We start from the raw sequence: 458,700 nt of genomic DNA on the forward strand, positions 1-458,700 counted from the left end.
CCGGACCCCCTCGGGCGGACGTGCCCTAGTGTTGGCCGCTGGGGGAGGTCCCGTGCGCGGGGGCCGGTTCGGACACCGGCGACCGCCGCCCTCGCCCCGCCGGTCGAGCGGCCGGTCCGACGCGGACAGGGAGGCAGAGGGAAGTGAGCGGCCGGTGCTGAGACTGCGCGGTCGGGAGTACGACGCGGACACGACGCTGGTCATGGCGATCGTCAACCGCACCCCCGACTCCTTCTACGACGGCGGTGCCACCTGGGACGACGGTCCCGCCTTCGAACGCGTGCGCAGGGTCGTAGCCGAGGGCGCCGACATCGTGGACATCGGCGGCGTCACCGCGGGCTACGGCCGACCGGTCGGCGCCGACGAGGAGAAGCGCCGCGTGGTCGACTTCGTGGCCGCCGTCCGCGCCGAGTTCCCCCAGTTGGTGATCAGCGTGGACACCTGGCGCGCGTCCGTGGGCCGGGCGGTGTGCGAGGCGGGCGCGGACCTGCTCAACGACGCCTGGGGCGGGTACGACCCGGAGTTGGCCGAGGTCGCCGCCGAGTTCGACGCCGCCCTGGTGTGCACCCACACCGGCGGCATGGCCCCGCGTACCCCGCCGCACCGCGCGCGCTACGAGGACGTGGTGCGCTCGGCCGTGGAGGACACGGTCGCCCTGGCCGAGCGCGCGGTCTCCCTCGGCGTGCACCCGGCGTCGGCGATCATCGACCCGGCGCACGACTTCGGCAAGAACACCTGGCACTCGCTGGAGCTGACCCGGCGCCTGGACGAGATGACCGCCACCGGCCGGCCGGTCCTGGTGTCGCTGTCGAACAAGAACTTCGTCGGAGAGACCCTGGACCTGCCCGTCGGCGAGCGCCTGACCGGCACGCTCGCCGCGACCGCCGTGTGCGCCTGGCACGGGGCGCAGGTCTACCGCGTGCACGAGGTGGCCCAGACGAGGCAGACGCTGGACATGGTCGCCAGCATCCGCGGGGTCCGTCCCCCCGCGCGGGCCGTCCGGGGACTGGTGTGAGGGAGGGGAAAGCGTGATCGTCGCGACCGCCGTCTGTCCGCACCCGCCGCTGCTCCTGCGCGAGCTCGGCGGCGGCCTGGACCCGCTGGCCGAACTGCGCAAGGAGTGCGCTTCGGCGGTGGAGGCCCTGGCTGCGGCCGAACCGGACGTCCTCGTCGTCGTCGGCGGGCACGACGTCTCGGCGGAGCACGCCGAGGCGCTCGTGCCGGTCCGCGAGTTCGGCGGAACGGGGGAGCGGGTGCCCCGGGAGCGGACGCTGCCGCCCAGCCTGGGCGTAGCCCGGCGCCTGCTCGACACCGTCGGCTACCGGGGGCGCGTGGAGATGCTCACCGTGGCCTGGGACGCCTCCGCCGCCGAGGTGGAGGAGCTGGGGCGGCGGATCGCCGCCCGCACCGGACGGATCGGCCTGCTCGTCGTGGGCGACGGCAGCGCCCGGCGCGGCGACAGGGCCCTGGTGCGGCCGGACGAGCGCGCCTTCGCCTTCGACGGGGAGGTCCGCCGCTGCCTGTCCGAGGGCGACTGGCGGGGACTCGCTCTGCTGGACCCGGCCCGGGCCGCCGAGTTGATGGCGCAGGGTCGGGCCGCGCTCCAGGTCATGGCGCACGCGCTCACCGCCGACGCTGCCGCCGACGACGGCCGTGGAGGCGTGCCGGCGCGTCCGCGGGTGCTCTACGCCGACGACCCGTTCGGGGTCATGTACTTCGTGGCGGTGTGGCCGTGCGACTGCTGATGAACGACGCCGCCCCCGGCGCCGCCTCCCCGGGCGACGCCCTGGACGCCTCCGCCCTGGAACGGCTCTACGCCTACCCCGACCGGCCCTGGCTGCGCGCCAACATGGTCGCCAGCCTGGACGGGGCGGCGGCCGGGAACGACGGCCGTACCGAAGCCCTCAACACCCCCGCCGACCTGGTGGTGTTCACGCTCCTGCGCGACCTGGCCGACGTGGTCCTGGTCGGCGCCGGAACCGCGCGCGAGGCGGGCTACCGCAGGACGGGCCCGCGCACCGGCGATCGGGCGGCCCGCGCCGTCGCCGAGGGCCGCGCGGACCGGGCCGAGGTCGCCGTGGTCAGCCGCAGCGGACGGGTTCCAGCGCTGCTGGCCGAGCCGTCCGGGGACGGCGGCGGGGTGCTGCTGGTGACCTGTGCGGCGGCCGGGGACGAAGCACTGGACCTGGCGCGCCGGGCCCTGGGCGAGGACCGGGTGCTGGTGTGCGGGCGCGAGCGCGTGGACCTGCGCGCGGCGGTCGGGGCCCTGGCACGGCGCGGCCTGCCCCGGATCCTGTGCGAGGGAGGGCCCCGGCTGCTGGCCGACGTGGCCGCGGCCGGTCTGCTGGACGAGATGTGCCTGACGGTCGTCCCGCTGATGGCCGGTGGAGTCCAGCAGCGCGTCGCGGTCGGCACGGCTGCCGACGCGCCGCTGGTGCCCGGTGTGCTCATCGAGTCCGAGGGCACCCTGCTCCAGCGCTGGCTGCGCCCGCGGGGCTGACGGCCGAGCCGGGACGCGGCCGCCCGGTCACCGGTGTTCCCCGCGGTCGGCGGTCCCCTCCCCGCCCCCGGAGGGCGCCCCGGCCCCGGCCGCGTCCACCAGCGGGGCCAGCACGAAGTCGGCCAGCGGGAACGCGTGCTCGTCCACGTGCTCGCGGGCGCGTTCGCGCCGGCCGGGACCCATGGTCAGCGCGTGCACCAGGACCGTTCCGTACAGCGCCTCGGTGAAGGGCGCGGTGTCGGTGCCCGGCGCCAGCTCACCGCGTTCGACGGCCCTGCGCACCATGTCCGCCATCCCGTCGCGGTGCACGCGCACCAGCCGTTCCTGGAGGCCCACGAAGGTCTCCATCCCCGTGGTGGCGTCCACGGCCACGCGCAGGGTGACCCAGCCCGACGGTGCCAGGAAGTGGCCGAGCAGGGCGGAGGCCAGCGCGCGGGTGTCGCCGCGCAGGCTTCCGGTGTCGGCCGCGGCGGGCGGCCGGGTGTGCTGCTCGATGGCGTCGGCGAGCAGGCGTTCCTTGGTCGGCCAGCGCCGGTACAGGGCGGCCTTGCCCACCCCCGCCCGGCGGGCCACCGCGTCCAGGGTGAACGCGGCCCAACCCGCCCTGCCGTACTCGGCCAGCGCCGCCGCCATCGCCCGCGGTGTGAGGCTGGGGTCGCGCGTGCGCCCCCGCCCGGTCCTCGGCGGTGTCGTCCTCGTGGCCCTCCGTGCTCGCTCACCCATGGGGCACGTTATGCCCAGGTAACGGCCGATGAAAATCCGCGTTGCCGTCCGCGCGGGCGTTCGCGGGCCGGGACCGGTGCCGTCCGCGCGTCCCACGGCCCGCCCGACATCCTGTCGGCCCGCTGTCGGATCCGCCCCGTCCGGTCGGCCCGTGCCCGCCGGTCACGGCGTCCGGCGCACCGCCCGGTCCTCGGCGATCGCCAGCATCTGTTCCTGGCGCCTCTCCACGGCGGGCCGCTCCGGTTCGGCCACGTGGCGCAGCTCCCCGGCGCGGCCGCGCCGGTTGGCCAGGGCCACCGCCGCCGACCGCCGCATGCCCAGCGCCCCGCCCTCGGAGGCCAGCGTCGCGCGGACCCGGCGCCGGTAGGCGTGCCGGACGGTGAAGTACACGGCCATCGTGGTCAGGAAGACCGTCGCGACCTTGAACACGACGCCGCCGAACCCGTCGAACAGCGGCGAGTCCAGCAGCCAGTGCAGTGCCATCGCCAGGACCACCAGCAGGACGGCGGCCACGGCCCTGCGCCTGCCGGGCCGCCACGCCACCGCTGCCAGCAGGCCCACGGCGGTGCCCGCGACCGCCGACATCGCCCAGTGCGAGCCCAGCCCGGTCAGGACCAGCCGCACCACGGTCGTCTGCACCACCGGTACCAGCCCGCCGGTGCCGCCCGACTGGACGATCGCGTTCATCGAGTAGACGAAGTTCTCCGTCACCTCGAAGCCCAGGCCCACCAGGGACCCGATCACGAACCCGTCCACCGGGCCGCGCACCGCGGAAGGGAAGGCCACCGCGACCAGGACGATCCCGGCGAGCTTGAGCACCTCCTCGTTGAGCGGGGCGGTCATGGCCGCCCCCCAGACCTCGGAGAAGGGCAGCCCCAGGCTCTTGGACCAGATCGAGCCCAGGCCCGCGTTGGCCACGACCCCGCCCGCCGTCGCGGCGGTCAGACCCCAGGCCACCGCGGCCACGGAGGCGTCCAGGGCGGGGTCGTGCACCGGACGGATGCGGCGCAGCACCCAGAACCCGAAGGCCATCGTCACCAGCCCCAGGAACACCGCCAGCGCCGCTTCGGAGAAGAAGACGCGCACCAGCCCGGTGAACCGCACCGCCAGGTATCCCAGGCCCACCGCGCACAGCACCCCGATCAGGACGAGGGCGGCCAGCGCGGGCAGCCGCTGTCCGCGGGCGTGCCCGCCCCCGGTCGGCCGTTTCCACGCGTGCCGGGGCTCGGAGTCCTCCTGGCGGGCGCGGCGCGGCGAGGGCACGGAGCCCCGGTCGGTCGTGGCCGGGCGGTTCTCGGGTTCGGGGTTCACGAGCCCTCCCGGGTGAAGGAGACCGAGCGCACGACGTCGGCGACCGCGCTGAGGTCGGCCGGGGTGGCTTCGCGCCCGGCCAGGGTCATCTCCACGGCCAGCTGTCCGTCGGGGGAGGGGTAGACCACCGCGGAGCCGTCCCCCTCCCGGCTCTCCAGGGCCCCGGCGAGCCCCTCGACGCCGCCCCGGGTGGAGATGGCCTCGGGGTCGCCCAGCCTCGCCGTCGCCTCACCCGCGCGCACGATCCGCCGCAGACCCGCCCACAGCTCCTCCAGGCTGGGCGGCGGCGAGGACACGGGGGTGACCGAACTGAGCGTCAGCTCCACGGGCCCCCGGGTGAAGCGGTAGATCTGCCCGGCCTGGCTGGAGCCGGTGTTGAGGTGCCAGCCCTCCTGGGGGAAGGTGAGGGAGGCCCGGTAGCCGCCCGCGGACCCCACAGGCACCGGTTCGCCGGAGGGGACGGACTCCGAGCCGGGCAGGAGCGCGTTGACCAGCGGCCAGGCCACCACCAGCAGCGCGATCGCCGCCGCGGCCACGCCCAGTGGCACCCAGTTGCTGCGGGGGCCGCGCCGCCGTGCGCGCGCGTCCTCCCCGGTCGCCTCCGCCATGGCGTTCCCCCTCGTCGCCCACGGTGATGCCCTGTCACGGCAAGCGAAACATCCGGGGGTGCGCGCGTTGGCGGAGCGACGTCGACTTGGCACACGTTTACGGTGATTTCACCAATTCGGGGGATCGGTGCGGGGGCGCGTTGACCGGCCGGGAGCGCTCAGAGGCCGGTGGGCATCAGGCCACCGTTCCACTCGACGGCGTCGGACAGCGCCGCCACCGGGTCCATGTCGGCACCGGCGACGGCGCCCGCGCTGTTGACCCGCCACGTGCCGTCCGGCCGCACCCAGGCGTACACGCCGTCCACGACCTCGGTCAGGCTGGGCTGTCTCCGGACTGGTCCGTCCGGCCCGGCCCAGGGGGGCCTCCCCCATGCTCGGATTGGCAAGAGAGGGGGGAGGAGCGTACGACAGCGCCTCCGCAAGGTCTGCCGGGTCCGTTGTGGCCGGTACCGGTCGACGAGGGAAACGGCCCCGTACGCGCTGTTATCGTGACGACCGCATATCCGGTTCGTGCGTCCGTGGGCGCACGCGCACGCCCTCGGACGGGCCAGGGAGCAGGGTCACACGTGAACAGCGAGGCGGGTATTCCCGCGGGCTCCTCCCGGGAGGGGAACGCCCACGGCGCCGGGGCCGGGTACCGGGACGCGAGCGGTTCCGAGGAGGGACCGGAGCACCGGGAGGGCCCGCAGCGCCGCGATGACGAGACGACCCCCCGGTCCGGAGACCGGCCGGGACCGCTCCGCGCGGCCGGGCCCCTCCTCTCCGCCCTCCTCGCCTGGACCGGAACGGGTCTTGTCGTCAGCGCCCTCCTGCTGTCGGTGGTTTCGCTGTTCCTGGGGGACCCGGCGCAGGATCTGGGGCTCGGCCCCTTCCTCCTCGTGGCGCTCCCCGCCGGACTGGTGACGCTGGTCCTGATGCTGCGCAACGCGGCGTCGCGGGAGACCGGTCCGGACCACGGCCGCGGGGGACCGCTCCGCCTCACGGCGCTGGCAGTGGGGGCCGCGCTGCTGTCGTACCTGGCCTACCGCTCCTTCCCGCGCGACGCCTTCGCCCGGCTCACGGAGAGCAGGGACACCTGGGCGCCGTCGGTCACGGGCAGCCTCCAGTGGGTGGCGCTGTGCGCGTTCGCCTTGGGCTTCCCGGCGCTGCTCCTCGCCGTCCGCCGCCCACGGTCCCAGCCGGGCGGGCGTGCCTGGACGGGCTTCGCCGCAGGTGTCCTGGCCGTGGTAACGGCCGGGTGGGCGGCCGTCTCCGAGACCACCCACCAGCCGCTGGAACACGTGGTCACCGCCCCCGGAGCCGCTGCGGGCACGCCGACCACGGTCACCCGGGTGGGCTGGACCTGGGAGAAACCCGAGGACGCCAGGATCGAGCGGGTCGTGGCCGGACCGCGCGGGCCGGTCGTGCTGCTCGGGGACGGGCTGGTCGGCCTGGACGGCGCGAGTGGTGAGGAGCTGTGGACCTACCGGCTCCCCTTCGGCTGGTACACGAGCACGGGCGCGTCCCTGGGGGGCGACCTGGCGTACGTGAGCTACCGACAGGACCCCGACGACATCGAGAGCGGGCGGATGACCGCGATCGACACGGCCACCGGCGAGATCACCAGGGAGGTGTCGGCGCCGCCTGCGGAGCGGTTCGGTGCCGGGGACGACCACTTCATCGGTGTCCTGCCCACGGGCAGCCTCTACACGGGCTCCGACGAGGAGCCGGGAACTCTGATCGCGTACGGCGACACCGGAGAGGGCGAGCTGTGGACCTTCACTCCCCGGGACCCGGAGACCGCCTGTGATGTGGAACGGCGGGTCCTTCTCCACGAGGACCTGGTCCTGGCAGCGTACCTGTGCCGGGGGGAGTCCGATGTCCGGCCTCTCGTCGTTCTCGGCCTGGACGCGCGTACCGGGGAGCAGAGGTGGCGCACGGAGGTCGGGGGCCCGTACCCGAGCGGCTCCATGCGGATCTTCCGGGAGGGGCACGTCGTGTCGGAGGGGGAGCACCCCGTGGTGGGGGTCGGTTCCGACTCCGGTCCCGTCACTCTGCTGGATCCGCGCACGGGCGCGGTGGCGGGCGAGTTCCCGGAGTTCCTGATGGAGGATGACGACGAGGCCGGCCGGGAATACCGGGTGATCCGTTCGGGATACCGGGGACGCGTCCACGCCGACACCGGAGGCGCTGTCTACGTCGAGCGGGACGGGAACGACGGGTACCTCGTCCACCGCGTCGACCACTCCGGCACGCTGGTCCGCACCACCATGGTCCCCGAACCGCCTTCGGGGGATGACGAGATCAGCGACGCCCTCGCCGTGGGGGACACCCTCCTGGTGCCGCACCAGGAACAGGAGGTGTGGGGCGGCGAGGTGCCGGCGTCCGTGCGCGTGGTTCCGCTCGGGAAGGAACAGGGCGCGTCAGCGGAGGGCGGCACGGCCATCGGGATCGGCTCCGCCGTGAACCTCCAACTGCTGCCCGTCCCCGGTGCTGTCACCGCCTACGGCCAGGAGGGTGCCGCCGCCGTGTACGGCCTGGTGCCCTGACCCGGCACCTCCGGCAGCGCCCTGACCCCGGCGTACTACCTCGTCGGCGTCGCCGCGCTCAGCCTCCTGATGGTGCTCACCCTGGTCCGTGAGACCCGGGACCTGCCCCTGCACCGCACCACGCTGGACTGGCCCGCCCCCGGGGACGCCCGCGAAGCCACGCGGGCGTCCCCGGGGAGCAGGTTCCCGGCCGCGGCGCGGACCGGCTGGTAGTTTCGCCGCATGCGCGAACGGCTGACGAACCTGGAACCACGCCTGCACGACGCGCTGGCGGCGTGGGGCATCCACGCGACCGCGATCGACCACGTCCCCCTGGGCTACGGCGACCACCACTGGAGCGTCACCGACACCGCGGGCCGCCGCTGGTTCACCACCGTGGCCGACCTCGCCCACAAGTCCTTCCTCGGCCCGGACCCGGCCGCCGTGCGGCGGCGCCTGACCCGGGCCATGGACACCGCGGCCCGGCTGCACGACGACGAGGGGCTCGGGTTCGTCGTCGCGCCCCTGCGCACCCCGGGCGGGGACACCGTCGTCCCGGTCGGCGACGGGTACGCGCTCAGCGTCTTCCCCCGCGTGGAGGGCGAGTCCGGCGACTTCGGCCGGGAGTTGGCCGCCGACCGGCGGGCCCGGCTGCTGGACACCCTCGCCCAGCTGCACCGCAGCGCACCGGGCGACGCGCCCGCCGTCGAGACCCGCCTCCCCGGCCAGGACCGGCTCGCCGCGCTGCTGGACCGCCCCGCCGCCGTCGGCGACGCGGGGCCCCACGCCGCTCCCACCGCCGACCTGCTCGCCGAGCACGCCCCGGTGCTGCGCGAGCGCCTGGCCGAGTCCGACCGGGGCGCGGCCGCCCTGGAGGGCGCGCCGGCGGTCCTCACCCACGGCGAACCCCATCCCGGCAACCTGCTGTGGCACGGCGACCGCCCGCTCCTGGTCGACTGGGACACCGTCGGTCTGGCCGCCCCCGAGCGCGACCTGTGGCTGGTCACCGACGACCCCGCCGAACTGGACCGCTACGCCCGGGCCAGCGGGCACGAACCCGACCGCGCCCTGATGGACCTGTACCGGCTGCGCTGGGACCTGCGGGACGTGGTCGAGTTCGTCGACTGGTTCCGCGCGCCCCACGAGGGCGGCCCCGACACCTCCCGGGCATGGCGGGACCTGGTCCGCATCGTCGAACGCCTCGGCGCGGGGGAGCGGTCCGGAACCCGCTGACGCCGCCCGGATCCGGCGGCCCGGCGGGTCGCGGCCCGCCCGCACGGTTTGCGGTCGGTAACATCTCCCTGACTCTTGGCGACCGGAAAGACCTGTTGTCGGCGCGGCCGGGCTGGAACCGGCCGACCGGGCACGCCACGGACCCGACCAGCTGTTGGAGCGACATGAACCTGCCCCTGAGCACCCGCGACCTGCCGCTGCGCGTCATCACGGGGGCGTTCGTCCTCAACTCCGGGCTGGAGAAGCGCGGCGCCGACGAGGAGGCCGCGCAGGGTCTGCACGGGATGGCGGCGGGGACCTACCCCTTCCTCAAGGACGTGGACCCGGTCACCTTCGCCCGGCTGCTGTCGGCCGGTGAGATCGCCCTGGGCACCGCCCTGCTGATCCCCGTCGTGCCGAGCCGCGTCGCGGGCGCGGGCCTGACCGCGTTCGCCGCCGGCCTGCTCGGCCTGTACCTGCGCACCCCGGGCATGCGGCGCCCCCAGAGCCTGCGCCCGACCGAACAGGGGCTGCCCCTGTCCAAGGACGCGTGGCTGCTGGGGGCGGGGCTCAGCCTCCTGCTGGGCAGTGACACCGGTCGGGAGCCCTCCCGCGGCTCCCGGCGGTGCCGCCGCTGACGGTCGGGCCGACGCCGCTTCCGGTTTTCACCGGTTGGTCTCGACGGCGGGCACGAACACCCGCAGGGCCGCGTGCCGCTTGGTGAAGACCACCGTACGCGAGCCCTCCACGACCTCGCCGTCCACGGCCAGCAGCCTGGGCTCGCCCGGGATGGTCAGCGTCAGCCCCGTGGTCAGCCGCTCGGAGTAGCCCTCGCCGTGCGCGAACTTGCCCAGCAGCACGTCCGCGACGGCGCGCAGCCTCGGGAAGGGCGCCCGCGCGGTGAGCACCCGCACGTCCAGCCGCCCGTCGTCCAGCTGCTCGCGCAGCGCCGGAACCCGGCCGTGCGTGCGGTACTGGCAGTTGCCCACGAACGCCCACCACACCTTGGCGGGCTGGCCGTCCACCACCGCCGAGGTCGGGCTAACCTCCCGCAGGTCCTGCCACAGGGCCAGTGCGAACGCGGGCCACTTGCCGATCCGGTCGGCCCACTTGTCGCGCCGGTCCACCATGCGCGGGTAGGAGCCGAAGGAGGACGTGTTGAGGAAGATCCGGCCGTCCACCTCGCCCACGTCCACCCGGGCCAGCCGTCCGTCGTCGAAGGCCCGCAGCGCGATGTCCACCGAGGACAGCCCGAGCGTGCGGGCGAAGTTGTTGAGGGTGCCGTCCGGCAGCACCAGCAGCGGGCGGTCGTGGTCCAGCGCCGCCTGCGCCCCGGCGTTGACGGTGCCGTCGCCGCCAGCCACCGCCAGCACGTCGCTGGTGCGCGCGGCCTGGTCCATGACCCCGACCACGTCGTCCTCGGCCGACAGCGGGATGATCCGCGCCTTGGGCAGCGCCCGCGCCACCCTGCTCGTGACGTCGGCCGCGCTCAGCCCGGGCATCGTGCCCGAGGCCGAGCGCGGGTTGACCACCACCGTCACCCCGGAGCCCTCGCGGTCCACGTCGGTCTCCCCGTCGGCGACGGTGCGCGCGCCGAAGACCAGTTCGGGCCGGGGCGGCACCACCGTCCGGGCGAGCAGGGCCGCGCCGCACCCGATGGCCACTCCGGCGAGCACGTCGCCGGGGTAGTGGACGCCGCTGTGCACGCGTGAGAACGCCACCCCGCCCGCCAGGAGGGCGACCAGCCCGGCCAGCGGCTTGGGCGCGTCGGTCATGACCCCGGCCGCGTAGGCCGCCGCGGCGGCGGTGTGCCCGGAGGGGAAGGAGGTGCTCGGGTAGGAGCGGTAGGGGCTGCGAGCGGCCGGGACGGCCGAGTTGTCCGGGCGGGTGCGCCCCGAGATCTGCTTGATCCCCGCCGAGACCAGGTTGGCGGTGCCCGCGGCCAGTATGGCGCGCAGGGCGGTGCGCCGCAGCCTTGGGCCGCCGGTGGCGGCGAGGGTGGCCGACATGAGGAACCACGGCGCCATGTTGTCCGTCGCCTGTACGAACTTGGGGGTGTAGGCGTCCAGGGACGCGGGTCCCAACCCCGTCACGTGGTCGTAGACCTTCTTGTCAGCCCGTTGGAGTCGACTCATAAGGCTCATTGCCCCAGATTGGGCAAAGTCCCGTCAGATGTCCATAAGGGCGCGCCCGCAGGAGAGCCTTCAGTGTGTTGATGACATCACACACGATGTTGGTTTTGTCCGGGCGCTACCGCCGGTTCGCCGGGGCGGCCGGGGCCGGTGCACACGGGCGGCGGTCGGTGCCGGGGCGCTCGGGCCCCGGTCCGCACCTCCTCTCTTTCGAGATCTTTTCGTGATTTTGCGGACCAATCCGCCCGGTCCCCGGTACCGAATCACTTCCGCCACACAACCACCGGAAGTGAAGAGGACGCATTGGGTACAGGGCAGCACACCCTCCGTCGGCGCAGGGTCGCGGTCATCGGCTCCGGCGTCTCCGGACTGACGGCGGCGCACGTCCTGCACCGGGACGACGACGTCACCCTGTTCGAGGCCGACGACCGCCTGGGCGGACACGCCCACACCCACCGGATCGACGGCGGACCGGGCGGCGAGCTGGGGGTCGACAGCGGCTTCATCGTGCACAACAGGCGCACCTACCCCCATCTGCTGCGCCTGTTCGACGAACTCGGCGTGCACACCCAGCCCACCGAGATGAGCATGTCGGTCAGCTGCCGGGGCTGCGGCCTGGAGTACGCGGGCGCGCGCGGCATGCGGGCCATGCTCCCCAACCGGTCCCGGCGCAGCCCCGCGTACCTGCGCATGCTCGCCGAGATCCCGCGCTTCCACCGGGCCGCCCGGCGCCTGCTCGCCGCGACCCCGCCCCCCGGCGCGGCCGAGCCCACCCTCGGCGCCTTCGTCCGCCACCACCGGTTCACGCCCTACACGGTCGCGCACTTCCTGCTCCCGCTGGTGTCGGCGGTGTGGTCCTGCCCGCCCGGCACCGCCACCGACTACCCCGCCCGCTACCTGTTCTCCTTCCTGGCCAACCACGGCATGCTCAGCGTGTGGGGCTCGCCCCGCTGGCGCACCGTCACCGGCGGCTCGCACGCCTACGTCGAGCGCGTCGCCAAGAACCTGCACGCGGTGCGCACCGGCACCCCGGTCACCTCGCTGGCCCGCACGGCACAGGGGGTGCGCCTGCGCGCCGGGGGAGAGGCCCTGGACTTCGACGCCGCGGTCGTGGCCACCCACGCCGACCATGCCCTCGCCCTGCTCGCCGACCCCACCGAAGCCGAGCGCGAGGTCCTCGGCGCCTTCGGCTACTCGCGCAACCGCACCCTGCTGCACACCGACGCCTCCGTCCTGCCCGCCGACCGCGACGTCTGGGCCAGCTGGAACCACCGCCTGGCCTCCTGCGAGCCCGACACCGAGCCCGTGCGCGTGAGCTACCACATGAACCGCCTCCAGCGCCTGGACGCCGACGAGCAGTACGTGGTCACCCTCAACGGAGCCGACGAGGTCGACCCCGACCGGGTCGTGGCCGCCATGGACTACGCCCACCCCGTCTACACCCCCGCCTCCCTGGCCGCGCAGCGGCGGCTGCCCGAACTCAGCGACCGGGTCGTCGCCTTCGCCGGGGCCCACCACGGGTGGGGCTTCCACGAGGACGGGTGCCGCTCGGGTGTCCGGGCCGCCGCGAGCCTGGGGGTGCACTGGTGACGCCCTCCCCGGCGCCCGCGCTGTACGAGGCCACCGTCCGCCACGTCCGCTCCGAACCCGTCCGCAACGCCTTCGCCTACGGCACCTACTACTGGCTGGTGGACCTGGACGACCCGCCGCGCCTGCGCTGGCCGCTGCGCGCCCTGGCCGGGTTCCGCGCCAAGGACCACGCCGTGGACGGCGCTCATGCCTCTGCTGACACCGGAGCCCCGGCCGACACCCGTGCCCCGGCCGTCGCCCGCACCGCGCGCCGCGACCGCGCCGACGGCTGGGCGCGCGAGCTGCGCGCCGACATCGACGCCCTCCTGGCCGAGCACGGCGTGGACCTCGACGGCGGCCGGGTGCTCATGCTCGCCCACGCCCGCGTCCTGGGCCACGTGTTCAACCCCCTGACCGTCTACTGGTGCCACCACCGCGACGGCCGCCTCAGCCGCGTCGTCGCCGAGGTCCACAACACCTACGGCCAGCGCCACCGCTACGTCCTGGACGTGGACGGCCGCGGCCGGGCCGAGGCGGACAAGGCCATGTACGTCTCCCCGTTCAACGCGGTGGACGGCCGCTACCGCCTCAGCCTCCCCGAGCCCGGTGAACGCCTCGCGCTCACCGTCGCCCTGCACCGCGACGGGCGCCCGCCCTTCACCGCCTCGGTGCACGGCCTCCGACGCCCCGCCACCGCCGCGTCCCTGCTGCGCAGGGCGCTGCGCCACCCCCTCGCACCGCTGGTCGACGCGCTGCGCATCCGGCGCCAGGGCATCGGCCTCTACCTGCGCGGACTCCCCGTCCAGCCGCGCGGGCACACGCACACACCAGCGACCGAACGGAAGACCAGGACACGGCCATGACCACGACCAGCCCCCACACCCATCCGCCCCTGGACGCACGGCGCTGGCCCGACGTGGCCCGGGTGCCAGGCGGACGCCTGCGCGCGGCCGTCGCCCGCGCCATCGTGCGCTACGCCACCGCGCGTGCGGGCGTGCGCGTGCGCACCGGCTCCGCCGCGCCCGCCGCCGACGACGGCGCGCCCGTCCTGGAGCTGCGCGACCCCGACGCCTTCCACCGCCGTCTGGCCGCGGGCGGCCTCATCGGCTTCGGCGAGTCCTACATGGCCGGTGAGTGGGACTCGCCCGACATCGTCGCCCTGCTCACCCGACTGGCCGCGGAGTACGAGAACCTCGTGCCGCGCCCCCTCCAGCCCCTGCGCCACGTCACCCTGCCCCGCAGGCCCGCCTCGGACCGCAACACCCGCGCCGGGTCCAGACGCCACATCAGCCACCACTACGACCTGTCCAACGACCTGTTCGGCCTCTTCCTCGACCGGACGATGACCTACTCCTCCGCGCTGTTCGAGGACGGCGAGGCCCGCGACCGCGACACCCTGCCCCGCGCCCAGGAGCGCAAGATCGACCGCCTCCTGGACGCCGCGGGCGTGGCCGAGGGCGTCGAACTGCTGGAGATCGGCACCGGCTGGGGCGAGCTGGCCGTGCGCGCCGCCCGCCGCGGCGCCCGCGTCACCACCGTCACCCTCTCCGCCGAGCAGCGCGACCTGGCGATCGAGCGCGTCGCCGCCGCCGGGCTCTCCGACCTGGTCGACGTCCGCCTGTGCGACTACCGCGACGTCACCGGAACCTACGACGCCGTGGTCAGCGTGGAGATGATCGAGGCCGTGGGCGAGCGCTACTGGCCCGCCTACTTCGCCGCCCTGGACCGGCTCGTGCGCCCCGGCGGACGCGTGGGCCTGCAGAGCATCACCATGGAGCACGCCCTGATGCGCGCCTCGCGCGGCTCCTACACCTGGATGCACAAGTACGTTTTCCCCGGCGGACTCATCCCCTCGGTCACCGCCGTCGAGGAGCAGTTGCGGGCGGGCACCTCCCTGCGCGTCACCGACCGGCTGTCCTTCGGCCGCGACTACGCCGACACCCTGCGCGTGTGGCGCGAGAACTTCACCGACGCCGCCGAACAGGTGGAGGCCCTCGGCTTCGACGCCACCTTCCGCCGCATGTGGTCCTTCTACCTCGCCTACTGCGAGGCCGGTTTCCTGTCCGGAATCATCGACGTCGAGCAGATCACCATGGAGAAGGCCCGATGAGCACCACCGCGACCCCCGCCCCGCCCCGCGGGGCCGCCCACTTCCTCGCGCCCCTGGCCGCCGGGCTGTTCAACGGCGTGCTCCCCGTCCGGCTGCGCGCCTGGGACGGCAGCGAGGCCGGTCCCGCCGACGCCCCGCTGGCCGTGCTGCGCGACCGCGACGCCCTGCGCCACATCCTGGCCCGCCCCGGCGAGCTGGGCCTGGCCCGCGCCTACGTCACCGGATCGCTGGACGTGGAGGGCGACCTCACCGACGCCCTGAGCCGGGTGTGGGCGAGCGTGCGCGAGAACGGCACCTCGCTGCCCGGCCCCGCCGAGTGGGCCCGCGCGGCCCGCACCCTCCTGGCCCTGGGCGTGGTGGGCACCCCGCCGCCCGTCCCGACGGCCGAGGCGCGCCTGCGCGGACGCCTGCACTCCAGCGAGCGCGACGCCGCGGCCGTCTCCCACCACTACGACGCCGGGAACGACCTGTACGAGCTGCTCCTGGACGAGTCCATGGCCTACTCGTGCGCCTACTGGACCAGCGACGACCCCGGCTACACCCTCGCCGACGCCCAGCGCGACAAGCTCGACCTGATCTGCCGCGAACTGCGCCTGGACAAGGGCGACCGCCTGCTCGACGTGGGGTGCGGCTGGGGGTCGCTCACCCTGCACGCCGCCCGCCACCACGGCGCGCGCGTCACCGCCGTCACCCTCTCCGCGCGCCAGTGCGACCACGTCGCGGCCCGCGTCCGCGAGGAGGGCCTGTCCGACCTGGTCGAGGTGCGCCTCCAGCACTACCGCGACGTCACCGACGACGGCTTCGACGCCGTGGCGGCCATCGAGATGGGCGAGCACGTGGGCCGCGACGAGTACACGCCCTTCGCCCATCGCCTGTACGACCGGCTGCGCCCCGGCGGGCGCCTGCTGGTCCAGCAGATGTCGCGGCGCGGCGCCCAGCCCGGCGGCGGCCCCTTCATCGAGCGCTACATCGCCCCCGACATGCACATGCGGCCCCTGGGCGAGACGGTCGGACTGCTGGAGGACGCCGGACTGGAGGTGCGCGGCGTGCGGGCCATGCGCGAGCACTACGTGCGCACCGCCCGCGCCTGGCTGGAGGTGCTGGAGCGCCGCTTCGACGAGCTGGTGGCCCTGGCCGGACCCGAGACCGCCCGCGTGTGGCGGCTCTACCTGGCCGGGGGCGCGCTCGCCTTCGAGGAGGGGCGCATGGGCGTGGACCAGATCACGGCCGTGCGCCCTGGCCGCGCCGGGAGCCGCTGATGGACGTCTCCGCGCTCATCCCCACCCTGGGGCTGTCCGCCCTGGCCGTGCTGGCGCTCATGCTCGCGACCTTCGCCCTGGCGCTGCGCCTGGGCAGGCACAGCGTGGTGGACGCGGCCTGGGGGCTCGGGTTCACCGTCGTGGCGGCGGTCGGCGCCCTGACCGCCTCGGGCGACCCCGCCCGCGCCTGGCTGCTTGCCGGGCTCACCGCCGTGTGGGGGATGCGCCTGGCCGTGCACATCGGGCTGCGCTCCCGGGGCAAGGGCGAGGACCCTCGCTACGAGCGCCTGCTGGCCGGGGCGCCCGGGAACCGCAACGCCTACGCCCTGCGCATGGTCTACCTGCTCCAGGGGTTCCTGGTGTGGCTGGTCGCCATGCCGGTCCAGGTGGCGGTGCACGCCGGTGCGCCCCTCCTCGGCTCCCCGCAGGTGTGGCTCGCCGTCGCCGGTGCGGCCGTGTGGCTGCTGGGGTTCGTGTTCGAGACGATGGGCGACGCCCAGCTCGCCCGGTTCAAGCGCGACCCCGCCAACAGCGGGCGGATCATGGACCGCGGCCTGTGGGCGTGGACCCGCCACCCCAACTACTTCGGCGACGCGTGCGTGTGGTGGGGGCTGTTCCTGGTCGCGCTGTCGGGGTCGTGGTGGGTGCTGCTCACCCTGCCCGCGCCCGTGGTGATGACCTACCTGCTGACCCGGGGGTCGGGCCAGCGGCTGCTGGACGAGCACATGTCCGGTCGGCCCGGCTGGGCGGAGTACGCCCGGCGCACCAGCGCGTTCGTGCCGATGCCGCCCGGCAGGGGCTGAGGACCCCGGGCACGGGTTCCCGTCCCGGGGCCCTCACGGAAGGGGGAGGGTCCCGGGACGGGCCGCGCACGGGTACGGCGCCCCGGCTGCCCGCCGCTTCCACCGCGCCTTCCCGCGCGTCGGTCCCGGCGCGCCGCCCGGAGGCCCTCCGGCCGCGCGAACGCCCTGAGCACTCCGCCCCGGTGCGCGTCGCGGTACCCGCCGCCCGCGCAAGAGCACCCGGGGCGGTCAGCTCCGGTGCGGCACGACCACGGCGCGGCCGAAGACCTCCCCGGCCTCCAGCCTCCGGTAGGCCTCCAGGGCGTCCCCCAGGTCGAACCTCTCGACCTCCGGGCGGATCTGCCCCGCCTTGTACATGTCCACCACCTCCCACAGCTCTCCCACCGTCCCCCAGTAGGTGTTGGTGATGTAGGACTCGTACGGGTTGGTGAAGAACGAGAACTCGTGCGTGCCGCCCGCGATCCCGACCACGGTCAGCCGCCCGCCCCGGGCCATCGAGGCCGCCGCGGTCGCGATCGTGGGGGTCACGCCGACGAAGTCGAAGGCCGCGTCCACGCCCCGGCCGCCGGTGATCTCGCGGATCTCCTCGACCTGGTGCGCGCCCGCCCCCACGGTGACCGCGCCGTTGCGCTCGGCCCAGGCCCGCGGCTCGGCCTTGACGTCGGTGGCGATCACCGTCGCGCCGGTCAGCGCCCTGAGGATCTGCACGCCGATCTGCCCCAGCCCGCCCAGGCCGATCACCAGGGCGTGCCGACCGCCGCCCTCCAGGTGCGGCAGCGCCTCCTTGATCGCGTGGTACGGGGTCAGGCCCGCGTCCGACAGCGGCGCGGCCTCCACCGGGTCGGCGTCGCCCAGCGGGACCAGGTGGTGGGCGGGCACGGTCACGTACTCGGCCATGCCGCCGTCGCGCCCCAGGCCCACCGCCAGGTAGGGCATGGTGGCCGCGTTCTCGCAGTAGGTGTCCTGGCCCCGGACGCACATGCGGCAGTGTCCGCAGCCGATCGGGCCGTAGGCCATGTAGGCGTCGCCGACCCGTACGCGCTCGCTCACGCCGTCGCCGAGCGCCTCCACCCATCCGGAGTTCTCGTGCCCCAGGACGAACGGCGGTTTCTGGGCCCCGGCCTGCCCCTCCTTGAAGTGGCGGTACACGCTGACGTCGGAATGGCAGGCGCCCGCTCCCGCCACCCGCAGCAGGACCTCGCCCGGCCCCGGCTCGGGCACGGGAACGTCGGTGAGTGACGGGAACCGCTCGTAGTTCTCGAAGACCACGGCTCGCATGGAGTACCCCCAGGCTCTCGCGGAGAGCGGGCACCGGCGCGCGACGACCGCATTCCCGGCGCCCGTATGGCCGCTCGACACTGTCCGTCCAGTTCACGGCTGTCCGGCCACCACCTACCCGAAAGTCTTTCGTCTTATTTGTCGCTTTAGTCGGAATTTGACCGTGCGTCGTACGGCCGGGAGTGGTGCCACCACTACCGAACCGGGTGGTCAACGCCAGACCCGGTTCGGGGGGACAGCGCCATGGAGGCCGACCCCGCCGCGGACCTAGCGTGAAAAGGGTCCGTTCCCCCCACCTGTCGGCACTCGAACTTCCCCAGGAGAGTCATGATCGCGGCGGGCCCACGTCACGCTTCGCCCCCCACCCCCCTGCGCTACGAGGAGCGCGAGTGGCACGGCCTGCGGCTCCTGGCCCACGACGAGACCGGAGACGGGCGCATCGTCGAGGCGCTGGGGGACGTGGCCGCGGCCGACCACATCGTGGTCCTGGTCCCGGGCAACGACAACTACCTGGGCAACTACTTCGACGCCAACCGCCCCACCCGGCCCCGGGTCAACGGGGGGACGGTCCTGCGCACCATGCGGGCCCTCGCCCCCGAGGAGCGCTCCGCCGTCGTGGTCTGGGTCGGCTACGACACCCCGCGCGGCTTCGCCGAGGCCGCCTTCCGGGGACCGGCCGAACGCGGCGCCGAGGACCTGGCCCGCCTGACGGCCTTCCTGCCCCGCACCGCCCGCATCACGCTGGTGGGGCACAGCTACGGCACCGTCGTGTGCGGGCTGGCCCTGCGGCACGGGCGCGTGGACGAGTGCGTGGCCCTGGGCAGCCCCGGCATGGGCGGGAACTCCGTCGCCGACCTGGGCTTCACCGGGAACCTGTGGGCGGCGCTGGGCCCCGCGGACTGGATCCGCTTCTTCCCCCGGGGACGCTGGCGGGACCTGGGCCACGGCCCCTCGCCGCTGCGCCCCGGGTTCGGCGCCACCGCCTTCGCCACCGGCCCCATCCCCGGCCACTGCTCCTACTACACCGAGGGCAGCGAGTCGGTGCGCAACATCGCCCGTATCGGCCTGGGCCGCCACGCCGAGGTCACCCGGCCCGACGTGCCCGCCCAGCGCACGCGCCCGGGCCGGCTCCCGGCCGCCGGGGCCCCGGTCGAGGAGGCCGCGCCGTGAGACCCGCTCCCGCCGTCGACGACCGTGCAGCCGAGCAGCGCACCGCCGACCCCGTGATCCTGGCCCGCGACGTGCGCAAGGCCTACCCCGGAGCCCGCGGCCGCGCCGCCCTGGACGGCTTCGACCTGGAGGTGCCCCCCGGCGCGGTGCACGCGCTGCTGGGGCCCAACGGCGCGGGCAAGACCACCGCCGTGCGGATCATGTCCACCCTGCTGCGCTTCGACTCCGGACAGGTGCGCGTCGCCGGGTTCGACGTGGCCCGCCAGAGCGCCCGGGTGCGCTCGCGCATCGGCTTCGCCGGACAGTACGCGGCCCTGGACGAGGTCCTCAACGGGCGTCGCAACCTGGAGATGTTCGCCCGCCTGCACCACCTGCGCGCCCGGGTGGCGCGGGCCCGGGCCGCCGAACTCCTGGAGCGGTTCGGCCTCACCGGCGCCGCCCACCGCCCCGTGCGCGAGTACTCGGGCGGCATGCGCCGCCGCCTGGACCTGGCCGCGAGCCTGATCCCCGACCCCGCCGTGCTGTTCCTGGACGAGCCCACCACGGGCCTGGACCCGCGCAGCCGCGCCGAGGTCTGGCGCGCCGTGCGCGACCTGGCCGAGGGCGGCACGACCGTGCTGCTGACCACCCAGTACCTGGAGGAGGCCGACCGCCTGGCCGACCGGATCTCGGTGGTCGACGCCGGGAGGATCATCGCCGAGGGGACCCCCGAGGAGCTCAAGTCCCGGGTCGGGGGCGGCCGGGTGGAGGCCGTCGTCGCCGACGCCGACGCGCTCCCGCCGGTCGCGGAGGTCCTGGGCCGCGTGGCCGGGGCCCTGCCCGAGGTGGACGCCGACGCCCTGCGGGTGTCGGTGCCCTTCGACGGCCGGGGCGCGGGACTGGCCAAGGCGGTGCGCGCCCTGGACGAGGCCGGGCTGGACGTGGAGGACATCGCCCTGCGCCGCCCGACCCTGGACGACGTCTTCCTGGGGCTGACCGGCCGCCAGGGCGCGCGCGGGGAGGGGACATGACGTCCGTGACCGAGGCGGGGCCGCCGGCCCCGGAGGAGGGAGGCGCCATGGCGTCCGCGACCGAGGCGCAGCGTCCGGTTCCGGAGGATCCCGGCCCCCTGGCGCGGGCGCGCTGGGCGTTGGCCGACACCTGGGTGGTGGCGCGCCGCTACCTGCTGCACCTGGTCTACAAGCCCGACGAACTCGTCGGCACGCTGATGGTCCCCGTCCTGGCCGTGCTGCTGTTCGGCTTCGTCTTCGGCGAGGCCATGGGCGCGGTCATGGACGCTCCCGGCGAGGAGTACCGCGAGTTCCTGATGCCGGGACTGTTCGCGCTGACCATGGCCTTCGGGATCGGCAACACCACGATCGCGGTGGTCACCGACGCCGGGCGCGGCGTGGTGGACCGGTTCCGCACGCTGCCGATGGCCCCCGCCTCGCTGCTGGCCGGGCGCAGCCTGGCCGACGTGCTCTCCGCGGTGGTGGACCTGGCGGTGCTGGCCGGAATGGGGCTGCTGGTCGGCTGGCGGTGGCACGAGGGCCCGCTCTCCGCGCTGGCGGCTCTGGGGCTGCTGTTGCTGCTGCGCCTGGCCTTCACCTGGATCGGTATCTACCTGGGGCTGGTGGTGCGCAGTCCGGAGGCGGCGATGAAGTTCTTCTCGCTGGTCTTCCCGCTGGCCATGGTCGCGGACACCTTCGTGCCCACCGACACCATGCCGGACTGGCTGGTGCCGGTGGCCGAGTGGAACCCGCTGTCGGCGACGGTGATCGCGGCCCGCGACCTGTTCGGCAACCCGGTGGCGGCCAACGACTCCTGGATCGCGCAGAACGCGCTGCTCATGGCGGTGGTCTGGCCGCTGGTGCTGATGACGGTCTTCGTGCCGCTGGCGCTGCGGCGCTTCCGGCGGCTGAGCCGCTGAGGCACCGGAAGGGGCCGGTTCCCGCGATGCGCGGGGCCCGGCCCCACCGCCGTGTTCCGAGCCGACCGTTCCGGCCGCTCCGGTGACCGGCGCGGAACCCGCGCAGACCGGGAACGAACCCTGCGTCACCCCGCGCCACGGCACCGCCCGGAACATCGTGGACGAGCTGCTTCATGGGCGGCACCACCATCGGACCGGTCGTGGGCAGGGTTCTCCTGGAGTGGTTCTGACGGGGTCGGTGTTCCTGCTCGGTGTCCCCGTCATGCTGCTGCCCCTGGTGTGCGCGCCCCTGCTGCTCCCCGAGCACCGCGCCGTCGGGGACACCGCCGGAGCCCGAACCAGCGGAGGCACCGGTGGACGCCGAGGGGAGGGCGCCGCGGACACGCCGCAGGCCGGGGTCGAGAGCGCTCCGGCGCCCGGACCGGCGGGCGGCTGACGGAAGGGGAACCGGTGGCGGCCGAACCCGCCCGGAAAACGGTGGCAGCAGAACCGCCGTCGGCCGATGAGTCCGCGCACCCCGGCGAGTCAGTACGGGTGAGCGGCACCGGACCCGGGACCGCCCGGGACCGGCGGTGCCGACCGGCACTGCGGCCCGCACCCGATGACGCGAAGCCGGACACCACACCACCCGGAGGACACCATGGAACGCCCCAACCTCGACGGCATGCTCCTCGCCACCACCGACCCCGACCGCCTGCACGACTGGTACGCCGACGTCCTCTCACCCCAGGACGACGTCGACATGGACGGCTACCGCGTCCTGCGCCTGGGCGCCTTCCACCTGCTCATCGACCGCCGGGACGACGTCGCGCCCAGGGCGGGCGACCCGACCCGCATGATCCTCAACGTCGACGTGGACGACGCCCGCGCCGTCGCCGCCCGCGTGGACGCGCGGGGCACCGGATGGCTGGCGCCCCTGGAGGACCGCGACGGCAGCCTGTTCGGCACCGCCGTCGACCCCGACGGCAACCACGTCCAGATCATCCAGCTCAGCGACGAACACCGCGCCGCCATGGCGCGCGAGAGTTAGGAGAGGACCGTGTTCGACACCACCAGGGCCTTCGGCTCCTTCGCCGTCCGCGACCCCGACCGGGCCAGGGAGTTCTACGGAACCACCCTCGGGCTCACGGTCGGACCCGTGGAGGGCATGGAGGAACACGGCCTGCTCAGCATCGACCTGGGGGAGGGCCGGGCGGTCCTCGTATACCCCAAGCCCGACCACGAGCCCGCGGGCTTCACCGTGCTCAACCTCCCCGTGGACGACATCGACGCCGTCGTGGACGAGCTCGCCCGCCGCGGTGTCGGGATGCTCCGCTACGAGGGCTTCGACCAGGACGGCAAGGGGGTCTCGCGGGGCGTCCCGACGGTGGCGTGGTTCGCCGACCCGTTCGGGAACGTGTGTTCTGTCATACAGGAGGCGTAACGTGACGGTCGTGGTGGAACACGCGTCCGACCAGGACTTCATGAGTCTCGCCGACCCCTACCGGCGCGAGCTGTTCGCGCACTGCTACCGCATGCTGGGGTCGGTGCACGACGCAGAGGACCTGGTGCAGGAGACCTACCTGCGCGCCTGGAAGGCCTACGACCGGTTCGAGGGCCGCTCCAGCCTGCGCACCTGGCTCCACCGGATCGCCACCACGGCCTGCCTGACCGCCCTGGACAGGCGTCGGCGGCGGCCCCTGCCCACCGGGCTCGGCGGACCCGCCGCCGAGCCCGAGGGCGAACTGGCCGACCGCCCGGAGCTGCCCTGGCTGGAGCCGGTGCCCGACGCCCTGGTCGGCGTGGACGACCCCGGTGCGGTCGTGGCCGCGCGCGAGAGCGTGCGCCTGGCCCTGGTCGCCGCGCTCCAGCACCTGCAACCCAGGCAGCGGGCGGTGCTGATCCTGCGCGACGTGCTGCGCTACAGCGCGGCCGAGGTCGCCGACACCCTCGGCGTCTCCGTCCCCGCGGTCAACAGCCTGCTCCAGCGGGCCCGCGCCCAGCTGGCCCGGGTCACCCCCATCGAGGAGGAGGTGGCCGAGCCCCTGCCGGAACAGCGCGAGGTCCTGAACCGCTACGTCGACGCGTTCGAGTCCTACGACATCTCGGCGATCACCGATCTGTTCACCGCCGACGCGGTGTTCGAGATGCCGCCCTTCGCCACGTGGGTGCGCGGCGCCGAGCACATCGGCCGCCTCATCGCCGCCCACTGCCCGGCCAGCGGGCCGGGCGACATGGCGCTGGTGCCGACCGGGGCCAACGGACAGCCCGCCTTCGCGCTGTACATGCGGGGCGGCGACGGCGTCCACCGGGCGTTCGGCATCCAGGTGCTGGAGCTGGCGCCCGGGGCGGACGCGGTCGCCCACACGGTGATGTTCTTCGACACCTCGCTCTTCCGGCACTTCGGGCTGCCCGCCGTGCTGTCCCCGCGCCGCTGAGGCTGCGGGGCGAGCGTGCGCCCGTCGCGGCGTTCGCCGGGGCCGGGGGCAGGGTCCGGGACCAACGTGTTTTCCGGCTGGATCCTTACCACGTTTTCCGGTGCCATGTGACACACGGTATTTCTGTGGCGCGGGGGAGAAGGTGTGCTAGGTTCAGTGGAGTTGCAGTCGTGATTCCCGTTGGATGTACATCTTTTTCGGGTTATTGCCGCAGTGACGGGAAAATCGTCAGACCGCGGTTTTCTTCATACTCCCGAACGAGAGGAACACCCATGGCGACCGGCAAGGTCAAGTGGTTCAACGGTGAAAAGGGCTTCGGCTTCATCGAGCAGGACGGCGGCGGCCCCGACGTCTTCGCCCACTACTCCGCCATCCAGGGCACCGGCTACCGCGAGCTCGCGGAGGGCCAGGCCGTGGACTTCGACATCACCCAGGGTGCCAAGGGCCTCCAGGCCGACAACATCACCCTGATCTGACCCAGCTCAGACTCCTTCCGGGGCAGGGGCCCGCCCTCGCGGCAGCGGCCCCTCCCCGGTTCTGTTTTTCCCGGACCGTTTCTCTGGCCGTCGTTCTCCGACAGGCGCTGGTCCGGCTACTCCGCCACGACCCCGGGTTCTCCGTGCCGGCCGTGGATCCTCGAAGACTCTTTCCGGCGCACACCCGGTGTCACACGCCGAAGCCCCCGAGGGCTTCCCGCCAGGCACGCGTCGGCGGCGAAAGGCCCCATATGAACCAACCCCGTACCGACGCGCGCCGCGGCCGCCCCTCCGGCGGCTACGGCCGTCAGCGGCCCCGCCCGTCCGGCGGACGTCCCCAGCGCGGCGGCTCCGGCGGGCGCCAGGCAGGACGCCCCTCCGGAGAGTTCGCGCTCCCGGTCTCGACCACCCCCGCGCTCGACCCGGTCCACGACTTCCAGGACCTGGAGATGCCCGCGCCGCTGAAGTCGACGCTGGCCCGCCAGGGCCTGACCACACCGTCGGCCATCCAGGCGGCGACGCTGCCCAACTCGCTGGCCGGGCGCGACGTCCTGGGCCGCAGCCAGACGGGTTCAGGCAAGACCCTGGCCTTCGGGCTGGCGCTGCTCGCCCGGCTGGAGGGCCGCGTGGCCGAGCCCCGCCACCCCCTGGCCGTGGTGCTCGCGCCGACCCGCGAACTCGCCCAGCAGGTGAACGACTCGCTCGCCCCCTACGCCCGTTCGCTGCGCGTGCGCACGACGACCGTGGTGGGCGGCATGCCCATCGGCCGCCAGGCCCGCGCCCTGGGGCAGGGTGTGGAGCTGGTCGTGGCCACCCCGGGCCGTCTGCGCGACCTGATGGAGCGCGGCGACTGCGTCCTGGACCGGGTGGACGTCACCGTCCTGGACGAGGCCGACCAGATGACCGACATGGGCTTCATGCCGCAGGTCACCGCGATCCTGATGCAGGTGCCGACCGGGGGCCAGCGCATGCTGTTCTCGGCCACCCTGGACCGCAACGTCGACACCCTGGTCCGCCGGTTCCTCGACGACCCGGTGGTCCACTCGGTGGACCCGTCCGAGGGCGCCGTCTCCACCATGGAGCACCACGTCCTGCACGTGTCGCACATGGACAAGCAGGACACCGCCACCCGCATCGCGGCCCGTGAGGGGCAGGTCATCCTGTTCCTGGACACCAAGCACGCCGTGGACCGGATGGCCAAGCACCTGCTCAACAGCGGCGTCCGGGCGGCGCCGCTGCACGGCGGCCGGTCCCAGCCCCAGCGCACGCGCACCCTCAAGCAGTTCAAGGACGGCACGGTCACCGCGCTGGTCGCCACCAACGTCGCCGCGCGCGGCATCCACGTGGACGGCCTGGACCTGGTGGTCAACATCGACCCGCCGACGGACCACAAGGACTACCTGCACCGGGGCGGGCGCACCGCGCGCGCGGGCGAGACGGGCAGCGTGGTCACGCTCGTGCTGCCCAGCGAGCGGCGGGACATGGCCAGGCTGATGCAGCGGGCCCGGATCGACGCGCACGTCGCACAGGTGAGCGCCGACGACCCCGAGTTGGCCCGGGTGACCGGTGCCCGGGAGCCGTCCGGTGTTCCGGTGACCCTGCCCAGCGCTCCCCGGGAGGAGCAGCGCCGCCAGGGCGGTCGCGGAGCGGGCTCGCGCGGCGGATCGCGTGGGTCGGCTGCGCGCGGCGGGTCGGCTGGGCGTGGTGCGGCGGCCTCGCGCGGTGGTTCGACCGAGCGCGGAGGGTCGTCTGCGCGTGGCGGGTCGGCCTCGCGCCGCCGCGGTCCGCGCCGTCCGGCCTGAGGACCGCTCGTGTGCGCCGGGCTCGGGAGCTGACTCCCGGTCGCTCGGGACCTGAGGCTCAGGTCGCCTGTCCCTGGGAACCCGTTCCGGGAGCCTGTCCCCGGTCGCTCGTCTCCGGGAGCCAGCCCCCGGGCGTCTGTCCACAGGGACGGATCGGGGCTTGGCCGGGTAGGGCGGGCCGGGGGACACTGGATTCGGGGGCGCGTGACGCGCTCATGGGTGGCGCGACAGCCCCCGAATTCGAGCCTACGTCCCCCGGTCGTCACCCCACCAGTCCGCACCATCCGCCTGTGAAAGGCAACGGGGCTGCCTGTGGAAAGACAACCCGGGGAAAGACAACCGGTCTTGTCCGCCCGCGGAGAGGCATCCACCCCGCTCATCCGCGCACAGCCGACCACCGTGCCGCCCGGCCGGGCAACTCCCGGTCGGGTGCGCGGTCCTCGGCCCGCAACGACCGGACACGCGGCACGGGCCGCGCACCCCGACTGCGGACCGCTTGGTCTGCACTAGCGTTCCTGGTGGAGCGAAGGCCGCCGGACCGTGAGCGCGGAGGGAACGTCATGGCGTGGAGCACCCGTCAACTGGCCGAGCTGGCCGGAACGACCCTGCGGACGGTGCGGCACTACCACGAGGTCGGTCTGCTGGCCGAACCCGAGCGCGGCGCCAACGGCTACAAGCACTACAAGGTCGAGCACCTGGTGCGGGTCCTTCGCGTCAAACGGCTGTCGGACCTGGGGTTCTCCCTGGTGCAGATCGCCGAGATGGGGGAGGCCGACGCCTACCCCGAACAGGAGCTGCGGGCCCTGGACGACGAACTCGTCCAGGCCATCGAACGCCTGCGGCGGATGCGCGAGGAGCTGGCCCTGGCCCTGCGCGGGTCCGGGCCGACCGAACTACCGCCCGACATGGCCCTGGCCACCGCCGGGATCGCCATGACCGAGGCCGACCGCTCGCTGACCGCGGTCATGGCGCGCCTGTTCACCCCGCAGACGCAGCGGGCCCTCACGGAGTTGGCGCGGGCCTACGGCTCCGGTTCCTCCGACGAGGAGTTCAACAACCTGCCCACCGACGCCGACGAGCAGACCCGGCACGAGCTAGCCGAACGGCTGTGGCACGCCTCCCGCGAGGTTCTGTCCGACCGTCCGGAGCTGCGCATCTCCGAGGCCACGACGGCCATCGACCGGCACAAGGCCGCGCAGGCGTTCACCGCGGCGCTGAACGACCTGTACAACCCCGCCCAGCTCGATGTCCTCAACCGCCTCTCCCGCGCGGCGATGGCGGACCAGCAAGCCGACCAGCAGGCCGAAGAGCGGACAGATCGGCAAGCCGACCGGCAGGCCGAAGAGCAGGCGGACCAACGGCCCTGACCGGTCGGGTGGCCCACGGGTCCCGCGGGCCCCGCGATCGTCGGCCCCGCCCGGCCGGGACACGGTGGGAGGGCTGGACCCCGGCCGCCCCCGTGCGGCCGGGGCCCAGCCGGGCTCAGTCCCGGCGTCCGCCGAGATGGCGGGCGAGGAAGCGCTCGGCCGTGCGGTGGAGGTCGAGCTGGTTCTCCGGGTTGACGAACCCGTGTCCCTCGTCCTCCTTGAGCAGGTACTCCACGTCCACGCCGCGCTCGCGCAGCGCGGCGACGATGTTGTCGGACTCGGCCTTGACCACGCGGGCGTCGTTGGCGCCCTGCGCCACCATCAGCGGTGTGGTGATCCGGTCCACCCGGCTGATCGGTGAGCGGGCCAGCATGTCGGCCTCCTGCTCGGGGACGTCCGGATCTCCGACGTAGCGGTACCAGTTGTTGGCCAGCGCGGGCCGGACGAACGCCGGTTGGTTGCGCATGAAGTTGGCCAGGTCGGAGATGCCGACGTAGTCGACGGCGGCGGCGAAGCGGCCGGGGGTGAAGGTGACCCCCACGAGCGCGGCGTAGCCGCCGTAGGAGCCGCCGAAGATCGCCACCCGGTCCGGGTCGGCGTAGCCCTGTGCGACGGCCCAGTCCACGGCGTCGATGAGGTCGTCGTGCATCTTCCCGGCGAACTCGCCGATCGCGGCCTTCATGTGGGCCTTGCCGAACCCGTTGGAGCCGCGGAAGTTGACCTGGAGCACGGCGTAGCCCCGGTTGGCCAGCAGCTGGACGGTCGGGTCGAAGCCCCAGGCGTCCCTCGCCCACGGGCCGCCGTGCACCATCAGCACCATCGGCAGGTTCTCGGGCTCCACGCCCACCGGCAGGGTCAGGTAGGAGGGCATCTCCAGGCCGTCCCGGGCGGTGACGGTGACCGGCCGCATGGGGGCCATCGCGTCGGGGTCCAGGTGCGGGTGGGGGCGGAACAGCAGCCGGGACTCCCCGGTGGAGTGATCGTAGAACCAGGTCGCGTCCGGGTCGCGGTCGTGGGTGAAGCTCACGATCCACCGCCGCCCGTCGGCGTCGGACGACAGTCCCGCCACATCCCCCTCGGACAGCTTCTCCAGTTCGGCCAGCACCTCGGCGAAGTGCGAGTCCAGGGCATGGATGACCTGGCGCTCGCCCAGGTAGCGCACCCCCAGCAGCTCGCCACGGTGGTCGAGGATCAGCGGCGGGGGAAGGGTGGAGACCTGCGCGCGCGTGTCGATGTCGAAGTCCGGGTGGCTGTCCACCTCGGTCTCCTCACCCGTGGCCATGTCGGCGCGTACCAGGCGGGTGCGGTCGGTGCCCCGGCTGGAGCCGACCCACATCCCGGTCCCGTCCGGTGTGACCTGTGCGGGAAAGACGCCCAGCGGATAGTCGGCGCCGTCGTACACCAGGACGCTGCTCGTGGTGCCCGTCGCGGAGTCGTGACGGGAGATCTCGAAGTCGTTGTTCTCGTTGAGAGTGGTGGAGAGCAGCTCGCCCTCCCTTCCCCGCGTCCAGATCCTCGCGGCGCCGGGGCTCTGGGCCAGCATGGTGAGTTCGCCGGTGGCCACGTCCAGCTCGTGCAGGTCGAACTCCGCGACATTGCGGGCGTTGAGCGAGACGGTCATCCTCCCCGGGCGTCCCCGGGACGGCTCGAAGCTGACGACACGGGCGCCGGGGAAGGGGGTCAGGTCCACTGTGGTGGGCTCGGCGGCGTCCAGGTCGACCCGGAACAGGTGCCAGTTCTCGTCGCCGCCGCTGTCCTGGAGGTAGAGCAGCCAGCGCGCATCGTCGGTCCACTGGTAGCTCTGCACGCTGCGGCTCTCGTCCGCGGTCACGCAGCGCGGTTCGCCGTCGAACTCTCCGGCTTGGTCGAGGTCCTGGACCCAGACGTTGAGCCGGTCCTTCCACGGCGCCAGGTAGGCGATGCGGGTTCCGTCCGGCGAGATCGTCGCATCAGCGCGCTCCGGCGGGCTGAAGAAGTCCTCGACCGGGACCAGGTCGGGCAGTGCCATGTCGTTCCTCTCGTTCGTGCCCGGTGAGACCGGGGAGTCGAAGATCAGGAGAAACCATGCCGACACGGCACACTCAAGAATCCGCGAGTGTGACGGGGGACACTCTTCGTGTGTTCGGGGGCGCCCGGAGTTCGCCGGGGGTGGCGTCGAGTCCTTGTCGGGGGGCCCGCCGCGGACCGACGCGCGTATCCGGCCGGAGTCGCCGTGGTCCGGTGCCCTTTCCCGGCCGGGCCCGACCGACCCTTCCCCGGTCGGGCCCGCTCCGGTCCGGTGCCGGTTCCAGCCCCGGCACCGGAGTGGTTCGCCGCGCGGTTCGGTTCACGGCCGGGGTCCGGTTCCGCGTCGGGCCCCGGCCTTCCCCCGCCGGGGCCCGTCCGCCAGCCCGCTTCCAGGGCCGGTCCGCGTGCTCGTCCACCGGCCCGCCTCCGGGTTCGGTCACCGCGCCCGTCCGCGAGCCCGGCCCCGGGCCCAGCTCCAACCCGGGGCCCGAACCGCCTACGCCGCCACCCGGCGCGGGCTCCACCGCGGCGCGAGGTCGAACTCGGCCCAGATCACACGACCCGCGTCCTCGCCCGGCGCACCGGCCCGACGGGTTCCCCAGCGGGCGGAGAAGTGGCCGATGAGCAGCAGCCCCTGCCCCAGCGCGAGTTCCCGCCAGTCCTGGTCCGCCTCCGGACCCGGCACGCTCGCCAGGGCTCCCGGAATCCACCGGTCCGCCACCGACAGCCGCAGGACGCGGCGGCCGCCGGGGTCATGGCGCAGCACGAGCGTGCGCACCACCTCCGCCCCGCTTCCGCTGGGCAGGACCCGCCCCATGGTGCTGGTCAGCATCTCGCTGGCGCACAGCACCACGGCCGCGACCAGTTCCTCGTCGGCGCCCGAGACCCGCGACAGGTCGGCACGCAGGTCGGCCCGGGCTCTTCGGATGGCTGCCAGGTTGGCGGGGTAGCTGCGGCGCTTCCAGCGCCTGTCCAGGTCGAGCGGTCGCCGTGGGCGTGGCAGGACGGTCATCTGTCTTCTCCTCGGTTCGTGCGACGGCCGCACGGGCGGTTCCCACGGGAACGGCCTTCGCGGTCCGTCTGGTCCTGGTGTTCTCTCGTGTCTGTGTGCCTTCATGCCTCGGCGTCCTCGGCGTCCTCGGCGTCCTCGGAGGCCCCGGAAACCCCGGGAGCACGCGGCTCCGGCGCTCCGCCGGCCTCCTCACCTCATGGCGGCGAAGATCGTGGCCTCGTCGTCCAGCCACACCAGCTGGTGTTCGGCCGACACCGTCAGTCCGAACCGGGTGTGGACGGGACGCCCCGCCTCCACCCACAGCAGGTGGGCCGCCTCCAACTCGTCGAACAGCCTGCGGGGGCCGTGCTGGCGCACCTCGTAGCCCTGGTCCCGGTGCCCGGGGTCGATGTGCCAGGAGGCCCACGACCAGGTCGAGGAGTCCAGCAGGTACACCGTGAACCGCGGGTCCTCGGGGCCGCCCCCGAGCCGGACGATCCGGTGCACGTCCGGCATCTGCAACCCCACCGCGAAGGCCCCGTCGGAGTCGCCGACCACCTCTCCCGGGTGCAGCCGGGAGCACGTCGTGGTGTGCTCGTCGTCGTCCGGACGGACGTAGGTCTCCAGCAGGTGGCGCGGGGTGCGGTCCGCTCGCGCCCACATGCGGTCGGTGTGCCCGGTGAACCTGCCGTGCGCCGTCCCGTGCGGGCCGACCACGAGATCGGCCGTCACCCCGTGGTGGAAGGCGGTTCCCCACGGAGTCAGGACGCGTCCGCCGGGCTGGCACTGCGCCACCCACGCGTAGGGGACGCGCTGCACGGTCACCGCACTGACCACCCGGTCGTAGGGTGCGCGCCCGGCCCAGCCGCGCATGCCGTCCCCGCTGACCACCAGCGGTGTGAGGCCCGCGCTCATCAGCCGCACCCGCGCCTGTTCGGCCAGCTCGAAGTCGATCTCCACCGAGGTGACGGCGTCGTCGCCCAGGAACCGGGCGAGCAGGGCGGCGGTGTACCCGCTGCCGGTGCCCACCTCCAGCACCCGCATGCCCGGTGCCAGTCGCAGCCGCTGCACCGTCTCGGCCACCGAGGACGGCGCAGGGGACGAGGACGTGGGCTCTCCGGGGCCGTAGCGGGCGCCGTCGTCGACCTGGGTGACGACGGGAACGTCGGCGTAGGCCGCCTCCAGCCACCGCAGTTCGCCGCGGTAGCGGTCGACGGGCACGCCCGTGTCCGGGGCGGCGATCTCGTCGGGCAGGAACAGGTGCCGCGGTACCGCCGCGAAGGCCCCGCGCCACTCCGCGGCCAGAGCGCCCTCCTCGACGAGGCGTTCGACCATCCTCTCGTGCGGGGGGATCATCTGCCGCACCTCCCGCACCGTCTGACGCACTGTGCGCTGACGCCCCGGGCACGCCGGGCGTGACAGGCGTGCCCGACATGTCCGCCGTACCTGATGCGCTCGCCGTACCTGACAGGTCCGGAGTGTCCGGCGGACGGAGCACGCTCGGCGTGCCCGGGGTGCTCGACGCATCCGATGTGCCCGGGACGCTCGACGTTCCCGACGCGTTCGGGATAACCAAAGGTTCTGGTGTGGCTGGTTCGCCCAATGAGTCCGATGTGTCCGGGGTGCTCGACGTCTTCGACGAGTCCGGGGCACTCGGCGAGTCCGATGTGTCCGGGACGCCCGCTCCGACTGCGCCTTCCGCGCCGCCGGACGGGCCTATCGCTCGTGTGAACAGCACCGACACCGGCTCCGGACCCGTGGCCCGTGCCGCCGCCGTGCCCTGCCTGTGGGGTGGAGGTCACCGCTCTTCTCCTCGGGGGGTGTCCCCGGCATGGACGAACCAGGGTCTTGCGTCCATTACGGGGACGGGAGTTTCCGGGTAAGGATTACTACGGAAGATGTAACGCCGTTCGTCCACGAGGACGGAATTCCGTGCCGATATACACCGGCGGTATGCATGACGAAATCCCAGGTCGGTCCACGTCTTTCCCCGTCACGGGCTTTCTGGGCCCGTGCCGACGTCCTGCGGTCGCTGGCCGAGCACGACGCCGGAGCCCTCTTCGGGCTCGTCCGACAGCACACCGGTGCCAGCCAGCAGACGATCGGCTCCGCCGTCGACATGGCCCAGCCACACGTGAGTGCGATCATGGCGGGAAGACGCCTGGTCACCGCGCTCAGCACGTGGCAGCGCATCGCCGACGGCCTGGCCATGCCGTCCGAGGCCCGCCGGACCCTTGGCCTCGCGGATTCGGGTGACGAGTATTCGAAGGGCGTTTCCTGGACAGAATCCTCTCTGCAAGAAGGCGATTTATGGTCCGCGTCCAGAACGGCGCAGGACATCGTCGACATCACGCTGAAGGACCTGATGAAACGCAGAGACGCATTCGCGGTCGGCGGCGCGCTCCTGATGGGCGCCGCACTGACGGAGACGCTGGAACACTGGCTGCTGCCCGGCCCGGCCGCCCCCGGCCTGGTCCGCGGCACGATCGGAGAGGCCGAGCTGGGGCGCATCGAGGCCGCCACCGTGGCGCTGCGGCACTGGAACGACCGGTGGCGCCTGGGGGTGCGCCGCAAGGCCGTCGTCGGACAGCTCTCGGAGGTGTCCGAACTCGTGGAGACCCCCCAGCCCGCCTCCGTGCAGAACCGGCTGTTCGCGGTGATGGCCGAACTGTCCAAGACCGTCGCCTCGATGTCCTTCGACGCCGGGGACCACCCCACCGCGCAGCGGTACTACACCCTCTCCCTGCGCGCGCTCCACCAGGCCGGACCCGAGCACCGCCCCTACGGCGTCGGAGTCCTGGCCGACATGGCCCGGCAGATGCTCGACCTGCACCGGCCCGAGGACGCCCTGGACATCTCCCGCCTCGCGCTCGACAGCGCGGACTCCACCGGCGCGCCCGCGCTCGTCCGGGCGATGCTGCGCACGCGCGAGGGCTGGTCCTACGCGCGGATGGGCAGGTCGGAGGCCTACCGCCGCACGGTCATCCAGGCCGAGGACCTCCTGGAGGGCGCCAACGGCGAGGAGGTGCCCGACTGGGTGGGCGGCTTCGACCACGCCGAACTGGCCGGGGTGGTCGGCGCCCGCTACCGCGACCTCGCGGTGCTCCAGGAGGAGCCGGGCGCGCGCCGCAGGCACGCCGAGTCCTCCGCCGCCTACATCACCAAGGCGCTCCAGCTGCGCGCGCCCTCCGGCAAGCGCGGCCGCGCCTTCGACCTCATCGGGCTGGGCCGCACCTACCTGCTGCTCGACGAGCCCGCCGAGGCCGCCCGGGTGGTGCGCCAAGCCGCGGCCCTCGAACCCTCCCTGGGCTCGGGCAGGGTCCGCAGACGCCTGCGCGACTGGTACACCGAGTCCGCCACGCACCACCGCGACCCGCACGTGGCCGCGGTCCGCGATGAGTTATCACATACGCTGCTGCACCATCAGCGAAATGTGAAAGGGATGACGTGACTCGTATCGGAATCACCGGTCATTCGAATCTTTCCGGCGACAGCGTCACTTTGGTGCGCAAAGCGCTGGTGGCGGCACTCGACCCCCATGCCGACGACAGGCTGGTCGGCGTCTCCTGCCTGGCGCGCGGCGCGGACCAGCTCTTCGCCGAGGCCGTGCTGGACGTCGGGGGCAGACTGGAGGTGGTGCTGCCCTCGGCCGACTACCGCGAGGCCAAGGTCAAACCCGCCAACCTCGACCGCTTCGACGACCTGCTCGTGCGCTCCTCACTGGTGCGCTACATGCCGCACCGTCGGGCTGGCCGCGCCGCCTACGAGGACGCCAACGAGGCCGTCCTGGACTGGGTGGAGCTGATGTTCGCGGTCTGGGACGGCCAGCCCGCCGACGGCAGAGGCGGGACCGCCGACGCGGTCGAGGCGGCGCGGTTGAGGGGCGTGCCCGTGGAGGTCATCTGGCCGGAGGGAGTCCAGCGGGACTGAACCCGGCACTGGCGCACCGCCCCGCCCCGCGCGTGGAGTGGCGTGACGGAGCGGGGCGGTGCGGGCCGGTTCCGGGGCGCGTGCCGGAGCGGACAGGCCGGACCGCCCGGTCGTGTGCGTCCGAAACCCCGGCCGGTGCCGGGGAAGGGCGTGGTCGGGACCGGGCGGTCCTGACCACATCCGGCCAACACTGCTCCGGCCGGTCGGTGCTGCCCCGGTCGGTCAGCGCCGCTCCGGTGCGCCGTCCAGCGCGCCGTGCAGGGCTTCGGCGAAGGCGCGGGGATGGGTTCCGAAGCCCGTGTGGTCACCGGGGAAGGCGACCGGCTCCGTGCCCAGGAGCCGCACCAGCGCCAGCCCGATGTCGTGGATGGGCTTCCCGGCGGAGGCGTCGCCCAGACCCACCGTCACCGGGACCCCGCCCGCCCGCAACGCCTCCACGTCGGGCCGGTACAGCGACAGCTGCATCAGCCCGTGGGCCAGGAAGTACCCGAAGTTGCCGCTGACCCGCTCGAAGGTCTCGGGGTCCTCGTGCATCGGCCCTTCCGCCGCGGCGCCCTCCGGCTCCGGCCCGTCCTCCTCCTGCGCCTCCCCGTCCTCCTCGTCCAGGCCGTTCAGCGCCATGAACTTGCCGATCGCCGCCTCCACGCCCTCGCGCCGGTAGGTGTCGTAAACCTCCTGGTCGCGGGCGAGCACCTCCGAGGGGTCGTCGAGCAGCATGAGGCAGGGCGGCTCGTGCGCGAGCAGCGCGCGCACCGCCCCGGGGTGGCGCACGGCCATGTCGAGCCCGATCTGGGCGCCCGCGCTGTTGCCGAACACGTAGGCCGGGCCCCCGCCCACCTCGGCGACCAGCCTGGCGGCGTCGTCGCTGTGCACCTCCACCCGCTGGTCCTCGGGCTCGCCGTCCAGCTCGCTGCGCGAGTTGCCGCGGGGATCGTAGGCCACGGTCGTGTAGCGGTCGGCCAGGTGCTCGGCCAGGGCGGTGTAGACGCCCGCGTCCTGCGGGCCGCCGGGGATCATCAGCAGCACGGGGCCCGAACCGCGGACCTCGTAGTGGATGCTGGCACCCGGCACCTTCAACGTGTGCGCTCCCGGTGAGTGGCGCGAGTGGTGCGACATGTCTGCGTCTCCCTGCCTCTTGCGTGCCCGTTGGTCAGCTGTCGCTGAGCACCATGCGGTTGCCCTCGCTGTCGCGGAACTCGGCGGCCGTGACCCCCGGCTGCCACATCGCCTCCCCCGGTTCGGTGACGATCTCCACGCCCGCGGCGCGCAGGGCCTCGACCGTGCCCTCGACGTCCTCCGTCACCAGGACCATGACCGGTTCGGCTGACGGGTTCTCGTCCGCGCGGCGCTGGAAGTGCAGGCGGGTCCGCGAGCCGGGGAAGCCGAGCTCGATCCACCGCCACCCGTCTTCGGACATGGGCGCGTCGGTCGCCACGGTGCAGCCGAGGCGGTCGGTGTAGAAGGCCTTGGCCCGCTCCTGGTCGAAGACGGGGAGTTCGGCGAACTTGACGTACATGGGGTTTTTCCGTTCCCTCTGACGCGCTACCGCGTTCGGTCCGCCTTCAAACTGGACCGTCCAGTACCGCATGTGGTGTGGAACTAGACCGTACGGTACCCATAGGACAAAAGGGTCGAAACGAAACCTGGAACGACGAAGACGAGGTGTTGGACAGCGTGAACCCGCCAGCGGAGGAGGAGCTGAGTCGCTCGGCCCGCAAGCGCCGGGCCATCCTGGGCGCCGCGGAGGAGGTCTTCCTCAGGGGTGGTTACCTCGGGACCAACATGGACGAGATCGCCGCGCTGTCGGGGGTGTCGAAGCAGACGGTCTACAAGCACTTCGGCAGCAAGGAGGGGCTGTTCGTCGAGATCGTCACCAGCATGACCTCGGGTGCGGGGGACGCGGTGCGCGACGAGACGCCCGAGCCCGACCGGGTCGAGGACGTGGAGGCGTACCTGTGTGACTACGCGCGTCGGCAGCTCACGGTGGTGCTCACGCCGCGGCTGATGCGGTTGAGGCGGATGGTGATCGGCGAGGTCGCTCGGTTCCCCGAGCTGGCGCGGGTGCTGTACGAGTGCGGGCCGCAGCGGGCGATCGAGGGGTTGGCGGAGAGCTTCGCCCGGCTGGGGGAGAGGGGGCTGTTGGCGGTGGGGGAGCCGTTGCGGGCGGCGTCCCACTTCAACTGGCTGGTGATGTCGGAGCCGGTGAACCGGGCGATGCTGCTGGGGGACGAAGCCATTCCGACAGAGGCGGAACTGTGCCAGCATGCGGAGGAGGGCGTGCGGGTGTTCCTCGCTGCTTATGGGGTCGGCGGTCGTTAGGGGAGTTGTGGGGTTGCTGGGTTTTATGTCTTCGGTGTCTGTTTTTCGAGAAGTTGGAAAAACGGCTGCTTGCCGCTGGTAAGTTTGCAGGTCGTTGACTGTGCTCCCCGCGCACGCGGGGATGGTCCCCCGGCGACCTCCACACCGCACCCGGCCGGGAGGTGCTCCCCGCGCACGCGGGGATGGTCCCGAACGCCTGTACGCGCGGGGGTGGCTCAGGAAGTGCTCCCCGCGCACGCGGGGATGGTCCCGTCATGGAGTACGGGCGGCGGGTGTTGGCCGCGTGCTCCCCGCGCACGCGGGGATGGTCCCAGGAACGGCGCTGGCAGCCGGGTGGTGGTGTGGTGCTCCCCGCGCACGCGGGGATGGTCCCGGGACGGGCTGGAACAGGTCCACGCTCCCAGTGTGCTCCCCGCGCACGCGGGGATGGTCCCACGAGGATCTGCTGGGGCTGCGACGGCGAAGTGTGCTCCCCGCGCACGCGGGGATGGTCCCACCCCCGGTCGATGGTCATCGTCGACGTGATCGTGCTCCCCGCGCACGCGGGGATGGTCCCCGCCGACGGCGACCCCGCTTTCTGATGTCGAGGTGCTCCCCGCGCACGCGGGGATGGTCCCTGCGGTGACCAGCTCACGGCGCTGGTGCTACGGTGCTCCCCGCGCACGCGGGGATGGTCCCACACCCGTGCGGCTGGACGTCGCCACGCTGGTGTGCTCCCCGCGCACGCGGGGATGGTCCCACTTCCCCCGACCGCGCCCCTCCCAGTATCAAGTGCTCCCCGCGCACGCGGGGATGGTCCCAACCAGCGCAACAGGCTCGCGATGGTCTTGCCGTGCTCCCCGCGCACGCGGGGATGGTCCCAACGTCGCGGATCACGATCAGGCGGTTGCCTCGTGCTCCCCGCGCACGCGGGGATGGTCCCCAGCGGCAGGTGCCGACTCCTTCCGGGAAGGTGTGCTCCCCGCGCACGCGGGGATGGTCCCTTCACCTTCAACCAGTGCGACGGGCTGTCGGGGTGCTCCCCGCGCACGCGGGGATGGTCCCAAAGGACGCCCCGCCCCTCCCAGATGGGAGAGGTGCTCCCCGCGCACGCGGGGATGGTCCCGGCTTCCAGCCATGGTGGTTCCTCCTGTGTGTGTGCTCCCCGCGCACGCGGGGATGGTCCCTGCGGGCGTGGCTGCGCAAGACCTACGGCATGGTGCTCCCCGCGCACGCGGGGATGGTCCCACCATCGCCAAGGCGATGAAGGACGGCGTGGCGTGCTCCCCGCGCACGCGGGGATGGTCCCGTCGACGCGGCCCGCGCGCCCGTCCAGGTCCCGTGCTCCCCGCGCACGCGGGGATGGTCCCCCGCACGTGCCGGACGGGGCGGTGCCGCTGGCGTGCTCCCCGCGCACGCGGGGATGGTCCCCACGGGACGGGGCGCGGCGGCCGGGCGTGGCGCGTGCCGGTCAGTGCTCCCCGCGCACGCGGGGATGGTCCCCAACTCGCCGCCCGGAGCGCCAACCCCCGGCGGTGCTCCCCGCGCACGCGGGGATGGTCCCACGCGCCCGTACCTGGTCCCGGCTGTGGACATGTGCTCCCCGCGCACGCGGGGATGGTCCCGATGAACTCGTGCATGTGGACCAGGCGGGCCTGTGCTCCCCGCGCACGCGGGGATGGTCCCCACGTCGCCGTCGTGCAGCGGTACCTGTGGATGTGCTCCCCGCGCACGCGGGGATGATCCCAAGCTGGACCCGTTCGACCGGGACTACCACGAGTGCTCCCCGCGCACGCGGGGATGGAGCTATCGAGCGTCCCTAGGTTTCTCTGAGCCAGGAAGCCCGAACTCCGCCCAGGTCACCGTCCCCAGCCCCGCACAGAAGGGGAACTCCAGCACGGGACGGAACCCCCAGGCCACCGACAGGTTCTCGACAAGCAGCAGACCCCGGCCGCGCTCGGCTTCCTGCCATTCCTCAGCCGTGCGCTGGCGAGGAATGCGGGGGCTGGCGTCCTTGGCGCCGTCGTCGATCATCGACAGCCGCAGCACAGTCCTGCCGTCCAGCGTGGTGTGAACGGCCAGCGTCCGGATGACCCGGCCCTCGGCCTCACCGGAACGCGAGTGTTCGACGGCGTTCGCGAACATCTCGCTGGCGCACAGCACCACCGTCTCGATCAGATCGTCACCGCTCTCGGTGAACCGGATCAGGTCGGCGCGCAGGTCCGAGCGCACGCGGCTGGCGGTGGCCAGGGCTCCGGGGTACAGGCGCGGCTCCCAGCGCCGTTCCGGGTCGGCGGTGATCGGCGAGGTCTGCGGCACAATGACCATGCCGGTATCTCCTTTTCTGTTGGGTTTTCGAGTGCTGGTCATGCCCTGGAGGCGCGCTAACGCCTGCCAGGGCTTCAACGTGTCCGACCGGGAACACGTGGGGACGAACCGCCTGGTCAGGCCCTGGCCACGGTGGTGGTTCCGTGGGTATCGCCGAATCCTTCAACGCCGCCCACGGTGAGGGCGCGACGCCGGGGCTTCTCGGGAAAGCGCTCGACCGCCTGGTCCAGCAGCCGCAGCGAGTCGGCTGGCGACAGCGCCACGCCCTGGAGGGTGGCGAACAGGTCGGCGTAGCCCTTGATGTGGGTGGCGTCGGTGACCAGGTGGCCCGGCCCGCGCGGGTGCGGGGTGTAGGCCAGGCAGTGCCTCGGGGAGAAGGCCAGCGTCCAGAACGCTCCGCGCAGGCCGGGATGGGGCGCGGTGCCCTCCGGAACCACGTGCACGGTGATGCTGTCGCTGTCGGCCAGGTCGCGCAGGCGGGACAACTGGCCGCGCATGACGTTGGGAGGGGCGACGGGCCGGGTGAGGGCGCCTTCGTCGACGATCAGGCAGTGGTACGGCGGTCCGGATGCCGTGCTGTAGAGCTTGCAGAACGCGGGTCGGTCCCTGGCGAGGAAGGCAGCTTCCATGGGGCGCTCGGCCCGGTTCAGCGCGCGGGCGTAGTCCTCGGTCAGGAAGCTGTCGGGCAGGACGAGGGGCGCGTACGCCCGGACCTGGAACGCCTGGGGGAGAAGGTCGGCGGCTGTGGCACCGGCGCGGAGGCTGGTGGTGATGAACGTCTGTGCCCAGGCGTCCCACAGCACGCCTTCCGCTTCCAGCGCGCCGTCGAGGTGGCGGGCGTCGTTGCGCTGAGGCTCGCTGGTGCCGGTCTCGATGCCGTTGATCCGGCTGGGGGAGACGAAGGCGTCCTGGGCCAGCTCCTCGACCGACAGGCCCAGGCGTTCCCGGGCTGCCCGTACCCGCTCTCCGAACCGCTCCCAACGGCTTTCGACGGACTCTTCCCGGCAGCTTTCCTGTTTGGCTGTCCGCGGGTGTGCGCGTTCCGACATGGCTGTCCCCTGTATCCCGAAAAGAACGATTTGGTGCTTGGCGTAGGCCTGTGAGCTGGCTCCACGCTGCTTGGTGAAGACGGTAGGAACTTATTGCATAAGAGTCAAGTCTTATGCGATAAGTTGGCGGCATGGGGTGGGAGACAGAGGCTCGCTGGTCTGGCGGGGGCTCGCGCTACGGTGAGGCACGAGTACACGTGATGCTGGAAGGAACACGCTGGATGAGCACCCTCGAACCGTCCAAGGCGCGGTACAAGCAGGTGGCCGCGATCTTGCGCGAGGCCATTCGAAGGGGTGACTACAGACCCGGAACCACATTGCCCAGCCAGCCGGACCTCGCCCGTCAGTACGGCCTCAACCAGAGTTCGATCAGCCGAGCCGTGGCCATGCTTCAGGCGGAGGGGTGGGTCCGCACCGAACACGGGAAAGGTTCCGTGGTGCTGGACATGCCCACCGTCAAGCGTGTGCGGCGCATGGGTACGGATTACCGCTTTTCAGAGGGACGAAGTTCCTACGCGGAGGAGCTGGCCGAGGTCGGCCTCGCACCGCGAACTGAACTTGTCCGCTGGGGTGTCGAGCCTGCTTCCGACGAGATCGCCGGGATTCTGGAGATGGACCCTGAGAGCCAGGGTCAGGTTCTGGTGAGGCGGCGTCACATGTTCGCTGACGAGAAGCCGGTCCAAATCGCGACCTCGTACGTGCCCCTCGACGTGGCTGGGAGCGCTGACCTTGCCATGCCGGACACCGGGCCGAGTGGTATCTACGCTCGTCTCGCGGAACGGGGCTTCGGGCCGGTGCGCTTCACGGAGGACATCGAGGTGCGAAGCGCTACGGCTGAGGAAGCGGATTTCCTGGAGGTTGCTGGTGGTCAGCCCGTGTTCTCCATCCTGCGGACCGCCTTCGACGCCGATGGGCGCCGCGTCGAGGTCTGTGTGAACATCCTGGCGGCGCTTCGCTGGAGACTGACTTACGCGTGGGAGCAGGGCGCATGAACGCGAGTCCTGTGCACAGCGTGAGCGTTACCGGTGTGGTGATCCGTCCCGAGGACGGCAAGGTCCTGGTGATCAAGCGGGCCGACGACGGGCGTTGGGTGCCGCCCGGCGGCGTTCTCGAACTCGCGGAGACACCTGAGGAGTGCGCCGTTCGGGAAGTGCGTGAGGAGACCGGCGTTGAGGTCAAGCCTGTTCGGCTGACCGGCGTGTACAAGAACATGAAGCTCGGCGTGGTCTCCCTGGCCTTTCTGTGTGAGCCGATTGGAGGCGAGGCGCAGGTCACCTCTGAGGCGCGTGTGGTCACGTGGATGACTATCCAGGAAGCCGTCTCCGCTGTTCCAGAGGCACGAAGTGTCCGTATCACGGACGCGGTGCGTGACGACGGCCCCTTCGTGCGGGCACATGACGGAACCTATGTAACGAATTAGGCGAGAAGCTTATTTTTTTCGTCCTTTTCGTTCTTTGGGGTTTCCTGTGAAGATATTCGCAAGGCCAGGCCTTCTAGGGCCAATGTGTCATGCTTTGTGACTGTGGATGCATCGGATGTGGCCATTGACCCATTTTTGAGTTTTGTTATTACAATGCTCATGAATATGGGGTGTGAAGCCATATCGTCAAAAATGTCCGATTTGGGCATGTGTTGCCTGTCTGATCAGGGGCTTTCTGGTAAGCCGCCTGGGAGCCTATCACGTGTTGAAGCTTCTCGTTAACGCTAGCCACATGCTCTACTAACAACTTCGTTAGTATGCTTCGGCGCTAGCCACATGCTCTACTGCCTACTTCGTTTGTGTTTGGTTTGATGAATATATCGCCTTGCCCCTAAGGTAGTTGTGTTGCTCTCGGATGGCTTCGAGATTGCCCCTGAAGTGGGTAGCAGAGTTGTGGCTAGCGTTAAATGCTCCTCGCGCACGCGGGGATGGTCCCACCCGGCACGTGCCCCGCTCCATGGGCATGGAGTGCTCCCCGTACGCACGGGGATACGCCCGGCACACGAGCCACTCGGTTTACGCGGACGGGTAAACCCCCCTGGCCAGAAGCGGACAGGGCAAGTTTCGGCGTTTGCCTGCGAAGGCGCCTCGAACTCCTGTTCACTGTGCCCCATGACGCACGAAGGGCGCCCTCAGCCCTGGAAAGACCCCCTCTCCGAGGCCGCCCGACGCACCTGGGCCAAACACGACTTCGACTCCGACGGCTGGCTGCCCCTCTACCGCCACATGGCCGACAGCGCCGCCGTCGCCACCAGGCTCTGGGACGAGTGGCTCCCCGCGCAGGTCCGCGACCACATCAGCCGTGCACTCCCCGACGGCGATCACGACGCCCGCGTCCTCGCCGTCTGGCTCGCCGCCACCCACGACATCGGCAAGGCCACCCCCGCCTTCGCCTGCCAGGTCGAACACCTCGCGGACGACATGCGCGCGCACGGCCTCGACATGCCCCTCCAGAAGCAGATGGCCGACCGCAACCTCGCCCCCCACGGCCTGGCCGGACAGCTCCTCCTCCGCGACTGGCTCGTCGAGCACCACGGCTGGAAAGCCCGCGACACCCACCAGCTCGCCGTCGTCGCCGGAGGCCACCACGGAGTCCCACCCGGCTACTCGGCCATCGCTGAACTCGACCGGCACCCCCAGCTCCTCCGCACCCCCGGCCACGAGCGCGCCTGGACCACCATCCAGACCGAACTCCTCGACACCGCCGCCCGCGTCACCGGCGCGGCCGAACGCCTCTCCGCCTGGAACTCCCTCAAGCTCCCGCAGACCGTGCAGGTCCTGCTCACCGCCCTCGTCATCGTCGCGGACTGGATCGCCAGCAACCCCGAACTCTTCCCCCTCTTCCCGGGCGCAGGAAAGCGCAGCACCGACCCCGAGCGCACCCGCGAGGCCTGGCGCCTCCTCGACCTCCCCCGGCAGTGGCAGGCCGAGGAACCAGGCGGCACCGCGGCGGAACTCTTCGCGGAACGCTTCGCCCTGCCCGAGGGCGCGACCGTCCGCCCCGTCCAGGAACAGGCGGTCGAGGCCGCGCGGCGGATGGCCGGCCCAGGCCTGATGATCGTCGAGGCCCCCATGGGCGAGGGCAAGACCGAGGCGGCCCTGGCCGTGGCCGAGATCTTCGCGGCCCGGTCCGGCGCGGGCGGCTGCTTCGTCGCCCTCCCGACCATGGCCACCAGCAACGCCATGTTCGGGCGCTACCTCACCTGGCTCGACCGCCTCCCCGGAATGCCGGAGGAGGCCGCCTCCGTGTTCCTCGCCCACTCCAAAGCGCACCTGAACGAGGAGTTCACGCAGCTCATGGGCGGTGGCCGCCGTCTGGCCGACGACACCGACCGCGACGCCGAGGACACCGGGACCGGCGCGGGCAGCACCCCCCGCACCCCCGCCGCCCTCACCGCCCACCGCTGGCTCCGGGGACGCAAGAAGGGCATGCTCTCCTCCTTCGCCGTCGGCACCGTCGACCAGCTCCTCTTCACCGGCCTCAAGAGCAAGCACCTGGCCCTGCGCCACCTGGCCATGGCGGGCAAGGTGGTCGTCATCGACGAGGCCCACGCCTACGACACCTACATGAACGCCTACCTCGACCGCGCCCTGTCCTGGCTGGGCAGGTACGGCGTCCCCGTGGTCGTCCTCTCCGCCACCCTGCCCGCCGGGCGCAGGCGCGAGCTGGCCGAGGCCTACACCGGCGCTTCGGGAGCGGGATACGACGAGGTCGGGAAGGCCCGCGCCTACCCCCTCATCACCACGGCCGAGACCGGTGCCGCGCCCCGCCTGTACGCCCCCGCCGCCTCAGGCCGCGCCACCGACGTGGTCGTGGAACCCCTGTCCGACGACCTCGACGCGCTCGCCGCGCACCTGGAGCACGCCCTGGCCGAGGGCGGCTGCGCCCTGGTCGTGCGCAACACCGTCGCGCGCGTCCACGAGGCCGCCGCGCACCTGCGTGCCCGCTTCGGCACCGACACGGTCACGGTCACGCACTCGCGCTTCCTCGCCCTGGACCGCGCCGCCAACGACGACGCCCTGGTGGCCGACTACGGGCCGCCCGCCAAGGTCGCCGAACTCGGCGGCGAGCGCCCCACCCGCCACATCGTGGTCGCCAGCCAGGTCGTGGAGCAGTCCCTGGACGTGGACTTCGACCTGCTGGTCACCGACCTGGCCCCCGTCGACCTCGTGCTCCAGCGCATGGGCCGCCTGCACCGCCACCCGCGCGGCCGGGACCAGTCCGACCGGCCCGAGCGCGTGCGCAGGGCCCGCTGCCTGGTCACCGGTGTGGACTGGGACGAGGCGCCGCCCAAACCGGTACAGGGTTCGCGGACGGTCTACGGGCAGTACCCCCTGCTCCGCTCCCTGGCCGTGCTCCGCACCCGCCTGGAGTCCGGTGCCGCTGACGGGGACGCCGCCCGCACGGTTCGTCTCCCCGAGGACATCAGCCCTCTGGTCCAGGACGCCTACGGCGACCGGGACCCCGCCCCCGACACCTGGAGTGAGGCGATGGCCGAGGCACTCGACGCTTACGAGACCGAACAGGCGCGCAAGGGCGAGAAGGCCGAGACCTTCCTGCTCAAACCGGCCGCCCGGGACGGCCGCGCGCTCATCGGCTGGGTCGAGGCCGGGGTCGGTGAGGCCGACGACACCCAGGCCGGCAAGGCCCAGGTCCGCGACACCCGCGACAGCCTGGAGGTCCTGGTCGCCCGCCGCGCCGCCGACGGCACCGTGACCACCGTTCCCTGGCTGGCAGACGGGCGCGGCGGACTGGACCTGCCCACCGGCACCGCGCCGCAGCCCGCCTCCGCACGGGCCCTGGCGGCCTCCGCGCTCCGGCTGCCCTATCAGTTCACCTTCCCCAAGGAACTGGACCGGGCCATCACCGAACTCGAAACCGACCTCGTCCTCGCCTGGCAGACCAAGGATGCCCACTGGATCGCCGAGGAACTCATCCTCTTCCTGGACGAGGACGACCGCGCCGAACTCGCCGGATTCCGACTGCACTACACCCCGACCGACGGACTGGAGGTCCACCGTGCCGACTGACGCCTCCGGGCCGACGCCACCCCCACCGCGACCCGCGCCCCCACCGACGCTCCCGCCCTCCTTCGACCTGACCAGCCGGCCCTGGGTCCCCGTCCAGCGGCTCGACGGGATGGAGGCCGAACTCTCCCTCACCGAGGTCTTCGAGCAGGCCGCACAGATCCGGCGTCTGGTCGGGGACGTGCCCACCCAGGACTTCGCCCTCCTGCGGCTGCTCCTGGCGGTCCTGCACGACGCGATCGACGGCCCGGAGGACATCGAGGACTGGGCGGACCTGTGGGACGGGGGTCGGGGAGAGCTCCCCGCGGACCGCGTCCGCGACTACCTCGGCGAGCACCGCGACCGTCTCGACCTGCTGCACCCGACCGCGCCCTTCCTCCAGGTGGCGGAGCTGCGCACGGCCAAGGGCGAGCACTCCTCCCTCGACCCGATCGTGGCCGACGTCCCCAACAACGCGCGCTTCTTCACCATGCGCGCGCACGGGGCCGAAAGTCTGGGCTTCGCCGAGGCCGCCCGCTGGCTCCTGCACGCCCACGCCTACGACACCTCCGGGATCAAGTCCGGAGTGGTCGGTGACCCCCGGGTCAAGGACGGCAAGGTCTACCCGCAGGGGGTGGGGTGGTCCGGCAACCTCGGCGGGGTGTACGTGGAGGGCGACGACCTGCGCGCGACCCTCCTGCTCAACCTGCTGCCCCGCGACACCGACAACCTGCGTTCGCGCCCCGACGACCGCCCGGCCTGGCGCCGGGCCCCGGCCACCGCCGAGGCCCTCGGGGGAGCGGAGGCCCAGACCCGCCCCCACGGCCTGCGCGACCTCTACACCTGGCAGAGCCGCCGCGTCCGCCTGCACCACGACGGCGAAGCGGTCCACGGCGTCCTGCTCGCCTACGGCGACCCGCTCACGCCGCGCAACAAGCACGACCGAGAGCCCATGACCGCCTGGCGGCGCAGCCCCGCCCAGGAGAAGAAGCTCGGTGAGGAGCAGGTCTACCTGCCCCGGGACCACGACCCCGCCCGCAGCGCCTGGCGCGGCCTCGCCGCCCTGGTCACCGGCCGCGTCCAGGGCGCCGAGCAGCGCCGCGAGGCCGCGAAGGTCGTGCGACCCCGGGTGCTGGACTGGATCGCGCGCCTGACCGTGGAGGAGTACCTGGACAAGGGCTTCCTTCTCCGCACACGCCTGGTCGGCGCCGTCTACGGCACCCAGCAGTCCGTCATCGACGAGATCGTGGACGACACCGTCGCCATGCCCGTGGTCCTGCTGCACGAGCAGGACAGCACTCTCGGCCAGACGGCGATCGACGCGGTCAACGACGCCGAGGAGGCGGTCATGGTCCTCGGTGACCTGGCCACCGCCCTCGCCGACGCGGCGGGCGCGGACGGGGAGGGACCCCGGGCCGCCGCGCGCGACCGCGGGTTCGCGGAGCTGGACGAGCCCTTCCGCAAGTGGCTGCGCGGCCTCAACACCACTGAACCCCCTCTGGAACAGCGCCGCACGTGGCAGCTCACGGCGCACGAGATCGTCTCCCGGCTCGGCGGCGAACTCATGGACACGGCCGGGGAGGCCGCCTGGACGGGCCGGGTCGTGGCCACCAAGAAGGGATCGGTCTGGCTCACCGCCTCCCGGGCCGACCTGCGCTTCCGCTCCGCCCTGCGCAGGGCGCTCCCGCTGACCAACACCGACCACTCCCCGCAGGAGGAGCAGTGACCACCACGAGCACCGCCGAGTTCGTGCCCGAACTCAAGGACGTCGGGGAGCTGGTCGACGAACGCGTCCGCCAGCTCCAGGGCGGCTACCTCAAGGACCTCCCCGAGGCCGTCGCCACCCTGGCCAAGCTGCGCCGGGGCGCGGGCAAGCCCGTCGAGGCCGTGCCCGAACTGGTGGGGCTGACCCTGGACCACCGCTTCTACGAGCGCTTCTCCGTCTCCGACCCCCGCACCGAGGACGCCGAGGCCGCCGCGCACGAGGCGCTGACCCTCTACGCCCTGCACCAGCAGTCCAAGCGCGAGAAGGGCATGCACCGGCGCGGGCGCGGCCTCGGCGACGCGGTCCGCCGCCTTATGCCGCCCGGGGACATCGACGAACCGCTGCGCAGGAGGTTCGTGCAGGCGGGGAGCGCCGCGCACCGCGCCACCCGCCTCGACCGGCTCCGGGGGATCGTCCAGCTCCTGCGCGCCGAGGACGTCCCGCTCGACTACGGGCTGCTGGCCGACCAGCTCCACGACGCCCGCACCCGGCCCGGGGCCGAACGCGTGCGCCGTGCCTGGGGCCGCGGTTTCCAGGCCTACCGGCACTCGGAGGGCGCCGGAACGGACGGCGCCGAGGCCGACGACGCCACCGGCCACCAGGACACGCGGACCGCGACCGGCACCTCCGACTGACAGCGCCCTTCGCGCACCGCCTCCCGACTCCGGCCGAGGCCCGGCACCACCAGCCCGCTTCGCCCCCCGCCCCGCCCGGGTGCGCCCGCGGACGGGCACCGACGAGACAAGGACACACCATGAGCCGCACCATTCTCGACGTGCACGTGTTGCAGACCGTGCCGCCCAGCAACATCAACCGCGACGACACCGGCGCCCCCAAGACGGCCGTCTACGGCGGCGTGCGCCGGTCCCGGGTCTCCAGCCAGGCCTGGAAGCGCGCCACCCGCCTGGCCTTCGACGCCCTGCTCGACCCCCAGGAACTGGGCACCCGCACCAAGCGCGTCGCCGAGCTGGTCGCCTCCCGCATCCGTGAACGGGACTCCTCCATCGAGGAGGCCGAGGCGCTGGCCCTGGCCGCCGAGACCGTCCAGGTCGCCACCGGCTCCAAGATCGAGGTGCCCAAGCGCAAGGCCGACGCCGCCAAGAAGAACGGCACCAAGGCACCCGCCCCCGAGTCCGCCTACCTGATGTTCCTCAGCGCGCGCCAGCGCGACGGGCTCGCCGAACTCGCCGTGGAGGGCCGCGAGGACATCAAGGCCTTCCTCAAGGACAAGGACAACAAGGCCCGCGCCAAGGCCGTGGCCGACACCCGCCACTCGGTGGACATCGCCCTGTTCGGCCGCATGGTCGCCGACGGCGCCGACGTCAACGTGGACGCCGCCGCCCAGGTCGCGCACGCCCTCAGCGTGCACGCGGTGGAGAACGAGTCCGACTACTACACGGCCGTGGACGACCGCAACCCCGAGGAGGAGACCGGCGCGGGCATGATCGGCACCGTCGAGTTCAACTCCGCCACCCTGTACCGCTACGCCGCCGTGGACGTGGACCTGCTGCGGAAGAACCTGGGGGAGGGGCTGCGCGAGGACGAACCGGTTACCGAACCGCTGCGCCGCGCCGTGGAGGCGTTCGTGCGCGGGTTCGTGGAGTCGATGCCCACCGGCAAGGTCAACACCTTCGGCAACCACACCCTGCCCGACGCGGTCGTCGTCAAGCTGCGCGGCGCGCGCCCGATCAGCTTCGTGGGGGCCTTCGAGGAGCCCGTGGAGGCGGGTGCGGGGCACGTCGCCCAGGCCAGCGCGCGCCTGGCCGAGTACGTGCCGCAGGTGGAGCGGGCGTTCGGGGCGGCCGACGACGTCGACACCTGGGTGGTGCGGGTGGGGGAGCGCACCGCCAAGCTCTCCGGCCTGGGCGAGGAGGTCACCCTCCCCGAACTGGTCGAGCGTGTCGGCGCGGCCGTGGCCCAGCGCCAGGCGCCGCGGGCATGAGTGCGGTGAGCGTCCTGCCCCTGGTTCTGGCGGGCCCGCTCCAGGCCTGGGGCTCCGCCTCCCGGTTCGCCCGCCGGGGCACGGAGAACGCCCCCACCAAGAGCGGCGTGCTCGGGCTGCTCGCCGCCGCCCTGGGACGGGACCGGACCGCCGACCTGTCCGACCTGGCGGCGCTGCGCTTCGGTGTGCGCTTGGACCAGCCCGGAATCCGCGTGCGCGACTACCAGACCGCCAAGCACCTGGACACGGACACGTCCATGCCGGTGTCGGAGCGCTTCTACCTGTCCGACGCCGTGTTCCTCGCGGCGGTGGAGGGCGAACGGGACCTGGTCGCCGAGCTGTACCGGGCGGTCCGCGAACCCGTCTACCTGCCCTACCTCGGCAGGCGCTCGTGCCCGCCCTCCCGCCCGCTCGACCTGGGCGAGCCCCAGGAGGGGCGCGTCGAGGACGTCCTGGCGGGGCGCCCCTGGCAGGCGGCCGACTGGTACCAGCGGCGCACCGGGCGCCGTCAGGGCGCGGTGATCGCGCTGACCACGCTGGTGGACGCGGCGCCCGGCGACGGCCGGGCGGACTCGCTGCGCGACCTGCCGCTGAGCTTCGATCCGGCGCACCGCCGCTACGCCCTGCGCGCGGTGCATGCCGACTCGGTCGGCGTGCCGAACCCGTTCGCGCGGCGCCGGCCGGTTCCCGACCACGATCCCACGGCTGCCCTGGGAGGAAGCTGATGTACCTCACCCGATTCCGGTTCAACACCCACCGCCCCGGAGCGAGGAAGCTGCTGTCCTCGCCGCAGGCCATGCACGCGGCCGTGATGGGCTCCTACGCGAACCTGCTGCCCAGCGACACGGACGGCCCCCGGGTGCTGTGGCGGGTGGACCGCAACGCCCGGGCGGAGGTGTTCCTGTACGTGGTGGGCCCGGACCGGCCCGACCTGACCCACGTGGTGGAACAGGCCGGGTGGCCGACCGACCCGGAGAACGCGTGGCGGACGCACGAGTACACCGGGTTCCTGAAGAGGCTGGAGGCCGGGCAGACGTGGGCGTTCCGGCTCACCGCCAACCCCGTGCACAGCATCCGCCGAAGAGACGGCGAGCCCACCAAGCCCACCGCGCACGTCACGCCGCGCCACCAGGCGGGGTGGCTGCTCCAGCGCCAGGAGCGGTGCGGTTTCGAAATCGTGCGCAAGCCCGCTGAGCAGCAGCTCCTCCCGGGCGAGGACGAGCACGAACTGGTCGTGCACGACCGCGACGCGCGCGGCTTCGACAAGGCGGACCCGCGCCCGGACCGGCGGGGAAAGCGGATGCGGGTTCCCGTGGTCACCGCGACCTTCGACGGAAGGCTGACCGTCACCGACCCCGACGCGCTGCGCCGTACGCTGTGCGCCGGGCTGGGCCGGGCCAAGGCCTACGGCTGCGGGCTGATGACCCTGGCGCCGGTGGGGTGAGGCATGGGGACCGTGGGGAAGCGCAGGACCTCGGGGCCGCGCGAGCTGACCAGGGTGGGCGACCGGTTGTCGTTCCTGTACCTGGAACGGTGCATCGTGCACCGCGACTCCAACGCCATCACCGCAGAGGACGGGGACGGGACGCGCTACCTGCCGTCCGCGACCATCGGCACGCTGCTGCTGGGGCCGGGCACGAACGTGACCCACTCGGCGATGAGCCTGCTCGGCGAGTGCGGGGCGACGGTGGTGTGGGTCGGGGAGCACGGGGTGCGCTACTACGCGGCCGGGCGCGCGCTCACCCGTTCCTCCCGGTTGGTGGAGGCGCAGGCGACGGCGTGGGCGAACCGGCGGAGCAGGCTCGACGTGGCGCGGGCGATGTACCGGATGCGTTTCCCGGACCTGGACGTGGAGGCGCTGAGCCGTCAGGCGCTGCTGGGCAAGGAGGGCGACCGGGTCAAGGCGTGCTACCGGGAGCAGGCGGCACGGACCGGTGTGACCTGGCGTGGGCGGCGGTACGTGCCGGGGGACCACGACGTCTCGGATCCGCCGAACAAGGCGATCACCGCGGCGGCGCAGTGCTTCTACGGGGTGGCGCACGCGGTGACGGCCGCGCTCGGGTGCAGTCCGGGGTTGGGGTTCGTGCACTCGGGTCACGAACGCGGGTTCGTGATGGACGTGGCCGATCTGTACAAGGTGGAGATCGGGATTCCGGTGGCCTTCGATGCCGCCGCGCAGGGTGAGGAGGACGTGGACGGTGTGACGCGCAGGCTCTTGCGGGACCGGATCAACCAGGAGGGGCTGCTGGACCGGTGCGTGCACGACATCAAGAAGCTGCTGCTCGGTGATGGGTTCGGTGAGGCCGGGGCCGAGGGTACGGGCGAGGGTCCGAACGACGACGTGGCGGACACGGTCGGGCTGGTGGGTGACCGGGGTGAGCTGCTGGAGTCGGGTTACAGCTACGCCGACGAGGTGGTCTGGTGACGGTCGTCGTGCTCACGAACTGTCCGGCCGGGCTGCGCGGGTTCCTGACCCGGTGGCTCATGGAGATCTCGGCGGGGGTGTTCATCGGCAACCCGTCGCGCCGGATCCGGGAGGTGCTGTGGGCGGAGGTGAAGGAGTACGCGGGGAACGGGAGGGCGTTGCTGGCGTACAGCGACGGCTCCGAGCAGGGGTTCACCTTCCAGACCTTCGAGCACCACTGGGAACCGGTGGACCACGAGGGGCTGACCCTGATGCACCGTCCGAAGAAGGCGGTGGAGGAGAACCGGAGGCCGCCGAAGAGCGGGTGGAGCAAGGCGTCGAAGAGGCGGCGCTTTGGTGGGAGGTGAGTTCTTTGGGGGTTTCGGGGCTTGTGGGGTGCGTGTCCGTCTTTGAAGAAGTTGGAAAATTGGCTGCTTGCCGTTGGTAAGTTCGCAGGTCGTTGACTGTGCTCCCCGCGCACGCGGGGATGGTCCCCCGCCGGTTGACCTCAGGGCAGCGGCGGGCCTGTGCTCCCCGCGCACGCGGGGATGGTCCCGCGGACCTGCTCTTCGGTGAAGCCCCCACCCTGTGCTCCCCGCGCACGCGGGGATGGTCCCCCCCTCGCCGAAACAGAACAGCCCGTCCTCAGGTGCTCCCCGCGCACGCGGGGATGGTCCCATCACGCGCTTGGAGCCGAAGGTCCCCCCGCGGTGCTCCCCGCGCACGCGGGGATGGTCCCCGGGAGGGCCGGGCGCGCACCCTGGAGCGGTTGTGCTCCCCGCGCACGCGGGGATGGTCCCCACATTGGAGGCCCCCTCGTGAACCGAGGATCGTGCTCCCCGCGCACGCGGGGATGGTCCCTCCGGCCAGAGCGGTACCGGTAGCCGCGGCCTGTGCTCCCCGCGCACGCGGGGATGGTCCCTTGGGCAGCTCGCTAGGGGCGTACACGCCCAGGTGCTCCCCGCGCACGCGGGGCTGATCCCTTCGGCTGACGAGCCCTGTCGCTCGCTGATTTCCTAGCCGCGTCCGGACCGAAGGGAAAAGCCCCCGCGCGACAAGAGCTGTCGCGCGGGGGCTCCCGCGTCTCGCCGGACCGTCGCGGATCCCCCGAACCGCCGGTCCGGCGCGGGTCGTGCGCGCTCACCCCCGAGAGGCGCCGACCCGGCACCCGCGCCGCGTCATCACGGGCCGTACGGCCGTGGAGGCCGTCCCCGCGGCCCGAGGAGCGCGCAGGTGCACACTCACCTCTCTACCCGCCCAATGGCGGGTAAACATGAGCAATCCCGGCCCTCGCCGGGCGAGCGGTATGGCCAAACCCCGATCAAAGGGGAACGGTGCCGCCGAAGAACAGCGCGTCGTCCCCCTCGGGTTCGACCGTGATCAGCACTTGCTCGTGGTCGGGGTCCACGTTGAACCCGTAGGTGAGTGTCGCCTCCTCACCGTCGGAAAGCGGTTCGTCGAAGTGGGCCGAACGCCCGGAGCCGTTCTCGTCGAACTCCAGGATGGTCGGAGGCGCCTCCTGGGTGTCGGGGCCGTGGAAGGCGAACACGGCGACGCGGGTCGCGTCGAAGGTCTGGCCGGTGGCGTTGGTGAGTGTGAGGTCGAAGGTCAGCGCCGGTTCCCCCTGGGCGTCCCGGACGCGCTCGAAGTTCTCGACGGCCACGGTGAGTCCTTCGGTGATCTGGGCCCGGCTGGTGCCTTCGGGGTCCAGGCCGGTGAACCGGGAGGAGGACTCGCTGGCACTGGCACTTGCGCTTGCGGAAGGTGTCGGCTCGCTGGCGGCGGGGCGCTGTTCCTCCTCCTGCGGTGTGGAGGGGGAACAGGCGCCGACCGCCAGGACCGCGGCGGCCGACACCAGGGTCCGGGCCACGCTGACAGGGCGGAGGGCAGGCGTGTCGTTCATGGGTTCCAGCATGGATCACGACTCGACCGGTGTCCCTGGAAAACGGACACGATCCTCTGCGGGAACGCGTCGAGCTTCCGCGTACGCCGAGGCGGACCGCCCCCATCTCCGACGGCCCGGTGAGGGGCCCGACGCCGGGTCATCGCCTCCGGCTTTCCGTCACCTTGTCCTCACGATCCGTGTTACTGGTCTTGACAGGTCTAGACCACCCTTGCTTTGGTGACGGCACCCCCAGCGGCGCGCGGTCGGACGACGCGCCGCACCCTAGGAGTGTGAACACGTGATCCGTCGTCTCCTGAGCAAGCTGGCCGCGCTCGGCGCGCTCGCGGCTGTGCTCGTCGTCCTCCCCGTGACCGTCGCGCAGGCCGCCGCCGTCTGCGCGCCGGCCTGGAACTCCTCCGCCGTCTACACCGGCGGCGGGCAGGTCTCCTACGACGGCCGCAACTACACGGCCAAGTGGTGGACGCAGAACGAGCGTCCCGGCACCTCCGACGTCTGGGCCGACCAGGGCGCCTGCGGCACCGACGGTGGCGGTGAGGAGCCCGCGCCCAGCGGGTTCGTCGTCACCGAGGCCCAGTTCAACCAGATGTTCCCGAACCGGAACCCCTTCTACACCTACAGCGGCCTCACCGCCGCCCTCAGCTCCTACCCGGCCTTCGCCAACACCGGCAGCACCGAGGTGAGGAAGCGCGAGGCGGCCGCCTTCCTGGCCAACGTCAGCCACGAGACCGGCGGGCTGGTGCACATCAGGGAGACCAACGAGGCCAACTACCCGCACTACTGCGACTGGAACCAGCCCTTCGGCTGCCCGGCCGGTCAGGCCGCCTACTACGGGCGCGGCCCGATCCAGCTCAGCTGGAACTACAACTACAAGGCCGCTGGTGACGCCCTCGGCATCGACCTGCTGAACAACCCCTACCTGGTCGAGCAGAACGCCTCGGTCGCCTGGCGGACCGGCCTCTGGTACTGGAACACCCAGTCCGGACCCGGCACGATCACGCCGCACAACGCCATCGTCAACGGCCACGGCTTCGGTGAGACGATCCGTGCGATCAACGGCTCGATCGAGTGCAACGGGGGCAACCCGGCGCAGGTCCAGAGCCGCATCAACAAGTTCACGCAGTTCACCCAGATCCTCGGCACCACCACCGGGTCGAACCTGAGCTGCTGACCCCGACCTCCGGGCGCGGCCAAGCGCCCGTGGGACACATCCGGGCGGGGGCGCGCCCGGCCATCGCGGCCGGGAGCGTCTCCGCTCCGGTGTTCCGGGGAGGGCGGGGCCGGGTCGCGACGACCTCAGCCAGCGGGAGGGCAGGGAACAGCCGCGCGAGGAACTCGCCGAACGACCGCGCTATCCGTCGGGGGACGCGGTCTTCGTCGATGTAGGCGATGGCGGGTTCTCCCGCGGGACCGCACACGGAATAGTCGAGAATGACCGTGTCATGGCCGCCGGAAGGCGTGTGGCAGACCACCACGCCGATTTCCGGGTACCCCCATTCGGTGATGAGGTACGGGCTTCCCCCGTCGGACGCGGAGTCGATTCCCCAGTCTCCGCCGATTCCCCGGATCGCGCTGATCTCGAAATGGTCGTCGGCCCAGGACGTCGGAAACGATGTGGGGTGGCAGCGGCGTCGCGGGGTTCCTCCGTTCCGTAGTAGCAGCACCTCCACGTAGTCGCGGGGAAGCCGCACGCCGAGGTCCGCCTCGGCGCGGCGGACCATTTCGCTGTCGAGGGGAGGGCCGGTGTAGTAGTCGCCGTCCTCGAACAGCTCTGTCATCAGCAACCTCCGGTGTGTCCGCTGCCAGCGCGGGCTCGTCTCTCAAGGAGCTGCACGGGCCCCGGGCCTCGATGATGCCGGTAGGGCAGCCGGAACCCCTGGCCGGGGTTGCGGCAGTGCCCGTCCTCCGCGCGGCCTCGCGTACTGCGATCCCTGTCGCGGCGGCTTCTCCCGTCCACGCGGACCGTAATCGAAGGCTGCCCGGCGGGCTCCGCGCACACTAGGCTCCAGCGATGGACCGAGTCACCGATGTGCCCCACACCCCCGTCCAGGCCGCGGATGCGGCCCGGACGAACGACAACGACTACGACGGCTTCGCCGAGGCGTACGCGGCGGACAACGAGAACAACGTCCAGAACGCCTACTACGAACGGCCCGCGATGCTGGCCCTGGCCGGGGACGTGACCGGCCGCCGCATCCTGGACGCGGGCTGCGGCGCGGGCCCCCTGTCCGCCGCACTGCGAGACCGGGGCGCCGACGTCACCGGTGTCGACGCCAGCGCCGGAATGCTGGCGCTGGCACGGCGGCGGCTCGGGGACGACGCGGACCTGCGCGTGGCCGACCTGAGTGATCCCCTCCCGTTCGAGGACGGTGCGTTCGACGACGTGGTCGCGTCGCTGGTGCTGCACTACCTGGAGGACTGGGGCCCGACGCTGGCCGAGATCCGGCGCGTGCTCAGGCCCGGCGGTCGGCTGATCGCGTCGGTGCAGCACCCGTTCACGGACTACGCGATCCAGGACCCCCGGCCCGACTACTTCGCGACCACCAGCTACAGTGCCGAGTTCGCGTTCAGCGGGCGGACCGTTCCGCTGAGGTTCTGGCGCAGGCCGCTGCACGCGATGACCGACGCCTTCACCGCCGCCGGTCTGCGCCTGTGCGCCGTCAGCGAGCCGCAGCCCGATCCGGCCGCCCGTGAGCTGTTCCCCGACGAGTTCCACGCCCTGTCGACCAGGATCGGCTTCCTCTTCTTCGTCCTGGAGGCACCGCCGTCGCCCGCCGGTGCGTGACAGCCGCGACCACAGCGCGGCCCCGGCGCGGGGTCAGTCGGCGCGTAGCGCCTCGATGACCGGACGTTCGACCGGAGTGGGCCGCCGCGCGTCGAGGTCGAGTTCCCCCACGGGCGGCAGCGGAGGCTGGGCCAGGAAGCGCGGGGCGGCGCCCCGGTGCGGCTGGGCGGCGTGCACGAGGAACGGGTGGCACAGGAAGACGTCTCCGGCCGCGCCGGTGGCCAGCGCCTCGGGGCGGCCCTCGCTGGCCGGGACGGCGGCGCCGCACAGGTCCATGAACTCGCGGCCCCCGTCACCGGCGTCGGCCAGCAGCGGCGGCACGTCGCGGTGCGAGCCCACCCGGATGCGGGTGGGCGCGTCGTCGGGGCCGACGTCGGAGAACAGGAAGAGCATCAGCAGGGCGCGCCCGCGCGAGCGGAGGTTGACGCGGGGCTCCCCCTTCGCTCCGGCGAAGGAGGCGTCGAGGTGCCACCCGGTGTCGCCGGGGTCCTCGTCGCCGGGGAAGCGCACGGGGAAGGTGCCGAGCCCTTCCAGGCGCTGCCAGCGGCCCTGGCCCACCAACTGGTCGAACGCCTCGTGCAGCGCGGGTGTGGTGGCGGCCTCCCGGAACGGCGGGTCGGGGTAACCGCCGAGGCGGACGACCGGCCGGGTCCAGGTGGCGGGGTCGTCGGGGTCGCAGCCGAGGTCGGCCCACAGCCGTTCCCGGCCCCGGTCGGCGAGTTCGCGCGGAAACGCCCCGCGCAGGGCGACGAACCCGTCCTGGACGAAGGCCCTGATGTCGTGATCGGTCAGCATGAACCGGTTCCCCTCTCGTTCACCGGCCACGTTAGGGAGCCCTCCGGGGGAGCAGCCCGACAGTTGCGGTCCGCCTCCGGTCGGGAACTCCGGCCTGCGGCCGCTCACGACGCACGGAGCCCGCCCCCTCCCGGCTGACTTCCGCCTCCGCTCCGGTGGAGCCCGGGTACGACCCGGCGTCAGCCGAGCTTCTGCGTTCCGATGACCGACAGCATCCGGAGCTTCTCGTGGCTCTCGCTGCCGGGAACGGCGGTGTAGACCCTCAGCGAGTGGGCCTGGCCCGGATCGACCAGCCGCTGGCAGGTCAGCTCCAGCGCGCCGACCTCGGGGTGCACGAAGTGCTTGACCTCGTGGGGGCGTATCCCGATCTCGTGGTCGCTCCACACCCGTCGGAACTCCTCGCTGCGGGCCAGCAGCAGTTCGGCCAGTTCGGCGGCGCGCGACCGCGGCCCGCGCAGGGTGACGAGCTCACGCAGCCCCGCGGCGTAGGTCCGGGCCAGGAACGGGTGCTCCTGCGGCGCGTAGATCCTCCGGGAGGCGGGATCGGTGAACCACCGGTACCCCGCACTGCGGGCGGGCCCCGTGAACCGCGTCGTGTCCCCGGTCAGCGCGACGCCCATCCGGGACTGGCGCAGGGTCTCGCCCAGCTCGGTGGTGATCTCGGCGGGTGTGTCGTCCAGGCGGTCGAGCACACGCAGGAGACCGGGGCCGATGTGCTCGTTGGACCCGCCCCTGGGCGGCGGATTGTGTCCGGCGAGGCGGAACAGGTGGTCGCGCTCGTCGAGCGACAGGTGCAGCCCCTGGGCGATCGAGGCGAGCATCCGGTGCGAGGGCTGGGGGCCGCGTTCGCGCTCCAGGCGGGAGTAGTAGTCGGTCGACATGTGGCACAACGACGCGACCTCCTCGCGCCGTAGCCCGCTGGTCCTGCGGCGCTGCCCGCGCGGCAGGCCGACGTCCTCCGGTTGCAGGGCCTGACGCCGGTTGCGCAGGAACTCCGCCAGCCCGGTGCGATCGATCACGACGTCCCTCTCCTCGGGTGCTGCCTGGTCCGTGGGGCCTGTCTACCGCCCGCGGACGGCGCCAGCCACGACCCGCCGATCCCCCCGTGAGCGGCGCAGAGGCGGCCCGGCGAGCCTGTGATCGGGAGGTCCTGGATAGGTCCGCGCCGTGCGCCCAGGATCGGTGCCAAGGCCCGAGCGGGACCCCGGAAGGCGAGCGGACGCGTGCTCGCCCACCGCCCCGACGCGCCGCCGCAGACCGCCTCGGAGCGGTCACCGGTGAACGCGACCGGCGCCCCGCCGGTGGCACGACCACCCGCACGACCGTCCGCTTCGGGAGCACCCGCTCCGGAACCGCCCGCTCCGGGAACACCCGCGCGGACCGGGGACGCCGGACCGGACCGGCGACGGGCATCCGGTGCCGGGCCTCCGGTGACGGGGACCCGGCGGCGACATCCAGACACGACATGAGGGAGAACGACCATGCCAAGTCGAATCATCGACATCACCGTGCCCGACCTGACCGGCAAGCGCGCCGTCGTCACCGGCGCCAGCGACGGGATGGGCCTGGCGATGGCCAGGCGGCTGGCCGCCGCGGGCGCCGAGGTGATCATGCCCGTCCGCAACGAGCGCAAGGGCGAGGACGCGATCGCCACGATCCGGCGGACGGTGCCCCGCGCGAACGTCTCGCTGCGCCGCCTCGACCTGTCCTCCCTCGCCTCGGTCGCCGCCCTCGGCGACACCCTGCGCGAGGAGGGCCTGCCGGTCCACATCCTCATCAACAACGCGGGCGTGATGAGACCCCCGAACCAGCAGACCACCACCGACGGCCACGAACTCCAGTTCGGCACCAACCACCTCGGCCACTTCGCCCTGGTGGGCCACATCCTCCCGCTGCTGCGCGCGGGCCGGGCGCGGGTGACCTCGCAGATCAGCGTCTCCGCGCGCCGCGGCTCCATCAACTGGGAGGACCTGAACTGGGAGCGCTCCTACAACGAGATGCGCGCCTACAGCCAGTCCAAGATCGCGTTCGGGCTCTTCGGCCTCGAACTGGACCGCCGCAGCACGGCGCACGGGTGGGGCATCACCAGCAACCTCTCCCACCCCGGGGTGGCCCCGACCAGCCTCCTGGCCGCCCGCCCCGAGATCGGCCGCGGCGAGGACACCCCCTACATCCGCCGGATCCGGGCCCTGTCTGCCCGCGGAATCCTGCTGGGCACCCTCGAAACGTCCAAGCTGCCCGCGCTCATGGCCGCGACCGACCCGGCTGCCAAGCGGGGCGCGCTCTACAGCCCCAGCGGCCTCGGGAGGCTGGGCGGCCCGCCGTCCGAGCAGCGGCTGTACCCGCCGCTGCGCAGCGCACAGGAGGCCGCGCGCGTCTGGCAGGTCTCCGAGGAACTGACCAGGGTCTCCTTCCCCGCCGCCGTCTGACCGCTGTCGTCTGACAGTCACCGCCTGCCCGCCAACGCCTGCACGACCGCCCCACGACCCCACGGAGACCGCATGAGTACAGTCGCCCCCCGCACGCCCAGACCCAGGAGCCCCTGGTGGGTGCTTATCGGCAGCGGCACCGCCAACGCCGTCGGCCCCCAGATGTACCTGGCCACCATCGGCCTGTTCGTACTGCCGATCGTCGAGGACACCGGCTTCAGCCGCACGACCGTCACCGGGGCCTTCTCGGTCGCGGCGGTCGGTATGGCGATCGGCCTGGTCATCGTCGCCCAGCTCGTGGACCGCTTCGCCGCGCGGTACATCCTCGTGCCGGGGTTCGTGCTGTTCGCGGCCTCGATGGCACTGATCGGGCTGGTGCCGCCGGTCGAGTGGGTCTACCTCATCCCGTGCTTCTTCGTGGGCTTCTTCGGGGCCGGGACGGCCGTGCCCGCCACCAGGGCGGTGGTGAGCTGGTTCGACAACAACCGCGCCCTCGCCGTCGGAGTGGTGACGGGCATCATCGGGCTGGGCTCGGCCCTGGCCCCGCTGCTGGCCGGAGCGCTCATCGAAGGCGTCGGATGGCGGACGGCCTACGGCCTCATGGCGCTGATCTCGGTCGTGGTGTCGGTCACGATGGTCACCCTGTTCGTGCGCGCCCGCGCCGAACGGCACGTGCGCGGACGACTCGTCCAGGAGACCCGGGTGGAGGGCCGCGAGGTCAGCCTCGAACTCCCCGGCCTGACGGTCGGCGAGGCGGTCCGCACCCGGCAGTTCTGGGCCATCGCGCTCGGACTGGGACTGGTCGGCGTCGTCGTCTACGGCCTCCAGGTCCATCTCGTGCCGATGATGACCGACCGCGGGCTGGGCGCCGACCAGGCCGCCACCCTGCTGGTCGTCTTCGGGCTCGCCTCGCTGGTGGGCCGGGTGGCGGGTGGCCTCATCCTCGACCGGGTGCACGCGTGCGTCATCGGTCCGATCGTGATGATCGCCCCCATCGCCGGGATGTTCTTCCTGGAACCGCCGTTCGGCGGCGCCGTCGTCGCGGTCGCCTTCATCGGCGTCGCCTTCGGCATCGAGGGAGACCTGCTCGCCCTGCTCATCACCCGCTACCTGGGCACGCGCTACTTCGGCCGCATCCTGGGCCTGGTCCAGGCCGCGTTCCTCCTGGGCAGTGCGCTGGGGCCGCTGCTCCTCGGGCTGGGGTACGACCTGCTGGGCTCCTACGACCCCGTCATCCCCGTCCTGATGGGCGTCCTCGTCGTCGGCGCGGTCCTCATCGCGACCCTGGGCCGCTACGTCTACCCCGCCGTCAACGGCTTCGACCGCCTCGCCGCCCGCGACGAACTCGCCGCCTCCGAGGTACTGAGCGACATCGCCGGGAGCGACGACGCCCACGGCTCCCCGGGCAGGCCGCGGGCCCAGGCCCACGGCTGAGCCGCCCCGGACCCGTACACCACCGGGCCGTCGCGGGCCCGGGCCACGGTCCCGTCTTGTCCGCCCGGTTCAGAACCCGTGGGCCCGCCGCCCGGCCCGGGCGGACGGCCGACACCGGAGCGCCGGGCGGCCGAGCGCCTCCAGCCCAGTCCGCGGCAGGACCATGTCAGCCATACCTGGCACCCCCGGGGTCCTCCCGACCCTGCGGGCGGTCAGGAACGAACCCCCGGAAGAAAGGGAGACCATGACCGAGCAGAACCCGTGGCCGACGCTGAGGGCGGGGCGGTCGACCGTCCTGGCCCAGTTCGGCCAGGCCCGAGCCGACCTGATGCAGTGGGCGCTGACCACCGGTGACGTGCTCGCCGACGCGGTCGTCACCGAGATGCACGAGATCGGGATGGGGCAGGCCAGGCCCGTGGTGAACCAGGGCATCCGGGAGGGCCTGGCCTCCCTCACCGACCCGCCCCCGGCACTGGCGGCGCTGCTGCGGCAGACCGAGAGCCCGCCCGACTACGTGGACGACGCCCTGCTCGACCGGGGCCCCATGCCGTTCTACACCTCGCCGCCGCCGGTGCACATCATCGCGCTCAACGCTGGCTCCCTGATCCGGGTATACGAGTCGCCGTCGATCTCCAAGGTGCTGACGACGACGGGACGGCTGGTCGAGTCCGCGCAGCGGCGCATCCAGGAGACCGGGGCGTGGCTCACCCAGACCATGCTGCCCGGCAGCCTCCGGGTCGGACAGCCGGGCTACGTGGCGACCCTGGAGGTGCGGATGCTGCACGCGCACATGCGAAGGCTCGCGCTGAACCGCGGCTACGACAGCTCGGCGGACGGCTGCCCGATCAACCAGGTCGACCTGGGGCGGACCTGGATGGACTTCACCCTGACCGCCTACACCGCCGAAGGGCTTCTCGGGTTCGGGTTGAGCAGCCGCGAGCAGGCCGACCTGTACCGCTACTGGTGGTACGTCGCCCACCTGCTGGGGATCGACGCGCGCCTGGTCGAGGGGATCACGGGCAACGAGGCCGCCGCACGCCTGGACGCCGTGTTCCAGACCGTGACCGGACCGGCAACGGAGGAGTCGGCCGTGCTGGCGGACGCGACGCTGGCCTCGGCGACCTCCGCGCTGCACGCGATGCTCAAGGTACCCGGCGAGTTGGCCCGACCGGCGTTGAACGCGATCGCCCGCCGGATCCACGGCGACGGAGCGTGCCAGGACCTGCGGATACCTCCGGCCCCGATCACCGACGCGTGGCTGGGCCCGGTATTGTCCGGGCTCGCGCTGGCGCGCGAACGCCGCCGCCGGGCCCCGGGGCGATGGCGGGCCGCGATCGACCAGAACCTGGCGGCCGCACGCGAACTGGCGGCCAGGCCAGGACAACCGACCGCCTACCAGCGCGGTGCGACCGGTTCCGAGGACTGAGGGAGCGGCCGCGAGTACGGGCGCTACGGGCCGGAGGGATTCCAGCAGGCCAAGGGACTGGTGTTCGGCGCTGACGCTGTCGGCTCCGGTGGATACCGCTGACGGAAGCGGCGCGGTCCGCGGACTACTGCTGGCGGGGGTCCTGGTTCCAGGAGCCGTGCTGCGGTGGCTGCTGCCCGTAGGGCTGCTGCGGGTACTGCTGGGGCGGGTAGTAGCCCTGGTTCACCTGATGGTGCGGGTGGTGGGTGTGTTGCTGTGTGTGCCCCTGACCGGCGGCCTGGTTGCGGAACGCGAAGAACCACTGGGACATGGGCCGGTGCAGCAGGACCACTCCGGCGATGGCCAGGGGGAGCAGGAGCAGCGCCCAGAGGACGCTGTTTCCGCCGAGCAGCATCATGGACTGCAGCACGACCTGGATGATGAGGACGACCTTGGACGTGGTCCGGGCCCAGGAACGGCCACGGGTGACCGGGAACGCCGTCACCGCCATGAGCACGCCGATGACGGTATGGGGCAGCGAGTAGCCGAACGCGTACCCCGGCTCGACGCCGAACACGGGCGCGGTGGTCATGTTGATGACGAGCACGGCCAACGAGATGGCAGCGGAGATCCAGAGCACCGCGGCCAGGCCCCGCACCGGCCCGGGGACGGGGATCCGCTCCGGGAACGTGGTCGGGCCGTGCTGTGGGGGCTGGGGTTGCATGGGGGCCTTTGCTGTCGGGGGAGGGGCGGGCGGAGAACGGCGGGGCAGGAGTCCGCCACGGTTGGCTCATACCGTGCCCCGTATGATGGGTTTCCACGGCGGCAGAGCCGTCGAAGCGGAATCAGAACGTAGTTTAGTGTCCGTTCTGACACGCATCGTGGCGGATCTCCTGGCCACATGTGGCCGTGTGCGCTTCCGCCGAGCCCGGGGCGGCCCCGCCTGGTGTACGACGGCCCTGCCCGGCGCCCGTGCTCCCGAGCGGGGACGCGGGCGTACGAGTGGACCGGGCCCCGCTCCGGAACCGGGAGCGCGACGCCGCCGGGGGCGGGGACTCGGTCGGGACCGCCGACGGTCGCCCGCCCGAGGCTCCCGGCGATCCCTCGGGCGGGGCCCGCTGCCAGTACCGGACCGCTTCGCGCGTCACCGCGTGCGGTGGTTCACCTCGCAGCCGGGGTCGGCGGGGACGGCGGCGTGTCCAGTCCCGCTTCCTCCCCTCGGTCCGGACCGAGGCCGGGCTCGGCTCCAGGACCGGCACCGGGGTCGGGGCCCGCAGCGCCGGAACGGTAGCGCTCGTCCTCGCGGAGCCAGCGCACCAGGGAGGCGGCGACCAGGCTCAGGATGAAGATCAGCGGGAAGGCGGTCACGACCGACAGGGTCTGCAACGCGTCGGTGCCTCCGGCCGACATCACCGAGACCGACACCGCCGCGAGGACGACGGCCCAGAGCACGCGGTTGGACCGGGAGGGCTCGACCTCGTTGGGCAGGTCACGGGAGGTGGCCGAGCCCATGATGTAGGACGCGGAGTCCAGCGTGGTGGCCAGGAAGACCAGCAACAGCAGCAGGAACAGCGGGGTGATGATCCAGCTGAGCGGGAACGCCTCCAGCGTGGCGAAGATGGCCGGGACCGCGCCCTCGGACTCCAGGGTGTCGACGATGGGCGCCTGCCCGCTCAGCTCGAAGGCCATGCTGGAGTTGCCGAGCAGCGCGAACGAGAGCCAGCAGCCCAGGCTGCCGAAGCCGCACATGCCGACGATGATCTGCCGGACGGTGCGCCCCTTGGAGATCTTGGCGCAGAACATGCCGACGAAGGGCCCGTAGGAGATCCACCAGCCCCAGTAGAAGACCGTCCAGATCTCCTCGAAGCCGGACCCGCCGACCGGGTCGGTATAGGTGCTCATCCGCACGATGTTCTGGGCGAGCATGCCGACGCTGTTGGTGAAGGTGTCGATGACGAAGACCGCCGGGCCCAGCACCAGGACCAGGACGCCCAGGGCGGCGGCCAGGTAGAGGTTGAGGTTGGCCAGGCGCTTGAGGCCGCGGTGCAGGCCCAGGGCGACGCTGCCCCCGAACAGCACGGTCCACAGGCCGATGACGATGGTGTTGAGGGTGGCGCCCGGCTCGAAGCCCAGCATGCGGGAGGCGCCCTCGGCGACGGTGGGCACGGCCAGGGCCAGCGAGGTTCCCGCCGCCCCGATCATCCCGAGGATGAAGAAGACGTCGATCAGGCGTCCCGGCCAGCGGTCGACGCGGTCGCCGAGCACCCCGCGGCAGGCCTCGCTCAGGCGCAGGCGGCGGATTCTGCGCACGTGGTAGGCGTAGGCCAGGGCCAGGGTCGGGACGCAGAAGACCGCCCAGGCGGTGGGGCCCCAGTGGAAGAGGGGGTAGGTGGCCGACCACTCGGCGGCCTCGGCGCTGTGCGGTTCGAGTTGGAACGGGGGGTCCACGTGGTAGTGCGCCCACTCGATGATCCCCCAGTACATGAGGCCGCCGCCGATCGCGGCGGTGAAGATCATCGCCAGCCAGGTGGGTGTGGAGAACTCGGGGCGGTCGTCGGGGCCGCCCATCCTGATGCGGCCGTGCCTGCTGAAGAGCAGCCAGCCGAGCAGTACCGCGAGTCCGACGACGAACCACATGTACACCCAGCCCAGGTCGGACTGTAGCCAGGACAGGACCTCGCCGAGCAGGCGTTCACCCGTCTGCGGCGCGATCACGAACGGCGCGCTGAAGCCGATCACCATGATCAGCGCGGGCCAGAAGACTTTGTTGTCGATGTTCCAGCGGATAGCTCGGGTCACCTCCGGGGTCGAGGGCGTGGACCATCCAGTTACTACTGTGTTGCGCTTGACTAATCAACCAGTCAGAATCGCCTCACCGCTGTTCCCGCCTGCTGCCGTGCGCTGCTGTTATGAGGGAAAGCGTTTGTTAGCAAGGGTTTCGTGGGTAGTGGGGCGCACGGGCCGATACCTGTGTAACGAAGTGACAACCACGTCCGCGTTGCGAAAATCGCCATCGTGCTGTTACGTTCCCACCGTGAGCGACAACGTGGCCGACGACGTGCGCGGCAGGGCCCGCGAGGCGATCCGCCGATCCGGCCTCTCCCAGCGCCAGTTCGCGACCAGACTCGGCATCGACCCCAGCAAACTCTCCAAGTCCCTGACCGGCACCCGGCGCTTCACCGCCCTGGAACTGGCCGGTATCGCCGACGAGACCGGGGTGACGGTCAACTGGCTGCTCAACGGCAAGGACGACGCCGAGACGGTCTCGGCGGTACCGCGCGACTCCTCGGCGGTGCGGCCGACCTCCGCGAGCCTGGCGGACCACCCCACGGCCGCCCGGGAGCACAGCCGCAGACTCCAGATCATCGAGGCCGCGTGGACCCTCATCGCCGAACGCGGCTTCCACTCGGTCCGCGTCGCCCAGGTCGCCCAGGCGTGCGGGACGTCCAGTGCCACCGTCCACTACTACTTCCCGACCCTCAACGACCTGCTGGTGGAGGCGCTGCGCCACTCGGTGAAGCAGGCCTTCGACCGCCAGGTCGCGGGGCTGCACACCATCGAGGACCCCTACGAGCGCCTCCTGCGGCTCATCGAACTCCAGCTCCCCGACTCCGAGCGCCTGCGGCTGGAGTGGTCGATCTGGCTCCAGGTCTGGACGGCGGCGGCGCTGGACCCGGGGATGCGCGGGCTGCACGCCGACTCCTACCTGCGCTGGCACGAGACCATCGCCCGCACCCTGCGCGAGGGCAGGGAGAGCGGGGTCTTCGCCGACTTCGACGTCGAGGAGATGACCAGACGCCTCACCGCCCTCATCGACGGCATGGGCATCCAGGTCATGACCGGGATGCCCGGGCGGTCGGTCGCCCACATGCGTGACACCCTGCGCTCGGTCATCGACAGCGACGTCCTGGGCCGCCGCCGGGCCCCGGGGGACAGCGATATCCCACGTGGCAACAACGTCCCAGGTTTCAGCGGTATCCCAGGCAACGGCGACCTCCCGGGCGGCAGCGACGCCTCGGGCCCCAGCGGCGCCCCGGGGGACTGAGCCGACCCGCACCCGACCCGGCCCTAACCCCTTCCAGACCCTTCCGGAGCCCCGACCTCGGTTCCGCGCGCCCGAAAACGCCCCATCCGGCCCCCGAGGGCCGCCCGTTCACAGAACCCGCAATGCCGCACACACGGAGACGGAGCACCGCCATGAGCGACACCATGAACCCCAAACCCATCCTGACCTGCGCCCTCACCGGCGCCGGGGACACCGTCGGCCGCAGCGAGCACGTGCCGGTGACACCCGAGCAGATCGCCGCCGCCGCGGTCGAGGCCGCCGGGGCCGGCGCCAGCGTGGTGCACATCCACGTCCGCGACCCCGAGACGGGCGCCCCCTCCCGGGACAACGCCCTCTACCGGGAGGTCGTCGACCGCATCCGCCAGACCGGCGTGGACATCGTCATCAACCTCACCGCGGGCATGGGCGGCGACCTGGTCATCGGCCAGGAGGACCCGCTCAAGTTCGAGGAGGGCACCGACCTCGTCAACGGCCTGGACCGCCTGCCGCACGTGGAGGAACTGCTGCCCGACATCTGCACCCTGGACTGCGGCAGCCTGAACTTCGGTGACGGGAGCCAGGTCTACATCTCCACCCCGGACATGCTGCGCGCGGGCGCCAAGCGCATCCAGGAACTCGGGGTCCGCCCGGAACTGGAGATCTTCGACACCGGCCAGCTGTGGTTCGCCAAGACCATGCACGCCGAGGGCCTCATCGACGACCCGTCGCTGTTCCAGCTGTGCACCGGCATCCCCTACGGGGCGCCGTCGGACCCGGGCGTCCTGCAGTCGATGGTGAACCTGCTCCCCGAGGGCGCGCAGTGGGCGAGCTTCTCCATTGGCCGCAAGCAGATGCCGTGGGTGGCGCAGTCGGTGCTGCTCGGCGGGCACGCCCGGGTGGGGCTGGAGGACAACCTCTACCTCAGCCGCGGGGTGAAGGCCACCAACGGCCAGCTCACCGAGAAGGCCGTCAACATCATCGAGCAGCTCGGCGCCCGCGTGGCCACACCGGCCGAGGCCCGCACCATGCTCGGGCTCCGCAGCGCCGCCTAGCCGCCGTCCCACACGAACCGCCGACCACACGAGGAGCACGATGACGGAGAACGCGAGAACCACCCCCGAGGCCGTGCGCACGGTCGCCTGCGTCGGAGCGGGGGTCATCGGGGGCGGCTGGGTGGCCCACTTCCTGGGCCGCGGCTACCGGGTGGTCGCCTGGGACCCCGCCCCGGACGCCGAGAGCAAGCTGCGCGGGCTGGTCTCCTCGGCCTGGCCCGCCCTGGAGGAGCTGGGCCTGGCAGAGGGGGCCGACACGGCGAACCTGCTGGTCGTGGACACGCTGGCCGAGGCCGTGGCCGACGCGGACTTCGTCCAGGAGAGCGCCCCGGAGCGCCTCGACCTGAAGATCGACCTGCTGGCCGAGATCGACGCCGCCGCCCCCGAGGGCGTGGTCGTCGCCTCGTCCACCTCCGGCTACAGCATGAGCGAGATGCAGGTGGGGGCCCGCACACCGGGGAGGCTCGTCGTCGGGCACCCGTTCAACCCGCCCTACCTGGTGCCCCTGGTCGAGGTGGTCGGCGGTGAGCGCAGCGAACGGTGGGCCGTCGAGTGGGCCTCGGACTTCTACCGCGCTGCGGGCAAGTCGGTGATCACCATGGACCGGGAGCTGCCGGGGTTCATCGGCAACCGGATCCAGGAGGCCGCCTGGCGCGAGGCCCTGCACATGGTCGCCGAGGGGGAGGCGACCGTCGAGCAGATCGACCTGGCGATGACCAGCGGACCCGGGCTGCGCTGGGCCTTCTTCGGCCCCTGCCTGACCTTCCACCTGGCCGGGGGAGAGGGCGGCATGGCGCACATGCTCGACCACTTCGGTCCGTCCCTGAAGTCCCCGTGGACCCGCCTGGAGGCGCCCGAACTCACCGCCGAGCTGCGCGACCGCATGGTCGCGGGCACGGACGAGGTCGTGGCCGGGCGCTCCACCGCCGAGCTGATCGCCCAGCGCGACCGCCGTCTGATCGCGGTGGCCCGCGCGCTGGAGGAGGTCGAACGCGCCGAGGCCGCCGAGGCCGCCGAGCGGGCGGGGGCGGACGCGTGAGCGCGACGCTCACCCAGAGGCTGCGGCCCGAGTGGATCGACTACAACGGCCACCTCAGCGAGGCCTACTACGTCCTGGTCTTCGGGTTCGCGACGGACGCGCTGATGGACCGGGTCGGCCTGGACGCCGCCTACCGCGAGCGGTCCGGCTGCTCGCTGTACACGGTGGAGGCGCACGTGCGCTACCTGCGCGAGGTCGCCGCGGACGACGAGGTCGAGGTCCGCACCCGGGTGGTCGGTCCGGGCCCGGACCGGCCCGGCGCCAAGAAGGCGCGGATCTGCCACGAGATGCGGGTCGGCGAGGTCCTGGTGGCGACCGAGGAGCTGATGGCGCTCCACGTCGACCAGGCCCTGGGCCGGGCGGTCCCCTTCCCCGAGGAGGCCGCCGCGCGCCTGGCCGCCCTCGCCGAACCCGCGCCCGACTACGCGGGCCGCGCCGTCGGGGGGTAGTCCGCCTTCGGCCCACGGGCGGCGAGGGCGACGACCATGCCGCGTCCGGCGTCCGGGAAGCCGTTGTTCGGTGCGGTCCCGGTGTCTCCTGGGACGGCCGGGGCGGGCGCCTGGGAAGCCGTCGCGCGGTGCGCCCCGGCGGGGAGCGTCTCGGCGGCGCCGCCGCGCGAGCACCCGGTCGTCGTGGGCGGCCGGGTGCTCCGCTGGTGGTCCCCCGTCCCGCTGACGTTTCGGGATCAGCCCGCGAGCATGCGGGGGACCAGGTAGACGAGCTCGAAGGCCTCGTAGGCCGCGCCGACGACGAGCAGCGCCAGCGCGGGCAGGCTCAACCAGCCGGCCTGCCGGAGGCCGTACAGGTAGCCGCGACGGCGGTCGGGGGCGCCGACCGCCGCGGGGCGCAGCCAGGCCCTCCCGAGGAGGTAGGCGCCGAGCATGAACAGGGCGTAGGCCTGGAACTCGATGACGACCGCCAGCGAGTGCGGGATCATCAGCGTGGCCGTGGCCTCGTCGAGGGGTGCGAGGATCACGCCGGTCTCGTACGCCTTGTAGGCGAACAGGGGGATCCCGGCGAAGGGCACGATCATCGAGGGCAGCATGATCCTCAGCACGGCGACGGTCAGCACGTTGACCCCGAAGATGATCAGGCCGAACAGCCAGGGGTTCGCGAACAGCTCACCCACCAGGTCGGCCGTCCCGTCCTCCTGCTGGGAGCCGACCTGGGCGGCGTTCAGCTCGGGGAAGGCCAGGGCCGCCCCCATGCCGACGAGGAACACGCCGTAGGCGATCGCGTTCATCACGAGGTAGGCGCCGAGGTTCGCGCGGATGATCCGGAAGGGCTTGTGAAGGCTTCGCATGTGTCTGGCTCCGTGTTCGACGGGGTCGGTTCGATGGGGTCGGGGGAGCCGCCGGGGCTCGCGGTACTCGGTGCCGCGCCGCGCGAACGCGCGTCCGCGGCGTCGGCGTTCAGTTGGCGCCGTCCAGCAGCGCGTTCCAGCGCAGCCGGGTCGCCCGTTCCACGCTGGAGGTCGAGGCGCACAACCCGAGCGCGACGTTGAGCCACAGCGGCAGGTCGACGGGTGAGGTGAAGGCGCCGAAGCGTTCTGCTATCGGCGGCACCTGCGAGACCGCCTCGACGATCTGCGGGACGACGAGAAGGACCGGCACGACCAGCAGGACCAGCGACACCGCCCTGACCAGGCGGCTCAGCGCCGGGCGCTCGCGGTCCAGGCGGGCGCGGCGGCCCTCCGCCGAGCGTTCGTCCGGAACGAGCTGGCGCTCGTCGCCCCCGGCGGTCACGTAGTGGCAGCGTTTGAGCCCGAAGGCCGTCGACTCCACCTCGACCACCCCTCCCGGCACCGGGAAGACCGCCGGGAGCGTGGACTCCAGGTGGTGCCTGCCGTCCAGGTAGAGGTGGGCCCTGCCCTTGCCGTCCTCGGTCATGACCCGCTGCCAGTAGGGCACGTCGACGGAGTAGACCGCGCGGTGCCCGTCGCCGTCGGTCAGGGGCAGGTGGAACAGGGCGCGGGAGAGCGGCTGCCACCAGCGGAAGCGTTTGAGCGGACGGCCGTTTCCGTCCTTGACCCGCTTGGCCGCCTCGCGCCGTCGGCGTTCCTTGATCACTTCGGGCTCCCTGTCCGCTCGTGAGTACCTGTGGCCGACCTGGCACGGAACCGGGGCCGCCGCATGCCCGTCGCCGCTGGGGGCGCACCCGGCATGCTCGGTCGCGAACCGGTCACGATCGGCGTTCGCCCCCATTCGAAAGGCTGCCCTCGGGGCAGGGTCAAGCCCGGGAGCCGTCCGGTGCCGGGGACGGCGGACGAACGGGGGCGAACGAGGGCACGCCGCTTGACCCGGCCCCCGGGGCAGGGTGTGGACTGGGTGTCCGCGTGGGGCGCGGCGCCGCCCGCGGTCGCGGCGGAGGAGGAGGCATCGCGTGGCCTGGAGTACTCAGCAGCTCGCCGAGCTGGCCAACACCACGGTGAAGGCCGTCCGGTACTACCACGAGGTCGGCCTGCTGGACGTGCCGGAGCGGACGGCGAACGGCTACAAGCAGTACCAGGTTCCGCACCTGGTCCGTCTGCTCCAGATCAAGCGCTTGAGCGATCTGGGCGTCCCGCTGTCGGAGGTGGCCTCGATGGGACGGGCGGACGAGGACCCGGACGAGGCGATCCGGGTGCTGGACAAGGAGTTGGAGGCGACGGTCGACCGGCTCAACCGCGTGCGGGCGGAGCTGGCCGTCATCCTGCGCCACCGCGCACCGGCCTACGTTCCCCCCGCGTTCGCGCCGGTCTCCCACGAGTTCTCCGACCGGCAGCGGTCGTTGCTGATGGTCTACTCGACCGTTCTCAGCGAGAAGTCCGTCGAGAAGTTCCGCGAACTGATCAGCGACCCCGACGAGACGGACGAGGAGTTCGAGGCCCTTCCCGAGGACGCGGACGACGCCGCGATCGACCGCCTCGCCGCGCGCATGCTGCCGGTCGTGCGCAGACGGAGTGAGGAGAACCCGTGGTCGGCCGACCCCGCCGGTGACGCGCCGGGCGGCGCGGAGCGCGCCGAACGCACGATGGCCGAAGCGATGGTGCAGTTGTACAACCCCGCGCAGCTGCGGGTGCTGAAACGTCTGAGCGACCTCCTCCGGGAGGAGGCTGCGGACGGGGGCGGCGACGCGACCTGACGCGGCGTCGGGGGCGGCCCGGAGCCCGGGGCGGTCAGCGCTCCAGGCCGTGCCCCTGGTGTGTCCGGGCCGGAGCGGGCCCGTTCGCGGCGGGCCGCCGGACCCTCACCAACTGCGCGAGCAGGGCCAGCACGGGCAGCTCCACCAGCGGTCCCACCACCAGCGCGACCGCGATCAGGGGCCGGTCGGGGAAGGCCGCGACCGCGATGGCCAGCGCGATGGGCGAGTTGCGGGCCGTGGTGGTCATGACCAGGGTGACCCCCTGGTCCGCCGGGAGGCGCAGCACCCGGGACAGGCCGGTGGCGATCAGGGGCAGCGCCACGAAGAAGACCGCCAGCGGCGGCAGCAGGGCGAGCAGGTCGGCGCCGTGCTCCAGGACGGTGCGGGCCTGCCAGGCGAACATCGCCAGCACGGCCGCGTACAGCAGCGGCAGGACCAGACGCGAGGCCGGTCCGGTGACGTACCGCTCGCGCCAGGCCGCCCCCTTGAACCGCTGCGAGGCCCACCGCAGCACCGCGGCCAGGGCCAGCGGGACGACGAGGACGAGCAGGACCGACTCGGCCAGGGTGGCGGCGTCGACCATGGCGGCCCGCCCGCCCAACAGCAGTACGTACACCGGCAGCAGCGCGAGCTGGAGGACGAGGTTGACCGGCAGCAGTGCGGCGGCGATGCCGGTGTGCCCGCGCGCCATGGCGGTGAAGACGAGATACCAGTCCGTGCACGGGGTCACCAGCAGCAACAGCAGACCGATGCGCAAGTCCGGTTCGCCTCCGAGCAGCCCCGCTCCCAGGGCCCAGGCCAGGGCCGGGGTGAACACGAAGTTGAGCACCAGGCTGACGGCGACCAGGGTCCTGGCGCGCCCGACCTCGCCCACGTGGGCGGCGTCCATCTGCACGAACACGGCGGTGAGCATCGCCAGCAGGGCGGGCAGCACCACGTGCTCGGCCGCCGGGCCGACGGGCAGCGCCAACCCGGCCCCGAGGCCGATCAGGGCGGCCAGGGCCACGAACAGGCTCTGGAGGCGTTCGGCCAGCGACATCGGTTCAGCGCTCCTCGGCGGTTTCGAAGACCCGTATCAACACCATGCGCCCACGGTAGGCCTTCGCGCCGCCCCGGGGGGCCGGGCCCGGTGCGCGTACGCCCGGCACCTCCGGGGCCGGGCCCCGGATCCGACGGTGGGGGTCAGTCGTCGTCGAGGTCGACGGTGGGCAGGGGCGTGACCGCCGGGCCGTTGAGCACGCTGCCGTCGGTGTCGTACCGGGAGCCGTGGCAGGGGCAGTCCCAGCTGGTCTCCGCCGCGTTCCAGGCCAGTCGGCAGCCCAGGTGGGTGCAGTTCAAGCTGACGGCGTGGAGCCCGCCCCGCTCGTCGCGGTACGCGCCGACGGAGTCGCCGTCGATCTCGATGACGCCGCCCTGGCCCCGGTCCAGGTGGCGGGCGTGGTGGGGGTACAGCCGGCCCAGGTGTCCGCCGACCATGTCCGCGCCGACCTTGAGGTTGTCCTTGATCAGCCGTCCCACGGCCTTGGCGTCACCGACGCGGGTCGCGTCGAACATCGCCAGCCAGCGGTTGTCGCGGCCCCGCAGGAGATCGCTCAGGATGACGGCGGCGGCGGTGCCGTTGCTCAGGCCCCACTTGTTGAACCCCGTCGCCACCAGGATCCGGTCGTTCATCGACGAACGACCGATGTAGGGCACCTGGTCGGCCGTGGTGTAGTCCTGACCGGACCAGCGGTACTCCACCGCGTCCACGTCGAAGGTGGACCTGGTCCACTGTTCCAGGTCGTCCCACAACGCCCGGGTGTCCTGCCCGGTGCCGGTCTCGTGACCGCCGCCCACCACGATCAGCCCGTTGGGGCCGCGGTCCAGCCAGGGGCGCGTGGACCTGCTGGGCGAGTCGATGGAGATCGCCATCTCCTGGGGTGCCGGACCGTGGAGCCGGGCCGCCAGCCCGAAGGACCGGAAGGGGCGGGTCCTGGCGAAGTACCCCCCGATCATGTTGATCGGCAACAGCGTCGCCACCACCACGGAGCCTGCGCGGACCGTCGCGTCGTCGGTGCGCACGCGCACGGTGCCGTCCCGCTCCTCGTCCACCTCCAGCACGCGGGTGTGCTCGAACACCTGGCCGCCGACCGCCGAGAGCGCCTCGGCCAGCCCGGCGACGTAGCGGCCCGAGTGGAAGTGCAGCTGGTGGTCGAACCGTACCGCCGCCTCGATCCCGAAGGGCAGGTCGGTCGTCTCCACCAGCGACGCCGGAAGGCGCAGGCGCTGGGCCGCGGCCGCCTCCTCCTCCAGGGTCCGGCGCTGCTCGGGGTCACGGGTGTAGGCCACGGCGGGCGCACGGGTGAGGTCGCAGTCGATGCCGTACTCACCGGCCAGTTCGGCGACCAGTTCCACCCCGGCCTGGTTGGCGTCGGCGTACACGCGGGCCAGGTCCTGGCCGTAGCGGTCGACCAGCCCCGCGTAGACCAGTCCGTGCTGGGAGGTGACCTTGCCGGTGGTGTGCCCCGTCGTGCCCCGTCCCAGGCGTCCCGCCTCCAGCACCGCGACGCTGCCCGCACCGGCCCGCCGCGCCAGCAGCGCGGTCGTCAGCCCGACGATGCCGCCTCCCACCACCGCGACGTCGACCTCCACGTCCTGGCTCAGACTGGGAAACTCCGGTCGGTTCTCCACGACCGTCCACACGCTCCTGTGCTGCATCCTCTGCCCCTCCCGATCAGGTCCAGGCGCCGTCGGCCCCCGTGCGACGGACAGCGCCTACACCAGCTACCCAGCGTTTTCGTTCGCTACCGCCGGGGTTCCGGGAAGGGCGTTGGCCCGTGCCACTTTCAGAACCGGGGGGAGGGAGCGCGGCGAGCCAACCGGAATCCATTGCGGAGAGTTCCGCGGTGTTTTCCGCTGTTCCGAGTTCCGTGCATGCGGGGGGTGAACTGCTGACAGGGGGCTGACGGGTTTCTGTGCCGGGGTGTTCGCCGGGGTGTTCGTCTAAGCGTGCGAACAGGGTGTGTGGTGCTGACAGGGCAGGTCAGGGGTGGTTTCGGGTGTTCGTTCGGGTGCCCCGACTTACAGCGTTCTGTTAGCCGTTTCTGGTGGGTGCGGGGGGCCTGCGGAGGGTGAAGGAACTTCGCCGGGGGGACGGGGCGCGATCACTGCTGGCTTCCGCGTTCGGCGGCCACGGAAAACCGCTCGACGGCTTCGCGGCGCCCTGACACAGTGACCCACCATGACGAGTTTCCAACTGGTGACCGCCGCGGACGTGCGGCTCATGCAGGGACTGGCGCAGCGCGTCACCGCGAGCCGCCCGGACCTGGTGAACAGCGACGCCTCGTTCGGCGAGCTGGCCTGGAACTGGGGCCGGGGGCACGTCAGCGACGGCGCGACCTGGCCGCGTCGGCTGTGGTTCTCCGGCGGGGAACTGGTGGCGTGGGGCTGGGTCCGCCTTCCGCGCCGGGTGAGGTTGAGCGACGGCTCGGTCAGGGACGTCACCGGCGCCTACCTGATGCACCAGGTCCACCCCGACCACGCCGGGCTGGTCGACGAGGTGATCGCATGGTACGACGCCACGGCGGCGGGCCTCGAACGCACGGTGCTGCCCAGCGCCGCCGACGGGTTCGCCCTGGAACGATGGGCGGCGCACGGCTACGGGACCGACCCCGAATCGCTCGGCGACAACGGGACCTGGACCCAGCTCAACGAACGCGACCTCACCGACGTGGAACAGCCGGTGCTGCCGACCGGGTTCCGGTTCCGCACCGCCGACGAGGCCGGGCCCGAAGCCGCGGTCCGGGCCCATCTGGACGCCTGGGCCCCCTCGGCGTACACCGCCGAGGCCTACCGGGGCGTCCGGCGAACGCCGGGCTACCGCGGCGACCTGCACGTCCTGGTGGAGGCACCGGACGGGACGATGGCGTCCTCGACGATCATGTGGCTCGACGATGCCAACGGGACCGTCGAGTTCGAGCCGGTCGGCACGCACCCGGACTACCGGCGCCGGGGGCTGGGCAGGGCGATGCTGCTGCACGGAATGCGCCTGGCGAGGGCGGCCGGGGCCACGCACGCGACGGTCGCCTGCCTGGGCGCGCCGGGGCACCCCGAGGCGCGCGGGCTGTACTACGGCGTCGGGTTCCGGATGCTCGTGCGGGACGCGCCGCTCATCAAGACCACGACCACAGCGTGACGCCCGTGTGACTCCTGATGCATGAGATGGGCGTGTGGTCCCTGGTGGCCTCGGGTAGGGGCGGGCCAGTCATCCGACAGGGAGGAGACCGGACATGAGCGTTCCGGAGGAGTCCAGGCCCAAGACCACGGACACCGACCAGGTCGTCGACGCCGACCACAGCGACGACGCCCGCGAGCCGGACACCCGAGGAGAACTGGAGGCCGAGCTCCAGGACAGGATGGAGGAGCAGGACCTCAGCCGCGAGGACTTCGGCACGGAGTGAACCGGCCACGGTCCCGGGACCGCACCGACCGACGGCGGCTCCGGGACCGGCCCGTCCGCGCGGCGAACGGATAGGCTCCCCGCATGGGCGACCCCTCCGCGCACGCCGCTCCCGAACCGCGGGACCCGTTCACCCTCCTGCGTCTGCGCGCCAACCGCAGTGACCGCGGCAGGAAGGTCCTCTTCGGCGTCCAGCAGGGCCTGGTTTTCGGGTTCGCGATGGGCCTGGCCGACGTCCTGTGGCTCGGATCCGGCCCGTGGGCCTCGCTCCTGTTCGGGGCTCTCGTCGGCACGTTCTTCGGCTCGTTCATGGCCCTGTTCGCCACTCCGCCGCGTCCGCAGGTGTCCCAGGACCCGGCGGTGCAGGCCGCCATCGTCCCCGAGACCCTGCGCGCCGCCACGGACCGGCTGATCCTCGGCCGACCCGGCGCCGACCCCGCAGCCAACCGTGTTGCCGCCCTCCAGGCCGAACAGATGCTCAACGCCCCCTCCGTGAAGACCCCGGTGGCGGTGGCGGCCCTCGTCGCGGCCGTCTGCGCCCTGGGCACCCTCGCGCTGCCCTCCGGTGGAACACTGGACTTTCCGCGCTCCCTGCTGGGGACGATCGCCCTGGTCTGTGTCCTGATCCCGTGCCTCATGCTCCCGGCGCGGCTCCTCCACCGGCGGCGCAGCAGGGAGTTCCTGGCTCTGTGCAACCCGTCCGACCGCGACCGCTCCGACTCCGGCCGCGACTGACCCGAGGCCCCGTCCGGGACCGCGCGTCGGCCCCGCCCGACCCCGCCCACAGGCGGATACGCTGTCCCGGTCCGCGCGAGGCGCGCGCGGACCCGCGAACAGCGAAAGCGAGAAGATGAGCCCTTCGATCGCCACCAACACCCGTGTCGACCTCGACGGCCTGCTGGAGTTCGTGCGTCCCCGCCACCACGCGCTCCTCATCACCCGCCGCGCCGACGGCGGGCCCCAGGCCTCCCCGGTGACCTGCGGCGTCGACACCCAGGGCCGGATCGTGGTCTCCACCTACCCCGAGCGCGCCAAGACCCGCAATGCCCGGCGCGACCCCCGGGTCAGCGTCCTGGTCCTGTCCGACGACTTCGACGGCGCCTGGGTCCAGGTCGACGGCGAGGCCGAGGTCATCGACGGGGAGGACGCGGTCGAACCCCTGGTCGAGTACTTCCGCGTGATCTCCGGCGAGCACCCCGACTGGGACGAGTACCGCGAGGCCATGCGCCGCCAGGGCAAGTCCCTCGTCCGCGTCACCCCGAAGCGGTGGGGCCCGGTCGCCACCGGCGGCTTCCCCGCCGGCCGGGTCTGAGCCCGTCCGCCGAGCGCGGGCCCGGTCCGGGACGGGGTTCCGCCGACCGGACCCGGACCCGGGCCCGGCCGTGTGGCCGCCGCGGCCTCCGGGTCACCGCCCCGCGGGCGGCGGCCGCCAGTCGTCGTCCGGAGGCACAGCCCCGCGGTCCGGCGGGTCCCCGCCCTCGGGCGGCGGCTTCCAGTCCTCACCGGACGAGGCTCCTGTGGTCCCCTCCCCGGGCCGGGCGGTCCCCAGACCCGGCATGCTGCCCCTGTCCCAGCCGGTCGGGTACCGCCTGCCCTCGGGCCGCTCCTTCCAGTAGTCCGGCGAGCGCACGGCCTCCTGCTTGCGGATCGTGTCCCTGCGGATGATCCACAGCACGAGGAATATCACCCCGATCGGGATCACGAGGGCCATCAGGATTCCGAACAGCGCGCCGGGTGTCGCCCACTCCATCGCCTTCCTCCTTCACCTGGGGGCGCGGCCCTCACAGGGCCGCGAGAAGCTCACGGCACGCGGACTCGCAGCGGCGGCACGCCTCGGCGCACACCCAGCAGTGCTCATGCCGGGCGGCGTGCCGGTCGCACTCCTCGCCGCACAGGCGGCAGGCCTCCGCGCACGCCTTGACCAGCGCCCGGACGAGGGTGTCGTCCTCCCCGGTCCGACGCGAGAGCACCCGCTGGGTGGACTCGCACACGTCGGCGCAGTCCAGGTCCAGGCGCACGCAGGCGACCAGGTCGGCCACCGCCCGTTCGGCCAGGCAGGAGTCCGCGCACAGCACGCACGCCTGAGCGCACGCCCCGCAGGCCTCGATGCAGGCCCGCACCTTCTCCTCGACCCCGTCGCCCCGGCGGCCGGAACGGGTGTCCAGCATCTGTTCGACGACGCTCATGACTCCTCCTCGAACGTTTCCGGTCCGGACCCGGGACGGGCCCGGACCGGGACCTTCAGAGCGTGAACCGCAGTGCGAAGTGGTTCAGTGAGGCGGGAAGCCCCGACGCGGGCAGCGGCCCGCCCGCGTCCACGCGGGTCAGGTTCCGGCCCCGGAGCAGGGCGCGCAGGAACAGCGACACCGTCAGCGGCACCAGGTCGCGCGCCGCGCACCCGGCGGGGCCGTAGCTGAAGGGCACGATCCCCGGCTCCGCCTCGGCGCGCCCGTCGAGCCAGACCTCCGGCTCGAACGCGTCCGCGTACGGAAGCCGGGAGGAGTCGCGGTGGAAGTAGGAACTCGCGATGAGGAAGGCCGTCCCCGCCTCGAACACCTCCTGCCGCCAGGCCGTCTCCCGCGTGCTCTCCCGGATCACCATGAGCGTGGTCGGCCACAGCCGCACCGACTCGCGCACCGTCGCCCGCAGCAGCGGCAGGTCGAGCCCTTCGCGACCGTCCGCCTCCTCGCGGGCCGCGTGGGCGCCGGGGCTGAGCGAGGTCAGCAGCGCCAGGGAGCGGAACGCGGCGACGGCGGCCGCGTCGAAGGCGAACAGCCAGTGCGCCACCTGGTCCTCCGGGTGTACGTCCGCGCCCTGGCCCTCCCCGCCGGGCCCGCTCCCGCCGGGAGCCGTCGCCCCGCGGTCCCGCCCGCTCTCTCCGCCCCCGCCGTGGGGACACCCGGCGGCCGACTTCGCGGCGGCCGCTCCCGCGACCAGGCGGGCGGCGAGGCTGCCCGGTTCGGCGCGTTCGATGCTGGCGCGCACCCGCCCGAGGAACTCCTCCCTCGACGCGTGGTCGGTCGGCGCCGCGTAGGCCCAGTTCGCGCGCGAGCGCAGGGCGTGCAGGAGTTCGGTCGTGCGGCGGTCCTCCGCGGCGAACGAGCCGAAGACCACCCGTCGGGCCATGGCGTGGAAGGAGTCGGCGAACCTGCGCCAGTCCAGGACCTCCCCGCCGCGCAGGGCCAGTCTGAGCGCCAGCGCCTCGTCGTCCGCCTGCCCGGCGACGACGTCCCCGTCGGGGTGGATCGTCTGGCCCGGCACCAGGGCGGCGACGTTGGCCGCGCGGCGCCCGGGGCGGGCGTCGTGGTCGGAGACCAGCACCCCGTGCGGTTGGAAGTGGGAGAGCGCGCCGTGCTTCTCCATGCCGCCGGGGGAGAAGGGTTCGGGCGTCTCCCGCAGGAGTCGGCCCACGTCATCCGGGGACAGGACCAGGGCGAGCCGCCGCCCCGCCAGGCGCAGCGGCAGCGGGTCGTCACCGTGGCGCTCGCGCAGGCCCCGCAGGAGCGAGACCGCCTTGCGGTCGGCGTCCAGACCGGCGACCAGGCCCGTCATCAGCGGGCGGCGTACGATCACGCCCCGCGCCAGGTTGGGCAGCAGAACCGAGGACAGCACGCGCGCCGCCTCCGCGGCGGTGGGGCGGCGCGCCCCCCGCCGGAGTTCCGCCTCCGGCCGGGAGCCCGCGTCCTGTGGCGGGTGCGCTCCCTGTCGCCGGTGCGCCTCCTGGTGTTCTGTGGGCATCGAGACCGTCCCCCTTGATCGGTTCGCTCGGGTGGATCGCTGTTCTCGGCTTCGGGCCCCCGCGGTTCCGGTCCCGGCCCCGCACCGGCCCCCGCGGCTCTCATGCCTCCCGCGGATCCCGCGGCCCTCGTGGGTGCCGGTGATCCGGTTCCCGTGTTCCCTGCCCGGGTGGGGTGCGGGCCTTCCGGACCCGGTTTTCTCCGCCTCGGCCGCTCACCTGCCGGTTCCAGGTTCTACTCCGTCCCCTGCCCCGGTCCGGGCGTGTCCGAACGGGGACGCATGGGACTTCTGTGTCTTGCGGGGTCGCCGTGCGCCGTTCGGTCCCCGACCCGGCCGCTTCGGGCCGGGACGCCCCCCGCGCACACGGGCGCCCCGGTCCGCACCGGACCGGGGCGCCTGCCGTTCCCCGACCGCGAACGGCCGCGGGTCACCGGCCGCGGATCACAGGTGGTCCCGGGGCAGCGTCTCGGTCCACTGCCGGGAGAAGACCCGCTCGTCGTTCTCGAACGCGTCCAGCGTCGCGTACACCCGGAACTCGGTCTCGGTGCACTCCAGCGACGTGTGGGTCTCGGTCCGGGTCCGCCACCCGTCCCGCGCGAAGCGCATCGTCCACGTCGACTCACCGCGCGCGGACGTGAAGTCGCCCGCCACCGACTCGTAGTACTCGTAGGCGCGCCGACCGACGTCCAGGTCGATGTCGTCGAAGTGCAGGATGCCGCCGTCCTTGACGATCTCCAGGGCCGACCGGGTGTCCACCAGGTCCCTGTAGACGGTCCAGCTGTGGTCGGGCTTCTCCCGGCGCGTGGTGGAGATCTCCGGCGAGCCCTCCGGCTCCCCGAAGGGCTCCGGGTGCGGATCGTCGGCCTCCGAGCGCGGACGGACCGGCAGCAGCAGCCTGCTCTCCTCCGGGTGCACGGTCAGCAGGGCGGGCTTGGGCGGCGGCCAGGCCAGCGGCCAGTAGGAGGTGGACAGCGACAGCCGGATGCGGTGCCCCACCGGGAACCCCTGCGCGACACCGTTCATCGTCACCTTCACCCGGTAGATCTCACCGGGTTCGAGCTTCTCGGGGCGCTCGTGGCTGTCGCGGTGGGTGAGGTTGAGCAGCCCGTAGGTCACCCGCGTGGCGCTGCCGTCCGGTGCGACGTCCACCAGTCGGGCGGCGACCATGGCCACCGGTTCGGTGACCGACACGTCCAGCTCCACCTCGGCGGCGCCCAGGATCTCCACGTCCTCCGACAGCACGTCGCTGTCGAAGACCAGGGAACCGCCGTCCTCCTCGCGCTGGTCGTAGGGCAGGTCCGGCGGGGCGTTGTAGGAGGCCCACTTGCCCGCGAACTGGCCCACGGTCAGCGGCGACCGCACGGTCAGCGACTCCGAGTGCACCTCCTCGCCGGGGCGGCCGATCCGGTACCTGGCCAGCGGGTACCCGCGGTACTCCACGTTCGGCGAGGGCCACTCGTCCTCGCGCACCCACCGGCCGGGGCGCTCGGTGTAGGCGGTGGAGGGGGGCACGCTGTCCTGCATCCACGCCCACAGGGACGGGCCCTCGTCGACGCCGTTCTCCCTGCCCTTGAGCCAGCGGTCCAGCCAGCGCACGACCTCCTGGAGGTAGCCGATCGCCGGGCCGGGGGCTCCCATGTGCGGGTAGCGGTGCGACCAGGGGCCGATCAGCCCCCGGCTGGGCGCCTCCAGGTTCTCCAGCAGCCGGAAGACGGCGTTGGAGTAGCCGTCCGCCCACCCGCTGGAGGCCAGCACCGGGCAGCGCACCTCGGAGTAGTCCTCGCTCACCGACGCGTGCCGCCAGTAGTCGTCGCGCCGCTGGTGGCGCAGCCACTCCAGGACCCACGGTTCGGTGGCCTCCAGCCTCTCGTGCCACATCCGCCGCCAGTCGTCGCCGACGGTCACCGGGTCCGGCGGACAGGTGCCCGCGGAGAACATCGTCCCCGCCTCGGCGAGGTTGTCCGACAGCAGACAACCGCCCATGTAGTGGAAGTCGTCGCCGTACCGGTCGTCGGTGAAGGAGCTGATGACGATCGCGCCCAGACTCGGGGGCTGGCGGGCCGCCACCTGGAGCGCGGCGAACCCTCCCCAGGACAGCCCCATCATGCTGGTCTTCCCGTTGCACCAGGGCTGCTCGGCCAGCCAGGCCAGCACCTCCTCGGCGTCCAGCTGCTCGCGCTCCAGGTACTCGTCGGTGAGCACGCCCTCGGAGTCACCGGTGCCCCGCAGGTCCACGCGGACGCAGGCGTAGCCGTGCCCCGCGATGTAGGGGTGGTGCATGGAGTCGCGCACCGACGTCAGGTCGCGTCTGCGGTAGGGGATGTACTCCAGGACCGCGGGGACGGGGGACACGTCGGAGGAGGTCGCCCGCCACACCCTGGCGGCCAGGTGCACACCGTCCGACATCGGTATCCACAGGTGCTCGTCCTCCTGGACGGCGTTGGGCAGGTTGTTGACCACGTGCATGGACCGGGGCCCCTCCTAGTGTTCGGCCAGCTTGTCCTTCGTTCCGTGCTCGTCCTCGAACTCGAATACGAGCTCGTCCACGCAGCGCTCGTACTTGGCGCGCATCTCGGTCTCGTCCTCGGCGCCGATGGTGATCTTGGCGAGCTCGTAGCTGTAGCTGTCCTGGGCGGTCATGTCCGAGAGCCGCTGCCCCTGCTCGGGCACGATCTCGATCCTCACGCCGGGCAGGGACTCCTCCAGCGCGGACACCTCCTCGGGGGTGGGCACGCGCGCGGCGACGCCGTCCTCGAAGCGGCGGTGGTACCACTCCGCGGCCACCCGGTACTCGCCCCGGGCGTCCTCGTCCAGGGCGGGGTCCTGCCCGAAGCCCAGCCGCAGCATGCGCTCGTGGTTGGCGACCCCGTCCACCAGCTCGAAGAGCTCGGCGTGGGACTGGGAGTGGCGCGTGTTCACCTCCAGCAGGCCCAGCTTCTCCTCCACGGGGTCGTAGAAGAACTCGACGCTGAACGTGGAGTTGTCCATCCCGACCTGTCCGATGACCTTGACGGCCACCTCGGCCATCCACCGGGACACGTGGTCGGGGAGGCCGGAGGGGTACTGGTGGCGCAGGAACACCGAGCTGCCCGGGTAGTCGACCGAGTCCAGGGCGCCGTAGACCACGATCTCGCCCTTGTACACGTAGCCCTCGACGGCCGCCTGCACGCCCTGCATCGCGGCCTCGGCGAGGGCCGTGCGCCCGCCCACGGAGGAGATCTCGGGAGGCAGGTCCACCATCTCCAGGATCTGCTCGAAGGGGCGGCCGATGCGGTCGACGCCGTCGCGGAGCAGGGACACCGCCTGCTGGAACGCCTCGTCGTCGCCGACCTTGTAGGCCAGCTCGGAGGAGGCGGACTTCACCGGCTTGAGCCACATCGGGTACGCCGGGCTCTCGGGGGGAGTCGGGTCGTCCTCGGACAGCTCGACCAGGCCGAAGGCCGGGTACTCGTCGATGACCTTCTGCTGCTCCAGCCTGCTCCAGTACTTGTGCTCACACTTGACGAAGGACTCCAGGGAGGACGAGGGGAGGCCGCGGCGGGAGCAGAGGATGGGCACGAACAGGGTCACCGGGAAGTCCCAGTAGCCCACGATCGCGTCGACGCTCCCGTCGAAGTCGTCCAGGATCCCCTCCGCCTTGGCCAGGAGTTCCTGGATGTCGATCTCGCCGACCTGGAGTTCGTCCAGGCCCAGCAGCTGGTGGAATTCACAGTGCCGACCTGTGGGGGTCCTGCGCAGGATCTCCAGGTTGTGCTCGTCCAGGCCGACCACGAACACGTTCTTCACGGCTACCCGCACCGCCTTCCTCTTCTGGTGCTCTTCCGAGCGGGGATGCATACGCATGCGCCTAACCCGTGCCGTGTGCTCCAAACGCGGGCGTGTCGCGCCTCACGCCGCGGAAGCGCTGGTCGTCGCGCCGCGACGGCGAGCGGCGCGCACATGTCGGCCCCGCCGCGGACGGTCGCAAGTCCGCGGCGGGGCCGGTGGTGCGGCGGGGGAGGTCAGCGCGTGCGGGGGGCGTACCGGTCGATCTCGGCCAGCTCCCCGGCGTCGAACTCCAGGTTGGCGACCGCCGCCACGTTGTCCTCCAGCTGCGCGACGCTGCTCGCGCCGATGACCGCGGAGGTCACCCGGCCGCCGCGCAGCACCCAGGCCAGCGCCATCTGCGCCAGCGACTGCCCGCGCCGCCGGGCGATCGCGTCGAGCCCGCGCACCCGCTCCAGCACCTCCTCGGTGATGCCCTCGGCGTTCAGGAACGGGCTGCTCCCGGCCGCCCGCGAACCCTCCGGCACTCCGTGGAGGTAGCGGTCGGTCAGCAGCCCCTGCGCGAGCGGGGAGTAGGCGATGGAGCCCGCGCCGACCTCGTCGAGCACGTCGAGCAGCCCGTCCTCCACCCACCGGTTGAACATCGAGTAGGAGGGCTGGTGGATGAGCATCGGCGTGCCCAGGTCGCGCAGGATCGCCGCTGCCTCGCGCGTCTGCTCGGGCGAGTAGTTGGACACGCCCGCGTACAGGGCCTTGCCCTGGCGCACGGCCGTGTCCAGCGCCCCCATGGACTCCTCCAGCGGGGTGTCGGGGTCGGGCCGGTGGTGATAGAACACGTCCACGTACTCCAGGCCCATGCGCTCCAGGCTCTGGTCCAGGCTGGACAGCAGGTACTTGCGCGAGCCCCACTCGCCGTAGGGGCCGGGCCACATCAGGTACCCGGCCTTGGTCGAGACCACGATCTCGTCGCGGTAGCGGCGCAGGTCCCGGGTCATGACCCGGCCGAAGTTCTCCTCCGCAGAGCCGGGCGGGGGACCGTAGTTGTTGGCCAGGTCGAAGTGGGTCACTCCCAGGTCGAACGCGCGCAGCAGGACGGCGCTCTGGTCACCGATGGCGCGCTCGTGGCCGAAGTTGTGCCACAGCCCCAGGGACAGGGCGGGCAGCCGCAGCCCGCTGCGGCCGCACCGCCGGTAGGGCATCGTCTCGTACCGCTCCGGGGCGGCGACGTAGGTCATGGCATCTCTCCCTCGTGTGGCTGTGCGCCTGGCCGTCGCGCGGGGGCGGGCCGACCGGCGTGCGGAGAGTACAGCGCGCGGGGCGGGCGCACCAACAGCGCCCCCGCGTCGGCGGTTCGGGGCGTCCGGAGCCGCGTCGGCCACGACCGTCCCCCCGGCCCCCGCGCGTGCCGAGGAGCCCCGCTACCGGGGGCCGGAACCCGTCCCCGCCACGGCCACCTGCGGTTTCGCGCGGGGGCTCACGGGTAGCCCGTACGCCTGTCACCCCGGTTCCGTACCGACAGAAGAGGGAGTGAACGTCGATGCACCATGAGACCCAGCCCCCGATCGAGGGCTACGAGGGCCTTCCGCTGGGGACCCTCCAGCACCGTGTCCGCTCGCTCGACGCCGACCAGATGCGCCAGCTCATCCACTACGAGTCCGAACACGCCAACCGGATCAACGTCCTGGAGATCCTGGAGCACCGCCTGATGGAGCTGGAGCAGGGAGCCGAACCCTCCGGGGGCTCGCAGGACTTCCAGCCCGAGCGCCCGGGTCCGCCCGCCGGCGGTTCACCGGTGAGCGAGGACACGGCCGCTCCCGCGTTCAGCCCGCCGCCGCAGGGCGTCCCCAACCAGCCCGCCAAACCCAAGGGCGACTACCGGCCCGGCGGCCAGTGAGGCGGTCCCCGGCCCCGCCGGGACACGGGGCGCGCAACACCGCTCCCGTGTTCGCGGCGGTGCCCGCCGTCCCCGCCGCCGCTGACGGGAACCCGGCCCGGGGAGGCGGACCGGAGCGCGGCCACCGGCCGTTTTCGCTCCGCCGCCTCGGGTAGCCGTACACCCACCATCCCCCTGGAACGCTCTTCTCCGACGCACAGGGAGTGACATGGCGCTGGCATCCACCGCGGGCCCGGCCCGCGGCCACGGCGGACGGGGCGGCCGGTGATCCGCGGCAGGGCGCCCCTGGTCCTGGCCGGTGCGGGCTGGGCGGCGTCCCGACTCCGGGGCAGGCGTGACCGGTGGGACGAACCCGAACCGCGGCGGCGCCGCCGACGCGGCGGGACGGTCCCCTGGATGGCGGCCGGTGTCGCCCTCGGCCTGGGGGCGGCGGCGCTGGCCGGTCCGCGGCGCCCCGCCCTGCTGGACGGCAGGGTCGCGCTCATCACCGGCGGCTCGCGCGGGCTCGGCCTCCAGTTGGCACGCGAGTTCGGCCATCGCGGCGCGTCCGTCGTGATCTGCGCCCGCGAACAGGACGAGATCGACCGGGCGGTGGCCGACCTGGAGCGGCGGGGCGTGCGGGCGCGCGGCGTCCGGTGCGACGTCCGCGACCCCGAGTGCGCCGAGGGCCTGGTCGAGGAGGCCACCGCGGCCTTCGGCCACCTGGACTTCGTCGTCAACAACGCGGGCATCATCCAGGTGGGGCCGCACGAGACGCTCTCGGAGGAGCACTTCCGCGACGCCATGGAGACCATGTTCTGGGCGCCGCTGCGCATCTCCCGGGCCGCGATCGGCCCGCTGGAGCGCACCCGCGGCTCCCTGGTCACCATCACCTCGATCGGCGGCCACCTGAGCGTGCCGCACCTGCTGCCCTACTCCTGCGCCAAGTTCGCCGAGGTCGGCCTCTCCGAGGGGCTGGGGGCGGAGGTCGCGCGCCGGGGCGTGCGGACCACCACGGTGGTCCCGGGTCTGATGCGCACCGGCTCCCACAAGGCCGCCGTCTTCTCCGGGGATCCCGAACACGAGTACACCTGGTTCTCCCTGGGCGCCGGGCTGCCCCTGGTCTCGGTGAGCGCGGAGCGCGCGGCGCGCCGGATCGTGGAGGCGGCCGCGCGGGGACGCAGCTACCTGGTGCTCACACCGCTGGCCCGGGCGGCCATCGCCGCGCGGGGGCTGTGCCCCTCCTTCGTCCAGGGCGCCATGCGCGTCATGGACCGGGTCCTGCCGGACCCCGGCGGACCGGTGGAGCACAAGCCCGGGCGCGAGGCGGACGACACCGCGGTCAACCGGGTGCTGAAGCTGCCCACGGCGCTCAACGAGCGCGCGAGCGGGCGCCTCAACCAGAGGGACGACGAGGGCGGCGGCGCGTCCGGGGACCAAGGGCCGGACGCCGACGGACCGGAGGAACCCGGGCCGGGGCCGGGCGGCCCCGGCCGCTGACCGGAGGCCGCCGCGGCGGACGGCGGCCCGCGACCGCGAATCGGGGGAACACGACGTGACGCGTTTCGGATACTTTCTCGCCAGCGAGGAGCACGGGCCCCGGGAACTGGTCCGCCAGGCGCGGGCCGCCGAGGAGGCCGGGTTCGACTCCCTGTGGATCTCCGACCACTACCACCCCTGGCTGGACGCGCAGGGGCAGAGCCCCTTCGTGTGGTCGGTGGTCGGCGCCATCGGGCAGGTGACGTCCCTGCCGGTCACCACGGCGGTGACCTGCCCGACCACGCGTGTGCACCCGGCGGTGGTCGCGCAGGCCGCGGCGACCGCCGCGTCGATGGTCCGGGGCGGGTTCACCCTGGGCGTGGGCACCGGCGAGGCGCTCAACGAGCACATCCTCGGCCAGCCCTGGCCGCCCGCTGCCCGGCGTCTGGAGATGCTGGAGGAGGCCATGGAGGTGATGCGCAAGCTGTGGACCGGCAAGCTCGTCACCCACCGGGGCCGCCACTACGAGGTGGACACCGCGCGCCTGTACACGCTGCCCGAGGAGCCGCCGAGGATCTACATGTCGGCGTTCGGCCCCAAGGCCACGGGGCTCGCGGCCAGGGAGGCCGACGGCCTGATCCAGGTGGCGCCCAGCGACGAGACGGTCGAGAACTTCCGCTCCTGGGGAGGTGACGGCAAGCCCGTCCAGGGCGGGCTCAAGGTCTGCTGGGCGCCGAGCGGGGCCGAGGCCCGGCGGGTGGCGCACGAGCGCTGGCCCAACGAGGCGCTGGCGGGGGAGGCGCCCCAGCTGCTGCCGCTGCCCCGTCACTTCGAACAGCTCACCCGGGGCCTGGTCACGGAGGACATGGTGGCGGAGGAGATCGCCTGCGGACCCGACCCGGAGGTGCACGTGGCGGCGATCCGCCCGTACCTGGAGGCCGGTGTGGACGAGGTCTACGTCTGCCAGGTGGGCGACGACCAGGACGGCTTCTTCGCGTTCTACGCGGAGGAGGTTCTGCCCCGGCTGCGGGCCGGGGCCTGACCAGCGGTGCGGCGCGCGGGCGGCGTAGTCCGCGGGCCGCGCCCGTGAGGAGGACAGATGCACACCCGTACCCGTGACGGCACCCTGCGCGAACCGGGGCCGATGCCTCCGGACCCGTTCCCTCCGACCCCGATGCCGCCTCCCTCCCCGCCCGAGCCCGTGCCCGAGCCGGAACCGCCCGGCCCGGGACCGCTCCCCGAACCGCCGGGACCGGAGCCCCAGCCCGAACCCGCCTGAGACACCCGCCGGGCCTCCGCGCGGATAGGACCGTGGGGCGCGCACCGCAGGTGACCCGCGCGCCCCACGGGTTCGCCGTGCGCGGAGAGGCGTCGCCCGGCCCGCGTGCGCCGCAGGGCGGGTCCGCCTGACGCGTCAGCGGACGGAGCCGCCCGCGGGGCGTTGACCGGGGGAACACGCACCGGACGCCCCGCGCGCACGCGTGCGCGCGGGGGAGTAAGTGCTTCCGTCCGTTCCACCGGGGTTGTTTTCCGCCGCGCACACGTGCGCGGAGACCGTCGGAATCCGTACTCGTTGCACGGCGCCGTGCTCTCCAGCGCATGCGTGTACGGATCCGGGCCGAACCGGCGGCGATGGTGGGAGATACCCGATGCAGGTGTGCACGAAAGCGAATCCGTGGCGTCAGGGGGATTGTCCCGTGCGTGACGGTCGGCCTAGGTTGCACGGGAAAGACTCCTTCCGGTCCGGACCGCCCGCCCGGGCGGCACCGGGCCGCCACCTGCTGGAGGAACCACAGTGGCGCAACCCCCCGCCCCCGCCCGACGGCGACCCGCCCCCGTCCGCACCGCCCTCGCGGGCGCGCTCCTGCTCGCACCCCTCGCGCTCGTCGCCGCGCAGGGCCCGGCCGCGGCCGCCCCCGCCGCCCCCGCCTCGCCGGCGGCCGAGGCGCCGGTCCGGGCCGCCGCCGGCCCCGTCGAGACCCACGGCCAGCTGCGGGTCTGCGGCCTCAAGCTCTGCGACGAGAACGGCGAGACCGTCCAGCTCACCGGGATGAGCTCCCACGGCCTCCAGTGGTACAGCGACTGCCTCACCGACGGCTCCCTGGACGCGCTCGCCCACGACTGGAACGCCGACGTCCTGCGCGTGTCCATGTACATCCAGGAGGGCGGCTACGAGACCGACCCGCGCGGCTTCACCGACCGGGTCCACGAGCTGATCGAGGAGGGCACCGCGCGCGGCATGTACGTCATCGTCGACTGGCACATGCTCACGCCCGGCGATCCGAACCACAACACCGACATGGCGCGCACCTTCTTCTCCGAGATCGCCTCCGTCCACGCCGACAAGGACAACGTCCTGTACGAGATCGCCAACGAGCCCCACGGGGTCTCCTGGGACGCGATCCGCGGCTACGCGGAGGAGATCATCCCGGTCGTGCGCGCCGGGGACCCCGAGGCCGTCGTGCTCGTCGGCACCCGCGGCTGGTCCTCCCTCGGCCTGTCCGAGGGCTCCGACCACACCGAGATCACCGCCGACCCGGTGGACGCCGACAACATCATGTACGTCTTCCACTTCTACGCCGCCACGCACGACGACTTCCACCGGGAGGGCCTGCGGGCCGCGGCGCGGGACCTGCCGCTGTTCGTCACCGAGTTCGGCACGCAGGAGGCCACCGGCGACGGACCCAACGACTTCGCCTCGGCCCAGGCCTACCTCGACCTCCTGGCCGAGGAGCAGATCAGCTGGGTGAACTGGAACTTCTCCGACGACTTCCGCTCCGGCGCGGTGTTCGAGACGGGCACCTGCGCCGCTGACGGCCCCTGGACCGGGACCGAGTCGCTCAAGCCCGCGGGGGAGTGGATCCGCGACCGCATCCGCGAGAGCGGGGTCGCCCCGACCGACCCCACCGACCCGACCGATCCCACCGACCCGGACGCGTGCGAGACCCCGGCCTGGTCCTCGGGAGAGGTGTACACCGGCGGCGACCAGGTCAGCCACGGCGGACGCCTGTACCGGGCCCAGTGGTGGACGCAGGGGGAGGAACCCGGCACCACGGGTGAGTGGGGCGTCTGGAGGGACCTCGGCTCCTGTTGACCGACGCGCGGGGCGGGCAGGGAGGCCCGCCCCCGCGCTCTCCAAACCTGTCGTGGGCTGCCGGAGGCGACCGTGACGGGCCCTGCCCCGACACGCGTCGGCCATCTGCGGTCGGCGCGTTTCCTCATGTCAGCGGGGTGAACACGCGTCAGGGGCCTTCTTCGCGGCCTCAGCGGTGCTTGACAGGACCCGATCCTTGGTATCTACTTTCCATATAGAAAGTAGATGCGAAAGAGGAGATGGACATGAGCACTCGTCCCGAGCTCGACCAGGTCGCTGACGCCCGCCGCAGGCTCGCCGACCACACCGACCCGCCCGCCGCCTTCTGGGTCTTCCTCGCCGCCGCGAGCGTGCTCATCGCCGGACTGCCGATCTGGTCGGCCCTCCTGCCCGGCAGCGGCCCCTACTTCCAGTGGGCCATCCTCGGCGTGGTCGTGATCGCCACCGCCTACTCGGTCATCCAGCGCCGCCGCAGCGGCGTGTACATGCCGCGCTACGTCTTCTCCTACCCCGGCGCCCGCCTGATGTGGATCGCCGCCCTGGCCATCACGGGCGTGGGCTACATCGGCATCACCCTCCTGGTCGACCAGGGCATGACCGGCTTCGCGCTCGCCGCGCTGGTGCCCGTGGCCGCCCTCGTGCTCGCCGGACAGATGATGGTCCGCTCGGCCATGCGCCGCAGCATCGAGAACGGACGGGCCACCCCGTGACCGCGCTGCACCACCCCGGCGGCGCCCCCCAGGGCGGCGCGGCCGGACGCCAACCGATCCTGGAGACCGGGCCGCGCCTGGCGATGTGCGCGCTGTTGCAGAGCGCGAACTGGGTCGACTTCGCCACCGTGCGCAGTCTGCTCGGCGTCAGCGACCCGATGGTCTCCAAGCACAGCCGCACCCTGGAGGACGCCGGACTGCTGGAGGTGCGCAAGGGAGCGGTCGGGCGCCGACCCAAGACCTGGTTCCGTCTGACCCCGGTCGGACGCACGGCCCTGATAGGCCACCTGGCCTGGCTGACCGACCTGGGATCAGCGGTCGACCCCGACACCGACCCCGAACCCGACACCTGAAACCGCGGTCGCGGCCGGAACCACGGCGACCCGCCCCGGCCCGGCCACGAGGAACACGGGGTGCCGCCCGCGCCGAGCGCGGGCGGCACCCCGTCGTTTCCGGCGGAAGCCGCCATCGGAGCCGGATCGCGGACCGGCTCCCCGGGGCCGTCGTCCGGCAGTGAAGAGCCCGCTCAGGCCCCGCCCGGCGCGGCGGTCCCCTCCGTCAGTACGACTGCACGGTGGAGATGCGCAGCTCACCCTGCTCGTCCACGTCCACCAGCACGTGGTCGCCCGCCACGAGCTGCTGGTCCAGCACCATGCGCGACAGCCTGTTGCCGACGTTGCGCTGGATGGTGCGCGCCAGCGGCCGGGCGCCGTAGGCGGGCTGGTAGCCGCGCTCGGACAGCCACCCCACCGCCTCGTCGGTGAACCGCACGGTGATGTCCTGCGCCTTGAGCCGCTCCTCGGTGCGCTCCAGCAGCAGCCGGGTGATCCGGCCCAGCTGCTCCTCGCCGAGCTGCTTGAAGACGATGACCTCGTCGATGCGGTTGATGAACTCGGGACGGAACTCCTCGCGCAGCCGCCGCATCACCCGCTGCTCGGTGTCGGGGTCCATCTGGCCGTCGGCGGTGAAGCCCATCGGCGCGCCCCCGGTGATCGCCTCCGACCCCAGGTTGCTGGTCATGATGACCACCGTGTTGCGAAAGTCCACGGTCCGCCCCTGCCCGTCGGTCAGGCGGCCGTCGTCCAGCAGCTGGAGCAGCAGGTTGAACACGTCCGGGTGGGCCTTCTCCACCTCGTCCAGCAGCAGCACCGAGTACGGGTGGCGGCGCACCGCCTCGGTGAGCTGGCCCGCCTCCTCGTAGCCCACGAACCCCGGGGGTGCCCCGGTCAGGCGGCTGGCGGTGTGCCGTTCCTGGAACTCGCTCATGTCGATGCGGACCATGGAGTCCTCGGAGCCGAAGAGGGCCTCGGCCAGCGCCCGCGCCAGCTCCGTCTTGCCCACGCCGGTCGGTCCCAGGAACAGGAAGCTGCCCACCGGCCGGTCGGGATCGCCCAGACCGGCCCGCGAGCGGCGGATCGCCTCCGAGACGGCCGTGACCGCCTCGTCCTGGCCGATCACCCGCTCGTGCAGCACCTCCTCCAGGTTGACCAGCCGGTCCCGCTCCTCCTGGGTCAGCTGGGAGACCGGGATGCCGGTGCTGCGGGAGACCACCTCGGCGATGTCGGCGCTGGTCACCTCGGGAACCGACGAACCGGTTCCGCGCGCCTGGTGGATCGAGCCCCGGGCGGCGGCGATCTCGTCGCGCAGCGCCGAGGCGCGCTCGTAGTCCTCCTGCTGGACCGCCTTCTCCTTCTCCTCCTCCAGGTTCTTGAGCCTGCCCTCCAGCTCACGCAGCCCGGAGCTGGAGGACTTCAGGCGCAGGCGCACCCGCGCGCCCGCCTGGTCGATGAGGTCGATGGCCTTGTCGGGCAGGAAGCGGTCGGTGACGTAGCGGTCCGACAGCTCGGCCGCCGCCACCAGGCTCTCGTCGGCGAACCGCACCTGGTGGTGGGCCTCGTAGCGGTCGCGCAGCCCGCGCAGGATCTCGACGGTGTCCTCCACCGAGGGCTCGGGCACCTGGATCGGCTGGAAGCGGCGCTCCAGGGCCGCGTCCTTCTCGATGTTCTTGCGGTACTCGTCCACGGTGGTCGCGCCGATGATGTGCAGTTCGCCGCGGGCCAGTGCGGGCTTGAGCATGTTCCCGGCGTTCATGGACCCCTCGGCGGCGCCCGCGCCGACGATGGTGTGGATCTCGTCGATGAAGACGAGCAGCTGGTCGGACTGGGCGCGGATCTCGTCCACGATGGCGTTCAGGCGCTCCTCGAAGTCGCCCCGGTAGCGCGTGCCCGCCACCACCCCGGCCAGGTCGAGCTGGACCAGGCGGCGCCCGAGCAGGGTCTCGGGGACGTCCTCGTCGAAGATGCGCTGGGCGATGCCCTCCACGATCGCGGTCTTGCCCACGCCCGGGTCGCCGATGAGCACCGGGTTGTTCTTGCGCCGCCGGGCGAGCACCTCGATGCACTGCTCGACCTCGTCGTCGCGGCCGACCACCGGGTCCAGGCGGCCCTCGCGGGCCAGCCCGGTCATGTCGGTGCCGTACTCGTCCAGGGTCGGGGTGGCGGAGGGCTCGCCCTCGCCCTGGTCGGCGGCGGGCGGCGCCCCGGCGGCCTTCTGGAGCGACTGCGGGGTGATCCCCGAACCGCGCAGGAGCTGGCCGACGGCGCTGTCGGTGTTGACCGCCAGCGCGAAGAGCAGGTGTTCGGGAGTGATGCTGGAGCTGCCCGTGGCGCGGGCGATCTGGAGGGCGTCGAGGAGGGCGCGCTTGGCGGCGGGGGTGAGCCGGGCGGACCCGCGCACCGACCTCGGGGTCTGCGACACCGCCTGGTCGATCACGTCGATGATCTGCTGGGTGTCGGAGCCGCTGTTCTGCACCATCTCCCGCGTGGGCGGGTAGCGCAGCAGGGCCCACAGCAGGTGGACCGCGTCGACGTCGGCGCTGCCGGCCTCCAGGGCGCGGCGCACCGCGGCGTCTGCCACCTGCTGGGCCTCGGGGCTCATCAGCTTGGACAGGTCCACGCGGCGGACCGGTCCCCGGGCCCCCAAGAAGCGCGCCAGGAACTCGTCGAAGGAACCCGGGTCGCTGCCGCGGTCGTCGGGAAGGTCGTGTGTCATGTCGTCTTCGTCCCCCGTGCGTGCGGTAGTGGCTTGCTCACTCTAAGTGAGCGCCCGGAGTTTGTTCGGTAGCTGTGGTCGGCGTGGGGACCGAACGCGCGCGGGGCTGCCGGTCCGCCCCGGCCGCGCCGGATGTCCCCGCCGAGGGCCGCTCCGGGCCAGGTCGTCCTCCGTCCCGGCCCGCTACCCGGCCCGGCGCCGGGATAACGCCGGGTGCTTTCGTGCCCCTCCGTGGTCGTTGCCGACCCGCTCCCGCGCGGCCGCGTCCGTCCCCGTCCGCGCACCCGTCCCCGGGCTCGCTCCGCATCGCCGCCCCTTCGCCGCCGTGCCCTCCTCCAGACGGCCGCAACGCCCTGTCCGCAGGGGATTGGTGTGCCCCGCGCCACCCTAAAAATAATTAATTACTATTTATTCTTGACGTTACCTGAGTCACTCTGGCATGCTCTCCTGCAGTTGAGGAAGGCGTCCGCGCAGGTGAGCGCGTACGCCCTACGCCAAGGAGGACCCCATGGGCAGACGACCGCCGCGCCCCCCGGGCCGCACGCTCGCCGCTCTCACCGCCGCCCTGTGCGTGCTGCTGCTCGCCGGATGCGGCGCCAGGCTCGGCGAGGACGGCCGCATCGGCGTCGTCTACATGGACGCGCAGGGCTTCTACGCCGGAGTCCGCGAGGGCATGCAGAACTACGCCGAGGACTCCGGCCGCGAACTCCAGCTCCTGGAGCTCAACGCCCGCGGCGACGCCTCCGAGGAGAGCACCTTCGTGGACGTCGTCTCCTCGGCCGACGTCGATGCCCTGGTGCTGTCCCCCGTCTCGGCCACCGCCTCGGTCCCCGCCGTGCGCCTGGCGCACGAGAGCGGGATCCCGGTGATCTGCTACAACACCTGCATCGAGGACGAGGCCGCCAAGGAGTACGTGACCTCCTACATCCTGGGCGACCCCCGCGAGTTCGGCCGCCTGCTCGGCGACGCCGCCGCCGACCACTTCGAGGACGAGGGAGTCGAGGACCCCCGGATCGGCGTCCTCAACTGCGAGTTCGTCGAGGTCTGCGTGCAGCGCCGCGAGGGCTTCGAGGAGGCGCTCTTCGCCCGCCTGCCCGACGCCCGGATCGTCGCCAACCAGGAGGGCGCCACCATCGACGAGGCCGTCAACGTGGGCGAGCGCCTGCTCACCGCCCACCCCGACCTCGACGCCTTCTACGGGGAGGCGGGCGGCGCCACCATGGGCGCGGTCCGCGCCGTCACCAACCGCGGCCTGGCCGGGGAGGTCGTGGTCTTCGGCAGCGACATGTCCACCGACGCGGCACGTGCGCTGTCCGACCACCGCATCCTCAAGGCCAACGTCGACATCTCCGGAATCGCGGTCGGCCTGCTGGCCGGGGAGACCGTCGAGCGCATCATCGCGGGCGAGGCGCCCGAGGAGTTCGTCACCGAGGCGCCCATCGACCTCTACACCACGCCCGAGGACGGCGAGGAGTGGCTGGAGGAGCACCCGGACGGCATCCCCTAGACCGGCCGTCCCAGCACGTCCGCCCCCTTCGTCCCACCTGTGGAGTACCCATGAGCGACACCTCCGCCGCGCCACCGGCCGACACCGACGTCGTGGCCCGCGTCCGCGGCGCGACCAAGAGCTACCCCGGCGTCCGGGCGCTGGACCGCGCCGACTTCGAGATCCGCGCCGGAGAGGTCCGCGCGCTGCTCGGACGCAACGGCGCCGGAAAGTCCACCCTGATCCGCCTGCTGTCCGGCGTGGAGGCGCCCGACGAGGGCGAGATCGAGATCGGCGGCCAGCCGCTCGGCCAGGGCGGCATCCGCCGGGCGGCCAAGCTCGGCGTGGGCACCGTCTACCAGGAGCTCAGCCTGGTCCCGGAGCTGTCGGCGGCCGAGAACCTCTACCTCGGCACCTGGCCCAAGGCCGCCGGGCGCATCGACTACGGCCGGATCAGGGCCGGGGCCGAGGAGGTCTTCGCCGAACTCGGCGTCGACATCGCCCCCGGCACCCGGGTGGGCGAACTGCCCCTGGCCCAGCAGCAGCTCGTGGAGATCGCGCGGGCCTTCCGCGCCCGCCCGCGCCTGCTCATCCTCGACGAGCCCACCAGCGCGCTCGCCGCCGGTGAGGCCGAGACCGTCCTCAAGGCCGTCGAACGCGTCGCCTCCCGAGGCGTCGGCGTCATCTACGTCAGCCACCGCCTGGACGAGATCCGCCGGGTCGCCGACACGGTCACCGTCATGCGCGACGGCGCCGTCGTGGAGACCACGCCGGTCCGCGGCGCCACCACCCGGCACATCGTCTCCCTCATGCTCGGAGGCGAGGCCAAGGAGGAGAACAGGCCGGTGCGCCGCGCCGCCGCCTCCGGAACACCGCTCCTGTCGGTCCGCGACCTGGCGGTCCCGCCCAAGGTCGACGGCGTCTCCTTCGACCTGCGCCCCGGCGAGGTCCTGGGCCTGGGCGGACTCATGGGCTCGGGCCGGACCGAGATCCTGCGCGCGCTGGCGGGCTTCACCCCCTCCCGGGGAACCGTGGAGGTGGACGGCTCGCCGGTGGCCCGCCCCACCCCCCGCGCGATGAAGCGCCTGGGCGTGGGCATCACCCCCGAGGACCGCAAGGGAGAGGGCGTCGTCCCCCTCCTGGGCGTCTCCGAGAACATGGTCATGACCTGGTTCGGCGGCGCCTCCAAGGCGGGGACCGTGCTCCCCTCCCGCGTCTCGGGCATCGGCCGGGACCTCATCGACCGGCTCTCGATCAAGGCCGCCGCGACCGACACCCCCATCGTCAACCTCAGCGGCGGCAACCAGCAGAAGGCCGTCATCGGCCGCTGGCTGCACGCCGGGAGCCGCATCCTGCTGCTGGACGAGCCCACCCGGGGCGTGGACGTCGAGGCCAAGGCCCAGATCTACGCCATCGTGCGCGAGCTGGCCGAGCAGGGGGCCGCGGTCCTCTTCGTCTCCAGCGAACTGGAGGAACTGCCGCTCGTGTGCGACCGCGTGCTCGCCCTGCGCGGAGGACGCCTGCAAGGCGAGTTCACCGGCGACGACATCACCCTGGACAACATCATGGCCGCCGCGATGGCGGCGTGAACGGCGAGGTAGAGCAATGACCACCACCACCAAGGTCACCGGCGAGGCGGTCCCCGCCCGCGGCGACCTCATCGGCCGCTACGGCCACCGCCTCAACGAGATCGGCCTCCTGGCCGCCATCCTGATCCTCTACGTCGTCCTCGGGCTCTCCGCCTCCGGGTTCCTGAGTCTGGACAACCAGCTCGGCCTGCTGCGCAACGCCGCCACGATCGGCATCGCGGCCTGGGGCGTCACCCTGGTGATCATCGCCGGGGAGATCGACATCAGCATCGGCCCGGCCGTCGCCTTCGCCTCGGTCATCGTCGCCAAGGGCGCCACCGAGTGGAACCTGGGCGTGATCGGCGCCATCATGCTCACCCTGGCCATGGGCGTGCTGTGGGGCGCCCTCGCCGGATGGCTCCGGGCCCGGTTCAACGTGCCCTCCTTCATCACCACGCTGGGGCTGTGGAGCGTCCTGGGCGGCCTGGCGCTCTACATGACCGACGCGCTCCCCGTGCCGCTGCCCGAGAGCGGCCTGCTCGACGTGCTCGGCGGCTCCGTCCTGGGCATCCCCACCGCCGCGCTGGTCATGCTCGTGCTCTTCGCGGTCTTCGCCTACGTCGCCAAGTACACCGCCTACGGCCGCTCCGTCTACGCCACCGGCGGCAACGCCGCCGCCGCGCAGCTGGCCGGGCTCAACGTGGCCCGGGTGCGCGTGCTGCTGTTCGCCACCACCGGCCTGCTCTCCGCCATCACCGGCGTGCTGCTCGCCGCACGCCTGGGCTCGGGCAACGGCGGCGCCGCCGCGGGGCTGGAGTTCGACGTGATCGCCGCCGTGGTCATCGGCGGTACCGCCCTGGCCGGCGGACGCGGCTCGCTCGGCGGTACCTTCCTCGGGGTCGTCTTCATCACCGTCATCGCCAACGGCCTGGTGCTGCTCGGCGTCAACTCCTTCTTCCAGGACGTGGTGCGCGGCCTCATCATCGTGGGCGCCGTCCTGATCAACGTCGTCATCAGCAGGCGCAGCGCGGCCAACCGCCTCGCCTAGCCGCTCCGAACGGGGGAAACACAGTCATGAACACCACGGCCGCCGCCACCGCACTCCCCGAGACCATGCGCGGGGTGCGCCTGCCCGGGGACTCGACCGCGGTCCTGGACACCCTGCCCGTGCCCGAGCCGGGTCCCGGACAGGTGCTGATCCGGGTCGGCGCGTCGGGCATCTGCGGCAGCGACATCGGCTTCATCTACCACGAGCACAAGACGCACCGGGGGGTCGAGGGCCCCGCCTACCAGGGCGTCGTCGCGGGCCACGAGCCCTCGGGCACGGTCGTGCAGGCCGGGCCGGGGTGCCGCAGGTTCGGTCCCGGCGACCGGGTCATCGTGTACCACATCGCCGGGTGCGGGCTGTGCGACAACTGCCGCCGCGGCTTCATGATCAGCTGCACGGACCCCTCCCGGGCGGCCTACGGCTGGCAGCGCGACGGGGGCCACGCCGAGTACCTGCTGGCGCAGGAGTCCACCTGCGTCCCCCTGCCCGACGAGCTGTCCTTCGTGGACGGCGCGCTCATCGCCTGCGGGTTCGGCACCGCCTACGAGGGGCTGCGGCGCATCGGGGTCAACGGCGACGGCGACCTGCTCGTCGTGGGCCTGGGCCCGGTGGGGCTCGCGGCCGGGATGATCGGCCGCGGCATGGGCGCGGCCCGTGTGATCGGGGTGGAGCCCAACCAGCGCCGCCGCGAGTGGGCCGCCGGCCTGGACGTCTTCGACGCCCTGGCCTCGCCCGAGGAGGCGGCTGACGAGATCGCCCGGGTCACCTCCGGCCGGGGCGCGGCCACGGCCATCGACTGCTCCGGGTCGCGCCCGGGCCGCTCCCTGGTCCTGGAGAACGCCGCCGAGTGGGGCCGCGTCTCCCTCGTCGGCGAGGGCGGCATCCTGGAGACCGAGGTGTCGGACACCCTCCTGCACAAGCAGCTCACCCTGCACGCCTCCTGGGTGACCTCGCTGCCCGCCATGGCGGAGCTGTCGGTGAACCTGGTGCGGTGGGGCCTGTCCCCGGAACAGGTGGTCTCCGACCGCTTCGACCTCGCCGACGCCGACGCCGCCTACCGCCTGGCCGCGGGCGAGAGCCGGGGCAAGGTGTGCCTGGTCAACGGAGCCGAGCGGTGAGCCGCCCCGTCGAGGTGCGGCGCGACGCCTCCGGGGCGCACGAACTCGTGGTCCTGGACAACGGCGTGCTGCGGCTGACCGCCGCCCCCGCGCTGGGCGGGCGGCTCCTGTCGGTGCGCCACCGCGGCCGCGAGCACCTGTACCGCAACCCCCGCCTGCTGGGCGACGACCTCCAGCCGGTGGAGGGCGTGGTCCTGGGGCCGGTGGACGGACCCATGAGCGCGTGGAACAACGTCGGCGGCGACAAGACCTGGCCCGCGCCCCAGGGGTGGGACGGACCCGACGAGTGGGCGGGGCCGCCCGACTCCGTCCTGGACTCGGGCCCCTACACCGCCGAGACCTCCACCGACCCCGACGGCTCCGCCGTGCTCACCCTCACCAGCGGGGACGACCCGCGCTCGGGGCTGCGGCTCACCCGCCGCCTGACCCTGGCGCCCGACAGCGCCGCCTACCGGCTGGACCTGGAGGCGGTCAACGTCTCCGGTACCGCGCGCCGGTGGGCGCTGTGGAACGTCACCCAGCTCGACGGCGGCCACGACGAGACTGGTGGGACCGGCGGGCCGAGCGGGTCCGGTGACTCTGGTGGGACCGACGGGCAGCAGGACGGGCCCGGCGGACCGGGCGGAGCACGCGGGGTCTACGTGGGCGTCAGCGGCCCGGGCCCGCACACGGTTCCGCTCGTCGCGGGTAACGGCCGCCCCCGGGTGGTGGAGCACACGCCCTCCGTGGTGCGGGTCCCCCTCCAGGACGTGGTCGGCAAGGTCGGCTTCCCCACGGCCTCCGGGTGGCTGGCCGACGTGGGCGCCGAGGGCACCCTCACCCAGCGCTTCGCCGTGCGGGAGGGGGCCGAGTACCCCGACGGCGGCTCCCGGGCCGAGGTGTGGCTCGAATGCCCCGTGGACCGGCCCCTGGAGCACCTGGGCGGGCTGTGCCCGGTGGACCGCGTCACCGAGGTCGAGGCGCTGGGTCCGCTCACCGGGCTCGGACCGGGGCAGTCCACCTCCCTCGCCGTCGAGTTCGGTTTCGGCACCGGCACGGGGCCGGTGGCCGAGGTGACCCCCGACGGCTTCTGGAGCGAGGAGCCCCGCTGGGGCGCGCCCGAGCCGGGAGGGCGGCGGCTGAGCGGGGTCTTCACGTCCTCGCGCGCGGGCGCGCTGGTCCACCGGGCGTCCGGCCGCACGGTCGCGCACACCCGGCCGGGCGAGCCGGCGCGCTTCGACGCCGTGGTCCCCGAACCCGACACCGACACCGCGCCCGCTGTCGTGTTCGCACCCGACCGGGCCTGAGCACGAAGGCGCCGCAGAGCAACGACGGTCCCCGGCCCGGCCGGGGACGCAGCAGAGGACGGAACGACATGACACACACCAGGCACCGCGGAGTCACCGCCGTGGTCACCGGCGCGGCCCGCGGCATCGGGGAGGCCACCGCCCGCCGCCTGGCCGCCGAGGGCGCCTCGGTGGTGCTCACCGACCTGTCCCCGAGCCTGGAGGAGGCCGCCGAACGCATCCGCGCCGAGGGCGGGCGCGCCCTGGCGGTGCGGGCCGACGTGAGCGACGAGGCCTCCTGGGACGGGGTCGTGGCGGCGGCCCGGGACGCCTTCGGGCCGGTGGGCGTCCTGGTCTCCAACGCCTACACCTTCGAGCAGGCGCCCGCCCACGAGACCACGCTCGGGTCCTGGGAGCGCCAGCTCGCCGTCAACCTCACCGGCGCGTTCCTGGGGGTGCGCGCCTGCCTGGACGACCTCTCCGCCAGCGGCGGCAGCGTCGTCATCACCTCCTCGGTCCACGCCTGGTTCGGGCTCCCCGGCCGACCGGCCTACGCCACCACCAAGGGCGGGCTCACCGCCCTGACCCGCCAGCTCGCCGTCGAGTACGGGCCGCGGGTGCGCGTCAACTGCGTGCTGCCCGGCCCCGTCCTCACCGCCGCCTGGGAGGGCGTGGGCGAGGAGGAGCGCCGCGACAGCGTCGCCCAGACCGCCGCGGGCCGCTTCGGCGACCCCGACGAGGTCGCCTCCGTCATCTCCTTCCTCGCCTCCGCGGAGGCCTCCTACGTCACCGGGACGAGCCTGCCGGTCGACGGAGGGTGGAGTATCTACAAGGCGTCGTCGTGACGGGACGCCCGGAACGGAGGAAGTGATGGCGGCCTACTCGGGGCGCGGTGTGCACGGCCAGACGGTGCGGTTACTGGGAGAACGCGTGCTCTCCGGACGGATCGGCGAGGGGGAGACGATCGACCTGGCCGCGCTCAGCGGCGAACTCGACCTGAGCCTGACCGCGATCCGCGAGGCGATCAAGGTCCTGGCGGCCAAGGGCCTGGTCGGCTCCCGGCAGAAGAAGGGGACGTTCGTGCGCCCCCGCGGCGACTGGAACCTGCTCGACCCGGACGTGGTCCGGTGGCGGATCGCCGCGGGCGCGGGGGACGTCTTCTTCGGCGAGCTGGCCGAACTGCGCGACGCCCTCGAACCCGCCGCGGCGCGCCTGGCCGCGCTGCGCCGCACCGACGCCGACGTCGCCGAACTGCGCGCGGCGCTCACCGACATCGCCGACTCCGGCCGCGGCCCGGCCGAGGAGGCCGCGCGGGCCGACCTGCGCTGGCACCGCGCACTGCTGGCGGCCACGCACAACGAGCTGTTCACCCGCACCGACGTCTTCTTCGCCGCGGGGCTCTCCGAACGCGACCGCCTGGTCCACGGGGGAGCCCACGACGACCCGGTGCCCACCCACGGCGCGGTCACCGAGGCCGTCGCCGCGGGCGACCCGCGCGCCGCCGAGTCCGCCATGCGCTCCCTGCTGGAGCAGGCCCGGGAAGACCTCCTCCGCGTCACCGAGGACGACGCGGCCGTAGACGATCTGGAGACACCTCAGTGAGAATCACCCGTATCGAGACCTTCCTGGTCCCGCCCCGGTGGCTGATGTGCCGGGTGGAGACCGACGACGGCGTCGTGGGCTGGGGCGAGCCCGTGGTGGAGGGGCGCGCGGAGACCGTGCGCGCCGCGGTCGAGGAGCTGTCCGAACTCCTCCTGGGCCAGGACCCCGCTCCCATCGAGTACCACTGGCAGCGCCTCACCAAGGCCGCGTTCTACCGGGGCGGGCCCATCCTGTCCAGCGCCGTCGCGGGGCTGGACCAGGCGCTGTGGGACATCGCGGGCAAGCGCCTGGGCGTCCCCGTCCACCGGCTCCTCGGCGGCCCCGTCCGCGACCGGGTGCGCGTGTACGGCTGGGTCGGCGGCGACGACCCCGCCGAGCTGTCGGAGGCGGTCGCGGCCCGCGTGGAGTCCGGGCTCACCGCCGTGAAGATGAACGCGTCCGGGGTGATGGGGCGCTCGGCCACCGTGCGCGAGATCGACGGCGTCGTGGAGCGCCTGGCCGGGGTACGCGACGTGCTCGGCCCGGACCGGGACGTGGCGGTGGACTTCCACGGCCGCTTCAACGCGGCCACCGCCCGCCGGGTCCTGCCCCTGCTGGAGCCCCTGCGCCCCATGTTCGTGGAGGAGCCGATCCTGCCCGAGTACGGGCACCTGCTCGGCGACGTCGTGCGCTCCAGCCCGGTGCCCATCGCCACCGGCGAGCGCCTGTTCAGCCGGAGCGAGTTCCTGCCCGCGCTCCAGGCGGGGGTCGCGGTCGTCCAGCCCGACCTCTCCCACGCGGGCGGGGTCTCCGAGGTGCGCCGGATCGCCTCCCTGGCCGAGACCTACGACGCCCTGCTGGCACCGCACTGCCCGCTCGGCCCCGTGGCCCTGGCCGCGAGCCTGCAGGTCGCCTTCGCCACGCCCAACTTCCTGATCCAGGAACAGAGCATGGGCATCCACTACAACCGGGACGCCGAACTGCTCGACTACGTCCTGGACACCGAGGTCTTCGCCTTCCCCGACGGGCACATCCACCGCTCCGAGGCCCCCGGCCTGGGCATGAGCGTGGACGAGGACGCCGTGCGCGCGGCGGACCGGATCGGCCACCGCTGGAGGCCGCCGGTGTGGAGCCACCAGGACGGGTCCTTCGCGGAGTGGTGAGGAAGGGAGTGACGCGCATGCTGTGCGAACCGTGGAGCACCGACCGCTTCGAACTGGGTGAGGGGCTGCGCCTGCGGGGCCGCGACCTGCTCATGGTGGACATCCTCACCGGCCGCCTCCTGCGGCTCGACCCCCGCACGCCGGGCCCGGCCGAGGTGGTCGCCGCCCTCGACGTCCCCCTGGGCGCGGTCGCCCCCGTCCGGGACGAACCGGGGAGGTTCGTCGCGGCCGCGGGCACGGGCGTGGCGCTGCTGTCCGAGGGCGGCGCACCGGAGTGGCTGGCCAGGCCCGAGGACGGCGCGGCCACGCCGATGCGGATGAACGACGGCTGCTGCGACCCCGACGGGAGGTTCTGGGCCGGGTCGATGGCCTACGACGGCACCCCCGGGGCCGGTTCGCTCTACCGCGCCGACCCCGACGGCCGGGTCACCCGGGTCCTGGAGGGCTACACCGTCCCCAACGGCCCCGCCTTCACCGCCGACGGCGCCCGCATGTACCTCGCCGACAGCGCCCAGGGCCGCATCGACGCCTACGAGATCTCCCCGGACGGCACCCCCGGTGCGCGGACCGTCTTCGCCCGGGTCGGGGACGGCAGCCCCGACGGGATGCAGGTCGACGCCGAGGGGCACCTGTGGGTCGCGGTCTGGGGTGCGGGCAGGGTGCACCGCTACGACCCCGACGGAACACTGGAGCGGGTGGTGGACCTGCCCGCCGCCCAGCCCACCAGCGTGTGCGTCGTCGACGCCCCCGACCCGCGGCTGTTCGTCACCTCCGCCGGGATCGGCCTCGACCGCCCCGGGCCCGGTGACGGCGCCCTCTTCTCGGTTCCCGTGGACGTGTCCGCCCCGGCGGCCCAGCCCTTCGGAGGAAACCCGTGACGCCCCAGGTCACCTGTGTCGGCGAGACCATGCTGCTGCTCACCGCGGCCGACCCGGCACCCCTGGACGGCGCCCCGCTCCTGTCCATGGGAACCGCCGGCGCGGAGTCCAACGTCGCGTGCGCCCTGGCCGCCCTCGGGCACCGGGCCGCCTGGCTCAGCGGCGTGGGCGACGACCCCTTCGGGCGGGTGGTCACCCGCAGCCTGCGCGAACGCGGCGTGGACGTGTCCGGCGTGCGGACCGACCCCGACCGGCCCACCGGCCTGCTGTTCAAGGACCCCTCGCCCTCGGGCAGCGCGGTCCACTACTACCGCGCGGGGTCGGCCGCCTCGGCCCTGGGTCCCGAACTGGCCGCGCACCCCCTCGTCCGGACGGCGCGGGCGGTGCACCTGTCGGGGGTCACCCCGGCGCTCTCGCCCGGCTGCGACGCCCTCGCCGAGCGCCTGCTGTCCGACCCCGGCCTGACGGTGAGCTTCGACGTCAACCACCGGCCCCGCCTGTGGAAGGAGGGGCAGGCGGCCCCCCGCCTGCTGGAGCTGGCCCGGCTCGCCGACGTCGTCCTCGTCGGCAGGGACGAGGCCGAGGAGCTGTGGGGCACCCCCACCGCCCGCGACGTGCGCGCGCTCCTGCCCGACGTGGACCGCCTGGTGGTCAAGGACGCCGAGCACGGCGCCACCGAGTTCCGCGGCGACGACGAGGCGTACGTGCCCGCTCCGGTGGTGGAGGTGGTCGATCCGGTGGGAGCCGGGGACGCCTTCGCCGCCGGGTACCTGGCGGGAGGGCTGCGCGGCCTCGACACGCGGGGCCGCCTGCGGCTGGGGCACCTGTGCGCCGGGCGCGTCCTGCGCGTGGTGGGCGATTTGGCCGACCCGCCCCCGGCGGAATCGGTGGACGAACTGCTCGCGGTCCCCGACGACCGGTGGACCGACCAGGCTTCGGCGGCCGTGGCCGCTGTGAGAGGAGACGGACATGAGTGACCAGGGACTGGACGGACTGTTCGGGGGGCACCGCGTACTGGCGATCCTGCGGGGCATGCCCGTGGACACCACGGTCGCGCTGGCCGAGCGCGCGTGGGACCTGGGCGTCACCGCGGTCGAGGTGCCCGCCCGCGACGCCCCGGGCCTGGAGGCGCTGCGCGCGACCGTCAGGGCCGGGGCCGAGCGCGGCCACCCCGTGGGCGCGGGCACGGTGATCACCCCTGAGCAGGTGCGCGACGTGGCCGGGGCCGGTGCCGCCTTCACCGTCGCGCCGGGCTTCGACGCCGAGGTCATGGCCGCCTCGGAGGCGGCGGGGATGCCCCACCTGCCCGGCGTGGCCACCCCCAGCGACATCCAGGGCGTGCTCAGGGCGGGCGGCCGCTGGGTGAAGGCCTTCCCCGCGACGTCGCTCGGCTCGGCCTGGTTCCGCGCCATGCACGGGCCCTTCCCCGACGTGCGGATCGTGGCCACCGGCGGCATGGACGCCCGCAACGCGCGCGAGTACCTCGACGCGGGGGCGCGGATGGTGGCGGTCGGCTCGGCGCTGGCCGACCCCGAGCAGATCCCCCTGCTGGCCGAACTCGTCTGACCGCGTCCGGAGCCCCGGGAGCGGGGTGCCTTCCGGGGCCCGGGGAACCCGAAGCCCCGGCCCGCTGACCAGCGGGCCGGGGCCTGTGGAGTCCCGGGTCTCAGGCGTCCCCGGGCGGCTCCGGGTCGGTGGCCCCGGTCAGCAGGGCCGCGGACTCCTCGTCCAACCGCAGGTGGTTGGCGGGCAGGAGGTCGGCCAACTGGCGGGTGTCGCGGGCGCTGGCCAGCACCGACGCCACGGACGGCCGGTCCGCCAGCCAGGCCAGGGCCACGGCCGCCGGGGAGGCCCCGCACCGCTCGGCGACCGTGTCCAGTGCCTCCAGCACCCGCCGGCCGCGCGGTTCGTCCAGGTAGGCGCGGGCCTTCCCGGCGCGCGGGCTGTCCACGTCGGTCGATCCCGGCCGGTACTTGCCGGTGAGGAAGCCCCGGGCCAGGCCGAAGTAGGGCAGCAGCGCCAGACCGCGCTCGCGCGCCAGCGGCACCAGGTCGGCCTCGATCCCGCGTTCCACCAGGTTGTACAGGGGCTGGACGCACACCGGGGCGTGCAGCCCCCGCTCCTCGCACACCTCCAGCCACGCCCGGATGCGGCCGGGCTTGTGGTTGGACAGCCCCACGTGGCGGACCACGCCCTCGTCCACCAGCTCGGAGAAGGCCTCGGCGCTCTCGGCCAGCGGTGTCTCGGCGTCGTCGAAGTGCGCGTAGTACAGGTCGATGGTCTCCACGCCCAGCCGTTCGAGCGAGGCCTTCGCGGCGGCCTTGACGTTGGACGCGGACAGGCCGCGAAAGTCCGGGTGCTCGCTGACCTTCGTGGCGATCACCATGTCGGCGGGGCGTCCGCGCGAGGCGAGCCAGCGTCCGATGACCGTCTCGGACTCGCCGCCCCGGTGCCCCTCGACCCACGCGGAGTAGGAGTCGGCGGTGTCGAGGAAGTTCCCGCCCGCCGCGGTGTAGGCGTCCAGGATCTGGAAGGAGGCGTGCTCGTCCGCGGTCCAGCCGAAGACGTTCCCGCCCAGGCACAGGGGGGACACGCGCAGGGATGACTCCCCCAGTTGGCGAAACCGTACGTGGTCCATGTTCGCCCCGCTTTCGTCGAGTGGTGGATGCGCCGACAGGCTAGACCCGGGGGTGCCGGAGAACCGGTGTTTCCTCCCTCCTCGGGGTGTCACGCCGGGCGGTCGTGGCCGGAACCGGCCACCTTCGGGCCGCGCGGCCGGGTCGTCCGGGGACCGCTGGGTAGGCTTCCCGTGCCCCAGCAGCGATGCGGCCGTGAGGTGACCCTTGAGCGACGACAGGCGTGACGACGAGTGGTCCGAGGGCACCCGCAGCACCGCGGGGGGCGTCTCCGGCCACGGGGCGCTGCTCCAGGGCAGGGACTTCTCGTTCACCGTCCTCCAGGGCGGGGACGGGGGAGGGGCCGCGGCCGCGGCCCCTCCGCGCTACGCGGTCCCCGCCCCGCCGCTGTTCGTCAACCGCGTCCGCCAGCTTGCCCGGGCCCGCGCCTTCATCGCCGACGGCGGCGCCCACGCCCGGGTCCTGGTCGTCCAGGCCTCGCACCGGGGCGGCGGGGCCAGCGCGTTCGGGCTCAAGGCCCTGCACGACTCCTACTCCGAGGACCCGCACCGGTTTCCCGGCGGCTACTTCTTCGCCGACGTCGAGCGCGACGGGGTCATGGAGTCCGTCAGCGGGATCCTGCGCCGGGCCGAGGTCCCCGAGGAGGAGATCCCGGCCGCCCAGGACCGGCGGCGCCAGCGGCTGCGCGGAGAGTTCGACCGGCGCGGCGCCGTCGCCGTCATGGTCGACGGCCCCGGTTCGGTGAACGACGTCCTGCCCTTCGCCGCCACCAGCCCGGGGAGCCTGACCCTGGTCGCCACCGCGCACGACCTCGACCTGGGCGAAGCCCTGCCCCACGTCCACGACGAGCTGGTCGAACTCGACGCGCTGGACGAGGAGCACTCCGCCGAACTGCTGTGCGCGAAGGCGCGCCTGACCCTCGGCCGCGACGACGAGCGGGCGGCGGTGGCCGCGCTGGTCCGGCTCGCCGGAGGAAGGCCCGAACTGCTGCTGCGCTACGGGCGCAGGCTCTTCCGGGCCCGCCGACGGATGGGCGTACCGGAGGCGCTGGAGGCCGTGTACCGGGAGGGAGGGCCTTCCGGGGCCTCACCCGGTCCGCGGCCCGGTGAGGGGATCGCGGACCGGCGGACCTCCGGTGGCGCGATCTCCGACGGGGGACCGGGAACCGTCCCCGGCCGGAGGACGCGCGACCCAGGGCAGGAGCGGGACCGGCCCCGGCCGGTCGGCCAGCAGCACGCGTTCGCCCCGGGACCGCTGACCGACTGGGGGAGCGCCGACCCGGGGTCCTCCGGTGGCGGAATCTTCGAAGGGGGACCGCGAACCGTGCACGGGGACGCCGAGGAGCCCGAGGGCTGTGAGGAGTTCGTGGCCGAGGTGGCCCCCGGGGCTCTGGCCGTCGCGCTGGCCTGCCACCCCGACACCGACTTCGGGGAGGCGCTCGCCCTGCGGCTTGCCCGCCTCGGCCCTCCGGCCGAGTGGGGCCGGGAGCCCGCGACGGCGGGCGGGAGCGGCACCGACGCCGACGCGGTGCGCGGGGCGCTGGCCGCGCTGGTCGAGGAGGAGGTCCTGACCGTGTCCGGGGAGGGTTCCGGGCGCCGCCACCGGTTCCTGTCCGCGCGCGTGCGGCGGGCCTGCGCCGCGCGGGCGCTCGACCGGGACCGGTTCCTCCGGGAGGTGCTCACCCACTACTTCGAGCGGGCCGCGGCGGCGCACCGGCTGCTGCTGCCCGGCCGCTGGCTCCAGGCCGACCTCGACGGGCGGTCGGCCTTCCCGGCGGGTGCCGCCACCGCGCACGCCTTCGCGGACAGGGAGGCCGCCCGCGCCTTCCTGGACGCCGACCGCGCGGCCCTGCGCGCCACCGTCATCGAGGCGGCCGTGCGCGGCGAGTACGAGCGCGCCGCCGAACTGTGCGAGCACCTTTGGGCCCTGTGGTTCACCTCCGGCGGCTTCGCCGACGTGGTCGACACCCACACCGAACTCCTCGACCAGACCCTGGGCACCCACCGCCTGTCCCCGGCCCGGCTCTCGCGGCTGTGCGTGCAGCGCTCCATCGCCTACCGTCGCGACGACAGCCTCGCACGGGCCCGCGAGGACGCCGAACGGGCCCTGGAGCTGGCCCGCGCCGTCGCGCCGCCGCAGCCGCTGGTGCTGCTCACCGCGCTGGAGGCGGTCGGCGACGCGGCGCTGCGCGGCGGCGGGACCGGGGAGGCGGCCGACCGCTTCGCGGAGGCGCTGGAGGTCGCCGGGACCGCCGGCGACCCGCGCGCGGTCCGCAACGCGCTGCGCAAGCTCGGCGGGGTGCGGCTGGAACAGGGCAGGGACGCGGAGGCCGAGGAGCTGCTGCTCCGGGCGCTGGAGCTGGCCGCCGGGGACCCGGTGGACGACCTCCAGAACCGGGCGCGGCTCGGCGCGGCCCTGGGCGACCTGCTGCTGCGGCGCGGCCGCCGGGACGAGGCCCTCGACCGGTGGGCGCGGGCCGCCGAACTGCACGGGCGCCTCGGTGACCACCGCAGGGTCGGCGACATGCACCTCAGGCGGGCCGACGCCCTGGAAGCGGTGGACGCCGCGGCGGCGCGCGCCGCGCTGGAGGAGGCACTGGCCGGGTACGAGGCGACCGAGGACCGGCGGCAGGCCGAGCGGGTGCGCGCCCGCCTGGAGGCGGGGCCGGGGCGCTGAGGGCCGCCGGTCCCCGCGGCGGAACGGGAACGCCGTGCCTCAGGGAAGCTCCCATACTGCCCGGACCCGGACGGCGCGGTCGCCCAGCAGCACGGTGAACACGAACCCTTCGGCGGGACCGGTTCCGGCGGCCCGGACACGGGGATCGCGCCGCAGCCGCCAGAACGCCGAGGCGAACACCGCCGGGTCTACGTCCCGCGCGTCATCCTCGGGGGAGAGCCGGCGGCGCAGGACCGCGCGGTCACCCACCAGGCAGTCGGCACCGTCCACGGCGGCGGCCATGCGGGCGCCGGGGTGGGCCTCCAGCGCCTCGCCGATCCGCCGCCACGGATCGCCGCGGTCCGGCCCGCACACCACGACGTCCGCGGCGTCGCGCCAGCGGGTCTGGGGTTCGTCGGTGTGCGTGACCGTGTGCGGTCGGCGCAGGGACAGCCGGCCCGTGACCGCCGGTTCGGCCGGGTGGCGGGCCACCCGGATGCCGCCGTCCTCCTCCTCGGCGGTGGCCAGGAGCGGGGCGCAGTCGGCCGTGTCCGGCCATCCGCGCCGGTGGGGGACCGGCGGGTCGGGCGGGGCCACCCGCACCCCGTGGACGGGTTCGGGCAGATTGAGAACGCGATAGAACGCGGTCCGAAGAACGGCGCCGGATTTCCCGGGAACGGAGGTGAGCATTCGCGTGGTGTGCGCGAACCTTTCCGCGGTGTGTTTCTCCGCGTCCGCCGCGATCTGGGAAAGGAGCGGTTCGTCCGGGCGCAGGAGAGCCGCGTTCCTTCCGAAGGCGGCGATGGGGGAGTCGCTGGCCAATTCGTGGTGGGGGAACGCGCCGAGAACCGTGTGGGTGCCCAGGGCGGCGCCGTAGAAGGTGACCGAGCCGTGGTCGCCGACGACGTGGTCGGCCGCGACGAGGGCCGCCTGCCAGCCCTGCCGGGGCGGCAGGACGCGCAACCCGGCGCGTTCGGCGTCGGCGAGCCAGGCGCGCACCTGCCAGGGGCCGTGGCCGTGCCAGACGTTGGGGTGCAGGGCCAGCGCCACCCGGTACTCGTCCACCGGGAGTTCCTCCAACAGGCGGAGGGGCAGGTCGGGCCAGCGGCCGAGCAGGGAGGTCGGGCCCCAGGTGGAGCTGATCAGGACGAGTCTGCGCCGTCCGGTCTCCAGGTGGTCGCGGTAGCGCTCACGCCAGGGGAGCCCGGCCAGGACGCGGTCGTAGGTGGGGTCCCCGGCGACGAGGGCCGCGCCCACGGCCTCGGGGCAGGCGGCGTTCAGCCGGTCGAGCTGCTCGGTGTGGGAGAGCACCAGGGTCTGCGGGACGAGCGCGCCGTCGCGGAGCAGGGTCTGGGGGGAGAGGCCGAAGACCGCCTCGTCCTCCGGTGGGAATTCGCCGGTGGGTGCGCCCGCGGTTTCCGGTTTCGCCAACTTGTTGTATCCGGCGCCGTGGGAGAACACCACCATGGGTGCTTTGATCCGGTGCAGATCGTCGCCGTAACTCGCGGAGAGGGCGAGGTCGAATTCCTCCTCCACGGCCTGTTCCCACGGTGCGACGACGGCGCCGATGTCACTGAGGAACTCGGTGACGCCCTCACGGAAGTTGGAGGTCCGGGCCCGGGTGAAGACGACCTGCACGCGGGGGTCGGACTCCAGCAGGGGGAGGATGTCGAGCAGCCGGGTCAGCGCGGTCACGGTGTGGACCACCACGAGGACCCGGCGGCTGTCGGGAGCGGTGGACCAGGCCGGTGCCGACCCGATGGGCACCCGCAGTCGCTCCTCGACCGACATGCGCCCTCCCGCCACCGCTCGCGTCCGTTCCGCCCTGCGACGGAACAGCGTACCGAACAGCCCCGCCCTCCGCCCCAGCGCTCTCCCCTCACCGGGTGGTTCCGCTACCGGCGCCACTGTGGGCCGTGGCAGCGGCGCCGGTAGCGGGACCGCGTGTGAAGGAAGGCCCCTGCGCCGCATGCGGCTCCGCCCCCCCGCCCGGGCGCCCGGACGGGGGTGTGCCGGATTCCTAGAGGCCGTGGGCGGAGCGGCGCGCCTCGGCGTAGCGCTCGCGCACGTGCGGTGCGTCCACGGGCTCGGCGGAGGCCTCCGGCTCGCCCAGGTCCCAGGTCGGCGCCTCGGCGCTCCCCGCCAGCGTCCACGCCGCCTGCCGGGCCGCGCCCACGGCCACGTACTCGGCGGGCCGGGGCACGACCACCCGCGCGCCCAGGACGGTCGGCGCCACCGCGCGCACGGCGGCCGACTGCGCCGCCCCGCCCACGAGCAGCACCCGGTTGACCGGGATGCCGGTGTCGGTCATCGCGGACAGTCCGTCGGCCAGCCCGCACAGCATGCCCTCCACCGCCGCGCGGGCGATGTTCTCCGGGCGCATGTTGGATCGGCGCAGCCCGTGCAGCGACCCCGCGGCGTCGGGCAGCACCGGCGTGCGCTCGCCGTCCAGGTAGGGCAGCAGCACGACGCCCTCGGCGCCCGGCTCGGCCGCCAGCGCCAGTTCGTCCAGCCCCGCCAGGTCCACGCCCAGCATCGAGGCGGTGGCGCCGAGCACCCGCGCCGCGTTGAGGGTGCACACCAGCGGCAGGTACCGACCGGTCGCGTCGGCGTACCCGCAGATGATGCCGCTGGGGTCCTGCGTGGGGCCCTCGCTCACGGCGAACACGGTGCCGCTGGTGCCCAGTGAGACCACCGCGTCCCCCGGGCGCAGCCCCAGGCCCAGGGCGCTGCCCATGTTGTCCCCGGTACCCGGGGCCACCAGCGCGCCCGAGGGCGTGCGTCCCACGGCCTCGGCCGGTTCGGCCACGCGCGGCACCCGGATCTCGCGTCCGAACGCCCGCGCCAGCAGGTCGGGGCGGTAGGCGTTGTCGGTCGCCGACCAGTAACCGGTGCCCGAGGCGTCGCCGCGGTCGGTGGTGGGCTCGGACCCTGCTCCGGTCAGCCGCCAGGTGAGCCAGTCGTGTGGGAGCATCACCGCGGTCGTGCGGTCGGCGTGCTCCGGCTCGTGCCGGGCCAGCCAGCGCAGCTTGCTCACGGTCAGGCTGGCGTTGGGCACGTTGTCCACGGCCTTGGCCCACTCGGCGGGGCCGCCCAGCTCCTCGATCAGGTCCAGGGCCGTTCCGGCCGAACGGGTGTCGTTCCACAGCAGCGCCGGGCGGACCACCGCGCCGACCTCGTCCACGGCGACCATGCCGTGCTGCTGTCCGGCGACGGAGACGGCGGCCACGTCGTCGAGCAGGCCGGAGGAGGCCTGTTCCAGGGCCGACCACCAGGAGTCGGGGTGGACCTCGGTTCCGTCGGGATGCGGGGCGCGGGCCTCGCGCACCACCGCGCCGCTGTCGGCGTCGCAGACCACGACCTTGCAGGACTGGGTCGAGCTGTCGATTCCGGCGACCAGGGGCATGGTTCTCGCTCCGTGAGGGTGGGGTGGCAACCCTGACAACCTAGAGGATCGGAGCGGGTACTGGAAAGCGCTGCCCCTATCCGTTGTCCCGTGATGACCGTTTTCCCAGGGTGGCGCCCGGGGCGCACCACCCCTTAAGGCAACTAAACCAGTAGGGAATGTGGTTAACTGCGTTCATGGCAGTCAGCGCACCACCACCGCACCCGCGGGCGACCGTCTTCGACGAGCGGTGTCAGCGGCCCGTGTGACCGACCAGGGACCGCTCACGACCGACCTTCCGAAGGACCACGCCATGACCGACACCGCAGCAGCGCCCGCCGCGGCGCCCACCCCGCTCACCCTGGACCGCCTGTCCGAGCTGACCGCCGAGGTCGCCCGGGAGGTCCGCGAGGGGCTCCACGAGGTCCGCTTCGACGCCGAGAACCGCTGGTCGGTCCGGCTGCGCGCCGACGACCACACCGACGTCTGGCTGATCTCCTGGACCCCCGACCAGTCCACGCGCCTGCACGACCACGCCGGGTCGCTCGGCGCGCTCACGGTCGTCGCCGGGGACCTGGTCGAGCGGTACTGGGACGCCGGGCTGCGCGAGCGCGACCTGCCCGACGGCGGGGGAGGCCGCTTCCCGCTCGGCCACGTGCACGATGTCGTCAACGCCTCCGAATCGCCCGCCGTGAGCGTGCACGCCTACTCGCCGCCGCTGACCGCCATGCACTACTACGAGGTCGGCGGCGACGGGGCGCTGCGCCGGACCCGGAGCGTCCTGACCACCGACCCCGAGCCGGACGTTCCCGTCCTGGAGGACGTGCCCGCCAGGGGAGGCCGCCGGTGAGCGCCGTCGAACGGCTCCTGGAGAACGGGCGCGCCCGCCTGGACCGGCTCTCGCCCGCCGAGGCGCTGACGGCCCAAGGCGCGGGCGCCCTGCTGGTCGACACCCGCCCCGCCGTCAACCGCGAGGCCGAGGGGGAGATCCCCGGCGCGCTGGTGATCGACCGCAACGTACTGGAGTGGCGGCTGGACCCCACCAGCCCGGACCGGGTCCCCGAGGCCGACTCCGCCGACCGGCTCGTCGTGCTGTTCTGCAACGAGGGCTACGCCTCCAGTCTGGCGGCCGTCCAGCTCCAGGAGCTGGGCCTGTCCCGGGCCACCGACATGGTCGGCGGCTACCGCGCCTGGCGGGCCCGGGGGCTGCCCGTCACCGAGCCCGCGCTCGGCGGCTGAGGCCCCGGCCCCGACCCGGAACCCGCCGCGCGGCGCCGCTCCCGGGGCCGCGCGGGCGTCTCAGCCTCCGGGGGCGGACACCGACGCCGGAGGCCCCTCGTAGACGTAGCCGACCCTGCGCACGGTGGTGATGAGACCCCCGGCGGGGCCGAGCTTGCGGCGCAGCCGGTGGACGTGCACGTCGATCGTGCGCGTGCTCTGCCCCTTGCGCGCGCTCCACACCCGCTCCAACAGCTCCTCGCGGGGGATGGCGCGTCCGGGCGAGGCGGTCAGGCAGTCCAGCAGCTCGTACTCCTGGTAGGTCAGCTCGACCTCCCGGCCGCCGGACCAGACCCGGCGGGCGCCGCGGTCCACGAGCAGCCCGGCGCGCACGCGGGGCAGCGGCCGGTCGGGTGTGCGCGGCTCGTCCACGACGACGCCGTAGACCAGCATGTACCTGTCGCCGTCGGGCAGCGGCAGCACGCCGAGGAGCGAGTGCTCGGAGCCGGGTTCACCGGCCGGGGGCGGCGGGTTCCAGGGCGGTGCGGGGGCGGGTGGTGCGCCGAGAGGGCTGTGTGCGCTGGGCATGTCACCATGATGCGCGCATAATCCTATAATTTCTACCTGTTAGGTAGGTAATATGGCGCGTGTGGCCGATGCCACGTACTCGGGGCCCGAGAAGTGATAATTCCTACCAATTCGGTGGATTAGGCTCTGATCAGCCCCGCGGTACCCCACAGGTTCCGCGGAGCCGCACCCTCGCCGGCACCCGTACCGGCCGCCGCGGGGCCCGTCCCCGCGATCCTCCATCCACGATCACGAAGGAGCGCACCATGCGCACGACTCCAGCCGCACTCGGAGCAGCCGCCCTCACCCTGGCGCTCGCCGCCTGCGGCGCGCCCAGCGAGCAGGCCGCCGAGTCCGGCGGCGAGGGGGACGTGCTGCGGGTGGGCGTCAGCCCGGTGCCGCACGGCGACATCCTCGCCTTCATCGAGGAGAACCTCGCCGAGGAGGCCGGGCTGAACCTGGAGATCGAGGAGATCTCCGACTACAACATCCCCAACACCGCTCTGGTCGAGGGCGAGCTGGACGCCAACTACTTCCAGCACCGCGCCTTCCTCAACGAGTGGACGGCCAACGGCCCCGACGCCGAGCTGACCTACCTGACCGACGTCCACATCGAGCGGCTCGGCCTGTACTCCGAGAGCGTCGAGAGCATCGACGACCTGCCCGACGGCGCCGAGATCGCGGTCCCCAACGACCCGGCCAACCTCGCCCGCGCCCTGGGCATCCTGGAGGCCGAGGGCCTGGTGACCGTCGACCCCGAGGCCGGGGAGTCCGCCACCGAGAACGACATCGTCGACAACCCGCGCGACATCACGGTGACCCCGCTGGAGGCCGCGCAGCTGCCCCGCTCGATCACCGACGTGGACGCCGCGGTGGTCAACGGCAACTACGCCATCGAGGTCGACCTGCCCGAGCAGTCCAACGTCCTGGCCTGGGAGCCCGAGGGCGACGACTACGTCGAGTCCTACGCCAACGGCCTGGTGACCCTGGCCGAGAACGCCGAGGACGAGCGCGTCCAGCTGCTCGCCGAGCTGCTGCACGACGAGCGGGTCCTGGAGTTCATCCAGGAGTCCTGGCAGGGCGTGGTCCTGGCCGTGGACGCCGAGGGCAACATCGTCGAGACCGCCGCCGACGACGCGGCCGAGAGCCCCGAGGCCAGCGCTGACGACAGCGCCGACGACGCCGCCGAGGAGAGCCCCGAGGCCGACCAGGAGTAACCGGGTCCGCGGGTGCCGGCGGCCCCCCGACGGGGACCGCCGCCCGCACACCCCGTCCGTTCGCGAGGGCGGCGGAGCCGACTGGCTCCGCCGCCCTTCGCCGTGTCCGGCCGCCGGGGCCGGGGTCAGTGTCCCCGCGCGGTGCCCTCCGGGCGCTCCCGCACCGGGTTCCACCCGTCGTCCCCGGCCAGGTAGGCCTCGGCGGTGTGCCGGGCCGCCTCGGCCGGGTCCATCTGCGGCCGGTCAGCGGTGACCAGCGCGCCGGGGCCGGAGTTGCGGTACTCCAGCATCCGGAACCGCCGCCAGTCGTGGCCGGAGGCCATCGCGGTCCAGCCCTGCCCGCGGAAGTGGCGGTCCATCCAGGAGTCGCGCACCAGCACCCGCGGCTCTGCGTCCGGATGCGAGCTGGGCACCCACGGGCGGCCCAGGTAGACGGTCCCGGCGGGGGCGTCACCGGTGAAGCGGCCGCGGGTGACCAGGAAGCCGAACTCCCGCCCGGGCCGGGTGCTCGGCGCGGTCACGTAGCCGTTGTCGGTGCCGCTGCCCCGGTCCAGGGAGTGGAACACGCACCCGTCGAACACGGCCGTGGCCCGGCCGAAGACGAAGTCCACGTCGCCCTCGGCGTGGCAGCCGCGGTAGTACTGCCGCGCGGGGGTGTCCGCGTCCGGCGAGTCCGCGTACAGCGTGTCCTGGTGGCCCAGGAAGCGCACGTTGTCGAAGACCAGCCGGTCCCCGGTGGCGCGCACCGCGACCGCCTGGGTTCCGGTGACGCCGGGGTGCTCCTCGCGCAGCCAGGAGTTCTCGAAGGTCAGGTCGCGGACGTGCGTGTCGTCCCCGCCGATGAGGGCGCTGGCGCTGCCGGACGTGCCGTGGGTCCCTCCGCCCGGCCTCGGGGTGCCCGCCGCGCGGTCGTGGGTGATGACCACGTCGCGGGGGTCGCCGGTCGCGCCGAGCAGGGTGATCCCGGGCCTGTCCGCGGGAAGCACCACCGGCCCGCGGTAGACGCCCGCCCCGACGCGGATGGTGACGCGTTCGGCGCCGCCCCGGGGAACGGAATCGACCGCGGCCTGGACCCCGGTGTGGTCGCCGGACCCGTCGGCGGCCACGGTGATCACCCTGCCCTCCGCTCCGGAGGACGGCCGAACGCCCGACCCGGAGTCGGCGGGGGAGCTGCGGCGGACCATGGGGAGGCCCCTCTCCTGTGGTAAGCGATTGCTTCAAGGGCATGACCGGTACTGCAACCGATTGCAGAACTGTCCCCGAACCGGCCGCGCCCCGTCAACCCCCGTGCGCGGGATGCTCCCCGCCCCTGAACGCCTGTCCGCGTGCCGCCTCGGCCACATGCGCCCTCGTCTCCGCGGACAGGACCCCTTGGCCCACTCCCCGAACGCGGCGGCCGGGCCGGAGCCGACCGCCGAGGCCGCGGTCTCCCGGAGCCTCCGGCGACAGCAGGCGTTTGCGGCCCCGGCCCTTCCACGCGGCTCCTAGGAGGCGGACGTGTCCGCCGTCGCTTCCCGCCCGCTCCGCTGCGGGCTCCGGGGCTCGGGCACGCACGCGGGGGCGTGCGGGCCGGTCAGCTGGTCGGGCGCGGGCACATCGGTGGCGTCCGGGCTCCGGCCGAACGAGCGGATCCGGCCGTCGGTGCCCCGGCCCGCGCGGTGCCCGTCCGCGGACAGCATGGACGGGTCGAACCCGCCCGTGCGCGCGGGAGACGGGGGGAGTTTGCCGCTGTTGTCCACGACGGCGTAGCGCATCCCCGCCTTGAAGGTCACCACGTTCTTCTCGTCGTCGGAGCAGAAGGTGTGCTCGGGGTCGTTGCGCACCACGTAGACCACGTGCTTCTCGGCGTACATGGCGGTGACGTAGCCCGCGGCGGCGTTCCCGTCCAACTCCACCGACTGCTGGTGCATCTCGGAGTTGGCGAAGGAGTGCGAGTAGCCCAGGGTCGTGGTCACAGACCCGCTGACCTTGACGCCGACGCCCTCCACCGCCACACCGGCCTCGAAGCCCACCGTGACGCCGACGCTCTTGCTGTAGGTCTGGGTCTGGGTGTCGGTGACTCCCCAGGAGACGGTCTGCCTCATCTGGCCGCCCTCGCTGCTGCCGCGCAGGTCCAGCGCGGCCACCAGCGTGTAGGAGCGGCGGCGGCGCAGGGTGTAGGTGGGCGAGTTCTCAATGACCCACGACCGGGACCTGGTGCGGTCGTCGACCGCCAGGCACGGCACGACGACCTCGCGGTCGATGACCGCGTTCTGCTCATCGGGAATGTTGTCGGGATCGGTGATCCTGGGGCGGACCAGGTCCCCGCCCCTGGTGACGGGAAGGGGCAGGTTGAGCACGTAGACCACGCCCGGGTCCTCCCCGAACATCTCGGCGTCCGCCACGCCGCCCATCCCGGTGAACTTGCCGTAAGCCCAGAAACCGGGGTCGGGGGCGATCTGGACGCTGTCCTGCTCCAGCGTCTGCCGGGGCCGCTTGGTGCGCAGCATCTCGTACGCCCCGCCGTCCGCCTTGGTGAAGTACTTGTCGCCGGGCACCGCGTACGCGACCCCGTCGATGTTCTCCCTGACGCAGGCGATCTGCTCCTTGTGCACGGGATGGGGCCAGTACCACTCGTGGCCGGGGGCGTCGGCGAAGGTGCGGTAGCCGGGGGGAGGAACCGCCCGGTGGCAGTAGTCGACCTTGCGCCATTCCTCGGCGGGCCGGACCGCTCCGCTGGAGGCGTCGGTGGACCTGATCCACGTGGTGGTGGCCTCGGGGTCGATGCTGCCGGTCAGGCAGTAGTAGTCCGCGCCGGGCCGGGAGGTCTCCCCGGTGGAGAAGACCGCGGTGATCTCGCCGAACACGCATTCCTTGGAGTAGGGCGTGGGCCTCTTCCCTTGGTGCCGTGGGCGCCCGCCCGGACGCCGGGCCGGGTGCGCCCGTTCTGTCAGGGCGTGGTGTGCCGACAGGGGGCAGGACCGGGTGAGCGGCGCCGACACCGCCATGATCTCCGCAAGCGGTGGCGCGGGGACCGTGCCGCGCGGTCGTGTCCGCGGACCGCCGCGTGCCGCACGCCCACACCCGGAGGAAAGAGGATGAGAGGTCACCGAATCGATGAGGCGGTTATGCCGGGTTGGGGATGTCCGGAACTCGTACGAGCGGGGTGTGGGCGGGTCCTGGGACCGACCGGCCCGAGCCGGGAGGGCAGCATGCCGCGGCGGCCGGGGGTGCGGGGCAGACGCCCGAATGGGCGGCGGCGCTCTCGCGGTGTCCCGCCCCGAACACGGCCGGGCAAGCCCCGCGCCGCTGCTCGGACAGCGCACGCGCGGGGCACACGGAACCGCTCCCCGGTGGAGGGCACTGGATCCGCCAGCCCACCTTCCGGGGAGCGGTTCGGTCGCTCCGGACCCCTCGACGCGTGTGTTCCGCCCTAGCTGCGCACCAGCGGGGTGTCCACCAGGTGCTCGGCCACGAACCAGGCCTGGAGCTCGTTGGTGCGGATCACGTCCGACACCAGCAGGTCGTTCGTGCCGTCGTCCCCCAGCTCCTGCGTGCGCGCGGCGGCGTCGTGGCAGTCCTCCAGGATCGTCTCGTGCGCCTCCAGCAGGCGGGAGAGCATCGCGGGCACCTCCTCGGCGCCGTTGGGCGGGCGCGGGATGTTGGTGATCTCCGCGACGTGCCTGGGGTCGCCGACCGCCACACCGCCCAGGGTCTGCACGCGCTCGGCCAGGTCGTCGATCAGCGCGGTCTGCTCACCGGCGTGCTTGTCCATCAGCAGGTGCAGCTGGTAGAAGGTGTGCCCGCGCATGAGCCAGTGGTGCTTCTTGTACAGGTCGTGCAGGATGCGCGTGTCGCACAGCACCTGGTTCAGCCGCTGGCACGAGTACATCCGGGTGTCGTAGGACAGCCCGACCGGGAACTGGCGGACCGTCCCGAACTCCTGGATCTCCTCGCCGCTCTGGTGCAGCCACGGCTGGCTGCTCCTGGGCTTGGGCGCTCCGGTCTTGCGCTCTGCGGTCGTCACTCTGGTCCCCCTCCAGTCGGTGTGACCCGTGTCGCGGGGAGCGCGCGGTGGTCGCGCTCCGCCTGCCAGTCTCGGCTACCCACCGCTCCCGGGGGCCTAACCCCGCGCCAACCGAGGGTAAGTTTCGTGTGCTTTCACCGGTCGGAGCACTCCGACGGACCCGGGGCGGCGCGCGCCGGGCCCCGGCGCACCGGGACCGTCGCAGGCGCCCGCTAGTGTTCCGGCCCGAGCACCCCCGTGAGAGAGGAGTCCCATGAGCTGGGACGTGCTGCTGACACCGGCGCCCGCGGACGCGGAGTCCGTCGACGACATCCCCGAGGGCTACGGGACCGGGTCCATCGCGCCGCTGGCCCGGCTCCTGGCGACGCTGCGCGAGGCCTTCCCCGAGGCGGACCTGTCCGATCCGGCCTGGGGCCACCTCCGGGGCGAGGAACAGGGCTGGGACATAGAGCTCAACATCGGCACCGGGGACCCGGTCACGGGCGTGATGCTCCACGTCCGCGGCGGCGACCCCGTGCCCGCCATCCTCCGGATGGCCGAGGTGCTCGGCTGCCGTGCCCTCGACTGCTCGACGGGCGACTTCCTGCGCGAGGACGGCGGCGACGGATGGGAGTCCTTCCAGGAGTACCGCGACCAGGTCCTGCACCGGGCGGCACCGGAGGGGTTCGGGTCCTCCGCGGCGCCCTGATCCGTCCCCGGCGTCCCCGGACCTGTCCGAGGCCCGTCCCCGGCCCCTACGTGCGCGAGCGGACCGCCAGGGCACGTCATGGCGCGGCCCCGCCGTGTGGGGCCCGTACGCGCGAGCGGGCCACCACCCTCCCGACGAGCACCACGACCCGGCCCGTCGGGGCACGAGCGGGTCGGGGCCTGCCCGCGCCACGGGACCGGGAGGCCCGGGCACCCGTCCGCGCGGGAACGGGTCAGGGCGCGATCGCGCAGGCGGTCTCCAGCACGAACCGCTGCCAGGGCCGGTGCGGGTCGTGCCCGGTCAGCTCCCGTACCCGGCGCAGCCGGTAGCGCAGCGTCTGGGCGTGCACGTGCAGCGCCTGCGCCGCCGTGGTCGCCGCGCCCTCGCGCAGGTAGGCCCGCAGCGTCTCCAGCAGGTGGGCGTTGCCCTCGGCCAGCAGCGGCCCCAGCACGGTGCTGCGGACCGCGGCCGGGGTGACCGGACCTCCGTTGAGCAGCGCCAGCACGCACGCGTCGGCGGTCCCGAGCAGCCCCCGGGAGTCGAAGGCGTGCGGGGGCGCGGTTTCCAGGGCGTCGTCGGCCAGCCGGTAGGCGGCCGACATGTCGGTCAGCGCCCGCGGCTCCAGCACGCACCCGCGCCAGGGGCGCGCGCCGAGCACGGCGGCCGCCCGGTCGGCGTCGTCGGGGCGGACCAGCAGCACCACCCGTCCCGAACGCGTGGTGACCAGCGGGTCGCCGCCCGCCGGTTCCACCAGGCCCAGAAGCTCCATCCCGGCGGCGAGCGCGGCCGCCCGCGGCGCCCCTTCGGAGGGCCCGCCGTCGGCCTCGGCCACCACCAGCACGGCCGGGTCGGGAGGGGCGATGCCCAGGGTCCGCGCCCGGTCTCGGATGGCCCCGCGCGAGGCCTGCCGACCGATCAGCAGGTCGTCCAGGAAGGCCCTGCGTGCCCGCTCCAGGTCCGCGTCCAGGCGGCGCGCGGCCTCTGCGTGGCCCGCGGACAGGCTCTCGGAGATCTGGTCGATCGAGGTCAGCCACAGTTCGCCCAGAGCGAACACGTCGGCGGCGTCGAGCCGGTCGGAGGCCAGTTCGGCGACCAGGCGCACCGCCGCCGCCGAGCCCACCCGGTGCGCGCGCACCACAGCGCCGATCGAACGCCCGTCGGCCGCCCGCGACCGGCCGATCCCGCGCAGCCGCTCCACGTCCTCCGGCGGCAGCCGCGTCGCCCCGGCCGCCCACAGCTCCAACGAGCGGCCCATCAGCCACCCGGTGATCGCCCGCACCTCGGTGAGCTGGGACCCGTGCAGCGCGCGGTAGGCCGGGACCTCGGCGTGCACCTCGGCGACGATGCGCTCGACCAGCCCGGCCCGCTCCCGCGCCAGCTCGGCGCCGACCCGGGCACGCTGTTCGTGTCCCATCGCCCCACCTCCAGAACGGCCAGGGCAGCCTATCGGCGGCGGCCCCTCGGGCACAGGGGAGCGAAGGGCGTGTGGGCATGACCGGTCCCACCGGGTAGGGGTGAGAGAAGAGAGAGCACAGTGACGCGTGGGAGGTGCCGCAAGGGTGGGGAGGACGCAACCGGAGGGAACCTCGCGCCGCTCCCGCCGGGGCTCCCTCCGTCCGCGCGGCGACCTCGGTGTCCGGGATGTCCACACACGTCGGCTGTCACCGGGCGTGAACGGTAAAAAGCCCGCACAGTCACGGCGCATCTGGGACCGCGACCCGCGCGGACGTGGCAGTATGCGACTGCGGTAGGGGGAAGACCGCAGGCTGGAAGAGCAAGGCAGACCGTTCGGCGCTGACGGGGGATGAGACAGATGCAGCAGATGACCGTTCCAGAACTCACTCTGGGTAATGGCCTGCGCATTCCGCAGCTGGGCTTCGGCGTGTGGCAGGTGCCGCAGGAGGAGGTCGTGGCGGCCGTCTCCACCGCGCTGGAGACGGGCTACCGCAGCATCGACACCGCGGCCGCCTACGGCAACGAGGAGGGGGTGGGCGAGGCGCTGCGCCGCTCCGGCCTGGAGCGCGGCGAGCTGTTCGTGACGACCAAGCTGGCCAACCCCGACCAGGGCTACGACGCCACCCTGCGCGCCTTCGAGGCCAGCCTGGGCCGCCTGAACCTGGACACCGTGGACCTGTACCTCGTGCACTGGCCCATGCCCCGCCGGAACCTGTACGTGCCGACCTGGAAGGCGCTGGAGCGCCTCTACGCCGAGGGCCGCGTCCGCGCCATCGGCGTGTCCAACTTCCAGCGCCCGCACCTGGAGCGGGTCATGGAGGAGGGCGGCATCACGCCCATGGTCAACCAGATCGAGCTGCACCCGCTGCTCACACAGGCGGACATGCGCTCCTTCGACGCCAAGCACGGCATCGTCACCGAGGCGTGGAGCCCCCTGGGTCAGGGCAAGCTGCTCGGTCACCCGACCGTCGTCGCGGTCGCCGAGGAGCACGGGCGCACGCCCGCCCAGGTGCTGCTGCGCTGGCACATCCAGCTCGGCAACGTGGTGATCCCCAAGTCGGTGACCCCCGAGCGCATCCGCTCCAATTTCCAGGTCTTCGACTTCGAGCTCTCCCGCGCGGAGATGGACCGGATCAGCGGGCTCAACACCGACAGCAGGTTCGGCCCCGACCCCGACGACTTCGACGGCGCCTGAACCTCCCCGCCGCCCGACGGGGCGCTCGGACGGGCCCTCCTAGCCGCGCAGCTCCCGGTGCCTGCGGGCCCCGGCCAGGACGGCCTCGGTGCCGTTGCGGCGCACGCGGCCGACGTAGACGGCGCCGCCGACGAAGATGGCGGCGAAGACGCCCAGCGCGACGACGAGGGCGAGGGCGGACAGCAGCACAGTGATCGACATGCGCTCATCGTAGCCGCACGCGCGGCGGGTTCCCAAAGGGGCCGTCCGGGACGGGCGGCGGGCGCGACACGGGCAGGAGGGGCCGCCGATGGGCCGCACACCGCACGAGATCGTCAACCCGCTCACCCTCGCCGAGCCGTCGGGCTCCTCCCACGCGCTCGTGGTCAGCCCCGGGCGGGTGGTCCACGTCGGCGGGCAGCGCGCGTACCGCCCCGACGGCAGGATCGTCGGAACCGGCCTGGCGGAGCAGTTCGACCGCGCGCTCGCCAACGCGGTGGAGGCGCTGCGCGCGGCGGGCGCCGAACCCGCCCACGTGGTGGATATGCGCGTCTTCACCACGTCCATGGCGGCCTACCGGGCCCAGAGCCAGAGCGTCGGCGCGGTCTACCGGCGCCACATGGGCCGCTTCCACCCGCCGATGACGGTCCTGGGGGTGGTCGACCTCCTGGACCCCGACGCCGTGGTGGAGGTGGTGTGCACCGCCGTGGTCCCCGACGCGGCCGGGAGCGGGCCGCTGCTCGCGGAGCAGGTGTGGAAGCCGGTCGAGGAGGAGGGGCGGCCCGAGGTCACCGTCTCCGCGGACGGGGTCGGCCCGCTTCCGGCCCAAGAGCGCCCGTAGCGCCCCCGGTCGCGCGTTCCGGCGTTCGGGCGGGAGCACCGGCGGCGGCCTCGGCCCGCCGCGCCGGTAGCCGGTCGGGGATGTCCGTGGTGGTTGCGGTCGCGTGCTCCGGTTCCCGGTCGGGGGTGCTCGTGGTGGAACCGGCCGTGTGTTTCGGTTCCCGGCCGGGAACGCCGGTGGTCTTCGCGTCCGTCCGGGCGGCGCGGCTTCCGGTTCCCCCGGCGCTCACCAGCACCACGGCCACCGCGCACACCGCCATCCCCGCCAGGGCGACCGGGCCCACCGGGTCGCCGAACATCAGCCACGACCACACCAGCGTGGTGGGCGGCGTCAGGTACAGCAGGGCCGACACCCGGGCCACACCCGAGCGGGCCAGGACGGCCCAGTACAGGCCGTAACCGCCCAGGGTGGACAGCACCACCACCCACGCCACCGCCGCCCAGAAGCCGGGGTCGGCGGGCGGGGCCAGCGTTCCGGTGGCCGCGGCCAGCCCCGTGAACAGCACCGCGCTCACCGCGCACTGCACCGCCAGGGCCTGGACCACCGAACCCCCGGGCCGCGCGCGGCGCTCCAGCAGGGTCGCGGCCACCAGGGACAGCATCGCCCCGAACGGCAGCAGGTACCCCCACCACGGCGCCGCGCCCGACCGGAACAGGTCCGCGCCCACCACCAGGCCGACCCCGGCCAGCCCCAGCGCGAGGCCCGCCAGCTGGCGCGGCCGCACCCGCTCGCCCAGCAGCGGGACGGCCAGGGCGGTCGCCACCAGGGGCTGGAGGGCGGCCACCAGCGCGCTCGTCCCGGCGGCCACACCCGCCTGCGCGGCGGCGAATACCCCGTACAGGTACCCGGACTGGGCCAGCAGGCCCAGCACGGCGTGCGCGGCCAAGTCCCGCCGCGGCATCCGCGGGCCGCGCCACAGCCACCACCCCGCCAGCAGGGCGGCCACGACCAGGAAGCGCCAGGCCAGCAGCGTGGTCGCGGGCGCGTGCCGGGTGCCCAGCTCCGCGCCGACGAAGCCGGAGCTCCACATCACCACCAGTCCGGCGGCGAGCAGGGGGAAGGGTACGGAACGGGAGGTGCGTGTCTCTGCGTGTTCCATGCGGGCAGGTAAACACACCGGTCGGTATACTCACAATGTAGTCCGAACGAGGCGCCCCCTACGGCGGGGCGCGACGGAGGGAGTGGGCACCGTGCCCGGTACCGCGACGACACCGCTGACCCCGGCCGCGCGCCGCGTCCTGGACGTGGCGACCGAGCTGTTCTACACCCGCGGGATCAACACCGTGGGTATGGAGCTGGTCGCCGAGCGGGCGGGGGTGACCAAGAAGACCATCTACGACCGCTTCGGCTCCAAGCAGCAGCTCGTCGTCCACTACCTGCGCGCCCGCGACGCCCGCTGGCGCGCCTACCTGGACGGTTACCTGGAGCGGGCCCGGACCCCGAGGGAGCTGGTGGCCGCCACGTTCGACGCCCTGGACGCGTGGATGGGCGAGGAGAACCCGCGCGGCTGCGCGATGGTCAACGCCTACGCCGAGCTCTCCGACCCCGAGCACCCCGGTCGCGCCGTCGCCGAGGAGCAGAAGCGGTGGTTGCGCGGCCTCTACGCCGACCTCGCCGAGCGGTCGGGTGCACGGGACGCGGTGGCGCTCGGCGACGCGCTGGCCATGCTCCACGAGGGCGCCGTGGTGGCCCGCAACGTCACCGGGGTCGCCGACGCCGCGCGCACCGCCCGCGCCGCCGCGGACGCCCTGATGAGCGTGCACGGCGCGGACTGAGGGCGCCGGGGCCGGGACGTGTCCGGCCGCTTCGTACGGGGACCGGGGGCCGGGGCCGAGGGGGTGGTGCCGGAGCCCGTCCGGGCCCGCGAACAGGGGACCGGGGCCGCCATGGGCGCGCACCGGTCCCGCCGGGGCTCAGGTGTAACCGAGCCGGGACAGCTCCGTGCCCGCCACCTCGCGCACGTCGCCGTACTGGTCGCGGGTCAGGCGCTCGCGCCACGACCCCACGCCCCAGGACTCCGAGGTCAGCAGCTCCGAGGCCGACACCCGCGCCCCGGTGAACTCCCGCAGCCGCTCGGCCGCCTCCACCTCGCCGCCGTGCACGTCCTCGTAGCGCAGGGTCAGCAGCTGTTCGGCGCCGATGGAGCGGCGCAGCAGCGCCGACATGCGGATCGCCCCGCGCCAGCGCATCGCGCACTTGGCGGCGGTGGAGCCCTCCCTGAACGAGGACAGGTCCGACTCCTCCTCCAAGCCGAAGAAGTGGTTGGGGAACTCGTGGTCGAGCTTCATGAAGCTCGGTTTGAGCCAGGCCAGCGAGCGCTCGTCCTCCATCATGTCCGCGATGACGTCGCGGCCGTCCCGGATGACCTGCACGAACAGGGCGTCGGGGAAGGCCGCGTGCAGGGCTGTGGCGCAGAACAGCAGGTCGGGGCTGGCGTCGCCGTAGCGGCGCACCTCCGCGCTGTGCTCGCACGGCTCGGCGGAGGCGTTGGCGGGCACGCGCGCCCACGGCCCCGGACAGCGCGGACAGGTCAGCGGCGTGAGCTGCCAGGCCTCGGCGTAGGCCTCGCGCAGCAGGCTCGCCGTCCCGGCGACCTTCTCCAGCGCGAGGGAGGGGCGTCTGGCCACGGCGTAGACGGCGTTGAGCACGCCCGACGAGCCCGCGCCCAGGTGCAGGCCGGGCACGCGCGACAGGGCACGGGCGACCTCGGCGACTCCCGAGTGGGGAGCGCCCAGGACGAACACGGGGCGCTCGACCTTGGTCCCGTTGACCACGAGGATGTAGGACGGCTGCTTCATGACGGTGTCGATTTTCGCACCCTTTGCCCACCTCGTGTGCATCGGCAGGGATGTGGCCTCCGTGCCCTTCCTGTACCCCCGAGGTTACGCCCCGGGCCGGACCGGCGCCGCGCGCCGTTCCGGCCCGGGGCGGGACTGGGGCGCGCCGCACGGAGCGGCGGGCGCGGTGGGGCGAACGGTGCCCCGACCGCGTAAGAATGGGGGGTATGGCCTCGACGACCACCGAATCAGCGCCCTTCTCCGACCCGGCGGAGTTCGAACGGGCCGCCGAACTCCTGGAGTCCGCCGAACGCGTCACGGTCCTCACCGGGGCGGGGGTGTCCACCGACTCCGGCATCCCCGACTTCCGCGGACCGCACGGGGTGTGGACCACCGACCCGGACGCGCAGGCCCTGTCCGACATCGACATCTACATGGGCGACGCGGACGTGCGCCGCCGGGTGTGGGCCCAGCGCCGTACCCACCCGGTGTGGCGCGCCCGGCCCAACGCCGCGCACCGCGCCCTGGCCGACCTGGAGGCCACCGGACGGCTGCGCGCCCTGATCACCCAGAACATCGACGGCCTGCACCAGCGGGGCGGGGTGTCCGAGGACGCGGTCATCGAGGTGCACGGCACCATGCTGCGGGTGGTGTGCATGGCCTGCGGTCTGCGCACGCCGAGCGGGACGGTGCTGGCGCGCCTGGACGAGGAGTCCGACCCCCGTTGCCCGGAGTGCGGGGGCATCCAGAAGTCGGACACCATCTCCTTCGGTCAGCGGCTCGACGCGGAGGTGGTCGACGCGGCCAGCCGGGCGGCCCGCGAGTGCGACGTGTTCCTGGCCGTGGGCACGTCGCTGACGGTCCACCCGGTGGCGGGGCTGTGCGACGTGGCCATGATGGCGCGGGCCGCCCTGGTCGTCGTCAACGCCGAGCCCACGCCCTACGACGACTTCGCGGGAGCCGTGGTCCGCGACCCCATCGGCACGGCGCTGCCCGCCCTGGTGGAGCGGGTGCGCGCGGCCGGGTAGGGGCGGCCAAGGCCGCCTCGGCCGTGCCGGGTTCCGGCACGGCCGGTCGCCGGGGCGGCGCTCAGCCGCCGCTGCTGTACTGCCCGGTCGGGGAAGGCGTTCGGTGGAACTCAGGGACGGTGTCGCTGGCTCCTGCATGAGGTTCCGGTAGGGCGTCCCCCCGCGCCAGGTCCCGGACGCGCGCGAGGATCTCCCGGTCGACCAGGCTCTCCAGGCGGCGAAGCGTCGGCGCGATCACCGGGAGGCTGAGCTGAGGGCCGGTCACCACCTCGGTCACCCCGGCGAGGTAGTACTGCAACAGGCTCCGCACACTCTCGGCGAGCACATCCCCAGGCGCGGACATACCGAGGTCTTCGACGGCCTGCCTGAGCACCAGGTGTTCCACGCGTCCCAGGGCTCGGCTCGAAAGGAGCAGCCGTTTGTAGGCCTCCAGCCGTTCCAGGGGGTTTTCGGCGGCGGGGATCAGACGCAGCCGCAGTACCTCGTGCAACTCGGACCAGGTCGTTTCCGTTTCTGTCTCGGACTCCGTATCCACCTCCAATTCAGTCGTGATCTGCGAGTACCAGGTCGCCAGGTCGTTGGAGACGTAACGCAGGTAGGGCAGCAGCCCGAGCAGGAAGCGCGCAGAGGTGCCGTTGACCCGCATCGCCGTCGACCGCAGCAGGCGGGACGTGGTCGTGTTGTGCGGCACGGTGATCTCATAGGGATCGAGTACGGACGGACGAGCGTCCGTGTTCATCCGCAGCTCGAAGCCCATGCTCTCGCCGACGTTGACCGGTGATGAGTCGTCCAGGTCCACGACGGTGGCCGGCCTCTCTTCGCTCCAGCCGTCCAGGTGGCGCACGCGCAGTGTCGCCACGATGCTGAACCATTCGGTTCCGGGCAGGGTCCGCCACAGCGCGGCCGTGTGCTGCCAGTCCTGGAGGGTCTCGGGGGAGTCCGGGAACAGTTCCCGGATGTCCACCGGCTCCTGGCGCACCAGGCACAACAGGATCATGAGGTTGCTGGTGTAGTTGGCCTCGCGTCGGGTCAGCGGCAGCCGTGTGGGCTCGTAGGCGGTGTAGGAGCGGTTGGAGGCGGGGAAAGGCGCTTCCTGGAACAGCTCCACGAGCAGCTGCGCGTAGTCCTCGCGGGCCTCGGGTTCCTCGGCGAACCGCCTCTCAAGGAGTTCAGCGAGGAAGTCCACAACCTTCTCCCGACCCGCATAGGTGGCGAAGGAGGACAGGGCGTACAGCTCACCGTCATCGGGACGCGTGCTGCGGCCGCGGCGCCGGGACGAACGCGAGCGGGACTCGCCCAACTCCTCCACCGCGGCGACCACGGCCCGCGCCACCAGGTACTCGCCGAAGGTGGCGTGCAGGAACTCGAACACGCTCGCGGCGCCGCCGCCCGTCTGCGCACGGGCCTCGTGGACGAAGAAGAACCGGCCCAGCACCTGGTGGGCGGGGTCGATCCGTCCGTGCAGGTCGGCGTCCTCCGCGCGCACCGCCGCGTCGGGCATGAGAACCGCGAGGTCGCGGTCCAGCTCGTCGGCGTCCACGCTCTGCTTGCGCCGCGTGAACATCGCCAACGCGGCGATCTCCAGACGGCGCAGTTCGTCCTCGATCGCGTCGTCCAGGTCCCGGTCGTTGAGGTGGGGCTGGTGCTTGTCCACCTCACGCCTGGCGAACATCGTCAACAGCCGTTCGTACAGCTCCCCGTGGGACAGGGCGTGCGAGGCGCGCCGCAGACCGTTGTCCCCGGCGTCGTAGATGAGCAGCATCAGCAGCAACAGGGGCTGCTCGGCCAGTTCGCGGTAGGGCAGGAGTGAGTCGACGTTCAGCGGTTCGAGGCCGCGGGAGGAGAACACCCGCCCGTTCGCCCCGTTCCACACCTGGAGCATCCGCTCGATCTGGGACTCGGTGAAGGGCTCCAGCCGCATCACCATGGAGCCGTCGGGGAAACGGGCCCGGTCGGCCACGACGGTGCGGCTGGTGACGATCACCGCCGTCGGCTGGCCCAGCGCCTCCTGCTGGTGCTGGAACTCCTGGACCCGCTCCAGGTAGTCGGAGCGGTCTACCCCGGTCGCCTGGAGGAGCTCGTCGAAGCCGTCCAGGATGATGACGGGCAGGGCGCCGTCCGCGGACTCGGTGAGTTCGCGCCAGGACACTCGGGTGTGGAGGGTCGCGGCGAGCCCCTCCTCGATCTGCACATGGATGGGTGAGTTCGGCTGGACCGAGCGCAACTCCACGCGGATGGGGAGGAAGTCGGAGTCGGGCAGACTGGCCGCGAGCATCTCGGTGAACTTGGATTTGCCCGCCCCGGGGTGGCCCAGGATGACCGTGGGGACCTCCGTGGCGATCGGGTGGACCAGGTGCGCGGCGATGACCCGCTGAAGGTCCGCGAGCACGGGAAGACGCTCCCACCACTCCTCGGAGGAGGGGCTGCCGCTGTGCACCGCGTAGGCGGCACGACCCCTTGGCGGGACGTAGGCATCCTCCAGCGTGGGCAGGGAGAGACCCGGCGGGACGTCGTCCGAACGCAGCACCGGTTGGCGCAGGACCGCCCGGTACCCGGCGGACAGCTCCTTGCGCCGGACGTCCACCGCACGGCGGGAGCTGATCTCCTCCAGACGCCGACGCAGCTCTCCGAGCCCCGTGCCGACGGTCTCGCGCGTGTGCTCGTGCTCGGCCAGGTGTACCCACATGCCGAACTCGGGGACGTCGGCGGAGAGCTGGCGGTAGTACTCCTGGTACCGGTGGGAGGCGTACCGGGGGACGAGGCGCCCCATCTGCTCCAGGAGGGTGTGGTCCTGCGAGGTGATGCCGTGCTGCTCGACCACCGCCAGCCCTGTCAGGACCGCGGCGAAGTCCCTGAACAGGAAGTCCGAGAAGAAGCGCGGGACCCAGCCCGACCCCAGGGACACGGCTGGGCTGGTCCCGGAGTGCGCCAGGACGCGGTCCATCAGCGCGATCTGTTCCCCACGGGTGAACTCCAGGTCGGCCAGGGAGAAGGGGGCGTCCAGTTCGTTCAGGGCCTCCTCGACCGCCTCGAAGAACGCGACGGTGACCAGGATCTGGTGGGCCGCCTCGATCTTCTCCGTCCGCGAGGTCCGGCTCTCACCGCTGATCTTGTCCCGGATACCCTCGATGGCCTGACGGCCTCCGCTGACCAGCGCTCCCCGCAGCCCGAAGAGGTCGGGCACCCCCACCAGCCCCAGTCCGCCGTCCGTGAGCCTCTCGGCGAGGTTCATCACCTCCGAGTCGTTCTGGCCGAGGATCTTGAGCGCGTCCGCGTAGGTGAGCCGTTTCGCCATCGGGGGTGCCTCTTCCCGCTTCGAGGGAGGTTGTGGAAACACGGTCGGACCCGGCGCCGGGGGCGGTGCCGAGTCCGCAGGTCAGCATGGGTGTCGGGGGTCGGGGCGGAGTGAGCGTGCTCCCGTGGTGGGATCCGTTAGGGCAGCTCCCAGTTCACCAGGTCGGAGTTCTGCTCCTTGAGCATCTCGTTGGCACGGCTGAACGGCTTCGAGCCGAAGAACCCGTTCCGTGCCGAGAGCGGGCTCGGGTGCGCGGACTCCACGCACGGCACGCCCGGCATCAGCGGGCGCAGGTTGCGGGCGTCGCGCCCCCACAGGATCGCCACCAGCGGCTTGTCTCGCTCGGCGAGCGCCCGGATGGCCTGCTCGGTGACGGCCTCCCAGCCCTTGCCCCGGTGCGAACCGGCCTTGCCCGGCTCCACCGACAGCACCCTGTTGAGCAGCAGCACGCCCTGCCGGGTCCACGGGGTCAGGTCGCCGTTGGAGGGCATGGGCACGCCCAGGTCGTCGACCATCTCCTTGTAGATGTTGCGCAGGCTCGCGGGCAGGCGCACGTCCGGGGCGACCGAGAAGCTCAGGCCCACCGCGTTGCCCGGGGTCGGGTAGGGGTCCTGGCCCACGATGAGCACGCGCACGTCCTCGAAGGGCTGCTTGAAGGCGCGCAGGACGTTCTCGCCGGCGGGGAGGTAGGTGCGGCCCTCCGAGACCTCCTGGCGCAGGAAGTCGCCCATCGCGGCGATCTGCGGCGCGACCGGCTCCAGGGCCTCGGCCCAACCGCTGTCCATGATTTCTTTCAGGTCCTTCGGCATGGCCAGAACACTAGCGGCAGCGGGCGACATCCACGTCCGCTTCGGGCCTGCCCAGCTCCCGGCAGCCCGGGTTTTTCACCCGAGGACGCGGAGCCGGGCACCCGTCTCGTCCACGTACTCGTGCACGGAGCGTTCGGGAACACGGTAGGAGCGGCCCACCCGGACCGCCGGGAGGACTCCGGCGTGAACCATGCGGTACACCGTCATCTTCGACACGCGCATGATCGTGGCGACCTCCGCGACAGTCAGGAAGCGCATCTCCTCACGGGGTGCCTTCTGTCCGCGCCGAAGCGACGGGACGGGCACCAGGTCATCGAACTCCAGGATCTGGGCGGCGAACGCGTTCACCCACGCCCGTGTGGCCGGATCCGCCGCTCCGGACTCCCGCAGAACCTCCAGGAGGGCTGTGGTGTCCAGAGGACGCCCCAGGGTGAGGACCTCTACTCCCACCGGTCGGCCCACCGGCTTCGAGGACCGTGGACCGGTGGCGGAGCCGTCCGGAGCGGCCGGTATCACGCGTCGGGGACGAGCACGACCTTCCCGACGACGGTGCGGGACTCGGCGAGGGTCATCGCGCGGGAGGCCTCCGAGAGCGGTACGCGGGCGGCCACCCTCGGCGCCAGGACCCCGTCGGCGAGCAGCCGCAGCACCTCGGTCAGGTCCTCGCGCAGGCGGGCGCGGAAGGCGTCGGCGCGGCGGCCGCGTCCTGCCCAGAAGTTGTAGAAGTGGGCGCCGCGGCCGTTGGGCAGGGCGTTCCACACCATCAGACGGCCGAAGAGCGCGAGCACGGGCAGCCGGGAGTCGCCCTCGACGTCCTTCGTCGACGCCGTGCCGTAGGAGACGAGCGTGCCGCCGCGCCGCAGCAGGCGCCACGAGCGGACCAGCCCGCCGCCGCCGACGTGGTCGAACACCGCGTCCACGCCCTCGGGCGCCAGGTCCCGGATCCTGTCGTACGCGTGCGGGTCGCGGTAGTCGACGGGGGTCGCGCCGAGCGCGCGCACGGCCTCGTGGTGGCGCGGCGCGGCCGTGCCGATCACGGTGATCCCGGCGTGCCGGGCGAGTTGGACCAGGACCGTGCCGACGCCGCCGTTGGCGCCCAGCACGACGACGGTGCCGCCCCGCCGCACGCGGGCCGTGCGGTGCAGCATCTGCCAGGCGGTGATGCCGTTGACGAGCAGCGCCTCGACCTCCGCCGGGTCCGTCCCCTCCGGCACCGCGACGAGGTCGCGGGCGTCCAGGAGCAGGTGGCTGGCCCAGGCGCCGGTCTTGGTGACGGCGGCGAAGCGGCGCCCGACGAAGGAGGCGTCCACGCCCGGACCGGCGGCCTCGACGGTGCCGACGACGTCGTAGCCCGGCACGAACGGGAACGGGGGCTGGTCGAAGTACTTGCCCCGGCGCATCTGCTGCTCGGCGAACGAGACCCCGGTCGCCTCCATCCGCAGCAGCACGTGTCCGGGTCCGGGAGCGGGCAGGGCCCGGGGCCGCAGCCGGAGGCCGGGGGGTTCGACCCGGCCGGGCAGCAGGACCTGGGTGGCGGTGGTGGCGGCGACGGCGTTCATGGGGCCTCCTGTCGGAGCAGTCTTGCTAACGCTCGTAAACTTACACGCGTAAACTCAAGGGTGCAAGACGGGCCGTCGACTTCCAGCCGTAAGGTGACACAATGAAGGACACGAAGGAGGCCTCCGCGCCGCGCACCCGTAACCGTCGAGGTCAGGGCGGCCGCCTGCGGGAGGAGATCGTCGACGCCGCGGTGGAGATGCTCGACGAGACGGGGGACGAGCGCACCATCAGCCTGCGGTCCGTCGCGCGCCGCGTCGGGATCGCGGCGCCGTCGATCTACCGGCATTTCCCGGACCAGCCCGCCATCATGCTGGCCGTGGTCCGCCGGGCCTTCGACGAGCTGGAGGCGGCGCTGAAAGCGGCGGTGGCGCGGGCGGGCGACGACCCCCGTGCGCGCCTGTACGCCACGTGCCACGCCTACCTCGGCTTCGCCCGCTCACGCCCCGAGCGCTACCGCACCATGTTCGGCGGCCTGTGGATGCCCACGCTCGGGGAATCCTCGGTGACCGAGCAGGACCTCGTCAGCCTCGGGGACGCGAGCCTGCGCGTGCTCGGCGAGGCGCTCGCCGCCTGCGTCGAGGCCGGGATCTCCACCAGCACCGACCCCCGCGCCGACGCGGTCGGGCTGTGGCTGGGCCTGCACGGGCTCGCCCACCAGCGCGCCGTGACCCGGGTCTTCCCCGGACCGGAGGACATCGGCGAGCGGATGATCCCGGCGCTGGCCCGCCTCCGCGAGGACTGAAGGCCCCCGCGCCGCCTCGGAACCCGGCCCCGACGGCGCCGCCCGCACGTCCGGTGCGCCGTGCGACCGCCCCCGTACGGGGGCGTCGGGCGGCCACGGCCGTGTCCTGGAGACGGCGGCGCCCCCGCGCTCCGGTCCGTGGGTCCAGGACCTCGGGACAGGAGCGCGGGGGCGTGCGTCCGCTCTGGTGCGCGTCCGCTCCGGTGGGGGACGGGGGCGGACGGGGGCGTCGGGGGAGGGGAATCCGTGCGGGGGCGGCCGGGCGGCGCGGTCTACTCGGCGCGCCATCCCCCCTGGCGGGTGGACAGGTTCAGCGCGGTGGTCACCAGCGGCACGTGGCTGAACGCCTGGGGGAAGTTGCCGACCTGGCGGTTCTCGCGCGGGTCCCACTCCTCGGCCAGCAGGCCCACGTCGTTGCGCAGGGACAGCAGCCGCTCGAACAGCTCGCGGGCCTCGTCCTGGCGGCCGATCGACAGCAGCGCGTTGGCCATCCAGAAGCTGCACGCCAGGAACGCGCCCTCGTTGCCGGGCAGCTGGTCGGCGGAGTCGTCCAGGTCGGTGCGGTAGCGCAGCACGAACCCGTCCACCATCAGGTCCTTGCGCACCGCCTCGATCGTGCCGACCACGCGCGGGTCGTCGTAGGGCAGGAAGCCCACCTCGGGGATCAGCAGCAGCGCCGCGTCCAGTTCCTTGCTGCCGTAGTACTGGGTGAACGTGTTGCGCTGGGGGTCGTAGCCGTATTCGCACACCTCGGCGTGGATCGTGTCGCGCAGGGCCTTCCAGCGTTCGATGGGCCCCTCCTTGCCGAACTCCTCGATGCTGCGCACCGCGCGGTCGGCCGCCACCCAGGCCATCACCTTGGAGTGCACGAAGTGCTGGCGCGGCCCGCGCACCTCCCACAGGCCCTCGTCCGGCTCGTCCCAGCACCACTCCAGGTAGTTGACCAGCGAGCGCTGGAGGCCCCACAGGTAGTCGCCGCCGCGGATGTTGTGGCGGCGGGCCAGGTGCAGCACGTCCATGACCTCGCCGTAGACGTCGAGCTGGTACTGGCCCACGGCGGCGTTGCCGATCCGGACCGGGCGGGAGGCCTCGTAGCCCGGCAGCCACTCGGCCTCCCACTCGGTGAGCCTGCGCTCGCCGCGGATGCCGTACATGATCTGCATGAGCTGGGGTTCGCCCGCGATCGCCCGCACCAGCCACTCGCGCCAGGCCAGCGCCTCGTCCTTGTAGCCGGAGCGGATCATCGCCTCCAGCGTGATGGTGGCGTCGCGCAGCCAGCAGTAGCGGTAGTCCCAGTTGCGCACCCCGCCGATCTCCTCGGGCAGGGAGGTGGTGGGGGCGGCGACGATCCCGCCGGTGGGGCGGTAGGTCAGGGCCTTGAGCACGATGAGGGAGCGGATCACCGCCTCGCGGTAGGGACCCTCGTAGGTGCACTGGTTGACCCACTTCTCCCAGAAGCGCTCGGTGCGCGAGAGCGCCTTCTCCGCGTCCAGGTGGTCGGACTCCTCCACCTGGGAGGGGTGCCAGGTCATCACGAAGGGCACCCGCTGGCCCGCGGTGACGGTGAAGGTGGCGTCGTGGGTGAAGTTGTGGCCCTGGAGGGGGATGGGGGTGCTGAGCCAGATGGCGTCGGGTCCGGCGATGGCCACCAGTTCGGCCCCGGTCCGGTGCACCCACGGCACGACGTGGCCGTAGTCGAAGCGGATGCGCATGGTCGTCTCCATGCGCACGGAGCCGCTCAGCCCCTCGACGATGCGCACGATGTGCGGGGCGCCGCCGCGCGGCGGCATGAAGTCGATGACCCGGACCGACCCGGAGGGGGTGTCCCACTCCGACTCCAGGATGAGCGTGTCGCCCCGGTAGCGGCGGCGGGTGGCGCGCGGCTCGCCCTCGGCGGGGCGCAGGGTCCAGCAGCCGTTCTGCTCGTCGCCCAGCAGCGCGGCGAAACAGGCCGAGGAGTCGAAGTCGGGAAGGCACGCCCAGTCGATGGAGCCGTCGCGCCCGACCAGCGCGGCGGTCTGCATGTCGCCGATCATTGCGTAGTCCTCGATCCAGCCGGGCACGCGGCTCACCCCCATCAGGTCGTCATGGTCTCTGCGGTCGGCGCCTCGTGGGGTGCGCGGTGTCCTGCGACGGCCGCCCGCGCGCGCACCCGTGTGCGCGTCCCGCCGGGGTCCCGTCTCCTGCCCGCCATGGGGGGCGGCACCGCCGCCAGGCGCCGTTCGGGCCACGTTCCGCCTCCGCACCAGCCGCCGCTCGCCTTCCACCCGGTAATGTGCCCAGGTGAAGGCAGCCGAAAAGGCCGGTGCCCAGGAACCGTCCCGAACACGGTCCTTTCCGTTCACCGCGGTCCCCATCTTTCCCCCTCCTCCGGAGGGGCGCCACCCGCAGTTGCACGTGCACCGGCAGGTGCAGCGAAGTATGTGGCGGAATGGGGGAGTTTATTGGACCAGAAGTTATGACGCGGTGATCAAGATCCGGTGACGGGAAGGCCAAGGTCAGCCGCAATGGGTGTACTCGGCGCGTCCACAACCCCTCCGGGCGTCCGGAGCCGCGCGCCCGGCGGTACGGGCCGTGCCCCGTGCGACCGTAGTCCGCCGCGAGTGGCCGCGGGCGCGGCGGTACCGCTCGTCCGGACGGGAAGTAAGCCGAAGCAACCGCCGGAGCCGCGCCTGGCGGTACCGCGCGGTACCGCCTTCCCTGCGCACGGGTCCGCTCCGGGACGGCTCACCCCTGGGGCGGCTCACTCCGGGTAGACCGGCCCCGGCGTACTCCCGCGTCCGGCTCCCGGGGACCGTCGGGGACCGGGCCGCCCGGCGACCGGATCGGGCACGCGCATCAGGGGCAGGAAGACCTGGGCCAGCGGCCCGATCGCCACCGCGAACACCAGCGTGCCCACCCCCACGGTTCCGCCCAGGAGGAAGCCGGTGACCACGACGGTCACCTCGATCACCGTCCTGGCCAGGCGCACCGACCACCCCCGGGCCGCCAGGCCGGTCATCAGCCCGTCCCGGGGGCCCGGGCCCAGCTGGGCGCCGATGTAGCAGCCGGTCGCGACCGCGCACACCACCACCCCGAGCCCCAGCAGCAGCACCCGCACCAGCAGCGAATCCGCCTCGGGCAGCAGCCACAGGAACAGGTCCACCGTCATGCCCACGACGACCACGTTGCTCAGCGTGCCCAGACCCGGCTTCTGGCGCAACGGAATCCACAGCAGCATCAGCATCGCGCCCACCAGCACGCTCCACGTGCCGATGGACAGACCCGTCTGGCGGGACAACCCCTGGTGCAGCACGTCCCAGGGCATCGCGCCCAGCCCCGCGTGCACCAGCAGCGCGCCGCTCAGCCCGTAGAGGACCAGGCCCGCGTACAGCTGCGCCAGGCGGCGCCGCCGGGGCCGGGGCAGGGCGGGGGCGACCAGCACCCGGCCCAGCAGGGCGGCGGCCGCGTCACGGGCGGGACGGGGCTGTGCGGTCACGGGGACACCTGTCTTTCCTGGGATCATCGGAGGAGAACCCGCGCGAAGGCACGGGCACACGGTCCCGGCGGGGCGAGGCCGGTGGCGGCGGCCCGGGGCCGGACCGTTCGCCGTCCCCCGTGGCTCCCGCGCCGGGCCCGGGTCCAGTAAGGGGTCCACCTGGGTATCGTGGCTGATGTGGCGCCTGGAATGAAGAGCCAATCCGGGTAACTGGCCCTTTCAATGCGGCGGCAGGGGACGGCATGGCGAGACAGAGCGCTCACCGCGCGGCGGAGCGTTCCGGGGGCGGTACCCGGCGGATCAACGGGCGTCTGCTGGCACGCCTCATCGGTGAGGCGCCCGTGGAGCGCCCCTTCTACCTGGCCATCGCCCGCGCCGTCAGCGGACTGGTCCTGGACGGCCGCGTGCCCACCAACACCCGCCTCCCGGCCGAACGCGACCTCGCCGCCGCCCTCGGGGTCAGCCGCAACACCGTCACCGCCGCCTACGCCTGGCTGCGCGACAACCGCTTCCTGGAGAGCAGGCAGGGCGCGGGCAGCTGGACCGTCCTACCCGACTCCGCGACCAGCGAGCCCTCGCCCTTCGTCCCCACCGCCGAGCACATCGACCTGGGGGTGGCCGCGCCCCCGGCGGTGGAGGGGCTGCGCGCCGCCGCGTTCCGGGCCGCCGAACAGCTCGCCGCGCACGTGGGAGGGCTCGGCTACTACCCCTACGGGCTGCCCGAGCTGCGGCACGCCATCGCCCGGCGCTACGTCGAGCGCGGGCTGCCCACCACCCCCGAGCAGATCTTCGTCACCAACGGCGCCCAGCAGGGCGTGGCGCTGGCCGTGGACATGCTCGTGCAGTCCGGCGACGAGGTCCTGGTGGAGTCGCCCACCTACCCGCACGCCCTGGACGCCATCCGGCGGGCCGGGGCCCGGGTGCGCACGGTCGGGGTGACCCCGCAGGGCTGGGACATGGAGTACCTGGTCGACGCGTTCCGCCAGTGGAAACCCCGGCTGGCCTACCTGATCCCCGACTTCCACAACCCCACCGGCGCCCTGATGGACGACGAGGAGCGCCGGGTCCTGGTGCGCGAGGCGCGCCGGGCGGGAACCCACCTGATCGTCGACGAGACCGTCGCCGAACTGGCCATCGACTCCGGCGACCTGCCCGCGCCGGTGGCCGCCCACGACACCGACGGCCGGGTGCTGACGGTGGGGTCGGTGGCCAAGCTGCTGTGGGGCGGCCTGCGGGTGGGGTGGGTGCGCACCACGCCGCCGATGGTGGCCCGGCTCATGGCCGCCCGACAGCGATTCGACCTGGCCGGGGCGGTGCTGGACCAGCTCACCGCCACCCACCTGCTCGCCGACGTGCTGCGCATCCGGGCCGAGCGCAGCCGCCAACTGCGCCGCAACCGCGACGCGCTGCTGCACGCGCTGCGCGAGCGCCTCCCCGACTGGCGGCCCAGCGTGCCCGGGGGCGGGATGGTGCTGTGGGCGACCCTGCCCCACCCCGTGGCCAGCGCGCTGGCCACGGCCGCGATCCGGCACGGGGTGCACCCGGCCGCGGGGCCGGTGTTCGGCGCCGACGGAACCCTGGAACGCTACCTGCGCCTGGCCTACACCCAGCCGCCGGACGTGCTCGTGGACGCCGTGGAGCGCCTGGCCGCCGCCTACACCGAGACCCTGGTCCACCCGGCGCAGCCCCGGGGGCAGCTGTACGTGTGAGGGCACGCCGAGGGGAGGGGAAGGCACGAGGTCCCCTTGTCAACAGCTCACCACGCCCGGCAGCCCCGGCACCACCCCGAACCCGCGCCTGTGGACGAGTCGGCGCCGGGCTGCCGTCCGCTCCGGCGCTCCCCTCAGGCGCCGCCCGCGGGCACGGCGAAGCGCTGGGCGAAGCGGACCACCTCGCCCAGCACCTCGTCCCGGTTGGTCTCGTTGAACACCTCGTGCCGGGCGCCGGGGAAGACCCGCGCGGTGAAGTCCTCGCCCATGATCGCCGTCACACCCACCCGCGTGCCCTCCAGCGGTACCAGCCGGTCGTCGGAGCCGTGCACCCACAGCAGCGGCAGCGGCCCCAAGCTCCCGGCGGCCAGACCCCGCTCGATCTCGGTGAGCATGGCGTTCACCGTGGTGCGCTTGAAGGGCCCGTGCCAGACCAGCTCGTCGGCCACGTACGCCTCGCCCACGGCCGGGTCCCGCGAGAGGACGGACGGGTCGATGGGGGCGTCGGGGATCTCCTCGGCGGCGGCGATCCGCTCCAGGGCCTCCCACCGGCCCAGCACCGGCCCGGACAGCACCAGCGCGCTCACCCGCTCGGGGTGGGTCTGGGCGTAGCGGGAGGCGATGAGCCCGCCCATGGAGTGGCCGATGAGCACGAGCGGCAGCGTCCGGTAGGCGGTGCGCGCCTGGGTGACGAGCCGGTGCACGTCCTCGACCACGCCCGCGTAGTCCTCGATCAGGACCCGCTCGCCGGAGGAGCCCCCGTGTCCGCGGTGGTCGGCGCCGTAGACCACCGCGCCCGCCCGGACCAGGTCCTCGGCCACCGCGTGGTACCTGCCCAGGTGTTCGCCGTAGCCGTGCACCAGCACCGCGAGCCAGGTCGGCTCGCCCTCGGTCGGCGCCCACGCCCGCGCCGCCAGCTTCCCCGAACCGTCCGGTCCGCCCGCCAGGGCCCACTCGCGTGTGGTGATCACCGTGTCCCGCCTCCTCGCCCGAGCCTTCGTCTGCGACGATCGAAGCCGTGTACGACCGTCGGATGGTCACCCTACGGCGGGCCGGGGCCGGTGCGCAGCAGGGCGGAGCGGGTCCGCGCGGCCCGCAGCCCCGGGGGGGAGTGTGGGATCGGCCGATACGCCGACCGGTTTCTCGTGTCAGCCCACGAAAAACGGCATATGTCACGATTGGGACTGCCCGCCGCTTAAAGGGATCTTCTACGCTTATCTATGGGTACCCCTCGGGCCGGGTACACCTCCGTACACGGACCGCCCGACAACCCGGACTGGAGAGGGTGACGCCCGTGCTGGCCGACTCCTACGGACGAGTGGCGACCGACCTGCGGGTCTCGCTCACCGACCGCTGCAACCTCAGGTGCACCTACTGCATGCCACCGGAGGGGTTGGAGTGGTTGCCCAAGCCGGAACTGCTCACCGACGACGAACTCCTGCGCCTCATCCGCATCGGTGTCACCCGCCTCGGCATCACCGAGGTGCGCTTCACCGGCGGAGAACCCCTGCTCCGCCGAGGCCTGCCCGGCCTCGTCGCCGGGACCACCGCGCTGGAGCCCCGCCCCCAGACCGCCCTGACCACCAACGGCATCGGGCTGGCCCGCATGGCCCCCGCCCTCGCCGAGGCCGGGCTCGACCGGGTCAACGTCTCCCTCGACACCCTGCGCCCCGACGTGTTCGAGACCCTCGCCCGCCGCCGCAGGCTCGACGACGTCCTCGACGGCCTGGCGGGCGCCGCGCGGGCCGGGCTCACCCCCGTCAAGGTCAACGCCGTGCTCATGCGCGGAGTCAACGACGACGACGCCCCCGACCTGCTGCGCTTCTGCGTCGAACACGGCTACGAGCTGCGGTTCATCGAGCAGATGCCGCTGGACGCCCAGCACGGCTGGCGGCGCGACACCATGATCACCGCCGAGGAGATCCTCGCCACCCTCGAAACCGAGTTCACCCTCGACCCGGCCGACGCCGACACGCGCGGCAGCGCCCCGGCCGAGCTCTTCCACGTGCGCGGAGCCCGCTTCCCCAACGGGGAGCAGGCCACCGTCGGCGTCATCGGATCGGTCACCCGGCCCTTCTGCGGCGCCTGCGACCGCGTCCGCCTCACCGCCGACGGACAGGTGCGCAACTGCCTGTTCGCCCGCGAGGAGTCCGACCTGCGCTCCCTGCTGCGGGGCGGCGCCACCGACGACGAGATCGCCCGGAGCTGGACCGCCGCGGTGTCCGCCAAACTGCCCGGACACGGCATCAACGACCCCAGCTTCCTCCAGCCCTCCCGGCCGATGTCGGCGATCGGCGGCTGAGCCCCGGTCGGGGCAGGCCACCGGTGCGCCCTGGCGCCGCGCCCGCTCCGCCCTAAAATCCGTTGCCTCCTCCGGTCGGCTCTGGCTTGATGTTCCGGGGGCGCGACCGCGTACGCGCCCCGTACGAACGACCCCACAGGCCGTGCCGGGAAAGGGAGGTGGCGTCAGCTTCCCGGCTCTAAAGGGCCGAGCTTGCGGTTGAACGCCTGACTGGCTGTCAGGAACATCCACCGCGTCTGACCCGCGAACTATGTGTTCGCGGGTGGGACGTGTGACTGCCGCCCCGCGTTCCATGCGTCCTGGCCCCGGCGGGCCAGGACGCGGGAAGCGTTCCGGTCGGCGTGCGCGACGACGCCGCATGACCGGCAAGTGAATAAAGCCTGGGAGACCCGGTTGGCCTTATCGGTGTATGAGCATTCGGCGCATTCGCGGGAGGAGTACGCCGCCTGCACGAACACCAGCGGGACACCGGCTCGCCTGGCCTTGTAGGCGATGAATCCCGCGAGTTGGGCGAAGGCCCAGGAGTGCAACGCGGCCCGTTGGGGCTTTGCCTGCCGTACCCTCTGCCGGATCCCTGTGAGGTCTTCCAGGGAGATCCCGCGCGAGGTGCGTTCAGCCTCGGCCACGATGCGTTTGGAGATGACGTGGTTGATGTCCTTGGAACGGCGCTGCTCCTTGCGGCGCTGTTTCTTCAGTAGCCGTTTGGCGCTCTTGGTGCCTTTGGCCTGTAGCTTCTGGCGTAGTCTTCGCTGGCGTCTACGGTATCGGGTGAGTTGGCGGCCGGCCATGACCTGGCCGTCGGAGGTGGTGGCGATGTTGGCGATGCCCATGTCCACTCCTACGAACCCATCAGGCTCGTACTTCGGAGGATCGGGCACGTTCACCGTCACCATCAGGTACCAGACGCCCTCACGACGCAGCAGGTCGGACTCGCCGCGCTTGTGTTCGGCCAGCACCTTGGCCGCGTCGGCGGAACAGATGAAGGCAACGTCCTTCAACCGGCCTTGGAGGGTCCACAGCGACACTGTCCGGGCGTCCAGGGCCACAGACAGGTTCCGTTGGTCGTAGGTCTGGGCGGCGTCAAGTCGGAAAGTGATCAGTGTGGACACGGCCCTGCGCCACCGCTCCGAGCCTTCTCTGCCGTAGTTCCCGGCCGCGAGGTTGGCGTGGAACGTGGTGTAGGCGTCGGCGACCTTCTTCACGACATGCTGGGCGGCTTGGGATCCGATCCCCGCCGCCCGCACATCCTTGTACGCCAGTCTGCGCAGGGCGTAGTTGCGGTACACGCCTTGTGCACGGGCGCTCTGTGACACCAGGTTGGCTTGGGTGTTGACAGCGTGCAGGGTCTGCTCGAGCACCGTCGCCTGTTGGGGCGAGGGCGCGAGTTTGAGCTGAACCACGATCGTCGACACGTCCACCATCGTGTACCGGACCGGTGACAGAACGAGACTGAAAGCGCTCTAATGTGGCTCCCGTCACCGTCAACTCAGTGTGGTCAGCACTGCAATTCTTCCCGGAGTCCAGGTCCCAGGGGTTCCATGCTGAGACAAAGGTGGACGGGGCCTGCATGTACTGATTACCGAGGATTTCAGGCGATCCGGCCTCGTTCAACTCCGCCTCGCACGGCGCCGGGCGGCGGATGAGTCGCAACAAGGCCCGCAGGACCTTCACCGAGGCCGACCTGGTCGAGCAGACCAGGGGAGTGGAGTGCCGCAAGGACCGGGGCGTCGTGGACGAGATCCCCGCCGCCTACAAGGACCTGGAGTCGGTGATCGAGGCCCAGACCGACCTGGTCGAGGTGGTCGCCCACCTGCGCCAGGTGGTGTGCGTCAAGGGCTGAGGCGGTGCGCGGGACCGGCCCCCGAGGCGCCCGCTCCCGGAGCGCTCCGTCCGTGCGGACGGAGCCCCGGGAGCGGCGTACCCTTCCCTGCATGGGACACCGACACCCGAGCAAACTCAAGAACTCCGAGGTGAGCCACGCCCGCGCCCGCTGGCTGCTGCGGGCGGAACTGGACGGCTGCGACGAGTGCCGCCGGGAGGGGGACCGCGAGGCCCTGGCCGACCTCGCCACCGGCGGCGTGTTCGACTCGCTCCTCACCGGGTTCGTGCTGTCCCGCACCCAGCACTGGTACTCCCCGAGCAGGCCGGTCACGTACCCGGCCACGGTGTACCGCATCGCCCCCGTCGACGAGCGCGACTTCTGGCGCCAGCCCACCCAGCACTGCATGCGGGTGTGCACGGTGCGCGGCCCGGCGGAGGGCACCAGCGTGGACACCGTCCCCGCGCTCAAGGAGCTGCGGCTGATGTCGATGGACCACCGCCGGACCGTCCTGGACGACGTGATGGACGGGCTCGCCGAGACGGAGGGGTGAGCGCGCCGCCGACGCCGTGGGCCATGCTGGAGGCATGAACGAGACCCTGGACGCCGTCGTCCTCGCCGGGGGCGCGGCCCGCCGCATGGGCGGCGCCGACAAGCCCGGCCTGTCCGTGGCCGGACGCACCCTGCTGGAGCGGGTCACCGATGCCGTCCGCGCCCACAACGCCGGGGCGGGGGACGGCGGACGGGTGATCGTGGTCGGGCCGCCCCGCGAGAGCCCGCGCGCGCTCTACGTCCGCGAGGACCCGCCCGGCTCCGGCCCCGTGCCCGCGCTGCGCGCCGGTCTGCCGCACGTGCGCACCCCCCGGTTCGCGCTGCTGGCCGCCGACCTGCCCCACCTGGACCCCGGACACCTGGCCGCCCTGTGCGCCGCCGCCGACCGGGACGCCGACGGCGCGGGCGCGGTGTTCGCGGACTCGACCGGACGCGAGCAGTGGCTCACCGGGGTGTGGCGCACCGGGGCCGTGCGCGCCGCCCTCGCCGACTACCGGGGGCGCTCCCTGTACGGGCTGCTCGGCCCCCTCGCCCCCCGCGCGGTGGCCCTGGCCGACGACCTGGCCGTGGCCGACTGCGACACCCCCGACGACCTCGACCGCGCCCGCCGGATCCTGGAGCCGCCGACCGGCTGAGGGCAGCACCGGGTCGCGCGGGCAGCCGGTGCAGCGCGGTCCTGCCGGGCGGGGCGGGCGCGGTCTCCGGTGGTCCCGCCCGGCAGGCGACCCGCCGCGGAGGCTTCCGCCGGGCCCGGCCCCGGAAGGCCCGGACGACGGGTACCGGCGGCCGGTCAGCCCTCGAACTCGTCCATGGGGACGGTCTCGCGCAGGAACCCCCGCATGTCCAGGAAGGAGGACAGGTACTCGCGGTGCTCGTCGCAGGCCGTCCACACCTTGCGCCGGTCGGGCGTGTGCAGCTTGGGGTTGTTCCACACCAGCGCCCACGTCGCCTCGGCGCGGCACCCGCGCCGCGAGCACTGCGCCTCCGCCGGTTTACCCAATGCTGACCCCCAAGCCGGGAAACTGCCTCCATGGTCAAGCCAGGGGCACGTTCGGGTCTTCGCCTCCGGCCGCCCGCACGGGCGGCCCGGGGCCGGACACAAGGCGACGCCGGGTGGTTACGGGGGCAAACCACCCGGCGTCGCAGGCGATGCTCCAACGGGGGCTCGGAACACCGCTCCCGCGCTCCGACGGGGGACCGAAGCGCTAGGACCCAATGTACACCGATGCCCCCCGGTGTACGTCAAGAGTCAGTTACGACGTTGTCTCGGGAGAGTCCCGCCGATAAGAGGCCTTAAGTCCCATATCGGTACTCACCTGGCTTTTCGCCTATAACTCCTGGCTCGCGGAGCGCGGCCACGGGTCAAGCCGGTCCCAACGGCGTCCCCCGAGAGCTTCCGCCGACGGCAAAGCGCCCGGCCCCCGCACGTCGGCGCGAGGCGGATGCGCCGGGAGGGCTCCGTGTGGCTCCAGGGGATTAAGGGGAGGCAGGAAGCGGGGGGTCGCGCTCCGCGCGGCCGAGAACCGACCACCCAGGGGGTCCCGCATGTCCCACAACACCTACCGCGTCACGGAGATCGTCGGCACTTCGCCGCAGGGAATCGACCAGGCCATCCGCAACGGCATCGACCGGGCCTCGGCCACGCTGCGCGGACTCGACTGGTTCGAGGTCACCGAGATACGCGGCCACATCGAGGAGGGCGACGTCGCCCACTTCCAGGTCGGCCTCAAGGTGGGCTTCCGCCTGGAGGAATGAGGACGGGCGGCCGCGGTCACGGCCCGTGTCCGCCGTGACCGCGGCCGCCTCACCCCCGTGCCCGCAGCGGTCCCCCCGGTCGTCTGTCCCCGCGGCCGCTCCCGTGCCCGTACCCGCACGCCCCGTCGTGGCCCCGGCTGCCTTCCCCAGCGCCCGCCGCGGCTCTCCGGCCGTCGTCACTCCGTACGCCCTCCCGCCCGCGCCGTCGCGTGCGACCCGTGGACGGAGGAGGCCGGACCCGGCCTCCTCACCCGCCCTCGGGGGCCTCCTGGCCGCGCTGCACGTCCACGTGCACGTGGTCCAGGTGGCGCAGGATCTCGTTGTCGGGGTCGGCCCCGTAGTCGCGCCACCCCAGCGACGGGAAGCTCGTGCTCCAGATCCGGTCGTCGAAGATGATCACGTCGATCTCGTAGTCGGGCGCGTGCGCGATCAGCCAGTGCGCCATCACCCACCCCGCGCGGCGGTTGTCCTCGTTGACCGGCCGGTAGAAGACGTCGATCGCGCGGCCGTCGTAGTGCGCCGAGTCGTCGCCGTGGCCGGTGTCGAAGCCGCCCGGCTCGTAACCGCCCAGGCTCAGGCCGGAGAAGTGCTCCTCCATGCCCTCCAGCAGGCGCTGGGCGCGCGGCTTCAGGCCCGAGGGCTCCAGCCCCTCCTCCACCGCGAGGTCCGGGTTCTTGGTGGAACGGCAGGTCAGCGACGGCCCGGCGTCCTCCTCCGGCCCCTGCTCCAGCAGCGTCATCACCGTCTCGGGGATGTCGCTCGTGTCGGGCGCCCCGATCGGGGCGCTGTCGCCCTGCACGGCGACGGCGGCCGCGGTGGTCGCCCGCCGGGCCTGGTCCCGGTCCAGGCGGACGTGCACCTCGCCCGTCCACACCGAGCACTCCGGCCCCCAGGGCGTCGAGGAGGGGAACAGGTCGGTGTTGCGCGCCACCCAGCGCGCGCTCACGACGGCGACGACGGCCAGCACCAACAGAACTGCCACGGCCATGAGCGCGCCGGTCCACCGGCGTTCGGGCCGCGAGCTGCTGTGTGTCATGCCCCGCTCCTCCGTGTTCGTGCCGGGCGGTGCCGTCACCGCCCGGCGCGTTTTCAGAGAGACAACTCCCGGGAGGACCTCCGGGTTTCCGGAACCGCGGACATTTTCCCCTTGCCGGGGCGGCTCTACCGCCCCCGGAGGCCGTCGCCGCGGGTCACCGGATCGACCACAGGACGAACAGTCCGCCCAGGACCAGGGTCAGCGCCCAGATCCGGTCCATGGTCACACCGCGCCAGCGCAGCGCGTGCACCCCCAGGAAGTCGTGCGCGAGCAGCGCCGCGACCCCCGCCGCGCCCAGCATCGCCAGCGTGTGCACGCCGGTCGCGGCCAGGCCGACCAGCGTCGCGTCCCAGAGGGTCCAGGCCCCCTCGGCCACCGCGCCCCCCGCCGCCTCCGCGCCGGCGCCTCCGGCCACCCCTGCCGCCGGGCCCTCCGCTCCGCCGTCCGGGGCCGCGTCCTCCGCCGCGGCCCCCTCCGCTGCGGCGCCGTGTCCGCCGTGTCCGCCGGAGTGCGTGTGCGCGAGCTGCCCCGCCAGTACCGGCAGCACCATCAGCCCCGCGCCGTGCGCCGACGACATCAGGAACGACCACGCCGACAGCTGCCACAGCGGCAGCCGCACCTCGCGCCACTGGAAGTGCCGGTGCGACAGCAGCATCATCAGCCCCACCAGAACGATCAGCGTGCCGCCCGCCACCGGGAAGAGCACCGAAGCGGTGACCGAGCCGGTCGCGGTGACGGCCACGGCCGCCACCGCCACGCTCGCGGCGTGCCCGGCGGCGATGGCGGGCAGCGACCGCAGCACTTCCGCGCGACCGCCCTCCTGGAGGCCGCGGCTCACGGCCAGCAGCCAGCCCATGCCCGGGTGCAGGCCGTGGAAGGCGCCCAACGCGACGAGGGTCCAGATCTGCGCGGGGGTCACCGCGTCAGGGTCACACGGCGGTGAGCGGCCCGCAACGGTCCGCGTTCTTCTGACCGACACCGGTCACGCGGGGTTGCGCGCGGCCCCCGCGGGGGAGCGGGGGCCGCGCACCGGGTTCAGCGCCCGGTCAGGGGCACAGGGCCTCCAGGTTGCTGGGCTCCTCGCCCACCTGGCGGCCCGGCTCCTCGGGCTCCTCCTCGTCGAGGCCCGTGTACTCCTGCCACTCGGTCAGCCCGTCGTCCTCCGTGGGCTCGGCCGGCTCCGAGGGCGCGGCGGACTCCTCCGCGGAGGGGGCGCCGGAGGGTTCGGCTGCCACGTCGTCGCCCTCGGTCCCGCTGTCGGCGATGGCCTCGGCGACCAGGGCCTTGACCTGCTCCCAGTCCGGGTTGGCCGTGTTGACCTGGGGCGGCGACAACTGGAACGTGCTCATGCTCCCGGTGTCGGTGACCCTGTCGGCCAGCTCGACGAACGCGGGCACCTTGGCCTGGGGGATGTCCGTGCTCAGGGTGCGCTCGGTGGCGCCCGCGAGCCTGCGGTAGCTCGTCAGGACGGTCATCGGGTCGACCTGCTCGGCCACGTACTTGATCAGGCAGCCCTGGCGGCCCATCCGGCCGTAGTCGTCGCTGTTGGTCCGCGAGCGGCCGTACCAGAGCGCGTCGTGGCCGTCGAGGCGGCGCAGGCCCGGCTCCAGCACCCCGCCGTGCACGCCGTAGGGGATGGGCTCCTCGATGAGCACCTCCACACCGCCGATCGCGTCGATCAGGTCGCGGAAGCCCATCATGTCGACCATCGCGTAGTAGCCGATCTCCAGGTCGAGGTTGTACCCGATGACCTTCTTGAGGGTGTCGGCGGAGGGGTCGGCCGCGTCCGGGTTGAGCGCCAGCTCCTCGGGCTCCTCGGCCACCGTCTGGTACACGTCGTTGAGCAGCAGGTCGAAGCCGTAGGGCTCGGGGTAGCGCTCGGCCAGGGCGCTGTCCTCGGGGAAGTGCACGTTCTCCAGGTTGCGCGGCAGTCCCACCAGCACGGTGTCGCCGGTCGCGGTGTCCATGGTGGCCACCATCATGCTGTCGGTGCGCACCCCGTAGCGGTTGTCCGCCGAGTCCGAGCCGATCAGCAGCACGTTGACCCGCTCCTGGCCGTTCCACGGGTCGGCCTCGTCGTGCGGGGGCAGGAGGGGGTCCTCCTCGGCGTGGAAGACGCTGTTCAGCGTCTGGTAGGCCGTGTAGCCGCCGTGCAGGGCCAGCGCCGAGGGCGCCGCGACGGTCAGGCACAGCAGCAGCACCACGGCCGCGCCGAGCACCCGCGAGTTCCGGGGCGCCCCCGCGGGCCGGGTGATCACCCACGAGTGCACGATCACCGTCAGCCACAGCACCGCCACGACGAACACCACGCCCATGGCTCCCAGCAGCCACTGGTCCTGGAGTGCCATGGTGGCCAGCCGCGCCATGGTGTTCGCCTCGTCGGCGCCCAGCCGCCACGCCCACACGAGCAGACCCACGATTCCGGCCAGGTAGACCCCCAGTATCACGGCGCCCGCGACCCTGCGGCGCATCCGCAGGTGGGCCAGCCCGGGAAGGGGAACCGACGCCGCGGTCCACAGCAGCGCCCGGCCCGTACCCGGGCGCGCGGGCGCCTCGTCCCGCTGATCGTCCTCCGCTGTCACCGGTGGTTCCTCTCCAGCCGCGGGGCGGACCGCCCCGTTGTCTTCGCCGTTCCCGCCGCGGTCGTCGTGCGGTGCCACGCCGCGGGCACGGACTCGTGTCCGAAACCTCTGATATGTACACGCCGGAGAAGGGTCATCCGATTCCCCTACGGGCCTACCCGTGCTTTTCGGACGTACCGTGCGGGCCGTCCTCCTCCGGGCGTGGAGAGCCCGCGGGGTGCGTGTGCGGGCCCGACAGTTCTCAGTGTGGCGCTTTGCGCGGGTTTGTGTGCACCGCTACTCAGTCATGAGGGATGTTCTATACAAGTCTGTTATGTGTCTCGCACGCGGCGGATGGGGCGTTGGTCGACCCCTCCCGCGCCGCCAAAGGTGGAGATCAACCGATTTCTTTGGCGATCAGTAGTGCGAGCACGCCGTAGCTGCGATGATCTGGCCGCAGGAGGGGGCGTCGTCCGGGGGAAGGGCGGCGTCATGGGAACGAAAGGCAAGCCATCGTGCTCGATGCGGTTGACACCGCGCTCATGCGCGCGCTGCAAGGGGACGGCCGAGCGACGTTCCAGGCACTGGCCGACGGGGTCGGTCTGTCGAGGACCGCGGTACGCGCCAGAGTGCGCCAGCTCGTGCAGTCCGGGGCGATCAGGATCGTCGGGGTGCTGCACGCCGGGGTCGTGGGAATGGAGGTCCTCAGCCACGTGTCGTTCCGCGTCAGCGGCTCCGTGGGGCCGATGCTGGACGCGCTGGGGGAGAGGGAGGCGGTGACCTTCGCCGCGCACTCGGCCGGGCGGTTCCCGGCCGTGGCGCAGGTGCGGGTCGCCGACGACGCGGCCCTGACCAAGGAGCTCTCGGAGCTGCGCGCGCTGCCCGGGGTGGACGGCGCGGAGGTCTTCCGCGCGAACTCGGTGTTCAAGGACGCCCACAGCAGCGTCCGGGAGCTGCGCGACATCGAACTGGACGCCCTGGACTGGCGCCTGGTGCGGCAGCTGCTCAGGGACGGCAGGTCCTCCTACGCGGACCTGGCCCGCCAGGTGGGGCTGTCGCAGGCCGCGGCCCGTTCGCGGGTGGTGCGGCTGCTCGACTCCGGCGTGGTGCACGTGACCGCGCTGGTGGAGCCCACGGCGGTGGGGGCCAACGAGCGGCTGGGCTTCGGCCTGCGCTGCCGGGGCGACGCCGAACTGCTGGGGGCCGCGCTGGCGAACATGCCCAGGATCTCCTTCCTGGCCAGCGGTTTCGGGCGCTACGACGTCATCGGCACCCTCACCGCGCCCGACCGTTGCCAGCTGGTGGAGGCCCTGGAGGGGGTGCGCGCCACTCCGGGGGTCGGCTACGTGGAGTCCTGGGACCACCTGTCGGTGCGCAAGGAGCGCAAGGGGGGCGACCGCCCGCTGGAGTGGGTGGCGCCCTAGTAGGGGTCGGTGATCCGCGGCGCGACGGACGGAGAGGAGCGCGCCGCGGACCGGCGGTCCCCGGCGGCGGGCACGCTGGGTAGGCGCGGGCGGCCTCTTCCGTCCGTATCTGTAACCAGCGGTAGCATTTTTACGTGTTTCCGGCGTGCATGGCTTGCGTCACGCTTAAGTTACCGGTGAGTATGGGAAGGGGTCGGTCCGTACCGGCCGCACCGGGCGCGGGTGTAGTGGGAGGCTGACGTGGCACTGGCGGATACGTTGACGGCTGTGGGCACGGTGGCGCTCGCGCGGTGCGGCGGCCGGCCGTTCGGGACGCACCTGTTCTCCGTCTGGCCGGGGGCCGCCTTCGCGGCGACCGCCTTCCCGGTCCGCTGCACGCCGGGGGACAACCTCGCCATCCACGTCGCCGTGGCCCAGGCCCCGCCCGGCTCCGCCCTGGTGGTGGACGTGGCGGGGGAGGCCGAGTACGGCTACGTCGACGAGATCCTCGCCGTGGCCGCCAGCACCCGCGGGGTCGCGGGCATCGTCCTGGACGGCTGCGTCCGCGACATCGCGGCCATCGCCCGGTGCGCGCTGCCGGTCTTCGGGGCCGGGGTCGCGGTCCGCGAGGCCGCGCACGAGGCGGGCGGCTCGGTGGGCCGCCAGATCAGCATGACGCCGGGCGGCCCCGCGCCCCTGCCGGTGCGCCGGGGCGACTGGATCGTCGCCGACGACGACGGCGTGGTGTGCCTGCCCCGGGGGCAGGTCGGTTCCATCATCGCCGCGACCGTGGACAGCGTCTCGCGCGAACGCGAGATCATCGACGCCGTCTACGCGGGGGAGAGCACCCTGGACCTGCTCGGCCTGGACCCCTCTCGGGTCGCGGGCTGGGAGGACCGCTCCGAGCACCGCTCGCGGCGCTCCGGGCGCCCGCGGACCCTGGGTGCCCTGCGCGACACCGCCGCGCGCGGCGCCGAGGGCCATTCTGCGGCCCGTTCGCGGGTCTGGCCGCGCTAGGCCGCGGGCGACCCGCGGGAGTGAGCCGTGGGCCCTCTCGGCGGCGGGTCGGACCCGGCGCGTGCGCACCGGCCCGGAAGCGTATGGGAACGCTCCCAGGCCTTCGGGGCGCCGCTCGGCCGGACCGGGTCCGACGCGGGCTGCTCAGTCCTCGGTGAACGAGAGCAGCTCGTCGATGTAGCAGGTGGCCTCCCGCGCGGCCCCGGCCGCGTCGGCGTCGCGGATCGCCTCGGTCAGCTTGGAGTGGTCCACGCCGTCGGTGGCCGAGGAGGGCCGGTCGGTCGCCTCGGCGCCCTGCTCGTAGGCCGTGTGCGCGATGCTCGCGTACACCACCTGCGCGATGTCGTCGTACAGGTCGATGAGCAGGGTGTTGTGGGTGGCGTTGACCACCGCGCGGTGGAACGTGAAGTCCGCCTCCACGAACGCTCCCATGTCGCGCTCGCGCCAGGCGGCCTCGCGCAGCGCCATGGCGCGGTCGATGTCGGCCATGTCCTCGTCGCTGTGGCGCAGCGCGGCCAGCCGGGCCGCCTCCACCTCCAGCGCGCGGCGCACCTCCAGGTTCTCCCGCAGCCGGGAGCGCTCCAGACGGCGCCGCAGGGCGCCGCCGAGTTCGCTGGAGGCCCGCACGAAGGTGCCCGCCCCCTGGCGGATCTCCAGCAGCCCGGCGTGGGCCAGGGCGCGCACCGCCTCGCGGACGGTGTTGCGGCCCACCTCAAGCTGGTCGGAGAGCTCCGACTCGGTGGGGATGCGGTCGCCCACACCCCACTCGCCCGAGTCGATCTGTGCTCGTAACTGACTGATGACCTGGTCGACGAGACCGGTCCGGCGTGTCGAGGCGAGGGGCACGCGTATACCTCCTAGGGGCGGGTCGCCGGATGACTGGGCCAGCGCACAGGTACGGAACGGTTAAGGCCGGAGCTTAGACCAGTTAACGTCGGGAATTGGCTTTGAACGGTAATGCGTTATCCTCATGAAGTACATCGGGTCATCCTATGAATTTCTGCGAGTCGCCTCCATGAGCGCCGGACCAGCCCCCCGCACACCCGTGACGAGCGGCCCCGCCGCAGGCCGGACCGCCCCGAGCCGTCCCCCGCGCGCGGCACTGCTGCTGCTCGCCGCCGGGATCGCCCTGGCGGCCCTGAACCTGCGCACCGCCATCACCAGCGTCGGCCCCGTGCTCGACGAGGTGACCGCCGGGCTGGGCATGACCGCCGTCGGCGCGGGGATCCTCACCACCCTGCCCGTGCTGTGCTTCGCGCTCTTCGGCGGCCTGACCCCCGTCCTGGGGCGCCGCCTGGGCGAGCACCACCTGCTGGTCTACGCGCTCGTCGCCCTCACCGTCGGCCTCGCCGCCCGCGCCGCGGCCCCCGAGCCGTGGATGTTCCTGGCCCTGAGCGTGGTGGCCCTGTCCGGCGGCGCGGTCGGCAACGTCATCCTGCCCGCCCTGGTCAAGGAGCACTTCCCCGACCGCGTGGGCCTCATGACCACCGTGTACACCACCGGCCTCGCGCTGGGCACCACCATCGCCGCCGCGGCCACCGTGCCCCTGGAGCAGTCCACCGGCGAGTGGCGCGCGGCGCTGGGCGCCTACGCGCTCTTCGGCGTCGTGGCCGCCGTCCCCTGGCTGCTGGTGCTGCGCCACGAGCCCGCGCGCGGCGACACCTCCCAGGCACTGGGCTTCAACCAGGTGCTGCGCACCGGCCTGGGCTGGCAGTCCGTCCTCTACTTCGGCACCCAGTCCTCGGTCGCCTACATCATGTTCGGCTGGTACGCGCAGATGCTGCGCGACCAGGGCATGGACGCCCAGACCGCGGGCCTGGCGCTGTCCTACCTCACCGTCCTGGGCATCCCCATGTCCCTGGTGCTGCCCACGCTGCTGACCCGGACCAGCGACCAGCGCCCCTTCGTGCTGGCCTTCTCCGCCGCCTACCTCGCGGGGGTGGCCGGGCTGTGGTTCGCCCCGCTGTCCGGCGTGTGGGCCTGGACCACGCTCGTGGGGATCGGCATGGGCAGCTTCGTCTTCGCCCTGACCGCCTTCGCGCTGCGCACCCGCACCGGGGCGGGGACGGCGGCGCTCTCGGCCGTCAGCCAGAGCCTGGGCTACCTCATGGGCGGTGCGGGACCCTTCCTGTTCGGACTGCTGCGCGAGGTCAGCGGCGGCTGGCACGCGCCCCTGCTCCTGCTGGCGGCGCTGGTCGTGGTCAACCTGGCCACGGGCCTGTTCCTGGGCCGCCCCCGCTACCTGGAGGACGCCATCGCCGCTCGCGGCCTCACGAGGGCAGCCAGTCCAGACGGCCGATGAGGTAGACCGAGCCGACGAAGGCCACGACGTCGATGACCGTGTGCGCCACCACCAGGGGCATCACACGTCCGTAGCGCAGGTAGAACCAGCCGAAGACCAGTCCCATCACCAGGTTGCCGAAGAACATCCCAACGCCCTGGTAGAGGTGGTAGAAGGCGCGCAGCACCGAGCTGGCCAACACCGCCTTCCACGGCGTCCACCCCAGCTGCCCCAGCCGGTGCAGCAGGTAGCCGACCACGATCACCTCCTCCAGGATCCCGTTCTTGGCCGCCTGGAGCACCAGGACGGGCACGTCCCACCAGTTCCCGGCCAGGGTGCTGGGCCTGATCGTGACCGTCAGCCCCAGCTGCCAGGAGACCACGTACAGCGCCAGGCCGCTGAAGCCGATCAGCGCGGCCAGCAGGGCTCCGGCGCCCAGGTCGAAGCCGGGACGGCGCACGTCGAAGCCGATCGTGGCCGAGGAGTCGCCCGAGCGGCGCAGGAGGTAGGCCACCAGCAGAACCGGGACCAGGGCGCTGGCCAGCGCGAACAGCTGCCACGACAGGTCCAGCCAGGGGCGCTCCTGGTCCGCGCGGGGGCGCACCAGGCTGGCGGTCTGCTCGGCCAGGGACTGGGGCTCGGTGAGCACGCCCAGGAAGGAGATGGTCGCCGAGACCGCCGCGGCGCCCAGGGACAGGGCGAGCACGCACAGGATCTCCCAGCGCAGCAGGCCGCGCTCGACGGGGACGGAGGGGGCGGGCGGCGCCCCGGAGGGCAGTCCGGCGTCCGGGGTGTGGGTCTTGTCGGTCACGCGTTGCAATGTACGCGCTGTCGGCGGGGGCCGGTGACCTGGGGGAGCGGGGCGGGCCGAGGGCGCACCGGGGCGCGGCCCGAGGGCCCGCCCCGGTCCGGGCGGCCGTGCCGGCGCCGGGGGCGGTCAGTCGGTGTCGTTGTTCTCCATGTCGCCCTCGCCGCCGTTGTCCTCGTTCCCGCCGTCGTCGTCCTCGCCCCCGTCCTGGTTGTTCTCCTGGCCGCCGTCGTCCTCGTCGCCCTGGTCGTCGCCCGGGGTGTCCACGGTCGGGGCGTCGGCCCCCTCGGGGTCCTCGCAGGCCGCGACGCCGAACACGGCCACGGCGGCGATCGCCGAGCCCGCCAGCGCCCGGCGCAGGGCGGTCATGGTCTGCCTGCTGATGTCCTCGAAGCTCATCGCTGACTCCCTCGGGTCGCGGCTGGTGCCGGGGGGCCGCCCGGTTCCGGGCGGCGGGCACGAGCCGGGTGTTATCCGTCCGTGACCCACACTAGACGTGCTCCGTGTCCGTGGCCAGGAAAGCGCGGAGAGTGACGGGCTGCGGTGTGTCGGGGCCGCGCCGTCCGGCGGACGGGGGAGGGGGGAGGGGGGCGGACGCGCGGGGGAGGAGGGGGAGGCCGACCCGCGCCGCCGCCCGGGACGTGCCCGGCGGCGGCATCGGGTCAGCGGGGCGCGGGCTCAGTCCTCGCCGTCGTCGCCGCCGTCATCGTCTCCGTCATCACCGCCGTCGTCGTCCCCGTCATCGCCGTCGTCGTCTCCACCGTCATCGTTGCCGCCGTCGTCCCCGTCGTCGCCCTGTTCGACGTCCACGTTCGGCATGAGGTCGTCGCAGGCCGCGGTGCCCAGGACCACGACGGTGGCCAGGGCGCCCACGGCGAGCACCCGGCGCAGTGCGGCCAGGGCGGTGAGGAGCGGTTCGAACATCTTCAAGCCCAACCTCCGGATCTGCGGGCGGGCCGCGGGGGCGCGGCCCCGTGCAGCGGCCAGCCTAGGGCCCGGCCGCGCGGGCGGGCAGGGCGCCCCCGTCCCTCCGGGGGCCGCACCCGCGCCCGGGGCGGCCGGGGGCGGATGCGGCGGACGCCGCGCACGGGACGAGCCGCCGGCCATGCGCGTGTGACACGGAGCGCGCATGGCCGACGGCTAGGGGGCGGAGGCCGCCCGCCCCGCCCCAGCCACGAAAGCGGGGAGGGACGGCCTCCTGGGAACGAAGACCAGTGTCAGTGAGCCGCTGAGAACTGGTCTTCCTCGGTGGAGCCGGTGAGAGCCGTGGTGCTGGCCTCGGGGGAGATGGTCGTGCTGATGGAGTCGAAGTAGCCGGTGCCGACCTCGCGCTGGTGGCGGGTGGCGGTGTAGCCCCGCGACTCGGCCGCGAACTCGGCCTCCTGGAGCTCGACGTACGAGGTCATCCCGTTCTGGGCGTAGCCCTTGGCGAGGTCGAACATCGAGTAGTTGAGCGAGTGGAAGCCCGCCAGGGTGATGAACTGGAACTTGTAGCCCATGTGGCCCAGTTCGCGCTGGAACTTGGCGATGGTCGCGTCGTCCAGGTGGCGCTTCCAGTTGAAGGACGGCGAGCAGTTGTAGGCCAGCATCTGGTCCGGGTACTCGGCCTTGATCCGCTCGGCGAAGTCGCGGGCCACCTCCAGGTCCGGGGTGGCGGTCTCCATCCACAGCAGGTCCGAGTGCGGGGCGTAGGCCAGGCCGCGCGCCACGCAGGCCTCGACGCCGTTGCGGAAGCGGTAGAAGCCCTCGGCGGTGCGCTCGCCCGTGATGAAGGGCTGGTCGCGCTCGTCGACGTCGCTGGTGATCAGGGTCGCGGCCTGGGCGTCGGTCCGCGCGATGACCAGGGACGGGACGCCGGCGACGTCCGCGGCCAAGCGGGCGGCGTTGAGCGTCTTGACGTGCTGCCCGGTGGGGATGAGGACCTTGCCGCCCAGGTGGCCGCACTTCTTCTCGGAGGCCAGCTGGTCCTCCCAGTGCACGCCCGCCGCGCCGGAGGCGATCATGCCCCGCATCAGCTCGTAGGCGTTGAGGACGCCGCCGAACCCGGCCTCGGCGTCGGCCACGATCGGCGCGAGCCACTCGGGCGCGCTGTCGTCGCCCTCGGCCCAGGTGATCTGGTCGGCGCGCATCAGCGCGTTGTTGATGCGGCGGACCACGGCCGGGACCGAGTCGGCCGGGTACAGGCTCTGGTCGGGGTAGGTGTTGCCCGAGAGGTTGGCGTCGGCCGCGACCTGCCAGCCGGAGAGGTAGATGGCCTTCAGCCCGGCGCGGACCTGCTGGACCGCCTGGTTGCCGGTGAGGGCGCCGAGGCTGTTGACGTAGTCCTCGGTGTGGAGCAGGTCCCACAGGCGCTCGGCGCCGCGGCGGGCCAGGGTGTGCTCCTCGGTGACCGAACCGCGGAGCTTGACCACGTCGTCGGCGGAGTAGGTGCGCTCGATACCGGCCCACCGGGGGTTGGTCTCCCAGTCGCGCTGGAGTTCGGCGCTGGCTTCCTGTCGTCGAGCGCTGGTGCCCATGTTCGATCCCGCCTTACGTGTAGTCCCCAAGTGTTCGCACCGGTCGAGAAGGCCGGGTCAGAGCCAGGGGGTGAGCCCTGAGCGGTAAGTTCCCCGCCGGTAACTAGATTCTTGGGCAACTTCCGAGGCTTTTCCATCGGAAATCTTGCGAAGATCGACGTTTCTTTCCGTACTATGAAGCCATGGCGTACTTTGGTGCTGAAGAAATACCGTCTTTGACGGGTGACCTGGATCTCGTCACCTTTGGTCAGCGGCTCCGCCACCTGCGGCGGGCGCGCGGCCTCACCCTCTCCGACCTGGGCGAACGCGTCGGCCGGGCCCCCTCCCAGCTCTCCCTGCTGGAGAACGGCAAGCGCGAGCCCAAGCTCTCCCTCCTCACCTCCCTGGCATCGGCGCTGGGCGTCTCGGTGGAGGAACTGCTGTCCAAGCAGCCCCCGAGCCGCCGCGCGCAGCTGGAGATCGCGGTCGAGGAGGCCCAGCGCGACACCCTCTACCAGGACCTGAACCTGCCGCACCTGAGGATCGGCAAGCGGGTCCCCAACGACGTGCTCGAACACATCGTGGGCCTGTACGGGGAGCTCCGGCGGCGCAGCGCCAAGCCGACGGCCACCCCCGAGGAGGCACGCCGGGCCAACGCCGACCTGCGCCGCCAGATGCGCGAGCGCGGCAACTACTTCGAGCACATCGAGAAGGCGGCGGCCCAGACCCTCGACGCCGTCAACTACACCGCGGGCGCCCTGTCCCAGGGGCAGATCCTGGCCATCGCCACCCACCACGGGTTCTCCCTCAAGTACGTGCAGGACCTGCCCCGCTCGGTGCGCTCCCTCACCGACCACGTCAACCGGCGCATCTACCTCAAGCGCGAGACCACGCTGGGCATGCACAGCCCGCGCACGATCCTGCTCCAGACCCTGGGCCACGTCGTGCTGGGCCACGGCAGGCCGCGCGACTTCGGCGACTTCCTGCGCCAGCGGGTGGAGGCCAACTACTTCGCCGCCGCCGTCCTCATCCCCGAGACCACCGCGGTGCGCTACCTCCAGGAGGCCAAGCAGGCCCGCGACCTGTCGGTGGAGGACCTGCGCGACGTGTACTCGGTCTCCTACGAGATGGCCGCGCACCGGTTCACCAACCTGGCCCACCGCCACCTGGACCTGGTCTGCCACTTCATCCGCAACGACGAGACCGGCATCATCTACAAGGCCTACGAGAACGACGGCCTCGTCTTCCCCACCGACGACACCGGGGCCATCGAGGGCCAGCGCATGTGCCGCCAGTGGTCGGGGCGCCAGGTCTTCGCCTCACCGGACCGCTACTCGATCTACTACCAGTACACGGACAAGCCCAACGGCACCCACTGGTGCGTGGCGCACGTGGACCCCAGCCGCGAGCGCAACTTCGCCATCACCCTGGGCGTGCCCTACAAGGAGTCGCGCTGGTTCCGCGGGCGCGAGACCACCAACCGCACCAAGTCCAACTGCCCCAGCGGCGAGTGCTGCGTGCACCCGCCCGCGGACCTGGCCGCGCGCTGGGAGGGCAACGTGTGGCCCTCGGCCCGCGCGCACTCCCACGTGCTCTCGGCGCTGCCCTCGGGGAGCTTCCCGGGCGTGGACGAGCACGACGTCTACACCTTCCTGGAGAAGCACAGCGTCGACTGAGCGGCGGGCCCGGCGGGGCAGGCGAAGGAGGGGGGTCGGCGCGCGCCGACCCCCCTCCTTCGCGCGTGCCGGAGCACGGCGGCACACCGGTGCGTCAGCGCACCGGCAGGCCGGTGACGGCGCGGCCGATGATGAGCTTCTGGATCTCGCTGGCGCCCTCGAAGATCGTGAAGATGGTGGCGTCGCGGTGCCAGCGCTCCACGGGGTACTCCCTGGTGTAGCCGTTGCCGCCCAGGATGCGCACCGCGTTCTGGGTGACGAACGTGGCGGTCTCGCTCGCGTAGAGCTTGCTCATCGAGCCCTGCGCGCTGTCGAAGTCCTTGTCGTTGCGCGCCATCCACGCCGCGCGCCACACCAGCAGGCGGGCCGCGTCGATGCGGGTGGCCATCTCGGCCAGGGTGAAGGCCACGCCCTGGTTCTCGCCGATCGGGCGGCCGAACTGCTCGCGCTGGGTGGAGTAGTCGCGGGCGTACTCGTAGGCGGCTCGGGCGCAGCCCACCGCCATCGCGCCGACCGTGGGGCGGGAGGCCTCGAAGGTCTTCATCGCGGCCTGGCCCTTGGACCCCCTGCCCTCGCGGGCGCGGGCCAGGCGCTCGTCGAGCTTCTCCTTGCCGCCCAGCAGGCACGAGCCGGGCACGCGCACGTCGTCCAGGACCACCTCGGCGGTGTGCGAGGCGCGGATGCCGTGCTTGGCGAACTTCTGCCCCTGGCTCAGCCCCGGCGTGTTCGGCGGCACGATGAACGTGGCCTGCCCGCGCGAGCCGAGCTCGGGCTCCACCGAGGCGACCACGACGTGGATGTCGGCGATACCGCCGTTGGTCGCCCAGGTCTTGGTGCCGTTGAGCACCCACTCGTCCTTGGCCCGGTCGTGGACGGCGCGGGTCCGGATGGCCGAGACGTCGCTGCCCGCGTCGGGCTCGGAGGAGCAGAACGCGGCGAGGCGGATGTCGTCGGGGGTGCCGAACATCTGCGGCGTCCACTCGAAGAGCTGCTCCTGGGTGCCGTTGGCGGCGACGGACACCGCGGCCAGGCCGGTGCCGGTGATGGCCAGGGCGATGCCCGGGTCGCCCCAGTACAGCTCCTCGAAGGCCACGGGGATGCCGACGCCGCTGGGCTCCAGCCACTGGTTGGCGAAGAAGTCGAGGGAGTACAGGCCGATCTTGGCGGCCTCCTGGATGATCGGCCAGGGGGTCTCCTCCCGCTCGTCCCACTCGGCGGCGGCGGGGCGGATGACGTCGGCGGCGAACCCGTGGGTCCAGTCCCGGACCTCGCGGACGTCCTCGCTCAGTTCCAGGCTGAAGCCGGGCGCGGTGGCCTCGCTCATGCGCTCACATCCTTTGTCGGGGCCCTCCGGGGGAGGGGCCAGTATGTGTTACCAACGGTAACAGGTGGCTTCGCCTGCCACAACGCCGTGCCCGGGCACGGGGCGCCCCGCGCACCCGCCGGGTCCTGACGGCGACCGGTGGCGCATCGGCCCCGCGGCCCCGCCCCCTCCGGGGGCGCACCGGAGCGTGACCGGGCGGTTCTGGCGGCCGAAACCCCTGCACCGGCGGGGGTTCGCGGCCTAGACTGGGGGCATGGGCCTACCCTCCCCCCGGGTTCGAGTTCCTTCCACGCCCCCTCGGACGGCCTCCGTCCGCCTCCTCCTCGCGCTCCCCCTGCTCCTGTGCCCGGGCGCCTCCTGCCTCCCCTCCGCCGACGACGAGCCCCCGGCTTCCGCGTCGCCCTCCGCCCCGGCCTCCCCGAGCGCCCCGCCCTCCGCGTCCGCCGGCCTTCCCACCCTGGCGGACCTGCCGGAGGAGGGCAGGGATCTCGCCTCCTGTGAGGACGGGCAGTGCCGGGTCACCGTCGAACCCGGTGACCGAATCCCGGTTCCGGAGGAGGCGGGCGCCACGGAGATCGTGATCGGGTCGATCGCCGGGGGAGAGGTGACCTTGCAGCAGAACCGCTCCGATGGCGGCTCGACCACGATCACGCTGAAGGAGGCCGGTCAGGGCAGCGGCATGCTCGCGGACGGGAACAGGTTCACCCTGGCCTTCCCCGAGATCGGCGACGGAGAGGCCGTCATGCAGGTCGACGTCTGACCTCCGCCTCGCCCGCTGGAACGCCTGCGCCCCCCACCCTGCCTGCGCCTGCCCGCGCCGACGCCTGGCCGGGGTCTCCTGCTGTCCTCACCGCTTCCGCCGCACCCTCGGCGGCAACGGCTGTGCGGGGGAGTACCCCGTGGAGCGCTGGCACCGCGACACGGCGATCTTCGGGGCGGCGGTCCATGGGAGGAGTTCCCGGGAGCGATCGCCCCTTCGTATTCCCCCGGGCCACCGGTCCGCGCTCTGTGAGGGCTTGGTGCCGTTGGACCCCGGTGGGGCCTTCACTTGCCTTCGGTGTTGGGAGAACCCTTAAGGTTCTTAAGTGGCAACACGGTATTCGGGTTTAACTTGTCTTAACCGTGTCTCTTGGGTCAAGGTTAAGTAAGGTGCTGTAGAAACCCGTCTGGAGGGCTACATGATCCGCATTCGACTGAGCGCGCGTAACTACCAGGTGAACGAACATCCCTTCCTCTCGCGTCAGCTGATCGGCTGGGACCCCACGATGTCCGAGCAGGAGATCTACGACGCGGGTCGCGGTTGGTGGCGGCTGTCCGAGCGGGCCGAGGCTGAAAGTTACGCTGTTCTCGTTGGCGGTGACGTTATTCGTCAGGTCATCGAGATCGACGAGTGGGCCCTCTCCGATTCCGCGGATCGACGCGCCTTCAACGGAACCGTTCTGAAACCCGGCCACCCCCTGCACGACAGGCTCGTCGGTCAGCCTGACCCCATGCCTTCCGGAAGTCGCAACCCTGTCGCCTACTTCGAGGACCAGGCCGACCTCACGCCCTGTCGGTGTGGGTGCGGCGAACTCACACGCCGGGACTGGGTCCAGGGCCACGACCAGATCGCGATCCACCGGATCATCAAGTCCGACTTTGATGGATCGGTCCGCAAGTTCGTCGAATGGTGGGAAGAGAACGGACCGAAGGCCTAGGGCTGACGGGTCTCGTTCCCAAGCGCGGAATCAACAGGGGACGGACGGAGTCGGCGGCTGCCAGTAGGGACCGAACGGAGCCCGAGGTGTACTGCCAGGGAGACGCCGATGGGGCGGGACGGGATCGTGGGGCCGACTGGTGCGGATCGGCCCGCACGGGCCCCAGCGCCATCTCCGGCCGCCCCGCCCTCCTGGGCCGCATCACCGTCCGCGTGGACGAGGTGCCCCGGATCGGTGAGGCCCACGTGGTGATGGGACACCTGGAGGCGGTCGACGGCCGCAAGATCACCACCGCCAGCGCCCTCCACGACGGCGCGGGCCGCCTCCTGGCCCTCGCGCGGGCCACCTGGATCGCGCTCCGGGCCTGATCCGGGGCTGCGCGAGCCGCTACCGTGAACCCTTGTGGCACTCGAACGCGCGCGGCCGACCGCGCTGACCGACAGCAGTGACGCCTCCGGCGCGCCCGCGCCGGAGGCCCCGGCCGCCCCGCGCGGGGGGCGGGGCGCGCGCGGGCGCGACCCCGAGCGGCGCCGCGCCATCCTGGACGCGGCCGACCGGGTGATCCAGCGCGACGGCCCGGACGCGTCGATGGTGGTCATCGCGGCCGAGGCCGGGATCAGCAAGCCGATCCTGTACCGGCACTTCGGGGACAAGGGCGGCCTGTACCGGGCGCTCGCCCGGCGCCACGTGGACCCGCTCATCGAGCGCATCCGCGAGGAGCTGCACCAGCACACCGGGTTCGAGGTCCGGGCCCGCGCCACGGTCGGCGCCTACCTGTCGATGATCTCCCAGAACCTCAACCTCTACCGGTTCCTGATGGACCGGGCCACCTCCGAGGACTCCCGGACCCGCGGCGACCTGGGCATGATGGTCCGCCGCCTGGGCGAGGAACTCGCCGACCAGCTCGTCGCCGAAGGGCGCGTCGGCGACCGCCCGCGCTCCCAGATCGTCGCGCACGCCGTCGTGGGCATGGTGCAGGCGGCGGGGGAGTGGTGGCTGGAGCACCCCGAGGTCGGGGAGGAGGAGATCATCGACGACCTCACCGCCGCGGTGGTCGGCGCGATCCGCGCCAGCGAGACCTAGACGGCTTTTTCCCCTTCTCCCTTGACCTGGAGTGCGCTCCAGGTCCCATGCTTGCTGTCCATGAGGGACTACTACACGCCGGGCCAGGTCGCGCAGCGCTTCGACCTCACCCTGGACACCCTGCGCTACTACGAGAAGGCGGGGCTGCTGCGCCGGGTCGAGCGCTCCCCCAGCGGGCACCGCCGCTACCGGGCCGACGACGTCGAACTGCTGGACATGATCCGGTGCCTGCGCGAGACCGACATGCCCATCGTCCGGCTGCGCGAGTTCGCCGAACTCATCCGCGAGGGCGAGCACACCGTTCCCGACCGCCTGGACCTGCTCCAGGGCCACCAGGAGCGGTTGGACGAGCGCATGGAGGAGATGCGCCGGTGCCAGGCGGTGATCCAGCACAAGATCGACTACTACCGCGGCGTCCTCGCGGCCCGCGCCCCCGAACCCCTCAAGGAGACCCCCTGATGCGTTACACCACCATCGGCGACCGCCGCGTCAGCGCCCTGTGCCTGGGGGCGATGAAGTTCGGCAGCGAGACCGACGACGCCACCTCCGCCGCGCTGCTCGACCGCTTCGTGGCGGCCGGGGGCACCTTCGTGGACACCGCCGACTGCTACCAGTTCTGGGTGGAGGGCTTCGAGGGACACGAGAGCGAGACCTTCCTGGGCCGGTGGCGGCGCGAGCGCGGCGTCACCGACGAGGTGGTCATCGCCACCAAGCTCGGCGCGCAGCCCACCGTGCCCGGCACCGGGATGGAGACCAAGGAGGGGCTGTCGGCGCGGGCCGTGGCGACGGCCGCCGAGCGCAGCCGCGAGCGCCTGGGGACGGACCGCCTGGACGTGCTCTACGCCCACAACGAGGACCCCGGGACCCCGCTCCCGGAGACCCTGGAGGCCTTCGCCGCGCTGGTCGACGAGGGCGCCGTCTCCCACCTGGGGCTGAGCAACCACCGCGCCTGGAAGCTGGAGAGGGCCCGCGCCGTCACCGAGGCCCGGGGCTGGCCGCGCCCCCGGGTGCTCCAGTACCGGTACAGCTACCTCCAGCCCCGCCTCGACGTGCCGCTGCGGTCCGCGGGCCACATGCACGCCACGCCCGAACTCCTGGACTTCGTCCGCGCCGAGACCGCCGAGGGCCGCGACTACACGCTGGTCGCCTACACCTCCCTGCTGTGGGGCGCCTACACCCGGCCGGAGAAGGCCGCCGATCTGGACCGGGCCTACGACCACCCGGGGACCCCCGCCCGCCTGGCCGTCCTGGACGAGGTCGCCCGCGAGACCGGCGCCACCCGCAACCAGGTCGTGCTCGCCTGGCTGATGGGCGGCGACCCGAAGGTGGTGCCGCTGGTGGGCGTGAGCTCCCTGGAACAGCTGGACGAGGCGATCGAGGCCACCGACCTGGTGCTCAGCGACGAGCAGTGGAGGCGCATGGCCGAGGCGGGGTAGCTCGGCGGCGGGAGTGGCCGGGGCCGGTCACCAGTACCGGACAAACCACGTGTAACACCTCATATGTATTCATGCGCGGTTTTCACCATCCTTTGACCGGATACCTTCCCTAGTGGCGGCGGAGCGGCCGCGCCGCATCGGTCCGCGAACCCGTGGGAGGGGCGACTTGCCCGACAGCACGTACCACCAGATCCACTTCGCCTGGGCCGAACCCACCCTCCTCGGCCGGTTCGGCCCCGGGCCGGCCGCCGCCTCCCTCCCCGAGGCCGAGCAGCCCGTCCTGCGCTCCTGGCGGGACCGCCTCCTCCCCGCGCTCACCGCCGACTACCGCTCCGCGCTGCCCGACACCGACCCGGGGGAGTACCCCGAAACCCTCTGGGCGCGCGCCTACCCCGACGGGCAGGCCGCACTGGTCTACCGCTGGCCCGGCGACGTCCGGTCCGCGCACGCCTGGGCGATCGTGGGGCCAGCGCACGGCCTGACCCTGCCGCGGCTGCTCTCCCTGCACGAGAACCCCCACACCCGCCCGGCCTCGCGCCGCCCCCCGGAACCGGGCTGGGCGACCATGGACACCCTGCCCGTGCCCGAGCCCTGGGAGCGCACCGCCGCGCCCGGGGCCGTGCGCACCCGCGACCGGCGCGCGGCCGAGACCACCGTCGGGGACGAACCCCTCCTGGCGGGCGCGGTGGCCGCCGCCCTGTACCGGCCGGACGCGCCGATCCACATCGCCTTGGCGCCCGAGCGGGCCGACCTGTGGCAGGCGGTGCAGTTGCGCTTCCTGTGGGGCCTGCACCGGGCGCTGCACGACGTGCTCACCCCGCCCCGCGCCATCCCCGCGGCCGGGTGGAGCTGGTCGTTCTCCACCTACGACCCGGTGCTGGGCACCCCGGACGGTCAGCACCTGGCCTTCGGCCCGCCGGTCGCCGACGCGCCCGAGCCCTTCCTGAGGCCCCCGGCCCCCGACCACCGCGCGGTCGCCGAGGGGCTCGTGTCCGTCCTGCGGGAGGAGGGCGGGGACGCGCTCGCCCGCCACCTGGCCGAACGCGGCATCGCCGGGGCCCCGACCTTCGCCGACCGCCGCGCGCTGCTGCGCGACTGGCTCGACCCGCGGCCCCGGCGGTTCGACGGCGTCCCCGTCCCTGAACGGCTGCCGGACGAGGACGCCGTGTACGGAGGGGAGCCCCTGCCCGACCTGCCCGAGGCCGAGGCCCCGGGGGAGGAGGAGACCGGCCCGTGGCCGCTCCCGGTGTCCCGCGTCCCGGTGGGCCGCCCGGACCTGGAGGCGGAGGCGGTCCCGGGCGTGCCCGGCGGCCAGCGCTCCCTGAAGGGGGTCACCGACGAGGGCGTGGAGTCCTCCGCCGCCGGAGCGGGCGGCGGACGGAGCGGGGACGGCCGCGCGGACCCCGCCGCGCCCGGGGCCGAGGGGGCGCACGGAGGAGACGGGGCACACCGGGAGCGCGGGACGCGCGGGAACGGTGAGCCGCACCGGGACGAGGAGGCCTACGGACGGAGCGGGACGCGCGGGGACGGCGAGACGGACGGGGACAACGAGGCGCTCTGGCCCGAACCCGCGTCCGAACCCCCGCCGCGGGAACCGGGAGGTGACGGCGCCGGTGACGCCCCGCCGCGCCCGCACCCGCGCATCGCACCTGCCCGGGGGCAGACGTCCGCGACCCCGGAGGGCCCCTCTGCGCGGTCCGGGATCTTCGGGGCGCCCGAACCCCACCGCAGGCCGCGTCTGGTTCCGGACACCGGGGGCGGAACGGCTGACCGTGCCTTCGAACCCGGTGACCCCGAGCCCCGCCGGTCCGCGTCCGCCGATGAGGAGGGGGAGCGGAGCGGGTTCCGGTCCGCCGGTGCGCCGATCCCGGACGGACCGGAGGAGGAACCGTCCCGCGAGGGCGGACCGCCCGCCTCCCGGAGCGGCCGGGAGACCTTCCGGTTCCTCGGCCGCGGCAGACGCGCCGTTCCGGAACCGGACGAGCCCCCGGCCCGGGGTGGGCAGCCACGGGACGGGGACGCGCCCGCCCAGGCGGCACCCGGAAGCGGGACCGGGTCCGCGCCCCCGAGCGGGTCGAGGGAGGACGCGGCCGCGACAGCGCCCCTGTCCGCGGACGGAGCGCGGCCGGAGGCGGCCGTGCCCGCGCCCGAGGACGGAGCTCCCCCGGGCGCGCCCCGTCCCCGGGCCGGAGCCCCGCGCCAGGAGAGCCCGCAGGCGCCACCGGCCCCGGCCCAGGACACCTTCGGAACGGGCGGCACCGTGAGCCTCGCCGGCGAGCCCGCCCCGCCCCCCGAATCCCTCCTCCAGTCCCCCGCCCCCGCGGACGAGTGGACCATCGCCGCCTCCCCCAGAACGCCGGGGACGCCGCCGGACCGAAGGACCGCGGACCCCGAACCGGCCCCGGGGCCCGGCCTCACGGACGGCCCCGAGGACCGCGCCCCCGCCGACGCGCCGCCCCTGCCCGTGGTCCCCGAGCCGGAGACCGGCCCTCCGCCGCCTGCGCCCCTCGACTACGCGACCGAGACCGAACCCGACCCGGAGCAGTTCCCCGACGGCGAGGTCCCCGAGGACAACTGGCCCACCCAGTACGTCGACCTCCCCCTGGCCCGGCTGGAGCGCTGGCACTCCCGGCACGGACCCGAGGGCGCCCGCGTCGACATCCTCGACGCCCGCGCCGCCGTCCGGGCCGAGCGCTCCGAACTCCAGCGGGTCCGCGAGGAGCGCGACCACTACCACGCGGAGGTCCAGGACCTGCGCCGCGAGGTGGCCCGCCTGGACCGGCCCTGGCTGGACCGGGCGGACGAGGAGGAGGACGCCCCCGAGGCGCCCCGTCCCCGCCGCTGGCCCTCCCGAGCCCTGGCCCTGATCCTCCTGGCGGCCTTCCTGGCCACCGGGCTGGAGGCGGGCGCCCGCTTCGGCCTGGGCACCCTGGACCTGTTCGGGCTGCTGGGCGCCGCGATCACCGGCGCCTCCTGGTGGCCCCTCTGACCGACTGACCGACTGACCGGCGACACCGGAGCCCGGCCCGCCGACCGGGCTCCCCGCGTGCCGCCACCGTGCGAGGGCCCGCCCCGGCGCGCCCGCCGCAGTGTGCGGACCGCCGCAGTGCGCGGACATCCCCGGCCTCACCCCCCGGCGGCCCCGGCCAGGCGTCCCAGCACCGGCGGCAGCTCCCCGGTGTGGGCCACCGCCAGCCGCCGGGTGGCCCGGGTGACCGCCACGTACAGGTCGTTGCCGCCGCGCGGCTGCGCCAGCACCGCCCCCGGTTCCACGACCACCACCGCGTCGAACTCCAGCCCCTTGGACTCGGTCGCGGTCAGCACCACCACCGCCTCCTCCAAGGGGTCGCCCACCCGCCCCGGGACCGCCGCCCCCGGCCGCGCGGCCCCCGGCAGCGCCGCCGCCACCGCGTCCGCGTGCCGGTCCGCGGTGACCACCGCGACCCGGCCGTCACCGACCGCGGCCGCCTCCTCGGCCACCAGCGCGGGCAGCTCCGCCAGCGACGCCAGCCGCACCGCGCGCGGCGGGTCGCCCTCCTCGCGCACCGACTCCGGCACCTCCTCACCCGGAGCGGCCACCCGCAGCACGTCGGCGGCCACCGCCATGATCGGCTCCGGCGTCCGGTAGTTCACCCGCAGCCGCTCCACGTGCACCTTGCCGGGAGCGTAGGGTTCCAGCGCCTCCGTCCACGAACGGGCCCCCGACGCGCTGCCGGTCTGCGCCACGTCCCCCACCACGGTCAACGACCGGGTCGGCACGCGCCGCATCACCGTGCGCCAGGCCATCGGCGACAGCTCCTGGGCCTCGTCCACGATCACGTGGCCGTACGTCCACTCCCGGTCCGCGCCCGCCCGGTCCGCGGTGGTGCGCGCGGCCCCGGCGTCCCGGTGGCGCGCCGCCAGCGCCGCCGCGTCCATCATCCGGTCCTCGAACAGGCCGGTGAACTCCAGCACCCCCTGCGCGTACCGCTCCTCCTCGGCCCGCTCGGCGTCCTCGCGGCGCTCGCGCGCCCGCGCGGCGCCGTCGTCCCCCCCGAGCAGGTCCGCGGCCTCGTCCAGCAGCGGCACGTCCTCCACGGTCCACGGCTCCCCGGCCGAGCGCGCCAGGAGCGCGCACGCGTCCCCGCCGAACCCGGCCCGCGCGCCCACCCGCTCCAGCGCGGCCGGGTCGGCGAACAGCTCCCGCAGCAGCCGCTGCGGGGTCAGGTGCGGCCACAGGGCCTCCAGCGCCTCCCTCACCGGGTCCTCCGACCACAGCCGCGCGCCCGCGAACCCCAGGTCCTCCTCGTCCGCGGGCCGCCCGAGCAGGCGCGACTCGGCCCGGGCCAGCTCCGTGAGCAGGGACCCGACCGCGTACTTGCGCGCGGTGTTGTGCGGCAGGCGCAGCCCACGGGCGGTCCGCAGCACCCGTTCGCACAGCGCCCCCGGCACGCGGAGCGCGCCCGCGTCGGTCTCCACGACCAGGTCCGCGCCGCCGAACGCCTCCAGCGGCGTGCGCTGGCGGTCGGCCACGGCCGCGTGCAGCAGGTCGGCCATCGCCAGGCAGCCCTTCACCGCCGCCGCGGCGTGCGCGTCGCGGCGGGTGGCCGCCACCCCCGGGAACAGCTCCCCGACCGTGCGCATCACCGCGTCGGTCTCCCCGAGGGAGGGCAGCACGTCGCCCACGTAGCGCAGGAACGCCGGGTTGGGCCCCACCACCAGCACCCCGCGCCGCTCCAGCACGGCGCGGTGGGTGTAGAGCAGGTAGGCGGCGCGGTGCAGGGCCGCCACGGTCTTGCCGGTGCCGGGCCCGCCCTGGACCACCAGCACCCCGGCCAGCCGGGCGCGGATGACGCGGTCCTGTTCGGCCTGGATGGTGGCCACGATGTCGCCCATCCGCCCGGTGCGGCCCCGGCGCAGCGACGCCAGGAGCGCGGCCTCACCGACCAGTTGGCGGCGGTCGGTCTCGCTCAGCCCGTCGGGGTCGAACACCTCGTCGTCGAGTCCGAGCACCCTGCGGCGGCGCACCCGCAGGTGGCGGCGGCGGGTGACCCCGTGCGGGTCTCCTGGCGTGGCGGCGTAGAAGGGGCGTGCGGCCGGCGCCCGCCAGTCCACCAGGATGGTCTCGTACTCGGCGTCGCGCAGCCCGATCCGGCCCACGTAGCGGGTATCGGGCCCGTCGCCGTCAGGGGAGAGGTCGACGCGGCCGAAGCACAGGCCCTCCTCGACCGCCCCCAGCTGGGCGCGGCGGCGCGCCTGCTCGTAGGAGCGGGTCTCGCGCTCCACGAGGGCCGCGTACCCCCCGCGTTCCTGGAGGTGGGCGGAGGCGAGCTGCTCGGAGGTGTGGGCGCGCAGGTCGTCCAGGCGCTCGTACATCGCGCTGATCCTGGCCTGTTCCGCGGTCAGGGCCGACGAGGCGCCCCCGTCGGCGCCGGTTTGACAGAACTCCATCGGCTTGCTATGCTCCGTATGTTGGATTTTTTGTGAGCGAATCCAAAAAGCGACAATGGGCTACGCACCCTAGCACAGCGCCGCGCGCCCGCGCGAGGGCGCTTTCACGTCCTCCCCCTCGACCCGCCGCACGGCCCCGCCGCCCCGTACTCCGTGCGGGCCCCGAGCCCCTGTGCCGCCCGCCCCGCGACCGGACCGGAAAACCTCCGCGTCGGCCTCCCCAGCACACACAGCACCCGCTACACTCGTGTCCATGCGACAGACGACCACCCAGGCTCAGTGGTGGCGCCGCCCCTAGGCGGTGCTCCGAGTTCGCATACCCATGCAGCGACCGCCCCGGACCGGCGGTCGTTTCGTGTTCCACGGCCCCGGACGGTGCGGCACATCCGACCGCGCAGTCAAAAGGACCGGCCGTGAACCCCAGCGACGCACAGACCAGCACGTACCTCACCGAGGGCGGCGTCACCGTACACCGCAGCGCCACCGCCTGCGACCCCGAGATCCTCACCGAGCTCGTCCGCTCGGTCGAGCTGCGCCGCGGCGGAGTGCTCTCCTCCGGCATGGAGTACCCGGGCCGGTACGACCGCTGGCACCTGGGCTACGTCGACCCGTGCCTGGAGATCACCACGCGCGGGCGCCGCGTCACCGCCACCGCCCTCAACGCCCGCGGCCGCGTCCTGCTGCCCGTCCTGGCCGGGGCCCTGTACTCCGTCGGCCTGCCCGACCCCGACAGCACCCTTGCCGACCTCCGGCACGGCGGCGTCGCCGTCATCGTCCCCGAACCCGACCCGGGGGAGTTCTTCACCGAGGAGGAGCGCAGCCGCCGCCCCAGCGTCTTCACCGCGCTGCGCGCCGTCATGGCCGCCCTGCGCAGCCCCGAGGACACCAACCTGGGCCTGTACGGCGCCTTCGGCTACGACCTGGCCTTCCAGTTCGAGCCCATCGAGCAGCACATCGACCGCGACCCCGGCGACCGCGACCTGGTCCTGCACCTGCCCGACGCCGTCATCGTCCGCGACCGCAAGCGCGAGACCTGCGTGCGCTACACCTACGACTTCACCGTCCCCGCCGACGGCGACCGCGCCGAGGCCACCACGCGCGGCCTGCCGCGCGAGACCGAACCCACCCCGCCCGTGGTCGCCGCCGAGGTGCCCGAGGGCCCCGAACCCGGCTCCTACGCCCGCGTCGTGGCCGAGGCCAAGGAGAAGTTCCGGCGCGGCGACCTGTTCGAGGTCGTCCCCGGGCACCGCACCTACGCCCGCTGCTCCTCGCCCGCCCGCTTCTACGAGCTGCTGCGCGAGCGCAACCCCGCCCCCTACGAGTTCTTCTTCAACCTCGGTGGGGGCGAGTACCTGGTCGGCGCCTCCCCGGAGATGTTCGTCCGCGTCACCGGCGAGCCCGGTACCGGCCAGCGCGTGGAGACCTGCCCCATCTCGGGCACCATCCGCCGCGGCGAGGACGCCCTGGGCGACGCCGAGAACATCCAGGAACTGCTCTCCTCGGTCAAGGAGAAGTCCGAGCTCACCATGTGCACGGACGTGGACCGCAACGACAAGTCGCGCGTGTGCGAGCCGGGCAGCGTCCGCGTGATCGGCCGCCGCCAGATCGAGATGTACTCGCGCCTGATCCACACCGTGGACCACATCGAGGGCACCCTGCGCCGCGACTTCGACGCCCTGGACGCCTTCCTCACCCACATGTGGGCGGTCACCGTCACCGGCGCGCCCAAGACCTGGGCGATGCGGTTCATCGAGCAGCACGAGACCAGCCCCCGCCGCTGGTACGGCGGCGCCGTCGGGGTGCTCAACTTCGACGGCTCCATGAACACCGGCCTGACCCTGCGCACCGCGCACATCCGCGACGGCGTGGCCGCCGTGCGCGTGGGCGCCACCCTGCTCTACGACTCCGACCCCGAGGCCGAGGAGCGCGAGACCTTCCTCAAGGCGCGCGCCCTGCTGGAGACCCTCGCCCTGGGTGAGCGGGAGGACTCCCCGGCGCGGGCGGACGGAGAGACCGAGGCCGGGCCCGCTGAGCTCCCGGGGGAGGGCATGCGGGTGCTCCTGGTCGACCACGAGGACTCCTTCGTCAACACCCTCGCCGACTACGTGCGCCGCCACGGGGCCGAGGTGACCACGGTCCGCTACGGGTTCGACCCGGCCCTGCTCGACCGGCTCGCCCCCGACCTGGTCGTGCTCTCGCCCGGACCCGGCCTGCCCGAGGACTTCGGGATGTCGGCCCTGCTGGACGCGCTCGCCGTCCGCGGCCTGCCGGTGTTCGGGGTGTGCCTGGGCCTCCAGGGGATGGTGGAGCACGCCGGGGGAGAGCTGCGCACCCTGGACGAGCCGGTGCACGGCAAGCCGGGCCGCGTGCGGGTCCACGGCGGGCGGCTCCTCACCGGCCTGGGCGAGGCGGACGCCTTCCCGGCCGCCCGCTACCACTCCACCTACACCCTCCCCGAGCTGGTCAAGCACTTCGAGGTCACCGCCGTCCTGGAGGGCGGGGCGGACGAGGAACCCGTCGTCATGGCGGTGGAGGACCCGGCCGCGCGGTGGTACGCGGTCCAGTTCCACCCCGAGTCGATCCTCACCGCGACGGTCGGCGAGGGCATCGTGGCGCGGGTCCTGCGCCTGGCCCGCGGCTGAGGGCCGCGGCGGTGCCCCGGGGGCCGTCCCCGGGGGCCGCGGACCCCCGCGCCGAGGGCGTGTGCGGAGGGTCACGCGGACATTTCGAGGAGTGCGGCGACAACCGGTGCACGGGCACATACCTGCACCAAGACGTCTTTCCCAAATCACATCCAACCGAAAAGTTTGATCAACCCGTTACGGGACAGTGGTTGTGTATGGGTATTCTGCTGACAATCCTCGGAATCATTCTCATCGTCGCCGGTGTTCTCGGGGTGCTGCGCGGGCAGCTCCTGTGGGGCATCATCGCCATCGTCGTCGGGCTCTTCGTGGCCCCCGGCTACTTCTACGGCTTCTAGCGGGTTGTCCCTCCCCTCCACGACAGGAACGCACGACCAGGAAGCACGCACAGCACAGATCGCGGGCCGGGCGCCCGACCGGGAAAACCCGGCGGGCGCCCGGCCCGCACCCTGCCCCCGGCCGACCCCCGCCGACCCCGTGTACCCTCGGGGAGGGCTGGTCAGCCCCCGCCCCCGTCACGCCCTCCGCACCCCGCGCCGCCCGTCGGCCGCGGTGCTCAGGCGTGCGCACGGGGAGCCGGGAACACGAACGGGAGGCATGCTGTGAAGAGGGTCGAGCCGCAGGTCCGTCTGGTGGCGCGTCCGCAGGTGGACTACGACGCCGTCGCCGACTACCTCAAGGAGGTCGGCGGGGAGGCGTGGCTGGAGCGGTTCGACCGCGGTGAGCTCGACGCCCACCTCAACGACCCCCAGAACCTGGCCGAGTTCGCCGGCCGGCTGTGCTACCGCTCCTGGGAGCCGGGCCTGAACCCCAACGTGACCCGGGTGCGCACCGACCAGGACGCCTACCTCGGCAACATCCTGGCCAGCATGCACGGCTCCGTCCTGGAGCACATCAGCTTCAGCTTCGTCCTGCACAACGTGTCCCGTGTATGTACACATGAGCTGATTCGTCACCGCCCGGGCGTGGCCGTCTCCCAGGAGTCCCTGCGCTTCGTGCGCCTGTCCGACCTGCCGTTCTGGTTCCCCGACTGGGCCGAGGAGGACCCCGAGCTGATGGAGCGCGCCACCGCGATGCTCCGCCAGATGGAGGAGTTCCAGCTCTGGATGGCCGACCACTTCGGCCTGGACGACGAGGGCGTCAAGTTCGCGGAGAAGAAGCACAAGACCTCCTTCATGCGCCGCTTCGCCCCCGAGGGCGTGGCCACCGGCCTGGTGTGGACCGCCAACGTGCGCACCCTGCGCCACACCCTGGAGGCGCGCACCGCCCCCGGCGCGGAGGAGGAGATCCGCCTGCTGTTCCACCTCATCGGCCGGACCCTCCAGGAGGAGGCCCCGGCGCTCTTCGGCGACTACGAGGTCCGGGACGGCGCCTGGGTGCCCAGGTACCGCAAGGTCTGAGCGCCACGCAACACGGCGGCCCGCCCCTCGGGGCGGGCTTTTTTGTGCGCGCAGGAAACCGGGACTTCTCCCCTTCCGGCGCGCGGTCCGCCGCGCCCGGCGCGGGGCGGGGAAGCGCCCCGGCAGCCGTTCCCGCGCCTGATCCGCCGTCACAGGGGGATCCCCAGCCGCTCGCGTTCCCTGCACACCCCGGAGAAACCTCCCGTTCCGGACCCCCTCCCTTCCGGAGAACGCACTTTTCCGGCGATAACGCCATCTAAGTTGCGAGCGGCGAATGCCTCAGCGAAGACATGGAAAGCATTCTTTTCGGTATTTTCCTCCCCTGGTGCTTTCCCTCCGGTTCGGCTCCGGGTAGCGGCTGCCCGAAATCCTCCGCTGGGCCGCACCGGCTCTGGCCTTTGCGGTGACGGCGGGCCAGGATGTCCGGGTCGGCTTCGCCGTATCGTTGATATGCGCGGGCCGATCCTTCCGAAAAAGTGCGGAACGAAAATGGAGGCAATCGGAATGAGGGCTCTCGTGTCCGCCGCGGCGGCACTCGCGTTCGCGGCGGGCGGGTCCGTGGCGGGCGCCGCTCCGGCCCACGCCGCGACCGGTGAGGTCGTCGTCTTCACGACCGAGTTCGAGGAGCTGCGCCGCTACCCCGAACCCCCGTCGGGCACCTGCCAGCGGCTCCCCGAGACCGCGCACGTGCTGGTCAACCTCACCGACGCGGACGTGCGCATGCACGCCGGCACGACCTGCTTCGGGCCGTCGGTCCTGGTCGCGCCGGACCACGGCTGGCACGCTCCGCCCAGCGGGCTGTTCAGCTTCTCGGTGGCCTGACCCCGACCGGTCCCGCGGCCCCCGCCCGGCGGTCGCGGGACCGTCCGGTGTTCCGGCGGCGGTGCGGCCGCTGGGAATAAAACACCACGAAAGTACGCATTTCCTTCTCGCAGTGCGGACGGCAACATGTCCTTTTCCGAGTTTTCGGACCCAGGGGCATGTCCTCTGCTTTGACGCTTTCGGCGCGATGTCCCAATGTGATCGGAAAGCGTGCGGCCGCTGCGCCCCCGGATTCGCCAGCGCACCGCCGTGAAAGCAGAAGGGAAAGGTGCCCGTACGTTATGCTGCACACCCTCATCGTCGGCCTGGGCAGATCGGGAGAAGGGCTGCACCTGCCGTCCCTGGCCAAGGCACGGGCCCAGGCCCCCGCCCTGTTCGCCCCGGGGCCGGTGATGGGGTTCGACCCGTTCCGGGGCCCCGTCGAGGGGGTCCTCACGGCCGGCTCCCTGGAAGAGGCGGCCCGCTGCGCGCCGCCCGCGCGCACCGTGGTCCACCTGTGCACGCCGCCGCACCTGCGCTCCGGCCCGCTGGAGCACCTGGCCCGCCTCGGCTACCGCATGGTCGTCGTCGAGAAGCCGCTGGCCCTGGACCTGGTGGAGTTGGCCGCCGTCGCCCGGCTGCGGCGGCGCTGGGACCTGGACCTGACCGTCACCACCCAGTGGCTGGACAGCGCGCTCACGCGGCGCCTGCGCGCCGCGGTGCGGGGCCGCGTCTTCGGCGACCTGCGCGCCGTCACGGTCCTGCAGAACAAGCCCCGCTTCACCCGCACCGCCCAGACGCCGGGCCACCCCACCGCCTTCGACGTGGAGGTCCCGCACGCGCTGGCCGTGGTGATCAGCCTGGCCGGGGGAGCGGACGTCACCGGGGCCTGTCTGGAGGACATGGTCACCGAGCAGACCCGGCTGCCCGGACTGGGCCGCGCCCGCCTCGACCTCGCACACCACGGCGGGGTGCGCAGCCGGATCGACTCGGACCTGACCTCCCCCGTCCGCGAGCGCCGCATCGCGCTGGAGTTCGACCGCGCCGTGCTCACCGGCCACTACCCGTGCAGTGCCGCCGACCACACCGCCCAGCTGTCGGTGGACGCCACCGGGCACCGGGCCTCCCACTCGGTCTTCGCCGACGACGCCCTCCCCGCCTTCCTCCGCGCCGCCTACGCCCGCTACGCCCGCTCCTTCCGCGGCCCCGGCACGCTCCCGGTCCAGGTCGAGGCGGTCCGGCTGCTCACCGAGGCCAAGCGGATGTGCGCGGCCCACGGCCGCAGGCAGGAGGTGGGCAGTGCCGTCGGCGCCTGAACACACCGCTCCGCCGCTCGCCGGGATCGGCGACGAGGCGGCGCCCGACCTCGACGGACAGCTCGCCGCCCTCGCCGAACTCGGCTGGAACCGCCTGGAACTGCGCACCGTCGACGGGACCGCGCTGGCCGCCCTGGACGAGCGGACCTTCGACCGCGCCGCCGGACGGATCCGCGAGGCCGGGACCGACGTGGTCGCCGTCGCCTCCCGCATCGCCGACTGGTCCAGGCCCGCCACCGGCGACTTCGCCCCCGACCTGGCCGAACTGGACGTCCTGGCCCGGCGCTGCGCTGCGCTGGGCACCCGCCTGGTCCGGGTCATGTCCTACCCCCGCGGCGGGCTCCCCGAGGCCGAGTGGGGGCGGCGCGTCCGCACCCGCCTGCGCGAACTGGCCCGCCGGGCCGAGGACGCGGGCCTGGTGCTGGTGCACGAGAACTGCGCGGGCTGGGCCGGGGACCGCGCCGACCGCGCCCTGGAACTGCTGGCCGAGGTGGACAGCCCGGCCCTGCGGCTGCTGTTCGACACCGGCAACGGCGTCGCCCACGGCTACCGGGCCCCGCAGATGCTGCGCCACCTCCTCGACCACGTGGCGCACGTGCACGTCAAGGACGCCGTCACCGCGCCCGACGGCGGGGTCGACTACGTCCTGCCCGGTCAGGGAGAGGCAGGAACCGCCGAGTGCCTGCGGCTGCTGGCCGCCGACGGCTACACCGGAACGCTGTCCATCGAGCCCCACCTGCACCTGCGCCCGCACCTGCGGGTCTCGGGCGCCGACCCCGGCCGCGGCGACCGGCCCGCCTTCGTCGCCTACGGGCGCGCACTGGAGGACCTCCTGGCCCGCACCTGGCACACCGGGAACGACCCCCGCCGCGGCGGTGACACGGACCCCCACGCCGCGACCGGGGCCGCCCGCACCGCTGACGGCCTCCGCCGCACCGAGGGGGTCCGGTGACCGCCGCGCTCACCCACGCCGACCGCGACCTGCTGCTGCGGCTGCTCGAACTGCCCACCGCGGGCCCGCTGGAGACCGGCCCCGACGGGCCCCCGCCGCTGCTGCGCGAGGCCCAGCTCCTCTACGCCCGCGCCGCCGCCGAAGCCGGGTTCGACGTCGTGCACCACGCCCCGGCCCGGCCCGCCGACATGGACCGGCCGGACGTCCCGGCCCCGGTCCGCGAGGCCCTGGCCCGCCCCGGCTTCCTCGGCTGCCAGCCCAGCCTCGTGCTCCGGCTGGGCCCCGACCTGCCCGCCGAGCGCACCGTGATGTTCAACGTGCACCTGGACACGGTCGCCGGGCGGCAGCCGGTCGGCTTCGACGGCGAACGCTTCCACGGGCGCGGCGCCATCGACGCCAAGGGCCCGGCGGTGGCGCTGCTGGCCGGGGTGCGGGCCGCCCGCGAACGCGACCCGGCCGTCGGCCGCGACGTCGCGGTGCTCGTCCAGGCCGTGGCCGGGGAGGAGGGCGGAGCCATGGGCACCCTCGGCACCCGGCCGCTGGTCGAACGCGGCCACACCGGCCGCCTCAACATCTTCTGCGAGCCCACCCGGATGCGGTTCCTCACGCGCAGCACCGCGGCGATGACCGCCCGGATCTCGGTCCGCGGGGACGACGCCATCGACGACCGCCCGCACACCGGGCACAACGCCTCCGTCCTGCTGGGCCACCTGGCCCGCCACCTGGGCCGCTCCCTGGACGCGCACGCCCGCTCCGGCGCGGTATGCCTGGCCGGGCTGCACACCGGCACCCTGCACAACAGGGTCTACGGCAGCGGGTCGCTGCTGCTCAACCTCGCCTACGCGGACGCCGCCGCCGGACGCGCCCTGGAACGCGCCCTGACCGACGCGCTCGACGCGGGACTGGACGCCTTCACCAAGGACTTCGCCGACACCGCGCTGTTCGCCCGCACCGCCGCCGACGCCCGCGCCCTCACCCGCCTGGAGTGGACCAAACGCGGCCTGCCCGCGCTGGACGACCGCGACCCCTGGGGTCCCGCCCTGCTGCGCCGCGCCGGAATCGCGCCGTGGCCCGCGGACGAACCCGCCTTCACCTGTGACGCGATCTGGATGTCCGGGGTCGCCGGAGCCAGCACCGCCGTGCTGGGCCCCGGCGACCTGGCCGCCAACAACGCGCACGCCGACGACGAGTTCGCGCGCGCCGACGAACTCGACGGGTTCGCCGACGCGGTGGCCCGCCTCCTGGCCGCCTTCACCGACCAGATCCCGCGTCGGGCCCCCGGGCCCGACGACCCGCACGAGGCCCAAGGGCCGCGCACCGACGAAGAACCCCACACCACCGACGAGGAAGGCGACGAGGACATGCGCGCACACCACAACCCCGCCCGGGAGGCCCGGTGACCACCGCGGCCCCCACCCAGGCCCCGCCGGAACACGAGGCCGTGCGGGTACGCCACGACGACCTGGTCGCGTTCGCCGCCGGGGTGTTCGCCGACCGCGGCCTGCCCCCCGACCGGGCGGCCGAGGCTGCGCGCGCACTGTGCCACGGAGACCTCGCCGGCCCGCGCTCGCACGGCCTGGCCAACCTGACCCGCCTCTACCTGCCGCTCCTCGACGGGGGCAGGGCCGACCCCGCCGCCGAACCGCGCGTCCTCGCCGACCTCGGCGCCGCCGTGCTCTGGGACTCCCGGAGGGCCCTGGGCCTGTGGGCGGCCAGCGAGGCCATGGACCTGGCCGCCGAACGCGCCGCGCGCCACGGCATCGGACTGGTGTCCGTGCGCGGCGCCACCCACCTGGGCTGCGCCGGGTACCACGCGCTGCGCGCGGCCGAACGCGGCATGGTGGGCCTGGTGGCCAGCAACTGCGGACGCCAGCGCATCGCCCGTCCGCCCGGCGGCGCGGTCGCGATGCTGGGCACCAACCCGCTCAGCGTCGCCGCCCCGGCGGGGGAGCACCCCCCGTTCCTGCTCGACATGAGCACCACGGCCGCGCCCACCGGCCGGGTCCGCCAGGCCGCCCGCGAGGGACTCACCCTGCCCGAGGGCCTGCTGTGCGACGACACCGGCGCGCCCGTCACCGACCCCGCCGCCTTCGACGCCGGGCGCGCGCACCTGATGTGGCTGGGCGGCGACGCGGGACGCTACAAGGGCTTCGGCCTCGGACTCATGGTCGAGGTGCTCTCCGCACTGGTCCCGGGTGCCGGGACGGGCCCGCACCCCGACGCCCTGGACGGGGACGGCGGCCCGAGCGGACGCGACGACGACATCGGCTTCTTCGTGGCCGCGATCGCGCCCGACGCCCTGCGGCAGGGGGCCGAGGACGACGCGCGCGAGCTGTTCGGCGCGCTGCTGGCCTGCCCGCCCACCGACCCGGACGCGCCGGTGCGCTACCCCGGCTGGCACGAACACCACCGGGCGCGGGAACTGCGCCTGACGGGCGTGCCGCTGGAGGCGGAGCTGTACGCCGAACTGGCGGAGCTGGCCGACCGGACCGGCCTGCCCCTTGAGGCGATGCGGGAGGAGACGCGATGAGCGCCCCGCTGCGCACCGGGCTGGTCGGCCTCGGCGTGATCTCCCGCTTCTACCTGGAGGCCCTGCGCACCGCGCCCGGCCTGGACCTGGTCGCGGTGTGCGACCGCGACCCCGGCGTGCTCACCGCCCACCCGGTCGGGGCGCGGGGCTACACCGACCACGTCCGGATGCTCGACGAGACCGGACTGGACGCGCTGGTGGTCACCGCGCCCAACGACGCCCACGCCCCGATCTGCGCCGACGCGCTGCGGCGCGGGGTGGCCGTGTGCGTGGAGAAGCCGCTCGCGCTGGACGCCGTCCAGGGGGAGACGCTGGCCGGGCTCGCCCGCGACCGGGACACGGTGCTGTTCACCGCCTTCCACCGCCGGTACAACTCCGCGCTCGCGCGGCTGCGCCGGGACCTGGCCGGACGGCGGGTGGAGGAGCTGACCGTGCGCTACCTGGAGCGGATCGAGGAGCACGCCGGGACCGACACCTGGTACCTGGACCCGGCCCGCTGCGGCGGCGGGTGCGTGGCCGACAACGGACCCAACGCCTTCGACTTGGTGGAGTGGCTGCTCGGCCCGGCCGAGGCCGAGTCGGCGCGCGTCACGCGCGACGCCGCGGGCACCGACCGCCGGGCCGAGGTCGTGCTGCGCGCCGCGGGGGCGCGCGCACGCGTCCTGCTCGACTGGTCCCACCCCGGCGAGCGCAAGGACGTCGAGGCGCGCACCGCCGACGGGGAGGTGCTCGCGGCGGACATGCTGGAGGGCCACCCCGGGTTCAAGGACTCCCTGTGGCACGAGTACGTGGGCGTGCTCGCCGAGTTCGAGCGGCGGGTGCGCGGCGGCGTGGTCGAGGACCCGGGCGGGCCGTCCGCGCTGCGGCTGGTCGGGGACGCCTACCGCCTGGCGGAGGCCGCGGAGCCGACGAGGGAGGGGGCGCGGTGAACCCCCGTGAGGACGGACCCAAACGGGACGTCACCGCGACGCTGGTCAAGGTCCTGGTGCACCGCAGGAGCGAGCGGGGCATGCGGCTCGAACCCCACGCCAGCCGGTGCGTGCGCGCGGGGGAGGTGCACGAGCTGGTCGCCACCGACCACACCGAGACCGCCGAGGGGGCCCGGATCGACCGGGTGGGCTTCCTCGGGTTCGCCGAGATCACCGGCGCCGGGGTGGTGGACCGGGGCGACGAGGTGTGGATCGGCCCGCGCCGGGTGGGGACGGTGCTCGGCTTCGACGCCTGCCACATGCCCAACCACTACAACGTGCTCGTCCACGCCGACCCGCTGCCGACCGGGCGGGACCTGGGTCTGGCCGCGGGCGAGGGGCTGGTGTTCCGACAGGGGGAGCCGGTCGGCGCCGACCCGGCCGCCGAAACGGTTTCCGAAGAATCTGGTATTTGCTGAAAAATGTCCGATATAAAAAATCAATTACCCCCATGGATTCTTCTGAACCCCTTTTGTGGGACACGCTCGCAGGCTAATCTTCTGGGTGTGGGGAGGGTCCGGCCAGGCTCGGTCGGAGGGTCCTTTCCTGTGCTCGGAGAGAGCATCGTACGTCTGTTTTTCCATGGGAACTGAGAGGGAAAATAAATGACGACCGCCACCAAGGCCAACAGCCGCCTCGAAGAGCGCTTCCGCCTCTGGGACGTCGACGGCAGCGGCAGCATCGAGCGCTCGGACTTCGAGACCGAGGCGAACGACATCGTCTCGCGCCTGGGGGCCGAGGGCACCGCCCAGGGCAACGAGCTCAAGGCCGCCTACCTGGCGATGTTCGACCACCTGGCCGCCGCCGCCGGCACCCAGGAGATGAGCCAGGAGCAGTTCGTCCAGGCTGCCGAGCAGGAGATCATCAGCAAGGGCGACGCCGGCTTCGCCTCGGTCGTCCAGCCGACCATCCAGGCCATCGTCAACGTGCTGGACACGAGCGGCGACGGTGAGATCAGCCCCTCCGAGATGCAGAAGTGGTTCGCCGCCATCGGTCTCCAGGGCGCCGAGGCCGACCGCGCCTTCGCCGAGCTGGACACCGACGGCAGCGGCAAGCTGTCCACCACCGAGCTGGTCGACGCGGTCCGCGACTACCACCTCGGCCGCAACGACATCCCCCTCCTCGGGAGCTGAGCCCCTCGTCCCGGCCGCGGCCGACCGCCGCGGCCGGGACCGTTTCCCGCCCCTCTCCCCTCCGCGGTACGGGAACGCGGGAAAGCGAAGTGCGCCGGCCCTCCCGTTCCGTCTTTCCCGAGACGCCCGGGAAGGGCTTTATTCGGCGTGGGAAACGGTCGGAGCCCGGTTTGGGGAACCCTTTTCGAATGCCGGTATGACGTCGTGCCTCTGTTGTTCCACGGAAGAAGTGAGGGAAAGCCCATGACGACCGCCACCAAGACGGCCAGCCGCCTGGAGGAGCGTTTCCGACTCTGGGACGTCGACGGCAACGGGGTGATCGAGCGCTCGGACCTCGCGGCCGAGGCCGACGGCATCGTCTCGCGCCTGGGGGCCGAGGGCACCGCCCGTGGCGACGCGCTCAGGGCCGCCTACCTGGGCATGTTCGACCGCCTGGCGGCGGCCGCGGGCACCGACCGGATGAACCGCGACCAGTTCATGGAGGTCGCCGGGCGCGAGATGGTCGGCAGCGAGGACGGCTTCGCCGAGATCGCCCGGCCGACGCTCCAGGCCACCATGGACGTGCTCGACACCGACGGCGACGGCGAGATCAGCCGGAGCGAGATGCGCCAGTGGCTCGACGCCGTCGGCGTCAGCGCGCGGGACGCCGACGGCGTCTTCGACGAACTCGACACCGACGGCAGCGGCACGCTCTCCGCCTCCGAACTGGTCGACGCGGTCCGCGACTACCACCTCGGCCGCAACGACATCCCCCTCCTCGGCGGCTGAGCCCCCGCCCCGGCCGAGGCCCGCCGCCCCGGCCGGCGACCGCCCCCTCCCGCAGCGTAGAAACGTGGAGAAGTTGAAGAGAACGCTCGAACCCCCCGAGGCGGCGCCCCCCGGCAGAACACGCCTCCCCGTCCCCTTCTTCGACCAGTCCCGGAGCTTCGCGGAACTGTGGCCGCGCATCCGGGACAACTGCCTCCGGGTCATGGACCGGGGCAAGTTCTCGCACGGGGCCATGGTCGCCGAGTTCGAGGACGCCCTGGCCCGCTGGACCGGCGCCCGGCACGTGGTCGGCGTCAACTCCGGAACCGACGCCCTCGTCATCCTGCTGCGCGCCGCCGGGCTGCGCCCCGGCGACGAGGTGATCGTCCCCGCCTACTCCTTCGTCGCCACCGCCAGCTCCGTCGTCCTCGCCGGGGGCGTCCCGGTCTTCGCCGACATCGAGGAGCACGGGTACGGCATCGACCCGGCCTCGGTGGACGCGGTGGCCACCTCCCGCACCCGGATGGTCATGCCGGTCCACCTGTTCGACCGCCTGGCCGACATGGAGGGCGTGCGCGAGGTCGCCCGGCGCCGCGGCCTGACCGTGCTGGAGGACAGCGCCGAGGCCATCGGCATGCGGCTGCGCGGCGTGCACGCCGGACTGCTCGGCACCGGCGGCGTGCTGTCCTTCTTCCCCTCCAAGACCCTCGGCGCCATCGGCGACGCGGGCGCGCTGCTCACCGACGACGACGCCGTCGCCGAGACCGCGCGGGCACTGCGCCACCACGGCCGCTCCGGGCGGACCCTGGACGAATTCCCCGGCATCGCCAACCCGACGGTCGTCGCCGGCTGCAACAGCAAGATGGATGACATCCAGGCCGCCGTGCTGCTGGCCAAGCTCTCCCGGCTCGACGCCGACATCGCCCGCCGGGCCGAGCTGTCCGCGCGCTACGACGCCCGCCTGCGCGACCTGCCCGGGATACGCGCGGTGCCCGGCGCCGTCGCGCCCCACCCCGGCGGCGACCGCGTCGTCTACGTCCACCTCGTCGAGGCCGACGACCGCGACGCCCTGGTCGCCCACCTGGCCGGGGCCGGGATCGGCACCGAGACCTACTACCCGATCCCGCTGCACCTGCAGCCCTGCTTCACCCACCTGGGATACGCGCCCGGCGACTTCCCGCGCGCCGAGGCGGCCTGCGAGGCGGCGGTGGCCCTGCCGCTCTACCCCGACCTGACCGACGCCCAGGCGGACCGGGTCTGCGAGGAGATCGAGGACTTCTGCGTTCGGAGGCACCGATGACCACGGCGACCGGGCAGCGCATCCCCTTCTTCGCCCCCGACCTGTTCGACGCCGACCGCGACGTCCTGCTGGAGGCCGTCCACGCCACCGGCACCGGCGGCGCGCAGAAGTTCATCCTCGGCGAGCGCACCGCCCTCCTCGAACGCCAACTGCGCGACCGCCTCGCCGCCGCCGACGTCGTCGCCTGCTCCAGCGGCACCTCCGCGCTCACCCTGGTCCTGGCGGCCATGGAGATCGGCCCCGGAGACGAGGTGGTGGTACCGGCCTTCGGCTGCGCGCCGCTGGCCAGCACCGTCGTCGAACGCGGCGCGCGCCCGGTCTTCGCCGACGTCGACCCGGTCTCCCTGACCCTGGACCCGGACGCCGCCGAGGCCGCCCTCACCGCGCGCACCCGCGCGGTCATGCCCGCGCACGTGTTCTCGATGATGGCCGCCATGCCCCGGTTCCGGGACCTGGCCGACCAGTACGGGCTGCGCCTGGTCGAGGACTCCGCGCTGGCCCAGGGCGGAACCCTCGGCGGCCGCCCCGCCGGGCTGTGGGGCGACGCCGGGGTCTACTCCTTCGTCCAGGTCAAGACCTTCGGCATGCCCGGCGAGGGCGGCGTGGTGGTCACCGCGGACGCCGAACTCGCCGTGCGCGTGCGGATGCTGCGCAACCACGGCCAGGACGGCACACACCGCTTCCTGCACCACCGGATCGGCCTCAACAGCCGCTTCGACGAGGTGATGGCCGAGTTCCAGCTGCACCGGCTGAGCGGGCTGGAGGACCGGCTCGCCCGCCGGGCCGAGATCTCCACCTACTACTCCAGCCGGTTCGCGCGACTGGCCGGAGCCGGGATCACGGCGCCGCCCACGGGCGGCGACGGGCGCTGCCACTACGTCTACACGCTCCTGGCCGAGGAGCGCGACGACCTGCGCGTCCACCTGTCCGCGCACGGGATCGACACCCACGTGTACTACCCGCGAGCCCTGCCCGCCCAGCCCGCGTTCGCTCCCTACGCCCGGGCCGGGGCCCGCTGGCCCGACGCGGAGTCGGCGGCCCGGCGCAACATCTCCCTGCCGCTGTACCCGCACCTGGACGACGCCCAGGTGGAGCACATCGCCGACACCGTGTGCGCGTTCGCCGACCGTTCCAGGAGAACAAGATGACCGACCACACCGCCGCACCCCCCGCCGCCCCGGCGCCCGCGGCCGCGCCGCCCCGGGGCACCCCGGCCGCCTACGCCCGGCTGGCCAAGCTCGACATCTACGACTACTACATCGGCCTGCCCCTGGTACTGGCCATGCTCGCGCCCGCGCTGCGCTGGGAGCCGGGCACACTGGGGCTGCTCCTGCTCATCCTGCTCGCCGAAGTGGCCGTGGTGGCCGCCATGGTCGCCTTCGACGACGTCACCGGCTACCGCGACGGCAGCGACGCGGCCAACTACGGCTCGGACGCGGCCCGTCGCCGGCTGGCCCGCAAACCCCTCGTCGCCGGGACGCTCACCGAACCGCAGGCGCTGCGCTTCGCCTGGGCGGCCACCGCGGTGAGCGCCCTGCTCTGGGGCCTGGTCGTCCTGGCCGCCCCGCACCAGCCCGCCTGGGCGGTCGCCCTGGCCGCCCTGTGCGTGGTCGCCTCGGTCCAGTACTCCTGGGGCCTCAAGATCAGCTACCGGGGCTTCCAGGAGGTCTTCCTCATCGGCCTGGGCGTGGGCTGGGTCCTGGTGCCCTACGGGCTGCTCGCCGGGGAGCTGAACGGCTTCGTCGTGGTCCAGGCCCTGCTGTTCGGCTTCGGACCGATGCTCTTCGGCCTGTACTCCAACACCAACGACGCCGCGGGCGACCGCGCCGCCGGGCGGATCACCGTGGCCGCGCTGGTGCCCAGGCGCCTCAACACCGCCTTCATCATCGCGGCGACCGCGGCGGAGAGCCTGCTCATCAGCGGCTCCACCCTGGCCGGGATCTCCCCGTGGTGGTTCCCGATCGTCCTGGCCCCCGTCTTCCTGATGCGGGTGGCCCAGCTCTTCATCGGGTTCGTCCAGAACGACATCCTGCGCGCCCGCCGCCTGGCCATCCACACCCACCGGGTCACCGTGGTCCTGCTCATCGCCGCCCACCTGCTGGCGCCCGCGCTCCTGGGAGACGCCGTATGAGCGGGGTGCTCGACGTCGCGGTGGTCGGAGCGGGCCCCGCCGGACTGGCCGCCGCCCACGCGCTGGCCCGCGCGGGCCGCTCGGTCCGCGTCCTGGAGGCCGCCGAGGCCGTGGGCGGACGCATGCGCACCCTGCGCGAGCACGGCTGCCTCATCGACACCGGCGCGGAGATGCTGCCCCCGGCGAAGGCCTACCCGGCCACCTGGAAGCTGATCCGCGAGGTCGGCCTGGACGCCGACCGCCGCGCGGTGCCCCGCATCCGCGGCGCCCTGGCCTCCTGGCGCGGGGGCCGGGCCCGACCGCACGTGGGCCGCCCCCTGGGCCTGCTCACCGGCGCCGGGCTGTCCCCGCGCGCGCGGGCCGACCTGCTGCGCCTCCAGATCCAGCTGGCCCGCCTCGGCCCGGACCCCGAACACCCCGAGCGCTCCCCGCTGGGCGCGCGCACCCTGGCCGAACTGCTCCGCCCCTACCACCCGGAGCTGCGCCACCGGCTGCTCGGTCCCCTGGCCGCCGGGTTCTTCGGCTGGGACCCCGAGCACACGGCCGCCGCCCCCTTCGCCGCGCACCTGGTCTCCGCGGGCAGCAGCGCCCGCTGGCGCACCTACCGCGACGGCATGGACACCCTCGCGCGGGCCCTGGCCGACCGGCTCGACGTGGTCACCGGCCACCCCGTGACCAGTGTGTCCGCGGGCCCCGACGGGGTCGGGCTGGAGTCCCCGGCGGGCACGGTCACCGCCCGCGCGGCCGTGCTGGCCGTGCCCGCCCCGCTCGCGGCCGTGCTCCACCCCGGCGCGTCCGGCGTCGAGCGCGCCTACCTGGAGGCCTGCGAGTACGCGCCCATGCTCCGCGTCTCCCTGGTCCTGGACCGCCCGATGGAACCGGCCGGGGCGCGCGGCGGCTTCGCCACCCTGGTGCCCGCCCCGGAGGACCCGCTGCTCAACGTGGTCACCGCCGACCACAACAAGCACCCGGGCCGGGTGTCGTCCGGCCGGGGCCTGGTCTCCCTGGTCGCCTCGCCGCGCGGTGCGGCCGAACTCCTGGACGCCTCCGACGCACTGGTGGCGGAGCGGCTCACCGCCCGCGCCGAACTCCTGCTGCCCGGCCTGTCCCGGCACGTGGAGGCCGTGCGCGTGCACCGCTTCCGCCACGGCCTGCCCGCCGCGGGGCCGCGCGCCCTGCGCGAGCGCGCCGCCTTTGCCGTCCGCCCGCCCGCGGCCGTGGACTACGCCGGGGACTGGATCTCGCTGCGCCCGTGCAGCGAGGGCGCGGTCTCCTCCGGGGCCGCGGCCGCCGCGCGGGTCCTGGCCTTCCTCGCCTCGACGGCCCAGACACCCGCTCCCGCCTCCAGTGAGGACCGACGACGATGACGCTGTTCACCAAGCCCCTGCACCTGGGCACCCTCTTCGACGACCTGGTCGAGCGCGGCTCCACGACCGCCGTGCACCTGAGCAGACCGCTGGACATCGCCCCCGGCCTGGGCACCGAGCTGGACGTGCCCCGGGTGGCCGAACTGGTCCGAGAGGCGGCCGGGTGGCTCGCGGCGGCCGGTGTGCGGCCCGGCGACCGCGTCGCGATCGCCAAGCGCAACCACTGGGACTACGTCCTGCTCAACTCCGCCGCGGCCCGGCTGGGCGCGGTGCCCGCGTCGCTGTCGGCGCACCTGGAGCCGGACGCGCTGGAGGTCCTGCTCAAGCGCCTGGACCCGGCGCTGCTGGTCACCGACGCCGCCCTGCTCGCCGCGTCCCGGGAGGCGGGGGCCGACCCCGCCGTGCACGCGGCCCGCACCCTGGTCATCGACGACCCGGCGCGGGGCGCGGGTCCGGCCGGGGACGGGGTCCCCGTCGGAGGAGGGGGCCCGGCCGGGAGCGTCCTGCGCCTGGACGACGTGCGCGGCACCGAGGCCCCGCCGCCGCGCAGGCCGCACCTGGACGCGCCCCTGGCGATCATGCACACCTCCGGCACCACGGGCGTGCCCAAGCTGGTCCCGCACTCCACCCGCACGATCATGCGCCGCCTGGCCGGGTTCGAGGCGCACCGCTGGCCCGTGCTGAGCAGCCGCCCCGACGACACGGTGACCGGCGCGTACTCCTTCGCGCACGGGCGCGCGCTCGCCTGGACCGCCAGCGTGCTGTGGCTGTCCCCGGGCGGGCTGTCCGTGGTCACCGGCGCCGACTGGGCCGAGGCCGGGCCGCTGCTGGAGCGGCACCGCCCCACCACCCTGGAGGCCGCGCCCGCGGTCTTCGCGCGCTGGCAGGACCGGGCGGAGCGGGAGGACGCCCCGTTCGACCGGGTGCGGCTCTACGTCAGCACCTTCGACGCCGTGCACCCGCCGACCGTGCGCGCCTTCCTGGGCGCCACCGGCCACCGGCGCCCGGTGTGGATGCAGGGCTGGGGCCAGAGCGAGACCGGGCCGCTGACCTTCCGGTTCCTCACCCGGCGGGCGATGGCCGCGGAGAACGGGCGCCACCCCACCACCCGCCACCTGGGCCGGCCCATCCCCACCCGCACCAGACTGCGCGCGGTCGACCCGCACACCACGCGCCCCGTCCCGGCCGGTACGCCCGGCCTGATCTTCTGCCGCACCGAGGCCCTGTGCCTGGGCTACGTCGGCGAGGAGGGCCGGTGGCGGTCCAAGCTGGTGGGCGAGTGGTGGAACACCGGCGACATCGGTGTCCTCAGCCGCACCGGCGCGCTGCGCTTGGTGGACCGCGAGGTGGACGCCCTGCGCGAGGGCGGCTGCCTGGAGGTGGAGGACGTCGTGGACGACCGCCTGCCCGAGGTGCTGGAGTGCGTCGTCCTGAGCGTTCCGGACGGGCCCCCGGTGCCGGTGGTGGCCACCGAGAGCGGGGGCCTGGACATCGTGGCCTGGCGCGGAGCCGTCGCCGACCTGCCCGAACTCGCCGACCCGGTGGTGCTGACCTGGGACGAGCTGCCGCGCACCGGCACCGGCAAGGTCCGCCGCTCCGTGCTGCGCGAGCACCTGGGCCTGCGCCCCGACACCTGCGGAACGGGGAAGTGGACGTGACCGCCGAGCCGGTGGACGCGGCCCCGCTCCCGCTCGCCGGGGCCGCCGCGCGGGCGGTGGGCGACTCGGTCGCGCTGCGCATCGCGGCGGCGCGCCTGGAGGCGCTCGGCTGCGAGGTCTCCCGGGCCGAGGGGCCCCTGCCCCCGCAGGCGCCGGCCGGGTGGATCGGCCTGGTGGCCGTCCCGGGCGAGTGGGGCCCGGGCGGGAACGGCTCCGGCGCGGCCCCGGGCGCTGACGGCTCCGGCGGAGGGGGAACCCGGGCGCTGCCGGTACCGGTCGGCTGCGCCATCGGCTGGTCCGGGCCGGTCGCGGCGCCCCTGGCGGGGGAGCGCGGCGTCCAGGCCGCCTGCGGGCTGGCGCACCTGCACGGCCGGGCCCGCGGGGCGCCCCGGTTCCTGGGGGTGGACTACGCGTCGGTGTGCGCGGGGGTGCTGGCCGCTCAGGCGGTGGCGGCCTGCGCGCTGGCCCTGGCGCGCGGCGGCCCGGCGCTGTCGGCGTCGGTCTCCGCGGCCCAGGCCGCCCTGCTCGCGGCGGGGCCCTACGTGGCCGCGGCCACCGCCCCGGGACAGGGAGTTCCCGCGGGCTCGCCCGCGCTCGACGCGGGAGGCGCTGGTACCGGTGGCGGCCGCGGTGCTGTCGTGCCCGGGACCGTTCCGCCCTTCCGCTCCGCCGACGGAGCGCGCTTCGAGATCGAGACCCTGGACGCCGAGGTCTGGCTGCGGTTCTGGACCGGCCTGGGCGCCGCCCCGGCCGCGATCGCCGCCGGGTGGCCGCCCTTCCAGCGGCGCTTCGCCACCGCGGTGTGCCCGCTGCCGCCCGAGCTGCCCGCCGCGATCGCGGCCGTGGACCTCGCCCGGGTCCGCCTGGCCGCCCGCGACGCGGGCATGAGCCTGGTCCTCGTCCGCGCCGTCCGGGACGCCGGGGAACCCGCCCCGGCCTCGGAGTGGCGGCTGCGCGCGCGGGACGCCGCCGTGACCCCGGCCGCCCCGCTGGCAGCGCTCGGCCCCGACGCCGCCGCGCCCCTGGCCGGACTGCGGGTGGTGGAGGCCACCAACCGCGTGCAGGGCCCGCTCGCCGGGCTGCTGCTCGCCATGCTCGGCGCCGAGGTCGTGCGGATCGAACCCCCGGGCGGCGACCCCATGCGCGGGGTGGCGCCGATGGCGGGGGACAGCTCCGCCCGGTTCCTGGCCCTGAACCGGGGCAAGGGCGCGGTCGAGACCGACCTCAAGTCCGCGGCCGGGCGCCGGGCCGCCCGTGACCTGGCCGCCACGGCCGACGTCCTGCTCTACAACTGGCCGCCCGGACGCGCCGAGGGGTTCGGCCTGGGCCCCGACGACCTCGCCGGCCCCGCCCCCGGCCTGGTCCACGTGCACGCCGACGGGTGGGGCGGCCGGGCCCCCGAACCCGGCACGCTGGCCACCGACTACCTGGTCCAGGCGCACGGCGGGGTGGCCGACCTCCTGGCCGGACCCGGGCAGGAGCCCGCGCCGTCCCTGCTCACCCTCACCGACGTGCTCGGCGGAATCCTCGCCGCCGAGGGGGCGGTGGCCGCGCTGCTGCTGCGCGCCCGCACCGGCGCAGGGGTCCGCGCCCGGACCGCCCTGTCGGACGCGGCCCGGCTGCTGCGCCGCGCCGGACGCGGCACCGCGACCGAAGAGGGGGAGCGGAGCGTCCCCGGACCCGGGGAACAGAGCAGCCCGGGATCTGGGGAGAAGAGTGCCCCCGCTCCCGGGGAGCAGAGCTTCCCCGGCCCCGAGGAGAAGAGCGCCCCCGTTCCCGGGCGACGGAGCGGCACCGGACCCGGCCAGCGCAACGGCGCCGTGCCCCAGCGGTGGGACCGCACCCGGACCGGACCGCGAGGCGGCCTCGTCGCCGTGGAGTGCGACGGCGCCGCGTCGCGGACGGGAGGCGTCACCGCGCCCGTGGAGAGCGGCGGCCCGGCTCCCGGTGGGCGGATCGGTCCCGTACCCGTGGAGGACCTGGCGGCGATGGCCGCCGCACCGGCGTTCGCGGCGGCCTTCGACACGGTCGGCGGCGCTTCCTGCGTCCGTGCCCCGTGGAGCTTCGCGCCCGCCGCCGACGCACCGAGCGCCGAGACGGGGCCGCGTGACGGAGCCGCGCGCCGGGGCGCGCCCGTACGGAACGAACCCGCTCCCGGCGTCACCGTCGGTCCCCGCGACCGCGCCAACGGCGGCACCAGCGCCAGGACCACCGGCCCGGACACCCCCCACGCCGCACCGTCGACGTCTCCGGACGGCGCCGTGGCCGACCACACGCCCGTGGAGAACCGATGACCTGGATCTCCTCCAACGGCCTGGAACTGCGCGACCTGGTCCCGGCCGACCTGCGCGCGCGCTGGACCGCGCGCGGCTGGTGCCCGGGCCGGGACCTGTACACCCTCTTCCACGAGCACGCGCTCGCCCACCCCGGACGCGACGCCGTCGTCGACGACCGCGGCACGCTCGACTACGCCGGGCTGGACGCCGCCGTGCGCCGCGCCGCCGCCGCCCTGGCCGCAGGGGGGACGGGGGAGCGCGACGTCGTCGGCGTCCTGCTGCCCAACGGGCGCGAGGCCGTCGTGGCCGAACTCGCCGTCGCCGCCGTCGGCGCGGTCGCGCTGCCCGTCCCCGACGGCCGGTCCCCGGCCGACGTGCGCAGCCTGCTGGCCCGCTCCCGGGCCGCCGACCTCGTCACCACCCCGGTGCGCGCCCGACAGATCCGCCGCGCGGACCCGCCGCCGACCCTGCGCCGGACGTGGGCGTTCGGCCCGGCCCGCCCCGGGACGCGCAGCCTGGACCGGCCCGACGCCGCGACGCTGCGGGACTGGCGTCCCGCCCGGCCCGACCCCGAGTCCCCGGCCCGCGTCCTGGTCTCCTCCGGCTCGGAGGGCGAACCCGGCATGGTCGCCTACAGCCACAACGCCATGGCGGGCGGCCGGGCCAACTACGTGGCGGCGCTGCACACCGGACCCGGCCCCATGCGCAACCTGGTCCTGGTGTCGCTGGCCTCCTCCTTCGGCTCCTGCGGGGTGCCGGTGACCCTGGCCGGGCTCGGCGCGACCCTGGTGGTCCTGCCCCGCTTCGACCCGGCCGCAGCGCTGCGCGCGATCGAGCTGCACCGCCCCACCCACCTGATCGGCGTGCCCACCATGCTGCGGCGGATCGCTGCGCTGCCCGAGCGGGCCGACACCTCGTCCCTGCGCGCGGTGGTGGCCAGCGGCGCCCCGCTGCACCGGGAGGTCCGCGACGCCTGCGCCGCCCGCTTCGGGCAGCCCGTGGTCAACGTCTACGGCTCCACCGACGGGGTCAACTGCCACACCGCCCGCCGCCCCGAGGCGTGGGAACCGGGCCTGGCCGGAGACCCCGCCCCCGACGTGGCCGAGGTGAGCATTCGCGACCCGCGGGGGCGCCCGGTTCCCCGGGGGGAGACCGGCGAGATCTGGGCCCTGGGCCCGATGACACCGCTGTGCCGCGTCGCCGCGCCCGAGCTGGACGCCGAGCGGCGGGCCCCGGGCGGATGGGTGCGCACCGGCGACCTGGGCCGCCTGGACCCCGACGGCGCGCTGCGGGTGGTGGACCGCCTGCGACGGACGGTGATCCGGGGCGGCGTCAACATCTTCCCGGCCGAGGTGGAGCGCGAACTCGGCGCCCACCCCGCCCTCGCGGAGGCCCACTGCGTCCCCGTCCCCGACCCCGACCTGGGCGAGCGCATGTGCGCCTGCGTGTCCTCTGCGGAGGGGGCCGACGCGCCCTCCCCGCAGGAGCTCATCGCCTTCCTGCGCGACGAACGCGGCCTGGACGTGCGCGCGCTGCCCGAGCACGTGGTCGTGCTGCCCGAACTGCCGCTCGGCCCGACCGGGAAGGTGTGCACGGCCACCCTGACCCGCGTCGCCGCCGAGGCCGTCGGCGCGCACCGACCGCCGGGCCGGGCCGCGGCCGGGGGCGGTCGCGCCCCGTCAGACCCCGTAGCCCGAACGGCCGGACCGACCCGACCGGCCCCGACGATCCGACCGACCCGACCGACCCCCGAGGAGACACCGGTGACCGACGCCGCCGAGGACCAGCGCTACGTCTTCGACAACCACAGCGATCACGCCTTCGACCAGCACCGCTTCCTGGCCGCCGCCTACGACCCCGTGACCACCGAACGCCTGGAGCAGACCGGTGTCGGGCCGGGGTGGGACTGCCTGGAGGTGGGCGCCGGGGGAGGCAGCGTCGCGCTCTGGCTGGCCGACCGGGTCTCCCCGGGCGGGAGCGTGCTGGCCACCGACATCAAGCCCGAGCGCATCCCCGCCGTCGAGGGCCTGGAGGTCCTCCGCCACGATGTGGTCCGCGACCCGTTGCCCGAGGCCGCCTTCGACCTCATCCACTCCCGGCTGGTCCTGCTGCACATCCCGGAGCGGATCGCGGTCCTGGAACGCCTGGTGCGCGCGCTCAAGCCCGGCGGCGTGCTCCAGCTCGACGAGTTCGACATCACCTACGGCCCGGCGCTGCTCATGCCCGACGCCGAGTCCCAGAAGCTCTACGAGGAGTTCCAGGAGGCCAAGACCAGGCTGATGGTCCGCGCCGGGGCCGACCCGGCCTGGGGGCGCAACGCCGCCGAGGCGATGCGCGGCGCGGGTCTGGTGGACATCGACCCCCGGCCCCGGCTGGAGCTGTGGGACGCCGACTCCCCGGGCGTGCACCTGATCGCGCACCACACCCGCCACCTGCGCGACGCCTTCGTACGCGAGGGGATGAGCGACGAGCGGCTCGCCCGGGTGCGCGCGCTCCTGGCCGACCCGTCCTTCCGGGCCAGCTCCTGCGCGATCTACTCGGTCCAGGGCCGCCGCCCCCTCTGAGCGCGTGGCCCGCGTCCGCTGACACGGGTGACATCGGCCGGAAACGTCGCTGGTGTGACGCGAGTGTCCTGACCTGCGGTGATCGTTTACTTATGGAGAGGTTCGGTGCCCCAGACCCGCTATGAGCACAAGACCACGCGGGTCAAACCGGCCTGACCGGGACGCACGCCTTCTGTCGTGGGCGTCGGCTAGGTTGCCCGCGTACACGCACAGCAGTGTCAGGGGAGGGCGACCATGACATCGAGAGCACCGCGCACCGACCGGGGGAGCAGGACCGTCCGCGCCTCCGCGGCGGCGGTCTACGCGGCGATGACCGAACCGGACGCCCTCGCGGCCTGGCTGCCGCCGGAGGGCATGGCGGGCAGGATCGACCGCTTCGAGCCGTGGCCCGGGGGCGGGTACCGCATGGTGCTGACCTACCTCGATCCGCAGGAGGGGCGGGGCAAGACCTCGGAGACGGAGGACGTCACCGAGGTCGCCTTCGCCGAGCTGGCGCCCGGGGAGCGGGTCGTGCAGCGGATCGGCTTCGAGTCGCCCGACCCCGACTTCGCCGGGACGATGACCATGACCTGGACCCTCGCGGCGGCGCCGGAGGGCACCCTGGTCACCGTCGAGGCCGCCGACGTGCCCCGGGGCATCGACCACGCCGTCCACGAGGAGGCCCTCGCCTCGTCCCTGGCCAACCTCGCGGCCCACGTCGAACGGTGACCCGGCGGCCCGGTCCCGGGCGGAGGCGTCCGCCCGGGACCGGGCCGCCCTGCCGGACATCGGAGTGGCTGCCCTGCACGCGGTCCTCAGCCGTCGGCGGCCAGGCGGCCCAGGCGTTCCTCCACCTCGTCCGCGCGCGGGTCGTCGTGGTCGCGCAGGTACTCCAGGGCCGCGTTCCACGCCTCCCGGGCCCCGACCGCGTCGCCCAGTTCGGCTCGTGCGTCGCCCAGACCCAGCAGCGCGGCCGCCCGGCTGTCCCGGTCGTCGCGCTCCTCGAAGACGCGCAGGGCCTGCCGGTAGGCGGTCATGGCTTCCTGGGCCCGGCCCGACCCGGTGAGGCTCCGGCCCAGGGTGCAGCGCGCCCACGCCACACTCCAGTCGGCGCCGATGGCCTCGAACGCCTCGATCGCCGCCCGGCTGTGGTCGAGGGCCTCGTCCCAACGGCCGAGGTCCACGCCGAAGTCGGCCAGGCTGAGCAGCCCCATCGCCGCGCCGCGCCGCTCGCCCGCCCCACGGAAGACCGCGATGGCCCGCTCGACGTGTTCGGCGGCGGTTCCGTCGCGCTCGCCGCGCTGCCAGGCCACCACACCCAGTTGGCGCAGCGCGAACCCCTCCACCCACGGGTCACCGGCTTCCCGGTTGGCCTCCAGGGCGGACTCGTAGTGCCGCACGGCCGCGTCGAGATCGTCCAGCAGCCACTGGGCGTCGCCCATGCCCAGGTGGTTGCGGGCGAGCCCGAAGGAGGAGCCCGCGCTCTCGGCCGCCCGGAGGCCGACCGCATGCAGGTCGCGCCACTCGTGCCAGTGCCGGTGCAGCTCGAACAGTCCGTACACGCTCGCGGGCAGCCGCCAGGCGGTGTCGTGGTGGCCGTGCTCCAGGGCGGCCCGCACCACGGCCACAAGGTTCGCGCGCTCGGTCTCGAACCAGGTCAGCGCGTCCTGGACGGAGTCGAACTCGGGCAACTCGTGATCCTGTTCCCGCCCGGGGACGACCGGGAAGTTCGGGTGTTCCACGCGCTGTGCCCGGGCGGCGGCGTGCGTGTACCACCGGGCCGCCCTCCCGACGGCCTCACCCGCCGCCTCCGGTCCTTCCTCGGCGCGGACCCGCTCGACCGCGTACAGGCGGACCAGGTCGTGCAGGCGGTAGCGGTCCTCGCGCGGGCGCTCCACGAGGTTCGCGCGGGCCAGGCGGGCCAGGAGCCTCCGGGCTTCCGCCTGTGCGGTGTCGGTGAGCGCGGCGGCGGCCCCGCAGGAGAACTCCGGCCCCGGATGCAGGCCCAGACGCCGGAAGAAGCGGGCGGTGTCGTCGTCCAGGGCCCGGTAGGAAGCCGTCATCACGGCGCGCAGATCACTCAACTCGTCCTCCTCGGCAAGGGCGTCCAGACGTGAATCCTCGGCGGCCAGTTCGCGTACCAGGTCGCTCAGCGCCGCGTCCGGCCGGTCGAGCAGCCGCTCGGCCGCTCCACGGGAAACCGGGGAGGTCTGTACCGCTCCTGCCAGGAGACGACGGCGCCGGGTTCCCCAGATGCTGCGGAACCCGGCGCCGGAGGAGGTCAGCCCTGTCTCTGGCGGTGGAGTTCGACGGCGGCGAGAACGACCTCCGGGGAGATGCGGACCGCGGTTTCCCCGGGCAGGGGGTTCTCCACCTTCGCCCAGTCCTCCGGTGCCAGAGCGGGGCCCTGGACGACGAACTCTCCGGTGTCGCTGAGGTAGACCGAGGGGCAGCCCTTACCTCCGGAGGCGGGGTCCTTGGCGAGCAGTTCCAGTTCCATGGATCTCCGTTCAGGCTTTGCGAGGGGCCTTCAGGGGACGCCGAAACTAGCACGCAGGCCTTGCGCCACAGGGGTTCTGGCCGTTTCCGGTCCGCTCGGTCCCGGTCCCTTCTCTGCTCCTTTTCCACTCTCTTCCCTGGGGTCCCGTGGGACACAAGCGCGTACAGCTTTGCGGGGTTCATAATCGGTTCTCCGCTCCTTCGCGGCGGTGTGGCGAACAGGGGCGCCGCGACCGGCGGACGGCCGGGTGCGGCGCCCCTGAGGGTCAGGGGTTCCGGTGGAACCCAGGGAAGGGTGAGGTGCCCGGTGCTCCTGTGACGGCGGTGACCGAGCGGATCAGCTCCTCGGGACTGTCGGCGCAGACCAGCCGCATGCGACCGGTGTGCGCGGCCCAGTACTGGCGGGTGTGCTGGCCGAACCAGACCGTCCAGCCGTGGTGGCGCAGCGCCGCGAGCCCGACTCGGGGGTCACCGCCCGGGCCGGGCCTGGGCGCTGGAGGGCTGGAACCGCGTCCGGGTTCCGGACGGGTGACGGGGCTGGACCACCTCGGGAAGACCTCCGGTCGCGGTGCCTCTGCCACGGCGGTCACCGGGTGCTCTTCCGTTGCGGAGACAGAGCCAGGGCCCGGCGCAGGGCGGTCGGGTCGCTGGCGGTGACCAGAACGGCCGGGCAGGGGCAGCACCGGCGGGCCAGCGTGGCGACGAGGACCGGGCGCCCCGACTCGTCGTGGAGTTCGCAGATGAGGTGGTCGGGGAAGTCGCCGCGCAGGCGACGGATCTCCGTGCTGGGATAGAGGCCGTAGCCGGGCACGGTTCACCACCCGCTCCGGTTCCGCATGGCCGTTCGGGGCGCCGGAACCGCAGGTGGCTGCTGTGGTGTATGGGGCTGCGCGGTCCGCTGCCGGGGCAGCCTGAGCGGCCGGACGGGGCCCTGCGGCTGGTCCGGCTGGTCCGGATTCCAGCCCAGGGTGAAGAAGACGGCCGGTCCGTGTGGGGTGCGTTCGACGCCCCAGGTGTCGGCCAGGGCGTTGACGAGGAAGAGGCCGCGTCCGTGCTCGGATCCGGGGTCGGCCGGAACCGCCTGGAGGGCGGGAACGCGGTCGTCGTCGCAGCCGCGCACGGAGACGCGGAGGCAGTGAGCCGAGGCGAACAGCGAGACGAGGAACGCCCCGCCGCGTGCTCCGGCGGGGGAGTGCAGCAGGGCGTTCGTGGCGAGTTCGCTCAGGATCAGGAGTGCGTCCTGGGCGGGGGAGACGGGGGTCCGCGCCAGTTCCAGACGGTGGGAGAGCCAGTCGCGCGCGTCCTTGACGGCGGACAGCGCCCCGGGGAAGCGCCCGAGGTAGCGCCGAAGCTCGGGCCGCCGAGGGGGTTCGGGCATGGGAGTACTACGGTTGTCCAAGGTCCTCACCTGCTCCTACAGGTTGTGGGCTCAGGCCCTGGCCAGGTGTGTCCGCACCTGACCAGGGCCGTTTTTCGTAGGCACGGCATTCGGCGACTTCACCAAGTCACCCCTGAGCTGTGCTCTTGGTCTCTATCATCAACACTACAGAGGGTTAACGCAAGAGATCTTTAATAGTTCATCGCATTTTTAGTCCTCGTGATAGGGCTGGAGGCTGGCAAGATGGGCCGACGTACACCGGACGACGCCATGAGTGGAGTGACTATGAGGACGCGGCTCAGCCTGTCGGTGCGGGGGAAGCGCCTGCTGCGCGAGCTACGGCGTCTTCGCGACGAGCGGCGGATGAGCCCTGAGGACGTCGCCGGGCAGCTCGGGTGGCACAAGACGAAGCTGTACCGGATCGAGCGCGGCGAGAGTCGGCTCATCCTCGATGACCTGGACGAGCTGCTGGAGCTGTACGGCGTGCGCTCGCCCGAGCGCGAGTCCCTCTTCCAGCTGGGTAAGGACGCGTGGAAGCGCGGGTGGTGGCTGGCCTACCGGGACCTCTACCAGGGCGAAAGCTTCTTCGTCATGGAGAACGACGCGGCCAAGATCAGCGTCTATGCGCCGAACCTGCTACCTGGTCTGCTTCAGACGGAGGGCTACGCTAGTGCTTCGATTCAGGCCATGCATGCCACTGGCGATGACGATGAGATGGCGCGGCAACTGTCCGTCCGGATAGAGCGCCAAGGCATCCTTGCTCGCGAGAGCCCGCCTGAGGTACTGGCTGTTCTCGATGAAGTCGTGCTTCGGCGGACTGTGCTGGACGAGGAAGTGCACAGGGGCCAGCTCAACAGACTGCTCGAACTTAACCAGAGGCCCAACATCACCATCCAGGTAGTGCCTTTCACGAAGGGTGTGTACACGGGGCAATCGGGGCAGTTCACCATCTTCGAGTTCCCTGATCCAGAAGACGCTCCAGTCGCCTACCAGGAAGGGCTTTTCGGTGATGTGTATGTGGAGGATGCCAAGGATGTAGCGCGGTATACCCTTGCAGCCGCGAGGTTCCACAAGGTGGCGCTGGATGCAAGCGCCACCACCGCGTTCATCCATGAACTGCTGAAGGAGACGGGATAGATGGCTGTCGACCCCACACAGGCACTTTGGCGTACCAGTAGCTATAGCGGTACGGGCAAGGAGTGCGTCGAGGTGGCGGACGTCGAGTCCGGTGCGTATGTCCGTGACTCCAAGCAGCCTGAACTTGGACATCTGGCGTTCCCCTCGACTGAGTGGAACACCTTTGTCTTCTCCTTGAGCGTTTGAGAGCCTGCCAGACTCGTGTGGACGGTGCTGTCAGGTCTTGGGGGTCTCATGTTCGGAGACTTGGTCTTTCGTAAGACGTCCTACAGCGGCGCAGGGAACAACTGTGTCGAGGTCGCAAGTTGGAAGAAGAGCAGCCACTCCAAAGCGAGCGGTGAGTGCGTCGAGGTGGCGGACGTCGAGTCCGGCACCTACGTCCGTGACTCCAAGCAGCCTGAGCTGGGCCACCTGGCCTTCGCCTCCGCCGAGTGGCACACCTTCGTCTCTTCGCTGAAGGCAGCGAACGCCACCTCCTGACACCCTCACCCCTCCCGCATCCCCACAACGTCGAGTCCCGGCAGCGCTTCCGCTTCCGGGGCTCAGTGGTACTCGGAGCCAACCCTCTCTGTCAGATTGGGATGAAACATCACTTCATGTCCGTTTAGGCAGGCAGAGACCAACAGGGGAGCATCACCCGTATGACCAGCCAGAACACCAACCCCGCAGCCAAACCCCAACGCCGGACCTTCTCCGCCCAGTACAAGCTGCGCATCATCGCCGAGCACGACGCGTGCGCCACCGGAGCCGAACGCGCCGCCCTGCTGCGCCGTGAACGCCTCTACCACTCCCACATCATCGAGTGGCGCAACGCCCGCGACGCCGGCGCCCTGGAAAACCTCACCGACAGGCGCACCTCACCCACACGGGCCAAGAAGCACCCCGCCCAAGCCGAGGCCGAACGGCTGCGCACCCGGGTCGCCAAACTGGAGAAGGACGTGGCCGAACGCGACCACGCCCTGGAGGTCATGGGAAAAGCCTCCGCGCTCTTGCAGGCACTCTCCAAGAGCGCGGACTGAACAAGCACCTCGAACCCGTCCTGCACCAGGCGGTCCAAGACCTGCGCCCCCACACCGGCATCGTCAGGGCCTGCCAGCTCCTGGGGCGCTCCCGCGCCACCCACCACCGCCGCCTCAACCCGCCCGAGCCCAAGAAACCAGCCCCGCGCACACCACCGCCCTCAACCCTGACCAGTGCCGAGCGCGCCGCGGTCCTGGAGCTGATGAACAGCCCCGCCTACGCCGAGTTACCACCCGCCCAGATTTGGGCCCGCGAACTCGACGAGGGCCGCTACCACTGCTCGGTCTCCACCATGTACCGGATCCTGCGCGAACACGGCCAGACGGGCGAGCGCCGCCGCACGGCCACCCACCCGCCCAAGACGGTCCCCGAGTTGCGGGCGGACGGGCCCGGGCAGGTCTTCACCTGGGACATCACCCGCCTCAAAGGACCTGGGCGGGGCGCGTACTTCCACGCCTACGTCATCATCGACATCTACTCGCGCTACGTGGCCGCGCACACCGTGGAGCGAGCCGAGTCCGGCAAGCGGGCCGCGGAGCTGATCGCGGATCTGGCCAAGGCCAGCAGCATCGCCCCGGCAGTGCTGCACGCTGACCGGGGTGCGGCGATGACCTCCAAGGAGGTCTCCCAACTGTTGTTGGACCTGGGCATCGAGCGCTCGCACTCTCGCCCCAAGCAGTCCAACGACAACCCATACTCAGAGGCGCAGTTCAAAACCCTCAAGTACACGTCGGACTACCCGGACCGGTTCGCTTCCCTGGCACACGCCCGCCAGTGGTTGGACGGGTTCATGGCCTACTACAACCACGAGCACCGCCATTCAGGGATCGGTTACCACACCCCGGCCTCGGTGCACTTCGGTACGGCCGCTCAGGTCCGCGACCAGCGGGCCGCCACCCTGGCCCAGGCCTATGCCGCCCGTCCGGAGCGGTTCTCGCGTCCACCGCGACCGCCCCAGGTTCCCGAGACCGTGTGGATCAACGATCCAGCCCACCGCCGGGACCACACGCCACAGAACGTTTGACCAGGTCACCGTCTCATTTGACTTGACAAGTTCCGCAATCCCGTCATTCGGCTCCAGGCAGCGGGTCCGCTGTCAACGCAAGGAAGAGCCGGTCTCAGATACCGAGCTTCACGCCGATGTAGGCCACCCGGGCTTGGCGCTCCTCCGGGATCAGACGAAAGTGCAGCCGCCCGGCCCCCGGGGTGAACCGGGCATGCAGTTCGAACAGGCGGGGCTGCCCGTCGAGGTCGGTGAAGTCCGCGAGCCCCTGCTGGCGGCGTGACTCACTCTCCCCGGAGACCTTCGAACGGTAGTCGGGAGTCCTCGCCAGAGTCGGATCCCACGCGGCCACAGCCTCCTGAAGCTCGACCAGCCGGTTGCGCACCGGGAGAACCCACGCGGGCTTGAGCTCGCACAGGTTCCTCTCCACAACCGGCAGGAACGACAGCTGAGGAAAATATCGCTCCCGTGCCTCCCAGATCGCTGATCCCGTGGTGAGCCTGTCCAGACCATCCCGCCTGAGCCATTCATCATGCTCGGAGACGTGTGCCGTCCGAGCACAGTGCCGCAGCACGACCTCACTCCGGAGCAGTTCGACATCCCCGCTCTCGCCTTCCTCTGTGCGGAAGCGGGTCACGCTGAGCTGCGGTTCATCCCAGTCGACGCACACCGGGAGGCTGACCGCCATGCCGTCGTGCAGGTCCGTGGCCTGGAACGCGACTCCCACACGGCCCTGATGGCTGTACTCGCTCTCGGAGTCCACGCCCTCGGGCGGCAGGTGGAAGGGGGCACGCTGCTGGAGCAGGAGCAGCACGCGAGCCCGCTCCCGGTTCTGCGTGCTCTCGTTCATCCACTGGACCGCGCTGTAGCCCTGGCCGATCTGCCAGTGGGGGAACGTCGACACGCACACCAGAGCCGCGTCCGGACACGCCTGGCGGACGGGGAGCAGAGCCATGGCGAGATCGTTCATCGCCTCGGACGCTGCACGCCTGTCGATCGACGTGCCGCAGGAGAGTTCGTTGAGAAAGAGGAGGCTCATGTGTTCGGCTGTCTCTGGAGAAGAGGGCGGGGGAAGGGCTAGCTGAGCAGCCGCATGACGGCGTTGTCCCACTCGTCGAAGAAGCCCTCCGGCCACTCCGAGAGCATTCCGTCCGGGCCGATCGACGGGCTGATCAGCTCCGTCGCGCCCGTGCCCTGGTTGCGGAAGTAGTGCAGTACGACGTCCCCATGGGAGACGACGTCCTGTTTCGCAGCCAACCGCAGGCCGTTGAGAATGTGGTCGCTGTGCGTCTCCACGATCAGTTGGGCACCCGCCCGCGCCGCTTTGGCCATGAGGAAGGCGATCTGGGTCTGTCCGCGGGGGTGCAGGTGCGCCTCCGGGTTCTCCAGCATCAGCAGGGTTCCCGGTTGGGCGGACAGACAGGCCACGATGATCGGCAGGGTGTAGGTGAGCCCGAAACCGACGTTGGTGGGACGCCTGGGGTCAGAGGAGGACAGTCCGGCGCGTCCGCCGAAACCATAGCTCAAACGCACCAGATCGGTTCCGTCGATACCCGCCGCATCCAGACTGACGCCGGGACTGATCTCGCCCAGCCATGCTTGGACCTGGCTGAGAAGGGTCGAAGATCGTGCGCTCTCGTGGCGCAGCAGTTCTGTGGTGACGGGTGTCCTCTGGTGATGGCGCAGGTAGTTGACGGTGTGTTCACCGTGAGGGCCGAGGAACTCTTCTTCCACAGTGCTCTCGTGGGAGCGTTCGTAGGTGGTCGCGGGGGACACCCGGTCCGCACGCAGGTACTGGAAGGTCCCGGGGCCGCGGAGGAACAGGCGGGTACCAGGATCAGGAAAAGCACGTTTCGTCGGTGGACCCGAGCGGGCGGACAGCAAGGGTAGGACATCGGCGTCGCCCACATAGCCGAAGACCCACTCCTGGTTTCTGCCAAGCCCGGACAGCTGAATGCGGACGTAGGGACCCTGGGCGGTTTCCGTGTCCTCCAGCCAGTCGGAATGCAGGACGTCCCGACCGGTTCCCAGTTCGGCAAGGGAACCGTTGAGCAGAAGGCCTCCATGCCCGGGCCTGGGATGGTAATGCAGGCTGGTGGACTGACGCAGTGCCGCGATGGCCTGGAGGACGGTGCTCTTTCCCGACGAGTTGAGTCCGGTGAGCAGGGTGAGACCGCCCAGGGGGATCCGGAGATCGCGGAAGGCCTTGAAGTTGGTCAGGGTGATCTCGTCAATCATCCTCGGGCCGCTCGAATTCGGAGAACAGGGAGTCGACGCGCGCGAAGCGCACTCGCACCCTAGCGCTGTTACCCGTGTTCGCGGAGATGGAACGCTCGAACTCGGGCTCCTCCAACAGGGTGGCGAGAGCCTCGTTCACCTGCTCCCTGCGGTCGACCAGCCTCTGGATCGACAGGTCGGTACGGCGCGCCAGATTCACCGCTATCGTGTCGAAAAGAGCCCTGTTGACCGGCTGCCGTTTTCTTTCGTCGCCGCGGTTCCGTCTACGGAAGGCATGGGCGCCGAAGATGCTTTCGGCCGCACACATCGAGCGTTCGAACCCTTTCCGCAACTCATCCTCCTCAAAGGAGGAGAGGGTGTTGAGTTCTTCCATCGCGTCCAGCAGGAACCCGTTCATGTCGGCCGCGCGGTGGTCGTCCGGCCCGTGTCTCAGGAAGGCCAGAAAGCGCAGGACCATTTCCCGATCGGACATGCGGGTGTCGGAAACGCTACCTTGGGTGGCGGCAAGGAAGGCGGGGTTCTGGGAAAGCTCCTTGAGGAGTCCCCGGGCCCGGCCTGGAACGAGCGCGTGTCGTAGCTCCTGCGGGGTGAGGGCGAGGCCACCGGCGTTGATCCGGGCGAACACGTTGGACTTCACTTCCACCGGAGTGCCGAAGCCGAGTACGTGCACGACGAGTTGCGTCTCCCGTAGCCGGGTTCTCAGCCCGCCGGGAAGGTCCTTGTACGCCGATCCCTCCAGACGCAGGTACTGGAGGTCGTGCAGCACCAGGGGCGGCTCACCGACCAACTCCGGTTCGATGAAGCGGGCCAGGGCCTTCGTCCGCTGGCTGCCGTCGATCAGCTCCCACGACTCGTCGCTGTCGGTCTCGGCGACGTAGAACGCGGGGACGGGGATTCTCAGGAGCAGGGACTCGATGAGCCTGCTCTGCATGGTCGGGGTCCATCCCCCGGCCCTGTTGTGGAGGTCGGGCGCGAACGCGAGCGTGTCCTGGCGCAATCGGCCCAGAAGCGAGTCAACGCTCAGGGTCTGGGTCGCAACGTCGATCTGGTCGGGATCGAAGGGCGCTCCGAGTCCGTTGTAGGGCTGTTCCCCCTCCTCGGCCGGATCCAGTTCGACGCTGAACCCGGACGTGTCCAGCCGTGGACGCCGACCGGAGCCCACAGCGCTCTCATCCTGGCCAGCGTCCATCGGTGCCCGCCTTCCCTGGTAAACCGTGTGTCCAGCCTCCATGATCCCAGCCGGGACGGGCGGACCACGGTATCTTCTGCCGCCCCTGTTCCGCCTGGCTGTACGTTCCCGGCTTCCGGCGGACCCCAGCTCAGTACAGGTCGTCCAGGTCACGCAGGAGAGCGCGCAGCTCGCGGGCCCGGTACGGGATCATCCGGTACGCCACCGCGTCCAACGGACTCCGCGTCTTTCGGAAGTCGTTGCAACAACTCGGAGCCTTGCAACCCTCCTGCTGCTCGTGGTCCCACAGCCGCCGGTACGGGTCGCGCACGAACCGCTCCCGCGAACCGAACGCCTCACGGACGTGTCCCGGATACAGCTCCGGATGCTGAAGCTCCAGTCGGACGATCTCGGTGTTCGCCGCCCCGGACAGCCCCGGCCGTGCGAACGGTTCACCCATCCGGTGCCTTCTCCTCGCGGGAACGCGGGCACGGATGCTTCCCGGCCGTCTACGCGGCACAGGCCCGTCTGCTGATCGTCATACCGGGATGCTGCCACAGCCAGTCCCGCCCCTCCACCTCCGGATCCAACCCCTCCACCCTCCGGAACTCCGTCTCTTCCCGACCGTAGTCGCACGGCTACCGTAAAAACGTTTTTCGTGTTAGCTTCCGGTGCAATGGGAGCGCTCCCCACCCCCCACTCCTTCCGGACACCGCCGTCCGGAGTTCGCACAGAGGAGCAGCAGTGCCCATCAACCCCCCGGTTCCCCCCGGCGCGCCCCGGACCGCGCCGCCGTCCTCCCCACCCTCCCCGCCCTCGCGCGGACCCCTCTCGCCCGCGTCGCGCCTGCGGCGGTTCCTGTACTCCGCCCTGGCCGTCGTCCTCTGCACGAGCGGCCTCTCCGCCGCCGCCGTCACCCCGGCCCGGGCCGCCGACATCGACACCGGCGCCTACTACGTCCTGCGCAACCAGCACAGCGGCCTGGTTGCCGACGTCGAGAGCGCCGGAACCCAGGAAGGCGCGCGGATCATCCAGTGGGAGCGCACCGACCGCCCCTGGCAGCAGTTCCGCTTCGTGTCGTCCGGCGACGGCTACTACCGCCTGGTCAACCGCCACAGCGGTAAGGCCGTCGACGTCTGGGAGCACTCCACCGCCAACGGCGCCGAGATCCGCCAGTTCACCGATCTCGGCAACGCCAACCAGCAGTGGCGCCCCGTGGACACCGGCGGCGGCGTCCAGCTGATCAACCGCCTCAGCGGCAAGGCCCTGGAGGTCTGGGAGTGGAGCACCACCCCGGGCGACCGCCTGTCCCAGTACGACTCCCTCGGCGGCGCCAACCAGGTCTGGGACCTGGTCCGCGTGGACGGCAACGGAGGCGGAGGCGGGGGAGACGGCGACTGCGGCAGCGGTTCCCACCACGCCGAGGCCGTCCAGAACGGCTCCACCTGGACCGCCCGCAACGGCGGTAGCACCGTCTACACCGGCGGCGACATGCTCGCCGCCATGCGCGCGGCCGTCGGCAGCCTCGACCCCGGCCGCACCTCCCAGCAGCGTGTGGTGGTGCGCGGCTCCGGCTCCATGCCCGCCAACACCTCGCTCGACCTGCCCAGCCACACCTCACTGGAGGTCTGCGGCACCGTCCACGTGTCCGGGTCGGTGGGCGCCGACCACGCCGCCGTCCGGATCCGGAACGCCCAGAACGTCTCCGTCCCCCACCTGTCCGTGACCGGCTCGCCGTACTTCGGCGTCTTCGTGCGCGGCTCGCAGAACGTGCACTTCGGCCGGATCGACCTGCGCCTGTCCAGCGGCCTGGGCATGCGCATCGACAGCCGGGGCAGCGACGCCAACCGCACCACGCGCGACATCAGCATCGACGACGTGTACGTGTCGGGCACCGACAACCACGGCGTGGAGACCTACAGCGTGGACGGGCTGGACATCGGCACGGTCACCGCCCGAGACACCGGCTACTCGGGCCTGCTGCTCAACAACACCGTCAACGCCACGGTCGACCGGGTCGACGCCGAGGGGGCCGGAACCGGAACCGGCTACGCGGCCTTCCGCATGGCCAACCGCAACGGGCGGATCGGCAGCGACCACCCGGTCAACATCCGGGTCGGCGAGGTCCGGGCCCGCGGCGGCGGCCGGGGGGTCTTCTGCGTCTCCGAGAGCGGCGGCGCGGTCATCGACCGCGTGGACATCGCCCAGACCGGCAACAACGCGGTGCTGGTCGAGAACTGCCACAACGTCACCTTCTCCGGGGGCACGATCGCCGGTCCGGGCAGCGTCCGGATCGCGGCCCGCTCGGAGTTCGCCAACACCTCGAACGTCACGTTCCAGAACCTGACGCTGGCCAACACCTCACTGGTCGAGAACCCGTGCTCGGTGAACCTGACCGTCCGCAACGTCACCTTCCAGAACAGCAGCGACCAGACCTGCTGACCACACCCTGGCCGCGGCCGGAATACACCCTGACCACACCTCGACCACACCCTCACCACGGCCGGAACGCACACTGACCACGCGTGACGCCGGGGCCCGACCCCCCGGGGCCCCGGCGTCGCCCGCCTGGAGCGGCCCGGCGGAGCCTGACACGTTTTCCTGTCGCTTCCGCTCCGCCCGCACCCACCGAGCACGGTCCCGGACCACCGGGTCAGACGCAGACCGACTCCAGCGCGCCGGACAGGGCGGCCGACGCCAGCCGGTCGAGTCCGCGCGCGGCCGCGGTCGTGTCCGTGCTGCGCGCGAGCCGCGCCGCGCAGCCGGGGGCGGTGCGCTCCTCCTCGGCGGCGGCCAGCGCCTCCACCAGCGCGGGGGTGATCCGGTCCAGCTCGGCGCGCACTCCGGCCAGGTCCGGCGCCTGCTCGGGCCGCCGGTCGGCCTGCGCGTACCACTGGGCGTGCAGGCCGCGCTGGACCACCTTGTTGGCCTCCATCTGGTCGCGCGTGACCGCCACGGTGGAGGCCGGGTCCGCGCCGAGTTCGGACGCCCGCCGCTCGACGGCGGCCAGGACCCGCGCCTCGCGCTCGGGGGCCTCGACGGGGTCGCCGGTGTGCCACTTGGCCGCGGCCACCCTCGGAGCGGTGTCGAGGCGGTCGGCGGACAGGAGCACGACCGCCTCCAGGCCGTTCGGCGGTGCGGACGACGCGGCGGCGGTGGAAGAGGCCAGGAGCAGGGCCGCGACGGCGGCGGCGAGGGTGGCTGCTGTGCGCATGGACGAGGACCCCGGGGCGACGGCGGGAACGGCGGGACCCCCGTATCCTAGCCCTGTGTGTCGAGTCGAATGCACAGAGTGCCGACCCGGTGTGCGTTCCCTTTCCCGACGCGCCGTGTCCGTCTATCCTTCGGGCAGCGGTAACCGCCCCGACAACAGGCAGCGGCGGCCCCAGCGGTCGCCGGACCGCCGTCGTCCCCGTGATTCCCGCGCCCCCGCGACCGCCGAGCCCCCGTGACCGCCCGCCCCGGCGGGCCGACCTTGAGGACCGAACCCGTGCAGATCCTCGAACCCGTCACCCCCGACACCGTCCTCCGGCGCTTCCGCGCCACCCACCCGTTGGAGGACGAGGTCTCCCGCGCCACCAACACGTACGCCGAGAGCGCCCTGACCCTGGCCACCCGCCAGCTCGGCGGGACGTGGCACCGGGTCGCCCTGGACCGCGCGGACGTCCTGTCCGTGCTCCTGCCCTGGCACACGGGCGAGTACGGGGAGCGCGAACTCGTCCCTCCGGCCGGGGCGACCGTCGCCGAGACCCTGGGCACGCTCACCGACTGGCGCCGGGAGTACCCCGCCAGCAACCCGGTGTGCTGGGGCAAGCTGGACTGGCACACCGGCGCGGCCCACGCGCCGCTGTTCCTGAGTTCGCGCGCCCTCGACCACCCCTTCTACGAGCGGTTCGAACGCACGGACGCGGTGACCCACCTGGACGGCCTGCACCGCATGCTCGCCTGGGCGCTGGCGGACCGGCTCCCCTCGCGCCCCGTTCTGGAGGCCTACCTGGCCGGTCCCCTGCCCGGCCCGGACGCCCCCTCCGCGGCCCGGCCCGCCGAGACGGCCCCAGCCGAGGCCACCGCCGACACCAAGGACGCTTGACCCCGAGGGGCCGAACCCCCCGGTTCCGCCAACGCGCGAACGCCCGGGGCAAGGGGCGCGCCAACACTTGTCCAGGAGTCGGTAGCGGCTTGGGAGAGCTGTTAGTCCGCGCAGGTCATGGCGGGTAGGGGGTGGGCGGACAGCGTTGGGGCACCCGCCCCTCGACCACGCGAACCACTAGGGGGACACCGTGGCACGCGATCGCACACCCGCAGACCTGATCGGGCACCACGTCCTCGATCGGGAGGGCCACAACGTCGGCAAGATCAACCAGGTCTACCTCGACGACAACACCGACCAGCCGAGCTGGGTGTCCGTGCACACCGGCCTGTTCGGCAGGCACGAGACCCTCGTCCCGCTCCAGGGCTCCCAGCCCGTGGAGGAGGACATCCGGGTCCCCTACGACAAGTCCGTCGTCAAGGACGCCCCGCACGTCGACGCCGACCGGCACATCTCTCCCGAGGAGGAGCAGACGGTCCGCCAGTACTACGCGCAGCACGGCGGCCCCCCGATGCGGGGCGAGGAGACCGAGATGGGCCGCGGCCCCGGGCCGCAGACCACCGGTCGGGAGGACATGGCCGGGGGAGCCGCCGGAGGCGCGGCGGGGGGCATGGCCGGCGGTATGGCCGGTGACGCCGCCATGCGCGACCGCGACGCCGGTATGCGCGACCGCGACCCGGCGATGGCGGACGAGCACGACGACATCTCGATGACGCGCTCGGAGGAGCGCGTGGACATCGGCGTGGAGCGGCGCGAGGCCGGTCACGCCCGCATGCACAAGTACGTCGAGACCGAGCAGTTCGACGAGACGGTCCCGCTGCACCACGACGAGCTCCAGGTCGAGCGCCGCCCGGTGGACGACCCCTCCGCGGTGCGCGAGCCCCGGGAGATGGGCGAGGACGAGCAGACCTTCACGCTCTACGAGGAGCGCCCGGTCGTCTCCAAGGAAGAGGTCCCCGTCGAGGAGATCCACGTCCGCAAGCGCGACGTGACCCGTGAGGAGCACGTCCAGGGCGAGCGCCGCCGCGAGCGGGTCGAGCTGGAGGACGACGAGGGGGAGCCGCCCGCCAACACCTGACCCGGCCGCACGGCCGGGCCCGGCCGTGGCCGGAGTCGTCCCCGGACACACGGTCCGGGGACGACGCGTGCGCACCGCTGCCGCGCGCCCACACGGAGGGGGAGGTACATGACTGAGCCGGGGGACGTCAGCGAGGAGACCACCCAGGACGGGGACGAGGAGAGGGAGCGGGCCGCGGTGTCCCCGCCGCGCGGGCGCGAGGCCGGGCCCGGGCGCGGTCACACCATCGTCGTGGGCGCGGGCGTCGCCGGGCTGGCCGCCGCCGACCGGCTCGCCGAGGAGGGCGAGCGCGTCACCGTCGTGGAGGCCCGCGACCGCCTGGGCGGGCGCGTCCACTCCCTGCGCGAGTGGGACGGCACGACGGCCACCCTGGACGTGGGCGCCTCCTGGATACGCGGCGAGGAGAACAACCCCTTCGCGCGTCTGGTCCGCGAGATCGGCGTCCGCACGACCGTGTTCAACCGCTCCACCGAGACCGCCTACGACCCCAAGGGCCGCAGACTGCTCTTCGACCGCCACCGCCGCAACATGGAGGACGTCAACCTCCTGCACGAGCACATGTACTGGGACAACGTCGGGGCCACGCCGCAGGAGTCGATGGAGGAGGGCATCAAGCAGGCCCTCTACGACGCCAACCTGGTGCGGGCCAGGGCCCGCGACGCCAACGAGATCGTGCACCGCCTCGTGGAGGGCGACCACGGCGCCGACGCCGACGAGGTCGCCTTCACCGCGGTGGGGGCCCTGCACGAGTTCAGCGGTGACGACGTGGTCTTCCCGGACGGTATGGCCCAGGTCACCGACCACCTGGCCCGGGGGCTGGACCTGCGCCTGGAGCACGTGGTGCTGTCGGTCTTCCACGACGGGGACGGCGCGGGCGTACGCGTTGACACACCCGACGGGGAGGAGACCCTGACCGCGGATCGGGTCCTGGTGACGTTGCCCCTGGGCGTGCTCAAGACCGGAGGGGTCGACTTCGACCCGGCGCTGCCCGAGGACAAGGCCGGCGCCGTCCGACGCCTGGGCAGCGGCCGCCTGGAGAAGCTGTTCCTGCGCTTCGAGGAGGTCTTCTGGGGCGACGCCGAGGTCCTGGTGCACCTGGGGACCGAGGAGGGGACGTGGTTCCACTGGTACGCGGGGCAGCGGGTCATGGGGGCGCCGATCCTGATCTGCCGCAACGGGGGCAGCGCGGCCCGGTTCCTGGAGGAGAAGGACGAGGCCGACGTGGTCGGGCACGCGCTGGACTCGCTGCGCGGGCTGTTCCGCAAGGTGCCCGAACCCGTCGGCCACCACCTCACCCACTGGATGGACGACCCGTTCGCGCGGGGCAGCTTCTCCTTCACCGCCGTGGGGTCGGGGGACGAGGACCGGGTGGCGCTGGGCGAGCCGGTCGGTGAACGGCTGTTCTTCGGGGGAGAGGCGACCGAGACCGAGCACACGGCCACCGTGCACGGCGCCCTGCTCTCGGGCCGCAGGGAGGCCGAGCGCATCCTGGAGCTGTGAGCCCGCCACGGGGAGCGTCCGCGTGCGGACCGGGGGCCTGCGCCGGGGCACCGGTCAGAGCCCCAGGCGGCTCTCCACGGCCCGGATCCCCGCGCGGCAGGCGCGTTCCACCTCGCGGTGGTTGCGCAGCCGCTCCAGCAGGCGGAAGGGCCGCGGGTCCGCTTCGGGGCCGCCGTCGGAGCCGATGACTTCCAGGATCTGCCCCGTCAGCCTGCCGGTGCGCGTCCAGCGCTCCCAGCGCTCGAAGTCGGGGCTGGCCTGGTGCCCCATCACCAGGACTCGGCCGCCCCGGCCGGACAGGTCGCCGCCGTCGCGCGACCACAGTTCCACGCTCCGCCCCGGACCGGCCGACCAGTCCCGTGCGGTGACCACGTCCACGCGCACGTCCGCGCCGCGGCCCGCGCCCATGGCGGCGTCAGCACCCGTGTCCGCGCGCGGCCCGCCATCCGTGGCGGGCGCACCCGGGGCCGCTCCGGTGCGCGCGCCCGAGCCGGTGTCCGCGTCGGCGTTCGTCCCAGCGCCCGCGCCCCACCCGCGCACCAGCAGGGCGTCCTCAGAGCGGTCGCGCCTGCGCACCGCCTCCACCCGGTCGGTCCCGACCAGGGTCACCAGGGCGCGCGCCATCCACCACCAGTTCTCCTTGCGCGCCATCAGGCTCCCCGCGCGCAACCGGGTCGGCGGGTGCTTGGCCGCCTCCTGCTCCACCAGGTCGCGGCCGAACAGGCGGCCCCCCGGGTCCAGCTGCACCTGCACCGGACCCACCCCCACCAGGCCGGTGTCCGTCCCCGGCACGGGCGCGGTCAGGCTGAACGCGGCGCGTTCGCCGAGCGCGTCCACCAGGTCCAGGTGGGCCAGCGGAAGGGCCGCGCACGGAGTCCCGCCGTCCGAAAGCGGCACCACCGGGACGCTCACCGGCAAACCCAGCGGAGTCACCCAGGAGAGCTCACCGACGGCCGAACGCCGCCAGACCGTGGCGAAATCTTCCACATACTTCCTTTTCTGTGATGTGTGACTCATGTTAATTTCTCGGGACTGTACCCGAACCGCCTGGACAGAGCACCCGCAGGTCCCGCCCACCCGGTCCGCACACCGGAAAGAAGGAACTCCCCGATGCCCGCTGTAGCAGTACTGCTCGGCACCCTGGCGATCTTCGCGCTGGCGTACCGCTTCTACTCGGCCTACCTGGCCAAACGGGTCTACGCCCTCGACCCCTCCTTCACCACGCCCGCGCACACGCTCCAGGACGGTGTGGACTACGTCCCCACCAACAAGCACATCGTCCTCGCGCACCACTTCATCTCCGTGGCGGGCGCCGCGCCCATCGTCGGCCCGGCGATCGGTGTGTTCTGGGGCTGGGGACCCGCCCTGCTCTGGGTCATCCTGGGCACCATCTTCGGGTCGGGCGCCCACGACTTCGGTTCGATCGTGGTCTCGCTGCGCAGCAAGGGCCGCAGCATCGGAACCCTGGCGGGCGACGTCATCGGGTCCCGGGCGCGCATCCTGTTCCTGCTGATCATCTTCTTCCTGGTGACCCTGGTGAACGCGGTGTTCGCCATCGTCATCGCCGGGCTGTTCGTGAGCACGCCCGAGGCGGTGCTGCCCACCCTGGTCACCATCCCGCTGGCCATCGCCGTGGGCCAGGTGGTCTACCGCCGCCGCACCGCCGCACTGCTCCCCTCGATCATCGCGCTGCTCCTGGTCTACGCCTGCATCCCGCTGGGGCAGATCCTGCCGATCAGCCTCGCGCCGGTCGCCGAGGCCACGGGGATCACGGAGAACCTGCTGTGGATCGTGATCGTGTTCGCCTACGCGTTCGTGGCCTCCCGCCTGCCGGTGTGGCTGCTGCTCCAGCCGCGCGACTACATCAACCAGCAGCAGATGGTCGTGGCGCTGCTGGTCATCATGGTCGGCGTGATCGTGGGCATGGACACGATCGCTGCGCCGCTCTTCCGCGACACCCCGGCGGGCTCCCCGCCGATCTTCCCGCTGCTGTTCATCACCATCGCCTGCGGCGCGGTCTCGGGCTTCCACAGCCTGGTCGCCTCCGGGACCACCTCCAAACAGATCGACAAGGAGACCGACGCGCGCTACGTCGGCTACCTCAGCTCCCTGGGGGAGGGCACGCTGGCGCTGTGCTCGATCCTGGCCTGCACCGCGGGCGTCATGGTCTACTCCGCCAACACCGGTGCCGAGTGGGGCACCCTCTACGTCGACTGGGAGGCCGCCTCCGCCGACCCGCAGGGCATGTTCATCCAGGGCGTGGCGGGCTTCGCCTCCAACATCGGCGTCCCCGAGAGCACCGCACTGGTCTTCGGCGCCCTGGTGATCGTCAGCTTCGCCGTCACCACCCTGGACACCGCGGTCCGGCTCAAGCGCTACATCATCCAGGAGATCGCCACGATCGCCGCCGACCGCTTCTCCACCGGCAGCGCGCCGCACCGGGCGATGTCCTTCCTGGCCCGCAACATCACCGTCGCCACGCTCGTCGCGGTGCTCATCCCCCTCGCCCTGACCCTGGTCCCGGGCGACTTCGCCGTGGGCACCCTGTGGCTGCTGTTCGGCACCACCAACCAGCTCACCGCGGGCCTGGCCCTGTCGGTCATCGCCGTCTGGGTCACCAAGCGCCACCGCAACCCGGTCATGATCCTCATCCCGCTGGTGTTCCTGGTCGCCATGACCGTCTGGGCGCTGGTCATCCAGCTCCGCGACTTCGCGGTCTCGGGCGACGCGATGCAGACCTTCCTGCTCGCGCCGCTGGACGGCGTCATCCTGCTGCTGGCCCTGTGGATGATGGTCGAGGCCGCCATCGCCCTGAACAAGGCGCGCAAGAGCCCGCCGGTCGCCGAGGTCGCGACCGAGGAGACCACCGCCGGGAGGGACGAGGGTGAGGTCAGGTAACCGCCGCGCCCGGGGCGCCACCCCGTGAGCGCACCGGGCACCGGCGCCGGGCCCCCGCCGGGGGCCTGGCGCCGCGCCGTCGCCGCCTGGCGCCGCTTCGAGGACTTCCACCAGCAGGTCTTCGAGGCGCGCTGGGGGCACGCGCGCCGACGCGAGGCCCGCACCCAGCAGGACACCCTGCGGGCCCTGCTCATGCTGGAGAGCCTGGGAGTGGACAACCCCGTCGCCTACGAGGCCCTCGACCTCATCCCGTACATGGTCGCCGACCTGCACGAGTGGCACCAGAGGATGGGCCGCAGGGAGTTCGGAGCCCCCGGAGGCTGCTGTTGACCGAGTCCGCGACCGGCCCCGCCGCGCCGATCACCTTCTTCGGCGGCAAGGGCGGGGTCGGCAAGACCACCCTGGCCGCCGCGCACGCGCTGGCCCTGGCCGACGCCGGGCAGCGGGTGCTGGTGCTCTCGACCGACCCCGCCCACTCGCTCGGCGACGCCCTGGAGGCACCGCTCGGGGACGAGCCCGTCCCGGTCGCGCCCGGCCTGTGGGCCGCCGAGCCCGACGCCGACGCCGCCGTGCGCCGCCGGATCGCCCAGGTGCTCCGGGACGCCGAGCGGGCCGTCCCGCCCGAGGTGATGCCCGCCGTGCGCCGCCACCTGGAACAGGCCGGGGCCAGTCCCGGCATGGCCGAGTCCGCCCTGGCCGACCTGCTCGTGGACCGCATGGAGGAGGTGGGTCGGCGCTGGGACGCCCTGGTCGTGGACAGCGCCCCCACCGGGCACCTGCTGCGCCTGCTCAACCTGCCGACGCTCCTGACCCCCTGGGTGGTGGGCCTGACCCGCCAGCGCGAGCGGGCCCGCCGCGCCGAGGCCTTCGCCGACGTCGTCAGCGGCCCGCAGGAGGAGGCCGACCCCCTCACCGAGCGCCTGCACGCGCGCCGCCACCGCCTGGAGCGCGCCGCCGAACGCCTGCGCCGGGACGCCCGGGTGCGCCTGGTGACCCTGCCCCGCCGCATGGTGCTGGCCGAGACCGCCCGCGCCGTCGAACAGCTCACCGGGGCCGGGTTCCGGCTCGAACCCGTGGTCGTCAACCAGATCCCGCGCGGGGACGCCGCGGGACCCGACACCGCCGAGGCCCTGGCCGCCACCCGCGAGCGCTTCGCCCGCCTGGGAACGGTGGAGGTCCCGCTCCAGGACACCGAGCCCACCGGTCCCGAACGCCTGCGCCGCCTGGCCGCCCTGCTCGCCGCCCGCTGAAGGGGAGCCCGCGGCAGGGGAGAGGCGGCCGGGCCCCGGCAGGGGAACCCCGCCGGGCCGCCCCGCGTTGGACGGTGGTGAGGGGTCGCGGCCGGGGAGGCCGCAAAGCGTACACGGTACGATCGGGGTGCGGCCGCCCTCCGACCAGGGCGGGTGGATCCACGATGGCGGGAAACGACCCTCCCGCCCGTTATCGTTGGCGCCATGGGGCGATCCGCGCAAGAAGGCAGACACACGGCGGGGGGCGATGTGGTCAGCCCGGCGGTCAGTGACCGCGTCTGGACGGTTCCCAACCTACTGAGCATGCTCCGGCTTCTGGGCGTGCCCCTGTTCCTGTGGCTCGTGCTGGTGCCCCAGGCCGACTGGTGGGCCCTGCTCGTGCTGGCCCTGGCGGGCCTGAGCGACTGGCTCGACGGCAAGATCGCCCGCGCCTGGAACCAGACCTCGCGCCTGGGGACCGTGCTCGACCCCCTCGCGGACCGGCTCTACATCTTCGCCGCCCTGCTCGGCCTGGTCATCCGCGGCATCGTGCCCTGGTGGCTCATGGGCATCCTCGTGCTGCGCGACGTCCTCATCCTGGGCGCCCTGCCGCTCCTGCGCCACTTCGGCTACGGGCCCCTGCCGGTCAACTTCGCGGGCAAGGCCGCCACGCTGTGCCTCCTGTACTCGTTCCCGCTGCTGTTCCTCGCTGGTTACGCCACGATCGCCGCGGATGTGGCGAGAATTATAGGTTGGGCCTTCGCGCTCTGGGGAACTGCTCTGTACTGGTGGGCCGGACTGCTCTACGCCGTACAGGGACTGCGCCTGATGGCCCAGACCCGCCGCGACGAAGGCGCTGATCGCACCGGCGGCCCCAGGGCCGTGGGCGACAGCGACCCCGTACGCGGTCACACCCAGGACCGACTCGGTCCAGCCGCACCGGCGACCGCTGACGGCGACCCCGGCGCGGCCGCCGAGGGCGCGGACCGACCGAGCCGCCCGGACCAGGGGCGGATCGGCCCCTGATCCGCACGCGGACCGGCTCACCACGAGTCCTGTCGGATCGAGAGGGAGTGTCGTCTCCGCATGAGAACATGTCCCGCCGCCCGCAAGGGCGTGCGCTCCGAACACCGTCCCCCCGCGGCGCGCACCGGCGGCCCAGCGGTACGGAGGTACCGGCGATGAGCCAGGCCGCAGACACCACCCCGGAGGCCGCCGCGCCTCCGATGAAGGCCGTCGTGATGGCGGGCGGCGAGGGAACCCGCCTGCGCCCCATGACCGCCAACCAGCCCAAACCGCTTCTGCCGGTGGTCAACAAGCCCATCATGGAGCACGTGCTGCGCCTGCTGCGCAAGCACGGCTTCACCGAGACCGTGGTCACCGTGCAGTTCCTGGCCACCCTCATCCGCAACTACTTCGGCGACGGCGAGGACCTGGGCATGAAGCTCAGCTACGTCGCCGAGGAGGTTCCGCTCGGCACGGCGGGCAGCGTCAAGAACGCCGAGGAGCACCTGCGCGGAGAGCCCTTCATCGTCATCTCCGGCGACGCCCTGACCGACATCGACCTGACCGACATGGTCCGCTTCCACCGCGAGAGCGGCGCCAAGGTCACCATCGGACTCAAGCGGGTGGAGAACCCGCTGGAGTTCGGCATCATCATCGTCGACGAGCAGGGGCGCGTCCAGCGCTTCCTGGAGAAGCCCACCTGGGGCCAGGTCTTCTCCGACACCGTCAACACCGGCATCTACATCATGGAGCCGGAGGTCCTCGAACGTGTCGCCGCGGGCGAGGTCGTCGACTGGTCCGGCGACGTCTTCCCCCAGCTGCTGGAGGAGGGCGAGCCCCTCTACGGCTACATCGCCGACGGCTACTGGGAGGACGTGGGCACCCACGAGAGCTACCTCAGCGCCCAGGCCGACGTGCTCTCGGGCAAGGTGGACGTGGACATCGACGGCTTCGAGGTCTCGCCGGGGGTGTGGGTCGGCGAGGGCGCCGAGGTCCACCCCGAGGCCGTCCTCAAGGGCCCGCTCTACATCGGCGACTACGCCAAGGTCGAGGCGGGCGCCGAACTGCGCGAGTTCACCGTGGTCGGCAGCAACACCGTCGTGCGCTCGGAGGCCTTCGCCCACCGCACCGTCCTGCACGACAACGTGTTCATCGGCCGCGGCGCCAACCTGCGCGGCGCCGTCATCGGCAAGAACACCGACGTCATGGCGGCCGCCCGGATCGAGGAGGGCGCGGTCGTGGGCGAGGACTGCGTCGTCGAGTCCGAGGCCTACCTGCACAACGACGTCAAGGTCTACCCGTTCAAGACCATCGAGGCCGGGGCGGTGGTCAGCACCAACGTCATCTGGGAGTCGCGCGGGCAGCGCTCGCTGTTCGGCCCCAGGGGCGTGTCCGGCCTGATCAACGTGGAGATCACCCCGGAACTGGCGGTGCGCCTGGCCAACGCCTACGCCACCACCCTGAAGAAGGGCGCGATCGTCACCACCTCGCGTGACGTCTCGCGCGCCGCCCGCACGCTCAAGCGCGCGATCATCAGCGCGCTCACGGCGGCCGCCATCGAGGTGCGCGACCTGGAGGTGGTGCCGCTGCCCGTGGCCCGCTTCCACACCTCCCAGAGCGGCGTCAGCGGCGGCATCACGGTGCGCACCACCCCTGGGGACCCCGAGTCGGTCGACATCCTGTTCCTGGACGGCGACGGCGCCGACCTGTCGCCCGGCGCCCAGCGCAAGCTCGACCGGGTCTTCTCCCGCGCCGAGTACCGCCGGGCCTTCCCCGGGGAGATCGGCGAGCTGACCTTCCCGTCGCGCAATGTGGAGAGCTACTCCCACGAGCTGCTGCGCAAGGTGGACACCTCCGGCGTCGCCGAGGCCGAGCTCAAGGTCGTGGTGGACTGCGCCGGGGGCAGCGGCTCGCTCATTCTGCCCTCCCTGCTGGGCCGGATCGGCGTGGACGTGCTCACCGTCAACAACCGGCTGGACGAGTCCTCGCCCACCGACACCGTCGCCAAGCAGAACCGCGACCTGGCCCGGCTGGGCGAGCTGGTCTCGGGCTCCGGCGCCGACTTCGGCGTGCGCTTCGACCCCGTGGCCGAACGGCTCTCCATCGTGGACGAGAGCGGCGACCTGGTCCACAGCGACCGGGCCCTGCTGGTCGTCCTGGAGCTGGTCTGCGCCGAGTACGGGACCGGGACGGTGGCACTGCCCGTCACCACCACCCGCGTCGCCGAGACCGTGGCCGCCTCGCACGGGGTCAAGGTCCACTGGACGGCCACGGCCACCGACGAGCTGACCAAGGCGGTCCAGGCCCAGGACGACGTCATCTTCGCGGGCGACGGCCGCGGCGGGTTCATCGTGCCGCGGTTCAGCCCCACCAGCGACGCCATCGCCGCCTTCGTGCGGCTGCTGTCTCTGGTGGCCAGGACCCGCCGCTCGCTGAGCCAGATCGACCGCACGATCCCCCAGGCGCACCTGCTGCGCCGTTCGGTGCCCACCCCGTGGGCGGTCAAGGGGAGCGTGATGCGCGCCGTCGTGGAGGCGGCTGGCGGCCGCGAACTCGACACCACCGACGGCGTCCGGGTGATCGAGCCGGACGGAAGCTGGGCCCTGGTCCTCCCCGACACCGCGGAGGCCGTCACCCATCTTTGGGCCGAAGGTCCCAACTCCGACACCGCGCACCGTCTGCTGGACGAGTGGGCGGCCGTCGTGGAACGGGCCGAGGGCTGAGGCGGGCCGCGCGGGCGCGGGCGGGTCCTCCGTCCGCGCCCGCGCGGTGCGTGGCCCCGGTGTCACGCACTGTGCGCGGGCGCGGCCCCTACCGTGCGTGACGCCGCGGGTTAAAATGGGCATACAGGCAGGTCGTGGCGGTTCGGTGAAGTCGGTGCGAATCCAGGGGGATCCGTGGAGAACCAAATCCTCCGACACGGCATCAGCACCAGGACAGGCGTGTTGCCCCGATCCGGCCCTCCGCCGTCGCCGGACACCCTCCGCGACGACGGGCACACCGCTCGGCGATCCGTTCCAGGCGGGCCGTCCACAGCGGACGGGGGAGGAGCAAAACCCTTCCTGGACAGGGATATGGTTTAAAGTCGAGTGTTCCCCGAAGCGCCGCGTCGCCCACCGGACCGGGTATCCCGGCAACGGCGGACACCCTCGCCGGTGGTGACAAGGAGTGCGACACGGGGGATGAGACCTAGCGACCGACCGCGTGAGGCGCACCGCTGCCGCGACAGCGGGCCGTCTCACCGCGTACCGGACGGCGTGCGGGCCCAGTGCCCGCCCGACGCCCGGTACGTGCCACCGATCAGCCCAATCAAGCACCGCCCCGTGCGGTAGGAGGCCGAGCCGACCTATGTCGAGCGTTTACTGCACGCAGTGCGGTCACGCCGTTGCGGATGATGCCCGTTTCTGCTCCCACTGCGGAACTCCGATCCGCAGAGCCGAACAGCAGGGCCCCCGACCCGGCACTGGCAGGGACTCCGGCGGAGACGTCACGTCCACCATCTCCCTCTCGGGCATACAGGCCCTGGAAGAGGAGGAGTCCGGCGACGAGCTGGGCGGCGACGACCCCGCCAACCCCGACGCTCTGCCGCCGGGCACGGCGCTGCTGGTGGTCAGGCGCGGCCCCAACGCCGGGAGCCGTTTCCTGCTGGACAGTGACGTGACCACCGCCGGCCGCCACCCCAACAGCGACATCTTCCTGGACGACGTCACCGTCTCCCGGCGCCACGTGGAGTTCTTCCGCCGCGGCGACGGGTTCGGAGTCCGCGACGTGGGCAGCCTCAACGGCACCTACGTCAACCGCGAGCCGGTCGACGAGGCCCAGCTCGGCGGAGGGGACGAGATCCAGATCGGCAAGTTCCGGATGGTCCTGCTGACCAAACCGCGCCGCTGACCGGCGCGGGGACGACCGCGGGAGCGGCGGGTGGGCCGATGAGGTTTGCGGCCCCCCGCCGCCGGAGAGCTTTGTAACGAAGGGTGCCGATTTCGCCCTCGGGTCCTGATCCGCAGCGGGAGCAGGGACGAGCGCCCATCCGGCATCACGACTCGTGGGACGGAGACGCTGTGAAGCACATGGAGGTCGTCGGCGTCCGTGTTGAGATGCCCTCGAACCAGCCGATTGTCCTGCTCAAGGAATCCGAAGGCGACCGCTACCTGCCGATCTGGATCGGCGGTGTGGAGGCCACCGCGATCGCGCTGGCCCAACAGGGCGTCGCACCGGCCAGACCGCTCACCCACGACCTGTTCCGGGATGTCCTCGACGCCCTGGACACCGGGCTCAAGACGGTGAACATCACCGGCCTCAGCGACGGCATCTTCTACGCCCAGCTGGTCTTCAGCAACGGCGTGGAGGTGAGCGCGCGCCCCTCCGACTCGATCGCCCTGGCGTTACGGACGGGCACGCCCATCTACGCGCACGAGGACGTGATCGACGAGGCCGGGATGCCCATCCCGGACGAGCAGGAGGACCAGGTCGAGGCGTTCCGGGAGTTCCTGGACAACATCTCGCCCGAGGACTTCGGCAGGCGCGCGGAGTAGGCCCGTGGCGCACGTGCACTCCCCCGGGGCCCGCGCACAGGCGCGGGTCCCGTGCCGCGGCGGTGGCGTGATCCGGGGAGGACACGCCCCGACCTGCGGCTTCGTCCGCGGAGCCGGTGATAGATTGGGTAACGGAAGTGGTCGTGATGATCAGGGCCGAAACCCCCGCTCGCGCGTCGGGCGCCACCGGGGAGGCCCCGGCACACCGGCGCCGCGCGCACTTGGCGACGCGCCGCGCGGTGTCGTTGACGCTGCCGGTCGGCCGTCCTACCTTCAGTGCAGTGGAACCCACGGCGCACCCGTTCCCTGAGTGGACATCCCCTGTCGAGACCGCCGTGGGACGAGAAGCCGGAGGTCGGCGTGGCGGTAGCGAGCGGCAAGCGGGATCCCCATGACAGGCGGTCCGCGCTGCGGCTAGCGGGGCAGCAGGGCCTACTGTGCGAAGAAGACTTGGTGGCGCTGCCTATGGACGTCGGGTATCGGGGCCCCGCGGCGTGTACGGCCGCCGGGATCAGCTACCGCCAGCTCGACTACTGGGCCAGGACCGGCCTGGTGGAGCCGAGCGTGCTCACCGGAGCCCACAACGCCCCCCTGTACAGCCTCCCCGACATCCTGTTGCTCAAGATCGCCAAACGGCTCCTGGACACCGGGATATCCCTCCAGCAGATCCGCACCGCGGTCGACCACCTGCGCGGTCGGCCCGCCCCCGACCTGGCCCGCATCACCCTCATGAGCGACGGCGTCAGCGTCTACGAGTGCACCTCCCCTGAGGAGGTCGTGGACCTCATGCAGCGCGGTCAGGGCATGTTCGGCCTGGCGCTGGGCAACGTCTGGCGCGAGGTGGAGGAGGCCTTGGGCGTGGTGCCCGCGGAGGAACGGGCCGACCTGCCCGCCGCAGCGCCCCAGCCCGTGGACGAGCTGGCCAGGCGCCGCCGGGAGCGCCGCACCGGCTGAGACCGGCAGGCACCGCGCGCAACCCCGGGGCGGCCGTGTGCTGGCCGGGGGAGCGGGCGTTTCGGGGCCGTGGCCGCTTGGAGGAACCTCCAGGCTCTCGGTGTGGTGTGCGCGAAACGCCTGCCCGGGAGCGCCACCCCAGGCGACGATCGAGTACGGTCGTAGTCACAACAGGGATGAAAAGCGACATTCACTCTGCTTGTACACACGTACAGATCGTCAGCTGGCTGTCGACACCGCGCGAGAGAGACCCCGCAACGGGGCGCCGACGGGGCAATACTCCCCAGTAACCTCTCAGGCACCATGGACCGCGTGGAGGAGGCCGCTCTGAAGCCTGGGCACCCTCGTGCCCGGTGACAGAGGGGGAGACCGTGAGGAACACCGCCGACCCGACTCGGCCCTGTCACCAGGAGGTCTCCGTGCCAGACCAGCCCGTGCACACCCCGGGCGCGCCCGCCCGGGTGTTCGCCGACCGCCACATCGGCCCCACGCCCGCCGAGGTCCAGGAGATGCTCAAGGCGGTCGGCTACGGCTCCACCGCCGAACTCATGGCCGACGCCGTGCCCGAGTCCATCCTCACCGGCCCCGGCCGCAGCGCGCCGCTGGACCTGCCCCCGGCGCTGAGCGAGGCCGAGGCCCTGGCCGAGCTGCGCGACCTGGCCTCCCGCAACCAGGTGCGCACCTCGCTGATCGGCCAGGGCTACTACGGCACCCTCACCCCGCCGGTCATCCTGCGCAACATCATGGAGAACCCCGCCTGGTACACGGCCTACACGCCCTACCAGCCCGAGATCTCCCAGGGCCGTCTGGAGGCCCTGCTCAACTTCCAGACGATGGTCTCGGACCTGACCGGCCTGCCCGTCTCGGGCTCCTCCCTGCTCGACGAGGCCACCGCTGCCGCCGAGGCCATGACCCTGGCCCGCCGCGCCTCCAAGAGCAAGGCCGACGTCTTCGTCGTCGACGCCGACGTCTTCCCCCAGACCCTGCACGTGCTGCGCACCCGCGCCGAACCCCTGGGCATCGAGGTCGTGGTCGCCGACCTGTCCCGGGGCCTGCCCGAGGGCGACGCCTTCGGCGTCCTGGTGCAGTACCCCGCCTCCAGCGGCGCCGTGCGCGACCCGGGCCCGGTCGTCGCCCAGGCCCACGAGCGCGGAGCCCTCGCGGTGGTGGCCGCCGACATCCTGGCCCTGACGCTGCTGCGCAGCCCCGGCGACCTGGGCGCCGACATCGCCGTCGGCTCCACCCAGCGCTTCGGCGTCCCGCTCGGCTTCGGCGGCCCGCACGCCGGTTACATGGCCGTGGGCGAGAAGCTGCGCCGCCAGCTGCCCGGCCGCCTGGTCGGCGTCTCGGTGGACAACGCGGGCAAGCCCGCCTACCGGCTGGCCCTCCAGACCCGCGAGCAGCACATCCGCCGCGAGAAGGCCACCAGCAACATCTGCACCGCGCAGGTCCTGCTCGCCGTCATGGCCGGGATGTACGCGGTCTACCACGGCCCCGACGGCCTGCGCGCGATCGCCCGCCAGGTGCACACCCGCACCGCCGCCCTGGCCGACGCCCTCGCCGAGCGCGGCTTCGAGGTCCTGCACCACGCCTACTTCGACACCCTGCGCGTGCGCGTGCCCAGCGCCGCCCGCGTCGTGGAGTCCGCTCTGGAGGCCGGGTACAACCTGCTGGCCGCGGACGAGTACACGGTCGGCGTGAGCGTGGACGAGACCACCACCGAGACCGACCTGGAGAAGGTCCTGGCGGCCTTCGGCGAGGCCGAGCGCGGCTCCTCGCGCGTGCGCCTGAGCGTGGACGGGGACACCGACCGCCTGCCCGTCGAGCTGGCCCGCCAGGTGGACTACCTCACCCACCCGGTGTTCGGCACCCACCGCAGCGAGACCTCGCTGCTGCGCTACATGCGCCGCCTCTCCGACCGCGACCTGGCCCTGGACCGCACGATGATCCCGCTGGGCTCGTGCACCATGAAGCTCAACGCCACGGCGGAGATGGAGCCCGTCACCTGGCCCGAGTTCGCCGGACTGCACCCGCTGGCGCCGCTGGACCAGGCCGCCGGGAGCGTGGCCCTGATCCGCCAGTTGGAGGCCTGGCTGGCCGAGGTCACCGGCTACGACGCGGTGTCCCTCCAGCCCAACGCCGGGTCCCAGGGCGAGTTCGCCGGGCTGCTGGCCATCCGCGGCTACCACCGCTCGCGCGGCGAGGCCCACCGCGACGTGTGCCTGATCCCCAGCTCCGCGCACGGCACCAACGCCGCCAGCGCCGTGATGGCCGGTATGCGCGTGGCCGTGGTGGCCTGCGACGACAACGGCAACGTCGACCTGGAGGACCTGCGGGCCAAGACCGACAAGCACGCCGGCGACCTGGCCGCCATCATGATCACCTACCCGTCCACGCACGGCGTGTACGAGGACACCGTCACCGAGGTGTGCCGCCTGGTCCACGATGCGGGCGGCCAGGTGTACGTGGACGGCGCCAACCTGAACGCTCTGCTGGGCTGGGCCAAGCCGGGCGAGTTCGGGGCCGACGTCAGCCACCTCAACCTGCACAAGACCTTCTGCATCCCGCACGGCGGCGGCGGTCCGGGCGTGGGCCCGGTCGCGGTCCGCTCGCACCTGGCCGGTTTCCTGCCCAACCACCCGGGCCAGCCCGAGGCGGGCCCGCACACGGGGGTCGGCCCGGTCTCGGCGGCCCCGTTCGGCTCGGCGGGCATCCTGCCCATCTCCTGGGCCTACGTGCGCATGATGGGCGAGGAGGGGCTGCGCTCGGCCACCGAGACCGCGGTGCTGTCGGCGAACTACCTGGCCAAGCGGCTGGAGCCCTACTTCCCGGTGCTCTACACCGGCGCGGGCGGCCTGGTGGCGCACGAGTGCGTCGTGGACATCCGCCCGCTCCAGAAGGCCAGCGGCATCAGCAACGAGGACCTCGCCAAGCGGCTCATGGACTACGGCTTCCACGCGCCGACGATGTCGTTCCCGGTCAACGGCACCCTGATGGTCGAGCCGACCGAGAGCGAGAACCTCGCCGAACTGGACCGCTTCGTGGAGGCGATGGTCGCGATCCGCGGCGAGATCGACAAGGTGGCCTCGGGGGAGTGGGACGCGCAGGACAACCCGCTGCGCAACGCCCCGCACACCGCGGAGGCCGTGACCGCCGACGAGTGGTCGCACGGCTACACGCGCGCCGAGGCGGCCTACCCGCTGGCGTCGCTGCGCACGGACAAGTACTGGCCGCCGGTCGGCCGGATCGACCAGGCCTACGGGGACCGCAACCTGGTCTGCTCCTGCCCGCCGCCGGAGGCCTTCGAGCTGTAGGGCGGCCCGGGCCGCGGGAAGGGGCGCCGGTCCTCGGACCGGCGCCCCTTCTTCTGACCCTTTGGAGATCTACGTCGTAAAAGTCCGTTTTGTTCTCCATGCCCGTCAGGGGAGGGGCGGGGAACGGGACGGTGCCCGCGGCCGCGGCGCGGGCCCCCGGTCCCCGGACGCCGCAGGCGTTAGAGTTGCGGCGACACGGACCGCGTTCCCACCACGCGGACCGCCACCCCGCCACCCCCATGGAAAGCGGAGACCATGACCACGACGTCCGGACCTTCCGCGCGCTCTGGCCCCGCCGACCCGCCCCCGGCCACCGATCCCCGGGACACGGACGAGGCGGAGGCGCCGACCGGGCAGGGCGCCGCCGAACTGTGCGACCAGGCCCGGGACCTCGCCGAGAGCGGCCACCTCAAACGCGCGGCCAGGCTCTACCACCAGGCGGTGGCCGCCAACCCCCACCCGCGGGTGCAGGCCCGCGCCCTGCTCGGCCTGGCCGTGGTCGAGGACCAGCGGGGCGACCTGGCCGCCGCCCGTGAGGCCGCCCGCCGCGCCCTGGCCACCGGCGACCCGCGCTACGCCCCGCGCGCCGCCTACCACCTGGCGCTCTCCCTCGAACAGGACGGCGACCACGCCGAGGCCGACCGCGTCTGGCGCCGCCTGCTCGACCTGGGCGGGTCCGACTACACGGCGGTGGCGCACTACGGGCTGGCCCGCTCCGCCGAGGGGCGCGGCGACACCGGCGGGGCCGAGGAGCACTGGGAGGCGGCGCTGGCCCTGCCGCCCGATCCCGGTTCGCTCGGCCGCCTGCACGCCGCCACCGTCGTGGACGCCTCCCGGGACCTGGCCGAACGCCTGCTGGGCCGGGGGCTGCCGGGCGCCGCCGCGGCCGCGGTCGAACGCGGCCTGTCGGTCGCGGACGATCCCGGTCTGCGCCTGCTGCGCGCCGCCGCCCACCTGGAGCACGCCATCGCCGACGTCGGCGCCGTCGTGGACCCGGACCCGGACGCGGTCTCCGAGGACGCCGAGGGGCCGGGGGCCGCGCCGGGCACCTTCGCCGCGGCCGTGGAACTCCTGGCGGGGCTGCTGGCCCTGCGCGGGGACCCCGGCGCGGCCGAGCGGGTCTGGCGGCTGGGCCTGGGGGACCGGGACCAGGACGCCGCGGGGCAGGTGCGTCAGAGACTGCGCAGGGGCTTCGCCGCGCCCGAGGAGGACGGGGACGGCGGGGCCGGGGAGGCGTGGTGGGACCCCTACCTGGAGGAGGCAGCGGCGACCGCGAGCGCGCCCGCGCTGGCGGGGGAGCTGTTCGCCGTGGTCACCCAGATGCACGCCCTGCTGGCGCTGCCTGTGGCCGAGGGGGAGGCGCGCCCGGCGGCGCTGCGGGCCGCCATGGAGCAGGCGCTGCGCACGCCGAGCGGACTGGTGTGGGGGCCCGGTGTGCACGCCGACTTCCGGCGTCGGCTGAGTGAGGCGATGGGCGGCCGGGACGTGCTGCCGGAGGGGTGGCCCGACCCGGTCCGGGAGTGAGGGCCTGGGACGGGCCCCGGCGCTCGCGCGGTCACCGGGGGCCGTCAGGGGGCACGTCGCCGCCCGGGGGTGCTTGCCGGGCGGGGTACGTCGGCCTCGCGGCCGGGTGTGTCGGTGCGGTCGGGCGTCAGGCGGCGACGCGGGGCCGGTGCGGGGCGACGACCGCCCCGTCGGGAAGCAGCTCACCGGTGTCGTCGAAGAGGACGACACCGTTGCAGAGCAGGCTCCAGCCCTGTTCGGGGTGGCTGGAGACGACCCGGGCCGCTTCGCGGTCGGTGTCCTCGAAGGACGGGCAGGCAGGTTCGTGGCTGCACATGGGACAGGCCTTTCGGTCCAGAGGTGCTCGTCGTTGAGCTGACGCCAAGAGTAGTGGTTCACATCACATGCTCGTCGCGGTTTAACACGGATGTGTTCTCCCCGCCGCTGTCGTCCGCTCTCGGGGAGTGAGACACCCCCAGGCCAGCAATGGTTCTGCCCTGTCCGGCCCCGGATACGAGGAACTCAGTACCCGCCGCGTGTCCGGCGCGCCGCCGGGCGGCTGCGCATCCCCGCGCCGGCCAGCCCGCCGTGCTGGAAGGCCCTGACCAGCTCGCCGCCGAGGTTGACCCCCGCGCCCAGCGCCAGGCCCACCGTGACCGCCTCCGCGAGGCTGAGCAGCCCGGCTGAGGGGTCGCCCTGCGTGATCTCGATCAGGCCCCGGTACAGGATGCTGCCGGGCAGCAGCGGGGCGATCGACGGGACCAGGTAGGGCAGCACCGGTCTGCGGGTGCGCCGCGCCAGCCAGTGGCCCACCACGCCCACCGCGACCGCGCCCGCGACCGTGCCCACCACCGCGGGCACGTGCAGCAGGTCGCGCATGCTCGCGTAGATCACCCAGATCATCACGCCGAGCGCGCCGATCATCGGCAGCATCCGGGGCGGTACGGCGAGCGAGATGGCGAAGGCCACCGCGATCCCCGCCGCGCCGATCAGCACGGGGACCTCCATCGAGGTTCCCGCGGAGGGGAGGTCCTCCAGGTTGATGCTCACGCCCAGGCGCTGGGCGGTGTAGGCGACCGCGCCCACGCCGGACACGATCGCGCCCAGGATGAAGAAGGTCTCCAGCAGGCGTGCCGCCGCCGAGACGTAGGTGCCGCTGATGCCGTCCTGGAGGCTGGAGACCAGCGGGCGTCCGGGCAGCAGGGCCATGATGTTGCCGGTGATGATCGCCCCGGCCTGGAGGCCGAGGTCCAGCGTGGTGCTGGCCCACAGCAGCGCCACGCCGATCGTGGCGGCCACCACCGCCGCGCCCGCCATCTGGTAGAACTCCGCGACGCCCCGCTTGGCCAGGAACACCGACGTGCGGTCGCCCATGACGGTGGCCAGGAAGGCCGCGGTCGCCACGATCAGGCCGCCGCCCACCATGAGGCTCGCGCTGGAGGCGATGAGGCCGAACCCGACCGCGATGAGCCAGTTGGGGTAGGGCATGCGGGCGCGCCTGATCTGGGTCAGGCGGGCGGTGGCGTCCTCCAGTTCCAGCAGGCCGAGCGCGCACTGCTGCACCAGGGTGTGCAGTTCGTTGACGCGGAAGTAGTCCAGGGTGCGGCGGCGCACCACCCGTTCGCCGGTGATCGGGGGGTGTTCGCCCCCGGGGTGGGTGGACAGGGTGATGGTGGTGAAGGTGACCGAGACCTCCGAGCGGGGCAGGTCGAAGGCGACCGAGAGGCTGAGCATCGCCTCGCTGACGGCCTCCGTGCCCTCTCCGCTGGCGAGCATCAGCTCGCCCACCCGCAGCACCAGGTCGATGGCGCGGGCGTCGGGGAGGTTGACGTCCTCGGTCTCGTCGAAGCCGTCCGGGGTCAGCTCCCGCTCGTGCGCCTCCCGCCAGTCCCGCATCCTGCTGAGCAGGCGGTCCTCGCTCGGGGGCACGGGCCGCTCCCGCTTGCTTGGCATTCCTGTCTCCGTCTCCTCCCCGCCTGTACCCGTGGTGACCGGCGTGCTGTGGACAACCCATGAGGGGACGCGGCCCCCGGGGGCGGGGTTCGCCCGGAACGGGGTTGGTGGCCGGTGAGTTCGATCACCGGATCATCCTGTCAAGGCCGGGGGCCCGTCCACAGCGACGCGCCGGGGTTCCCGGCGCCGCGCCCGGGGCCCGCGCGCGGGGGGCCGGGGCCGGGACCGGATCGGGCCGCAGCCCCGGCGGGGCGGGGCCTGGCGCGCCGGGGCGGTGTGTCGGCGCAGGCCGGTGAACCTGGTGGCCCGGTGCGCGTGCCGGGGGCAGGGGGCGCGGCACCTGGTGGCCAGGTCCTCCCGGAACGCGGGTCGGCGGTGTCAGCCGGGGCCGGGGCCGTCGTCGCGCTCGCCGGGGCGGACCAGGCCGTGCTCGTAGGCGTAGACCACGGCCTGGACCCGGTCGCGCAGTTCCAGCTTGGTGAGGATGCTGCCGACGTGGGACTTGACGGTGGTCTCGCCCAGGACCAGGTGGGCGGCGATCTCGGCGTTGGACCACCCGCGCGCGAGCAGGCGCAGGACCTCGTGTTCGCGGGCGGTCAGGGTGTCCTCGGCGGGTTCGGCGCCGGGGGAGGCGGAGGGCAGGAGCGGGGCGAAGCGGTCGAGCAGGCGGTTGAGCACGGTGGGGGAGACGGCCGCCGCCCCGTCCGCGACCACCTCGACGGCCGAGACGAGTTCGGCGGGCGGCGCGTCCTTGAGCAGGAACCCGGAGGCGCCCGCGCGCAGCACCTCGACGGCGTACTCGTCCAGGTCGAAGGTGGTCAGCGCCAGGACCCGCACCCGGTGGCCCAGGGGCCGCGCCCACGACACGATCTGACGGGTGGCCTCGATCCCGTCCATGCCGGGCATGCGCACGTCCATGAGGACGACGTCGGGCAGCAGGCTGCGGGTCTCGCGGACCGCCTCGCGGCCGTCGGAGGCCTCGCCCACGACGGACAGGTGCGGGGCGGACTCCAGGATCATGCGGAAACCGGCGCGGACGAGGGGCTGGTCGTCGACCAGTAGTACTGAGACGGGCACAGGGGGAATTGTGCCGTATCCCGGGCTGCGGGCGGGCCCGAGCCCGGGGGCGCAGCGGTGCGGGTGGGGCGGGCCGCTCCCGGTGCGGGGGCCGGGCCCCGCGTCCTCGGGCGCCCGGCCGGGTCACGCGCTCGGTCGGAGCGGGGGCGGGGTCATCCGCGCGGGCGGTCCGTCGGTGCGGGCAGGGGCGGCGGGGTGCCGCCGAACTCCGGGCACAGCGCCTGGTGCTCGCACCAGCCGCAGAGCTTGCTCCTGCGGGGCTCCCACACCCCGGCGCGTCCGGCGGCCTCGATCCGTGCCCAGATGTCGGCGATCTCGGTCTCCGCGGCCCGGAGTTCGTCCTCGGTGGGGTCGTACCAGCGCACCGCTCCGTCGCCGCCCAGGTAGACGAGTTGGAGGCGGGTGGGGACGACGCCGAGGTCGCGCCAGATCATGACCGCGTAGAAGAAGATCTGGAACCGGGCCTTGTCCTCGAAGCGGGGCGCGGGGGACTTGCCGGTCTTGTAGTCCACGATCCGGATCTGGCCGGAGGGGGTGACGTCGATGCGGTCCACGTAGCCGCGCAGCCGCAGGCCGGTGGGCAGGGACACGTCCAGGCGCATCTCGCGGTCGCGGGGCTCCAGGGCGGTGGGGTTCTCCAGGTCGAAGTAGCGGCGGACCAGGTCGCGGGCGGACTCCAGCCATGTGTCGCGCTCGGCGTCGTCGGCGAACAGCTCGTCCAGCTCGGGCTTCTTCTCGCGCAGCTTCTTCCACTGGGGCTCGACGAGGCCGACGGCGTTGCGCGGGCTGCGCGACTCGGCGGGCAGCTCGTACAGGCGCTCCAGGCAGGCGTGGACGAGGGTGCCGCGCAGGGCCGCCGCGCTGGGCGCCTCGGGGAGGCGGTCGATGGTGCGGAAGCGGAACAGCAGCGGGCACTGGAGGAAGTCGGAGGCCCGGGAGGGGGAGAGGGCGGACGGGAGGAGCGCGGTGGTCATGGATCGAGCCTATGAGAAGGCCGCGACAGGCCGCGAGGGGGGAGGGCGGCCTGTGGACGGGCGGGCGGTGCGGAGCGCGGTCGTGGGCGCCGCGGGGCCGGGGCGGGCGGGCCGTAGGCTGGGGGTGTGACGACCGGTAGTGACCCATCCGCGCCCAGACCCCGCGACCGTTCCGCCAGACCGGGGTTACTGATCGGCCGCCCCTTCGGCATCCCCGTGTACGTGACCTCCTCGTGGCTGATCGTCGCGGCGCTGATCACCCTGGTCTACGGCGGCGTGGTCCAGGGGCGCCTGGCGCTGGGGCCGGGCGCCTACCTGCTGGCCTTCGTCTTCGCCGTGCTGCTCTACGCGTCGGTGCTGGTGCACGAGCTGGCGCACGCGGTGGTCGCGCGCATGTACGGCCTGCCGGTCCGGCGCATCGTGCTGTACGTGCTGGGCGGGGTCTCCGAGATCGAGCGCGAGGCGCCCACGCCGGGGCGTGAGTTCTGGATCGCGTTCGCCGGTCCGCTGTTCTCCCTGCTGCTGGCGGCGGGCGGGTTCGGTCTGTACCTGTTCACCGAGCCGCGCACGGTGGTGGGTGAGCTGCTGTTCCAGCTGTGGATCGCCAACCTGCTGGTCGGCGCGTTCAACCTGCTGCCGGGGCTTCCGCTGGACGGCGGGCGGCTGCTGCGCGCCGGGGTGTGGAAGGCGACGGGTCGTCCCTTCGCGGGGAGCGTGGCCGCGGCCTGGGGCGGTCGGGTGCTGGCGCTGCTGGTGGTGGCGCTGCCGTTCCTGATCACGTGGTGGGCGGGCGGACGGCTCAGCCCGTGGAGCGTGGTGTGGGGCTTCGTCCTGGGCGGTTTCATGTGGATGGGTGCCTCCGACGCGCTGCGCTCCGCCCGGGTGCGTGAGCGCATCCCGCGTCTGCGGGCCCGGGACCTGGCCCGGTCCTCGGTGACGGTGCCGGCCGACACGCCGCTGGCCGAGGCCGAGCGCCGGGCGCGGGAGGCGGAGGCGGTGGAGGTCGTGGTGACCGACGCCCGGGGCGCTCCCACGGCGGTGGTGCACCCGGCGGCGGCCGGGGCGATCGAGCCGGAGCGCCGGGCGTGGGTGCCGGTGTCGAGCGTGTCCCGGGCGGTGACCGAGCATTCTCTGGTGCCGGTGGGGTTGGAGGGTGAGGAGTTGTTGCGGGAGCTGACGGGGCACCCGCTGCCGGAGTACGTGGTGGTGGACGAGGCCGGCGGGGTGCGCGGGGTGCTCAGGGCCGCGGACGTCAACGCGGTGGTCTCGGGCGGTCGCTGAACCGGGTCAGCGGCGGGCGCCCTCGGGCCACAGCACCGAGACCGGTCGAAAGAGCGAGCGTGCGTAGGCCACCACGTCGGCGGTGCCGCCGGGGCCGCGCGCGGGCCGGCCGTCCCAGACGGCCACGAGCTGGTCGCAGCGCCGCACGAGCAGCCTTCCGGCCTCCAGGTGCGCCTCGGGCGTGGACTCGGTGTGGGGCAGCGTGTGCACGAGGACGGCCCGTCGCAGGAGGCGGTCGTAGACGGGGTGGTGCTCCTCGGGCAGCGCCTCGCGGTAGCCGGAGGCGGGGATAACCGCCTCCAGCGGGGCTCCGGCGGCGACGACCGTCTCGGCGAAGACGGCGTCGGCGCCGTCGGCCAGGCAGGACAGGCCCACCATCTCGCAGCCGTAGGGCTCCAGGTGGGCGGTGAGCAGCGCGGTGACGGTGCGTCGCACGTCCGGGGCCAGGCCGCGGTGACCGGTGACCGCGATGTGGATCACGGGACCTCCCTGATGGTCGCTTCGCGGTCTTCCTACCCCTGTGCGACGGCGCCCCTCACCAGGGACAGGAGCCGGTCGTCCAGGGCGGCCGCGCAGCGCGCCCGCGTTCCCGAGTAGCGGCGGCGAAAGGCCCGGACCCGGCTGATGATCCGCTCGGACTCGTAGCGCACGCCCGTGTCCAGCGCCTCGTCGACCAGGCGGAAGGCCTCGTCCACGTCCCCCGCCTCGGCGTGCGCCGAGGCCAGTTCCACCTGGAGGACCGCGGACTGCTTGGGGTTGCCCCCGTGGGGCGCGAAGGCCTCGGAGAAGGCCCGCCGGGCGTCGTGCGGCTGGCGCAGCCGCACGCCCACCCGGGCGCGGTAGCCGGCGACCTTGGCCTCGTCGAAGGCGAACACCCACGGCCAGGGCGGGTCGGTGTTGGCGGAGCGGGCCACCTCCCGCTCCGCCCGGCCCAGGGCGCTGGCGGCCGCCGCGCCGTCCCCGGTCCCGGCGTGCGCGAGCGCTCCCACGCAGGCCAGCCAGGCGCGCGCGGTGGGGTGGGCGGCCGGGCCCAGGACGCGTTCGGCCTCCTGGACCAGCCCCAGGCCCAGGTGGTGGTCCTCGGCGGTGTCGGTCTCGAAGGCGGCCAGGGAGCCCAGCATGTACACGTCGAGCAGGCGCATGTCCGCCTGGCGGGCGCGCGTCACGGCGGTGCGGTAGTGCGCCCTGGCCGATCCCATGTCTCCCCGGTCGGCGTGCAGCCAGGCGGCGAAGCCGGAGGCCTCGCTGGCCGCGGCGCTCAACTCGCCGTGGAACGGCGTCCCGTGCGCCTGCCCACGCATGTGCTCGGCCAGATGCACGTGCGCCACAGCGCTGGGCAGCAGGTGGCGGGAGGGGGAGGTGGCGTCCATGCGGCGCTGTCCCCCGGTGATGGCGCGCAGGGAGTGCGCGGTCGTCTCGTTGACGGTGTCGGGCCACGGGCCCGACGCCACCGGGGCCGGAGCCGCACCGGTGGTGGCGGTGGTGGCGGTGAGCAGCGCTCCCGCGGCCACCGCGCGTCCGAAGTCGCGGCGCCTCGTGGTGTCCACCCCCTTCTCTGCGGGACGGGCCTGGGGCGCGGTGCCGCCGAAACGCAGCAGGTGCAGCGGGATGTCCAGGCGTCGGGCGAGGTCGTGTACCTGGCTGATGGTCAGCGACTGCTGGCCGTTGACCACGCGCGAGACCCAGCTCTGGGAGTAGTCGATCGCGCGGGCGAGGTCACCCTGGGACCAGCCGTGCGCCGCGCGCACTCCCTCGATGACCGTCGCCATGTCGCAGGTGGCCAGGGCACCCGCCATGCGGGGACGTGTCCACAGGTCCGCTGGAAGAACGCCGTCTGGTTGGGGCATGAGCTTAGGTTAGGGACTCCGGGCGCCGCTGGTGGCTATGTGTAAGAAAGAAGTACGTATGCGTGATCCGCATAGGACCGGCGGTTTTCCCTCCGGATACGGCAGAGTGCAAGGGTCGTTGGTCCCAGAGGCGTCTGGGAAGGGGAGGGGAGTCCCGTTGACCGTTGAGACCCCGCCGGCGGGGAGTCCGAGCCTGAGGTGTGACCCGGGTGCGGCCGGGCTGGTGAACCGCGTGGAGCTGACGGACCTCGCCCTGCGCGGGCTGGTCGCCGAGTTGCGCTCACGCGGGGTGGAGGCCCGTGAGGACGGGTTGTGCGGGGCGGTGGACGCCGGTCCCCGCGCCCGGCCCCACCGCGCCCTGCTGCGGCCCCACCGCGGGGACCTGTGGTGGTGGATGCGCTGGCCGCTCCAGGACGGGCTGCCCACGGCGTTGGCGGGCGTGCCCCTCTCACCGGTCGCGCACACCTCCGCCGCCGCGCGGCGGATCGTGGTCGCCCTGTCCCTGTCCGTCGGCGAGGGCTGAGCGGGGGCGGTCCGCCGCGCGGAAGGCCCCCGGCGTGATCCCGTAGGAACGGCCGAACCACCGCGTCAGGTGGCTCTGGTCGGTGAATCCCGAGCGCGCCGAGGCCTCCGACAGCGGCATCCCTGCCGCGATCAGTTCGCGGGCCCGCCGCAGCCGCAGCTGCCGCTGGTACTCGCTGGGCGCCATCCCCCGCACCGCGCGGAAGGCCCGGTAGACCGCGAACCGGCTCCGGCCCGCCGCCGCGGCCAGTTCGTCGGCGCCCACGTCCTCGGTGAACCGCTCGCGCAGCACCGCCTCCACCCGGGCCGCCACCCGTGACGCGTCCGGGTCCGACACCGGCGCCAGCGCCGGACGTCCGACCGCCCCGCGGCGGGTCATCGCCACCACCGCGCCGCGCAGGGCTTCGTCCACGGCCAGCCGCGGACTGCCGTGCCACAGCGCCGAGTGCAGGCCCCGCAGCGCCCGGGCCAGGCGGGGGTCCCCCACCAGCGGGTCGGCGAACAGCGGCAGTGCGGCCCGGCTCTCGGCGGCGTCGGCCAGCACCTCCCGCACCAGCTCCGGTCCGATGTGCACGATCCGGTAGGTGAACCCCGGTTCGGCTCCGGCGTGTCCGTCGTGCGGGTCGTCCGGGTTGAATGCCAGCACCGTCCCGGACACGCTCGCGTGCGCGCCGCCCCGGCAGTTGAACGCCTGCACGCCCGACTCGGTCACCCCGAACGAGTACGCGTCGTGGCTGTGCCGGTGGTAGGCGTGCCGCTCGAAGTGGGCGTGCATCGCCTCCAGCGGCCGGTCGGGCGAACGCCAGTACCTGGTCCAGTCCCCTGTCACGCCTCCATTGTCGGCCGCCCGCGGCCCCGGGAGGTAGCCGCGGGCGGGCACCCGTTCACGCGAGCCCGGGCGCCACCCGCGCGCACCAGCGTCCAAGACGGCGGTGCCGCGGGCGCGGCATCCTCGCACCCATGCGTTTCGACACCAAGATCGCCGTCGCCGTGCGCGAGGACCTGGCACCCTGGCAGAAGCTCAACGTCACGGCCTTCCTCAGCAGCGGCGTCGCGCACGCGCGCCCCGGCTCCATGGGCAGGCCCTACGAGGACGCCTCGGGCAACACCTACCTCGCGATGTTCCGCGAACCCGTCCTGGTCTACGGGGCCGACGCGCGCACGCTGGCCCGCACGCTGGAGCGCGCCCGCTCCCGGGGCCTTGCCGCCGCGCTGTACACCGAGCAGCTGTTCGCCACCGGCAACGACGACGACAACCGCGCCGCCGTGCGCGGGGTGGCCGCCGCGGACCTGGACCTGGTGGGCGTGGCCGTGCACGGGCCCAGGGCGGACGTGGACAAGGCGGTCAGGGGGTTGCGCCTGCACTCCTAGGTCCGGCCGCCCGGGCCGCCTCAGCCCGCCTCGGACTCGGCGGCGGCCAGGGCGGCGCCGACGATCCCGGCCGTGTTGAGCAGCGAGGCGGCCACGACGGGTGTGCGGATGTCCAGCAGCGGCAGAAACTTCTCCGCCTTGCGGCTGACCCCGCCGCCGACCACGATCAGGTCCGGCCACAGCAGGTCCTCCACGACCCGGTAGTAGCGCTGGAGCCGCTCGGTCGCCCACTCGCGGTAGGACAGCTCCTCGCGTTCCTTGGCGCCCGAGGAGGCCCGCGTCTCGGCGTCGTGGCCGTCGATCTCCAGGTGTCCGAACTCGGTGTTGGGCACCAGGCGCCCGTCCACCACCAGGGCGGTGCCGATCCCCGTGCCCAGGGTGGTCATCAGCACCACCCCCGGCACGTCCCTGGCCGCGCCGTAGCGGGTCTCGGCCACGGCGGCGGCGTCGGCGTCGTTGAGCACGCGCACCGGGCGGCCGGTGACCTCGGCGAACAGCGACCGCGCGTCGGTGTCGATCCAGCTCTTGTCCAGGTTGGCGGCGGTGCGCACCACGCCGCCCTGCACCACGCCGGGGAAGGTCACGCCCAGGGGCATGCCCGCCGCCTCGGGGAAGTGCTCGGCGATCCCGTGCACGATCTCGGCCACCGCCTCGGGGTCGGAGCGGTCGGGGGTGAGGACCTTCGTCCGCTCCTTGAGGAACTCGCCGGTGCTCAGGTCGACCGGCGCGCCCTTGATCCCGCTGCCGCCGATGTCGATTCCCAGCCCCGTGGTCAGCTGTGACATGGGTCGTCTTCTCCCGTGGTCCTCGTGTGGTGGTCGGGCGCGGTCAGGGGCCCGTCAGGCTGAATACTGCCCTGGGAGCGGGGATTTCGCACGCGCGGGCGCTCCGTGCACGTTCGCCGCGGTACCGGGGGGCCGATACCCTGGGCGATCGCCCTGCCAACCAATAGCGACGTGGGAAGACGAGAGCGACGTTGACCGGTATCCATGGCCGCCGCGGCCCCTTCACCGACGGCGACACCGTGCAGTTGACCGACCCCAAGGGTCGCATGCACACCATCACCCTGCGAGAGGGCGCCGCCTTCCACTCCCACAAGGGCAAGGTCGACCACGACGACCTCATCGGACAGCCCGAGGGCAGTGTGGTGCGCTCCAACACCGGCACGGCCTACGTGGCGCTGCGCCCCCTGCTGATCGACTACACCCTGTCGATGAAGCGGGGCGCGACCATCGTCTACCCCAAGGACGCCGCCCAGGTGCTCGTGGAGGCCGACATCTTCCCCGGCGCGCGCGTGGTGGAGGCCGGGGCGGGCTCGGGGGCCATGTCCAACTGGCTGCTGCGCGCGGTCGGTGAGAACGGCATGGTGCACTCCTACGAGCGCCGCGCCGACTTCGCCGAGATCGCCCGCAAGAACGTGGAGAGGTTCCACGGCGGTCCGCACCCGGCCTGGAAGCTCACCGTCGGCGACCTGGTGGAGGATCTGGACGAGACCGACGTCGACCGCGTCTTCCTGGACATGCTCGCGCCGTGGGAGTGCCTGGACGCGGTCGCCGACGCCCTCATCCCGGGCGGGCTGGTGTGCTGCTACGTCGCCACCACCACCCAGCTCTCGCGCGTGGTGGAGCAGCTGCGCGAGGACCCCCGCTTCTACGAGCCGCGTTCGTGGGAGACCATGCTGCGCACCTGGCACGTGGAGGGCCTGGCGGTGCGCCCGGACCACCGCATGATCGGGCACACCGGTTTCCTGGTGGTCGCGCGCCGCCTGGCCGACGGGGCCGAGGCCCCCGAGCGCCGCCGCCGTCCGGCCAAGGGCGCCTACGGCAAGGACTTCACCGCCGCGCGTGAGCAGGACCGGCGCGCGGACGGAGCGGGGGAGGCGGTCCCGGCCGAGGAGGTCCGGGCGCTGGCCACCGACGCGGCGGTTCCCGAGGCGCCCCGCGGCGACGGTGGGACCGCCGGGGCGGCCGACGCCCCCGGCCCGCAGCCCCCGGAGGGCGCCGCCGACCCGCAGGCCCCGCGGGACGGCGCCGACGGCTGAGCCCGCGGCCCCTCACCCGAGCCCACAGTCCGAGCCCGCCCGCGTAGGCCGCACGCCGCTTCTCACCGTGCGTCCTCGGCGCGGTCCCCACGGGGACCCGCCCGGGCGGGCTCCGGCGTGTGCGGGCGGGTCCGCTGACGTGCGCGGGGAGGGAACGCCCCAAGGGGGCGCACTCCTTGCCCGCGGCCGGACCCAGAGGTTACGTTCTCATTACGTCGGGTCATCCGGTAGCACTCTGACCTGTGCTGACGCAAGACCTGGAAATGAGGCCTACGACACTCTGTGGCCTTGGGAGGTTAGGAATAGGGCGAGGGTAGGTAGGCTCCGATGTAGTTCCTCATAGGGAGGTGGCGGACGTGGCTGAGCGCGACGACGAGCGTCAGAGCGACCGGGACCGTGAAGTCGAAGAACTCACGGCCCAGGTCTCCTACATGGAAAAGGAACTCGGCGTTGTTCGGCGCAAGCTCGCCGATTCGCCCCGGCATGTACGCCTGCTGGAGGAGCGGTTGAGGGAGGCACAGGCCAACCTCGCCGCCGCCAACGGCCAGAACGAACGGCTCGTCTCCACTTTGAAGGAGGCGCGCGAGCAGATCGTGGCGCTCAAGGAGGAGGTCGACCGGCTGGCCCAGCCGCCGTCGGGCTTCGGCGTCTACCTCGGTTCGCGCGAGGACGAGACCGTCGAGATCTTCACCAACGGCCGCAAGATGCGGGTCAACGTCAGTCCCTCGGTGGACCTGGACAACCTGCGCCCCGGCCAGGAGGTCATGCTCAACGAGGCCTTCAACGTCGTCGAGGTGGAGTCCTTCGAGACCGTCGGCGAGGTCGTCATGCTCAAGGAGATCCTTGAGGACGGCGAGCGCGCCCTGGTGATCTCCCACCACGACGAGGAGCGGATCGTCCGCCTGGCCGAGCCGCTGCGCGACCAGGCGATCCGCCCCGGCGACTCGCTGCTGCTGGAGCCGCGCTCGGGCTACGTCTACGAGCGCATCCCCAAGTCCGAGGTCGAGGAGCTCATCCTCGAAGAGGTCCCCGACATCGCCTACACCGACATCGGCGGCCTCTCCGGGCAGATCGAGATGATCCGCGACGCGGTCGAGCTGCCCTACCTGTACAAGGAGCTCTTCTACGAGCACCAGCTGCGCCCGCCCAAGGGCGTGCTGCTCTACGGCCCTCCCGGGTGCGGTAAGACGCTCATCGCCAAGGCGGTCGCCAACTCGCTGGCCAAGCAGGTCGCCGAGCGCACCGGCCGCGACGTCGGCAAGAGCTTCTTCCTCAACATCAAGGGCCCCGAGCTGCTCAACAAGTACGTGGGCGAGACCGAGCGGCACATCCGCCTGGTCTTCCAGCGCGCACGGGAGAAGGCCTCCGAGGGCACCCCGGTCATCGTCTTCTTCGACGAGATGGACTCGATCTTCCGCACCCGCGGCTCGGGCGTGTCCTCCGACGTGGAGAACACGATCGTGCCCCAGCTCCTGAGCGAGATCGACGGTGTGGAGGGCCTGGAGAACGTCATCGTCATCGGCGCCTCCAACCGCGAGGACATGATCGACCCGGCGATCCTGCGGCCCGGCCGCCTGGACGTCAAGATCAAGATCGAGCGGCCCGACGCCGAGGCGGCCCGCGACATCTTCGGCAAGTACATCACCACGGACCTGCCGCTGCACGACGAGGACCTCGTCGAGCACGGCGGTTCGGCCAGGGCCACGGTGGACGCCATGATCCAGCGGGTCGTGGAGCGCATGTACACCGAGGGCGAGGAGAACCGCTTCCTGGAGGTCACCTACGCCAACGGTGACAAGGAGGTCCTGTACTTCAAGGACTTCAACTCCGGCGCGATGATCGAGAACATCGTCTCCCGGGCCAAGAAGATGGCCATCAAGGACTTCATCGACCAGCAGTCCAAGGGCATCCGGGTCTCGCACCTGATGCAGGCCTGCGTCGACGAGTTCAGCGAGAACGAGGACCTGCCCAACACCACCAACCCCGACGACTGGGCGCGCATCTCCGGCAAGAAGGGCGAGCGCATCGTCTACATCCGGACCCTGGTCACGGGCAAGAAGGGCGCGGACTCCGGTCGGAGCATCGACACGGTGCCCAACACCGGCCAGTACCTGTAGAAACGCACTCTGAGAGCGCCTTGAGGGGCCGACCGGAACTTCCGGTCGGCCCCTCTTCTTACCGGTTGTTTCCGGGCCCCGTGATGGCAGGGTGTCAACACTTTCTAGGGGTCCGAGCGGGCCGAGGAACGTTCCTGTCGGCGCCCGCCCGGACCTGGCCGACGAGGCGGGGGAGGTCCCCGGGCGGGGTTGTGAGAGGCTCTGGTGCCACGGCCCGAACGGACCGTGCCAGAGCACTACAGCATCGGAGACGACAGCAGTTATGGAAAGCTACGGGGTTCAACTCGGCCTCGTCCTTGTCCTCGTTCTCGTCAACGCCCTGTTCGCGGGGAGCGAGATCGCCCTGATCACCCTCAGGGAAGGGCAGATCAAACAGTTGGCGGCCCGGGGGCCCGGCGGCCGTGCGGTGGCCCGCCTGGCACGGGACCCCAACCGTTTCCTGGCCACCATCCAGATCGGCATCACCCTCGCGGGCTTCCTGGCCTCGGCCACCGCGGCCGTGTCCCTGGCCCAGCCCCTCATCGAGCCCCTGGGCTTCCTGGGCTCGGCCGCCAGCCCGGTGGCGATCGTCCTGGTCACGGTGCTCCTGTCCTTCGTCACGCTGGTCTTCGGTGAACTGGCGCCCAAGCGCATCGCCATGCAGCGGGCCGAGACGTGGGCGGTGCTGGTCGCCCGGCCGCTGGACCTGCTCGCCATGCTCTCCCGCCCCGTGGTGTGGCTGTTGAGCGTCTCCACCAACCTCGTGGTGCGCCTGACGGGCGGTGACCCCTCCGCGGCCAAGGAGGAGGTCAGCGAGGAGGAGCTGCGCGACATGCTCGCCACCCAGCGGGGCATGACCCGGGAGCAGCGCACCATCATCTCCGGGGCCTTCGAGATCGACGACCGGCGCCTGCGCCAGGTCGTCGTCCCCCGCGGCGAGGTGTTCACCATCCCCGCCCGCACGCCCGCGGCCCAGGCGGCGCAGATGCTCGCCGAGCACGGGCACTCCCGGGCACCGGTGGTGAACGACGACGACCTGGACGACGTGCTCGGCGTCGTGCACTGGTCCGACCTGGTGCGCGGTGAGTCCGACGCCGGGGAACTGGCCCGCGAACCGCTGCTCCTGCCCGACTCCCTGGTGGTGTCGTTGGCCCTGCGCCGCATGATCGCCGAACACCAGCAGTTGGGCGTGGTCGTCAACGAGGTCGGCGGCGTCGACGGCATCGTGAGCCTGGAGGACCTGCTGGAGGAGATCGTCGGGGAGATCTACGACGAGACCGACTCCGACATCCGCACCGTGGCCCGCAACGCCGACGGGTCCTTCACCCTGCCCGGGACCTATCCCGTGCACGACCTGCCCGACATCGACGTCCATCTGGACGACCTGCCCGAGGGGGACTACGTCACCGTCGCCGGTCTGGTCATCGCCGTGCTGGGCCACATCCCCCGGGAGCCGGGGGAGGAGGTGGCGCTGAACCCCTGGAAGGCCAGGATCGACCAGGCCAACGGGCGCACCGTCACCCAGGTGACCGTGTACCCCGCCGCGACCTGACACCACGCGGCCCGCACGGACGCGCCGTACCGCTGCCCCACCCGCTTCCGGAGGGCGCGCCGTGCGGGCCGCCCTCCGGAAACCGGGCCCGTCACCCGCTCGCAGCCGCCCGCGCCATGCGCTGAGGCCGGAGGAGTCGCAGAAGGCCGTCGAGGACACGTCCACGGTCACGTGCCCGGGCCCGCACGTCACGGCTCTTTCAGGTGCGGGCACGGGAGCCCCCACCCCGCCGTGCCCTGCTACCCGCCCATGGAGGAAGGAAACCCGCGACCGCCGGAATCAGGCCCCCGTGTGCCGCGACCTGCGAGGGAACGGCGCGCCGCAGTACCGCGCAACGCCCCAGAACACGGCACTTGGGCCACAATTGGCGCGGAAGCGTTCAAGACCACGCCTCGGTGGATAACCTCTCACCATGAGTGTGCGGCGGATTATGGGTATCGAGACCGAGTACGGGATCTCCGTACCAGGCAACCCCGGGGCCAACGCGATGGTCACCTCCACCCAGGTGGTCAACGCCTATCTGGCCGCCTCGGCGGCCCGGGCGCGGCGTGCCCGCTGGGACTTCGAGGAGGAGAACCCGCTGCGCGACGCGCGCGGCTTCGACCTGGCACGTGAGGTCGCCGATCCCACGCAGCTCACCGACGAGGACCTGGGCCTGGCCAACGTCATCCTCACCAACGGCGCCCGCCTGTACGTGGACCACGCCCACCCCGAGTACTCGGCGCCCGAGGTCACCAACCCGCGCGACGCGGTGCTGTGGGACAAGGCGGGGGAGCGGGTGATGGCCGACGCCGCCGCGCGGGCGGGGGCCACCCCGGGCATCGAGCCGATCCAGCTCTACAAGAACAACACCGACAACAAGGGCGCCTCCTACGGCTGCCACGAGAACTACCTGATGCACCGGTCGACGCCGTTCGGCGACATCGTCCGGCACCTGATCCCGTTCTTCGTCTCCCGCCAGGTGGTGTGCGGGGCGGGCAAGGTCGGCATCGGCTCCGACGGGCAGGGCAGCGGGTTCCAGATCTCCCAGCGTGCCGACTTCTTCGAGGTCGAGGTGGGGCTGGAGACCACCCTCAAGCGCCCCATCATCAACACCAGGGACGAACCGCACGCCGACCCCGACCAGTACCGGCGGCTGCACGTCATCATCGGCGACGCCAACATGAGCGAGATCTCCACCTACCTCAAGCTGGGGACGACGGCGCTGGTGCTGTCGATGATCGAGGACGGGTTCCTGAGCGCGGACCTGTCCCTGGAGACCCCGGTGGCCGACCTCCGGGAGGTCTCGCACGACCCCGGCCTCACCCACCGGGTGCGGCTGCGCGACGGGCGGCGGATGACCGCGCTGGAACTCCAGCGCGAGTACCTGGACCAGGCACGCAAGTACGTGGAGGACCGCTTCGGCACCGACGTGGACCCCGACACCGCCGACGTCCTGGACCGCTGGGAGTCGGTGCTCGACCGGCTGGGCGCCGACCCGATGAGCCTGGCCGACGAGCTGGACTGGGTGGCCAAGCTCAAGGTGCTGGAGGGCTACCGCTCCCGGGACTCCCTGGAGTGGTCGCACCCGCGCCTGCAACTGGTGGACCTGCAGTACTCCGACGTGCGGGCGGACAAGGGCATCTACAACCGGCTGGTGGCGCGCGGGCGGATGAAGCGCCTGCTGGAGGAGGCGCAGGTGGACCGGGCGGTCACCGAGCCGCCGGAGGACACGCGCGCCTACTTCCGCGGGCGCTGCCTGGCCAAGTACGCCGACGAGGTGGCCGCCGCCTCCTGGGACTCGGTGATCTTCGACCTGCCGGGCTACGACTCGCTCCAGCGGGTGCCGACCCTGGAGCCGCGCCGGGGCACCAAGGAGCACGTGGGGCAGCTGCTGGACGCCTCCCCGACCGCGGCCGACCTGGTGGCGGTGCTCACCGGGGGCCGCTGACCCGGCGGTCGCCGAGGCCCCGGGGACCGCGTGCGCCCGCCCGGGGCCCGGGGCCCGCGTCCCGGTCGGCGCAGGGACTCCTCAGGTGTGCCAGGTGCCGTCGTGGCAGCGGACGGGCTCCAGGCTCAGGGCGGTCCACAGCTCCAGGCGGGTGCGGGGCTCGTCCAGGCGGCGGCCCATGACCCGCTCGGCGGCGCGCAGCCGCGAGCGCAGGGTGTTGCGGTGCACGCCCAGGTCCCGGGCGGTCGCCTCCACCTGGGCGCTGTTGTCCAGGTAGTGGCGCAGGGTGTGCGCCAGCTCCGTGCCGTTGCGGGCGTCGTGGGCGCGCAGCCTGCCCAGGACCGCCTGGTCGAAGGCGCGCGCCCCCTCGACCGGGACCGCCGAACGCAGCAGCGCCCAGGCGTCGGTCTCGTCCACGTGCCGGTACCCCTCCGTCGCGGACTGGCGCGCCCGCTCCACGGCCGAGGACAGGTCGTCGGGTCCCCGGGCGGTGCAGGCCCCGGCCGCGACCGGGCCCCCGTCCGGGGCGGACAGCGCCTCGAACAGGCGCCTGCCCGGGCGCGGCGCGCCCCCGCTGTCGGGCAGGACCGCCACCAGCACGTCCTCCAGGGGGCACAGGCCGCCGTTGCGCGCGGCACCGGTGTCGCCGAGCACGTCTGTCAGCGCGTCCGCCGCGCGGTCCAGCAGCCGGTCGGGCCAGGGGGTGCGCAGGCACACCACCTCCCAGGGCGGGGCGGGCAGGGGCGGCGGCACCCGGGGCCGTCCCGTCACCGCGGCGAGCAGGACCGGGGCGCGTTCGCGGTACAGCGCCCGCCGGGCGTCGCGCGAGTGCAGCAGGTCCACCGCCAGCAGTGAGGCCGCGTGGTTGGCGAGCATCCGCACGTGCGGCGTCACCGGGGACGGGCAGCGCAGCGCCAGCCAGCCCAGCGTCCGGCCCGCGGGGCCCAGGGTCTGGAGGAGGACGCTCGCCTCCCCGTCGGCCAGCACCGTCATCCCGCGCGGGCGTCCCGCCAGGGCCGAGCGCACCAGCGCGTGCCAGGGGGGTTCGGTGTCGGGCACGGCCGCGCTCATCATCCCGTTGCGGTCCAGCAGCAGCGACGCTCCCGAGGTGGCCGAGGACAGCTCGCCCATCACCCCGGCCGGGCCCGAGCGCAGCGACGCGCGCGCCATCGCGTCCTGTGCGGTGAGCACCCGGTGCTGTTCGCGCGTGCGTTCGGCCGCGTAGTGGTCGGCCACCGCCTCCACCACCGCGACGAAGGGGGTCTCGCCCTCCACGCGCAGGATCGGCAGGCCCAGGGCGTCGCCCTCCTCCAGCACCTCGGGCGGAACCTCGCGCCGCCGTACGTCCACGGCCATCCCCAGGCCGGCGCACCCGGCCCCGTGCAGGCGGCGCACGTAGGCGCGGCGCGCCCGCTCGTCGGCGCCCAGCCCCAGACCGACCGTGAGCACCAGCTCCCCGCCGCGCAGCCAGCGCACGGGGTCGTGCAGCTCGATCACGTGCGCCCAGCGGATCTCCCGGTCCAGGCCGGACCGGCCCGCCGCCACCCGCACCTCCAGGTCCGGGTCGGCCGTGATGTCGCGGACCGTGATCGCCAACGTCCCTCCTCCCGCCTCGCGGATTGTGCACTGTGCACATGTGTAACAGCTTGCACGGTGCACACCGTCCCGGCGCGGACGGCCGGGGAGTGTCTACGGTCACAACAACACCCGAACCACGGGCCGCGGGCCGCGGTGGCGCCCGTCCGCGACGTGTCGGCGGCGAAGGCCGCCGACCGCGGGCGGGCCCCGCCACGGCGGAGCCGCGCCGGTCCGCGGTGCCGGTCCGCGGCGCCCGCCGACCGGACGACCCGGTCCGGGGCCGCACCGAACGCGCAACGGAGCACACATGTCAGAGCGGACCGCCCCCACGTCCCCGCACCCCGCGCGTGCGGCCGTGGCGGCCTTCGTCGGCACCACCATCGAGTGGTTCGACTTCTACGTCTACGCCACGGCCGCCAGCCTGGTGTTCGGCACCCTGTTCTTCCCGCCCGGCACCGACCCGGTGATCGGTCTGATGGCCTCCTTCGCCACCTTCTCGGTGGGCTTCTTCGCCCGCCCGCTGGGCGGCCTGGTCTTCGGCCACTTCGGCGACCGCCTGGGCCGCAAGTCCGCGCTGGTCATCACCCTGCTGATGATGGGCACGGCCACGTTCTGCGTCGGCCTGCTGCCCACCTACGAGCAGGCGGGGTTCATCGCCCCGGCGCTGCTGGTCCTGCTGCGCTTCGTGCAGGGCATCGCCGTGGGCGGGGAGTGGGGCGGCGCCGTCCTGATGGCGGTCGAACACGCCCCCGAGAACCGCAAGACCTTCTACGGCGCCTTCGCCCAGCTCGGCAACCCGGCCGGTGCGCTGCTGGCCACGGGCTCGTTCGGGCTCATCGCCGCCTGGGACGCCGACCTGCTCCACACCTGGGGCTGGCGCCTGCCCTTCCTCGCCTCGGTCCTGCTGGTCCTGGTGGGCCTGTTCATCCGCCTGAAGGTGGAGGAGTCGCCGGTCTTCGAGGCCATGCGCGAGGACCCCGACCAGCCGCGGGAGCTGCCGCTGCGCGAGGCCGTGCGCGGCTCCTGGCGCCCCCTGCTGCTGGGCATCGGCGTCCTGCCGGTGGCCGTCGGCGGCTACTACGTCGTCACCACCTTCCTCCAGGCCTACGGCGTCACCGAGGTCGGGATCAGCGAACAGGTCATCCTCAGCGGCCTGAGCCTGGCCGCGTTCGTCGAACTCGTCGCGACCCTGGGCGTGTCCTGGCTGGGCGACCGCTTCGGCACCGTCCGCGTGGTCACCATCGGGCTGGTCGGCGTCATCGTGCTGGCGCTTCCCCAGTTCCTGGTGCTGGAGACCGGCAGCACCGTGCTGATCTTCGCGGTGCTGTGCGTGATGCGCCTGGCCATGGCCGCGGTCTACGGGCCCATCGCCCGCGTGCTCGCCCAGATGTTCCCGCCGCGCACCCGTTACACCAGCATCTCCATCGCCTACCAGGTCGCGGGGGCGGTCTTCGGTGGCCTCTCGCCGATCGTGTGCACCGCCCTGCTCGCCGCGACCGGCAGCATCCTCCCGGTGGCGGCCCTGCTCATGGCCATGTCGGTGGTGAGCATCCTGTGCCTGGCCAGGGCGCCGCGCCACCGCGACGACGAGCTCGCCGCCGCCTGAGGACCCCCGTCCCACGAGCGCCGCGGGGAACCGGGGAGCGCCCCCGGGCCCCGCGGCCCGTAACCGCCGCGGCCCGTACCGCCGCACCCGCGAGCGGTGGCCCGACCACCGCGCGTCCCCCCCGCACCGCCGTCGGGCCGACCGGCCCGGCGCCAGCCCACCGAGGAGGAACCCCACCCGTGTCCGGTCTGCTCATCCACAACGCCAACGTCCTGACCATGGACGACGCCAACCCCCGGGCCCGCGCCGTGGCCGTGCGCGAGGGCCGGGTCCGCCTGGCCGGGGACACCGAGGCCGCCCGCGCCGCCGCGGGCCCGGGCGCGGTGGAGGTGGACGCGGGCGGACGGACCGTCCTGCCCGGGTTCATCGACCCGCACAACCACCTGCTCTCCACCGCCGAGTCGCTGGCCGCCGTCGACGCCGGGTACCCCCGGGTGGGCAGCGCCGCCGACCTGGTCGCCGTGATCGGGGCCGAGGCCGAGCGCACCCCGCCCGGCCAGTGGATCCGCGCCTTCCACATGGACGACGCCAAGTTCCCGGGAGGGCGGCCCACCCGCCGCGACCTGGACGGGGCCACCGGGGAGCACCCGGTCATCGTCTACCACGTCTCGGGCCACCAGGCCGTGGTCAACTCCGCCGCCCTGGCCTGGAGCGGCATCGGCGAGGACGTCCCCGATCCGGCGGGCGGCTCCTTCGTGCGCGACGAGGGCGGGCGCCTGACGGGCATGGTCCTGGACTCGGCCATGGAGCTGCTGCTGCCCCTGGCCGTGGACATCGGCTGCCACGGCCCCAACTTCCACACCGACCTGCCCGCCGAACAGCTCCTGGGCTGGCTGGCCGCGGCGGCCGTCCCCTACCTGGCGGCCGGGGTCACCACCGTGTGCGACCCGCAGGTCTCGGCACGCGAGCTGCGCGTGTACCGGGCCGCCCGCGCGGCCGGGACCCTGCCGCTGCGCACGTTCGGCATGCCGCTGTCCCACCAGCTGGACGCGCTCACCTCCGCCGGGCTGGCCAGCCCCTTCGGCGACGACTGGCTGCGGCTGACCGGCATGAAGTTCTACTCCGACGGCACCCTGCTGGGCGGCACCGCCAAGTTCAGCGTCCCCTACGGCGAGCACGGCGAGTTCGCGGGCAGCCTCTACCACCACCCCGACCAGCTCGTGGACCTGGTCACGCGGGCCGCCGCGGAGGGCTGGCAGGTCGCCGTCCACACCCAGGGCGACGCGGCCATGGACAACACCCTGGCCGCCATCGCCTCGGCCGCGCGGGTGTCGGGACCCGACCCGCGCCCGCGCGTGGAGCACTGCGGCTACCCCACCCCGGAACAGGCCAAGCGCTTCACCGACTACGGCGTCATCCCCGTCAACCAGCCCAACTTCCTGTACGACAGCGGCGGCGACTTCCTGCGCCGCCTGGGGGCGCGGGCCCACCGGCTCCAGCCCATGCGCGAGGAACTCGACCTGGGACTGCGCCCGGTGCTCTCCAGCGACTCCTTCGTCTCCAGCCTGCGTCCGATGGACACCGTGGCCAACGCGGTGTGCCGTACCACCCGCGAGGGCGAGGAGATCGGCGTCGAGCAGGCCGTCACCCTGCACGAGGCCCTGCGCGCCCACACCCTGGACGCCGCGCACGCGCTGGGCGTGGAGGACCGCCTGGGCGCGCTGCGCCCCGGGCACCTGGCAGACCTGGTGGTGCTGGACCGCGACGTGGAGTCCCTGCCCGCCGAGCGGCTGCGCGAGGTCGACGCGTGGATGACGGTGCTCGACGGCCGCGTCGTCCACCGCGCCCCCTGAGCCCCGGCCGTGCCCGGCTCGCGCCCGCCGCCCGCGCGGGCCCCGCGGTCGCGCTGTCCGGGGCCCGGGGCCCGCACACGGGCGTCCCCCGTCCGCGCCTGCGCGCGGACGGGGGACGTGCTGGAGAGTGTGTCAGCTGGTGCGGATACGGACGCCCCAGGAGTTGATCATCGGCGTGACCTCCTGGTAGTAGGTCGTGCCGCCGACGGAGCAGTTGCCGGAGCCGCCGGAGGTGACGCCCTGGGCCTGCGAGCCGGAGATGAACGAGCCGCCGGAGTCACCGGGCTCGGCGCACACGTTGGTGCGGGTGAGCGAGTAGACGGTGCCCTGCGGGTAGCGCACGGTCTGGTTGCGGGCCTGGATGGTGCCGCAGTGCCAGCCGGTGGTGGAGCCGGAGCGGCACACGGCCGAGCCGGCCGGGGCCTGGCTGGCGCCGGACACCGACTGGTAGCCGCCGGAGTTGTAGCGCGAGACCAGGTTGGTCAGGGTGAAGTTGGAGGTGCCGCGGACGAAGGCGGCGTCGTTGCCGGGGAAGACCGAGTTCTGGAAGGTGCCGCGGCCGTTGCCGATGGTCACGCCGGTGCCGACGGTGCCGCAGTGGCCGGCGGTGACGAAACCGGGCTGACCGGCGCTGTTGGTCGCGGCGAAGCCGACGGAGCAGCGGCCGCCCATGTAGTAGGCCAGGCCGCCGATGATGTCGGCGTAGACCTGCGGGGCCTCCTCGGTCTCCTCCACCCGGACCGAGGAGGAGTCCACGCCGGCGTCGGCGAGCAGGGCGGCGACGTCGGCGTCGGAGCCCTCCAGCACCTCGACCACGACGGTGTCGCTCTCCACGTCCGGGTACCAGCCGAGGACGCTCGCGGGGGCCTCGGCGCCGTTGAGGTCCTCGACGACCTCGGCCAGGCCCTCGGTGCCGTGTGAGACCACGGTGGCCTCGGCGCCGGTGGCCTCGACGGCCTCGACGGCCGAGGAGTCGGTCACCAGCACGGTGAGCTGGAGGGTCTCGGTGTCGAACAGGGAGCCGCCGTAGGCCTGGCCCGCTGCCTCGGTGGCCTCGGCGTCGGTCTCGATCGCGGCTTCCTGCGCCGAGAGCAGCTCCTCGGCCTCGGCCGAGGTGAGGTCGAGGTCGCGCTTGAGCGCCTCCGTCATGCTGGCGGCGCTGTCGTCGGCGACGGGGGTCTGGGGGACGGGGGCCGGGGCCGCGAGGGCTCCGGGGGCCATGGCCAGTGCCATACCGAAGGCCAGGGCTCCTGTGCCCACGGCGGAGATGATGCTGGAGGGTCTCATGGGGGTCCCTACTCTCCAAGGGGGATAGACGGGGGATTCGGGGCTCTGCGTTCCTGTAGGAGCGGAAAGCCCCTTTCGGGCAACGAAGTTGATCCGATTCCCGAAATTCACCGAGACGTCCGGTAAACGATCACCAACATAAGTGCACACTTTGACGCTGCAAAGACCCGTGTGGTGTGTATTCATTCAGAAGGACGAGGGATTGTCCCATGACCCTTCGTTTCGCGATGGCTACGCGTAGTCGCTCTGCGTGCGACCTTGTGATCCTCGCGTTCGTCCGGTGACGGAGCGAAGCGGATCGGTTGCGTCAAGGGGTGCTTCGTGGCCGGATGCGGACGCCGGTACCGGGTGCCATCCGTAACACCGCGGCTACAGGTGTGTAACTCCAAAGGTCAGGGGCGGCCGTCGGGGGCCTCTCGGGCGGGTGCCGACCCGGGGCGGAGCGGACGCGCCCGTGGCCGGACCCGGACACGCGAGGGGTTCGCGGGACGCCTGAGGCTTACGCGTGCGCCCTCGGAGCGGCGCCCGCGCGGCGCCGCCGCGCCAGCGCGAGCGCCCTGGCGCGCGCTCCCGGAAGCGGGGGGCGGGGCGCTCCGGCGCACGGCCCGGGGATCGCGCGGATACGGGAAAAGGGCGGCCGTGGACGCGCGCGGAGAAACGGAGAGAAGGAGAACGGGCGCACCCGCGCGAGGCGCCCCACGAGAAAAGGCGCCCCCGCCCACTGCCGTGGACGGAGGCGCCGTGGGCGCTGCCGGAGCGCTAGCCGGTCACCAGGGACAGCCCCCAGCTGCTCAGCAGGGGAGTGATCTCCTGGTAGTAGGTCGTGCCGCCGACGGAGCAGTTGCCGGAGCCGCCGGAGGTGACGCCCTGGGCCTGCGAGCCGGAGATGAACGAGCCGCCGGAGTCACCGGGCTCGGCGCACACGTCCGTCCGGGTCAGGTCCTGGACCGTGCCCTGCGGGTAGCTCACCGTCTGGCCGCGGGCCTCGATGGTCCCGCAGTGCCAGCCGGTCGTGGAGCCGGAGCGGCACACCGCCGAGCCGGCCGGGGCCTGGCTGGAACCCGACACGGCCTGGGGGCTGCCGGAGTCGTACCGGCTGACCAGGTTGGTCACGTTCCAGTTGGAGGTGGCCGCGACGAAGGCGCCGTCGCTGCCCGGGAAGACGGACTCCTGGAACGTTCCCGAGCCACTGCCGTCGGAGCTCTCGGCGCCGGTGCCGACGGTGCCGCAGTGGCCCGCCGTCACGAAGCCGCCCGCGCCGGAGCCGTCGGTCACGGCGAACCCGACCGAGCAGCGTCCGCCGCCCATGTAGTACGCCTCGCCGCCGACGATGTCGGCGAACAGGCGCGGCGTCTCATCGGTCTCCTCCACCTGGACGGCGGAGGGGTCCACGCCCGCGGCCTCGACGAGGCCGTCGGCGCTGGCGCCCTCGGAGACCTGGACCACGACGGTGTCCTTCTCCACGTCCGGGTACCAGCCGACGACCCCTTCCCGGCCGCCGGTCTCGTTGAGGTCCTCGACGATCTCGGCCAGGCCCTCGGTGCCGTGTGAGACCACGGTGGCCTCGGCGCCGGTGGCCTCGACGGCCTCGACGGCCGAGGAGTCGGTCACCAGCACGGTGAGCTGGAGGGTCTCGGTGTCGAACAGGGAGCCGCCGTAGGCCTCACCTGCGGCCTCGGTGGCCTCGGCGTCGGTCTCGATCGCGGCTTCCTGCGCCGAGAGCAGCTCCTCGGCCCCGAGCGGGGTGAGGCCGAGGTCTCTCTGCAGCGCTTCCATCATCGTCTGGGCCTCGCTCGCTGGCTCGGCCGGTACGGTCGCCGCACTGGCGCCCGGCGTCACGGAGAACGCCAGACCGAACGCGAGTGCGCCGGTGCCGATAGCGGAGATAGCGGGGGAGGGTCGCATAGATCCCTACTCTCCTCGGGTAACTGACGGGGGTTCGGGGCCCGACGCCCGCCGGCGAGGGCGTCGGACTCCGGTGGGGCCGTGCAGGGGGCCCGACCCCACGGTGTGCCTACCGAGGGTCCTGTCGCCAAGACAATCGGTAAGCGAACACACACCATAAGTGCACAACCTGGATAGCGGAAGAGCGGATGCGGGGGCCCGCCTTTCCAGGGATGACCGGGCCATCGGATGATCGGATGAATAGCAATATGTGACGCATGGTGATGATGTGTCTGACCTTGCGCTTCTCCGCCGGTATCGCTTCCACAACACGGAAGCGCGGTGTTGGCAAGGGGTGTTCCGTGGCCGGATGCGGCCATCGAAACCGGGTGCCATCCGTGACCGTTCGGACACGTAGGAGTAACCCCGAAGGTCAGGGCGGTGACCCGTGGGTAACTCCCGTGCTCGGAGTGAACAGCGGTACCCGTGGCGGTCCACCCCGGAGGGCGCGGCGCGGGTTCCTGCGGGGTGCGCAGAGGGCGGGAGCGGGTCCCTCCGCGTCTCCGCGCGGGCCGCCCCGCCCCGCTCCGGAAAAGGAGGAGGCGCGGACCCGGCGGCCCCGCCCATCCCGCGCTGAGTCGGCCGTGACACGCCCGGGGTGCGGCGCACACGCGTACGAGCACGTGCGCGCGCAGGTGGGACGACCCGAGGTAACTAGCGAGTATCGGGCCCCTGGAAGGGGGTTGAGGCGCCCGGTGTTGGGCCAAGATAAGGGCAAGAGCCCCGAACGGGGAGCCCGAACGGGAGGTAACAGGCTATGGCGACGAAGGACACGGGCGGCCAGAAGCACGCCTCGCGCCGCGACGAGGAGGTCGAGGAGACCGAGGCCTCGGCGGACGTTCAGGAGCGCAAGGACCAACTGGACGAGGACGTCGACGACATCCTCGACGAGATCGACGACGTGCTGGAGAGCAACGCCGAGGACTTCGTCCGACAGTTCGTGCAGAAGGGCGGCCAGTAGCCGCCCCGCGGCGGTTCGCTGACAGCGCACTCCAGCGCCGCCAGCCCCGCCGCACACAGGACTAGGGTCAGTTCCAACGGTCGGCGCACAGCCACCGCAGACAACAAGGACAACAGGCGCCCCACCCGCCCCCATGCCGGGGTGGGGCGCGCGTGGAGGGAGTCGCGTGTTCGAAGGGTTCGAGGGCGGACGGTTGCCCGCCGCTTTCATGAGTGCGGGAACCTCGTCCTTCACCGAGTTTCTCAGTTCGGTCCGCCCCGAGATGCTGCCCGGACACAAGCTGCCCCCGGGCGGCGGGACCGAGCACCTCACCCCCGACGCCACGACCATCGTCGCACTGACCTTCCCCGGCGGCGTGCTCCTGGCGGGCGACCGCCGGGCCACGCAGGGCAACGTCATCGCCAACCGCGACATGGAGAAGGTCTTCCGCACCGACGAGTACTCCGCCGTGGCCATCGCGGGTTCGGCCGGGTTCGGCATCGAGCTGGCCCGCCTCTACCAGGTCGAGCTGGAGCACTACGAGAAGATGGAGGGCCGCTCGCTCTCCCTGGAGGGTAAGGCCAACAAGCTCGCGCAGATGGTGCGCGGCAACCTCGGCCTGGCCATGCAGGGCTTCGTCGTCGTCCCGCTGCTGGTCGGCTACGACGAGAACACCGGGCAGGGCCGCGTGTTCAGCTACGACGCCACCGGCGGCCGCTACGAGGAGCAGCGCTACCACTCCATCGGCTCCGGATCGGTCTTCGCCAGGGGCGCGATCAAGAAGCTCTACCGCGAGGACCTCGACCAGACCGGCGCCGCCAGGGTCGCCCTGGAGGCCCTCTACGACGCCGCCGACGACGACTCCGCCACCGGCGGCCCCGACCTGCACCGCAAGATCTTCCCCCTCGTCGACGTCGTCACCGAGGACGGCCACCGCCGTCTGCCCACCGAGGACGTGGCCCGCCTGGCGACCGAGGTGGTCCAGGGACGCGCGGCCGACCCCGACGGCCCCACGGCCACGCTGGGCTGAACCGGCCCCGTCCCACACCAGACATCTCCCGACTAGGTAAGGAAACGATCCGCGGTGTCGATGCCGTTCTACGTCGCCCCCGAACAGCAGATGAAGGACAAGGCGGACTACGCGCGCAAGGGCATCGCGCGCGGCCGCAGCGCCGTCGTCCTGCAGTACGAGGGCGGGATCCTCCTGGTGGCGGACAACATGTCCCGCACCCTGCACAAGATCAGCGAGCTCTACGACCGGATCGGCTTCGCCGCCGTCGGCCGCTACCCCGAGTTCGAGAACCTGCGCCTGATGGGCGTGCGCTTCGCCGACGTGCGCGGGTACCAGTACGACCGCCGCGACGTCAGCGGGCGCCAGCTCGCCAACATCTACGCCCAGACCCTGGGCACCGTGTTCAGCGAGAGCCTCAAGCCGTGGGAGGTGGAGATCGTCGTCGCCGAGGTCGGCGACACCTCCGCCGACGACGAGATCTACCGCATCACCTTCGACGGCTCCATCGTCGACGAGCAGGGCTTCGTGGCCGTGGGCGGCTCCTCCGAGCACGTGTCCGGCGTGCTCAAGGACCGCTTCGCCGCCGACGCCCCCCTCAGCGCCGCCCTCAACGCGGCCACCCACGCCCTGGCCAGGGAGAACGGCGAGGAGCGCGAACTGGAGGCCACCAACCTGGAGGTCGCGGTCCTGGAGCGGTCCAGGGAGCACCGCAAGTTCCGCCGCATCCACGGCCAGCGCCTGACCGACCTCATCGAGGAGGGCAGGGCGGCCGGAGGCGGCACCGCGAGCACCGGAACCACCGGGAGCACCACCACGGGCGGGACCGACGAGTGACCTGGAAACGATGATTCACGGTGCGGCGCTCCCGAGGCGCCGCACCGGCCGGGCGGGTGTGGACGGCGCGGCCCCGTCGTCCGCACCCCGGTGACGGGAAGTTGGTGAGGCCGCGTGGAACGACGGATCTTCGGGCTGGAGAACGAGTACGGGGTCACGTGCACCTTCCGTGGACAGCGACGGCTGTCCCCGGACGAGGTCGCCCGCTACCTCTTCCGCAGGGTGGTCTCCTGGGGGCGCAGCAGCAACGTGTTCCTGCGCAACGGCGCCCGTCTGTACCTGGACGTGGGCAGCCACCCCGAGTACGCCACCCCCGAGTGCGACAGCCTCGTGGACCTGGTGGCCCATGACAAGGCCGGTGAGCGCATCCTGGAGGGGCTGCAGGTCGACGCCGAGCAGCGCCTGCACGAGGAGGGCATCGCCGGGGACATCTACCTGTTCAAGAACAACACCGACTCGGCGGGCAACTCCTACGGCTGCCACGAGAACTACCTCGTGGGACGGCACGGCGAGTTCGGACGCCTGGCCGACGTGCTCATCCCCTTCCTGGTCACCCGCCAGATCGTCTGCGGCGCCGGAAAGGTGCTCCAGACCCCCCGGGGCGCCCTGTTCTGCGTCAGCCAGCGCGCCGAGCACATCTGGGAGGGCGTCTCCTCGGCCACCACCCGCTCGCGCCCCATCATCAACACCCGCGACGAGCCGCACGCGGACGCCGAGCGCTTCCGGCGCCTGCACGTCATTGTCGGCGACTCCAACATGAGCGAGACCACCACCCTGCTCAAGCTGGGCTCCACCGACCTGGTGCTGCGCATGATCGAGGCCGGGGTGGTCATGCGCGACTACACGCTGGAGAACCCGATCCGGGCCATCCGCGAGGTCAGCCACGACATGACCGGCCGCCGCAAGGTGCGCCTGGCCAACGGGCGCGAGGCCAGCGCGCTGGAGATCCAGCGCGAGTACCTGGACAAGGTGCAGAGCTACGTCGACCGGCACGGCACCGACGCCACCGGCAAGCGCGTCCTGGAACTGTGGCAGCGCACCCTGGAGGCGGTCGAGACCCAGAACCTGGAGACCGTCTCCCGCGAGATCGACTGGGTGGCCAAGTACCTGCTGCTGGAGCGCTACCGCGACAAGCACGACCTGTCCCTGTCCTCGCCGCGGGTGGCCCAGCTCGACCTGACCTACCACGACATCCACCGCGACCGGGGGCTGTTCTACCTGCTCCAGAGCCGCGGCCAGATGGAGCGGGTGGTCGGCGACCTCAAGATCTTCGAGGCCAAGTCGGTGCCGCCGCAGACCACGCGGGCCCGGCTGCGCGGCGAGTTCATCCGGCGCGCCCAGGAGCAGCGCCGCGACTTCACGGTGGACTGGGTCCACCTCAAGCTCAACGACCAGGCCCAGCGCACGGTGCTGTGCAAGGACCCCTTCAAGTCGGTGGACGAGCGGGTGGAGAAGCTCATCGCCGGCATGTAGGACTTCCGGTCCCCTGCTCCCGGAGCCCCGTCCGGCGGTCGAAGGCCGTCCGCGGCGGGGCTCCGGCGTTCGTGGTGTTCCAGGGGGTGGTTACGGCCCTTCTTTTCGGTAGTGTGACTCTGTCCCAAGCCGGAAATCAGAGGTTGTGACCCATGCACCGACGTGCTGCCGCCCTCGCGGTGCCGCTGACCGCGATCGCCCTGGCGGTCTCAAGCTGCGGAAACATCCCCGAAGAGTGGCGTACTCCCGCCTTCATGCGTATGGGGGAGGACCAGCTCGACCCGCGGCTTCCCGAAGTCACCGGCGAGGTCGGTGAGGAACCGGAGGTCGCCTTCCCCGACGAGGAGCCCCCGACCGAGCAGCTCTCGGGCGTCGTCGACGAGGGCCCGGGCGAGAACGAGCTGGTGCGCGCCGACGACCTCCTGATCGCCAACGTCGTCCAGTTCCAGTGGACCGGCCCCGGCGAGGGCGCGCCCGTCGAGGGGCAGTCCAGCTACGAGACCGGCGCCCCGGACCTGATCCGCATGGAGCAGATGCCCGCGGAGATCAGCGACGTCCTGGTCAGCCAGCCGGTCGGCAGCCGCGCCGTGTACGTCTTCCCGCCCCTCACCGAGCAGGAGCGCCAGCAGGCCGAGATGTCGGGGCAGCCCGTCCAGGAGGGCGCGAGCGTCCTGGTCATCGACCTCATGGACCGCTTCAACAAGGGTTCGGTCGTGGAGGGCGAGCAGGTCACCGACGGCGGCGACGGCCTGCCCACGGTGACCCAGGAGGGCCACAGCGAGCCCACCATCGAGGTCCCCGACACCGACCCCCCCGAGAACCTGGAGGTCGTGCCGCTCATCGAGGGCGACGGCGCCGAGGTCGAGGAGGGCCAGCAGGTCATCGTCCAGTACAGCGGTGTGCGCTGGGAGGCCGACGAGAACGGCGAGCACCCGGTGTTCGACTCCACCTGGAGCCGCGGCGGCGACCCCTTCGACACCACGATCGGCGCCGGCGCGGTCATCGAGGGCTGGGACGAGGGCATCGTCGGCCAGCCGGTCGGCAGCCGCCTGATGCTGGTCGTGCCCGGCGACATGGCCTACGGTCAGACCGAGGAGGAGTCCGGGGGAGCCCCCGCCGGGACGCTGGTCTTCGTCATCGACATCCTGGGCGCCTACGACAACCCGCCGCCCCCCGAACCCGCCGAGGGCGAGGGCGCCGGCGGCGAGGAGGCCGCACCGGAGGAGTCCCCCGCGCCCGAGGAGGGCGGGGAGTAGCCCACCCGGCGCGGTCCCGTGCACGCCCGGGGCCGGGGAGCGGTTCCCGGCCGAGCAGAGCGCGCACACCCGGACAGCCGGCACCGGACGCCCCCGCGGGGAGGTCACCCGCGGGGGCGTCCGCGTGTCCGGAGCGCTCCCGCCCGGGCGGACACGCCCGGGTACCGCGTTCCACTGCCCTTCACCGACCGGTGCGTAGAGTCGAATCCATCGGTGGACGGGCGAGGGGGAAGCTCATGTCAGACCGTCGGCGCTACTGCTACGTCTCCGGGCTGGGCCTCGGGGTTGCGGCGCTGGAGGAGCTGTGCGCCCGAGGCTTCCCGCCCGGCCTGGTGGTGTCCCACCCGGCCGAGCTGGCCCACTGCTCCGGCTACCACGACTACGGAGCCCTCGCCGGCCGGCTCGGTCTGCCGCACCTGCGCGCCGCCCTCGGCTCACCCGAGGCGCGCCAGGCCCTCACCGACCACGGCATCGACCTGATGGTCGTCGCGGGCTGGTCGGGGGACGTTCCGGAGGAGGTCCTGTCCTCCCTGGCGCTGGGCGGGGTCGGACTGCACCCGGCGCCGCTGCCCGTCGGCCGGGGCCGAGCGCCCATCCCGTGGACCATCCTGCGCGACATGCGCTCCAGCGCCGTGACCCTCTTCCACATCGAGGGGGAGGAGCACAGCGGCGACATCGTCGACCAGGCCTGGTTCGACGTGGCCCCGGACGCCACCGCCGCCGGTCTGTACCAACGCGTGGGGCTCCTCCAGGCGGAACTGCTCGTGCGCCACGTGGAGGGGCTGCTGGAGGGCACCGCGCCCCGGCGGCCGCAGAGCGGCCACGCGTCGGTGTGGCCGCGTCGGCGCCCCAGCGACGGCCACCTCGACCTCACCGCCTCCGGAAGCGACGTGGACCGGATGGTGCGCGCGCTGGCCGAGCCCTACCCGGGGGCGTTCGCGATGTTCGGCAGCGCCCGGATCACGCTGTGCTCGGGCCGCCTGGCGGGCGGGGTCACCGGCGGGGCTCCCGGGCAGGTGGTCGCGACCGGCCGGGGACGGGAGTGGGGGATCACCTGCGGGGATGGGGCCGTGTTCGTGCCCGAGGCGCTGCGGGTGGACGAGGGGGTGCGCGCCCGGCCGACCTCGTTGGCGATGTTCCGGCCGGGGACCTTCTTCGAGGCCCCCTCCCAGCACATGCTGGAGGGCACCCGGCGGACGCCCCTGCCCGGCCAGGCGCCGAGCGGGCCGAACAGGGTCGTGCCCGCGGCCCGGACCGCGCCGGAGGCGCGGGCTCCGGAGGCGCGTGCTCAGGGGGCGGGGGAGGGAGACGCGCGGTCGCGGGCTTCGGAGGAGCGGTCACGGGCACCCGAGGAGGGGGCTTCCGGGGCGGACGTGTCGGGTGCGCCGGACGGATCGGGTGCTTCGGACGCGTTGGGGGCGGACGGGGCGGAGGCCCGGGGACCGGAGCAGCGGGTTTCCGAGGCGCGGGTTTCCGAGGGGCGGGTTTCGGAGGCGCAGACGCCGCAGGCACGGGTTCCCGATGCCCGGGGACCGGAGCCCCGGACCCCGCAGGCGCGGGCGGGGGACGGTACGGACCTCGCGTCCGGGATCATGGCGGGTGACCCCGGTCCGGCCGACCAGCGCTGAGGAGTGGGGCAGGCCGGAGCCCGCGGCCCACGAAGGGGCGTCCGCGGCCGGAGCCCGGAACCCGTGGTGGTGGGTGGCACGCGCCGGAGTCCGTGGCCCGGGGTGGGAGGCGGAGCCCGCGCGGGAGGCGCGCAAGCCGGAGCCCCGGAACCCGGCGCCTCGGGGCGGACCTGCCGAAGAGCGGGCAGCACGGAGCGGGCGGGGCGCGAGCGCCCCCCTTTATTCAGGGTAGAAGCCCGGCCCCGGCCCGAACCAGACCGTTCTGGAGCCTGTGGACGACCCACCCGCGCCGCCCCGGCCCGCGCCTACAGCAGGGCGGCCGCGTGGAGGCCCGCCGCCGCGGCGCTCAGGAAGGCCGCGCGGTCCTCCTCCAGGCCCCGGCCCATCGTCGACACCTTCACCGGAAGCGTCCGCACCGCCTCCTCCAGCCCCTCCACACCGACCTCCACCAGGGTGTGCCGCTCGCCCAGAGCCCCGGCCTGCACGCGCACGCGCTCGCCGAACACCCCCGGCAGCAGCGGCACCACCACCTCCGCCCGCGCCAGCGCCACCCGCCCGTAGGCGGTCAGGCTGTGGTGCGACACCCCCCGGTGCCGCTCGCGCGCGTCGGCCTCGCTCACCCGCAGCGACGCCACCGGACGCCCGCCCAGCACCGCCGCCGCGTTCACCGCCTCACCGCACGAGACGCCCGAGAACCCCCACGGAGTCCCGGTGCCCAGGTTGCCCGGGCCCTGGCACACCACCGCCACGTCCGCGCCCAGCACGTGCCGGGCCGCCAGCAGCCCCGAGTGCACGGTCACCGCCTCCAGGTCGCCGCCGAAGGACTGCCCCGTGGTCACGCACCCCGCCAGCAGCCCCTCCTCGCGCAGCGCACCCACCAGCCGCGAGAACGCCGCGGGCAGCGCGCCCCCGTCCAGCATCACGTGGACGATCCGCGCCCGCGGACGGTGCGCCCGCACCCCCGCCACCACCGCGGGCAGCGCCGAGTGCAGGTCGGCCACCACCACCGGCATGCCCTCCACGCCCTCGGCCGAGCGCAGCACCTCGTGGTGGGGCGAGCCCTGCTCGTCGGCGCCCAGCACGGTGGCCTGCAGCGGGGTGTAGCGGGCCTTGACCAGGTGACCGGGGCCCCGGGGGTCGGGGGGCAGCCGGTCGGGCACGGCCACCACCAGCGCGTACCCGCCCGTCCCCAGCCCCAGGTCCAGGGCGCCGGTGTTGAGCAGCACGGTGTCGCCCGCCTCGGGCGAGCCCACCAGGTCGGTGTAGGCCAGCGCGCGGCACGTCACCTCCCCGCCCGCTCCCGCGGCCTCGCGGCCTCTGCGGTCCGCTCCGGCCACGGGTTCCAGCGCCACCGCGCACAGCACGACCCCCGGCCAGGAGGGGAGGATCTGACGGACTTCACCACGGCGCCACCGGATCATGCAAGGCACGGTACCGTCGTTGCTGAACCGGTGCCCGGGCGACGCGCCAGCGTCAGCCGCCGCCGGTCCATCCACCACGGGCGAGAAGGGTGCGGACGATGTCGCGCAGGAAGACGGAACGACAGCTGAACCTGGTCATCTGTCTGTTGTCCACGCGCCGCCACCTGACCGCTCAGGAGATCAGGAAGACGGTGCACGGCTACGCCGAGGCCGAGACCGAGTCCGCCTTCAAGCGCATGTTCGAGCGCGACAAGCGCGAACTGCGCGACAGCGGCATCCCCATCCAGGTGGGCACCGGCGACGCCATCAGCGGCGAGGAGGGCTACCGCATCTCCCGCTCCGACTACGAGCTGCCCGAGATCGAACTCCTGCCCGACGAGGCCCTCGTCCTGGGCCTGGCCGCACGCGCCTGGCGGCACGCCTCCCTCGGCGAGGCCGCCGCCAACGCCCTGTTCAAGCTGCGCTCCGCGGGGGTCCCCGTCGACAGCGAGGCCGCCCCCGGCCTCACGCCCGCCATGCGCACCGACGAGCCCTCCTTCGGCCCCGTCTGGCAGGCCGTGCGCGACCGGCGCCCCGTCTCCTTCGCCTACCGCAAGCCGGGCCAGACCGAGGCCGAGACCCGCGAGGTCGAACCCTGGGGCATCGTCAACCTGCGCGGACACTGGTACGTGGTCGGCCACGACCGCCTGCGCGACGCCCGCCGCGTCTTCCGCCTGGGCCGCATCCGCGGCGAGGTGACCGTCCTGCGCGGCGGCCCCGACGTCGTCGTCCCCGAGGGCGTGGACCTGCGCTCGGTGGTCGCGGGCCACAGCGCCGAGTCCGAGCGCACCGCCGTCCTGCGCGTGCGCACCGACTCCGCGCACGCCCTGCGCCGCAGCGCCCTGCGCGTGGTGCCCGGCGAGCGCGACAGCTCCGGCCTCGGCTGGGACACGCTCACCCTGCCCTACACCGACACCCCCGACCTGGTGCGGCGCGTGGCCTACTTCGGCTCCAACGCGGTCGTCGTCGAACCCGTAGGCGCCCGCGAGGCCATGGCCGCGCACCTGACGGCCACCGCCGAGACCGCCCCCGTCGCCGAGGCCGCCGACGGTCCCGGCTCCGCGGAGGAGGCCGAGGCTCCCGCCCGCGGTCCCCGCTCCGCCGACCAGCTGCGCCGCCTGCTGATGCTCGTCCCCTACGCCCTGGGCCGCGACGTGCGCGTGCCCGAGGTGGCCCGCCACTTCGGGCTCAGCGAGAAGCAGGTGGTCGCCGACCTCAGCCTGCTGTGGATGTGCGGCCTGCCCGGCTACACCCCCGGAGACCTCATCGACGTCGACCTCGACGCGGCCAGGGAGACCGGCGAGATCATCATCGCCAACGCCGACACCCTCGCCCAGCCGCTGCGCCTGACCGCCGACGAGGCGGCCAGCCTGGTCGTGGGCCTGTCCCTGCTGGAGGCGCTGCCCGAGACCGAGGGCCTGGAGACCGGTGCCCTCAAGCGCGTGGGCGAGAAGCTGCGCGCCGCCGCCGGGGCCGCCCTGGGCTCGCTGGCCGACTCGGTCCAGGTGCGCCTGGAGGGCGACGAGCAGGTCGCCCAGACCCAGCGCCGCTGCGCCGACGCCCTGGAGGCTGGCCAGCGCCTGCACCTGCGCTACCTGTCGGGCTACCTGGACCAGGTCACCGAGCGCGACGTGGACCCCATGGGCCTGGTGGTCCAGGACGGCTACCCCTTCCTGGAGGGCTACTGCCACCTGCGCCGGGACGTGCGCCTGTTCCGCCTGGACCGGGTCCTGGAACTGACGGTTCTGCCCTTCGGCGCCGAGGTGCCCGCGGGGGTGGGCCGCCGCGACCTGTCCGGGGGTGTCCTCCAGCGCTCGGAGCGCGACGCCCTGGTCGTCCTGGACCTGGAGCCCGCGGCCCGCTGGGTGACCGAGGACTACGTGTGCGAGTCGGTGACCGAGCTGCCCGGGGGAGGCGTCCGCGCCACCCTGCGCACCCCCGCCCCGGCCTGGGTGGTGCGACTAGCGCTGCGACTGGGACAGCAGGGGCGCGTGGTGTCCCCCGTGGCTCTGGCCGAGGAGGCCCGGGCCGAGGCCCGCCGTGCGCTGGAGCACTACCGGACGCCCCAAACCTCCGCGAAATTGGTCGAGACCACTTCGTCGCCCGAGTGAGGCCCAGACGTTCGCCCCGGGTCAGGGGACAGGTCGGTCCGGAAAGGATAAGGTTGCAGCGTGATCGCCCTCGCTGTCCTGTTCGGTGTGGTCACGGCCGGACTCGTCGCCATCGGCGCCCCGGCGCTGCGCGCACGCCGCGCGGCGGGGGTGCTGTCCCGAGCGGTGGCACGTGCGTCGGACGAGTACCGGGCGAGCAGCGCTGACCTGCGTGAGCGCGTCGGCCGCGGTGACGCGGGGCCGTGATGGCCCCGCGTTCGAATGCGCGTACCATCGAAGGCGCTTGGTCGCGCCCCACAGAGAGGTAGAACCATGGGACCGTTCAACGGACCTACCATCGCCATCCTCATCGTCCTGGCGATCCTGCTCTTCGGAGCCAAGAAGCTCCCGGACCTGGCCCGCTCCCTGGGGCGCAGCGCGCGCATCCTCAAGGCCGAGAGCAAGGGTCTGGTCGACGACGACAACAACGAGTCCGAGGACAACGCGGACACCCGCGCCCAGACCCACCAGCAGCAGGCTCCTCAGCAGAACACGCCGGGCCAGCCCCAGCAGGGTTACCAGCAGCAGCCGCAGCAGCCCCAGCAGCAGGGCTACCCGCAGCTGCCCCCCGGCCAGCGCATCGTCGACGAGTCCGGTGAGACCACGCACCGCACCTACGGCAACTAGGTTCCCGGAGGCCGCGCGGCGACGCGCGTGCGGGCTCCGCCCCGCCCCGGAGTCCAGGGCCCCGACGCCGAGCGGTACGGGGCCGGAGCAGACGACGAGAGAGTGACCGCACGATGAGGGCACGAAGCCGGGCCACCAACCCCGAGGCCCGGATGCCGCTCATGGACCACCTGCGCGAGCTGCGCAACCGCCTGGCGAAGGCGATGATCGCCCTCGCCCTGGGCACGGTGGTCGGCTTCCTGGTCTACGACTGGGTCTGGGCCTTCCTGGTGGAGCCCTACTGCTCCCTGCCCGTGTCCCAGGTGACCGGCCCCGACGACTGCTCCCTCATCGTCACCGGGCCCTTCGACGCCTTCTTCGTCGCCTTCAAGATCTGGATCTTCGTCGGCGCGCTCGCCTCCGCGCCGTTCTGGCTGTACCAGCTGTGGGCCTTCGTCGCCCCCGCCCTGCACGGGCGCGAGAAGCGCTACGCCTACATCTTCGCGCCCCTGGCCGCGGTCCTGTTCGCGGCGGGCGCGACCCTGGCGTACTTCATCACCTCGTACGCGCTGACGATGCTCTTCGGGTTCCTGCCCGAGGACGCCGATCCCTTCCTCACCATCAGCGAGTACCTCAACTACATGCTCATCATGATGGGCATGTTCGGCCTGGGCTTCGTGCTGCCGCTGCTGGTGGCGCTGCTCAACATCATCGGGATCCTGCCGCACGCGGCCATCGCCAAGTGGCGCCGCGTCATCATCTTCACGGTGTTCGTGATCGCGGCCGTCATCACCCCGGCCGAGCCCATCTCCATGCTCGCGCTGGCCGTTCCGCTCGTCGTCCTCTTCGAGGTGGCCGAGCTGTTCGCCTTCCTCAACGACCGGCGCAAGAAGCGCGACGACCCCTACGCCGGCCTGGACGACGACCAGATCTCCGAACTCGACGAGACGCCCTCCGAGTTGGACGAGACCCCCTCGCCGCTGGACGGCCCCGACGTGGGCGAGGAGAGCGGAAGGCGCTCCTGAGCCCCTCCGGTACACGCTAGGGTCGGGCGGTGGGACGGGCCGCGGAGCCGTCCCGTCGGCCCGGGGAGCCCGGCCGACGCCGGTTGCTGGGAAGAGGAAGTGCGATGAGCGAGCGGACCGAGACCGAGCGGGAGCTCCCGCCCGAGGCCATGGGCAACGAGAAGTGGCACGACACCACCGACGCGGTCTGGATGCGGTCCTCCCTGTCCAAGGAGGAGTCCGAGGCCGTGGTCGAGGTCGCCACCTTCGACGACGGCTTCCGCGCGGTGCGCGACGGCAAGTCCCCCGAGAAGGGCACCCTGTTCTTCACCCCCGCCGAGTGGGAGGCCTTCGTCCTGGGCGCCCGTGACGGCGAGTTCGACATCCCCGAGGAGTACCTCACCGAGGAGGAGCGCCGCATCCAGCGCGGCGAGGTCGACACCGAGGTGGCCTGGGTCCCCTCGCCGCTGAACACCCCCAAGGCGATGGAGGAGTACCACCGCCGCCAGCGCGAGGAGGCCGAGCAGGGCGGCGCGGGGGCCTCGGAGTAGGCCCGGCCGTCCAGCGCGCCGGGCCCCGTCGGCCCGGCGGAGCCCGGCGCGCGCGGAGCGGGGCGGCAACCCGGCCCGGAGCCGGAGCCGGACCCGGTCTCGAAGCGGTTCCCCGCCCGGCGGCGCGCGCCCCGCAGGCCCGCCCCTACTCCTCCTCTTCCACCTCCTCGGGCTCCTCCTCGCCCTCGAAGGCGTCGCCGATCTCGTCCACGACCTCGGCCGCCACATAGCCCGCCGCGAGGCCGCCCGCGACACCGAGCGCGACCCCGCCGACGGCGCCGAGCATGCCGCCGCCGTCCTGCTCCCCGTACTCCCCCTCGTGCCCGGAGAACCCGCGGCGCCGGTACAGCGCCTGCCCGATCCACTCGTCCACCGCCCGCGCCCAGTCGGTGTGGTCGGCGTCGGAGTGCTCGGCCCGGAACCAACTGGGGGAGCCGCCCTCCGAGAACCCCTCGGCGTGGCGGTCGAAGGCGAAGCCCACCCCGACGCCCGCCGGGTCGGCGGCGAAGAGGACCTCCACCTCGCCCACCTCGTGCGCGTGGTGCTCGGCGGGGTGGAACACCAGTGTCTGGAGGAACCCGGCCTCCTCGTGGGGTCCGGGCGCCGACCAGCCCTCCACTCGCACCCCGGCGAACGCGGCCCCCAGCCGCAGCATCGCCTCCAGCACGCGGTCCTGGACCGGCAGCGGGTGGACGTGGACGCGGTCGAGGTCGCCCTTGTCCGCGTCCCCGTCGACGATCACCTCGGTACGCAGCCCCGCCAGGACGCCGGGCAGCGGCGAGCCCCCGGCCTCGGTCACGGGCGCCTGCCAGGGGACGGGATGGCTGAAGGGGATCGACAGGTGCTCCCCGGCGTCCAGGCTCACGCCCGCCGCCACGGGGACGCGGGTGCACTCCGCGCCGCCGGTGGCCTCCCCCTCCTCGTCCTCGGTCCGGGCGACCAGCACGAGGACGATCTCGGCGATCTCGGTGCGGCTCCCGCCGCCCGTGAGCTCGACGCTGCCCTCCAACAGGTCCCCGGGACGGGTGTGGGGGTGCGGCAGGACGGTGTCGACGGTGGGACCGTCGTCACCGAAGGCGGCGAGCAGGCGTTTGAAGACCATGGTTTCCTTCCGGGAGGCGTCGTGTGCGCCCCGGCGCGCGGATGGCCGGTGCGCTGGTGTCGCCCGCCCAACGCGGACGCGGTGCGCGCCGGTTCCGCGGAGACCGGGTCCGAGTTCCGGGGGAGGGCTTTGGGGGCGTCCGCAAACTCGCCCGTGCTCAGTGTGGCCGGGAGTGTGCGAACGGTGTCCGGCGATGGCACCGGTGGGACCGGCGGGCTCCGCAGGTCCACGGTGGGTCGCGTCGTGGCCGGGTAGCGGCTGGGAAGTGGTCGGGCCGGGTGGTTGTGGTCCGGCCGATGTCGTTTGGGGCGGGCCGCAACACGGCCGTCCCGAGGTAGGGCCGTAGCGCCGTACCCCTTGGCCGAAAGCGGCCAGGGGGTCCACCGACCGGGGGCTTGCCTAATCTTGTCCCCGTCCTGTGGTCGACTCGACGCGCATGGTCACGGCCCTCAGTGAGCCGTGCCCGGGCGGCCCCCCGACTCCGAAGGTGCGTGATGGTGCGATCATCCCTTACCGCGGTCCTCCTGCTCGCGGCGGTGACGGCGTGCGCGGGCGCCGACGGAGGCGCTGACGACGGCGCCGCTCCTTTCCCTTCCCCGTCGCCCTCGGCTGTGGAGGCGGTGACGCCGTCCCCGTCTTCCTCGCCTTCCCCTTCGCCCTCGGAGTCCGCGGCGGCCGATTCCGGGGAGGACGCCACCGCCGACGTCTGCGGCAGAGCCGTCGAAGCGGCCCAGGCCCGGGAGGACGGCGCCGTCCAGCTCGCGGAGAGCGGGGAGCGGCTGGCTCTGATGGTGGTGGTGGCGGCGCCCGAGATCGACGACGAGGTGCTCCAGATCTACAACGACAACTACGACCAGCCGCAGGAGGCGGTATCGCTGATCGCGGACTGGTGAGAGGGGAACGGCTACTAGTAGTACTTCGTTAACTTGTGTCGGGTGGGTGCTGCTGTGCGAGTGGTCGGTGACAGGTGTGGCACACGCCGGTCCAGCACAGCAGCACCCGTTGGAGCTCCTCCAACACCTGGTACAGACTCAGACCGACGTCCGACTTTTTGGGTCCAGCCTCCGCAGGGTCAGGAACGCTTGGGCCGCGCTGACCAGCGTGACGTGGTGGTGCCAGCCCCGCCAGGTCCGTCCCTCGTAGTGATCCAACCCCAGACCGTGCTTGAGCTCGCGGTAGTCGTGCTCGATCCGCCACCGGATCTTGGCCAACCGCACCAGATGCCGTAGCGCGGTCTTCGTATCCAGGCTGGTCAACCAGTAATCGGTCGGCGCCTGCTCATACGGGGGCCACTGGGCGATCAGCGTCTGAGCGGGCAGCACCCCGTCCCAACCACCCCGGCCTCCTGCCCGGGCCAGAGCCGCCTCGCGGGCGGACTTACCCGCCAAACGCACGTCCATGACCAGGAACCGGCCCCGCATCGCCCCACGTGAGCCCTGCCGCCAGGTGCACCGGCGCAAGGCCCCACGCCCCCGCTCCAGCGCCAACTCCTTCAGCGTCCGGGCCGGGGTCCGATAGCGCGGCAGACGCGGACCCGGACCAGGCCGCTCGGGTGCCTGGGGCACCACCCCACCGGGGTGGGCGTTGAGATCACCGCGTACCGCGACCACGTAGTCCAAACCGCGCTCGGCCAGACCCTGCCGGAAGCCGTGGATCTGCCCGTACCCCGCATCGGCCACCACCACCTGGTCCTCAAGCCCCCAGGAGCGGGCCTGATCCACCATGTCCAGGGCCAGCCGCCACTTCTCCCGGTGGCCCACCTGCTCGGGCACACCCGTTTTGGCGCGGCGCTCATCGGCGGGGTTGGCCCACTCCTTGGGCAGGTAGAGCCGCCAGTTCAGCGGCACCGACGCGGTGTCGGTGACCGCGTGCAAGCTGACCGCGCTCTGGCACACCGCCTGCTTGCCCAGGGCGCCGCACCACTGGTGGGCCGCTCCCACCGACTCGGTGCCCGCTTTGGGGATACCGGAGTCATCGATCACCCACGCATCCGGATCGATGGCCCGGCTGGCCTTGGTGGCCACGCGGCGTTGGACGGGGACGTGGTCCCAGGGGGACTGGCCCACGAACTGCTGCAGCGCTTGCATGTTGCCGTCGGGCAGGCGCTCGGCCATGGGTTGGATGGACTTGCGTCGCCCGTCCAGCATTAATCCGCGCAGGTAGCAGCTGCCCCAGGCCCGGGAGTCCTTACGGGGGATGGAGGCGAGGACCTCGGCGCAGAACGCGTCGAGGTCCTCACGGAGTTCTTCTACAGCGGTCAGGTCCACGGGTCCATGATGGCGGAACCAGACCGCGAAATCATAGACTTAACGAAGTACTACTAGGTCGTTGAGGGGAGCGTCCCGGAGCGTCCCGGAACGGGCGCGGGCATGAGGCAGGTGGTCAACGGTCAGGGTTCGTGCGTGGTTGCTCGCTCCTGCGCCGCCTGCTGCCGCGAGGTGGTGTGGGAGGGCGGCCAACGCCCGAGGGTGGGAGATGGTTGGCCTCTGCTGTGTGGGCAGCGAAGGCGGCGGGTGTCTGGGGGCGCCGTTCAACGCCCCACCCGCTGATGGTGACCGGAGGTGGCGGCGCCAGCTGCCGCGAAGTGGCGCAGGCCGCGACCAACGCTGGCTGAAGCCGGGTGGCTCAGCTCTGCTGCGTCGGCACCAAAGGCAGCGGGTGTCTGGGGGCTCCGCTCAACGCCCTGGTCGCGGGTGGTGGCCGGAGGTGGCGGCGCCTGCTGCCGCGAAGTGGTGCGGGAGGGCAATCAACGGTTGGCGTTCGGGGGTGGTGGGGCTTTGCTGCGTCGGCACCAAAGGCGAGCGGGCCCTCCGGCTTGGGCAGCGCTACCGGCCCCTGTGGCGGGGGTGGGCGACGGTGGCAGCGACGACGGCTGGCGGCAGGGCCCGGGCCGCCTGGCGGGCGCGGGCATGCCGGGGCCCGGACCGGCCGGGGTCATTCCCGGGGCGGTGGAACCAGAATTCTGTCGGGCGGATGATCCTGTCCTCGCCGCTGGTGTGTGCGCAGTTCGCGTTGGTACTTGGCCCGGTTGTGCGGCCCGCACAGCGGTTGCAGGTTCGCCACCACCGTGCGCCCGCCCCGAGAGAAGGAGGTGACATGGTCGGCCTGGCAGAGGGCCACCGGAACTTCGCACCCGCCCGGGTGGGCGCAGGTGGTGTGCCCGTGGAAGGCGGCGGTGCGCTGGCGGGCTGAGGCCAGGCGGCGGCTGTGGCTCACGTCCAGGACCTGCCCGGTGGGCGGGGCGGTGAGCATCCGCACCACCTCAGAGTCGGCGGCCAACTCGTGCACCACCCCGACCGGTACCACCCGTCCGCGCTCGTCCAGCGCCGGAACTTCCTGGCCCTGAACGTCCAGGTAGGTCTGCACCGGCACCACGATGCGGATCTGCGCCAACGCAGCGGGGGCGTTGGCGCATCCGGTGTGGGTGGTGGCGAAACGCAGCGCCGCGATGAGCGCGTCATGCTCCCGCTGCGACCGCGACCGGGTGTCCTCGTCCGAGGGTGGGGTGGTGAAGGTGTCGATGGCCGCGCGCACGATCAACGCATCCCCACTGCCGCCCCACGCTTGGAGCTGGTAGCTGCCCTGGAACGTGTCATGCACGACCAGGCCACGCGAGGCGTGAGCGGCCTCGTGGTCGCGGTCCAGGCGGTGGGGGTCCAAACGGTGCGCGACCTGGCGGGCCACTGACTGAAGTTGGTTGACCGACAACGCAGGCCGCTCCTGCTTGGCCGCCACCAGAGCGGACTCGAAGCCCTGCCGGTACTGCGCCTGATCGGGGAAATGCTCGGCGTCGCGGGTCTGGACGGCTTTGTCGGTGACTTTGGCGATCACCACCGCCTCACCCAACCCCACCACGCCCGTCTCCACCGCTTCCACCGTGGCGGGCAGAGTCTCCTCGTGCACATGCTGGGCCAGCCGCGCCAAGTCCTTGGCCTGGGAGGTGGGCAGTTTGCCGTGGTGCACCAACCACTTGTCCAACGTGGAGTAGCCGCTGTAGCGGGCCACCGCACCCCGCGCGTACAGGCGCGCCATCCGCGCCAACGCCTGGTACCGGATCTGGTCCAGTTGGGCCCACAGCGCCGCGATCTCCTCAGCGGCGCTCTCGTCCGCTCCGGGCGGCACGTCGGTGTTCAACGCGTGGTCGATGATCTCGCGCGCACCGGCCAGCGCGGCCACGGCCGGGGAACATTCCCCGGGGGCCGTCTCGGGCGCTGCGGTCATCGTCTCCATACTTCTTATTATAGGCCGCCGATCGCCCTTTCTCCACTATTCACAGCATCAATTGCCGACTTTCTTTATGGAGGATGTTTTGTCTCATGGGTCGCAATGGGGTCGGGTTAAAAGGTGTCCGAAAAGGTGCGCTCAGAATGCCGCCTTGACCTCGGCGATGTCGCCCCCCGACCGCAGGGGTCAGGATCGTTGCCCGAGACCGGAGGGCCTGCTGGCTGTTGGTGCTGACGCAGCAGAGCCCGACCACCCCCACACCCCGGGCGTTGGTCGCCCTCCGGTAGCCGCTCCCGCCTTTGGTGCCGCTTTTCGTCGGTCGCCCACGCTCCCACCCGGCGCCCGCCGTTTCCCGCTGCCCGTACCCTTTCGCGGCAGCTGGCGCGCTTTCGTTGCCGCCAGAAACCCCCGACAGGAATAGCGTAGGGAGGGGCCCTGTGGACGGCCCCTCCCTACCCCTCAATCCATTACCGTTATTGAACGAAGAGCGTTTCAGGGCACACCAAAACGCCCCCTGGGTGGGATCCCCCCTATTTCCAGGAAACCATCACCACACCACCCACGACCAGCCCCAACTCCTGCCTGTGGAAAACCCAGCCACCTCCAGAAGAACCGGGCACGCCACCCACCCCACCCCGCCACACCCCAACCCGCCCCTTCCCCTCCTGCCCCGCCGCGGGGCCGTCTTTCCCCGACCGCCCGGCCCAGCCCCTCCCCATCTCCTCCCGGGACACCGAGGTGTAGGGACTCCGTTAGCGTTCGCGCCCCACCCGCATGGAAACCGTTAGGACGAACTCCGTCCGCTTTCGCGGGGTCTTGCATGGGTTCGGGGTCCTTTGGGGCCCGCGTCCTCCGCCCCGGAGGACGCACCCGTCCGCGCCTTTCCTGGAGTTCCGCCGTGCTCGACGCCGTCTATCTCCTCGCCGCCCTCGCCGTGTTCGCGCTCGTGGGCGTGATCGGCCGGGGGGTCGAGAAGCTGTGATCGTCCTCGACCTCCTGGCCGCCGCGCTCGCGGTGGCCGCGATCGCCTACCTCGTGTGCGCCCTCGTCAGACCGGAGTGGTTCTGATGACGGTGCTCCTCGCGGCCCTGCCCGTCGCCGCCCTCGCCCTGATCCTGGCCCTGCTGTACCGCCCCGTGGGTGACTACACGGCCCGGGTCTTCACCTCGACCAAGGACCTGCGGGCCGAGCGCGGGTTCTACCGCCTGGTCGGCGTGGACCCCCGCTCCGAGCAGTCCTGGCCCGCCTACCTGCGCGCCGTGCTCGCCTTCTCGGCCGTGGGCCTGGTCCTGCTCTACCTGCTCCAGCGCCTCCAGAACGTCCTGCCCCACGCGCTGGGCCTGCCTCCGGTCCCCGAGGGGCTGGCCTTCAACACGGCCGCCTCGTTCGTGACCAACACCAACTGGCAGTCCTACTCGCCGGAGCTGACCCTGGGCTACACCGTCCAGTTCGCCGGGCTCGCCGTGCAGAACTTCGTGTCGGCGAGCACGGGGATCGCCGTCGCGGTCGCCCTCGTCCGCGGCTTCGCCCGCCGCCGTTCGGGCACGATCGGCAACTTCTGGGTCGACCTGACCCGCGGCACGCTGCGCCTCCTGCTCCCTGTGTCCCTGCTGGCCGCCCTGGTGCTCGTCGCGGGCGGCGTGGTGCAGAACCTCAACGGCTTCACCGAGGCCGCCACCCTCAGCGGCGCCACCCAGACCGTCCCCGGCGGTCCGGTCGCCTCACAGGAGGCCATCAAGATCCTGGGCACCAACGGGGGCGGGTTCTTCAACGCCAACTCCGCGCACCCCTTCGAGAACCCGGCGCCCTGGACCAGCCTGTTCCAGACCGTGCTCATGCTGGTCATCCCGTTCTCCCTGCCGCGCGCCTTCGGGCGGATGGTGGGCAGCCACCGGCAGGGCTACGCGGTCCTCGCCGCCATGGCCGTCCTGTTCACCGCCTCCCTGACCGCGCTCACCCTCCTGGAGGCCCACGGCGCGGGCACCGCGCCCGAGGCGGCCGGGGCCGCCTGGGAGGGAAAGGAACAGCGGTTCGGCGTGTACGCCTCGACCCTGTTCGGATCGGCGAGCACGCTGACCTCGACCGGTGCGGTGAACTCGATGTTCGACTCCTACACCGCGCTGGGCGGCATGATGCCCATGGTCAACATGATGCTCGGCGAGGTCGCGCCGGGCGGTGTGGGCTCGGGCCTGTACGGGATGCTCGTGCTGGCCGTCCTGGCGGTGTTCGTCGGCGGCCTGCTGGTCGGGCGCACCCCCGAGTACCTGGGCAAGAAGCTCGGGCCGCGGGAGGTCAAGCTCGCCAGCCTGTACATCCTGGTCACCCCGACCCTGGTACTGGCCGGTACGGCGCTGAGCTTCGCCGTCCCCGCCGTGCGCGCCGACGTCGTGGCCACCTCCCTCCTCAACCCCGGCCCGCACGGGCTCTCGGAGGTGCTGTACGCGTTCACGTCGGCCTCCAACAACAACGGCTCCGCCTTCGCGGGGCTGACCGCCGACACGCCCTGGTTCAACACCGCCCTGGGCGTGGCCATGCTGCTGGGCCGGTTCGTGCCCGTCGTGTTCGTCCTGGCCCTGGCGGGCTCCCTCGCCGCCCAGGACAGGGTGCCCGCCACACCGGGGACCCTGCCCACCCACAGGCCGCAGTTCGTCGGCCTGCTCGTGGGCGTCACCGTCCTGGTGACCGCCCTGACCTACTTCCCCGTTCTCGCGCTGGGCCCCCTGGCGGAAGGACTGTGAGCACCGTGTCCCTGACATCGCACACCTCCGGCACCGACCGGACGACCGCCGAGGTCCCCGGTTCCGGCGACGGTTCCGGCACCGGCCCGGGCGGACCCCGGCGGACCTTCGGCCCCCGCCAGCTCGCCGCGGCCCTGCCCGGCGCGCTGCGCAAGCTCGACCCCAGGTCGATGCGGCACAACCCCGTCATGTTCGTCGTCGAGGCGGGCGCGGCGCTCACCACCGTCCTGGCGGTCGCCGAGCCCTTCCTCGGCGGCCCCGAGCCCTCCGGCGGCTCCCCGGTCCCGGCGGGGTTCACCGCTGCCATCGCCGTCTGGCTGTGGCTGACGGTCCTGTTCGCGAACGTGGCCGAGTCGGTGGCCGAGGGGCGCGGCAAGGCCCAGGCCGACAGCCTGCGCCGCACGCGCACCAGCACCACGGCCAACCGGGTCCGCGACTACGACCCCGCGGCCGACCCCTCCGCCGAACACGCCGTGACGCACCCGGTCGCCTCCTCCGAGCTGGCCCTCGGCGACGTCGTGGTGGTCTCGGCCGGTGAACTCGTCCCCGGCGACGGCGACGTCGTCTGGGGCATCGCCTCGGTGGACGAGTCGGCGATCACCGGAGAGTCGGCCCCCGTGGTCCGCGAGTCCGGCGGCGACCGCAGCGCCGTGACCGGCGGCACCCGGGTGCTGTCGGACCGGATCGTGGTGCGCGTCACCTCCCGGCCGGGGGAGACCTTCGTGGACCGGATGATCTCCCTGGTCGAGGGCGCCTCGCGCCAGCGCACGCCCAACGAGATCGCGCTCAACATCCTGCTGGCGAGCCTGTCGGTCGTCTTCGTGGTCGTCGCGCTCACCCTGAGCCCGATCGCCGCCCACGTCGGCGCGCCGGTGAGCGTGCCCGTCCTGGTCGCCCTCCTGGTGTGCCTCATCCCCACCACCATCGGAGCCCTGCTCTCGGCCGTGGGCATCGCCGGAATGGACCGGCTCGTGCGCCGCAACGTCCTGGCCGTGTCCGGCCGGGCCGTGGAGGCCGCCGGGGACGTGAGCACCCTGCTGCTCGACAAGACCGGCACCATCACCCACGGCAACCGCAGGGCGAGCGCGTTCCTGCCCCTGGAGGGCGTGCCCGAGGCGGACCTGGTCCGCGCCGCCGCCCTGTCCTCCCTGGCCGATCCCACGCCCGAGGGCACCTCCGTCGTGGAGCTGGCCGCCGCGCGGGGGACCGACACCGGACCGCGGGCCCGGGGCGAGGTCGTGCCCTTCACCGCACGGACGCGGATGAGCGGCCTGGACCTGCCCGACGGCACCCGCATCCGCAAGGGGGCCGCCTCGGCGGTCACCGCGTGGGTCGGGGAGGAGGGCCCGGTCGGCCCCGTGGTGCGCACCGACCTGGAGGCGCTGGTCGCCGACGTCTCCCAGGGCGGGGGCACCCCGCTGGCCGTCGCCGTGCGCGAACCCGGGGGAGGGGCCCGTGTCCTCGGCGTGGTCCACCTCAAGGACGTGGTGAAGGAGGGCATCGCCGAACGGTTCGCCGAACTCAGGGCGATGGGCATCCGCACGGTCATGGTCACCGGCGACAACCCGCTGACGGCCCGGGCGATCGCCGCCGAGGCCGGGGTGGACGACTTCCTCGCCGAGGCCACCCCCGAGGACAAGCTGGCCCTCATCCGCCGCGAACAGGAGGGCGGCGCCCTCGTCGCGATGACCGGCGACGGTACCAACGACGCCCCGGCCCTGGCCCAGGCGGACGTGGGCGTGGCGATGAACACCGGCACCTCCGCCGCCAAGGAGGCCGGGAACATGGTCGACCTGGACTCGGACCCGACCAAGCTCATCGACGTCGTGCGGATCGGCAAGCAGTTGCTCATGACCCGCGGCGCCCTGACCACCTTCTCCATCGCCAACGACGTCGCCAAGTACTTCGCGGTCATCCCCGCGCTGTTCGCGGGGGCCTTCCCCGGCCTGGCGGCGCTCAACGTCATGGGGCTCGGCTCCCCGGCCTCGGCCATCATGTCCGCGGTCGTGTTCAACGCGCTCGTCATCGTCGTCCTGATCCCGCTCGCCCTGCGTGGCGTGCGCCACCGGCCCCTGAGCGCGTCCCGCGTCCTGAGCCGCAACCTGCTCCTCTACGGCCTGGGCGGCATGGCCGCCCCCTTCGTTGGCATCGCACTGATCGACCGCGTCGTCAGCCTCCTGCCCGGATTCTGACGCGCTCCCACGGGAGGCAACACCCACCATGAGCTCCACACGCGCCATCCTGCGCCAGTTCGGCGCCGCCCTCCGCACGGTGCTGGTCCTGACCCTCGTGCTCGGCCTGGCCTACCCGCTGGCCGTCACGCTCCTGGCCCAGACCCTCATGCCCGACCGCGCCGACGGCTCGCTGCTGCGCGCGCCGGACGGGACGGTCGTGGGGTCCGCCCTGATCGGCCAGTCCTTCACCGGCGCCGACGGCCGTCCCCTGCCCGAGTGGTTCCAGTCCCGGCCCTCGGCCGCCGGGGACGGCCACGACGCCGGGGCCTCCGGCGGCAGCAACCTGGGCCCGGAGAACCCCGAGCTCGTCGCGGCGGTCGAGGAGCGCCGGGAGGAGGTCGCCGCCTTCGAGGGCGTGGACCCCGACCGCGTCCCGGCCGACGCGCTGTCCGCGTCCGCCTCGGGCCTGGACCCCCACATCAGCCCCGGGTACGCCCTGCTCCAGGTGCCGCGGGTGGCCCGGGAGCGCGGCCTGCCCGAGGGGGAGCTGCGGGCCCTGGTCGGGCGTAGTATCGAAGGCCGGGACCTGGGCTTCCTCGGCGAGGAGAGGGTCAACGTCCTGGAGTTGAACATCGCGCTCGACCGGTGGGGAAGCTGATGAGGCGGGGACGGCTGCGGGTCTTCCTCGGGGCGGCCCCGGGCGTGGGCAAGACCCACACCATGCTGGAGGAGGGCAGGCGCCTGCGCGACGAGGGCCGCGACGTCGTGGTCGCCGTCGTGGAGACCCACGGCCGCGAGGCGGTCGCCGCCCTGCTCGACGGGATGGAGGCCGTCCCCCGCACGGCGGTCTCGCACCGGGGCGTGGGCCTGACGGAGATGGACCTGGACGCGGTCCTGGCCAGGCGCCCGCAGGTCGCCCTGGTCGACGAGTTCGCCCACACCAACGCCCCCGGCGCGCGCCACGGCAAGCGCTGGGAGGACGTGGCGCGGCTGTGCGCCGCGGGCGTGGACGTCATCACCACGGTCAACATCCAGCACATCGAGTCCCTCAACGACGTGGTCCAGCGCATCACCGGGGCGCCCCAGCGCGAGACGGTCCCGGACCGGGTGCTGCGCGCGGCCGACCAGATCGAGCTGGTCGACCTCGCGCCCCAGGCCCTGCGCGACCGGCTCGCGGCGGGCCGCGTCTACCCGGCCGAGCGCATCGACGCCGCCCTGTCGAACTACTTTCGCCTGGGCAACCTCACCGCGCTGCGCGAACTGGCCCTGCTGTGGCTGGCCGACGAGGTCGACAGCGCGCTGATGGACTACCGGGCCGAGCACCGCATCGACAGCACCTGGGAGGCGCGCGAGCGCGTGGTGGTCGCCCTCACCGGCGGACCCGAGGGGGAGACGCTGCTGCGCCGGGGCGCGCGCATCGCCGCCCGCTCGGGCAGCGGCGAACTCCTGGCCCTGCACGTCAGCGGCCAGGAGGGCCTGCGCGACGCCCGCCCCGAGGCGCTCGCCGCCCAGCGGGTCCTGACCGAGCGGCTGGGGGGCGCCTTCCACCAGGTGGTCGGCGACGACATCCCCCGCTCACTGGTGGAGTTCGCCCGCGCGGTCAACGCCACGCAGCTGGTCATCGGCACCAGCCGCCGCGGCCGCCTCCTCACCGCGCTCACCGGCCCCGGGGTCGGCGCGACCGTCATCCGCGAGTCGGGCCCCATCGACGTGCACATCGTCAACCACGCCGCGGCCGCCGGGGGACCGGCCCTGCCGCGCCTGGGCGGGGCGCTCAGCCCGCGGCGCCGCCTGGCCGGGTTCGCGCTCGCGCTCGTGGCGGGCCCGCTCCTGACCTGGCTGCTGGTCTCCTACCGCAGCACGGAGTCGCTGGTCGCGGACGTGCTCACCTACCAGTTGCTGGTGGTGGTCGTGGCCCTGATCGGCGGCATCTGGCCCGCGCTCTACGCCGCCGTGATGTCCGCCGTCACGCTGGACCTGCTGTTCATCGAGCCGCTGCTCCAGATCAGGATCGACCACCCCCTCCACCTGGGCGCCCTGGTCCTGTACGCCCTCAACGCGGTCCTGGTCAGCTACGTCGTCGACCAGGCCGCGCGCCGCACCCGCGCCGCCCAGCGGGCCGGGGCCGAGTTCGAGCTGCTCGCCACCGTCGCGGGCAGCGTCCTGCGCGGCCAGGACGCCCTCAGGGCCCTGGTCGGCCGCACCCGCGAGGCCTTCGCCCTGGACGCGGTGCGGCTGCGCTCGGACGGGGCCGTCCTCAGCTCCGCGGGCGAGCCCCCACCCGGCGCCGAACCCACGGTCGTGGCCGTGGGCGAGCGCGCCAGCCTCGAACTCCACGGCGCCGACCTCGGCGCCTCCGAGCGGCGGCTCCTGGAGGTGATCGCCACCCAGATCGACGCGGCCCTCGAACACCAGGACCTGCGCGCCACCGCCAGCGAGGTGGGCCCGCTCGCCGAGAACGACCAGGTCAGGAGTGCCCTGCTCTCCGCGGTCAGCCACGACCTGCGCCGTCCGCTGGCCGCCGTGACCACCGCGGTCAGCAGCCTGCGCCTGTCCGGTGTGGACTGGTCGCCCGCCGACCGTGACGAACTGCTCGCCACCGCCGAGGAGAGCCTGGCCACGCTCACCGCCCTGGTCACCGACCTGCTCGACGTCAGCAGGCTCCAGGCGGGCGTGCTGGCGGTCTCCGCCCACGACACCGACGCGGACGAGGTGATCCTGCCCGCGCTGGACGAGCTGGGCCTGGGCCCGGCCGACGTGGACCTGGAACTTGACCCCGACCTGCCCGCCGTGCGCGCCGACGCCGGGCTGCTCCAGCGGGCCATCGTCAACCTCCTGGCCAACGCCGTGCGCTTCTCCCCGCCGGGCCGCGGGGCCCGCGTGGCCACCAGCGCCTTCGGCTCCGCCGCCCAGATCCGGGTGATCGACCACGGCCCGGGCGTCTCCCCGGACCGTCTCGACCAGCTCTTCGTCCCCTTCCAGCGGTTGGGCGACACCGACAACACCACGGGCCTGGGCCTGGGACTGGCGCTGTCCCGGGGGTTCGTGGAGGGGATGGGCGGGCGGCTCACCGCCGAGGACACCCCCGGCGGCGGGCTGACCATGGTCATCTCCCTGTCCCTGGCCCAGAGCCCCGACCCGGGGGAGGGCGCGTGAAGATCCTCGTCGCCGACGACGACCCGCAGATCCTGCGCGCCCTCAGGGTGACCCTGCGCGCCCGCGGCTACGACATCGTGGTCGCCACCAACGGCGCCGACGCCCTCAACACCGCCGTCGACCAGCGCCCGGACCTGTACGTGATCGACCTGGGCATGCCGCACCTGGACGGGGTGGAGGTCATCGAGGGCCTGCGCGGCTGGACCAGCGCCCCGATCCTCGTCGTCTCCGGGCGCACCGACTCCGTGGACAAGGTCCAGGCGCTCGACGCGGGCGCCGACGACTACGTCACCAAGCCCTTCGCCATCGACGAGTTCCTGGCGCGGGTGCGGGCCCTGACCCGCCGGGGTGCGGGCGGCGACGCCGAACCGCTCGTCAGGCTGGGGGAGCTGACCGTGGACCTGTCGGCCCGGACCGTGACCCGCGAGGGCGGGCCGGGGATGGAGGGAGTGCGGTTGACCCCCACCGAGTGGCGCATCCTGGAGATCCTCATGCGCCACGCCGGCAAGCTCGTCACACGCCAGCGACTGCTGGCGGACGTGTGGGGTTCCGAGCACGTCACCGACACCGGTTACCTGCGCCTGTACGTCTCCCAGCTGCGCAAGAAGCTCGAACCCGACCCCAAGGCGCCGCGGTTCCTCATCACCGAGCCCGGCATGGGATACCGTTTCCAGCCCCCCGGATGACAAGCGCCGCACGCGTGGTTCATCGTTGATTCGAGCGGCCGTGGACCCGGGGGACCGGGCACCCGAGCCGAGGAGGCCGTGCCACGGGGCACGCCGCGGAAGAAGGAAGTGAGAACGATGGGTTTCGGGGCACGTGAGATCCTGATCCTCCTGGTCATCGCGCTACTGTTGTTCGGAGCCAAGAAGCTCCCGGACCTGGCGCGCTCCCTGGGCCGCAGTGCCCGCATCCTCAAGGCCGAGACCAAGGGCATGCACGACGACGCCGACGGCGCGCGGCCCGCCGAGCCGCAGCGGCCAGCCGCGCAGCCCCAGCCCCAGCCCCAGTCTCAGCAGTCGGCCGCGCAGCCGACGCTGGAGGGCAGGATCATGACCCCCGAGGAGTACGGCACCGCGCATCCCCACACCGCCGGGAGCTGAGGCCGCCTCGCGGGCCGGGGCCCGGTCCCCGGCTCGGCGGTTGCACGGGCGCGCGATCCGGTACGACCGAAATCCGGGGTCCTCGGCCGGCACGGCGGGGCCCGCGCGGGGCCGCCAGAAACCTGGTGGCCGACTGGTGCGGCGGCGGGGCCGGTGTGGGTAGTGTGACCCAGCGGGTACCCCGGCCGGGCCCGCGGTCCGGGCCGGGAAGCCCGCAGCCACACCGCCGCGCGCCGTTCCCGCCCCGTGGCCGACGGGAGACGAGCGCACCGGGCACGGGGCGCCCCGGCGCGCCCCGCGCCCCCGTTCCCGCTAGGACTCCCATGCCCCCACACATCGCCCTCCTGGTCAATCCCGACTCCGGGCGGCGCCGCGCGGCCGTCGTCGCGGTCCGCCTCAAGGAGGCGCTGCGCGAGGCGGGGGCCCGCGTGCACGTGTACACCGGCCGCTCGGCCGCCGACAGCCGCCGCATGGCCCGCCTGGCCGCCTCCGACCGGCCCGACGCGCTCGTGGCCGTGGGCGGCGACGGCCTCGTCCACCAGGCCCTCCAGGCTGTGGTGGGCACCGGGGTCCCCCTGGCCGTGGTCCCCACCGGGACCGGCAACGACATCGCCCGCGCCTTCGGCCGCCCGAGAGGGTCGGCCGGGGACGTGGCCGAGGCGGTCCTGCGAGGGCGCACCCGCCCCGCCGACGCCGTACGCCTGACCCTGGCCGACGGCACGCAGCGCTACTTCCTCAGCGTCCTGGCCTGCGGCTTCGACGCCCGGGTCAACGAGCGCGTCAACGGGTTCCGCCACCGGATCGGCCGTATCGGGTACGTGGCCGGAATCCTGGCCGAGCTGCGCTCCTTTCAGCCCATCGACTACGACATCGAGGTGGACGGGCGCCGCATCGCCGAGCCGGGGATGCTCGTCGCGGTCGGCAACACCAGCGCCTACGGCGGCGGCATGCACGTGTGCCCCGACGCCGTCCCCGACGACGGCCTCCTCGACGTGGTCTTCGTCCGCCAGGCGCCGATCGGCCGCTTCCTGAGCGTGTTCCCCCGCGTCTTCAACGGCAGCCACACCGGCCTCGACGAGGTGGTGGTCGAACGCGGTCGCACCGTCACCATCCGCGGCGCGACCGGCGTCGCCTACGCCGACGGCGAGCGCATCGGGGAGGCGCCCCTGGTCTGCGAGGTGGCGCCCAAAGCGGTCGAGATGTTGGAGCTGACCTCATAGGCTGGAGGCCATATGAGTAGTCACGCTGAGCGGTACGCCGCCTTCCGTCGGCGCCAGGGGTCCTCCAGCGCCGCCATCGAGGCCTTCCAGGGCCTCTACGGGTTCGAGTTCGACCCCTTCCAGATCCGGGCCTGCAAGGCGCTGGAGAACGGCCACGGGGTGCTGGTGGCCGCGCCGACCGGTTCCGGCAAGACCGTGGTGGGCGAGTTCGCCGTGCACCTGGCTCTGGGCGAGGGCACCAAGTGCTTCTACACCACGCCCATCAAGGCGCTGTCCAACCAGAAGTACAACGACCTCGTCAAGCGCTGCGGCGCCGACCAGGTCGGCCTGCTGACCGGTGACAACAGCGTCAACGGCGAGGCGCCCGTGGTGGTCATGACCACCGAGGTGCTGCGCAACATGCTCTACGAGGGCTCGGCCACCCTCGGCGGACTGGCCTACGTGGTGATGGACGAGGTGCACTACCTCGCCGACCGCTTCCGCGGCGCGGTCTGGGAGGAGGTGATCATCCACCTGCCCGAGTCGGTGCGCATGGTCGCCCTCTCGGCCACCGTCAGCAACGCCGAGGAGTTCGGCGAGTGGCTCCAGCAGGTGCGCGGCGACACCACCGTCATCGTGGACGAGAAGCGGCCCGTGCCGCTGTGGCAGCACGTGATGGTCGGCAACCGGGTCCACGACCTGTTCGTGGACATGGAGGAGGACGCCGACCCCGGGTCCGAGGACGGGGAGGGGCGGGAGGGCTCCACCGGGCGCGCCAAGAAGCGCAGGCGCGAGCGCCGCCGCCAGGGCTGGCAGCCCCGCGAGATCGAGGTCGGCGGGCAGAAGCTGCGGATCAACCCCCGGTTGACCCGGTTCGCCGAGGAGGACTCGCGCGTCACCCAGCTGGCCAACCGGCGCCGCCACCCGCAGTCGCGGGCCCGCGGCAACGTGCGCCCGCGCTCGCGGTTCGCGCCGCCCTCGCGGCCCACCATCATCGAGGAGCTGGACGACGACGGCCTGCTGCCCGCGATCACCTTCATCTTCAGCCGGGCGGGGTGCGACGACGCCGTCCGCCAGTGCCTGGCGGCCGGGCTGGTGCTCACCACCCCGGAGGAGGCCGACGAGATCCGCGAGTACGCCGAGACGCGGTGCGCCGACATCCCGCCCGCCGACCTGGCCGTGCTCGGCTTCGAGCAGTGGCTGCGCGCCCTGGAGGCGGGCATCTCCTCCCACCACGCCGGGATGCTGCCCGCCTTCAAGGAGATCGTCGAGCACCTGTTCTCGCGCGGCCTCATCCGCGCGGTGTTCGCCACCGAGACCCTGGCCCTGGGCATCAACATGCCCGCGCGCACGGTGGTCATCGAAAAACTCGACAAGTGGAACGGCGAGACCCACGCCCAGCTCACCCCCGGCGAGTACACGCAGCTCACCGGACGCGCCGGGCGGCGCGGCATCGACGTGGAGGGCCACGCGGTGGTCGTGTGGCAGGCCGGTACCGACCCCGAGTCGGTGGCCAGCCTCGCGGGCACCCGCACCTACCCCCTCAACTCCAGCTTCCAGCCCTCCTACAACATGGCGGTGAACCTGGTCGGCCAGGTCGGCCGCCAGCGCAGCCGCAACATGCTGGAGGCGTCCTTCGCCCAGTTCCAGGCCGACCGCGCCGTCGTGGGCCTGGTCAAACAGCTGCGCAAGAGCGAGGAGGCCCTGGAGGGCTACGCCCAGGCGGCCGAGTGCCACCTGGGCGACTTCATGGAGTACGCCGCGCTGCGCAGAGCCCTGAGCGACCGCGAGTCCATGCTCTCCAAGAACCGCTCGGCCCGGCGCCGCGACGAGGCCCTGGAGAGCCTGGAGAAGCTGCGCACCGGCGACATCATCCGCATCCCCTCGGGCCGCTACTCCGGGCACGCGGTCGTGCTGGACCCGGGGTTGCGCCACGACCTGCCCGCGCCCCTGGTGCTCACCGTGGACAAGCAGGTCAAGCGGGTCAACGCCAGCGACTTCACCGTGCCGGTGCACCCCTCCGGGCGCATCCGCGTGCCCAAGTCGTTCTCGGCCAAGTCGCCGCGCTCGCGCCAGGACCTGGCCTCCACGCTGCGTAACAAGCTCAAGGAGCGCGGCACCGACCCCGTCTACGAACGCGGCTCGCGTGAGGCGGGGGAGGACTCCGAGGTGCTGCGCCTGCGCGGGGAGATGCGCCAGCACCCCTGCCACGGGTGCGCCGACCGCGAGGACCACGCCCGCTGGGCCGAACGCTACTTCCGCCTGCGCCGGGAGACCGACGGCCTGCGCCGCCGGGTGGAGGGGCGCTCGCACGTCATCTCCCGCACCTTCGACCGCGTGTGCGGGGTGCTGGACGACCTGGGGTACCTGGAGGGCGACAGCGTCTCCGACGACGGGTCGCGGCTGGCCAAGGTCTACTCCGAACTGGACCTGCTCGTGGCCGAGTGCCTGCGCCGCGGCCTGTGGAAGGGGCTGACCCCGGTCGAACTGGCCGCCTGCGCCGCCTCGCTGGTCTACGAGGCGCGCCGCGGCGACGACGCCTATCCGCGCCTGCCCGGCGGGCGGGTGGACGAGACGCTCGCGGAGATGGTGCGCCTGTGGGGCGATCTGTCGGAGGTCGAGTCCCGGCACCGGGTGTCGTTCCTGCGCCAGCCCGACCTGGGCTTCGTGTGGACGGCGCACCGGTGGGCGGGCGGCGACCGGCTGGACGCCATCCTGCGCCAGGCCGACATGACCGCCGGCGACTTCGTGCGCACCGCCAAGATGCTGGTGGACATGCTCGGCCAGATCGCCGGGGCCAGCGGCGACGCCGAGGTGCGCACCACCGCGCGCAAGGCCGGTGACCTGGTGCGGCGCGGAGTGGTGGCCTACTCCTCGCTCACCTAGCGCACCGGTCGGGACCGTCGCCGGTGGGTCAGGCGGCAGGTGGCGGGCGGCTGTACGGCCGCGACGTGAGGGGCGGGCCCGGGAGGGCCGTCAACGCGGGTCCGGCGGGGGGATCTCCCCGGACCCGCGCACGACGAGCGCGGTGGGCACCCTCTCCTCGCGGGGCGGGCCGTCGTCGCCCGCGATGCGCGCGAAGAGCCGCCGCACCGCCAGGGCGCCGATCCGCATCACGTCCTGGGCGATCACGGTCACCCGGGGCGTGAGCAGGTCGGCCATGGGGAAGTCGTCGAAGCCCACCACCGCGACGCGCTCGTGCAGGCCGCGTTCCTGGAGGGTCTGGATGGCGCCGATGGTCAGCAGGTTCTGGGCGGTGAACAGCGCCGTGGGCGGGTGCGCGGAGTCCAGCAGCGCACGGGCCGCCCGCGCCGCCGCGGCGGAGCCGTCCAGGTCGCACACCACGCGCCCGGGGCGCTCGGGCAGTCCCCGCTCGGCCAGGGCGGCCCGGTAGCCGGTCAGGCGCTCGCCCGCCGTGCTGACGCCGCGCTCGTGGCCCAGGAAGGCGATCTCGGTGTGCCCGTGATCGGCCAGGTGCAGCACCGCCTCGCGGGCCCCCTCGGCGTTGGCGGCCATGACCGCGTCGGCGTCCAGGCCGCGCGGCGGTCGGTCAGCGAACACCACCGGGGTGCCGGTGCGGATCTCGCGGTGCAGGTAGCCGTGGTCGGGCGCGGCCGGGACCAGCAGGATGCCGTCCACCCGGTGCAGGGTGGCCGCCCGCACCAGTTCCAGCTCGCGCCGGGGGTCCTCGTCCAGGCTCCCGGAGAGGACGAGGGTGCCGTGCTCGCGGGCCACGTTCTCCACCGCCCGGCTCAGCGTGGCGGAGAATGGGTTGGCCACGTTCTCCAGCAGCAGGGCGATCTGGCGGGTGGCGCCGTCGGTGCGGCGCAGGCTGGAGGCGGCCAGGTTCGGCCGGAAGTCCAGCTGCGCGACGGCCCGCATGACACGGTCGCGCAGCTCCTCGGAGACGGTGGAGACGTCGTTGACCACGCGCGAGACCGTCTTGAGGCTCACCCCGGACAGGGCCGCGACGTCGCGCATGGTGGCCCGGCGCACCGGGTCCGCCGTGGTCCGACCGCCGTCGTGGTCCACCGCCACCAACCCCCTCGTCCCGACACCGGCCGCGGCGTTCCCGGCACGGGGCGGGGCGCGGCGCGCGGCGAACGCCCGGGGGCTCAGGGAGGTCCGGGCACGCGCGGTCCCATTGTGCCCCAGTGACCCCGGCGGGTGAGCGCGAACGCCGCAGACGCCTCTGTCGGCGAAGGGCGCCGGGGGGCACTCGGACGTGGGAGAGCGCCCGGGTGGCGCACGCCACACGCGGAACACCCCGGCCGCGGGTGCTGTTGGACGCGATGGCGGACCCCGGTGGCCGGAGCGGCACCCGGAGGGGGTCATCATGGAGAGACACGGGACCCTTGGGCCTGTAGTTCGCAAGACACCTGAAACGAGGCTTGAGCAGTGCTGCGCACCCTCATCAACGGCAAGATCCACCGCGCCACGGTCACGCAGGCCGACCTGCACTACGTCGGGTCGGTCACGATCGACGCCGACCTGATGGACGCCGCCGACATCGTCGACGGCGAGCAGGTCCACATCGTCGACATCGACAACGGCGCCCGGCTGGTCACCTACGCGATCACCGGTGAACGCGGTACCGGCGTCATCGGCATCAACGGCGCCGCCGCCCGGCTGGTCAGCCCCGGCGACCTGGTCATCATCATCTCCTACGCTCAGCTCACCGAGGCCGAGCGGGCCGAGCACGTCCCGCACATCGTGCACGTGGACCGCGACAACACGATCATCTCCCTGGGCGACGACCCGGCCGAGCCGGTGCCGGGCAGCACACTGGTCTCCGGGCGCTGAACCCGGCCCCCCAGGAACCGGAGCGCCGGACCCGGCCCCGCCCGCCGGACTCCCCACGGTGCCCGCGCCGACGTCTCCGCGTCGGTGCGGGCACCGTCGCCGTACGGGGGTCGGCTTCCTCGCAGGCGGGACATCCCTCCGGGGTGAGGGTGCGGCGTCCGCGCGGCTTCCCGACCCGCTTCCGTGCGGCCGAAACCTGCGAACCGGGAGACCGAATCCCGTGTTCTGCAAGGGTCACAGGTCACTGGTGCCGTGGCCGGTTCCGGCCTGATCACCCTCGCCCGTGCCGGGTATGTCCACCATCGGCATGGACAGGACTCGGGAGCAGGAACAGCGCCGGATCGCCGAACACATCGAGTGGCAGAAGCAGGGTGCGTGGGTGGTCCTGTGGGGTCCCTACACCCGCTGTTTCTGGGCTTTCGCGTGCTGGCCCGTGATCCCCGCGGGCGGCGTCGTCATCAGCGCGCGCGACCCGCACACCCTGTACTCGGAGATGCGCTACGTCGAGCGCGAGCACGACTTCCTGCGGTGGCGCTACGGACGCCACTGAGCGGTGTCCGGAAGGGTGTGTATTGCGACATGGCAGACATAACACGCTTCTGACTAGGATTCCTCCGTTGGTAGGACCAAACAGAGGACGCACGCGTGTCGACACACACCGCTCAGCCAGGGAGCCCCCTCACCGAGCCGGAACGGGCCCGGCTCCAGCGGCGCACCGTCCTGGTCCTCATGCTCGCCCAGATCGTCGGGGGCGTGGGCATGGGCGCGATGATCGCGGTGGGCGCGCTCATCGCCCTCGAACTCACCGGCTCCGATACCTGGTCCGGCATGGCCACCACCATGATCACCCTGGGCGCCGCCGTGTTCGCCCTGCCCCTGGCCTCTCTGGCCGCCCGGCGCGGCCGCCGACCCGGCCTCGCGCTGGGCTGGATGCTCGGCGCGCTCGGCGGCACCGTCGTCATCGCCGCCACGGTGCTGGAGGCGTTCGCGCTGTTCCTCGCTGGCATGGTCCTGGTCGGCGCCGGGACCGCCACCAACCTCCAGGCGCGTCACGCCGCCGCCGACCTGGCCTCCGAGCGCAGCCGCGGCCGGGACCTGTCGATCGTGGTCTGGGCGACCACCGTCGGCTCGGTGGCGGGCCCCAACCTCACCGGCCCCGGCGCGCGCGTGGCCGACCTGTTCGGCCTGCCCGACCTGCTGGGCCCGGTGCTGTTCACCACCACCGGGTTCGTCCTGGGCGGGCTGCTGATCCTGGCCCTGCTGCGCCCGGACCCGCTGCGCGCGGCCATGGTCGGCCGCCCCTCCGGCGGCGCGGCCCCCTCCGGCGACCGGCTGTCGGTGGCCGGGGCGCTGCGGGTGGTCGCGGCCAGCCCCGGGGCGCTCCTCGCGGTCGTGGGCATCGTGGCCAGCCACACGGTGATGGTCGCGGTCATGACCATGACCCCGGTGCACATGTCCCACCACGGCGCGGCGCTGACCGTGATCGGCCTGACCATCTCCCTGCACATCGCCGGTATGTACGCCCTGTCCCCGGTGGTGGGGTGGCTCACCGACCGGTTCGGGCGGGTGCCCGTGCTGCTGGCGGGCCAGGGCATCCTGGTCGCCGCCGCTGTGGTGGCGGGCACGGCCGGGCACGACGAGGCCAGGGTGACGGTCGGGCTGGTGCTGCTGGGGCTGGGGTGGTCGTTCGGGCTGGTGTCCGGGACGGCGCTGCTGGCGGAGTCCCTGGCCGCGGACGTGCGCCCCCGCGTGCAGGGCGTGAGCGACCTGGTGATGAACCTGGGCGGCGCGGCGGCGGGCGCCCTGTCGGGTGTGGTGCTGGCCCAGGCGGGCTTCGGCGGCCTCAACCTGTTCGCTGCCGTGTTCACCGTGCCGGTGTTCGTGCTCGCCGTGCGCGCCCGGCTGGCCCGGACGGACCGGCGGGAGCGGGCCGGGGAAGCGGGCTGACCGCCGGTCCGCCCGCCGCCGCGGAATGGGCGGACCGCACCCCGCGGCCCCGTCGTGCGCCCTTTGCCCGGGCATTACCGAAAACGCCCCGTCACCTCCGCGCGCGGGCCCGCCCCCGCGGTTACCGTGCAGGCGTGAGGCGCCCGGCGGCGGCGAGCCGGTGGGCGGACCGCGCTGACATGAGGGGTGTTCTCAGTGTCCGATCGGGAGTCCGAGGGTGTGCCGCCGGAGCAGTCGGGGCAGCACCCGGACCCGGTGAACCACCGTCCGCCGGAGGAGTGGCGTCCCGGCGACGCCGGTGACCCGATCGAGGGCGGGCCGCAGCCGCCGGGGGAGCCGCCGCACCGCTTCCCCCACTGGGAGACGCCGCCCGGTGAGGGCCAACCGCCGCACGGCCGTCACGAGAGCCCTCCCTCCACGGGTGCCCACGCCTACGGGGAGCCCCCGGCCGGGGGAGGCGCCCCCGCGGACGTCCCCCCGGGCGGACACCCGACGGGGGCGCCGCCCGAACCGGTGACCGGTGAACTCTCCGAGGGGCCCAACGGTCCCGGCCAGGCCGGATACGAACACGCGGGCTACGCCCCCGGATACGGGGAGTCGGACGGGCCCGCGACCGGCGCGGGCGGGCAGCCCCCCGGCGGGCCCCCGGGCGACTTCAGCTCCGGCCAGGGGCCGGGCTACGCCGCGGCGGGCGGCTACCCCTCGGGCCAGGGGCCGGGGTACGCGCCGGGGCAGACCGGTGGTTACGGGCAGACCGGTGGCTACGGACAGGCCTACGGCTACGGACCGGGGTCCGGCGCGGGTCAGGGCTACCCGCCCCAGGGCGGCTACGGGCCGCCGGAGACCAGACCCACCCCGTGGGGCAGGATCCTCGGGATCGGCTGCGGCGTCCTGCTGCTGCTGATGTTCGTCATCGCCGGGTGCACGACCGTCGTCCTGTTCGCGGCGGCCCACCGGCAGCCCCCGGCGCAGGAGACCGAGTCCCGGCAGGAGGGCGGCGAGGCGGCCGGGCCCCGGGTCGAGCTCACCGCCTCACCCGCCGACTTCGACCCCGGGCCGCTCTACACCGAGGGGGACTACACCAGCGTGGACGTGTCGGTGACGAACACCGGCCAGGAGGACGTCGAGGTCAACCCGCTCTACTTCCGGGTCGTGGACGCCCGGGGCGACCGGCACAGCACCTCCGAGGCCGTCGGCATGGACGCCGACGAGATCGGCGCGCGCACGCTCGCCCCCGGGCAGAGCGTCTCGGGGGTCATCACGGTCGAGGGCGAGGTGGAGCCCGAGACGGTGGTCTTCTCGCCCTTCTTCGGCGAACCGGTGGAGGTGCCGGTCAGCTGACCGGCGGCGCCGCGGAAGAGCCCGCGGTAGGGCTCAGGGTGCCAGCGCCGGGTCGCGCAGCCACTCAGACAGGTCCTGCTGGCGCTCGCCGTCGCACTTGAGCGGGCACGTGGTGCAGTACCCGTGCTCCGGGTCGCCCTTGTAGTCGAAGCAGCAGGTGCCCCGCACCGCCCAGGTCCCGCGGGGGTGGTCGGGCGCGAAGGGGAACAGGCGCGGGCGCCTGCGGGTCACCGCGCCCGCCGCGACCACCGCGTCGCCCAGGCGGGTGGCCAGATCCCAGGCCTGTTCGGGGTCGCGGCCCAGGTAGCGGGCCGGGTTGAGCATGTAGAAGTGCAGGGTGTCGAGGACCCAGCCCCACAGGGTGCGCTTGCCCGAGCGCGTGTGCCCGTGCAGGGCGTCGATGATCGGCTCGAACGTGGCGAACAGGGCCTCGCCGGCCATCCGCAGCTGGGCGTCCTCGTCCTCGGCGACCACGGTGCCGGGGTGGCCGACGGCGGGGTCGTCCGGCAGGACCGCGGTGCGGGTGCCGACCGAGGCGGGCGTGCCGAAACGCGCCAGCCCCGAGTCCCAGGGCAGGTAGAGGGTGTCCGGGCTCAGCAGCGGGGCACGCCCGGTCAGGTACAGCGATGCCGAGACCAGGAAGATGGGCTCGCGCAGGGTCACCCGCAGGAAGTTCGTGGCGGCGGGGAGGCGGTGGCCGGGGCCGTGCTCGCTGCGGAGGCGGTCGTACAGGACCGGCAGCCAGCCGTCCGCGGCCATGGCGCCCGCCTGGTGCCACCGCACGCGGCCGCGGGGAACGGCGGAGAGCTCCTCGAAGGAGAGCAGGTCGGGCAGGGGCGCGAACTTCAGCGGCGCACAGGCGTCGCGGAACGCGTCGAGCGGGTCTGGTGTCACCGCTGAACCTGCCCTTCGTCGCACGATGTCGTCATGTCCGGGGGTCGTGTGAGTGCAGTGACCTTCGGGGGACGAGTACATCTGCGCCTCTTAAGTGAGGCTACCCTAACGAACATGTGTCCCGCAATGATCATCGGATTATCCCCTAACCGAAACGCGGGTAGAAGATGCAGGTCCGGGCGGTTTTCTCCTGGTGCGTACCGGGGGTGGCGTAGGTCACCAGTGCCGTTTCGGTTGCATGTGCGGTGTGACGTGGGTGAAGGAAGAGGTGACAGAGGCAGACTCACGCGTCCCTCCAGTCCCATGCGGGCGGTGCCGAACGCGGGCGCCCGGGACCGCGCACGCCGCTGGCACACGGAAGGGGCCCTTCCCGCGGACGTACCGCGGGAAGGGCCCTGTGCGGGGTTCAGGCCGCGGCGCGCGGACGCCGCCCGGGCGGGAGGCGGTACTTGAGCCACCACTCCACCAGCAGCAGCGGCACGATCCAGGACAGGAAGGCGTTGGCCGGGGCGATGGCCAGCCCCAGTGCCGCGGTGTCGCCGCCGTACTCGCTCTCCAGCCGGGGCGTGTTCGCCATGACGAGCACGACGGTGAGCACCCGGCTGAACGCGATGCCGTAGACGAGGGCGAAGCTGCGCAGCATCCACTCGCGGTGCGCGGTGAAGCGGTGCCGACGCGCCATCCGGTACCCGATGACGGTGAAGGACAGCCACAGGAGGGCCCAGATGACGTTGCTGATCCGGACGCTGGCACCGAAGCCGCTCAGCGGGGCGATGAGCAGGCCGGGGACGCCCACGAGCGGGATCCCGGCCAGGACGTAGACGCGGCCGCTCCAGCGGTGGACGGCCGGGTGGCGGACGCGCAGCCACGGCCACACCTGGAGGATCACCAGCAGCGTCAGCAGGGAGCCGCCGAAGATGTGGGTGACCAGCAGCGGGTAGTACCAGGCGACGTCCTCGGGGACGTCCACGCGCGCCTGGGCGGGGTCCAGGCCGAGGTAGGGCGGGAGGGCGTAGACCAGGAAGGTCGCGCTGAACAGGGCCAGGGGCAGGATCCAGGGGCGCTGCCACCAGCGGGGGCCGGGGCGCTGGGCGGGCCGCTCCGGAGGGGCGGCGGCGGTCGCGGTCATGTCGGTCGTTCCTCTGCAGGAGACGGGGATACGGGCGGGGGACCGCGGTGCGGGGCCGGGCTCGCGGGGGAGGGGGAGGCGGGTGGCCGGACTCCGGCCGCCCGGCGCCGCGGCGGGGCGGGGCCGTGTGGACCCCCGGACGGCTCCGCCTCCGTGGGAGCCGCCCGGGGGCCGGGGCGCCGGACCGCCGGGCTTCGTCGGTTTGCCGGGTTACCTGCTGAGCCGCCGGAAGCGGCGCACGGCCAGCGGGGTGACCAGGAGCATGACGGCCACCGGCAGGGCCAGGGCCACGAGCAGGGCGTTCTCCGCGGGCCAGGAGTCCGAGGGCAGGGACGGGTTGCCGAACAGGTCGCGGGTGGCGGTGACCACCGCCGACAGCGGGTTCCACTCGGCGACCGGGGCCAGCCACGAGGGCATGGCCTCGGACGGGATGAAGCTCGTCGAGAGCATGCTGAGCGGGAACGTCAGCGGGTAGACGATCATGCTCACGGAGTCGGCCGTGGGCAGCACCAGACCCAGCAGCACCCCGAGCCACACCAGGGCCAGCCGGAAGAGCAGCAGCACGCCGACGGCGGCCAGGGCTCCGGAGACCCCCTGCTCGGCGCGCCAGCCCATCGCGAACCCGACCAGGAACAGCAGGGCCACCTCCAGGCAGGCGCGCGCCATGTCCGCCAGGGCGCGGGCGCCGAGCAGGGCCGCGGGGGACATGGGCATGGACCGGAAGCGGCTCATCACGTCGCGGGCGGTGTCGCGGGCGATCCCGGAGGCGGTGCCGCCGATGCCGTAGAGCATGACCATCGCCAGCATCGCCGGGACCAGGAACTCGCGGTAGTTCTCCGTGCCCGGGGGCGCCATCACGTCGCCGAACACGTAGCCGAACAGGAGCACCATCACCACCGGCATGGTGATCGCGATGGCCGGTTCGAAGGGGTCGCGGACCATGTGCCGGAAGTTGCGGCGGGTCAGCACGAGGGTGTCGGCCCCGGCCTTGCGCAGGCGCTGGGCCCGGGTGAGCTGGCGGGGCGGCAGGCTTCCGTGGGTCAGCGGGCGCGGAGCGGCCGAGGGAGCGGTGGCGGCGGTCATCGGGACACCTCCTGAGGGGTGCGGCGGGCGCCTTCGCCGCCGCTGGCGGTCGTTCCGGTCAGGCCGAGGAAGACCTCGTCCAGGCTCGGGCGGCGGACGCCGACGTCCTCCACCCGCAGGCCGGAGCCGTCCAGGGCGCGTACGGCCCGGGTCAGCGCCTCCATGCGGTCCTCGGCCGGAACGCTGACGCGCTGCTCGTCGCGGTGCACGCTGGCCCGGGCGGACACCGCCGCGCCCAGGAGCCGCGCGGCGGCGTCCAGGTCGGCGGGGTCGCGCACGACCACGTCCAGGCGGTCGCCGCCCACCTGCGTCTTGAGGGAGTCGGGGGTGCCCTCGGCGATGACGCGGCCGTGGTCGATGACGGCGACGGCGTCGGCGAGCTGGTCGGCCTCCTCCAGGTACTGGGTGGTGAGCAGCACGGTCGTCCCGGAGGCGGTCAGGGCGCGCACCGACTCCCAGACCTGGAGGCGGCTGCGGGGGTCCAGCCCGGTGGTGGGCTCGTCCAGGAACAGGATGCCGGGCTCCTGGATGAGGCTGACGGCCAGGTCCAGGCGGCGGCGCATCCCGCCGGAGTAGCCGTCCGCGCGCCGGTCGGCGGCCTCGACGAGGTCGAAGCGCTCCAGCAGGGCACGGGCGCGTTCGTCGGCGCCCCGGGGGGTGAGGCCGTACAGGCGGCCGAACATGACGAGGTTCTCGCGTCCGGTGAGGAGTTCGTCGACCGAGGCGTACTGGCCGGTCAGGCCGATCTCGGCGCGCACGCGGTCGGCCTGGGTGAGCACGGCGTACCCGGCGACGCGGGCGTGACCGGAGTCGGGGCGCAGCAGGGTGGCCAGGACGCGCACGGCGGTGGTCTTGCCCGCGCCGTTGGGGCCGAGCAGGCCGAAGACGGTTCCGGCCTCGACGGTCAGGTCGAGGCCGTCCAGGGCGCGGGTGGCGCCGTAGCTCTTGTGCAACCCCTCGACGCTGATGGCCGGGGTCGTGTGGGACATGGCAGTGTGCTCCCTAAACTGTTTATGACGTACATTTATTGGTGTGAGTAATACACGGATCTAGGATGGTGTCAACGACGCAGCCGACGACGGGTGGGGTATGACGGCCGAGCACCAGGGGACGAGCCGGATGGAGCGGGATGTCGAGCTCTTGTGGGGGCTGCGCCAACCCGAACCGCGGAGGGGGCCCAAGCCCAGGCTCAGCCGGGAGGCTGTGGTGGCCGCGGCGGTCGCCCTCGCCGACGCCGAGGGCCTGGAGGCCGTGTCCATGCAGCGGGTGGCCAAGGAGCTGGGCTACACCACGATGTCGCTGTACCGGTACGTGGACAGCAAGGAGGACATGCTCGTCCTCATGAGCGACGCGGCCATGGACGGCGATCCGCCCCCGCCGCGCGAGGACGGGGACTGGCGGACCGGCGTGGAGGAGTGGGTCCGCGCGGCGATGGCCGTGTACCGCCGCCACCCGTGGACGGTCTACCTCACCCTGAACGGGCCGCCCAGCGGGCCCAACGGACTGCGCTGGATGGAGGCGGGGCTGCGCGAGATCTCCCGGTCCGGCCTGGACATCGGCTGGTCGCTCCAGATACTGACGATGCTCTCCGCCGTCCAGCGCGAGACGATCCGCATCGAGCTGGAGATCAGCCGCGCGGCCAGGGCGGCGGGCGGCACGATGGCCGACACCGGCCGCGACTACAGCAGGGGCCTGCGCCGTGTCGTCACCCCGGAAAGGTTCCCCACCATCGACCGGCTGCTCCGGGAGGGGGTCCTGGAGGAGACCCCCGACACCCCGCAGGAGGGCGCGGGCGGGCCCGCGGAGGACCTGGACTTCTCCGTCCGGCGGATCCTGGACGGCATCGAGGTCCACGTGGAGCGCCAGCGCGCCGAGGAGGAACGGGAGGGCCCCGCGGGCGCGGGGGAGTAGCGGGTACGGCTGCCGGAGCGGCTCTCGCGGCCGCTCCGGCACCGCCCGCGCGGCGACCGCGACGCGGTGCGGCCGCCGACAGGACGAACGGAGTCGGCCGCTAGTCCGCGGCCACGGCTTCGATCACCGAGTAGGGCCGCGAGATCGCCGTCCGCTTCGCTCTCCGCAGCCCCGCCCTGGTCAACAGGGCGTCGAACTCGGCCATGTCACGTTCCTTGCCCTCGGTGATGACGAGCATGTTCATGTCCATGAGAGCGGCGTCCAGGCCGGGGTCCTCGACGGGTCCCACGACCATCTCCACGATGCACACCCGCCCCCCGGGCGCCATGGCCCTGCGGCAGTTCTCCAGGATCCGCACGCAGTCGTCGTCCTGCCAGTCGTGCAGGACGAACTTGAGCAGGTACAGGTCACCCGGCGGAACGGTGTCGAAGAAGTCGCCGCCGACCACGGTGAGCCGGTCGAGCAGACCGGCGCCCTCGGCCTCGGCGCGCGCTCCCGCGGACGTGCCCGGCAGGTCGAGGACGACCCCCCGGGCCTCGGGGTCGCGTCTGAGGAACTCGTGGACGAAGGTCCCGTTGGCACCGCCGACGTCGACGATGGTCGGAGCTCCGGAGGTGTCGATCACCGCGGCGGCCTCGGGGGCGACGGGGCCGGTGAGGTCGGTCATCGCGTCCGAGAACAGCGCGCCCTCCCCGGGGTTGTCCGCCAGGTAGTCGAAGAGCGGGGACCCCAGGGCCTGGGCGGAGCGGGTGCTCCCGGAGCGGACCGCGTCGGTGGCCTTCGCCCAGCTCCTCCAGTGCCCGGGCATGGTCTGGACCATGGACCAGTTGGCCAGGGTGCCGGGGGCGCCGCGCCGCAGCGTGGCGAGCAGGTCCGTCCCGGAGAACCGTTCCGTGGCCGGGTCGAAGGACACCAGGCCCAGGGCCACGCACACGCGCAGAAGTCGGAACATCGCCTCCGGGTCGGTGGAGGCGGCGTCGGCGATCTCCCGTGCGCTCCTGGGCCCTTCCTCCAGGTGTTCGGGGATCGAGAGCGCCGCCACGGTGCGCACGATCTGGCTCGTCCACATGCCCTGGGTGTAGGACATCATGGTCTGGTACTCGGTGCTGAGCGCCGTCTGTGGGGAGTTCACTTCTCTACCTTCGACTCTCTGTCTCGGCTTCGCTTCGGAGTTGAGTTGTCGCGCAGGGTCACGGTGTCTCGCGTTCCGCTAGCGCGGAAACGGTCGGATCGGTCCCGCGCACGGGGATGGACCGAACGGTTCGCGGATCCGAGTTCGACGGACGCGGGCCGTCTCCGGGGCGAACGCCCCCGTCACCGGTCGGACACGGGAGGAGGCGTCCGTCTCAGGGGGTGCCCGGTCCGCGCGGCGACCCGCGGTGGGAGAGGGCCCGGGTCAGGGGTCGGTGAGCGTCCGGGGCGCAGATCCGTTCTGGTGCCATGCTCGTGCGTGCTCTCCCTCGGTTCTGTCGGCCTGGCGGCCCGCCACTGTCACGCGTCGCGAGCGTGAAGCCACCCGTACCCGTCGAAAAAGCCTCGAAACGGTACGGGAAGCGGCCGCGGGTGCTAGCTTGCTGTGCCGTGACAGAGCACCAGGAACGGACCGGGGCGGCCTACGACGGGGTCGTGGAGCTGTACGCGTCGATGTTCGCCGACCGGCTGGAGACGCAGCCGTTCTCGCGCAACATGATCGGCACCTTCGCCGAGCTGGTACGCGCGACGGGCAACCCGCGGGCGGCCGACGTCGGCTGCGGGCCCGGGCACCTGACGGCCATGCTGTGCGAGCTGGGGCTGGACGCCCGCGGGTTCGACCTCTCCCCGGGCATGGTCGAGCACGCTCGGCGGGCCCGTCCGGCGCTGCGGTTCGACCAGGGGCGGATGGAGGCCCTGCCGGTCGGGGACGGCGCGCTCGGCGGCGTGCTGGCCCACTACTCGATGATCCACACCCCGCCCGGGGAGCTGCCCGCGCTGCTCGCCGAGCAGGTGCGCGTCCTGGCGCCGGGGGGCCTGCTCCTGGCCTCGTTCTTCGCGACCGAGGGACCGGAGCCGGTCCCCTTCGACCACAGGGTGGCGCCCGCCTACAGCTGGCCGGTAGACCGGTTCGCGGAGCTGCTGACCGGGGCAGGACTGGTCGTGTTCGCCCGGCTGCTCCACGACCCGGCTTCCGAGCGGGGCTTCCTGGACGCCCACGTGCTGGCGCGCCGGCCCTGAGCGGTGCCGGTTGCCCTCGGGGCGCGGGCAGCGCGAAGCGGGCGGGCCGGGGACCCCCCTACTACTACGGTAGGCGCGCGCGGGCCCGGCCCACCAGGCCCTTCGCGCGTCTGTGGACGGCTACCGCACCACCACCAGGTGGTGCCGCGACAGCGCGGACACGACCTCCGCCGTCCGCTCGAACTCCGCGCCCGCGCGCTCGGCCAGTTCGGCCACGGTCAGCTCCCGGTGCTCGGCCAGCGCCTCCAGGACCGGTCCGACCACGGCCGGGAACCGGTACCGCCGCCCGCCCACCGTCACGGCCACCCTCTCGCCGTCGTGGGACAGCGGCGGCGGCAGGATCGGCACGAACTCCACCCGCGCGTGCGCGGGCGGCGCCCCCTCCTCCACCGGCCACGGCAGCGAGAACGAGGTCCGGCGCGGGAAGCGCGCGTCCCGCTCGGCCAGGAAGCCGTCCAGGTCCAGCTCCTCGGTCAGCTCCGCCATCCGGGCCGCCAGCGCCCTCTGGTGCTTGCGCCGCACGTCCGGGTCGGCGAAGCGCGGCAGGTCCCTGCGGAACACCTCCTCCTCGAACAGCCGCCGCAACAGCGCGTCCGCCCACTCCACCCCGGTCGCCCGGGTGAAGCCGAAGGTCAGGTGCATGCTCACCCCGCCGGTCCCGGTCACCGTGTGCCACCAGCCGCGCGGCACGTGGATGACCTGGCCCGGCCGCAGCACGCCCTCCCACACCAGGTGCAGCTCGCCGTCGGCGTCGCGCGGCGGCGTGTGGGCGTGGTCCACGTCGTTCTTCATCGGGTAGGGGCGCGACCCCGGGCCGTGCACCTGCCAGTGCTTGGTCCCCTCCACCTGGACGATCACCGTGTCGTGGTCGTCCCAGTGGGTGTCGAAGCCGCGCGAGCCGCCCCAGATCAGGTACAGGTTGGCCTGCGCGCGCTCGCGCACCAGCCGCATGAGGTCGTCGGCCGCCGCGCCCACCGGCGGGTGCATCCGGTCCACGCTGTCCAGGACCAGGCTCGCCCCCTCCCGCAGCTCCCGGTACAGCGCCTCGGGCCGCACCACCCGCCGCGCGCTGCGCGAGGAGGTCGCCGCCTCGGTGTAGCGGTCGGCCGGGACCGGGGACCCGTCCCGGTGCAGGCGCAGCCTGGGCGGCTCGGGGGAGCATGTGGCCAGCAGACCGTTGAGGTCGTCGAAGGTCAGCAGCGAACGCACCGCGTCCGCGCCCAGGTCGGCGAAGACGAACTCCTCGGACAGGCGCTCGGTGAGGGCCTCCCTTCCCACGACGTCGCTCAGGGTCCGGGTGAACAGGTGGCCGGGATCGGTCATGAGGGGGCGTCCTCTCCGTGCACGGGGGCTGGGCCCGCCCGACCCGGGGGGACCGGGCCGGGCGGGACGCGATCAGATGAAGTCGGAACTGGAGTCGGTGCCGTCGCTGTCGCCGCCCGCGGTGATGTCGCGGGAGGTCACCTCTGCCAGGTCCTCGGTCTCGACCTCGATCGGGTCCATACGCACCACACCTCGCTTTCTGTGTGCCGTTTCTCTTGCCAGGGCCGCCCCCGCGCTCAGCGCGGCGACAGCCCCGTCCGGTGGGCCGCGAACGCGTGCGCGTCGGCGGCCAGTCCCACCGCCCGGCTGACCGCGCGCGGGCCGTGGCCCACGTCGCGCTCGTACCGGAGCAGGACGGGCGGGCGCCCCTCCTCCCGCGCGGCCGCCGCCAGCAGCGCCGCGCACATCTTGCGCGGGTGGGCGGCGTCGGTGCGGGTGTCACCGTGGAAGCCGGTGAGCAGGACGCCGGGGAAGCGCCGCCTGGGCCCGTCCCCGGTGCTCTCCAGCACCCGGTGGTAGGGGGAGTAGGACATCAGGGCGGCGAAGTCGTCGGGGTCGGCGGCGGTGCCGAACTCGCGGGTCCACATCCGGCCCAGGCCCATCCGCTCGAACCGGGCCATGTCCGCCAGCGGCGCGGAGGCGATCACCGCCCCGCACAGGTCCGGGCGCGCGGCCGCGGCGGCCAGGACGAGCAGCCCGCCCGCCGAGCCGCCCGACAGGCACAGCTGCTCGCGGGTGCACATCCCCGCCCCGACCAGGGCCGCCGCCGCGGCCACCAGGTCCTCCACGGCGCGCGGCTTGCCGCGGCCCGAACCGGCCAGGTGCCAGTCGCGGCCCGCGTCCCCGCCGCCGCGCACGTGGGCGACGGCGTACCGGCCGCCCGAGAGCAGCCAGGCCAGCACGGTCGCGCTGAACCCGAACTGGCGCGGGCGTCCGAAGCCGCCGTAGGCGTGCAGGAGGGTCGGCTCGGGGATCAGCCCGCTGCCGGGCGCGGCGTGGTCGCGGCCCGCGGCGGTGAACACGGTCACCGGGACCCGGGTACCGTCCGCGGAGCGGCACCAGACCACCGAGCGCTCCACGGCAGGGGAGGGCGGTGCCTCAGCGGCGCCGGGCGGCCAGGGGCTCGGGGTGCGCTCCCCGGGGGCCAGGCGCAGGACCCGCTGCTGGGTGGCCACGTCCGCGTACCCCAGGTACACCGACCCGTCGGGTGCCGTCTCCGGCGTGGAGACCATCCCCTCCCCGGGCAGGTCCACCGTGTACAGGAGCCCGCCGGTGCGGGTGTCGTGGACTGCCGCGGCGCTGATGCCCAGTCGGGTGCGCGCGACGAACAGGGCGGTGCCGCCCTCGGGTCCGGCGGGGCAGGGCGCGAAGGCGTCCAGGGTCGCCCCGTCCTCCTCGGGCACCACCTCGCGCCAGTGCCCCACCCCCGGCTCCTCGGGGGAGACCGCGCAGATCCGCCGCCACGGCGCGCCCAGGGTGGTGCGCAGGTACAGGAGGCCGTCCGGGCCCAGCCGGGCCTCGGTCTCGGCCTCCTCGCCCACCTGGACGGGCCGCAGCGGGGGCCGCTCGGGGAGGTCGGCCGGGCCGGTCTCACAGGTCGGGGCGCTCGGGTCGGCCGAGGCGGCGGGTCGGGCGGGGCCGGTCAGGTCGGCCAGCCACAGGTCGGTGCGGTGCCCGGTGCCGTGGCTCTCGGACACCAGCAGCCACCGGCCACCCAGGACGCGCACCCCGGGCACGGTTCCGGACGCCGCGCAGGCGTGGACCAGCGTCTCGGTGCCGTCCAAAACCCGGCGCAGCCACACGCCGCGCACGCCCCTGGCGCCGTCGCGGCGCACGTAGTAGAAGGCGGGGACGCCCCGGGGCGCCCAGGCCACGTGGGAGTAGCGCACCTCGGGCACCTCGGGGCCCACGGGCTCCCCGCTGCCCGCGTCGATCACGCGCAGGACGCCGCGCTCCACGCCCCCCGACGAGGTCTGCACGGCGACCAGTCCCCCGTCGGGGGAGGGGTCCCAGGCGTCCAGGGTGGTGTGCCCGGCCGGGTCCTCGGCCACGGGGTCGTAGACGGTGCGCGGCGGGCCGTCGCCGTTCAGGACCACCAGGCGGGGGTGCTCGCCCCCGGCCGGGCGCACGGTGGCGAACACCGCGCCGGGCCGGTGCACCGGCGGGCTCCACAGGTCGGTGTCCACCAGGGAGCGGATGAGCCCGGCCAGGCGGTCGCGCAGGGGCCAGGTGAGCGCCTCCGCCGCGTACTCGCGGCCCCGCTCCTCCAGCCAGCGCTGCGTCTCGGGGGAGTCGGCGGACTCCAACCACCGGTAGGGGTCGGGCACGGGACGGCCGTGCAGGACGTCGACGGCGGGCTCGGGCTCGGGCGCGGACTCGGTGACGAGAGCGGCTCCGGGGGCTCGGTTGGACACCACACAATCGTTGGGGTGCGCTCATCCGGGGGTCAAGAAACAGATGCCTTGCCCCGAGGTGCGTGACTGTGTCCTCGGAGCAAGGTTTGCCCCGGTGCGGACTGGATAAGGTCCGCGCCCCGGCCGGGCCCGTTCCCGTGGGTGCGCGACGGTGGTCGAGACCACCTGCCCCACCTGTCCTGCCCGCCTCACCTGCGCCGCCGGTCGCGCGGGTGCGTTCCACCGCGCCCTCGGGGACCCCGCGCACGGGTGCGCCCCGCCGGGCCCCTCCCGCAGGAGGGGGGAGGGCCCGGCGGGGCGCTGTGGGACGGGCTCAGAGGTTGTCGGGGTGGCCGATGGCCAGACCGCTCTGCGGGTCGAAGAAGTGCAGCTGGCTCACGTCCACCGACAGGCTGACCGGCTGGCCCGGGCGCACGTTGCTGCGGGGGCTGACCCGGGCGGTGAACAGCGAGGTGTTGCCGCCCAGCGGCATGCCGTCGCCCTCGCCCTCCTCGCCCGCCGCGTCCTTGGCCAGGGCGGCGGCGTCCTCGTGGCGGACCGGCGGGGCGTCCACGGTGAAGATCACGTTGATCTCCGTGCCCAGCTCCTCGGTCACGCTCGCCTTGACCTGGATCTGCGGGTCGCCGTTGCCGTCCAGGTCGGCGTCGTTGAAGTCCGAGGGGCGGATGCCCAGGATGAGCTTCTTGCCCAGGTAGTCGCGCAGGCCCGGGCGCGCCTCCAGGACGCTCGCCGGGACCGGCAGCTTGTGCTCGGCGAAGGTGAGCACTGCGCCGTCGCCCTCGGCGACCAGCTCGGTGTCGACGAAGTTCATCGCCGGGGAGCCGATGAACCCGGCCACGAACAGGTTGACGGGGGCGTCGAACAGGCGCTTGGGGGTGTCCACCTGCTGGAGGCGGCCGTCGCGCATCACCGCGACCCGGTCGCCCAGGGTCATGGCCTCGATCTGGTCGTGGGTGACGTAGATGGTGGTGACGCCCAGGCGCTCGTGGAGCTGGTTGAGGGAGGCGCGCATCTGCACGCGCAGCTTGGCGTCCAGGTTGGACAGCGGCTCGTCCATGAGGAACGCGCGCGGCTCGCGAACGATCGCGCGGCCCATGGCCACGCGCTGGCGCTGACCGCCGGAGAGGGCGCCCGGCTTGCGCTTGAGGTAGGTCTCCAGACCCAGCATCTCGGCCGCCTCCTTGACGCGGCGCGCGATCTCGGGCTTGGCCACCTTGCGCAGCTTGAGGCCGAAGGCCAGGTTCTGCTCGACGGTCATGTGGGGGTAGAGCGCGTAGTTCTGGAAGACCATCGCGATGTCGCGGTCCTTGGGCGGGCGGTCGTTGACGATCTCGTCGCCGATGACCAGCGTGCCGCCCGTGATCTCCTCCAGGCCCGCGATCATGCGCAGCGCGGTGGACTTGCCGCAGCCGGAGGGGCCGACGAGCACCATGAACTCGCCGTCCTCGATCTTCAGGTTCAGGTTGTCGACGGCCTTGACGTCGCCGCCGTAGATCTTGTCAACGCCATCGAGGACGATCTCCGCCATGGTTGTCAGCTCCCGGGCCGGGGTCGAGGTGTGGGGTGACGCGGATCATCGGGATGCCCGCGCCGCCGACCTGGGACTTTCGCAATTGATCGAACCAGGCCGTTGTGCTGATCACATCAGACACGATCCTGATCGAAAAGTCCATACTTGGGTCGATGTCGATCCGATTGCGGTCAGACACAAACCCCGTCCGCTCAGCTGGCGTGGCGGCCCCAGGTGCGTTAGCCTGTCCGACGGTTCCTTCCTTTCTCCCCTCCACGCCCTCGGGGCGGCGGCCACGACACGGCAGCCGGGTTGAGGCATCGGGTCGGGGAGTCTGGGTAACCTAACGACCAGTCCAGCACTGGACGGACCGGTTGTGCGGCCCCCGCTCGTCCGATCGGACGCTGCATCACGCGCCAGGTGCAGTTGGGATCGGGTGAGGGGTGGAGTACCGCGACCGGGCGGGGGGTTGGACCCGGAAAAGGCCCGAACATCCAGTAGACAACGGTCTTCCGAGCTCGCCGCCGACGGGACGGAGCCGGTCCGAAGGGTGGCTCGGGCCTTTTCCGCGTCCCCCCATATGCTGACCGCGAGCACCTCTCACCAGCCAGCGGAAAGCGAGCACCCCACGTGGTTGCCGAGCACACCGAGCAGGGCAGCGCCCACGGCTCCGACAGACCCCCGCCGGAACCGGTGGGGCGGGAGCGGACGGCGAACCCGGCACGCTCCCTCGCCTCCGCCTTCGCGCCGGGACACCGCTGGGGACGCCACGACCTGCTGTGGCGGGTGCTCGCCGCGGTCGGCTCCGGTCTCGCCCAGCTCTTCGCGCTGCCGCCCCACGGCCTGTGGTGGCTGGGCCCGCTCAGCGCCGCGCTGCTCGCCCTCGCCGTCGCGGGGGCCCGGACGCGCCGCGCGGCCTGGCTCGGCGCCCTGTCCGGGGCCACGCTCATGGTGCCGTTGGTGCACTGGCAGGACATCTTCGGCGTCGACGTGTGGCTGCTCATCGCCGGAGCCGAGACCGTCTACTTCCTCCCCATGGCGATGGCCCTGGGCGTGGCCGTGCGCCTGCCCGGCTGGCCGCTGTGGACCGCGGCCCTGTGGGTGGCCCAGGAGGCCGTGCGCGCCCGCTGGCCGCTGGGCGGATTCCCCTGGGGCAAGCTCGCCTTCGCCCAGCCCGACACGCCCTTCGTCGGCTACGCCGCCCTCGGCTCCTCCGCCCTGGTGACCTTCGCGGTCGCCCTCACCGGCGGTCTGCTGCTGTGGAGCGCGCTGCGCCTGGCGGGCGCCCTCGGGGCCGGACCCGGTGATCGGGACGACCGAAACGATCGCGACGCCGCGCACGCGGCGGGCACGGGCCCGGGCCGCCCCGCGAACACGGGCGGTTCGCTGCGGACCGGCTGGGTCCCGGCCGCCATCGGACTGGCCGCCGCGGCGGCCGTCGTCGCCGGCGGCGCCCTGGCCCCCGCGATCGGCCGCCCCGACGTCTCGCACACCGTCACCGTCGGCATGGTCCAGGGCAACGTCCCCAACGTCGGACAGATGTCCATCGCGGGCGAGCGCATGCAGGTCCTCAACAACCACGCCGACGGGGTCCACGAGCTCGCCGACGCCGTCCGCGCGGGGGAGCACCCCCAGCCGGACATGGTGCTGCTGCCGGAGAACGCCAGCGACATCGACCCCTTCCGCGATCCCCGGGCGCGCGAGATCATCGACGCCGCCGCGGCCGACGCGGGCGTCCCCCTGCTGTGGGGCATGAGCCGCTTCAACGACGACGGCACCCGCTACGTCAGCAGCGTGGTCTGGGACCCCCGGACCGGGCCGGGCGAGATCTACGACAAGCGCTACCTCGTGCCGTTCGGCGAGTACGTGCCCTTCCGCGACTTCTTCACGCGGTTCGTGGCCCGCCTCCAGCAGGTCAGCTCCGACGCCGTCCCCGGCACCGAACCCGGCGCCCTGGACGTGGGCGGCACCACCCTGGCCGTGGGCATCTGCTTCGACGTGGCCTTCGACCTGCCGGTGCGCGAGTCCGTCGCCGCGGGCGGGCAGGTCATCGTGGTCCCCACCAACAACGCCAACTACAACTTCACCGGTCAGACCAACCAGCAGCTGGCCATCACCCAGCTGCGCGCCGTCGAGCACGGCCGCCCGGCGGTGGTCGTCTCCACCAGCGGCGTCAGCGCCGTGGTCAACCCCGACGGCAGCCTGGCCTACAGCTCGCCCGAGGCGGTGCCCGACATCCACGTGGCCGAGCTGGAGGCGATGGAGGGCACCACCGTCGCCACCCGCCTGGGCGCCGCGCCGGAGGCGCTCCTGAGCGCCCTGGGGCTGGGCGCGGTGGTCGTGGCGGTGCTCCTGGGGCGCCGTCGCCGCGCCTGAGGGGGCGGGCCCGCCCCGTGCCCGGGAGGCACGGGGCCGACGGCAGGGCCCTGTGCGGGCGCGTGCGGACGCGCGGAAGGGCGCGTCCGAGGGGCGTTCACGCGCACGCCCGGTCGGGAAGCACGCGTCCGGGGGAACCCTGGAGCCCGCGCGCGCGTTCTCTCCTGTAGGGGGAGCTCCCGCCGACGACCCGGAGGATGGTTACGCATGCCGCTGCTGACAGTGCTGGCGCTGATGGCGCTGCCCTTCCTGGAAGTGTGGCTGATGATCGTCGTCGGCGGCTGGATCGGCGTCCCGTGGACGCTGGCCGCGCTGGTCTCGCTGATGGTCCTGGGCGTGGCCGTGCTGCGCCGGGCCGGGACCAGGGCCTTCCGGGACGCTGACCAGGCCATGCGCTCGGGTGAGCAGCCGCGCGGGGGCCTGCTCGACCCGCTCATGCTCATGGCGGGCGGCATCCTGCTCGTGATCCCCGGGTTCATCACCGCCGTGCTCGGCCTGCTGATGGTCCTGCCCTTCACCCGGCCCGTCCTGCGCTGGGCCTTCGCCTCGTGGGCGCAGCGCCGCGTGCGCAGGATGCAGGAGCGGATGAACGAGGAGTCCGTCGTCCGCGGGTCCACCGCCCCCGGCGGCCCGGGGGCGGGTCCGGCCGCGGGTCCGTTCGGCCCCGGCCAGGACCCGTTCGGCCCCCGCGCCGACGAGGACGCCGCCCCGCGCGACCGCGGCCGCGTCATCCAGGGGCGGTTCGAACCCCGCGACGACGACAAGGACTGACGGCGTCCACCGCGCTGACCGCCCTCACGCGCTGACAGTGCTCACCGCGCCGACGGCCCCGCCCGCGCTCAGCGCGGGCGGGGCCGTCGACGGGCTGCGGGGAAGGCGCCGGTGTCAGCTCCGGCCGTGGAAGCGGGCCTGGAGCGCCCGCACCCGCGCGACCAGGGAGTCCACCGGCCCCTCCACCGTGATCGCGGGCACGATCTCGCCGATCGGCAGCGCCCGCACCGGCGCCGGGGGCGCGCCCCACTCCTTTAGCCACGAGGCGAGCTGCGCCGAGGAGGTCGCGTACACGATCCGGCCCAGCCCTGCCCAGCCGTGGGCGGCCGAGCACATGGGGCAGTGCTCCCCGGAGGTGTAGACGGTCGCCGCCGCCCGTTCTCCGGGGCTCATGCGGGTGGTCGACCACCGGGCGATGGCGAACTCCGGGTGCTGCGTCGGGTCGCCGCCGGCGACGCGGTTGCGGTCCTCGAAGAGCACCGTCCCGTCCACGGACGCCAGCACCGAGCCGAAGGGCTCGTCACCCGCCTCCAGGGACTCCTCGGCCAGAGCGACCGCGCGCCGCAGGCGGCGCATGTCGGTTTCGCTCAGCATGTCCTGCCCCTCTCCCTACCGCCCTCTGCCGGCCCCGGTCCCCGCGCCTCTCGGAGAACGGCTGTCACACCGGCTCCGGGGTGCGCTCCTCGGCCTCGCGCCCGTCTTCCCTCTCCGCCGCACGAGCCTCGGACCGGGCCATCATCCGGTCGTCCACCACCCGGATCACCGTGATCACCACGATCGCCACACCCGCCACGGCCAGACCGGTCAGCACCTTGGTCGGGTCGCTCACGTCCAGGTCGAAGAACCACTGGCCCAGCGGTGTCACCATCGCCAGCGTCAGCAGACCCACCATGGAGCCCACCATCAGCACCTTCCACCACACGTACGGCTTGGCCACCAGCAGCAGCACCCACAGCGTCGTCGCGCACAGCGTGATGACCACCGCCGTCCGGTCGGCCGGGTCGGGCACAGTCCGACCGCCCAGCACCAGCAGGTAGGTCGTCACCGCGGCGAAGCCCGCCACCATGCCCGAGGGGATCGCAAGCCGCAGCGTCCGCATCACGAACCCCGGCCGGGCGATGTCGGTGTTGGGCGCCAGCGCCAGGAAGAACGACGGGATGCCGAACGTCACCGCGTTGATGAGCGTGGCGTGGCGCGGGAAGAAGGGGTAGGCCACCGCCAGCAGGCCCACGATGATCGCCAGCGTCATCGTGTACACGGTCTTGGTCAGGAACAGGTTGGCCACCCGCTCGATGTTGCCGATGACCCGGCGGCCCTCGGCCACCACGCGCGGCAGCACCGCGAACCGGTTGTCCAGCAGCACCAGCTGGGCCACCGACCGCGACGCCGGGCTCCCCGAGCCCATCGCCACGCCGATGTCGGCCTCCTTCAGCGCCAGCACGTCGTTGACGCCGTCACCGGTCATCGCCACCGTGTGCCCGCGGTCGCGCAGGCCCCTGACCAGATCGCGCTTGCGCTCGGGCGTCACCCGGCCGAAGGCCGAGCGCTCCTCCACCTCGCGGGCCAGCTCGTCGCGGTCCTCCGACAGCGCCCGCGCGTCCACCGGCTGGTCCGCGCCCGGCAGCCCCAGCTCGCGGCCCACCGCGCCCACCGACGCAGCGTGGTCACCCGAGACGATCTTGACGTCCACGCCCTGGTCCCCGAAGTAGTCCAGGGTCGGACCGGCGTCCTCGCGCAGCCTCTGGTCCAGCACCACCAGGGCCACCGGCAGCACGGCCCCGGGCGCCTCGTCGGAGTCCACCCGCGCCGACGCGCGCGCCAGCAGCAGCACGCGGCGGCCCTGCGCGCCCAGCCGGGCCGCCTCGGCGGCCGCCGGGTCCTGCGCGGAGGCCAGCACGTCGGCCGCGCCCAGCACCCAGTGCTCCTCGCCGCCGGGGGTGAGGAAGCTGGCCCCGCTCCACTTGCGGGCGGACGAGAACGGCGCCAGCGCCGTGACCGTCCAGTCGGGCGCGGCCTGGCCCGCGGCCTCGCATCCGCGCGCGATCGCCGCCATGCTCGCGTTGTGGTCGGGGTCGCCGGCCGCCAGCGCCGCCAGCACGAGCGACGGGGACGCCTCCCCGCCGTGCCCGCCCAGGTCGCGGATTGCGGCCAGCTTCATGCCCGCCTCGGTCAGCGTGCCCGTCTTGTCGGTGCACACCACGTCCACGCGGGCCAGGCCCTCGATCGCGGGCAGCTCCTGCACCAGGCACTTGTGCCGCCCCAGCCGGATCACCCCGACCGCGAACGCGATGCTGGTGAGCAGGACCAGGCCCTCGGGGATCATCGACACCAGGGCCGCGACCATGCTGCGCAGGGCGTCCGCCAGCGGGCCGGAGATCTGGCCGCCCGAGGTCGACTCCTCCAGGCCCACGTGCCCGCCCAGTACCAGCTGGCTGTAGATCAGCAGGGCGCCGATCGGGAACAGCGCGTAGGTGATCCAGGTCAGGATGCGGTTGATGCCCGACCGCAGCTCCGAGTGCACCAGCGAGAAGCGGCTCGCCTCCTCGGCCAGCCGCGCCGCGTAGGCGTGCCGCCCCACCTTGGTGGCCCGGAACCGGCCGGTGCCCGCGACCACGAAGCTGCCCGACATCACGGTGTCCCCGGGCCGCTTGACCACCGGGTCGGCCTCGCCGGTCAGCAGCGATTCGTCGACCTCCAGCCCCCCGGCCCAGGTGACGGTGCCGTCGACCACGATCTGGTCGCCCACGCCCACTTCCAGGACCTCGTCCAGGACGATCTCCTGCGTGGCCACGTGCACGGTGGCGCCGTCGCGCACCACCCGCGGCCGGGCGGCGTTGACGATGGCGAGCTTGTCCAGGGTGCGCTTGGCCCGCAGCTCCTGGACGATGCCGATCAGCGTGTTGAAGAGGATGACCATCGCGAACAGGCCGTCCTGCACCGGGCCGATCACGGCGATGATCGAGAACAGCACCGCGACCATGGCGTTGATCCGGGTGAACACGTTGCCGCGGATGATCTGGCCGACCGTGCGGCTCGCGCGCACCGGCACGTCGTTGGTCCGCCCCGCCGAGACCCGCTCGGCGACCTGCCGTCCGGTCAGCCCCGTCTCGGGAGGAGGGCCCGCCGGGCCCCTGGGGCCTGCGGGAACGGGCTCGGCGGAGGCTCCGGCGGGAGCTTCGGGGGCGCCGCCGCCCGCCTGCGGTCCGGGGACGGCGGAAACCGCGTCCCGCGGCCTGTCCGCGGTGCTGTCCGCACCGTCGTCGGTCCGGTCGGGTTGCTCGGGCACGCACTACTCCTGTGTGGTCCGGGAAACTAGACGGGCGGGAAGGCGCCTCGGACGCGGCATCCGCCCCGCACACGCGAAGGGGGAGGGAGACTACAGACTAGAAGACTCCCGGACCGGGAACAGGCACACCGTCCCCCGGTCCCGGGTGGTGCCCGCACCACCCCGGGCCCGCGCGGACTACTGCCGAGGGCCCCTCCGGGTACGGTTGCGTCTACCTCCTGTCCACATCCCCGTTCCGCCCGCGCCGCCGCGGGGACCGCACCACACCGGGGACCCACAGCAAAGGTCACAAGGTCGTCATGTGCACTGTCGTCGTCGGCTTCGACCCCGGCGCGGACACGCCCCTGGTTATCGCCGCGCTCCGGGACGAGATGTCCTCCCGGCCCTGGGACGGGCCCGCCCGGCACTGGCCCGACCGGCCCGACCTCGTCGGCGGCCGGGACCGCCTCGCGGGCGGCACCTGGCTGGCGGTGGACCCGTCGGGCCCGCGCACGGCGGCCCTGCTCAACGGCTGGCCCTGGGACGGGCGCATGCCCTGGGAGGGCACCTACCCGGCCAGCCGGGGCGAACTGCCGCTGCGCGCCCTCGCCCACGCGGGCCGCAACCCGGGCCGCGACCCGCTGCACGGCGACGACCCCACCCTCTACGCGCCCTTCCACCTGCTGGACGCCGACGCCCGCCGGGCCGGGCTGCACAGCTGGGACGGCCGGTGCCTGGACACCCGTCCGCTGCCGGTCGGCGTGAGCATGGTGGTCAACACCGGGCTGAACCCGGACGACCCGCGCGCCGCCCGCCACACTCCCGAGTTCGCGCGTACCCGGCCCGACCCGGCCGACCTGTCCCGCGCCAAGGGGGTGGAGGAGATCTGGGGGGAGTGGCCGCGCCTGGTCAACGAGGCCGCCGATTCCGCGCCCCGTTCGGCGGGCCCCGACGAGTCCGGCGACCCGACCGGCCTGGTCGCCCGCGCCGACCTCGGCGGGGGCAGGACGTGGGAGACCGGGTCGGTGACCCTGCTGGCCATGGACCGCGAGACCGTGCGCTACGCCTTCACCGACGCCCCGGCCGATCCAGGGGCGTGGCGGATGATCGACACCTCGGCCCCCCGGTTCTGAGACGCGGGGGGCCGAAGGCGCCGCCGACCGCCCGAGGAGTGGCGGACGGCGGGGCGCCGTCCGCCGGAGGGGGTCGGCGGGCGGCACGGGTGAGGGGTCAGCCGTTCAGGCTCCAGCGCTGGACGGCGCTGCCGTCGCAGTCGGCGATCACCATCCGGGTGCCGTCGCTCTGCGCCCGGCCCTGGGGTTGCAGGCAGCGCCCCGACTGCGGGTTGCGCAGGGCCTGCGTCCCGCTGTCGTGGGTCCACCGCTGCGCGCCGGTCCCGTTGCAGGTCCACAGCTGTACCGGGGTGCCCGCGGCGGTGGCGCCGCCCGCCACGTCCAGGCACTTGTTGAACGCCCGGAACGTGCCGTCGGAGCCCTCGGTCCACTGCTGGGCCTGGTTGCCGTTGCAGTGCGCCAGCTGGATCGGGGTCCCGTCGCCCGTCTGGGCCCCGGCCACGTCGAGGCAGATGCCGTTGGAGGCGGTGACCGTGCCGGTGCCGCCGCCGGGGCTGCCGCCGTCCGAGTAGATCCGGACGTAGTCCACGAGCATCTGCTGGGGGAACTGGGTGGTGCCGTCGGGGTAGCCGGGCCAGTTACCGCCCACGGCGATGTTGAGGATCATGAAGAAGGGCTGGTCGTAGACCCAGGGGTTTCCGCGCGTGTCGGCGGGGGTGTAGGTCTGGTAGGCGTTGCCGTCCACCGACCAGGTGATGGAGCCGGGGCGCCAGTCGATGGCGAAGGTGTGGAAGGTGTCGGCGAAGGACCAGCCCTGCGGGTGCATGTAGGACCCGGTCAGGGGGTTGCCCCCGGAGTAGCCGGGCCCGTGGAGGGTGCCGTGGACCAGGTGGGGTTCGCGGCCGATGTTCTCCATGATGTCGATCTCGCCGGAGTTGGGCCACGGGGTCTGGGGGAAGTCGGCGCCGAGCATCCAGAAGGCGGGCCAGATGCCCTGGCCGCGGGGGATCTTGATGCGGGCCTCGATGCGGCCGTAGGCGTGTTCGACCTTGTTCTGTGTGGTCATGCGGGCGGAGGTGTAGCCGCCGCCCGCTTCCCTGCGCGCGGTGATGACGAGGTTGCCCTGGCCGTCGAGGGCGGAGTTGGCGCGGCTGTTGGTGTAGTTCTGGAGTTCGTTGTTGCCCCAGCCGTGGGCGCCGGTCTCGTGGTTCCAGTTGGCGGGGTTGGGGGCGCTTCCGGCGGCGCCGTTGAACTCGTCGGACCACACCAGGGCCGCCGCACGGGCGGCTTCGGCGGAGGCCGGGGCCGTCGTGTCCTCGGGGACGGGGGCGGCCGAGGCGGCCCCGACCGGGATCACGAGCGCGGCGGCGGTGAGGAAGGACAGTGCTGCGGAGGCGAGGGACCTGCGGGGCCGGTACGCGATGCGCATGGGCTACTCCGGGGGGAAGCCCCGCCGCGGCGGGGCGGTGACGGGCGGAGTCGGTCCCGGGCACGGAGGGCGTGCGCGGGACCAGGTGGGCGACTGCTCGCAGTCGCCGTGTTACGCAACGAATCTAATTGGTAAGTTACTGTACGTTTAGTTTTCCTTCAGCACAAGGGGTGTGAACAAGGGAAGGGCGACGGAACGGGGGACGCGGTCGGGCCCTGGTCCCGAAGACGGACACGTGTGGCTTTGATGTGCCAACTCTGTGCATTCCGGACGGAGCAACGGGTAGGGGACAGGAACGCTGTGGAACGCTCCCTTCCCGTTCCCCGTTGACCTGGGGTGGAGCGAAAGGATTCCGGAACCGCGCTGGAGGCGGTTCAGGGGATCGTGTTCACGGTGAACCCGGGGCGCGGAGGCAGCGTCACACCGTGACCCTGGGTACCCCACAACCGCCGACCCACCCCCGAAGGACCGCCCATGAGCGCCATGCCCGTCCGTGACCAGGCCGCCCCCTCCCACCACGCCCTCAGCCCGCGACGGGAGCGCCGCGACGTGTCCCGCGCCCGGTGGCGGCTCCGGGCGGTCCACGCCGACATCGCCGAGTTCGGCCCCGCCGGGGACCCCGAGCTGGCGCGCACGGCCGAGGCGCTGGACCTGCTCGAACTCGCGGACGCGGCCCGGCCCTGACCCCGGGCGGACGTCCGGGGCCGACCCCGCCTGCTCCGGCCCCGCCCGCTGCGACCCCACCTGCTCCGGTCCGGCCACTCGGCCCTGACCAGGGCGGGCGTGCGTCACCGGTGCGCATAACCACCGTCACACCCCCGGGTCGCGACGGCGTGTCAACCCCGAGAGTGACCACGGCGTCTCAGAGAGAGACGGCACACGCCGTCAGGCTCGCGTGAGGACACGCGTTCACGGCAGGGGGCACGATGGAGGGCCGTAACGGCAACCTGGTGGAGAGCGGAGCGTACTGGCTCCTCTACGTCGTCTCGGTCAGCGGCGCACTGCTGCACTGGCGCCTGGGCAACGAGGGGATGGCCGCGCTGTGCGCCGCCGTGGCGGTGTTCGGCGCCCTGCTCATCAGCCGCAGGTACCACGACCTCGCCGCGTGAGCCCCGGATCCGGACCGTGCGCACTCTCCGCCGCACCGGTCGCACCCGGCTTATTCCCACCTCTCCTGGGGTGATCATCACGCGCGGTGCCCACCCTCCCGCGCACGCGTGTCGCACGCGCGTCCGGATAGGCTGCGCGGTATGCGTTCATGGTCTGCGCCTGACATCGTCCCCCTGCCGGGTACCGGCGGTCCCCTTCGTGTCCACGACACCGCCACCGGCCGGATAAGGACGACGACGCCGGGCCCCCGGGCCGGGATGTACGCCTGCGGCATCACCCCCTACGACGCAGCCCACCTGGGCCACGCCTTCACCTACCTCACCTTCGACCTGGTCAACCGGGTCTGGCGCGACGCGGGCCACGACGTCAACTACGTGCAGAACACCACCGACATCGACGACCCGCTCCTGGAGCGCGCGGAGGCCACCGGCGTCGACTGGCGCGACCTCGCCCACCGCGAGATCGACGTCTTCCGCGAGGACATGGCCGCCCTGCGGATCATCCCCCCGACCTCCTACGTCGGCGTGGTGGAGTCCGTCGACCTCATCAGCGACCTCGCCGCCCGCATCCGCGACACCGGCGCCGCCTACGAGCTGGACGGGGACCTGTACTTCTCCGCCGCCGAGGCGCCCGAGTTCGGCGAGATCAGCCACCTGGACCGCGGGCAGATGCTGGAGCTGTTCGGCGAACGCGGCGGCGACCCCCGGCGCACCGGCAAGAAGGACCCGCTCGACTGGCTGCTCTGGCGCACCGAGCGCCCCGGCGAGCCCGCCTGGGACAGCCCCCTGGGCCGCGGGCGCCCCGGCTGGCACATCGAGTGCAGCGCCATCGCCCTGGACCGGCTCGGCCCCGCCTTCGACCTCAACGGCGGCGGCAGCGACCTGATCTTCCCCCACCACGAGATGGGCGCGGCCGAGACCCGATGTGCCACGGGCGGACCCAACGCCCACAACCACCTGCACGTGGGCATGGTCGGCCTCGACGGCGAGAAGATGTCCAAGTCCCTGGGCAACCTGGTCTTCGTCTCCAAGCTGCGCCAGCAGGGCGTGGACCCGGCCGTCATCCGCCTGGCCATGCTCGCCCACCACTACCGCGCCCCGTGGGAGTGGACCGACGCCGAACTCCCCGCCGCCACCGCCCGCGCCGAGCGCTGGCGCGCCGCCCTGGCCCTGGGTGCGGCGCCCGACGCCGCCCCGGTGCTCGCCGCCGTGCGCGCGGCCCTGGCCGAGGACCTGGACTCCCCGGCGGCCCTGGCCGCGGTGGACGCCTGGGCCGACACCGCCCTCACCGAGGGCGGCGCCGACACCGGCGCGCCGACCCTGGTGCGCGCGACCGCGGACACCCTGCTGGGCGTGCGCCTGTAACCGCGGGCCGCCTGGCGCCGCCGGACTCGACCGGCGACACCGAAGGCCTTCGATGTCGCCGGTCCGCTGCCCTAGGGAGCGGAGGGATCGGAGTGGCGCTCACCGGCGGCCCCCGCGGGGGACAACCGGACGACCGGGATGTCGTTCCCGATGTCCGCGCCCCTCCGCTCGAACCACTCCTCGCTGTCGTCCACCTCGTACCCCAGCGCGCGCAGCAGCGCCACGGCTGCGGCGGGGTGCTGCTCGGCGTAGTTCACCAGCGCCTCACCGGACTCCTGCGGCGACAGGACGGTGGCGGTGCCCCGGTGGCGCCGGTTGCCCAGCTGGAACAGCACCCGCGGCTCGCGCTCGACGTTGCGGAACCACTGCGACCGCCTTCCGTACCCGGAGGCCACCAGCACGGTCCCCGCGGCGTCGTCGCCGCCGATGACCTCCAGCACCGCCTGGCGGGCCTCTCCCGTGGCCCGCCCCCTGTGGGTGAGCAGTACGAACCGGCGGCCCATCAGGCCGCCCAACCCGGTGCGGTAGATCCAGATGGGGGCGCGGAACAGCGCCCGGCGCAGGGGTGTGGTGGGCGGCTCGGCGAACGACATGGTGTGGCCTTCCTCGGGGGGCGGCGGGGGCCCGAGTATAGCCAGACCGTTCCCAGGGCTCCCCGGCGGCACACCCGCGGACCGTCGGTGGGCGCTGCCACAATCCGGGACATGCAGACAGGACCGGACGTACTCCACAGCACCGACTGGACCCGTACCTTCCACGCCCACGGCTCCGGCGCCGACGCCCCCGGGCACCTCGCGGACCTGCTCACCGGCGACGCGCGTGAGCGCGGGCGCGCGCTGGACCACCTCCGCAGTGCGCTCCTGCACCAGGGCACGGTCTACCCGGCCACCGTCCCCGCCGCCCTGTTCGTCGCCGGGATCCTGGACCGCACCGAACTCGACGGCCCGGCCCGGGACCCGCTCCCCGAGGCGTCGGGCGAGTACCGGGGCTCCCCGCGCCGCGTCCTGCTGGGCTTCCTGGCCGCCGCGGCCGAGGGCGCGCTGTACCAGACGCCCTCCGGCCCCGTGGCCGAACCGCCAGCCGGGGCCGCGCTGGACCGGGTGTACGCCGCGCTGGCCTCCGACGACGAGGAGGAGGCGGTCGGGGTGTGGGAGACCCCCGCCGTGGACGCGCTCATGCGGAGGGTGGGTCCGGACATGCGCGCCGCCGCGCCCGTGCTGTACGCGGCGGTCGAACCCCACCTGACCGCCCCCGACGCGCACACGCGCATGTGCGCGGTGGAGGCCGCCGCGGCCCTGGCCCGGCTCGGCGGGCTGGAGCCGGACCTGTCCGGGGCCGCCGACATGGCCGAGACCCGCGACGAGGGCGCGGTCATCGTCCTGGCCCTGGGCGCCTGCGGCGCCGACACCACCGAGTTCCTCACCCACGCCGACCCGGCCATCCGCGCCTGCGCCGCGCTGGCGCCCGGCCAGCGCGCCAACCCCGCGGCCGCCGCCGAGCTGGCCGCCGCGCTCGCGGACCCGGAGGCCGCCGACGCCTGGTTCACCAGGCGTCCCGCCCACTTCTCCGGCCACGTGCGTTTCGCCCTGGTCCGCGAACTCGCCGAGCGCTCCACCGCCGAGGACGCCGCGCGCCTGCTCCCGGTGCTGCGCGCGCTGGCCCCGCTGGCCTCGCCCCTCACCGCGGCGTCCGACGCCGGACCGCTGCTGGACCTGGCCTTCCGGGCGGCCGACCCGGGCCGCGGCGCGACCACCGACGCGCACGGGGACGGCGGCACGACCGCTCACGAGGGAGCCCAAGCGGGTCGCGCCGCGCCGCGCGTCCCCGCCGGACTGACCGCCGTCCAGCGCGACTACCTGCGGGTCCTGGCCGACCACGACGGCTTCTGGGACGGCCGGTTCGCCAACTTCCCGGTCGTGCTCGCCCGGCTGGGGCTGCCCCGCGAGCGCCACGGGCTCCGCGCGCTGCTCGCGGCCTGAACCGGTCGGGCGCGGAGCCCCGCGGTGAGCGGACCGGGAAGTGCCGTTTCCGTTTCGTCCGCACATGTCGTTTTATGCACGTTCGCGGTGACCACCTGTGGCCACGGGCTCGCGGAAACGCCGGTATCCGGGGCCCGGCCGTGGTGGGATAGCCCCCATGACGACCCCCACGCGGCACAGCGCGGCCGCCGAACTCATCGCGGACTTCGTCTCCACCGGTGCCGGGCTCGCCGACCGGGCCGACCTCGCGCGGTTCCTGCGCGAGCACCGCCTGGCCACCGAGGGAGCCATCCCCATCACCCTCGCCGACCTCGACGAGGCCATCGCCCTGCGCGACGGCATCCGGGCGGTCCTGGAACGGCGGGCCGAACCCGACCACGAGGCCATCGCCCGGGGCCAGAAGGTCCTGGACGGCCTCCGCGTCACCGTGCGCCTCCAGGCCTCACGCGAGGCCCCCGTGCCGCTGGCCCCCGCGGTCGTGGACGAGGTCCGCCGCGGGCTGGCCCGCATCGCCGGGGCCTGGGCCGTGGTGCTGTCCACGGGGGAGTGGCGCCACATGCGGGTCTGAGGGGACCGCTTCACACGCCAGAACCCGGCCCCGGGCCGCGTGGGTCGGCCCGCGGCACGGGAGACCCCCGTTCCGCCTCGCACCGGCCGGGGCCTCGGACGCGGCGTCCGGCGCGGGCCCGGGGCGCGCCCGGGGCCGCCGCGGGGCCTCAGCCCTCGTCGTGGCGGCGCAGGTAGCGCTCGAACTCCCGGGCGATCGCGTCGCCGGAGGCCTCCGGCAGGTCGGCGGTGTCCTTGGCCTCCTCCAGGCCGCGCACGTAGGCCGCGATGTCCTCGTCCTCGGCGGTGAGCTCGTTGACGTTGGACTCCCACGCCACCGCGTCCTCGGGCAGGTCGCCCAGCGGCACCCGCGCGCCCAGGAAGTCCTCCACCCACGCCAGCAGCGCCAGGGAGGCCTTCGGGCACGGCGGCTGGGCGACGTAGTGGGGGATGGCCGCCCACAGCGACGCGGTCTCGATCCCCACCGCGCTGAACGCCTCGTGCACCACGCCCACGATCCCGGTCGGGCCCGAGTAGGTGGTCGCCTCCAGCCCCAGCCCCGCGCCCAGCTCCACGGGCGAGGCCATCCCGGTCACCGGGATCGGCCGCGTGTGCGGGGCGTCCGCCAGCAGCGAACCCAGCATCACCATCCGGGTGACGCCCAGCTCCCGCGCCACGGCCAGCAGGTCGGCGGCGTAGGAGCGCCACCGCATGTTCGGCTCGGGACCCGTCACCAGCACCACGTCGCGCTCCGACCCCGGCGGCGTCGCCACGCGGACCCGGGTCGTGGGCCACTCGACCTCACCGACCACACCGTCCACGATCGACATGCGCGGCCGGGTCACCTGGAAGTCGTAGTAGTCGTCCGGTGCCAGCGCGCACAGCTCGTAGGCGTCCCACTCCCTCGACAGGTGCTCCACGGCCAGGCTGGCCGCCTCACCGGCGTCGTTCCATCCCTCGAACGCCGCCACCATCACGGGATCAACAAGCTCCCGGACGAGCTTGGTCATGTGGCTCCTCCCTGCACGCGGACGAAGTCCACCCTACGGCGTGCCGACCCGCCCGGGGAACCGTTCGGGGCGCTCGGCCGAGGGGCTCGGGCCGCCGCACCGCGGGATGTCCGTCTCATCTAGTGGAACAGGCGATGGGATAACCTCACAGACAGCGACTGACAAGGACACCGCCGTCCCCGGACGACCGACCCGCCCCGCACCGCGGGTCCGCCCAGTGCCACGCGTCACGGGGACACCGACTGGGCCGCCGCGGTGCTCCGACGTAGAGTTGCCAGATATGAGAGCCAGCCCCACCTTCCGCGAAACCCTGTCCCGCCGTGTGGTCGTGGCGGACGGAGCGATGGGCACCATGCTCCAGGCGCACGATCTCGACCTCGACCAGTTCGAGGGGCACGAGGGATGCAACGACATCCTCAACCTCACCCGTCCCGACATCGTCCGCGACACCCATGCCGCCTTTCTTGCCGTGGGTTCGGACGCCATCGAGACGAACACGTTCTCGGCCAACCTCGGCGGGCTCGCCGAGTACGGCATCGAGGACCGCACCTACGAGATCGCCCAAGCCGGAGCGCAGGTGGCCCGCGAGGCCGCCGACGCCTACTCCACCCCCGACCAGCCCCGCTACGTCCTCGGGTCCGTGGGCCCGGGAAACCGGCTGCCCACCCTGGGCCACGCGCCCTACGCCCAACTGCGCGACTACTACGAGCAGTGCGCGCGCGGCCTGATCGACGGCGGATCCGACGCCATCCTCATCGAGACCTGCCAGGACCTGCTCCAGGTCAAGGCCGCCGTGGTGGCCGCCCAGCGCGCCCGCCGCGCCGCGGGCAGGGACGTGCCGATCATCGCCCAGGTCAGCATCGAGACCAACGGCACCATGCTGCTCGGCTCCGAGATCGGCGCCGCGCTGACCTCCCTGGAGCCGCTGGGCGTCGACGTCATCGGCCTCAACTGCTCCACCGGCCCCGCCGAGATGAGCGAGCACCTGCGCTACCTGTCGCACCACTCGCCCATCCCCGTCTCCTGCATGCCCAACGCGGGCCTGCCCCAACTCGGCCCCAACGGCGCGGTATACAACCTCTCGCCCGCCGAGCTGGCCGACGCCCACGACTCCTTCACCTCCGAGTTCGGCCTGAGTCTGGCCGGCGGCTGCTGCGGCACCACCCCCGAGCACCTGCGCCACGTGGTGGAGCGCGTCCAGGGGCGCGGCATCAAGAACCGCAAGCCCCTGGTGGAGGCCTCCTCCTCCTCGCTGTACCAGAGCGTGCCCTTCCGCCAGGACGCCAGCTACCTGGCCGTGGGCGAGCGCACCAACGCCAACGGCTCCAAGAAGTTCCGCGAGGCCATGCTGGAGGGCCGCTGGGACGACTGCGTGGAGATCGCGCGCGACCAGATCCGCGACGGCGCCCACCTGCTCGACCTCAACATCGACTACGTGGGCCGCGACGGGGTCAGCGACATGCGCGAGCTGGCCTCGCGCCTGGCCACCTCCTCCACGCTGCCGATCATGCTCGACTCCACCGAGCCGCCGGTCCTGGAGGCGGGCCTGGAGGCCCTCGGCGGCAGGAGCGTGGTCAACTCCGTCAACTACGAGGACGGCGACGGCCCCGACTCCCGCTTCACCCGCATCATGGGGCTGGTCAAGGAGCACGGCGCCGCCGTCGTGGGCCTGTGCATCGACGAGGAGGGCCAGGCCCGCACCGCCGAGTGGAAGGTGCGCGTCGCCACCCGCCTCATCGAGCAGATCACCGGCGAGTGGGGGCTGAACACCGGCGACATCGTCATCGACTGCCTCACCTTCCCCATCACCACCGGGCAGGAGGAGACCCGCCGGGACGGCCTGGAGACGATCAACGCCATCCGCGAGCTCAAGCGGCTCTACCCGGACGTGCAGACCACCCTGGGCCTGTCCAACCTGTCCTTCGGCCTCAACCCGGCCGCCCGCATCGTGCTGAACTCGGTGTTCCTGCACGAGGCGGTCCAGGCGGGGCTGGACTCGGCGATCGTGCACGCCTCCAAGATCGTGCCGATCAACCAGATCCCCGAGGACCAGCGCGAGGTCGCCCTCGACATGGTCTACGACCGGCGCGAGGGAGACTACGACCCCCTCTCGCGGTTCATGGAGATGTTCGAGGGCGTGGACGCCAAGTCCATGAAGGCCTCCCGCGCCGAGGAGCTGGCCGCCCTGCCGCTGTGGGAGCGCCTGGAGCGGCGCATCATCGACGGCGAGATGGCCGGGATCGAGGCCGACCTCGACGAGGCGCTGGAGTCCAAGCCCGCCCTGGCCATCGTCAACGACACCCTGCTCTCGGGCATGAAGACCGTCGGCGAGCTGTTCGGCTCCGGCCAGATGCAGCTTCCCTTCGTCCTCAAGTCCGCCGAGGTCATGAAGGGCGCCGTCGCCTACCTCGAACCCCACATGGAGAAGAGCGACGACGACGGCAAGGGCCGCATCGTCCTGGCCACCGTCAAGGGCGACGTCCACGACATCGGCAAGAACCTCGTGGACATCATCCTGTCCAACAACGGCTACGACGTGGTCAACATCGGCATCAAGCAGCCGGTGTCGGCGATCCTGGAGGCCGCAGAGGAGCAGCGCGCCGACGTGATCGGCATGTCCGGCCTGCTGGTCAAGTCCACGGTCATCATGAAGGAGAACCTGGAGGAGATGAACTCCAGGGGCCTGTCCGAGCGCTTCCCGGTCCTGCTGGGCGGCGCCGCGCTCACCCGCTCCTACGTGGAGCAGGACCTGGCCGAGGTCTTCGACGGCCACGTGCGCTACGCCAAGGACGCCTTCGAGGGCCTGCGCCTGATGGACGCGTTCATGGCGGTCAAGCGCGGTGAGGAGGGCGCCGAGCTGCCCGCCCTGCGCCAGCGCCGGGTCAGGACGGGGGCCAAGCTCAAGGTGACCGAGCCCGAGGAGGTGCCCGCCCGCAGCGACGTCTCGACCACCAACCCGGTGCCCAAGCCGCCCTTCCTGGGCGACCGGATCAGCAAGGGCATCCCGCTGGCCGACTACGCGGCCTTCCTCGACGAGCGGGCCACCTTCATGGGCCAGTGGGGGCTCAAGGCCGCCCGCGGCGGCGAGGGCCCCAGCTACGAGGAGCTGGTGGAGACCGAGGGGCGGCCCCGGATGCGGATGTGGCTGGACCGCATCCAGACCGACGGCCTGCTGGAGGCGGCCGTGGTGCACGGTCACTTCCCCTGCTACAGCGAGGGCGACGACCTGGTGGTGCTGGACGAGGAGGGCGCCGAGCGCACCCGCTTCACCTTCCCGCGCCAGCGCCGGGACCGCCACCTGTGCCTGGCCGACTTCTTCCGGCCCAAGGAGTCGGGGGAACTGGACGTGGTGTCCTTCCAGGTGGTGACCGTGGGCCCGGCGATCAGCCGCGCCACCGCCGAGCTGTTCGCCAAGAACGCCTACCGCGACTACCTGGAGCTGCACGGGTTGTCGGTGCAGCTGACCGAGGCCCTGGCCGAGTACTGGCACACCCGGGTGCGCGCGGAGCTGGGCTTCGCCGGTGAGGACCCGGCCGAGCTGGACGCGTTCTTCAAGCTCGGCTACCGGGGGGCCCGCTTCTCCCTGGGCTACGGGGCCTGCCCCAACTTGGAGGACCGCGCCAAGATCATGCGCCTGCTGGAGCCCGAGCGGGTGGGCGTGACCCTGTCGGAGGAGTTCCAGCTGGTGCCCGAGCAGGCGACCGACGCGATCGTGGTCCACCACCCGGAGGCGACCTACTTCAACGTCTGACCGGCTCGTCCGGTGCGGACCGCCCGGGGCGCGGCCCCGTCCCCCGACCGGGGGACGGGGCCGCGCGCGTGTGCGGGAGGCGCGCGGTGCCCCGCCCCCGGGCCGCGCGTGCGCGGGCCGGAGTGTGGGGCAGCTCTCCACCCGCCGGCGTCCGAGTGTTCGTAGTGTGGAAAGGACGCCGACAGGTCCTCTTCACGGCGCGGGCGCCCAGCGTCCCGCACGATGATGACGCACAACCCGGGTGTCCCGTGGGCCAGCGGGCAACCCATGACACACGAGGGGAGAGCGTGGTGCCGCCCGGTCCGGAAGGCGCCACCGAACGTATGAGCGAGCAGAGCACGCTGAGTCCCGAAGCCTCCGACACCCAGACCCCCCAGGCCCGACGCCTCCAGGCCGTACTCCTGGACATGGACGGCACCCTCATCGAGAGCGAGCACCTGTGGGGTGAGGCCGAGGCCGACCTGGTCGCCGAACTGGGCGGTGTGTGGACCGAGGAGGACCACCAGCGCAACGTCGGCAACGCCGCCGAGCCCGTGGGCCGCTACATCATCGACCTGACCGGCGCGCACCACCTCACCCCGCGCGAGGTCGCCGACCGCCTGTACGCGAGGTTCCGCGCCAGGCTCGCCGGAGGCGCCGACCTGCGCCCGGGCGCCAAGGAGCTGGTCACCCTGCTCTCGGAGTCCGGGGTCCCGGTGGTCCTGGTGACCTCCACCGAGAGGACGCTGGTGCAGGCGGCGATCGGCGGGATCGGCCTGGACAACTTCGACGACTCGGTGGCCGGGGACGAGGTCGAGGCGAACAAGCCCCACCCCGACCCGTACCTGAGGGCCGCCCGGCGGCTCGGCGTGGACCCCGCGCGCTGCGTGGCCTTCGAGGACTCGGTGGTCGGCGTGACCTCGGCGGCCGACGCCGGATGCGTCACGGTCGCGGTGCCCAACCACGTGCACATCCCGCCGCGCGAGGGCGTGGTGTTCCGCGACAGCCTGGTGGGCGTGGACCTGGACTGGCTGGAGTCCCTGGTCGCCGACCGCTGAACCCGGGTCCGCCGGTTTCCCCGCTCCCATCTGCCCCGACGCTCCCTTCCGTGCCCCGGCCGCCCGTCCGGGGTACGGGGGTAGCGTTGGCGGACAGGAACCCCGACTCCGGGGCCTGACCCAGGGCGTGTTCGGCGCACACACACCCTGCTGCGCGACGGGCGGCATCCACCGGACACGCCCTAGGGGATCGACCGGATGTGCGCTCCGGCGCCGGATGGGAGACTGGACCCATGCCTGAGAACTTGACGTGGATGACCGGTCTGGTCCTGGGAGGCGGACTCACCCTCGCGGGACTGGTGATCTCCTTCTTCGTGTGGCGCGCCAAGGGCGCCGCCTCGGGTCTGCGGGGCGTGGCGTGGTCGCTGCTGCCGCTGGCCGCCGGTCTGATCGGGCTGATGAACGCCGTCTGGCAGTTCGCCATGAACATCTTCGGCATCCTGGTCGGCCTGCTGTTCAACCCGGCGGTGTGGGCCGGTGTGGCCCTGGCGGGCCTGGCGGTAATGCTCTACGTCGTCTCGGGCGTCATGCGCGCCCGTGACGTGGGCACCCGCCCCGGCAGGGCCAAGGAGCCGAAGGCCACTGGCGGGGCGGGCGGCGGGGCCAAGCCCGGCGCCGCCGCGCCCGGTGCGGCCACCGCGGCCCCGGGCGCCAAGGGGAAGGTGGGCCCGGCCCCCAAGGCCGGGGGCGCCGACGACCTCTCCGACCTGGGCGACATCGAGGAACTGCTGCGCAAGCGCGGCATCGAGTGACCGACGCGGGCACGGCCCGCACATCCCCGTGACGACGGTTCCGCAGGCGCGGGGCCGTCGTTCTCGCGTACGCCGTGACCGTCACCGTACGTGTTCGTGACGGGGTCCCGGTACGCCCGTGACCGTCGCTCTTCGCTTCCACGCGGACACGCTGAGACGTATAGCACTTGCCATAGCGTGCCACTTCGGGGGTCGAACCGGTGCATATTCGGACGTATCGTGGGCGCGGCGGTGGAGGACGTCGCCGCAGCTCGCGACCGGTCATCGGATGAATGCGAACTCTGTAGCCTTTTGTTGTTATATAGGCCTTTTAACGTTGTTTGTCACGATTTAGATACATGATCGGATATTGGACGTTGTGCGTTCAGATCGCGAGTAAGTTGGTCGCTGTGTAACAGCCCGGGCGCAACGGTCCCGGTGTGTCCAAATCCTCAGGTGATGTGGCGCACCCTGCGGGCCGGGTCTGCGGAGGCGGGTCATCCGCCCTCCCCGCCGACACGCAAGCCCACGCCAGCCAGCGTCGAGAACCGGCCGGCCCCACCGTGCGCGAACCGCAGGTCACCCCTCCTTGCGGTCGCGCGCGTGGGTTCTGTCCCGTTCCCCTCGGCCAGAAGCGTATGAGTGGAGAGTGGTGGCCTGATGAGCGCGCCCTCGCATGCCCCCGATTCGGCGGAGCAGGCGGAGCAGAACGACGCCGTGAACGTCGCTGCGCAGGCCCACGAGGTCCGCGGAGACTCCGACAACCGGTCCCTGCGCCAGATCGCCTGGCAGCGGCTGCGCAAGGACAAGGTCGCGATGGTCTCCGGCGTGGTCGTGGTCCTGCTCATCCTCGCCGCGATCTTCGCGCCCCTCCTGGCCAAGTGGTTCGGGCACCCGCCCACCCAGTTCCACCAGGACCTGATCGAGCCCAACACCGGGTTCCCGCTGAGGGATCCGTCCCTTCCGCCCCCCACCGACGGCAGCATCCCCAGCGCCAACCTCGACCCGTGGGGCGGGATCAGCTCCGACCACCTGCTGGGCGTGGAGCCCAAGACCGGCCGCGACCTGTTCAGCCGCATCGTCTACGGCGCCCAGATCTCCCTGCTGGTGGCCTTCCTGTCCACGCTCCTGTGCGTGTTCATCGGCACCGTCCTCGGCATCATCGCCGGGTACAAGGGCGGCTGGGTCGACACCCTCATCAGCCGGGCCATGGACGTCTTCCTGGCCTTCCCGCTGATGCTCTTCGCCATCGCGCTCGTGGGCGTCATCCCCGACGGCGTCCTGGGCCTGAGCGGCAACGGCCTGCGCATCGGCGTCATCGTCTTCATCATCGGCTTCTTCAACTGGCCCTACATCGCCCGCATCGTCCGGGGGCAGACGCTCTCGCTGCGCGAGCGGGAGTTCGTGGAGGCCGCCAGGAGCCTGGGCGCCAGCAACCGGCACATCCTCTTCAAGGAGATCCTGCCCAACCTGGTCACGCCGATCATCGTCTACTCGACCCTGCTCATCCCCACGAACATCCTGTTCGAGGCGGCCCTGAGCTTCCTGGGCGTCGGCATCAACCCGCCCACGCCGAGCTGGGGCAAGATGCTCTCCGACGCGGTGCCGCTGTACGAGAACGCGCCCTACTTCGTCATCTTCCCGGGTCTGGCCATCTTCATCACCGTCCTGGCGTTCAACCTGTTCGGCGACGGGCTGCGCGACGCCTTCGACCCCAAGACCTCCGACTGACCCACGGTCGGTGGAGGCTGACCCGCCCGGCCTCCGCAAGGCAGGGATCCGACGACAGGTTGATCCCATCATCACCATCAGGTTCGCATGAGAGGCAGTTCCTTGAGGAAACGCACCCTCGGCTTCGTCGCGCTCGGCGCGGCGGCGTCCATCCTCCTTTCGGCTTGCGGCGGCGGTGGCTCCGCCGGCGGTGGCTCCGCGTCCGACGCCGAGTTCAACCAGGGGGCGACCGAGGTCGTCAACCCGTCCGACCAGACCGGCGGCACCCTGCGCTACGCCATCGCCACGGACTTCGACTCCACCGACCCGGGCGACACCTACTACGGGTTCAGCTGGAACTTCACCCGCTACTACGCCCGTACGCTGCTGGCCTTCACCCCGGCGCCGGCCGAGGAGTCCACCGAGCTGACCACGGACATGGCCGCGGGCATGCCCGAGCCCAACGAGGACTTCACCGAGTGGACCGTCAAGATCCAGGAGGGCCTCAAGTACGAGGACGGCTCCGAGATCACGGCGCAGGACATCAAGTACGCCATCGCGCGCTCGAACTACAACGGCGGTGAGCTGCCCAACGGTCCGCGCTACTTCGAGGCGCACCTGGACCAGGAGCCCTTCAACGTCTACGAGGTCGACAACCCGCTGGAGACCTTCACCGCGGTCGAGACCCCGGACGACCACACCCTGGTCTTCCACCTCAAGGACTCCTTCTCGGAGTTCCCCTACGTGCTGACCCAGCCGCAGACCGCCCCGGTGCCCATGGAGGCCGACCGCGGCGCGCTGTACAAGGAGAAGGTCCTCTCCTCGGGCCCGTACAAGTTCGAGGGCAACTACGAGCCCGGCGTCCAGCTCAACCTGGTCCGCAACGAGAACTGGGACGCCGAGACCGACCCGATCCGCCCGGCCCTGCCGGACGAGGTCACCGTCCAGATCGGTGTCGACCAGGACGAGATCGACCAGCGCCTGGTCAACGGCGACCTCGACGTCGACCTGGCCGGCGTCGGCGTCGGCCCGGCGATGAAGGGCACGCTGCTCACCGACGAGGACGTCCAGGCCAACCTGGACAACCCGTACTCCGGCGCGCTGCGCTACGTCAACATCCACACCCCGGTCATCGAGGACGTGGCCTGCCGCCAGGCGATCATGTACGCGGCCGACCGGGACAGCCTGCACCGCGCCTGGGGCGGCGCGACCGGCGGCGACATCGCCACCAACGTGCTCCCGCCGACCATCCCGGGCTCGAACCCGGAGTCGGACCTGTACCCCTCCGAGGACAACAAGGGCGACCTTGAGTCGGCCGAGGCCAAGCTGGAGGAGTGCGGCGAGGCCGAGGGCTTCAGCACCACCATCGCGGTCCGCGACGGCCGTCCCAACGACATCGCCACCGCGGAGTCCCTCCAGGAGTCCCTCAAGCGCGTGGGCATCCAGGTCGACATCCAGACCTTCCCGGCCGAGGACTTCTTCGCCCAGTACGCGGGCTCGCAGGACTACGTCCGTGAGAACAACATCGGTATGAGCGTCTCCGGCTGGAGCCCCGACTGGGCCACCGGCTACGGCTTCGCCTCCAAGATCACCGACGGCGACGCCATCCAGGCCACGGGCAACTACAACACCTCCGAGCTCGACGACCCGGAGATCAACGGCCTGTGGGACGAGGCGCTGGCCACCGAGGACCCGGAGGAGCGCGCTGCCATCTACGAGCAGATCGACACCCTGGTCATGGAGCAGGCGGCCATCCTGCCGGTCGTCTTCGACCGCGCGCTGTACTACCGCTCGGACGAGCTGACCAACGTCTACCACACGTCCGCGTACGCGATGTACGACTTCATGGCCCTGGGCGTGGACCGGGGTTAGCGCTCCGACCGGCCTGAACTAGTACGAGAAGGCAGGTGATGGCGGCGGGGGTGCCACGGCCCCGTGGGTACCCCCGCCGCCGACCGCGATGCTGAACTATATTCTCCGCCGCCTCGGTGCGGGACTGCTGCTGCTCGCCGTCGTCACGGCGGTGACCTTCTGGATCTTCTACGTCCTGCCCCGCTGGGCGGGCGTGACCCCGCGCGGTATGGCCGCGTTGTACGTGGGCAAGGCCCCCACGCCCGAGGCGCTCGACGCCACGGTGGCGCGCCTGGGCCTGGACCAGCCCATCGCCGTGCAGTTCCTGGACTTCGTCAAGGGCCTGGTCCTCGGCTCCGAGTACACCTTCGGCCGGGAGACGATCGAGTGCGCGGCGCCCTGCCTGGGCTACTCCTTCACCACCAACAGCCCCGTGCTGCCCCAGCTGCTCGACCGCCTGCCGGTCACCGCCTCGCTGGCCCTGGGCGCGGCCGTCATCTGGATCATCGGCGGCGTGGCCGTCGGCGTCCTGTCCGCGGTCAAGAAGGGCAGCATCTTCGACCGCATCGCCATGAGCACCGCCCTGGTGGGCGTGTCCATGCCGATCTACTTCACCGGTCTGCTCGCCCTGGCGTTCCTCGTGCACCAGTGGGAGCTGTTCCCGGTCTCGCGCTACGTCCCCCTCACCGAGGACCCGGTCGGCTGGTTCCAGGTGATGTTCCTGCCCTGGGTCACCCTGGCCTTCCTGCACGCGGCGCAGTACGCGCGCCAGACGCGCGCGGGCATGCTGGAGGTCCTGGGCGAGGACTACATCCGCACCGCCCGCGCCAAGGGGCTGAGCGAGCGCCGCGTGATCTTCAAGCACGCGCTGCGCCCGACGCTGACCCCCATCGTGACCATCTTCGGCCTGGACGTCGGTCTGGTCCTGGGCGGCGCCATCCTCACGGAGAAGGTCTTCTCCCTGAACGGCATCGGCGCCTACGCCATCGACGCGATCATCGGCAAGGACCTGCCCGTGGTGCTCGGCGTGACCCTGATGGGCGCTGTCTTCATCGTCGTCTGCAACCTGATCGTCGACCTGCTCTACCCGGTCGTCGACCCGCGCGTGCGCATCGCCGCCTGACGGCCGACAGCGTTGAACAGAGCAGCTCTAACGAAGGAAAGTGACATGGCCTCGACCGACCCCGTCGTCCGCGTGGACGACCTGCGGGTGACGTTCCCGACCATGGACGGCGACGTTCACGCGGTGAAAGGGCTGTCCTTCGAGGTGCCCGCGGGCGGTGCCCTGGGCATTGTGGGCGAGTCGGGCTCGGGCAAGAGCGTGACCTCGCTGGCCCTCATGGGCCTGCACCGGGGCAGCAAGGCGAAGATCACCGGCTCCATCGAGGTCGCGGGCCAGGACGTGGTCAGCGCCTCGGACAAGAAGCTGCGGCGGATGCGCGGCAACGACATCGCCATGGTCTTCCAGGACCCGATGCAGTCGCTGCACCCGCAGTACACGATCGGCAACCAGCTGATCGAGGCCTACCGCATCCACCGGCCCAAGGCCACCAAGGCCGAGGCGCACGCCCGCGCGGTGGAGTCGCTGGACCGGGTGGGCATCCCCCAGCCCGACAAGCGGATCAACTCCTACCCGCACGAGTTCTCCGGCGGCATGCGCCAGCGCGTGGTCATCGCCATGGGGCTGATGTGCGAGCCCAAGGTGCTGCTGGCCGACGAGCCCACCACCGCCCTGGACGTGACGGTGCAGGCCCAGGTCCTGGACCTGCTGGACGAGCTGCGCCGCGACCTGGGCATGGGCCTGATCCTGGTCTCGCACGACCTGGCGGTGGTGGCGGGTTCGGTGGACGAGGTCGTGGTCATGCGCCGCGGCGTCGCGGTCGAGCGCGGCGACGTGCGCAAGGTCCTCTCCGAGCCCGAGCACCCCTACACCCAGGGGCTCCTGGCCGCCGTGCCGCGCGTGGAGGTCTCCCGCGCCCAGCGGCGCGCCCAGGACCGGGCCGACCGCGTCGAGCGCGACAAGCGCGAGGGCAGGGTCACCGAGCCGGGCCAGTTCGCGGCCTTCACCCCCTCCGCCGGCGGCGAGGGCTCCTCCGAGGAGACCCCGCTCCTGCGGGTGGAGGACGTGGCGCAGCGGTTCAAGGTGCGCGGCGGCACCTGGGGCAAGGCCACGGACTTCTGGGCGGTCAAGGGGGTCTCCTTCGACCTGCACCGCGGTGAGACCCTGGGCATCGTGGGCGAGTCGGGGTCGGGCAAGTCGACGCTGTCGCGGATGGTGATGCGTCTGCTGGAGCCCACGCGGGGCCGGGTGGAGTTCGAGGGCCGCGACATCACCCACATGCCCGAGCGGGCTTTGCGTCCGCTGCGCCGGGACGTGCAGATGGTGTTCCAGAACCCCTATTCCTCGCTCAACCCGCGGGTGACCGTGGGGGACGCGATCGGGACCGCGTTGCGGGTGCAGGGGGAGAGGGACGGCAAGAAGGTGCGCCGTCAGGTGCAGGAGCTGTTGGAGCGGGTGGGGTTGGAGCCCAACCACTACAACCGGTTCCCGCACGCGTTCTCGGGTGGTCAGCGTCAGCGGATCGCGATCGCGCGGGCGCTGATCCTCAAGCCGAAGCTGATCATCTGTGATGAGCCGGTGTCGGCGTTGGACGTGTCCACGCAGGACCAGGTGTTGCGGTTGTTGTCGGAGTTGCAGGACGACTTCGGGTTGACCTACATCTTCGTGGCCCACGATCTGGCGGTGGTGCGTCAGGTGAGCGACCGGGTCGCGGTGATGCGTGCGGGTGAGGTGGTGGAGATGGGGGACAGCGACGCGGTGTACGAGAACCCCGCCAGCGACTACACCCGCCAGCTGCTGACGGCCGCTCCGGTCCTGGACCCCGACGAGGCCCGCCGCCTGCGCGCCGGGCGCGTGGAGAAGCGCGCCGAGGGCAAGGCCGTCGCCTGACGGCCCCGAGGGACCCTGTGGGTCTGACGGATCGGTAGCCGACCGGCAGAACCACCCAGCGCCGGTGCCGCCGCGGAACCCCGCGGCGGCACCGGCGTTTCGCGTGCGAAGGGGCCGACACCTCTACCGTGATCTCGTGACACACCGGCAACGGTTCCGGCCGGTCCGCTAGGCCGAGGGCACGCGTTCGGTCGCCGCCGCGGCGAACATGAGGGCCAGCTCCCGGGCGTACTCCTCGTGCTCCTCGACCGGTATGCGCCGCAGTCGGCCCGGGACCGCGTTCAGGGCCGCGAAGAGGGTGTCGGTGAACACCTCCGGGTCGAAGGCGCGGAACTCCCCGTGGCTCTGCCCCTCGGTGAGGAAGCCGACCAGTTCGGCGCGTCCGGAGTCCTGGCTCCGGGCGATCCACTCGCGGACGGAGGCGGGCACGTCCGCGCCGCCGATCTCCTGGCGCACCGCCATCTCCCGGGGGTGGCGGGAGCAGTGCATGACGTGGCCGGTGACGATGCGCGTCAGGGCGTCCTCGAACCCCGCGAGCGGCTCGGGACCGCCCTCCATCGCCCGGTCCAGACGGGCGTTGACGTACTCCAGCACCTGCCGGAGCAGCCGCTCCTTCGTCCTGAAGTGGTAAGTGATCAGGCCGGGGCTGACCGAGGCACGCGCGGCGATGCGCACGAAGGACGCCCGGGCGTACCCCTCCTCGGCGATGGTCTCGACCGCCGCCCGCACGATCTGTCCGCGGCGTGCCTCCTCGATGAATGAGCGCCGGGCCTCCCCGTCCCCACTGTCGACTGTTTGCATGTACAGAATCCTATATGCTCAACTAGGAAGGAGTTGACCACCACGGAGGACGCGTCGGAGAGCGGGTCGGGGGCGATGCCGCCACCGCTTCGGCCCCGGCCGCCGAGAGGGAGAGGACTTCCCCCATGACCGACACCCGCCGACCGCCGTCCGTGGTCCGTGAGCACGGGGCCACCCACGTGCTGCTGTGGACCCTCTTCCCCCTGCTCGGCGCCGGGCTCGGCTGGGTGCTGTCCCGGGTTCCGGGCTGGCTCGCCCTCCTGCCGGAGTGGGTCCACCAGCTCCCGCTGGTCCCGGGCCAGGAGCAGGTCGCCCTTCTGGCCCGCCTGGACGGGCCGGTCCTCACGACCGTCCTGGTGGTCCTCGGTGTCCTCGCCGGCGGCTTCGTCGCGCTCGCCTCCTACGACGACATGGTCACCGTCGAGGCGGACGGGGGCGGGGTGCGCGTCATCCGGTCCGGCCGGAACGCGGAGTTCGCCCGCGAGCGGGTGGGGGCGGTCTTCGTCGACGGCCGGGACCTGGTCCTGCTGGACGCGGACACCGCCGAACTCGCCCGCGAGCGCACCGGCCACGGCGCCGACCGGCTCCGCGCCGCGTTCGAGGAGCAGGGCTACCCCTGGCGCGACGGCGACCCGTACGCGGACCGGTTCCGGCGCTGGGTCGACGGGATGCCGGGCCTGGAGCAGCACGCCCAGGCGGTCCTGCGGGCCCGCCGTGAGGCGCTGAGGTCGAAGGACGCCGACGACAGCGCCGAGTTGCGCGCCGAACTCGCCGCTCTCGGCGTGGTCGTGCGGGACGAGGGCGACCGCCAGTACTGGCGTCCGGTCCGCGGCGGTTCCGGCGGCTGAGCGCCCTCGGGCGGGGGTCGTCCACAGGGGAGAGATGACCTGGCCGGATCGGGAATGAAAACGGTTATCATTGACTTGTAACGCGTGGGAACCCTGAGGAGGCATCCATGGCACGCAACGAGATCCGGCCGATCATCAAGCTCAAGTCCACCGCGGGGACGGGCTTCACCTACGTCACCCGCAAGAACAGGCGCAACACGCCCGACCGGCTCACCCTGAAGAAGTACGACCCGCGGGTGCGCCGCCACGTCGAGTTCCGCGAGGAGCGCTGAGCCGGGCTGCGCCCCGGCCGCCCGTTCCCGCGAGGCCGATGCCCCGGCGAACCGGCGCCCCGACCGGCGGCGGTGCCGCCGATCCCGACGGGCGCAGTCCCGTCGCGCGCCGCCGAGCAGGCTGACCGCCGCACCCAACGACCACCCCAAGGGGGCACACATGAAGCAGGGAATCCACCCCGACTACCACCCGGTCGTCTTCCGCGACCGCGCGGCCGACTTCTCCTTCCTCACCAGGTCCACCGCCACCAGCGACAAGACCATCGAGTGGAGCGACGGCCGCACCTACCCGCTGATCGACGTCGAGATCTCCAGCGCCAGCCACCCCTTCTACACGGGCAACGCCCGCGTGGTGGACACGGCGGGCCGCGTGGAGCGCTTCCAGCGCCGCTACCAGCGCAGGGGCTGACCGACACGAACGCGAGGCGGGGCCCGGTGCCCCGCCCCCGACCACCCGAGAAGAAGGCAGAGGCCCATGGCCGTACCCAAGCGCAGGATGTCGCGGTCCAACACCCGCACACGCCGTTCCCAGTGGAAGGCCGCCACCCCCGACCTGGTGCGCGTCCACATCCGCGGCCGCGAGCACCTCGTGCCGCGCAACCTCGTCCGCGCCTACGAGCGCGGGCTGCTCGCGCCGCCCGAGTAGAGGCCCGGCACGGCCCGCCGGGCCCCGTGCGCCCGGTCCGGCCGCGACACCGGGTCCAGGCGCCGCTGACGCTGCCGCGTGTCCGCCCGCGCCGCCGCGCGCCGGGGCCCTCTCCCACCCGGCGCGCGGCGGCGTGGGCACCGCCACCGAGCTTCTCTGCCGGGCAGCCGGGCGGGTCGGCCGAGCGCCGTAGGGTGGTGGGCATGCCAGCCCGAACGCCTCCCACCGCGCCCGGCGGCGACGCCCCGGGGCTGCGCGCCGACGCCCTGCACAACCGCCACCGCATCGTCGAGGCCGCCCGCGCGGCCTTCGCCGAACGCGGGATCGACGTGCCGATGTCGGCCGTCGCCCGCCGCGCCGGAGTGGGGGTCGCCACCCTCTACCGCCGCTTCCCCACCCGCGAGTCCCTGGTCGCCGAGGTGTTCGCCGACCAGTTGACGGCCTGCACCTCCCTGGTGGACGACGGCCTCGCCGACCCCGACCCCTGGCGGGGCTTCTGCTCGGTGGTCGAGCGGGTGTGCGCGATGCAGGCCGCCGACCGCGGCTTCACCGGCGCGTTCCTCGCCGCCTTCCCCAGGGCGATCCCCTTCGAGGAGAAGCGCGACCGCGCCGAACGCGGCATCACCGAACTCATCCGCAGGGCCAAGGCGGCCGGGCGGCTGCGCCCCGACTTCGCGGTCGCGGACCTCACGCTGCTGTTCCTGGCCAACTGCGGGGCCGCCTCCGGGCCGCCCGAGGCGGCCGCCGCCTCCTCGCGGCGCCTGGTGGCCTACCTCCTCCAGTCCTTCGAGAACACGGAACGGCGCCGACCCCTGCCCACCGCCCCCGAGATCGGACTGGGCCAGATCCCCGACCTGTTCACGGGCTGAGCGCGGACGGTCCCGCGAAACGCACCGCCCCTGGTCCCCGGCCCCCGCGGAGTCGGGCAGTCTTGGGAGTGTGACAACGCGAACCGACGAGATCCCCCCGCCGGACCCACGGACGCCGCGAGCCCCGCGCAGGCCCGTCGACCTCCTCACGGGAGCACTCGGCCTGATCGCGGTGGCGGCGATCATGATCGCCGTCCGCATGGCCACCGACGGTGTGGAGGGGGCCGACCCCGACCGGCTCCGCGCGCTGCTGCCCTCCGGCCTGCTCCTGCTCGTCGCCGCGGGCGCCAACCTCCTGCTGATCGTCCTCGTCAGCTACGTCGTCCTGCGCACGCTGTTCACCGGACGGCGGCGCTCCCTGGTCCGGCCGGTCGCCGCCGGGATCGCCGCCTACACGCTCGCCTCGCTGATCAACGCCACCCTCTTCGCGCTGATCGGTCCGGAGCGGTTCCCCGACGCCCTCGCCCCCGACGACGTGTTCACCAGCGCCACCCTCGGCTACGTGGCCGCCGTCCTGGCCTTCATCCGCACCATGCCCACCGGTCTGCCGCGGGTCCGCTCGGTCCTGTGGGCGGGCAACACCGCCGTCGCGGTCTGCGCCCTGCTGGCCGGGGTGACCAGCTTCCTCGCCCTCCTCCTGACCGTCCTGGTCGGCCTCACCTGCGCCGCCCTGGTCCGGTACGCGCTGGGGGAGAGGCCGCCGCCGCAGACCGACAACGGCCTGGACGCCGAGCTGCGCCGGTTCGGGCTGGCCGCCACCGGCGTCTCCCGCGCGGAGGACGACGAGGAGGGCAACCCGCGCCACCTGGCCGAACTCGACGACGGCCGCCGGGTGGAGCTGGTCGTGCTCAGCTCCGAGAACACCGCCGGGTTCTGGCGGCGCCTGCGCGACCTGCTGTTCCTGCGCGGCCCCGTGGCCCCCCGGATGCTCTACGGCGTCCGCCGCCGCGCCGAGCACGCCGCGCTGATGAGCTTCTCCGCCCGGCAGGCGGGGGCCGCCGTCCCCCGCGTCCTGGCCGTCGGCGAACTCGGTCCCGGCACCGTCCTGCTGGTCCGCGAGCTGCCCGCCTTCCGCGCGCTGGACGCACTCGGCGACGAGGAGCTCACCGACGGGCTGACCGACCTGTGCTGGCGCGAACTGGGGCTGCTGCACCGGCACCGGCTCGTCCACGGCAACGTCAACGGCGCCACGGTCGGTGTCCTGGACCATCCTCCGGGCGCGGCTGACCTCTCCGCCGCAGAGGGCACACCCACCTCAACAGACGGCTCCGTTCCCGAGGACTCCTCGGAACCGGCAGACGCCGCCGCTCCGGCAGACGCCTCCGAAACCGCGGCCCCGCCGGTCCCGGCGGACTCCCGTGAGTCGGCGGTCCTGCTCACCGGCCTGGACCGCGGCGGCGTGGCCGCCCCCCAGCTCCAGGTCTGCCTGGACCAGGCCGCCATGCTCACCCTGCTGGCCATGCGGGTGGGGACCGGGCGCGCCGTGGACTCGGCGGTGCGCGCGCTGGGTGTGACCGCCACGGCCGCGGTCCTGCCCTTCCTCCAACCCGCCGGGCTGCCCTACGCGCTGCGCAGGGGGCTGCGCGGGGACCGCGGGCTGCTGGCGCGGCTGCGCGAGCGCGTGGCGCGCATCGCCCCTGAGGCGCCCTCCGAACCCGCCCGCCTGGAGCGCATGCGTCCGCGCACCGTGGTCAGCGTCATCGTCGCCACCGTCGTCGGCCTGGTGCTGCTGTACCAGCTCACCGGCGTGGACTTCACCGCCATCGGCCGGGCCGACCCGGTGTGGACGCTGGCCGCGCTCGCCGCGTCGGTGGTGTGCACGCTCTCCGCCGCGATGATCCTCATCGGCTTCGTGCCCGTGCCGCTGCCGTGGTGGCGCACCGTCATGGTCCAGTACGCGGGGTCGTTCGTGCGCATCGCCGCCCCCGCCGGGTTGGGGTCGCTCGCGATCAACACCCGGTTCGTCACCAGGGAGGGCGTCTCCACCTCCCTGGCCCTGTCCGCGGTGGGACTGACCCAGCTGGTCGGGTTCCTGGTGCACGTGCCGCTGCTGCTGGTGTGCGCCTACCTCACCGGCACCTCGTACTGGACCGGGTTCACGCCCTCGCCGACCGTCGTCGTGATCAGCGTCGCCGGGACGGCCGTGGTGGGGGTGGTCCTGCTGCTGCCCCGGCTGCGACACGCCCTCGGCGCCCGGATCCGGCCCTACCTGCGCGGGGTGCTGCCGCGGCTGCTGGACATGCTCCAGAGCCCGTCCAGCCTGCTGCTGGGCTTCGGCGGAACGCTGCTGATCACCGCGGCGTTCGTGCTGTGCCTGCAGTTCTCGGTCCTGGCCTTCGCCGACCCGGGCGCCCGGGTGAGCCTGGTGGCGGTCGCGGTGGTGTTCCTGGCGGGCAACGCGATCGGCTCGGCCGCGCCCACGCCCGGAGGCCTGGGCGCGGTGGAGGCGGCCCTGATCGGCGGTCTGACCACGGTGGCGGGCGTCCCCGCCGCCGTCGCGCTGCCCGCCGTGCTGCTGTTCCGCGTGCTGACCTTCTGGCTGCCGGTCCTGCCGGGCTGGGGGGCCTTCTCCTACCTCCAGCGCCGCGAGGCCATCTGAGCGGGCCCGCGCCTCAGGAGACGCCGGAGCGGGCGGGCACGAGCTTTCCGCTCCCCCAGGCGGCCAGACCGGTGACGGCGCCGACGGCCGCGCCGGTGAACAGGCTGCTCACCACCGCGAAGCCGCGGACGACGACCGCGTGCGCGAGGGGCGGCAGGCCGCTGAGGTTGCCGCCGAGCGTCGGGGGGTCCCCCTCCCAGGCGGTGTTCCACAGCAGCTGGTGCCCCAGGGCGAGGAGGACGCCGTAGAGCAGTCCGACCACCAGCAGCGTCGGGAGCGGGTTCGGGACCCGGGCCAGGACGGCCACCGCCACCCATACGAGCGGGGGGACGAACACGAACAGGGCGTTGACGAGGGTTCCCTCCTGGATGACGCCGAGGTCGTGCAGGACCACGCGGGGCGCCGCGAGCAGGGCCAGCAGGGCCATGGCGGTCCAGGACAGGCCGAGGGCGGGAGGTCTGTGTTCGGTCATGGCCACGACCCTAGGGAGAGCACCGCGCCGCCGCGTCCGCGTTCGGTATCGACCGTGTACGCCCGTGGTCGCTCTCCGGGACCGCGCTCCGTCGTTAACCGGTTGAGCCCGCCCCGCCGGGTACGCACAATGGCCGGGTGACCACGAGGAGGCGGGAAACCGTGCGCGACTTCGACGACCTGGTGGAGGAGGCCGAGCGGCGGCCGACCTCCGGGTGGGACTTCCGGTTCCTGGACGGCAGGCTGGTCGAGGGCCCGCTGCCCTGGTCCTACGAGGAGCGTGCCCGGCGGCTCGTGCGCGCCGCGCGGGAGCCCGTGCTGGACCTGGGCACCGGGGGCGGCGAGTTCCTCTCCTCGCTGGCGCCGCTGCCGCCCGGCTCCCGGGCCACCGAGGGGTGGCCGCCGAACGTGCCCGTCGCCCGACGCAGGCTCGCGGCCCTGGCGGTGGACGTGGTGGAGCCGGGCCCCGACGGGAGCCTGCCCCTGCCCTCCGGGGGGTTCGGCGCGGTCCTCGACCGCCACGAGGCCTACGACCCCGCCGAGGTCCGCCGGGTCCTGGCCCCCGGCGGTGTCTTTCTCACCCAGCAGGTCGGCGGAGACGACGGGTACGAACTCAGCGCCCTCCTGGAGGGGCCGCCCCCGGACCGGAACGCGGACTGGGACCTCGACGCCGCGGTCGCCGGCCTGGAGGGGGCGGGCCTGGCCGTCACCCGCGCCCGCCGGGCCCGGCCCCTGCGCCGCTTCCACGACGTGGGCGCGCTCGTGTCCTACCTGCGCATGGTGCCGTGGCAGGTGCCGGGCTTCGACGCGCGCGCCCACCGCGGGCCACTGCTGCGGCTGCACCGGGACATGGCGCGGGGGACCCCGCTCACGTGCACGGTGCACCGCTTCCTCGTCGAGGCGTGCGGGCGCTGACCGCGCCGCGTACCGGCGCTCACTCGCCCATGGTGATCGCCTCGGCCTCGGCCCGCGCGGACTCGGGACCGTCGTCCACCCTGCGCAGCGCTCCGCGGCCCAGGAGCACGATCCCCGCGGCCAGCGCCACCGACCCCGCCGCCGCGTACATCGGCGCGCCGGGGGACAGGGCCGCGGCGAGCGCGGAGGCGGCCGGGGGAGCGGCGGCGCCCCCGAGGAAGCGCACCGCCGAGTAGGACGAGGACGCCACCGAACGCGGCAGGTCGCTGGCCTCCATCACGCACTCGGTCAGCACCGTGTTGAGCACGCCCAGCAGCAGGCCGCCCAGCACGATGGCGGTGATGAGTCCCGCCGTGGAGGAGATGAGCGCGCCCGCGGCCACCAGGTCCGCGGCCAGCAGGAGCAGGGTCGTCCACAGCACCCGCGTGCGCGGCCACCGGCGGGTGAGCACCGGCGCCACGAGGACCGAGGTCACGGCGACCGCCAGGCCCCAGCCGAAGAAGGTGAACCCCAGGCCCATCTCGTCCAGCCCCAGCGGGAAGGGCGTGTAGGCCAGCAGGGCGAAGAAGCCGATGTTGTAGAACAGCGCGGCCAGGGCCAGCACCAGGATGCCCGGGACGCGCAGCGCCGCGAACGGGGCCGACAGCGGCACCGGCGCGGTCCGCTCCGTGGCCTCGCTCCTGAGCAGGACGGCGATCGCGACGAACCCGACCGCCATCAGCGCGGCGGTACCGAAGAAGGGGCCGCGCCAGCTGACGCTGCCGAGCAGTCCGCCCAGGAGCGGGCCCGTGGCGATGCCCAGGCCCAGCGCCGCCTCGTAGAGCACGATCGCGGAGGAGGCCCCACCGCTGGCCGCGCCGACGATGGTGGCCAGGGCGGTGGAGATGAAGAACGCGTTGCCCAGCCCCCACCCGGCCCGGAATCCGATGACGGACTCGACGCTGCCGCTGGTCCCGGCCGCGGCGGCGAAGACCACGATCAGCGCCAGGCCGACCAGGAGCGTGCGCTTGGCGCCCAGGCGGCTCGACACCCAGCTGGTGACGAGCATGGCCAGGCCGGTGACCAGCAGGTAGCTGGTGAACAGCAGCGAGGTCTGCGTCTGCGTGGCCTCCAGGCTGCGGGAGATCGCGGGCAGGATCGGGTCGACCAGGCCGATGCCCATGAAGGCGATCACGCAGGCGAACGCCACGGCCCACACGGCGCGCGGCTGCCGGAGGATGGACCCCTCCGGCGCGTGTCCCTGGTCCGCGCCTCCGGGCGGTGCTGTACGCGGGGTTTCGGTCTTCGCCACCATGTTCTCGCTGCTCCCTGTCGTCGCCGATGGTGGGGAGGACGGCGGCCGGTACGGTCGGGGCCCTCATTCGCATAGGAAACCTATGTTAATCCCCGTGCACTCCCACCGGGCACGCGACGGCCGAGAGGGCGGGGAGACGCCGGTCACCGCGGCCGCGGCGGGCGCGCGGGCGGCGCGCGGCGGAGCTGAGGGTGCGACCGGGTTCTGGGGTCGGAACCGGCCGCTCAGGCCCCGCCGCGGCGCAGCCGCTCGTCCAACAGCCGCACCGAGTCCGACAGCAGCTCCCGCTCGTGCTCGGACAGGTCGCAGAACAGCGGCGTCAGCGCGTCGCCGATCCGGTGCCGCCAGTCCTCCAGCGCCGCCGCGCCCGCCATGGTCAGCTCGTGCAGCTGGGCCCGCCGGTCGTCGGGGTCTGGGTGGCGCGCCACGTACCCCGAGGAGAGCAGCGACTCCACGATCACCGTCATGGTGGGCTGCCTGACCCGGCAGTGCTCGGCCAGGACGCCCAGCCGCAGGGGCCCCTTCTCCTGGAGCACGCTCAGCGCGCGCCACGTCGCCGGGGACGTGCGCTCGCCGGTCTCGTGCGCGGCGTAGCGCCCGATCCGCTGGCTGATGTTGAGGAGGCGGACCAGGAGGTGGGCGACCTCGGGGCCCCGGCCGTCCCCGGCGTCCGCGTTCGCGGCGGGCTCGTCGTCGTGGTGCACGCCGCCAGGCTAGGGCATCTCCGGCTGGCGTGCCCCGCCGTGCGCCGGGAGACGTTCCCCCGCGGCGCGGTACGCCGCGGGGGAACCACCGGTCACGGGCGCCCGCGGGCCCGCGCCGCGGGATCGTGCGGGGTGCCCCCGCGGCCGCCGTGGCCGGCCGTCCCGGTCCCGGGGGCCTGGGGTGACCGGGCCCTGTCGACACCCCCGGACGCGCCGTGCCCTCTCCCGCGGCTCACAGGCCGTGGCGGCCTTCGCCCGTCACCAGCTCGCTCACCCGCGCCTCGGACCCGGCCGAGAAGGCGTCCCGGTGGGCGGCGACCGCCCGGCGGGTGTCCTCGTCGACCAGGTCGGCGTTGATCTGGGCGCCGGCGGCGGCGCCCGAGGCCGCCGAGGCGCCGACCTGCGCGCTCAGGTCGGTGACGTTGCCCGCGGCCCACACCCCGGGCACGTCGGTGCGGCCGCGTTCGTCGGTGGGGACGTACTCGCCGACCCCCATCGGGTGCTCCCGGGTGCTCAGGCCGAGCGCCTCCAGGAAGGAGGCGCGCGCCACCATCCGCGTTCCGACGGCCACCACCTCCCGGTCGACCACCGTGCCGTCCTCCAGCCTCAGCCCCGTGATCCGGCCGTCGGCGGTCTCCAGGGAGGCCACCGGCCCCTCCACCACGCGGATGCCGCGGGCGGCCAGCTTCTCGGCGTCCTCCTCGCCCGGCGAGGGCATGGTGTGGGTGAACAGCGTGACGTCCTCGCTCCACTGGCGGAACAACAGCGTCTGGTGCACCGCCATCGGCCCGCTGGCCAGCACACCGATGGCCCGGTCGCGCACCTCCCAGCCGTGGCAGTACGGGCAGTGCACCACGCCCGCGCCCCACTGCTCACGCACGCCCGCCACGTCCGGCAGTTCGTCCACCAGTCCGGTGGTCACCAGGACCCGGCGCGCCCGCACGCCGCGGCCGTCGGCCAGTTCCACCCGGAACCCGTCGCCGTCGCGGGTCACGGCCGTGACCTCCCCTGTGCTCACGTGGCCGCCGTAGCCGCGCACCTCCGCCCGGCCCCGCTCCAACAGCTCTGCCGGGGACACGCCCTCCCGGGCCAGCAGTCCGTGCACGCCCGAGGCGGGCGCGTTGCGCGGGGTCCCCGAGTCGACCACCGCCACCGAGCGCCGCGCCCGGGCCAGCATGAGGGCGCCGTTCAGTCCGGCGGCGCCACCGCCGACCACCACCGCGTCGTAGCCGTTCTCCAACTGATCGTTCACCGCGATCACCTCCATGCCCCCACCATGCGACTCCCCCACCGGTTCGCGCAATATTCGTTGCCGTTATGGCAAAATGGCGGAATGGAACACGACCTCGACCAGGCGCTCGACGCGGTCGGACCCCGGCTGCGCGCGCTGCGCAAGCAGAAGGAGACCACGCTCTCCGACCTGTCGGCGGCGACCGGCATCTCGGTGAGCACCCTGTCCCGGCTGGAGTCCGGTTCCCGCCGCCCCACCCTCGAACTGCTGTTCCCGCTGGCCAGGGCGTACGGAGTCACCCTCGACGAACTCGTGGACGCGCCGCCCACCGGAGACCCGCGCATCCACCTGCGGCCGGTCACCCGCCACGGCATGACCATGCTGCCGCTGACCCGCCGTCCCGGCGGCATCCAGGCGTACAAGCTGGTGATCCCGGGCAGCGACCGTCCCGTCGAACCCGACCCGCAGACCCACGAGGGCTACGAGTGGCTCTACGTCCTCAACGGGCGGCTGCGGGTCGTGCTGGGCGAGCACGACCTGGTGCTCGCCCCGGGGGAGGCGGCCGAGTTCGACACCCGTGTGCCGCACTGGTTCGGCTCGGCCGACTCCGGTGCGGTCGAGTTCCTCAGCCTGTTCGGCCGACAGGGTGAGCGGGCGCACCTGCGCGCCCGCCCCAGGGTTGAGGGTTCGTCCGACAACGCCGACTCGTGACCGGAAGGGCGCGTCGGCCCGCGTCCGCCGAGGGAACCCCGTGCGCCACACCGTCAACGCTTTCGGCCGGAGCGTCGGCACCCGGGAGCCGCGAAGGAGTCCGCGCCCCTCCCCGGACGGAACCCGGCCCCGCCCGGCTCCGGGGCGCGGGGGTTCAGGAGCCGTGGACGGCCTCCTCGGCGGGGCGGCCGGAGGCGCACACGCTCCGGCACGCCGTGACGACCTCCTCCACGCCGATCGCGTCCAGACCCGGGTCCAGTTCGGCCGAGTGCGGGTCGCCCGTGCGGCCCGTCCACAGGCACACGTGGACGCCCCGGTCCACGCGCGGGCCCCACAGCTGCGGGGAGACCGGCCCGAACAGACGCACCGACGGCGTGCCGTAGGCCGTGGCCAGGTGGCCGACCCCGGTGTCCCCGCACACCACTAGCCGCGCCTCGCCGACCAGCCGCGCCAGCAGGTCCAGGGAGGTGCGCCCGGCCAGCACCGCCCGGCCGCCGAGCCCGGCGGCCTCGGCGACCCGCTCGGCCAGCGCGGTCTCGTTCTGCGAGCCGGTCACCAGCACCCGCAGTCCCGAGGCCGCCAGGTCCTCCGCTACCCGCGCGAAACGCTCCGGGGGCCAGCGCCGCGACCCGGAGGCGGCCCCCGGGTGGACGATCGCGGTGTCCCCCTCGACCACCGCGCCCCGCCCCCGCGACGGGTTCGGCCACCGCAGGTCGTCCGGGTCGGCCGCCACACCGTGCGCGAGCAGCAGGCGGCACCAGATCTCGGTGTCGTGGACCCCCTCGGGCCACTCCGGACCCGGCCACTGCGGGGCGGACGGGTGGCCGTGCGTCCACAGCCGCCCCGGTGTCAGCGCCGCCAGGGCCGCGGTGCTCTGCGGTCCCCGGCCGTGCAGGTTGACCGCCAGGTCCGGGGAGCGCGTGTCGGGCGCGCTCAGTGGCCCGGTGGGCAGGACCTCCCAGTCCAGCCCGGCCAGCGCGACCAGGTGCCGGTACCAGGAGGGGCCCGCCAGGGTGCGGCGCCAGGACGGCAGCGCCCGCTCCAGCGCGCGCAGCGCGGGAACGGCCGTGGCGAAGTCGCCCAGCCCCAGCGCCCGCAGCGCCAGCAGGGACGGCCGTCCGTCCGTGCCGGGGAACCGGCCCCCGTCCGGGCCGCCGCGGCCGGGGTCCGAGTTCCCTCCCACCGGTTCCACCGGTGCCTCAGCGGTTGGGGTCGGCGGCGCTGACGTCGGCCAGCGCCGAGTCCTCGTCCACGGCCCGCGCCAGGTCGCCCATGGACACCACGCCCACGACGCGGTCGCCGTCCACGACGGGGAGGCGGCGCACCGCGCTGGTGCGCATGACGTGCACCGCGTCGGCGATCCCGCTCTGCGGCGGCACGGTGGCCACCTCCGCGCTGCACACGTCGCCGACGCTGCGCTCGCCCGGGTCGCCGCCCTCGGCCACGCAGCGCACCACGATGTCGCGGTCGGTCAGGATGCCCGTGATCTGCTTGTCCCGGGTCACGACGACGTCGCCCACGTCGGAGTCGCGCATGATCTGGGCGGCCTCGCGCAGGGACGTGTCCGGCGAGACCGTGCGGACCGGGCTGCTCATCACCTGGTCGATGGTTCGCACCACCATGGTCCTGCTCCTTTCGTGCCGGTCGTACCTCTCGGTTCTCACCGGTCCCATAGCCCGCATCGGTGGGGGCAAACATGACGGCTTCCCCGGCGCCGCGGGGCGGACCGCGGGCGCGCGGGCGGCGGCCCCGGGGCAGTCCCCGAGCGCGTCGCTGCTGGTGAGCGGGTTCCGGTCCTCCCGCGGCCGATGTTTACGCGCCGCTGCTGCTGGTAGTCGAGTGGGTGCGCTCGGCGTCTGAGTTGCAGACCCGGCCTGAGGAGGGAGCGGTTACATGCGTGTCCTCGGTGTCAACGCCGTCTTCCACGACCCTGCGGCGGCGATCGTCGTCGACGGCCGCACGGTCGCGGCGGCGGAGGAGGAGCGGTTCTCGCGGCGCAAGCACGGCAAGGCCGCCGTCCCCTTCTCCACGTGGGAGCTGCCGGAGCAGGCGATGCGCTGGTGCCTGGAACGCGCGGGTCTGCGCCCCGCCGACCTGGACGCGGTCACCTACTCCTACGACCCCGCCCTGGCCGACCCCGACGGGCCCGGACAGGACCGCGGGTGGGAGCGCCTGCGCCTGTTCTACGTCGAGCGCGCCCCGCACTTCCTGGCCACCGCCCTGCCGGGCCTGGACCCGGCCAAGGTCACCTACGTCCCCCACCACGTCGCGCACGCGGCCTCCACCGGGCTCGCCGCCCCGCCGGAGGCCGGAGGCGGCGAGTGCGCGGTGTTCGTGGCCGACGGCCGCGGCGAGAGCACCTCGCACCTGGCGGGCGTCTACACCGGCGGGAAGCTGGACGTGCTGGCCCGCCAGCCGCTGCCCGAGTCCCTGGGACTGGTCTACGAGGAGCTCACCGAGCACGTGGGCTTCCACCGCTCCAGCGACGAGTACAAGGTGATGGCACTGGCCTCCTACGGCGAGCCCACCATGCTCGACGCGGTGCGCAAGTGCGTGCGCTACGAGGGCGACGGCCTGGTCCGCGCCTCGGGCCTGGAGTGGAACTCCCTCACCGACCCGTGCGAGCCGGGGCGGGAGCCCTCCAAGGAGCACGCGAACCTGGCCGCCAGCGTGCAGGCCGCCATGGAGGAGACCCTCCTGGCCGTCGTCGGCTGGCTGCACGAGCGGACCGGCCGACCGCACCTGACGATGGCGGGCGGGGTCGCGCTCAACTGCGTCGCCAACAGCCGCATCGCCCGCGAGGGGCCCTTCGAGAGCGTGTGGGTGCAGCCCGCCTCCGGCGACGCGGGCACCGCGCTGGGCGGCGCCCTGCACGTGGCCTCCCTCGTGGAGGACGTGGCGCCCATGCCCGGGGCCGACCTGGGCCGCTCCTGGGACGAGGACGAACTGCACGCGATCCTGCGCGAGGCCGACGTCGCCTTCGAGCGCCCCGACGACCTGGCCGACACCGTGGCCGAGGCCCTGGAGCGGGACGCGCTGGTGGCCTGGTTCCAGGGCGCGGCGGAGTACGGTCCCCGCGCGCTGGGGCACCGCTCCCTGCTCGCCAACCCGTCCAACCCCGACAACCTCGAACGGCTCAACCGGGTCAAGGGGCGCGAGCAGTTCCGCCCCGTCGCGCCGATGGTGGCCGAGCCCAGGGCGGCGGAGATCTTCTCCGGCGGGCCCCTGCCCAGCCCCTACATGCTCTTCGTCCACGAGGTGCACCCCGACTGGCGCGACCGCCTGCCCGCCGTGGTGCACGTGGACGGCACCGCCCGCGTCCAGACCGTGGCCGAGCGGGACGACCCGCTCACCGCGCGCCTGCTGGACCGCTTCGAACGGCGCAGCGGCCTGCCCGTCCTGGTCAACACCAGCCTCAACACCGCCGGACGGCCCATGGTCGACTCCCCGCGCGACGCCCTGGAGTGCTTCGGGTCCGCGCCGGTGGACCTGCTGGCCATCGGCCCGTTCGTCGTGCGCCGCCGCGCGGGCGAGGGGGCGCACCGGTGAGCGCTCCCCGCTACTCCGTGGTCGTTCCCACCGTGGGGCGCGACACCCTGCCCCGCGTTCTGGAACCGCTTCTGGCCGCGCCGCCGCGGGAGGCGCCCGAGGAGGTCGTCGTCGTGGACGACCGGCCCTCCGACGACGCCGCGCCGCTGCCCGGGACCGACCACGCCCGGGTGCGCGTCCTGCGCACCGGCGGAGGCGGCCCCGCCGCCGCCCGCCAGGCCGGGTGGCACGCCTGCGCCGCCGAGTGGATCGCCTTCCTGGACGACGACGTGGCCCCGCCCGCGGACTGGCCGACGCGCCTGCGCGCCGACCTGGCCGACCTGCCCGCCGAGGTGGGCGCCAGCCAGGGCCGCATCACCGTGCCCCGCCCGCGCGGGCACCGGCCCACGGACGCCGAACGGGCCACCCTGGCACTGGAGGGCGCCCGCTGGATCACCGCGGACATGGCCTACCGCAGGAACGCGCTGGAGGCGGTCGGCGGCTTCGACGCCCGCTTCCCGCGCGCCTACCGCGAGGACACCGACCTGGCCCTGCGGGTCGTGGACGCCGGGTTCGTCCTCGTGCCCGGAGAGCGCGAGTGCGTGCACCCGCTGCGCGGCGGCGGGCGCTGGGCGAGCCTGGCCGCCCAGCGCGGCAACGCCGACAACGCGCTGATGGACCGCCTGCACGGGCGCGGTTGGCGCAACCGGGTCGGCGAGGGCCCCGGCGGGCTGCGCGGGCACGTTCTCACCACGGCCGCCCTGCTGGGCGCCGCCGGAGCGGCCCTGACCGGCCGCCGCGCCGCGGCCGCCGCGTGCGCCGCGCTGTGGACCGCGCGCACCGCCGCGTTCGCCCGGCGCCGGATCTCCGGCGGACCCGCCACCCGCGACGAAGTCACCGACATGCTGGTGACCAGCGCGCTCATCCCGCCCCTGGCCTGCTGGCAGCGGCTGCGCGGCGAGATCCGATACGCCGGTGCGCGGCCCGCCCCGGGAGTGGCGGCCGTGCTGTTCGACAGGGACGGCACCCTGGTCGAGGACGTCCCCTACAACGGTGACCCCGACAAGGTGCGGCCCACGCCCTCGGCCGAGCGGGCGCTCGCCTTGGCCCGCCGCGCCGGACTCGCCGTCGGGGTGGTCAGCAACCAGTCGGGCATCGCCCGCGGACTGATCACCCGCGACCAGGTGGACGCGGTCAACCGGCGCGTGGAGGAACTGCTGGGCCCCTTCGACGTGTGGCGCGTGTGCCCGCACGGCGAGGAGGACGGCTGCGGGTGCCGCAAGCCCGCGCCCGGCATGGTCCGCTCCGCCGCGGCCGAGCTGGGTCTGCCGCCCTCCCGCTGCGCGCTGGTCGGCGACATCGGCGCCGACGTGGACGCCGCGCGGGCCGCGGGCGCGCGCGGGGTGCTCGTGCCCACCGCCGCCACCCTGGACGCCGAGTGCCGGTCCGCACCCGAGACCGCGCCCGACCTGGAGGCCGCCGTCCTGCGCCTGCTCGGAGAGGACGCTTCGTGAGCGGCGGGACCGTGATCGTGGCGCGCCTGGACAGCATGGGGGACGTCCTGCTGTCCGGACCGGCCGTGCGCGCCCTCGCCCACGGAGCCGACCGGGTCGTCTACCTCGCCGGACCCCGGGGCGCCGAGACCGCCGCGGCGCTGCCGGGCGTGGACGAGGTCCTGACCTGGTGCGCGCCCTGGATCGCCGCCGACCCGCCGCCGGTGGACGCCGCCGACGTCACCCGGCTCGTGCGGCGCCTGTCCGACCCCGGCGCGGACGCCGCCGTGATCCTGACCTCCTTCCACCAGTCGCCGCTGCCGATGGCCCTGCTCCTGCGCATGGCCGGGGTTCCCCGCGTCTCTGCCGTCAGCGAGGACTACCCGGGCAGCCTGCTCGACGTGCGCCACCATGTGGCTTACGGCGTCCCCGAGGCCGAACGCATGCTGTCGCTGGCCCGCGCCGCCGGGTACCCGCCGCCGCCCGGCGACGACGGACGCCTGGCCGTGCGCCGCCCGCTGCCCGACACCCGCGGGCTGACCGGGCCCGACGGATACGCGGTGGTCCACGTCGGCGCGGACGCCCCCTCCCGGGAGCTGCCGCCCGCGCTGGCCGCCAAGACCGTCGCCGCGCTGGCCGAACGCGGTCACCGGGTCCTGGTCACCGGCACCGCCGGGGAGGCCGGGGCCGCCCGCGAGGTCGCCGCGCACGGCGCCGCGGACCTGGCCGGGCGCACCACCGTCACCGAACTGGCCGACGTTCTCGACCGCGCCGCCGTCCTGGTCTCGGGCAACACCGGCCCCGCCCACCTGGCCGCCGCCGTCGGCACTCCCGTGGTCTCGCTCTTCTCCCCGGTCGTGCCGGCCTCCGCGTGGGCGCCCCACGGCACCGCGGTCCGCGTCCTGGGCGACCAGTCCGCGCCCTGCGCCGACACCCGGGCCCGGGTCTGCCCCGTACCCGGCCACCCCTGCCTGAACTCCGTCTCCTCCGACGACGTCCTGACCGCCGTCGACGAACTCCTGGGGGCACGATGACCGTCCACCATCCGACACCCGCCGCCCCGGCGCGCGCCCCCCTGGGCATGGCGCAGGGCCGCGCCAGGACGCCCGCGCGCGCGCTGCGGATCCTGCTCTGGCACGTCCACGGCTCGTGGACGACCGCGTTCGTCCACGGCGGGCACACCTGCCTGCTGCCGGTGACCCCGGACCGGGGGCCCGACGGGCGGGGCCGCGCCCGCACCTGGGACTGGCCCGCCAACGCCGAGGAACTGCCCCCCGGGGCGGTGCGCGACAGCGAGCCCGACCTGGTGGTCCTCCAGCGTCCGCACGAGATCGCCTTGGCCGAGGAGCTCCTGGGCCGCGTACCGGGCCGGGACGTGCCCGCCGTCTACGTCGAGCACAACACCCCGCGCCGGGACGTGCCGGTCACCCGGCACCCCGTCGCCGACCGCGACGACATCCCCGTCGTCCACGTCACCCACTTCAACGACCTGTTCTGGGACTGCGGGCGCGCGCCCACCCGCGTGGTCGAACACGGCGTGCCCGACCCCGGGTACCGCTACACCGGTGAGGTCCCGCGCACGGGCGTGGTGCTCAACGAGCCCCTGCGCCGCTGGCGCTTCACCGGTACCGACCTGCTGCCCGCGCTCGCCGAGCGCGTGCCCCTGGACCTGTTCGGCATGGGCGTGGCCGGGGTACCCGACCACCTCGGGCTGACGCCCCCGCGGCTGCGCGCCCACGAGGACCTGCCCCAGGGCGCCATGCACGACGAACTGGCCCGCCGCCGCGCCTACGCCCACCCGCTGCGGTGGACCTCGCTCGGCCTGTCCCTCATCGAGGCGATGATGCTGGGCCTTCCCGTGGCCGCCCTCGGCACGACCGAGGCATACGAGGCCGTACCGCCCGAGGCGGGCACCGTCTCGACCGACCCCCGAGTGCTCGCGGAGGCGCTGCGCGCGTTCCATGAGGATCGCGACCTCGCCGTCCGCGCCGGCAAGGCCGCCCGTGCGGCGGCTCTGCGCCGCTACGGGCTCACCAGGTTCCTCGACGACTGGGACCGGGTGCTACAGGAGGTGACGTCATGAGGATCGCCATGGTCTCCGAACACGCCAGCCCGCTGGCGGCGATCACCGGAGAGGACGCGGGCGGCCAGAACGTCCACGTGGCCGAGCTGGCCGCGGCGCTCGCCGCGCGCGGGCATGAGGTCGTCGTCCACACGCGCCGCACCGACGCGGAGCGGCCCGACAGCGTCTCCCTGGGCCCGGGCGTGCGCGTGGAGCACGTGCGCGCCGGACCGGCGGCACCGATCAGCAAGGACGAGCTGCCCCAGTACATGCCCGAGTTCGCGCAGCGGCTGCGGGCGGCCTGGCGCGTCCAGCGGCCCGACGTCGTCCACGCCCACTTCTGGATGAGCGGTTTCGCCTCCCTGCGGGCTGCCGGCGCCCTGGGCCTGCCCGTGCTGCAGACCTTCCACGCCCTGGGCACAGTCAAGCGCCGCCACCAGGGCACGGACGACACCAGCCCCGCCGAGCGCGTCCCGACCGAACGCGCCGTGGCCGGTCAGTGCGACATGGTCGTGGCCACCTCCACCGAGGAGCGGCGCGAACTCGCCGAGTGGGGGATCCCGCCCGCGCGCGTGGCGGTGGTGCCCTGCGGCGTGGACACCTCCCGCTTCACCGCGAAGGGACCCGCAGCCGAGCGCGGCGACCGCCCGCGCCTGCTCAGCCTGGGCCGCCTGGTCAGGCGCAAGGGCGTGGACACGGTGATCCGCGCGCTGGCCCAGGTGCCCGAGGCCGAACTGGTCATCGCCGGGGGGACCGACCGCGAACGCCTGTGGACCCAGCCCGAGGCGGTGCGGCTGCGGATGGCCGCCGAGCGCGCGGGCGTGGAGGAGCGGGTCCGCTTCCTGGGCTGCGTGGACCGCGCCGAGGTGCCCGCCCTGCTCAGGTCGGCCGACGTGGCCGTCAACGTGCCCTGGTACGAGCCGTTCGGGATCTCCACCGTCGAGGCGATGGCCTGCGGTGTCCCCGTGGTCGCCTCCCGCGTGGGCGGCCACGTCGACACCGTCGTGCACGGGGAGACCGGGCTCCTCGTCCCGGCCAGGTCGCCCGAGCGGCTGGGCCGCGCCGTGCGCTGGCTGCTCTCGGACGAGGCGACCAGGACCTCCTTCGCCGAGGCCGCGGCCGAGCGGGCGCGCGACCACTACTCGTGGGCGGAGGTGGCCCGGCGCACCGAGGAGTGCTACCTGCATGTGACCACGACCGCGACCGGCACGGCCGTCCCGGCGCCGCGCGCCGGGCTCAGCACGCCGGTCGCCACCACCACCGGGGGAGGCGAGGAGTGATGCACACCCACCTGAGACAGCTCAGCTCCGCGCTGGACGGCACGGACGCCGCCCTCGTCGAGGAGTGGGGGCGCCGCGCCGCGCGCTCCCTGAGCGGGGGGCAGCGCCTGTTCGCCTGCGGCAACGGCGGCAGCGCGGCCGAGGCCCAGCACCTGACCGCCGAACTGACCGGACGCTTCGAGGACGAGCGCGAGCCCCTGTCGGCCATCGCGCTGCACGCGGAGACCTCCAGCGTCACCGCCATCGCCAACGACTACGGCTACCAGCAGGTCTTCGCGCGCCAGCTGCGCGCGCACGCCCGCCCGGGCGACCTGCTGGTGTGCATGTCCACCAGCGGCAACAGCGAGAACGTCGTCGCCGCGGCCAAGGCAGCCCGGGAACTCGGCGTCACCTGCTGGTCCCTGACCGGCCCCGGGCCCAGCGCCCTGGAGTCGCTCAGCGCGGAGACAGTCGCGGTCCCCGCGCCCAGCACCTCCACCGTGCAGGAGGTCCACCTGGCGCTGGTCCACGTGTTCTGCGCCGCGGTGGACGCCGAGGTCGCCGCCCGCGCGCACGGGGTCTTCGTCCCCGAGGGGAGGGCTGCCACATGAGCGGGGGAACCGTGGTGGTGGTCGGCGACGCCCTGCTCGACGTGGACCTGCGCGGCGTGTCCCGGCGCGACTGCCCCGACGCGCCCGCGCCCGTACTGGAGGAGCCCGAGTCCTGGTACCGGCCCGGAGGCGCGGCCCTGGCCGCCCGCCGCGCCCGGCAGGACGGTCACGACGTGGTCCTGGTGACCGCCGTGGGCCGCGACGCGGCCGCCGACGACCTGGCCGCGCTCGTGGGCGGGGGCGTCCGGCTGGTGGGGCTGCCCCTGATGGAGCACACGCCCACCAAGACCCGGGTCCAGGCCAACGGCCGCACCGTGGCACGCCTGGACCGGGGGTGCGAGGGCGTGGAACTCGACGCCCGCGCCGAGGACGTCGCCGAGGCCCTGGCCGGGGCGGCGGCCGTGCTCGTGGCCGACTACGGGCACGGGCTCACCCGCCAGCGCGCCGTGCGCCGGGCCCTGACCGCCTGCGCGCGGCGCGGCGTCCCGCTCGTGTGGGATCCGCATCCGCGCGGCGCCGACCCCGTGCCCGGAACCCGCCTTGCCACGCCCAACGCCGCCGAGGCCGGGGTCGCCGGGGGCGCCGACGGGCATGCCCTGCGCCGGGCCGGTGAGCTGGCCGGGGCGTGGGACGTGCACTCGGTGGCCGTCACCCTCGGCGCGCGCGGCGCCGCCTGGTCGGACACCGGGGACGAGTGCGCCCTGCTGCCGGGCACGCCGGTCGACTCGCCGACCGACACCTGCGGCGCCGGGGACGCCTTCGCCGCCGCGTGCGCCACGGCGCTCGCCGACGGCGATGACGTACGCGACGCCGTCCGGCGCGGGGTCGCCTCCGCCTCGGCCTTCGTCGCCGGGGGCGGGGCCTCGGCCTACGCCGCCCCGCGCCCCGCCGCCGGGCGGGCGCGCGACGCCGCGGTGCCCGGCCCCCGCGCGGGGGAGGACCGCCGGGCGGAGCGGGTCGTGGCGACCGGGGGCTGCTTCGACGTCCTGCACGCGGGCCACGTCGACCTGCTGCGCCGCGCCCGCGCCCTGGGAGACCGCCTCGTGGTCCTGCTCAACAGCGACGCCTCCGTGCGCGCGCTCAAGGGCAGCGGCCGTCCGGTGGTCGCCGAACAGGACCGCGCCCGCGTGCTGGGCGCGCTCGACTGCGTGGACGAGGTGGTCGTCTTCGACGAGGACACGCCCGTGCGCGCCCTGGAGGAGCTGCGGCCCGACGTGTGGGTCAAGGGCGGCGACTACGAGGTGGAGGACCTGCCCGAGACGCCCGTCGTGCGCCGGGCCGGGGGAGAGGTGGTCACCGTGCCCCTCGTGCCCGGCCACTCCACGACCGGGCTGATCACCCGCATCCGCGGACGGGGCCGCGACGGCGTACCCGCCCGCTGACGCCCCGAGACCGGACGCCCCCGCCCCGGCGCCCGGGAACCGGACACGAACGACCGACGACCACGACACGGAGAACGAGGGAGACAGATGCGTCCACTCGGAAACACGCTGATCACCGGAGGGTCCTCGGGCCTGGGAGCGGCCACCGCGCGGGCCGTCGCCGACGGGGGCGGCCACCCGATCGTCCTGGACCGGCAGCACCCCGGCAACGACCTGTCCTTCCACCAGGTGGACCTGGCCGACCGCGAGGCCGTCGAGCGCGTCGTGCAGCAGGTCAGCGTCCAGCACGGCCGCATCGACGCCCTGGTCAACGCGGGCGGGACCGACGCCTGCGGCACGCTCACCGACGTGGCCGCCGAGGACTGGGAGCGGGTCGTCCAGGTCAACCTCCTCGGCACCGCCGCCGTGACCCGTGCCGCCCTGCCGCACCTGCGCGCCTCCCGGGGCACGGTGGTCAACTGCGCTTCCACGCTCGGCCTGCGCGCGCTCAGCGACGCCACGGCCTACTGCGCCTCCAAGTTCGGGGTCGTGGGATTCACCCGGGCGCTGGCCGCCGAACTCGCCGGACAGGTCGGGGTGACGCTCCTGGTCCCCGGGGGCATGAGCACCTCCTTCTTCGACGACCGCCCCGACCAGTACAAGCCGGGCCCCGACGCCAAGCTCAACGCGCCCGAGGACGTGGCCCGCGCGGTGGTGTTCGCGCTGAGCCAGCCCCCCGGCTGCGAGGTGCGCGAGATGGTGATCTGCCCCTCGCAGGAGACGTCCTGGCCCTGATCGGTGTCTTTCGGGGCCTCCGCTTCGCTTCGGCCCGCCCGTCGCCCGCCACCGCCCGCGGGGGCGCTTCGCGCCGAGGCGGGCTACCGCCCTCAACGGACGCTACGCGCAGCACTCTCCGCGTTCGGGCGCCCGAAGTACGGGAATCGGGTTGAAGGAGCGCAGTGGTGTCTCCGGTGAGACGGCTCGTTCCTCGCAGTCTCACCTCCGGCACCTCCAGAACCCCGTGGGCGCCCGAACCACCCCCCTCACGCCAAGACTCCGTTCACAAGACAGGCCCCAAGGGCCACAGAACAGCACCCAGGTAAGCGGTGAGACCATCCGAGGAGGTGGGCGACGATGCGCGAGCACGCGTCGAGAGGAAGGGCCCTGGTCACCGGTGGCGCCGGGTTTCTCGGCTCCCATCTGTGCGAACGGCTGCTGGAGAGGGGCACACGCGTGGTGTGCCTGGACAACTTCGCCACCGGCCGGGCGCAGAACGTGGCGCACCTGGCCGGGCACCCCTGGTTCGAGCTGATGGAGGCCGACCTCACCGAACCGTTCACGCTGGAGGAACCCGTGGACACGGTGTTCCACCTGGCCTCGGCCGCCTCGCCGCCGGACTACCTGCGCCTGCCGGTGGAGACGCTGGAGGTGGGCAGCCTGGGCACCCGCAACGCGCTGGAGTGCGCCGAGCGCCACGGCGCCCGCCTGGTCCTGGCCTCCACCAGCGAGGTGTACGGCGACCCGCTGGAGTACCCGCAGCGCGAGACCTACTGGGGCAACGTCAACCCTGTCGGCCCGCGCAGCGTCTACGACGAGGCCAAGCGCTACGCCGAGTCGCTGACCATGGCCCACCACCGCGCCCGCGGGGCCGACGTGGGCATCGCCCGCATCTTCAACTGCTACGGGCCGCGCATGCGCGCCGACGACGGCCGCATGGTGCCCACCTTCGTCAACCAGGCGCTGGAGGGCAGGCCCCTGACGGTGGCGGGCGACGGCCACCAGACGCGGTCGCTGTGCTACGTGGACGACACCGTGCGGGGCCTGATCGCCCTGGCCGACAGCGAGACGACGGGGCCGGTCAACATCGGCAGCGACGAGGAGCTGTCCGTGCTGAACCTGGCCCGCGTCGTCATCGGCGTCACCGGGACGGGCTCGGAGATCACCTTCGTCGAACGCCCCGAGGACGATCCGCACTTCCGGCGCCCCGACATCCGCCTGGCCGAGCAGGCCCTGGGCTGGCGGCCGCGGGTCCGCCTGGACGAGGGGCTGCGCCGCACCGTCGCCTACTTCGTGGACCAGCGCGACCGCTACGAGGGCCTGCCCGAGGGGACCGCGCCCGCCAACTGAGGGCCGGACCGGAAACGGTGCCGGTGCGACGCGGGAGGTCCGGACCCGCGGCGGCCCCGTACCCGTGGCGGGTCCGGGGCGCCGTACCCCGCCGTGAGCACGAGGCCGCGGTGAGGGGGCGGGTCGGGGCACGAGAGGGGAGAGAGGACCAGCGTGGGGAATCCGGAGCGCTCACGGGTCACCGTGGTGGTGGCCACCCGCGACCGGCGCGAAGAGCTGCTGCGCACGCTGGGGCACCTGGAACGGCTGGAGCCCCGACCGCCCGTGGTGGTCGTGGACAACGCCTCCACCGACGGCACCGCCGAGGCCGTGCGCGAGGGGTTCCCCGGCGTCGAACTCGTGCGCCAGGACCGCAACACCGGCTGCGTGGCCCGCAACACCGGGGTGGCGCGCGCCCGGACGCCCTACGTCGCCTTCTGCGACGACGACTCCTGGTGGGCGCCGGGGTCGCTGGAGGCGGCGGCCGACGCCCTGGACGCCCACCCGCGCCTGGGGCTGGTCGCCGCGTCGGTGTTCGTCGGCGAGGAGGGGCGGCCGGACCCGCTCAACGGGGCGCTGGCCCACAGCCCGCTGCCGGACGGCGACGGCCTGCCCGGTCCGCGGATCCTCGGCTTCCTGGCCTGCGCCGCCGTGGTGCGGCGCGCGGCCTTCACGGAGGCGGGCGGCTTCAGCCACCTGCTGTTCTTCGCCGGGGAGGAGGCCCTCCTGGCCCAGGACCTGGCGGCCTCGGGCTGGGAGCTGTGCCACCTGGAGCACGTGCGCGTGCACCACCACCCGTCCTCGGTGCGCCCGCCGGGCCTGTGGCGGCGCACGCTGGAGGAGCGCAACGCCCTGCTGACGGTCTGGCTGCGCCGCCGCCCCGGCCTGGCCCTGGCGCGCACGGCCCGGCTGGCCGGGCGCTCGCTGCGCGACCCCGTCTCGCGCGGCGCCCTGACCGGGGCGCTGCGGGTCCTCCCCGCGGCGCTGGCCCGGCGCCGACCGGTGCCCGCGCACGTGGAACGCGACCTGGCCCTGCTGGAGGAGGCATGAACCCGAGCGCGCGCGTGGGCGTCGTGGTCATCACCCGCGACCGCCGGGAGGAGCTGCTGCGCACCCTGGACCGGCTGGCGGACCTGCCGGGACCGCCGCCGACCGTCGTCGTGGACAACGCCTCGGGCGACGGCACGGCCGCGGCCGTCGTCGAACGCCACGGGTGGGTGCGGCTCGTCCGGGCCGGGGCCAACCTGGGCTCGGTGGGCCGCAACGTCGGGGTCGAGGCCCTGGACACGCCCTACGTCGCCTTCTGCGACGACGACACCTGGTGGGAGCCGGGCTCCCTGGAGCGGGCCGCCGACCTGCTGGACGCCCACCCCGGGCTGGGTTCGGTGACGGCCCGGCTGATCGTGGAGCCCGCGGGCGGGGAGGACCCCATCACCCCGGAGCTGCGCCACTCGCCGGTGCCCGGGCCGGACTGGCTGCCCGGCCCCGCCCTGCTCGGTGTGCTCGCCGGGGTCACCGTGTTCCGGGTCCGCGCCTTCCGGCAGACGGGGGGCTTCTCCCGGCGCCTGTGGATGGGCGGGGAGGAGGAGCTGCTGGCGCTGGACCTGGCCGCCGCCGGGTGGTGGATGTGCTGGGACGAGGACACGGTCGCCCACCACGCCGCCTCGCCGGTGCGCGATCCCACCCGGCGGCGGTGCCTGGGCATCCGCAACACCCTGTGGACCGCGTGGCTGCGGCGCCCGGTGGACGGGGCGTGGCGGCACACGTGGTCGGTGCTGCGGTCGGTGCCGCGCGACCTGCCGAGCGCGATGGCCGTCGCCGAGGCGCTCGGGGGGCTGCCCTGGGTGCTGAGGGAGCGCGCGCCGGTCCCGCCGCGGGTGGAGCGCGGGCTGCGCGCCCTGGAGGCGCCCCGCAGGGAGTCCCGGGCGCGGCGCTACGTGGGCTGAGGCGCCCGGGCCGCGAGAAGACCGGGTCGTGAGGCGCCCGGGCAGCCCGCTCCGTGAGCCGTCCGGGTCGCTGGTGCGGGGGCGCCCTGTGGATGCCCGAAACGGCTCCGGGCCACGGGCGAACGCCTGCCCCCGGTCCCCGGTGCGGTGTCCTTCCGGGAGTGGTGCCGACTCCCGTGAGCGGTGTGGAGATGGCCGGTATCCGGGGACAAAAGCTGGAATTCCAGGTAAGCGACAGATGGCCATTGGGTGAATACTCGGTGTAGTAACGCGGGTATGTACACGAACGCGTCACCTGTCCGTTCGATCCCTGGGTCTGCCCCTCCCAGGGCGAGGAGTCCCCCCGTGCAAGCGCAACGGAACCCTGCCCCCGTTCCCCCGCTTCCCCCGAACACCCGACCGGCGCCGCGCGGGCGGCGCGTATGACCCACCGACCCCTCCGCGCGTCGGGCCGGGCACCCTCCGGCACGGACGCGCGCAGGGCGTTGGCCGCCCTGTGCGTCACCGTCACCGCCAGCCAGGGAGTGCTGTTCTACGCCTTCCCCGTGCTGGCGCCCGCCATCGCCGCGGACACCGGCTGGTCCCTGCCCGCCGTCATCGCCCTGTTCTCCGGCTCCCAGGTCGTGGCCGGACTGTGCGGGCCCCTGGTGGCCCGCTGGCTGCGGGTGCGCGGCCCCCGCCCGGTGATGACCGCGGCGGCCCTGCTGGGCGCGGTCGCCGTCGCCGGACTCGCGCTGGCCCCGAACCTGTGGTTCTTCGGCGCGGCCTGGCAGGCGGCCGGAGTCGCCGTGGCCGGGCTCTCCTACCCGCCCGCCTTCGCCGCCCTGACCCGCTGGTACGGGCCGGGCAGGGTCCGGGCGCTCACCGCGCTCACCCTGGTCGGCGGACTGGCCAGCACCGTCTTCGCCCCGCTGACCGCCGCCCTGGAGGCGCAGGTCGGCTGGCGCGGCGCCTACCTCGTCCTCGCCCTGGTCCTGGCCCTGGTGGTGCTGCCGCTGCACGCCCTGGCCCTGACCCCGCCCTGGGCTCCCGGCGGCACCGCCGACCGGGCCGGGGACCGCAGGGCGGTGCGCGGAGTGGTCCGCAGCGGCGCGTTCTGGGCGCTGACCACGGCGCTCGCCCTGGGCACCCTCACCGTGTACGCGGTCGTGGTCGGCATCATCCCGCTCATGGAGGGGCGCGGGTTCGGCACCGCCGAGGCCGCCTGGACGCTCAGCGTCGTGGGCGTGGGCCAGGTGCTGGGCCGCCTCGTCTACGCACCGCTGGCGCGGTGCAGCGGGGCGGTGCACCGGATCGCCGCGGTGCTCCTGGCCTGCGCCGGGGCGACCGGACTGATCGCCCTGGTCAGCGGACCGCTGGCCCTGGTCATGGCCGCGGCGGCGCTGGTCGGCACCGCGCGGGGTGTGCTCACCCTGCTCCAGGCCACGGCCGTGGCCGACCGCTGGGGTGAGGAGCACTACACCACGCTCAACGGCATCATGCACACCCCGCTCATGCTCACCATGGCCCTGGCGCCGGGGGCGTGCGCGCTGCTGGCCGGTCCCCTGGGCGGCTACCCGGCGGTGTTCCTACTGCTGGCGGCCCTGTCGGTGCTCGGTGCGCTGGTCGCGCTGGCCAGCGGACCGACCCGTCGTTAGGCAGTGTTTTTCGGACCTCCGCTCCGCTTCGTCCCAACCGTCGCCCGCCACCACCCCCAACGGACGCCTGCGGCGCAGTTCCCCCACGGGAACCCGCCTCCGCCACCTCCAGAACCCCGTGGGCGCCCGAACCGACCCCCCCACAAGCTGAGACCGGTTCAGAGAACAGACCCCAGCGCTCGGGCTGGCGGGGTCCCCCGGGGCCCGCCCGCCGGTCAGGCCCCGGGCGCCGACGCGGCCCGCAGCAGCCGCAGCTGCCCCAGTTCGGCCACGTTCTTCATCAGCTCGCCGTTGACCCAGGCGGCCGTGTGCTCGACCGTCAGCCCCGAGTCCGGCGGCCAGGGGAACGCGGCGGGGGCGTCCAGGTCCGGGCCGGTGAACCCCTCCAGCACCTCCAGCCACTGCGCCCGCAACCCGCGCAGCCAGTCGGCCGCCTCCTCCGGGCCCGGCCAGCGGACCTCCTCGCGCTCGCGGGGAACGCGCCCCCGCAGGTGGTCGAGGGCGGTGGACCACCACCAGTCGATGTGCCAGGTGACCCATGCCGCGGTGGGGACGGGCACGGGATCGGGTTCGGTGTCAGCCCAGTCGGGCACCCACCTGCCCTCGCCGTCCCGGCGCACCGTCCAGCACAGGGGGCCGGGCTCCCAGAGCAGGTCGCCGGGCTCCAGGCGCTCCAGGTGGTACTCGAACAGGGACCAGGTGAAGTCGAACTGCCAGCGCAGCAGCGCGCGACGAGGGTCGGACATGGGGTCAGCCTGGCACAGGACCCCGCCCGCGCCGAAGCGGTTTTCCCGCGCCCGCCTCCGCACGGGCGCGGGGAAACCCGGGTGAAAACGCGTTGCGGTTGACGTGGCGTCAACGCCTAACGTCGTTCCCCGGGCCGGAGGGACCGGCCCGACGAGGGGGAGACCGCGATGTCCTGGTCGATGGGCGAGGTGTGCCGTATGAGCGGCGTCACCTCCCGCGCCCTGCGGCACTACCACCGGATCGGCCTGTTGGAGCCCGAGCGGATCGGCCCCGGCGGGATCCGCCACTACGGGCACGGCGAGCTGCTGCGCCTCCAGCACATCCTGGTGATGCGCGAGCTGGGCATGGGGCTGTCCGACACCGCCCGTGTGCTGGACGAGGGAGACCGGGTCGGGGCGCTGCGCGACCACCTGCGCGCCCTGCTGGCCGAGCGGGACCGCGTCGACACCCTCGTCGCCACCGTGCGCCGCACCGTCGACGCACTGGAGGAGGCAGACGCCGTGAAGGCCGCACACCACCCCGAGGACCTGTTCGCCGGATTCGACGAGTCCGTCTACAGCGAGCGCGCCCGCGTCGAGTGGCCGCACACGTGGGAGCGGGCGCGGCGGACCGCGGAGGGGATGACCGAGGACGACCGGGAGCGGTACCGCGACGAGGCCGCGGACCAGCTGCGGCGCATGGCCGCCCACCTGGTCGCGGGCGTCCTGCCCGACGACCCGGCGGTCCAGGCCGAGGTGCACGTCCACTACCTGGCGGTGAGCCGGATGTGGGCGTGGACGCCCGACGCGGGCGCGTTCGAGAACCTGGGTCGCGGCTACGCCGAGGAGGGACCCTGGCGCGAGGTCTACGAGGGCTGCGCCCCGGGGCTGGCCGACTACCAGTACGAGGCCATGGCGTTCTACGCACGCCAGCGGCTCGACCGGAGGGAGGACGCGTGATCCCCGGGGGCTGAACGGCGCCGCCGCTCCTTCGCCGGGGCGTCCTGCGCCCGGGAACCGGGGGGCGGGGCACACGCGCCCCGCCCCCGGCACCGCCTCTCAGAGGACGTCGGGCGAGACGTCCAGCACCGTGCGGTCGCGCGAGGCCACCAGGTCGAACTGCGGCCCGGTGCGCGGCAGCTCGTGGCGGAAGAAGTACGCCGCCGCGGCGCGCTTGCCCTCGTAGAAGCCGCCCTCGCGCCCGTGCGCGGCCACCAGCTGCTCCAGCCACATCCAGGCGACCACCACGTGCCCCACCGCCTCCAGGTAGGGGGTGGCGTTGGCCAGCGCCACCGCCGGGTCGCCCCCGGCCCAGGCCGCGGCGGCCGTCTCCGCGGTCCGGTCCAGGGCCTTCGACAGCAGGCCCGCGTACTCGGCCTCGCGCCCGCCCAGCTCCCGGGCCCGGTCCGCCGTGACTCGCGCGGTCTCCACCAGCAGCGACAGCCGGGAGCCGCCGTCGAGCACGGCCTTGCGGCCCAGCAGGTCCAGGGCCTGGATGCCGTGGGTCCCCTCGTGGATCGGGTTGAGCCGGTTGTCCCGGTAGTGCTGCTCCACGTCGTACTCGCGCGTGTACCCGTACCCGCCGTGCACCTGGATGGCCAGGCTGTTGGCCTCCACGCACCACTGGGAGGGCCAGCTCTTGGCGATCGGCGTGAGCACGTCCAGCAGCAGGCGGGCCCGTTCGCGCTCCTTCTCGCCCCCGGCGCTGGCGGTCTCGTCCACCAGCCGGGCGCAGTACAGCACCAGGGCGAGCGCGCCCTCGACGTAGCTCTTCTGGGCGAGCAGCATCCGGCGCACGTCGGTGTGCTCGACGATGGGGACCTGCGGCCGTTCGGGGTCCTTGCCGCCCAGCGGGCGGCCCTGGAGGCGCTCGCGGGCGTAGGCCAGCGACTTGAGGTAGCCGGTGTAGCCGACGGCGGCGGCGCCCGCGCCCACCCCGATCCGGGCCCCGTTCATCATGTGGAACATGTACTTCAGCCCCTGGTGGGGCTCGCCGACCAGGTAGCCCACCGCGCCCGGCCGCCCGCCGGGGGTGTGGCGCCCCTCGCCGAAGTTGAGCAGCGCGTTGACGGTGCCCCGGTAGCCCATCTTGTGGTTGAGCCCGGCGGGCACGACGTCGTTGCGCTCGCCGACCGACCCGTCGGCCTCCAACAGGTACTTGGGCACGACGAACAGGGAGATGCCCCGGACTCCGGGCGGGCCGCCGGGGATCCTGGCCAGCACCAGGTGCACGATGTTCTCGGTCAGCTCGTGGTCGCCCGCGGAGATCCACATCTTGTTGCCGAACAGCCGGTAGCCGCCCTGCCCGTCCTCTTCGGCGCGGGTGGTGATGTCGGCCAGCGAGCTGCCCGCCTGCGGCTCGGACAGGCACATGGTGCCCGTGAAGCGCCCCTCCACCATGGGGCGCACCCAGGTGTCGACCTGCTCGGGGCTGCCGTGCGCCAGGAGCAGGCGCGCGTTGCCCGAGGTGAGGAAGAGGTAGGCCGAGGTGCCCAGGTTGGCGGCCTGGAAGTAGGCGCCGCACGCGCTGGAGACCACGTGCGGGATCTGGGCGCCGCCCACGGAGGCGGGCATCCCGGCGGCGCCCAGCCCGGTCTCGGCGTAGACCTCCAGGGCCTTCCTCACCTCGGGGATGACGTGGACGCGCTCGCCGTCGAAGCGGGGCTCGTTGGCGTCGTTGGCCTTGTTGTGCGGCGCGAAGTGGTCGGTGGCCACGCGTTCGGCCAGCTCCAGCGCGGCGTCGAGGGTCTCGCGGGAGTGGTCGGCGTAGTGTGGTCGGCTGGTGAGCGCCTCGGTGTCGAGCCACTCGTAGAGCAGGAAGTGCAGGTCGCGCGTGGACAGCAGGGCGGACGCCACGGTCGCCTCCTCGAATCGTTGACCGACTGGTCGGTATGCTACCCCGTCCGCGGGACTCCGGGGCGACCGGGGCCGTACCGCCTTCCGGGCCCTAAGCTTGCTGCCACCGACCCGAGAAGGAGCGCTGACCCGCATGTCCGCTGTGTCCGACCCCTCCCGCACCGTCCTGCTGCTCAACGGCCCCAACCTCAACCTGCTGGGCACCCGCGACCCCGGGCAGTACGGCACCACCACCCTGGCGGAGGTCGAACGCCGCGTGGTCTCCCTCGGCGAGGAGCTGGGTGTGCGGGTGGTGTGCGCACAGAGCAACAGCGAGGGCGTGATGGTGGACCGGATCCACGCCGCGCGCGACTGGGCAGGGGTGGTGCTCAACCCCGGCGCCTACGCGCACTACGGCATCGCGCTGCGCGACGCGATCGACGCGGTCGAGGCGCCGGTGGTGGAGGTGCACATCTCCAACATCTACGCGCGCGAGGAGTTCCGGCACACCTCGGTGACCGCGCCGGTGGCCGCGGGCTACGTCGCCGGATGCGGGGTCTTCGGCTACGAACTGGCCCTGCGCGCGGTGCTGCGGCGCGACGCCGAGCGCCGGGAGGCGGGCGGCACGGGCGCTCAGCGGTAGGTCATCAGCGCGGGGCCGCCCTGCTCCAGGTGGGCGTGGTCGTTGAAGGACAGCAGCCGGGTGCCGCCCCGGCCGTGCAGCAGCTTGCTCACCGAACCGTTGACCACCACGCGGTTCAGGGCCAGGAACCCTGCGGGCGCCGTGCCCAGCAGGGTCGAGCACACCGACGCGATCACCCCGGCGGAGGTGAAGACCAGCGCGGTCTCCCCCCTGTCCAGCCCGGCGACCAGGTCGTCCAGCGCCTGCCGGATCCCGCTCCGGAAACCCTCCCAGGTGCCCGGACCGCTGCCCCCGGCCTCGATCCATGAGCTCAGGGAGGCGTCGAGCCGATCCTGGAGCGAGCCGGTCGCGACCGCGTGGGCGCCCAGCAGGCCGAGGTGGTCGTACTCGTTCCACCGCTCGTCGCCGACCGGCTCCAGGTCCAGGCCCGCCTCAGTCAGGGCCGCGGCCGCCGTCTGGCGCTGGCGGCGCAGCTCACCGGTCACCACGCGGCCGACCCGGGGGCCGCGCCGCCGGAGTTCGGCGCCCAGCAGGCGCGCCTGCTCGTAGCCGGTCGGGCTCAACTCGTCGTAGTCCTCCGCCTCGGGGGAGGCCTTCCCGTGACGGATCAGGTAGATCGCTGGCATCGCACCAGGGTACGAGCGGCCCCGCGGGCGCCCCCGCGCCGGGGACGCGTTCGGGTGCGGAACCCCGCCCGCAGGGCCTGACGGCCCCGACGGCCCCCGGGGGCGCGGCCCGGGGCCCGGACGGCGGGACGGTCCCCGGCGGGCCGACCGGAAGGGTCTGCCGGTGCGGCGCGCGGGGCCCGGCGAAGGGGCCGGGCCGGGGCGCCGCACCGGTCACGGGGTCAAACGGCCCCGGAGTCCGGCTCGAAGCGCACCACCACCGACTTCGACGTCGGCGTGTTGCTCACCTCGGCCGTGGAGTCCAGCGGCACCAGCACGTTCGTCTCCGGGAAGTAGGAGGCAGCGCACCCGCGCGCGGTCGGGTAGTGCACCACCTTGAAGTGCGCCGCGCGCCGCTCCCTGCCGTCGTGCCACTCGCTCACGAGGTCGGTGTAGGCACCGTCGGCCAGCCCCAGCTCCCGGGCGTCCTCGGGGTTGACCAGCACCACCCGGCGGCCGTCCTTGATGCCCCGGTACCGGTCGTCCAGCCCGTAGACCGTCGTGTTGTACTGGTCGTGCGAGCGCAGCGTCTGCAACAGCAGCCGACCCTCGGGCACCTGCGGCGCGTACGTGCCGTTCACCGTGAAGTTGGCCAGCCCGGTCGCGGTCGGGAAGCGCCGGTCGTCGCGCGGCGCGTGCGGCAGGGTGAACCCGCCGGGCCTGCGCGCGCGGGCGTTGAAGTCCTCGAACCCCGGCACCACCGCGGCCACGTGCTCGCGCACCCGGTCGTAGTCGGTCAGCTCCGACCAGGCCACCGGGAAGTCGCCGAGCACCCGTCCGGCCAGGTCGCAGACGATGTCCACCTCCGAGCGCATGCCCGGAGCCAGCGGGGCCAGCACGCCGTGGGAGGCGTGCACCTTGCCCATGGAGTCCTCCACCGTCACCCAGCGCGGCTCGCCGTCGCGCAGGTCGCGGTCGGTGCGCCCCAGGGCGGGCAGGATCAGCGCCCGCGTCCCCGTCACCACGTGCGAGCGGTTCAGCTTGGTGGACACGTGCACCGTCAGCCCCACCCGGCGCATGGCGTCCTCGGTCACCAACGTGTCCGGGGTGGCCGCGACGAAGTTGCCGCCCATCGCGAAGAACACCCGCACGTCACCGCGCGCCATGGCGCGGATGGCGTTGACGGTGTCGTACCCGTGCTCGCGCGGCGGCGTGAAGCCGAACTCGGCGCCCAGGGCGTCCAGGAACTCCTCGGCCGGGCGCTCGAAGATCCCCATCGTGCGGTCGCCCTGCACGTTGGAGTGGCCGCGGACCGGGCACACACCCGCGCCGGGGCGGCCCACGTTGCCGCGCAGCAGCAGGAAGTTGACCACCTCGCGGATGGTGGGCACCGAGTGCCGGTGCTGGGTCAGCCCCATCGCCCAGCACACCACGATCCGCTCCGAGGAGGTGACCATCGCGGCGATCCGCTCGATCAGCTCCCGGGCCAGGCCGGTGTCGCGCTCGGTGCGCGCCCAGAACTCCTCGTCCGGCTCGGCCAGCAGCGCCTTGGCGAACTGCTCGAAGCCGTGGGTGTGGGCGGACACGAACTCCCGGTCCAGGACCGGCTCGCCGCGCTCGTCCGCCTCCAGCAGCAGGCGGTTGAGGGCGGAGAACAGGGCGAGGTCGCCGCCCAGCCGCACCTGCGCGAACAGGTCGGTCAGCTCGGTGCCGCGCCCCAGCAGGCCGGCCGGGTGCTGGGGGTTGCGGAACTCGCGCATCCCCGCCTCGGGCAGCGGGTTGACGGTGACGATCCGCGTCCCGGACTTCTTGGCCCGCTCCAGGGCGCTGAGCATGCGGGGGTGGTTGGTGCCGGGGTTCTGCCCGGCCACGATGATGAGGTCGGCCTCGCGCAGGTCCTCCAGGGACACGCTGCCCTTGCCCACGCCCAGGGTCTCGGTCAGGGCCGAACCGGACGACTCGTGGCACATGTTGGAGCAGTCGGGCATGTTGTTCGTCCCGAGGGCGCGGGCGAACAGCTGGTAGCAGAACGCCGCCTCGTTGCTGGTGCGCCCGGAGGTGTAGAACACCGCCTGGTCCGGGGAGTCCAGCGCGCGCAGGTCCTCGGCGACCAGGTCCAGCGCCCGCTCCCAGCTGACCGGCTCGTAGTGGGTGGCGCCCTCGGCCAGGTACAGCGGCTCGGCCAGGCGGCCCTGCTGGCCCAGCCAGTAACCGGACCGCCCGGCCAGCTCGGAGACCGGGTGCTCGGTGAAGAACTTTCCGGTCAGCGCCGTGGCCGTGGCCTCCTCCGCGACGGCCTTGGCGCCGTTCTCGCAGAACTCGGCCCGGTGCCTCTTGTCCCCCTCGGGCCAGGCGCAGCCCGGGCAGTCGAAGCCGCGCTTCTGGTTGATCGCGAGCATGGCTGGCAGCCCGCGCCGCACACCGGTGTGCTCGTTGAGGTGGCGGAGGCTGTTGAGCACGGCGGGGAGTCCGGCCGCGCTGCTCTTGGGCGGGCTGATCCGGGGGGAGTCCTGGGCGGGGTCTGCGTTGTCCGAGTGCTGGTGTCTCACACTGCGCATTCTGGCACCGACCGTCCGATGGTGGGACGTCCGGGTGAGCGTCAACGGCCCGGACGGGGTGCCGGGCGCGCGGAGACCGCCCCTCGCAGGGCTTCGCGCACCGCCCTTCGTAACCGCTGCCGGTCCGGGGGATGACCCTCGGGACCGGCATGCGTCACGACTCGTCGGGATATCCGATGAGCCGCCGTACGGCGGTCGGAGGCCCGTGCGCGCCGGATGCGGGATCGAAGACCAGGTCGTCACGGAAACAGAAGTACAGCCGCTGCCAGATCCCCCACGCGCGGGCCCTGAGGGGCGCGTCCCGCTTCCTGCGCGCTTCGGTGCTGTGGAAGTCCCGCAGGGCCAGTGCTGCTCCCGCTCCGATCACCAGGGTCCACACGACCATGCCGAACAGGAAGGAGGCGAACTGCTCCACTCCTCCGGCCAGGCTCAGTGCGCCGTTGGCCACCAGACCCACGAGGAGGAGGACCACGGCGGACGCGATGAGCGCGCTTCTCCACTCCCAACCCAGCAGCCAGCGCAGCACCAGGCCGGTGGCCACCGCCGGTACAGCGCCGAAGACACCGAACTGGATCACCAGCGGGGCGGCGAGCACGAGCAGGCCGATTCCGATCCACCGGGTGAGCCCGGGCGCCGCCCCGGGCGGCGCGGGGAAGTCCAGTTGCGTCGCCAGGGTGCTCTGGGAGTAGGAGGTGGAGGAGTGCCGGGCCCACGCGATCGTCGTGTCGCCGCGCAGCCACGACCACTCGTCATCCCCGCGGATCGTCGACGATCCGGCGCTCTGCGTGGTCGTCGTGCCCTCACGGACCACGGCGGACACCTTGACCGTCCGATCCTGGCGTGAGCACACCGGGCAGTTCGCCACCGGCTGCCTTCCTCCCGCGTCCTCGTACCATCAGACCTCCAGCCGAGGGTAGCCGTTGGCGGGGCACCGCGGAAAGGCTTTTCCTAACGGTTCCGGGGCCTGGATCCGCCGACCGCAGGCGTACGGAGACAGCGGTCCCGGCGGCCGACCGGTGACGGCCCGGCGGGAGTCCGGTCGGTCCGGGCCGCTCCTCCGGGGCGCGGCGCGGCGTTCGCCGGGGGAGAGGCCCCGTCCGGCGGCGTGTGACATGCCGCCGACTCCGCAATGCGCTCCCCGGGCCGCCTCGCGGGGCAGACTGGCGACGCCGGTCGTCATGAGAAACGTGGGTACGCGAACCGCATGGGTGTCTTCGAGCGCAACCTTCGGACGGCCCCGGTGAGGCCGGGGCGGAACTCCGCGCGGCGTCGCGGCCTCGCGCGGCGGCACGGCGACCGGAGGGCGGCGCGATGAGCGACGACGGCTGGCCGCTGGAGACCGGCCTGCTGCGCGCGGTGTTCGACAGCGTGGGCGCGGGGATGTTCGTCATCGACACCACCGGCCGCATCACCGCCGCCAACCCCTACGCGCAGCGCATCCTGGACCGGCCCGGGGAGGAGATGCTGGGCCTGGACCTGCACGGCCTGCTGCACCGCGACCCGGAGGGGGAGCCGACGCCGCGGGAGGAGTGCCGCGTCCTGGCCGTGCTCGACAGCGGCCACCCGGCCGAGGGGAGCAGCGAGTCCTTCCTGCGGGGGGACGGCACGCTCGTGCCCATCATCTGGGCGACCACCCCGCTCCAGAACGAGGGGCGCCCGGAGGGCGCGGTCATCGTCTTCCACGACTTCAGGGCGCACCGCGACGCCGCCGAGCAGACCGCGGCGCACCTGGGGGCCCTGGAGGAACTCACCGCCCGGTTGAGCCTGGTCGCGGAGATCTCCGTGGTCCTGGTCTCCACCCTGGACGTGCCCGAGATGCTGGACAGGCTGGTCCGGCTGCTGGTGCCGGAACTGGGGGACTGGGCGGTGGTCGACATGGTCACCGACGGGCGCACCAAGGAGGTGGAGCGCGTCGCCGTGCACGCCTTGGGCGGCCAGGACACGGCCGAGGCGCTCAAGGGCCCGCTGCCGCCGCTGTCGCCCGCCTCCCACGCGGCGCTGATGCGCGCCCTGTACAGTACCCAGCCCGTCCTCTTCGACGCCGGTGACCTGGACCGTGAACCGGACGAGCCGCTCGCCCGGGCGCACCGGCGGCTGTTCGACCGCCTGGGCGGGCACTCCGCGGTGGTGGTGCCGCTGCACACCCACCGGCAGGTCTTCGGGGCGCTGACCGTTGCCCGCACCGGGGAGCGGCCCGCCTACACCGACGCCGAGGTCCTCGTGCTGGGGGACGTCGCCCGGCGCGCCGGTCTGGTGATGGAGAGCGCCCAGCTCTTCGCGCAGCAGCGTCACGTCGCCGAGACCATGCAGCGCCAGCTCCTGACCCCGCTGCCGCAGGTCGACCACCTGCGGTTCGCCGCCCGCTACCAGCCCGCGCAGCAGGCCGCCGAGATCGGCGGGGACTGGTACGACGCGTTCCTGCTCGCCGACGGCGTCATGACCATGGTCATCGGCGACGTGGTCGGCCACGACCTCCAGGCCGCCGCGCACATGGCTGAGGTCCGCAACATGCTGCGCGCCCTGGCCTGGGACCGCCAGGAACCGCCCAGCCTGATCATGCGGCGGCTGGACGAGGCCATGACCAACACCAGCGACGCCCCCATGGCCACCGCCGTCTTCGCCCGTATCGAGGGCCCCGAGGGCGGGCCCTGGTGTCTGCACTGGGTCAACGCCGGGCACCCCCCGCCGCTGCTCGTCACCGCCGACGGACACACCCGCTACCTGGAGGAGGGCCACGGGCCCCTGCTGGGCATGAGCGCCGCCCTGCACCTGGGCCTGGACTGGCCCGACGCCCAGGAGGAGATCCCTGCGGAGTCCACCCTGCTGCTGTACACCGACGGCCTCGTCGAGAGCCGCGGCCACCCCATCGACACGGGACTGGCCAACCTGCGCCGCCACGCCGCCGCCCTGGCCGGCCGCGACGTCGAGGACTTCTGCGACGAACTCCTGGCCCGCATCGACCCCGGCGGCGACGACGTCGCCCTGCTCGCCCTGCGCGTTCCGGCGGCGGGCGAGGGCGCGGGCGACGACACCGCGCCGCCCCAGCACGCGCACAGCCCCGCCGCTCCCGACCGCGGGGCACCCGGCGCGGCCGTCGAGGACAGCCCGGTCAGGGACACCTCCGAACCGGGGTGAGCGTGGGCGGCCCCGGACGCGGGCCGGGGCCGCCGGGTCGGGAACGGGCCGGTTCCGCGGCGCCCGCGCGCCCGTTTCCGCCCACACGGGCCGGGTAGTGGCCGAGGGCAGCCCAGGGGGCCGCGCGCTTCCCAGGCGACGACCGCGACCGCCGCGAGACCAGGGGGAACCGATGAGGGCAGTGGTGTGGAACGGCACCAGGAACGTCGACACCGTGACCGTTCCCGATCCGCGGATCGAGGAGCCCGGCGACGCCGTCGTCCGGATCACCAGCTCGGGCCTGTGCGGCTCCGACCTGCACCTGTACGAGGTGCTCGGACCGTTCATGACCCCGGGGGACATCCTCGGACACGAACCCATGGGCGTGGTCGAGGAGGTCGGTTCCGGCGTCACCTCCCTCACCCCCGGACAGCGGGTGGTCATCCCCTTCCAGATCTCCTGCGGGCACTGCCTCATGTGCGACACCGGTCTCCAGAGCCAGTGCGAGAACACCCAGGTCGAGGAGCAGGGCATGGGCGCCGCGCTCTTCGGCTACAGCAAGCTCTACGGCGCGGTGCCCGGCGGGCAGGCCGAGTACCTGCGCGTGCCGCGCGCCGAGACCACCGCGGTCCCGGTGTCCGACCAGGGACCCGACGACCGCTACCTGTTCCTGTCCGACGTGCTGCCGACCGCCTGGCAGGCCGTCCGCTACGCCGACGTCCCCGAGGGGGGATCGGTGGCCGTCCTGGGGCTGGGGCCGATCGGCGACATGTGCTGCCGGGTCGCCCGCCACCTGGGCGCGGGCCGGGTGTTCGGCGTGGACCCGGTGCCGGAACGGCGCGCCCGCGCCGCCGCCCGGGACGTGGAGGTGTTCGACTCCTCCAAGGGCACCGACGACGTGGTCCGGGAGATCCGCGACCGCACGGACGGGCGCGGCCCGGACGCGGTCATCGACGCGGTCGGTATGGAGGCGGCCGGGCACGGCTCGGCCAAGTTCGCCCAGCGCGTGGCCAACCTCATGCCGCGCGGCGTGGCGGCCAAGATGATGGAGACGGCCGGGGTGGACCGGCTGACCGCCCTGCACACCGCCATCGAACTGGTGCGGCGCGGCGGGACCGTCTCCCTGATCGGCGTGTACGGCGGCATGGCCGACCCGATGCCGATGCTCACGCTCTTCGACAAGCAGATCCAGCTGCGGATGGGGCAGGCCAACGTGCGCCGGTGGGTGCCGGAGATCCTGCCGCTGCTGGAGGGTGCCGACCCGCTGGGCGTGGACGACTTCGCCACCCACCACGTGGGCCTGGACGCGGCCTCGATGGCCTACGAGAAGTTCCAGAAGAAGCAGGACGGCGTGTTCAAGGTCGTCTTCCGGCCCTGACGGGTCGCGGGCGGGCGCCCCCGGGCCGGGGCACCCGCCCCAGGGGCTCCCGATCCCCGAAGGGGGCGCTGACCGCCGCGTCGAGCGGGCGCGGGGCCGCCCCGGTCCCGCGCCGGACGCACGCGGACCGCTCCGTGCGCCGGGCCCGGTGCCGACGCGGCCTACCGGCCGGTCGGCCCGTGGGCCGCGTCGGCCGACGGCGCCTGACCCCCGCCCCCGGGCGCCGCCAACGAGGCGATGAAGCGCTCGGCCGCGGCGTCGACCTCGGCGGTCGGGGTCAGCAGCCTCTCCAGCAGGAGCCCCCGCAGGCACGCGGTCGCGATGATGCTCCGCTGCCTGGCGTCGGCCGCCGTGGCGCCGTCGCGAAGGGCCGCCGCTTCCAGAAGGTTCGCCAGGCCGTCGATGTCGAGGACGAGCTCCTGGAACGCGTCGCGTTCGTAGACCGCGAGCCCGACCAGGTGGAAGAAGGCGTGGGTGCGGTCCTCGTGCGCGGGGTCCGAGTAGAAGTCCCAGACCGCTCCGCACAGGGCCGCGAACCCGAGTTCGCCGCCGGTCGAGGCGATGACGAGGTTGTCGCGGCGGCGCGCCTCCAACAGCACCGCGCGCAGCAGTCCCGGCCGCGACCCGAAGTGGTACGTCAGCAGCGTGTGGTGCACGCCGAGCCGCTCCGCCACCTGGCGCATCGACAGGTTCGGGCTGGGGCCGTTCTGGCCGAACTCGTCGAACAGCGACTCCAGGAGACGCTTCTTGCCTTCCCCCGCCGGCGATCTCACGTTGCCTCCGTTGACAGTTTCACCACTGTTGAGTACGTTACCGCATGTTCAATTCACCACTGTTGAGGACAGTGGGCCGCGGTCCGCGGAAGGGGTTCGGTGGCCGGCGCACGGCTGGTCGGCGGTGTCGTCGCGGACGGACCGGGCGCTGGCCCGATCGCGGTCGACGTGTGCGTCGAGGACGGCCTGACCAAGGGAGAGACCCGTTGAGCGAGATACTGCACGGCTGTCTGCCGGACACGGAGTACCTGGAGGTGACCGCCCGGTCGGGGCACCGCTACGGCGTCTGGGTGACCACGCCCCCCGGTTACGCGGACTCCACGGACCCCCTGCCGCTGATCTACGTGCTGGACGGCAACTGGGCGGTCGGCCTCACCGCGCCCCTCATCGTCACCCAGGCGGACCCGTACCTGGCGATCGCCCCCTACGTCCAGGTCAGCGTCGGGTACGCCGGTGAGGAGGCCGCGGACTGGGCGCACATCCGCAACCGCGACCTCGTGCCGCCGGGCGAACCCGTCGGTGACGACATGCTGGCCACCCTCGCGGCGGCGCGCGAGTCGGGTGCGATGACCCCGGAGCAGGTCGACGCCTACCTCGCGGAGCTGGCGGAACCCCGGGCCGACCTCTTCCTCGACTTCCTGACCGGCGAACTCCACCCGCACCTGCGGTCGAGGCTGCGTGTCAGCGAGTCCGGACACGGCCTCTTCGGCTACTCCTACGGAGGTCTCTTCGCCCTCTACGCGTGGCTGTGCGACACGGGGCTCTTCGCGAGCGTCGGCGCGGGCAGCCCCGGCGTGGCCAGTACGGACAGCCGGGTCTTCGACCTCGTCCAGGCCCTGCCGGAACCCGCCGGGGACGCGGCCGCCCCACGGCTGCACATCACGCTGAACGAGGCCGAAATACTGGGGGAGGTCCCCTTCTACCGCGCGATGGCCCGCAACGTCCTCACCGCGGTGGAGCAGCTGCGCACCCGGGGGCGGTCGGAGCGGGTTTCGAACGCGTTGTTGCGGGAGACGCACGTCACCGGGTTGCAGGCATCGTTCCTCAGCTACCTGAAGACGTGCCACGGGCGCTGACAGCCCTTCCCGGAGTCGCGCGCGCGACTCCGGGAAGGGGCGCTCAGTTCTCGTAGATCCGGACGTAGTCGACGACCATCTGCTGCGGGAACTGGGTGGTGCCGTCGGGGTAGCCGGGCCAGTTCCCGCCCACCGCGACGTTGAGGATCATGAAGAAGGACTGGTCGTAGACCCACGGGTTGCCGCCCACGTCGGCGCTGGTGAGGGTGTGGTAGGCGTTGCCGTCCACCGACCAGGTGATCGACCCCGGGCTCCAGTCCACGGCGAAGGTGTGGAAGTCGTCGGCGAAGGACCAGCCCTGCGGGTGCGTGTAGGAGGAGCCGATGCCGTCCGCGCCCGAGTAGCCGGGCCCGTGCACGGTGCCGTGCACCATGTGGGGCTCGTACCCGACGTTCTCCATGATGTCGATCTCGCCGGAGTCGGGCCAGGGGGTGTCGGGGAAACCGGAGCCGAGCATCCAGAAGGCGGGCCAGATGCCCTGGCCGCGGGGGATCTTGATGCGGGCCTCGATGCGGCCGTAGGCGTGTTCGACCTTGTCCTGCGTGGTCATGCGGGCGGAGGTGTAGGAGCCGTCCGCCTCCTGGCGCGCGGTGATGACGAGGTTGCCCTGGCCGTCGAGGGCGGAGTTGGCGCGGCTGTTGGTGTAGTTCTGGAGTTCGTTGTTGCCCCAGCCGTGGTCGCCGGTCTCGTGGTTCCAGTTGGCGGGGTCGGGGGCGGTTCCGGCGGCGCCGTCGAACTCGTCGGACCAGACGATGTCCCCGGGCGCGGCGCTGAGTTCGGCGTTGGCCCCGTCCACGGCGCCTCCCGTCCACTGCGGTGCGGTGAGGACCGCCGCGGCAAGCGCGGCGGAGGCGGTCACCGCCGTGGCGACGGTGGCGGTGCGGCGGGTACTGGGGCGGGCGCTCTTGGTCATGGCGTACTCCGGTGAGCGGGGGGACGGGCGCGCCCGGTGCCGTGACGCGTGCGAAATAGCGGGTTCCGCACGTGCCGCTGGGGCGTGCCCGCGTGGGCGGGCGCCCACTGAACAAGCGTTAAGTGACTGTACGTACGCGACCGCTCGCGGACAAGGGGGGTCGGGCGAAAAGTTGGGATCGCTCCCATGTGGCTGGGGTGAAACGTGTGGTCTGTGTGCTTTTGGGGTGGTGTCGACTTCGCGGGGGAGTGGCCCCGACGACGACGGGCCCCGCGGAGCGTGCGCTCCACGGGGCCTGGCAGGCGGGGGCGTCAGCCGTTCAGGGTCTCCTGGATCAGCGGGACCAGCTCGTCCAGCGCGTGGGAGATGCCCGGGTACGAGCCGCTGGAGAAGGCGTTGGCCAGCTCCGGGTCGTCCAGGATGACCAGTCGGCCGTCCTCGGCGGAGGGGATGCCCTGGAGCACCGGGTCCTCGCGCAGGTGGTCCGCGGTGCCGCCGATGGGGAACATGACCGTCAGGTCCGCGTCCAGGACCTCCAGCCGCTCCGGGCTCAGGTCCACGTAGAAGGCGCCGTCCGCCATCTCCTCGACCTCGGGCTTGTACTGGAAGCCCAACTCCTGGAGCAGGTCCACCCGGGAGTCGCCGGGCACGTAGGCGCCGTACTGGCCGTCGAAGTAGGCGCCCACGGTCAGGGTCATGTCGGCGAACTCGGGGTTCTCCTCCCGGATCCGGGCGAAGCGGCCCTCCAGCTCCTCGATGAGCTCCTCGGCGCGCTCCTGCTCGCCGACCACCTGGGCGACCTGGCGGGTCTGCTGCTGCCAGGTGGTGCCGTAGGTGACCTCCACGCCGGGCGGCGGGCCGACCACGGGGGCCACCGGCGAGAGCAGGTCGTAGCGGTCCTGGCTGTTGTCGGAGCGGGTGTCGAGGATGACGTCGGGCTCCAGGGAGGCGATCGCCTCCAGGTTCGGCTCCATGGTGCCGAGCTGGACCGGCTCCTCCTCGAACATGTCGGCCGCCCACGGACCCACGCCCGTGCCGCCGTAGGCCTGCCAGTCGGCCACGCCGACCGGCTGCACGCCCAGCGCCAGCGCGGTCTCCGCGTCGGACCAGCCCATGGCGACGACGTTGGTCGGCTCGTCCGCGATCTCCACGTCGCCGAAGATGGTCTCGACGGTGACCGGGTACCCCTCGGCGACCTCGCCGTCCGAGCCGCCCTCCGCGGAGCCGGAGGTCTGGCCGCCGCAGGCGGCGAGCAGCAGGAGGGACAGCGCGCCGGCGGCGATCGCGCCGCCGCGGGTCAGCGGACCGGGGTTCATGGGGCCTCATTCGGTCGAGTCGGTGAGCTTAGCCTTGCCTAAGCAAGGATTATGGTGCTGGAGTCGGTGGTTTTGCGCAAGCCCGTGGCGGAGGGCGCGGAAGACCGCGGATGCCGGTGAAGTCCGTTGTGCACGGTCGTCTGCGGGACCGTGCGGCACTCCTCGCGGGCCGCGGTCGTGGCGAGGGTCACACCGTCACGAGTAGGCCGCCACGCCGTGGCGCCAGTAGCCGATGAAGGCGATGTCGTCTTTGGGGATGTGGTGTTGGCGGACGAGGGTGCGGCGTAGTTCGGTGGGGAGGGCGTTCTCTCCGGCGACGAAGCAGTAGGGGCGTCCCTCGGGCAGTTCGGCGGCGCGTACGGTTTCCAGGGCGAGTCGTCCGGGGACGGTGTGGGGGTCGGTGCGGGGGAGCCAGCGCACGTCCACTCCGGGCGGGGCCTGGACAGGGCGCACGTCTTCGGGGCAGGGGACTTCGAGGTAGGCCTGTCCGCGCAGGTCGTCGGGGGCTTGTTCGAGGATGGAGAGCAGGGCGGGTACGGCGCTCTCGTCGCCGACGAGCAGGTGCCAGTCGGCCTCCTCCGGAGGCAGGTAGTAGATCCCCTCGGCGTACAGGCCCAGTTCGTCGCCGGGCCGCGCGGCCAGCGCCCACGCCGACGCCGGGCCCTCGTCCCCGTGCGCGACGAACTCGATGTCCAGCTCCAGCGCCTCGGCGTCGAAGCGGCGGACGGTGTAGTTGCGCACGTGCGGGCGCACGTCGTCGGGCATGGCGCGGAACGCGGCCACCCACCCGTTGCCGTCGCCGCCGCTGTCGGCGACGGGCAGGTGCAGCCTCTCCTGGCCCGGCCGGGCGAAGAGGATCCGCGTGCACTGGTCCAGGCCCAGGAACTCGAACCCGGTCAGCTCCTCGCCCGTGAGCGTCACGGTGAGGAAGTGCTCGCTGGTCCGCTCGGTGCGCGCCACCCGGGTGCGGATCATGGTGCGGTGGTTCGGATGCCTGATGCGCAAGGCGCGGCCCCTTCGTTCGGGTCGGAGAGCGGCGGGTGTCGGTTTCGTCCGGTCTCGGGGTGCTGTGACCGTATGCCGACTCGGGAAAGGTTAGCCTAACCAAGCTTGGTGTGGCACGGTGGTCCGGGGCGCTCCTTCCCGGTTCCGCGGGCGCTCCGCCAGCCCACTAGCCTTGCCCAGGGCACGACATAGCGGGGGGAACAGGACATCGGATGAGTAGACGTCTGTACGGGGCCGCGCGCCCCGCGCCGAGCGGACCCGCCCTGTGAGCGCCGCCCCCGCGACCGCCCCCGCCGCCGAGCGCGAACCGCGCTCCCCCGGCGCCCCCGGGCGTGAGGTCCCCGACAGCGTGCGCGCCCTGCGCCGCCGCACCCTGCGGCGCAACCGCGGCCGCGTCCTGGTCGGCGTGGTCCTGCTCTCCCTGCACCAGGTCGCCGAGGCCCTCGTGCCGGTGGCCATCGGCCTGACCATCGACTGGGCCGTCTTCTCCGGCGACGTCGGCGCCCTGGCGGTCTGCGTCGCGGGCATGGTCGTGCTCTTCACCGTCCTGGCCCAGGCCTACCGCAACGGCGCCCGCTTCACCCTGCGCGCCGTCGAGAACGAGGCGCACCTGCTGCGGGTGGAGGCCGCTCGCCGGGCCCTGGACCCGCGCGGCGAGCGCAGCGGCCTGCGCGCGGGCGAGGTCCTGTCGGTGGCCACCTCCGACGCCGAGCAGGCCGCCCTGTACGTGCGCGCCTGGTCGGCGTCGATCGCCGTGGCGGTCGCCATCATCGTCACCACCGTCGCGCTCCTGGCCGTGGACGTCCCCCTGGGGATCGGCGTCCTGGTCGGCGTCCCCCTGCTCATGCTGCTCCTGCGCCTGCCCGCCGCCCGCATCACCCGGCGCAGCGAGGCCAAGCAGGCCACCGCCGCCGGGGCCACCGCCCTGGCCACCGACCTGGTCAGCGGCCTGCGCGTCCTCATGGGCATCGGGGCGCGGCACAACGCGGCCGCCCGCTACCGCCGGGCCAGCACCCTGGCCCTGGACGCCTCGGTCGGCGCCGCCGCCAGCAACGGCGTCTACCGCGGCCTGGTCACCGCCGCCAGCGCCGTGTTCCTGGCCTGCGTGGCGGGCGTGGCCGGGTGGATGGCCCTCCAGGGCCGCCTCAGCGTCGGTGAACTCGTCACCGTCATCGGCCTCGCCCAGTTCCTGGCCGAACCCGTCCAGAGCCTGGGCATGGTCGGCCAACTGTTCGCCACCGCCCGCGCCTCCGCCCGGCGGCTGGTGCGCCTGCTCAACGCCCCCGACGCGGTCACCCCGGGCGAGCGCGCCTGCGATCGGGAGCCCGTGGTCGCGCTGTCAGGGGTCGGCTACCGCACGCTGCGCGGGGTGGACCTCCAACTCGCCCCCGGCGAACTCGTCGGCGTGCTCACCACCGACCCCCGCGACGCCGAGGCGCTGCTGGAACTGCTCTCGGGCCGGGCCGAGCCCGCGGCCCTGGAGGGCACGTTCACGGTGGGCGGCGTCCCCGTCCCCGAACTCGCCCTGGACGCCCTGCGCGAAGCGGTCCTGGTGGAGGAGCACGGGGCCACCCTGTTCGAGGGCACCCTGCGCTCCAACCTGGACACCGGCGCGGGCGGCGACGAGGAGCGGCTCCTGGACGCCCTGCGGGCCGCCTCGGCCGCGGACCTGGTCGAGGGTCACCCCGAGGGCCTGGACCGGCCGGTCGCCGACCGCGCGGCCAACCTCTCCGGCGGCCAGCGCCAGCGCGTGGCCCTGGCCCGAGCCCTGGTCGCGGACCCGCCCGTCCTGGTGCTGCACGATCCCACCACCGCCGTGGACGCGGTCACCGAGGAGGCCATCGCCCGGGGCACGGCCGCGGCCCGCTCGGGTGCGGCCAGGTCCACCCTGGTCGTGGCGAACAGCCCGGCGCTGCTGGCCCGCGCCGACCGCGTCGTGGTGCTGGCCGAGGGACGGGTGCGGTGCACGGGCACCCACGCGCGGCTGTTGGAGGAGGACGCGCACTACCGCGAGGCGGTGCTGCGGTGACCGCCCCGCCGAGCACGGCACCGGCGCGGTGCGCACCGTCGCGGTCCGCCGTGTTCGGGGCCGCTCCGCCGTGGTCCGCGGCGCACCGGAGCGCCCCGCCGCCGACCGCCGCCCCCGGCCGACGCGCCCCCCTTCCCCGCCACCACGACCCCGAGGACGACCGATGAGCACGCCGGTGGAGGACTCCGCGAGCGAACACGGGGAACTGCTCCCCACCGCCTCGGCCCGCCGCACGTGGGCCGTGCTGGGCGAGGGGGTGCGCGGCACCGGCTGGGGCGCCCCCCTGGCCCTGGCCACCGTGCTCGCGGGCAGCGCCGCCGGACTGGTCGCCCCCTGGGTGCTGGGCCGGATGGTCGACGACATCTCGGCGCAGCGGGGGCTGGACACCGTCCTGTCCTCGGTCCTGCTGATCGCCGGGGCGGGACTGCTCGGCGGCCTGCTCACGGGTGTGGGAAGCTGGCTGGTCAGCCGGGTCGGCGAGACCGTCCTGGCCCGCCTGCGCGAACGCGTCATGGACCGGGTGCTGCGCATGCCCGCCGCCCGTCTGGAACGGGTGCGCATCGGCGACCTGCTCTCCCGGGTCGGGGACGACGTCGCCGTGGTCACCGCCAGCATCGCCCGCAGCGGCCCCGACGCGGTCGTGGCCCTGGCCACCGTCCTGCTGACCGCGGTGGGCATCACCGCCCTGGACTGGCGTCTGGGCCTGGCCGCAATGCTCTGCGTGCCGGTCTACGTGACGGCCGTGCGCTGGTACCTGCCCCGCTCGGGTCCCTACTACGCCCGCGAGCGCGTGGCCATGGGCGAGCGCTCGCACGCGATGATGGGCGCCCTGCGCGGGCGCTCCGCCGTGCGCGCCTACCGACTGGAGGACGAGCACGAGTCCCGGGTGCGCGACCGCTCGGCCGCCGCCATGGACATCACGGTGTCGGTGTTCCGGCTGTTCACCCGCTTCGGGTCGCGGCTCAACGCCGCCGAGTGCGTCGGACTGACCTCGGTGCTGGTGGCCGGGTTCTGGCTGGTGCGCGCCGACCTGGCCAGCGTCGGCATGGTCACCGCCGCCGCCCTGTACTTCCACCGCCTGTTCGGCCCGCTGATCTTCCTGGTCATGAACTTCAACGAGGTGCAGTCGGCCGGGGCGAGCCTGGCCCGCCTGGCCGGTGTGGTCGACATCCCGGTGGAGGCCGACCCGGGCGCGGAGGAGGGCCCGTCCGGTTCCTCGGTCCGCGTCGCGGGGGTCACCCACTCCTACGGCACCGGCGGCCCGGCCGCGCTGGAGGAGGTGTCGCTGGAGGTCGCCCCGGGCGAGCGCGTGGCCCTGGTCGGGGCCAGCGGCGCGGGCAAGACCACGCTGGCCGCCCTGGTCAGCGGCCTGCGCACGCCCACGGCCGGAACCGTGTACCTGGGCGGGATCCCCCTGGAGGAACTGGGGGAGCGACGGGTGCGCGAACACGTCTTCCTGGTCAGCCAGGAGACCCACGTGTTCGCCGGAACCCTGCTGGAGGACCTGCGCCTGGCCCGCGCCGGGGCCGACGCGGCCCAGGCGGAGGCCGCCCTGGTGGCCGTCGGCGCCCTGGAGTGGGTGCGCGCCCTGCCCGAGGGGCTGGACACGGTGGTCGGCGAGGGCGGGCACGCCCTGACCGCCGAGCAGGCCCAGCACCTGGCGCTGGCCCGGCTGGTGCTGGCCGACCCGGACGTGGCCGTCCTGGACGAGGCCACCGCCGAGGCGGGCAGCTCCGGCGCCCGGCGGCTGGAGCGCGCCGCCGCCGCGGCCACCGCCGGGCGCACCACGCTGGTGGTGGCGCACCGGCTGACCCAGGCGCAGACCGCCGACCGCGTGGTGGTCATGGACCGGGGCCGCGTCGTGGAGCAGGGGACGCACGCCGAGCTGGTCGCCGCCGGGGGGCGCTACGCCGACCTGTGGCGCAGCTGGCAGGGCGCGCCGGACGACGGGGAGCTGCTCTCCCGCTGACCGCGCCTTCGGTCGGCGTGCCGTTCGCAGCGGGGCGCCGTGGCGGGGGAGCCCGCGCAGGGCCGCCGTCCGTGCCCGCGCCGCTCCGGGCGTCGGGCCGGCGGGGGTCAGAGCTGGAGTTCGCTCTCCACGCGCCGGAGGGTGTGGCGGGCCATGGCCAGGTTGGCGCGCTGGCGGTCCAGCGCCAGGTAGAGGAAGACGCTGCCGTGCGCCTTCTCCAGCAGGCGGATGAGGTGGTACTGGCTGCTCAGCGTGATGAGGATGTCCTCGATGCGGTCGTCGAGGCCGATCGCGCCCAGGGCGCGCGTCTTGGCGCGCACGACCTCGGTGTTGGCCGCCGCGGCCATCTCCAGGTCGAAGTGGCCGCCCCCGCCCATGGTGCCCAGGGACATGCCGCTCTCGTAGTCCACGACCGCGACGCCGATGGCGCCCTCGATCCCCATGGCTTCCTTCATCGCCGCGTCGGCGTTCATGGCGTCTCCTCACGCTCGGTGTCCACCGCAGGAGCGGCGATACATGACGAAAATTAGCGAAACGCCTGGAGGGTGCGTAAGTGGACAGTTTGTGGCTGGAGTCCATCGTTACCACAGTGTGTCCTCTTTGCTCATCTTTGACTGTTAAATGTCTTTTGGAGGCAACCAGACACCGGGGGGCACGTGTCGAGCACAGCTGTATCCACGGAGCGTTACCTGAGCTGTGACGGCGTCGTGGCCGCGATGCTCGTGGACCGCGCGACGGGCCGGGCGCACGCGCGGTCGGGGGCGGTGTCGGCGCTGCCCGACCCCGAGCACGTCGCGGACTCTCACCACCTGGCCCTGGACCTGGCCCTGGCCTCCCGCGAACCGGCGGTCCGGGAGAGCGTGGTCACCACCGGCGGGCACCACGTGCTGACCCGCCCCGTGCCCTCCCCGAGCGCGGACGAGGCCCTGCTCGTCCTGGTCTTCGACCGCGCGCGGACCAACCTCGCGCTGGCCCGCCTCCAGGCCGACGAGCACACCGCGGAGCTGCTGTCATGAGCGACGCCGCACCCCCGCGGGCACTGACCGAGGCCCTGCTGCGGGCCCGCGAGGAGGAGTTCACCGGAGCCCTGCGCCTGACCGGCTCGCCCGAGGCCCTGGTCCACCTGGCCGCCGGACGCGTCACCGCCGTCACCACACCGGCCGCGCCCACACCCGAGACCCTCCTGGTCAGGTCCGGCGCGGTCCCCGCCGGGGTCTGGGCCGCCGCCTACGAGGCAGCCGCCCACACCGACGGCCTGGCCCGGGAACTGCTGGACCGCGGCGCGGTCCCGGTCGCGGTGCTGGAACTGGCGTGCGCCACGGCCCTGGCGGACGGCGTCCTGGCGCTGTGCCTGTCCCCCGAACCCCGCGTGGAGGCCGTGCTCTCCGACGCCGCGCCGCCGTTGCTGGGCCTGGAGCACGGCCTGGACCCGCAGGAGGTGCTGGCCGAGGCCGGGCGCCGCCTGGCCTTCCTCGCCGACCGGTGGGGCCCGCCCGCGGACCTGGCCCGCCGCCGCCCCGTGCCCGCCGGGCCGGTACACGACTCCCTGCCCTCCGCCTACCGGCTCCTGCTCACCCAGGCCAACGGCCGCCGCACCCCCAGGGACCTGGCCTTCGCCCTGGGCCGGGGGCTGACCGGGGTCATGGCCGACGTCGCGCGCCTCACCGAACGCGGGCTGCTGGAGGCCGCGGCCCCCGGCGGCGCGGACGGCCTCACCCGACGCACCCCCGAGGCCGCCGCCCCGGACGAGGGACCGTCCGCGCTGGCCAAGCGTCGTCCGGGCGCCAACACCGTGCGCCCCGCGCCTCCGGCCCCGTCGGTTCCGGTCCCCGGGAGCGTGCGCGAACGCCTGCGCTCACTGGGCGCCGACCGCGGGACGGCCGCGGAGGCCGGGGAAGAGGCGGCCCGATGAGCACGACCGGACGGCCCCGTCCGGCCCGCAGCGGCGAACCGCCCGCCGGGGGACACGAGGGGGGCGGCCTGACCGCCCTGCCCAAGCGCACCCCCTCCCCGGTTCCCCGGGGGCCGCGCCCCCGGCCGGGGCTGTTCGGCCCCAAGGAGCCCGAGCCCGGGCCGATCGCCGCCCTGCGCCGTGCGCAGCGCGCCGCGGTGCCCCTGGAGAGGGTGCGCAGCGCGCTACAGGACCTGGACGCCCACACCGGCCGCACGACGCGGCCGACCGACGAGCACGGGAGCGAGTAGATGGTTCAGGGTCAGATCGCCGAGGAGTTGGCGCTGCTGCGCGAGCGCGTCGTCGGCGTGACCGACAGCGCAGTGGCCGCCTCCGACGGCATGCTGGTGGCCTCCGACATCCAGGGCGGCCGACCCCACGCGCTGGCCGCGCTCGCCGCCGCCTCCCTGGGCCTGGGCAAGCGCACCGGCGACGAGACGGGGCTGGGACCGCTGCGCGAGGTCGTCACCCGCTGCCAGGGCGGCTACGCGGTCGTCTACGCGGTCGGGATGGAGGCCCTGCTCGTCGTGCTGGGAGACGAGGGCATGGACACAGCCGCCCTGCGCCGCGAGTCCCGGCTGACGGTGGAGCGCGTGGGCTCGCTGCTGGAGGTCACCGCCGCCGGCTGAGACCCCCGTGCGACGTTTCCGTCGCGCGGGGCCTCCCGCGGCCCTTTTCCACGACCTCGGTTCTACCGCTGTGGCCCGCCCCCGACCCCTGGCTCGTCCTCGTCGGGAGCCCACGTGCCCGCGCTCAGGCGTCCCGTTCGAGCACGCCCGCGTCATGGAGGAGTTCGCCGCCGACCATCGTCGCCCCCACCTGCAGTTCGCGCAGCCGTTGGGCGGGCACGCACAGGGGATCGTCGGACAGGACCACCAGGTCGGCCAGGTACCCGGCGGCCAGCGTGCCCTTGCGGTGCTCCTGCCGGTCGGCGTAGGCCGAGCCGACCGTGTAGGCGCGCAGGGCCTGCTCCACCGTCAACCGTTCGCCGGGATTGATCACCACCCCCGCAGCCGTCGTGCGGTTCACCATGTCGTGGATGCTGTGCAGTGGCTCCCCGGGCACCACGGGGGCGTCCGAACTACCCGGCAGGACGACGCCCGCGTCGACGAACGAACGCATCCGGTAGGCGAGTTCGGCGCGCTCGGGGCCCAGCGCGCTGATGAACCCGTCCCCCAGACGGGAGATGAACCGACCCTGCGGCACGGGAACGACGCCGCCTCGGATGATCCTGTCCACCTGCTCGTCGGAGGCCACGGCGACGTGCTCGATCCGGTGCCGTGCGTCGGGCCGCGGTGTGCGCCGCTGCGCCGCCTCGTAGGCGTCCAGAGTCACGTCGAGCGCGTAGTCGCCGATGGCGTGCGTGGCCACCTGCCAGCCGTTGCGGTGGCTCAGGTCGATCAGCTCGAACAGCTCCTTCTCACTCCACTGCAGCAGCCCGCTGTTGCCGGGACTGTCGTGGTAGTCGCAGCACATCGCCGCGGTGCGCCCGATGAGCGAGCCGTCCGAGGCGATCTTGACCGCTCCCACCCGGACGAAGTCGTCGCCCAGACCGCTGCGCATCCCCAGGTCGAGACCGAACCCCTCCTCCGAGGAGCTGATGGCCCCCAGAGGGTGCAGGGCGTCCACGAAGGGGAAGAGCGTCGCGCGCACGCGCAGGAGCCCCAGGTCCCGGGCGGTCTGGAAGGCCCGCAGGTCCGAGGGCCCGTGACCGATACCCGACTGACCGGCGATACCCGGTTCGGTCACGCTGGTCAGACCGTGGCGCAACGCCCACTCCGAGGCGGCGGCCAGCCCCTCGACCAGCGGCTCCTGGGCGACCGGACGCAACGCGTGGTTGACCAGGGCCAGGGCCTTCTCCTGCAGCAGGCCGGTCGCCTCGCCGCCCTCGCGCACCACGACACCGCCCGCGACGTCGTGGACCGCGTCCGGGTCCGGATGGCCCGCGGCCGCGAAGGCGGCGGTGTTGGCCACCGCCATGTGCTTGGAGTTGTGCACCAGGTAGACGGGTCGGCCACCGGCGATCCGGTCCAGGACGCGGCGGTGCGGATGGCCCCCGAGCTTGTTCTGGTCGTAGCCGTGGCCCACGACCCAGCGCCCGGGTTCGAGTGTGGCGGCGAAGCGTTCCACCTCCGCGTACAGGGCGTCCAGGCCGCCGACCCTCTCCGGGGCCAGATCCAGCTGGGTGAAGTCCTGGCCCAGCACGCTGAAGTGCATGTGCGCGTCGTGGAAGCCGGGCAGCACCACCTGCCCGCCCAGGTCCAGCACCCTGTCGGGCCGGGCGTCGCGGGCGTCCTCGTCGACGGCCACGACGAACCCGTTCGTGATCGCCAGGGTGTGGGCTACGGGGTGTGCCGGATCCATGGTGCGGATCCGTGCGTTGGTCAGGAGAGTGTCGATGCGCATGGTCAGTGGTGGTCCTTCGGTGCGTGGGTCAGGACTTGGCGGACAGGCGTGCGGTCAGGGAGCCCAGTGCGAGGACACCCGCGATGGTCGCGGCGATGAGCGCGACGTAGAACACCGCGACGCCGCCCCAGGAGCCGCCGCCCGCGTTGAGCAGGAACTGCGCCACCAGCGGGGTGGTGCCGCCGATGAGGGTGGAGCAGAGCTGGTAGGAGGTGGAGACGCCGGTGTAGCGGATGTGCACGGGGAAGGCGTTGGCCAGGAATCCGGCGAGCACCGCGTAGTAACCGGCGCCCGCTACGGTGCTCAGGGCCAGGGCCAGCCAGATGAGCACCGGGTTGCCCGTCTCGACCATGAGGAACATGGGCAGGGCCAGCAGCGCCGCGGCGCCCAGGGTGGCGACCATGAAGCGGCTCACGCCGACCCGTTCGGCGATACGGGAGGCGAAGGGCTGCCAGACGAACTGGATGACGGCGTTCAACAACAGGATGTTGAGCATGACCTGGCGATCGATACCCAGTTCGCCAGTGGTGTAGGACAGCATGAAGGTGCTGATGAAGTAGGCCATCGCGATGCCCAGCCCGCTGGCCAGGACGGCGGCGGCCACCCGCTGCCAGTGGTGGCGCATGAGCTCCACGATCGGCACCCGCACGACCTGGTTGTCCGACTTGGCCTGGGTGAACTCCTCCGACTCCTCGATCTTGAGCCTGATCACCAGGCCGACCACGACGAGCAGCGCCGAGAGCAGGAAGGGGACGCGCCATCCCCAGGCGAGGAACTGCTCGTCGGGCAGCGTCGCGACGAGGGTGAACATCAGGGTGGCCAGGATGTTGCCGGCGGGGGAGCCCTGCTGCACGAACATGCCGCCGCGCACCTTGGCCTGGGAGGTGTCGGACTCCGAGGCCAGGAGTACGGCGCCTCCCCACTCCCCTCCCACCGCGAAGCCCTGCAGAGCGCGGAACACGGTGAGCAGGATCGGGGCGGCCACACCGATCTGCGCGTGGCCGGGCAGGAGGCCGATCGCGAAGGTGGCCACACCCATGATCAGCAGTGTGGTGACCAGGGTGTTCTTGCGGCCGAACTTGTCGCCGAGGTGCCCGAAGACCACACCGCCGACAGGGCGGGCCAGGAAACCGGCCCAGAACGTGGCGAACGAGGCGATCAGCGCGATGCCCGGTTCGGCGTTGGGGAAGAAGACCGGCCCGAAGGCGATGGCCGCCGCCAGGCCGTAGATGTAGAAGTCGTACCACTCGACCGTGGTGCCCAGGAAGGCGGCCATGCGCTCGCGCCTGCCGTTCCTGGGGGGACCGCTTGTCGTCGGGGGCGTGACAGCGCTGGGCATGTGGGGTCTCCCGGGGGTGGCTAACGCGAGGATGAGATGGGGGACAAGCTTGCGCTTCCTTTGTTTATGCTGTCAAATGCAGAAAAATAGCATTACCGATGCCTAGGAGGCATGGTGGACGTTCGGGTCCTGCGCTACTTCGTCGCCATCACCCAGGAGGGGAGCCTCACCAGAGGAGCCCAGGCCGTCGGCGTCTCCCAGCCCTCGGTGACCCGGCAGATCCGCGCTCTGGAGACCGACCTGGGCGTGCGCCTGTTCGAGCGCGGCCACGGGCCGCTCCACCTCACCCAGGCCGGCCGGCGGTTCCTCATCATGGCCAAGGACCTGGTACGCAGGGAGGACGCGGCGCGCAGGGTACTGCGGGCCGCCGACACCCCGGAGGAGTACCGCCTCCTGGTCGTGGCCCCGCAGGCCACGATCAGCTCGGGCCTGGCGCCCCTGATGGCGTCCAGCGCCTCGGGGATCCCCATCATCGACGCCATCGAGGCCGAGCCCGCCCACGTCTTCGAACGCCTCACCGGGCTGGGCGCGGACGTGGGCATCTCCACCGTCGCCCCGCCCGCGGGGTGGGAGTGCGAGAGGGTCGCCACCTTGACGGTCAGGGCGCACATGTCAACCGACCACCCCCTGGCCCGGCTCGACCAGGTCGACCTGACCGAGCTGGTCCGCCACCAGCTGATCGTGATGGACCGCAGCAACTCCGCCCGACTGGCCTTCGACCGCGGCCTGTCCGAGGCCGGACTGGCCCTGGCGGGCCCCGTCGAGATGCGCTCCTCCACCATGGCCCAGGGGCTGGCCGCCGGACGCGGGGGCATCGCGGTCCTGTCCAGCCTGCCCGAGTTCGGCCTCACAGCCGTCCCCATCGTGTCGCGGGGACAGACCATCGAGATGACGAGCTTCGCGGGATGGGAGGTCGGCCACTACGCCGAGCCCCTCATCCGCGGCTTCCTCGACCGGTTGCGGGCCCGGCTCAACGACGACGACTTCGCCTGGATCGGAGCCCGGGCGTGACCCTGCGTGGGGGCTGTCGCACACCGGTCACAGTGTGAGGGCGCCCGCACGGGGCGAGCACCACGCGTAGCGTCCGGCCGGGACGGCAGCCCGCCCCCGGTGCGAAGCGCCCAGCTGGTCACGGGCGGGGAGGACGAAACGGGGTACGGGCCCCGAAGGACACGCTCCTGGGGTGGAACGCCCCACTAGTCCATGGCGGCCCGGCCGTGGCGCCAGTAGCCGACGAAGGTGATGTCGTCCTTGGGGATGCCGTGCTCGCGTACCAGGGTGCGGCGCGGGCCACTCAGGCGCCGACGTAGGCCGCGAGGTGCTCGCCGGTGAGGGTGGAGCGGGCGGCGACGAGGTCGGCGGGCGTGCCCTCGAACACGACCCGGCCGCCGTCGTGGCCCGCCCCGGGGCCGAGGTCGATGATCCAGTCGGCGTGCGCCATGACCGCCTGGTGGTGCTCGACGACCACCACCGACTTCCCGGAGTCGACGAGCCGGTCGAGCAGGCCGAGCAGCTGCTCGACGTCGGCCAGGTGCAGGCCGCTGGTCGGCTCGTCCAGGACGTAGACGCCGCCCTCCCCGGCCATGTGGACGGCCAGCTTGAGCCGCTGCCGCTCGCCGCCGGACAGGGTGGTCAGCGGCTGGCCGACCCTGAGGTAGCCCAGGCCGACGTCCTCCAGCCGCCGCAGGATCCGCTCGGCCGCGGGCACCTTCGCCCCCTCGCCGCCGAAGAACGCGCGCGCCTCGGCCACCGACATCGCGAGCACCTCGCTGATGTCGCGGCCGTCGTCCGGGCCGCCCAGACGGTACTCCAGCACCTGCGGCTGGAACCTCCTGCCCTCGCACTCCTCGCACGGCGAGGCGACCGTGTCCATCATGGCCAGGTCGGTGTAGAGCACCCCGGCGCCGTTGCAGGCCGGGCAGGCGCCCTCGGAGTTGGGGCTGAACAGCGCTGGCTTGACACCGTTGGCCTTGGCGAAGGCCTTGCGGACCGGGTCGAGCAGCCCGGTGTAGGTGGCCGGGTTGCTGCGCCGCGAGCCGCGGATCGCACCCTGGTCCACCGACACCACGCCCGCGCCCGCGGGCATCGACCCGTGGACCAGCGAACTCTTTCCGCTGCCCGCCACGCCGGTCACCACGCACAGCACGCCCAGCGGCACGTCCACGTCCACGCCGCGCAGGTTGTTGGCGTCGGCCCCGCGGATCTCCAGGGCGCCCCGGGGCGTGCGCACCTTCGGCTTGAGCCGGGCCCGGTCGTCGAGGTGGCGGCCGGTGGGGGTGCCGCTGGCGCGCAGCCCCTCGACGCCGCCCTCGAAGACGATCCGCCCGCCGTCGTCACCGGCGCCGGGGCCCAGGTCGACCACGTGGTCGGCGATCGCGATGGTCTCCGGCTTGTGCTCCACGACCAGTACGGTGTTGCCCTTGTCGCGCAGCCGCAGCAGCAGGCGGTTCATCCGCTCGATGTCGTGCGGGTGCAGTCCCACGGTGGGCTCGTCGAAGACGTAGGTGACGTCGGTGAGCGAGGAGCCCAGATGGCGGATCATCTTGGTGCGCTGCGCCTCGCCGCCCGAGAGTGTGCCCGAGGAGCGGTCGAGCGAGAGGTAGCCCAGTCCGATCTCCACGAACGAGTCGAGCGTGTGCCCCAGTTTGTCCAGCAGGGGCCCCACGGACGGCTCGTCGAGGCCGCGGACCCACCCGGCCAGGTCGCTGATCTGCATCGCGCACGCGTCGGCGATGCTGATCCCGCTGATCTTGGAGGACCGGGCCGCCTCGCTCAGGCGGGTGCCGTCGCACGCGGGGCAGGCGGTGAAGGTGACCGCCCGGTCCACGAACTCCCGGATGTGCGGCTGCATCGCCTCGCGGTCCTTGGACAGGAACGACTTCCTGATCTTGGGGATCAGCCCCTCGTAGGTGAGGTTGACGCCCTCGATCTTCACCTTGACCGGCTCCTTGTGGAGGAAGTCGGCGAGTTCCCCCTCGGTGTAGTCGCGGATCGGCTTGTGGGGGTCCACGAAGCCCGACTCGGCGTAGACCCGCACCGTCCAGAAGTTGTCCGACTTCCAGCCGGGGATGGTGAACGCGCCCTCGGCGATCGACTTGGAGTCGTCGTAGAGCTGGGTGAGGTCGATGTCGGAGACCGTGCCCCGCCCCTCGCAGTGCGTGCACATGCCGCCGGTGCGGCTGAAGGTCTGCTTCACGGCCTTGCCGGTGCCCACCTTGATGGCGCCGCTGGCCTGGACGGAGGCGACGTTGAACGCGAACGCGTTGGGTGAGCCGATGCGCGGTTCCCCGAGGCGGCTGAAGAGGACGCGCAGTAGCGAGTTGGCGTCGGTGGCGGTGCCCACCGTGGAGCGGACGTTGGCGCCCATCCGCTCCTGGTCGATGATGATCGCCGTGGTCAGCCCGTCGAGGACGTCGACGTCGGGCCTGGCCATCGTCGGCATGAGGCCCTGCACGAAGGCGCTGTAGGTCTCGTTGATCATCCGCTGCGACTCCGCGGCGATGGTGTTGAACACCAGGGAGCTCTTGCCCGACCCGGAGACGCCGGTGAACACGGTCAGGCGGCGTTTGGGTATCTCGACGCTGACGTCCCCGAGGTTGTTCTCGCGCGCACCGTACACGCGGATCAGGTCGTGGCTGTCGGCGGCGTGCGGTTCGGGCGCCCCCGCGTCCGTCCTGGTGACCGTGCTCATGGATACTCCCTCGGTCGGGCGAGGCCTCTGCGCCTATGTCGTCCGGATCGGTCCCACCGGCGCCGGGCGGCGGCCGTCGCGCGCCGGTCAGTGTGGCCGGTGGGGTCCGTGGTGACAACGCTAGTGCTGTGGCCGGGAAGGTTCGCCCGGGTCAGTGATCGATGCCAGGGTTGACCGCAACACCAGCAGTCAACCCTGGGAGCCGCGGTGTCCGCACCCCTCAAAGCCCGCAGACTCACCAACCCCGAGGGCCAAAAACTCCAACGCATCGTCCGCCGGGGCAGCACCAACACCGTCCGCTACCGGCGAGCGATGATCATCCTGGCCTCGGCCAGCGGCAACACCGCCCCCGTCATCGCCCGCCTGGTCGCCGCTGATGAGAAGACCGTGCGCGAGGTCATCCACGCCTTCAACACCCAAGGGCTGAGCTGCCTGGACCCTAAATGGGCGGGAGGCCGTCCCCGCCTACTCACCCCCGACGAGGAAGACCTCGTCCTGAAGACGGCCACCACCCGCCCGACCAAGCTCGGCCAGCCCTTCACCCGCTGGTCGCTGCGCAAACTCGCCGCCCACCTGGCCCACCGGCCCGGACCGGGCCTGCGCATGGGCCGCGAGACCCTGCGAACGCTCCTGCACCGGCATGGCATCACCTTCCAACGCACCACGACCTGGAAGGACTCGCCCGACCCCGAGGCCGATGCCAAACTCGACCGCATCGAGCACGTCATGGAGCACTTCGCCGACCGGGTCTTCGCCTTCGACGAGTTCGGACCGCTGGGCATCCGGCCCACCGCCGGGACGGGCTGGGCCCGCAAGAGCCGCCCGCACCGCCTTCCGGCCACCTACCGGCGCACCCATGGCGTCACCTACTTCCACGGCTACTACTCGGTGGGAGACGACACCCTGTGGGGCATCAACCACCGGCGCAAGGGCGCAGCCAACACACTCACCGCGCTCAAGACGATCCGGGCCGCCCGCCCGGACGGCGCCCCCATCTACGTGATCATGGACAACCTGTCCGCACACAAGGGCCCCACGATCCGCTCCTGGGCCCAGCGCAACAAGGTCGAGTTGTGCTTCACCCCCACCTACGCCTCCTGGGCCAACCCGATCGAGGCGCACTTCGGGCCGCTGCGCCAGTTCACCATCGCCAACTCCCACCACCCCAACCACACGGTGCAAACGCGGGCGCTGCACGCCTATCTACGGTGGCGCAACGCCAACGCCCGCGACCCGGACGTGCTCGCGGCCCAGCGCCGTGAACGCGCCCGGGTACGCAGCGAGAAGGGTGTTCGTTGGGGAGGCCGACCGCTACCCGTAGCGGCGTGAGGGCACCCGGGCGAACCTTCCCGGCCACGGCACTAGACGGGGGAGCGGGGGCGGCGCTTCTCGATTCCTGACCGGACCGCCGCAGGTGTCGCCTGTGTGACGCGAGGGGGCGGCTCGGGTCAGTCCATGGCGGAGCGGCCGTGGCGCCAGTAGCCGATGAAGGCGATGTCGTCCTTGGGGATGCCGTGTTGGCGGACGAGGGTGCGGCGTAGTTCGGTGGGCAGGGCGTTCTCTCCTGCGACGAAGCAGTAGGGGCGGCCTTGGGGGAGTTCGGCGGTGCGTACGGTCTCCAGGGCGAGTCGTCCGGGGACGGTGTGGGGGTCGGTGCGGGGGAGCCAGTGCACGTCGACTCCGGGCGGGGCCTGGACGGGTCGGACGTCGTCGGGACAGGGGACTTCGAGGTAGGCCTGTCCGCGCAGGTGGTCGGGGGCCTGTTCGAGGATGGAGAGCAGGGCGGGTACGGCGCTCTCGTCGCCGACGAGCAGGTGCCAGTCGGCCTCCTCCGGAGGCAGGTAGTACACGCCGTCCGCGAGCATGCCCGCCTCGTCGCCGGGAACGGCGGCGGAGGCCCAGGCCGAGGCGGGACCGGCGTCGCCGTGGTCCACGAACTCGATGTCCATCTCCAGGGCCTCGGCGTCGAAGCGGCGCACCGAGTAGCTGCGCACGTGCGGCTGGCGGTTCGGCGGCATGGCGCGGAGCTGCTCGAACCACCGCTTGTCGGCGTCGGCGGGCATGTGCAGCCGGTCCTGGTTCGCGCGGGGCAGGAACAGGCGCACGAACTGGTCCCGGCCGAGGAAAGCGAAGTCGGCCAGCTCGGGGCCGCCCAGGGTCACCGTGACGAAGTGCTTGCTCAGGCGCTCGGTCCGCACCACGCGGGTGCGGATCATGGCGCGGTGGCCGGGCTGTTCGACGCGCACGGGGCTGCTTCCTCCTTGTACGGGGGCACGGGGGCGGACCGCCTCCAGGTGAGGTTAGCCGAACCTTGCTTCGCCCGCGCCGCCCCAACCCCGGGACCCTCTAGTGCCGTGGGCGCCCGCAGAGCCCGAACACCCGGCCGGTCAGTCCCGGGACTCGGGGCGGGCCCGGCGCCATGCCTCCTCGAAGTCGTCGCCGCTGGTCTCCAAAGACGCGTACCACGGGTCGTACAGGTCGCAGGGTGGGTTGAACGGCCAGTCCTCCGGGCCCGTCTTGACGGCGGTGCCGTCCGGAGCGATCTCGACCTGCCGCAACCGACGACCGTCCGGACCGATCTCCATCAGGAAGACCTCCGGGACGTCCTCCCCCTGCCAGCGCAGGTACACAAGGTCCCGACCCGCCAGGGCACCGAAACCGGGCTGGTCGCGCTGGGCGTCACGCTGGGCGCGCAGACTGGACAGCGGGTTCGGGTCCGGCGCGTCGAGGTTGACCTCCTCCAAGGCACGTGTCCGCATACGTTCGAGGACGTAGGGGTCGGTGACCACCTCGACCTCGGCGCAGGCGCGCACGATCTCCTCCGCGGAGCCGGCCCACACCCACCACCACAGGCCGCCCATCCCGTAGTCGTGGAGGACCAGGTGGCGCGTCTTTCGTTCGCCGCTTCGTCGGTGCACGACACGTGAGCCTACGCCGTCCTCGGGCGGTCCGCCGTGTGGGCCGGTGCGTAACTTTCACGGCTCTTGTCCGAGATGTAAATCTACGTAGTAAAGATGCTGCTTGTCCGTTTTGTCTTCATTGGAGAGCTTCTCCGTCCGAAGGCCGTGTCCACAAGCGGACACGACTGTCGGCACCGTGCCGGAGAATCGGCGTATGACACAGCCAGCACACCGACACCACGCCATCGACTACCTGGAGCTCACGGTCACCGACCTGGACCGGGCGCGGCGCTTCTACTCCGAGGCGTTCGGGTGGCGCTTCAACGACTACGGCCCCGGCTACGCGGGAATCCAGAACCCCGAGGGCCCGGACGCCCCCGAGGTGGGCGGCCTCGCGCTGGGCGAGGAGACGCGCCCGGGCGGCCCCTTCGTCCTGCTGTACTCGGCCGACCTGGAGCGCTCAGTCGAGGCCGTGGAAGGCGCGGGCGGCAGCGTGGTCCGGGGTCCCTACGCCTTCCCCGGCGGGCGCCGCTTCCACTTCACCGACCCCAGCGGCAACGAACTGGGCGTCTGGGCCGAGGCCTGATGGGCGGGCAGGCCCCCGAGGGGGGAGACCCCGCCGTCGAGCACCTGGCCGCGACCCTGCGCCGCCGCCGGGAGGAGCTGGCGGGCGCGGGCGGGGTGCGGATCGGCAGCGCCCTGGTCGTGCACGCGCTCGCCACGCACATGTGGGCGGGGGTGCCGGTCCCGGCCGTGGCCTGCCACGCCTCCGTCGATCCGCTGCGGCTGCGCGCCTCCGCCGGGCCGGTGACCTGCCGCCGGTGCCTGGCCCAGAGCGGTCAGGAGCGGCAGCGGCAGGTGCCCGGGCAGACCGAGCTGGAGGTGTGACCGGCCGCCGCCCGGGGCCCGTCGGCACGCGGGTCGCCGTGATCCTCCGTCCCCGCGCGCTCCCCGTCGCCCGGCTCAGGCGGGGCGGCCGGTGTGGCGGGCGACGGCCTCGTTGAGGACCGCGCAGGCGCGGCGCAGGTCGGCGGGGTGCGCCGACCCGTAGCCCAGGACCAGTCCGTGCACGGTCGGGGCTCCCTGGCTGGCCCGCGAGGTGTCGTCCACCAGCACGCCCCGTTCGGCGGCCTCGGCGACCACGGGCGCGACGGCGCGGGCGGGCAGCGGGAGCAGGACGTGCAGGCCCGCGGTGTCCCCGACGGGGCGCGTGGTGAGGAGGTCGATCAGCAGCCCGCGGCGGCGGGCGTACTCCAGGCGCATGCGGCGCAGGTGCCGGTCGAGGTCACCGCGTTCCAGCAGCAGGGCTGTGGCGGCCTGGACGGGGACGCTGGTGCGGTCCGACAGGTCGTGGCGGACGGCGGCCAGGCGTTCCAGCAGCGCGGGTTCGGCGACGATCCAGCCGATGCCCAGGTCGGGGGAGAGGGTCTTGGACAGGGTGCCGAGCAGGATGACGCGGTCGGGGCCCAGGCCGTAGAGGGCGGGCAGGGGCGCCACGTCGTAGCGGAACTCGGCGTCGTAGTCGTCCTCCACGATCATCGCCGCGTTCCGGCGGGCCCAGGCCAGGAGGCGTTCGCGGCGCGGGACGGGCAGCCGTCCGCCGAGCGGGTACTGGTGGGCGGGCGTGGTGTGGAGGAGGGACAGGTCGTCGGGCAGGTGTTCGGTGAGGATGCCGTCGCGGTCGACCGGGCAGGGGAGCACGCGGGCTCCGCGGGCGGCCAGGATGGTGCGGGCCTTCTGGTAGCCGGGCTCCTCCACGCCCGCGCGGGTGCCCGCGCCGAGCAGGGCGGCCCCGACCAGGTCCAGGCCGTTGCCGGTGCCGCGGGTGACCATGACGTTCTCGGGGCCGATGCGTACTGCGCGGGTGCGGCGCAGGTGGTCGGCCAGGAACGCGCGCAGCCGGGGCAGGCCGCGGGGGTCGGGGTCCTCGTCCAGGGGTTGTTCGGCCGCGTGCCGCCAGGCCCTGCGCCAGGCGGCGCGGTCGTGGTCGCGGACCCAGGGGGCGCCGGGGCGCAGGTCGATCATGCCCTGGCGGCGGGCCTGTTCCCGGGAGGGGCGCGGGGCGGTTGTGTGCACGGCGGGGGTCGCGGTGGCGGAGGGGGCGCCGTGTCCGCCGACGTCGTCGTTTCCTCCGGCGTCGTGCCGGGCGGGGGAGGGCGGTGCGCTGTCCTGGGCGACGAAGGTGCCCGAGCCGTGGCGTCCCTCCAGCCAGCCCTCGGCGTAGAGCTGCTGGTAGGCCTCGGTGACCACGGTCCTGCTCACGCCCAGCTGCACGGCCAGGGCGCGGCTGGAGGGCAGGCGTTCCCCGGGTGTGAGCGTCCCGCCGGACATGGCCTTGCGCAGTGCGTCGGACAGCTGTGTCGTGAGGGGGCGGGCGGCGGAACGGTCGAGGTGGAAGGCCGGTTCGGCCAGACGGCGGGGCACAGTGGTCCTTCGTTTTCGGGCAGAAGTGGCCATGGTCGAAAGGTCCACTTGCTTTCTAGGCTGACGCCATGCTCTCCACGACAGAACGCACCCGGCTGCGCCGCGGCAAGCACAAGGCCCGTACCGACCGGGCCGACCTGTACGACCTCCTGGACGAGGGGGTGGTGTGCCACTTGGGGGTGGTGGTCGACGGTGCGCCCATGGTGGTGCCCACCGCCTACGGGCGGATCGGGGACACCCTGTACCTGCACGGTTCGACCGGGGCGCGGTCGCTGCGCGCGGGCGGTGAGGTGTGTGTGACCGTGACCCTGTTGGACGGCCTGGTGCTGGCCAGGTCGCTGTTCCACCACTCGGTCAACCACCGCTCCGCGATGGTCTACGGCGTGCCGCGGGTGGTCGAGGACGAGGGGGAGCGGCTGGAGGGGCTGCGCGCGCTGGTCGGGCAGTTGGCTCCGGGGCGGTGGGAGGAGGCCCGGGAGCCGACCGCGAGGGAGTTGGCGGCCACGCGTGTGCTGGCGCTGTCGTTGGAGGAGGCGTCGGTGAAGGTGCGGACGGGGCCGCCGACGGACGACGAGGAGGATCTGGCCCTGCCGGTGTGGGCGGGTGTGGTGCCGGTGCGGCAGGTGTTCGGGGAGCCTGAGCCGGATCCGGGTCTGGCGCCCGGTTTGGGGGTTCCGGTCGGGGCGGCGGGGCGGTCGCCGGTCCCGTCGCCGCCGTCCTGAGGTCGGCCGTTCCGGGAAAACGGTGCGCGGGAAAACCGCGGCGGTCGCCCTCGGGCATTCTTTGGCCTATTGGATAGGCCAATAGTCCTTTATTGCGGCGTGTTCGCCGGGTGGACGCCGTCCTGGTCACCGCCGCCGGGGAAGACGGCCGTCCGATGTGGCCAAACTCGCGTGAAACGGGGGTCGGGCGGTGCCGCCGGGCGTTTTTTGTGGGGTTCCCACAACGCATCGCCTTCGCTATGCGTGGTTCGGCCCATTGGTGTACCCGGCGGTAATCGACCAGGGTAGAAAGGGTAGGTGCAGGCGACGCTCCGAGACCCGGACGTCGCCTTCTGCGCGTGGTACTTGGGAGGCTCAACCGGTGTTCAGTCGTGTCGCCATCGTCAACCGTGGAGAGGCCGCTGTGCGGCTCATCCACGCTGTCCGGGACCTCTCAGCGGAAACCGGCGCGCGGATCGAGACGGTGGCCCTCCACACCGACGCCGACCGCGACGCCACCTTCGTCCGCGAGGCCGACGTCGCCTACCCGCTCGGTCCCGCCTCGGCCCGTCCCTACCTCGACCACGCCGTACTGGAGCGCGCCCTGATCCGGACCGGCGCCGACGCGGCGTGGGTGGGCTGGGGCTTCGTCGCCGAGGACCCGGCCTTCGCCGAGCTGTGCGAGAGGATCGGCGTCACCTTCGTCGGTCCCAGCGCCGAGGCCATGCGCAAGCTCGGCGACAAGATCGGCGCCAAGCTGATCGCCGAGGAGGTCGGCGTCCCGGTCGCGCCGTGGAGCCGCGGCGAGGTCGCCACCCTGGAGGAGGCGCTGCGCGCCGGTGAGGAGATCGGCTACCCGCTGATGCTCAAGGCGACCGCGGGCGGCGGCGGTCGCGGTATCCGCATGGTCGCCTCGGGCGAGGACCTGGCCGAGGCCTACGAGCGCACCAGCCAGGAGGCGCTGCGCGCCTTCGGCTCCGGTGTGGTCTTCCTGGAGCGCCTGGTCACCGGCGCCCGCCACGTCGAGGTCCAGATCATCGCCGACGGGCAGGGCACGGCGTGGGCGCTGGGCGTGCGCGACTGCTCGGTGCAGCGGCGCAACCAGAAGATCATCGAGGAGTCGGCCTCCCCGGTCCTGGACGCGGAGCAGACCGCGCACCTGAAGGCGTCGGCCGAGCGGCTGGCGCTGGCCGTGGACTACCGCGGCGCGGGCACCGTCGAGTTCCTGTACCACCCGGGCGAGAAGCTGTTCGCGTTCCTGGAGGTCAACACCCGCCTCCAGGTCGAGCACCCGATCACCGAGATCACCACCGGCACCGACCTGGTCCGGCTCCAGCTGCACGTGGCCGCCGGCGGGAGGCTGGAGGGCCCCCAGCCGGTCGAGTCCGGCCACGCCGTCGAGGCCCGGCTCAACGCCGAGGACCCCGACCGCGACTTCGCGCCCGCCCCGGGCCGCATCGCGCGCCTGTCCCTGCCCACCGGTCCGGGCGTGCGCGTGGACACCGGTGTGCGCGAGGGCAACACCATCCCGGCCGACTTCGACTCGATGATCGCCAAGGTCATCGCCTACGGCCGCGACCGCGAGCAGGCGCTGGGCAGGCTGCGCCGCGCGATGGCCGAGACCACGGTGATCATCGAGGGCGGCGCGACCAACAAGAGCTTCGTGCTCGACCTGCTCGACCAGCCCGAGGTGATCGACGCCAGCGCCGACACCGGCTGGATCGACCGCGTGCGCGCCCAGGGGCGCCTGGTCAGCCACCGCCACTCCGCGGTGGCGCTGGCCGCGGCCGCGATCGAGGCCTACCAGGACGAGGAGGAGGTCAGCCGTCAGCGGCTGCTGTCCACCGCGCACGGCGGCCGCCCGCAGGTGCAGCACGAGAGCGGCCGTCCGCTGGATCTGAAGCTGCGCGGCGTGGGCTACCGGGTGAGCGTGGCCCGCGTCGGGCACCGGCGGTTCCGCGTCGGCGTCTCCGGGGGCGGCGACGTGCACCCGGCGGACGTGGAGGTCGAGCGCTTCGACGCGCACAGCGGCCAGATCGTGGTCAACGGCCACCGGTTCCGGTTGGTGTCGGCCACGCACGGGCCGGTGCACCTGGTCGAGGTGGACGGTGTCACGCACCGGATCAGCCGCGACGAGGGCGGTGTGCTGCGCTCCCCGGCGCCCGCCCTGGTGGTGGCGACGCCGTTGTCGGTGGGCGACGAGGTCGAGTCCGGCGCGCCCGTCCTGGTGCTGGAGAGCATGAAGATGGAGACGGTGCTGCGCGCGCCGTTCCGCGCCCGGGTGCGCGAGTGCCCGGTGTCGGTGGGCAGCCAGGTCGAGACCGGTGCGCCGCTGATGCGGTTGGAGCCGCTGTCCGACGGGGACGCCGAGGAGACGGAGTCGGGCACGGAGGCCGTGGCGATCGAGCTGCCCGAGGAGGCCGGTGAGGCGTCCGCGGCCGAGCGCGTGGAGCGCGGTCTTCAGGACCTGCGCGGTCTGCTGCTGGGCTTCGACGCCGACCCGCACGACCGCGGGCGGGTGCTGGCCGACTACCTGGCCGCCCGCGCCGAGCTGGGCGGGCGTCCGGTCGAGGGCGAGCTGGACCTGTTCACCGTGTTCGCCGACCTGTGCGAGCTGAGCCGCAACAAGCCGGGCGGGGAGCCCGACACCGAGCCGCACAGTTCGGTGCACAGCCCGCGCGAGTTCTTCCACAGCTACCTGCAGAGCCTGGACGTGGAGCGCGCCGGGGTGAGCGAGGGCTTCCAGGCCAAGCTCACCCGGGTCCTGGCCCACTACGGGGTCGCCGACCTGGACCGCACGCCGGAGCTGGAGGCCGCGGTCTTCCGGATCTTCCTGGCCCAGCAGAACACGGGCGCCGCGCTGGCGATCGTGTCGGAGCTGCTGCGCCGCTGGCTGGCGGGCGGGCCGCCCGCGGAGGCGCTCAGCGAGCGCGCCGGGCTGGCCCTGGAGCACCTGGTGGAGGCCACGCAGGTGCGCTTCCCCACGGTGTCGGACCTGGCCCGCGGTGTGGTCTTCCGCTGGTTCGCCCAGCCGCTGCTGCGCCGCAACCGGGCCCGGGTCTACGCCGCGGTGCGCGACGACCTGCGCCACCTGGACCGCAACCCGGACGCGCCGGACCGGGCGGAGCGGATCCAGTCCATGGTGGCCAGCGCCGAGCCGCTGGTGCGGCTGGTCGGCCAGCGCATGGGGCGGGCCGGACGCGACCACGCCCCGCTGCTGGAGGTGCTGACCCGCCGCTACTACGGCAACCGCGGGCTGTCCGGGGTCGCCGCGCGCGAGGTCGGGGGCTGCCGGTTCGTCACCGCCGACCACAACGGCGCGGGCGGCCTGACGCGCGTGGTCACGACCGCCGTGGACATCGCCGCGCTGCCCGGCGCCGTCGGCGCGGTCGGTGAGCTGGCCGCCGACGTGGCCGAGCACGGCCTGGTGGCCGACCTCTACCTCACCTGGGAGGACCAGCCCGACGCCGACGCGATGGCGGTGCGGCTCGGCGGGCTCCTGGCCGAGCACCCGCTGCCCGCGGGCGTGCGCCGGGTCACCGCCACCGTCGCCGGTACCAGCGGCGCGGTGATGCACCACCACTTCACCTTCCGGCCCGAGGGCGACGGCTTCGCCGAGGACCGGCTGATCCGGGGCCTGCACCCGCAGATCGCGCGGCGCCTGCAGTTGCAGCGCCTGCGCGAGTTCGACCTGACCCGGCTGCCGTCGGCCGACGAGGAGATCTACCTGTTCCGGGCGGTGGCCAAGAGCAACCCGGCCGACGAGCGCCTCTTCGCGATGGGCCAGGTCCGCGACCTGACGCCGCTGCGCGAGGCGGACGGGCGCCTGGTCGCGCTGCCCGCGTTGGAGGACACGGTCACCGGGTGCCTGGACGCGATCCGCAACATCCAGGCGCAGCGCCCGCAGAACCGGCGCTTCGACACCAACCGCATCATGATGTACGTGTGGCCGGCGACCGAGCTGACCCCCGAGGAGCTGGAGACGCTGGTCCAGCGGCTGCTGCCGACCACGGCCGGGGCGGGGCTGGAGGAGGTCCAGTTCCTGGCCCGCCAGCGCACCTCCTCCGGTGAGCTGACCGAGGTCGCGGTGCGCATCAGCCTGGACCAGGGCCAGGACGCGCAGGTCCACGTCGAGGAGCCCTCGACGGAGCCGGTGCTGCCGCTGGACGACTACCGCCAGAAGGTGCTGCGCGCGGCCCGGCGCGGGACCGTCTACCCCTACGAGCTGACCGGTCTGCTGTCGGGCCCGGGCGGCGGTTTCACCGAGTACGACCTGGACGACAACGGCGTGCTGGTCCCGGTGGACCGGCCGCGCGGGCACAACTCCGCGGCGATCGTGGCCGGTGTGGTCACCACGCCGACCGTGCGCCACCCCGAGGGGGTCACGCGCGTGGTGCTGCTGGGCGACCCGACCAAGGCGCTGGGCGCGCTCTCGGAGCCCGAGTGCTCGCGGGTGATCGCCGCGCTGGACCTGGCCGAGTCGATGCGGGTGCCGCTGGAGTGGTTCGCGCTGTCGGCGGGCGCGCGGATCTCGATGTCCTCGGGCACCGAGAACATGGACTGGGTCGCGGCCGCGCTCAAGCGGATCGTGGAGTTCACCCAGGACGGCGGCGAGATCAACGTCGTGGTCGCGGGCATCAACGTCGGCGCCCAGCCGTACTGGAACGCCGAGGCGACGATGCTCATGCACACCAAGGGCGTCCTGGTGATGACGCCGGACTCGGCGATGGTGCTCACCGGCAAGCAGTCGCTGGACTTCTCCGGCGGTGTGTCGGCCGAGGACAACTTCGGCATCGGCGGCTACGACCGGGTGATGGGCCCCAACGGGCAGGCGCAGTACTGGGCGCCGAACCTGGCCTCGGCCCGCGAGATCCTCATGGCGCACTACGACCACACCTACGTCGTGCCGGGGGAGGAGGCGCCGCGCCGGGCCAGGACCCTGGACCCGGTCGACCGCGACGTCTCGCCGTTCCCGCACGCGGTGGCGGGCAGCGACTTCGCCACCGTCGGCGAGATCTTCTCCGCCGAGCACAACCCGGACCGCAAGAAGCCCTTCGACATCCGCACGGTGATGCGTGCGCTCTCGGACCAGGACCACGCGGTGCTGGAGCGCTGGGCGGGCATGGCCGACGCCGACACGGCGGCGGTGCAGGACGCGCACATCGGCGGCTGGCCGGTGTGCCTGGTGGGGATCGAGTCGCGGTCGGTGCCGCGGCACGGCTTCCCGCCCACCGACGGCCCCGACACCTACACCGCGGGCACGCTGTTCCCGCGTTCGTCCAAGAAGGTGGCGCGGGCGATCAACGCGGCGTCGGGCAACCGGCCGCTGGTGGTGCTGGCGAACCTGTCGGGGTTCGACGGCTCGCCGGAGTCGCTGCGCAAGCTCCAGCTGGAGTACGGGGCCGAGATCGGGCGGGCGATCGTCAACTTCGACGGCCCGATCGTGTTCTGCGTGATCTCGCGGTACCACGGCGGCGCGTTCGTGGTGTTCTCCAAGGCGCTCAACCCGAACATGACGGTGCTCGCGCTGGAGGGGTCGTTCGCCTCGGTGCTGGGCGGGGCCCCGGCGGCGGCCGTGGTGTTCGCCGGTGAGGTCAACACGCGTACCGCGAGCGACCCGCGGGTGACCGGGCTCCAAGAGCAGGTGTCGGCGGCCAGCGGCGCCGAGCGGGCCGCGCTCAACGCCCGGTTGGCCGAGACGCAGTCCTCGGTGCGGGCGGAGAAGCTCGGCGAGGTCGCCGCGGAGTTCGACCGGGTGCACAGCATCCAGCGCGCGGTCGAGGTGGGTTCGGTGGACGCGATCATCAGCGCCGCCGAGATGCGGCCGCGCATCATCGAGGCGATCGAGCACGGCATGAAGCGCTAAGCGCTGAGGCCAGCGGGGCGGGGGTACGGCGGCAGGCCGCGGCCCCGCCCCGTTCGCGTGCGCCGGGGGGTGGGCGGCGGGTCCGCCTCCGGCGTGTGGGAGGACGGGGCCGACCACCACGGGCACCGGTCGGCGGAGCCGCCGGTGTGCGGGCGGCCCGGGCTGACGGGCGCAAGCGCCGGTCGGCCCGGGCCGCCCCGTCCGTGCGGTCAGCGGATCTTCTCGCCGTACACGTGGTCCACGGGCATGGTCATGAGCACCCTGCGGTCGGAGACCATGACCGACCGGTACTCCTCCCAGTCGGGGTGCTCGCCGGCGGCGAGGCGGTAGTAGTCCACCAGCGCCTCGACATCGGGGCCGTGCGGGTCGGTGCCCGGCCCGGTGAGGGTGGCCACGCCCTCGGCGGTGGCCCATGCCCAGCCGTCGGCACTGGTGACCTGGAGCGTGGCGCGCGGGTCGCGGCGCAGGTTGGCGGTCTTGGCCCGGCCCTCGGTCATGGAGACGTGGAGGAGGTCGGTCTCGGCGTCGTAGAAGGGCTGTACGGGGGAGAGCTGGGGGCGGCCGTCCGCCTTGATGGTGGCCAGGACGCCGAGCCTGCTCCGGGCGAGCAGTGCGCGCGGGTCGAACGTCGTCTCGGTCATCTCCGGAAAACCCCTCTCAGCCGGGTGCTGGTGGTGCGGGGCCGTGTGCGGCCGGTCACGAGCCTATCCCCGGGAGCGCGCGACGGCGCGGTCCTCACCGCGTGGCCCCTGTGCGCCTTCCGGCGGCGAAGGGCCGAGGGGGCCTTGATAGTCTGCCGGGGCCAGTCGTACCACGTACGTGGTCAGGGAATCCGGTGCGAATCCGGAACTGACGCGCAGCGGTGAGGGGGACGGGCGGGGTACTCACGCCACTGGGGCGGAGGCCGCGGAGACCACGGCGTCGAGGCGGCACCGACCTGGGAAGGCATCCCGTCCGGACGAACCCGAGTCCGAAGACCTGCTGGCCCCTCCGCGTCGAGTGCGCGGAGGCGTCCCGTGCCAGGCTCCGCGTTCGAGCCCCGACATCCAAGGCATGCCCATGCTGCGTCGCGCCCCGCGCCCCCTTCCCCTCCTGCTCGCCTCCGCCCTGCTGCTCACCGCCTGCGCCCCCTCCCCGGAAGGGGGGAGCGGTGAGGGGGAGGCCGCCGCCGGCGCCCGTACGGTCGACAACTGCGGGCACCGGGTGGGCGTCGACGCCCCGCCCGAGCGCGTCGTCTCCCTCAACCAGGGCAGTACCGAGATCCTGCTCTCCCTGGGGCTGGCGGACCGCCTCGTCGGCACCGCCACCTGGACCGATCCGATCATGGAGGGGCTGGAGGAGGCCAACGGGGGCATCCCCCGCCTGGCTGACAACGCCCCCTCCTTCGAGGTGGTCCTGGACGCCGAACCGGACTTCGTGACCGCCTCCTTCGTCTCCACGCTCGGCACGGGCGGTGTCGCCACCCGCGAGCAGTTCGAGGATCTGGGCGTGCCCACCTACGTCTCCCCGACCGACTGCGCCACCGGCAAGGACAACGACAGCGGGGGGGACGGCTCGCGCAGCGAACCCCTCACCCTCGACGCCGTGTACGGCGAGATCCGCGACCTGGCCCTGCTGTTCGGGGTCGAGGAACGCGGGGAGGAGCTGGTCGCCGAACTGGAGGGGCGGGTGGCGGCGGCCACCTCGGACCTGGACGCCTCCGGCGTCTCCCTCATGTACTGGTTCGCCAACTCCCAGTCGCCCTACCTCGCGGGCTGCTGCGGCGCCCCCGGCGCCATCACCCGCGCGGTCGGCGCGCGCAACGCCTTCGACGACACCCACGACGAGTGGCCCCAGATCAACTGGGAGACCGTCGCCGACCGCGACCCCGACGTCATCGTCCTCGGCGACCTGACCCGCGACTCCCAGACCGCGGAGTCCGCCGACGCCAAGATCGCGTTCCTGGAGTCCAACCCCGCCACGAGCAACCTCACCGCCGTGCGCGAGGAACGCTACGTCCTGCTCAGCGGCCAGGCCATGAACCCCTCGATCCGCACGGTCGAGGGGATCGAGCAGGTCGCCGGGGGTCTGCGCGGCCTCGGGCTCGGCCGGTGAGCGGTGCGCGTCTGGCGCTGCTCTCCTGCGGTGGACTGGTGCTCCTGGCCGTGTCGGTCTCGGTGGCGGTGACCATCGGCCCCGCCGACATCACCACGGCCGAGGTCTGGAGGTCGGTCGCCGCGCGGCTGGGGTTCGGGGAGAGCGGCCTGTCGCCGCTGCGCGAGGGCATCGTGTGGGACCTGCGCATGCCCCGCACCCTGCTCGCCGCGGTGTGCGGGGCGGGGCTGGCGCTGTGCGGGGCGGTCATGCAGTCCCTGCTGCGCAACCCGCTGGCGGACCCCTTCGTGCTCGGGGTGTCCTCGGGGGCCTCCACCGGTGCGGTCGCCGTGCTGGTGCTGGGCTGGGGCGGCGCGGTGGTGTCGCTGTCGGCGGGCGCCTTCGTCGGCGCCCTGCTCTCCTTCGGGCTGGTGGTGCTGCTCGCGCACACCCTGGGCGCGAGCATGGACCGCGTGGTGCTGTCGGGGGTGGCGGCCATGCAGCTGTTCTCGGCGCTGACCTCGTTCATCGTGCTGACCTCGGCCGACGCCGAGACCACGCGCGGGGTGCTGTTCTGGCTGCTGGGCTCCCTCAGCGGCGCCGGGTGGGACGACGTGGTGCTGTGCGCGGCGGTGCTGGCCGGTGTGCTCGCCGTGTGCCTGGCGCACACCACCACCCTGGACGCGTTCGCCTTCGGTGAGGAGGCCGCGGCGAACCTGGGCGTGCGGGTGGCCCGCGCCCGCATGGTGCTGCTGTGCGCCACCGCGCTGCTCACCGCCGCCCTGGTCAGCGCGGCCGGGGCGATCGGCTTCGTGGGGCTGGTCCTGCCGCACGCGGCCCGCGCGCTCACCGGTGCGGCCCACGCCAGGCTCCTGCCGGTCACCGCGCTGGCGGGCGCCGTCTTCCTGGTGTGGGTGGACACGGTCGCCCGCACCGCGCTGGACCCCCAGGAGATCCCGGTGGGGGTGGTGACCTCCCTCATCGGGGTGCCCGCCTTCGTCGCCGTGCTCTACCGTGCGAGGAGGCACACGTGACCCATTCCGACCAGGCGGTGGCGCGCGGCCGCGACGGCGCCTCCTCCGCGACGGCACCGGGGAGGGACGCCGCGACCGAGGTGCTCGGCGCGGGTGCTCCGCCCGCCCGCCCGGCGCTCACGACCGACGGCCCGCGGCCCGAGGGAGGGGGGCGGACGCGGCGCGGCGGGCCCGGCGCCACCGGGCTGCGCGCCGAACGGGTGAGCCGCCTGATCGGCGGAGGGCTCGTCCTGGACGGCGTCACCCTGGCTCCGCGCCCCGGTGAGACCGTCGGCCTGCTCGGCCCCAACGGTTCGGGCAAGTCCACGCTGCTGCGGCTGCTCTCCGGTGTCCTGGCGCCCTCCGCGGGCGTGGTCGCCCTCGACGGCGAGCCGATCGGCCGGACCGCGCGCCGGGCGGTGGCGCGGCGCGTGGCCGCCGTCGAACAGAACGCGCACACCCAGACCGAGCTGTCCGTCCGCGACGTGGTGGCCCTGGGGCGCGTCCCCCACCGCCGCGCCTGGACGCCCATGTCCGCGGCCGACGCGGACGCCGTCGCGGCGGCACTGGAGCGCACCGGCCTGACCGCCACCGCTGACAGGTCCTGGCACACGCTCTCCGGCGGTGAGCGCCAGCGCGCCCAGATCGCCCGCGCCCTGGCCCAGGAGCCGAGCGAACTGCTGCTCGACGAGCCGACCAACCACCTCGACATCCAGTACCAGCTCGACCTCATGGAACTGGTCGCGGGCCTGCCGGTCACCACCGTCATCGCCATGCACGACCTCAACCTGGCCGCGATGTACTGCGACCGGCTGCTGGTGCTGCGCGGCGGGCGCGTCGTCGCCGAGGGCGCGCCCCCGCGGGTCCTGACCCCCGCCCTCATCGAGGAGGTCTACGGGGTCCGGGCCGAGGTCGAGACCGGACCCGGGCACCCGGTGATCCGCTTCCTGAGACGCGGCGCCGCGCCGCCGCGCCACCGTGACGCCCCCGCCGCCGAGGCGCGGGCAACCCCCGGACCCGAGCGGTCCGACCGACGACGGAACACCAACCCCGAGGGAGGCATCCGGCCATGACGGTACGGATCGCACTGCTGTCCACCTCCGACACCGACCTGCTCTCCGCGCGGGCCAGCGACCGCGCGTACGCGTGGGCCAACCCCTCCCGTGCCTCCGACACCGAACTGGCCGGCGTCGTCGAGGGCGCCGACCTGGTGGTGGTGCGGCTGCTCGGCTCCCCGCACGACCTGTGGCCGGGCCTGGCCGCCGTCCGGGAGCGGGGCACGCCGCTGGTCGTCCTGGGCGGCGAGCAGCAGCCCAGCGCCGAACTGATGGAGCACTCCACCGTTCCGATCGGCCTGGCGGCCGACGCCCACCGCTACCTGGCCGAGGGGGGTCCGGCCAACCTCGCGCGCCTGCACGCCTTCCTGTCCGACACTGTGCTGCTGACCGGCGAGGGGTTCGAGGCGCCCGCGCCCGTCCCGCTGTGGGGCTTCGCAGAACGCGACCGGCCTCAGGACCCCGGCCTTCCGAAGGTGGGCATCCTCTACTACCGGGCGCACGAGGCGGGCGGCAACACCGCCTTCGCGCACGCCCTGGCCGACGCCGTCGACGCCACCGGGCAGGCCGTGGGCGTGCCCGTGTTCGCCGGGTCGCTGCGTTCGGCGCCCGACGAGCTCTACGAGGCGCTCGGCGGCTTCGACGCCCTGGTGGTCACCGTCCTGGCGGCGGGCGGCAGCGTTCCCGCGTCCGCGAGCGCGGGCGGGGACGACGAGGCGTGGGACGTGGAGCGGATGGCGGCCCTGGACGTCCCCGTCCTCCAGGGGCTGTGCCTGACGAGCCCGCGCGCCGACTGGGAGGCCTCCGACGACGGCGTCACCCCGCTGGACTCGGCGAGCCAGATCGCCATCCCCGAGTTCGACGGCCGCATCATCACCGTCCCCTTCTCCTTCAAGGAGATCGACCGCGACGGCCTGCCCCGCTACGTCGCCGACCCCGAGCGCTGCGCCCGCCTGGCCGGGATCGCGGTCGCCCACGCCCGGCTGCGGCACGTGCCCACCGCCGACAAGCGTGTCGCCGTCGTCCTGTCCGCCTACCCCACCAAGCACTCGCGCATCGGCAACGCCGTCGGGCTCGACACGCCCCGCTCGCTGGTGCGCCTGCTGCGCCGGATGCGCGCCGAGGGCTACGACCTGGGCGGGCCCGACGCCCTGCCCGGCCTGGACCTGCCCGACGAGACCGAGGCCGGGGACGCGCTGATCCACGCCCTGATCGCGGCGGGCGGCCAGGACGAGGACTGGCTGACCTCCGTGCAGCTGACCGACGCCCAGGTGCGCATCACCCCCGAGGAGTACGCCGCCTGGACCGGGGGCCTGCCCGCCCCGCTGAGGGAGGCGATGACCGAGGCGTGGGGCGCCGCGCCCGGCAACCTCTACGTCAACGACGCGGGCGAGCTGGTCCTGGCCGCGATGCGCGCGGGCAACGTCGTCCTCCTGGTCCAGCCACCGCGCGGCTTCGGCGAGAACCCGATCGCCATCTACCACGACCCCGACCTGCCCCCCAGCCACCACTACCTGGCCGCCTACCGGTGGCTGGAGCACGGCTTCGGCGCCCACGCCGTCGTCCACCTGGGCAAGCACGGCTCGCTGGAGTGGCTGCCCGGCAAGAACGCCGCGCTCTCGGCCGCCTGCGCCACCGACGCGGTGCTCGGCGACCTGCCGCTCGTCTACCCGTTCCTGGTCAACGACCCGGGCGAGGGCGCCCAGGCCAAGCGCCGCGCCCACGCCACGGTCGTGGACCACCTCATCCCGCCGATGGCCCGCGCCGAGTCCTACGGCGACATCGCCCGCCTGGAGCAGCTGCTCGACGAGCACGCCAACATCGCGGCCATGGACCCGGCCAAGCTGCCCGCGGTGCGCGGCGAGATCTGGTCGCTGATGCGCGCGGCCGAGATGCACCGCGACCTCGGCCTGGAGGAGCGGCCCGACGACGAGGAGTTCGACGACTTCCTGCTCCACGTGGACGGCTGGCTGTGCGAGATCAAGGACGCGCAGATCCGCGACGGCCTGCACGTGCTCGGCGAGGCGCCCGGGGGTGAGGCCCGGGTGAACCTGGTCCTGGCCGTCCTGCGCGCCGCCCAGGTGTGGGGAGGGGTGGGGGCCGCGGTGCCCGGCCTGCGTTCGGCGCTGGGCCTGAAGGAGGACGCGCCCGCCGCCGAGGTCGACCAGGTGGAGGCCCTCGCCCGCGGACTCGTCGAGCGGATGGAGGCCGCCGACTGGGACCCGGCCGCCGCGTCCGGCCTGCACGACGACCCCGGGGTGCGCTCCGTCCTGGAGTTCGCCGCCGCGCAGGTGGCGCCCCGCCTGGCCCGCACCACCGACGAACTCGACCACGTCGTCCACGCCCTGGCGGGCGGCTTCGTCCCGGCGGGCCCCTCCGGCTCCCCGCTGCGCGGCCTGGTCAACGTGCTGCCGACCGGCCGCAACTTCTACACCGTCGACCCCCGCGCCGTCCCCTCCCGGCTGGCCTGGCAGACCGGGCAGGCGATGGCCGAGTCCCTGCTGCGCCGCCACCTGGAGGAGACCGGGACCTACCCCGAGTCGGTGGGCCTGTCGGTGTGGGGCACGTCGGCGATGCGCACCTCCGGCGACGACGTGGCCGAGGTGCTGGCGCTGCTGGGCGTGCGCCCGGAGTGGGACGAGGCCTCGCGCCGGGTCTCGCGGCTGGACGTGGTGCCGCTGGAGGAGCTGGGCCGCCCGCGCGTGGACGTCACGGTGCGCATCTCCGGCTTCTTCCGCGACGCCTTCCCGCACGTGGTCGCCATGCTCGACGACGCCGTGAACCTGGTGGCCGACCTGGACGAGCCCGAGGAGAGCAACTTCGTGCGCGCCCACACCCGCGCCGACCTGGCCGAGCACGGCGACCGGCGCCGCGCCACCACCCGGATCTTCGGTTCCGCGCCCGGCTCCTACGGCGCGGGCATCCTCCAGGTGGTGGAGTCGGGCACCTGGCGCGACGACCGCGACCTGGCCGAGGTCTACACGGCCTGGGGCGGCTTCGCCTACGGGCGGGGCCTGGACGGCGTGGCGGCGGCCGACGACATGCGCGCCAACTACCGGCGGATCAAGGTCGCGGCCAAGAACGTGGACAGCGCCGAGCACGACATCGCCGACTCCGACGACTACTTCCAGTACCACGGCGGCATGATCGCCACCGTCCGCGCCCTCACCGGCGCCGACCCCAAGGCCTACGTCGGCGACTCCACCTCGCCCGACGCGGTGCGCACCCGCACCCTGGCCGAGGAGACCGCCCGCGTGTTCCGTGCCCGGGTGGTCAACCCGCGCTGGATCTCGGCCATGCGCCGCCACGGCTACAAGGGCGCCTTCGAGCTGGCCGCCACGGTCGACTACCTCTTCGGCTTCGACGCCACGGCCGGTGTCGTCCACGACTGGATGTACGACAAGCTCGCCGCCGAGTACGTGCTGGACGCCGAAACCCAGGAGTTCCTGCGCCGCTCCAACCCGTGGGCGCTGCACGGTATCGTCGAGCGGCTGCACGAGGCCGCCCGGCGCGGTCTGTGGGCCGAGCCGGACCCGGCGACGATGGAGGCCCTCCAGGAGGTCTACCTGGAGGTCGAGGGAGACCTGGAGGACCGCTCCGAATGAGGGTGCGCATCCTGGGCATCGGCATGGGGCCGCGGCACGTGACCCCCGAGGTCGCCGACGCGCTGCGCGGCTGCGACTACGCGGTGGCCGCCCGAAAACGCGGGGACGACGGGCTGCTGGCCCTGCGCCGGGCCGTGTGCGAGGCGCACGGCGTGCCGCTGGTCGCGGTGCCCGACCCCGAGCGCGACCGCGACGACCCGGCGGACTACGCGGCCGCGGTGGCCGCCTGGCACGAGGCGCGGGTCGCCGCCTACGAGCGGGTGCTGGGCGAACGCGGCGGTACCGCGGCGTTCCTGGTCTGGGGCGACCCGGGTCTGTACGACTCCACGCTGCGGATCGTGGAACGGATCGCCGAGCGGGGGGCCGTCGCGGTGGAGTACGACGTGCTCCCCGGCGTCAGCGCCCCCCAGCTCCTCGCGGCGCGGCACCGGATCGTGCTGCACGAGGTGGGCCGTCCGGTGCATGTGACCCCCGCGCGCCTGCTGGGAGAGGCGGTGGCGGCGGGGCAGGACAACATCGTGGTCATGCTCGGCGGCCAGACCGTGCTCGGGGGCGAGCTCGCGTTCGGGGAGCTGAGGGACTGGACGGTCTGGTGGGGCGCCAACCTGGGCACCGACACCGAGGAGCTGGTCGCCGGGCGGGTCGGCGCGGCCCAGCTCGAGATCGCCGCGCGCCGCAGGAGGGCCAGGGCGCGGGCGGGCTGGGTGATGGACGTGGCGCTGCTGAGGAGGCCGAAGTGAACGGAACCGGGCCGGGGGCTCCGTTCGGGGGCGGTGGCCCGTCTCCGCGCGGAGCGGCCCCGTCGGACGAGGGCACGCGACGAGGAGGGGAGGGCCGCGTGCGGAGCGCGTCCGTTGGAGGCGCCGCCGGGCCGCAGACCCCGGTGGGCCGCGGAGGAGGGCTGCTGGTCGCCGGGACCACCTCCGACGCGGGCAAGAGCGTGGTCACCACCGCCCTGTGCCGGGTCTTCGCGCGCCGCGGCGCGCGGGTCGCCCCCTACAAGGCGCAGAACATGTCCAACAACTCCATGGTCTGCCACGGCCCCGACGGCCGTCCGGCGGAGATCGGCCGCGCCCAGTGGGTGCAGGCCCTGGCCGCCCGTGCCGTGCCCGAGCCCGCCATGAACCCGGTGCTCCTCAAACCGGGCACCGACCGGCGCAGCCACGCCGTCCTGCTCGGCCATCCCGCCGGGGACGTCTCCTCGGCCGACTGGGAGGCGGGCCGCCGCCACCTGGCCCGGGCCGCGCACGCCGCCTACGACGACCTCGCCTCCCGCCACGACGTCGTCGTCGCCGAGGGCGCGGGCAGCCCCGCCGAGATCAACCTGCGGGCGGGCGACTACGTCAACATGGGCCTGGCCCGGCACGCGGGTCTACCCGTGGTGGTGGTCGGCGACATCGACCGGGGCGGCGTCTTCGCCGCGATGTACGGCACGGTGGGCCTGCTGGAGCCCGCCGACCAGGAGCTGGTCGCGGGCTTCGTGGTCAACAAGTTCCGCGGGGACCCCGGGCTGCTGCGGCCCGGCCTGGAGGACCTCGAACGGCTCACCGGCCGCCGGGTCTACGGCACCCTGCCGTGGGACCCGGGGCTGTGGCTGGACTCCGAGGACGCCCTGGACCTGGAGGGCCGCCGCACGCGCGGGGGAGAGGGACTGAGGGTGGCCGTGGTGCGCCTGCCCCGGATCAGCAACTTCACCGACGTGGACGCCCTCGGGCTGGAACCGGGCCTGGACGTCGTCTTCGCCTCCGGCCCGCGCGACGTGGCCGACGCCGACCTGGTCGTCCTGCCCGGTACCCGCTCCACCCTGGCCGACCTGGCCTGGCTGCGCTCGCGCGGGCTCGACCGGGCGATCGTCGAGCACGCCCGGCGCGGTCGGCCGCTGCTGGGGATCTGCGGCGGGTTCCAGATGCTCGGCCGCACCGTCACCGACGCCGACGGGGTCGAGGCCGGACCCGGGGCGCGCGCGGACGGCCTCGGGCTGCTGGACGCCCGGACCGACTTCACCGCGGACAAGACCCTGCGCCTGCCCTCGGGGGAGGCGCTCGGGGCGCCCGCGCACGGCTACGAGATCCACCACGGCCGGGTCACGGTCGGCGGCGGCGCGGAGGGGTTCCTGGGCGGTGCCCGCGCGGGCAACGTCTTCGGCACCATGTGGCACGGCAGCCTGGAGGGCGACGCCTTCCGCGCCGCCTTCCTGGCCGAGGCGCTGGGCTGCGCGCCCTCGGGGGTGCGCTTCGCCGCCGCCCGGGAGCGGCGCCTGGATCTGCTCGCCGACCTGGCGGAGGAGCACCTGGACGTGGACGCCCTGCTCGCCCTGGCCCGCGAGGGCGCCCCGGCGGGTCTGCCCGCGCTGGCCCCGGGGGCCCCGTCCGCCGCCCGTTCGCGGCGCGGGTCCGGGGCGGAGGTGTCCTGGTGAGGCTGCTGCTCTTGGGGGGAACGTCCGAGGCCCGTGAGCTGGCCGCCCTCCTGGTCGGGGCGGGCGTGGACGTGACCACGTCGCTGGCCGGTCGGGTGGCCCGGCCCCGCCTGCCGGTGGGCCGGGTCCGGATCGGCGGCTTCGGGGGAGTGCCGGGGCTGCGCGCGGCGCTGGCCTCCTACGACGCGGTGGTGGACGCCACCCACCCCTTCGCCCTGGGCATGACCGCCAACGCCGCGGCGGCCTGCACGGACCTTCCCCTGCTGCGGCTGGAGCGGCCGGGCTGGGACCCCGATCCGGCCTGGTGGTACGCCGCCACGCACGAGGAGGCGGCGGAGCGGGCCGCGGCGCTCGGGGAGCGCCCCTTCCTCACGGTGGGCCGCCAGGAACTCGCCCGCTTCGTGCCGAGGCTGGGGCGGCGGGCGGTCCTGGCCCGGGTGGTGGACGTCCCCGAGGCCGCGCTGCCCCGGACGTGGTCGCTGCTGACCAGCCGGGGGCCGTACACCCTCGACGGCGAACTGGACCTGATGGGCGGGCACCGCGCGGACGTGCTGGTCACCAAGGACTCCGGCGGCGCCTACACCTGGCCCAAGATGGAGGCCGCGCGGATGCTGGGCGTTCCGGTCGTGGTGGTGCGGCGCCCGCCGGGCCCGGCCGGTGTGCCCACCGTCCACGACGTGGCCGCGGCGTTCGCCTGGGCGACCGCCCTGGGGTGACGGTGGAGGTCCACCGGCCCGCCCTCTCCCCGCTGATCTCGTGCTCGTGGCGCGCCTCGGTGCTCCGGCCTCGCTACGAGTACGAGATCACCGCAGATCAGAACCCTCATGCCGCACCAGCACCGTTTTCGGCCAGTCCAACAGGACAGGCGGTTCGTCACGTGGCCCACAGCCGGGGACGCCCGCCGGGGACGTCCACGCCCTGACCCCGGAGATCGGTACCCGGAGCGCGCTGCGCCGAGCCTCGGACGAACGCGGCGCCCGCCGCGCGCGTCCGCTCCAGCGGGCTGGACGATGGCGAAGGTATCGCAGCTTCTCGCCCATGGATTCGTCCGGGCGGGTGCCGTTGAATCGCTTCCATGAGCAACGACACCACCCTCGTCCTCGGCGCCACCGGCAAGACCGGCCGACGGGTCGCCGCCCGACTGCGGCTGCGCGGCACGCGGGTGCGCACCGCCTCCCGGACCAGCCGGACCCGCTTCGACTGGTCGGACCCCGACGGCTGGGACGCGGCCCTGCGCGGCGCCACCGCCGTCTACGTCGTGCCCCCGACCGTGCCCGGACCCGTGCACGAGTTCGTAGCCAAGGCGGAGGAGGCCGGCGTGCGGCGGCTGGTCCTGCTCTCCGGGCGCGGCTCCGACACCTGGGGAGACTCCGCGTTCGGCCTGGACATGCGGTCGGCCGAGGAGGCCGTGCGGGGCTCGTCCCTGGAGTGGACCGTTCTGCGGCCGTCGAACTTCGACCAGAACTTCGACGAGGACCTCTTCCACGCCCCGCTGGTCGCGGGGGAGTTGGCGCTCCCGGCCGGCGCGGTTCCCGAGCCGTTCATCGACCTGGAGGACGTCGCCGACGTCGCGGCCGTGGTGCTGACCGAAACCGGTCGGCACGGGGGCCGGATCTACGAATTGACCGGACCGCGTGCGCTCACCTTCGGCGAGGCCGCCGAACTGGTCTCCCGGGCCTCCGGTCTGCCCATCGCCTACAAGCAGGTCTCCTCCGACGAGTACGTCGCGTCGCTGGTCGAGGAGGGCTGGGGCGAGGGCGACGCCCGCCACGTCGCCGAGATGTTCGTGTTGATGGAGCGCGGGGTCCTCGCCGGGACGACGGACGGTGTGGCCACCGTGCTGGGGCGCGCTCCACGCACCTTCGAGGACTACGTGGTCCGGGCCGCGGCGGCGGGAGCCTGGCGGCGGTGACCGTCCGGCGGCTCCGGGCCGGGACCGCCCGCGGAGGCGCCCGCCCCGGGTCCCCGGCCGGTTCGGGGGCGGTCGGCCCGGCCGGTCAGGACGTGTGCTCCGGTTGCGCTGGAGGGGGCTCGGCCCGGGGCCCGCGCAGCGCGGGCATCAGGACGCCGTCGACCAGCGACACGAGGAAGTCCCGGTCGAAGGGCCTGCGCTGGACGAGCGCGCGGTAGGCGGCCATCGACGCGACGACCTGGGAGAGGGTGTCGACGTCGGCCGTGGCCGCGGCCTCCCCGCGTTCGACGGCGCGCCGCATGAGGAAGCGGTGGGCCTCGGCCCAGGGCTGGACGATCGCGGCGCCGACGGCGTCGGCGGACGCCTCATCCTGGACGAGCAGCGAGGCCAGCCCCGCCATGATCCGGAGCCTGCGCTCGCCCTCCCGCGCCGACTGGGGCCGGAACAGGCCGAGCAGGTCCTCCCGGAGGTCGCCGGTGTCGGGCAGGCTCCCGGTGTCGACCTGCTCGCGCTTCATGCGCGCCACCGCGTCGATCACCAGTTCCGTCTTGGAGGGCCAGCGGCGGTAGAGCGTGGCCTTCCCGGCTCCGGCGCGGGCCGCGACGGCGTCCATCGTCAGTCCGGCGAACCCGGAGTCGGCCAGGACCTCCAGCGTCGCGTCGAGGATGGCGCCGTCACGGGAGCGGTCCCGCCTGCGTCCGGGGCGCGCGGGGCCGTCGCCGGTCGCGGCGGGGGCGCGGGTGTCGCTGTCTCGTGTCATGGCGGTCCCCTCCTCGTCTCACCGCTGGTCGGAACGATACACACCAGTTCCGGAACAGAGTAGTTCAGGAACGGAACAGTTCCGGAACTGGTTTGTATCGAAATGTCCGGACGGTGTGGCACGATGAGCCGATGCACCACGTGAGTGACGACGAACGGCGCGCCCGCATCGGGGTTCGGCACGCCCTGGCCGCGGGTTTCCACGCGGACTCCCCGGAGGCGGCCACGCGGGCGGTGACCGCGCTGCACGCCACCGAACCGGCCACCGTCTACCTGTCGTGCCGGGCGCGCGTGCCCTCGCTGACCGTGGCCGACCTCGACAGGGCGCTCTACCGGGAGCGGCGGCTGGTGAAGCAGCTGGCGATGCGGCGCACGCTCTTCGTCTTCCCGCGCGAACTGCTGCCTGCCGTGTGGCCGAGCGCCTCCGCGCGCGTCGCCGCCGCGGAGCGCGCCCGCATGCGCAAGGACCTGGCCAGGGAGGGGATCGCCGACGACGGCGACGCCTGGCTCGACCGGGCCCGGGCCGAGGTCCTGGCCCTGCTCGCCGACGAACCCGGGGGTCTGGTGGCCGCCGACGTGCGCCGGGCGGTGCCGAGGATCAACGTGAGGGTGGCGGGGTCGGCGGGAGAGGTCTGGTCGGCGCCGCGGGTGCTCACCCTCCTCGGCGCAGCCGCCGACATCGTGCGCGGTGCCAACACCGGCCGCTTCGCGGTCTCGCAGCCGCGGTGGACCCTGACCGGGCACTGGCTCGACACCGTTCCCGCCCCGTGGAGCGCCGCCGAGGGTTACCGGGAGCTCGTCCGCCTCTGGCTGCACAGTTTCGGTCCGGGTACCGAGGACGACATCGTCTGGTGGCTGGGGTCCACCAAGACGGCGGTGCGCACGGCTCTGGCCGAACTCGGCGCGGTCATGGTCTCCCTCGACGGCGGTGCCACCGGCTGGCTCCTGCCCGACGACCTGGGCGAGGCGGCCGACCCGGGCCCGTGGGTCGCCCTGCTGCCGGTGCTCGACCCGACCGTCATGGGCTGGCGCGGCCGGGACTTCTACCTGGGCCCGCACCGCGCGCAGCTCTTCGACAACCGCGGCAACGCGGGCACGACGGCCTGGGCGGACGGCCGCGTGGTCGGGACGTGGGTGCAGGACGGCTCCGGCGCGGTCCGGGTGCACCTGCTCGAACCGGTGTCGACGGCCACGCGCCGGGCCCTGGGGGAGGAGGCGGCGCGCCTGACCGAGTGGCTGGGCGGTGTGCGGATCGGCACCGGTTACGTGTCGCCCGCGATGAGGGCCGCCCGGGCCGCGTGGGAGTGAGGGCGGCCTGACCCAGCGGTGACGGGGCGGCCCTCCGGCTGCCGGGGGAGCGGTCGTCGCGTCCGTACCCCCGGCGCCGATTCCCGACCACGCACGCCGGAACCGGGCGGCGGGCACCCGGTCCGCGGTCGCACCCGGCCTGACCGGAAAAGGCGGCGGTTTCGGCCGGTCCGGCGCGGGCCGTCAGGAGGAACGGTCCGTCGGGGACCGGAACGGGTGCTACGCGCGCACGGCTTCCGCGAAGCGGGCGGCGAGCCGGGGGTGACCGGCCCAGTGGACGTGCAGGTAGGAGGCGTGCAGCGTCGGCGAGGCGAAGCCCTCCGGCGCGCCCCCGATCTCCCACGCCGGACGGTCGCCGCAGGCGCCGGGGGTCGTCGCGGTGCGGTGGAACTCGTGCCCGGTGACCCGCTCCCCGGCCCGGGTCAGCAGGGTGTCCCCCGGTGAGACCGCCTCGGGGTAGCGCAGGGTGAGCCGCCCCGTCATCCGGGCGCGCGCGGGGACGGCCCCGGCCATGGGCTCGCCGTCCAGAGACTCGGCCAGGTAGAGCAGGCCCGCGCACTCGGCGACGGTCGGCACCCCCTCCCGCACCGCCTCGCGCAACTGGGTCAGCAGGCCGCGGTTGGCGGCGAGCTCACCGGCGTAGACCTCCGGGAAGCCGCCGCCGAGGTAGACGCCCCGGGTGCCCGGGGGCAGCGCGGTGTCGCCCAGCGGATCGAAGGCGACGACCTCGCACCCGGCGGCGGCGAGCAGTTCCTCGGTCTCGGCGTAGCGGAAGGTGAAGGCCCGGCCGCCCGCCACCGCGACCACCGGCCGCCGAGGCACGGGGGGCTCGTGGGGGCCGTGGTCCGTGTGGGCTGTGTGACGATCACAGGGGCCGCCGGGGACACGAGCCGTGTGGGGCTCATGGTCTGTGTGTGCGGCGTGGGAAGCGCGGGACGCCTCCCGCGCCCATGCCGGACCTCCCAGGGGAGTACCGGGACCCGAGTTCTCCCGTGCCCGCGCCGGGTCTTCGAGCGGAGTACCGGGAACTGACGTCTCCCGCGCCGGGTCCCCGGACGGGATTCCCGTAGCGGGTGCCCCCAGCGCCCGTGCAGGATCCCACGGGCGGGCCTCCAACGCGGGCGCGGAGCGGGCCACGGCGAGCAGCGCGTCCAGGTCCACCTGGCGCGCGACGTGCTCCCCGAGCCGTTCGACCACGCGCGCCGACTCCGCCCGCTCCGACGCCGGGACCAGCCCCAGGTGCCGGGACGGGCTGGCGAGCCGCTCGTCGCGGTGGACCACGCCCAGGACCGGCAGGTGCGTGGCCCGGATGATCTCGGCGACGTTGCGCGCCGAACCCGCCTGGTTGAGGATCACCCCGACCACCTCGACCGCCGGGTCGTAGGCGGCCATCCCCGCCACCAGCGCGCCCACCGAACGCGACATCCGCGACACGTCCACCACCAGCACCACCGGTGTCCGCGTCAGGGCTGCGACGTGCGCGGACGAGGCGAACCCGTCGGTGCCCAGCCGCCCGTCGTGCAGGCCCATGACCCCCTCGACGACGGCGACGTCCGCGCCGCGCGCCCCGTGCAGCAGCAGCGGCACCACGCGTTCCTCGCCGACCAGGTGCGGGTCCAGGTTGCGGCCCGGACGCCCGGTGGCCAGGGCGTGGTATCCGGGGTCGATGTAGTCGGGCCCCACCTTGTGCCCGCTCACCGCGTGCCCGGCGTCGCGCAGCGCCGCCATCAGCCCGGTCGCGACCGTGGTCTTGCCCTGCCCCGTCATGGGAGCGGCGATCATCAGCCGGGGCAGCGCCGTCGGCCCGGCCGACCCCGGTCTCCCGGTGTCCCGGTCTCCCGCCGAACCCCCGCAAGCTCCGGGGGAGGTCACCACTCGATCCCCCGTTGCCCCTTGCGCCCGGCGTCCATGGGGTGCTTGACCTTGGTCATCTCGGTGACCAGGTCGGCGGCCTCCAGCAGCCGCGGGTCGGCGCGGCGGCCGGTGATCACCACGTGCTGGCGGCCGGGGCGGTCCCGCAGGGCGGCCAGGACGTCCTCGACATCGACCCAGCCCCAGTTGAGCGGGTAGGTGAACTCGTCGAGGATGAGCAGGTCGTGCGTCTGGTCGGCGAGCCTTCGCCGAATCTCCGCCCAGCCCTCGGCGGCGTCCGCCGCGTGGTCCTCGGCGTCGCCCTTGCGGCGGCTCCACGACCAGCCCGAACCCATCTTGTGCCACTCGACCGGGCCGCCCTCGCCGGTCTGCTCGTGCAGTTCGCCCAGGCGTTCCAGCACGGTCTGCTCGCCGATGCGCCACTTCGCCGACTTGACGAACTGGAACACCCCGATCCGCCAGCCCTGGTTCCAGCCGCGCAGCGCGAGGCCGAACGCGGCGGTCGACTTGCCCTTGCCGTCACCGGTGTGCACGGCGAACAGGGGCTGGTTGCGGCGCTGGCGCGTGGTGAGCCCGTCGTCGGGGACGACGAGCGGCTGTCCCTTGGGCATCAGGCGGCCCTCTCTCGTACGGCGGTGCCCAGCGCGTCGGCGCTGACCTCGCTGACGGGCATGTGGTCGGCGCCCAGACGGGCGGCCAGGGCGGCGGCCAGGCCCAGGCGCAGCGGCCCGGACTCGCCGTCCACCACGACGGTGGTCACGCCCAGTCCGGCGACGTGGTCGGCGGCGGCCATCGCGCGGCCCACCGCACCCTTGCCGCCGGTGGCCCGGCCGTCGGTGACCACGACCAGGAGCGGGCGCAGCCTCGGGTCCCGCAGCCGCTCGCGGCGCAGGACGCGGGCCGCCTCCTCCAGGCCCTCGGCCAGCGGGGTGCGCCCCCCGGCGGGCAGGTCGTCGAGGCGGGCGGCGGCCACGTCCACCGACCGGGTCGGCGGCAGGGCGAGTTCGGCCTCGCGCCCCCGGAAGGTGACCAGGCCGACCTTGTCGCGGCGCCGGTAGGCGTCCAGGAGCAGGGACAGGATCGCGGTCTTGACCTCGGTCATGCGCCTGCGCGCCGCCATGGAGCCGGAGGCGTCCACGCAGAACAGCACCAGGTTGGTCTCCTGCCCCTCGCGGACCGCGACGCGCAGGTCGCGGGGGCGCAGCCGCAGGCGGCCGCCGTGCTGGGGCCGCAGCGCGGCGGCCCGCACGGTCTCCACCAGGTGGACCGCGCTGCCCGAACCCCGTCCGGGCGCGGCGGCGCCGATCCGGCGGCCCCGCGTGCCCACGGCCCGGCTGCGCCTGCCGTCGGCGCCCTCGCCGGAGCCCCGCACGGTGAGCAGCCGGGTCCGGTAGGGGGCGGCGGCCCTGGCGGTGGCCGGTGGGGCGCCGGAGGGGCGGTGCTCGGGGGAGTCGTCCTCGGCGTCGTCGGGGGCGTGCTCGGCGGAGGCGGGGGAGTGCTCCCGGTCGGCCTCTTCGGCGCCGGGTGTCTCGGCGTCCCCGGCGCCCCCGGAGCGATCCGGGGGACCGGCGTCGTCGGAGGGGTCCTGTGGGTCCTGTGCGTCCGACGGGGCTTCGGAGCCGTCGCCGTCGTCGCTTCCCCGCGGGCCCGGCGGCTCCGGGGGGTCGGGCGGCGGTTCCTCGTCGCCCAGGATCCGGTCCAGGAGCTCCTCGTCCAGTCCCGGCGCGTCGAAGGGGTTGCGTCGGCGCCGGTGCGGCAGGGCGAGCGTGGCGGCGCGGCGGATGTCGGCCCGGGTGACCCGGGTACGGCCCGCCCAGGCCGCGTGCGCCATCGCCGTGCGCGCGGTCACGATGTCGGCGCGCAGGCCGTCCACGTCGTAGGCCGCGCACACCTCGGCGATCTTCAGCAGCGCCGCCTCGGACAGGCGCACCCGGCCCAGCGCCTCCCGGGCCGCCGCGATGCGTTCGGCCAGGGCCTTCTCCGCCTCGTGGTAGCGACCGGCGAAGGCGGCGGGGTCGGCGTCGTGGGACATGCGCCTGCGCACCACCTCGGCGCGGGTCGCGGGCTCGGACGGCGCGGCGACCTCGACGGTGAGCCCGAACCGGTCCAGGAGTTGCGGGCGCAGCTCGCCCTCCTCGGGGTTCATGGTGCCGATGAGCAGGAACCGGGCCGCGTGCTCCACGGAGAACCCGTCGCGCTCCACGGTGACCCGGCCGGTGGCGGCGGCGTCCAGGAGCAGGTCCACCAGGTGGTCGTGCAGGAGGTTGACCTCGTCGACGTAGAGGATGCCGCGGTGGGCCCGGGCCAGCAGACCGGGTTCGTAGGCGACCCTGCCGTGGGTGAGGGCCTGCTCCAGGTGCAGGGAGCCCAGGACGCGGTCCTCGGTGGCGCCGACGGGCAGTTCGACCAGGCGCACCGGGCGGCTCTCCACGGCCGTGCCGGACCCGAAGGGCCCGTCGGGGGAGTGCTGCGCCGGGTCGGCGGGGTCCACGGAGAACCGGTCGCCCTGGTAGACGTCGACGGGCGGCAGGAGGGAGGCCAGGGCGCGGACCGCGGTGGACTTGGCGGTGCCCTTCTCGCCGCGCACCAGGACGCCGCCGATCTCAGGCGAGACGCTGGTGAGGACGAGGGACAGGCCCAGGTCGTCGAGTTCCTCGGCGTCGCAGCCGACGATCGCGGAAAAGGGGTAGTGCGGTGACCGCAATGGCATGTAGAGGCTCCCGCTCATGTCGCCATCGGTAAGGGACGGGCGCGAGGCCGGTCTTCGGACTTGCCGGGTCCTTCCTGGACGGAAGGCTCGGTTCACCGCAGCGGGCCTGTGCCGGAGTCTCACCGGGCTTCCCAGATTCTCCCCGTCGGCCGTCCCCACCGTTTCCGATGGCTGGGCCGTTGGGGCACCTCACGCCTGCCGCCACGATAGCGTCCGAGGAATGAAGGATGACGCGCCCCCTCCCCCCGAACCCAGGATCACCGTCGTCGGCATCGGTGCGGACGGCTGGTCCGGTCTGCCCGAGCGGCTGCGCGCACTCGTCCTGGCCGCCGACACCGTGCTGGGCGGGCGCAGGCATCTGTCGATGCTCCCCGACCGGCCCCGGCAGCGCCGCCGGGCCTGGCCCTCACCCCTGCGCGAGGGCCTGCCGCCACTGCTGGCCTCACTCGACGCCGTCTCAGCCGGCAGTGCGTCCACCGGCGGCGCGTCCGCCGGCCCCGCTTCCGCCGACACCGCTTCCACCCGCAGCGCCTCCCCTGACACCCCCTCCACAGTGGCGCTGGCCTCCGGCGACCCCCTGGTGTCCGGTATCGCCACCACCCTGATCGACCTGCTGGGCGCGGACGCCGTGCGGGTGGAGCCCGCCGTCTCCTCGGTCGCCCTGGCCCGCGCCCGCATGGGCTGGCCCGCCGAACGCTGCGCCGTGGTGGGCCTGGTCGGCCGCGACCCCCGCCTGCTGCTGCGCCAGCTCGCCCCCGGCCACCGCGTCCTGGTGCTCTCCTCCGACGGCGCCACCCCCGCCGCGGTCGCCGCCCTGCTGGTCGGCGCGGGCTACGGCGCCAGCCGGATGACCGTACTGGGCGACCTGGGCGCGGACTCCGAATCGCGCCTGGAGACCACCGCCGACCACTGGCTCGCCTCATCTCCCGGCACGGTGCCCCCGCTGCACGTGCTGGCCCTGGAACTCCTCGGCCCGCCCGGATACGGCCTGGTCGCGGGGCTGCCCGACGACGCCTTCGAACACGACGGGCAGCTCACCAAGCGCGACCTGCGCGCCTCGGCGCTGGCCCGCCTGGCGCCCTCACCCGGCCAGCACCTGTGGGACGTGGGCGCGGGCGCGGGATCGGTCGGCGTCGAGTGGATGCGCGCCCACCCCTCCTGCACCGCCACGGCGGTGGAGGCCCACCCCGGACGGGCCGCGCGGATCGGCCGCAACGCGGGCCGCCTCGGCGTTCCTGGACTGGAGGTGGTCACCGGCCGCGCGCCGGACGCGCTGGCCGGGCTGCCCGCGCCCGACGCGGTGTTCGTCGGCGGCGGCGCGACCCGGCCGGGCGTGCTCGACGCCTGCCTGGGGGCGCTGCGGCCGGGAGGTCGGATCGTGGTGCACGGGGTGACGCTGGAGACCGAGCACCTGCTCGCCGACGCCCACCGGCGCCACGGGGGCGAGCTGACCCGGATCGCCGTCGAGACCACCGCGCCCATCGGCGCGTTCACCGGCTGGACGCCCGCCCGTACGGTCACCCAGTGGTGCCTGGTCACGCCCTCCCGGCAACGACCGGAGTGACCGCGCCCCCGGGCTGGTCGGCCGCTCCCGGCCGGGGCGGATGTGGCACACCGTGGCGGCCGTGCGGTCCGCTTTCCGGCGCCCGGTAGGGCTTGGGCTTCTCGGATTTCCGCTTCGGACGTACCTTGGGCCCTTCCCCGGCGTTACTCTGGCCAGAAGCCGTGTCCGCGTCGTCGCTCACCACCACGGACATCACCCAGGGGGCTTCATGACCGTCGTAGAGCACCACCCGCCGCCCGGAACACCAGCGCTTCCGATGAGCCCGGAGCTGTTCGAGCACCTCGCCGGACAGGCGTTCGAGGCCGACCGTGTTCGTATGGAGATGTTCAACGGGAAGGTCTGGGTCCACAAGGTGACCGACGGAGCGCACGCGGGGATCCTCGCGTGGCTGATGCGTGAGTTCATCGCTCACCGTCCTGAGCTGGACCTCATCACCAGCGGACTGGGGATCAAGGTCGACACCTACCGCAACGGGCGTGCCCGCCCCGACGGCATCCTCGCCCCGGTCGGCCACTTCGACCGGGCGGGCGAATGGGCCGACCCGGAGGGTGTCCTGGCCGTGGTCGAGGTCACCTCCTGGGACGCCGACACCCATGCCCGCGACCGTGTCGAGAAGCCCGCCGCCTATGCGGCTACCGGTATCGGCGTCTACCTGCTGGTGGACCGGGACGCCGATGCCGTCGTGGTCCACAGCCGACCCGTCCGCGGCCAGTACCTGGACCGGAGCACCCATCCCTACGGTGAGGCCGTCCAGATCCCCGGAGCCGACGTCACGTTGGACACCGAAGCACTCAAGCGGTTCGTCCGCTGACACCGACGATCCGGGCAGGGGGCGGGCCGGTCCGACCGCCCCTCACCGGCGCCACGGGGACGAGCTGACCCGGATCGCCGTCGAGACCACCGCGCCCATCGGCGTGTTCACCGGCTGGACTCCCGCCCGCACGGTCACCCAGTAGTGCCTGGCGGTGCTGCCCTGACCCTCCGCTGCGCCGCTTCGCGCCCAGGCGCCGGAGGCACGGGAGCCCTCGGCCCCCGCGCACGCCCCCCTACGCGACCCCGCCCGCGGGACCTCCGGAACCCCTTCGGAGCCCTCCCTATCCGCTGACCCGCGGCCGGGCCGGGTCGTAGAGGTAGGACTCACCACCCCTCTCCGGATCGAGCGCCCGCCCCACCAGGATCACCGCCGCCTGACGGAACCCGGCCTCCTCCACCGCGTCTGCCACGGTGGAGACCGTGCCGCGCAGCACCGCCTCGCCCGGCTGGCTGGCCCGGTACACCACGACCACCGGGCAGTCGCCGCCGTACTCGGGTTCGATCTCGGCCATCAGCTCGCGCACCCGCCGGATCGCCAGGTGCAGCACCAGTGTGGCCCGGGTCGCGGCGAACGCGGCCAGTGACTCGGTCCCGGGCATGGCGGTCGAGCGGGCCCGCGTCCGGGTCAGCACCACCGACTGGGCCACCAGCGGCACGGTCAGCTCCCGCCCCGCCAGCGCCGAGGCGGCCGCGTACGCGGGCACCCCGGGCGTGACGTCCCACGCAACGCCGTGCGCGTCGAGCCTGCGGGTCTGCTCGGCCAGCGCCGAGTACAGCGACGGGTCGCCGGAGGTGAGCCGTACGACGTCGCGGCCCGCGGCGTGCGCGCGGACCAGGTGGTCGGTGATGCGGTCCAGGTCCAGGCCCTGGGTGTCCACCAGTTCCGCGCCGGGCGCGCAGTGCGTCAGGACCTGCGGGTCCAGGTAGGTGCCGGGGTAGAGGACCACGTCGGCCCCGGCGAGCATGCGCGTGGCGCGCACGGTCAGCAGGTCGGCGGCGCCGGGCCCCGCGCCCACGAAGTGCACGGTCACGGCTTCACCCACCTGGGGGTCCACACGCGGCCCGACCCGGTGACCCGGGTTCCGGACGCGCCGACGATGAGCAGGCAGCGCATGTCCACGGCGGCCGGGTCGAGTTCGCCCAGAGTGGTCACCGTCAGGGACTCGCCTTCGCGGCCCACGTCGCGGCCGACCACGACCACGGTGTCGGGTTTGCGGTGCTCCAGCAGGATGCGGCGCGCGGTGACGATCTGCTCGGTCCGGGACCGGGAGGCGGGGTTGTAGACGGCCAGAGCCAGGTCGGCCTCGGCGACGGCGCGCAGCCGCCGCTCGACCACCTCCCACGGTTTGAGGCGGTCCGACAGGCTCATCACCGCGAAGTCGCCGCCCACGGGGGCGCCCGCGCGGGCCGCGACCGCCTGGACGGCGCTCACCCCCGGCACCACCCGGACGGGCACGCCCCGGTAGGCGGGGTCCTCGGCCGCCTCGAACACGGCGGTGGCCATGCCGAAGACCCCGGCGTCCCCGCCGGAGACCACGGCCACGCGTTCGCCGCGCCCGGCCAGGTCGAGGGCGAACCGGGCGCGCTGGAGTTCGACGGTGTTGCCGGAGGCGTGCCGGGTCAGCCCGGGGCGCTGCGGGACCCGGTTGACGTAGGGGCCGTAGCCCACCACGTGGTCCACCCCGGCCAGCGCCGCGCTCGCCTCGGGGGTGAGCCAGCCCCCGGGGCCGGGGCCCAGGCCCACGACCAGCAGTTCGGCCGCCGGTCCGGCGGCCTCGGACGCCGTGCCCGCCGCCGGTCCTGCGGAACCGGGCGTCGCCCCGGCCGCCGGTTCCGTCAGCGCCCGCGCGTCCGCGCCGACCCGCCGGGAGCGCGGGCCGTTGCGGCTGTCCCCGGTCACCAGCACCAGGGAGAAGTAGGGCACCGTCGCCGGGTCGACCTCGGCCACCGGCAGCCGCCGCTCCCCGCCCATCGAGGCCCGCTCCACGTACACCGCGTGCTCCAGCCGACCCGCCGCTGCCAGGGCGCGGCGCACGGCCGGGAAGGTCCGGCCCAGCTTCATGACCACGGCCGCGTCGGTGTCGGCCAGGCGGCGGGCCAGTTCCGGTTCGGGCAGGGTGCCGGGCAGCACGGTGAGCACGTCGGTCTGCCGGGCCAGCGGGGCGGCCGCGGCGGCCGTGGCGGCGGCGAACGCCGGGACGCCCGGCACGATCTCGGTGGGGTAGCGCTCGGACAGCCGGTCGTGCATGTACATGTACGACCCGTAGAACAGCGGGTCGCCCTCCGAGAGCAGGACGACGTCGCGCCCGGCGTCCAGGTGGGCGGCCAGCCGCGCGGCGGACTCCTCGTAGAAGTCGGCCAGCGCCCCCGCGTAGCCGCCCGGATGGTCGGTCGCCCCGGTGGTCACCGGATACGTCAACCGCTCCTCGACCACCCCCTCCGGGATCAGCGCGTCGGCGATGCGGCGGGCGTTGGACTCCTTGCCCACACCCGCGTGGTAGGCGACGACGTCGGCCGCGGCGATGAGCCTGGCCGCCTTGAGGGTGATCAGCTCGGGGTCGCCCGGGCCGACGCCGACGCCGTGGAAACGGCCGGTCATTCCTCCTCCTTGGCGAGTGCGTTGAGGGCCGAGGAGGTCATCGCCGAACCCCCGCGGCGGCCGCGTGCGGTCACGTAGGGGACGTCGACGCCGTGGCGGTCGCACAGCTCGGTCAGCGCCTGCTTGGACTCGGCGGCGCCGATGAAGCCGACCGGGCAGCCCACGATCGCCGCGGGGCGCGGAGCGCCGTCGATCAGCATCTCCAGCAGGTGGAACAGGGCGGTGGGCGCGTTGCCGACGGCGACCACGGCGCCGTCGAGCAGCGGCTCCCACAGCGACACCGCGGCGGCCGTGCGGGTGGTGCCCCACTCACGGGCCAGGCCGGGCACCCGTTCGTCGCCCAGGAGGCAGAGCACCTCGTTGTCGCTGGGCAGGCGGCTCGCGGTCACGCCGGAGGCCACCATGCGCGCGTCGCACAGGATCGGCGCACCGGCCCGGAGGGCGGCGCGCGCCGCGGGAACCAGGTCGGGGTGGACGACGAGGTCGTCGGCGAGGTCGACCTGACCGGTGCCGTGGATCATCCGCACGGCGAGCCGCTCGGCGTTGGCGGGCAGGTGGTCGAGCCGGGCCTCGCGCCGGATGGTGGCGAAGGAGTCGGCGTAGATGGCGGGACCGTCGTCGACGTACCCGTAGTGCCGGTTCGGTCTTCTGGGGGAGGTCACCGCGCCTCCCCGGGGACGTGGTCGGGCTGTCCGGGAACGAGACCGTGCCCTCCGGGAACGAGCACGGCTCGCCACGGCGTGACGACGAGTTCGCCGGAACCGGCCCCGACGGCTTCGGCGGCGAGCGCTTCGGCGGCGGCCCGGTCCAGGCCGTCCTCGGACACGGGGACGTGCCGTCCGATCCCGGGCAGTAGGCCGTACGGCAGCGGCGGCGCGCGGTCGGGCAGCCGCGGGTCCGGCGGTGCCGGGTCGGTCAGGGGCGAGGGGAGTTCGGCGACGTGCCAGGGGGCGTCGGGGCCGTCGACGCGCCGCTCCAGGAACCGGTCGGCGAGGTGCACGAGCGCGGCCGCGGCCTCGTCCAGCGGCGTCAGCGGGCCCCAGTGCTCGCCGACCCTGAGCTGGGCGGTGTGCGCGTCGAGGGCGACGAGCCCCAGGTCGCAGGGGCGCTCCAGCAGGTCGCCGCTTCCGTCGTCCAGGGCGAAGAGGAAGCGGCCGGGCAGGGCGGCGCGGTGCGGTTCGGCGCACAGCAGAGTGTCCAGCTCGGCGGCCACGGGGCGCAGGTCTGCCTTCCCGCCCGCCAGTCCCGTGCACGGGGAGACCATGACGTTGCGGACCAGTTCGTGGGAGGGCGAGGGCAGCAGGCCTGTCCCCTCCAGGGCCCGGAGCACCTCGGGGGACAGCCGCCCCCCGTCTCCGGGCAGGGCGCGCAGCTGCACGTTGGCCCGGCCGGTGACGTGGATCCGGCCGTCGCCGTACTCCTGGGCCACGGCGGCCAGGGCGCGCAGCGAACGGACGGGAAGCCTGCCGCCGACGAGCCGGAGCCGCACCAGCAGCCCGTCGTCTGCGGGCCAGGGCCGCAGGGCGCCCGGGCAGCGGTCGCGCCGGGCGCGGACGGTGGGGGATGGGGATGGGGAACCCATCGGGGGCATGCGCGTCCTTCTGGTCAGGGACCCGTTCGCGGGGTCCGCGGTCGACCTGGCGGCCCGTCACCGCCAGCGCCAGCAGGTCTTCGGACTCGGGATCGACCGGTGCGGAGCGCCTTCCCGGAGCGTTGCGCTCCAGTGGCTGTCCCGGGGAACCGCGTCCCCGGGGCGTGCCCGCCCGTCACCCTCACCGCTGCGCGTCAGTCCCGGATTCGCACCGGGTTCCCTGCCCCACGAGGTGGAGTTCGACTGGCTCGACGAGGGTACCGTTCCCCTCCCGGGCCAGGTCCGGGGGCCTTCCCTCCAAGGGCCGCGGACCGGCGCCGCCCCGGGCGCCGTGGCGGAGTCCGGAGGCCCGCGAACGCGGCCCGCTCCCGGAGGCGGCGCCCTGGCACACGGCGCCGAAAGGCGCCCCGCGGGGCTGTCCGCGACCGAAAGCGGCGGTGCCCCGGCCCGCGGCGGCGCGTGTTTTCGGGCCTGATTCCGGTACGTGTTCGAGCGCGACAGCGGTGGTGACGGCGGGTGTGGAGCCTTACGGGGGCTTTGCGGGGATTTTAGGGTTTCCTGTTTCGGGCAGTGGGACGGGTCAAGGGCGGTTCACACCAGTACGCCGCTCTCACGGGGACCACCGAAGGAGGAAGAGCATGAGCGCCAGTGAGAAGGGTCGCAGCCAGGCCGAGATGGTCAAGGGCAAGGCCAAGGAGACCACCGGCAAGGCCACCGGCAACGACCGCATGAAGAACGAGGGACGCGCCGAGATGGCCAAGGGGCGCTTGCGCCAGGGCAAGGAGGACATGAAGAAGGGCCGGTAGGTGCCGCCTTCGCGGACGGTCGCGAACGGCCCCCTGCCAGCGGGCGCCTCCCGCCCGGCCGGCCGGACGGGGAGGGCCGCGAGCCCCCGCCCCGCCGGGGCCGCCGACCCGGCCGCCTCACGCCCGAGGGGAGCGGAGCACGTGCCTCGCACGTGCTCCGCTCCCCTTTCGCGTGGCCGCCCCGGGCGGGGCTCACGTCGTGGAGCGCTCCTGCTCCGGTTCGATGCGGCGGATGCCGAAGCCCCGCGTCAGCGGTGCCAGGAAGGCGATCAGGGCGGAGAACAGGAAACCGCCCCAGTTGAACACCGCCCACGGCAGGAACTCGAAGTTGGCCACGCCCAGGGTCGTGGCGAAGAAGACGCCCGACACCGTCCACGGCATCAGCACCTCGGTGATCGTGACCGAGTCCTCCATGCTGCGCGACAGGTTGACCGGGTGCAGGTTCCTGGCCCGGTAGGCGTCGCCGTAGACGTCCTTGACCAGGAAGAAGGTCACCAGGGCGTTGGAGGTGCCGTTGATGATGGTGAAGCCGGAGAGCAGGGTGGTGAGGATGAGGCTGCCAGTGGACCGCAGCTTGGCGATGAGCCCCTCCAGCAGGACCCGCAGCACGCCCGACTTCTCCAGCGCCGAGGCGAAGAAGAAGGCGCAGAAGACGAAGAACGCCGAGTTGTACATCGAGTACAGACCGCCCCGGTTCACCAGCTCGGCCAGGACGTCGGAGACCCCGTCCCCCTGCGGCAGCATGTCGGTGGTGAAGCCGGAGACGACCGCGGCGAACAGGTCGCCCGCGCTCGCACCCTGGACCAGCAGCGCGATCAGCAGCGCCGTCATGGACGACGCGAACAGCACGACCAGCGGCGGTTTCCTCATGATGGACCCGGCGAGCACGACAACCGCCGGGATCAGCAGCAGCGGGTTGAGGGTGAACAACCCGTTCAGCTCGGTGACGACCTCGTCGACGCCGCCCAGGCCGGCGGGCGAGGCGGTGATGGTGGTGCCCGCGAGCAGGAAGACGACGGCGGCCAGCACCGACGAGGGCACGGCCGTGTAGAGCATGTGCCGGATGTGCTCGTACAGGTTGGCGCCCGCCGCGAGCGAGCTCATGTTGGTGGTGTCCGACAGCGGCGAGAGCTTGTCCCCGAAGTAGGCGCCGGACACGACCGCGCCCGCCGTGATCGCCAGCGACGCGTCCATCGTCTGGGCCACCCCGATCAGGGCGACCCCGATCGTGCCGCCCGAACCCCAGGAGGTGCCGGTGAAGGTGGAGACCAGCGCGGTGGCCAGGAAGGCCAGCACGTACAGGTAGGACGGGTTGATGAGCTCAAGGCCGTAGTAGACCATGAGGGGGATCGTTCCGGCGATCATCCACGAGCCGATGAGCATGCCGATGCTGAGCAGGATCAGGACCGCGGGCAGGGCGCTCTTGAGCTTGTCGCCCATGTTCGTCAGCACGTCGTCCCAGCGCACGCCGTGCCAGAGCGCGAAGACGGCGAACACCACCCCCGCGAAGATGAGCATGAGCTCGGCGGGGTACTTCAGGACGCCGATGCCGCCGACCAGAATCGCGACGGTGATGACCACGGGGACGCACGCCGCCGCCACGCCGGGTCGGCGGACGTTCTCGTCCGGGGGGTTAGCCATCTACTTTCCTCTCGGTGATGACCGCTTTCGGTCTTCTACAGTGCGGTGAAGGCCCTTTCGAGATCCTCGATCTGGCTGTCGGCCCCTTCCAGGCCCACGGAGAGGCGGACCATTCCGGGTGAGAATCCCTTCTCCCGCATCGCCTCCTCGTTTCCGGGCCGAACGGGTGCGGTGACCAGGCTTTCGTAGCCGCCCCAGCTCGCGCCGATCCGGAACAGCGACAAACGGTTGACGAAGGCCGCGACCTTCTCGAAGGAGGGGTCCTTCAGGTCGAAACTGAGCAGCCCGGAGAAACCGCTGAACTGGTTCCTGATCAGGGGGTCGTCGGGCCGGTGGTCGTGGTGGGGGTGGTGGATCGCCGCCACCTCGGGCCGGGTCGCCAGGTAGTCGATGACCCGCACGGCGCTGCGCTCGTGCTCGGCCATCCTGATCGGCAGCGTCCGCAGCCCGCGCAGCACCATCGACGCCTCGACGGCCGACATGACCGAGCCCAGGAGCTGGAACCCGGTGTAAAAGAGGTCGCGCACGAAGGAGGCGGGGCCGATCACCGCCCCGCCGAGGACGTCGCTGTGACCGCCGATGTACTTGGTGCACGAGTGGATGACGATGTCCACCCCGGCCAGGATCGGCTTCTGGAAGAGCGGCGTGGACCAGGTGTTGTCCATCACGGTCCAGATCCCCCGGGCCCGGGCGGTGCGGGTGATCGCGGCCACGTCCAGGACCTTCATCAGCATGGTCCCGGGGCTCTCGACGTAGACCAGCGCCGTGTTCTCCCGCAGGTGCTCCTCGATGTCGGAGGTGCCGTCGGGGAGCACGGTGTGGTCGATGCCGAAACCGCGCAGGTGCTCGGCCATCTCCAGGGCCGGGCCGTAGGTGCTGTTGACGAAGAGGATGTGGTCCCCACCGCGCAGCAGGCTCATCAGAACGGCGCTGATGGCGCCCATTCCGGAACCGAAGCACTTACAGGCCTCGCCGCGCTCCAGAAGGGCCAGCCTCTCCTCCAGAAAGGCGACCGTGGGATTGGCGCCGCGGCTGTAGACGTACCTCTCGTGTTCCTGTTCCTGCTCTTCGATGAACGCCTCGAACGAGGGTTTGGTGAAAATGCTGGTCTGGAACACCGGAGGGGCGACCGCGCCGTGGACGTTCTCCGCCCCCTCCCACGCGCTCATGCAGATTTCCCTGTCGGACCTGTCCACCGTTGCCCTCCGGTCGGCTCGTGGGCGCGGTCGTGCGGGCGCGGCGGGGGGAGGGTTTCCGACCCGCCGCCGCGCCCGCCGTCGCCGCCCGTGCGCGGGCGGTGCCCGCGCTCGTGTCGGTGCGGTCGGCGGCCGTCCGGGGTCGGACACACCGCTCGCACGCGTGCTCTCGGCAGGGCCGCGCGGTCGAGACGACGCGGGCCCGTGCCGGTGCGGTCATCTTGTAGTACAAGCTGCTAGGTAGTCAATGGGGTGGCGCCGGTCCGCCCGCGGGCCCCGGCGTCTGTACGCTGAGGATTCGGCACATCCCTCCAGTGAAGGACGAGGCGTACACGATGGGATCAGCGTCGCCGGGAACCCAGGGCGAAGGGCTCGCAGGCCGGTCCCAGCCGCGGCACGCCCGACCGAACTCGCTGACCTCTCAGGTCGTCGCCTTCGTGGAGGAGCTGTGCGTGGGCCCCGACGCGCAGCCGGGCAGCCAGCTGCCCTCGGAGAAGGAACTGGCCGAACGCTTCGGGGTGAGCCGGGTCGTGCTGCGCGAGGCGCTGAGGACCCTGGAGGCCAAGGGTCTGATCCACCGCCGCCAGGGCAAGCCCGCGGTCATCGCCTCGCCCAACGCCCTGCCGGTGGAGAACTTCGTGGCCCTGTCGGTGCTGCGCGACCGCCGGGCGCTGATGGAGTTCACCGAGATCCGCAAGGCGCTGGAGGTGCACGGCGCCCGGCTGGCCGCGCAGCGCATCGCCGGGCCGGAGGAGGAGCAGACCCGCGAGGACATCGCCCGGGCACGCCAGGCCATCGCCGACATGCGCGCCGCGCCCCTGGACGTGCCCAACCGCGTGCGCACCGACTTCGCCTTCCACCAGGCCCTGATCGCGGCCTCGGGCAACCGGAGCCTCACCCAGATCCTGGACGCGCTCGAACGGTCCCTGGCCGACAGCCGCGAGCAGAGCCACCGCCGGTTCCTGGCCACGGCGCAGGACCCGGCGGTGTCGGCGACCGAACACGAGGAGGTGCTGGAGGCGGTGCTGAGCGGCGACCCCGCCCGCGCGGTGGCGGCGATGGAGGAGCACCTCCAGGTCACCCTGCGCGAGATCGAGACCCGCCCCAAGGCGGAGGGGGCGCGCGAGGACCGGGACTGACGGGACTCTGGTCGCCGCTCCGGTGGAGCGCCCTAACCCGCCGCCCCCGCCACGGGCAGGGTCAGGCGCAGCGTCAGCCCGCCGCCCGGGGTGGTCTCGGGCAGCAGCGAGCCCCCCATGGCCTCCATGAGCCCGCGCGAGAGCGCCAGGCCCAGCCCGAGCCCCGTGGATCCGTCGGTGTCCCCGAGCCGCTGGAAGGGCACGAACATGCGCTCGCGCTCGTGCTCGGGCACCCCCGGCCCGTGGTCGGTCACCAGCAGTTCCACCTGGTCGCCCGTCCAGGAGGCGGTGACCGAGGGCGGCCGGTCGGGCGGGCTGAAGCGCAGGGCGTTGCCCACCACGTTGGCCAGCACCCGCTCCAGCAGGCCGGGGTCTGCCGCGACCTCCGGCAGTTCCTCGGGCACCCGCACCCGCACGGCGCACCCCTGTCCGCCCAGGTCGTCCAGGACCGCGAACACCGACTCGCGCAGCGACAGGCCCGTGACCGTCACGCCCAGCACGCCCGCCTGGAGGCGGCTCATGTCCAGCAGGTCGGTCACCAGCCGGGTCAGGCGGTCCAGGGACTCGTCCGCCGTGGCCAGCAGTTCGGCCTGGACCTCCTCGCTGAAGCGCACCTCCCGGCTGCGCAGACTGGTCACCGACGCCTTGGCCGAGGCCAGGGGGGCACGCAGGTCGTGGCTGACCGCGGCCAGCAGCGCGGTGCGCATCCGGTCCGCCTCCGCCAGCGTCCCGGCCGCGGCCGCCTCCTGGGCCAGCCGCTCCTGGCGCAGCGCGACGGCGGCCTGCGCGGCGAAGGCCTCGATGATGCGCCGCTCGCCCGCGCGCGGCCGGTGCCCGTGCAGCACCAGGGTCAGCCCCTCGTCCACCGGCACGTCCGCGTCGGCCCCGCCCGGGGCCCCGCGGGGGCGCTCCCCGACGGAGGCGACCGCCTCCCACGCGGCCGGGTCGTTGCGGTGGTCGGGCCGGGAGGAGGCCTGCGGCCTGCGCTCCAGCAGGGCGACCGACTCCAGGGAGAAGGTCTCGCGCAGCCTCTCCAGCAGCGCCTCCAGGGGCCGCGAACCCCGCAGCACGCTTCCGGCCACCGTGGCCAGGGTCTGGGCCTCGGCGCTGGCCCGCGCCGCCTCGCGGGTGCGCCGCGCGGCCTGGTCGACCACCACGCTCACCGCCACGGCCACGAACACGAACACGACGAGGGTGAGCAGGTTGCCCGGCTGGTTGACCACGAGGGTCTCGTACGGCTCGGTGAAGAAGAGGTTGAGCACCACGAACCCGCTGAACGCCGCGGCCAGCGCGGGCCACAGCCCGCCGACCAGCGCCGTCGCCGTCACCGTGGCGAACACCAGCAGGATTCCGCCGCTGAGGTACTCCTCGCTGTGGGGGACTCCGGTGCTGAACACCAGCAGCGCCAGCGCGGTGAGCGCCAGCGCGTACCCCGCCAGCCTGCGGCGGCGCGAGACCGCGCCCGAGCGCGTCCGCCCGGAACCGCGCTCGGCCTCCTCCAGGGTGACCAGGTGGACGTCGATGGACTCCGACAGCGCCGCGGTGGCCGCGCCCACCCCCGGCCGCAGCAGACGGGCGAGCCTGCCCCGGCCGCTCGCGCCCAGCACCAGCTGGGTGGCGTCCGCCCCCTGGGCGAACGCGGTCAGCGCGGCGGGCACGTCCTCGCCCAGGACCTGGTGGTAGGTGCCGCCCAGGTCCTCCACCAGCACCCGCTGCCGGGCGAGCATGGCGGGGTCGGCGCCCACCGGGCCGTCGCCGAGCGCCACGTGCACGGCCAGCAGTTCGACCCCCTCGCCGCGCCCCGCGATCCGGGCGGCCCGGCGGATCAGCGCCTCCCCGCCGGGGCCTCCGCTCAGGCCCACGACCACGCGTTCGCGGGTCTGCCACGCCGGGGCCGCGCGGTGCCCGCCCCGGTGGCGCCTCAGCTCGTCGTCCACGCGTCCGGCCAGCCACAGCAGCGCCAGCTCGCGCAGGGCGGTCAGGGTGTCGACCCGGAACCGGTGGCCCAGCGCGGCGTCGATCCGGTCGGGGCCGTAGACGTTGCCGTGCGCGAGCCGCCGCCGCAGGGCCTCGGGCGTCATGTCCACGAGTTCGATCTGGTCGGCCCCGCGCACCCACGCGTCGGGTACGGTCTCGCTCTGGCGGGTGCCGGTGACGCGCTCGACGACGTCGTTGAGCGACTCCAGATGCTGCACGTCGAGCGTGGACAGCACCGTGATCCCCGCCTCCAGCAGGGCCTCGATGTCCTGCCAGCGCCGGGCGTTGCGCGCCCCGGGGGCGTTGGCGTGCGCGAGGTCGTCCACGAGGACGACCTGCGGGCGGCGGGCCAGCACGGCGTCCAGGTCCATCTCCTCCAGGCGGGCGCCCCGGTGGGTCAGGACCGCGCGCGGGACCGTCTCCAAGTCGTCCACCATTGCCTCGGTCATCGCCCGGCCGTGGCTCTCCACGAACCCGATGACCACGTCGGCGCCGCGGTCGCGGCGCCGGTGCGCCTCGTCCAGCATCCGGTAGGTCTTGCCGACACCGGGCGCCGCGCCCAGGTAGACGCGCAAGTGGCCGCGTGTCATCGTGTGCCCCCTTCCGGCCTCCCCATCCTGACTGGTCACGGAGGTGCTTTCGGACATTTCACTGCTAACGGGGCGCTAAATCCGGCGCCGGGGCCGGGAGGGAGCGTTAGCGTGCCTCTCGTACCGGCCGCGCCGCGCGGAGTCGTCGCGGCGCCGGTGCCGTCGCGACCTGCGGACACGGCGCCCGCACCGCCGCCGTCCGCCGACGCGGCGCGCCTAGCATCGTGAACGCGGGGCCCCGCCCGGGGCGTCCGAACGGGGGAGACACGGACCAGCATGGACACGGACACCGGCACCGGCGCGGACGGAGCGCCCTCGGTCCTGGTCGTCGACGACGACCCCCTCATCCGCAGGACGCTGGAGGTGAACCTGCGGGCCCGCGGCTACACGGCCTACCTGGCCGACACCGGTGAGCACGCGCTGCGGCTGGTGGCCCGCCACCGCCCCGACCTGCTCCTGCTCGACCTGGGCCTGTCCGGGATGGACGGCCTGGAGGTCCTGCGGGGGCTGCGCGGGTGGACGGACGTGCCGGTGGTCGTGCTCTCGGGGCGCGACACCGAGCCGATGAAGGTCCGGGCGCTGGACCTGGGCGCCGACGACTACGTCATCAAGCCCTTCGGGATGGACGAGCTGTTCGCCCGGGTGCGCGCGGCCATGCGCCGTTCCGCGGTGCCCGAGTACGCGGCGCCGGTGGTCACCGCCGACTTCACGGTGGACCTGGCCGCCAAGCAGGTCCTGCGCGGCGGTGAGCCGGTGCGGCTGACGCCGCGCCAGTGGCACATCGTGGAGGTGCTGGCGCGCAACCCCGACCGCCTGGTCACCCACAAGCACCTGCTCAACGAGGTGTGGGGGCCCGCGTACGGGCGCGAGACCAACTACCTGCGGGTGTTCATGACCAAGATCCGCCAGCGCCTGGAGCCGGACCCGCCCCGGCCGCGCTACTTCCTCACCGAACCCGGACTGGGCTACCGGTTCCGGCCCGGCGGTGGCGGCGCCTGGGGAGGGGCCGCCGGGGGAGCGTCCGGGTCGGAATGCTGTGAGAGCGGGCCGGAGGACCGGGAGGCCGGGGCGGGCGGCCTGGAATCCGGGGCGGGTAGCCGGGAGAACGGCCGGTGAGAACGGGAACCGGTCAGCACCCGACGGGCCCGCGGCGCCGGCGGGCCCCGCGGAACCCGGTCCGCGCCGGTGCCCGCGCGGACCGGAGACTGCGCGACCTGTCCGCATGGATCAAGCCGCCGCAGCTCACGGCGGCGGCCTTCGCCGCCCTGATCCTGGTCGGCGCGGGCCTGCTGTCGCTGCCCGCCGCCACCGGCACCGGGGAGCGCGCGCCCTTCGACACGGCCCTGTTCACCGCCACCTCGGCGGCCAGCGTGACCGGCCTGGCGGTGGTGGACACCGCCTCCTACTGGTCGGGGCTGGGCGAGGCGGTGATCCTGGCCCTGATCCAGGTCGGCGGGTTCGGCATCATGGCGCTGGCCACCGTCCTGACCCTGGTGGTCGGGCGGCAGCTCGGGCTGCGGATGGCGGTGCGCACCGGCTCGGAGGCCAAGGTGGTCACGCTGGGCGAGGTGCGCCAGCTGGTCACCGGGGTCCTGGTGGTGACGGTGGTGTTCGAGACGGCCCTGGCGGTGGCGCTGACGCTGCGCTGGTGGCTGGGGTACGGGCTGCCCCTGCCCGAGGCCGTCTACACGGGCGTCTTCCACGCCGTCTCGGCCTTCAACAACGCCGGGTTCGCGCTCTACGCCGACAGCCTCACGGGGTTCGCCGAGGACCCGTGGATCACGGTCCCGGTGGCCCTGGGGGTCCTGGCCGGAGGGCTCGGGTTCCCGGTGTGGGTGGAACTGTGGCGCTTCACCCGGCGCCGGGCCGAGCACCGCCACTGGACACTGCACGTGAAGATCACCCTGGTGATGACGGGGCTGCTGCTCGTGGTGGGGTTCGCGGCCTTCCTGGCCCTGGAGTGGACCAACCCGGCGACCATGGGCGGGCTCGACCTGCGCGGGAAGCTGCTCACCGCCTTCTTCCAGTCGGTGATGCCGCGCACGGCGGGCTTCAACAGCCTCGACTTCGGACAGATGAACACCCAGACGCTGCTGGTCACCGACATCCTGATGTTCGTCGGCGGCGGCAGCGCGGGCACGGCCGGGGGCATCAAGGTGACGACCTTCGCCGTGCTGGCCTTCGTGATCTACGCCAACGTGCGCGGTGAGCCCACGGTCCACGTGTCGGGCCGCCGCCTGGCCGAGGGCACCACCTCGCAGGCGACCACGGTGGTGCTGCTGGCGCTGGGCCTGGTGCTGGCGGGGACGCTGACGCTGATGACGATCACCCCGTTCACCCTGGACCAGATCCTGTTCGAGACGACGTCGGCCTTCGCCACGGTCGGGCTGTCCACCGGCATCACGGCCGATCTGCCGTTGCTGGGGCATGCGGTGCTGATGTTCTTGATGTTCGTGGGCAGGATCGGGCCGATCACGCTGGCCTCGGCCCTGGCGCTGCGCCGCCGCCCGCGCCTGTACGAGCTTCCCGAGGAGCGGCCGATCGTCGGTTGAGCGGTCAGCGGTGATCGTTCAGCCGTAGGCGCTGGCCAGCGCGCGGTCAGAGGTGAACGGTCAGCGGTGCACGGGACGCTGGAGCCGCGTCCCCGCTCCTGTCCGCTGTCGCGCCGGTGGCGGGCGCCGCTGCCGAGGGGCGTTTCACCCCTGCCGGGCGGGGGCGGCGGTGATCTCGGCGACGGTGGCCTTGGCCGTGCGCCCGGCGCCGATGAGGGTGGCCGACGCGGCACCGGTCCAGTCCCCGTAGCCCAGCAGGAACAGCCGGGGTTCGGCCACGGAGCGGGTTCCCTCCAGCGCGATCCGGCCCCGGTCGTCCACCAGCCCCAGCGGGGCCAGGTGGTCCAGCACCGGCCGGAACCCCGTGCACCACAGGACGGCGTCGCAGTCCAGGGCCGTGCCGTCGTTCCAGGCCACACCGGTGCGGGTGAGGCGGTCGAACATCGGCTCGGCCTTGAGCGCGCCGCGCTCGCGCGCCTCGCGGACCCTCGGCACCGCCACGATGTCCCCGAGGCCGCCGACGCCCTCCGGGGCCCGCTCGCCCCGCCGCGCCGCCCGCTGCGCGCGGGTGGCGATGTCGAACAGGGCGCGCCCGTCCAGGTCGTCGGGCATGAACCGGGGCGGGCGCGCGGTGGCCCAGGTGGTCTCGGCCACCTCGGACAGTTCGGCGAGGATCTGGGCCGCGGAGTTGCCGCCGCCCACGACCACGACCCGCTGCCCGGCGAACTCCTCCGGCCCCCGGTAGTCGACCGTGTGCAGCTGCCGGCCCGCGAACAGCTCCCGGCCCGGAGCGCCGGGGACGTGCGGCGCCCGCCAGGTGCCGGTGGCGCTGATGACGTGGCGGGCGCGCCAGACCAGCAGCGGGGGAGTCCCGGCGGGGGAGTCGGGGGAACCAGTGGAACCGCGGGAACCGGGAGCGGCCGGTGGGGGTCCGCCGCGCGTTCCCCCCTCCTGCCGCCCGCCGCCGTCCACGGGCCGCTCCGCCGCGGAGCGGGGCGTCCCCGACGGGAGCCCGCGCCCGGTCCCCTCCCGGGCGAGCACGCGCAGGGCCCCGTCCTCCCGTTCGACCGCCTCCACGCGGACCGGGCGGCGCACGGGAAGCTCGTAGCGGCGCTCGTACTCGGCCAGGTAGCGGGCCACGTGCCCCGCGCCGGGGTACTCCCGGCCCTCCTCGGCCGGCATCCACCAGCCCGGCAGCATGCTGTGCTCGGCGGGGGAGAACAGCCGCAGTGAGTCCCAGTACTCGGTCCAGGACCCGCCCGGCGCCTCACCCGCGTCCAGGACGGCGAAGTCGAGCCCGGCCCGCCGCAGGAAGTACCCCGCGGCGAGCCCGGCCTGCCCGCCGCCGACCACCACCACGTCGTGCACGTGTTCCGCGTCGTCCATCGTCCGTCCCCCCGTCAGCGGTGCCGCGGCGACCGCCGCGCCCGGGTTCAGCAGACGCTGTCGCCCGGCTTGGGCACTCCCAGACCGAACAGGCTGCGGGCCCGCAGCCCCGCCCAGGTCCCGGCCAGGGCGAAGACCGCCCACAGCCACCCGTGCAGGCTGCCCGAACCGATTCCGGCCAGGTAGGCGCCGATGTTGCAGCCGCCCGCCAGACGCGCGCCGATGCCCATGAGGATGCCGCCCAGGAGTCCGGCGGCGACCAGCTTCCAGCTCAGGCCGGTGTGCAGCTTCCACGCCCCGGCGGCGGCCGCGGCCACGGCGGCGCCGAGGATGATGCCGATGTTGGTCAGGCTGGTCTTGTCCTGGAGCACCGGACCGGCGAGCTGCGCGGCCTGCTGGGGCTGGTTCCAGAACGCCCAGGTCTCGGGGTGCGCGCCCACCAGCTGGAGCGCCTTGGCGCCCCACAGGTTGAAGGCGGAGGTGACGCCCCAGGCGCCGCCGGAGACCAGCAGCACCGCCGCGCCGAGCACCGACAGCACCAGGGCGCCGACGATCATGGGCCAGCTGCCCCGGACCACGCGCAGCAGGCCCCGCGCCGAGGGCGGCGTGCCCACGGGCGGCGGGACGCGGCGGTTCTGCACGAGGCGGGTGCCCACGACCACGGCCGCCAGCACGGCGATGGTGATCGCCCAGGAGCCGCCCCACCCGACGTGGTCGGAGAGCAGGAACGGCGGCAGCGCGGGCAGGTCGTTGACCAGCGGCCACGCGGCGCTGTAGATCACCGATCCCGCGATGAAGCCGACGAGGGTGATGACGATGGCCGACTGGCCGGAGCCGACCGCGAAGAGCGTGCCCGAGGCGCAGGCGCCGCCCAGCTGCATGCCGATGCCGAACAGGAACGCGCCCAGGAACAGGGCGATGCCGATCGGTCCGGCCGAGGCCTGCGGGTCGTTGCCGAACAACCCGGTTCCGGTGCCGATGACCAGGGCGAACAGGGTCGCGGTGGTGCCCAGCAGCACGGCGTGCGCGCGCAGGCCGGTGCCGTTGCCCACGGCGAGGAACTGCCGCCAGGCGGAGGTGAAGCCGAACCGGGAGTGGAACAGGGTGAAGCCCAGACCCGTGCCCAGGAGCAGCAGGACGGCGGGCAGCGCGCCGTGGGTGTTCCACACGTAGGCGGCCAGGCCCACGGCCACGGCCAGGGCGATGCCGAGCGGCCACCAGCGGACCGGTTCGGCCTCGGCCGCGCGGGGCTGGGGCACGGACAGGGCCGGGCGCCAGCCCAGGGACAGGGCGGACGGGACGGGCGCGGCGGCGGCGTCCGGTGCGGCGTCCGCGGGTGCGGGTTCGGAGGCGCCGGGAGGCGCGGAGGGGTGAGTGGTCACGGAGAAGCTGTCCAAACGGTGACGGAGCGGGTGTCGGCCGTGGCCGAACGGGGACGGGGACACCGGTACCGCGGGGACGCCGGGCGCGGAGGAGACCGCGCGCAGGGGGAGGGTGACGGGGCCCGGTCAGCGCACGCCGTCGCGGCACCGGCGGCGACAGAGTCCGTCGTCGGTGCTCGTCAGCGACATGGAGATGAGCACCATGCGCAGGAAGCGGGCTTTATCGGACACGGGGCTCAGTGTAGGACAAAGTCCGGCGGGGGTGAGGAGACCGTGACGAAGCGCACGGACGCGCGCCGGTCCGGGACGCGGTGTGTGTCGTCCCGGAACCGGTGACGCGTACCGGCTCGCGGAGGGGATTCGCGCGGAATTCGCGCGGAATCCGTGCCGGATGTGCGGAATCCGCCGGGCGGCGTCGTTCCTGGTGGGCGGGTGTCGGGGGCCTCTGGTGCCCGGTGTTCGCGGCGGGCGGCCGGGCGGGTCCGTGTTTACCCGGAGCAGGTCGGGTAGACAGGGGGTTGTGCACCTGCGCACCCCGCGGACCACGGGGGCGGCCTTCGCGGCCGTGAGGTCCCGGGGGCACGGCGCGGGTGCGGGGGCGGGCGCCCACGGGGGTGAGCGCGCGGCCCGCGCCGGACCTCCGCTATCGGGGGATTCGAGAGGGTCCGGCGAGACGCGGGAGCCCCCGCGCGATCCGGTCGCGTGGGGGCTTTTCCCTTTCCGGAAGGCGGCTTGGCCACCACGTGTATTTACTGAGAGTTGCTGTATAACCACTCTTGGTGAACACTGGATGTGTTCCGCCGCCGCGGCCCGCCCGCGCGCCTCCGTCCGAGAAGGAAGAACCCTCCCCGTGCCCGTGAACCTGACGCGTGCCGCCCTCGCCGCGACCGCCGCCCTGACCCTGGCCGGACTGGCCGGTGCCCCCGCCCTGGCCGACGAGGCCACCGCCGAGCCCACCACGGAGCCCTCCTGCGGCAGCCCCCTGGTACTGCTCTCGCCCGGTGCGCAGGTCGAGGGCAGCAGCTGCTCGGTGGTGAGCACGGTCGATCAGGAGCTCCAGAGCCTCGGCCCGGGCGGCCTGCTGCCCAGCGTGCCCGACATGTACAGCATGCCCGGCACCGGCTGGGGCTGATCGCGGGCTCAGTCCTCCTCCGCGTGCCGGGGCACCACGACCACGGGCACCGGCGAACTGTGCATCACGCCCTGGCTGACCGACCCCAGCAGCACGCCGCGCACACCGCCCCGGCCGCGCGAGCCCACGACCACCAGGTCGGCCTCGGCGGCCGCCTCCACCAGTGCGTCCACCGGGTTGCGCTGGGTGCGCACGGCGGAGATGTCCACGTCGGCGGTGGAGTCGTCCATCACCTCGGCCAGCACACCCGAGACGAGTTCCTCGGACTGGCGTTCCAGCAGGTCGTCGGGCGGGGTCCACCCCGACTCGGTGAGGGAGGCGGTGGCGAAGGGCAGCGGGACCTCCCAGCTGTGCACCACCACGACCGAGGAGCCCTCCTGGAGCGCGGCCCGGTGCAGGGCGAAGTCCAGCGCGCGCCGGGAGTCCACCGAGCCGTCCACGCCGACCGCGATCCGCAGCGGTTTCGGCGGTCGCGGCGCGCGTCCCTCGGTGTCGGGGACGACGACCACCGGGCAGAGCGCCTTGGCGGCCAGCCGCATTCCGGCCGCACCCGCGAGCACCGAGCGCACCGGACCCATACCACGCGAGCCCACGACCACCAGGTCCCCGTGGCCGGTGCGGTGCAGCAGCGCCAGCGGCGGTTCCTCCAGCCCCAGCGCGGTCTCCACCCGCAGCCCCGGCCGCAGCGAGCGCACGTGCTCGACGGCCTCCTCCAGGAGGCGGCGGCCCTGGGCGGTCATCTCCTCGGTGGGAGGGAAGCGGGTGGGACCGGCGTAGACCGACATCACCAGCGGCATGGACAGGGCGTGCACGACGTACAGGGGGAGCTGCCTGAGCTCGGCCTCCGCCGCGGCCCACTCCAGGGCTCCGCGCGCCGACGCCGATCCGTCGACGCCCACCGCGACCTTGGGAGAGGGGATCGGGTCATCGGGCATGGTTTCCTGCCTTCTCGTCGCGGGACGTGTTCTGCGGGAGGTGGACTCCTCCCACCGCAGAGCGTGCCCTACGGCGGGGGTCCGCACCCGCCGCGGCGGCGGTGTGGCGCGAAAAACGTCCGCCTTCCCACGTGGTTCCCCTACCCGGGCCGCCCGCCCGGACGCACCGGTGTGAGCGGTGGGGGATGAGCGCTGCCGTGTGCTGCGTGAGGATGTACGCCGAGGCCAAGGGCGTTTTCCCCAGTTCCGCAGTTCCGCGCACGCGGAGGTGGACTGGTCTTCTGGGGGAGCGTGACAGGGGCGCCCGACCCTCGCGGGCGCCCATGTCCGCATTCGGCCACGGCCCCCGCGCCACTGCCGGGTACATCCCCGTGTGGAGGTGGTCATGTCAGGCAACTGCCCAGCGGGCCAGCACGACTGGCAATCCGGTCCGAACGGTACGGCCAAGTGCAGCAGATGCGGAGCGATCAGCTCGAAGAACTACTGACCACCGACCTCGCAGGCCGGGGGGTGGCAGTCCACACAGTCCTCCCGGCACTCGCCGTAGTTCGTCATCGACATCGACTTGCACCGTGTGCACAGCAACCGCTTCCCGCCCGGCGGGTCGTGCCGCCACTGGTGGTGGCCCCGGCGGCAGATCCCGGACGGTTGGATACGGGTGCGGTCTGTGGAGGTCTCCATGGATGCTCACCGTAGCCGTGACGAGACAGGCGGGGAAGGCCAATCGGCCACAACCCCCTCTCGCCCCCTCACTCAGGCTCCGCGCACGCGGAGATGGACCAGAGCCTCAGCAGTATCCCCCGACACTGACAGGAGCCACCCGTGGCCCAGTGCTCCATGTGTAAAGGTGAAGGCACCGTAGTAATCGAGTCCGACGGAGACGGCAGCGGCGGCGGTTGGACACACCGCCAGGTGGTCACGTGCAGCGGTTGCAAGGGAACGGGGGAGACGTGACGGATGACCTCGACGGGCTTCACGCCGCCCTGGTGGAGCGCCTGGACACCACCGCCACGATCCGCGACGCGTTCGCGGCCCACCCCCGGCACCTGTTCATCCCCGACCTGGTCTGGCCCGACGCGACCGGCCTGCCCCTGCACCGGACATCTGCGCCTGACCGGTGGACGCGTCTGGTGTACGGCTCCGACGCGGTCACCACCCAGGCCAACGACGGCGGTCCGGGGCCGCGCAACGAACCCAGTTCCTCGTCGTCAGCGCCCCAGGTGATGGCGGACATGATCGCCGCGGCCGGAATCAGCGAGGGCATGCGGGTGCTGGAGGTCGGCACCGGCACCGGGTGGAACGCCGCGATCCTGGCCTCCCTCGTGGGGGAGAAGGGGTCTGTCACCAGCATCGAGATCGACCCCGGTGTGGCCGCCCTGGCGCGGGAACGGCTGACCGGAACCGGGGTCACCGTTCGCACCGCCGCCGAGCCGCCTCCCGGGGAGGTGTACGACGCGGTCATCGCCACCTGCGCGGCGACCCGGATACCGGGCGCGTGGCTCGCCGCTGCTGAGGGCGCGGTGCTCGTGCTTCCCTGGAGTCCGCACCCGGCGGCCCACAGTACGCCGATCGTCGCCCTTGCCGTGCGCGAGGGGCGCGGGTCGGGGCCGTTCGTGCGCGAGGCCGCGTTCATGCGCGACCGCACACAGCGCGCGGGTGACCTTCCCTTCCCCGGTCTCGGGCGGAAACCGACTCCGGTCGCCGACTTTCCCGTCGGATCGGTGGAACTCATCGGTTCGGGGATGATGACCCAGCTGATGTTGATGATGCCCGGGGTTCGTCTGGGAACAGGGCTGCGGCCCTTCCGGGGTGAGCCCGGCCGGATCGTGTGGATGGGCGTCGGGCAGGCGTGGGCGTACGTGTGGCCGGACGGCACCGTCACCGGCGGCGGTGATCGTGCCTTGGGTGAGGAATTGGGCCACGCGTACCGGCTGCTGCGGGGTGCCGGGTCCCCAGGGCTGGAGAGCTTTGACCTGGAAGCCGTTACCGGTCAGGACTCCTGCCGGGTGGTGTGTGCGGCCCTGGGGCAGCACTGGGATCACCCCGTGTCGTCCTGAGCTTCTCGCCGTGCTCGTCCTGCTCTTCAGGGCTGTTTCTCCGGCTCGGTGAGCCTGTGATCGAAGGTCAGGTTTGGAACGCCTGTGTGCCCGGCGCAGGAGTTCGAGGACGCCGGAAGGGCTACGGGAGGCAGTGAAGATGAGCGCCGCCGTGCGCTGTGTGAGGATGTACGTCGATGCTGAGAGCGCCCAGCATGTCCCAGGCCAAGGTTGCGGCGAGATAACGGCCCGCGTTTTCGCAGGTCGTTAAGCGTGAGCCCCGCGCACGCGGGGATGGACCGGCGGCCACGGTCCGGGACTTCCTCCGCGAGCGGTGAGCCCCGCGCACGCGGGGATGGACCGCTGACCCGCTACCAGCTGTTCTTTCGGATCGTGTGAGCCCCGCGCACGCGGGGATGGGCCGGTGACCGTGAGTGGCCACTGTGCGTTCGTGGCAAAGCGCGGTGCCATCGGGGCGGCGGACGCAGAGAGCCCCACCTCCCGAGAAAGAGGTGGGGTTTTTCGCTGTGCCCGAGGTCAGGCGGCTGGGTTCTCCGTCATGCCGAGCTGCCTGAGGTCGAGGCGCTCGGCGCGGCGCGCGAGCAGGTACAGGTGCCCCGATGTCCGATCCATCTCGCGGATGAGCGTGAACCCCTGCCCCTGGTAGTACTTCGCCAGTTCGGGGAAGAAGCATCCTTGCCGTACCCACTGGCGTTCCTCTCTCGCTGCCCGGTCCACCGCCCACAGGTCGATCAGGGTGCCCGGCTTGTGCTCCCGGTAGTCGGGGTGGGTGCAGGTGGAGAACAGGTAAAGGCTCGGCTCGTCGGCCTCGTCGGGGGTCCAGTCCTTCGGCGGCGCGTGCTCGGTCACCGTCGTGCACCCGATGATGCGACCTTCGCCTTCGAGCACCCACATGAACCCGGCCGCGGCCTGCCCGGCAAGATCGGCGACGGCCTCGCGCCACGACTCCAGTCCGCGCTCCTCCATCCAGTCGCAGCGCGCGGTGATGACCGATGCGACTGCGGGGGTGTCGGCCTCGGTGGCGGGACGCATGGTGAACATGGTCGGGGTCCTCTCTCAGCGCAGGAACGCGGTCGCGGACAGGTGCAGGCTCAGGACTTCCAGGAGCTTCGACTCCCGCTCCTCCTGGTAGTGCTCGGCGGTCAGCCGTTCGGCCGCGGCCCGCAGCTCATCGGGGTCGACCAGCCCGTCATCGAACAGGGGTGACCCGTCGGCCAGCATACGGGCGAACAGGGGCGGCGCATGGGAGATCAGGGCGTGCTGGATGACCTCCGCGAAGGACTCCCGCTCCACCTGGTGCACGACGTCGTCGCTCATCCCGAGCGCCCGCAGGCGGCGCCGTTGAAGCTGCTTCAGCTCTCGCCAGGCGAAGGGAAGCTGCTCGCCGAGTTCGACCATGTCGGGGTCGGCGAACGGGTGCACCGGCCACAGCCCTTCTCGCAGCAGGGCGGGCGCGGCGCTCTCCAGCGACAGCAGCGTCATGGAGTTGACCCGCGCCGGGGGCGCGATGCCGTCGTCGGCGAACTCCAACACGGCGCGGGCGCGCGGCCCGACCCAGGGCAGGACCAGGGCGTCGGTGATCTCGCCGAGCCCTTGGTGGGGCTCTTCCTCCTGGGTGAGGGCGACCATCTCATCCCCGCCCAGGCCGGTCACCACGGTGCGGGCGCAGGTCTGGGCGATGGCGTGCGCCATCAGGGTGAACGGGTGGTGTAGCGGGTCCTCGTAAGGGTTGACCACGTCGCCGCTCACCCACCGGCAGCCGGGCGCCAGCGGTGGGTGCTCCATGGCGTCGAGGGTGATGTCGGGGTTGGCGAAGTGCACGCGGGAGCGCATCTCGGCGCGGCGCCGGATCTGCTGTGCGCGCCCCGGGCCGCCGATCAGCAGGGTGGCGGTGGGGAACCGGTCGGGGTGGCGCTCGGCCGCGCGGGTGGCCACGGTACCCGAGTCGAACCCGCCGGTCAGGTGGAACAGGGTGGTGTCATGCGCCCAGGGGCGGCGGTCCATCGCAGTGTCCATAGTCGCGACGAACGCGCCCAGGACATCGGCGTCCGGGGCCAGCTCACGGGGGGTCCGGTGCAGGGCGGGCTCGGGGTAGGTGATCCACAGGGACCCGCCGAAGTGCGCGGTCGCGCGTTCGGTGAGCCGGTGCACGCCCCGGTACAGGGTCTCGGCGGAGTACCGGGGCCGGTAGATCAGCAGCCGGGCGGCTTCCTTGGGGTTGATGCCGGTGGCGTGGCCGCGAAGGTCGGCCATGGCCCAGGACCCGACCAGGGTCGTGTCGGTGGAGGCCAGGTACAGGGGCGTGGTCCGGGCCGCCCCTGCGGTGACGCGCACCGGCAGGCCGGGCTCGGTCTCGATGAGGACGACGTCGGTCGGCCAGCCCGCGACGGCGTCGCGCGCCTGGTCGTACTCGGCGGGCGTAAGGGTCCGGACACCGGGGTCGCAGGCCGGGCGGTCGGCGACGCGCTCGCGGACCACGAGCAGGGTCCGGCGGCCGTCAGTCGCGGCCAGGTGCTCGACCATCGGGTGGTCGAAGGGGGTGACCGTGCTGCGCTGGTCGAGGGTGCTGTAGCACGCCCCGGACCAGGCCCAGGTCGGATTCTCCGTGTAGGGGGTCAACTGCAATCGCAACATGGGGTGCTCCAGGGCGTGCGTTCAGCGGAACAGGTGAAGGTTGCTACCGGCGGTTGGTGTCGTAGGTGTGCGCGGCGTCGCTGCTGCCCGAGCACTTCTTGTACTCGTGGCTCTGCGCGGGGGTCTGCACGACGGCGCGCGGGGACGCGAGGAACAGGCCGTCCGCCTGCTCACTCTTGCTCGGGGGTGGGGGAGTGAAGTCGTTCACGCTTCTCCTTGTGGTGCGTGGGGAGTGGTGATCCCCGTGCGGGGGCCACCACTTGTTATTGCCCGAAGGACAGGGGCTGTGCGTGGTGCGCTATTCGCACTTTTCGCACTGCTTTCCGTTGCCGGGTCCGCCGCATCCGCTGCATACCGCCATCGGGAGTACCTCCTTTCTTGGTCGGAGAGGTGGCCTGCACGGCCGGGCAGCATGTGCGCTCGGCCGTGCGGTGCTCAGAGGGGCCGCCCACTCCAGCTGCGTAGCGGCCCCGTGGCCACCCTGTGGGGGTGGTTTTGTGTGGGCCCTGGCGCCCAGAGGCCGGGTCACGGGGGATGGTTTGGAGCCCGCGCGGTCGGATGGACCGCGCACATCACCCGCCTGGTCCGGCTCGTACCGGTGAGCCCCGCGCACGAGGGGGTTCCACACCGGACCCTCCCGGTGAGCCCCGCGCACGCGGGGATGGGCCTGTCTTGGGAAACTCCCGCCTGGTGGGGTGCGGTCTCGGTACGCTCGCCGGGACGGTGGTGCCGAGACGCGAGGGGGCCTGTGGTGCGGGAGATCGAGACGAAGTACCGGGTGGCCGACCTCGAAGCGCTGCTGGCCGCGCTCAAGGAAGCCGGGGTGCGCATGAGCGACCCCGCCTACCAGGACGACCAGGCCTACGCCCCCGCTGGCTGGCGGCCGGAGCTGGGCCAGGTCGGCCACACCTTCGCCCGTCTGCGCACCCAGGACAGCGTGCACCTGCTCACCACGAAGACTCCGCTGGCCAACGCCATGGAGTGCGTGGAGTACGAGACCATCGTCGCCGACCGCGAGCAGATGCACGGGGCCCTGCTGGCGCTGGGCTACGAACCCACGGTGCGCATCGTCAAGCACCGTCGCACCGGCACCACAGGGCCCATCGGGGTGTGCGTGGACTTGGTCGAGGGCCTGGGCGCCTTCATCGAACTGGAACTGGTGGTCGACGACGACCGCGACGGCCTGACCGCCCAGGCCGAACTCGACGCGTGGGCGCGAGGGCTCGACGCGGCCCTGGAACGCATCACCGACACCTACGACACCCTCGTGCGCGCCGCGACGGACTGAGGGCTTCAGGTGGTGGGGGCGGGTTCGTCTGGTTGGTTGAGGAGGGTGGCGATGTGTTCTTTGGGGTAGCGGCGTGCTCCGCCGGGGGTGCGGAAGGGTTTGAGGACGTTGTCCCATTGGCCTCGGTGGAGGCTGCGGGGGCGGATGTTGAACAGGGCGGCGACTTCGCTGGGGGTGAGGACGTCGGGGCGGCCGTCGAGGAGGTAGCTGTAGTCGGGCATGAGGGGCTTTCCGTGTCCGGTGTTGTGTGAGTGGTCGATCGGGTGGCCCCGCCTCCCCGGGGAAGGGGGAGGCGGGGCTTCGGGCTGGTGCGCAGGGCACCGGCCCCGGTCCGCGCCGTCACGGGGGAGGGCGCGGAGGCCGAAGGGTGGCCAGGGGCGCGTGGGCTACCAGGGGAAGACGGCGCGGACGGTGATCGCGCCGCAGGAGTGCTGTTTCCAGTCCCAGTAGGAGCACAGGGCCTCGACCAGGCGCAGGCCGTTGCCGCCGACCCGGAGGGGGTCGGGGTCGGGCACGGCCGGGAAGCTGGGTTGTTCTCCGGGGCGGGGGCCGTTGTCGGTGACGCGGAGTTCGATGTGGCGTGGGGTGCGTTCGATTTCCACGCGGATGCTGCCTCCGGGAAGCCCGGAGGCCGAGTGACGCAGGGTGTTCGTGACCAGCTCGGAGACGGTGATGCCGACGGGTTCGGCCAGGCTGGGGCGGGAGCGGGTGGCCTGGACGGCCCAGCGGCGGGCGATCTTGACGTGGCCGAGTTCGGGGCCGAGCAGAATGCCTGAGTTGGTGGCGGTTCCGCACAGTCGGCGTGGAAGTGCCGGCGCCTGGACGATAGGCTTGTTCATGTCTCACCTCGGGGCTTTCCGGGTGGGGCACTCTGCCTCGGAGACCGCTCTCACCTTCGGCCTCCGGGGCTTTTTCATGCCCTTGTGGATATTTCGCCCGATATGGGCTGCGAAGCTTTCTGTATTTGCTTCGTCATGAACCTTGCCAACTGGTCTGCCTTCGGCGCTATGCTTACCACTGAAGACGGTAAAACTTCTATGGCTAGTGGTAGGTCCGGTTAGCCTGGTGGTGAAATGGCGCAAGAAGAAGATGGAGACGAGGCTGCTCGGCTTCGTTTCGGGAAGCTCATCAGGAAACTCCGAAGTCAGGCCGGGCTTTCTCAGCAGGAACTCGCTGACCTGGCCGTGATCTCACAGAGCGCCGTCAGTGATTTGGAACTGGGGAAAAAGGGGACACGGAGAGACCCAGTAGTACGTCTCGACAATGCTCTTACCGCTCGGGGTGTGCTCGTGGACGCATGGGACGCGGTGTTCTCCGGAACCGGGATGACCGCGTATTTCCGCGAGGCGGCCGAGGCCGAGCAGGCGGCAACGACGATCCGCGACTACTCCCTGGGGCTGGTGCCTGGCTTGTTCCAGGTTGAGGAGTACGTCCGGGCGATCAGTGAACTCGCTGAGCCAGACGCTACTCCCGAAGTCATCGACCAGATCGTGAACGCACGACAACACCGTCAGCAGATCCTGGAGCGCTCGCATCCTCCGAAGATCACGATGCTCCTGGATGAGGTGGTGCTGTTGCGTCGCTTCCGGAACCCAGAGGTGATGGATGCTCAGATCAGCCATCTGATCAACCAGTCCTACCGTCCGCGCGTGAACATTCAGCTCGTGCCAATCGCAGCCGAGGGGCATGCGGGTCTGGGCGGGTCCTTTACGCTGATGGCTGTACCTGGAAACGGGGCGTTCGTGTACGTCGAGAGCCAGCAGACCGGGGTGTCGCTGAAGCAGCCTGAGGTTGTGGCACGCTATGACCGAACGTTTGCGGAGTTGAGGAGCGCCGCGTTGCCGGTATCGGTGTCACGGTCCCGCATGGAAGAGATTCGAGGCAGCATCACATGATGACCGAGGACTGGAGCAAGTCCAGCTACAGCAACGGCAGCGGCGGCCACTGTGTGGAGGCCCGTCGTGACCAGGCGGCCGTCCTGGTCCGCGACACCCAGAACCGGCCGCTCGGCCACCTGACCGCCCCGACTGCCGAGTGGACCGCCCTGTTGAGTGCGGTACGCGGTCGGTAACGCCAGCCCCTGAACGGATCCCTCATGGCAGAGATTCGAGGCATGATCGCATGATGACCGAGGACTGGAGCAAGTCCAGCTACAGCAACGGCACCGGTGGCAACTGCCTGGAAGCCCGTCGTGACCAGGCCGCCGTCCTGGTCCGCGACACCCAGAACCGGCCGCTCGGCCACCTCGCGACCCCCACCGTCGAGTGGACGGCCCTGGTCAGCGCCGTTCGCGCCCAGTAGTCCACAGACACGACCGGCCCCGCCCAGACGAACCGGGCGGGGCCGCTCACTGTCCCGCCGCGTAGTCCCGGGGCGATGACCCCAGCACGCGCAGGAACATCGTGGAGAACGCCGACGGGCTCTCGTACCCCAACCCCATCGCCACCCTGGTCACCGGTTCACCCCGGGCCAGCAGCGGCAGCGCGTGCAGCACGCAGGCCCGCTGCCGCCACCGCGCGAAGCTCATCCCCGTCTCCGCCCGGAAGAGCCGGTGCACCGTCCGCTCGCTGACGTGTAACCGCCCCGCCCACCGCGCGGGCGGATCGTGCACGTCCGGCGCCCCGAGGAACTCCTCGCACATCGCCCTCAACCCCTCGTGCCCGGGCAGCGGCAAGTCCAAAGGCAGCGGCACGAGCCGACGCAGTTCGTGCAGCACCAGCGCGAACACCGCCGCGTCCCTGCCGTGCGGGGAGTAGCGCGGATCCAGGTCCACCGCCGTCAACAGCAGTTCCCGGAGCAGCGGCGATACCTCCACCACCTGGCAGCGCCCCGGGAACCACGCGACCGCGCTCGGTTCCAGGTACAGGCTGCGCGTGCTCACCCCCGTCATGACCACCCGATGGTCGGTCCCGGCCGGAATCAGCACGGCCCGGTGCGGCGGCACGGTCCACTCCCCGTCCGCCGTCTGGACCCGCATCACCCCCGTCGCCCCGTAGAGGAACTGCGCCCGCCGGTGCCGGTGGGCGGGCAGCACGTGCTCGGGCGGGTAGTCGGTGCCGATCGCCAGGACGGGCCGGTCGATGGAGTCCACCTCGGCGACGGGGATGTTGCGCATGGGGTGGACGCTACCGGTGTTGTCCGCTGCACGAAGGATGGTGGCCTTCTTTCGAAAGCGCGCCAGCCACCGCCTGCCTAACGTGGTCGGGGTGCTCACCTTCGTCCTTCCCCTGCTCGCCCTGGGCCTGCTGACCGGCGTCACCACCGTCCTGTTCGGCTTCGGCGGCGGCTTCGTGGTCGTCCCCGTCGTCTACTACGTCACCCGCGCCCAGGCCGACCCCGGCGTGGACCCGATGGCCGTGGCCGTGGCCACCTCCACCGCCGTGATGGTCGTCAACGCGCTCAGCGCCACCCTCTCCCAGCACCGGGCCGGGCGGCTGCGCCGCGACTACGTGTGGCCGCTGGCCGCCTACATCGGCGTCGGCGCGGTGCTGGGCTCTCTGGCAGCCACGGTCGTCGGGGGAGGGGCCCAGCGCGTGCTGTTCATCGCCTACATCGCCGTCACCCTGCTCGACACCCTCCTGCGCAAGGGCTTCCTGACCCGCGACCCCGACGCCGGACCCCGCCTGCTGGGGCGGCGCACCACCACGGCGGGCGGTGTCGGTATCGGCGCGGTGACCAGTTTTCTCGGCGTGGGCGGCAGCGTCATGACCGTCCCCCTGCTGCGCCGTAGGGGCCTGCCGATGGGGGAGGCGACCGCGATGGCCAACCCGCTCAGCCTTCCCGTCGCGGTGGCGGGTACGGCGGTGTACGTGCTGTTCGGCGACGGAGGAGGCGCCGGGCCCGGCCATCTGGGCTCGGTGGACCTCGTGGCCGGGGCCCTCCTGCTCGCCGGGTCGCTGCCCGCCATCGCCGTCACCCGCCGCCTGGTGGGCCGGATGCCCGACCGGGTGCACGCGGTCTCCTACGTCGTGCTGCTGGCGGTCGTCCTGGCGGCCTTCCTGTTCGTGTGAACGTTCGGCCGCGGGGCGGTCCCGCCGCTGGCCCTACCGCCGCGTACCGCTGGCCACCGGGGCGGTCCGGCGGAGGGGCCGCACCGGCGCCCGGGGGTGCGTGTCGGTGCCCGGTCCCCATACCACCTGCGGAAATACTGGCCGTATGGATCTTGAGGGAGCCCGAGTCCTGGTGGCCGGGGCCACGGGCGTACTCGGCGGACACATCAGCAGGGCACTGAACCGGGAGGGCACGCGGGTCGTGCTCGCCGGACGAGACGAGGAGGCGCTCGACGCGCTCTCGCGGGAACTCGACGGGTCCTCCACGGCCACGTTCGAGGCGGCCGACACCGAGGGCTGCGCGGCGCTCGTGCGCCGCACCGCCGAGGAGCAGGGCGGTCTGGACGGACTGGTCATCGCCTTCGGCGTCGTGGCCTTCGACACCGGCACCGGCTCCGAGGGCGGCATCGAGGACGCCGCGGTCGAGAAGATGTTCCAGGTCAACACGCTCGCGCCGATGGCGATGCTGCGCGCGGCAATCGACGCGGTCAAGCCCGGCGGGGCGGTGGCGGCGGTCACCGCCGTGACCGCCGAGTACCCGACCCACGGCATGGCGGCCTATTCGGCCAGCAAGGCCGCCCTGTCGGCCTGGCTGACCGCCGCCCGCGCGGACTACCGCGCCAGGCACGTCGCGGCCCTGGACGTGCGCGCGCCGCACATGGACACCGGTCTCGCCGACCGCCCCCTGGCTGGGACCGCGCCCGGGAACCTGCCCGAGCCCCACCCCGTGGACGAGGTGGTGGACGCGATCGTGCGGGCACTGCGATCCGACGCCAGGTCGGTGGCCTTCGACCCCCGGGAACGGGAGCTCGACGTCCGGTAGCCGGTGGCTCCTTGCCCGTCGGCTGCCGGGCTGCTGAGTTGCGGGGCTGCGGGGCTGCGGGGCGGGCTCCGCGCGGTGCCCGCCAGCGGCCGGGAGAAGGCCCGAGCCCTGTACCGTGCCTGGGTGCCCGGCTGGTCAGGTGGCCGGGTTGCGGGGCGGGCCCGCAACTATGCGCTGTCCGGCGGCCGAGGGCGTGTTCCCGGGCCGCCGCCCTGTGCCAGGGTTCGGCTATGAGCCCCCGACCCTTTGCCCATCCCCCTGCTTCCCCCCGGTCCGACGAACCGGCCCTCACCGCGCTGGGCGCCCTGGTGGACCGCTCCGTCATCGAGATCGCCGAGGCCGCAAGCGATGCGCGGACGTTCGACCGCGAGACCGTCCGGGCCGTCTCCGACCTGTGGGACAACGCCGTTGTGCCCCTGTTCCGGGCCGCGACGGGCCTCCCCGGGCCGGAGCGGGAACGGCGCGCCCGCGCCGCCCTGGAGTGGACGGTACGCCTGCGGCCGACGCGCTGGGATTGGATGGTGGAGCAGGCCGCACTGTGCGGGCACCGCCTCGACGCGCTCGTCCAGCCCCCGCCCGTGTACTTCGCCAGGCCCTACCGCGACTACCGGGGCAAGATCCGTCCGGCGTACTCCCGGTGGGCGCCGCAGACGCTGGCCGACCTGGCGGACGACTACGCACTGGGCGCCGCCACCCTGCGCCACGTGCGGATCGAACGGGAGGGCGCCCGCCTGTGCGGGTTCCTGATCCTCGAACTGGCCCGCTCCTACGACCCCGGTGACAGCGCTCCCGGCGGCCCGCCCACGCTCGACGTGCACCTGGAGGACCTGACCGGGGTGGACGTGGACACCGACTCGGCACACGGAGTGCGTCTGGAATCCGACGCGCGCGGGGTCGTGATCGGCCTGGGAAACGGGGGAGTGCTGCGGGCCCGGTCGGCCTCGCTGCGGCTCGCCGACGGCTCCTGGCACCTGTCGGGGGCCGGCCGCCGCGCCGATGCGCGGACCCCGCCCCACGAGGACGGGTCCCGGCCCGCCCAGCCGCCGCAGGAGGGAAGGGTGGAGGGCTCCGCCTGGGGCGCGGCGACCTTCCTGGGCTGGGCCATGTTGACGATCCGCAGGGTCCGCTATCCCGGTGAGGTCGCGCGCGTGCCGGTGGACGCGTACTGCCGTGCCCTGGAGGGGGCCGGGCGGGACGTCCTGGCGGCGGGGACCCTGCGGCCGCGGCGGCGCGAGGCCGCGTTCCGTGCCCTGACCGCCGAGTGGCTGCGGCGTGGCGGAACCGATCTGGCAGCGGACTGGAGAATGCTTCTTCGAGGTGTCCCGGACGCCGGGGAGCTGGCTCGGAGCATGCGCGACGAACTGCTCGCGCGGGGAGAGGCCCCGTACGCCCCCGTCATGCCCCGGGAGGTCACCGGACTCCCGGAACGGGCCGCGTTGCGCATGGTCTCCTGCACGGCCGAGCACACGGACGGGCGCGTCCGCCGCGAGGCCGGTGCCATGGCACACCTGGCCGTGCCCGGCCAGGACAGGGACGGGCCGTGGCGGATGCGCGTGCTGACCGCGACCGACCCCGTCCGGCTGCGGGTGCGGACCCCGGCCTTCGACGGGACCGGCCGCGTCCGCGTGGACCGGGACGGGGGCGTGCGGGAGACCCTCGCGGTGGACGCGGACGCCCTGTGCCTGGACGCCCGCGCCTGGGTCCAGGAAACCCCGCCGCGCTGACCCGAGGGGCGCGGTCCGGCGGGAGGGGGCGTGCCTCGGCGGAGTGTTCGCCGCCGTGCGGCGGTGCGCCGCTCCCGCCTCCGCTCGGTGTTCTCCGGGGACTGCGACAGCGCGTCTTCGGGCTACGGGCGGGCCCGCCGTCGCCGGACCGGGAGGCGCGTCAGCCTTGGGGGTCCAGCATCGCCGCCGCGGCGGCCAGATCGGCCTCGGCGCCGGTGGTCAGCGCGTACAGGGCGTACCCGACGGGGGAGGCGTCCCACAGGTGCTTCGCCTGCGCCGCCAGGCCGGGGTGGACCTGTCCGCCCGCCCGCTCGTAGGCAGTCAGGGTGGCCTTCAGCATCGCCTCGCCCGCGGCGCCGTACTGGGCGGACAGGTCGCGGGCGGGGTCGTCCACGCGGGCGGTCGTCCAGTCCAGGACCCCGGTGACCGCGCCCTCCCCGTCGAGCAGCACGTGCGCGGGGTAGATCTCGCCGTGGGTCATGACGGTCCGCTCGGGCCAGCAGGTGTCGTCGTCGAGCCAGGCCCGCCAGGCCCCGGCCAGGGCGGGGGAGACGGTGAAGGCCTCGCTCACGCGGGCGATGTCGTCCCGCCACGCCTGACGTACCCGGGCCGGGGTGCGGATCTCGACGCCCGCGGCCTCGGCCCGTTCCGGGGTGATCGAGTGCAGACGGGCCAGCAGGCGCCCCAGGCGCTCGGCGTAGTCGGGGCTGGCGGGGTCCATGTGCCAGACGGGTTCTCCGGCGTCGGTCAGGGTCAGGCCCGGGGCGCCGGGCAGGGCCGGGTAGGCGATCAGCTCGGGGGAGCGGACCCGCCAGTCGGGGACCGCGACGCCGTCCTCGGCCAGGACCGGGGCGACCAGGTCGAGGATGCGCTTCTCGGCGGTCATGCCCTCGGTGACGTCGGCGCGGCGCGGGACGCGCAGCACCCACTTGCGGCCGGTCTCGTCGTGGGCCATGACGACGCGGTAGTCCAGGCCCGCCTCGTTCACCGTGGCGTCCCGCGCGGACAGGTGCAGGCCGTGGGCGGCCGCCAGGGTGATGGTGTGATCGATGGTGCTCATGGGATCAAGCTCCCACCCGCGTCCGCGTAAAGCGAGGCGACAGGTCGTGCGGGCGACGCCGGACGCGGACGGGAGCGGTCGCGCTTCGGACCGCCCCCGGCCCGCTCCGGGGGCGATCACGGCGATCGACTGAGCCCGACCCGGGTCAACCGGCCCGGAGGGGGCCGGACTCCGGCGCCGGGGCGGCGAAGTACTCGTGCGCCGTGCGGGCGAGCAGCGTGGCACCGTCGGAGATGACCCCGTTGGCGGCCTCCCCCACGCAGACGGCGGCGAACTCGGGCTGGTGGTTGCTGACCGGGAAGCAGCCCAGGCCGATGTAGGGGTGGATGGCCGGAACGTGCTGGGAGACGTTGCCCATGTCGGTCGAGGCGCGGTTCATCGTCTGGTGTTCGGGGGGCGCGTCGAAGCGCCGCCCGAGCGCCAGGGCGTGCCGGGTGTAGATCTCCAGGGCGCGCTCGTCCGTGCGGAACTCCGAGTAGGGCTGGGACTCCGGGGTGAACTCCAGCGCGGTGTCCGTGGCCAGCGCTCCGGCCCGGAAGCACTGCTCCACCCGGCGGCGCAGCGGCTCCAGTTCGGCCAGGCTCTCTGCCCGGGTGTACCAGCGGCCCTCGGTCACCGCGGGGATGGCGTTGGGCGCCTGCCCGCCCACCGTCTGGATGCCGTGGACGCGGGTGCCCGGCGGGAGCTGCTGGCGCAGCAGGCCCAGAGCCACCTGGGCGACCACGAAGGCGTCGTTGGCGTTGCGGCCCTCGTGCGGGTAGGCGGCGGCGTGGGCCGACCGGCCGGTGAAGCGGACATGGTCGTGGGCGACGGCGTAGGGCTCGGCCCGCGGGGCGTCCACCGGCCCGGGGTGGGCCATCAGCGCCAGGTCCAGGTCCCGGAAGGCCCCCGCGTCCAGCAGTTCGATCTTGCCGCCGCCGCCCTCCTCGGCCGGAGTGGCGATCACGTCGATACGCAGGTCGAGCCGGTCCGCCCAGGGGCGCAGCGCGATCGCCGCGCCCACCGAAATCGCGGCGATCAGGTTGTGCCCGCAGGCGTGGCCCAGGCCGGGCAGCGCGTCGTACTCCACGACGAAGCCGACCCTGCGCCGACCGGACCCGTAGGTGGCGTGCAGCGCGGTGGGAAAGCCCAGGTAGGCGGTCTCGACGGCGAAACCGAACCGCTCCAGCAGCTCGGCCGTCCACCGCGCCGCGCGGTGCTCCTCCCAGGCGGTCTCGGGGTGGGCGTGCAGCGTCTCGGAGTAGGAGACCAGGTCCGGCAGGTGCTCCGCGGCGCTCGGCAGCGCGCCGTGTCCAATCGCGCCGTGTCCAAGCGCTCCGGGTTCAGCGGTCATCGCCCGGCACCCCGTATCCCGGTGAGGCGGCCGGTTCCAGGCCGCGCCGGACGTAGTCGTCGCGCTGGGGGAGCCAGACCTTGAGCAGTTCCCCCAGCTCCCCGATCGGATCCTCCCGCCAGTCCACGCGCAGGTCCGTGTCGCGCCAGCCGTGCGCGGACACGGTGGACAGCCCCGCCGAGTAGACCGGTCCGGCCTCGCCTCCGGCGGCCAGGCCCGCGGCCAGGGCGGTGAGCAGGCGTTTCTCCAGCTCCCCCCGGGCCGAGGCGAAGGCCTCGCACATGGCCGCGGGGACGCCGGGGTCCGCGAGCATGTTCCCGGCGGCGGCGCAGTGGGGGCCGGTGGCCTCACCGTGGACGCCGAGGGTGAGGCCGCCGCTGAACGTGGCCGCGTCGCCCGAGGCGTCCACCACGGTGAGCTGCCGGTAGGCGGTGTCCGGTGCGGTGGCGATCACGGCGTCGAGCGCGGCCCGGGGGCCCGCGCCCGCGGCGAGCCGGTCCAGCAGCGCCGTTCCCAGCCGCGGGTCGGTGATGTTCTGCGAGGCGACCGCGCCGACGCGGTCGCGCAGGTGGACGACCCGCGCGGCGACGGCGGGGGAGGACGAGGAGGCGGCGATGCCGAACCTGCCGTCCTGGTGGGCCGCGATGGAGAAGGTCACTTGCCGCCTCCCGAGATCACGGCCGTCGCGTCGATCTCCACGAGCCATTCGGGCCGGGCCAGGGCCTGGACGACGATGCCCGTGGAGACCGGGTGGACCCCCTTCAGCCAGCGACCCATCTCGCGGTAGACCTCCTCGCGGTAGCGCGGGTCGGTGAGGTAGACGGTCACCTTCACGATGTCCTCCAGACCGCTGCCCGCCTCCCTGAGCAGGAGGTCGATGTTGGCCATGGCCTTCTCGGTCTGGGCGCGGACGTCGCCGACGCCCACGGACTCGCGGGTGTCCAGGTCCTGGCCGATCTGGCCGCGCAGGTAGACGACCCCTCCGGCCACCACCGCCTGGCACAGGTCGTTGTCGAGGTTCTGCTCGGGGTAGGTGTCCCTGGTGTTGAACTTGCGGATGCGCGTGTGCGTGGTCAAGGTGTGATCACCCCTGGGTGCGGAACGGGCGCGGGTGCGCTTCGTGGTGTTCGGTGTAACCGCGCTGGATGCAGATCTGGTCGGCCACGTACTTGGCGTCGTGCCAGGCCCCCCAGATGAAGCTCGAACCGCGGCGGGACTGCCACGGCAGCCCCATGAAGTAGACGCCGGGCTCGGAGGAGACCCCGCGCTGGTGCCGGGGCCTGCCGTTCTCGTCGAACGCGTCCACTCGCAGCCAGCCGTAGTCGGCGGTGAAGCCGGTCGCCCACAGGACGGTCCGGACCCCGGCGGCGGCGAGGTCGAGTTCGCGGAGGGGATCGGTCACCGACTCCGGGTAGGCGCCCAGGGCGCGGGCCCCGGGCTCCTCGGGCAGGTCGAGGCCGTTGCGCTCGACGTAGGCGTCGGCCTCGTCCAGCAGCGACAGGTAGTTGGCGTCGCCGCGGGCGATGTTGTCGCGCAGGTCGGGCGCGAAGCGGACGGTTCCGGCGTCGAAGGACTCCGTGCGGCCGACCAGCGTGACGCCGCGCCCGGCCAGGTCCCGGAAATCCACGGTGTGGCCGCCGTGCGCGCCGCTGACCGCGATCGTGACGTGCTCGGCGCCCTGCGCGGGGGCTGAGGCCTCCCACTTGCCGAGGACGCCCAGCCACCAGACGAAGTCGTGTCCCCGGTACCTGCGCGGCGGGCGGTCGTGCGGGCCGACGGACAGGTACACCCGTCGGCCGCTGGCGCGCAGTTCGTCGGCGATCTGGACCCCCGAGGAGCCCGACCCGACCACGAGCACGCCGCCCTCGGGCAGCTGCGCGGGGTTGCGGTAGGCGCTGGAGTGGAGCTGGACCGGGTCCGCGTCCCCGGGGATGACCGGGGGGACGACCGGCCGCTGGAAGGGGCCGGTGGCGGCCACGACGTAGCGGGCGTCGAAGTCCCCGTCCGAGGTCCGGACCCGGAATCCCGGGCGTCCGGTGTTGCGCCGTACCGAGGTCACCTCGACCCCGCACCGGATCGGCGCGCCGATCTTCTCGGCGTAGGTCGCCAGGTAGTCCGCGACGCCGTCCTTGGAGGCGAACTCCTCGGGGCCCAGGCCGGTGAACTCCAGGCCGGGGAACCGGTCGTGCCAGACGGGCCCGTTCGTGACCAGCGAGTCCCACCGCTCCGAGCGCCAGCGCTCGGCCACCCGGCTCCTCTCCAGGACGACGTGCGGCACCCGGCGGTCGCTGAGGTGCTCGCTCATCGCGATCCCGGCCTGCCCCCCTCCGACGACGACGACCTCGATCTCTTCCAGTGACATGCACAGCCTCCAGGTTCTGGTCAACGCGTGTGTTCGGGACGGATGCGCCCCGCGTGCCTCCCCGGCCGCGCGGGTGCCGTCCCCCGGGTCCGGCCGCGGCCGGACCCGGACGGGCGGGGGGAGGGTTCAGCGAGAGGCCCGGTCGCTCTCGTGCAGCAGGTCGGAGCCGCTGGTCTCGGGCATGGTGCGCAGCGTGACCGCGCCGATGACGCCGATCACGACCATGGTGAAGGCGGGGACCATGCTGCTGCCGGTGAGGGAGATCAGCCAGGTCATCAGGTACGGCAGGGTTCCGGCGAAGAACGCCCCGGCGACGCTGTAGGCCATCGACAGCCCGCTCTGCCGGGTCCGGGTCGGGAAGAGCTCCGCCACCGCGGACGCGTGGGTGCCCAGGATGACCGCCAGGATCGCGGCCAGGCCGAAGGTCGCGGCGAACGCCGCCCACGAGGTCTGCACCTGCATCAGCAGGAACAGCGGCACGGAGGCCGCGATCAGCAGCGCGGCGGCGGTGTAGAGCACCGGCTTGCGGCCCACGCGGTCCGAGATCCTGCCCGAGAGGGGGATGATCCCCATGGCGACGACCGAGGCCACCGCGGAGAGCAGGGCCGCCCGGTCGGCGGGCACTCCCACGATCTCCTCCTGGTAGGTGATCAGGTACACCAGGACGATGTAGAAGGTGGAGTTCATGAAGGTCTCGATGCCGACCGTCTGGAGGAACTGCCTACCGTTGGAGCGGAACACCTCCACGACCGGCTGGCTGGGGACGTTGTTCATGTCCTCCAGCGCGCGGTACTCGGGCGTGTCCTCGATGCGCAGGCGGATGTAGAGGCCCACCGCGGCCATGGGCACCGTCAGCAGGAAGGGGATGCGCCACGCCCAGTCGAGGACGACCTCGGCCGGGAAGGACGCGTGCAGGGCCCACACGGCGAACGACGCGCACAGGAACCCGGCGACCGAGCCGAACTCGATCCAGGAGCAGCCGAACCCGCGGCGCTTGGGCGGCGAGAACTCCGCGAGGAAGGCCGCGGCCGAGCCGAACTCCCCGCCCGCGGCCAGGCCCTGGATGATGCGGGCGACCACCAGCAGGATCGGCGCGAGGACGCCGACGGACTCGTAACTGGGCAGCAGCCCGAGCATGAGCGTGCCCGCCGCCATCGAGATGATGACGATCGACAGCGTGGTCTTGCGCCCGAAGCGGTCGCCGAGGTGGCCGAAGAGCACCGAGCCGAGCGGGCGCACGAAGAACGCCACCGCGAAGACCGCGAAGACCGACAGCAGGGCGGCGGTGCCGTCCTGTTCGGGGAAGAACACCTGCGCCATGGTGGTGGCCAGGTAGGCGTAGACGGCCCAGTCGAACCAGTGGACGAACACGCCCACCGCCCCGGCGAACACACCCCGCCGCAGGTCCTTCTCGTCGACCTGCTCCGCGACCTCGCTCGTCATCTCTTCTCCTGGGGTCTCGTCCTGGCGCGCCCCGGGGTCGGTGAGGCCGCGGCGGCCTCCCCGGTCGGGGCGTCCCTGTGCATGGTCAGGAGGCCGCTCGTTCGCGGGAGTGTGGTCTCGAACGCCTGGCGGGAGCGGGGTGGGGCCCACGGCGCCGTCGGTATCGGACCTGCCTGTGCCATGGGTCACCACTATCCAGGCGGATCCTAGGATCTGTAAAACACATAGTTCCGAAGATCTCCTTCGGAAAAACCGATAGCTCGGGTAGGAGGGCCCAACCGATGGGCGACGTGAGCCTGCGGCAGCTGGAGTACCTGAGGGCCATAGCCAGGCTCGGGTCGGTGACGGCGGCGGCACGGGAGCTGTTCGTCTCGCAGTCGACGGTCTCGACGGCGTTGACCGACCTGGAGACGGCGCTGGGGGTCACCCTCTTCGTCCGCTCCCCGAAGGGGATGCGCCCCACCGCGTCGGGGCAGCGCGCCCTGGCCGTGGCCGACGACGTGCGGGCCAGCCTCGAACAGCTCCGGGAGACCGCCAGCCGGGAGAGGGAGGAGGTCGAGGGGGAGCTCACCATCGGCTGCTACGCCACGATCGCGCCGATCCTGCTGCCCAGGGTCATCGCGGAGTTCTCGCGTCGGCACCCGCAGGTGCGGCTCTCGTTCGTCGAGGCCTCCCACGGGGCCCTCGTGGACGACCTGCTCAACTCCCGCATCGACCTGGCGATCACCTACCACTACGAGCTGGCGGGCGTGCGCCCGGCGGTCGGCGTGACCTCGCAGTGGCTGCGGTCCGACCCCCCTTACGCGCTCACCCCGGTGGACGGGCCCCTGAGCGCGAAGGGGGAGCTGACCCTGGCTGACCTGGCGGTCGAGCCGCTGATCCTCTTCGACCTGCCGCCCGGCGGCGACTACTTCCTCGGCCTGTTCGCCAGGGCGGGGCTGACGCCCAACGTGCGCTTTCGCACCACGAGCTTCGAGATGGTGCGGGCCCTGGTGGCCCGCGGCCTGGGCAACGCCCTGCTCACCCAGCGCACCGTGCTGGAGCGCAGCTACGAGGACCTGCCCTACGCGACCAGGGAGCTGGACATCCGGTCCGAGGGGCTCGGGATCGAGGTCATGCGGCTCGCCGGGCGCAAGCCGGTGCGGCGGATGGAGGCCTTCGTCGAGGTCTGCAAGGAGGTCGTGGTCTGACCCGCCCGGGCGCCGGGGTCAGGGCGGCCCGGGGCGCAGCGCTCACCCCCGCGCGGTGTTCTCCGGGCTCGGCGCGGGGGCCAGGTGCGGGAACTCCGCGGCGGTCGTGAACCGGCCCTCATCGTGGTGGACCGTCAGTTCGCCGCCGCTGTCGGCCACCCGTTCGCGCAGGGTGGCCAGCCCCCGCAGGCGCGCGGGCGGCTCCTCGGCGGCGCCGTCGTTGACGATGGTGATGCCGGTCTCGGTCAGGGTGATGCGCACCTGAGCGGCCTGGGCGTGGCGCAGGATGTTGGTGGTGGTCTCGCGCAGCACCTGGCCCAGCAGCTCGCCCGCGCCCGGGGCCACCTCGGCCTCGCGGTCCACGCGCACGTCGATCTCGGCGGCCTCGAAGAGGTTCTTGGCGTTCTCCAGCTCCGCGGACAGGTTCAGGCGCCGCTGGGCGTGGGCCAGCTCCCGGGTCTGGGTGATGGTGTCGCCCACCAGGGACTGGATCTCGCCCAGTTCCTCCTCGGCGCGGTCGGGGTCGGCGCGCACCAGTCTGCGGGCCAGCGCGGTCTTGAGCTTGACCACGTGCAAGGTGTGGCCCTGGATGTCGTGCAGGTCGCTGGCGAAGCGCATGCGCTCCTGGGCCACGGCCAGTTCCGCCTCGCGCTCACGCGCCGCCGCCAACTCCGCGATGAGGGCGTGCATCGCGTGGACGAGGATCGTGAGGACGACCCCGCCCAGGGCGACGCCCGCCGAGGCGACCACGTGCTGGAGCAGGAAGTCGACCACGCCCCCGCGCGACACCACCAGTTTCGCCGTGAGCCCGGCGACGGCGAAGACGGCGATCCCCGCTGCCGCCGCCCGCTGGTGGCGCGGCAGGTCGAGGATGATGATGGTGGCCACGATGGCGAACCCGTAGGCGGGCATGGACACGTCCACCAGGAGCATGCCGAGCAGCCACAGGAGCGCGGTGGCGACCAGGCCGGCGAGCGTGGTCCGGGAGAGGCGGCCAACGTGCCACCGGCTGACGACCAGCAGGGTCACGGCCAGGCTCAGGGCCATGAGGAGCGCGTCCTGCCACGAGCTGGCGTTCACCGCCACCAGCAGCGCTCCGACGGCGGAGACCGCGCCGGTGATGAGGTCCACGTGGAGCTTGCGCAGCCGTCCCTGCGTCTCCTCGGTCTTCTCGGACGCCATGCGTGTCCCTTCCAGGTTCGTGTCCACCGCGCACGGTCCTTCGCCCCGGCACCTCCGCCGCCGGAGCGGCGGCGCCAGGGCCGCGGGGTCCGGGCGGAGCGCGGGTGCGCCGCCCTCCTCGGAGGCGGCCGAGGACCGCGTCCGCGTGAGGGCGCTCCGCGCGAGCGGGCGGGCGCCGGTTGCGCCCCCAGTATTCTCCCGGCTCCGCCGAGTGCACCAGTGACGCCGCGTCATGACCCGGACCCGACAAACGTCACGGCCGGGTGATGACGTGGTCCCACTGCCGCCGGAGCGCGGCGACGGCTGCAATGGAGAGAGTCCCCTCATGCAGACCGATCGCCGCGAAGACCCTCTGGAGCCCGTCACCATGACGACCGACCGCGCCGAAGGCCCGCCCTCCGTCCCCGGAGGCGAAGACCCGCCCGCCGCCGCCGACACCCGGGCCCAGGCGGGTTCGACGCCGGTGGCCGAACGAGCCCTGGCCCCCGACCTGGCCCGCGGCATGATGCTGCTGCTGATCGCGCTGGCCCACGTGCCGTGGTTCCTGTACCAGGCGCCCACCGGCCTGGCCATGCTGCACCCCGTCGACGGCGACCTGGCGGACAAGGTCGCGCAGTTCATGACGATCGTCGTCGTGGACGCCCGCACGCACACCATGTTCGGCTTCCTCTTCGCCTACGGCATCGGGCAGATGTACCGTCGACAGAGGGCGCGCGGCACCAGCGAGAAGGAGGCCCGCGGGCTCCTGCGCAGGCGCCACCTGTGGATGCTCGTCTTCGGCGCGGTGCACGCCGCCCTGCTGTGGCAGGGCGACATCCTGGGCACCTACGGCCTGATCGGGCTCATCATGGTGCCGCTGTTCCTCAACCGCAGCGACCGCACCCTCAAGATCTGGCTGTCCGTCCTGCTGGCTCTGGGCGCCCTGGTCACCCTCGTCTCGGCGGCCTCGGCCCTGCTGGTACCGGACGCGGTGTCCACGGCCGCGGCGACCGACATGCAAAGGGCCAGCATCGCCGAGACGAGTTACCTGCTCTCCGGCGTGTTCCGCCTCCCGGCCTGGTTCTTCGCGCTCTTCTCCGGCCTGTTCACCCTGGCTCTGCCGACGGTGTTCCTGATCGGCCTGCTCGCGGCGCGGCACCGGTTCCTGGAGGACCCGGCGCGACACCTGACGCTGCTGCGCCGGGTCGCGTTCCTGGGCATCTCCGCGGGGTGGGCCGCCGGAGCGGTGCTGGGCCTCCAGCACGTGGGCGTCCTGGACGCCACCTACATCTCGGCGGTCTCCTCGGTGCACTTCTACACCGGGATCTTCACCGGGGTGGGCTACGCGGCGCTCTTCGGCCTCCTGGCGCACCGGCTCTCCGCCCGGGGGACGCAGCGGTCCCTGCCGGTCCGGGCGCTGGTGTCCCTGGGGCGGCGCTCCCTGAGCGGCTACCTCGCCCAGTCGGTGGCCTTCGCCCCGTTCCTGGCCGCCTGGGGACTGGGCCTGGGCGTGTACCTGTCCAGCTGGTCGGCGGTGCTGGTGGCCGTGGGCACCTGGCTGCTGACCGTCGCGGCGGCGTTCTGGCTCGACCGCGCGGGCAGGCGAGGACCGGCGGAGGTCCTGCTGCGGAGGCTGACCTA

General features: G+C 73.3%; 394 protein-coding genes, 6 pseudogenes, 2 CRISPR repeat arrays and 4 riboswitches (1 of these 406 running past the window's edge). Of the genes and pseudogenes, 246 read left to right on the forward strand and 154 right to left on the reverse strand.

The window, feature by feature from the left end; all coding sequences use genetic code 11:
• Positions 1-154: 154 nt before the first annotated feature.
• Genes folP through AC0VX6_RS10110 form a run of 3 tightly spaced genes read left to right on the forward strand, consistent with a single transcriptional unit; the run spans position 155 to position 2,500 of the window.
• Complete coding sequence (gene folP / locus AC0VX6_RS10100; protein WP_274977275.1) at positions 155-1,015, forward strand: dihydropteroate synthase; 861 nt, start codon at positions 155-157, stop codon at positions 1,013-1,015.
• A 13-nt stretch (positions 1,016-1,028) separates the two neighbouring features.
• Complete coding sequence (locus tag AC0VX6_RS10105; protein ID WP_475468305.1) at positions 1,029-1,745, forward strand: class III extradiol ring-cleavage dioxygenase family protein; 717 nt, start codon at positions 1,029-1,031, stop codon at positions 1,743-1,745.
• Positions 1,727-2,500 carry a pyrimidine reductase family protein gene (locus AC0VX6_RS10110; protein WP_475468307.1) on the forward strand — a complete coding sequence of 258 codons (774 nt, stop codon included), beginning with the start codon at positions 1,727-1,729 and terminating at the stop codon, positions 2,498-2,500. Before AC0VX6_RS10105 ends, AC0VX6_RS10110 begins: the two co-directional genes overlap by 19 nt.
• A gap of 27 nt (positions 2,501-2,527) precedes the next feature.
• On the opposite strand, the gene AC0VX6_RS10115 is transcribed toward AC0VX6_RS10110, so the two are convergent.
• From AC0VX6_RS10115 to AC0VX6_RS10130, 4 genes are all read right to left on the reverse strand, one after another.
• Positions 2,528-3,223 (reverse strand): TetR/AcrR family transcriptional regulator, encoded by a 696-nt coding sequence (locus tag AC0VX6_RS10115; RefSeq protein ID WP_475468308.1) that lies wholly within the window; start codon positions 3,221-3,223, stop codon positions 2,528-2,530.
• Positions 3,224-3,385: 162 nt separating this feature from the next.
• Positions 3,386-4,534: a PrsW family intramembrane metalloprotease gene (locus tag AC0VX6_RS10120; protein ID WP_475468309.1), complete on the reverse strand. Its 1,149-nt coding sequence runs from the start codon at positions 4,532-4,534 to the stop codon at positions 3,386-3,388.
• Complete coding sequence (locus tag AC0VX6_RS10125) at positions 4,531-5,142, reverse strand: hypothetical protein (RefSeq protein ID WP_475468311.1); 612 nt, start codon at positions 5,140-5,142, stop codon at positions 4,531-4,533. Before AC0VX6_RS10125 ends, AC0VX6_RS10120 begins: the two co-directional genes overlap by 4 nt.
• Before the next feature lie 158 nt (positions 5,143-5,300).
• Entirely contained in the window at positions 5,301-5,447 is a 147-nt protein-coding gene (locus AC0VX6_RS10130) for a hypothetical protein (protein WP_475468312.1), read from the reverse strand.
• Positions 5,448-5,708: 261 nt separating this feature from the next.
• Here AC0VX6_RS10130 and AC0VX6_RS10135 point away from each other — a divergent pair, with 261 nt between their 5' ends.
• The 4 genes from AC0VX6_RS10135 to AC0VX6_RS10150 all read left to right on the forward strand — a co-directional run bounded on the left by AC0VX6_RS10135 (position 5,709) and on the right by AC0VX6_RS10150 (position 9,499).
• Positions 5,709-7,670 carry an outer membrane protein assembly factor BamB family protein gene (locus AC0VX6_RS10135; RefSeq protein WP_475468314.1) on the forward strand — a complete coding sequence of 654 codons (1,962 nt, stop codon included), beginning with the start codon at positions 5,709-5,711 and terminating at the stop codon, positions 7,668-7,670.
• 72 nt (positions 7,671-7,742) lie between these two features.
• The gene (locus AC0VX6_RS10140; protein ID WP_475468315.1) at positions 7,743-7,883 is read left to right on the forward strand and encodes a hypothetical protein; all 141 of its coding nucleotides are present in this window, start codon (positions 7,743-7,745) and stop codon (positions 7,881-7,883) included.
• Positions 7,884-7,892: 9 nt separating this feature from the next.
• A complete protein-coding gene (locus AC0VX6_RS10145; RefSeq protein WP_274977283.1) occupies positions 7,893-8,882 on the forward strand; it encodes a phosphotransferase in 990 nt (329 codons plus the stop codon).
• Positions 8,883-9,046: 164 nt separating this feature from the next.
• Positions 9,047-9,499 carry a hypothetical protein gene (locus AC0VX6_RS10150; RefSeq protein ID WP_274977284.1) on the forward strand — a complete coding sequence of 151 codons (453 nt, stop codon included), beginning with the start codon at positions 9,047-9,049 and terminating at the stop codon, positions 9,497-9,499.
• Between the two features lie 27 nt (positions 9,500-9,526).
• On the opposite strand, the gene AC0VX6_RS10155 is transcribed toward AC0VX6_RS10150, so the two are convergent.
• Positions 9,527-10,996, reverse strand: coding sequence for a phosphatase PAP2 family protein (locus tag AC0VX6_RS10155; RefSeq protein WP_475468317.1), 1,470 nt, complete (start codon positions 10,994-10,996; stop codon positions 9,527-9,529).
• Between the two features lie 300 nt (positions 10,997-11,296).
• Between AC0VX6_RS10155 and AC0VX6_RS10160 the strand changes: the two genes are divergently transcribed.
• The 5 genes from AC0VX6_RS10160 to AC0VX6_RS10180 are packed head-to-tail and all read left to right on the forward strand — an operon-like array spanning position 11,297 to position 16,734.
• The gene (locus AC0VX6_RS10160) at positions 11,297-12,583 is read left to right on the forward strand and encodes an NAD(P)/FAD-dependent oxidoreductase (RefSeq protein WP_475468318.1); all 1,287 of its coding nucleotides are present in this window, start codon (positions 11,297-11,299) and stop codon (positions 12,581-12,583) included.
• Positions 12,580-13,425: a DUF1365 domain-containing protein gene (locus AC0VX6_RS10165; protein WP_475468319.1), complete on the forward strand. Its 846-nt coding sequence runs from the start codon at positions 12,580-12,582 to the stop codon at positions 13,423-13,425. The genes AC0VX6_RS10160 and AC0VX6_RS10165 overlap by 4 nt, the downstream gene beginning before the upstream one ends.
• Positions 13,422-14,672 carry an SAM-dependent methyltransferase gene (locus AC0VX6_RS10170; protein WP_274977288.1) on the forward strand — a complete coding sequence of 417 codons (1,251 nt, stop codon included), beginning with the start codon at positions 13,422-13,424 and terminating at the stop codon, positions 14,670-14,672. Before AC0VX6_RS10165 ends, AC0VX6_RS10170 begins: the two co-directional genes overlap by 4 nt.
• Entirely contained in the window at positions 14,669-15,931 is a 1,263-nt protein-coding gene (locus AC0VX6_RS10175; protein WP_475468320.1) for a class I SAM-dependent methyltransferase, read from the forward strand. The genes AC0VX6_RS10170 and AC0VX6_RS10175 overlap by 4 nt, the downstream gene beginning before the upstream one ends.
• Positions 15,931-16,734, forward strand: coding sequence for a DUF1295 domain-containing protein (locus tag AC0VX6_RS10180; protein ID WP_274977290.1), 804 nt, complete (start codon positions 15,931-15,933; stop codon positions 16,732-16,734). Before AC0VX6_RS10175 ends, AC0VX6_RS10180 begins: the two co-directional genes overlap by 1 nt.
• A 228-nt stretch (positions 16,735-16,962) precedes the next feature.
• Here AC0VX6_RS10180 and AC0VX6_RS10185 read toward each other — a convergent pair whose 3' ends face one another.
• Positions 16,963-18,012 (reverse strand): NAD(P)-dependent alcohol dehydrogenase, encoded by a 1,050-nt coding sequence (locus AC0VX6_RS10185; RefSeq protein WP_274977291.1) that lies wholly within the window; start codon positions 18,010-18,012, stop codon positions 16,963-16,965.
• A gap of 327 nt (positions 18,013-18,339) precedes the next feature.
• Between AC0VX6_RS10185 and AC0VX6_RS10190 the strand changes: the two genes are divergently transcribed.
• From AC0VX6_RS10190 to AC0VX6_RS10235, 10 genes and pseudogenes are all read left to right on the forward strand, one after another.
• Complete coding sequence (locus AC0VX6_RS10190; protein WP_274977292.1) at positions 18,340-19,182, forward strand: alpha/beta hydrolase; 843 nt, start codon at positions 18,340-18,342, stop codon at positions 19,180-19,182.
• Positions 19,179-20,192 carry an ATP-binding cassette domain-containing protein gene (locus AC0VX6_RS10195; protein ID WP_475468321.1) on the forward strand — a complete coding sequence of 338 codons (1,014 nt, stop codon included), beginning with the start codon at positions 19,179-19,181 and terminating at the stop codon, positions 20,190-20,192. Before AC0VX6_RS10190 ends, AC0VX6_RS10195 begins: the two co-directional genes overlap by 4 nt.
• A gap of 47 nt (positions 20,193-20,239) precedes the next feature.
• On the forward strand, positions 20,240-21,091 hold the full coding sequence (locus tag AC0VX6_RS10200; RefSeq protein ID WP_274978110.1) for an ABC transporter permease: 852 nt from the start codon (positions 20,240-20,242) through the stop codon (positions 21,089-21,091).
• A 158-nt stretch (positions 21,092-21,249) separates the two neighbouring features.
• Positions 21,250-21,404, forward strand: a pseudogene (locus tag AC0VX6_RS10205) (MFS transporter); the annotation flags it as partial.
• Positions 21,405-21,731: 327 nt separating this feature from the next.
• Positions 21,732-22,121, forward strand: a complete 390-nt coding sequence (locus AC0VX6_RS10210) for a VOC family protein (RefSeq protein WP_274977294.1) — start codon at positions 21,732-21,734, stop codon at positions 22,119-22,121.
• 9 nt (positions 22,122-22,130) lie between these two features.
• A complete protein-coding gene (locus AC0VX6_RS10215) occupies positions 22,131-22,514 on the forward strand; it encodes a VOC family protein (protein ID WP_274977295.1) in 384 nt (127 codons plus the stop codon).
• A gap of 1 nt (position 22,515) precedes the next feature.
• Positions 22,516-23,508 carry a sigma-70 family RNA polymerase sigma factor gene (locus tag AC0VX6_RS10220; RefSeq protein ID WP_475468323.1) on the forward strand — a complete coding sequence of 331 codons (993 nt, stop codon included), beginning with the start codon at positions 22,516-22,518 and terminating at the stop codon, positions 23,506-23,508.
• Between the two features lie 272 nt (positions 23,509-23,780).
• On the forward strand, positions 23,781-23,984 hold the full coding sequence (locus tag AC0VX6_RS10225) for a cold-shock protein (protein ID WP_274977297.1): 204 nt from the start codon (positions 23,781-23,783) through the stop codon (positions 23,982-23,984).
• Between the two features lie 251 nt (positions 23,985-24,235).
• Positions 24,236-25,786: a DEAD/DEAH box helicase gene (locus tag AC0VX6_RS10230; RefSeq protein ID WP_475468324.1), complete on the forward strand. Its 1,551-nt coding sequence runs from the start codon at positions 24,236-24,238 to the stop codon at positions 25,784-25,786.
• Positions 25,787-26,346: 560 nt separating this feature from the next.
• The gene (locus tag AC0VX6_RS10235; RefSeq protein WP_475468325.1) at positions 26,347-27,153 is read left to right on the forward strand and encodes a MerR family transcriptional regulator; all 807 of its coding nucleotides are present in this window, start codon (positions 26,347-26,349) and stop codon (positions 27,151-27,153) included.
• A 115-nt stretch (positions 27,154-27,268) separates the two neighbouring features.
• Here the strand turns inward: AC0VX6_RS10235 and AC0VX6_RS10240 are convergent, their stop codons facing one another.
• The 3 genes from AC0VX6_RS10240 to AC0VX6_RS10250 all read right to left on the reverse strand — a co-directional run bounded on the left by AC0VX6_RS10240 (position 27,269) and on the right by AC0VX6_RS10250 (position 31,507).
• Positions 27,269-29,161 (reverse strand): S9 family peptidase, encoded by a 1,893-nt coding sequence (locus tag AC0VX6_RS10240; protein WP_475468327.1) that lies wholly within the window; start codon positions 29,159-29,161, stop codon positions 27,269-27,271.
• Positions 29,162-29,656: 495 nt separating this feature from the next.
• Positions 29,657-30,172 (reverse strand): ATP-binding protein, encoded by a 516-nt coding sequence (locus AC0VX6_RS10245; RefSeq protein WP_274977301.1) that lies wholly within the window; start codon positions 30,170-30,172, stop codon positions 29,657-29,659.
• A gap of 189 nt (positions 30,173-30,361) precedes the next feature.
• Complete coding sequence (locus AC0VX6_RS10250) at positions 30,362-31,507, reverse strand: methyltransferase domain-containing protein (RefSeq protein ID WP_475468329.1); 1,146 nt, start codon at positions 31,505-31,507, stop codon at positions 30,362-30,364.
• 601 nt (positions 31,508-32,108) lie between these two features.
• On the opposite strand from AC0VX6_RS10250, the gene AC0VX6_RS10255 reads away from it, so the two are divergent.
• On the forward strand, positions 32,109-33,602 hold the full coding sequence (locus tag AC0VX6_RS10255; protein WP_274977303.1) for an NsdA family TPR-like regulatory protein: 1,494 nt from the start codon (positions 32,109-32,111) through the stop codon (positions 33,600-33,602).
• Complete coding sequence (locus tag AC0VX6_RS10260) at positions 33,599-34,081, forward strand: hypothetical protein (RefSeq protein ID WP_274977304.1); 483 nt, start codon at positions 33,599-33,601, stop codon at positions 34,079-34,081. Before AC0VX6_RS10255 ends, AC0VX6_RS10260 begins: the two co-directional genes overlap by 4 nt.
• Positions 34,082-34,303: 222 nt before the next feature.
• On the opposite strand, the gene AC0VX6_RS10265 is transcribed toward AC0VX6_RS10260, so the two are convergent.
• Together AC0VX6_RS10265 and AC0VX6_RS10270 are read right to left on the reverse strand one after the other, a co-directional pair.
• Entirely contained in the window at positions 34,304-35,197 is an 894-nt protein-coding gene (locus tag AC0VX6_RS10265) for an alpha/beta fold hydrolase (protein ID WP_475468331.1), read from the reverse strand.
• A gap of 34 nt (positions 35,198-35,231) precedes the next feature.
• Positions 35,232-35,597 (reverse strand): VOC family protein, encoded by a 366-nt coding sequence (locus AC0VX6_RS10270; protein ID WP_274977306.1) that lies wholly within the window; start codon positions 35,595-35,597, stop codon positions 35,232-35,234.
• A 158-nt stretch (positions 35,598-35,755) separates the two neighbouring features.
• On the opposite strand from AC0VX6_RS10270, the gene AC0VX6_RS10275 reads away from it, so the two are divergent.
• Complete coding sequence (locus AC0VX6_RS10275; RefSeq protein WP_475468333.1) at positions 35,756-36,400, forward strand: TetR/AcrR family transcriptional regulator; 645 nt, start codon at positions 35,756-35,758, stop codon at positions 36,398-36,400.
• A gap of 100 nt (positions 36,401-36,500) precedes the next feature.
• A CRISPR array of direct repeats spans positions 36,501-38,187; the repeat unit is 29 nt; unit sequence GTGCTCCCCGCGCACGCGGGGATGGTCCC.
• Positions 38,188-38,311: 124 nt separating this feature from the next.
• Here AC0VX6_RS10275 and AC0VX6_RS10280 read toward each other — a convergent pair.
• Both AC0VX6_RS10280 and AC0VX6_RS10285 read right to left on the reverse strand, forming a co-directional pair.
• Positions 38,312-38,749: pseudogene (locus tag AC0VX6_RS10280) on the reverse strand (ATP-binding protein); the annotation flags it as partial.
• Between the two features lie 74 nt (positions 38,750-38,823).
• Positions 38,824-39,756 (reverse strand): helix-turn-helix domain-containing protein, encoded by a 933-nt coding sequence (locus AC0VX6_RS10285; protein WP_274977308.1) that lies wholly within the window; start codon positions 39,754-39,756, stop codon positions 38,824-38,826.
• A 221-nt stretch (positions 39,757-39,977) separates the two neighbouring features.
• Here AC0VX6_RS10285 and AC0VX6_RS10290 point away from each other — a divergent pair, with 221 nt between their 5' ends.
• From AC0VX6_RS10290 to cas2e, 10 genes are all read left to right on the forward strand, one after another.
• Positions 39,978-40,748: a GntR family transcriptional regulator gene (locus AC0VX6_RS10290; protein WP_274977309.1), complete on the forward strand. Its 771-nt coding sequence runs from the start codon at positions 39,978-39,980 to the stop codon at positions 40,746-40,748.
• A complete protein-coding gene (locus tag AC0VX6_RS10295; RefSeq protein WP_274977310.1) occupies positions 40,745-41,176 on the forward strand; it encodes an NUDIX hydrolase in 432 nt (143 codons plus the stop codon). The genes AC0VX6_RS10290 and AC0VX6_RS10295 overlap by 4 nt, the downstream gene beginning before the upstream one ends.
• Positions 41,177-41,848: 672 nt before the next feature.
• Positions 41,849-44,767: a CRISPR-associated helicase Cas3' gene (gene cas3, locus AC0VX6_RS10300; protein ID WP_475468335.1), complete on the forward strand. Its 2,919-nt coding sequence runs from the start codon at positions 41,849-41,851 to the stop codon at positions 44,765-44,767.
• Positions 44,757-46,469: a type I-E CRISPR-associated protein Cse1/CasA gene (casA, locus tag AC0VX6_RS10305; RefSeq protein WP_475468336.1), complete on the forward strand. Its 1,713-nt coding sequence runs from the start codon at positions 44,757-44,759 to the stop codon at positions 46,467-46,469. Before cas3 ends, casA begins: the two co-directional genes overlap by 11 nt.
• Positions 46,466-47,143: a type I-E CRISPR-associated protein Cse2/CasB gene (gene casB, locus AC0VX6_RS10310; protein WP_475468337.1), complete on the forward strand. Its 678-nt coding sequence runs from the start codon at positions 46,466-46,468 to the stop codon at positions 47,141-47,143. The genes casA and casB overlap by 4 nt, the downstream gene beginning before the upstream one ends.
• Positions 47,144-47,262: 119 nt before the next feature.
• Entirely contained in the window at positions 47,263-48,450 is a 1,188-nt protein-coding gene (gene cas7e, locus AC0VX6_RS10315; protein ID WP_475468338.1) for a type I-E CRISPR-associated protein Cas7/Cse4/CasC, read from the forward strand.
• Positions 48,447-49,175 (forward strand): type I-E CRISPR-associated protein Cas5/CasD, encoded by a 729-nt coding sequence (cas5e, locus tag AC0VX6_RS10320; protein WP_274977315.1) that lies wholly within the window; start codon positions 48,447-48,449, stop codon positions 49,173-49,175. Before cas7e ends, cas5e begins: the two co-directional genes overlap by 4 nt.
• The gene (gene cas6e / locus AC0VX6_RS10325; protein WP_274977316.1) at positions 49,175-49,894 is read left to right on the forward strand and encodes a type I-E CRISPR-associated protein Cas6/Cse3/CasE; all 720 of its coding nucleotides are present in this window, start codon (positions 49,175-49,177) and stop codon (positions 49,892-49,894) included. Before cas5e ends, cas6e begins: the two co-directional genes overlap by 1 nt.
• A gap of 3 nt (positions 49,895-49,897) precedes the next feature.
• Positions 49,898-50,875 (forward strand): type I-E CRISPR-associated endonuclease Cas1e, encoded by a 978-nt coding sequence (gene cas1e, locus AC0VX6_RS10330; RefSeq protein ID WP_475468340.1) that lies wholly within the window; start codon positions 49,898-49,900, stop codon positions 50,873-50,875.
• Entirely contained in the window at positions 50,872-51,222 is a 351-nt protein-coding gene (cas2e, locus tag AC0VX6_RS10335) for a type I-E CRISPR-associated endoribonuclease Cas2e (protein WP_475468341.1), read from the forward strand. The genes cas1e and cas2e overlap by 4 nt, the downstream gene beginning before the upstream one ends.
• Positions 51,223-51,320: 98 nt before the next feature.
• Positions 51,321-51,837: a CRISPR direct-repeat array (repeat unit 29 nt; unit sequence GTGCTCCCCGCGCACGCGGGGATGGTCCC).
• A 338-nt stretch (positions 51,838-52,175) separates the two neighbouring features.
• On the opposite strand, the gene AC0VX6_RS10340 is transcribed toward cas2e, so the two are convergent.
• On the reverse strand, positions 52,176-52,724 hold the full coding sequence (locus tag AC0VX6_RS10340) for a hypothetical protein (protein WP_475469302.1): 549 nt from the start codon (positions 52,722-52,724) through the stop codon (positions 52,176-52,178).
• A gap of 313 nt (positions 52,725-53,037) precedes the next feature.
• Here AC0VX6_RS10340 and AC0VX6_RS10345 point away from each other — a divergent pair, with 313 nt between their 5' ends.
• Positions 53,038-53,928 (forward strand): glycoside hydrolase family 19 protein, encoded by an 891-nt coding sequence (locus AC0VX6_RS10345; RefSeq protein WP_274977320.1) that lies wholly within the window; start codon positions 53,038-53,040, stop codon positions 53,926-53,928.
• On the opposite strand, the gene AC0VX6_RS10350 is transcribed toward AC0VX6_RS10345, so the two are convergent.
• Positions 53,882-54,535 carry an SMI1/KNR4 family protein gene (locus AC0VX6_RS10350; RefSeq protein ID WP_475468344.1) on the reverse strand — a complete coding sequence of 218 codons (654 nt, stop codon included), beginning with the start codon at positions 54,533-54,535 and terminating at the stop codon, positions 53,882-53,884. The two genes, AC0VX6_RS10345 and AC0VX6_RS10350, sit on opposite strands and share 47 nt — an antisense overlap.
• 233 nt (positions 54,536-54,768) lie before the next feature.
• On the opposite strand from AC0VX6_RS10350, the gene AC0VX6_RS10355 reads away from it, so the two are divergent.
• The gene (locus AC0VX6_RS10355) at positions 54,769-55,542 is read left to right on the forward strand and encodes a class I SAM-dependent methyltransferase (protein WP_274977322.1); all 774 of its coding nucleotides are present in this window, start codon (positions 54,769-54,771) and stop codon (positions 55,540-55,542) included.
• 33 nt (positions 55,543-55,575) lie between these two features.
• Here the strand turns inward: AC0VX6_RS10355 and AC0VX6_RS10360 are convergent, their stop codons facing one another.
• Entirely contained in the window at positions 55,576-56,337 is a 762-nt protein-coding gene (locus AC0VX6_RS10360; protein ID WP_475468346.1) for a phytanoyl-CoA dioxygenase family protein, read from the reverse strand.
• 179 nt (positions 56,338-56,516) lie between these two features.
• Positions 56,517-57,356 (reverse strand): helix-turn-helix transcriptional regulator, encoded by an 840-nt coding sequence (locus AC0VX6_RS10365; RefSeq protein WP_274977324.1) that lies wholly within the window; start codon positions 57,354-57,356, stop codon positions 56,517-56,519.
• A gap of 462 nt (positions 57,357-57,818) precedes the next feature.
• On the opposite strand from AC0VX6_RS10365, the gene AC0VX6_RS10370 reads away from it, so the two are divergent.
• The 3 genes from AC0VX6_RS10370 to AC0VX6_RS10380 all read left to right on the forward strand — a co-directional run bounded on the left by AC0VX6_RS10370 (position 57,819) and on the right by AC0VX6_RS10380 (position 61,626).
• A complete protein-coding gene (locus tag AC0VX6_RS10370) occupies positions 57,819-58,766 on the forward strand; it encodes an SDR family oxidoreductase (protein WP_475468349.1) in 948 nt (315 codons plus the stop codon).
• A 72-nt stretch (positions 58,767-58,838) separates the two neighbouring features.
• A complete protein-coding gene (locus tag AC0VX6_RS10375; RefSeq protein WP_274977326.1) occupies positions 58,839-60,200 on the forward strand; it encodes an MFS transporter in 1,362 nt (453 codons plus the stop codon).
• Between the two features lie 244 nt (positions 60,201-60,444).
• Positions 60,445-61,626, forward strand: a complete 1,182-nt coding sequence (locus AC0VX6_RS10380; RefSeq protein ID WP_475468351.1) for an oxygenase MpaB family protein — start codon at positions 60,445-60,447, stop codon at positions 61,624-61,626.
• Positions 61,627-61,750: 124 nt separating this feature from the next.
• On the opposite strand, the gene AC0VX6_RS10385 is transcribed toward AC0VX6_RS10380, so the two are convergent.
• The gene (locus AC0VX6_RS10385; protein ID WP_475468352.1) at positions 61,751-62,329 is read right to left on the reverse strand and encodes a hypothetical protein; all 579 of its coding nucleotides are present in this window, start codon (positions 62,327-62,329) and stop codon (positions 61,751-61,753) included.
• Positions 62,330-62,766: 437 nt separating this feature from the next.
• Complete coding sequence (locus tag AC0VX6_RS10390; protein ID WP_274977328.1) at positions 62,767-64,404, reverse strand: BCCT family transporter; 1,638 nt, start codon at positions 64,402-64,404, stop codon at positions 62,767-62,769.
• Between the two features lie 235 nt (positions 64,405-64,639).
• Here AC0VX6_RS10390 and AC0VX6_RS10395 point away from each other — a divergent pair, with 235 nt between their 5' ends.
• The 4 genes from AC0VX6_RS10395 to AC0VX6_RS10410 all read left to right on the forward strand — a co-directional run bounded on the left by AC0VX6_RS10395 (position 64,640) and on the right by AC0VX6_RS10410 (position 68,190).
• Entirely contained in the window at positions 64,640-65,650 is a 1,011-nt protein-coding gene (locus AC0VX6_RS10395) for a TetR/AcrR family transcriptional regulator (protein ID WP_475468354.1), read from the forward strand.
• Positions 65,651-65,802: 152 nt separating this feature from the next.
• Positions 65,803-66,702, forward strand: coding sequence for a beta-keto acid cleavage family enzyme (locus AC0VX6_RS10400; protein ID WP_274977330.1), 900 nt, complete (start codon positions 65,803-65,805; stop codon positions 66,700-66,702).
• A 40-nt stretch (positions 66,703-66,742) separates the two neighbouring features.
• On the forward strand, positions 66,743-67,741 hold the full coding sequence (locus tag AC0VX6_RS10405) for a 3-hydroxyacyl-CoA dehydrogenase NAD-binding domain-containing protein (RefSeq protein ID WP_274977331.1): 999 nt from the start codon (positions 66,743-66,745) through the stop codon (positions 67,739-67,741).
• Positions 67,738-68,190 (forward strand): thioesterase family protein, encoded by a 453-nt coding sequence (locus tag AC0VX6_RS10410; RefSeq protein WP_248769774.1) that lies wholly within the window; start codon positions 67,738-67,740, stop codon positions 68,188-68,190. The genes AC0VX6_RS10405 and AC0VX6_RS10410 overlap by 4 nt, the downstream gene beginning before the upstream one ends.
• Positions 68,191-68,426: 236 nt before the next feature.
• On the opposite strand, the gene AC0VX6_RS10415 is transcribed toward AC0VX6_RS10410, so the two are convergent.
• Together AC0VX6_RS10415 and AC0VX6_RS10420 are read right to left on the reverse strand one after the other, a co-directional pair.
• Positions 68,427-69,044, reverse strand: coding sequence for a stage II sporulation protein M (locus tag AC0VX6_RS10415; protein WP_274977332.1), 618 nt, complete (start codon positions 69,042-69,044; stop codon positions 68,427-68,429).
• Positions 69,045-69,153: 109 nt separating this feature from the next.
• Positions 69,154-69,810 (reverse strand): hypothetical protein, encoded by a 657-nt coding sequence (locus tag AC0VX6_RS10420; protein WP_475468357.1) that lies wholly within the window; start codon positions 69,808-69,810, stop codon positions 69,154-69,156.
• 313 nt (positions 69,811-70,123) lie between these two features.
• On the opposite strand from AC0VX6_RS10420, the gene AC0VX6_RS10425 reads away from it, so the two are divergent.
• On the forward strand, positions 70,124-70,864 hold the full coding sequence (locus tag AC0VX6_RS10425) for a MerR family transcriptional regulator (protein ID WP_274977334.1): 741 nt from the start codon (positions 70,124-70,126) through the stop codon (positions 70,862-70,864).
• A 34-nt stretch (positions 70,865-70,898) separates the two neighbouring features.
• Here AC0VX6_RS10425 and AC0VX6_RS10430 read toward each other — a convergent pair whose 3' ends face one another.
• Both AC0VX6_RS10430 and AC0VX6_RS10435 read right to left on the reverse strand, forming a co-directional pair.
• Positions 70,899-71,903: an arsenic resistance protein gene (locus tag AC0VX6_RS10430; protein ID WP_475468358.1), complete on the reverse strand. Its 1,005-nt coding sequence runs from the start codon at positions 71,901-71,903 to the stop codon at positions 70,899-70,901.
• A gap of 143 nt (positions 71,904-72,046) precedes the next feature.
• A complete protein-coding gene (locus AC0VX6_RS10435; protein ID WP_475468360.1) occupies positions 72,047-73,561 on the reverse strand; it encodes an FAD-dependent oxidoreductase in 1,515 nt (504 codons plus the stop codon).
• Between the two features lie 523 nt (positions 73,562-74,084).
• On the opposite strand from AC0VX6_RS10435, the gene AC0VX6_RS10440 reads away from it, so the two are divergent.
• The 4 genes from AC0VX6_RS10440 to AC0VX6_RS10455 all read left to right on the forward strand — a co-directional run bounded on the left by AC0VX6_RS10440 (position 74,085) and on the right by AC0VX6_RS10455 (position 76,614).
• Positions 74,085-75,038 carry a GNAT family N-acetyltransferase gene (locus AC0VX6_RS10440; protein ID WP_475468362.1) on the forward strand — a complete coding sequence of 318 codons (954 nt, stop codon included), beginning with the start codon at positions 74,085-74,087 and terminating at the stop codon, positions 75,036-75,038.
• Positions 75,039-75,132: 94 nt separating this feature from the next.
• A complete protein-coding gene (locus tag AC0VX6_RS10445; protein WP_013152394.1) occupies positions 75,133-75,303 on the forward strand; it encodes a hypothetical protein in 171 nt (56 codons plus the stop codon).
• A gap of 83 nt (positions 75,304-75,386) precedes the next feature.
• Positions 75,387-76,037, forward strand: coding sequence for a hypothetical protein (locus AC0VX6_RS10450; RefSeq protein WP_475468363.1), 651 nt, complete (start codon positions 75,387-75,389; stop codon positions 76,035-76,037).
• Between the two features lie 115 nt (positions 76,038-76,152).
• Positions 76,153-76,614, forward strand: coding sequence for a PPOX class F420-dependent oxidoreductase (locus tag AC0VX6_RS10455; RefSeq protein ID WP_475468365.1), 462 nt, complete (start codon positions 76,153-76,155; stop codon positions 76,612-76,614).
• Between the two features lie 93 nt (positions 76,615-76,707).
• Here the strand turns inward: AC0VX6_RS10455 and AC0VX6_RS10460 are convergent, their stop codons facing one another.
• From AC0VX6_RS10460 to mgrA, 6 genes are all read right to left on the reverse strand, one after another.
• Complete coding sequence (locus AC0VX6_RS10460; RefSeq protein ID WP_274977340.1) at positions 76,708-77,052, reverse strand: hypothetical protein; 345 nt, start codon at positions 77,050-77,052, stop codon at positions 76,708-76,710.
• A 31-nt stretch (positions 77,053-77,083) separates the two neighbouring features.
• Positions 77,084-77,488, reverse strand: coding sequence for a four-helix bundle copper-binding protein (locus AC0VX6_RS10465; RefSeq protein ID WP_274977341.1), 405 nt, complete (start codon positions 77,486-77,488; stop codon positions 77,084-77,086).
• A gap of 55 nt (positions 77,489-77,543) precedes the next feature.
• Positions 77,544-79,040, reverse strand: coding sequence for a cytochrome P450 (locus AC0VX6_RS10470; RefSeq protein ID WP_475468367.1), 1,497 nt, complete (start codon positions 79,038-79,040; stop codon positions 77,544-77,546).
• A 441-nt stretch (positions 79,041-79,481) separates the two neighbouring features.
• Complete coding sequence (locus AC0VX6_RS10475) at positions 79,482-81,506, reverse strand: CocE/NonD family hydrolase (RefSeq protein ID WP_274977343.1); 2,025 nt, start codon at positions 81,504-81,506, stop codon at positions 79,482-79,484.
• Positions 81,507-81,521: 15 nt separating this feature from the next.
• Complete coding sequence (locus tag AC0VX6_RS10480) at positions 81,522-82,838, reverse strand: ATP-binding protein (RefSeq protein WP_274977344.1); 1,317 nt, start codon at positions 82,836-82,838, stop codon at positions 81,522-81,524.
• 203 nt (positions 82,839-83,041) lie between these two features.
• A complete protein-coding gene (gene mgrA / locus AC0VX6_RS10485; protein ID WP_475468368.1) occupies positions 83,042-84,040 on the reverse strand; it encodes an L-glyceraldehyde 3-phosphate reductase in 999 nt (332 codons plus the stop codon).
• Positions 84,041-84,342: 302 nt separating this feature from the next.
• Here mgrA and AC0VX6_RS10490 point away from each other — a divergent pair, with 302 nt between their 5' ends.
• From AC0VX6_RS10490 to AC0VX6_RS10515, 6 genes are all read left to right on the forward strand, one after another.
• The gene (locus AC0VX6_RS10490) at positions 84,343-84,699 is read left to right on the forward strand and encodes a DUF8129 domain-containing protein (protein WP_475468369.1); all 357 of its coding nucleotides are present in this window, start codon (positions 84,343-84,345) and stop codon (positions 84,697-84,699) included.
• A gap of 264 nt (positions 84,700-84,963) precedes the next feature.
• The gene (locus AC0VX6_RS10495) at positions 84,964-86,178 is read left to right on the forward strand and encodes an SDR family NAD(P)-dependent oxidoreductase (protein WP_475468371.1); all 1,215 of its coding nucleotides are present in this window, start codon (positions 84,964-84,966) and stop codon (positions 86,176-86,178) included.
• 55 nt (positions 86,179-86,233) lie between these two features.
• Entirely contained in the window at positions 86,234-87,199 is a 966-nt protein-coding gene (locus AC0VX6_RS10500; protein ID WP_475468373.1) for a TIGR03557 family F420-dependent LLM class oxidoreductase, read from the forward strand.
• Positions 87,200-87,952: 753 nt separating this feature from the next.
• Positions 87,953-89,251, forward strand: a complete 1,299-nt coding sequence (locus tag AC0VX6_RS10505; protein WP_475468375.1) for a cellulase family glycosylhydrolase — start codon at positions 87,953-87,955, stop codon at positions 89,249-89,251.
• A gap of 245 nt (positions 89,252-89,496) precedes the next feature.
• Positions 89,497-89,961, forward strand: coding sequence for a hypothetical protein (locus tag AC0VX6_RS10510; RefSeq protein ID WP_475468376.1), 465 nt, complete (start codon positions 89,497-89,499; stop codon positions 89,959-89,961).
• Positions 89,958-90,314 carry a transcriptional regulator gene (locus AC0VX6_RS10515; protein WP_274977351.1) on the forward strand — a complete coding sequence of 119 codons (357 nt, stop codon included), beginning with the start codon at positions 89,958-89,960 and terminating at the stop codon, positions 90,312-90,314. Before AC0VX6_RS10510 ends, AC0VX6_RS10515 begins: the two co-directional genes overlap by 4 nt.
• 205 nt (positions 90,315-90,519) lie before the next feature.
• Here the strand turns inward: AC0VX6_RS10515 and AC0VX6_RS10520 are convergent, their stop codons facing one another.
• Positions 90,520-93,012 carry an ATP-dependent Clp protease ATP-binding subunit gene (locus tag AC0VX6_RS10520; RefSeq protein ID WP_274977352.1) on the reverse strand — a complete coding sequence of 831 codons (2,493 nt, stop codon included), beginning with the start codon at positions 93,010-93,012 and terminating at the stop codon, positions 90,520-90,522.
• Between the two features lie 508 nt (positions 93,013-93,520).
• On the opposite strand from AC0VX6_RS10520, the gene AC0VX6_RS10525 reads away from it, so the two are divergent.
• The 11 genes from AC0VX6_RS10525 (at position 93,521) to AC0VX6_RS10575 (ending at position 104,685) form a co-directional block, all read left to right on the forward strand.
• Positions 93,521-94,519 carry a substrate-binding domain-containing protein gene (locus AC0VX6_RS10525; protein ID WP_475468379.1) on the forward strand — a complete coding sequence of 333 codons (999 nt, stop codon included), beginning with the start codon at positions 93,521-93,523 and terminating at the stop codon, positions 94,517-94,519.
• A 50-nt stretch (positions 94,520-94,569) separates the two neighbouring features.
• A complete protein-coding gene (locus AC0VX6_RS10530) occupies positions 94,570-96,087 on the forward strand; it encodes a sugar ABC transporter ATP-binding protein (RefSeq protein WP_274977354.1) in 1,518 nt (505 codons plus the stop codon).
• Positions 96,088-96,103: 16 nt separating this feature from the next.
• Positions 96,104-97,114: an ABC transporter permease gene (locus tag AC0VX6_RS10535; protein WP_274977355.1), complete on the forward strand. Its 1,011-nt coding sequence runs from the start codon at positions 96,104-96,106 to the stop codon at positions 97,112-97,114.
• Positions 97,115-97,140: 26 nt separating this feature from the next.
• Complete coding sequence (locus AC0VX6_RS10540; protein WP_475468380.1) at positions 97,141-98,232, forward strand: zinc-dependent alcohol dehydrogenase family protein; 1,092 nt, start codon at positions 97,141-97,143, stop codon at positions 98,230-98,232.
• Complete coding sequence (locus AC0VX6_RS10545; RefSeq protein WP_475468381.1) at positions 98,229-99,518, forward strand: hypothetical protein; 1,290 nt, start codon at positions 98,229-98,231, stop codon at positions 99,516-99,518. The genes AC0VX6_RS10540 and AC0VX6_RS10545 overlap by 4 nt, the downstream gene beginning before the upstream one ends.
• A 68-nt stretch (positions 99,519-99,586) precedes the next feature.
• On the forward strand, positions 99,587-100,342 hold the full coding sequence (locus AC0VX6_RS10550) for an SDR family NAD(P)-dependent oxidoreductase (RefSeq protein ID WP_274977358.1): 756 nt from the start codon (positions 99,587-99,589) through the stop codon (positions 100,340-100,342).
• 25 nt (positions 100,343-100,367) lie between these two features.
• Complete coding sequence (locus AC0VX6_RS10555) at positions 100,368-101,099, forward strand: FadR/GntR family transcriptional regulator (RefSeq protein WP_274977359.1); 732 nt, start codon at positions 100,368-100,370, stop codon at positions 101,097-101,099.
• Complete coding sequence (dgoD, locus tag AC0VX6_RS10560) at positions 101,096-102,241, forward strand: galactonate dehydratase (RefSeq protein WP_475468383.1); 1,146 nt, start codon at positions 101,096-101,098, stop codon at positions 102,239-102,241. Before AC0VX6_RS10555 ends, dgoD begins: the two co-directional genes overlap by 4 nt.
• Positions 102,242-102,258: 17 nt before the next feature.
• Complete coding sequence (locus AC0VX6_RS10565; protein ID WP_475468384.1) at positions 102,259-103,119, forward strand: SMP-30/gluconolactonase/LRE family protein; 861 nt, start codon at positions 102,259-102,261, stop codon at positions 103,117-103,119.
• Positions 103,116-104,096, forward strand: coding sequence for a sugar kinase (locus AC0VX6_RS10570; protein ID WP_475468385.1), 981 nt, complete (start codon positions 103,116-103,118; stop codon positions 104,094-104,096). Before AC0VX6_RS10565 ends, AC0VX6_RS10570 begins: the two co-directional genes overlap by 4 nt.
• Positions 104,089-104,685: a bifunctional 4-hydroxy-2-oxoglutarate aldolase/2-dehydro-3-deoxy-phosphogluconate aldolase gene (locus tag AC0VX6_RS10575; protein ID WP_274977362.1), complete on the forward strand. Its 597-nt coding sequence runs from the start codon at positions 104,089-104,091 to the stop codon at positions 104,683-104,685. Before AC0VX6_RS10570 ends, AC0VX6_RS10575 begins: the two co-directional genes overlap by 8 nt.
• A gap of 100 nt (positions 104,686-104,785) precedes the next feature.
• Here AC0VX6_RS10575 and AC0VX6_RS10580 read toward each other — a convergent pair whose 3' ends face one another.
• Positions 104,786-105,757 carry an aldo/keto reductase gene (locus AC0VX6_RS10580; protein ID WP_475468386.1) on the reverse strand — a complete coding sequence of 324 codons (972 nt, stop codon included), beginning with the start codon at positions 105,755-105,757 and terminating at the stop codon, positions 104,786-104,788.
• A gap of 205 nt (positions 105,758-105,962) precedes the next feature.
• Here AC0VX6_RS10580 and AC0VX6_RS10585 point away from each other — a divergent pair, with 205 nt between their 5' ends.
• Positions 105,963-108,431 carry a hypothetical protein gene (locus tag AC0VX6_RS10585; protein ID WP_475468388.1) on the forward strand — a complete coding sequence of 823 codons (2,469 nt, stop codon included), beginning with the start codon at positions 105,963-105,965 and terminating at the stop codon, positions 108,429-108,431.
• A gap of 39 nt (positions 108,432-108,470) precedes the next feature.
• Here the strand turns inward: AC0VX6_RS10585 and AC0VX6_RS10590 are convergent, their stop codons facing one another.
• A complete protein-coding gene (locus AC0VX6_RS10590) occupies positions 108,471-110,201 on the reverse strand; it encodes a hypothetical protein (protein ID WP_475468390.1) in 1,731 nt (576 codons plus the stop codon).
• A gap of 229 nt (positions 110,202-110,430) precedes the next feature.
• Entirely contained in the window at positions 110,431-111,816 is a 1,386-nt protein-coding gene (xylB, locus tag AC0VX6_RS10595) for a xylulokinase (RefSeq protein WP_475468391.1), read from the reverse strand.
• A gap of 292 nt (positions 111,817-112,108) precedes the next feature.
• Between xylB and AC0VX6_RS10600 the strand changes: the two genes are divergently transcribed.
• Positions 112,109-112,645, forward strand: coding sequence for a cysteine dioxygenase (locus tag AC0VX6_RS10600; protein WP_274977367.1), 537 nt, complete (start codon positions 112,109-112,111; stop codon positions 112,643-112,645).
• Positions 112,642-113,034, forward strand: coding sequence for a rhodanese-like domain-containing protein (locus tag AC0VX6_RS10605; RefSeq protein WP_274977368.1), 393 nt, complete (start codon positions 112,642-112,644; stop codon positions 113,032-113,034). The genes AC0VX6_RS10600 and AC0VX6_RS10605 overlap by 4 nt, the downstream gene beginning before the upstream one ends.
• 60 nt (positions 113,035-113,094) lie before the next feature.
• Here AC0VX6_RS10605 and AC0VX6_RS10610 read toward each other — a convergent pair whose 3' ends face one another.
• Complete coding sequence (locus AC0VX6_RS10610; protein ID WP_475468392.1) at positions 113,095-113,601, reverse strand: winged helix-turn-helix domain-containing protein; 507 nt, start codon at positions 113,599-113,601, stop codon at positions 113,095-113,097.
• 245 nt (positions 113,602-113,846) lie between these two features.
• Between AC0VX6_RS10610 and AC0VX6_RS10615 the strand changes: the two genes are divergently transcribed.
• Complete coding sequence (locus AC0VX6_RS10615; RefSeq protein ID WP_475468393.1) at positions 113,847-114,797, forward strand: MetQ/NlpA family ABC transporter substrate-binding protein; 951 nt, start codon at positions 113,847-113,849, stop codon at positions 114,795-114,797.
• A 125-nt stretch (positions 114,798-114,922) separates the two neighbouring features.
• Here the strand turns inward: AC0VX6_RS10615 and AC0VX6_RS10620 are convergent, their stop codons facing one another.
• From AC0VX6_RS10620 to AC0VX6_RS10630, 3 genes are all read right to left on the reverse strand, one after another.
• Positions 114,923-115,981 (reverse strand): pectinesterase family protein, encoded by a 1,059-nt coding sequence (locus tag AC0VX6_RS10620; protein ID WP_475468395.1) that lies wholly within the window; start codon positions 115,979-115,981, stop codon positions 114,923-114,925.
• A 300-nt stretch (positions 115,982-116,281) separates the two neighbouring features.
• The gene (locus AC0VX6_RS10625) at positions 116,282-117,643 is read right to left on the reverse strand and encodes a hypothetical protein (RefSeq protein WP_475468396.1); all 1,362 of its coding nucleotides are present in this window, start codon (positions 117,641-117,643) and stop codon (positions 116,282-116,284) included.
• A 566-nt stretch (positions 117,644-118,209) separates the two neighbouring features.
• The gene (locus AC0VX6_RS10630) at positions 118,210-118,803 is read right to left on the reverse strand and encodes a Dps family protein (RefSeq protein ID WP_274977373.1); all 594 of its coding nucleotides are present in this window, start codon (positions 118,801-118,803) and stop codon (positions 118,210-118,212) included.
• A gap of 253 nt (positions 118,804-119,056) precedes the next feature.
• Here AC0VX6_RS10630 and AC0VX6_RS10635 point away from each other — a divergent pair, with 253 nt between their 5' ends.
• Positions 119,057-119,491, forward strand: a complete 435-nt coding sequence (locus AC0VX6_RS10635; RefSeq protein ID WP_475468398.1) for a hypothetical protein — start codon at positions 119,057-119,059, stop codon at positions 119,489-119,491.
• A gap of 232 nt (positions 119,492-119,723) precedes the next feature.
• Here the strand turns inward: AC0VX6_RS10635 and AC0VX6_RS10640 are convergent, their stop codons facing one another.
• Complete coding sequence (locus AC0VX6_RS10640; protein WP_475468400.1) at positions 119,724-120,905, reverse strand: PucR family transcriptional regulator; 1,182 nt, start codon at positions 120,903-120,905, stop codon at positions 119,724-119,726.
• Between the two features lie 408 nt (positions 120,906-121,313).
• Between AC0VX6_RS10640 and AC0VX6_RS10645 the strand changes: the two genes are divergently transcribed.
• The gene (locus AC0VX6_RS10645) at positions 121,314-122,141 is read left to right on the forward strand and encodes an aldo/keto reductase (RefSeq protein ID WP_274978112.1); all 828 of its coding nucleotides are present in this window, start codon (positions 121,314-121,316) and stop codon (positions 122,139-122,141) included.
• Between the two features lie 39 nt (positions 122,142-122,180).
• On the opposite strand, the gene AC0VX6_RS10650 is transcribed toward AC0VX6_RS10645, so the two are convergent.
• A complete protein-coding gene (locus AC0VX6_RS10650) occupies positions 122,181-122,342 on the reverse strand; it encodes a hypothetical protein (protein ID WP_475468401.1) in 162 nt (53 codons plus the stop codon).
• Between the two features lie 88 nt (positions 122,343-122,430).
• On the opposite strand from AC0VX6_RS10650, the gene AC0VX6_RS10655 reads away from it, so the two are divergent.
• Positions 122,431-122,961: a RidA family protein gene (locus AC0VX6_RS10655; protein ID WP_475468402.1), complete on the forward strand. Its 531-nt coding sequence runs from the start codon at positions 122,431-122,433 to the stop codon at positions 122,959-122,961.
• Here AC0VX6_RS10655 and AC0VX6_RS10660 read toward each other — a convergent pair.
• Positions 122,909-124,060, reverse strand: coding sequence for a DMT family transporter (locus AC0VX6_RS10660; protein ID WP_475468404.1), 1,152 nt, complete (start codon positions 124,058-124,060; stop codon positions 122,909-122,911). The genes AC0VX6_RS10655 and AC0VX6_RS10660 overlap by 53 nt on opposite strands.
• Positions 124,061-124,142: 82 nt before the next feature.
• On the opposite strand from AC0VX6_RS10660, the gene AC0VX6_RS10665 reads away from it, so the two are divergent.
• A complete protein-coding gene (locus tag AC0VX6_RS10665; protein WP_274977379.1) occupies positions 124,143-124,736 on the forward strand; it encodes a TetR/AcrR family transcriptional regulator in 594 nt (197 codons plus the stop codon).
• Positions 124,737-124,874: 138 nt separating this feature from the next.
• Here AC0VX6_RS10665 and AC0VX6_RS10670 read toward each other — a convergent pair whose 3' ends face one another.
• Positions 124,875-125,759 carry a sulfotransferase family protein gene (locus AC0VX6_RS10670; RefSeq protein ID WP_274977380.1) on the reverse strand — a complete coding sequence of 295 codons (885 nt, stop codon included), beginning with the start codon at positions 125,757-125,759 and terminating at the stop codon, positions 124,875-124,877.
• 206 nt (positions 125,760-125,965) lie between these two features.
• Between AC0VX6_RS10670 and AC0VX6_RS10675 the strand changes: the two genes are divergently transcribed.
• Positions 125,966-126,766, forward strand: coding sequence for an SIR2 family NAD-dependent protein deacylase (locus AC0VX6_RS10675; RefSeq protein ID WP_274977381.1), 801 nt, complete (start codon positions 125,966-125,968; stop codon positions 126,764-126,766).
• Positions 126,767-126,827: 61 nt separating this feature from the next.
• On the opposite strand, the gene AC0VX6_RS10680 is transcribed toward AC0VX6_RS10675, so the two are convergent.
• From AC0VX6_RS10680 to AC0VX6_RS10695, 4 genes are all read right to left on the reverse strand, one after another.
• Positions 126,828-130,061, reverse strand: a complete 3,234-nt coding sequence (locus AC0VX6_RS10680; protein ID WP_475468406.1) for an NACHT domain-containing protein — start codon at positions 130,059-130,061, stop codon at positions 126,828-126,830.
• Positions 130,062-130,198: 137 nt separating this feature from the next.
• Positions 130,199-130,870 (reverse strand): uracil-DNA glycosylase, encoded by a 672-nt coding sequence (locus AC0VX6_RS10685; RefSeq protein WP_302475394.1) that lies wholly within the window; start codon positions 130,868-130,870, stop codon positions 130,199-130,201.
• Between the two features lie 75 nt (positions 130,871-130,945).
• Complete coding sequence (locus AC0VX6_RS10690; protein ID WP_475469305.1) at positions 130,946-131,128, reverse strand: helix-turn-helix domain-containing protein; 183 nt, start codon at positions 131,126-131,128, stop codon at positions 130,946-130,948.
• Between the two features lie 254 nt (positions 131,129-131,382).
• Positions 131,383-132,429, reverse strand: coding sequence for a medium chain dehydrogenase/reductase family protein (locus AC0VX6_RS10695; protein WP_274977383.1), 1,047 nt, complete (start codon positions 132,427-132,429; stop codon positions 131,383-131,385).
• A gap of 101 nt (positions 132,430-132,530) precedes the next feature.
• Here AC0VX6_RS10695 and AC0VX6_RS10700 point away from each other — a divergent pair, with 101 nt between their 5' ends.
• A complete protein-coding gene (locus tag AC0VX6_RS10700; protein ID WP_475468408.1) occupies positions 132,531-133,172 on the forward strand; it encodes a TetR/AcrR family transcriptional regulator in 642 nt (213 codons plus the stop codon).
• Between the two features lie 272 nt (positions 133,173-133,444).
• Here AC0VX6_RS10700 and AC0VX6_RS10705 read toward each other — a convergent pair whose 3' ends face one another.
• Together AC0VX6_RS10705 and yczE are read right to left on the reverse strand one after the other, a co-directional pair.
• Positions 133,445-135,250 (reverse strand): glycoside hydrolase family 15 protein, encoded by a 1,806-nt coding sequence (locus tag AC0VX6_RS10705; RefSeq protein ID WP_274977385.1) that lies wholly within the window; start codon positions 135,248-135,250, stop codon positions 133,445-133,447.
• Positions 135,251-135,915: 665 nt separating this feature from the next.
• A complete protein-coding gene (gene yczE / locus AC0VX6_RS10710; RefSeq protein ID WP_475468410.1) occupies positions 135,916-136,650 on the reverse strand; it encodes a membrane protein YczE in 735 nt (244 codons plus the stop codon).
• 242 nt (positions 136,651-136,892) lie between these two features.
• Between yczE and yczR the strand changes: the two genes are divergently transcribed.
• On the forward strand, positions 136,893-138,359 hold the full coding sequence (yczR, locus tag AC0VX6_RS10715) for a MocR-like transcription factor YczR (protein ID WP_274977387.1): 1,467 nt from the start codon (positions 136,893-136,895) through the stop codon (positions 138,357-138,359).
• Between the two features lie 134 nt (positions 138,360-138,493).
• Here the strand turns inward: yczR and AC0VX6_RS10720 are convergent, their stop codons facing one another.
• Entirely contained in the window at positions 138,494-139,330 is an 837-nt protein-coding gene (locus AC0VX6_RS10720) for an alpha/beta hydrolase (protein WP_274977388.1), read from the reverse strand.
• A gap of 323 nt (positions 139,331-139,653) precedes the next feature.
• Between AC0VX6_RS10720 and moaA the strand changes: the two genes are divergently transcribed.
• On the forward strand, positions 139,654-140,661 hold the full coding sequence (gene moaA / locus AC0VX6_RS10725) for a GTP 3',8-cyclase MoaA (protein WP_248774547.1): 1,008 nt from the start codon (positions 139,654-139,656) through the stop codon (positions 140,659-140,661).
• A gap of 248 nt (positions 140,662-140,909) precedes the next feature.
• Here moaA and AC0VX6_RS10730 read toward each other — a convergent pair whose 3' ends face one another.
• Positions 140,910-142,082 (reverse strand): RNA-guided endonuclease InsQ/TnpB family protein, encoded by a 1,173-nt coding sequence (locus tag AC0VX6_RS10730; protein ID WP_475468412.1) that lies wholly within the window; start codon positions 142,080-142,082, stop codon positions 140,910-140,912.
• Between the two features lie 170 nt (positions 142,083-142,252).
• Between AC0VX6_RS10730 and AC0VX6_RS10735 the strand changes: the two are divergent.
• The 3 genes and pseudogenes from AC0VX6_RS10735 to mobA all read left to right on the forward strand — a co-directional run.
• Positions 142,253-142,501: pseudogene (locus AC0VX6_RS10735) on the forward strand (RtcB family protein); the annotation flags it as partial.
• Positions 142,502-142,592: 91 nt separating this feature from the next.
• Complete coding sequence (locus tag AC0VX6_RS10740; protein ID WP_274977390.1) at positions 142,593-143,033, forward strand: hypothetical protein; 441 nt, start codon at positions 142,593-142,595, stop codon at positions 143,031-143,033.
• A gap of 34 nt (positions 143,034-143,067) precedes the next feature.
• The gene (gene mobA, locus AC0VX6_RS10745) at positions 143,068-143,667 is read left to right on the forward strand and encodes a molybdenum cofactor guanylyltransferase (RefSeq protein WP_475468414.1); all 600 of its coding nucleotides are present in this window, start codon (positions 143,068-143,070) and stop codon (positions 143,665-143,667) included.
• A gap of 155 nt (positions 143,668-143,822) precedes the next feature.
• Here the strand turns inward: mobA and AC0VX6_RS10750 are convergent, their stop codons facing one another.
• Complete coding sequence (locus AC0VX6_RS10750) at positions 143,823-144,032, reverse strand: hypothetical protein (RefSeq protein WP_274977392.1); 210 nt, start codon at positions 144,030-144,032, stop codon at positions 143,823-143,825.
• 545 nt (positions 144,033-144,577) lie between these two features.
• Here AC0VX6_RS10750 and AC0VX6_RS10755 point away from each other — a divergent pair.
• Positions 144,578-144,787 (forward strand): dodecin, encoded by a 210-nt coding sequence (locus AC0VX6_RS10755; RefSeq protein WP_013152455.1) that lies wholly within the window; start codon positions 144,578-144,580, stop codon positions 144,785-144,787.
• A gap of 247 nt (positions 144,788-145,034) precedes the next feature.
• Here AC0VX6_RS10755 and AC0VX6_RS10760 read toward each other — a convergent pair whose 3' ends face one another.
• The 3 genes from AC0VX6_RS10760 to AC0VX6_RS10770 all read right to left on the reverse strand — a co-directional run bounded on the left by AC0VX6_RS10760 (position 145,035) and on the right by AC0VX6_RS10770 (position 148,405).
• Positions 145,035-145,823 (reverse strand): VldE C-terminal domain-containing protein, encoded by a 789-nt coding sequence (locus AC0VX6_RS10760; protein WP_475468415.1) that lies wholly within the window; start codon positions 145,821-145,823, stop codon positions 145,035-145,037.
• Between the two features lie 154 nt (positions 145,824-145,977).
• Positions 145,978-146,742, reverse strand: coding sequence for a cell wall anchor protein (locus AC0VX6_RS10765; RefSeq protein ID WP_274977394.1), 765 nt, complete (start codon positions 146,740-146,742; stop codon positions 145,978-145,980).
• Positions 146,743-146,869: 127 nt separating this feature from the next.
• Positions 146,870-148,405 (reverse strand): LCP family protein, encoded by a 1,536-nt coding sequence (locus AC0VX6_RS10770; protein ID WP_274977395.1) that lies wholly within the window; start codon positions 148,403-148,405, stop codon positions 146,870-146,872.
• 494 nt (positions 148,406-148,899) lie between these two features.
• Between AC0VX6_RS10770 and AC0VX6_RS10775 the strand changes: the two genes are divergently transcribed.
• Together AC0VX6_RS10775 and AC0VX6_RS10780 are read left to right on the forward strand one after the other, a co-directional pair.
• Complete coding sequence (locus tag AC0VX6_RS10775; RefSeq protein WP_274977396.1) at positions 148,900-149,808, forward strand: Lrp/AsnC family transcriptional regulator; 909 nt, start codon at positions 148,900-148,902, stop codon at positions 149,806-149,808.
• Between the two features lie 267 nt (positions 149,809-150,075).
• Complete coding sequence (locus tag AC0VX6_RS10780; RefSeq protein WP_274978115.1) at positions 150,076-150,804, forward strand: RraA family protein; 729 nt, start codon at positions 150,076-150,078, stop codon at positions 150,802-150,804.
• A gap of 144 nt (positions 150,805-150,948) precedes the next feature.
• Here AC0VX6_RS10780 and AC0VX6_RS10785 read toward each other — a convergent pair whose 3' ends face one another.
• Complete coding sequence (locus AC0VX6_RS10785) at positions 150,949-151,650, reverse strand: FadR/GntR family transcriptional regulator (RefSeq protein ID WP_047870336.1); 702 nt, start codon at positions 151,648-151,650, stop codon at positions 150,949-150,951.
• Positions 151,651-151,819: 169 nt separating this feature from the next.
• Between AC0VX6_RS10785 and AC0VX6_RS10790 the strand changes: the two genes are divergently transcribed.
• The gene (locus AC0VX6_RS10790) at positions 151,820-153,106 is read left to right on the forward strand and encodes a CynX/NimT family MFS transporter (RefSeq protein ID WP_475468416.1); all 1,287 of its coding nucleotides are present in this window, start codon (positions 151,820-151,822) and stop codon (positions 153,104-153,106) included.
• On the opposite strand, the gene AC0VX6_RS10795 is transcribed toward AC0VX6_RS10790, so the two are convergent.
• The 4 genes from AC0VX6_RS10795 to aceA all read right to left on the reverse strand — a co-directional run bounded on the left by AC0VX6_RS10795 (position 153,075) and on the right by aceA (position 156,409).
• Entirely contained in the window at positions 153,075-153,896 is an 822-nt protein-coding gene (locus tag AC0VX6_RS10795) for a CPBP family intramembrane glutamic endopeptidase (RefSeq protein ID WP_274977398.1), read from the reverse strand. The two genes, AC0VX6_RS10790 and AC0VX6_RS10795, sit on opposite strands and share 32 nt — an antisense overlap.
• A 126-nt stretch (positions 153,897-154,022) precedes the next feature.
• Entirely contained in the window at positions 154,023-154,292 is a 270-nt protein-coding gene (locus AC0VX6_RS10800) for a hypothetical protein (RefSeq protein ID WP_212640409.1), read from the reverse strand.
• Between the two features lie 279 nt (positions 154,293-154,571).
• Complete coding sequence (locus tag AC0VX6_RS10805) at positions 154,572-154,817, reverse strand: DNA primase (protein WP_475468419.1); 246 nt, start codon at positions 154,815-154,817, stop codon at positions 154,572-154,574.
• A gap of 293 nt (positions 154,818-155,110) precedes the next feature.
• A complete protein-coding gene (aceA, locus tag AC0VX6_RS10810; RefSeq protein WP_274977400.1) occupies positions 155,111-156,409 on the reverse strand; it encodes an isocitrate lyase in 1,299 nt (432 codons plus the stop codon).
• 215 nt (positions 156,410-156,624) lie between these two features.
• Between aceA and AC0VX6_RS10815 the strand changes: the two genes are divergently transcribed.
• Positions 156,625-158,064, forward strand: a complete 1,440-nt coding sequence (locus AC0VX6_RS10815) for a helix-turn-helix domain-containing protein (protein ID WP_274977401.1) — start codon at positions 156,625-156,627, stop codon at positions 158,062-158,064.
• A 94-nt stretch (positions 158,065-158,158) separates the two neighbouring features.
• Here AC0VX6_RS10815 and AC0VX6_RS10820 read toward each other — a convergent pair whose 3' ends face one another.
• A complete protein-coding gene (locus tag AC0VX6_RS10820; RefSeq protein WP_475468421.1) occupies positions 158,159-159,388 on the reverse strand; it encodes an acyl-CoA dehydrogenase family protein in 1,230 nt (409 codons plus the stop codon).
• Between the two features lie 253 nt (positions 159,389-159,641).
• Here AC0VX6_RS10820 and AC0VX6_RS10825 point away from each other — a divergent pair, with 253 nt between their 5' ends.
• The 7 genes from AC0VX6_RS10825 (at position 159,642) to AC0VX6_RS10855 (ending at position 166,593) form a co-directional block, all read left to right on the forward strand.
• Positions 159,642-160,148, forward strand: a complete 507-nt coding sequence (locus tag AC0VX6_RS10825) for a hypothetical protein (protein WP_274977403.1) — start codon at positions 159,642-159,644, stop codon at positions 160,146-160,148.
• A gap of 418 nt (positions 160,149-160,566) precedes the next feature.
• Positions 160,567-161,085, forward strand: coding sequence for a hypothetical protein (locus AC0VX6_RS10830; RefSeq protein ID WP_274977404.1), 519 nt, complete (start codon positions 160,567-160,569; stop codon positions 161,083-161,085).
• 86 nt (positions 161,086-161,171) lie between these two features.
• Entirely contained in the window at positions 161,172-161,453 is a 282-nt protein-coding gene (locus AC0VX6_RS10835; protein ID WP_475468423.1) for a hypothetical protein, read from the forward strand.
• 34 nt (positions 161,454-161,487) lie between these two features.
• Positions 161,488-162,168, forward strand: coding sequence for a TetR/AcrR family transcriptional regulator (locus AC0VX6_RS10840; protein WP_274977405.1), 681 nt, complete (start codon positions 161,488-161,490; stop codon positions 162,166-162,168).
• 60 nt (positions 162,169-162,228) lie between these two features.
• A complete protein-coding gene (locus AC0VX6_RS10845; RefSeq protein ID WP_475468425.1) occupies positions 162,229-162,627 on the forward strand; it encodes a MerR family transcriptional regulator in 399 nt (132 codons plus the stop codon).
• Positions 162,627-163,604 (forward strand): aldo/keto reductase, encoded by a 978-nt coding sequence (locus tag AC0VX6_RS10850; RefSeq protein ID WP_274977407.1) that lies wholly within the window; start codon positions 162,627-162,629, stop codon positions 163,602-163,604. Before AC0VX6_RS10845 ends, AC0VX6_RS10850 begins: the two co-directional genes overlap by 1 nt.
• 166 nt (positions 163,605-163,770) lie before the next feature.
• Entirely contained in the window at positions 163,771-166,593 is a 2,823-nt protein-coding gene (locus AC0VX6_RS10855) for a hypothetical protein (protein ID WP_475468426.1), read from the forward strand.
• A 137-nt stretch (positions 166,594-166,730) separates the two neighbouring features.
• Here the strand turns inward: AC0VX6_RS10855 and AC0VX6_RS10860 are convergent, their stop codons facing one another.
• A complete protein-coding gene (locus AC0VX6_RS10860) occupies positions 166,731-169,034 on the reverse strand; it encodes a HelD family protein (protein ID WP_475468427.1) in 2,304 nt (767 codons plus the stop codon).
• Between the two features lie 413 nt (positions 169,035-169,447).
• Between AC0VX6_RS10860 and AC0VX6_RS10865 the strand changes: the two genes are divergently transcribed.
• From AC0VX6_RS10865 to AC0VX6_RS10960, 20 genes are all read left to right on the forward strand, one after another.
• Positions 169,448-171,676 carry an anthranilate synthase component I gene (locus AC0VX6_RS10865; RefSeq protein WP_274977410.1) on the forward strand — a complete coding sequence of 743 codons (2,229 nt, stop codon included), beginning with the start codon at positions 169,448-169,450 and terminating at the stop codon, positions 171,674-171,676.
• Positions 171,677-171,873: 197 nt separating this feature from the next.
• A complete protein-coding gene (locus AC0VX6_RS10870; RefSeq protein ID WP_013152479.1) occupies positions 171,874-172,014 on the forward strand; it encodes a GPGG-motif small membrane protein in 141 nt (46 codons plus the stop codon).
• Between the two features lie 264 nt (positions 172,015-172,278).
• On the forward strand, positions 172,279-173,076 hold the full coding sequence (gene thyX, locus AC0VX6_RS10875; RefSeq protein ID WP_274977411.1) for an FAD-dependent thymidylate synthase: 798 nt from the start codon (positions 172,279-172,281) through the stop codon (positions 173,074-173,076).
• 504 nt (positions 173,077-173,580) lie between these two features.
• Positions 173,581-173,898 carry a hypothetical protein gene (locus tag AC0VX6_RS10880; RefSeq protein WP_212640394.1) on the forward strand — a complete coding sequence of 106 codons (318 nt, stop codon included), beginning with the start codon at positions 173,581-173,583 and terminating at the stop codon, positions 173,896-173,898.
• A gap of 281 nt (positions 173,899-174,179) precedes the next feature.
• Positions 174,180-175,193 (forward strand): Gfo/Idh/MocA family oxidoreductase, encoded by a 1,014-nt coding sequence (locus tag AC0VX6_RS10885; protein ID WP_475468430.1) that lies wholly within the window; start codon positions 174,180-174,182, stop codon positions 175,191-175,193.
• Positions 175,177-176,145: a sugar phosphate isomerase/epimerase family protein gene (locus AC0VX6_RS10890; RefSeq protein ID WP_475468431.1), complete on the forward strand. Its 969-nt coding sequence runs from the start codon at positions 175,177-175,179 to the stop codon at positions 176,143-176,145. Before AC0VX6_RS10885 ends, AC0VX6_RS10890 begins: the two co-directional genes overlap by 17 nt.
• A complete protein-coding gene (locus tag AC0VX6_RS10895) occupies positions 176,142-177,545 on the forward strand; it encodes a M20/M25/M40 family metallo-hydrolase (protein ID WP_475468433.1) in 1,404 nt (467 codons plus the stop codon). The genes AC0VX6_RS10890 and AC0VX6_RS10895 overlap by 4 nt, the downstream gene beginning before the upstream one ends.
• On the forward strand, positions 177,542-178,675 hold the full coding sequence (locus AC0VX6_RS10900) for an Ldh family oxidoreductase (RefSeq protein ID WP_274977415.1): 1,134 nt from the start codon (positions 177,542-177,544) through the stop codon (positions 178,673-178,675). The genes AC0VX6_RS10895 and AC0VX6_RS10900 overlap by 4 nt, the downstream gene beginning before the upstream one ends.
• A complete protein-coding gene (locus tag AC0VX6_RS10905; protein ID WP_475468435.1) occupies positions 178,672-179,604 on the forward strand; it encodes a Gfo/Idh/MocA family protein in 933 nt (310 codons plus the stop codon). Before AC0VX6_RS10900 ends, AC0VX6_RS10905 begins: the two co-directional genes overlap by 4 nt.
• On the forward strand, positions 179,601-180,062 hold the full coding sequence (locus AC0VX6_RS10910; RefSeq protein WP_475468436.1) for a DUF6917 domain-containing protein: 462 nt from the start codon (positions 179,601-179,603) through the stop codon (positions 180,060-180,062). Before AC0VX6_RS10905 ends, AC0VX6_RS10910 begins: the two co-directional genes overlap by 4 nt.
• A 186-nt stretch (positions 180,063-180,248) precedes the next feature.
• Entirely contained in the window at positions 180,249-180,776 is a 528-nt protein-coding gene (locus AC0VX6_RS10915; protein WP_274977418.1) for an EF-hand domain-containing protein, read from the forward strand.
• Positions 180,777-181,019: 243 nt separating this feature from the next.
• Entirely contained in the window at positions 181,020-181,544 is a 525-nt protein-coding gene (locus AC0VX6_RS10920; protein ID WP_274977419.1) for an EF-hand domain-containing protein, read from the forward strand.
• Positions 181,545-181,617: 73 nt separating this feature from the next.
• Entirely contained in the window at positions 181,618-182,823 is a 1,206-nt protein-coding gene (locus AC0VX6_RS10925; RefSeq protein ID WP_475469308.1) for a DegT/DnrJ/EryC1/StrS family aminotransferase, read from the forward strand.
• Entirely contained in the window at positions 182,820-183,971 is a 1,152-nt protein-coding gene (locus AC0VX6_RS10930) for a DegT/DnrJ/EryC1/StrS family aminotransferase (RefSeq protein WP_274977421.1), read from the forward strand. The genes AC0VX6_RS10925 and AC0VX6_RS10930 overlap by 4 nt, the downstream gene beginning before the upstream one ends.
• Positions 183,968-184,954 (forward strand): UbiA family prenyltransferase, encoded by a 987-nt coding sequence (locus AC0VX6_RS10935; protein WP_475468439.1) that lies wholly within the window; start codon positions 183,968-183,970, stop codon positions 184,952-184,954. Before AC0VX6_RS10930 ends, AC0VX6_RS10935 begins: the two co-directional genes overlap by 4 nt.
• A complete protein-coding gene (locus AC0VX6_RS10940) occupies positions 184,951-186,321 on the forward strand; it encodes a protoporphyrinogen/coproporphyrinogen oxidase (protein WP_274977423.1) in 1,371 nt (456 codons plus the stop codon). Before AC0VX6_RS10935 ends, AC0VX6_RS10940 begins: the two co-directional genes overlap by 4 nt.
• On the forward strand, positions 186,318-187,979 hold the full coding sequence (locus tag AC0VX6_RS10945) for an AMP-binding protein (protein ID WP_274977424.1): 1,662 nt from the start codon (positions 186,318-186,320) through the stop codon (positions 187,977-187,979). The genes AC0VX6_RS10940 and AC0VX6_RS10945 overlap by 4 nt, the downstream gene beginning before the upstream one ends.
• Positions 187,976-190,273 carry a CoA transferase gene (locus AC0VX6_RS10950; protein WP_475468441.1) on the forward strand — a complete coding sequence of 766 codons (2,298 nt, stop codon included), beginning with the start codon at positions 187,976-187,978 and terminating at the stop codon, positions 190,271-190,273. The genes AC0VX6_RS10945 and AC0VX6_RS10950 overlap by 4 nt, the downstream gene beginning before the upstream one ends.
• On the forward strand, positions 190,270-192,819 hold the full coding sequence (locus AC0VX6_RS10955) for an AMP-binding protein (protein ID WP_475468443.1): 2,550 nt from the start codon (positions 190,270-190,272) through the stop codon (positions 192,817-192,819). Before AC0VX6_RS10950 ends, AC0VX6_RS10955 begins: the two co-directional genes overlap by 4 nt.
• 234 nt (positions 192,820-193,053) lie before the next feature.
• Entirely contained in the window at positions 193,054-193,527 is a 474-nt protein-coding gene (locus tag AC0VX6_RS10960) for an SRPBCC domain-containing protein (RefSeq protein ID WP_274977427.1), read from the forward strand.
• A gap of 86 nt (positions 193,528-193,613) precedes the next feature.
• Here AC0VX6_RS10960 and AC0VX6_RS10965 read toward each other — a convergent pair whose 3' ends face one another.
• The 5 genes from AC0VX6_RS10965 to AC0VX6_RS10985 all read right to left on the reverse strand — a co-directional run bounded on the left by AC0VX6_RS10965 (position 193,614) and on the right by AC0VX6_RS10985 (position 196,675).
• Positions 193,614-194,882, reverse strand: a complete 1,269-nt coding sequence (locus AC0VX6_RS10965; protein ID WP_475468445.1) for a tetratricopeptide repeat protein — start codon at positions 194,880-194,882, stop codon at positions 193,614-193,616.
• Between the two features lie 197 nt (positions 194,883-195,079).
• Positions 195,080-195,298 carry a hypothetical protein gene (locus AC0VX6_RS10970; RefSeq protein WP_212640378.1) on the reverse strand — a complete coding sequence of 73 codons (219 nt, stop codon included), beginning with the start codon at positions 195,296-195,298 and terminating at the stop codon, positions 195,080-195,082.
• Positions 195,299-195,563: 265 nt separating this feature from the next.
• Entirely contained in the window at positions 195,564-195,887 is a 324-nt protein-coding gene (locus AC0VX6_RS10975; protein ID WP_475468446.1) for a hypothetical protein, read from the reverse strand.
• Positions 195,884-196,108, reverse strand: coding sequence for a hypothetical protein (locus tag AC0VX6_RS10980; protein WP_475468447.1), 225 nt, complete (start codon positions 196,106-196,108; stop codon positions 195,884-195,886). The genes AC0VX6_RS10975 and AC0VX6_RS10980 overlap by 4 nt, the downstream gene beginning before the upstream one ends.
• 3 nt (positions 196,109-196,111) lie before the next feature.
• Positions 196,112-196,675, reverse strand: a complete 564-nt coding sequence (locus tag AC0VX6_RS10985) for an ATP-binding protein (RefSeq protein ID WP_475468448.1) — start codon at positions 196,673-196,675, stop codon at positions 196,112-196,114.
• Between the two features lie 285 nt (positions 196,676-196,960).
• Here AC0VX6_RS10985 and AC0VX6_RS10990 point away from each other — a divergent pair, with 285 nt between their 5' ends.
• The 5 genes from AC0VX6_RS10990 to AC0VX6_RS11010 all read left to right on the forward strand — a co-directional run bounded on the left by AC0VX6_RS10990 (position 196,961) and on the right by AC0VX6_RS11010 (position 199,856).
• A complete protein-coding gene (locus tag AC0VX6_RS10990) occupies positions 196,961-197,812 on the forward strand; it encodes a DUF5753 domain-containing protein (RefSeq protein ID WP_475468450.1) in 852 nt (283 codons plus the stop codon).
• The gene (locus AC0VX6_RS10995) at positions 197,813-197,998 is read left to right on the forward strand and encodes a DUF397 domain-containing protein (RefSeq protein WP_475468452.1); all 186 of its coding nucleotides are present in this window, start codon (positions 197,813-197,815) and stop codon (positions 197,996-197,998) included.
• A gap of 60 nt (positions 197,999-198,058) precedes the next feature.
• Positions 198,059-198,292 (forward strand): DUF397 domain-containing protein, encoded by a 234-nt coding sequence (locus tag AC0VX6_RS11000; protein ID WP_475483716.1) that lies wholly within the window; start codon positions 198,059-198,061, stop codon positions 198,290-198,292.
• A 161-nt stretch (positions 198,293-198,453) separates the two neighbouring features.
• Entirely contained in the window at positions 198,454-198,831 is a 378-nt protein-coding gene (locus tag AC0VX6_RS11005; protein WP_274973830.1) for a hypothetical protein, read from the forward strand.
• A 20-nt stretch (positions 198,832-198,851) separates the two neighbouring features.
• Complete coding sequence (locus AC0VX6_RS11010) at positions 198,852-199,856, forward strand: IS3 family transposase (RefSeq protein WP_475469310.1); 1,005 nt, start codon at positions 198,852-198,854, stop codon at positions 199,854-199,856.
• 94 nt (positions 199,857-199,950) lie between these two features.
• Here the strand turns inward: AC0VX6_RS11010 and AC0VX6_RS11015 are convergent, their stop codons facing one another.
• The 4 genes from AC0VX6_RS11015 to AC0VX6_RS11030 form a co-directional block, all read right to left on the reverse strand.
• A complete protein-coding gene (locus tag AC0VX6_RS11015; RefSeq protein ID WP_475468456.1) occupies positions 199,951-200,874 on the reverse strand; it encodes a hypothetical protein in 924 nt (307 codons plus the stop codon).
• Between the two features lie 38 nt (positions 200,875-200,912).
• Positions 200,913-202,073: an AAA family ATPase gene (locus tag AC0VX6_RS11020; protein ID WP_475468457.1), complete on the reverse strand. Its 1,161-nt coding sequence runs from the start codon at positions 202,071-202,073 to the stop codon at positions 200,913-200,915.
• Complete coding sequence (locus tag AC0VX6_RS11025) at positions 202,066-203,262, reverse strand: DUF262 domain-containing protein (RefSeq protein ID WP_475468458.1); 1,197 nt, start codon at positions 203,260-203,262, stop codon at positions 202,066-202,068. Before AC0VX6_RS11025 ends, AC0VX6_RS11020 begins: the two co-directional genes overlap by 8 nt.
• 130 nt (positions 203,263-203,392) lie before the next feature.
• Positions 203,393-203,701, reverse strand: a complete 309-nt coding sequence (locus tag AC0VX6_RS11030) for a hypothetical protein (protein WP_475468460.1) — start codon at positions 203,699-203,701, stop codon at positions 203,393-203,395.
• A gap of 284 nt (positions 203,702-203,985) precedes the next feature.
• Here AC0VX6_RS11030 and AC0VX6_RS11035 point away from each other — a divergent pair, with 284 nt between their 5' ends.
• On the forward strand, positions 203,986-205,683 hold the full coding sequence (locus tag AC0VX6_RS11035; protein ID WP_475468462.1) for an RICIN domain-containing protein: 1,698 nt from the start codon (positions 203,986-203,988) through the stop codon (positions 205,681-205,683).
• 211 nt (positions 205,684-205,894) lie between these two features.
• Here AC0VX6_RS11035 and aroQ (AC0VX6_RS11040) read toward each other — a convergent pair whose 3' ends face one another.
• A complete protein-coding gene (gene aroQ / locus AC0VX6_RS11040; protein ID WP_475468463.1) occupies positions 205,895-206,455 on the reverse strand; it encodes a gamma subclass chorismate mutase AroQ in 561 nt (186 codons plus the stop codon).
• A 276-nt stretch (positions 206,456-206,731) separates the two neighbouring features.
• On the opposite strand from aroQ (AC0VX6_RS11040), the gene AC0VX6_RS11045 reads away from it, so the two are divergent.
• The 3 genes from AC0VX6_RS11045 to AC0VX6_RS11055 all read left to right on the forward strand — a co-directional run bounded on the left by AC0VX6_RS11045 (position 206,732) and on the right by AC0VX6_RS11055 (position 209,909).
• Positions 206,732-207,331 carry a DUF6309 family protein gene (locus AC0VX6_RS11045; RefSeq protein WP_475468465.1) on the forward strand — a complete coding sequence of 200 codons (600 nt, stop codon included), beginning with the start codon at positions 206,732-206,734 and terminating at the stop codon, positions 207,329-207,331.
• Between the two features lie 190 nt (positions 207,332-207,521).
• Entirely contained in the window at positions 207,522-208,409 is an 888-nt protein-coding gene (locus AC0VX6_RS11050; protein WP_475468466.1) for a PRC and DUF2382 domain-containing protein, read from the forward strand.
• Positions 208,410-208,517: 108 nt separating this feature from the next.
• Complete coding sequence (locus AC0VX6_RS11055) at positions 208,518-209,909, forward strand: flavin monoamine oxidase family protein (protein ID WP_475468467.1); 1,392 nt, start codon at positions 208,518-208,520, stop codon at positions 209,907-209,909.
• 54 nt (positions 209,910-209,963) lie between these two features.
• On the opposite strand, the gene AC0VX6_RS11060 is transcribed toward AC0VX6_RS11055, so the two are convergent.
• Positions 209,964-210,896: a hypothetical protein gene (locus AC0VX6_RS11060; RefSeq protein WP_475468469.1), complete on the reverse strand. Its 933-nt coding sequence runs from the start codon at positions 210,894-210,896 to the stop codon at positions 209,964-209,966.
• Between the two features lie 123 nt (positions 210,897-211,019).
• Between AC0VX6_RS11060 and AC0VX6_RS11065 the strand changes: the two genes are divergently transcribed.
• The 10 genes from AC0VX6_RS11065 (at position 211,020) to AC0VX6_RS11110 (ending at position 225,368) form a co-directional block, all read left to right on the forward strand.
• Entirely contained in the window at positions 211,020-212,807 is a 1,788-nt protein-coding gene (locus AC0VX6_RS11065; RefSeq protein WP_475468470.1) for a carbon starvation CstA family protein, read from the forward strand.
• A gap of 24 nt (positions 212,808-212,831) precedes the next feature.
• Positions 212,832-213,137, forward strand: a complete 306-nt coding sequence (locus tag AC0VX6_RS11070; protein WP_475468472.1) for a cory-CC-star protein — start codon at positions 212,832-212,834, stop codon at positions 213,135-213,137.
• Positions 213,134-214,057: an ArsA family ATPase gene (locus AC0VX6_RS11075; protein ID WP_475468474.1), complete on the forward strand. Its 924-nt coding sequence runs from the start codon at positions 213,134-213,136 to the stop codon at positions 214,055-214,057. Before AC0VX6_RS11070 ends, AC0VX6_RS11075 begins: the two co-directional genes overlap by 4 nt.
• A 249-nt stretch (positions 214,058-214,306) precedes the next feature.
• Positions 214,307-215,062 carry a cardiolipin synthase ClsA gene (gene clsA, locus AC0VX6_RS11080; protein ID WP_274978116.1) on the forward strand — a complete coding sequence of 252 codons (756 nt, stop codon included), beginning with the start codon at positions 214,307-214,309 and terminating at the stop codon, positions 215,060-215,062.
• A gap of 200 nt (positions 215,063-215,262) precedes the next feature.
• A complete protein-coding gene (locus AC0VX6_RS11085) occupies positions 215,263-217,764 on the forward strand; it encodes a mannose-1-phosphate guanyltransferase (protein WP_274978117.1) in 2,502 nt (833 codons plus the stop codon).
• Positions 217,765-218,389: 625 nt separating this feature from the next.
• Entirely contained in the window at positions 218,390-218,932 is a 543-nt protein-coding gene (locus tag AC0VX6_RS11090; RefSeq protein WP_013152508.1) for an FHA domain-containing protein, read from the forward strand.
• 170 nt (positions 218,933-219,102) lie between these two features.
• Entirely contained in the window at positions 219,103-219,576 is a 474-nt protein-coding gene (locus AC0VX6_RS11095; protein ID WP_047870924.1) for a bifunctional nuclease family protein, read from the forward strand.
• 465 nt (positions 219,577-220,041) lie between these two features.
• Entirely contained in the window at positions 220,042-220,530 is a 489-nt protein-coding gene (locus AC0VX6_RS11100; RefSeq protein ID WP_274978118.1) for a MerR family transcriptional regulator, read from the forward strand.
• Between the two features lie 231 nt (positions 220,531-220,761).
• Positions 220,762-220,851: riboswitch (glycine riboswitch) on the forward strand.
• 98 nt (positions 220,852-220,949) lie between these two features.
• Positions 220,950-223,844, forward strand: a complete 2,895-nt coding sequence (gcvP, locus tag AC0VX6_RS11105; RefSeq protein ID WP_274977446.1) for an aminomethyl-transferring glycine dehydrogenase — start codon at positions 220,950-220,952, stop codon at positions 223,842-223,844.
• A 255-nt stretch (positions 223,845-224,099) separates the two neighbouring features.
• Positions 224,100-225,368, forward strand: coding sequence for a tetratricopeptide repeat protein (locus AC0VX6_RS11110; RefSeq protein WP_274977447.1), 1,269 nt, complete (start codon positions 224,100-224,102; stop codon positions 225,366-225,368).
• A 127-nt stretch (positions 225,369-225,495) separates the two neighbouring features.
• Here AC0VX6_RS11110 and AC0VX6_RS11115 read toward each other — a convergent pair whose 3' ends face one another.
• From AC0VX6_RS11115 to AC0VX6_RS11130, 4 genes are all read right to left on the reverse strand, one after another.
• Positions 225,496-225,684: a DUF5999 family protein gene (locus tag AC0VX6_RS11115; protein WP_013152513.1), complete on the reverse strand. Its 189-nt coding sequence runs from the start codon at positions 225,682-225,684 to the stop codon at positions 225,496-225,498.
• Positions 225,685-225,869: 185 nt separating this feature from the next.
• Entirely contained in the window at positions 225,870-227,300 is a 1,431-nt protein-coding gene (locus AC0VX6_RS11120; protein ID WP_274977448.1) for a threonine/serine exporter family protein, read from the reverse strand.
• A gap of 378 nt (positions 227,301-227,678) precedes the next feature.
• Positions 227,679-228,377, reverse strand: coding sequence for a response regulator (locus AC0VX6_RS11125; protein WP_274977449.1), 699 nt, complete (start codon positions 228,375-228,377; stop codon positions 227,679-227,681).
• 152 nt (positions 228,378-228,529) lie between these two features.
• Positions 228,530-229,351, reverse strand: coding sequence for a RecB family exonuclease (locus AC0VX6_RS11130; protein ID WP_274977450.1), 822 nt, complete (start codon positions 229,349-229,351; stop codon positions 228,530-228,532).
• Between the two features lie 216 nt (positions 229,352-229,567).
• On the opposite strand from AC0VX6_RS11130, the gene AC0VX6_RS11135 reads away from it, so the two are divergent.
• Positions 229,568-230,632 carry a site-2 protease family protein gene (locus tag AC0VX6_RS11135; RefSeq protein ID WP_475469311.1) on the forward strand — a complete coding sequence of 355 codons (1,065 nt, stop codon included), beginning with the start codon at positions 229,568-229,570 and terminating at the stop codon, positions 230,630-230,632.
• Between the two features lie 6 nt (positions 230,633-230,638).
• On the opposite strand, the gene AC0VX6_RS11140 is transcribed toward AC0VX6_RS11135, so the two are convergent.
• Both AC0VX6_RS11140 and AC0VX6_RS11145 read right to left on the reverse strand, forming a co-directional pair.
• Positions 230,639-231,112, reverse strand: coding sequence for a hypothetical protein (locus AC0VX6_RS11140; protein ID WP_274977451.1), 474 nt, complete (start codon positions 231,110-231,112; stop codon positions 230,639-230,641).
• Between the two features lie 32 nt (positions 231,113-231,144).
• Positions 231,145-232,428: a helix-turn-helix domain-containing protein gene (locus tag AC0VX6_RS11145; protein ID WP_475469313.1), complete on the reverse strand. Its 1,284-nt coding sequence runs from the start codon at positions 232,426-232,428 to the stop codon at positions 231,145-231,147.
• Between the two features lie 208 nt (positions 232,429-232,636).
• Here AC0VX6_RS11145 and AC0VX6_RS11150 point away from each other — a divergent pair, with 208 nt between their 5' ends.
• A complete protein-coding gene (locus tag AC0VX6_RS11150; RefSeq protein ID WP_368045824.1) occupies positions 232,637-233,002 on the forward strand; it encodes a hypothetical protein in 366 nt (121 codons plus the stop codon).
• On the opposite strand, the gene AC0VX6_RS11155 is transcribed toward AC0VX6_RS11150, so the two are convergent.
• Complete coding sequence (locus tag AC0VX6_RS11155; RefSeq protein WP_475468476.1) at positions 232,928-233,830, reverse strand: AraC family transcriptional regulator; 903 nt, start codon at positions 233,828-233,830, stop codon at positions 232,928-232,930. The two genes, AC0VX6_RS11150 and AC0VX6_RS11155, sit on opposite strands and share 75 nt — an antisense overlap.
• A gap of 131 nt (positions 233,831-233,961) precedes the next feature.
• Here AC0VX6_RS11155 and AC0VX6_RS11160 point away from each other — a divergent pair, with 131 nt between their 5' ends.
• Positions 233,962-234,372, forward strand: coding sequence for a DUF2000 family protein (locus AC0VX6_RS11160; RefSeq protein ID WP_475468478.1), 411 nt, complete (start codon positions 233,962-233,964; stop codon positions 234,370-234,372).
• A 20-nt stretch (positions 234,373-234,392) separates the two neighbouring features.
• Here AC0VX6_RS11160 and ppgK read toward each other — a convergent pair whose 3' ends face one another.
• Positions 234,393-235,157: a polyphosphate--glucose phosphotransferase gene (ppgK, locus tag AC0VX6_RS11165; protein WP_475468479.1), complete on the reverse strand. Its 765-nt coding sequence runs from the start codon at positions 235,155-235,157 to the stop codon at positions 234,393-234,395.
• A 191-nt stretch (positions 235,158-235,348) separates the two neighbouring features.
• On the opposite strand from ppgK, the gene AC0VX6_RS11170 reads away from it, so the two are divergent.
• The 4 genes from AC0VX6_RS11170 to dop all read left to right on the forward strand — a co-directional run bounded on the left by AC0VX6_RS11170 (position 235,349) and on the right by dop (position 241,991).
• On the forward strand, positions 235,349-236,413 hold the full coding sequence (locus tag AC0VX6_RS11170) for a tRNA (adenine-N1)-methyltransferase (protein ID WP_475468481.1): 1,065 nt from the start codon (positions 235,349-235,351) through the stop codon (positions 236,411-236,413).
• A 347-nt stretch (positions 236,414-236,760) separates the two neighbouring features.
• Positions 236,761-238,530 (forward strand): proteasome ATPase, encoded by a 1,770-nt coding sequence (gene arc, locus AC0VX6_RS11175; RefSeq protein ID WP_274977457.1) that lies wholly within the window; start codon positions 236,761-236,763, stop codon positions 238,528-238,530.
• A 262-nt stretch (positions 238,531-238,792) separates the two neighbouring features.
• Positions 238,793-240,061, forward strand: a complete 1,269-nt coding sequence (locus AC0VX6_RS11180) for a hemolysin family protein (RefSeq protein ID WP_274977458.1) — start codon at positions 238,793-238,795, stop codon at positions 240,059-240,061.
• Positions 240,062-240,473: 412 nt separating this feature from the next.
• Positions 240,474-241,991: a depupylase/deamidase Dop gene (gene dop, locus AC0VX6_RS11185; protein ID WP_368045825.1), complete on the forward strand. Its 1,518-nt coding sequence runs from the start codon at positions 240,474-240,476 to the stop codon at positions 241,989-241,991.
• Between the two features lie 81 nt (positions 241,992-242,072).
• Here dop and AC0VX6_RS11190 read toward each other — a convergent pair whose 3' ends face one another.
• Positions 242,073-243,587 (reverse strand): PucR family transcriptional regulator, encoded by a 1,515-nt coding sequence (locus AC0VX6_RS11190; protein ID WP_475468483.1) that lies wholly within the window; start codon positions 243,585-243,587, stop codon positions 242,073-242,075.
• A gap of 289 nt (positions 243,588-243,876) precedes the next feature.
• On the opposite strand from AC0VX6_RS11190, the gene AC0VX6_RS11195 reads away from it, so the two are divergent.
• Together AC0VX6_RS11195 and AC0VX6_RS11200 are read left to right on the forward strand one after the other, a co-directional pair.
• Entirely contained in the window at positions 243,877-245,175 is a 1,299-nt protein-coding gene (locus tag AC0VX6_RS11195; protein ID WP_475468484.1) for an MFS transporter, read from the forward strand.
• A 179-nt stretch (positions 245,176-245,354) separates the two neighbouring features.
• Positions 245,355-246,968: an amidohydrolase gene (locus AC0VX6_RS11200; RefSeq protein WP_274977462.1), complete on the forward strand. Its 1,614-nt coding sequence runs from the start codon at positions 245,355-245,357 to the stop codon at positions 246,966-246,968.
• 132 nt (positions 246,969-247,100) lie between these two features.
• Here AC0VX6_RS11200 and AC0VX6_RS11205 read toward each other — a convergent pair whose 3' ends face one another.
• Positions 247,101-248,255 (reverse strand): S1 family peptidase, encoded by a 1,155-nt coding sequence (locus AC0VX6_RS11205; protein ID WP_475468486.1) that lies wholly within the window; start codon positions 248,253-248,255, stop codon positions 247,101-247,103.
• 759 nt (positions 248,256-249,014) lie between these two features.
• Positions 249,015-250,160 carry a S1 family peptidase gene (locus AC0VX6_RS11210; protein WP_475468488.1) on the reverse strand — a complete coding sequence of 382 codons (1,146 nt, stop codon included), beginning with the start codon at positions 250,158-250,160 and terminating at the stop codon, positions 249,015-249,017.
• 796 nt (positions 250,161-250,956) lie between these two features.
• Between AC0VX6_RS11210 and AC0VX6_RS11215 the strand changes: the two genes are divergently transcribed.
• The 6 genes and pseudogenes from AC0VX6_RS11215 to AC0VX6_RS11240 form a co-directional block, all read left to right on the forward strand.
• Positions 250,957-251,160, forward strand: a complete 204-nt coding sequence (locus AC0VX6_RS11215) for a ubiquitin-like protein Pup (RefSeq protein WP_013152531.1) — start codon at positions 250,957-250,959, stop codon at positions 251,158-251,160.
• Positions 251,161-251,326: 166 nt separating this feature from the next.
• Positions 251,327-252,169 (forward strand): proteasome subunit beta, encoded by an 843-nt coding sequence (gene prcB, locus AC0VX6_RS11220; RefSeq protein WP_274977465.1) that lies wholly within the window; start codon positions 251,327-251,329, stop codon positions 252,167-252,169.
• 54 nt (positions 252,170-252,223) lie between these two features.
• Positions 252,224-252,985, forward strand: coding sequence for a proteasome subunit alpha (prcA, locus tag AC0VX6_RS11225; protein ID WP_212640344.1), 762 nt, complete (start codon positions 252,224-252,226; stop codon positions 252,983-252,985).
• Between the two features lie 114 nt (positions 252,986-253,099).
• Positions 253,100-254,458: a Pup--protein ligase gene (gene pafA / locus AC0VX6_RS11230; protein WP_047871713.1), complete on the forward strand. Its 1,359-nt coding sequence runs from the start codon at positions 253,100-253,102 to the stop codon at positions 254,456-254,458.
• 152 nt (positions 254,459-254,610) lie between these two features.
• Positions 254,611-255,714 (forward strand): FKBP-type peptidyl-prolyl cis-trans isomerase, encoded by a 1,104-nt coding sequence (locus AC0VX6_RS11235; protein WP_274977466.1) that lies wholly within the window; start codon positions 254,611-254,613, stop codon positions 255,712-255,714.
• A gap of 236 nt (positions 255,715-255,950) precedes the next feature.
• A pseudogene (locus AC0VX6_RS11240) lies at positions 255,951-256,940 on the forward strand (methionyl-tRNA formyltransferase); the annotation flags it as partial.
• 707 nt (positions 256,941-257,647) lie between these two features.
• Here the strand turns inward: AC0VX6_RS11240 and AC0VX6_RS11245 are convergent.
• On the reverse strand, positions 257,648-258,763 hold the full coding sequence (locus AC0VX6_RS11245) for a DUF3866 family protein (RefSeq protein ID WP_274977468.1): 1,116 nt from the start codon (positions 258,761-258,763) through the stop codon (positions 257,648-257,650).
• A gap of 98 nt (positions 258,764-258,861) precedes the next feature.
• On the opposite strand from AC0VX6_RS11245, the gene AC0VX6_RS11250 reads away from it, so the two are divergent.
• The 5 genes from AC0VX6_RS11250 (at position 258,862) to AC0VX6_RS11270 (ending at position 263,113) form a co-directional block, all read left to right on the forward strand.
• A complete protein-coding gene (locus AC0VX6_RS11250; RefSeq protein ID WP_274977469.1) occupies positions 258,862-260,913 on the forward strand; it encodes a helix-turn-helix transcriptional regulator in 2,052 nt (683 codons plus the stop codon).
• Positions 260,914-260,973: 60 nt separating this feature from the next.
• The gene (locus AC0VX6_RS11255; protein ID WP_274977470.1) at positions 260,974-261,159 is read left to right on the forward strand and encodes a hypothetical protein; all 186 of its coding nucleotides are present in this window, start codon (positions 260,974-260,976) and stop codon (positions 261,157-261,159) included.
• Between the two features lie 66 nt (positions 261,160-261,225).
• Positions 261,226-261,579: a Sec-independent protein translocase subunit TatA gene (tatA, locus tag AC0VX6_RS11260; protein ID WP_475468490.1), complete on the forward strand. Its 354-nt coding sequence runs from the start codon at positions 261,226-261,228 to the stop codon at positions 261,577-261,579.
• Positions 261,580-261,731: 152 nt separating this feature from the next.
• The gene (tatC, locus tag AC0VX6_RS11265; RefSeq protein ID WP_274978121.1) at positions 261,732-262,583 is read left to right on the forward strand and encodes a twin-arginine translocase subunit TatC; all 852 of its coding nucleotides are present in this window, start codon (positions 261,732-261,734) and stop codon (positions 262,581-262,583) included.
• Positions 262,584-262,687: 104 nt separating this feature from the next.
• On the forward strand, positions 262,688-263,113 hold the full coding sequence (locus tag AC0VX6_RS11270; RefSeq protein WP_274977472.1) for a DUF397 domain-containing protein: 426 nt from the start codon (positions 262,688-262,690) through the stop codon (positions 263,111-263,113).
• Positions 263,114-263,258: 145 nt separating this feature from the next.
• On the opposite strand, the gene AC0VX6_RS11275 is transcribed toward AC0VX6_RS11270, so the two are convergent.
• Positions 263,259-264,215, reverse strand: a complete 957-nt coding sequence (locus AC0VX6_RS11275; protein ID WP_475468492.1) for a sporulation protein — start codon at positions 264,213-264,215, stop codon at positions 263,259-263,261.
• A 494-nt stretch (positions 264,216-264,709) separates the two neighbouring features.
• On the opposite strand from AC0VX6_RS11275, the gene AC0VX6_RS11280 reads away from it, so the two are divergent.
• Positions 264,710-265,108 carry a hypothetical protein gene (locus AC0VX6_RS11280; RefSeq protein WP_475468494.1) on the forward strand — a complete coding sequence of 133 codons (399 nt, stop codon included), beginning with the start codon at positions 264,710-264,712 and terminating at the stop codon, positions 265,106-265,108.
• Positions 265,109-265,246: 138 nt separating this feature from the next.
• Here AC0VX6_RS11280 and AC0VX6_RS11285 read toward each other — a convergent pair whose 3' ends face one another.
• Together AC0VX6_RS11285 and AC0VX6_RS11290 are read right to left on the reverse strand one after the other, a co-directional pair.
• On the reverse strand, positions 265,247-266,482 hold the full coding sequence (locus tag AC0VX6_RS11285) for an IS701 family transposase (RefSeq protein WP_475464928.1): 1,236 nt from the start codon (positions 266,480-266,482) through the stop codon (positions 265,247-265,249).
• A gap of 667 nt (positions 266,483-267,149) precedes the next feature.
• The gene (locus AC0VX6_RS11290) at positions 267,150-268,436 is read right to left on the reverse strand and encodes an HNH endonuclease signature motif containing protein (RefSeq protein WP_475469314.1); all 1,287 of its coding nucleotides are present in this window, start codon (positions 268,434-268,436) and stop codon (positions 267,150-267,152) included.
• Between the two features lie 981 nt (positions 268,437-269,417).
• Between AC0VX6_RS11290 and AC0VX6_RS11295 the strand changes: the two genes are divergently transcribed.
• The 9 genes from AC0VX6_RS11295 (at position 269,418) to AC0VX6_RS11335 (ending at position 281,695) form a co-directional block, all read left to right on the forward strand.
• The gene (locus AC0VX6_RS11295) at positions 269,418-269,507 is read left to right on the forward strand and encodes a potassium-transporting ATPase subunit F (protein WP_017564843.1); all 90 of its coding nucleotides are present in this window, start codon (positions 269,418-269,420) and stop codon (positions 269,505-269,507) included.
• Positions 269,507-271,177, forward strand: coding sequence for a potassium-transporting ATPase subunit KdpA (kdpA, locus tag AC0VX6_RS11300; RefSeq protein ID WP_475468495.1), 1,671 nt, complete (start codon positions 269,507-269,509; stop codon positions 271,175-271,177). The genes AC0VX6_RS11295 and kdpA overlap by 1 nt, the downstream gene beginning before the upstream one ends.
• Positions 271,174-273,369 (forward strand): potassium-transporting ATPase subunit KdpB, encoded by a 2,196-nt coding sequence (gene kdpB / locus AC0VX6_RS11305; protein ID WP_475468496.1) that lies wholly within the window; start codon positions 271,174-271,176, stop codon positions 273,367-273,369. The genes kdpA and kdpB overlap by 4 nt, the downstream gene beginning before the upstream one ends.
• A 28-nt stretch (positions 273,370-273,397) precedes the next feature.
• Positions 273,398-274,009: a potassium-transporting ATPase subunit KdpC gene (kdpC, locus tag AC0VX6_RS11310; protein WP_475468498.1), complete on the forward strand. Its 612-nt coding sequence runs from the start codon at positions 273,398-273,400 to the stop codon at positions 274,007-274,009.
• Positions 274,009-276,507, forward strand: a complete 2,499-nt coding sequence (locus AC0VX6_RS11315; RefSeq protein WP_475468500.1) for an ATP-binding protein — start codon at positions 274,009-274,011, stop codon at positions 276,505-276,507. Before kdpC ends, AC0VX6_RS11315 begins: the two co-directional genes overlap by 1 nt.
• A complete protein-coding gene (locus AC0VX6_RS11320; RefSeq protein WP_248769982.1) occupies positions 276,504-277,193 on the forward strand; it encodes a response regulator in 690 nt (229 codons plus the stop codon). Before AC0VX6_RS11315 ends, AC0VX6_RS11320 begins: the two co-directional genes overlap by 4 nt.
• Before the next feature lie 117 nt (positions 277,194-277,310).
• Positions 277,311-277,610: a Sec-independent protein translocase subunit TatA gene (gene tatA, locus AC0VX6_RS11325; RefSeq protein ID WP_475468502.1), complete on the forward strand. Its 300-nt coding sequence runs from the start codon at positions 277,311-277,313 to the stop codon at positions 277,608-277,610.
• Between the two features lie 323 nt (positions 277,611-277,933).
• Positions 277,934-278,830 (forward strand): diacylglycerol/lipid kinase family protein, encoded by an 897-nt coding sequence (locus AC0VX6_RS11330; protein WP_475468504.1) that lies wholly within the window; start codon positions 277,934-277,936, stop codon positions 278,828-278,830.
• Between the two features lie 12 nt (positions 278,831-278,842).
• Complete coding sequence (locus AC0VX6_RS11335) at positions 278,843-281,695, forward strand: DEAD/DEAH box helicase (protein WP_475468507.1); 2,853 nt, start codon at positions 278,843-278,845, stop codon at positions 281,693-281,695.
• Positions 281,696-281,785: 90 nt separating this feature from the next.
• On the opposite strand, the gene AC0VX6_RS11340 is transcribed toward AC0VX6_RS11335, so the two are convergent.
• Positions 281,786-282,847 carry a LacI family DNA-binding transcriptional regulator gene (locus AC0VX6_RS11340; protein ID WP_475468509.1) on the reverse strand — a complete coding sequence of 354 codons (1,062 nt, stop codon included), beginning with the start codon at positions 282,845-282,847 and terminating at the stop codon, positions 281,786-281,788.
• A gap of 360 nt (positions 282,848-283,207) precedes the next feature.
• Between AC0VX6_RS11340 and panD the strand changes: the two genes are divergently transcribed.
• The 4 genes from panD to AC0VX6_RS11360 all read left to right on the forward strand — a co-directional run bounded on the left by panD (position 283,208) and on the right by AC0VX6_RS11360 (position 286,900).
• A complete protein-coding gene (gene panD, locus AC0VX6_RS11345; protein WP_274977482.1) occupies positions 283,208-283,612 on the forward strand; it encodes an aspartate 1-decarboxylase in 405 nt (134 codons plus the stop codon).
• Positions 283,613-283,904: 292 nt separating this feature from the next.
• Complete coding sequence (locus AC0VX6_RS11350; protein ID WP_274977483.1) at positions 283,905-284,162, forward strand: hypothetical protein; 258 nt, start codon at positions 283,905-283,907, stop codon at positions 284,160-284,162.
• A 95-nt stretch (positions 284,163-284,257) separates the two neighbouring features.
• Complete coding sequence (locus AC0VX6_RS11355) at positions 284,258-285,559, forward strand: MFS transporter (RefSeq protein ID WP_475468511.1); 1,302 nt, start codon at positions 284,258-284,260, stop codon at positions 285,557-285,559.
• Positions 285,560-285,754: 195 nt separating this feature from the next.
• Positions 285,755-286,900: a DUF4352 domain-containing protein gene (locus tag AC0VX6_RS11360; protein ID WP_475468513.1), complete on the forward strand. Its 1,146-nt coding sequence runs from the start codon at positions 285,755-285,757 to the stop codon at positions 286,898-286,900.
• A 33-nt stretch (positions 286,901-286,933) separates the two neighbouring features.
• Here AC0VX6_RS11360 and AC0VX6_RS11365 read toward each other — a convergent pair whose 3' ends face one another.
• From AC0VX6_RS11365 to AC0VX6_RS11380, 4 genes are all read right to left on the reverse strand, one after another.
• Complete coding sequence (locus tag AC0VX6_RS11365; RefSeq protein WP_274977486.1) at positions 286,934-287,794, reverse strand: (2Fe-2S)-binding protein; 861 nt, start codon at positions 287,792-287,794, stop codon at positions 286,934-286,936.
• 406 nt (positions 287,795-288,200) lie between these two features.
• Positions 288,201-288,923: a DUF2306 domain-containing protein gene (locus AC0VX6_RS11370; RefSeq protein WP_475468514.1), complete on the reverse strand. Its 723-nt coding sequence runs from the start codon at positions 288,921-288,923 to the stop codon at positions 288,201-288,203.
• 210 nt (positions 288,924-289,133) lie between these two features.
• Positions 289,134-290,006, reverse strand: a complete 873-nt coding sequence (locus tag AC0VX6_RS11375; protein ID WP_475468515.1) for an ABC transporter permease — start codon at positions 290,004-290,006, stop codon at positions 289,134-289,136.
• Positions 290,003-290,995, reverse strand: coding sequence for an ATP-binding cassette domain-containing protein (locus AC0VX6_RS11380; RefSeq protein ID WP_475468517.1), 993 nt, complete (start codon positions 290,993-290,995; stop codon positions 290,003-290,005). Before AC0VX6_RS11380 ends, AC0VX6_RS11375 begins: the two co-directional genes overlap by 4 nt.
• 100 nt (positions 290,996-291,095) lie before the next feature.
• Here AC0VX6_RS11380 and AC0VX6_RS11385 point away from each other — a divergent pair, with 100 nt between their 5' ends.
• On the forward strand, positions 291,096-291,917 hold the full coding sequence (locus tag AC0VX6_RS11385; protein WP_274977490.1) for a TetR/AcrR family transcriptional regulator: 822 nt from the start codon (positions 291,096-291,098) through the stop codon (positions 291,915-291,917).
• Between the two features lie 100 nt (positions 291,918-292,017).
• On the opposite strand, the gene AC0VX6_RS11390 is transcribed toward AC0VX6_RS11385, so the two are convergent.
• Positions 292,018-293,049 (reverse strand): methyltransferase, encoded by a 1,032-nt coding sequence (locus tag AC0VX6_RS11390; RefSeq protein ID WP_274977491.1) that lies wholly within the window; start codon positions 293,047-293,049, stop codon positions 292,018-292,020.
• Positions 293,050-293,498: 449 nt separating this feature from the next.
• On the opposite strand from AC0VX6_RS11390, the gene AC0VX6_RS11395 reads away from it, so the two are divergent.
• A complete protein-coding gene (locus tag AC0VX6_RS11395; protein ID WP_274977492.1) occupies positions 293,499-294,128 on the forward strand; it encodes a class I SAM-dependent methyltransferase in 630 nt (209 codons plus the stop codon).
• Between the two features lie 120 nt (positions 294,129-294,248).
• On the opposite strand, the gene AC0VX6_RS11400 is transcribed toward AC0VX6_RS11395, so the two are convergent.
• The 3 genes from AC0VX6_RS11400 to AC0VX6_RS11410 all read right to left on the reverse strand — a co-directional run bounded on the left by AC0VX6_RS11400 (position 294,249) and on the right by AC0VX6_RS11410 (position 299,393).
• Positions 294,249-295,451 (reverse strand): JmjC domain-containing protein, encoded by a 1,203-nt coding sequence (locus AC0VX6_RS11400; RefSeq protein WP_475468520.1) that lies wholly within the window; start codon positions 295,449-295,451, stop codon positions 294,249-294,251.
• Positions 295,452-295,687: 236 nt separating this feature from the next.
• Positions 295,688-297,868, reverse strand: coding sequence for a prolyl oligopeptidase family serine peptidase (locus AC0VX6_RS11405; protein WP_475468522.1), 2,181 nt, complete (start codon positions 297,866-297,868; stop codon positions 295,688-295,690).
• Positions 297,869-298,178: 310 nt separating this feature from the next.
• Positions 298,179-299,393, reverse strand: coding sequence for an ABC transporter ATP-binding protein (locus AC0VX6_RS11410; RefSeq protein ID WP_475468524.1), 1,215 nt, complete (start codon positions 299,391-299,393; stop codon positions 298,179-298,181).
• 612 nt (positions 299,394-300,005) lie between these two features.
• Here AC0VX6_RS11410 and lnt point away from each other — a divergent pair.
• Both lnt and AC0VX6_RS11420 read left to right on the forward strand, forming a co-directional pair.
• Positions 300,006-301,751, forward strand: coding sequence for an apolipoprotein N-acyltransferase (gene lnt, locus AC0VX6_RS11415; protein WP_475468525.1), 1,746 nt, complete (start codon positions 300,006-300,008; stop codon positions 301,749-301,751).
• A gap of 207 nt (positions 301,752-301,958) precedes the next feature.
• Positions 301,959-302,522 carry an FxsA family protein gene (locus tag AC0VX6_RS11420; protein ID WP_475468527.1) on the forward strand — a complete coding sequence of 188 codons (564 nt, stop codon included), beginning with the start codon at positions 301,959-301,961 and terminating at the stop codon, positions 302,520-302,522.
• 114 nt (positions 302,523-302,636) lie between these two features.
• Here AC0VX6_RS11420 and AC0VX6_RS11425 read toward each other — a convergent pair whose 3' ends face one another.
• Both AC0VX6_RS11425 and AC0VX6_RS11430 read right to left on the reverse strand, forming a co-directional pair.
• Entirely contained in the window at positions 302,637-303,116 is a 480-nt protein-coding gene (locus tag AC0VX6_RS11425; protein WP_475468528.1) for a nucleoside deaminase, read from the reverse strand.
• 64 nt (positions 303,117-303,180) lie between these two features.
• On the reverse strand, positions 303,181-305,808 hold the full coding sequence (locus AC0VX6_RS11430) for an HAD-IC family P-type ATPase (protein ID WP_475468529.1): 2,628 nt from the start codon (positions 305,806-305,808) through the stop codon (positions 303,181-303,183).
• 299 nt (positions 305,809-306,107) lie between these two features.
• Between AC0VX6_RS11430 and AC0VX6_RS11435 the strand changes: the two genes are divergently transcribed.
• The gene (locus AC0VX6_RS11435; RefSeq protein WP_274977500.1) at positions 306,108-306,920 is read left to right on the forward strand and encodes an NRDE family protein; all 813 of its coding nucleotides are present in this window, start codon (positions 306,108-306,110) and stop codon (positions 306,918-306,920) included.
• A gap of 97 nt (positions 306,921-307,017) precedes the next feature.
• On the opposite strand, the gene AC0VX6_RS11440 is transcribed toward AC0VX6_RS11435, so the two are convergent.
• Both AC0VX6_RS11440 and AC0VX6_RS11445 read right to left on the reverse strand, forming a co-directional pair.
• Positions 307,018-307,449, reverse strand: coding sequence for a ricin-type beta-trefoil lectin domain protein (locus tag AC0VX6_RS11440; RefSeq protein ID WP_368045835.1), 432 nt, complete (start codon positions 307,447-307,449; stop codon positions 307,018-307,020).
• Positions 307,423-308,289, reverse strand: a pseudogene (locus AC0VX6_RS11445) (glycoside hydrolase family 16 protein); the annotation flags it as partial. The gene AC0VX6_RS11440 and the pseudogene AC0VX6_RS11445, both read right to left, overlap by 27 nt.
• A gap of 474 nt (positions 308,290-308,763) precedes the next feature.
• Between AC0VX6_RS11445 and AC0VX6_RS11450 the strand changes: the two are divergent.
• From AC0VX6_RS11450 to mshC, 3 genes are all read left to right on the forward strand, one after another.
• On the forward strand, positions 308,764-308,973 hold the full coding sequence (locus AC0VX6_RS11450; protein ID WP_475468531.1) for a hypothetical protein: 210 nt from the start codon (positions 308,764-308,766) through the stop codon (positions 308,971-308,973).
• A gap of 242 nt (positions 308,974-309,215) precedes the next feature.
• Complete coding sequence (locus AC0VX6_RS11455) at positions 309,216-309,398, forward strand: hypothetical protein (protein WP_274977502.1); 183 nt, start codon at positions 309,216-309,218, stop codon at positions 309,396-309,398.
• Between the two features lie 141 nt (positions 309,399-309,539).
• Complete coding sequence (mshC, locus tag AC0VX6_RS11460; protein WP_274977503.1) at positions 309,540-310,763, forward strand: cysteine--1-D-myo-inosityl 2-amino-2-deoxy-alpha-D-glucopyranoside ligase; 1,224 nt, start codon at positions 309,540-309,542, stop codon at positions 310,761-310,763.
• Positions 310,764-310,834: 71 nt separating this feature from the next.
• Here the strand turns inward: mshC and AC0VX6_RS11465 are convergent, their stop codons facing one another.
• Positions 310,835-311,356: a nitroreductase family deazaflavin-dependent oxidoreductase gene (locus AC0VX6_RS11465; RefSeq protein WP_475468533.1), complete on the reverse strand. Its 522-nt coding sequence runs from the start codon at positions 311,354-311,356 to the stop codon at positions 310,835-310,837.
• Positions 311,357-311,467: 111 nt separating this feature from the next.
• On the opposite strand from AC0VX6_RS11465, the gene AC0VX6_RS11470 reads away from it, so the two are divergent.
• Positions 311,468-312,742 (forward strand): hypothetical protein, encoded by a 1,275-nt coding sequence (locus AC0VX6_RS11470; RefSeq protein ID WP_475468535.1) that lies wholly within the window; start codon positions 311,468-311,470, stop codon positions 312,740-312,742.
• A 157-nt stretch (positions 312,743-312,899) separates the two neighbouring features.
• Positions 312,900-313,310, forward strand: a complete 411-nt coding sequence (locus AC0VX6_RS11475; RefSeq protein WP_212640309.1) for an ABATE domain-containing protein — start codon at positions 312,900-312,902, stop codon at positions 313,308-313,310.
• Between the two features lie 148 nt (positions 313,311-313,458).
• On the opposite strand, the gene AC0VX6_RS11480 is transcribed toward AC0VX6_RS11475, so the two are convergent.
• A complete protein-coding gene (locus tag AC0VX6_RS11480) occupies positions 313,459-314,298 on the reverse strand; it encodes a PAC2 family protein (RefSeq protein WP_248770001.1) in 840 nt (279 codons plus the stop codon).
• 280 nt (positions 314,299-314,578) lie between these two features.
• Between AC0VX6_RS11480 and metH the strand changes: the two genes are divergently transcribed.
• From metH to AC0VX6_RS11515, 7 genes are all read left to right on the forward strand, one after another.
• Complete coding sequence (gene metH / locus AC0VX6_RS11485; protein WP_475468537.1) at positions 314,579-318,049, forward strand: methionine synthase; 3,471 nt, start codon at positions 314,579-314,581, stop codon at positions 318,047-318,049.
• 323 nt (positions 318,050-318,372) lie between these two features.
• The gene (locus AC0VX6_RS11490; RefSeq protein WP_274977507.1) at positions 318,373-319,086 is read left to right on the forward strand and encodes an HAD family hydrolase; all 714 of its coding nucleotides are present in this window, start codon (positions 318,373-318,375) and stop codon (positions 319,084-319,086) included.
• A 233-nt stretch (positions 319,087-319,319) separates the two neighbouring features.
• Positions 319,320-319,838: a cellulose synthase gene (locus AC0VX6_RS11495; RefSeq protein ID WP_475468539.1), complete on the forward strand. Its 519-nt coding sequence runs from the start codon at positions 319,320-319,322 to the stop codon at positions 319,836-319,838.
• Positions 319,839-320,477: 639 nt separating this feature from the next.
• Positions 320,478-321,548, forward strand: a complete 1,071-nt coding sequence (locus tag AC0VX6_RS11500) for an ABC transporter permease (protein ID WP_274977509.1) — start codon at positions 320,478-320,480, stop codon at positions 321,546-321,548.
• 102 nt (positions 321,549-321,650) lie between these two features.
• Complete coding sequence (locus tag AC0VX6_RS11505) at positions 321,651-323,399, forward strand: ABC transporter substrate-binding protein (protein WP_274977510.1); 1,749 nt, start codon at positions 321,651-321,653, stop codon at positions 323,397-323,399.
• Positions 323,400-323,487: 88 nt separating this feature from the next.
• Complete coding sequence (locus AC0VX6_RS11510; RefSeq protein WP_274977511.1) at positions 323,488-324,501, forward strand: ABC transporter permease; 1,014 nt, start codon at positions 323,488-323,490, stop codon at positions 324,499-324,501.
• Between the two features lie 45 nt (positions 324,502-324,546).
• Complete coding sequence (locus AC0VX6_RS11515; RefSeq protein WP_475468542.1) at positions 324,547-326,328, forward strand: ABC transporter ATP-binding protein; 1,782 nt, start codon at positions 324,547-324,549, stop codon at positions 326,326-326,328.
• 168 nt (positions 326,329-326,496) lie between these two features.
• On the opposite strand, the gene AC0VX6_RS11520 is transcribed toward AC0VX6_RS11515, so the two are convergent.
• Positions 326,497-327,129, reverse strand: coding sequence for a TetR/AcrR family transcriptional regulator (locus AC0VX6_RS11520; protein ID WP_475468543.1), 633 nt, complete (start codon positions 327,127-327,129; stop codon positions 326,497-326,499).
• Positions 327,130-327,254: 125 nt separating this feature from the next.
• Here AC0VX6_RS11520 and AC0VX6_RS11525 point away from each other — a divergent pair, with 125 nt between their 5' ends.
• From AC0VX6_RS11525 to AC0VX6_RS11550, 6 genes are all read left to right on the forward strand, one after another.
• Positions 327,255-327,977, forward strand: a complete 723-nt coding sequence (locus AC0VX6_RS11525; RefSeq protein ID WP_475468545.1) for a YqeB family protein — start codon at positions 327,255-327,257, stop codon at positions 327,975-327,977.
• A 107-nt stretch (positions 327,978-328,084) separates the two neighbouring features.
• A complete protein-coding gene (rpmG, locus tag AC0VX6_RS11530; protein ID WP_013152592.1) occupies positions 328,085-328,249 on the forward strand; it encodes a 50S ribosomal protein L33 in 165 nt (54 codons plus the stop codon).
• A gap of 160 nt (positions 328,250-328,409) precedes the next feature.
• Positions 328,410-328,658: a type B 50S ribosomal protein L31 gene (locus tag AC0VX6_RS11535; protein WP_047870211.1), complete on the forward strand. Its 249-nt coding sequence runs from the start codon at positions 328,410-328,412 to the stop codon at positions 328,656-328,658.
• 66 nt (positions 328,659-328,724) lie between these two features.
• Positions 328,725-328,895, forward strand: a complete 171-nt coding sequence (rpmF, locus tag AC0VX6_RS11540; protein ID WP_274977515.1) for a 50S ribosomal protein L32 — start codon at positions 328,725-328,727, stop codon at positions 328,893-328,895.
• Positions 328,896-329,098: 203 nt separating this feature from the next.
• Positions 329,099-329,764 (forward strand): TetR/AcrR family transcriptional regulator, encoded by a 666-nt coding sequence (locus tag AC0VX6_RS11545; protein WP_475468547.1) that lies wholly within the window; start codon positions 329,099-329,101, stop codon positions 329,762-329,764.
• 184 nt (positions 329,765-329,948) lie between these two features.
• On the forward strand, positions 329,949-332,363 hold the full coding sequence (locus AC0VX6_RS11550) for a flippase-like domain-containing protein (protein WP_475469315.1): 2,415 nt from the start codon (positions 329,949-329,951) through the stop codon (positions 332,361-332,363).
• 13 nt (positions 332,364-332,376) lie between these two features.
• Here AC0VX6_RS11550 and AC0VX6_RS11555 read toward each other — a convergent pair whose 3' ends face one another.
• Positions 332,377-332,835 (reverse strand): hypothetical protein, encoded by a 459-nt coding sequence (locus tag AC0VX6_RS11555; protein WP_475468548.1) that lies wholly within the window; start codon positions 332,833-332,835, stop codon positions 332,377-332,379.
• Between the two features lie 137 nt (positions 332,836-332,972).
• Between AC0VX6_RS11555 and AC0VX6_RS11560 the strand changes: the two genes are divergently transcribed.
• A complete protein-coding gene (locus AC0VX6_RS11560) occupies positions 332,973-333,749 on the forward strand; it encodes a class I SAM-dependent methyltransferase (RefSeq protein WP_274977518.1) in 777 nt (258 codons plus the stop codon).
• A gap of 19 nt (positions 333,750-333,768) precedes the next feature.
• Here the strand turns inward: AC0VX6_RS11560 and AC0VX6_RS11565 are convergent, their stop codons facing one another.
• From AC0VX6_RS11565 to AC0VX6_RS11575, 3 genes are all read right to left on the reverse strand, one after another.
• Complete coding sequence (locus tag AC0VX6_RS11565) at positions 333,769-335,043, reverse strand: MFS transporter (RefSeq protein ID WP_274977519.1); 1,275 nt, start codon at positions 335,041-335,043, stop codon at positions 333,769-333,771.
• A 224-nt stretch (positions 335,044-335,267) separates the two neighbouring features.
• Positions 335,268-335,747 carry a MarR family winged helix-turn-helix transcriptional regulator gene (locus tag AC0VX6_RS11570; protein ID WP_274977520.1) on the reverse strand — a complete coding sequence of 160 codons (480 nt, stop codon included), beginning with the start codon at positions 335,745-335,747 and terminating at the stop codon, positions 335,268-335,270.
• Between the two features lie 232 nt (positions 335,748-335,979).
• Entirely contained in the window at positions 335,980-337,014 is a 1,035-nt protein-coding gene (locus tag AC0VX6_RS11575) for an NAD(P)/FAD-dependent oxidoreductase (protein WP_475468550.1), read from the reverse strand.
• A gap of 66 nt (positions 337,015-337,080) precedes the next feature.
• Between AC0VX6_RS11575 and AC0VX6_RS11580 the strand changes: the two genes are divergently transcribed.
• Positions 337,081-337,689 (forward strand): helix-turn-helix domain-containing protein, encoded by a 609-nt coding sequence (locus AC0VX6_RS11580; RefSeq protein WP_274977522.1) that lies wholly within the window; start codon positions 337,081-337,083, stop codon positions 337,687-337,689.
• Positions 337,690-337,843: 154 nt separating this feature from the next.
• Here AC0VX6_RS11580 and AC0VX6_RS11585 read toward each other — a convergent pair whose 3' ends face one another.
• Both AC0VX6_RS11585 and AC0VX6_RS11590 read right to left on the reverse strand, forming a co-directional pair.
• Positions 337,844-338,881 (reverse strand): glycosyltransferase family 9 protein, encoded by a 1,038-nt coding sequence (locus tag AC0VX6_RS11585; protein WP_475468552.1) that lies wholly within the window; start codon positions 338,879-338,881, stop codon positions 337,844-337,846.
• A gap of 7 nt (positions 338,882-338,888) precedes the next feature.
• The gene (locus AC0VX6_RS11590; protein ID WP_274977524.1) at positions 338,889-339,311 is read right to left on the reverse strand and encodes a CBS domain-containing protein; all 423 of its coding nucleotides are present in this window, start codon (positions 339,309-339,311) and stop codon (positions 338,889-338,891) included.
• A gap of 271 nt (positions 339,312-339,582) precedes the next feature.
• On the opposite strand from AC0VX6_RS11590, the gene AC0VX6_RS11595 reads away from it, so the two are divergent.
• The 12 genes from AC0VX6_RS11595 (at position 339,583) to AC0VX6_RS11650 (ending at position 353,692) form a co-directional block, all read left to right on the forward strand.
• Positions 339,583-341,238 carry a carbamoyltransferase family protein gene (locus tag AC0VX6_RS11595; protein ID WP_274977525.1) on the forward strand — a complete coding sequence of 552 codons (1,656 nt, stop codon included), beginning with the start codon at positions 339,583-339,585 and terminating at the stop codon, positions 341,236-341,238.
• A complete protein-coding gene (locus AC0VX6_RS11600; protein ID WP_475468554.1) occupies positions 341,235-342,731 on the forward strand; it encodes an HAD-IIIA family hydrolase in 1,497 nt (498 codons plus the stop codon). The genes AC0VX6_RS11595 and AC0VX6_RS11600 overlap by 4 nt, the downstream gene beginning before the upstream one ends.
• Positions 342,728-343,744: a glycosyltransferase family 9 protein gene (locus AC0VX6_RS11605; protein ID WP_475468556.1), complete on the forward strand. Its 1,017-nt coding sequence runs from the start codon at positions 342,728-342,730 to the stop codon at positions 343,742-343,744. Before AC0VX6_RS11600 ends, AC0VX6_RS11605 begins: the two co-directional genes overlap by 4 nt.
• The gene (locus AC0VX6_RS11610) at positions 343,741-344,793 is read left to right on the forward strand and encodes a glycosyltransferase (RefSeq protein WP_274977528.1); all 1,053 of its coding nucleotides are present in this window, start codon (positions 343,741-343,743) and stop codon (positions 344,791-344,793) included. The genes AC0VX6_RS11605 and AC0VX6_RS11610 overlap by 4 nt, the downstream gene beginning before the upstream one ends.
• Positions 344,790-346,052, forward strand: a complete 1,263-nt coding sequence (locus AC0VX6_RS11615; RefSeq protein ID WP_475468559.1) for a glycosyltransferase — start codon at positions 344,790-344,792, stop codon at positions 346,050-346,052. Before AC0VX6_RS11610 ends, AC0VX6_RS11615 begins: the two co-directional genes overlap by 4 nt.
• Positions 346,052-346,642, forward strand: a complete 591-nt coding sequence (locus tag AC0VX6_RS11620; RefSeq protein ID WP_274977530.1) for a D-sedoheptulose-7-phosphate isomerase — start codon at positions 346,052-346,054, stop codon at positions 346,640-346,642. The genes AC0VX6_RS11615 and AC0VX6_RS11620 overlap by 1 nt, the downstream gene beginning before the upstream one ends.
• Complete coding sequence (rfaE2, locus tag AC0VX6_RS11625; protein ID WP_475468561.1) at positions 346,639-348,024, forward strand: D-glycero-beta-D-manno-heptose 1-phosphate adenylyltransferase; 1,386 nt, start codon at positions 346,639-346,641, stop codon at positions 348,022-348,024. Before AC0VX6_RS11620 ends, rfaE2 begins: the two co-directional genes overlap by 4 nt.
• An 87-nt stretch (positions 348,025-348,111) precedes the next feature.
• A complete protein-coding gene (locus AC0VX6_RS11630) occupies positions 348,112-348,798 on the forward strand; it encodes an SDR family oxidoreductase (protein ID WP_475468563.1) in 687 nt (228 codons plus the stop codon).
• Positions 348,799-349,137: 339 nt separating this feature from the next.
• Complete coding sequence (locus AC0VX6_RS11635) at positions 349,138-350,130, forward strand: UDP-glucuronic acid decarboxylase family protein (protein ID WP_274977533.1); 993 nt, start codon at positions 349,138-349,140, stop codon at positions 350,128-350,130.
• A 153-nt stretch (positions 350,131-350,283) separates the two neighbouring features.
• Positions 350,284-351,159, forward strand: coding sequence for a glycosyltransferase family 2 protein (locus AC0VX6_RS11640; RefSeq protein ID WP_274977534.1), 876 nt, complete (start codon positions 350,284-350,286; stop codon positions 351,157-351,159).
• Positions 351,156-352,055: a glycosyltransferase family 2 protein gene (locus AC0VX6_RS11645; protein WP_475468565.1), complete on the forward strand. Its 900-nt coding sequence runs from the start codon at positions 351,156-351,158 to the stop codon at positions 352,053-352,055. Before AC0VX6_RS11640 ends, AC0VX6_RS11645 begins: the two co-directional genes overlap by 4 nt.
• Before the next feature lie 422 nt (positions 352,056-352,477).
• The gene (locus AC0VX6_RS11650; RefSeq protein WP_274977536.1) at positions 352,478-353,692 is read left to right on the forward strand and encodes an MFS transporter; all 1,215 of its coding nucleotides are present in this window, start codon (positions 352,478-352,480) and stop codon (positions 353,690-353,692) included.
• 215 nt (positions 353,693-353,907) lie between these two features.
• On the opposite strand, the gene AC0VX6_RS11655 is transcribed toward AC0VX6_RS11650, so the two are convergent.
• Positions 353,908-354,438, reverse strand: a complete 531-nt coding sequence (locus AC0VX6_RS11655) for a DinB family protein (RefSeq protein WP_475468567.1) — start codon at positions 354,436-354,438, stop codon at positions 353,908-353,910.
• Between the two features lie 168 nt (positions 354,439-354,606).
• Between AC0VX6_RS11655 and AC0VX6_RS11660 the strand changes: the two genes are divergently transcribed.
• Positions 354,607-355,377 carry a MerR family transcriptional regulator gene (locus AC0VX6_RS11660; RefSeq protein WP_475468569.1) on the forward strand — a complete coding sequence of 257 codons (771 nt, stop codon included), beginning with the start codon at positions 354,607-354,609 and terminating at the stop codon, positions 355,375-355,377.
• Between the two features lie 99 nt (positions 355,378-355,476).
• Here the strand turns inward: AC0VX6_RS11660 and AC0VX6_RS11665 are convergent, their stop codons facing one another.
• Positions 355,477-357,273, reverse strand: coding sequence for an acyl-CoA dehydrogenase (locus AC0VX6_RS11665; RefSeq protein ID WP_475468570.1), 1,797 nt, complete (start codon positions 357,271-357,273; stop codon positions 355,477-355,479).
• A 133-nt stretch (positions 357,274-357,406) separates the two neighbouring features.
• Here AC0VX6_RS11665 and aroQ (AC0VX6_RS11670) point away from each other — a divergent pair, with 133 nt between their 5' ends.
• Positions 357,407-357,895 carry a type II 3-dehydroquinate dehydratase gene (aroQ, locus tag AC0VX6_RS11670; protein ID WP_274977540.1) on the forward strand — a complete coding sequence of 163 codons (489 nt, stop codon included), beginning with the start codon at positions 357,407-357,409 and terminating at the stop codon, positions 357,893-357,895.
• On the opposite strand, the gene AC0VX6_RS11675 is transcribed toward aroQ (AC0VX6_RS11670), so the two are convergent.
• From AC0VX6_RS11675 to AC0VX6_RS11685, 3 genes are all read right to left on the reverse strand, one after another.
• Positions 357,886-358,521, reverse strand: coding sequence for a histidine phosphatase family protein (locus AC0VX6_RS11675; protein WP_475468572.1), 636 nt, complete (start codon positions 358,519-358,521; stop codon positions 357,886-357,888). The genes aroQ (AC0VX6_RS11670) and AC0VX6_RS11675 overlap by 10 nt on opposite strands.
• Before the next feature lie 221 nt (positions 358,522-358,742).
• Positions 358,743-361,058, reverse strand: coding sequence for an FdhF/YdeP family oxidoreductase (locus AC0VX6_RS11680; RefSeq protein WP_475468574.1), 2,316 nt, complete (start codon positions 361,056-361,058; stop codon positions 358,743-358,745).
• Between the two features lie 154 nt (positions 361,059-361,212).
• Positions 361,213-361,923, reverse strand: coding sequence for a hypothetical protein (locus tag AC0VX6_RS11685; RefSeq protein WP_475468576.1), 711 nt, complete (start codon positions 361,921-361,923; stop codon positions 361,213-361,215).
• A 446-nt stretch (positions 361,924-362,369) separates the two neighbouring features.
• Between AC0VX6_RS11685 and AC0VX6_RS11690 the strand changes: the two genes are divergently transcribed.
• Together AC0VX6_RS11690 and AC0VX6_RS11695 are read left to right on the forward strand one after the other, a co-directional pair.
• Positions 362,370-364,193 (forward strand): PP2C family protein-serine/threonine phosphatase, encoded by a 1,824-nt coding sequence (locus tag AC0VX6_RS11690; protein ID WP_475468577.1) that lies wholly within the window; start codon positions 362,370-362,372, stop codon positions 364,191-364,193.
• A gap of 172 nt (positions 364,194-364,365) precedes the next feature.
• Positions 364,366-365,550, forward strand: a complete 1,185-nt coding sequence (locus AC0VX6_RS11695; RefSeq protein WP_274977545.1) for an alcohol dehydrogenase catalytic domain-containing protein — start codon at positions 364,366-364,368, stop codon at positions 365,548-365,550.
• Between the two features lie 161 nt (positions 365,551-365,711).
• Here AC0VX6_RS11695 and AC0VX6_RS11700 read toward each other — a convergent pair whose 3' ends face one another.
• Positions 365,712-366,323, reverse strand: coding sequence for a TetR/AcrR family transcriptional regulator (locus AC0VX6_RS11700; RefSeq protein ID WP_475468578.1), 612 nt, complete (start codon positions 366,321-366,323; stop codon positions 365,712-365,714).
• A gap of 206 nt (positions 366,324-366,529) precedes the next feature.
• Between AC0VX6_RS11700 and AC0VX6_RS11705 the strand changes: the two genes are divergently transcribed.
• Positions 366,530-367,399, forward strand: coding sequence for an alpha/beta hydrolase (locus AC0VX6_RS11705; protein WP_475468579.1), 870 nt, complete (start codon positions 366,530-366,532; stop codon positions 367,397-367,399).
• A 43-nt stretch (positions 367,400-367,442) separates the two neighbouring features.
• Here AC0VX6_RS11705 and AC0VX6_RS11710 read toward each other — a convergent pair whose 3' ends face one another.
• The 3 genes from AC0VX6_RS11710 to AC0VX6_RS11720 form a co-directional block, all read right to left on the reverse strand.
• On the reverse strand, positions 367,443-368,312 hold the full coding sequence (locus AC0VX6_RS11710) for a glycoside hydrolase family 16 protein (protein WP_475468580.1): 870 nt from the start codon (positions 368,310-368,312) through the stop codon (positions 367,443-367,445).
• Between the two features lie 311 nt (positions 368,313-368,623).
• A complete protein-coding gene (locus tag AC0VX6_RS11715) occupies positions 368,624-369,628 on the reverse strand; it encodes an iron-siderophore ABC transporter substrate-binding protein (RefSeq protein WP_475468581.1) in 1,005 nt (334 codons plus the stop codon).
• A gap of 195 nt (positions 369,629-369,823) precedes the next feature.
• Positions 369,824-370,603: a siderophore-interacting protein gene (locus AC0VX6_RS11720; protein WP_475469316.1), complete on the reverse strand. Its 780-nt coding sequence runs from the start codon at positions 370,601-370,603 to the stop codon at positions 369,824-369,826.
• Positions 370,604-370,898: 295 nt separating this feature from the next.
• Here AC0VX6_RS11720 and AC0VX6_RS11725 point away from each other — a divergent pair, with 295 nt between their 5' ends.
• Both AC0VX6_RS11725 and AC0VX6_RS11730 read left to right on the forward strand, forming a co-directional pair.
• Positions 370,899-372,662 carry an ABC transporter ATP-binding protein gene (locus AC0VX6_RS11725; protein ID WP_475468583.1) on the forward strand — a complete coding sequence of 588 codons (1,764 nt, stop codon included), beginning with the start codon at positions 370,899-370,901 and terminating at the stop codon, positions 372,660-372,662.
• A gap of 163 nt (positions 372,663-372,825) precedes the next feature.
• A complete protein-coding gene (locus AC0VX6_RS11730; protein ID WP_475468584.1) occupies positions 372,826-374,631 on the forward strand; it encodes an ABC transporter ATP-binding protein in 1,806 nt (601 codons plus the stop codon).
• Positions 374,632-374,738: 107 nt separating this feature from the next.
• Here AC0VX6_RS11730 and AC0VX6_RS11735 read toward each other — a convergent pair whose 3' ends face one another.
• The gene (locus AC0VX6_RS11735; protein WP_274977552.1) at positions 374,739-375,104 is read right to left on the reverse strand and encodes a hypothetical protein; all 366 of its coding nucleotides are present in this window, start codon (positions 375,102-375,104) and stop codon (positions 374,739-374,741) included.
• A gap of 183 nt (positions 375,105-375,287) precedes the next feature.
• Here AC0VX6_RS11735 and AC0VX6_RS11740 point away from each other — a divergent pair, with 183 nt between their 5' ends.
• From AC0VX6_RS11740 to AC0VX6_RS11755, 4 genes are read left to right on the forward strand one after another with little or no spacing between them, the layout of a single operon-like run.
• Complete coding sequence (locus AC0VX6_RS11740; RefSeq protein WP_274977553.1) at positions 375,288-375,647, forward strand: hypothetical protein; 360 nt, start codon at positions 375,288-375,290, stop codon at positions 375,645-375,647.
• Entirely contained in the window at positions 375,644-376,543 is a 900-nt protein-coding gene (locus AC0VX6_RS11745; protein WP_475468586.1) for a hypothetical protein, read from the forward strand. Before AC0VX6_RS11740 ends, AC0VX6_RS11745 begins: the two co-directional genes overlap by 4 nt.
• A complete protein-coding gene (locus tag AC0VX6_RS11750) occupies positions 376,540-376,833 on the forward strand; it encodes a hypothetical protein (protein ID WP_475468588.1) in 294 nt (97 codons plus the stop codon). The genes AC0VX6_RS11745 and AC0VX6_RS11750 overlap by 4 nt, the downstream gene beginning before the upstream one ends.
• Positions 376,834-377,211, forward strand: coding sequence for a roadblock/LC7 domain-containing protein (locus AC0VX6_RS11755; RefSeq protein ID WP_274977556.1), 378 nt, complete (start codon positions 376,834-376,836; stop codon positions 377,209-377,211).
• Between the two features lie 124 nt (positions 377,212-377,335).
• Here AC0VX6_RS11755 and AC0VX6_RS11760 read toward each other — a convergent pair whose 3' ends face one another.
• Together AC0VX6_RS11760 and AC0VX6_RS11765 are read right to left on the reverse strand one after the other, a co-directional pair.
• Positions 377,336-378,988 (reverse strand): amidohydrolase, encoded by a 1,653-nt coding sequence (locus tag AC0VX6_RS11760; RefSeq protein ID WP_274977557.1) that lies wholly within the window; start codon positions 378,986-378,988, stop codon positions 377,336-377,338.
• Positions 378,989-379,016: 28 nt separating this feature from the next.
• Complete coding sequence (locus AC0VX6_RS11765) at positions 379,017-380,327, reverse strand: MFS transporter (RefSeq protein WP_274977558.1); 1,311 nt, start codon at positions 380,325-380,327, stop codon at positions 379,017-379,019.
• Positions 380,328-380,441: 114 nt separating this feature from the next.
• On the opposite strand from AC0VX6_RS11765, the gene AC0VX6_RS11770 reads away from it, so the two are divergent.
• Positions 380,442-381,338: a LysR family transcriptional regulator gene (locus AC0VX6_RS11770; protein WP_475483717.1), complete on the forward strand. Its 897-nt coding sequence runs from the start codon at positions 380,442-380,444 to the stop codon at positions 381,336-381,338.
• 185 nt (positions 381,339-381,523) lie between these two features.
• On the opposite strand, the pseudogene AC0VX6_RS11775 reads toward AC0VX6_RS11770, so the two are convergent.
• Positions 381,524-381,616: pseudogene (locus AC0VX6_RS11775) on the reverse strand (siderophore-interacting protein); the annotation flags it as partial.
• A 5-nt stretch (positions 381,617-381,621) separates the two neighbouring features.
• Positions 381,622-384,018 carry an excinuclease ABC subunit UvrA gene (locus AC0VX6_RS11780; protein WP_274977560.1) on the reverse strand — a complete coding sequence of 799 codons (2,397 nt, stop codon included), beginning with the start codon at positions 384,016-384,018 and terminating at the stop codon, positions 381,622-381,624.
• A gap of 207 nt (positions 384,019-384,225) precedes the next feature.
• Between AC0VX6_RS11780 and AC0VX6_RS11785 the strand changes: the two genes are divergently transcribed.
• Complete coding sequence (locus AC0VX6_RS11785) at positions 384,226-385,347, forward strand: IS630 family transposase (RefSeq protein WP_475468592.1); 1,122 nt, start codon at positions 384,226-384,228, stop codon at positions 385,345-385,347.
• Between the two features lie 119 nt (positions 385,348-385,466).
• On the opposite strand, the gene AC0VX6_RS11790 is transcribed toward AC0VX6_RS11785, so the two are convergent.
• Both AC0VX6_RS11790 and AC0VX6_RS11795 read right to left on the reverse strand, forming a co-directional pair.
• Positions 385,467-386,264 carry a siderophore-interacting protein gene (locus AC0VX6_RS11790; protein ID WP_475468593.1) on the reverse strand — a complete coding sequence of 266 codons (798 nt, stop codon included), beginning with the start codon at positions 386,262-386,264 and terminating at the stop codon, positions 385,467-385,469.
• 141 nt (positions 386,265-386,405) lie between these two features.
• Positions 386,406-386,936, reverse strand: coding sequence for a hypothetical protein (locus AC0VX6_RS11795; protein WP_274977562.1), 531 nt, complete (start codon positions 386,934-386,936; stop codon positions 386,406-386,408).
• 196 nt (positions 386,937-387,132) lie between these two features.
• Here AC0VX6_RS11795 and AC0VX6_RS11800 point away from each other — a divergent pair, with 196 nt between their 5' ends.
• On the forward strand, positions 387,133-387,504 hold the full coding sequence (locus AC0VX6_RS11800) for a VOC family protein (RefSeq protein WP_274977563.1): 372 nt from the start codon (positions 387,133-387,135) through the stop codon (positions 387,502-387,504).
• A complete protein-coding gene (locus AC0VX6_RS11805; RefSeq protein ID WP_274977564.1) occupies positions 387,504-387,806 on the forward strand; it encodes a hypothetical protein in 303 nt (100 codons plus the stop codon). Before AC0VX6_RS11800 ends, AC0VX6_RS11805 begins: the two co-directional genes overlap by 1 nt.
• A 75-nt stretch (positions 387,807-387,881) precedes the next feature.
• Here AC0VX6_RS11805 and pdxR read toward each other — a convergent pair whose 3' ends face one another.
• On the reverse strand, positions 387,882-389,342 hold the full coding sequence (gene pdxR / locus AC0VX6_RS11810; RefSeq protein WP_475468596.1) for a MocR-like pyridoxine biosynthesis transcription factor PdxR: 1,461 nt from the start codon (positions 389,340-389,342) through the stop codon (positions 387,882-387,884).
• A gap of 68 nt (positions 389,343-389,410) precedes the next feature.
• Here pdxR and AC0VX6_RS11815 point away from each other — a divergent pair, with 68 nt between their 5' ends.
• Together AC0VX6_RS11815 and AC0VX6_RS11820 are read left to right on the forward strand one after the other, a co-directional pair.
• Complete coding sequence (locus tag AC0VX6_RS11815; RefSeq protein WP_475468598.1) at positions 389,411-390,064, forward strand: pyridoxamine 5'-phosphate oxidase family protein; 654 nt, start codon at positions 389,411-389,413, stop codon at positions 390,062-390,064.
• Positions 390,065-390,425: 361 nt separating this feature from the next.
• Positions 390,426-395,909 (forward strand): ATP-binding protein, encoded by a 5,484-nt coding sequence (locus tag AC0VX6_RS11820; protein WP_475468599.1) that lies wholly within the window; start codon positions 390,426-390,428, stop codon positions 395,907-395,909.
• A gap of 209 nt (positions 395,910-396,118) precedes the next feature.
• On the opposite strand, the gene AC0VX6_RS11825 is transcribed toward AC0VX6_RS11820, so the two are convergent.
• Positions 396,119-396,550 (reverse strand): PPOX class F420-dependent oxidoreductase, encoded by a 432-nt coding sequence (locus AC0VX6_RS11825; RefSeq protein WP_274977567.1) that lies wholly within the window; start codon positions 396,548-396,550, stop codon positions 396,119-396,121.
• A gap of 145 nt (positions 396,551-396,695) precedes the next feature.
• A riboswitch (cobalamin riboswitch) is annotated at positions 396,696-396,909 on the forward strand.
• A 59-nt stretch (positions 396,910-396,968) separates the two neighbouring features.
• Here AC0VX6_RS11825 and AC0VX6_RS11830 point away from each other — a divergent pair.
• The 8 genes from AC0VX6_RS11830 (at position 396,969) to AC0VX6_RS11865 (ending at position 407,983) form a co-directional block, all read left to right on the forward strand.
• The gene (locus AC0VX6_RS11830; protein ID WP_274978127.1) at positions 396,969-398,003 is read left to right on the forward strand and encodes an ABC transporter substrate-binding protein; all 1,035 of its coding nucleotides are present in this window, start codon (positions 396,969-396,971) and stop codon (positions 398,001-398,003) included.
• Entirely contained in the window at positions 398,000-399,016 is a 1,017-nt protein-coding gene (locus AC0VX6_RS11835; RefSeq protein WP_274977568.1) for a FecCD family ABC transporter permease, read from the forward strand. The genes AC0VX6_RS11830 and AC0VX6_RS11835 overlap by 4 nt, the downstream gene beginning before the upstream one ends.
• Entirely contained in the window at positions 399,013-400,068 is a 1,056-nt protein-coding gene (locus AC0VX6_RS11840; RefSeq protein ID WP_475468601.1) for an ABC transporter ATP-binding protein, read from the forward strand. Before AC0VX6_RS11835 ends, AC0VX6_RS11840 begins: the two co-directional genes overlap by 4 nt.
• The gene (cobN, locus tag AC0VX6_RS11845; protein ID WP_475468603.1) at positions 400,065-403,655 is read left to right on the forward strand and encodes a cobaltochelatase subunit CobN; all 3,591 of its coding nucleotides are present in this window, start codon (positions 400,065-400,067) and stop codon (positions 403,653-403,655) included. Before AC0VX6_RS11840 ends, cobN begins: the two co-directional genes overlap by 4 nt.
• Positions 403,652-404,395 carry a precorrin-6A synthase (deacetylating) gene (gene cobF, locus AC0VX6_RS11850; RefSeq protein WP_274977570.1) on the forward strand — a complete coding sequence of 248 codons (744 nt, stop codon included), beginning with the start codon at positions 403,652-403,654 and terminating at the stop codon, positions 404,393-404,395. The genes cobN and cobF overlap by 4 nt, the downstream gene beginning before the upstream one ends.
• A gap of 98 nt (positions 404,396-404,493) precedes the next feature.
• Positions 404,494-406,071, forward strand: coding sequence for a cobyric acid synthase (locus AC0VX6_RS11855; RefSeq protein ID WP_475468605.1), 1,578 nt, complete (start codon positions 404,494-404,496; stop codon positions 406,069-406,071).
• Positions 406,068-406,787: a cobalt-precorrin-6A reductase gene (locus AC0VX6_RS11860; RefSeq protein WP_274977572.1), complete on the forward strand. Its 720-nt coding sequence runs from the start codon at positions 406,068-406,070 to the stop codon at positions 406,785-406,787. The genes AC0VX6_RS11855 and AC0VX6_RS11860 overlap by 4 nt, the downstream gene beginning before the upstream one ends.
• A gap of 359 nt (positions 406,788-407,146) precedes the next feature.
• Positions 407,147-407,983 (forward strand): NAD(P)H-binding protein, encoded by an 837-nt coding sequence (locus tag AC0VX6_RS11865; protein ID WP_274977573.1) that lies wholly within the window; start codon positions 407,147-407,149, stop codon positions 407,981-407,983.
• Positions 407,984-408,068: 85 nt separating this feature from the next.
• On the opposite strand, the gene AC0VX6_RS11870 is transcribed toward AC0VX6_RS11865, so the two are convergent.
• On the reverse strand, positions 408,069-408,743 hold the full coding sequence (locus tag AC0VX6_RS11870; RefSeq protein WP_475468607.1) for a TetR/AcrR family transcriptional regulator: 675 nt from the start codon (positions 408,741-408,743) through the stop codon (positions 408,069-408,071).
• Positions 408,744-408,874: 131 nt separating this feature from the next.
• Here AC0VX6_RS11870 and AC0VX6_RS11875 point away from each other — a divergent pair, with 131 nt between their 5' ends.
• Positions 408,875-410,050 carry a winged helix DNA-binding domain-containing protein gene (locus AC0VX6_RS11875; RefSeq protein WP_274977575.1) on the forward strand — a complete coding sequence of 392 codons (1,176 nt, stop codon included), beginning with the start codon at positions 408,875-408,877 and terminating at the stop codon, positions 410,048-410,050.
• Positions 410,051-410,269: 219 nt separating this feature from the next.
• On the opposite strand, the gene AC0VX6_RS11880 is transcribed toward AC0VX6_RS11875, so the two are convergent.
• The 3 genes from AC0VX6_RS11880 to AC0VX6_RS11890 form a co-directional block, all read right to left on the reverse strand.
• Positions 410,270-411,832 carry a cobyrinate a,c-diamide synthase gene (locus AC0VX6_RS11880; RefSeq protein ID WP_475468609.1) on the reverse strand — a complete coding sequence of 521 codons (1,563 nt, stop codon included), beginning with the start codon at positions 411,830-411,832 and terminating at the stop codon, positions 410,270-410,272.
• A gap of 86 nt (positions 411,833-411,918) precedes the next feature.
• Positions 411,919-412,533: a cob(I)yrinic acid a,c-diamide adenosyltransferase gene (gene cobO, locus AC0VX6_RS11885; protein ID WP_061078750.1), complete on the reverse strand. Its 615-nt coding sequence runs from the start codon at positions 412,531-412,533 to the stop codon at positions 411,919-411,921.
• Positions 412,533-414,626, reverse strand: coding sequence for a VWA domain-containing protein (locus tag AC0VX6_RS11890; RefSeq protein WP_475469318.1), 2,094 nt, complete (start codon positions 414,624-414,626; stop codon positions 412,533-412,535). The genes cobO and AC0VX6_RS11890 overlap by 1 nt, the downstream gene beginning before the upstream one ends.
• A gap of 34 nt (positions 414,627-414,660) precedes the next feature.
• Positions 414,661-414,802: riboswitch (cobalamin riboswitch) on the reverse strand.
• A gap of 50 nt (positions 414,803-414,852) precedes the next feature.
• On the opposite strand from AC0VX6_RS11890, the gene cbiT reads away from it, so the two are divergent.
• Both cbiT and AC0VX6_RS11900 read left to right on the forward strand, forming a co-directional pair.
• Positions 414,853-416,196: a precorrin-6Y C5,15-methyltransferase (decarboxylating) subunit CbiT gene (gene cbiT, locus AC0VX6_RS11895; RefSeq protein ID WP_274977577.1), complete on the forward strand. Its 1,344-nt coding sequence runs from the start codon at positions 414,853-414,855 to the stop codon at positions 416,194-416,196.
• 208 nt (positions 416,197-416,404) lie between these two features.
• The gene (locus tag AC0VX6_RS11900) at positions 416,405-417,007 is read left to right on the forward strand and encodes a Uma2 family endonuclease (RefSeq protein ID WP_475468611.1); all 603 of its coding nucleotides are present in this window, start codon (positions 416,405-416,407) and stop codon (positions 417,005-417,007) included.
• Positions 417,008-417,290: 283 nt separating this feature from the next.
• Here AC0VX6_RS11900 and cobM read toward each other — a convergent pair whose 3' ends face one another.
• The 4 genes from cobM to AC0VX6_RS11920 are packed head-to-tail and all read right to left on the reverse strand — an operon-like array spanning position 417,291 to position 421,199.
• Positions 417,291-418,052, reverse strand: coding sequence for a precorrin-4 C(11)-methyltransferase (gene cobM, locus AC0VX6_RS11905; RefSeq protein ID WP_274977579.1), 762 nt, complete (start codon positions 418,050-418,052; stop codon positions 417,291-417,293).
• Positions 418,037-419,608 carry a precorrin-2 C(20)-methyltransferase gene (locus tag AC0VX6_RS11910; protein WP_475468614.1) on the reverse strand — a complete coding sequence of 524 codons (1,572 nt, stop codon included), beginning with the start codon at positions 419,606-419,608 and terminating at the stop codon, positions 418,037-418,039. The genes cobM and AC0VX6_RS11910 overlap by 16 nt, the downstream gene beginning before the upstream one ends.
• Entirely contained in the window at positions 419,605-420,270 is a 666-nt protein-coding gene (locus AC0VX6_RS11915; protein WP_274977581.1) for a precorrin-8X methylmutase, read from the reverse strand. The genes AC0VX6_RS11910 and AC0VX6_RS11915 overlap by 4 nt, the downstream gene beginning before the upstream one ends.
• Positions 420,267-421,199, reverse strand: a complete 933-nt coding sequence (locus AC0VX6_RS11920; RefSeq protein ID WP_475468616.1) for a nitrite reductase — start codon at positions 421,197-421,199, stop codon at positions 420,267-420,269. The genes AC0VX6_RS11915 and AC0VX6_RS11920 overlap by 4 nt, the downstream gene beginning before the upstream one ends.
• A 54-nt stretch (positions 421,200-421,253) precedes the next feature.
• Positions 421,254-421,461, reverse strand: a riboswitch (cobalamin riboswitch).
• 376 nt (positions 421,462-421,837) lie between these two features.
• Between AC0VX6_RS11920 and AC0VX6_RS11925 the strand changes: the two genes are divergently transcribed.
• The gene (locus tag AC0VX6_RS11925) at positions 421,838-422,005 is read left to right on the forward strand and encodes a CsbD family protein (protein ID WP_130397637.1); all 168 of its coding nucleotides are present in this window, start codon (positions 421,838-421,840) and stop codon (positions 422,003-422,005) included.
• A gap of 192 nt (positions 422,006-422,197) precedes the next feature.
• On the opposite strand, the gene nhaC is transcribed toward AC0VX6_RS11925, so the two are convergent.
• Together nhaC and AC0VX6_RS11935 are read right to left on the reverse strand one after the other, a co-directional pair.
• Positions 422,198-423,646: a Na+/H+ antiporter NhaC gene (gene nhaC, locus AC0VX6_RS11930; protein ID WP_274977583.1), complete on the reverse strand. Its 1,449-nt coding sequence runs from the start codon at positions 423,644-423,646 to the stop codon at positions 422,198-422,200.
• Positions 423,647-423,681: 35 nt separating this feature from the next.
• Positions 423,682-424,815, reverse strand: coding sequence for a trans-sulfuration enzyme family protein (locus AC0VX6_RS11935; protein WP_274977584.1), 1,134 nt, complete (start codon positions 424,813-424,815; stop codon positions 423,682-423,684).
• Positions 424,816-425,177: 362 nt separating this feature from the next.
• Between AC0VX6_RS11935 and AC0VX6_RS11940 the strand changes: the two genes are divergently transcribed.
• Positions 425,178-425,981, forward strand: coding sequence for a FadR/GntR family transcriptional regulator (locus tag AC0VX6_RS11940; RefSeq protein WP_475468618.1), 804 nt, complete (start codon positions 425,178-425,180; stop codon positions 425,979-425,981).
• Positions 425,982-426,013: 32 nt separating this feature from the next.
• On the opposite strand, the gene AC0VX6_RS11945 is transcribed toward AC0VX6_RS11940, so the two are convergent.
• Entirely contained in the window at positions 426,014-428,548 is a 2,535-nt protein-coding gene (locus tag AC0VX6_RS11945) for a sensor histidine kinase (protein ID WP_475468619.1), read from the reverse strand.
• 276 nt (positions 428,549-428,824) lie between these two features.
• Between AC0VX6_RS11945 and AC0VX6_RS11950 the strand changes: the two genes are divergently transcribed.
• Together AC0VX6_RS11950 and AC0VX6_RS11955 are read left to right on the forward strand one after the other, a co-directional pair.
• Entirely contained in the window at positions 428,825-429,664 is an 840-nt protein-coding gene (locus tag AC0VX6_RS11950) for a response regulator (RefSeq protein ID WP_475468621.1), read from the forward strand.
• Positions 429,661-431,100, forward strand: coding sequence for a TrkH family potassium uptake protein (locus AC0VX6_RS11955; RefSeq protein ID WP_475468623.1), 1,440 nt, complete (start codon positions 429,661-429,663; stop codon positions 431,098-431,100). The genes AC0VX6_RS11950 and AC0VX6_RS11955 overlap by 4 nt, the downstream gene beginning before the upstream one ends.
• A gap of 144 nt (positions 431,101-431,244) precedes the next feature.
• Here the strand turns inward: AC0VX6_RS11955 and AC0VX6_RS11960 are convergent, their stop codons facing one another.
• On the reverse strand, positions 431,245-432,486 hold the full coding sequence (locus tag AC0VX6_RS11960; RefSeq protein WP_475468624.1) for an FAD-dependent oxidoreductase: 1,242 nt from the start codon (positions 432,484-432,486) through the stop codon (positions 431,245-431,247).
• A gap of 47 nt (positions 432,487-432,533) precedes the next feature.
• Entirely contained in the window at positions 432,534-433,868 is a 1,335-nt protein-coding gene (locus AC0VX6_RS11965) for a YeeE/YedE family protein (protein ID WP_274977589.1), read from the reverse strand.
• Between the two features lie 850 nt (positions 433,869-434,718).
• On the opposite strand from AC0VX6_RS11965, the gene AC0VX6_RS11970 reads away from it, so the two are divergent.
• Positions 434,719-435,000 carry a hypothetical protein gene (locus AC0VX6_RS11970; RefSeq protein ID WP_475468626.1) on the forward strand — a complete coding sequence of 94 codons (282 nt, stop codon included), beginning with the start codon at positions 434,719-434,721 and terminating at the stop codon, positions 434,998-435,000.
• Positions 435,001-435,008: 8 nt separating this feature from the next.
• On the opposite strand, the gene AC0VX6_RS11975 is transcribed toward AC0VX6_RS11970, so the two are convergent.
• Positions 435,009-435,935 carry a universal stress protein gene (locus AC0VX6_RS11975; RefSeq protein ID WP_274977591.1) on the reverse strand — a complete coding sequence of 309 codons (927 nt, stop codon included), beginning with the start codon at positions 435,933-435,935 and terminating at the stop codon, positions 435,009-435,011.
• A gap of 480 nt (positions 435,936-436,415) precedes the next feature.
• Positions 436,416-436,616 carry a hypothetical protein gene (locus AC0VX6_RS11980; protein ID WP_212640230.1) on the reverse strand — a complete coding sequence of 67 codons (201 nt, stop codon included), beginning with the start codon at positions 436,614-436,616 and terminating at the stop codon, positions 436,416-436,418.
• A gap of 269 nt (positions 436,617-436,885) precedes the next feature.
• Here AC0VX6_RS11980 and AC0VX6_RS11985 point away from each other — a divergent pair, with 269 nt between their 5' ends.
• The gene (locus AC0VX6_RS11985; RefSeq protein ID WP_475468629.1) at positions 436,886-437,992 is read left to right on the forward strand and encodes a protein-L-isoaspartate O-methyltransferase family protein; all 1,107 of its coding nucleotides are present in this window, start codon (positions 436,886-436,888) and stop codon (positions 437,990-437,992) included.
• Between the two features lie 516 nt (positions 437,993-438,508).
• On the opposite strand, the gene AC0VX6_RS11990 is transcribed toward AC0VX6_RS11985, so the two are convergent.
• From AC0VX6_RS11990 to AC0VX6_RS12000, 3 genes are read right to left on the reverse strand one after another with little or no spacing between them, the layout of a single operon-like run.
• On the reverse strand, positions 438,509-439,033 hold the full coding sequence (locus tag AC0VX6_RS11990) for a GNAT family N-acetyltransferase (RefSeq protein ID WP_274977594.1): 525 nt from the start codon (positions 439,031-439,033) through the stop codon (positions 438,509-438,511).
• 15 nt (positions 439,034-439,048) lie between these two features.
• The gene (locus tag AC0VX6_RS11995; protein ID WP_475483718.1) at positions 439,049-440,626 is read right to left on the reverse strand and encodes an asparagine synthase-related protein; all 1,578 of its coding nucleotides are present in this window, start codon (positions 440,624-440,626) and stop codon (positions 439,049-439,051) included.
• Between the two features lie 43 nt (positions 440,627-440,669).
• Positions 440,670-440,834, reverse strand: a complete 165-nt coding sequence (locus AC0VX6_RS12000; RefSeq protein ID WP_274977596.1) for a hypothetical protein — start codon at positions 440,832-440,834, stop codon at positions 440,670-440,672.
• Between the two features lie 543 nt (positions 440,835-441,377).
• Here AC0VX6_RS12000 and AC0VX6_RS12005 point away from each other — a divergent pair.
• Positions 441,378-441,914, forward strand: a complete 537-nt coding sequence (locus AC0VX6_RS12005) for a class IV adenylate cyclase (protein ID WP_475468634.1) — start codon at positions 441,378-441,380, stop codon at positions 441,912-441,914.
• A 5-nt stretch (positions 441,915-441,919) separates the two neighbouring features.
• On the opposite strand, the gene AC0VX6_RS12010 is transcribed toward AC0VX6_RS12005, so the two are convergent.
• Positions 441,920-442,135 carry a helix-turn-helix domain-containing protein gene (locus tag AC0VX6_RS12010; protein WP_475468636.1) on the reverse strand — a complete coding sequence of 72 codons (216 nt, stop codon included), beginning with the start codon at positions 442,133-442,135 and terminating at the stop codon, positions 441,920-441,922.
• Positions 442,136-442,300: 165 nt separating this feature from the next.
• Positions 442,301-442,753, reverse strand: coding sequence for an ATP-binding protein (locus AC0VX6_RS12015; protein WP_475468638.1), 453 nt, complete (start codon positions 442,751-442,753; stop codon positions 442,301-442,303).
• A gap of 234 nt (positions 442,754-442,987) precedes the next feature.
• Here AC0VX6_RS12015 and AC0VX6_RS12020 point away from each other — a divergent pair, with 234 nt between their 5' ends.
• The 3 genes from AC0VX6_RS12020 to AC0VX6_RS12030 are packed head-to-tail and all read left to right on the forward strand — an operon-like array spanning position 442,988 to position 444,215.
• A complete protein-coding gene (locus AC0VX6_RS12020) occupies positions 442,988-443,809 on the forward strand; it encodes a helix-turn-helix domain-containing protein (protein WP_475468640.1) in 822 nt (273 codons plus the stop codon).
• Positions 443,806-443,985, forward strand: a complete 180-nt coding sequence (locus AC0VX6_RS12025) for a DUF397 domain-containing protein (RefSeq protein WP_475468642.1) — start codon at positions 443,806-443,808, stop codon at positions 443,983-443,985. Before AC0VX6_RS12020 ends, AC0VX6_RS12025 begins: the two co-directional genes overlap by 4 nt.
• 50 nt (positions 443,986-444,035) lie before the next feature.
• Positions 444,036-444,215: a DUF397 domain-containing protein gene (locus AC0VX6_RS12030; RefSeq protein WP_274977601.1), complete on the forward strand. Its 180-nt coding sequence runs from the start codon at positions 444,036-444,038 to the stop codon at positions 444,213-444,215.
• Positions 444,216-444,261: 46 nt separating this feature from the next.
• Here the strand turns inward: AC0VX6_RS12030 and AC0VX6_RS12035 are convergent, their stop codons facing one another.
• Positions 444,262-445,029 carry an AraC family transcriptional regulator gene (locus AC0VX6_RS12035; RefSeq protein WP_475468644.1) on the reverse strand — a complete coding sequence of 256 codons (768 nt, stop codon included), beginning with the start codon at positions 445,027-445,029 and terminating at the stop codon, positions 444,262-444,264.
• An 82-nt stretch (positions 445,030-445,111) separates the two neighbouring features.
• Between AC0VX6_RS12035 and AC0VX6_RS12040 the strand changes: the two genes are divergently transcribed.
• The 3 genes from AC0VX6_RS12040 to AC0VX6_RS12050 all read left to right on the forward strand — a co-directional run bounded on the left by AC0VX6_RS12040 (position 445,112) and on the right by AC0VX6_RS12050 (position 448,510).
• Positions 445,112-445,924: a sulfite exporter TauE/SafE family protein gene (locus AC0VX6_RS12040; RefSeq protein WP_475469320.1), complete on the forward strand. Its 813-nt coding sequence runs from the start codon at positions 445,112-445,114 to the stop codon at positions 445,922-445,924.
• A 145-nt stretch (positions 445,925-446,069) separates the two neighbouring features.
• Entirely contained in the window at positions 446,070-446,786 is a 717-nt protein-coding gene (locus AC0VX6_RS12045; protein ID WP_475468646.1) for an SDR family NAD(P)-dependent oxidoreductase, read from the forward strand.
• 230 nt (positions 446,787-447,016) lie between these two features.
• Entirely contained in the window at positions 447,017-448,510 is a 1,494-nt protein-coding gene (locus AC0VX6_RS12050) for a hypothetical protein (protein ID WP_475468648.1), read from the forward strand.
• A gap of 160 nt (positions 448,511-448,670) precedes the next feature.
• Here AC0VX6_RS12050 and AC0VX6_RS12055 read toward each other — a convergent pair whose 3' ends face one another.
• From AC0VX6_RS12055 to AC0VX6_RS12080, 6 genes are all read right to left on the reverse strand, one after another.
• Positions 448,671-449,570, reverse strand: a complete 900-nt coding sequence (locus AC0VX6_RS12055; RefSeq protein ID WP_475468649.1) for a macrolide 2'-phosphotransferase — start codon at positions 449,568-449,570, stop codon at positions 448,671-448,673.
• Positions 449,571-449,715: 145 nt separating this feature from the next.
• Positions 449,716-450,903, reverse strand: coding sequence for a M20 family metallopeptidase (locus tag AC0VX6_RS12060; RefSeq protein WP_475468651.1), 1,188 nt, complete (start codon positions 450,901-450,903; stop codon positions 449,716-449,718).
• Positions 450,893-451,561 (reverse strand): DUF1028 domain-containing protein, encoded by a 669-nt coding sequence (locus AC0VX6_RS12065; RefSeq protein ID WP_475468653.1) that lies wholly within the window; start codon positions 451,559-451,561, stop codon positions 450,893-450,895. Before AC0VX6_RS12065 ends, AC0VX6_RS12060 begins: the two co-directional genes overlap by 11 nt.
• Positions 451,558-451,980: a RidA family protein gene (locus tag AC0VX6_RS12070; RefSeq protein ID WP_130397675.1), complete on the reverse strand. Its 423-nt coding sequence runs from the start codon at positions 451,978-451,980 to the stop codon at positions 451,558-451,560. The genes AC0VX6_RS12065 and AC0VX6_RS12070 overlap by 4 nt, the downstream gene beginning before the upstream one ends.
• 7 nt (positions 451,981-451,987) lie before the next feature.
• Positions 451,988-453,265 carry a flavin-containing monooxygenase gene (locus tag AC0VX6_RS12075; protein ID WP_475468654.1) on the reverse strand — a complete coding sequence of 426 codons (1,278 nt, stop codon included), beginning with the start codon at positions 453,263-453,265 and terminating at the stop codon, positions 451,988-451,990.
• Positions 453,266-453,391: 126 nt separating this feature from the next.
• Entirely contained in the window at positions 453,392-454,708 is a 1,317-nt protein-coding gene (locus AC0VX6_RS12080) for an MFS transporter (protein ID WP_475468656.1), read from the reverse strand.
• Between the two features lie 281 nt (positions 454,709-454,989).
• Here AC0VX6_RS12080 and AC0VX6_RS12085 point away from each other — a divergent pair, with 281 nt between their 5' ends.
• Positions 454,990-455,898, forward strand: coding sequence for a LysR family transcriptional regulator (locus AC0VX6_RS12085; RefSeq protein WP_274977611.1), 909 nt, complete (start codon positions 454,990-454,992; stop codon positions 455,896-455,898).
• 42 nt (positions 455,899-455,940) lie between these two features.
• Here AC0VX6_RS12085 and AC0VX6_RS12090 read toward each other — a convergent pair whose 3' ends face one another.
• The gene (locus tag AC0VX6_RS12090) at positions 455,941-457,080 is read right to left on the reverse strand and encodes a sensor histidine kinase (protein WP_274977612.1); all 1,140 of its coding nucleotides are present in this window, start codon (positions 457,078-457,080) and stop codon (positions 455,941-455,943) included.
• 325 nt (positions 457,081-457,405) lie between these two features.
• On the opposite strand from AC0VX6_RS12090, the gene AC0VX6_RS12095 reads away from it, so the two are divergent.
• On the forward strand, positions 457,406-458,700 hold the 5' portion of the coding sequence (locus tag AC0VX6_RS12095; RefSeq protein ID WP_475468658.1) for a DUF418 domain-containing protein. It continues 13 nt past the right edge of the window; the window shows 1,295 of its 1,308 coding nt (coding positions 1-1,295); it begins with the start codon at positions 457,406-457,408; its stop codon lies beyond the right edge, outside the window.

Source organism: Nocardiopsis sp. iso_25, assembly GCF_056173305.1.

Bases quoted from the DNA above. Each gene is read 5' to 3' on its own strand.
- AC0VX6_RS10235 (WP_475468325.1), top strand. From the start codon at position 26,347: ATGGCGTGGAGCACCCGTCAACTGGCCGAGCTGGCCGGAACGACCCTG.
- ppgK (WP_475468479.1), bottom strand. From the start codon at position 235,157: ATGTCACAGCTGACCACGGGGCTGGGAATCGACATCGGCGGCAGCGGG.
- AC0VX6_RS11270 (WP_274977472.1), top strand. From the start codon at position 262,688: ATGAGCGAGCGGACCGAGACCGAGCGGGAGCTCCCGCCCGAGGCCATG.
- AC0VX6_RS10940 (WP_274977423.1), top strand. From the start codon at position 184,951: ATGAGCGGGGTGCTCGACGTCGCGGTGGTCGGAGCGGGCCCCGCCGGA.
- AC0VX6_RS10645 (WP_274978112.1), top strand. From the start codon at position 121,314: ATGACCGTTCCAGAACTCACTCTGGGTAATGGCCTGCGCATTCCGCAG.
- AC0VX6_RS11805 (WP_274977564.1), top strand. From the start codon at position 387,504: ATGGGCGGGCAGGCCCCCGAGGGGGGAGACCCCGCCGTCGAGCACCTG.
- AC0VX6_RS11750 (WP_475468588.1), top strand. From the start codon at position 376,540: ATGAGCACGACCGGACGGCCCCGTCCGGCCCGCAGCGGCGAACCGCCC.
- AC0VX6_RS10155 (WP_475468317.1), bottom strand. From the start codon at position 10,996: ATGAGTCGACTCCAACGGGCTGACAAGAAGGTCTACGACCACGTGACG.
- AC0VX6_RS11180 (WP_274977458.1), top strand. From the start codon at position 238,793: ATGGAAAGCTACGGGGTTCAACTCGGCCTCGTCCTTGTCCTCGTTCTC.
- AC0VX6_RS11615 (WP_475468559.1), top strand. From the start codon at position 344,790: ATGAGGATCGCCATGGTCTCCGAACACGCCAGCCCGCTGGCGGCGATC.
- AC0VX6_RS11695 (WP_274977545.1), top strand. From the start codon at position 364,366: ATGAGGGCAGTGGTGTGGAACGGCACCAGGAACGTCGACACCGTGACC.
- AC0VX6_RS10740 (WP_274977390.1), top strand. From the start codon at position 142,593: ATGGGACACCGACACCCGAGCAAACTCAAGAACTCCGAGGTGAGCCAC.
- AC0VX6_RS10995 (WP_475468452.1), top strand. From the start codon at position 197,813: ATGGCTGTCGACCCCACACAGGCACTTTGGCGTACCAGTAGCTATAGC.
- AC0VX6_RS11100 (WP_274978118.1), top strand. From the start codon at position 220,042: ATGGACGTCGGGTATCGGGGCCCCGCGGCGTGTACGGCCGCCGGGATC.
- AC0VX6_RS12060 (WP_475468651.1), bottom strand. From the start codon at position 450,903: ATGACCGCTGAACCCGGAGCGCTTGGACACGGCGCGATTGGACACGGC.
- metH (WP_475468537.1), top strand. From the start codon at position 314,579: ATGAGAGCCAGCCCCACCTTCCGCGAAACCCTGTCCCGCCGTGTGGTC.
- AC0VX6_RS11635 (WP_274977533.1), top strand. From the start codon at position 349,138: ATGCGCGAGCACGCGTCGAGAGGAAGGGCCCTGGTCACCGGTGGCGCC.
- AC0VX6_RS10510 (WP_475468376.1), top strand. From the start codon at position 89,497: ATGAGCACTCGTCCCGAGCTCGACCAGGTCGCTGACGCCCGCCGCAGG.
- AC0VX6_RS12090 (WP_274977612.1), bottom strand. From the start codon at position 457,080: ATGGCGTCCGAGAAGACCGAGGAGACGCAGGGACGGCTGCGCAAGCTC.
- AC0VX6_RS10450 (WP_475468363.1), top strand. From the start codon at position 75,387: ATGGGCGACCCCTCCGCGCACGCCGCTCCCGAACCGCGGGACCCGTTC.
- rpmG (WP_013152592.1), top strand. From the start codon at position 328,085: ATGGCACGCAACGAGATCCGGCCGATCATCAAGCTCAAGTCCACCGCG.
- AC0VX6_RS10830 (WP_274977404.1), top strand. From the start codon at position 160,567: ATGATCCGCATTCGACTGAGCGCGCGTAACTACCAGGTGAACGAACAT.
- cas6e (WP_274977316.1), top strand. From the start codon at position 49,175: ATGTACCTCACCCGATTCCGGTTCAACACCCACCGCCCCGGAGCGAGG.
- AC0VX6_RS12045 (WP_475468646.1), top strand. From the start codon at position 446,070: ATGGATCTTGAGGGAGCCCGAGTCCTGGTGGCCGGGGCCACGGGCGTA.
- AC0VX6_RS11330 (WP_475468504.1), top strand. From the start codon at position 277,934: ATGCCCCCACACATCGCCCTCCTGGTCAATCCCGACTCCGGGCGGCGC.
- AC0VX6_RS10490 (WP_475468369.1), top strand. From the start codon at position 84,343: ATGCACCATGAGACCCAGCCCCCGATCGAGGGCTACGAGGGCCTTCCG.
- AC0VX6_RS10790 (WP_475468416.1), top strand. From the start codon at position 151,820: ATGAGCGCCGGACCAGCCCCCCGCACACCCGTGACGAGCGGCCCCGCC.
- AC0VX6_RS11005 (WP_274973830.1), top strand. From the start codon at position 198,454: ATGACCAGCCAGAACACCAACCCCGCAGCCAAACCCCAACGCCGGACC.
- AC0VX6_RS11710 (WP_475468580.1), bottom strand. From the start codon at position 368,312: ATGACCAAGAGCGCCCGCCCCAGTACCCGCCGCACCGCCACCGTCGCC.
- AC0VX6_RS10820 (WP_475468421.1), bottom strand. From the start codon at position 159,388: ATGAGCGAGGCCACCGCGCCCGGCTTCAGCCTGGAACTGAGCGAGGAC.
- rpmF (WP_274977515.1), top strand. From the start codon at position 328,725: ATGGCCGTACCCAAGCGCAGGATGTCGCGGTCCAACACCCGCACACGC.
- AC0VX6_RS11645 (WP_475468565.1), top strand. From the start codon at position 351,156: ATGAACCCGAGCGCGCGCGTGGGCGTCGTGGTCATCACCCGCGACCGC.
- AC0VX6_RS10145 (WP_274977283.1), top strand. From the start codon at position 7,893: ATGCGCGAACGGCTGACGAACCTGGAACCACGCCTGCACGACGCGCTG.
- AC0VX6_RS11375 (WP_475468515.1), bottom strand. From the start codon at position 290,006: ATGACCGCCGCCACCGCTCCCTCGGCCGCTCCGCGCCCGCTGACCCAC.
- AC0VX6_RS11925 (WP_130397637.1), top strand. From the start codon at position 421,838: ATGAGCGCCAGTGAGAAGGGTCGCAGCCAGGCCGAGATGGTCAAGGGC.
- AC0VX6_RS10690 (WP_475469305.1), bottom strand. From the start codon at position 131,128: ATGCGCTTCCTGACTGTCGCGGAGGTCGCCACGATCATGCGCGTGTCG.
- AC0VX6_RS11290 (WP_475469314.1), bottom strand. From the start codon at position 268,436: ATGACCGCAGCGCCCGAGACGGCCCCCGGGGAATGTTCCCCGGCCGTG.
- AC0VX6_RS10460 (WP_274977340.1), bottom strand. From the start codon at position 77,052: ATGGAGTGGGCGACACCCGGCGCGCTGTTCGGAATCCTGATGGCCCTC.
- AC0VX6_RS10415 (WP_274977332.1), bottom strand. From the start codon at position 69,044: ATGCGAAGCCTTCACAAGCCCTTCCGGATCATCCGCGCGAACCTCGGC.
- AC0VX6_RS10250 (WP_475468329.1), bottom strand. From the start codon at position 31,507: ATGATCCCCCCGCACGAGAGGATGGTCGAACGCCTCGTCGAGGAGGGC.
- AC0VX6_RS11935 (WP_274977584.1), bottom strand. From the start codon at position 424,815: ATGAGCGCGTGGGAGGGGGCGGAGAACGTCCACGGCGCGGTCGCCCCT.
- AC0VX6_RS11500 (WP_274977509.1), top strand. From the start codon at position 320,478: ATGAGCGCGCCCTCGCATGCCCCCGATTCGGCGGAGCAGGCGGAGCAG.
- AC0VX6_RS10800 (WP_212640409.1), bottom strand. From the start codon at position 154,292: ATGAGCTTCGAGGACATCAGCAGGCAGACCATGACCGCCCTGCGCCGG.
- AC0VX6_RS11275 (WP_475468492.1), bottom strand. From the start codon at position 264,215: ATGGTCTTCAAACGCCTGCTCGCCGCCTTCGGTGACGACGGTCCCACC.
- AC0VX6_RS12075 (WP_475468654.1), bottom strand. From the start codon at position 453,265: ATGTCACTGGAAGAGATCGAGGTCGTCGTCGTCGGAGGGGGGCAGGCC.
- AC0VX6_RS12055 (WP_475468649.1), bottom strand. From the start codon at position 449,570: ATGAGCACCATCGATCACACCATCACCCTGGCGGCCGCCCACGGCCTG.
- yczR (WP_274977387.1), top strand. From the start codon at position 136,893: ATGGCGAGACAGAGCGCTCACCGCGCGGCGGAGCGTTCCGGGGGCGGT.
- AC0VX6_RS11760 (WP_274977557.1), bottom strand. From the start codon at position 378,988: ATGCGCATCGACACTCTCCTGACCAACGCACGGATCCGCACCATGGAT.
- AC0VX6_RS11730 (WP_475468584.1), top strand. From the start codon at position 372,826: ATGAGCACGCCGGTGGAGGACTCCGCGAGCGAACACGGGGAACTGCTC.
- AC0VX6_RS10175 (WP_475468320.1), top strand. From the start codon at position 14,669: ATGAGCACCACCGCGACCCCCGCCCCGCCCCGCGGGGCCGCCCACTTC.
- AC0VX6_RS11555 (WP_475468548.1), bottom strand. From the start codon at position 332,835: ATGACCGAACACAGACCTCCCGCCCTCGGCCTGTCCTGGACCGCCATG.
- kdpC (WP_475468498.1), top strand. From the start codon at position 273,398: ATGAGCTCCACACGCGCCATCCTGCGCCAGTTCGGCGCCGCCCTCCGC.
- AC0VX6_RS10955 (WP_475468443.1), top strand. From the start codon at position 190,270: ATGACCTGGATCTCCTCCAACGGCCTGGAACTGCGCGACCTGGTCCCG.
- AC0VX6_RS10760 (WP_475468415.1), bottom strand. From the start codon at position 145,823: ATGACACACAGCAGCTCGCGGCCCGAACGCCGGTGGACCGGCGCGCTC.
- AC0VX6_RS10845 (WP_475468425.1), top strand. From the start codon at position 162,229: ATGAGGGACTACTACACGCCGGGCCAGGTCGCGCAGCGCTTCGACCTC.
- cas3 (WP_475468335.1), top strand. From the start codon at position 41,849: ATGACGCACGAAGGGCGCCCTCAGCCCTGGAAAGACCCCCTCTCCGAG.
- AC0VX6_RS11205 (WP_475468486.1), bottom strand. From the start codon at position 248,255: ATGAGACCCTCCAGCATCATCTCCGCCGTGGGCACAGGAGCCCTGGCC.
- AC0VX6_RS11145 (WP_475469313.1), bottom strand. From the start codon at position 232,428: ATGGCGGGTGCCCTGGCCACCTGCGACATGGCGACGGTCATCGAGGGA.
- AC0VX6_RS11015 (WP_475468456.1), bottom strand. From the start codon at position 200,874: ATGAGCCTCCTCTTTCTCAACGAACTCTCCTGCGGCACGTCGATCGAC.
- AC0VX6_RS11120 (WP_274977448.1), bottom strand. From the start codon at position 227,300: ATGCCAAGCAAGCGGGAGCGGCCCGTGCCCCCGAGCGAGGACCGCCTG.
- AC0VX6_RS11655 (WP_475468567.1), bottom strand. From the start codon at position 354,438: ATGTCCGACCCTCGTCGCGCGCTGCTGCGCTGGCAGTTCGACTTCACC.
- AC0VX6_RS11900 (WP_475468611.1), top strand. From the start codon at position 416,405: ATGACCGTCGTAGAGCACCACCCGCCGCCCGGAACACCAGCGCTTCCG.
- AC0VX6_RS12010 (WP_475468636.1), bottom strand. From the start codon at position 442,135: ATGCCCGACTACAGCTACCTCCTCGACGGCCGCCCCGACGTCCTCACC.
- AC0VX6_RS11455 (WP_274977502.1), top strand. From the start codon at position 309,216: ATGGAGGGCCGTAACGGCAACCTGGTGGAGAGCGGAGCGTACTGGCTC.
- AC0VX6_RS11130 (WP_274977450.1), bottom strand. From the start codon at position 229,351: ATGACCACCGCGCTCCTCCCGTCCGCCCTCTCCCCCTCCCGGGCCTCC.
- AC0VX6_RS11210 (WP_475468488.1), bottom strand. From the start codon at position 250,160: ATGCGACCCTCCCCCGCTATCTCCGCTATCGGCACCGGCGCACTCGCG.
- AC0VX6_RS11620 (WP_274977530.1), top strand. From the start codon at position 346,052: ATGCACACCCACCTGAGACAGCTCAGCTCCGCGCTGGACGGCACGGAC.
- AC0VX6_RS11085 (WP_274978117.1), top strand. From the start codon at position 215,263: ATGAAGGCCGTCGTGATGGCGGGCGGCGAGGGAACCCGCCTGCGCCCC.
- aroQ (WP_274977540.1), top strand. From the start codon at position 357,407: ATGTCCGCTGTGTCCGACCCCTCCCGCACCGTCCTGCTGCTCAACGGC.
- AC0VX6_RS10670 (WP_274977380.1), bottom strand. From the start codon at position 125,759: ATGAAGCAGCCGTCCTACATCCTCGTGGTCAACGGGACCAAGGTCGAG.
- AC0VX6_RS12080 (WP_475468656.1), bottom strand. From the start codon at position 454,708: ATGACGAGCGAGGTCGCGGAGCAGGTCGACGAGAAGGACCTGCGGCGG.
- AC0VX6_RS10375 (WP_274977326.1), top strand. From the start codon at position 58,839: ATGAGTACAGTCGCCCCCCGCACGCCCAGACCCAGGAGCCCCTGGTGG.
- AC0VX6_RS11650 (WP_274977536.1), top strand. From the start codon at position 352,478: ATGACCCACCGACCCCTCCGCGCGTCGGGCCGGGCACCCTCCGGCACG.
- AC0VX6_RS11370 (WP_475468514.1), bottom strand. From the start codon at position 288,923: ATGACCGCGACCGCCGCCGCCCCTCCGGAGCGGCCCGCCCAGCGCCCC.
- AC0VX6_RS11720 (WP_475469316.1), bottom strand. From the start codon at position 370,603: ATGATCCGCACCCGGGTGGCGCGCACCGAGCGGACCAGCGAGCACTTC.
- AC0VX6_RS10285 (WP_274977308.1), bottom strand. From the start codon at position 39,756: ATGTCGGAACGCGCACACCCGCGGACAGCCAAACAGGAAAGCTGCCGG.
- AC0VX6_RS10705 (WP_274977385.1), bottom strand. From the start codon at position 135,250: ATGGGGGTGAGCCGCGTGCCCGGCTGGATCGAGGACTACGCAATGATC.
- AC0VX6_RS10565 (WP_475468384.1), top strand. From the start codon at position 102,259: ATGCTGTGCGAACCGTGGAGCACCGACCGCTTCGAACTGGGTGAGGGG.
- AC0VX6_RS10870 (WP_013152479.1), top strand. From the start codon at position 171,874: ATGGGTATTCTGCTGACAATCCTCGGAATCATTCTCATCGTCGCCGGT.
- AC0VX6_RS10125 (WP_475468311.1), bottom strand. From the start codon at position 5,142: ATGGCGGAGGCGACCGGGGAGGACGCGCGCGCACGGCGGCGCGGCCCC.
- AC0VX6_RS10525 (WP_475468379.1), top strand. From the start codon at position 93,521: ATGGGCAGACGACCGCCGCGCCCCCCGGGCCGCACGCTCGCCGCTCTC.
- mobA (WP_475468414.1), top strand. From the start codon at position 143,068: ATGAACGAGACCCTGGACGCCGTCGTCCTCGCCGGGGGCGCGGCCCGC.
- AC0VX6_RS10615 (WP_475468393.1), top strand. From the start codon at position 113,847: ATGCGCACGACTCCAGCCGCACTCGGAGCAGCCGCCCTCACCCTGGCG.
- cas1e (WP_475468340.1), top strand. From the start codon at position 49,898: ATGGGGACCGTGGGGAAGCGCAGGACCTCGGGGCCGCGCGAGCTGACC.
- AC0VX6_RS10575 (WP_274977362.1), top strand. From the start codon at position 104,089: ATGAGTGACCAGGGACTGGACGGACTGTTCGGGGGGCACCGCGTACTG.
- AC0VX6_RS10190 (WP_274977292.1), top strand. From the start codon at position 18,340: ATGATCGCGGCGGGCCCACGTCACGCTTCGCCCCCCACCCCCCTGCGC.
- AC0VX6_RS10600 (WP_274977367.1), top strand. From the start codon at position 112,109: ATGACCGACACCGCAGCAGCGCCCGCCGCGGCGCCCACCCCGCTCACC.
- AC0VX6_RS10885 (WP_475468430.1), top strand. From the start codon at position 174,180: ATGCTGCACACCCTCATCGTCGGCCTGGGCAGATCGGGAGAAGGGCTG.
- AC0VX6_RS11195 (WP_475468484.1), top strand. From the start codon at position 243,877: ATGTCAGAGCGGACCGCCCCCACGTCCCCGCACCCCGCGCGTGCGGCC.
- AC0VX6_RS11765 (WP_274977558.1), bottom strand. From the start codon at position 380,327: ATGCCCAGCGCTGTCACGCCCCCGACGACAAGCGGTCCCCCCAGGAAC.
- AC0VX6_RS11475 (WP_212640309.1), top strand. From the start codon at position 312,900: ATGACGACCCCCACGCGGCACAGCGCGGCCGCCGAACTCATCGCGGAC.
- AC0VX6_RS10555 (WP_274977359.1), top strand. From the start codon at position 100,368: ATGGCGGCCTACTCGGGGCGCGGTGTGCACGGCCAGACGGTGCGGTTA.
- AC0VX6_RS10540 (WP_475468380.1), top strand. From the start codon at position 97,141: ATGAACACCACGGCCGCCGCCACCGCACTCCCCGAGACCATGCGCGGG.
- AC0VX6_RS10370 (WP_475468349.1), top strand. From the start codon at position 57,819: ATGCCAAGTCGAATCATCGACATCACCGTGCCCGACCTGACCGGCAAG.
- AC0VX6_RS11470 (WP_475468535.1), top strand. From the start codon at position 311,468: ATGCAGACAGGACCGGACGTACTCCACAGCACCGACTGGACCCGTACC.
- tatC (WP_274978121.1), top strand. From the start codon at position 261,732: ATGCCGCTCATGGACCACCTGCGCGAGCTGCGCAACCGCCTGGCGAAG.
- AC0VX6_RS11565 (WP_274977519.1), bottom strand. From the start codon at position 335,043: ATGGTGGCGAAGACCGAAACCCCGCGTACAGCACCGCCCGGAGGCGCG.
- AC0VX6_RS10935 (WP_475468439.1), top strand. From the start codon at position 183,968: ATGACCGACCACACCGCCGCACCCCCCGCCGCCCCGGCGCCCGCGGCC.
- AC0VX6_RS10805 (WP_475468419.1), bottom strand. From the start codon at position 154,817: ATGTTCGAACCGCTCCTCACCGCCCTGGCCGCACTGCGCCGGGTGCTC.
- AC0VX6_RS10660 (WP_475468404.1), bottom strand. From the start codon at position 124,060: ATGGAACACGCAGAGACACGCACCTCCCGTTCCGTACCCTTCCCCCTG.
- AC0VX6_RS11990 (WP_274977594.1), bottom strand. From the start codon at position 439,033: ATGTTCACCATGCGTCCCGCCACCGAGGCCGACACCCCCGCAGTCGCA.
- AC0VX6_RS10550 (WP_274977358.1), top strand. From the start codon at position 99,587: ATGACACACACCAGGCACCGCGGAGTCACCGCCGTGGTCACCGGCGCG.
- AC0VX6_RS11055 (WP_475468467.1), top strand. From the start codon at position 208,518: ATGACTGAGCCGGGGGACGTCAGCGAGGAGACCACCCAGGACGGGGAC.
- AC0VX6_RS11980 (WP_212640230.1), bottom strand. From the start codon at position 436,616: ATGGAGACCTCCACAGACCGCACCCGTATCCAACCGTCCGGGATCTGC.
- AC0VX6_RS11675 (WP_475468572.1), bottom strand. From the start codon at position 358,521: ATGCCAGCGATCTACCTGATCCGTCACGGGAAGGCCTCCCCCGAGGCG.
- AC0VX6_RS11160 (WP_475468478.1), top strand. From the start codon at position 233,962: ATGCGTTTCGACACCAAGATCGCCGTCGCCGTGCGCGAGGACCTGGCA.
- AC0VX6_RS10620 (WP_475468395.1), bottom strand. From the start codon at position 115,981: ATGGTCCGCCGCAGCTCCCCCGCCGACTCCGGGTCGGGCGTTCGGCCG.
- AC0VX6_RS10350 (WP_475468344.1), bottom strand. From the start codon at position 54,535: ATGACAGAGCTGTTCGAGGACGGCGACTACTACACCGGCCCTCCCCTC.
- xylB (WP_475468391.1), bottom strand. From the start codon at position 111,816: ATGCCCCTGGTCGCCGGAATCGACAGCTCGACCCAGTCCTGCAAGGTC.
- AC0VX6_RS10115 (WP_475468308.1), bottom strand. From the start codon at position 3,223: ATGGGTGAGCGAGCACGGAGGGCCACGAGGACGACACCGCCGAGGACC.
- AC0VX6_RS10825 (WP_274977403.1), top strand. From the start codon at position 159,642: ATGGGCCTACCCTCCCCCCGGGTTCGAGTTCCTTCCACGCCCCCTCGG.
- AC0VX6_RS11250 (WP_274977469.1), top strand. From the start codon at position 258,862: ATGTCGCGCAGGAAGACGGAACGACAGCTGAACCTGGTCATCTGTCTG.
- AC0VX6_RS10700 (WP_475468408.1), top strand. From the start codon at position 132,531: ATGAAGGACACGAAGGAGGCCTCCGCGCCGCGCACCCGTAACCGTCGA.
- AC0VX6_RS11870 (WP_475468607.1), bottom strand. From the start codon at position 408,743: ATGACACGAGACAGCGACACCCGCGCCCCCGCCGCGACCGGCGACGGC.
- AC0VX6_RS11420 (WP_475468527.1), top strand. From the start codon at position 301,959: ATGCCGCTGCTGACAGTGCTGGCGCTGATGGCGCTGCCCTTCCTGGAA.
- AC0VX6_RS10290 (WP_274977309.1), top strand. From the start codon at position 39,978: ATGAGCACCCTCGAACCGTCCAAGGCGCGGTACAAGCAGGTGGCCGCG.
- cobO (WP_061078750.1), bottom strand. From the start codon at position 412,533: ATGCCCAAGGGACAGCCGCTCGTCGTCCCCGACGACGGGCTCACCACG.
- AC0VX6_RS11535 (WP_047870211.1), top strand. From the start codon at position 328,410: ATGAAGCAGGGAATCCACCCCGACTACCACCCGGTCGTCTTCCGCGAC.
- AC0VX6_RS12015 (WP_475468638.1), bottom strand. From the start codon at position 442,753: ATGAACAAGCCTATCGTCCAGGCGCCGGCACTTCCACGCCGACTGTGC.
- dop (WP_368045825.1), top strand. From the start codon at position 240,474: ATGAGTGTGCGGCGGATTATGGGTATCGAGACCGAGTACGGGATCTCC.
- AC0VX6_RS11940 (WP_475468618.1), top strand. From the start codon at position 425,178: ATGGGATCAGCGTCGCCGGGAACCCAGGGCGAAGGGCTCGCAGGCCGG.
- AC0VX6_RS11690 (WP_475468577.1), top strand. From the start codon at position 362,370: ATGAGCGACGACGGCTGGCCGCTGGAGACCGGCCTGCTGCGCGCGGTG.
- AC0VX6_RS10960 (WP_274977427.1), top strand. From the start codon at position 193,054: ATGACATCGAGAGCACCGCGCACCGACCGGGGGAGCAGGACCGTCCGC.
- AC0VX6_RS12030 (WP_274977601.1), top strand. From the start codon at position 444,036: ATGATGACCGAGGACTGGAGCAAGTCCAGCTACAGCAACGGCACCGGT.
- AC0VX6_RS11115 (WP_013152513.1), bottom strand. From the start codon at position 225,684: ATGTGCAGCCACGAACCTGCCTGCCCGTCCTTCGAGGACACCGACCGC.
- AC0VX6_RS10380 (WP_475468351.1), top strand. From the start codon at position 60,445: ATGACCGAGCAGAACCCGTGGCCGACGCTGAGGGCGGGGCGGTCGACC.
- AC0VX6_RS11020 (WP_475468457.1), bottom strand. From the start codon at position 202,073: ATGATTGACGAGATCACCCTGACCAACTTCAAGGCCTTCCGCGATCTC.
- nhaC (WP_274977583.1), bottom strand. From the start codon at position 423,646: ATGGCTAACCCCCCGGACGAGAACGTCCGCCGACCCGGCGTGGCGGCG.
- aroQ (WP_475468463.1), bottom strand. From the start codon at position 206,455: ATGCGCACAGCAGCCACCCTCGCCGCCGCCGTCGCGGCCCTGCTCCTG.
- AC0VX6_RS12050 (WP_475468648.1), top strand. From the start codon at position 447,017: ATGAGCCCCCGACCCTTTGCCCATCCCCCTGCTTCCCCCCGGTCCGAC.
- AC0VX6_RS10650 (WP_475468401.1), bottom strand. From the start codon at position 122,342: ATGTCGATCACTGTGCTGCTGTCCGCCCTCGCCCTCGTCGTCGCGCTG.
- AC0VX6_RS11590 (WP_274977524.1), bottom strand. From the start codon at position 339,311: ATGGTGGTGCGAACCATCGACCAGGTGATGAGCAGCCCGGTCCGCACG.
- AC0VX6_RS11580 (WP_274977522.1), top strand. From the start codon at position 337,081: ATGGAACACGACCTCGACCAGGCGCTCGACGCGGTCGGACCCCGGCTG.
- AC0VX6_RS11400 (WP_475468520.1), bottom strand. From the start codon at position 295,451: ATGACCGATCCCGGCCACCTGTTCACCCGGACCCTGAGCGACGTCGTG.
- AC0VX6_RS11745 (WP_475468586.1), top strand. From the start codon at position 375,644: ATGAGCGACGCCGCACCCCCGCGGGCACTGACCGAGGCCCTGCTGCGG.
- AC0VX6_RS10270 (WP_274977306.1), bottom strand. From the start codon at position 35,597: ATGTACGTCAAGTTCGCCGAACTCCCCGTCTTCGACCAGGAGCGGGCC.
- cobN (WP_475468603.1), top strand. From the start codon at position 400,065: ATGACGGTACGGATCGCACTGCTGTCCACCTCCGACACCGACCTGCTC.
- AC0VX6_RS10445 (WP_013152394.1), top strand. From the start codon at position 75,133: ATGAGCGTTCCGGAGGAGTCCAGGCCCAAGACCACGGACACCGACCAG.
- AC0VX6_RS11595 (WP_274977525.1), top strand. From the start codon at position 339,583: ATGCGTGTCCTCGGTGTCAACGCCGTCTTCCACGACCCTGCGGCGGCG.
- tatA (WP_475468502.1), top strand. From the start codon at position 277,311: ATGGGTTTCGGGGCACGTGAGATCCTGATCCTCCTGGTCATCGCGCTA.
- AC0VX6_RS12025 (WP_475468642.1), top strand. From the start codon at position 443,806: ATGATGACCGAGGACTGGAGCAAGTCCAGCTACAGCAACGGCAGCGGC.
- AC0VX6_RS10150 (WP_274977284.1), top strand. From the start codon at position 9,047: ATGAACCTGCCCCTGAGCACCCGCGACCTGCCGCTGCGCGTCATCACG.
- AC0VX6_RS11480 (WP_248770001.1), bottom strand. From the start codon at position 314,298: ATGACCAAGCTCGTCCGGGAGCTTGTTGATCCCGTGATGGTGGCGGCG.
- AC0VX6_RS10475 (WP_274977343.1), bottom strand. From the start codon at position 81,506: ATGCACGTGGTCAACAACCTGCCCAACGCCGTCCAGGAGGACGAGCAC.
- AC0VX6_RS11735 (WP_274977552.1), bottom strand. From the start codon at position 375,104: ATGAACGCCGACGCGGCGATGAAGGAAGCCATGGGGATCGAGGGCGCC.
- AC0VX6_RS10245 (WP_274977301.1), bottom strand. From the start codon at position 30,172: ATGACCGTCCTGCCACGCCCACGGCGACCGCTCGACCTGGACAGGCGC.
- AC0VX6_RS11995 (WP_475483718.1), bottom strand. From the start codon at position 440,626: ATGTTGCGATTGCAGTTGACCCCCTACACGGAGAATCCGACCTGGGCC.
- AC0VX6_RS11880 (WP_475468609.1), bottom strand. From the start codon at position 411,832: ATGATCGCCGCTCCCATGACGGGGCAGGGCAAGACCACGGTCGCGACC.
- AC0VX6_RS11525 (WP_475468545.1), top strand. From the start codon at position 327,255: ATGACCGACACCCGCCGACCGCCGTCCGTGGTCCGTGAGCACGGGGCC.
- AC0VX6_RS11335 (WP_475468507.1), top strand. From the start codon at position 278,843: ATGAGTAGTCACGCTGAGCGGTACGCCGCCTTCCGTCGGCGCCAGGGG.
- AC0VX6_RS10470 (WP_475468367.1), bottom strand. From the start codon at position 79,040: ATGCCCACAGAACACCAGGAGGCGCACCGGCGACAGGGAGCGCACCCG.
- AC0VX6_RS11215 (WP_013152531.1), top strand. From the start codon at position 250,957: ATGGCGACGAAGGACACGGGCGGCCAGAAGCACGCCTCGCGCCGCGAC.
- AC0VX6_RS11110 (WP_274977447.1), top strand. From the start codon at position 224,100: ATGACCACGACGTCCGGACCTTCCGCGCGCTCTGGCCCCGCCGACCCG.
- AC0VX6_RS10170 (WP_274977288.1), top strand. From the start codon at position 13,422: ATGACCACGACCAGCCCCCACACCCATCCGCCCCTGGACGCACGGCGC.
- AC0VX6_RS10180 (WP_274977290.1), top strand. From the start codon at position 15,931: ATGGACGTCTCCGCGCTCATCCCCACCCTGGGGCTGTCCGCCCTGGCC.
- AC0VX6_RS10685 (WP_302475394.1), bottom strand. From the start codon at position 130,870: ATGCCGAAGGACCTGAAAGAAATCATGGACAGCGGTTGGGCCGAGGCC.
- AC0VX6_RS11090 (WP_013152508.1), top strand. From the start codon at position 218,390: ATGTCGAGCGTTTACTGCACGCAGTGCGGTCACGCCGTTGCGGATGAT.
- AC0VX6_RS12020 (WP_475468640.1), top strand. From the start codon at position 442,988: ATGGCGCAAGAAGAAGATGGAGACGAGGCTGCTCGGCTTCGTTTCGGG.
- mshC (WP_274977503.1), top strand. From the start codon at position 309,540: ATGCGTTCATGGTCTGCGCCTGACATCGTCCCCCTGCCGGGTACCGGC.
- AC0VX6_RS11545 (WP_475468547.1), top strand. From the start codon at position 329,099: ATGCCAGCCCGAACGCCTCCCACCGCGCCCGGCGGCGACGCCCCGGGG.
- AC0VX6_RS11780 (WP_274977560.1), bottom strand. From the start codon at position 384,018: ATGAGCACGGTCACCAGGACGGACGCGGGGGCGCCCGAACCGCACGCC.
- AC0VX6_RS10610 (WP_475468392.1), bottom strand. From the start codon at position 113,601: ATGCCCAGCGCACACAGCCCTCTCGGCGCACCACCCGCCCCCGCACCG.
- AC0VX6_RS11865 (WP_274977573.1), top strand. From the start codon at position 407,147: ATGAGCAACGACACCACCCTCGTCCTCGGCGCCACCGGCAAGACCGGC.
- AC0VX6_RS10255 (WP_274977303.1), top strand. From the start codon at position 32,109: ATGACGAAATCCCAGGTCGGTCCACGTCTTTCCCCGTCACGGGCTTTC.
- AC0VX6_RS11910 (WP_475468614.1), bottom strand. From the start codon at position 419,608: ATGACCGGCCGTTTCCACGGCGTCGGCGTCGGCCCGGGCGACCCCGAG.
- AC0VX6_RS11425 (WP_475468528.1), bottom strand. From the start codon at position 303,116: ATGCTGAGCGAAACCGACATGCGCCGCCTGCGGCGCGCGGTCGCTCTG.
- AC0VX6_RS11515 (WP_475468542.1), top strand. From the start codon at position 324,547: ATGGCCTCGACCGACCCCGTCGTCCGCGTGGACGACCTGCGGGTGACG.
- AC0VX6_RS11610 (WP_274977528.1), top strand. From the start codon at position 343,741: ATGACCGTCCACCATCCGACACCCGCCGCCCCGGCGCGCGCCCCCCTG.
- AC0VX6_RS11550 (WP_475469315.1), top strand. From the start codon at position 329,949: ATGATCGCCGTCCGCATGGCCACCGACGGTGTGGAGGGGGCCGACCCC.
- AC0VX6_RS10465 (WP_274977341.1), bottom strand. From the start codon at position 77,488: ATGAGCGTCGTCGAACAGATGCTGGACACCCGTTCCGGCCGCCGGGGC.
- AC0VX6_RS10185 (WP_274977291.1), bottom strand. From the start codon at position 18,012: ATGCGAGCCGTGGTCTTCGAGAACTACGAGCGGTTCCCGTCACTCACC.
- AC0VX6_RS11465 (WP_475468533.1), bottom strand. From the start codon at position 311,356: ATGTCGTTCGCCGAGCCGCCCACCACACCCCTGCGCCGGGCGCTGTTC.
- AC0VX6_RS10230 (WP_475468324.1), top strand. From the start codon at position 24,236: ATGAACCAACCCCGTACCGACGCGCGCCGCGGCCGCCCCTCCGGCGGC.
- AC0VX6_RS11680 (WP_475468574.1), bottom strand. From the start codon at position 361,058: ATGCGCAGTGTGAGACACCAGCACTCGGACAACGCAGACCCCGCCCAG.
- AC0VX6_RS10635 (WP_475468398.1), top strand. From the start codon at position 119,057: ATGAGCTGGGACGTGCTGCTGACACCGGCGCCCGCGGACGCGGAGTCC.
- AC0VX6_RS11025 (WP_475468458.1), bottom strand. From the start codon at position 203,262: ATGGACGCTGGCCAGGATGAGAGCGCTGTGGGCTCCGGTCGGCGTCCA.
- AC0VX6_RS10435 (WP_475468360.1), bottom strand. From the start codon at position 73,561: ATGCAGCACAGGAGCGTGTGGACGGTCGTGGAGAACCGACCGGAGTTT.
- AC0VX6_RS11975 (WP_274977591.1), bottom strand. From the start codon at position 435,935: ATGCCCGATGACCCGATCCCCTCTCCCAAGGTCGCGGTGGGCGTCGAC.
- tatA (WP_475468490.1), top strand. From the start codon at position 261,226: ATGGGACCGTTCAACGGACCTACCATCGCCATCCTCATCGTCCTGGCG.
- AC0VX6_RS10430 (WP_475468358.1), bottom strand. From the start codon at position 71,903: ATGTCGCTGGCCGAACGCCTCCAGAGCCTGTTCGTGGCCCTGGCCGCC.
- AC0VX6_RS10240 (WP_475468327.1), bottom strand. From the start codon at position 29,161: ATGGCACTGCCCGACCTGGTCCCGGTCGAGGACTTCTTCAGCCCGCCG.
- AC0VX6_RS10520 (WP_274977352.1), bottom strand. From the start codon at position 93,012: ATGACACACGACCTTCCCGACGACCGCGGCAGCGACCCGGGTTCCTTC.
- AC0VX6_RS11950 (WP_475468621.1), top strand. From the start codon at position 428,825: ATGGACACGGACACCGGCACCGGCGCGGACGGAGCGCCCTCGGTCCTG.
- AC0VX6_RS11945 (WP_475468619.1), bottom strand. From the start codon at position 428,548: ATGACACGCGGCCACTTGCGCGTCTACCTGGGCGCGGCGCCCGGTGTC.
- AC0VX6_RS10440 (WP_475468362.1), top strand. From the start codon at position 74,085: ATGACGAGTTTCCAACTGGTGACCGCCGCGGACGTGCGGCTCATGCAG.
- AC0VX6_RS11715 (WP_475468581.1), bottom strand. From the start codon at position 369,628: ATGAACCCCGGTCCGCTGACCCGCGGCGGCGCGATCGCCGCCGGCGCG.
- AC0VX6_RS11235 (WP_274977466.1), top strand. From the start codon at position 254,611: ATGCACCGACGTGCTGCCGCCCTCGCGGTGCCGCTGACCGCGATCGCC.
- AC0VX6_RS11875 (WP_274977575.1), top strand. From the start codon at position 408,875: ATGCACCACGTGAGTGACGACGAACGGCGCGCCCGCATCGGGGTTCGG.
- AC0VX6_RS10985 (WP_475468448.1), bottom strand. From the start codon at position 196,675: ATGCCCGAACCCCCTCGGCGGCCCGAGCTTCGGCGCTACCTCGGGCGC.
- aceA (WP_274977400.1), bottom strand. From the start codon at position 156,409: ATGGGCACCAGCGCTCGACGACAGGAAGCCAGCGCCGAACTCCAGCGC.
- AC0VX6_RS10930 (WP_274977421.1), top strand. From the start codon at position 182,820: ATGACCACGGCGACCGGGCAGCGCATCCCCTTCTTCGCCCCCGACCTG.
- AC0VX6_RS10295 (WP_274977310.1), top strand. From the start codon at position 40,745: ATGAACGCGAGTCCTGTGCACAGCGTGAGCGTTACCGGTGTGGTGATC.
- AC0VX6_RS10405 (WP_274977331.1), top strand. From the start codon at position 66,743: ATGACGGAGAACGCGAGAACCACCCCCGAGGCCGTGCGCACGGTCGCC.
- AC0VX6_RS10655 (WP_475468402.1), top strand. From the start codon at position 122,431: ATGGGCCGCACACCGCACGAGATCGTCAACCCGCTCACCCTCGCCGAG.
- AC0VX6_RS11800 (WP_274977563.1), top strand. From the start codon at position 387,133: ATGACACAGCCAGCACACCGACACCACGCCATCGACTACCTGGAGCTC.
- AC0VX6_RS11920 (WP_475468616.1), bottom strand. From the start codon at position 421,199: ATGCCCCCGATGGGTTCCCCATCCCCATCCCCCACCGTCCGCGCCCGG.
- AC0VX6_RS10860 (WP_475468427.1), bottom strand. From the start codon at position 169,034: ATGGAGTTCTGTCAAACCGGCGCCGACGGGGGCGCCTCGTCGGCCCTG.
- AC0VX6_RS11825 (WP_274977567.1), bottom strand. From the start codon at position 396,550: ATGACCGAGACGACGTTCGACCCGCGCGCACTGCTCGCCCGGAGCAGG.
- AC0VX6_RS10360 (WP_475468346.1), bottom strand. From the start codon at position 56,337: ATGCTGACCGATCACGACATCAGGGCCTTCGTCCAGGACGGGTTCGTC.
- AC0VX6_RS10640 (WP_475468400.1), bottom strand. From the start codon at position 120,905: ATGGGACACGAACAGCGTGCCCGGGTCGGCGCCGAGCTGGCGCGGGAG.
- cbiT (WP_274977577.1), top strand. From the start codon at position 414,853: ATGAAGGATGACGCGCCCCCTCCCCCCGAACCCAGGATCACCGTCGTC.
- AC0VX6_RS10200 (WP_274978110.1), top strand. From the start codon at position 20,240: ATGGCGTCCGCGACCGAGGCGCAGCGTCCGGTTCCGGAGGATCCCGGC.
- AC0VX6_RS10755 (WP_013152455.1), top strand. From the start codon at position 144,578: ATGTCCCACAACACCTACCGCGTCACGGAGATCGTCGGCACTTCGCCG.
- AC0VX6_RS11065 (WP_475468470.1), top strand. From the start codon at position 211,020: ATGCCCGCTGTAGCAGTACTGCTCGGCACCCTGGCGATCTTCGCGCTG.
- AC0VX6_RS11575 (WP_475468550.1), bottom strand. From the start codon at position 337,014: ATGGAGGTGATCGCGGTGAACGATCAGTTGGAGAACGGCTACGACGCG.
- AC0VX6_RS10945 (WP_274977424.1), top strand. From the start codon at position 186,318: ATGACGCTGTTCACCAAGCCCCTGCACCTGGGCACCCTCTTCGACGAC.
- AC0VX6_RS11630 (WP_475468563.1), top strand. From the start codon at position 348,112: ATGCGTCCACTCGGAAACACGCTGATCACCGGAGGGTCCTCGGGCCTG.
- AC0VX6_RS11410 (WP_475468524.1), bottom strand. From the start codon at position 299,393: ATGGCGGAGATCGTCCTCGATGGCGTTGACAAGATCTACGGCGGCGAC.
- AC0VX6_RS10920 (WP_274977419.1), top strand. From the start codon at position 181,020: ATGACGACCGCCACCAAGACGGCCAGCCGCCTGGAGGAGCGTTTCCGA.
- AC0VX6_RS11385 (WP_274977490.1), top strand. From the start codon at position 291,096: ATGACGGCCGAGCACCAGGGGACGAGCCGGATGGAGCGGGATGTCGAG.
- AC0VX6_RS11755 (WP_274977556.1), top strand. From the start codon at position 376,834: ATGGTTCAGGGTCAGATCGCCGAGGAGTTGGCGCTGCTGCGCGAGCGC.
- AC0VX6_RS11435 (WP_274977500.1), top strand. From the start codon at position 306,108: ATGTGCACTGTCGTCGTCGGCTTCGACCCCGGCGCGGACACGCCCCTG.
- AC0VX6_RS10695 (WP_274977383.1), bottom strand. From the start codon at position 132,429: ATGAACGCCGTCGCCGCCACCACCGCCACCCAGGTCCTGCTGCCCGGC.
- AC0VX6_RS10915 (WP_274977418.1), top strand. From the start codon at position 180,249: ATGACGACCGCCACCAAGGCCAACAGCCGCCTCGAAGAGCGCTTCCGC.
- AC0VX6_RS10730 (WP_475468412.1), bottom strand. From the start codon at position 142,082: ATGGTGGACGTGTCGACGATCGTGGTTCAGCTCAAACTCGCGCCCTCG.
- AC0VX6_RS11495 (WP_475468539.1), top strand. From the start codon at position 319,320: ATGCCTGAGAACTTGACGTGGATGACCGGTCTGGTCCTGGGAGGCGGA.
- AC0VX6_RS11520 (WP_475468543.1), bottom strand. From the start codon at position 327,129: ATGCAAACAGTCGACAGTGGGGACGGGGAGGCCCGGCGCTCATTCATC.
- AC0VX6_RS10880 (WP_212640394.1), top strand. From the start codon at position 173,581: ATGAGGGCTCTCGTGTCCGCCGCGGCGGCACTCGCGTTCGCGGCGGGC.
- AC0VX6_RS11380 (WP_475468517.1), bottom strand. From the start codon at position 290,995: ATGTCCCACACGACCCCGGCCATCAGCGTCGAGGGGTTGCACAAGAGC.
- AC0VX6_RS11660 (WP_475468569.1), top strand. From the start codon at position 354,607: ATGTCCTGGTCGATGGGCGAGGTGTGCCGTATGAGCGGCGTCACCTCC.
- AC0VX6_RS10355 (WP_274977322.1), top strand. From the start codon at position 54,769: ATGGACCGAGTCACCGATGTGCCCCACACCCCCGTCCAGGCCGCGGAT.
- AC0VX6_RS10970 (WP_212640378.1), bottom strand. From the start codon at position 195,298: ATGGAACTGGAACTGCTCGCCAAGGACCCCGCCTCCGGAGGTAAGGGC.
- AC0VX6_RS10675 (WP_274977381.1), top strand. From the start codon at position 125,966: ATGGCCTCGACGACCACCGAATCAGCGCCCTTCTCCGACCCGGCGGAG.
- AC0VX6_RS10210 (WP_274977294.1), top strand. From the start codon at position 21,732: ATGGAACGCCCCAACCTCGACGGCATGCTCCTCGCCACCACCGACCCC.
- AC0VX6_RS11450 (WP_475468531.1), top strand. From the start codon at position 308,764: ATGAGCGCCATGCCCGTCCGTGACCAGGCCGCCCCCTCCCACCACGCC.
- rfaE2 (WP_475468561.1), top strand. From the start codon at position 346,639: ATGAGCGGGGGAACCGTGGTGGTGGTCGGCGACGCCCTGCTCGACGTG.
- kdpA (WP_475468495.1), top strand. From the start codon at position 269,507: ATGACGGTGCTCCTCGCGGCCCTGCCCGTCGCCGCCCTCGCCCTGATC.
- cobF (WP_274977570.1), top strand. From the start codon at position 403,652: ATGAGGGTGCGCATCCTGGGCATCGGCATGGGGCCGCGGCACGTGACC.
- AC0VX6_RS11350 (WP_274977483.1), top strand. From the start codon at position 283,905: ATGTCCACCATCGGCATGGACAGGACTCGGGAGCAGGAACAGCGCCGG.
- AC0VX6_RS11245 (WP_274977468.1), bottom strand. From the start codon at position 258,763: ATGATCCGGTGGCGCCGTGGTGAAGTCCGTCAGATCCTCCCCTCCTGG.
- AC0VX6_RS10225 (WP_274977297.1), top strand. From the start codon at position 23,781: ATGGCGACCGGCAAGGTCAAGTGGTTCAACGGTGAAAAGGGCTTCGGC.
- AC0VX6_RS11490 (WP_274977507.1), top strand. From the start codon at position 318,373: ATGAGCGAGCAGAGCACGCTGAGTCCCGAAGCCTCCGACACCCAGACC.
- AC0VX6_RS10850 (WP_274977407.1), top strand. From the start codon at position 162,627: ATGCGTTACACCACCATCGGCGACCGCCGCGTCAGCGCCCTGTGCCTG.
- AC0VX6_RS10455 (WP_475468365.1), top strand. From the start codon at position 76,153: ATGAGCCCTTCGATCGCCACCAACACCCGTGTCGACCTCGACGGCCTG.
- AC0VX6_RS11280 (WP_475468494.1), top strand. From the start codon at position 264,710: ATGGTGCGATCATCCCTTACCGCGGTCCTCCTGCTCGCGGCGGTGACG.
- AC0VX6_RS11510 (WP_274977511.1), top strand. From the start codon at position 323,488: ATGCTGAACTATATTCTCCGCCGCCTCGGTGCGGGACTGCTGCTGCTC.
- AC0VX6_RS12085 (WP_274977611.1), top strand. From the start codon at position 454,990: ATGGGCGACGTGAGCCTGCGGCAGCTGGAGTACCTGAGGGCCATAGCC.
- AC0VX6_RS10530 (WP_274977354.1), top strand. From the start codon at position 94,570: ATGAGCGACACCTCCGCCGCGCCACCGGCCGACACCGACGTCGTGGCC.
- mgrA (WP_475468368.1), bottom strand. From the start codon at position 84,040: ATGACCTACGTCGCCGCCCCGGAGCGGTACGAGACGATGCCCTACCGG.
- AC0VX6_RS11315 (WP_475468500.1), top strand. From the start codon at position 274,009: ATGAGGCGGGGACGGCTGCGGGTCTTCCTCGGGGCGGCCCCGGGCGTG.
- AC0VX6_RS10905 (WP_475468435.1), top strand. From the start codon at position 178,672: ATGAGCGCCCCGCTGCGCACCGGGCTGGTCGGCCTCGGCGTGATCTCC.
- AC0VX6_RS10400 (WP_274977330.1), top strand. From the start codon at position 65,803: ATGAGCGACACCATGAACCCCAAACCCATCCTGACCTGCGCCCTCACC.
- AC0VX6_RS11030 (WP_475468460.1), bottom strand. From the start codon at position 203,701: ATGGGTGAACCGTTCGCACGGCCGGGGCTGTCCGGGGCGGCGAACACC.
- cas7e (WP_475468338.1), top strand. From the start codon at position 47,263: ATGAGCCGCACCATTCTCGACGTGCACGTGTTGCAGACCGTGCCGCCC.
- AC0VX6_RS10580 (WP_475468386.1), bottom strand. From the start codon at position 105,757: ATGGACCACGTACGGTTTCGCCAACTGGGGGAGTCATCCCTGCGCGTG.
- AC0VX6_RS10590 (WP_475468390.1), bottom strand. From the start codon at position 110,201: ATGTCGGTCGAGGAGCGACTGCGGGTGCCCATCGGGTCGGCACCGGCC.
- AC0VX6_RS11960 (WP_475468624.1), bottom strand. From the start codon at position 432,486: ATGGACGACGCGGAACACGTGCACGACGTGGTGGTGGTCGGCGGCGGG.
- AC0VX6_RS10535 (WP_274977355.1), top strand. From the start codon at position 96,104: ATGACCACCACCACCAAGGTCACCGGCGAGGCGGTCCCCGCCCGCGGC.
- AC0VX6_RS11815 (WP_475468598.1), top strand. From the start codon at position 389,411: ATGCTCTCCACGACAGAACGCACCCGGCTGCGCCGCGGCAAGCACAAG.
- cas5e (WP_274977315.1), top strand. From the start codon at position 48,447: ATGAGTGCGGTGAGCGTCCTGCCCCTGGTTCTGGCGGGCCCGCTCCAG.
- AC0VX6_RS10990 (WP_475468450.1), top strand. From the start codon at position 196,961: ATGAGGACGCGGCTCAGCCTGTCGGTGCGGGGGAAGCGCCTGCTGCGC.
- AC0VX6_RS10265 (WP_475468331.1), bottom strand. From the start codon at position 35,197: ATGTCGCACCACTCGCGCCACTCACCGGGAGCGCACACGTTGAAGGTG.
- AC0VX6_RS10680 (WP_475468406.1), bottom strand. From the start codon at position 130,061: ATGGCGAAACGGCTCACCTACGCGGACGCGCTCAAGATCCTCGGCCAG.
- AC0VX6_RS11830 (WP_274978127.1), top strand. From the start codon at position 396,969: ATGCTGCGTCGCGCCCCGCGCCCCCTTCCCCTCCTGCTCGCCTCCGCC.
- AC0VX6_RS10385 (WP_475468352.1), bottom strand. From the start codon at position 62,329: ATGCAACCCCAGCCCCCACAGCACGGCCCGACCACGTTCCCGGAGCGG.
- AC0VX6_RS12035 (WP_475468644.1), bottom strand. From the start codon at position 445,029: ATGCGCAACATCCCCGTCGCCGAGGTGGACTCCATCGACCGGCCCGTC.